This is a genomic window from Pedobacter gandavensis, from assembly GCF_032677645.1.
Lineage (GTDB): Bacteria > Bacteroidota > Bacteroidia > Sphingobacteriales > Sphingobacteriaceae > Pedobacter > Pedobacter gandavensis_A.
Map to the genome: position 1 here is coordinate 1 of NZ_JAVTSB010000004.1, position 394689 is coordinate 394689.

General features: G+C 40.6%; 331 protein-coding genes, 1 tRNA gene and 1 pseudogene. 138 read left to right on the top strand and 195 right to left on the bottom strand.

What is annotated here, in order from left to right; translation table 11 throughout:
- Window positions 1-77: 77 nt before the first annotated feature.
- Window positions 78-299 carry a hypothetical protein gene (locus R2Q66_RS07770; protein ID WP_316747545.1) on the bottom strand — a complete coding sequence of 74 codons (222 nt, stop codon included), beginning with the start codon at window positions 297-299 and terminating at the stop codon, window positions 78-80.
- Between the two features lie 603 nt (window positions 300-902).
- On the opposite strand from R2Q66_RS07770, the gene R2Q66_RS07775 reads away from it, so the two are divergent.
- On the top strand, window positions 903-2099 hold the full coding sequence (locus tag R2Q66_RS07775) for an ice-binding family protein (RefSeq protein WP_316747547.1): 1197 nt from the start codon (window positions 903-905) through the stop codon (window positions 2097-2099).
- Between the two features lie 303 nt (window positions 2100-2402).
- Here R2Q66_RS07775 and R2Q66_RS07780 read toward each other — a convergent pair whose 3' ends face one another.
- The 9 genes from R2Q66_RS07780 to R2Q66_RS07820 all read right to left on the bottom strand — a co-directional run bounded on the left by R2Q66_RS07780 (window position 2403) and on the right by R2Q66_RS07820 (window position 13177).
- On the bottom strand, window positions 2403-3083 hold the full coding sequence (locus R2Q66_RS07780) for a tetratricopeptide repeat protein (protein WP_316747549.1): 681 nt from the start codon (window positions 3081-3083) through the stop codon (window positions 2403-2405).
- A gap of 59 nt (window positions 3084-3142) precedes the next feature.
- A complete protein-coding gene (locus R2Q66_RS07785) occupies window positions 3143-3493 on the bottom strand; it encodes a hypothetical protein (protein ID WP_316747551.1) in 351 nt (116 codons plus the stop codon).
- 41 nt (window positions 3494-3534) lie between these two features.
- Window positions 3535-4317, bottom strand: a complete 783-nt coding sequence (locus R2Q66_RS07790; RefSeq protein ID WP_316747553.1) for a hypothetical protein — start codon at window positions 4315-4317, stop codon at window positions 3535-3537.
- A gap of 266 nt (window positions 4318-4583) precedes the next feature.
- The gene (locus R2Q66_RS07795; RefSeq protein WP_316747556.1) at window positions 4584-5909 is read right to left on the bottom strand and encodes a 5-methylcytosine restriction system specificity protein McrC; all 1326 of its coding nucleotides are present in this window, start codon (window positions 5907-5909) and stop codon (window positions 4584-4586) included.
- On the bottom strand, window positions 5909-8983 hold the full coding sequence (locus tag R2Q66_RS07800; RefSeq protein ID WP_316747558.1) for an AAA family ATPase: 3075 nt from the start codon (window positions 8981-8983) through the stop codon (window positions 5909-5911). The genes R2Q66_RS07795 and R2Q66_RS07800 overlap by 1 nt, the downstream gene beginning before the upstream one ends.
- A gap of 33 nt (window positions 8984-9016) precedes the next feature.
- On the bottom strand, window positions 9017-9637 hold the full coding sequence (locus tag R2Q66_RS07805) for a hypothetical protein (RefSeq protein ID WP_316747560.1): 621 nt from the start codon (window positions 9635-9637) through the stop codon (window positions 9017-9019).
- Between the two features lie 161 nt (window positions 9638-9798).
- Window positions 9799-11748 (bottom strand): protein kinase domain-containing protein, encoded by a 1950-nt coding sequence (locus R2Q66_RS07810; RefSeq protein WP_316747562.1) that lies wholly within the window; start codon window positions 11746-11748, stop codon window positions 9799-9801.
- A complete protein-coding gene (locus R2Q66_RS07815) occupies window positions 11745-12509 on the bottom strand; it encodes a PP2C family serine/threonine-protein phosphatase (RefSeq protein WP_316747564.1) in 765 nt (254 codons plus the stop codon). The genes R2Q66_RS07810 and R2Q66_RS07815 overlap by 4 nt, the downstream gene beginning before the upstream one ends.
- A complete protein-coding gene (locus tag R2Q66_RS07820) occupies window positions 12506-13177 on the bottom strand; it encodes a vWA domain-containing protein (protein WP_316747567.1) in 672 nt (223 codons plus the stop codon). Before R2Q66_RS07820 ends, R2Q66_RS07815 begins: the two co-directional genes overlap by 4 nt.
- Window positions 13178-14050: 873 nt before the next feature.
- Between R2Q66_RS07820 and R2Q66_RS07825 the strand changes: the two genes are divergently transcribed.
- Both R2Q66_RS07825 and R2Q66_RS07830 read left to right on the top strand, forming a co-directional pair.
- Window positions 14051-15082, top strand: coding sequence for an HNH endonuclease domain-containing protein (locus tag R2Q66_RS07825; protein WP_316747569.1), 1032 nt, complete (start codon window positions 14051-14053; stop codon window positions 15080-15082).
- Complete coding sequence (locus R2Q66_RS07830; protein ID WP_316747570.1) at window positions 15082-15447, top strand: HIT family protein; 366 nt, start codon at window positions 15082-15084, stop codon at window positions 15445-15447. Before R2Q66_RS07825 ends, R2Q66_RS07830 begins: the two co-directional genes overlap by 1 nt.
- 144 nt (window positions 15448-15591) lie before the next feature.
- Here R2Q66_RS07830 and R2Q66_RS07835 read toward each other — a convergent pair whose 3' ends face one another.
- Window positions 15592-18174: a UvrD-helicase domain-containing protein gene (locus R2Q66_RS07835; RefSeq protein ID WP_316747572.1), complete on the bottom strand. Its 2583-nt coding sequence runs from the start codon at window positions 18172-18174 to the stop codon at window positions 15592-15594.
- Window positions 18175-18509: 335 nt separating this feature from the next.
- Here R2Q66_RS07835 and R2Q66_RS07840 point away from each other — a divergent pair, with 335 nt between their 5' ends.
- Window positions 18510-19127: a hypothetical protein gene (locus R2Q66_RS07840; RefSeq protein WP_316747574.1), complete on the top strand. Its 618-nt coding sequence runs from the start codon at window positions 18510-18512 to the stop codon at window positions 19125-19127.
- A 17-nt stretch (window positions 19128-19144) separates the two neighbouring features.
- Window positions 19145-19666 carry a hypothetical protein gene (locus R2Q66_RS07845; RefSeq protein ID WP_316747576.1) on the top strand — a complete coding sequence of 174 codons (522 nt, stop codon included), beginning with the start codon at window positions 19145-19147 and terminating at the stop codon, window positions 19664-19666.
- 115 nt (window positions 19667-19781) lie between these two features.
- Here the strand turns inward: R2Q66_RS07845 and R2Q66_RS07850 are convergent, their stop codons facing one another.
- The 3 genes from R2Q66_RS07850 to R2Q66_RS07860 form a co-directional block, all read right to left on the bottom strand.
- On the bottom strand, window positions 19782-21629 hold the full coding sequence (locus R2Q66_RS07850) for a DUF2075 domain-containing protein (RefSeq protein WP_316747578.1): 1848 nt from the start codon (window positions 21627-21629) through the stop codon (window positions 19782-19784).
- Window positions 21630-21647: 18 nt separating this feature from the next.
- Window positions 21648-21977 carry a nucleotide pyrophosphohydrolase gene (locus R2Q66_RS07855; RefSeq protein ID WP_316747580.1) on the bottom strand — a complete coding sequence of 110 codons (330 nt, stop codon included), beginning with the start codon at window positions 21975-21977 and terminating at the stop codon, window positions 21648-21650.
- A gap of 214 nt (window positions 21978-22191) precedes the next feature.
- Entirely contained in the window at window positions 22192-22428 is a 237-nt protein-coding gene (locus R2Q66_RS07860; protein ID WP_316747581.1) for a hypothetical protein, read from the bottom strand.
- Between the two features lie 558 nt (window positions 22429-22986).
- Between R2Q66_RS07860 and R2Q66_RS07865 the strand changes: the two genes are divergently transcribed.
- The 3 genes from R2Q66_RS07865 to R2Q66_RS07875 all read left to right on the top strand — a co-directional run bounded on the left by R2Q66_RS07865 (window position 22987) and on the right by R2Q66_RS07875 (window position 29137).
- On the top strand, window positions 22987-26181 hold the full coding sequence (locus tag R2Q66_RS07865; RefSeq protein WP_316747583.1) for a SusC/RagA family TonB-linked outer membrane protein: 3195 nt from the start codon (window positions 22987-22989) through the stop codon (window positions 26179-26181).
- Window positions 26182-26284: 103 nt separating this feature from the next.
- A complete protein-coding gene (locus tag R2Q66_RS07870) occupies window positions 26285-27586 on the top strand; it encodes a RagB/SusD family nutrient uptake outer membrane protein (protein WP_316747586.1) in 1302 nt (433 codons plus the stop codon).
- 33 nt (window positions 27587-27619) lie between these two features.
- Entirely contained in the window at window positions 27620-29137 is a 1518-nt protein-coding gene (locus R2Q66_RS07875) for a TlpA disulfide reductase family protein (protein WP_316747588.1), read from the top strand.
- 55 nt (window positions 29138-29192) lie between these two features.
- Here the strand turns inward: R2Q66_RS07875 and R2Q66_RS07880 are convergent, their stop codons facing one another.
- The 3 genes from R2Q66_RS07880 to R2Q66_RS07890 all read right to left on the bottom strand — a co-directional run bounded on the left by R2Q66_RS07880 (window position 29193) and on the right by R2Q66_RS07890 (window position 30739).
- Complete coding sequence (locus R2Q66_RS07880) at window positions 29193-29552, bottom strand: hypothetical protein (RefSeq protein ID WP_316747590.1); 360 nt, start codon at window positions 29550-29552, stop codon at window positions 29193-29195.
- 68 nt (window positions 29553-29620) lie between these two features.
- Entirely contained in the window at window positions 29621-30058 is a 438-nt protein-coding gene (locus R2Q66_RS07885) for a MauE/DoxX family redox-associated membrane protein (RefSeq protein ID WP_316747592.1), read from the bottom strand.
- Window positions 30059-30154: 96 nt separating this feature from the next.
- Window positions 30155-30739 (bottom strand): hypothetical protein, encoded by a 585-nt coding sequence (locus R2Q66_RS07890; protein WP_316747594.1) that lies wholly within the window; start codon window positions 30737-30739, stop codon window positions 30155-30157.
- 224 nt (window positions 30740-30963) lie between these two features.
- Here R2Q66_RS07890 and R2Q66_RS07895 point away from each other — a divergent pair, with 224 nt between their 5' ends.
- The 3 genes from R2Q66_RS07895 (at window position 30964) to R2Q66_RS07905 (ending at window position 33706) form a co-directional block, all read left to right on the top strand.
- Window positions 30964-31698 carry a LytTR family DNA-binding domain-containing protein gene (locus R2Q66_RS07895; RefSeq protein ID WP_316747596.1) on the top strand — a complete coding sequence of 245 codons (735 nt, stop codon included), beginning with the start codon at window positions 30964-30966 and terminating at the stop codon, window positions 31696-31698.
- A 196-nt stretch (window positions 31699-31894) separates the two neighbouring features.
- Window positions 31895-32791 carry a hypothetical protein gene (locus R2Q66_RS07900; RefSeq protein ID WP_316747598.1) on the top strand — a complete coding sequence of 299 codons (897 nt, stop codon included), beginning with the start codon at window positions 31895-31897 and terminating at the stop codon, window positions 32789-32791.
- Window positions 32792-32893: 102 nt separating this feature from the next.
- Window positions 32894-33706 (top strand): hypothetical protein, encoded by an 813-nt coding sequence (locus R2Q66_RS07905; protein WP_316747600.1) that lies wholly within the window; start codon window positions 32894-32896, stop codon window positions 33704-33706.
- Window positions 33707-33736: 30 nt separating this feature from the next.
- On the opposite strand, the gene R2Q66_RS07910 is transcribed toward R2Q66_RS07905, so the two are convergent.
- Window positions 33737-34471, bottom strand: coding sequence for a DUF5675 family protein (locus tag R2Q66_RS07910; RefSeq protein WP_316747601.1), 735 nt, complete (start codon window positions 34469-34471; stop codon window positions 33737-33739).
- A gap of 487 nt (window positions 34472-34958) precedes the next feature.
- Between R2Q66_RS07910 and R2Q66_RS07915 the strand changes: the two genes are divergently transcribed.
- The 5 genes from R2Q66_RS07915 (at window position 34959) to R2Q66_RS07935 (ending at window position 38772) form a co-directional block, all read left to right on the top strand.
- Window positions 34959-35789, top strand: coding sequence for a DUF6266 family protein (locus R2Q66_RS07915; RefSeq protein ID WP_316747603.1), 831 nt, complete (start codon window positions 34959-34961; stop codon window positions 35787-35789).
- Between the two features lie 390 nt (window positions 35790-36179).
- A complete protein-coding gene (locus R2Q66_RS07920; protein WP_316747605.1) occupies window positions 36180-36764 on the top strand; it encodes a DUF6088 family protein in 585 nt (194 codons plus the stop codon).
- A gap of 125 nt (window positions 36765-36889) precedes the next feature.
- Window positions 36890-37543, top strand: coding sequence for a FadR/GntR family transcriptional regulator (locus tag R2Q66_RS07925; RefSeq protein ID WP_316747607.1), 654 nt, complete (start codon window positions 36890-36892; stop codon window positions 37541-37543).
- A 1-nt stretch (window position 37544) separates the two neighbouring features.
- The gene (locus R2Q66_RS07930; protein ID WP_316747609.1) at window positions 37545-38378 is read left to right on the top strand and encodes a sulfite exporter TauE/SafE family protein; all 834 of its coding nucleotides are present in this window, start codon (window positions 37545-37547) and stop codon (window positions 38376-38378) included.
- Between the two features lie 4 nt (window positions 38379-38382).
- A complete protein-coding gene (locus R2Q66_RS07935; RefSeq protein ID WP_316747611.1) occupies window positions 38383-38772 on the top strand; it encodes a DUF1634 domain-containing protein in 390 nt (129 codons plus the stop codon).
- Between the two features lie 63 nt (window positions 38773-38835).
- Here the strand turns inward: R2Q66_RS07935 and R2Q66_RS07940 are convergent, their stop codons facing one another.
- Window positions 38836-39387, bottom strand: a complete 552-nt coding sequence (locus tag R2Q66_RS07940; RefSeq protein WP_410479396.1) for a TerD family protein — start codon at window positions 39385-39387, stop codon at window positions 38836-38838.
- 450 nt (window positions 39388-39837) lie between these two features.
- On the opposite strand from R2Q66_RS07940, the gene R2Q66_RS07945 reads away from it, so the two are divergent.
- A complete protein-coding gene (locus tag R2Q66_RS07945; RefSeq protein WP_265844182.1) occupies window positions 39838-40506 on the top strand; it encodes a GIY-YIG nuclease family protein in 669 nt (222 codons plus the stop codon).
- Window positions 40507-40594: 88 nt separating this feature from the next.
- Here the strand turns inward: R2Q66_RS07945 and R2Q66_RS07950 are convergent, their stop codons facing one another.
- A complete protein-coding gene (locus tag R2Q66_RS07950; RefSeq protein WP_316747617.1) occupies window positions 40595-41476 on the bottom strand; it encodes a hypothetical protein in 882 nt (293 codons plus the stop codon).
- A gap of 109 nt (window positions 41477-41585) precedes the next feature.
- Here R2Q66_RS07950 and R2Q66_RS07955 point away from each other — a divergent pair, with 109 nt between their 5' ends.
- Window positions 41586-42485: a cation diffusion facilitator family transporter gene (locus R2Q66_RS07955; RefSeq protein ID WP_316747619.1), complete on the top strand. Its 900-nt coding sequence runs from the start codon at window positions 41586-41588 to the stop codon at window positions 42483-42485.
- A 43-nt stretch (window positions 42486-42528) separates the two neighbouring features.
- Here the strand turns inward: R2Q66_RS07955 and R2Q66_RS07960 are convergent, their stop codons facing one another.
- Complete coding sequence (locus R2Q66_RS07960) at window positions 42529-43446, bottom strand: bestrophin family protein (protein ID WP_316747622.1); 918 nt, start codon at window positions 43444-43446, stop codon at window positions 42529-42531.
- 121 nt (window positions 43447-43567) lie between these two features.
- On the opposite strand from R2Q66_RS07960, the gene R2Q66_RS07965 reads away from it, so the two are divergent.
- The gene (locus R2Q66_RS07965) at window positions 43568-44365 is read left to right on the top strand and encodes a DUF72 domain-containing protein (RefSeq protein WP_316747623.1); all 798 of its coding nucleotides are present in this window, start codon (window positions 43568-43570) and stop codon (window positions 44363-44365) included.
- An 18-nt stretch (window positions 44366-44383) separates the two neighbouring features.
- Here the strand turns inward: R2Q66_RS07965 and R2Q66_RS07970 are convergent, their stop codons facing one another.
- The 4 genes from R2Q66_RS07970 to R2Q66_RS07985 all read right to left on the bottom strand — a co-directional run bounded on the left by R2Q66_RS07970 (window position 44384) and on the right by R2Q66_RS07985 (window position 46751).
- Window positions 44384-45046, bottom strand: coding sequence for an ATP-binding cassette domain-containing protein (locus tag R2Q66_RS07970; protein ID WP_316747626.1), 663 nt, complete (start codon window positions 45044-45046; stop codon window positions 44384-44386).
- 6 nt (window positions 45047-45052) lie between these two features.
- Window positions 45053-45391: a hypothetical protein gene (locus tag R2Q66_RS07975; RefSeq protein ID WP_316747628.1), complete on the bottom strand. Its 339-nt coding sequence runs from the start codon at window positions 45389-45391 to the stop codon at window positions 45053-45055.
- Window positions 45392-45672: 281 nt separating this feature from the next.
- Window positions 45673-46170 (bottom strand): hypothetical protein, encoded by a 498-nt coding sequence (locus R2Q66_RS07980; RefSeq protein WP_316747630.1) that lies wholly within the window; start codon window positions 46168-46170, stop codon window positions 45673-45675.
- Between the two features lie 200 nt (window positions 46171-46370).
- Window positions 46371-46751, bottom strand: a complete 381-nt coding sequence (locus tag R2Q66_RS07985; protein WP_316747632.1) for a DUF1508 domain-containing protein — start codon at window positions 46749-46751, stop codon at window positions 46371-46373.
- A gap of 263 nt (window positions 46752-47014) precedes the next feature.
- Here R2Q66_RS07985 and R2Q66_RS07990 point away from each other — a divergent pair, with 263 nt between their 5' ends.
- Entirely contained in the window at window positions 47015-47680 is a 666-nt protein-coding gene (locus tag R2Q66_RS07990; protein WP_316747635.1) for a Crp/Fnr family transcriptional regulator, read from the top strand.
- On the opposite strand, the gene R2Q66_RS07995 is transcribed toward R2Q66_RS07990, so the two are convergent.
- Together R2Q66_RS07995 and dnaA are read right to left on the bottom strand one after the other, a co-directional pair.
- Window positions 47667-48359 (bottom strand): uracil-DNA glycosylase family protein, encoded by a 693-nt coding sequence (locus R2Q66_RS07995; protein WP_316747637.1) that lies wholly within the window; start codon window positions 48357-48359, stop codon window positions 47667-47669. The two genes, R2Q66_RS07990 and R2Q66_RS07995, sit on opposite strands and share 14 nt — an antisense overlap.
- A 90-nt stretch (window positions 48360-48449) precedes the next feature.
- A complete protein-coding gene (dnaA, locus tag R2Q66_RS08000) occupies window positions 48450-49883 on the bottom strand; it encodes a chromosomal replication initiator protein DnaA (protein WP_316747639.1) in 1434 nt (477 codons plus the stop codon).
- Between the two features lie 290 nt (window positions 49884-50173).
- Between dnaA and R2Q66_RS08005 the strand changes: the two genes are divergently transcribed.
- A complete protein-coding gene (locus tag R2Q66_RS08005) occupies window positions 50174-50899 on the top strand; it encodes an AcvB/VirJ family lysyl-phosphatidylglycerol hydrolase (protein ID WP_316747641.1) in 726 nt (241 codons plus the stop codon).
- 83 nt (window positions 50900-50982) lie between these two features.
- Window positions 50983-52899 carry an ATP-dependent RecD-like DNA helicase gene (locus R2Q66_RS08010; RefSeq protein WP_316747643.1) on the top strand — a complete coding sequence of 639 codons (1917 nt, stop codon included), beginning with the start codon at window positions 50983-50985 and terminating at the stop codon, window positions 52897-52899.
- A 22-nt stretch (window positions 52900-52921) separates the two neighbouring features.
- On the opposite strand, the gene R2Q66_RS08015 is transcribed toward R2Q66_RS08010, so the two are convergent.
- The 5 genes from R2Q66_RS08015 to R2Q66_RS08035 all read right to left on the bottom strand — a co-directional run bounded on the left by R2Q66_RS08015 (window position 52922) and on the right by R2Q66_RS08035 (window position 56294).
- Entirely contained in the window at window positions 52922-54166 is a 1245-nt protein-coding gene (locus R2Q66_RS08015; protein ID WP_316747645.1) for an MFS transporter, read from the bottom strand.
- Window positions 54167-54230: 64 nt separating this feature from the next.
- A complete protein-coding gene (locus R2Q66_RS08020) occupies window positions 54231-54455 on the bottom strand; it encodes a hypothetical protein (protein WP_316747647.1) in 225 nt (74 codons plus the stop codon).
- A 33-nt stretch (window positions 54456-54488) separates the two neighbouring features.
- Window positions 54489-55079: a TetR/AcrR family transcriptional regulator gene (locus R2Q66_RS08025; RefSeq protein ID WP_316747649.1), complete on the bottom strand. Its 591-nt coding sequence runs from the start codon at window positions 55077-55079 to the stop codon at window positions 54489-54491.
- A gap of 223 nt (window positions 55080-55302) precedes the next feature.
- Window positions 55303-55494: a hypothetical protein gene (locus R2Q66_RS08030; protein WP_316747651.1), complete on the bottom strand. Its 192-nt coding sequence runs from the start codon at window positions 55492-55494 to the stop codon at window positions 55303-55305.
- Between the two features lie 329 nt (window positions 55495-55823).
- Complete coding sequence (locus R2Q66_RS08035) at window positions 55824-56294, bottom strand: tetratricopeptide repeat protein (RefSeq protein ID WP_316747653.1); 471 nt, start codon at window positions 56292-56294, stop codon at window positions 55824-55826.
- 202 nt (window positions 56295-56496) lie between these two features.
- Between R2Q66_RS08035 and R2Q66_RS08040 the strand changes: the two genes are divergently transcribed.
- The gene (locus R2Q66_RS08040) at window positions 56497-59586 is read left to right on the top strand and encodes an AsmA family protein (protein ID WP_316747655.1); all 3090 of its coding nucleotides are present in this window, start codon (window positions 56497-56499) and stop codon (window positions 59584-59586) included.
- Between the two features lie 106 nt (window positions 59587-59692).
- Here R2Q66_RS08040 and R2Q66_RS08045 read toward each other — a convergent pair whose 3' ends face one another.
- The 4 genes from R2Q66_RS08045 to epsC form a co-directional block, all read right to left on the bottom strand.
- On the bottom strand, window positions 59693-61906 hold the full coding sequence (locus R2Q66_RS08045) for a GH92 family glycosyl hydrolase (protein ID WP_316747657.1): 2214 nt from the start codon (window positions 61904-61906) through the stop codon (window positions 59693-59695).
- 146 nt (window positions 61907-62052) lie between these two features.
- Window positions 62053-62913 carry an endonuclease/exonuclease/phosphatase family protein gene (locus R2Q66_RS08050; RefSeq protein ID WP_316747659.1) on the bottom strand — a complete coding sequence of 287 codons (861 nt, stop codon included), beginning with the start codon at window positions 62911-62913 and terminating at the stop codon, window positions 62053-62055.
- An 87-nt stretch (window positions 62914-63000) separates the two neighbouring features.
- Window positions 63001-63873: a cysteine synthase CysM gene (cysM, locus tag R2Q66_RS08055; RefSeq protein WP_316747661.1), complete on the bottom strand. Its 873-nt coding sequence runs from the start codon at window positions 63871-63873 to the stop codon at window positions 63001-63003.
- A 5-nt stretch (window positions 63874-63878) separates the two neighbouring features.
- Window positions 63879-64691, bottom strand: coding sequence for a serine O-acetyltransferase EpsC (gene epsC, locus R2Q66_RS08060; RefSeq protein WP_316747663.1), 813 nt, complete (start codon window positions 64689-64691; stop codon window positions 63879-63881).
- Between the two features lie 173 nt (window positions 64692-64864).
- On the opposite strand from epsC, the gene R2Q66_RS08065 reads away from it, so the two are divergent.
- Window positions 64865-65248, top strand: coding sequence for a hypothetical protein (locus tag R2Q66_RS08065; protein WP_316747665.1), 384 nt, complete (start codon window positions 64865-64867; stop codon window positions 65246-65248).
- 1 nt (window position 65249) lies between these two features.
- Window positions 65250-66851, top strand: a complete 1602-nt coding sequence (locus tag R2Q66_RS08070; protein ID WP_316747667.1) for a murein L,D-transpeptidase — start codon at window positions 65250-65252, stop codon at window positions 66849-66851.
- Between the two features lie 119 nt (window positions 66852-66970).
- Here the strand turns inward: R2Q66_RS08070 and R2Q66_RS08075 are convergent, their stop codons facing one another.
- Together R2Q66_RS08075 and R2Q66_RS08080 are read right to left on the bottom strand one after the other, a co-directional pair.
- Window positions 66971-67162, bottom strand: a complete 192-nt coding sequence (locus R2Q66_RS08075) for a cold-shock protein (protein ID WP_062549601.1) — start codon at window positions 67160-67162, stop codon at window positions 66971-66973.
- A gap of 79 nt (window positions 67163-67241) precedes the next feature.
- Window positions 67242-69743 carry a BamA/TamA family outer membrane protein gene (locus R2Q66_RS08080; RefSeq protein ID WP_316747673.1) on the bottom strand — a complete coding sequence of 834 codons (2502 nt, stop codon included), beginning with the start codon at window positions 69741-69743 and terminating at the stop codon, window positions 67242-67244.
- Window positions 69744-70038: 295 nt separating this feature from the next.
- Between R2Q66_RS08080 and R2Q66_RS08085 the strand changes: the two genes are divergently transcribed.
- Both R2Q66_RS08085 and R2Q66_RS08090 read left to right on the top strand, forming a co-directional pair.
- Complete coding sequence (locus tag R2Q66_RS08085; protein ID WP_316747675.1) at window positions 70039-70719, top strand: YdcF family protein; 681 nt, start codon at window positions 70039-70041, stop codon at window positions 70717-70719.
- Window positions 70720-70865: 146 nt separating this feature from the next.
- Window positions 70866-71366 (top strand): DinB family protein, encoded by a 501-nt coding sequence (locus R2Q66_RS08090; RefSeq protein ID WP_316747677.1) that lies wholly within the window; start codon window positions 70866-70868, stop codon window positions 71364-71366.
- A gap of 127 nt (window positions 71367-71493) precedes the next feature.
- Here the strand turns inward: R2Q66_RS08090 and R2Q66_RS08095 are convergent, their stop codons facing one another.
- The 15 genes from R2Q66_RS08095 to R2Q66_RS08165 all read right to left on the bottom strand — a co-directional run bounded on the left by R2Q66_RS08095 (window position 71494) and on the right by R2Q66_RS08165 (window position 87891).
- Complete coding sequence (locus R2Q66_RS08095; RefSeq protein WP_316747679.1) at window positions 71494-71784, bottom strand: hypothetical protein; 291 nt, start codon at window positions 71782-71784, stop codon at window positions 71494-71496.
- Window positions 71785-72219: 435 nt separating this feature from the next.
- Window positions 72220-72912: an AcvB/VirJ family lysyl-phosphatidylglycerol hydrolase gene (locus R2Q66_RS08100; RefSeq protein WP_316747681.1), complete on the bottom strand. Its 693-nt coding sequence runs from the start codon at window positions 72910-72912 to the stop codon at window positions 72220-72222.
- 4 nt (window positions 72913-72916) lie between these two features.
- The gene (mprF, locus tag R2Q66_RS08105; RefSeq protein WP_316747682.1) at window positions 72917-75505 is read right to left on the bottom strand and encodes a bifunctional lysylphosphatidylglycerol flippase/synthetase MprF; all 2589 of its coding nucleotides are present in this window, start codon (window positions 75503-75505) and stop codon (window positions 72917-72919) included.
- A 117-nt stretch (window positions 75506-75622) separates the two neighbouring features.
- Window positions 75623-76177 carry a DUF3347 domain-containing protein gene (locus tag R2Q66_RS08110; RefSeq protein ID WP_316747684.1) on the bottom strand — a complete coding sequence of 185 codons (555 nt, stop codon included), beginning with the start codon at window positions 76175-76177 and terminating at the stop codon, window positions 75623-75625.
- A gap of 21 nt (window positions 76178-76198) precedes the next feature.
- Window positions 76199-77425, bottom strand: coding sequence for an efflux RND transporter periplasmic adaptor subunit (locus R2Q66_RS08115; RefSeq protein WP_316747686.1), 1227 nt, complete (start codon window positions 77423-77425; stop codon window positions 76199-76201).
- 3 nt (window positions 77426-77428) lie between these two features.
- A complete protein-coding gene (locus R2Q66_RS08120) occupies window positions 77429-78670 on the bottom strand; it encodes an efflux RND transporter periplasmic adaptor subunit (RefSeq protein ID WP_316747688.1) in 1242 nt (413 codons plus the stop codon).
- Window positions 78648-79979 (bottom strand): TolC family protein, encoded by a 1332-nt coding sequence (locus tag R2Q66_RS08125; protein ID WP_316747689.1) that lies wholly within the window; start codon window positions 79977-79979, stop codon window positions 78648-78650. Before R2Q66_RS08125 ends, R2Q66_RS08120 begins: the two co-directional genes overlap by 23 nt.
- Window positions 79945-81882, bottom strand: a complete 1938-nt coding sequence (locus R2Q66_RS08130; protein WP_316747692.1) for an efflux RND transporter permease subunit — start codon at window positions 81880-81882, stop codon at window positions 79945-79947. Before R2Q66_RS08130 ends, R2Q66_RS08125 begins: the two co-directional genes overlap by 35 nt.
- On the bottom strand, window positions 81879-83177 hold the full coding sequence (locus R2Q66_RS08135; RefSeq protein ID WP_316747694.1) for an efflux RND transporter permease subunit: 1299 nt from the start codon (window positions 83175-83177) through the stop codon (window positions 81879-81881). Before R2Q66_RS08135 ends, R2Q66_RS08130 begins: the two co-directional genes overlap by 4 nt.
- A 117-nt stretch (window positions 83178-83294) precedes the next feature.
- Complete coding sequence (locus R2Q66_RS08140; protein WP_316747697.1) at window positions 83295-83660, bottom strand: heavy-metal-associated domain-containing protein; 366 nt, start codon at window positions 83658-83660, stop codon at window positions 83295-83297.
- A 99-nt stretch (window positions 83661-83759) separates the two neighbouring features.
- On the bottom strand, window positions 83760-84161 hold the full coding sequence (locus R2Q66_RS08145; RefSeq protein ID WP_316747699.1) for an HYC_CC_PP family protein: 402 nt from the start codon (window positions 84159-84161) through the stop codon (window positions 83760-83762).
- Window positions 84162-84272: 111 nt separating this feature from the next.
- Window positions 84273-84842 (bottom strand): AraC family transcriptional regulator, encoded by a 570-nt coding sequence (locus R2Q66_RS08150; RefSeq protein ID WP_316747701.1) that lies wholly within the window; start codon window positions 84840-84842, stop codon window positions 84273-84275.
- Window positions 84843-84931: 89 nt separating this feature from the next.
- The gene (locus R2Q66_RS08155; protein ID WP_316747703.1) at window positions 84932-85336 is read right to left on the bottom strand and encodes a hypothetical protein; all 405 of its coding nucleotides are present in this window, start codon (window positions 85334-85336) and stop codon (window positions 84932-84934) included.
- Window positions 85337-85412: 76 nt separating this feature from the next.
- Window positions 85413-85625, bottom strand: a complete 213-nt coding sequence (locus R2Q66_RS08160; protein WP_316747705.1) for a heavy metal-associated domain-containing protein — start codon at window positions 85623-85625, stop codon at window positions 85413-85415.
- Between the two features lie 37 nt (window positions 85626-85662).
- Entirely contained in the window at window positions 85663-87891 is a 2229-nt protein-coding gene (locus tag R2Q66_RS08165; protein WP_316747707.1) for a heavy metal translocating P-type ATPase, read from the bottom strand.
- 570 nt (window positions 87892-88461) lie between these two features.
- Between R2Q66_RS08165 and R2Q66_RS08170 the strand changes: the two genes are divergently transcribed.
- A complete protein-coding gene (locus R2Q66_RS08170) occupies window positions 88462-88710 on the top strand; it encodes a hypothetical protein (RefSeq protein ID WP_316747708.1) in 249 nt (82 codons plus the stop codon).
- A 12-nt stretch (window positions 88711-88722) separates the two neighbouring features.
- Here R2Q66_RS08170 and R2Q66_RS08175 read toward each other — a convergent pair whose 3' ends face one another.
- From R2Q66_RS08175 to R2Q66_RS08210, 8 genes are all read right to left on the bottom strand, one after another.
- A complete protein-coding gene (locus R2Q66_RS08175) occupies window positions 88723-89766 on the bottom strand; it encodes an aspartyl protease family protein (protein WP_316747709.1) in 1044 nt (347 codons plus the stop codon).
- Window positions 89766-91031, bottom strand: a complete 1266-nt coding sequence (locus R2Q66_RS08180) for a thioredoxin family protein (RefSeq protein ID WP_316747710.1) — start codon at window positions 91029-91031, stop codon at window positions 89766-89768. Before R2Q66_RS08180 ends, R2Q66_RS08175 begins: the two co-directional genes overlap by 1 nt.
- Window positions 91032-91139: 108 nt before the next feature.
- Entirely contained in the window at window positions 91140-92633 is a 1494-nt protein-coding gene (locus R2Q66_RS08185) for a PKD-like family lipoprotein (protein WP_316747712.1), read from the bottom strand.
- Window positions 92634-92651: 18 nt separating this feature from the next.
- A complete protein-coding gene (locus R2Q66_RS08190; protein WP_316747713.1) occupies window positions 92652-93443 on the bottom strand; it encodes a DUF4843 domain-containing protein in 792 nt (263 codons plus the stop codon).
- 2 nt (window positions 93444-93445) lie between these two features.
- Window positions 93446-94858, bottom strand: a complete 1413-nt coding sequence (locus tag R2Q66_RS08195) for a RagB/SusD family nutrient uptake outer membrane protein (protein WP_316747715.1) — start codon at window positions 94856-94858, stop codon at window positions 93446-93448.
- Between the two features lie 33 nt (window positions 94859-94891).
- Window positions 94892-98308, bottom strand: a complete 3417-nt coding sequence (locus R2Q66_RS08200; protein WP_316747717.1) for a SusC/RagA family TonB-linked outer membrane protein — start codon at window positions 98306-98308, stop codon at window positions 94892-94894.
- A 42-nt stretch (window positions 98309-98350) separates the two neighbouring features.
- The gene (locus R2Q66_RS08205; protein WP_316747719.1) at window positions 98351-99436 is read right to left on the bottom strand and encodes a FecR family protein; all 1086 of its coding nucleotides are present in this window, start codon (window positions 99434-99436) and stop codon (window positions 98351-98353) included.
- Window positions 99437-99582: 146 nt separating this feature from the next.
- Window positions 99583-100164 carry a sigma-70 family RNA polymerase sigma factor gene (locus R2Q66_RS08210; protein WP_316747720.1) on the bottom strand — a complete coding sequence of 194 codons (582 nt, stop codon included), beginning with the start codon at window positions 100162-100164 and terminating at the stop codon, window positions 99583-99585.
- A 219-nt stretch (window positions 100165-100383) separates the two neighbouring features.
- Here R2Q66_RS08210 and R2Q66_RS08215 point away from each other — a divergent pair, with 219 nt between their 5' ends.
- From R2Q66_RS08215 to R2Q66_RS08225, 3 genes are read left to right on the top strand one after another with little or no spacing between them, the layout of a single operon-like run.
- Window positions 100384-100974: a porin family protein gene (locus R2Q66_RS08215; protein ID WP_316747722.1), complete on the top strand. Its 591-nt coding sequence runs from the start codon at window positions 100384-100386 to the stop codon at window positions 100972-100974.
- Window positions 100975-101001: 27 nt separating this feature from the next.
- On the top strand, window positions 101002-102075 hold the full coding sequence (locus R2Q66_RS08220; protein WP_316747724.1) for a sensor histidine kinase: 1074 nt from the start codon (window positions 101002-101004) through the stop codon (window positions 102073-102075).
- Window positions 102062-102805 (top strand): LytTR family DNA-binding domain-containing protein, encoded by a 744-nt coding sequence (locus R2Q66_RS08225; RefSeq protein WP_316747726.1) that lies wholly within the window; start codon window positions 102062-102064, stop codon window positions 102803-102805. Before R2Q66_RS08220 ends, R2Q66_RS08225 begins: the two co-directional genes overlap by 14 nt.
- Here R2Q66_RS08225 and R2Q66_RS08230 read toward each other — a convergent pair.
- On the bottom strand, window positions 102802-103731 hold the full coding sequence (locus tag R2Q66_RS08230; protein WP_316747728.1) for a DUF6268 family outer membrane beta-barrel protein: 930 nt from the start codon (window positions 103729-103731) through the stop codon (window positions 102802-102804). The two genes, R2Q66_RS08225 and R2Q66_RS08230, sit on opposite strands and share 4 nt — an antisense overlap.
- Before the next feature lie 216 nt (window positions 103732-103947).
- Here R2Q66_RS08230 and R2Q66_RS08235 point away from each other — a divergent pair, with 216 nt between their 5' ends.
- From R2Q66_RS08235 to R2Q66_RS08250, 4 genes are all read left to right on the top strand, one after another.
- Complete coding sequence (locus R2Q66_RS08235) at window positions 103948-104748, top strand: PAS domain S-box protein (protein ID WP_316747729.1); 801 nt, start codon at window positions 103948-103950, stop codon at window positions 104746-104748.
- 45 nt (window positions 104749-104793) lie between these two features.
- Window positions 104794-105276: an N-acetyltransferase family protein gene (locus R2Q66_RS08240; protein WP_316747731.1), complete on the top strand. Its 483-nt coding sequence runs from the start codon at window positions 104794-104796 to the stop codon at window positions 105274-105276.
- 292 nt (window positions 105277-105568) lie between these two features.
- Window positions 105569-105781, top strand: a complete 213-nt coding sequence (locus R2Q66_RS08245; protein WP_316747733.1) for a hypothetical protein — start codon at window positions 105569-105571, stop codon at window positions 105779-105781.
- Window positions 105782-105892: 111 nt separating this feature from the next.
- On the top strand, window positions 105893-106585 hold the full coding sequence (locus tag R2Q66_RS08250) for a Crp/Fnr family transcriptional regulator (protein WP_316747735.1): 693 nt from the start codon (window positions 105893-105895) through the stop codon (window positions 106583-106585).
- Window positions 106586-106604: 19 nt separating this feature from the next.
- On the opposite strand, the gene R2Q66_RS08255 is transcribed toward R2Q66_RS08250, so the two are convergent.
- The 10 genes from R2Q66_RS08255 to R2Q66_RS08300 all read right to left on the bottom strand — a co-directional run bounded on the left by R2Q66_RS08255 (window position 106605) and on the right by R2Q66_RS08300 (window position 139701).
- Window positions 106605-106826 (bottom strand): helix-turn-helix transcriptional regulator, encoded by a 222-nt coding sequence (locus tag R2Q66_RS08255; protein ID WP_316747737.1) that lies wholly within the window; start codon window positions 106824-106826, stop codon window positions 106605-106607.
- A 159-nt stretch (window positions 106827-106985) separates the two neighbouring features.
- Window positions 106986-122936: a hypothetical protein gene (locus R2Q66_RS08260; RefSeq protein ID WP_316747739.1), complete on the bottom strand. Its 15951-nt coding sequence runs from the start codon at window positions 122934-122936 to the stop codon at window positions 106986-106988.
- 35 nt (window positions 122937-122971) lie between these two features.
- A complete protein-coding gene (locus R2Q66_RS08265; protein WP_316747741.1) occupies window positions 122972-123880 on the bottom strand; it encodes a PorP/SprF family type IX secretion system membrane protein in 909 nt (302 codons plus the stop codon).
- Between the two features lie 8 nt (window positions 123881-123888).
- Window positions 123889-124650: a gliding motility-associated C-terminal domain-containing protein gene (locus R2Q66_RS08270; protein WP_316747743.1), complete on the bottom strand. Its 762-nt coding sequence runs from the start codon at window positions 124648-124650 to the stop codon at window positions 123889-123891.
- A 32-nt stretch (window positions 124651-124682) separates the two neighbouring features.
- The gene (locus R2Q66_RS08275) at window positions 124683-126119 is read right to left on the bottom strand and encodes a redoxin domain-containing protein (RefSeq protein ID WP_316747745.1); all 1437 of its coding nucleotides are present in this window, start codon (window positions 126117-126119) and stop codon (window positions 124683-124685) included.
- An 18-nt stretch (window positions 126120-126137) separates the two neighbouring features.
- On the bottom strand, window positions 126138-129527 hold the full coding sequence (locus R2Q66_RS08280) for a tail fiber domain-containing protein (RefSeq protein WP_316747748.1): 3390 nt from the start codon (window positions 129525-129527) through the stop codon (window positions 126138-126140).
- A 71-nt stretch (window positions 129528-129598) separates the two neighbouring features.
- Entirely contained in the window at window positions 129599-134302 is a 4704-nt protein-coding gene (locus R2Q66_RS08285; protein WP_316747749.1) for a hypothetical protein, read from the bottom strand.
- A 686-nt stretch (window positions 134303-134988) separates the two neighbouring features.
- Window positions 134989-137232 carry an alpha-galactosidase gene (locus R2Q66_RS08290; RefSeq protein ID WP_316747751.1) on the bottom strand — a complete coding sequence of 748 codons (2244 nt, stop codon included), beginning with the start codon at window positions 137230-137232 and terminating at the stop codon, window positions 134989-134991.
- Between the two features lie 164 nt (window positions 137233-137396).
- Window positions 137397-138956 (bottom strand): alpha-L-fucosidase, encoded by a 1560-nt coding sequence (locus R2Q66_RS08295; RefSeq protein WP_316747753.1) that lies wholly within the window; start codon window positions 138954-138956, stop codon window positions 137397-137399.
- 127 nt (window positions 138957-139083) lie between these two features.
- Window positions 139084-139701, bottom strand: coding sequence for a sterol desaturase family protein (locus tag R2Q66_RS08300; protein ID WP_316747755.1), 618 nt, complete (start codon window positions 139699-139701; stop codon window positions 139084-139086).
- Window positions 139702-139925: 224 nt separating this feature from the next.
- Here R2Q66_RS08300 and R2Q66_RS08305 point away from each other — a divergent pair, with 224 nt between their 5' ends.
- The 12 genes from R2Q66_RS08305 to R2Q66_RS08360 all read left to right on the top strand — a co-directional run bounded on the left by R2Q66_RS08305 (window position 139926) and on the right by R2Q66_RS08360 (window position 152231).
- Window positions 139926-140861: a ring-cleaving dioxygenase gene (locus R2Q66_RS08305; protein ID WP_316747757.1), complete on the top strand. Its 936-nt coding sequence runs from the start codon at window positions 139926-139928 to the stop codon at window positions 140859-140861.
- Window position 140862: 1 nt separating this feature from the next.
- Window positions 140863-141483, top strand: coding sequence for an alpha/beta hydrolase (locus R2Q66_RS08310; protein WP_316747759.1), 621 nt, complete (start codon window positions 140863-140865; stop codon window positions 141481-141483).
- Window positions 141484-141496: 13 nt separating this feature from the next.
- Complete coding sequence (locus R2Q66_RS08315) at window positions 141497-142213, top strand: pirin family protein (protein WP_316747761.1); 717 nt, start codon at window positions 141497-141499, stop codon at window positions 142211-142213.
- 4 nt (window positions 142214-142217) lie between these two features.
- Window positions 142218-142523: a hypothetical protein gene (locus R2Q66_RS08320; protein ID WP_316747763.1), complete on the top strand. Its 306-nt coding sequence runs from the start codon at window positions 142218-142220 to the stop codon at window positions 142521-142523.
- A gap of 105 nt (window positions 142524-142628) precedes the next feature.
- Window positions 142629-143390, top strand: coding sequence for an ROK family protein (locus R2Q66_RS08325; protein ID WP_316747765.1), 762 nt, complete (start codon window positions 142629-142631; stop codon window positions 143388-143390).
- Window positions 143390-144802, top strand: a complete 1413-nt coding sequence (gndA, locus tag R2Q66_RS08330) for an NADP-dependent phosphogluconate dehydrogenase (protein ID WP_316747768.1) — start codon at window positions 143390-143392, stop codon at window positions 144800-144802. Before R2Q66_RS08325 ends, gndA begins: the two co-directional genes overlap by 1 nt.
- A gap of 33 nt (window positions 144803-144835) precedes the next feature.
- Window positions 144836-146347 (top strand): glucose-6-phosphate dehydrogenase, encoded by a 1512-nt coding sequence (gene zwf / locus R2Q66_RS08335; protein ID WP_316747771.1) that lies wholly within the window; start codon window positions 144836-144838, stop codon window positions 146345-146347.
- A gap of 90 nt (window positions 146348-146437) precedes the next feature.
- A complete protein-coding gene (gene pgl, locus R2Q66_RS08340) occupies window positions 146438-147163 on the top strand; it encodes a 6-phosphogluconolactonase (RefSeq protein ID WP_316747773.1) in 726 nt (241 codons plus the stop codon).
- A gap of 690 nt (window positions 147164-147853) precedes the next feature.
- Complete coding sequence (locus R2Q66_RS08345) at window positions 147854-149449, top strand: Ig-like domain-containing protein (RefSeq protein WP_316747775.1); 1596 nt, start codon at window positions 147854-147856, stop codon at window positions 149447-149449.
- 28 nt (window positions 149450-149477) lie between these two features.
- The gene (locus R2Q66_RS08350) at window positions 149478-150260 is read left to right on the top strand and encodes a hypothetical protein (protein ID WP_316747777.1); all 783 of its coding nucleotides are present in this window, start codon (window positions 149478-149480) and stop codon (window positions 150258-150260) included.
- An 18-nt stretch (window positions 150261-150278) separates the two neighbouring features.
- A complete protein-coding gene (locus R2Q66_RS08355) occupies window positions 150279-151220 on the top strand; it encodes a gliding motility-associated C-terminal domain-containing protein (protein WP_316747779.1) in 942 nt (313 codons plus the stop codon).
- Between the two features lie 18 nt (window positions 151221-151238).
- Window positions 151239-152231, top strand: a complete 993-nt coding sequence (locus R2Q66_RS08360) for a type IX secretion system membrane protein PorP/SprF (RefSeq protein WP_316747781.1) — start codon at window positions 151239-151241, stop codon at window positions 152229-152231.
- 138 nt (window positions 152232-152369) lie between these two features.
- Here R2Q66_RS08360 and R2Q66_RS08365 read toward each other — a convergent pair whose 3' ends face one another.
- Window positions 152370-153794 carry a RagB/SusD family nutrient uptake outer membrane protein gene (locus R2Q66_RS08365; RefSeq protein WP_316747783.1) on the bottom strand — a complete coding sequence of 475 codons (1425 nt, stop codon included), beginning with the start codon at window positions 153792-153794 and terminating at the stop codon, window positions 152370-152372.
- A 24-nt stretch (window positions 153795-153818) separates the two neighbouring features.
- Entirely contained in the window at window positions 153819-156875 is a 3057-nt protein-coding gene (locus tag R2Q66_RS08370; protein WP_316747785.1) for a TonB-dependent receptor, read from the bottom strand.
- Between the two features lie 421 nt (window positions 156876-157296).
- Between R2Q66_RS08370 and R2Q66_RS08375 the strand changes: the two genes are divergently transcribed.
- From R2Q66_RS08375 to R2Q66_RS08405, 7 genes are all read left to right on the top strand, one after another.
- Window positions 157297-158427 carry an NAD(P)/FAD-dependent oxidoreductase gene (locus tag R2Q66_RS08375; protein ID WP_316747786.1) on the top strand — a complete coding sequence of 377 codons (1131 nt, stop codon included), beginning with the start codon at window positions 157297-157299 and terminating at the stop codon, window positions 158425-158427.
- Window positions 158428-158451: 24 nt separating this feature from the next.
- Complete coding sequence (locus R2Q66_RS08380) at window positions 158452-159222, top strand: methyltransferase domain-containing protein (RefSeq protein ID WP_316747789.1); 771 nt, start codon at window positions 158452-158454, stop codon at window positions 159220-159222.
- Window positions 159219-160271 carry a type III polyketide synthase gene (locus R2Q66_RS08385; RefSeq protein WP_316747791.1) on the top strand — a complete coding sequence of 351 codons (1053 nt, stop codon included), beginning with the start codon at window positions 159219-159221 and terminating at the stop codon, window positions 160269-160271. Before R2Q66_RS08380 ends, R2Q66_RS08385 begins: the two co-directional genes overlap by 4 nt.
- Window positions 160272-160323: 52 nt before the next feature.
- Window positions 160324-160770 (top strand): 3-hydroxyacyl-ACP dehydratase FabZ family protein, encoded by a 447-nt coding sequence (locus R2Q66_RS08390; protein ID WP_316747793.1) that lies wholly within the window; start codon window positions 160324-160326, stop codon window positions 160768-160770.
- Entirely contained in the window at window positions 160763-162040 is a 1278-nt protein-coding gene (locus tag R2Q66_RS08395; RefSeq protein ID WP_316747795.1) for a beta-ketoacyl-[acyl-carrier-protein] synthase family protein, read from the top strand. The genes R2Q66_RS08390 and R2Q66_RS08395 overlap by 8 nt, the downstream gene beginning before the upstream one ends.
- A 66-nt stretch (window positions 162041-162106) precedes the next feature.
- Window positions 162107-162361, top strand: coding sequence for an acyl carrier protein (locus tag R2Q66_RS08400; protein WP_316747797.1), 255 nt, complete (start codon window positions 162107-162109; stop codon window positions 162359-162361).
- Window positions 162358-162825, top strand: coding sequence for a 4'-phosphopantetheinyl transferase superfamily protein (locus R2Q66_RS08405; RefSeq protein ID WP_316747799.1), 468 nt, complete (start codon window positions 162358-162360; stop codon window positions 162823-162825). Before R2Q66_RS08400 ends, R2Q66_RS08405 begins: the two co-directional genes overlap by 4 nt.
- Before the next feature lie 12 nt (window positions 162826-162837).
- Here the strand turns inward: R2Q66_RS08405 and R2Q66_RS08410 are convergent, their stop codons facing one another.
- From R2Q66_RS08410 to R2Q66_RS08420, 3 genes are all read right to left on the bottom strand, one after another.
- Complete coding sequence (locus R2Q66_RS08410; RefSeq protein ID WP_316747801.1) at window positions 162838-163731, bottom strand: exopolyphosphatase; 894 nt, start codon at window positions 163729-163731, stop codon at window positions 162838-162840.
- 5 nt (window positions 163732-163736) lie between these two features.
- Window positions 163737-165794: a polyphosphate kinase 1 gene (ppk1, locus tag R2Q66_RS08415; protein WP_316747803.1), complete on the bottom strand. Its 2058-nt coding sequence runs from the start codon at window positions 165792-165794 to the stop codon at window positions 163737-163739.
- A 132-nt stretch (window positions 165795-165926) separates the two neighbouring features.
- On the bottom strand, window positions 165927-166814 hold the full coding sequence (locus R2Q66_RS08420; RefSeq protein ID WP_316747805.1) for a hypothetical protein: 888 nt from the start codon (window positions 166812-166814) through the stop codon (window positions 165927-165929).
- A 151-nt stretch (window positions 166815-166965) separates the two neighbouring features.
- Between R2Q66_RS08420 and R2Q66_RS08425 the strand changes: the two genes are divergently transcribed.
- Both R2Q66_RS08425 and R2Q66_RS08430 read left to right on the top strand, forming a co-directional pair.
- Window positions 166966-167457, top strand: coding sequence for a YajQ family cyclic di-GMP-binding protein (locus tag R2Q66_RS08425; protein ID WP_316747807.1), 492 nt, complete (start codon window positions 166966-166968; stop codon window positions 167455-167457).
- A gap of 117 nt (window positions 167458-167574) precedes the next feature.
- Window positions 167575-168018 carry a GNAT family N-acetyltransferase gene (locus R2Q66_RS08430; protein WP_316747809.1) on the top strand — a complete coding sequence of 148 codons (444 nt, stop codon included), beginning with the start codon at window positions 167575-167577 and terminating at the stop codon, window positions 168016-168018.
- A 92-nt stretch (window positions 168019-168110) separates the two neighbouring features.
- On the opposite strand, the gene R2Q66_RS08435 is transcribed toward R2Q66_RS08430, so the two are convergent.
- A complete protein-coding gene (locus tag R2Q66_RS08435; protein ID WP_316747811.1) occupies window positions 168111-169424 on the bottom strand; it encodes a nicotinamide mononucleotide adenylyltransferase in 1314 nt (437 codons plus the stop codon).
- Window positions 169425-169519: 95 nt separating this feature from the next.
- On the opposite strand from R2Q66_RS08435, the gene R2Q66_RS08440 reads away from it, so the two are divergent.
- Complete coding sequence (locus tag R2Q66_RS08440) at window positions 169520-171235, top strand: ABC transporter ATP-binding protein (protein ID WP_316747813.1); 1716 nt, start codon at window positions 169520-169522, stop codon at window positions 171233-171235.
- Between the two features lie 30 nt (window positions 171236-171265).
- On the opposite strand, the gene R2Q66_RS08445 is transcribed toward R2Q66_RS08440, so the two are convergent.
- Complete coding sequence (locus R2Q66_RS08445) at window positions 171266-172159, bottom strand: mechanosensitive ion channel family protein (RefSeq protein WP_316747815.1); 894 nt, start codon at window positions 172157-172159, stop codon at window positions 171266-171268.
- A gap of 174 nt (window positions 172160-172333) precedes the next feature.
- Between R2Q66_RS08445 and rnr the strand changes: the two genes are divergently transcribed.
- Window positions 172334-174463, top strand: a complete 2130-nt coding sequence (rnr, locus tag R2Q66_RS08450) for a ribonuclease R (RefSeq protein ID WP_316747817.1) — start codon at window positions 172334-172336, stop codon at window positions 174461-174463.
- Between the two features lie 38 nt (window positions 174464-174501).
- Window positions 174502-175470, top strand: coding sequence for a polyprenyl synthetase family protein (locus R2Q66_RS08455; RefSeq protein ID WP_316747820.1), 969 nt, complete (start codon window positions 174502-174504; stop codon window positions 175468-175470).
- Window positions 175471-175520: 50 nt separating this feature from the next.
- On the opposite strand, the gene R2Q66_RS08460 is transcribed toward R2Q66_RS08455, so the two are convergent.
- Window positions 175521-176483 carry a response regulator gene (locus R2Q66_RS08460; RefSeq protein WP_316747822.1) on the bottom strand — a complete coding sequence of 321 codons (963 nt, stop codon included), beginning with the start codon at window positions 176481-176483 and terminating at the stop codon, window positions 175521-175523.
- A 197-nt stretch (window positions 176484-176680) separates the two neighbouring features.
- On the opposite strand from R2Q66_RS08460, the gene R2Q66_RS08465 reads away from it, so the two are divergent.
- Window positions 176681-177037, top strand: coding sequence for a helix-turn-helix transcriptional regulator (locus R2Q66_RS08465; protein WP_316747824.1), 357 nt, complete (start codon window positions 176681-176683; stop codon window positions 177035-177037).
- Between the two features lie 58 nt (window positions 177038-177095).
- Here the strand turns inward: R2Q66_RS08465 and rpmA are convergent, their stop codons facing one another.
- The 4 genes from rpmA to R2Q66_RS08485 form a co-directional block, all read right to left on the bottom strand.
- Entirely contained in the window at window positions 177096-177479 is a 384-nt protein-coding gene (gene rpmA / locus R2Q66_RS08470; protein ID WP_316747827.1) for a 50S ribosomal protein L27, read from the bottom strand.
- 57 nt (window positions 177480-177536) lie between these two features.
- Window positions 177537-177848, bottom strand: a complete 312-nt coding sequence (rplU, locus tag R2Q66_RS08475; protein ID WP_316747829.1) for a 50S ribosomal protein L21 — start codon at window positions 177846-177848, stop codon at window positions 177537-177539.
- Window positions 177849-177932: 84 nt separating this feature from the next.
- The gene (locus tag R2Q66_RS08480; RefSeq protein ID WP_316747831.1) at window positions 177933-178445 is read right to left on the bottom strand and encodes a hypothetical protein; all 513 of its coding nucleotides are present in this window, start codon (window positions 178443-178445) and stop codon (window positions 177933-177935) included.
- 35 nt (window positions 178446-178480) lie between these two features.
- On the bottom strand, window positions 178481-179866 hold the full coding sequence (locus tag R2Q66_RS08485; RefSeq protein WP_316747834.1) for a dicarboxylate/amino acid:cation symporter: 1386 nt from the start codon (window positions 179864-179866) through the stop codon (window positions 178481-178483).
- 147 nt (window positions 179867-180013) lie between these two features.
- Between R2Q66_RS08485 and R2Q66_RS08490 the strand changes: the two genes are divergently transcribed.
- Both R2Q66_RS08490 and R2Q66_RS08495 read left to right on the top strand, forming a co-directional pair.
- The gene (locus R2Q66_RS08490) at window positions 180014-180511 is read left to right on the top strand and encodes an RNA polymerase sigma factor (RefSeq protein WP_062549678.1); all 498 of its coding nucleotides are present in this window, start codon (window positions 180014-180016) and stop codon (window positions 180509-180511) included.
- Complete coding sequence (locus R2Q66_RS08495) at window positions 180498-181091, top strand: hypothetical protein (protein ID WP_316747839.1); 594 nt, start codon at window positions 180498-180500, stop codon at window positions 181089-181091. Before R2Q66_RS08490 ends, R2Q66_RS08495 begins: the two co-directional genes overlap by 14 nt.
- Before the next feature lie 437 nt (window positions 181092-181528).
- On the opposite strand, the gene R2Q66_RS08500 is transcribed toward R2Q66_RS08495, so the two are convergent.
- From R2Q66_RS08500 to R2Q66_RS08510, 3 genes are all read right to left on the bottom strand, one after another.
- A complete protein-coding gene (locus R2Q66_RS08500) occupies window positions 181529-181984 on the bottom strand; it encodes a hypothetical protein (RefSeq protein ID WP_316747840.1) in 456 nt (151 codons plus the stop codon).
- 84 nt (window positions 181985-182068) lie between these two features.
- Window positions 182069-182953 (bottom strand): AraC family transcriptional regulator, encoded by an 885-nt coding sequence (locus R2Q66_RS08505; RefSeq protein ID WP_316747842.1) that lies wholly within the window; start codon window positions 182951-182953, stop codon window positions 182069-182071.
- Window positions 182940-183305: a hypothetical protein gene (locus tag R2Q66_RS08510; RefSeq protein WP_316747845.1), complete on the bottom strand. Its 366-nt coding sequence runs from the start codon at window positions 183303-183305 to the stop codon at window positions 182940-182942. Before R2Q66_RS08510 ends, R2Q66_RS08505 begins: the two co-directional genes overlap by 14 nt.
- 184 nt (window positions 183306-183489) lie before the next feature.
- Between R2Q66_RS08510 and R2Q66_RS08515 the strand changes: the two genes are divergently transcribed.
- A complete protein-coding gene (locus R2Q66_RS08515; protein WP_316747848.1) occupies window positions 183490-186408 on the top strand; it encodes a two-component regulator propeller domain-containing protein in 2919 nt (972 codons plus the stop codon).
- Complete coding sequence (locus R2Q66_RS08520; RefSeq protein WP_316747849.1) at window positions 186401-187033, top strand: response regulator transcription factor; 633 nt, start codon at window positions 186401-186403, stop codon at window positions 187031-187033. Before R2Q66_RS08515 ends, R2Q66_RS08520 begins: the two co-directional genes overlap by 8 nt.
- 95 nt (window positions 187034-187128) lie before the next feature.
- Here the strand turns inward: R2Q66_RS08520 and R2Q66_RS08525 are convergent, their stop codons facing one another.
- The 5 genes from R2Q66_RS08525 to R2Q66_RS08545 all read right to left on the bottom strand — a co-directional run bounded on the left by R2Q66_RS08525 (window position 187129) and on the right by R2Q66_RS08545 (window position 193098).
- Complete coding sequence (locus tag R2Q66_RS08525) at window positions 187129-187749, bottom strand: hypothetical protein (RefSeq protein ID WP_316747852.1); 621 nt, start codon at window positions 187747-187749, stop codon at window positions 187129-187131.
- 37 nt (window positions 187750-187786) lie between these two features.
- Complete coding sequence (locus tag R2Q66_RS08530; protein WP_316747854.1) at window positions 187787-189688, bottom strand: family 20 glycosylhydrolase; 1902 nt, start codon at window positions 189686-189688, stop codon at window positions 187787-187789.
- A 163-nt stretch (window positions 189689-189851) separates the two neighbouring features.
- Entirely contained in the window at window positions 189852-190814 is a 963-nt protein-coding gene (gene trxB / locus R2Q66_RS08535; RefSeq protein WP_316747856.1) for a thioredoxin-disulfide reductase, read from the bottom strand.
- Window positions 190815-190938: 124 nt separating this feature from the next.
- Entirely contained in the window at window positions 190939-192567 is a 1629-nt protein-coding gene (locus tag R2Q66_RS08540; protein ID WP_316747858.1) for an acyl-CoA carboxylase subunit beta, read from the bottom strand.
- 315 nt (window positions 192568-192882) lie between these two features.
- Window positions 192883-193098, bottom strand: coding sequence for a hypothetical protein (locus R2Q66_RS08545; RefSeq protein WP_316747860.1), 216 nt, complete (start codon window positions 193096-193098; stop codon window positions 192883-192885).
- 221 nt (window positions 193099-193319) lie between these two features.
- Between R2Q66_RS08545 and R2Q66_RS08550 the strand changes: the two genes are divergently transcribed.
- Window positions 193320-194630 (top strand): TIGR00341 family protein, encoded by a 1311-nt coding sequence (locus tag R2Q66_RS08550; RefSeq protein ID WP_316747862.1) that lies wholly within the window; start codon window positions 193320-193322, stop codon window positions 194628-194630.
- 33 nt (window positions 194631-194663) lie between these two features.
- Here R2Q66_RS08550 and R2Q66_RS08555 read toward each other — a convergent pair whose 3' ends face one another.
- Window positions 194664-195359, bottom strand: a complete 696-nt coding sequence (locus R2Q66_RS08555) for a diphthine--ammonia ligase (protein ID WP_316747864.1) — start codon at window positions 195357-195359, stop codon at window positions 194664-194666.
- An 81-nt stretch (window positions 195360-195440) separates the two neighbouring features.
- On the opposite strand from R2Q66_RS08555, the gene R2Q66_RS08560 reads away from it, so the two are divergent.
- Window positions 195441-196148, top strand: coding sequence for a hypothetical protein (locus tag R2Q66_RS08560; protein WP_316747866.1), 708 nt, complete (start codon window positions 195441-195443; stop codon window positions 196146-196148).
- A 70-nt stretch (window positions 196149-196218) separates the two neighbouring features.
- Here R2Q66_RS08560 and guaB read toward each other — a convergent pair whose 3' ends face one another.
- The 24 genes from guaB to R2Q66_RS08680 all read right to left on the bottom strand — a co-directional run bounded on the left by guaB (window position 196219) and on the right by R2Q66_RS08680 (window position 229559).
- A complete protein-coding gene (gene guaB / locus R2Q66_RS08565) occupies window positions 196219-197694 on the bottom strand; it encodes an IMP dehydrogenase (RefSeq protein WP_316747868.1) in 1476 nt (491 codons plus the stop codon).
- Between the two features lie 135 nt (window positions 197695-197829).
- The gene (locus R2Q66_RS08570) at window positions 197830-199083 is read right to left on the bottom strand and encodes a FecR family protein (RefSeq protein WP_316747870.1); all 1254 of its coding nucleotides are present in this window, start codon (window positions 199081-199083) and stop codon (window positions 197830-197832) included.
- Window positions 199084-199242: 159 nt separating this feature from the next.
- Window positions 199243-199827 (bottom strand): RNA polymerase sigma factor, encoded by a 585-nt coding sequence (locus tag R2Q66_RS08575; RefSeq protein ID WP_316747872.1) that lies wholly within the window; start codon window positions 199825-199827, stop codon window positions 199243-199245.
- Between the two features lie 313 nt (window positions 199828-200140).
- Window positions 200141-202084 (bottom strand): OmpA family protein, encoded by a 1944-nt coding sequence (locus tag R2Q66_RS08580; RefSeq protein WP_316747874.1) that lies wholly within the window; start codon window positions 202082-202084, stop codon window positions 200141-200143.
- A 65-nt stretch (window positions 202085-202149) separates the two neighbouring features.
- Window positions 202150-203121 carry a type IX secretion system membrane protein PorP/SprF gene (locus tag R2Q66_RS08585; RefSeq protein ID WP_316747876.1) on the bottom strand — a complete coding sequence of 324 codons (972 nt, stop codon included), beginning with the start codon at window positions 203119-203121 and terminating at the stop codon, window positions 202150-202152.
- A 22-nt stretch (window positions 203122-203143) separates the two neighbouring features.
- Window positions 203144-204445 (bottom strand): gliding motility-associated C-terminal domain-containing protein, encoded by a 1302-nt coding sequence (locus tag R2Q66_RS08590; protein WP_316747878.1) that lies wholly within the window; start codon window positions 204443-204445, stop codon window positions 203144-203146.
- 43 nt (window positions 204446-204488) lie between these two features.
- On the bottom strand, window positions 204489-205310 hold the full coding sequence (locus R2Q66_RS08595) for a hypothetical protein (RefSeq protein ID WP_316747880.1): 822 nt from the start codon (window positions 205308-205310) through the stop codon (window positions 204489-204491).
- On the bottom strand, window positions 205307-206092 hold the full coding sequence (locus tag R2Q66_RS08600; RefSeq protein WP_316747881.1) for a hypothetical protein: 786 nt from the start codon (window positions 206090-206092) through the stop codon (window positions 205307-205309). Before R2Q66_RS08600 ends, R2Q66_RS08595 begins: the two co-directional genes overlap by 4 nt.
- Before the next feature lie 3 nt (window positions 206093-206095).
- Window positions 206096-206953: a hypothetical protein gene (locus tag R2Q66_RS08605; RefSeq protein WP_316747883.1), complete on the bottom strand. Its 858-nt coding sequence runs from the start codon at window positions 206951-206953 to the stop codon at window positions 206096-206098.
- Between the two features lie 2 nt (window positions 206954-206955).
- Window positions 206956-210675, bottom strand: coding sequence for a hypothetical protein (locus tag R2Q66_RS08610; protein WP_316747885.1), 3720 nt, complete (start codon window positions 210673-210675; stop codon window positions 206956-206958).
- 119 nt (window positions 210676-210794) lie between these two features.
- A complete protein-coding gene (locus R2Q66_RS08615) occupies window positions 210795-212399 on the bottom strand; it encodes a response regulator (RefSeq protein ID WP_316747887.1) in 1605 nt (534 codons plus the stop codon).
- Between the two features lie 224 nt (window positions 212400-212623).
- A complete protein-coding gene (locus R2Q66_RS08620) occupies window positions 212624-213658 on the bottom strand; it encodes a thioredoxin family protein (protein ID WP_316747889.1) in 1035 nt (344 codons plus the stop codon).
- A gap of 26 nt (window positions 213659-213684) precedes the next feature.
- On the bottom strand, window positions 213685-215406 hold the full coding sequence (locus R2Q66_RS08625; RefSeq protein ID WP_316747891.1) for a S8 family serine peptidase: 1722 nt from the start codon (window positions 215404-215406) through the stop codon (window positions 213685-213687).
- Window positions 215407-215575: 169 nt separating this feature from the next.
- Window positions 215576-216718 carry an aspartyl protease family protein gene (locus R2Q66_RS08630; protein WP_316747892.1) on the bottom strand — a complete coding sequence of 381 codons (1143 nt, stop codon included), beginning with the start codon at window positions 216716-216718 and terminating at the stop codon, window positions 215576-215578.
- A 4-nt stretch (window positions 216719-216722) separates the two neighbouring features.
- Window positions 216723-217715 (bottom strand): TlpA disulfide reductase family protein, encoded by a 993-nt coding sequence (locus R2Q66_RS08635; protein ID WP_316747894.1) that lies wholly within the window; start codon window positions 217713-217715, stop codon window positions 216723-216725.
- Window positions 217715-218692, bottom strand: a complete 978-nt coding sequence (locus R2Q66_RS08640; protein ID WP_316747896.1) for a hypothetical protein — start codon at window positions 218690-218692, stop codon at window positions 217715-217717. The genes R2Q66_RS08635 and R2Q66_RS08640 overlap by 1 nt, the downstream gene beginning before the upstream one ends.
- Window positions 218693-218714: 22 nt before the next feature.
- Window positions 218715-220277: a RagB/SusD family nutrient uptake outer membrane protein gene (locus tag R2Q66_RS08645; protein WP_316747898.1), complete on the bottom strand. Its 1563-nt coding sequence runs from the start codon at window positions 220275-220277 to the stop codon at window positions 218715-218717.
- Between the two features lie 10 nt (window positions 220278-220287).
- A complete protein-coding gene (locus R2Q66_RS08650; RefSeq protein WP_316747900.1) occupies window positions 220288-223848 on the bottom strand; it encodes a SusC/RagA family TonB-linked outer membrane protein in 3561 nt (1186 codons plus the stop codon).
- A 347-nt stretch (window positions 223849-224195) separates the two neighbouring features.
- Window positions 224196-225383 (bottom strand): FecR family protein, encoded by a 1188-nt coding sequence (locus tag R2Q66_RS08655; RefSeq protein ID WP_316747902.1) that lies wholly within the window; start codon window positions 225381-225383, stop codon window positions 224196-224198.
- Window positions 225384-225469: 86 nt separating this feature from the next.
- A complete protein-coding gene (locus R2Q66_RS08660) occupies window positions 225470-226039 on the bottom strand; it encodes an RNA polymerase sigma-70 factor (RefSeq protein ID WP_316747904.1) in 570 nt (189 codons plus the stop codon).
- Window positions 226040-226204: 165 nt separating this feature from the next.
- A complete protein-coding gene (locus R2Q66_RS08665; RefSeq protein ID WP_316747906.1) occupies window positions 226205-226846 on the bottom strand; it encodes a TetR/AcrR family transcriptional regulator in 642 nt (213 codons plus the stop codon).
- Between the two features lie 10 nt (window positions 226847-226856).
- Window positions 226857-228116: an aminotransferase class I/II-fold pyridoxal phosphate-dependent enzyme gene (locus tag R2Q66_RS08670; RefSeq protein WP_316747908.1), complete on the bottom strand. Its 1260-nt coding sequence runs from the start codon at window positions 228114-228116 to the stop codon at window positions 226857-226859.
- Between the two features lie 108 nt (window positions 228117-228224).
- Entirely contained in the window at window positions 228225-228722 is a 498-nt protein-coding gene (locus R2Q66_RS08675; RefSeq protein WP_316747910.1) for a GNAT family N-acetyltransferase, read from the bottom strand.
- A 6-nt stretch (window positions 228723-228728) separates the two neighbouring features.
- Window positions 228729-229559: an alpha/beta hydrolase gene (locus tag R2Q66_RS08680; protein ID WP_316747912.1), complete on the bottom strand. Its 831-nt coding sequence runs from the start codon at window positions 229557-229559 to the stop codon at window positions 228729-228731.
- Between the two features lie 103 nt (window positions 229560-229662).
- On the opposite strand from R2Q66_RS08680, the gene R2Q66_RS08685 reads away from it, so the two are divergent.
- Window positions 229663-230613 (top strand): 2-dehydropantoate 2-reductase, encoded by a 951-nt coding sequence (locus R2Q66_RS08685; protein ID WP_316747914.1) that lies wholly within the window; start codon window positions 229663-229665, stop codon window positions 230611-230613.
- On the opposite strand, the gene R2Q66_RS08690 is transcribed toward R2Q66_RS08685, so the two are convergent.
- Genes R2Q66_RS08690 through R2Q66_RS08700 form a run of 3 tightly spaced genes read right to left on the bottom strand, consistent with a single transcriptional unit; the run spans window position 230610 to window position 234601 of the window.
- A complete protein-coding gene (locus R2Q66_RS08690; protein WP_316747917.1) occupies window positions 230610-232205 on the bottom strand; it encodes an MFS transporter in 1596 nt (531 codons plus the stop codon). The genes R2Q66_RS08685 and R2Q66_RS08690 overlap by 4 nt on opposite strands.
- A complete protein-coding gene (locus R2Q66_RS08695; RefSeq protein ID WP_316747919.1) occupies window positions 232198-233259 on the bottom strand; it encodes an HlyD family secretion protein in 1062 nt (353 codons plus the stop codon). The genes R2Q66_RS08690 and R2Q66_RS08695 overlap by 8 nt, the downstream gene beginning before the upstream one ends.
- Window position 233260: 1 nt before the next feature.
- Window positions 233261-234601, bottom strand: a complete 1341-nt coding sequence (locus R2Q66_RS08700; RefSeq protein ID WP_316747922.1) for a TolC family protein — start codon at window positions 234599-234601, stop codon at window positions 233261-233263.
- A gap of 85 nt (window positions 234602-234686) precedes the next feature.
- Here R2Q66_RS08700 and R2Q66_RS08705 point away from each other — a divergent pair, with 85 nt between their 5' ends.
- Window positions 234687-235502, top strand: a complete 816-nt coding sequence (locus tag R2Q66_RS08705; RefSeq protein ID WP_316747924.1) for an AraC family transcriptional regulator — start codon at window positions 234687-234689, stop codon at window positions 235500-235502.
- Window positions 235503-235526: 24 nt separating this feature from the next.
- Here the strand turns inward: R2Q66_RS08705 and R2Q66_RS08710 are convergent, their stop codons facing one another.
- From R2Q66_RS08710 to R2Q66_RS08720, 3 genes are all read right to left on the bottom strand, one after another.
- The gene (locus R2Q66_RS08710; protein WP_316747926.1) at window positions 235527-236003 is read right to left on the bottom strand and encodes a GNAT family N-acetyltransferase; all 477 of its coding nucleotides are present in this window, start codon (window positions 236001-236003) and stop codon (window positions 235527-235529) included.
- Between the two features lie 171 nt (window positions 236004-236174).
- Window positions 236175-237449, bottom strand: coding sequence for a pitrilysin family protein (locus tag R2Q66_RS08715; RefSeq protein ID WP_316747928.1), 1275 nt, complete (start codon window positions 237447-237449; stop codon window positions 236175-236177).
- A complete protein-coding gene (locus tag R2Q66_RS08720) occupies window positions 237442-238686 on the bottom strand; it encodes a pitrilysin family protein (RefSeq protein ID WP_316747930.1) in 1245 nt (414 codons plus the stop codon). Before R2Q66_RS08720 ends, R2Q66_RS08715 begins: the two co-directional genes overlap by 8 nt.
- Window positions 238687-238783: 97 nt before the next feature.
- Between R2Q66_RS08720 and mqnC the strand changes: the two genes are divergently transcribed.
- A complete protein-coding gene (mqnC, locus tag R2Q66_RS08725) occupies window positions 238784-239908 on the top strand; it encodes a cyclic dehypoxanthinyl futalosine synthase (protein WP_316747932.1) in 1125 nt (374 codons plus the stop codon).
- A gap of 84 nt (window positions 239909-239992) precedes the next feature.
- Here the strand turns inward: mqnC and R2Q66_RS08730 are convergent, their stop codons facing one another.
- Both R2Q66_RS08730 and R2Q66_RS08735 read right to left on the bottom strand, forming a co-directional pair.
- Window positions 239993-240838 (bottom strand): ferritin-like domain-containing protein, encoded by an 846-nt coding sequence (locus R2Q66_RS08730; RefSeq protein ID WP_316747934.1) that lies wholly within the window; start codon window positions 240836-240838, stop codon window positions 239993-239995.
- Between the two features lie 16 nt (window positions 240839-240854).
- The gene (locus tag R2Q66_RS08735) at window positions 240855-241571 is read right to left on the bottom strand and encodes a ferritin-like domain-containing protein (RefSeq protein WP_316747936.1); all 717 of its coding nucleotides are present in this window, start codon (window positions 241569-241571) and stop codon (window positions 240855-240857) included.
- A 229-nt stretch (window positions 241572-241800) separates the two neighbouring features.
- Between R2Q66_RS08735 and R2Q66_RS08740 the strand changes: the two genes are divergently transcribed.
- Together R2Q66_RS08740 and R2Q66_RS08745 are read left to right on the top strand one after the other, a co-directional pair.
- The gene (locus R2Q66_RS08740; RefSeq protein ID WP_316747938.1) at window positions 241801-242583 is read left to right on the top strand and encodes a LytTR family DNA-binding domain-containing protein; all 783 of its coding nucleotides are present in this window, start codon (window positions 241801-241803) and stop codon (window positions 242581-242583) included.
- Entirely contained in the window at window positions 242570-245512 is a 2943-nt protein-coding gene (locus R2Q66_RS08745) for a two-component regulator propeller domain-containing protein (protein WP_316748179.1), read from the top strand. The genes R2Q66_RS08740 and R2Q66_RS08745 overlap by 14 nt, the downstream gene beginning before the upstream one ends.
- 306 nt (window positions 245513-245818) lie before the next feature.
- On the opposite strand, the gene R2Q66_RS08750 is transcribed toward R2Q66_RS08745, so the two are convergent.
- Complete coding sequence (locus R2Q66_RS08750) at window positions 245819-246481, bottom strand: acetyltransferase (RefSeq protein ID WP_316747941.1); 663 nt, start codon at window positions 246479-246481, stop codon at window positions 245819-245821.
- 616 nt (window positions 246482-247097) lie between these two features.
- On the opposite strand from R2Q66_RS08750, the gene R2Q66_RS08755 reads away from it, so the two are divergent.
- Together R2Q66_RS08755 and R2Q66_RS08760 are read left to right on the top strand one after the other, a co-directional pair.
- Complete coding sequence (locus R2Q66_RS08755; protein WP_316747943.1) at window positions 247098-247283, top strand: hypothetical protein; 186 nt, start codon at window positions 247098-247100, stop codon at window positions 247281-247283.
- A gap of 72 nt (window positions 247284-247355) precedes the next feature.
- The gene (locus R2Q66_RS08760) at window positions 247356-248474 is read left to right on the top strand and encodes a GNAT family N-acetyltransferase (RefSeq protein WP_316747945.1); all 1119 of its coding nucleotides are present in this window, start codon (window positions 247356-247358) and stop codon (window positions 248472-248474) included.
- Between the two features lie 10 nt (window positions 248475-248484).
- Here the strand turns inward: R2Q66_RS08760 and R2Q66_RS08765 are convergent, their stop codons facing one another.
- The 8 genes from R2Q66_RS08765 to mce all read right to left on the bottom strand — a co-directional run bounded on the left by R2Q66_RS08765 (window position 248485) and on the right by mce (window position 254210).
- Window positions 248485-248814 (bottom strand): helix-turn-helix transcriptional regulator, encoded by a 330-nt coding sequence (locus R2Q66_RS08765; RefSeq protein ID WP_316747947.1) that lies wholly within the window; start codon window positions 248812-248814, stop codon window positions 248485-248487.
- 40 nt (window positions 248815-248854) lie between these two features.
- On the bottom strand, window positions 248855-250210 hold the full coding sequence (locus tag R2Q66_RS08770) for a UDP-N-acetylmuramate--L-alanine ligase (protein ID WP_316747949.1): 1356 nt from the start codon (window positions 250208-250210) through the stop codon (window positions 248855-248857).
- A 52-nt stretch (window positions 250211-250262) separates the two neighbouring features.
- Window positions 250263-251102 carry a 50S ribosomal protein L11 methyltransferase gene (gene prmA, locus R2Q66_RS08775; protein ID WP_316747951.1) on the bottom strand — a complete coding sequence of 280 codons (840 nt, stop codon included), beginning with the start codon at window positions 251100-251102 and terminating at the stop codon, window positions 250263-250265.
- Window positions 251102-251863: a triose-phosphate isomerase gene (tpiA, locus tag R2Q66_RS08780; RefSeq protein WP_316748181.1), complete on the bottom strand. Its 762-nt coding sequence runs from the start codon at window positions 251861-251863 to the stop codon at window positions 251102-251104. Before tpiA ends, prmA begins: the two co-directional genes overlap by 1 nt.
- 70 nt (window positions 251864-251933) lie before the next feature.
- On the bottom strand, window positions 251934-253103 hold the full coding sequence (locus R2Q66_RS08785; RefSeq protein ID WP_316747952.1) for a putative sugar nucleotidyl transferase: 1170 nt from the start codon (window positions 253101-253103) through the stop codon (window positions 251934-251936).
- A 71-nt stretch (window positions 253104-253174) separates the two neighbouring features.
- Window positions 253175-253423: a type B 50S ribosomal protein L31 gene (locus tag R2Q66_RS08790; protein WP_265842116.1), complete on the bottom strand. Its 249-nt coding sequence runs from the start codon at window positions 253421-253423 to the stop codon at window positions 253175-253177.
- A 95-nt stretch (window positions 253424-253518) separates the two neighbouring features.
- The gene (locus R2Q66_RS08795; RefSeq protein WP_316747955.1) at window positions 253519-253806 is read right to left on the bottom strand and encodes a hypothetical protein; all 288 of its coding nucleotides are present in this window, start codon (window positions 253804-253806) and stop codon (window positions 253519-253521) included.
- Complete coding sequence (gene mce, locus R2Q66_RS08800) at window positions 253806-254210, bottom strand: methylmalonyl-CoA epimerase (protein WP_316747957.1); 405 nt, start codon at window positions 254208-254210, stop codon at window positions 253806-253808. The genes R2Q66_RS08795 and mce overlap by 1 nt, the downstream gene beginning before the upstream one ends.
- A 124-nt stretch (window positions 254211-254334) precedes the next feature.
- Here mce and R2Q66_RS08805 point away from each other — a divergent pair, with 124 nt between their 5' ends.
- The 6 genes from R2Q66_RS08805 to R2Q66_RS08830 all read left to right on the top strand — a co-directional run bounded on the left by R2Q66_RS08805 (window position 254335) and on the right by R2Q66_RS08830 (window position 260621).
- Window positions 254335-255546 carry an IscS subfamily cysteine desulfurase gene (locus R2Q66_RS08805; RefSeq protein ID WP_316747959.1) on the top strand — a complete coding sequence of 404 codons (1212 nt, stop codon included), beginning with the start codon at window positions 254335-254337 and terminating at the stop codon, window positions 255544-255546.
- A 66-nt stretch (window positions 255547-255612) separates the two neighbouring features.
- On the top strand, window positions 255613-256026 hold the full coding sequence (iscU, locus tag R2Q66_RS08810) for a Fe-S cluster assembly scaffold IscU (RefSeq protein WP_062549730.1): 414 nt from the start codon (window positions 255613-255615) through the stop codon (window positions 256024-256026).
- Between the two features lie 52 nt (window positions 256027-256078).
- Window positions 256079-256405 (top strand): HesB/IscA family protein, encoded by a 327-nt coding sequence (locus R2Q66_RS08815; protein WP_062549731.1) that lies wholly within the window; start codon window positions 256079-256081, stop codon window positions 256403-256405.
- A 116-nt stretch (window positions 256406-256521) separates the two neighbouring features.
- The gene (locus R2Q66_RS08820; protein ID WP_316747961.1) at window positions 256522-258429 is read left to right on the top strand and encodes a long-chain fatty acid--CoA ligase; all 1908 of its coding nucleotides are present in this window, start codon (window positions 256522-256524) and stop codon (window positions 258427-258429) included.
- 171 nt (window positions 258430-258600) lie between these two features.
- Entirely contained in the window at window positions 258601-260322 is a 1722-nt protein-coding gene (gene lysS / locus R2Q66_RS08825) for a lysine--tRNA ligase (protein WP_316747963.1), read from the top strand.
- Between the two features lie 86 nt (window positions 260323-260408).
- Window positions 260409-260621, top strand: a complete 213-nt coding sequence (locus R2Q66_RS08830; RefSeq protein WP_316747965.1) for a hypothetical protein — start codon at window positions 260409-260411, stop codon at window positions 260619-260621.
- A 45-nt stretch (window positions 260622-260666) separates the two neighbouring features.
- Here R2Q66_RS08830 and R2Q66_RS08835 read toward each other — a convergent pair whose 3' ends face one another.
- Window positions 260667-261206: a DUF2892 domain-containing protein gene (locus R2Q66_RS08835; RefSeq protein ID WP_316747967.1), complete on the bottom strand. Its 540-nt coding sequence runs from the start codon at window positions 261204-261206 to the stop codon at window positions 260667-260669.
- A gap of 125 nt (window positions 261207-261331) precedes the next feature.
- On the opposite strand from R2Q66_RS08835, the gene R2Q66_RS08840 reads away from it, so the two are divergent.
- Window positions 261332-261844 carry a thioredoxin family protein gene (locus R2Q66_RS08840; RefSeq protein WP_316747968.1) on the top strand — a complete coding sequence of 171 codons (513 nt, stop codon included), beginning with the start codon at window positions 261332-261334 and terminating at the stop codon, window positions 261842-261844.
- Between the two features lie 21 nt (window positions 261845-261865).
- Window positions 261866-262543 carry a uracil-DNA glycosylase gene (ung, locus tag R2Q66_RS08845; protein WP_316748183.1) on the top strand — a complete coding sequence of 226 codons (678 nt, stop codon included), beginning with the start codon at window positions 261866-261868 and terminating at the stop codon, window positions 262541-262543.
- A gap of 101 nt (window positions 262544-262644) precedes the next feature.
- Here the strand turns inward: ung and R2Q66_RS08850 are convergent, their stop codons facing one another.
- Window positions 262645-263115 (bottom strand): Lrp/AsnC family transcriptional regulator, encoded by a 471-nt coding sequence (locus R2Q66_RS08850; protein ID WP_048906633.1) that lies wholly within the window; start codon window positions 263113-263115, stop codon window positions 262645-262647.
- Window positions 263116-263253: 138 nt separating this feature from the next.
- On the opposite strand from R2Q66_RS08850, the gene R2Q66_RS08855 reads away from it, so the two are divergent.
- The 3 genes from R2Q66_RS08855 (at window position 263254) to smpB (ending at window position 266316) form a co-directional block, all read left to right on the top strand.
- Entirely contained in the window at window positions 263254-263907 is a 654-nt protein-coding gene (locus R2Q66_RS08855; protein ID WP_316747974.1) for a metal-dependent transcriptional regulator, read from the top strand.
- A gap of 1 nt (window position 263908) precedes the next feature.
- Window positions 263909-265771, top strand: a complete 1863-nt coding sequence (locus R2Q66_RS08860; RefSeq protein ID WP_316747976.1) for an Nramp family divalent metal transporter — start codon at window positions 263909-263911, stop codon at window positions 265769-265771.
- A 95-nt stretch (window positions 265772-265866) separates the two neighbouring features.
- Window positions 265867-266316 carry an SsrA-binding protein SmpB gene (gene smpB / locus R2Q66_RS08865; protein ID WP_182961031.1) on the top strand — a complete coding sequence of 150 codons (450 nt, stop codon included), beginning with the start codon at window positions 265867-265869 and terminating at the stop codon, window positions 266314-266316.
- An 18-nt stretch (window positions 266317-266334) separates the two neighbouring features.
- Here smpB and R2Q66_RS08870 read toward each other — a convergent pair whose 3' ends face one another.
- From R2Q66_RS08870 to R2Q66_RS08880, 3 genes are all read right to left on the bottom strand, one after another.
- Window positions 266335-266991 carry a protein-L-isoaspartate(D-aspartate) O-methyltransferase gene (locus R2Q66_RS08870; RefSeq protein WP_316747985.1) on the bottom strand — a complete coding sequence of 219 codons (657 nt, stop codon included), beginning with the start codon at window positions 266989-266991 and terminating at the stop codon, window positions 266335-266337.
- 85 nt (window positions 266992-267076) lie between these two features.
- Window positions 267077-269554 carry a primosomal protein N' gene (gene priA / locus R2Q66_RS08875; protein ID WP_316747987.1) on the bottom strand — a complete coding sequence of 826 codons (2478 nt, stop codon included), beginning with the start codon at window positions 269552-269554 and terminating at the stop codon, window positions 267077-267079.
- Window positions 269555-269556: 2 nt separating this feature from the next.
- On the bottom strand, window positions 269557-269946 hold the full coding sequence (locus R2Q66_RS08880) for a DUF423 domain-containing protein (RefSeq protein ID WP_316747989.1): 390 nt from the start codon (window positions 269944-269946) through the stop codon (window positions 269557-269559).
- A 92-nt stretch (window positions 269947-270038) separates the two neighbouring features.
- On the opposite strand from R2Q66_RS08880, the gene R2Q66_RS08885 reads away from it, so the two are divergent.
- Both R2Q66_RS08885 and R2Q66_RS08890 read left to right on the top strand, forming a co-directional pair.
- Complete coding sequence (locus R2Q66_RS08885; RefSeq protein WP_316747991.1) at window positions 270039-271601, top strand: hypothetical protein; 1563 nt, start codon at window positions 270039-270041, stop codon at window positions 271599-271601.
- 55 nt (window positions 271602-271656) lie between these two features.
- Window positions 271657-273066, top strand: coding sequence for a DUF5723 family protein (locus tag R2Q66_RS08890; RefSeq protein ID WP_316747993.1), 1410 nt, complete (start codon window positions 271657-271659; stop codon window positions 273064-273066).
- A gap of 23 nt (window positions 273067-273089) precedes the next feature.
- On the opposite strand, the gene tsaB is transcribed toward R2Q66_RS08890, so the two are convergent.
- The 7 genes from tsaB to R2Q66_RS08925 all read right to left on the bottom strand — a co-directional run bounded on the left by tsaB (window position 273090) and on the right by R2Q66_RS08925 (window position 277329).
- Window positions 273090-273773 carry a tRNA (adenosine(37)-N6)-threonylcarbamoyltransferase complex dimerization subunit type 1 TsaB gene (tsaB, locus tag R2Q66_RS08895; protein ID WP_316747996.1) on the bottom strand — a complete coding sequence of 228 codons (684 nt, stop codon included), beginning with the start codon at window positions 273771-273773 and terminating at the stop codon, window positions 273090-273092.
- A 23-nt stretch (window positions 273774-273796) separates the two neighbouring features.
- Window positions 273797-274030 carry a membrane protein insertion efficiency factor YidD gene (gene yidD / locus R2Q66_RS08900; protein WP_182961045.1) on the bottom strand — a complete coding sequence of 78 codons (234 nt, stop codon included), beginning with the start codon at window positions 274028-274030 and terminating at the stop codon, window positions 273797-273799.
- Window positions 274014-274409 (bottom strand): ribonuclease P protein component, encoded by a 396-nt coding sequence (locus R2Q66_RS08905; protein ID WP_316747998.1) that lies wholly within the window; start codon window positions 274407-274409, stop codon window positions 274014-274016. The genes yidD and R2Q66_RS08905 overlap by 17 nt, the downstream gene beginning before the upstream one ends.
- 63 nt (window positions 274410-274472) lie before the next feature.
- Complete coding sequence (gene rpmH / locus R2Q66_RS08910) at window positions 274473-274631, bottom strand: 50S ribosomal protein L34 (RefSeq protein ID WP_073232865.1); 159 nt, start codon at window positions 274629-274631, stop codon at window positions 274473-274475.
- 109 nt (window positions 274632-274740) lie between these two features.
- Window positions 274741-275478: a LytR/AlgR family response regulator transcription factor gene (locus R2Q66_RS08915; protein WP_316748004.1), complete on the bottom strand. Its 738-nt coding sequence runs from the start codon at window positions 275476-275478 to the stop codon at window positions 274741-274743.
- Window positions 275478-276518, bottom strand: coding sequence for a sensor histidine kinase (locus R2Q66_RS08920; protein ID WP_316748006.1), 1041 nt, complete (start codon window positions 276516-276518; stop codon window positions 275478-275480). Before R2Q66_RS08920 ends, R2Q66_RS08915 begins: the two co-directional genes overlap by 1 nt.
- A 37-nt stretch (window positions 276519-276555) precedes the next feature.
- The gene (locus R2Q66_RS08925) at window positions 276556-277329 is read right to left on the bottom strand and encodes a LiaF transmembrane domain-containing protein (protein WP_316748008.1); all 774 of its coding nucleotides are present in this window, start codon (window positions 277327-277329) and stop codon (window positions 276556-276558) included.
- A gap of 180 nt (window positions 277330-277509) precedes the next feature.
- On the opposite strand from R2Q66_RS08925, the gene R2Q66_RS08930 reads away from it, so the two are divergent.
- On the top strand, window positions 277510-278379 hold the full coding sequence (locus R2Q66_RS08930; RefSeq protein ID WP_316748010.1) for a ChaN family lipoprotein: 870 nt from the start codon (window positions 277510-277512) through the stop codon (window positions 278377-278379).
- A 104-nt stretch (window positions 278380-278483) separates the two neighbouring features.
- Here R2Q66_RS08930 and mscL read toward each other — a convergent pair whose 3' ends face one another.
- Window positions 278484-278927 carry a large conductance mechanosensitive channel protein MscL gene (gene mscL, locus R2Q66_RS08935; protein WP_316748012.1) on the bottom strand — a complete coding sequence of 148 codons (444 nt, stop codon included), beginning with the start codon at window positions 278925-278927 and terminating at the stop codon, window positions 278484-278486.
- Between the two features lie 317 nt (window positions 278928-279244).
- Between mscL and rpoN the strand changes: the two genes are divergently transcribed.
- Window positions 279245-280714, top strand: a complete 1470-nt coding sequence (gene rpoN / locus R2Q66_RS08940; RefSeq protein WP_316748014.1) for an RNA polymerase factor sigma-54 — start codon at window positions 279245-279247, stop codon at window positions 280712-280714.
- A 14-nt stretch (window positions 280715-280728) separates the two neighbouring features.
- On the opposite strand, the gene R2Q66_RS08945 is transcribed toward rpoN, so the two are convergent.
- Together R2Q66_RS08945 and R2Q66_RS08950 are read right to left on the bottom strand one after the other, a co-directional pair.
- Window positions 280729-281196: a response regulator gene (locus R2Q66_RS08945; RefSeq protein ID WP_316748016.1), complete on the bottom strand. Its 468-nt coding sequence runs from the start codon at window positions 281194-281196 to the stop codon at window positions 280729-280731.
- Between the two features lie 228 nt (window positions 281197-281424).
- Window positions 281425-281892 carry a response regulator gene (locus tag R2Q66_RS08950; protein WP_062549753.1) on the bottom strand — a complete coding sequence of 156 codons (468 nt, stop codon included), beginning with the start codon at window positions 281890-281892 and terminating at the stop codon, window positions 281425-281427.
- A 265-nt stretch (window positions 281893-282157) separates the two neighbouring features.
- Between R2Q66_RS08950 and R2Q66_RS08955 the strand changes: the two genes are divergently transcribed.
- Genes R2Q66_RS08955 through R2Q66_RS08975 form a run of 5 tightly spaced genes read left to right on the top strand, consistent with a single transcriptional unit; the run spans window position 282158 to window position 288831 of the window.
- Window positions 282158-284494 (top strand): Rv1355c family protein, encoded by a 2337-nt coding sequence (locus R2Q66_RS08955; protein WP_316748019.1) that lies wholly within the window; start codon window positions 282158-282160, stop codon window positions 284492-284494.
- On the top strand, window positions 284495-285184 hold the full coding sequence (locus R2Q66_RS08960) for a hypothetical protein (protein ID WP_316748021.1): 690 nt from the start codon (window positions 284495-284497) through the stop codon (window positions 285182-285184).
- Window positions 285184-287346, top strand: a complete 2163-nt coding sequence (locus R2Q66_RS08965; RefSeq protein ID WP_316748024.1) for a 7TM diverse intracellular signaling domain-containing protein — start codon at window positions 285184-285186, stop codon at window positions 287344-287346. Before R2Q66_RS08960 ends, R2Q66_RS08965 begins: the two co-directional genes overlap by 1 nt.
- An 11-nt stretch (window positions 287347-287357) precedes the next feature.
- Window positions 287358-288437 (top strand): hybrid sensor histidine kinase/response regulator, encoded by a 1080-nt coding sequence (locus R2Q66_RS08970; protein ID WP_316748026.1) that lies wholly within the window; start codon window positions 287358-287360, stop codon window positions 288435-288437.
- Window positions 288438-288450: 13 nt separating this feature from the next.
- Window positions 288451-288831, top strand: coding sequence for a response regulator (locus R2Q66_RS08975; RefSeq protein WP_316748028.1), 381 nt, complete (start codon window positions 288451-288453; stop codon window positions 288829-288831).
- Between the two features lie 53 nt (window positions 288832-288884).
- Here the strand turns inward: R2Q66_RS08975 and fabV are convergent, their stop codons facing one another.
- Window positions 288885-290075: an enoyl-ACP reductase FabV gene (fabV, locus tag R2Q66_RS08980; RefSeq protein WP_316748030.1), complete on the bottom strand. Its 1191-nt coding sequence runs from the start codon at window positions 290073-290075 to the stop codon at window positions 288885-288887.
- Window positions 290076-290716: 641 nt separating this feature from the next.
- Window positions 290717-291976, bottom strand: coding sequence for a hypothetical protein (locus R2Q66_RS08985; protein WP_316748032.1), 1260 nt, complete (start codon window positions 291974-291976; stop codon window positions 290717-290719).
- A 288-nt stretch (window positions 291977-292264) separates the two neighbouring features.
- Between R2Q66_RS08985 and R2Q66_RS08990 the strand changes: the two genes are divergently transcribed.
- A complete protein-coding gene (locus R2Q66_RS08990) occupies window positions 292265-293518 on the top strand; it encodes a hypothetical protein (RefSeq protein ID WP_316748034.1) in 1254 nt (417 codons plus the stop codon).
- An 80-nt stretch (window positions 293519-293598) separates the two neighbouring features.
- Here R2Q66_RS08990 and R2Q66_RS08995 read toward each other — a convergent pair whose 3' ends face one another.
- Together R2Q66_RS08995 and R2Q66_RS09000 are read right to left on the bottom strand one after the other, a co-directional pair.
- Window positions 293599-294444 carry a DUF4249 domain-containing protein gene (locus tag R2Q66_RS08995; RefSeq protein WP_316748036.1) on the bottom strand — a complete coding sequence of 282 codons (846 nt, stop codon included), beginning with the start codon at window positions 294442-294444 and terminating at the stop codon, window positions 293599-293601.
- Window positions 294441-296783: a TonB-dependent receptor gene (locus R2Q66_RS09000; protein ID WP_316748038.1), complete on the bottom strand. Its 2343-nt coding sequence runs from the start codon at window positions 296781-296783 to the stop codon at window positions 294441-294443. The genes R2Q66_RS08995 and R2Q66_RS09000 overlap by 4 nt, the downstream gene beginning before the upstream one ends.
- Before the next feature lie 158 nt (window positions 296784-296941).
- Here R2Q66_RS09000 and R2Q66_RS09005 point away from each other — a divergent pair, with 158 nt between their 5' ends.
- Complete coding sequence (locus tag R2Q66_RS09005; protein WP_316748040.1) at window positions 296942-298840, top strand: TonB-dependent receptor plug domain-containing protein; 1899 nt, start codon at window positions 296942-296944, stop codon at window positions 298838-298840.
- On the opposite strand, the gene R2Q66_RS09010 is transcribed toward R2Q66_RS09005, so the two are convergent.
- On the bottom strand, window positions 298824-300173 hold the full coding sequence (locus tag R2Q66_RS09010; protein ID WP_316748042.1) for a MutS-related protein: 1350 nt from the start codon (window positions 300171-300173) through the stop codon (window positions 298824-298826). The genes R2Q66_RS09005 and R2Q66_RS09010 overlap by 17 nt on opposite strands.
- A 249-nt stretch (window positions 300174-300422) precedes the next feature.
- Between R2Q66_RS09010 and R2Q66_RS09015 the strand changes: the two genes are divergently transcribed.
- Window positions 300423-301421, top strand: a complete 999-nt coding sequence (locus tag R2Q66_RS09015; protein ID WP_316748044.1) for a hypothetical protein — start codon at window positions 300423-300425, stop codon at window positions 301419-301421.
- Window positions 301422-301623: 202 nt separating this feature from the next.
- On the opposite strand, the gene R2Q66_RS09020 is transcribed toward R2Q66_RS09015, so the two are convergent.
- On the bottom strand, window positions 301624-302205 hold the full coding sequence (locus tag R2Q66_RS09020; protein ID WP_316748046.1) for a tRNA-(ms[2]io[6]A)-hydroxylase: 582 nt from the start codon (window positions 302203-302205) through the stop codon (window positions 301624-301626).
- An 89-nt stretch (window positions 302206-302294) separates the two neighbouring features.
- Between R2Q66_RS09020 and R2Q66_RS09025 the strand changes: the two genes are divergently transcribed.
- Window positions 302295-303539 carry a glycosyltransferase gene (locus R2Q66_RS09025; protein WP_316748048.1) on the top strand — a complete coding sequence of 415 codons (1245 nt, stop codon included), beginning with the start codon at window positions 302295-302297 and terminating at the stop codon, window positions 303537-303539.
- A 58-nt stretch (window positions 303540-303597) separates the two neighbouring features.
- Here the strand turns inward: R2Q66_RS09025 and R2Q66_RS09030 are convergent, their stop codons facing one another.
- The 7 genes from R2Q66_RS09030 to R2Q66_RS09060 form a co-directional block, all read right to left on the bottom strand.
- Window positions 303598-305493, bottom strand: a complete 1896-nt coding sequence (locus R2Q66_RS09030) for an ATP-binding protein (protein WP_316748050.1) — start codon at window positions 305491-305493, stop codon at window positions 303598-303600.
- 113 nt (window positions 305494-305606) lie between these two features.
- On the bottom strand, window positions 305607-306611 hold the full coding sequence (locus tag R2Q66_RS09035; protein WP_316748052.1) for an alpha/beta hydrolase: 1005 nt from the start codon (window positions 306609-306611) through the stop codon (window positions 305607-305609).
- A 68-nt stretch (window positions 306612-306679) separates the two neighbouring features.
- A complete protein-coding gene (locus tag R2Q66_RS09040) occupies window positions 306680-308125 on the bottom strand; it encodes an amino acid permease (RefSeq protein ID WP_316748054.1) in 1446 nt (481 codons plus the stop codon).
- 154 nt (window positions 308126-308279) lie between these two features.
- Window positions 308280-308666: an META domain-containing protein gene (locus tag R2Q66_RS09045; protein WP_316748056.1), complete on the bottom strand. Its 387-nt coding sequence runs from the start codon at window positions 308664-308666 to the stop codon at window positions 308280-308282.
- A 252-nt stretch (window positions 308667-308918) separates the two neighbouring features.
- Window positions 308919-310046: a TlpA disulfide reductase family protein gene (locus R2Q66_RS09050; RefSeq protein ID WP_316748059.1), complete on the bottom strand. Its 1128-nt coding sequence runs from the start codon at window positions 310044-310046 to the stop codon at window positions 308919-308921.
- Window positions 310047-310190: 144 nt separating this feature from the next.
- Window positions 310191-311111, bottom strand: a complete 921-nt coding sequence (locus R2Q66_RS09055; protein WP_316748061.1) for a substrate-binding domain-containing protein — start codon at window positions 311109-311111, stop codon at window positions 310191-310193.
- Between the two features lie 68 nt (window positions 311112-311179).
- Window positions 311180-312280 (bottom strand): c-type cytochrome, encoded by a 1101-nt coding sequence (locus R2Q66_RS09060; protein ID WP_316748063.1) that lies wholly within the window; start codon window positions 312278-312280, stop codon window positions 311180-311182.
- A gap of 159 nt (window positions 312281-312439) precedes the next feature.
- On the opposite strand from R2Q66_RS09060, the gene R2Q66_RS09065 reads away from it, so the two are divergent.
- The 7 genes from R2Q66_RS09065 to R2Q66_RS09095 all read left to right on the top strand — a co-directional run bounded on the left by R2Q66_RS09065 (window position 312440) and on the right by R2Q66_RS09095 (window position 317839).
- Complete coding sequence (locus R2Q66_RS09065; protein ID WP_316748065.1) at window positions 312440-312784, top strand: hypothetical protein; 345 nt, start codon at window positions 312440-312442, stop codon at window positions 312782-312784.
- A 5-nt stretch (window positions 312785-312789) separates the two neighbouring features.
- Entirely contained in the window at window positions 312790-313266 is a 477-nt protein-coding gene (locus R2Q66_RS09070; RefSeq protein WP_316748067.1) for a hypothetical protein, read from the top strand.
- A 190-nt stretch (window positions 313267-313456) separates the two neighbouring features.
- Window positions 313457-314644: a sensor histidine kinase gene (locus tag R2Q66_RS09075; RefSeq protein WP_316748069.1), complete on the top strand. Its 1188-nt coding sequence runs from the start codon at window positions 313457-313459 to the stop codon at window positions 314642-314644.
- Between the two features lie 11 nt (window positions 314645-314655).
- Window positions 314656-315096, top strand: a complete 441-nt coding sequence (locus R2Q66_RS09080; RefSeq protein WP_316748070.1) for a response regulator — start codon at window positions 314656-314658, stop codon at window positions 315094-315096.
- Window positions 315097-315112: 16 nt separating this feature from the next.
- Entirely contained in the window at window positions 315113-316642 is a 1530-nt protein-coding gene (locus R2Q66_RS09085) for an ATP-binding protein (RefSeq protein WP_316748073.1), read from the top strand.
- 188 nt (window positions 316643-316830) lie between these two features.
- Window positions 316831-317574 (top strand): ParA family protein, encoded by a 744-nt coding sequence (locus tag R2Q66_RS09090; protein WP_316748075.1) that lies wholly within the window; start codon window positions 316831-316833, stop codon window positions 317572-317574.
- Window positions 317575-317578: 4 nt separating this feature from the next.
- Window positions 317579-317839: a hypothetical protein gene (locus R2Q66_RS09095; RefSeq protein WP_265842061.1), complete on the top strand. Its 261-nt coding sequence runs from the start codon at window positions 317579-317581 to the stop codon at window positions 317837-317839.
- Window positions 317840-317898: 59 nt separating this feature from the next.
- Here R2Q66_RS09095 and R2Q66_RS09100 read toward each other — a convergent pair whose 3' ends face one another.
- Window positions 317899-320328 carry an outer membrane beta-barrel protein gene (locus tag R2Q66_RS09100; RefSeq protein ID WP_316748078.1) on the bottom strand — a complete coding sequence of 810 codons (2430 nt, stop codon included), beginning with the start codon at window positions 320326-320328 and terminating at the stop codon, window positions 317899-317901.
- A gap of 234 nt (window positions 320329-320562) precedes the next feature.
- Between R2Q66_RS09100 and R2Q66_RS09105 the strand changes: the two genes are divergently transcribed.
- From R2Q66_RS09105 to R2Q66_RS09125, 5 genes are all read left to right on the top strand, one after another.
- Entirely contained in the window at window positions 320563-321648 is a 1086-nt protein-coding gene (locus R2Q66_RS09105; protein WP_316748080.1) for a sensor histidine kinase, read from the top strand.
- Window positions 321649-321683: 35 nt separating this feature from the next.
- Window positions 321684-322391 carry a response regulator transcription factor gene (locus R2Q66_RS09110; protein WP_316748082.1) on the top strand — a complete coding sequence of 236 codons (708 nt, stop codon included), beginning with the start codon at window positions 321684-321686 and terminating at the stop codon, window positions 322389-322391.
- 83 nt (window positions 322392-322474) lie between these two features.
- Window positions 322475-323185 (top strand): hypothetical protein, encoded by a 711-nt coding sequence (locus R2Q66_RS09115; RefSeq protein ID WP_316748083.1) that lies wholly within the window; start codon window positions 322475-322477, stop codon window positions 323183-323185.
- Window positions 323186-323268: 83 nt separating this feature from the next.
- Entirely contained in the window at window positions 323269-323835 is a 567-nt protein-coding gene (locus tag R2Q66_RS09120; RefSeq protein WP_316748084.1) for a GrpB family protein, read from the top strand.
- A gap of 60 nt (window positions 323836-323895) precedes the next feature.
- Entirely contained in the window at window positions 323896-324303 is a 408-nt protein-coding gene (locus R2Q66_RS09125; RefSeq protein WP_316748085.1) for a Dabb family protein, read from the top strand.
- A gap of 90 nt (window positions 324304-324393) precedes the next feature.
- On the opposite strand, the gene R2Q66_RS09130 is transcribed toward R2Q66_RS09125, so the two are convergent.
- A complete protein-coding gene (locus R2Q66_RS09130; RefSeq protein ID WP_316748086.1) occupies window positions 324394-325266 on the bottom strand; it encodes a hypothetical protein in 873 nt (290 codons plus the stop codon).
- A gap of 936 nt (window positions 325267-326202) precedes the next feature.
- Here R2Q66_RS09130 and R2Q66_RS09135 point away from each other — a divergent pair.
- Genes R2Q66_RS09135 through R2Q66_RS09145 form a run of 3 tightly spaced genes read left to right on the top strand, consistent with a single transcriptional unit; the run spans window position 326203 to window position 328749 of the window.
- Window positions 326203-327801, top strand: a complete 1599-nt coding sequence (locus R2Q66_RS09135) for an ATP-binding protein (protein ID WP_316748087.1) — start codon at window positions 326203-326205, stop codon at window positions 327799-327801.
- A 10-nt stretch (window positions 327802-327811) separates the two neighbouring features.
- Complete coding sequence (locus R2Q66_RS09140) at window positions 327812-328477, top strand: response regulator (protein WP_316748088.1); 666 nt, start codon at window positions 327812-327814, stop codon at window positions 328475-328477.
- Window positions 328478-328491: 14 nt separating this feature from the next.
- The gene (locus tag R2Q66_RS09145) at window positions 328492-328749 is read left to right on the top strand and encodes a hypothetical protein (RefSeq protein ID WP_316748090.1); all 258 of its coding nucleotides are present in this window, start codon (window positions 328492-328494) and stop codon (window positions 328747-328749) included.
- Here R2Q66_RS09145 and R2Q66_RS09150 read toward each other — a convergent pair.
- Both R2Q66_RS09150 and R2Q66_RS09155 read right to left on the bottom strand, forming a co-directional pair.
- Complete coding sequence (locus R2Q66_RS09150) at window positions 328746-329489, bottom strand: hypothetical protein (protein WP_316748092.1); 744 nt, start codon at window positions 329487-329489, stop codon at window positions 328746-328748. The genes R2Q66_RS09145 and R2Q66_RS09150 overlap by 4 nt on opposite strands.
- Before the next feature lie 81 nt (window positions 329490-329570).
- The gene (locus R2Q66_RS09155; protein WP_316748094.1) at window positions 329571-330287 is read right to left on the bottom strand and encodes an SDR family NAD(P)-dependent oxidoreductase; all 717 of its coding nucleotides are present in this window, start codon (window positions 330285-330287) and stop codon (window positions 329571-329573) included.
- 165 nt (window positions 330288-330452) lie between these two features.
- On the opposite strand from R2Q66_RS09155, the gene R2Q66_RS09160 reads away from it, so the two are divergent.
- The gene (locus R2Q66_RS09160; protein ID WP_316748097.1) at window positions 330453-331106 is read left to right on the top strand and encodes a Pr6Pr family membrane protein; all 654 of its coding nucleotides are present in this window, start codon (window positions 330453-330455) and stop codon (window positions 331104-331106) included.
- 85 nt (window positions 331107-331191) lie between these two features.
- Here the strand turns inward: R2Q66_RS09160 and R2Q66_RS09165 are convergent, their stop codons facing one another.
- Window positions 331192-332367 (bottom strand): glycoside hydrolase family protein, encoded by a 1176-nt coding sequence (locus R2Q66_RS09165; protein ID WP_316748099.1) that lies wholly within the window; start codon window positions 332365-332367, stop codon window positions 331192-331194.
- Window positions 332364-333860 (bottom strand): sulfatase, encoded by a 1497-nt coding sequence (locus R2Q66_RS09170; protein ID WP_316748101.1) that lies wholly within the window; start codon window positions 333858-333860, stop codon window positions 332364-332366. Before R2Q66_RS09170 ends, R2Q66_RS09165 begins: the two co-directional genes overlap by 4 nt.
- Before the next feature lie 343 nt (window positions 333861-334203).
- On the opposite strand from R2Q66_RS09170, the gene R2Q66_RS09175 reads away from it, so the two are divergent.
- The 13 genes from R2Q66_RS09175 to R2Q66_RS09235 all read left to right on the top strand — a co-directional run bounded on the left by R2Q66_RS09175 (window position 334204) and on the right by R2Q66_RS09235 (window position 350408).
- Complete coding sequence (locus tag R2Q66_RS09175; protein WP_316748103.1) at window positions 334204-334803, top strand: RNA polymerase sigma factor; 600 nt, start codon at window positions 334204-334206, stop codon at window positions 334801-334803.
- 107 nt (window positions 334804-334910) lie between these two features.
- Window positions 334911-336134, top strand: coding sequence for a FecR family protein (locus R2Q66_RS09180; RefSeq protein ID WP_316748104.1), 1224 nt, complete (start codon window positions 334911-334913; stop codon window positions 336132-336134).
- Window positions 336135-336355: 221 nt separating this feature from the next.
- On the top strand, window positions 336356-339847 hold the full coding sequence (locus tag R2Q66_RS09185; protein ID WP_316748105.1) for a SusC/RagA family TonB-linked outer membrane protein: 3492 nt from the start codon (window positions 336356-336358) through the stop codon (window positions 339845-339847).
- A gap of 35 nt (window positions 339848-339882) precedes the next feature.
- Entirely contained in the window at window positions 339883-341823 is a 1941-nt protein-coding gene (locus R2Q66_RS09190; protein WP_316748107.1) for a RagB/SusD family nutrient uptake outer membrane protein, read from the top strand.
- 27 nt (window positions 341824-341850) lie between these two features.
- Window positions 341851-342297 (top strand): DUF5018-related domain-containing protein, encoded by a 447-nt coding sequence (locus R2Q66_RS09195; protein WP_316748109.1) that lies wholly within the window; start codon window positions 341851-341853, stop codon window positions 342295-342297.
- A 105-nt stretch (window positions 342298-342402) separates the two neighbouring features.
- Entirely contained in the window at window positions 342403-343395 is a 993-nt protein-coding gene (locus R2Q66_RS09200; RefSeq protein WP_316748111.1) for a metallophosphoesterase family protein, read from the top strand.
- 182 nt (window positions 343396-343577) lie between these two features.
- Window positions 343578-346070 (top strand): TonB-dependent receptor, encoded by a 2493-nt coding sequence (locus R2Q66_RS09205; protein WP_316748113.1) that lies wholly within the window; start codon window positions 343578-343580, stop codon window positions 346068-346070.
- Between the two features lie 61 nt (window positions 346071-346131).
- The gene (locus tag R2Q66_RS09210) at window positions 346132-346827 is read left to right on the top strand and encodes a hypothetical protein (RefSeq protein WP_316748115.1); all 696 of its coding nucleotides are present in this window, start codon (window positions 346132-346134) and stop codon (window positions 346825-346827) included.
- A gap of 257 nt (window positions 346828-347084) precedes the next feature.
- Window positions 347085-347576: a hypothetical protein gene (locus tag R2Q66_RS09215; RefSeq protein ID WP_316748117.1), complete on the top strand. Its 492-nt coding sequence runs from the start codon at window positions 347085-347087 to the stop codon at window positions 347574-347576.
- Window positions 347577-347755: 179 nt separating this feature from the next.
- On the top strand, window positions 347756-348169 hold the full coding sequence (locus R2Q66_RS09220; protein ID WP_316748119.1) for a hypothetical protein: 414 nt from the start codon (window positions 347756-347758) through the stop codon (window positions 348167-348169).
- Window positions 348170-348175: 6 nt separating this feature from the next.
- A complete protein-coding gene (locus R2Q66_RS09225; RefSeq protein ID WP_316748121.1) occupies window positions 348176-348439 on the top strand; it encodes a hypothetical protein in 264 nt (87 codons plus the stop codon).
- 11 nt (window positions 348440-348450) lie between these two features.
- Complete coding sequence (locus tag R2Q66_RS09230; protein ID WP_316748123.1) at window positions 348451-349206, top strand: AraC family transcriptional regulator; 756 nt, start codon at window positions 348451-348453, stop codon at window positions 349204-349206.
- Between the two features lie 29 nt (window positions 349207-349235).
- Entirely contained in the window at window positions 349236-350408 is a 1173-nt protein-coding gene (locus tag R2Q66_RS09235; RefSeq protein WP_316748126.1) for an NAD(P)/FAD-dependent oxidoreductase, read from the top strand.
- Window positions 350409-350463: 55 nt separating this feature from the next.
- Here R2Q66_RS09235 and R2Q66_RS09240 read toward each other — a convergent pair whose 3' ends face one another.
- A complete protein-coding gene (locus tag R2Q66_RS09240; protein ID WP_316748127.1) occupies window positions 350464-352098 on the bottom strand; it encodes an ABC-F family ATP-binding cassette domain-containing protein in 1635 nt (544 codons plus the stop codon).
- A 276-nt stretch (window positions 352099-352374) separates the two neighbouring features.
- On the opposite strand from R2Q66_RS09240, the gene R2Q66_RS09245 reads away from it, so the two are divergent.
- The 8 genes from R2Q66_RS09245 to R2Q66_RS09280 all read left to right on the top strand — a co-directional run bounded on the left by R2Q66_RS09245 (window position 352375) and on the right by R2Q66_RS09280 (window position 358678).
- A complete protein-coding gene (locus tag R2Q66_RS09245; protein ID WP_316748128.1) occupies window positions 352375-353379 on the top strand; it encodes a sensor histidine kinase in 1005 nt (334 codons plus the stop codon).
- A 5-nt stretch (window positions 353380-353384) separates the two neighbouring features.
- Window positions 353385-354137, top strand: a complete 753-nt coding sequence (locus R2Q66_RS09250; RefSeq protein ID WP_316748129.1) for a LytTR family DNA-binding domain-containing protein — start codon at window positions 353385-353387, stop codon at window positions 354135-354137.
- Window positions 354138-354319: 182 nt separating this feature from the next.
- Entirely contained in the window at window positions 354320-354775 is a 456-nt protein-coding gene (locus tag R2Q66_RS09255; protein ID WP_316748130.1) for a cupin domain-containing protein, read from the top strand.
- Window positions 354776-354792: 17 nt separating this feature from the next.
- On the top strand, window positions 354793-355839 hold the full coding sequence (locus tag R2Q66_RS09260) for an alpha/beta hydrolase (RefSeq protein ID WP_316748131.1): 1047 nt from the start codon (window positions 354793-354795) through the stop codon (window positions 355837-355839).
- A 17-nt stretch (window positions 355840-355856) separates the two neighbouring features.
- Window positions 355857-356936 carry an alpha/beta fold hydrolase gene (locus tag R2Q66_RS09265; protein WP_316748185.1) on the top strand — a complete coding sequence of 360 codons (1080 nt, stop codon included), beginning with the start codon at window positions 355857-355859 and terminating at the stop codon, window positions 356934-356936.
- A 55-nt stretch (window positions 356937-356991) separates the two neighbouring features.
- Window positions 356992-357438, top strand: a complete 447-nt coding sequence (locus R2Q66_RS09270; protein WP_316748132.1) for a nuclear transport factor 2 family protein — start codon at window positions 356992-356994, stop codon at window positions 357436-357438.
- Between the two features lie 10 nt (window positions 357439-357448).
- Window positions 357449-358165, top strand: coding sequence for a carboxymuconolactone decarboxylase family protein (locus R2Q66_RS09275; RefSeq protein ID WP_316748133.1), 717 nt, complete (start codon window positions 357449-357451; stop codon window positions 358163-358165).
- A gap of 15 nt (window positions 358166-358180) precedes the next feature.
- Window positions 358181-358678: a cupin domain-containing protein gene (locus R2Q66_RS09280; protein WP_316748134.1), complete on the top strand. Its 498-nt coding sequence runs from the start codon at window positions 358181-358183 to the stop codon at window positions 358676-358678.
- On the opposite strand, the gene R2Q66_RS09285 is transcribed toward R2Q66_RS09280, so the two are convergent.
- The 17 genes from R2Q66_RS09285 to R2Q66_RS09365 form a co-directional block, all read right to left on the bottom strand.
- Window positions 358675-359691, bottom strand: a complete 1017-nt coding sequence (locus tag R2Q66_RS09285; protein WP_316748135.1) for a hypothetical protein — start codon at window positions 359689-359691, stop codon at window positions 358675-358677. The two genes, R2Q66_RS09280 and R2Q66_RS09285, sit on opposite strands and share 4 nt — an antisense overlap.
- 128 nt (window positions 359692-359819) lie before the next feature.
- Window positions 359820-360053 (bottom strand): hypothetical protein, encoded by a 234-nt coding sequence (locus tag R2Q66_RS09290; RefSeq protein ID WP_316748136.1) that lies wholly within the window; start codon window positions 360051-360053, stop codon window positions 359820-359822.
- Window positions 360054-360154: 101 nt separating this feature from the next.
- Window positions 360155-363979, bottom strand: coding sequence for a glycosyltransferase family 2 protein (locus tag R2Q66_RS09295; protein ID WP_316748137.1), 3825 nt, complete (start codon window positions 363977-363979; stop codon window positions 360155-360157).
- Window positions 363976-365247 carry a glycoside hydrolase family 2 TIM barrel-domain containing protein gene (locus tag R2Q66_RS09300; RefSeq protein WP_316748138.1) on the bottom strand — a complete coding sequence of 424 codons (1272 nt, stop codon included), beginning with the start codon at window positions 365245-365247 and terminating at the stop codon, window positions 363976-363978. Before R2Q66_RS09300 ends, R2Q66_RS09295 begins: the two co-directional genes overlap by 4 nt.
- A gap of 159 nt (window positions 365248-365406) precedes the next feature.
- Window positions 365407-366180, bottom strand: a complete 774-nt coding sequence (locus tag R2Q66_RS09305; protein WP_316748139.1) for a GDSL-type esterase/lipase family protein — start codon at window positions 366178-366180, stop codon at window positions 365407-365409.
- Between the two features lie 63 nt (window positions 366181-366243).
- Complete coding sequence (locus R2Q66_RS09310; RefSeq protein ID WP_316748140.1) at window positions 366244-367920, bottom strand: serine protease; 1677 nt, start codon at window positions 367918-367920, stop codon at window positions 366244-366246.
- Between the two features lie 5 nt (window positions 367921-367925).
- Complete coding sequence (locus tag R2Q66_RS09315) at window positions 367926-369188, bottom strand: TlpA disulfide reductase family protein (RefSeq protein ID WP_316748141.1); 1263 nt, start codon at window positions 369186-369188, stop codon at window positions 367926-367928.
- A gap of 2 nt (window positions 369189-369190) precedes the next feature.
- Window positions 369191-370555, bottom strand: coding sequence for a thioredoxin family protein (locus tag R2Q66_RS09320; protein WP_316748142.1), 1365 nt, complete (start codon window positions 370553-370555; stop codon window positions 369191-369193).
- A 6-nt stretch (window positions 370556-370561) separates the two neighbouring features.
- The gene (locus R2Q66_RS09325) at window positions 370562-371914 is read right to left on the bottom strand and encodes a TlpA disulfide reductase family protein (protein WP_316748143.1); all 1353 of its coding nucleotides are present in this window, start codon (window positions 371912-371914) and stop codon (window positions 370562-370564) included.
- 2 nt (window positions 371915-371916) lie between these two features.
- Window positions 371917-373275, bottom strand: a complete 1359-nt coding sequence (locus R2Q66_RS09330) for a TlpA disulfide reductase family protein (RefSeq protein ID WP_316748144.1) — start codon at window positions 373273-373275, stop codon at window positions 371917-371919.
- 22 nt (window positions 373276-373297) lie between these two features.
- Window positions 373298-374650: a TlpA disulfide reductase family protein gene (locus R2Q66_RS09335; RefSeq protein WP_316748145.1), complete on the bottom strand. Its 1353-nt coding sequence runs from the start codon at window positions 374648-374650 to the stop codon at window positions 373298-373300.
- Window positions 374651-374662: 12 nt separating this feature from the next.
- The gene (locus tag R2Q66_RS09340; RefSeq protein WP_316748146.1) at window positions 374663-376207 is read right to left on the bottom strand and encodes a PKD-like family lipoprotein; all 1545 of its coding nucleotides are present in this window, start codon (window positions 376205-376207) and stop codon (window positions 374663-374665) included.
- Window positions 376208-376235: 28 nt separating this feature from the next.
- Window positions 376236-376991 (bottom strand): DUF4843 domain-containing protein, encoded by a 756-nt coding sequence (locus R2Q66_RS09345; RefSeq protein ID WP_316748148.1) that lies wholly within the window; start codon window positions 376989-376991, stop codon window positions 376236-376238.
- A 2-nt stretch (window positions 376992-376993) separates the two neighbouring features.
- Window positions 376994-378397: a RagB/SusD family nutrient uptake outer membrane protein gene (locus tag R2Q66_RS09350; protein ID WP_316748150.1), complete on the bottom strand. Its 1404-nt coding sequence runs from the start codon at window positions 378395-378397 to the stop codon at window positions 376994-376996.
- Window positions 378398-378408: 11 nt separating this feature from the next.
- The gene (locus R2Q66_RS09355) at window positions 378409-381723 is read right to left on the bottom strand and encodes a SusC/RagA family TonB-linked outer membrane protein (protein ID WP_316748152.1); all 3315 of its coding nucleotides are present in this window, start codon (window positions 381721-381723) and stop codon (window positions 378409-378411) included.
- A 398-nt stretch (window positions 381724-382121) separates the two neighbouring features.
- Entirely contained in the window at window positions 382122-383297 is a 1176-nt protein-coding gene (locus R2Q66_RS09360) for a FecR family protein (protein ID WP_316748155.1), read from the bottom strand.
- A gap of 53 nt (window positions 383298-383350) precedes the next feature.
- Window positions 383351-383935 (bottom strand): RNA polymerase sigma-70 factor, encoded by a 585-nt coding sequence (locus R2Q66_RS09365; protein ID WP_316748157.1) that lies wholly within the window; start codon window positions 383933-383935, stop codon window positions 383351-383353.
- Window positions 383936-384410: 475 nt separating this feature from the next.
- Here R2Q66_RS09365 and R2Q66_RS09370 point away from each other — a divergent pair, with 475 nt between their 5' ends.
- From R2Q66_RS09370 to R2Q66_RS09380, 3 genes are all read left to right on the top strand, one after another.
- Complete coding sequence (locus R2Q66_RS09370) at window positions 384411-385244, top strand: DUF6266 family protein (protein WP_316748159.1); 834 nt, start codon at window positions 384411-384413, stop codon at window positions 385242-385244.
- A 302-nt stretch (window positions 385245-385546) separates the two neighbouring features.
- Window positions 385547-385849: a hypothetical protein gene (locus R2Q66_RS09375; protein ID WP_316748161.1), complete on the top strand. Its 303-nt coding sequence runs from the start codon at window positions 385547-385549 to the stop codon at window positions 385847-385849.
- 5 nt (window positions 385850-385854) lie between these two features.
- A complete protein-coding gene (locus R2Q66_RS09380) occupies window positions 385855-386679 on the top strand; it encodes a hypothetical protein (RefSeq protein ID WP_316748163.1) in 825 nt (274 codons plus the stop codon).
- 483 nt (window positions 386680-387162) lie between these two features.
- Here the strand turns inward: R2Q66_RS09380 and R2Q66_RS09385 are convergent, their stop codons facing one another.
- Window positions 387163-387582 (bottom strand): SGNH/GDSL hydrolase family protein, encoded by a 420-nt coding sequence (locus R2Q66_RS09385; protein WP_316748165.1) that lies wholly within the window; start codon window positions 387580-387582, stop codon window positions 387163-387165.
- Between the two features lie 18 nt (window positions 387583-387600).
- Window positions 387601-387804 (bottom strand): hypothetical protein, encoded by a 204-nt coding sequence (locus R2Q66_RS09390; protein WP_316748167.1) that lies wholly within the window; start codon window positions 387802-387804, stop codon window positions 387601-387603.
- 110 nt (window positions 387805-387914) lie between these two features.
- Between R2Q66_RS09390 and R2Q66_RS09395 the strand changes: the two genes are divergently transcribed.
- Entirely contained in the window at window positions 387915-388274 is a 360-nt protein-coding gene (locus R2Q66_RS09395; RefSeq protein WP_316748168.1) for a DUF4180 domain-containing protein, read from the top strand.
- A 175-nt stretch (window positions 388275-388449) separates the two neighbouring features.
- Here the strand turns inward: R2Q66_RS09395 and R2Q66_RS09400 are convergent, their stop codons facing one another.
- The 7 genes and pseudogenes from R2Q66_RS09400 to R2Q66_RS09430 form a co-directional block, all read right to left on the bottom strand.
- Complete coding sequence (locus R2Q66_RS09400) at window positions 388450-389415, bottom strand: hypothetical protein (protein ID WP_316748171.1); 966 nt, start codon at window positions 389413-389415, stop codon at window positions 388450-388452.
- A 384-nt stretch (window positions 389416-389799) separates the two neighbouring features.
- Window positions 389800-389861, bottom strand: a tRNA-Ser gene (locus R2Q66_RS09405).
- A gap of 245 nt (window positions 389862-390106) precedes the next feature.
- Window positions 390107-390466, bottom strand: a complete 360-nt coding sequence (locus R2Q66_RS09410) for a YkvA family protein (RefSeq protein ID WP_316748173.1) — start codon at window positions 390464-390466, stop codon at window positions 390107-390109.
- Window positions 390467-390797: 331 nt separating this feature from the next.
- Window positions 390798-391175 (bottom strand): hypothetical protein, encoded by a 378-nt coding sequence (locus R2Q66_RS09415; RefSeq protein ID WP_316748174.1) that lies wholly within the window; start codon window positions 391173-391175, stop codon window positions 390798-390800.
- 42 nt (window positions 391176-391217) lie between these two features.
- The gene (locus R2Q66_RS09420; protein ID WP_316748175.1) at window positions 391218-391706 is read right to left on the bottom strand and encodes a DUF305 domain-containing protein; all 489 of its coding nucleotides are present in this window, start codon (window positions 391704-391706) and stop codon (window positions 391218-391220) included.
- 30 nt (window positions 391707-391736) lie between these two features.
- A complete protein-coding gene (locus R2Q66_RS09425) occupies window positions 391737-394292 on the bottom strand; it encodes a heavy metal translocating P-type ATPase (RefSeq protein WP_316748177.1) in 2556 nt (851 codons plus the stop codon).
- A gap of 18 nt (window positions 394293-394310) precedes the next feature.
- Window positions 394311-394689 (bottom strand): annotated as a pseudogene (locus R2Q66_RS09430) (copper oxidase); the annotation flags it as partial.

The window sequence follows — 394689 nt, forward strand, 5'->3', positions numbered from 1 at the left end:
AGAAATATACTTTTGTAAAACTGTGCACTCTTGTTGCCAAAAACTGTGTACTCTTATTTGCCATTTTCTGTGCACTGCTATTTACCGATTACAAAAACACTGTCATCAGGGTCGAATACAGCTTGAAACAATGTCATCGAACGCTTAAAAACTTCTTCAAAATAGTGATCACTACCAACATCCCCCTCTTGTAGGTCAAATCGTAATCCAATATCCCAATTAAAAAACAAAGCAGTACGAATACTAAGCCCTTTAAAATTGTCATTTAGGAATTCCTTGTAGTCGCGTTTAAGAGTCATCGGTCTTTGATGGTTTATTGGATAATAAGATCAGAGTTTCCTTTTTAAGCAGCTCTCTTGAATCAAGATTGCAGTCATATTTAATTTCTTCTTTCAGTCTTTCGAACTCCTCAACGAGGTCCTTGTCCTTAGTGATAAATTTGAAGGTGTAATCTACCAAAAAAACAGCTGCCAATTAAATACTACCACTATGTTAAGTACAATCTAAGCTACCTTACGCTTAAATGTCCTATAAACAGTTCATCAAATTATTTTACAATTGACTTATTCTAATTTATAAATAATTGATAATTTATATGAATAACCAAGTTAATCTCCCTAAAAGAACACCAATTGGAAAAGCACGCTAGCTGCGTAACGTTATTTCTTATTGTCAGCGGATTTAGTGAAAATACCCGGGATTAGTTGTTTCAGAAAAATTACAGGCACTGCCTTTGCAATTGCGGCGGTACTTGAAGACTAATCATCTCCTCCTATTTTTTCAAATTACCAAACCGTTGGAAGATTATCCAAGTTTATCGAACACTTATGAAAACCAATTTTACTCAAATCCAGGAGAGCAATTCCCTGCCCAAACTCCCAGGCAACTCAAAAATGTTTCAAATGTTATTTTTGGGCGCTTTAATGCTTTTCACTTTTATTAGTGCCTGTAAAAAAGATGATTCAACAATGCCTACAGTGAGCCTAACAGCCAGCCCTGCTAATGGTGGTGTGCTTACAGGAGCAGGTGCATTTGAACTGAACTCATCCGTTGCGATTACCGCAGTACCTAATACAGGATATACCTTTTCCAGCTGGACAGAGCATGGCGAGGTAGTTTCTACTAGTTCGGATTACCAATTTACCATTACACAGAACAGGAATTTAGTTGCAAACTTTACGGCGGTCCCACTGGGTAACTTTGCGGTCAACTTATCATCCAGTACCGCTGCAGGTGGTACAACCACTGGTTCCGGCGCTTATCTCATTGGTGCTTCTGTTACAGTAGTTGCGGCTGCCAATGAAGGGTATTCTTTTGTAAACTGGACAGAAAATGGTAACGCAGTATCTGCAAGCTCAACTTACCAGTTCACAATTACTGCAAACAGGAACCTGGTTGCGAATTACAAGGCTACAATCCCGATTGGAACAAGTGTTATAAACCTGGGGACTGCCGGCGATTTTGCAATATTGACAAAATCAGGTATATCTACCACTGGTACTACATCAGTTACGGGTAATATAGGTGTAAGCCCGGCGTCGGCAACGGCAATTACAGGCTTTGGGTTAATTATGGATACCAATGGTCAATCATCTCATACGCCAATTGTAACCGGTAAGGTATATGCATCTGATTATGCCGTTCCAACTCCTGCTAACATGACAACAGCGGTCAGTAATATGGAAACCGCATTTACAACCGCTAATGGTTTAGTTAACCCAGCGCCTATCGTAAACTTATATGCCGGAGATGTTAGTGGCAGGATATTAACTCCAGGGCTTTACAAATGGACCACCGGTGTATTGATATCAAATGCAGGTGTAACTTTAACAGGCGGGCCTAATGATACCTGGGTTTTCCAGATTTCCAAGGACCTTACTGTTAATAATAGTGCTAAGATCACTTTGTTAGGCGGGGCCCAGGCCAAGAATATATTCTGGGTGGTTAGTGGACAAGCTACACTTGGAACTAATACTGATTTTAGTGGGATCATTCTGAGCAAAACACTTATCTCTTTAAATACAGGAGCAAAAGTTACGGGCAGGTTACTGGCACAAACTGCCGTTACTTTAAACGCCAGCACAGTTATCCAACCTTAGTCCTTTTACAACAGAATGGTTATCATTGATATAATTTCATAAAATTAAGTTCTAAAATATTTAAAGCAAGCCGCTATTAATTTAGCAGGCTTGCTTTAATTGTTTTTTCAATACACAGAAAAGAATTGCCCGATCGGGAGTGTAGTGGCTCCATCATCGTTCAGTAACGCAGACTTTCTGGCTTCATACCCAGAAAAGAAGAGCCAAAACGATTACAATTCTTTCTCTAGACCGGACATATTTGTTCATTATATGCATAATTGGCTGGCAGGGGATTCTCATGATTGATCAACTCAATCTTGTCTACAACTTTCTATTGTACTTATCTTCAACCCTGATCCCCCTATCTCTAACCTTTTGGAACATACTATCCGACTTTTTAAAATTCTCTTGTTCAAAGTAAATCTTACCTAAAAAATAATAAGCATCATACACAGAACGGCTATTTACTTGTTCATACAATTTCATAGCCATTGTTCCATATTTACTTGCCTGCTTTAGATCTCTGTCCGCGTAATAAACCGTCATTAAATTATAATAACCTTCAGGATCCACAGGGTATTCTTTCAGGTATTTTTTCGCATTCAAGATAGATTCCTCGTAGTCTCCTTTATGCATATAACATAAAATTATACTTCTCTTAGCACTGCTATCCCTCTCATTAAGAAGAATAGCATGTTTAAACTGTTGTATCGCATCATCGTAGGAAGACAGCCGCATATACCCAAATCCAATATTTTGTTTGATGAGACTATTTGTAGAATCGATTAAATCAGCCTGCTTAAAATAAGATATCCCTTCTTTAACCAATCCCATTCGATAAGAAATATTCCCCTCCCTACATAAAACATTTGCAGCTGGTATTTGCGACATTTTTCGCGCTTGCTTCTGCTTAGGCACCACCAGGTTTGCGGTATCCAAAACCTGACAGAAGGAGGTATAGTTTAAAAGAAGAAGAAGAAACGTTAAAAATGCTTTATTCATTTTAATTATATTGGTATAAATGAGCTCATTATGTATTTTATTTAGGCTCTCATTCTAGTTTAATTTACTATAGTATAATTACGGGTGCCAATTGGCTGCATTACACCAGCAACCGAGAAAAGCCTACCAACTACATGAACATGGCAACCATGATTGTTTACCATACGAGGATATAATTGATAGATTACAGATTTATTGTAAATGCCTTTGTTTGCAATGGTAGCTTTTAAAATAGCCTCCAACATTTCTAAGGAAATAGAAATGTTAGTTGCTGCACCTATTTGAACTCTAAATTCAGAATGTTCTTTTGTAGGGGTAGCGATAATAATCCTGTTTGGGTTATTTGGATCGATATAATCACCAACATTTATATTTTCGAGAATTAATTGTCTCCCAATTATCCAATTCATAGCGTTAATTTAGATAAGTTATATTTTTTGGTATTCAAGATCTAAATTATAAACTCCGACAAGTCCCCAATAGTTCTTTCCATCAATTTCCCATCTTCCCATTTAACATAAAAACGCACAGCATCCACCTTTGTAGAATTATTAACCAAATTAAGAGTACAGGCTGGTATCTTAGCTACTTTTGTTTTCAACGTTTGTTGGTCATAAAAAACAAAATAAAAATCGTCTTCAAATTTCTTTTTATTTACATCAAAATTCCATAATCCGTTGGCATCTGAAATACGAGAATAAGACATATTCTTATTATGGATTTGAGGATGTTTCGACTGGACTTTAATTAGCACTTGAGTTTTATATCTTTGATTAGAATTAATATTCTTCTCAACCTCTTTAACTTCTTGCTTTTCTAGTTTAACTAATTCTTCTTCTCCATATTCATCTTCTAATACGATGGGGTATCCTTGGGTAATTTGATGTTCGTTATCATACCTTGTATGACATGATTTACACATCACTTTGATAACTTCATCTAAATTTTGGTGTGCCTTACGAAAAGCTGTTTCAAACTCCCGTAAATCCACTTTATATTCATCATCCTTGACATTAAACTGTTCAAGTATCGTTGCAATTATAACAGGACGTTCTTGCCCTTTAATATGTGCAGCTTCTAATCTTGTTCTCTTTTTACATCTGGTCCCCGCTGCTAAAATACCTTGACAAGAAGTTCCTTTTTTAAGAGAACGTGATAAATTACACACGATATTGCGCGTTAAAGGTCCTACATAACGTAAAAACCCCTCAGCATTTCCTTGATAAATTGACATATTTTATATTTTTATTTTATTCATTTAAAACCAATCTCTCACTACCCCTTCACACACCCCTGGTCATCCCATACTTAAATTGACACGTCATTTGCTTAACATCATCAATCCATTCAAATTGTGGCATTCTTTTACTGCACCACAGTAACTGCTTTGATAAATTATAAGGTTACCTTTTATATTTAATTTTAGATCCGAGGTCTAACTACTCGGAAAAACTTAACCTTCCTCCAATAAAGAATTCCCCATTAATCTACCCAAAACACTTACTCAGCCAATCTCTCGCGTACAGTTAAAAGCGTTTTATCTAAGCTGAATTTCTTCTTAGAAATCAAATTGTGATCTTGTAAAACATCCAAAAAAATTAGCCCACTACCTCTACCCAGTTCCTCTAAAAACACCGGAGCCTTTGTGCGGTGCGCCTGATTATGATACGCTCCTTGAATTAGACCACCAGACTCACTTCCGGGATACAACAAGTAGGATAAATCACCTTTAAAATACAACTTGTAGCTTAACAATTGGCGTAAATCATGGTCATCTGGCTTCAAATTAACCGGACATTTCCATTTGGTATCAATCACCATTACACGCTTTGTTGTCTGGCACTCTATAATGATATCAGGGATTAACTTTTTTGAGCCTTTCTCCCCTGTCCAATATTTAATTTGCTTCTGGTTCGACACTTTCCAGTTGAATTCTTTTTGCAAAGACTTTAAACGTTGAAAAATAAATTCCTCCCATAGCGCATTCATATTGAACATTAAGGCAAATACGTTCTGGCTCCCCCCTCTTAAATCTGGATGATAATTTAAAAGAATCATCCTTGCAATGAGAATAGCCTCCTGATAAGGTTTAGTTTTCCGATTAATGACCAATTTGTTAAAAACCGCCTCCGTTATCTTTACTTCAGCTCCTACTGGCCAAACACTAAGTAGGGTATTAATCCTCTCGGTCAGCCTTGAAAAACCAGACAAACCTTTCACCACTACTAAGGCTTGTTTTAATACCTGATGCAACAAATGACTGCTAGAGTAGAGGCTATGGCTAACGTAGAACCTTTGGGCATGAATTGAATTCCGTTGTACATGTTGATTGAATAGTAATCTCCCCTTAAGGGCATTACAATTCTCCTGAACATTCACATATTTTTTGATTAAGCCACGATGTAACAGTTCCTCTAGTTCAGCCACGTATTTCTCAAAATACAATTCTAATACATGATTAGATTTGAGCTTTAAATGTGCATAATCAGCTGATTCAGGTAACAAAAACCGGCACTCTTTTAGCATTTCCAAAAGCACATCATGCCACTTTAACCTCTGCTTTACTTTATCCTGAGATTTAACCTGGCGATCGATCTTGGGTAAAACCTCGATCGTTAAATCATCAATCTGGATAACCCCGACATGTTCTTTAAAACGAAGCCCATTATCCATCAACTCATAATACAGACCATCCATTTTTGTATGGTATTTACGCAATGAAGGGCCATAATCTTTCAAGAAAAGCTCTTTACCAGTAATTGCATCAAAGTAAACTTGATTAAATTTTACCTTTTCATACTCAAAAAACCGCAGAACCTTCCGCATTAGATTTTCATCTTAGCTAAAGCCTGTTCAAAACAAACCACATCTGCAAGCGCATCAGTACAAACCCTGTACACCTGTACCTCTAAATAATCATGATCATCCTCTACAGCAAATTCCACTTCTGAATCAAAAGATTCAATAAATCCAGTTCCTAAAATCAATTGTAGCTTTTGATAATCCCCGAAAAAATATTCTTGTAATAAAGGAATAATCTTATCCTTAAAAACCAGCATCAAATCCTCCATTGCTTCCAAACCAATAAAATAAGCATGCCCAATTTGATGATCCCTATCTTTTAGAATCATAATTCTTTGGTTCAACTTACTCAGTAAGTTAGAAAGGTTTACCTTTGGGTTAGCTTCTATTTGCAATTTAAGCAACACTGACTGTATATCTTGTTCATTAAAATGATCCCCTAGAGCATCGGAAAATTCTCTTTCTAATTTGGAGCCCACCTCTATTTGGTTTAACCCACAAAAATCATAGAATTTCAGCCCTTTTTCAGCATAGTGCATTTTCCAATCTTCCCATGAAACATCAGCATATTTTTGATAAAACCTTAAAAGGCAAGCATAAGGATTTAGTAGTTCAGGCTTAGGCAACATCTCCTGAAAGCTGAATCGCCGCCTTAAGGCAGTGTCAAGTGACTCAACACTCCGATCTGCGGTATTCATCGTCCCAATGATAAAAACATTTGCCGGTACGCCAAACTTCTCTTTACTATAAGGTAATAAGACACTCAGTTCTTCTGGTTGTCCAATACGTTTTGTATCCTCAATTAAAGTGATCAATTCACCAAAAACCTGAGAAACATTACCCCTATTAATTTCATCAATGATAAGAACATATGGTTTATCCCTTGTATCATCCTGCTGAAAAAAAGCACGAAAATCATCTTTCTTTACATCTAAATCATAAAATTCATAGATCGTTTGCTGACTGATATTTTTCTTAAAAAACCGGGTAGGTGATTGATTCAAATTAGTCGCCAACCATTCTACTTTCCTAAATTGGTAATAACCTGTGGGGGTGTGGTCATTCCACTCATATTCACCAGAAATCCTACCTATGGCGTCAATAATTCGATTTCCTTTAGATGCCACTACAATATCTCCAACCTTCATTTGCTGGAAGGTATACATCGCCTGAATGTTAAATCGACTGTTCTGTACCAATTCAGGAAATCTTTTATTAAACTCCTCTCTGTACAACACCCAGTCAGAAATGCCTGCCAGATCAGTGAAATTCTTGTCTTCTCCCCAGCCCAATGCCAGATAATTATTTGCAATGCACCAATCGTGTATTTCTGGGTACTGAAGGCCTCCTAATGACATTTTGAAATACCTGGAATTTGAGAATATGTCTTTATTCTGCTTTCTTAAATCTACTTTACTTTCGGCCTGCTTACAAAGTTGTTTAAAGATCCCATCCTCAATGAGGTAACTTAAAGAAGTACTTCCGGAATTAGCTAATTGTGGTTTAATCCCTTCAATAAAGTCCTCATAAGCTAAACTCTGATGGAACGTAGTAAACACAATATGCCCATCTTCCATATACTGATCAAACATCGATCTTGCTGCTTTTCTAGAAATTGCAGATGGATTTTCACCCAAAATCTCCAAAGCTTTATTAATTGTATGATATGTCTTCCCAGTTCCTGGAGGTCCATACAAAATTGTATTTAACGGTTGAGGTTCTACTACAACCACATTAGAGATCGCTTTAGCTGGCATATTCTGAATAATCTCACGGACTTGATCCCCAATAGCAAGATCAAATTCATTTAAGGTTTTAATTAAGTTGGGTACTGTATCTTCTCCTAAAAACTTCACCGGTGTTTTAAACTGAATGCTTTTTGATTTAAACCAAGGAATCCATTTCATCGACTGTGGCAAATGTTTGCCTATAATCTGATGAAAAACCTCTTGATTAGCCTTCTCTATATCCTCAAAATGAAGATAGATGAAAAGTTCATCTCTTTTATTTGAATTACACCGAATTTCATAATGTGCAGTTTCATTGCTTATGACACCCTGTGGATCTCCTACCCATATGCAGTCAAAAGATAAATCATTGTGAATAGTATCCACCATAATGGAAAACTGACATTGATTAGGATCATCTATAATTGCAGTATTTAACTCTGCTATTAAACCACTAAAAGTTCTGGCATTCTTATCTAAGACACAGTACATTATATCTTGAGCTAATACAAAATGATTTTCATCTTTGAAAGCCTTTTCCGTAAGAGATTCGTTTACCAAATCCAACAATTCTTCATCTGGTTTAATGTATTCCTCAATAAACTCCGCTATTAAATCCAAATAGTGAAGGTATTTTTGACCTGCCTCTTTAGGTTTTTGGCCAATTAACTTACAATACTTCTGATAAAATGAGTCCTTATAAAACGCATATTTTAAAGGATCATAAAAAGTAAGTAGGGTTGCAATGGTCCGCTCATCATGATAATGGTTATGTTTTTCATTTGGATCTACTTGCCTAAACAAAGCCAAGGTCTCAGCCGTAAAATCCTTCATTCTATCTACCAAAGGTCTAATGGGATCAAATAATCTTTTAAAGCAGCTGCTATACTCTTGAGGTTTATGCTTTGCAATTTGATTCATAGCTCCTATTGCTGGAGGATAAATCAAATTCTCATAATTGATGTTTTTTAGTTCCTCATAAAAGTCCGGAGCATTCACGTCTGGCCTGGCTCCAAATTTATGGAGTAGTTCCCATTTGTATAATTCAGCGTCCAATCCTTTATTGCGAATCAAACCCTTATATTGATTGATCAAATAAGTTAAAGGGGCATTCGCCTGATCCTTTTCCTTAATTTGAAATCCTAAATTTATTAAGTATTTATTGGTATCATCACCTCCTGATTTATCCCATTGATACACACCGGTAGCCAGCTGATGGGCAAGCCTCATTAAATCTTTGGGAGGATAGCTTTTACCATTGACGACTGCATCATACCTTGTAGACGGTCTGACAGCTAACTGCTCTGTATCTATGGTCTCAGCCGCATTTAATACATGCTGCTGAGTTATTTTATGTGGTTCGAAAGACATTAATTGGTTTGGTTAATTGTTTATGGTAACTAACTATTGATTTCTTTTACAATCTTCCATTGCATTTTTTCCATCTTCTGCTTCATTCATGGCTTTTTTAGCAAATCGCTCAATTTCGCCAGGATCAGTTTCATTATATCCTTTTTTAGCGTAAACATAGCCATCACCAGCCGAAGATTTTGCATCATCACAATTAACATCATCAGCATCACTCCCTGCATATTCGAAATAAGACATTGCTTTTTTCAGGTAATCATTTGCTGTTTCAACATCAGTGGAATTTACATATGCTTTTCGAGCATAGATATAAGCCTCTTCGAAGTTATTTGTTGAGTAATCCTTAGTGGTTCCATCGCTAGTGTAGCTGTTCGGAAAAGATGTTTGTTCAGTTTTTTTTGTTTCCACCCCATCAGTTGTCACCGTAGTAGTTGTAATTGAACCATCACTATTAACTTTCTCCTCTTGTGTGGTAACAGGCTTATGTCTAGAAGGCAATATGGCAATTGTATTTACTTCTGGCTCTGGAATAGCAGGCATCTCCACTGTCCTTGAATCGGTTGATACCGTTTCTTGATTTGAATCGTTAATTTTACTTGTGCAGGACAGTAAAATTGTAGAGAGAATTAAGAGGGTCGTTAATTTAGATTGGAGCATTGTAAGTTATTAATTATATAAGATTACAAGGTAAACTTAGTTGTCCATTCAGTATTACGGAAAACCGTAAATGTTCGTTTGTATGATTTAATGGAAGTAGCAACTCCACCTCCCTGATGAGAAAAATCGACTTGGAAAAAGTAATCATAAGCAATAAATCCTTAGCCGTAACCTTTTAATATCTTAAAAGCATTTAAATCTAATTCTGCCTGATACAGTTTTATCGAGAGTTCTTTGAATTGATGGCCTAACCGATCTGTTGACGATAAAATACTAGCCCTGTATATTTCAAGGTTTCTATGCTCAGTTTTTATTTGAATCTCTAGTTTTTTCTGTTTATTGATAATAACATCAGAAGCTGCTGCAAATTCAATATTTAGCACTGAGGCATCTGGTACATATACGAATCCTGCACTAATTTGCCTTTGCCAATCCAATAGGATTTGTATGTTTTTTGGGCCAATTCCTACAATTTTGGTATTACGAAGTTTAGAAATATCTGCAGCTGTTCGAATACCATTATTATAAATCAACAACTTTTTGGATGCTGCAAAAGTAGCTATAGAATGAGATCTAACATCAAATTGTTGGAGATAAAATGTCATTTTTTTTAGATAATGATCCTCCTCAATTTTCTTTTTACTAAGATTAAATTCAACAGGAAGCGCTTTAAATGAATCTATTAATTTAGAAAATGTGCTCGAAGACTGATTGTATTTATTTAAATCTGATGGATTATTATGTTGTTTAATTAAATCTTGAAAAGATAGCTTTAGGGAGTTGAAATTATTTTGCCTTTGAATTAGTTCCAAATGAATTTTGCCTGTAGTTTTTGAAATGGAACTAAATAAATAAATTGCTGCAACACCCCCTAACAATATACCCCAATTAATACTTAAACATAGGATGATTGTTATGATAACAATTACCGAGATGACTATCCTGTTTAAATATTTTAATTTATAAAATCTGCGGTTTATGGGCTTTGCAACCATACCAGGAGTCACATACGTTTCCATTAATTTCTTTAGTTCAATCCTTTCGATTTTGAAACCATTAACGAATTGCTCTATATTATTAAGTTCTGGTATCGCCCTAAGATAAGAGTCATCCAAAAAATATATAATATTTGATTTATCACGGAATTGACACCAAGGACAATGACCAATTACATCTAAGTAATAATGTATTTTTGTTTTAGCGCATTGAACAATTCCTTTGCCTAATATTGTTAGCTCATTCACCCACATAGCCGCCGTTGGCCTTTCAACTATCCCTTCAAAAGTTGCATGAAATAACGTAATCATTCCGGAGGTCATTGTACTAAGGTCCAGACTGTTTTTTGCAGGCAATAATTTTTTATTTCTTCGCTTTAAAGAATAGGCAAATTCATGAGTCTTGATTGCCGTCTCTTCATCGATTTCTTGATTAGTTGGATTTATGCCCGTAAATGGTGCACGGCCTAAGAAAAGTAATTGAAATATCAGCGTTCCTAGAGAAAAACCATCTGTATTAGTAGTTCTTATCACACTATTAAAAGATCCTTGAACAAGTAATTCCGGAGGGGTATATCGAGGGATTCCTACCTCACAAAAATAATATTTATTTTCTTTTTTAATTTGAAATGAATCACAATCAATCAGAGAAACCATCCCTCCTGAATTCACAAGAATATTGGCTTCGTTGACATCGCCAACAATTATTCCAAGCTGATGAATTTTATGAAAAGCTATAGCTAAATTTCTTGCAACATGTATAAGAAAGTTATATCCTTTATCAGGAAAGAGTTTTTTTCTATCCATAGGACTAAAGAGATTATGCAATGGAACATATGCCTCTAATTTACGCATCACAAAGCCACAAATATGGCCTAATTTATCCTTTGCAACATCTACCGGCCATGCTGCAAATTTCGTTAATTCATCATTGACAAGAGTTGACATAAAAATGAGTTTGTCAGACTTTTCAACATCAAGAACTTCTCGGTATATTTTTATAACAAGTGAGGTATTTTCCTTAATTTCAAAGACATCCCCCTCACCACCCTGACCAATTCTGCGACCAGCAGTATAGGGATTCTGTTTTAAACCAAGGTAAATCTCACCTATCATTTTTTTCTTGTAGCCAATAGTAATGTTTTGTCATCATCGGTCCTTCTATTTATAATATCTCCTGACAAATATTCAATTAGTTTATTATTTAAAATCGAAATATGTTCAGCTTCTTTCGCTTTCCTTAACCATGGGAATAAGTTATTAAAAAATGGCTGATGCACGGATTCAGTTTCGTTATTTAAAGTTAGCATTTGTAGCCCATCTGTAAATATTCCAATCTCACTTATGCGTTCTTCTATAATCTTTGTTTTTAAATTAGAGAGGTTTGGGTCGTCGATTAAAAACGTTGTGGAATTCTGATACTCTCCATTCTGTGGCCACCAAATGGGAGTAAAAAAGTCACTTTCATCGCTTCTTACAATAGCCCCATCTCCAATTTGAATAAAACCTGCTCGATTGGGCAATAGGATAAAGCCAAGTAGTGTGCATGAGAATTCGTTTTTAGGTTCCCGCTCTTCTAGCGCAAGGGAGTTAAGATGGTCATAAATTTTTTCCGCCAATTGCAGTAAATTCTGATCGTTAAGCTCAATTTCATTTGTCATGATATCCTGAGCAAATTCCACACCTTTATTAACAGCTGCTGCAGATGCTTTTGCTGCATATTTAGCACTTCCAGCACCATCGCTTACAAAACATATCAATCCTTCTTCACCTTCACTAATCGGAAATACGGTATAATGTAAGGAATCCTCACAGGTTTTACCTGACTGTATGTGTGAAGTACCAATTACACTTTGCCCTATTATTTTCCAGATCATAGGTCAGCCCATCCAGTTGGTGGTATTAATTTTGTCTGTTCACCGGGATTTTTACTGGATACCATTTTCATAGATGAAGATAACCACAAAAAGAACTCCCTGAACATCATTCCTTTCAATTTAATGGGAGCTCTAACTGACAATTTACTAAGGTTACCCATATCAGCTTTGTCAACTCCAATAGCGAAAAAGGCAAACTGATTGGCGTTTTCACCTTCTTGTATTAGTCTAGCTGCGTTTGTACAATCATCAGTTGGTGCACCATCAGTTATCAGGATGATCCAAGGTTTATAATAACCCACACCATTCTCTTTGTATAATTGTTTTCTTTTATTTATCAGTTCTATTCCCATAGTAATAGCCGATCCTATAGGAGTTGCTCCGTTAGCATTTAAGGTCCTTGGAAAAAATTGATCTACGGTCTGAAAATCTGATTCAAGCGCTACTGGGCCAAAAGTAATCATAGCAACTTCTACTCGTTTTGATGCTAACGAATCTATTACCAGTTCGTTTTTAAGGGTTTGAATCCCTTTATTCAATTCCTGTATCGGTGTTCCCTGCATCGAGCCGGAAGTATCCAACAATAACATACATGGACATCTTGACTCGGGATTATTTGCGAAGTCATCAGAACCGAAGGGAATTTGTTCAAAGGAAATATATTCCATAAAATGTATTTGTAATTTAAATGTTTAAATATAGATGAAAAAATTTATACTTGAATTATTATCAGGAGCTACCTTTAAATTATTATAAATATGATTAAGCGCTAGATTTAAAACAACTCTGATTTTTAGTTCATTAGTTTTTTTCAATTGACTTACTCCTTCATTAGGATTCTGAAATATGATTTACATATACTATTGATAAGCCAAATTGGTTTGTTGGCAATCCTAAATTCATGAACAATCTAAATAATGTATTGCCTTAAACTAGTAAATTAATTTCCCCTAAGGCCTATGAATCATTTCGATTATCTCGGCTTTTATTTTTGTGAATATAGGAGTTAAATTATTTATAACAATTACGGTTTCCAGTAAATTATTCGGATTTTTTTAGCATTTAGTGGAGGACTTGTTTGGGTAAGCTTTCAAAACAACACTCTTCCTAACAAACTGACCATTTTTACAATTCTAAATAAAGCCAATTATGTAACTACCTTCAAATTCTGCTTAACACTCGTATAGAATGAGAAGAAACTACTTTTGGAAGGTTCTCCACCACTTTGCAGGAGCTCCTGCAATCTGTCAAACGGAAATAAAGACACCAATCAAATTTTTAAAGTACAATCAGATTGGTTGACAGATTTATTAAGGAGCAGTGGGAAGAATTTTCCAGCTTTCACATTAGGCCGGAGTGCCTTTCTTTTACCTGATTTACTTGTCATAAGTATTATGGCACTTAACAACACCAATAACTATTGATCGGTATTTTGGCTTGTTCATCCTGAAAATAGAAATTATTGCTGTTAACAATTAAAAATTCTGTCAGTTTAATCAAAACTATGTAACTAATCTCGAATATTTGTACATTGATCCGTCATGAGTACAAAGTTTCAAATTAATGATCCCTCCCTGGAATCTCAATGGAGATCATTAATACTATTCGGAAAGAATTCTGCTACTTATAAATTCGCCTTCGCAAAGTCATTAATAAACCTAATTGGCAACCAAACTACAACTATTAGTTTAAGTGATTTAGCGGTTCCTTTTGCAGACCATATTATAGAGCACCTAAAATCAAATGATAAACAAGGTAGCTCACAGAGCAGTAAATTTTTAAATAGTTGTCGTGCTTTTATAAATAATGAATTGAATCAAGATCAGCTTTACAGGGATACCGAAAAATATGGTTTTGTAAACGTAATTGATGCATTTCAAAATGTTAATGGTGGCGCCATACCTAACCCATTTTATGAAAAGAACTTTGCCGTAGGCAAAAAGGAAATTATAATTAGTGATAACCTGCTGAAGCTATTAGACACCTTTCAGTTTAAGAATCTGGATCAAGAGGTTGAAGCAAGATGGAAACTAGTCGAAACTGCATGGAGCTTAAACGTGAGTCAGAACATACTTGAGGTAAAATATGATGATGTTGAGTCTTTGTTGTTTGTGCAAAACAATTTCATGAGAAGAGTGAACATTACTTCTGTACGAGACGCACTTAATGGCTATCAAAAAGGTAAGTGTTTCTACTCCTTTCAGGACATTTCTATTTATAAATATGATGAATTAAACATGTGCGCCATAGACCATTTTTTACCGCACCTCCATAAGCAATACCACCACAATGAAGGTGCAAATATAAATGGTGTTTGGAACCTGGTGCTATCAGATAAACAAATAAATAATAATAAGCGCGCTAGGATACCTGAAAAGAGATTTCTGGAGAGGCTTTTTAACCGAAATGAATTTTATATTGAAAGTAAGCATCCTTTGTCCGAAACCATCATCAACCAAACAGGATATACACGAGCGCAAAGAATAGCATTTTTAGAAAAACAGTATAACTTAGCATCAGATTTGGCTATTCAAAAATGGCAACCTAAAATTGAACTAGCAGGAAGTTTTTAATGAAAGATTTTTTAGATATACCAAAACACAAAATCATGTACAGTAACGATCACTTCTTTATAATTGAAGATGCCTTCCCTGTTTCTCCAGGCCATCTTTTGATTATTTCGAATGTTATTAGAGCCGATTTTTTCAGTTTGACAGTTGAGGAAAAACATAGCCTTGTTGATACAATTGAAAGTGCTAAATCTCTGGTATTAAAAAGGTATAAGCCTGACGGCTTCAATATCGGAATGAATTGTGGTAAAGATGCAGGACAAACAGTTTTTCATTTTCACTGCCATTTGATACCAAGGTACAAGGGAGACATGGAAAATCCGCGTGGTGGAGTTAGGTATTGTATTCCGGAAAAAGGAAGTTATTGAGGCTATCTAAATCAAACAAGTACATCCTATCACGCCAAAATTCTAGATATTTATCCATTTTTTTGTAATTACTGAGTATCAGCTATTACAAAAAAATGTTCATAAATTGGTAGTAATTAAGGGGCTGTAAAATAAACTGTGTTGTTAAAGAATTACTCTTATATTCTTCGGATTGGTCTTAATATATTCCATTACGATCTTTCCAAGCTCAGATTCCCTATTATCAATTCCAATATACACCTTGTCCATTGCTCTGGTCAGTGCCATCAAAGCCCAGGTCCCCGCAAACATCATCTTACGATCATCGTTGCTAATTTCCAATCCCTGCATCGCAGTTTTTCTTTCCTCTTCGATAAGATACTTTTCAGCATCCGGATGGTCTAATTTGCTTGAAAAGAACCTATCCAGGCTAAAACAAGCAACTGTCCATGCCTCCAACCCCCTGCAGGACTCATAATAAATCAATCTGCACTCATAGGGAGCAGGCAAACCTAACTCATTCTTATCATCAACTGCTCCATCCCAAAGCATAATATCTTCCTTTAGTGTTTCGGAATGTTTCCAAAGTTTTTTTGCCTTAAAAAACGAATCTTCAATATTCCCATATTCATTGATTGTTGCAGATATCATACGTCCTGCTCCTCCAATTTCATCGGTCTTGGCATTCGCATCAATTAGCATCAGTAATCCCTCATATGGCGTGCAACTATTAAGATTAGCATCTTTGAGCAACTTATCCATCTCAATTTTAACTAGCAGTTCAGTTGGATTAGGTCTAAAATCAAAGATAATCTCCCCTTGATCTTCAGACTCGAGTGACTGAAGTCCGAGTGAAACATGACAACGCTGAGCAAGATAGTTGCAGAAATCAAGGATAGACTTCTTCACCCTATAAGATTTGCGCCCTTTCTTGTACCAGGTTACCTCATCCAGTGCTAAATCACCCTCTTCTTCCGCTGCCGTATTTATTAAGAAATCCTCTGGACTGAATATACTGAACTGATTTTCATATTCAGGTACAGTCTTCTTCTTGCTTCTTTTGCGATTTGGGCTACCGATAAGCTTCCTTTTATTGAAGAAATTCCAGTTACACAGTTCAACATGCCTAATTAACTGTTCATACCCCCCACTACTCACCACAACATTGTTTACAAAAAAAATAGAAAGCAGCAGCTCACGCTCAAAGGGATGACAATCCTGAGCCTCGTCAACAAAAAGGATCCTTCTACGTTTTCGCCGAGAAACCCTTTGATTTACACTAGACAAAAATGCTTCCTGGTTGATCCTTAGACCATCCTCATCCTGATGCTTTTCAGAAAGATTCATCAAACGCGCTAACAGTTCAAACTTATCTCCGATGTTATATTTTTTAAAATATTCATCAGGATTTCGGATAGCAAATAACGTGTTTTCCAGCACCTTATAATAGTCTGCTAAGAATATTTTATCTCCTTCTATTTTGGAAAGCAATTCTTTTTTATAACTCGCAAAATCTCTTAGCGTATCATCGATACCAGAGACATCATATGCACCTTTTTTATTGATATAATTAGCAACATCGATTCCAACCTCAATTACTCCCCGATCAAGCCTACTATTCTGGAAAGCTGTCTTAAGTGGGGTTATAATTTTATAATCTATTGGCCGCTTATCTTCTTTGGCCAGGAAATCCTTAATAAATTGCCCCACAATTCCTACACGATCGTCAAGCAATTTTCCGACTTCTAATATTCTGGGTTCCGACATTAAATGCAGAAGTCCAATAGACCTGGAGAGCTTATGCATATAGCGATGTAAATTCGTCACAGAATGTTCGCCCGGGATATGACCCTTATCATGTTCCTGTTGAGAAATGTATGATTTTAGCGTTCTAGCAATGTCATAAACCAGTAGTTTATTGAAAGTAAGAAATAAGGTGTTTTGACCATGGTCGATACATCTCATCATTAATAACAAGATTTCACTGGTCTTTCCAGTTCCAGCTTTACCCTCTATGATCACCATACGCTTACCGAGCTCCTCGAAAATATCATGTGAGGCTGAAATCTCTTTAGAAATCCTATCAATCTTTTTTTGGGTGATAAAGCCCGTTTTACTATCTCTTGATGCCTGATCTATGATCCGCTTTACATCCTGAGTGATTAAATTAAAACTACCGATATTCCGCCAGGGCGAATAAGAAATTAGGATATCCTGACCACATTCCCTCAAATAATATAGAAAAGCCTCAAAACTAAAAGTCTCAGCCATCAAATGCCCCCTTGTAGCACCTAAAGCCTTATTTACCACAAAGACCAATGGATGCACAAAGACCTTCTCCTTGATGAAGCCACATTTACTACCCAGATAGTCCCTCATTCCATATCCAAGAGCAGTAAGTTCCTCCGAATAATCCAACACCTCATCACCAACCTTAAGGAAACCTTCCTCGACTACAATCTCAGCAACCACCCAATTTGGAACCACCTTCACAGGCACGATCAAATTATGCATATAAACCCTACGGCTACCTTGGATAACATGATGGTAATTTCTGTTTATATCTTCAACCGCAATCACCAGTAAAAAATCAACTCCCATCTCGGTAGAAACATCTACCGGAAAGTTATTGAAGACAAAAACATCTGCATTGGCACAATTTGGCATCCCTTTTCGCATTCCCTCCTCAAAAGCAACGTAATCAATATAGGAATTCCTGCCATTGAAGGTATTGAAGTTCTTAGCCATGAAGCAATGAATTACAAGTTAAACCATACATTGCAGACTCATTAGTATTATTCCCAGAATCCATTAACATTAAACATTCTTCCATTCTGATGAGCATTTTTAAATTTCCTTAAATCATATCAATGTATGGATTAAAAAATTAACAAAAAAAAGGGAAACCGTAAAATTAAGTTAAAAAATTATTATCAGGAAACTGATTTGAAGCACAGATTTTAAGGATTCAAATGTAATAACACGCCTTGGATTTCTCCGTGTTTATTTTTAACTCCGGTTCATCAAAATAAATTACACCTACCTATCTTGCAAAATCACTCATAAATAAATAACTTGCTCTTATGCATTTTAACCTCTCCACAGAAATTATCAAACGAAGCGTATCCAAATATTGGGATATTGCCAAACTGGAATGGAACTTTGAATACCTCTACGTATCCGACGAATTCCAGACCTGCCTTTGCGGGCACTATCCTATCAAGAACGTTTGTGTCATCAGGAACCATAGAAACAATACAGAAACTGAAGTAGGAAACTGTTGCGTTAACAAGTTCCTCGGAATTGACCGTGGAAACAAGATTTTAGATTCCATCAAAAGACTAAAAATTGACCTTAGCAAAAGTATGAGTGCTGAGGTATTGGAATATTTGAAGGAGAAGCATGTAATTTCGGAGTGGGACTATGACTTCTACATTGATACCTTGAGAAAGAGAATCATGAGCTACAAACAGCTTGAACATCGAGAGCGCATTAACCAAAAACTCATCGACTTCAGCAGCGGCGAAGTGGGATCTGCCCTTGGCAAAATCCACACTGTACTAAAATGGGCGGATGACAACAAGGACTTTGACATCACATTTATTCATTCACTAAAAAAGAACTGTGAACGCGCTGGCAAACTTAGCGAAGGGCAGAATAGAGCACTCGACAATATCATCACCAAATTCAAAATTAACTGATCAAAAAAGAAGCACAAGTGGGAAATAAAAACACCAAGAGAGAAAAGCGCAAAATCGCATTTCAGGCAAGTGCCTTATTGATAGGGATATTCTTCATTCTCCCAATCCTCATCTTCGCCATATTCTCCGCAGGATACCTCATCGCGAGTAGTAAGAATGGCGAATACCTTAAAGTAACTAATATCGGATTTGCCCTTTTCGCCGGAATCGCTACACTCATGTTCAATTGGGCGCGGAGCTTAAACGCCCAAAACTTCAACTTTGAAATTAACAGGATCAACGAGATTGGCGAGCACGCGATCATTGGCGGTATAGGTTATTTAATCGCATCATTATTTCAATTCATTCAAACCATTCCTCATAACACAGGTATTTTAGTTCTACTACCTAATTTCTACTTTTCCATTACCCCAATAATTATTATTGTTACTTTCATGGCTACTTCCTTCTCAGCACTTTATATTATCTGCGAGATAACAACCATCTATTTTGAGGTGCTACATGTTAGAAAGAAAATCGAAGGACAAGCGCAAGTATAATATAAAGCTTCACATGTGAATTTTGAGCCCGCATAGTTAAGAGACTAAACTACTTAAAAATCCAATCAACCTATAGCTTGAAAAAAACTAATTTATCATTAACACATAATAACAATTAAGAACTAAAATACGCTCTTAATTCAGGATCGCTAAAATAAACATAACACCCCTTCATACCTCTGGTCATTAACGTCCGGTACGTATTCTTAATAATGCCCCGAACGAGCTCCTTAGTCTCTTCTGGCTTTTCCAGCATACGCTTTTTATAACCAAATATAGATCTATCAGACTTTGCACGAGCGGAAGGCTGGGTCAACACCTTCCCATCCTTCATTATCAAATCAGGACCAATAATAACCCCTATATAATCAACTTCCAACCCCTGACAAGTATGAATACAACCAATCTCTTTAACTGATTCCGGGCTAATAATCCAAAGGCTTCCATCGGTACTGAGATTCCATTGCATAGCAAAATTAAATTCAGGAATAACTACATCATTGGCCATAGAGTTCTTCTTACTAGTCCAATCCCAACAATAGCCCGCTACCATTCTTGATTTATTATTTACACTGTTCTTTTCGACAATTGCCATCCTCAATTCCTCAGGCGAATCAAAAACTTTGAAATCATAATTAATTCCTTCCAAGGTGGTATTAGCTGTCTCCTTAATCTGCAGCATATGATCTAGCCATGCCAGATAACCATCAGAACCACCGCAGCGAAACTGTGAACTAAGTTCCATTTCAGTAATATTTGCTCCAGCAAGGTTTGCCCATTTATGTATTTCCTCCCGGGAACCAATATCATTGATATGAACCCGCTGATCTTCATCCAGAAAAAACACAGAACATTGGGCTGCATTAATAAGCTCTTTTATCTGATTCACCCCAAGGTTATTATACAAACCAGATTTTTCATTTAAACGATGTGCTTCATCAATTACCAAAACATCAAAAACACCATCCTGAGCATCTAGATACGCACCTGAACCACCAAAGAGATTTGAAATCACACCTCTTTTCATTGATCCAGTTAACTTACTTTCGTATACAGCTCTTGGGGCAGCATTTTTAGAAACATACTTAGCCAGGAGACCCCTATTTGTAAGCTCCACGAGTAGGTTAATAGCAACTACAGACTTCCCTGTTCCCGGACCGCCTTTCACAATAAAGACTTCTTTCTGATTTTTATTTGCTCCTGCAGCCAGCTGCAGAGCTGTTTCGTAAACAATTTTCTGTTCATCGATCATTACAAATTCTTCCTGCCCTTTGAGCATAGCTACCATGCTATCGGCAAGCATTTTAGAAGGTCTAATTCTCCCCTGTTCAATCCGATACATGATCTTTCGATCATCGCCATATTTAACAAACTGCTTTATAAAATTCCGCAGCTTTACAGCTTCTCCTTTTAAAAACACCGGAGCCTTCTCAATATATTCCTGGTAGTGGGAATTAGAAATCACTTCATCGTCTACATAATTATGCAGGTATGCGCAAGGCCTGAGCTGAATATTATCCTGACTTACAGTTTCATTAAAATTCTCTAGCAAAGCAGCGTAAGACCAGGCCTGATAGGAAGGATGAGTAAGCTCTCTAACACGGCCCCCTACAAAAGAATGGATTACTGCATCCTTATTTGAGATAGTAGCCTCAGACCATTGCTTAAGTTCCACAAGAACTGCGTAATCTTTATCTTCATCTCCTCTACCGGTTAGAATAAAATCTATACGTTTAGCGCTTTGAGGAATTTGAAATTCTATGGTTACACCACAATCATCAGGAATGGAGGAGTCATTAAGTACCCGATCCATATACTGCATAGAGTTTTTCCAGGAAAGAATTTCCTGCTTAGTTGTACTATGATTTAAATGCTTCTGAAAAAAGCTATGGATTTTTGTTTCTATCTGGTCGTTAAGCACGTCATCACTAAAAGCTGCTTTACTGGCTTGGTATACAATCATAAGAGCGTGGAAACGGAATTAGAGTTCGTTATATTTTGTAGCAGTGCCTTTAGATTTTTCTACGGGATATTTTTGAGCGTTTTTTTCAATCTTATCAAGCACAATTTGTTTTACGTCAAAGCCATACTTTTCAGCCATAAGAAAGGCATAGGCCAATACATCAGCAAGTTCTTCTTTTACTTTTTCGACTTTTGCTTCTTCAGCTCCTCTCCATAGAAAAGCTTCTAATAATTCCCCTGCCTCAATATTCAAGGCAATGGCTAAATCCTTCTCATTATGGAATTGAGCCCAATCCCGCTCATTTCGGAATTCGATCAGTTTTGCGGTAATTTCTTCTATATCCTGCATATATTAAAATATTAATCAATATTGCTAACAAATAGCCAATATTGCTATACCAAGCAAATATGAAGATTAATTTAATAAGAAATTAAGAATAAAAAGAAGATCGCGACTAAGCCATCCTTAAAATATTAAGGCAAACAGTATAGATTTACTGCTTCAATTCTGAAATATGGCTTTGAAATTCTTTACAGGTTGAAATTGCTTCGAAAATACCGTATTAAAAATCCAGGAGCATCATTGGTTTAATTTCCAATCCTTTCGCTAAAGCGAAGATAGTTGTCAGTACTAAATCTACCTGTCCTTTTGATATTCTTTGAACATTACTGTACTCAAGATCAGATCTTATAGCTAATTGTCTCAATGATGGCCTACAATTATGTACGCGACCATATTCTTCCAGTAAATTTAACAGGTGTATTCCAAATTTTGTTTTCACCTCATCTTTGCTTTCCATGGCGGAATTTCCAATTAATAGAACAATTTAATGATGTATGATCATACATCATTAAGATATTATTATTATATTTGTTATCAGACGTTTATGCTTTTTTAGTGTAAAAATCTAGGAGTCTCGTACAAAAACCGCCAGTTTATACCACGAGAGGACAAGTGATTTAGCCCAAACCTGAAGGTATATTTTTTTATCTTTGTGGTATCTTATATATTTAAGGTTGGGCTTCACTGTAGTCTTTTGTGGTAAAATTTTTCCCTCGGGTAGGGTTAAATATAGGTTCCTGGCGGTACCTTGTACAAAAGCGGTGAAGTCCAACCTTATTTTTATTCTGGAAGCTATACTGCTTTTTTAAGACTCATTTAAAGATCAACTAATTTAAATGAGATATGAAAACCCTATTCCCCTATCTAAAAATTAAAATATTGATTAGAATGGCCCCGCCATAAATCAGTATTATTCAGCAATCAAAACCATTTACCGATTAAATCCTGAGTAACCTTTAAAGGTTTTCTCAGTTGGTATTCCCTAAAAATCTAATCAACCATCTAAATCATTAACATGAAAAAAACGATACTATTAATCGTAGTGGCCACGCTTTGCCTTTTTTTTAATGCAAAGTCCCAGAAAACTACACTATCCATCAAAGGCAAAATCCTTGACGAAAAAGGAATGCCAATCCCTGGTACCACAATAACCGTAAAAGGGCAAAGAAACCATGCATTAGCGGACCACACCGGACAGTTTACTTTAAACGGAGTTCCCATTCAATCCATGCTGATCATCACCTGCATCGGATATCAACCCAGAGAAATAACCAATCTTAAAAACTCCGATTTTGGGAACCTCATTTTACTGGCAGACCACAACCAGCTGAAAGAAGTAGAAGTGGTCAGTACCGGCTTCCAAAACATCCCTAAAGAAAGAGCAACCGGATCCTTCACCCAGATAGACAATTCCCTTTTAAACAGGAGTCAAAGTACAGATATCCTGAGTAGATTAAATGGAGTAACCAGCGGATTGATCTTTAATACGAACGGAAATAAACAATCCAGACAAAGCAATATTGAAATCAGAGGAAGAGCCACACTCTTTTCCAATCCTGATCCATTAATTATAGTCGACAATTTTCCATACGATGGCGATCTAAGCAATATTAACCCAAATGATGTTGAAAGCATCACCATTTTAAAAGACGCTGCTGCAGCCTCTGCCTGGGGATCACGTTCAGGAAATGGCGTTATTGTCATCACCACAAAAAAAGGAGCTTTAAATGCTGCCCCAACCATCAGCATAAATGCTAACCTTACCGTCGGACAAAAACCAGACTTGTATGATCTACTGCAATTAAGCTCATCCGAATACATAGACATCGAACAATTCCTGTTCAGGAAAGGAGCCTATAATGGCACCATCAACAACGGCTATGCAGCCTTATCACCAGCAGTAGAGATCTTTCTGGCATCAAGGAACAAAACCATTTCAAAAGCAGACTCTATAGCACAGATTGACGCGTTAAAAGGTTATGATGCCAGAGAACAACTATTGAAATACTACTACAGGCCTAGCCTAAATCAGCAGTATCAGGCCAGTGTAAACGGAGGTAGCGCCACACAGAAGTATTTTGTCTCCGCCGGATACGACAAAAACTTAAGCAACACACAACAAAACAGCTATAACCGGGTCACTTTGAATGCCAGTAACACCTATTACTTTTTAAAAAACAGGCTGGAATTGTTTTCGAACATCATATACACGGGTAGTGTCAGTAAATCGGCTCCTGGGTTTACCATGTCTTACCCCTATGATCGCTTAGCCGACACTGATGGCAATCCATTAATCAAAGCACGAACGCTAAGGCCCTCCTATGCAAGCACTGCAGGCAATGGCAAACTACTGAACTGGCTCTACAGACCACTGGATGAATTAAACAATGGTTACAGTACAACAACAAGTAATCTCACAGACTACCGGATCAACCTTTCTTTAAGTTATACCATTTTAAAAGGATTTAAAGCTGCAGCATTATACAGCTATGAAAAAGGTATCAGCGAAACAAACACGCTGAATGAACTGGAATCCTATTATACCCGTGACCTCATCAACACTTACACGCAGATAAACCCGACTACCCAAGCGCTGATTTACCCTATCCCCCCCTATGGAGGAATATTAAATACCAGCTTAAACAACCTTAAGTCACACAATGGACGTTTTCAGATGAACTATGATCAGCAATGGAACAAGCATAGTGTAAATGCAATTGCAGGTGTAGAGATTAAGGACTTCAACAACTTTAACAGCAGAGGAACACTGTATGGCTATTTCCCTGAAACAGCCAGCAATCAGAATTCAGCTGTAAACTATACCGCTGATAACCCTATCTTCTACAATCCTTCAAGCAGCGGCCGAATCTCTCCAAATTCAGATCAGCTCGGCACAACCAATCGATTTTTCTCTTATTACTTCAATGGAGCCTACACCTATGCAGGCAAGTATATCGTCTCCATCAGTGCGCGAAAGGATGAATCCAACCTATTTGGCGTAGCAACCAACTTAAAAGGAGTCCCATTGTGGAGCGCAGGCCTGGCCTGGATAATAAATAGGGAAGAATTTTATGACATCACCTGGCTGCCACAGTTAAAACTAAGAGCCACTTATGGGTATACCGGAAACGTAAACAACTCTATTTCTGCCTACTTAACTGCAAGAGGTGGGAATCTAATCAACAAGTATGATGTTTATTCGACGGAAATTGTAAATCCCCCAAATCCAGGACTCAGATGGGAAAGAATAAAAAACCTAAATCTGGGGATAGATTTTAGCACTAAAGCAGCCAGAATAAATGGAAGCATTGATTTTTGGACAAAGAAAGGGATTGACCTCATTGGCAGCAGTCCTATTGCTCCACAAACAGGAATCAGCCTGTTTACAGGAAATTCAGCAAATACCTTTACAAAAGGGGTTGATATCCAGGTAAATTCCAATAACCTCAACGGAAGCGTAAAATGGTATACCACTTTGCTATACAACTACAGTCAAAGCGAGGTAACTGATTACAAAGTGAACAATGGAAGTAATTCGGATTTAGTGACTGCTGGTTACAATAACCCATTAATTGGCTATCCTTATTATTCCATTTTCAGCTACAAATATGCTGGCTTAGATTCCAAAGGTAATCCGCAAGGGTATTTGAATGGAGAGAAAAGCACAAATTATACTGCGATTAGAAACTCCTTAAACAGGGACGAGCTGAAATATAGTGGCTCTGCTATTCCAACCTCATTTGGAAGTTTACGGAACACGTTTATTTACAAAGGTTTTGATTTCTCCTTTAACATCATTTATAAGTTTGGTTACTATTTCCGCAGAAACTCTTTAGAAAACAGCATTTATAGCATTGGTGGTAATAACTATCAGGTGGCCGACTATCAAAGCAGGTGGCAAAATCCAGGTGATGAGCTATTTACTCAAGTCCCCGCCCTGGTATACCCAAATGTTCCAGCCCGATATGCTATTTATACTTACTCAGAAGCCTTAATTGAAAAAGGTGACCATCTGCGCTTACAGGATATCAGACTAGGATGCAACCTTAATAAAAGGCCTGGCTTACCATTCAACAACCTTAACCTTTTTTTACTGATAAACAATATCGGGATTTTATGGAAGGCGAATAAACAAGGTCTTGATCCTGATTATCCTCGTGGAATCTCAGCGGCAAAAACAATCTCTATGGGATTGAAAGCAAATTTCTAATTCAACTAAAATTAAAACCATCATGAAAAATTATACAAAATGGATCTGTTTATCCGCGTTACTTTTCCTTTTAAATAGTTGCAGTAAATCAGAATTTCTGGAAATGAAGCCCACAACATCGATCATCACACCCAGCACACTATCAGATTTTCAATATTTACTTGATAATACGGGTATTCAAAGCACTTGTGCCCTGGCGCAGTTAGCAGATGACGATTACTTACTTGCCAACGACGAGAGCCTTGCTAATGAATCAATTACAGAACAAAATTCGTATGTATGGGCTAAGGATATTTATGGAGGAGTATCAGGAATCCTGGATTGGAATACGCCTTTCAAAAACATATTCTATTCAAATGCTGTATTAGACGGTTTAGCAAAATCCGACAGCGCTGTTACTGAAAGGGGGCAATATCTGAAAGGATGGGCTTTATTCAGGCGAGCCTTTTTCATGTACGATCTGACCCGAAATTTCTGTAAATCATACGATGCCAACACTGCTTCTGCTGACCTTGGGATCCCTATTCGCCTGAAATCAGGTATTGATAAAATTGAGAAACGCGCCAGCTTACAGAAAACTTTCGACCAGATTATTAGCGACCTGACCATTGCAGAAAACCTACTTCCTGCTACAAGACCTTCCGCCAATTTAAACAGACCCTCTAAAATAGCTGTATATGCAATGCTAGCTCGTATTTATCTGGAGATGCGAAACTATGCTCAGGCTGAAATTTATGCAGATAAATCCTTAAATCTATACGACAAACTGATTGATTACAATACCCTAAGTTTAACAGCGACCAGACCGTTTACCATTACAAATGATGAACTCATTTACAACACGAATACAGTAGCAGGATATGAGTTAACTGCCACTTATTCCCTTTCTCCATCCAGAGTGGTCAATTCCCTTATTCAGTCTTACCAAACTAATGACCTGCGTAAGCCCATATATTTCAGACTTAGTCCTGCAGATGGTTATTATACTAGAAAGTATGGATATGCCGGTTCAGGAAGTTACCCATTTACCGGGCTTGCCACCGATGAAGTCTACCTCATAAAAGCAGAATGTCTGGCCAGAAGTGGAAAAACAACGCTGGCAATGGACAAGCTTAATCAATTATTAATTACCCGCTATTCGAATAAGTTTGTGTACAGTCCTTTAACTGCAAACTCAGCTGCAGAGGCTATGACAATCATATTATTGGAGAGAAGAAAGGAACTTGTATTTAGAGGACAACGATGGCATGATTTAAAGCGGTTCAATAAAGAAGGAGCCCAAATCACCATTAGCCGCAAGTTTATGGGAACCCTTTACATCCTTCCTCCCAATGATCCCCGATGGATATTCCCTATTCCGGACGATGAGGTTATTCTTAGTGGAATAGAACAAAATCAACGATAATATAAAAACCAACTATATTTTACAACCAAAATTATGAGACATTCAGCATCTTTTAGAACAGCGCTAATCATGTTAGCGACTTATCTATTCCTTATATTTCCAGCTCTCCTGAAAGCCCAGAGTAAAACCACCCCTAAACGTTTCGTGACAATTGATCTGGTCGTTCAGGATTCCACCATGCTGAAAGATTTTTACATTCAGTTTGAAATGTGTAAAAATGATGTAAATACGAACTACACCTTGGAGAAGGACTTTTATACGTTTAAAATCATCAACAAAAAAACACGCATTATCGTCCCGATTTCTACCAAAATAAATTACGGAAAAATTAAACGTTACCATGACAACGGAATCACTAAAGAAAAACTTATGGAAAATGGTGCTCCTATTTATATTTTTGAACAGGGTGATCATATAAAGCTATATATAACAAAAAAAACATTAGCCTTTGAAGGAAAAAAAGCAGAAAAATACAATTGTATTCAAAGCATAAATTCAAGCCCAAGATTTGATAGAAGCCAGTACATCAGCTTTGAAATACAAAAAAAATACGAAGAAATGTTTGGAGAATGGAAAAAGCAGCAGGATTCAGCCTTCAATGCAAAGAAAGACATACTTAAACGCTATAAACCAAAGTTAAGCCCTGAAATTTACAACCTTATTTTGGCAGATTGCCAGGGTTACTATTACGCTAGACTGCTTGGGCAACTTAATAACAATTTCAATACAGATGAAAAAAGAAAAAAAACGAGCTTCAAAACCTATAATAAATGGTTTGAAAGCATGGATCTGCTTGATTTAGATGAAAAAGCATTGGTGAAATCCTATAGATTTTGTGATTTTCTATTTCATAAAGAGTCATTTGAAGCCTCATTTATTGCCAGGCATAACTCTGGTCAAAAAAAAATACCCTATACCTTTCAACAAATCTACAATTCTATTCAAAAAAATCATGCCGGAATTATAAGAGATAAAGTAACACTTTTAGCTTTCTATTATGCTGTAGTTCATAAAAACGGAAAATCCTATTTAGATACTGCACACAAATCAATGGGTAATAATATTTTTAAAACTTCCATAGCTAACCTTATAAATAATTATTCAGGCTCCATTTATGAATATGAACTATTTGATCAATACGGGAAACTTAGGAAGTTAAGCGAATTTAAAGGTAAATTAATTGTATTAGATTTCTGGTTTACAGGATGTTTGGGCTGCATCAGCCTGGCTAAAGAATTAAAACCAATTGTGAAATCATACAAGGGGAATAAAGACGTAGAATTTATTTCTATCAGCATTGATCCAAAAAAAGAAATGTGGTTAAAGAGTGTAAACGACGAAACCTATAGCCATAAAGATCAAGTCAATCTATACACAAATGGGCAGAGCAGTCAGCATCCAATTATCAAAAACTACAGTTTATCAGGATACCCTACATTATTTTTAATCTCTAAGAAGGGACAGATCATAACAACTGCAATGCCCAGGCCTATACAAGGAAGACCTGAGACTGTAGATAATTTCAAAAATATGATAGACAAAAACCTATAAAACCAAAAATACAGCCGGGATACCTGATCCCGCTGTATTCTTTACTTTCGTTGTTTTAGTCTTCATCAGGGTAAAGACTTTCATCCACTGACGTAGATCCAGGTTCAATCCATTCATTTGCTAAATAAAGTTCAATTTGCTCATCCGTATAGCTTGGTAAATCCGGGATACTGTCTTTTCCTAATGGATTAACACTGTAATAACAATGCATTTCAGAAACGCCACGACAATTCTGACCATCAGGGGTACCAACAGGAAACTGTCTAAATTCGTCTTCTTCCGGCTGGATGATAAAATTCGCCGTAATAGCCCCTACCCTTTTCGCTTCCCCAACAGTCTTGTCGGGCGTACTTGTAAATGCACTCATGCCTAAAGCAGTTGCTGCAACTGCCAGGCTGTAAAATAAACTTTTCATAATTTGAATTTTATAGTATTGATTTAGTTGCCATATTTCTTTATACAGGGTACGGCATTTTACCTGTATCACGCGCGTAATTTCTTTTGTTCTTTATATAAGATCAGACCGGTAATGGCTAGTCCAACAAAGCTCAGATTAAACCAAATATGCTGTTGCCAGCTTAGCAAGGAAACCACTCCTCCGCAGCTGCAGGGTAGATCCTCAGCTGACATGGATAAGATCATATAGCCTAGATATACAGTAAACATCACCATTAAACCTAGTGCAGCATACAAACCCATCCTTTTTGTAAATGGAATGATGAGCAAAACACCGATTACCAGCTCAATTATTGGAATGGTCCAGGCCATCAAATGACTAAAACTTCCGATTAAAGGAACTTTACTCAGTACTTTTTCAAAAGCACTTAAAGTCATCAGCTTACTCGCTGCTGTGTAGAAAAACAACGCTATAAACAGATAGGTAATCCAATCTAAAATCTTGATGTTCATTTGAGTTTTCATGATACTTAATCAGTTTTACAACACTAAGTTCAGAAACATGAAGAAGAAGAAAGTCCACAAATGTGGCCCTATGAGTCACAAAAGCAGAAAACATATTTATCGCAGACCATAACGTCCCAAGCCCTTATCACGAATACCAAGGAAACTGGTAATGTGTTTATGATTCAATGTCAGTAAGGCTCTGGGATATTTCCCAATAAACTTATCATATCGTTGCTGGTTCGTTAAACCTGCAAGGTCTAGTGCATGGAGTTTTAAAGCAAAAAAATAGTGATCCCGAATTAGTTCTGCTAATTTATTAACCTCTTCATAGTTAGCCCGAAGCGTAACAAAATCCTGATAAGACATATAAATCAATATACCTTCTTGAAGCACTTCGGCACTATTACCAGCGGATTGCTGACTAAAAAATCCCGGAGAGACATACACGAAATCCCCTCTAAACCAAATCCAACTTGTTTCCTTCCTACCCGTATCCGGATGAATAGTCACCTCCATACAAACTCCCTTGACGATAAAAAACACCAGATCATGGATAATCCCTTTAGGTAACAAGACCTCTCCTTTGAGCGCCGCTATTTCATGGACTAAAGGCCGCAACTGATGAACCAACCCAGGTCTGACCGCAGCAAATTTTTGCAAAAAATCAAGAAGCAGATTAAATGAGGCATCAGAAATCATATCATTAATTTTTAATTCCCTACAATTTCAGAGAAAACCTGTTACTATTTTTCTTTATTACATTAAAGGTCAGTTCACTTACACCAAATTCACTTTCACTTACACAAAGCCCACAGCCAGCTCATACAATAAGTTTAAAATGATTCCTAGATCGACATAAACCTTATTAATCGTTGTCATTATAATGAAATAATTTTCTTACATTACTAATTCAAGGAAGCGCTATGAAAAACCAGATTAACTGTGTGATTATTGACGACGATCAATTTGCCATAGACATCCTAAGGGATCATATTTTGGAAGTTCCCGCTCTTAGTTTGTATAAAAGCTATACCAACCCAATTACAGCACTTTCAGAGCTGTTAGAAACGCGCAATATAGACCTGCTTTTTCTGGATATTAACATGCCTGAACTATCCGGACTTCAGGTTGCGGAATCACTTAAGCATAAAATTAAAAATATTGTCTTTACTACTGCCCATTCAAAATATGCTATAAAAGCATTTGATGTACAGGCAAGACATTACCTATTAAAACCGATTGATCTTAACAATTTCATTGAAGTAGTGAGCAGTATCATCATCAGCTCTAAAACCAGCAAGTTAACCAACATAGATGATGAGTCTTATTTCATCCATACCGGAGAGCGCGGGAAACTTACACGGGTACAGAAAAAAGAAATAGTCTATATACAGGCTGCAATAAATTATGTAGACCTTTTTCTGCAAAACAAGCGGTATACCATTTACATGACCATGAAAGAAATGGAGCTCGTTTTTGAAAGCGATCCAAGGTATTTCCGTGTTCATAAATCCTATATCATTAATCGTGACTTTGTAGATTCTATTACTGGCAACATTATAAAACTTGGCGACTATCAAGCTTTAATGAGTAGTCCGTATAAAAACGAGTTCATGAAATACCTGTCAGAAAGAACTTTGCTATCAAAAAGGTTGTAATCAATTAACGCCCGTTGCCAGGTGATATTCAAACACAATAAAACGGTCCAGCTAAAAAGATTTGTATCCCCACAGGAGCCAAGCCATTGTTTGTCTAGCCTCGTTAAATTCAAAATAACTAATAATTTCTGTTCTCCGATAATAACCCGTATATTCAATTGACTTACAGCAAATTAACACATCAAAAACACTCCCCATGTCTACTCGAAATGAAATACTTAAGAAACAGTCAGAGTTGATAGAAGTCCTAAAAAGAGATGTGACGAGTTATTCTTCTATTCCTGGTGTGCATCATATTGATGTAGGCCTAAAATATATAGATGGAATCAAAACGAACGAGATCAGCATACGTTTTCATACTTACAAAAAGAATTCAAAGAGTTTTTTAAAGTCATTGACTGTTCCTAAAATGATTAGTGGTGTCCGAACTGATGTAATTGTTTCCAACCCGATACTGAATTCCAGAAAGGGTAAAGTTGCACTCCAAATCCTGGGAGGAGTTGAAATTGCAAATGCCCATATGATGGAATTCGGCACTTTAGGTTGTGTGTTACTACATCAGTCAGGGAAACATGTTGGTTTAACAAACCACCATGTTATAGTTGGATCAATGGGCGGTAAGGGAGAAGAAATCATTCAACCCTACTCCCCGACTTCATCTAAAAGCCAAGTCATCGGGGAAATTTTAGAGTTTAATAAGGACCTTGATTGTGCAATTTTCACTTTAAATAGCCAACGAAAAGCTAATATTTATAGTATAGAGGGTTTTAATCAACTTTTCACAGAGTCTAGTCAACCAGTAATCCACGACCGTGTAAAAAAATCTGGCATTACAACTGAAATCACCTATGGCGAAATTGAAGGCATCAGTTTAAATGGCAGGTTAACCATCAGCTGTATACCCCAAAGACCGAATCCCGGTACAAAAATTTCTGATCAAGGAGACTCCGGCTCACTTTGGGTAATCGACTCTGAAACAAAAGGGGTTGCTATGGGCCTACATTATGCGGGTGAAAGCAATTTTAGCAAAGCTTATGCTTATGACATTAATCTTATTTTTAAAGCTCTAAATATCAACACAAAAACTCCTTAAACCATGAAATTAACGTTCTATTGTTTACTGCTATGTCTATGGTATTCTAACACAAATGCTCAATTGTATAATTACAATTCAAAGGGTAAAAATCGGGTACCATTGGCTTATGAGAAAATTGTTTTATCCACAAGCGAATTGGAAAATACTCAAGCATTCCCAGCATTTTTGCTTAGCGCAATCCCTGCAGCAATTGGCGTGGGTACCAGTTTTGCTAAAACAGCATTAGATAAGAAGGCACTAAGTTACGCTTCAAGTTATTCTGGTACATTAACAAGTAAGGAGCTTTGCTTTTTTGATGGTGCTTTCAATCCATTTTCGCTTAATATCACCAGAAATACATTTGAAAAAAAAGACAGTCTACCCAAGGAATCTGCTATTATAGTTCTGGAAACGGTTGCAGATGGAGCATTATACCGGTTTAAGCTGAAGCAACTTGTTTTGAATGCTTCAAAGGCAAGAGTAAGAAAAGAAAGTGAAAAAACTGGAAAAACTATAGACCTTAACATTGAAATCCAGGTAAGCGTTGTTTATAGAGACAGTTGGAAACTCGATTCTATCAGCCCTAAAGAAAAGATTCCTCGTTATTCCTTAAAATCAACTATTTTGGGCACTTCAGCTATTACTGTTACTGGTATTGAACCTGGAAGTCCATATATTTTGGAATCAGATAATGACAATGCATTATATTCAGACTGGTTTCAAAAGATTCCTCAACCTAGTCTTAACTCTGAGCTAACTACTATTCTTGAGAACAAACATGAGAAGAACGAATGTTGGACTACAATAAAGGTTACGGTTAAAGAAGCGAACCCTTATGGTGTGAAGGCTACTACAATTGCCGAATTCTTTAGTGGCAGCCAGGAAAGCTTAACAGATTTACTAAAATCTTTTGTTCCTCCACAAAAAGAGTAAAAAACGGTCCTATTAATTGGCAGTTTATGATTAGTTCTCGCGTCTGTAATATACTTCTGCACTATCCCATGGCCCGTCCTTTTTTGAGGCATATTCCCAGATACCGCCATGAATCGGAAACCGATAATAAGTATTAGGCCCTCGGTATTTTATATAAATAAATTTCAGGTCTCGTTTGTATTCATTATTTACCAGGCGTTCAGGCCCGTACAACCATATATCATCCTTTGCATACTCCCATTCAACATTGTATTCATTTATGAATTTTGTCCTTGCAACAGTGTATTTAATTTCAACTTTGATATCCACGTCTGGGGAAGATATTGGCTCCCCTGTGGTTCCATAGAATTCAGAACGGAGCCTGTTAAATGCAATTTCACTCCCAGCTATTCTGTTTTCCTTATTGTACACTTCATCACCTACCAGCACGCACCCTTGAATCTGCGAAGGGTAATTACCTATATGGAGTTGTACGCCACTTCTATTAGGCACATTATTTAACTGGACTCTCCATTGATCCTTCTTGTCATACCTGATTCGTGCAGTGTAAGTCCCTGCGGGAATAGAACTGATGTAGCTGGCATTATTCTGCCAGGGCAATTCCAACGTATGGCAAACAAAATTTCCATTAATAAAAAGCTCACCAGTAGTGGAGCCGATGTTTTCAGATGTACGTATAATAGTAAGGGTAAAATCCTTTGCCGATACATTCAAACCACAAAGGCAAAAAAAGCCTAAGAAGAAAGTGAGCAATATCTGTTTCATAATTTATTGGGTTATCCCAAAATACGGATTTTAAATGACCGCGTCAACCCGAATTACCACTTTCCTATTCATTACGTTTGAGCTCTTATTAACTGTTAATAGGGAGTATTATCTTATACCTAAGCCTGATCTTACCGTGTACCCTCCATCATCCCAAACTTATCGGATTGAAAAAAGTAAAACCTATCCAAAACTGACCACCATTGTTATCCTTCGAAAGCATTATTAAGACCATAAATTGAGATTTCAGTTATATTACGCTTCCCCCTCCTACCCATATGAGCCCCACATGCGGATACATTTCCCAGGTCTTCACTTGATCCTCCATAGGTGGTTGATAGGACCTTATTAGGTCAAATAGACCTAACAAAGTCTATTATAAGTCCTTGTAATCATTAATTTAATTAAGCCTCAATACGAACATATCCCGAAAGGATTCCGTACATTACCCTTACAAACTATTGTAAATCAATCAACAACGCAACTCATGGGCAGCTTAAACAATGGACTATTTGGAGGATTTAATGGCCGGGTGGGCAACCTGGTAGGTTATATGTTAAACGGGAAGTCAGTAATTAGAACCGTTGGACACAGCACCAAATCGCTCACAACCGCTAGAAAAGCCAATTGTGAGCAGATGACGGTTGTAAATGACTTTCTAAGGCCAAATATGAATTTTATCAGATCTGGGTTTAGGCTAATCACGGCCGGAACGGATAAGAACTTTTACAATGAAGCCGTTTCTTACAATAAGAAGAACGCTATTCAAGGGGTATATCCAAACCTCAGCATAGATTACAATAAGGCCTTGGTTAGCATGGGAAGCCTGTTAAAAGCAGATACAACCACGATTTCTAAACATGCAGATGGCATAGAATTTAAATGGGAAGTGCCGGCAGATCTACCCTGGAGAAACAGAAACGACCGTGCCATGCTATTGATCCATTTTCCTGACGCAAGGGTATCTACTTATGTCCTTAGCGGATCGAGAAGACATGTGGGGACTGAGGTGGTCGCTATCGACGGAAACCTCTCAGAAAGCCGCATGGAGACCTATATTTCTTTTATCGATGAAGACGCAACAGAGATTTCAGACAGTGTTCATGCCGGTTCTTTAAATCATAACGACACAGAAATCGAGAAAAAAGAGAAAGTGGAGCAAACTGCGAAAGCTCCGATAACTGTAATTCCGAAAGCGCAACCGAAAGCAAACCCTAAAAAAACCGCACAACAGCATAATTCCTTCCGTTGGACCAGTTCTCAATTCAATACTTCCTCACCTGTTTACAATTACACCTTTTACGCTCCTCCATCCTGACCAAACACGGCTCTACAACCCAATATTTAAGCGTAAAACCCAACCGCTTGTTCCTTTTAATGCCTCAAAACATTAGAATACAACCAAGTTATGCCTTCTTGAATCTGTCTCCGAAAATAAGTTGCCCCCTATAAGATCCATCCAGTACTATACTGGGTATGGATACCCTGATCTATATCAGGGCATAGCGCAAAAGCAAATCCGCTATCCTTTAAAGAGCGACACTGACTACCTTCCGTTCGTCAAAATACAACAGACCTATTAAACACACACCCCTGTAAAACAGCACAATATCACACGCAAAAAACCAACAACAATTGCATGAGATAGGACCGTAATCCATGCAACACTACACTTTAATCTTTATATTTGTGTTGGAGAATTCATATAATGCCTAAAGCAGAAACTTTAAAAAACCATCTTAAACCCGGCACAATTTTCCGCCGTTCAGATTTAAAACAATGGTCAAAATCAGTGGATCGTGAACTTGCAGAGCTTTTCAAGGAAGGTACATTACAGAAAGTTGCCCCAGGCATTTATCATTATCCCAAAACGAATGCTTTCGGGAAAGAACCACCAGAAGAAGAAAAGTTAATCAGGAAGTTTTTAAAAAGCGACAAATTTCTGATTACCACATACAATCACTTTAACGGACTAGGTCTGGGAACAACTCAACTGTATAATCAAAAGATTGTTTACAATCATGCCAGAAGTGGCGAATATAAACTAGGTAATCTCAATTTTTTATTTAAAAAGAAAAACTCTTTTCCGGACCATCCTACAAAAGAATTCATCTTTATTGATCTGGTAAATAATTTGAAAGACCTCGCAGAAGATCAATCAGTAATTCTAGAGAGAGTTTTCAAAAAGGTAACTGATATGAATACAGCCGTTTTCAAGGAAGCGTTGATTCAGTACGGCAGCCCCAAGACAAGAAAACTACTTGCAGCAGCCACAAAAACCCTAAAAGACTGACACCTAATCAGAAGAAAACAGAAACATCCCAAACTGCTATTTCCGTCTATATTCTGTCACATTCCACATTAAAACATCTGATGTTTACCCGCCTGATATACATTTGAAACATCAGATGTTTAAACATGAAGAAAACGATAAAACTGTCCGACAAGGTCATCATTGAGATCAAGAAAGACATCGCCTCCGGCAAATTGAAAAAGGGCGAAAAGATCCCTGCGGAGCCAGAATTGATGGAACACTACAGTGTTGGCCGGTCTACTATCCGCGAAGCGATAAAAACACTATCCATCTCCGGCATCCTAAAAGTGCAACAAGGATCAGGCACTTTTGTAGTATCCAAAATCAAAGACGAATCCCTTTCCCAGCGTTTAAAAAGAGCAGATTTTGAAGAGATCAACACGGTCCGTTCTTTATTAGAAAAGGAAATCGTGCGGCTCGCCAGTCAGCACCGTACCGAAACAGATCTGACAACCATCGAAAACTTCCTCCATCAAAGGAAAAAAGCAATTGAAGAACAACAGCAGAAAAAATGTGCAGAAGCAGATATTGCCTTCCACATCAGCATTGCTAAAGCTTCCGGAAATCGGGTGCTGTCCGACCTCTATGAGAACTTCAGCTCTGTCATGCGCAATTTCTTCGAACTCAGAGACGCGGCAGACATCAAACACTTCAGCAACAGTCAGCATTTGCATGAGGCTCTATTTGAAGCGATCAAAAGACAAGATCCAACCCGGGCCGAACAACTCACCACCGACATCTTAGACAACAACTATTAATATGAATATTTTAATCTTTACCCTCATCCTATTATTGGGGGCTTACCTGGCCGGACTTGCCGGCTCCTTAACTGGCCTTGGAGGTGGCGTAGTCATCATTCCGCTCCTTACTTTAGGCTTCCACGTAGACATCCGCTATGCCATTGGCGCGGCATTAGTTGCCTCCATTGCCACTTCATCCGGCTCTGCGAGTGCCTATGTAAAAGAAGGAATTACCAATGTCCGCCTGGGGATGTTTCTGGAAATTGCCACTACTGCCGGAGCTGTTTTAGGGGCCATCCTCGCGATTTACACCCCTGTTAACCTCGTAGCAATCCTCTTTGGCGTCATGTTGATGTTCTCTGCAGCGATGACTTTAAGAAAAAAACATGAGACTGCTTTGCAGGAAGGCAGTAACCTTTCTTACGCCTTGAAATTAAACAGCAGCTACCCTACCAAAGATGGCCAGGTGGAATATAAATTAAAGAATGTGGCCGGAGGATTCTCCATCATGACCATCGCAGGTGTACTTTCCGGATTATTGGGCATCGGTTCCGGCGCTTTAAAAGTGCTGGCCATGGATAGTGCCATGCGCGTTCCTTTTAGAGTGAGCACCACCACCAGTAATTTTATGGTTGGTGTTACGGCAGCTGCGAGTGCAGTAGTGTACCTGCAAAGGGGCTACATTGATCCGGGGATCGCTTTTCCGGTGATTATCGGTGTGCTTGCCGGTGCTTTTACAGGCTCTAAACTACTCATGCGCATCAATGTGAAATCGCTGAAAGTGATATTTTCTTTCGCAATTACGCTTATAGCACTGAACATGATTTACAACGGTATCCACCATAAATTCTAATCAAATGGAAAAGAATAAAAAAGTGACCGACTATGATATGCAGCAGCTGATCGGTCAGGTTTTAAGAATTGGCGTACTCAGTTCGGGGATTGTCGCCATTATAGGTGGGATCTGGTATTTGTTTCAAAGTGGATCAGGAATTCCTGATTATACCGTATTTAATGGAGAACCTGCCGGATATACCAGTCTACCGGGAATCATTAAAGGTTTAAAAGCTGGAAGTGCGAAGGAAATTATACAATTGGGTGTCGTGATTTTGATTGCCACGCCAATCCTGCGCATCGTTTTCTCCTTATTCTCTTTTATACTGGAAAAAGACAAGCTTTATGTGGTGATTTCTTCGATTGTATTGCTGATTATACTGTTCAGTATGTTCGCCGGACTCAAAGTATAAAAGGTACAGGAGATAAAAATCTGGTTGTCTGCTGACAATTGATACAGACAACCAGATCTTTTATTATTCGTATTTATTCAGGTAATCCTGCAATCCGCCATTCATACCGGCGCCTACTGCTTCAAACTTCCATTCTCCGTTTCTACGGTAAATTCTACCGAACTCAACCGCGGTTTCAATAGAGAAATCTTCTTCAAGTTCATACTTCATCAGCTCCTCCCCGTTTTGATCCACAATGCGGACAAAAGAGTTTCTCACCTGACCAAAGTTCTGTTTACGGTTGGCCGCTTCATGAATGGTCACTACGATACACAGTTCCGAAACCCTCGGATCTACCTTAGAAAGGTCTACTTTGATGCTTTCATCATCGCCATCGCCTTCCCCGGTTAAGTTATCACCGGTATGCTCAATGGCGCCATCCGGAGATTTCAGGTTATTATAAAACACAAAATAGTCGTCTTCAACCAGGCGTTTGTTCTCGCCAAGCATAAACACCGAAGCGTCTAAATCAAATTCATGTCCGGTTGCACTGTTCGTATCCCATCCCAATCCTACTGTAAATTTAGGAGCGTTGATGTTTTCGCGCTGTCCTTTTCTTAGGTTAATAGCCATAATCTTTCTGGTTATTTTTACAAAATATTCTAATCGTATATCGCAATTTACGGTTTTATGGAGGATTCAGCAGCTTAGTCTTAGAAAAAATACAAAGGAAAACGCTTCCTAAATCCTTCATTTGGTTAGGCTTCTCTAACAATATCAAAATACTTTCACAGAAGAGGTCAAATTTTTAAAACATTGGCACAAAAAATCCAAATGTGGAACGGATATTGCTAATCTTAGTCAGGATCCCCGTTATATAAGCAGGTCAGAATTGACGATTCCCCCTTGTCTGTCAATTTTTCTCTAGGAATACTTTACGTTATGATTAATAGCGTTAACCTCTAATTATTTGAGGTATTATGGAAAGATAATCAGAATATTAATTAAATATTAATTGGACAAATTTATACTGATTGCGCTAAATCAGTTTAAAGCCAATAAATATGACTAATTTTGGAAATGACAATGAAGCACCTAATAACAAAGGAACAGGAAACTTTTTTAAAAAAGCACAAGATCTCATCCGAACTATTGTTCGATGCCGAAGGAGAAGAGATATCAGAAAATTTGCAGAAAAGTATGACTGAAGCTGACAAGGTGATTGCTTGCAACACCGCGCCATGCACGGAGAATGACACCCATACGTTAAGAACAATTGGAGGTTTTTGTCCACAATGCGATACGACTAAAATTGCTGCTGCTTTAAGGGAACTTAAACCAGGTTACATTTACTTCTCAGGGTCCAAAAGAGGAGGATTAATTAAAATCGGTTCAACAAACGAAGGAAAGAGTAAGACACTTACCTTAAATTTAGCTACTGCAAAAGATGGCGGTTATGATGACTGGGAATTACTTTTCAGCGCAAAAACTCCAACCTTAGGAAGAGTAGAACGTTTAGTAACGGATAAACTTGCAGAATACAAAGCAGCTTACCAAAGTGAAAAAAGTGGTAAACTACAAAACGGTGGTGAACTATACAGATGTTCATTCCTGAAAGCTAAAGAAGCTTACCTTGCAGTTGTCGAAGAAAACCAATTCGAATTTACTCAGGTTAACGAAAAGAAACACATCACTTCTGAATACCAATTCAAGAACTTGAAAATGACAGCTAGAAAAGCAGTTATCGAAGCATAACTCTTTATCATTGATATAAGACCTTCGGGTCGCTCAAAAGACCAGTAACTTTATGATACTGGTCTTTTCTTTTGATATCAATCCCCCCTTAGGGCTTCTTTACAATTAAATCATCCAATACAGGAATATTAGTTTTCAATTGATCCAGGCTACTCCTGTATTTTGACAAATCCTGTTCTTCTTTCGGACTAAGGCGGTCTTCATTTTTCAATTCATACTTTACGCCCTTTAAAACCAGCATACTGGTATAACAATCCATCGCCAGGTTATAGGCTGCAAAATCTGTTGATGGAAATTTCATCCCCTGCCAGTCGATCACATGAGAGTTTTCTTTTACCGTTGCAAAAGAGAAGGCACTAGATAGAATCTTAGTTTCTTTTGGTGCGAAAACAACTCCATCTTCCGCTCCTTTGATCCCGCTCCAGCCATCATTAAGGTCTTGGGTTGAGCCATAACCGATCACCGTTTCATAGGTAGTCAACACCTGATCACTTTCATTGGTGAAGGCGCAGAAAATGACGAAAGCCCCGTTTAGGGAATCTACGCGTAATGGTTTGGCTTTTAACACACTCAACTTTGCCTTTAAAGCGTCTGATTTTTGCTTTTTAGCTTCCAGCACAGACATTTCCTTTTCCAGCTTGTCGATTTTTCGCTGGTGATCTGCTTTGACATAGTCATTGGCCAGTGCATAGGTTTCGGCTAAATCCTTACCATTCAAGCGCCTCCGTACAAGCTCGTCAAAGCTTTGTTTCCTTAATTGGCTTTGATGATCCCTGTCGTAGATTGCAGACATAGCCAGCACTCTTAAAGCGATCTCCAGCTTCTCTTTTCCGGCAGCATCAAGACCAGCCGCTATCTTTTGCTTTGATTCTTCAAACTTCTCTTTTGATCCGCCTTTGAAACTATCCTGACTAAAACCCAGGACCGGGGAAACCATCAAAATCAACAACAAGTATCTATTCCATTTCATAACCATCACAATTTTTGTACAGCAGGCATCCTATAGAAAGTGCCTGACTAAAACGCGTTAAAGGTAAACTATTAAAAAGTTTTTTTGTTATTCAGAGAGAACAGCCGCTATGATTAAAGACAATAAATCTATATACAGTGCTTTGGCCGCTAATGTGCTCATCGCCATTACCAAATTTATTGCCGGCGGTTTTACCAACAGCTCTTCCATGATTTCGGAAGGGATTCACTCTATGGTAGATTCCATCAACCAGATTTTACTGTTATACGGGCTTAAAAAAAGCAGAAAATCGCCAGATCTTTTGAGACCTTTTGGATACGGTAAAGAACTGTATTTCTGGTCTTTTATTGTGGCGATTTTAATATTCGGACTGGGTGGAGGAATCTCCATTTACCAGGGGATACAACATATCATTGAACCGGAACCGGTAACCAATCCCCTAATCAATTATGCCGTCTTGATCTTATGTATGCTATTTGAGGGCTGGTCTCTACGCATTGCCATCAAAGAATTTGACCAGCAAAGAAATGGACAGACCTGGTGGAAGGCCATTGTGAAAAGTAAAGACCCATCCAGCTTCCTCGTGCTTTTTGAAGATGGCGCCGCAGTAATGGGCTTATTTATTGTTTTCATTTTCATGTTAATCGGCCACAACTTCGGACTGGATTGGATGGATGGACTGGCCTCCGTATTGGTTGGCTTATTATTGGTTTTTGTTTCCGCTATTTTAGCCAGAGAGAGCCGAAGTTTGCTCATGGGCGAAGGTATTGCCCCTGAAACCAAAGAAAAAATCAAAGCACTGGTAGAAAAAGATGAGTCGGTGATCAGGATTTCTAATATCATTTCCACTTATCAATCTCCGGAAGAAGTTTTATTGGTGATCATTGTGGTATTTCAACCAGATATCGATACGGAAGACATTACAGATGCCATTAGCCGAATTAAGGAAGCGGTTAGAAAGGAGTTTAAGTTTATCAAATTTATAATCATTCAGCCTGCAGAAGGCTAATTTCAACTTAGTCATTGCGGCTGATACTGGATCCTGATCTGGCTTAGTCCAGAATACCTTCCGAATTTTGAGTCGCTACAGGGACTGGCTTCCCTCCCATTTCCAACAGCGTAGTTTCAATCATCGTGGTCATCGCATTTAAAGCCAGATCGTTCGGCTCAGTTCCAAAAGGCTCTTCTATTTCATCAGCAATTGCTTCCAGCGCTACAAAGGTGTAGGCGATAAAGCTCACAATAAAAGGCGTTAACCAACTCAGACTGTCCACAAAACCAAAGGGCAGTAAAAAACAATAAATATAAACGGTACGGTGTAATAGAATGCGGTAAGTATAAGGAATTGGGGTAGAAGCGATTCTTTCACAAGCACCAACAATGTCTGATAACTTATCCAGATTCTGATCAAATGAGGCCTGAATGATTGTATCAATTTTCCCGGCTGCTTTGGCTTTTTGTACCCATAATCCCATTTCTTTCATCAGCAGGATAGGCTTGTAAATTGCCGCTGCTAATTGCTTACTTAATTCCGGATGAAGCCTTTTCTGGAGGTCTTCGGTAGCGTCTGTACCGCGTAACTGGTGTTTTAAGGCATAAGTGAAGGCAATCAGGTAATGAATAAAGGTATCCACTTCCTTACTTTCCGGAGGATAACCAGTCAGAGTAAGGGCTTGTCTGGCAAGGGATCTGGTGTCGTTTAATAGTGCCCCCCAAACCTTTCTCGCTTCCCAGAAACGATCATAACTGGCATTGTTTCGAAAACCTAAAAACAAGGCTAAGGCAATTCCGAACAAGGTAAATGGTGCCGGACTTAAAGGAATCTTGAAATCGAAAAGTTTCCCCTTTAGATAGACAACACAAACAGAAAATATAAACAGGAGCAATAATCTGGGAAGTAACTGTGGTAAAACAGATCCCTTCCAGATAAAAAGCATTTTAAACCAGTGTTCATTCTTCCTTATGATCATAAGGTCAAAAGTCTGGTTTTATTTGTAATTCACCGCATGTGTTGGGAAGGAAAACACGCTGCCCGGAAGGAAAATATAATCAAGCAATGAAACCAAGCTCTTTCTGGCTTGTTATAGGGGTATGGAAAACGTTCTCTACTCTGGCACCAGCGGTTTAATACTCCCTGTCCCTAATAAGCAATATTATCCTCCTGAGTTCCGGGACAAAAGCAGGTTAACTTATTATAGTTCCTTATTTAACAGCATTGAGATTAACAGCTCTTTTTATAAGGTTCCTATGCCTGCTACCGTAAAAAAATGGTCCGAAAGTGTGGCTGATGATTTCAAATTCACCTTTAAACTGTGGCAGGGAATCACACATCAAAAAGAGTTTTCATTTGATCGGGAGCTGCTGAGAAAATTTATACATACGATAGATCAGGTAGGCGATAAAAAAGGAAGTTTGCTGGTACAGCTTCCTCCGGGTACAGGGGTTAAGCATGTCCCTCAATTGCTGCGCCTGATGCATACCATCCGTGAAGAGAATCCTTCCTGTAGCTGGGACCTGGCCTTAGAATTCCGTAACCCGTCCTGGTATGTGGAAACAACCTATAATTTAATGCAGGCATTTGATGCCGGGCTCGTTTTACATGATAAACCGGGTGCTGCAACTCCGATGATCCATCATCGGACGGATTTCATTTACCTCCGTTTCCATGGGCCTAAGGGAGATTACAAAGGAGGGTACGACGATAATTTCCTGACAGAATATGCGGGTTATATCCACGAATGGAAAAGAGAAGGAAAAAGGGTATATGTCTATTTTAACAATACCGCTGGCGATGCGATTCGCAACCTGCAAACACTAAATAATGAACTGGATAGGCTGTTTATGTATGATATACATAATTTGAAATTGAAGGTTCATATCAAATACTAGCATCATTTCATTTGAAAATTAATGGCTTAAACGGGCATAGCCTAACCGTTCCAGGTCTTCAATTTGGTTGACTAAATACACCTGCTCCTCTGCTAAAACATATAAATCATTAGCAAGATCCAGCACCTCATGGTACATGTGATCTGTAATCAGAAAACCTTTATTGCCTTGTTCTTGTCTAATCAATTCTTTTACCGCAGTAATCATTAATGGACTCAAATGAGAAAAAGGCTCATCCAGCATGACAAACTCAGATTTAGATTTAATCAGAACATAAGTCTCTACCAAACGCCTTTGTCCGCCAGAAAGCTGCCTGATCTTACTGTTATATTTCTGCTGGAATTCCGGAAAACACTTTTCAAAAGCTGCAAAATCCAGACTAAAATCTGAAAACACTCTGGTTAAAGATAAATGAGCAGGAATGAAATTATATTGAGGAAGGTAAGAAAGCAGCTCATGGTGTTGGTAAGCTTTAGGCACAGATTTCCCATCGAAACGAACCGATTTATTACCTGGAACAAGATTACCGAATATGAGGTTCATCAGGCTCGACTTTCCAGTACCATTCCTGCCTAACAGGCCGGTAATTTTACCGGTTTCACATTTCAGGTACACGTTTGTCAGGATCTCTCTTTCCCCAAATTGTAAGTGTACACTATCTACTTCTAATCGATGCGTCATACAGATTTACATAAAAAGGTTAAAAAAATCAACACTTAAACCCTGGAACTTTCCGGAGATTAGAAAAAGAAAGGAAAACATAAGAAAGTCCAGGATCATCGTCCCCGACCATAAAAAGGTCCTGGAAATACCCAGATTCTGATAATATAAAAACTCTTTAGCTTTGTATTTGCTGATGTAGTACGCTACGATTCCGAGGGTTGCAATTTTGAACCAGATCAGAATGGTCAATGACGGCAGTCCGAGGTAAGCAAACAAGGCTGCACAGGCGATAGAAATCACGAATGTGGCAGGAAAAAACCCAGCGTAAAAAGTCATTAAGAGACGAGGAGACTTGTAATTCATTCCGCTTTTTGAAAAGGATGAACCCCAAATTACAATTATTTAACGAGAAGCTTTAACCCTTTTCAGGAAATCGCCTAAATCCTGAACGAATCGCTTTGGTTGTTCATAATGAATGTTATGCCCTGTATTTTCATAGATTTTATGGTCAATAAATTTTGGGTGCTGTGCTAACTTCATTTGAAACAATTCCATCACGCCCGGGCATATTCCCCATTGTGCTTCGCAATAAAGCATAAAAAAAAGCCCCTCCCGGAGCTTGAATAGTTATTGTACCTAATAAATCAATTTGGGATATTAAATTTCTGTTGATCGTCATGAAACTGTTCGTATCGGGTAGCCGCACCAATTTTCATGATTTCTGCTTTAATTCCTCCCAATTGATCGCCAACTTCAGTAAAGCTGCTGGAAGTTTCATTTGTTAACACATTAAGCTTGCCTTCAATCTTATTTAACCTGTCATCGATTTTACTGAAATTCTCATCCGCTTTCATCGCCACCCCTTCCAGCATTGCACGGGTGCTTAAACTGTAATTTATAAGGCGTAACATGCTATCCTCTATCTTAGTGATCCTATCTTCCATCATTGACATCCTATCCTCTATCAGAGTCATCCTATCTTCTATCATCGTCATCCTATCCTCTATCATTGTCATCCTATCCTCTATCAGAGACATCCTATCCTCTAGCATAGACATCCGCTTATCAATTTTAGGCATCCATTCTAAAATAGACGTCATATTTACCTCTAACCGACCCAGTCTTTCGTTAATTAGCTTCATATTTTCTTTATTAGTTAGACTAACATCTATATTAACATTTATAAAACCTGAGGTTTTGGGATTTATTTATTTACCCATAGCATTGACAGGCGCTAATCTCCTGAAAAGCGGAGGTCGAAATCATGGTCAAAAAAAAAGCAACCCTCCTGCTCTCCGCCGAAGTGTTGCTTAATAGGGAATTTTACGCGCTTTAGAACCGACTATTCAGCCACTAAATCTAATGCTGCGCCTTTGGTTGCACCTTGTGCTACTGCACTCAAATCTTCCAGTTCTGCATCATGGGTATAGCTGCGTACTGCTGCAATACTACGCTCCATATCCAACCAATAGGTATAATAACCACTGCGGCCAAGCACCTGATTATCTGCGTCCTTTAATATAAAAAAAGAACCCTGGTCGTCCGTTTGTCTACTGAAACGCTGTGCAAACTGTGAATTGGATCTTACCAATTCGATTTGCTTTTCGCAGGAAATCTTTGCAACAGTTTTATCTGTACTGCGCAAGACGATATCGCCTGATTTTAGCTTTAGGTTAAAATGGAACTTGTTGTCAAGGTCTTTTATAATCTGAAATTTCGCCATCACTCATGTTAAGTTTACGACTACAAATTTAAGCTCATGAATCAGAAAAAACACACATCCTTGTCAATCGAAAAACTGATAAATATCAACTTCCCTGAAAGAGATTACCTCAACATGACCTTTAATATAGCCCGATTGCAGAAAAAATAGAAGTAACTTTGTCGTATCAAAAAGGATTCAACTTCAAAGATTAGAGAACGAGCATTATGAGCCTAGCCGGTATTTTCCCGATTGATCAATGGAATTTCAAGTCCCAATCTATCATGAAGAGCATTCCTGAAGAAGATCAGGACCGCCTTTATGCCAATATGACGATAGAAAGTTATAACAAAGGGGATGTGATTTTCAAAGAAGGCGCAGTTCCTTCGGGGATATTTTTCATCCAGAAAGGGATTGTCAAGAAGTATAAAGTAGATCGGGATGGCAGGGAACAAATCATGTATGTAGCAGGTACAGGTGAACTGATCGGCTATCATGCGATCCTCTCTGAGGAGCGTTATCCGGACTCTGCATCTGCCATTGAAGACTGCATCATTGCCTTTATTCCTAAAGAAGATTTCCTGGAAGTACTGCACAGTTCGCCGATTTTAACGCAGCGTTTGCTGAAGAATATGAGTCATGAGTATGCGGTCCTAACCAATAACATCTCTGTTTTTACGCAGAGAACGGCAAGGGAAAGAGTAGCCATCACCTTGATTGTATTGAGAGAAAAGTACAAAAATGAGGACTCAAATGAGGAAACGATCAACATTTCCCGAAGCGATTTATCAAATATGGCAGGTATCGCCAAAGAGAACTTAGTGAGAATCCTGAAAGAGTTCAAAAACCTGGGTGTGCTGTTTTCTGAAGGCCGTAAAATCACGATTACCAATATCAAAATGCTGGCAGAGATCTCTAGTTACAGCACTAAAACCCTTAAAATTCGCTAAAAGCACGCAGGTATTTTTCAATATACGCCGACTTCTCTTTTGATTTATACTGCATGATGTACCTTGGATGCTCCAGGGCAACTATCTTTTTGAAGAACTGGTGTGCCTCATTTAGTTTTCTAAAGAAAGTCTCATTCTTACCGGTTCCGAAGCAAAAGCAGACATCCGTTTCAAAGCCCATTTCAATTTGTTTCCGGATATTCTCTACAATAAAAGAGTAAACGGACTTCAACAAAGCCGGACTATCATAATAATTGTAATTGGTTTCCTTCCCGTTCTCCCCCATTTTGGTAAAACCGAGGGGACAAATCGAATGGATATAAAACTGCTGGTAGAACTTTTCTTCACCGCCAAATGCGGCAATCATTTCATAGATATAGGCCGAAGAAGGCTCATGAGTAAGCGGTCCGGCATAGTCGATATGGCAATTTGCCTGTAGTCGCTTGGGATCGGTGAAAGAAATCCCGGTTTGTCCGGAACCAAAATGGCCTGGATTGATGCCGAAGATCAGGTGTCTCGGCTTCGTATCGTTATAATATTTCTGGTAAAACTCCGTAGAGGCGGCTAGTGCAAGCGGGCTCTCTTTAAAGGGATTCATAATGCGGATTCCTTCCGGCAAGGAACCTTTATACTCGATGTGCTGATTAAAAGCGATGATTCTTTCTGCAAAAGTGCTCATCCTTAAAGGTAAAATAATCTGCGAACAAAAAAGCCGGGAATGAAAATCTGTGGCGATTTCTATTCCCGGCTTTTAATATATTTCAAATGACTAGCTCATTTTCAGTTTCTTCTCAATGTCGTTTACATAAGCTCTGAAAGTCTTATCCGTTTGAATCAAATCTTCTACCGTTTGACAAGCATAAATCACTGTAGAGTGATCTCTGCCACCAAAGAAGGCGCCGATAGTTTTCAAAGAAGATTTCGTCATCCCTTTTGATAAATACATAGAGATCTGACGGGCCTGCACGATTTCCCTTTTACGGGTAGGTGCTTTTAATAAATGTACCGGAACCTCAAAGTAGTCACAAACCAGTTTCTGGATATAATCCATAGAAACCTCTTTCGTGGTGTTTTTGATAAAGTTCTTCAACATTGACTTAGCCAGCTGCAAATCAATTTCTTTCTTGTTCATCGTAGATTGTGCCAATAGTGAAACCATTGCACCTTCCAGTTCACGAACGTTGTTGTCGATATTATTGGCTACATATTCTACTACTTCATCAGGAAGATCGATTCCGTCAGCATACATTTTCTTTCTTAAGATCGCGATTCTGGTTTCTAATTCAGGGATCTGAAGATCTGCTGAAAGGCCCCATTTGAAACGACTCAATAAGCGTTCCTCTAAACCTGTAAGGTCTTTTGGAGACTTATCAGAAGTGATAATGATTTGCTTACCTGATTGGTGTAAATGGTTGAAGATGTGGAAGAAGATATCCTGAGTTTTCTCTTTTCCGGCAAAGTTGTGAATATCATCCATGATGATCACGTCCATTGCCTGATAGAAATTCACGAAATCATTGATGGTATTGTTTTTCAATGATTCTACAAACTGCTGACAGAACTTTTCACATGATAAGTAGATCACTAACTTATCAGGAAGGTTTTGTCTGATTTCATTTCCAATCGCCTGAGCCAGGTGGGTTTTTCCCAAACCTGAAGCACCATAGATCATTAAAGGGTTGAATGAAGTTGCACCAGGTTTTGCCGCTACCGCATGTCCTGCCGAACGGGCAAGGCGGTTACAGTCGCCCTCTACAAAAGTATCAAACGTATAGTTTGAGTTCAGTTGTGGATCAACGTTCATCTTTTTCAATCCCGGAATCACAAATGGATTCTTAATGTCTCTGTTCACATTTACAGGAACCGGCATAGATTGTTTCCTGTTAGTTGAAGACATGCTTCCGTTTGAAGGCATATTAGTCGTATAAGGTAGTGCTCCATTTGTAGATTTATCTACCACTATATTATACTCTAAACGTCCTTCTGCGCCAAGTTGTTGTTTAACCGTTTTACGTAATAATGCCACGTAATGCTCTTCTAGCCACTCGTAGAAGAACAAACTAGGTACTTGTACAGTTAAAACGCTGCCATCCAGCTTAAGGGCTGATATCGGTTCGAACCAGGTCTTGAAGCTCTGGGCCGGGATATTATCCTTTATGATTTGGAGACAGTTATTCCATACTTGGGTACAAGTGTTTTGCATAGGTTCTCTTTAATTTTACGATTTTAAAAATCAAAACAGCGAATGGATCCGTTGTTTTGGGAGTGCGAAGATCATAAATTTTACTAACATTGAGGTGGAAAATTTCACCTTTTTCCTAACTCGCTCATTAGTAAATTCATACGGAGGTGATAACTTATTCCGACTGTGGATAACTACAAGATATCCACAAATAAAGATTTCCACATTTGAGCGTTTGGAGGAATTTTGCTCTAAATTACATTATTAAAATGAGATACCCTGAGCTAAATCAGAAAGAATAAAAGGAACAAATGGATCATTTGAAAACTGTAGTTCTGGTGACTGCGCTACTCCTGCTTTCAGGTTGTGGATTGTTTTTACGCAACCGGAAAACCCAACATGCAGGGATAGAAAAGTACGATTACGACCTCCCTGTGATACTTTATACCAGTACGGTACCGGAGTCTAAGCGCCTGGTCTTCCTGTTTTCAGGAGATGGAGGCTGGCTGGACTTTGAAGATGAACTAGCCGCTCAGTTTGCACAGAAGGGCTTTAATACCGTCGGTTTCAACACCAGAAACTACTTTTGGGAACAGCGTACACCGGAAGAGCTGGCCAAACATTTGTTACTCCTGTTGAGAACCTACCAGATGAAGTACCATGCGACTGAAATTTACCTCTGTGGCTATTCCTTTGGCGCTGATGTGATCCCCTTCGCCTATAACCGCCTTCCCTTCCGCGCCAAAAGAAGAATTGCCGGCATCCAGCTCTGCTCCCCTTTTGCAACGAGCGATTTTAAAGTCCGCAAAGTAGACCTCCTCAATCTTGGCGGAGACGACAAACCTTACAAGGTGATTCCGGAGCTGCAAAAGATTTCCATCCCTATCCTGTGTTATTACGGAGCAGATGAAAATCCGAAAGCCCTAAAAGACATGAAGCTGAAAAACTTCAAACTGATCCTCGTCCCAGGTACACATAGCTATGAATCCGTTGCCAGTCAAATGATTGTGTCCGGACTCTTGCAGATGACACCTTGATATCAAGATATAATGATCTCTAAAACATGGAATGATTGCCTTTAATGGGCATGATTTACGAAATTTAGGCTAAATTTGTCCCCATGAGTACTGTGGATTCCGCCAATGAAATTTTTGACAATGTCATCTCCTTTATCGAATATACCAATCAAAGCATCTTCCTGACCGGGAAAGCCGGAACCGGGAAAACGACTTTATTAAGAAAAATAAAAGAGACGACTGCGAAAAAGACGGTGATCGTTGCACCTACCGGTGTTGCGGCCATGAATGCCAAAGGTGTAACCATCAATTCCCTGTTTCAACTGCCTCCGGGCTCTTTCTTTCCGGGTGATGTAAACCTGGCCAGCTTAAGAGCTGGTGTAGTGTCTATCAAAAGTCTCCTTACAGAACTCAACTATTCAAAAGAAAGAAAAACATTATTGATGGAGCTGGAGCTGATGATCATTGATGAGGTGTCTATGGTGCGCTGTGACGTGATCGATGCAGTGGATGCGATACTCAGGATGGTCAGGAAAAATGATGCGCCCTTCGGTGGCGTACAGCTCTTATTGATCGGAGATCTTTTTCAATTGCCACCGGTCACTAAAAGAGAAGACTGGGAGTTGCTGAGTAAGATCTACCCTTCTCCTTATTTCTTTGAAGCCACAGTGGTGAAGCAAAATCCTTTATTACAGGTGGAGCTGAAACAGGTATTCCGACAAACGGAACCGGAATTTGTGGACATTCTGAATGACATCAGGAACAATCAGATCGGCGATGAAAGACTCGCGGTTTTAAACCAGCGCTTTGATCCTGCCTTTAAACAGGCCGAAGGTTCTAACCACATTATCATTACTTCTCATAATGCAGAAGCCAATACCATCAACAATGAGAAAGCAGATGAGCTGGAAGGCGAAGATTTTGTTTTCGAAGGTCAGGTAGAAGGTACTTTTAGTGCACAGGTATTACCGGTGGAGCAATCTTTACGCCTCAAAATAGGCGCACAAGTGATGTTCATTAAAAACGATACGGGCGAGGACCGGAAGTTTTATAATGGTAAAATTGGAAAAGTAAAATCAATCAAAGGAGAAGAAATCTATATCTCTTTTCCGGATGAGGAAGAAGATTTACTATTAGAAAGATCATCATGGCAATCATTTGAATACAAAGCGAATGAAAACAATGCCATTGTACAGCAACAGGTAGGTGAGTTTTTTCAATTCCCGATCAAATTGGCCTGGGCCGTAACTATTCATAAAAGTCAGGGCTTAACTTTCGACAGTGCCATTATCGATGCCGGAAACTCTTTTGTGTCTGGTCAGGTTTACGTGGCATTAAGTAGAGTGAGGACTTTAAACGGTCTGATTCTCCGTTCTAAGATCAATAAAGAAAGTCTGCGTTCCAATATCGAGGTCTTAAATTACATGAAGATTGGCAATGTGGATTCCTTATCGGATTTCCTTGCTGCTGCTCAGGAAAGATATATCATTCATTTGTTCAGCAGTGCTTTTTCTTTTAATGAACTGACGGAATCATTTGACAAGTTAAGTGCAGACCATGAGATCATGAAATCAACTGATCCGGAATTCCGTTCGATGATCGGTAACCTGAGCCGCTCTATTGAAGCGCTTCAGGAGGTTTCCATTCGTTTTCAATCTCAGCTGAGACAACTGCAAAAAGAACATGGTTTGAAAGACCCTATGGCCATTCATACCAGAATGGATGCGGCCTATAATTACTTTGCCAAGGAACTGACTTTACAGGTGATCAATCTTTTGAATAAACATATCCGTACGAAACCGAAAAACAAATCAGATCAGAAACTGGTGGCTTTGTTTACACAACATCGTTTGGTAGCAGATCATAAGATTTTCAAAATACGGGCAGCGACCGAGATTGCCGCGAAAGCTGAAAACTGGGAAAATCAACATGAGCTGATGAAGAAGATTCAGGATCTTTTGAAAAAGAAAATGAACACGCCTGGTGCGACACAAAATGCCACCACCATGCAATTGTTCTAAGGCTTTTCTTTTAAGATTTGTCTTAGGCCTGTCCTTTCTTTTTCACCATGATGTTTACACGGTACACGAAGAAAGCACAAATTAAGATCAGTACCGAAACGATGATTCCTAAGGTATCGTAATGTTGCAGCGGACTACTTTTCGTTTCCTGTGTCACAATTAATCCGGCACAAAGAGCAGCGATACCGCCTGCAACTTGTTGCATTGAGGCATTTACGCTCATGAACGCTCCCCTATCCTGCTGATCCGGAATACTCATCGTTAAGGTCGTTGCCGGAATCATTCTGCTCATGATGCCCATAAAAAGAACCATGTTTAAGACCACAACCTGCCATAATGGAATTGGTGTCAGATTGGTATAAATCAGGATCATGACTATGGCAAGTAAGGAGCCTGCACAAAATATCATAAACTTATCCAGCTTATCACTCAATTTCCCGATCAGGGGCATAATGATGATGGAACCGATTCCGGTAAACATAAACACCATCGGCAGTTCTTCCTGACTGATATTGATGTTATTGATCAGGTAAGCACTTCCAAAGGGCATCAGCATGAAACCACCGACACTTAAAGAGGCTGTGGCGAGAAATCCGGTTTGATAAGAAGGATTAGATACGGCATGCCAGAGGTGTAAAAAGGGGTTTTTATCGGATTGAATGGCCAGGTGTTTGTCGATTGGTTTCACTTTAAAGACAACCGTAAGGGCGATAGCAACTGCCAGGATTACAATCATGTAGAAGGCGGCATGCCAGCCCCAGATATTGGCCAGATAAAGGCCGATAGGAATTCCTAAAATCTGACTGGCGGCAAAGGCCATTTGCACAAATCCCATCACTCTTCCGCGCTGGTGGACGGCAAAAAGATCGGTTACGATAGTCATGGAAATCGCGCCGATAACGCCGCCAAAGAGGCCGGTTACAATTCTGGCACCCAACAGCATTTCGTAGGTGGTAGACATGGCGCAGCATAAAGTTCCTACGATAAATCCGGTGTAAAAAAACAACAACAGCTTCTTACGGTCGAATTTGTCGGCAAAACCGGCTGCCAGAATTCCTGAAGCACCGGCGCTAAAAGCGTAAGAAGAAACCACAAGGCCGAAACCTTTCGGGGTAATTGTCAAAGATTTCATCAGAAAATCGCCCAATGGGGCAAGTACCATGAAATCCAGCACGATGGTAAATTGTAATAAAGCCAGTAAGACAATGACAAGTTTTTGATAACCAGAAAACGGTGGGGCAATCTGGCTGGGTATCGTTTGATCCATTATAATTTGGAGGTTTTAATTATTGAAGCTGGGGGTCTATCGGATATGCTGAGGCCCCCTGAATTTAAGTTAGTTCTTCGCATTGGTAACCATGCTGGCTTACCAGGGCAATCACATCGTTTAATTGCAACTCATTTGAAACTATTCTGAGTACACAATCCACGTCTTCCTGATCTACGGTCCAGTGGTTAATTTCATGCTTTTGCATCAGTTGCGTCATAAATTGTTTGTCACTTTCCGTGCGGATATTTGTTTTAAATAGCAACACGCTTAATCCATTAATTTCCATGTTGGTGAGTTGTTTTTTTAATAGGTTGGTAGGTTATTTTTTAAATGCTTTCAATACTAAATCAAAACTGCTCCAGAGGATTTCATCGGTCAGGATGAAGGGCCTGCCGCCAATGCTGCGTCCCTCATTATGAAAACGAACCAGCGCATACAGCGGGCCAAAAGCGACCGACCAATAGGTTTCCATAGGCATCTCATCGATTTCTCCTTTTGCTACCGCCTTGTCCATAAAGACACCAAGGGTTTGTTTAAAGGTTTCTGTCATGGATTCGAAAATCTTTTCCTGATAGGTGGAGGTTCTCAACTGTTCAATCATTTTGCAGGACAAAGGGTTTTCCAACATACTCTTTGCGCGATGTTTCCATTGATGTCTCAATCCATCGGCAAAAGAAAAGTCCGGATCAAAGCCTTCCAGCATCATTGCGCTCAGTTTTTTGGTTTCTTCGAGACCGATCTGGAGGATCAGGTCGTCCTTATCTTTATAGTAAATGTATAAAGTGGCCACAGAAATACTGCATGATTTCGCTAGTTTAGCCATGGTAAAGCCTTCAAAACCGACTTCCACCAATAGTTCCACCGCTTTCGCTTTAACCAACTCTATTTTATTTACGTCTCTGATTCTCATGGATTGCTGATCTTGTTCTTCCCCTTTCAGACCTTATTCATTGTTTGTCCTTAGCTTTTCTGACCTTATTCTTAGGTTTTTCTGATTGGGCTGCAAATGTAAATGAATATTCATTTAGTTATGATAAAAGATTAAAAAAAATGATTGGCTATAAAAAAACCCGGCGCTTTACAGGCCAGGTTAGTTCATTTGATACTTTAAGCTGTATCTTTTTAGCTATTTCTTATCCCTCAATGGCTTCTGCAAGACTAGAGCCATCCTTGGTTAGTACTTCAAAATGATTGTCTTTTGACAACTTTAATAACTGATGGATGAAGGCCGTAGCATTAGGATAAACGGTCTTATCAAACTTTAAAATAGTTTCAATCTTATTTACTGCATTTACATACTCGTCAATTACTTCTTTTTGATTCATAACGTTTTTGTTTTTAAGGTGAGATTTGACTAAGGAGACACAAAATCCAAGCCAGGGCGATTTGTTTTTGTATCATATTCCTGTTACGCTTTCGGGAAACTCTTTAGTTGATTATCCAGGGCGTTTTTAGGGGTATAAAACTTAGCATGAGAATATTACGCTGATCAGCTCTTCTTTAAACTGTCTGCTAAAGCACTCATCAAAAGAAAGGAATCATAAGAAGGGAACTGCGGGCAGTATATACCAAAAATGATTCAAACCTCCCTACGTATAAACCGTATACTCCGGGAAATTTGAATCATTTGAAAATACTATTGCAATACTTAAGATTAAGCTTGTGCAGTTAAATCTGCATTGGCTTTTAAGAATTCAAAATACTTGTCTTCTTCACCATAAAAGATACCATCTGGTTCTAATAAGTAAGCTTTCAAAAGATAAGCTTTAGCTTTTTCTTTATCGCCTTGCTCCAGGTAACATTCTCCTAAACGCAACATGATGAAAGGATTAGTATCTACATCTTCTTTGGTATTGCTTTTTGCAGTTTCGAAGAAGCTCAGTGCGGTTTTGAAATCATCCTGAAGAAAGTAAGCATCTCCAATAGAAGCATTTAACCAAACACTTTGTATATATTGATTCTGAGGCTCAGGAATTAAAGCTAAAGCTTCTTCCCAGGCTGCGATGGCACTATCAAAATCATCCTCATCAATATATTCATTTCCACTTTCTGAAAGCTTTAGGATTTCATCCGCTACCTCGGTAGAAAGCTCAGGGGCTGCACCCGTTACTTTTTCTTCACTCATAATCTTATCTTTAAATTTTCAGGCATCACAGAATGCCCGTTACAATTACAATATTCGGCTTTTTTTGGGGGAATCCCATTCTCCAGCAGATTTTCTCTATTAATTTCGGCTGGATATCCCTAAATACACCCGATTTACCGATATGTTTTTAAGCTATAAAGAATTACCTTTGGCCGCTTAATACATTAACATACAAACAAGTTTGAAAAAAGTTCTTAAAATTGCGGGAATAACGCTTTCCGCTATCGTATTGCTCTTATTTATTACCCCCTATCTGATGCCTAAAACCATTTCCCGTACGGTGGAAAAATGGGTGAACGGAAATATCAAAGGAGAAGTCAGGTTTGAAGACAGTAGTCTTTCGTTTTTCAGACATTTTCCTTCCTTAACATTAAGTCTGCATAATTTTACGCTAAAAGGCTCTGCTCCATTCGAGAAGGACACTTTATTGTACACCAAAGAGCTTGCTTTCCGGGTAGATCTGAGTACGGTTTTCTCTAATGAGATTAAAATTGATCAGGTTTTTATCAATGAGGCCAATATCAATGTGAAAGTAGATGAAAAAGGAAATGCCAATTACAATGTGTATGAAAGCAAACCAGATACGACACAACAAGCAACAGAAAGCAGTAATACTGCGATTAAAATCGAAGGGATCTTCATTAAAAAGAGTAACCTGAGTTATAACGATCAATCTGTACCGATGTTGATCAGCGCGAAAGGGCTAAATTATTCCGGACAAGGCGATTTTAGCAAAGCGATCTTTGATTTGAAAAGTCAGGCCAATATTGACAGTCTGGATGTGGTTTATGCCGGTTCTCCTTACTTATTGGGTAAAAAGATCAATGCTAAATTGCTGACGAAAATCAATACCAATTCCCTGGATTTGATGTTTGATGAAAATGATTTACAAATCAACTCTTTACCTATTCATTTTGTAGGCCGTTTCTCCTTCATTAAAGATGGTTACGACATCAACTTTAAAACCAAGGCTAAAGAAACTGACCTTCATAATATCTTTTCGGCTTTGCCTGCTGCAATTGCCAACCGCGTAGAAAAAACAAATATCAAGGGTTACGCAGAAATCGAGGCTTCTTTAATCGGTAAATATCTGGCCAAAAGTAACACCATGCCTACCGCGACTTTCAACATGAAAATTCGCGACGGACAGATTTCCAACCCTAAGGCACCTGAGTCTATCAGTAAATTATACCTGAATTTACAAACCCGTTTACCCAGCTTAAATATGGATAGTCTGACCGTTAATATGGACAGCTTATATTTCAATATGGGTAAAGATTATGTGAGTTCTGTTGTGAAATTAAATGGTTTGGTGACGCCAGAAATCTATATCAAGACGCATGCTTCTATAGATCTGGAGAAATGGGGCAAGATTTTTAGCCTGGATCTGATCAGAGGTCATTACGATTTCGACTTACATGCTGATGGTAAATACAGTAAAAAAGTGGTTAGAAGCGGCATTAGAAAAGTGGATACCGTGATTGCTACCATCCCTAAATTCCAGCTGACTTCTAAAGTGAGCAATGGTTATTTCAAATTTGCTTCCTTACCTGCCGCGATTGACAAAATCAATTTCAGTATCAATGGAAGTAATCCGGATGGGAATTACAAAAACACCAAACTAGACATCAGCGAGATCAATATACAGGCACTGAGTAGTTATATCAGAGGATCGGCAAAACTGCAAACCGCAGAAAACATGCCGGTTGATGTGCAACTCAAATCTATGGTCAACTTTGCAGAAATCAAGAATTTCTATCCTTTAAAGGATTTGGAATTGGATGGTCAGCTGAAGGTAGACCTGCAAAGTAAAGGCGGTTACAATAAGCTTAAAAAGCTATTCCCCGTAACTACAGCATCGATTCAACTGGCAAATGGCAGAATTAAAACGGCACATTTCGACCAGCCTTTAGAGCAAATCGTGATTGATGCGGATCTGGTAAACAAAGACGGTAAATTAAAAGGTACGCAGTTAAATATCAAACCTATCTCTTTCCAGATGGCCGGACAGCCTTTTATGCTGAAAGCTGAGGTGAAGAATTTCGAGAATGTGGCCTATAACATCAGTTCAAAAGGAACGATTGACATTGGGAAAATGTACCAGTTATTTGCCATCAAAGGATATCAGGTGAAAGGCTCGATTTTCACGAATGTTTCTTTTAAAGGATTACAAAGCGATGCGATGAATGGTCGTTATCATAAATTGAATAACCGTGGTCGCGTGGTGGTGAAATCACTGAACCTGGAATCGGATATGTTCCCGAAAACATTCCTGATTAAAAACGGGGTATTCTCTTTTGCGCAGGATAAGATGAAGTTTGAAAACTTTCAGGCCAGTTATGGTCAGTCTAACATCAGCTTGAAAGGTCATCTGGGCAATGTAATCAATTACGCCCTGTCTGATCAGGCAAAACTAACCGGAAACTTTACGATGCAAACCAAGGCCTTGTATGCGGATGAGTTTATGGCCTATAATGGCGTTCCTGTAGAAGCAAGCGGCAAACCGATGGCTAGTAATGGCGTGATCATCATTCCGGACAACCTGAATGTGGAAGTTAACGCAAATGCGGGCACTGTTTATTACAATGACCTGAAAATTAAAGATGCAAAAGGCACCCTGGCACTAAACAACGGGGTTATGTCTTTAAAGCAGGCTAGTTTTAACATGATTGATGCGCCGGTTGTCATGGATGCGACGTATAAGAGTTTAAGTCCTAAATCAGCAATTTTCGACTATCATTTGACAGCCAAAGAATTCGACATTGCGAAAGCTTATAAAGAGATCAAATTGTTCCGTGAACTGGCTACTTCTGCCGGAAAAATGAAAGGGGTAATCGGTTTAGATTATCAGCTTTCCGGTAAACTGAACAAAGATATGTTCCCTGTTTTCCCTTCGCTAAAAGGTGGCGGTGTGCTTTCTCTAAAGAAAATCAGCATGAGCGGATTTAAGTTGATGAATGCGGTAGGAAAAGCCACAAGACGCGATAGTTTAAATAATCCGGATCTTTCGGAGGTTAACATTAAAACCACGATCAATAACAACATCATTACGATTGAAAGGTTCAAAATGCGTGTTGCAGGATTCAGACCTCGTTTTGAAGGTCAGGTGAGCTTTGATGGCAGGTTAAACTTAAGCGGCAGATTAGGTCTCCCTCCTTTCGGATTGATCGGCATTCCATTGAGCATTACCGGAACTCAGGATAAACCAAAGGTTGCACTCAAAAGAAACAAAGACGCGAAACTGGAAGAAACTGAAGACGAGGGAGAATAACAATCCCTGGTTAACCAGAATGATTTTGACCTTATAAAAAAGCCTCCGAAAAGTATTTAAACTTTTCGGAGGCTTTTCTTTTTCAATAACGGATGAGCAGAACCTTTTATAAAGATTTTGGTCGGTCTGCGGGATTTACACCCCAGGTTTTAGAAGGTTTGCTGCCCATAAACAAGGTCAGCGTTGCACCTGCAACTAAATCCTTGTGCAACAGGTAAGATTTCTTGTAAGGCTTACCATTCAACATTGCTTTCTGAATGTATTTATTATGCTTGCTGTTATTGATAGTTTTCAATTGAAACTTCTTGTTCCCTGGTAACTCAATTACCGCCTCATTTACAATAGGGGAACCGAAAACATAAACTCCATTGGCAGGATTAACCGGGTAAAAGCCCATGGCAGAAAACACATACCAGGCAGACATCTGACCTAAATCCTCATTCCCACATAGTCCGTCCGGCTTATTGGTATATAAAGAGTCCGTGATCTTACGTACCAGATCTGCGGTTTTCCATGGTTGTCCGGCAAAAGCATATAAATAAGGAATGTGGTGATTAGGCTCATTTCCCTGCGCATACTGGCCAATTAAGCCCGTAATATCCGGTGAACCGCCTTCTCCCATTTCAGAACTCATGCTAAATAAGGTATCTAGTTTTTTGGTAAAAGGACGTTCACCACCAAATAAAGCGATCAATCCTTCAGGATCCTGAGGAACTAACCAGGTATATTGCCAGGCGTTTCCTTCGGTATAGTCATCTTCACGGTGTTTCGAAGAAACCGGGTTGAAAGGCGTACGCCATTGGCCGTTTTCCAGTTTACCACGCATGAAATTAGTTTGGGTATCAAAATATTTGCTGTACAATTTCGCACGCGCAGAGAAGTATTTATAATCGGCCTCTTTGCCCATTTTCTTCGCCATTTGGGCGATGCTCCAATCGTCGATGGCATATTCCAGACCTTTGGCAACAGACTCAATGACGCGTTCAGAAGGAATGTATTCCAGCTTTGCTGCATAATCAATACCTTCTACTTTTTGCATCGCAGAATGCTTGATTGCTTCGTAAGCCAGATCCACATCAAAGCCTTTAAATCCTTTCAGGTAAGCATCCACAATAATCGGGACCGCATGGTATCCAATCATCGTATTTGTTTCATTTCCCATCAAATGCCATACTGGTAATTTACCTTGCTGCTGATAAATCGCTAAGAAAGAGTTGACCACATCCGACACTTTATCCTGGTGTAGGATCGTAAATAAAGGGTGGTAAGCACGGTAAGTATCCCAAAGAGAAAAGGTGGTATAGTTGGTAAATCCAGGGTTATGGTATACCTTTTTATCGGTTCCTCTGTAATCGCCATTCACATCATCAAATATAGACGGCGCGATCATGGTATGGTATAAAGCGGTATAAAAGGTCTTTTTAGTCTCTTCATCGGCAGTGATCTTTACTTTCGACAGTTCCTTTTCCCATTTATGATCCGCGGCTTTGTGTACCTGATTGAAATCCCAGCCCGGAATTTCGGCAGCGATATTGGCTAACGCATTTTCGTAACTCACCGGAGAAAGTCCGACTTTAAGCTTTAAGACTGCCTGATTAATCGCGTCGAAATGCAAAACAGCTTTTACTCCTTTACCTTTCAATTCTTTATCATTTTTCATCATGCTACTGCTGTCAGATAGTGCTAAAGAAGTCAGTGGCTGAGACAGTTTTACGGCAAAATACAGGCGTTGGTCATTGGCCCATCCTTTAGAAAGACGGTACCCTACCAGCGTAGTTGCATCTAACTGTTTCACATAAGTTTCTACCGGAGTATCCCATCCTAAACCTGCTTTGAGGTCTAACATGACATGGGGTTGAGTCTGCTCTTTTTCGAAAGTGTATTGGTGAAAACCTACCCTTTCAGAACTGGTCAATTCTGCTTTAATCTTGTATTTATCCAGCATCACGCTGTAATATCCTGCTTTCGAAACCTCATGGTCATGAGAAAAAGTAGACACATAATTCTGTTGTGCAGGACCTGTGGCCGGCATCACCAGAATATCATTCAGGTCGCCGATTCCGGTACCACTCAAATGAGTATGTGAGAAACCAATAATGGTATTACTGGCATAATTGTAACCGCTACACCAGTCCCAACCACCAAAAACATTAGTTGGGCCCAGCTGAACTGCACCGAAAGGGACGTTAGCGCCAACAAACACGTGGCCATGAGCCGCAGAGCCAATGTGTGGATCTACGTATCTGGTAAGTCCGTTTTGAGCAAAAACCTGCCCTACAGTAAGCAGCATGCCCAGAAACAAAAGGTATTTACGCTTCATTATTTCTTAGTATATAGTAAGTGAATATAGTCCCGAATATACAAATATTTGTCGTCCGGAAAACTTATCTACGCCTACATCGACAAAAAAAACCGAGCTATAACCTAAAGCTATATCTATTTAGCAATAAAAATAAGCCCTGGAGCTTAGTCGGCAGGAACTGCCAGTAAAATACTCAAAGGATAATGATCAGACAGCTGATCGGTCACCGCATCTTTCACCATAATTGGTTTCGTTGCGCTTTTCTGCAAATCGGAAGAAACAAAGATATAATCGATTCTTTCTTTTGAGGAATCCGGAACCGGGCCGAAAACCAGGCTGGGATAACTAAAATTGAAACCTTTGACTTTCATAGACCAGGTATCTACAAAACCTTTCTGAATCAGGTAAGCAGGCACTTCATAATCGAGTTGGCCATTGCTGGTATTACTCAGTTTACTCGTACTATCGCTGCTCAACATCGGCGTTAAACGGCCATGTCGGTTATAACTCATGCTGTCTGTTGCCGCAAGGCTATTCATATCACCCAGAATCAGGGTCTTTTTGGAGATAGACCAGCGTTCCAGGCTATCGGTTATAGTAGCCACCTCTTCCCTCCTTTTCTCATGGCGAAAAGGCGATAAATGAACCACTACGAAATTGAAGTCTTTAATTTTTGCAGCCATAAAACCATGGTGCATCCCTTCAATTACTCTTTTGACATCAGTGATTGGATACTTCGAAGAAATACCGACGGCATAACCTTTTTCTTTAGCCAGAGCAGTATAAGGATGGCCAATTGCTGCTCCTAATCCCTGTAATTCTGCTGTAGTAATATTTACCAGTTCCTGATAAGCAATGACATCGGCTTGCTGAACTTTTGCCCATTCCACGAACCGCGCTTTACGGTCGGCCTCAGACTCGAAATAATTGTAAACGTTATAAGAAATGATTTTGAGTGCTGTTTGGGCTTGTAACAACTGTGCAGTACTGAACAGCAAAAAAAGAAAAAGGATAATTCGCTTCATATCGCCTAAAATAGGAGAATATTTAGAGAATGATCCATTTCCTTTTGAAAATTATGCGGTTTCTTATGAAAAAAGAAGGGAAATTAACTAGCCAAAAAGCGGAGAACTTAAATACCGGTCACCCCTGTCGCAGGCAATAAACACGATTAGTCCGGAGCTCAGTTCTTCTGCGAGTCTTAGCGAACAAGCCAGGGCACCGCCGCTACTCATTCCTGCAAAAATCCCTTCCACTTTAGCCAGTTTCCTGGTCATTTCTGTGGCTTCATCCTGAGAAACATCCATCACGCGATCTACTCTGGAAGCGTCAAATATCGCAGGCAGGTATGCTGCCGGCCATCTCCGGATTCCAGGGATAGAAGACTCTTCAGTTGGCTGACAACCTACAATTTGTATCTCCGGATTCTGCTCTTTTAAGAACATAGAATTTCCCATGATACTCCCCGTAGTCCCCATAGAGCTCACAAAATGTGTAATCTGCTGGTTGGTATCTCTCCAGATTTCCGGACCGGTAGTTTTATAATGCGCCAGATAATTGTCTGGATTGGCAAACTGGTTCAACAGGAAATAACCCTCCTGCGTGCCTTTTTCTTCGGCATAATCCCTGCAGGTTTCTATCGATTCCAGCAAGGTCACTTTTGCCCCATAAGCCTCCATAGTCAGGGTGCGCTCTCTGGTAGAATTCAAAGGCATCACCAATTCAATCTCTATCTCATAAATACTGGCGATCATGGCCAATGCGATTCCTGTATTTCCGCTGGTCGCTTCGATCAGCTTCGTTCCTTTTTTGATGTCTCCGCGTTCTATTGCAGAGCGAATCATGTTCAAAGCGGCCCTGTCTTTTACGCTTCCGCCAGGATTATTACCCTCTAATTTTGCGAAAATCTTCACATTCGGGTTGGTATGTAATTTCTGAATCTCTACTAAAGGCGTATTTCCTACAAATTCTATGATATTTGCCATGATGTTTAGTCTTTTTGTTTGGTATCGATAACTTTAATGGACGATTGGTGATAAACGGTGGAGTTTGAAGGCACCGTTTTGGTAAGCCAGACGTTTCCGCCAATGATGGAATTTTCACCGATTACGGTTTCTCCACCCAGGATGGTTGCCCCCGAATAAATGATCACATGATCTTCAATTGTAGGGTGACGTTTGATATTGGCCATGTATTTTTCTACGCTTAATGCGCCCAGGGTAACCCCCTGATACAACTTCACATGGTTGCCGATAATCGTGGTTTCTCCGATTACGATACCCGTTCCATGGTCAATGTATAAGTATTCTCCGATTTTAGCACCAGGGTGGATGTCAATTCCCGTTTGCGAATGCGCGTATTCTGTCAGGATTCTTGGGATTAAAGGCACTTCAGCAATCAATAAAGCATGCGCAATGCGATACATGGAAATCGCCATAAAACCAGGGTAGCTGCGAATAATCTCAAACTCGCTTTTCGCCGCGGGGTCACCGGTTAAAATAGCTGAAATATCAGTATTCATCTTTCGGTACAACTCCGGCAATCCTTTAAAAAAGCTTTTAGAAATCAGCTCATTATTACAGTGAACGCAGGCTTTTGTCGAATTTAACAGGCTGGTCAACTCTAATTCCAGGGAAGCAAACTGGTGCTGAATTTCCTGCAATGTATATTTCGGAAAGGTAGAACGTTCCGGGTACACCATATTCATCAGATTATTGGCCCATTTGGCAATGATCTCATTAGAAGGCACAGCTTCTACATGGTTCTGTTTATTGAAAATATGAAGATAAAATTCTTCGCTCATCTTAGATTTTATTACTGTTTTGTTTGAATTCGTAAAGGAATGAAAATTATTACAAATAAAAAGAGGAGATAACTGATTTTAAGGCAGAACCTGTCCTTATGACTTAAGGGTTAACAAATTTTAAAGCTATATTCGCGTAGAAACTATTTACATTAAAGCTATTTCCCAGAAATATGTCCGAAGCATTTGAAATACTATATTTCTTCAATACCCCTTTCAATTCTTTAGTCGAGATTAAACGACGCAATTTTGATTCAGAAAGTGATCCTTCCAAGGTGTTTTTCTGGATTCTCTACGAAAAAAAGACCCATAGAATTTATCCATTGCAATTTATTTCCATGATTGACGAACCTTTAGTACAGGAACGTGTTTTTAAACAAGGAACTTTTTCCTTTAATGAAGAAGAAGGGACCTTATTAAACAGCAGTGATAAAGCAAAAATGGTCCTTACACGGATGCCAAACTCCACCATGACCCGATTATTGAAAATCAGGATTGAAGAGTTTTTGCTCACACTCGATAAACAAACAGAGAAACAATTAGAAAAACTACTGTAATATGCGAAAATGGCTCTTGATATTCTTCCTGCTTCCCGTTGTATTTATAGCTTGTAACCGGAACAAAATAGTTAAGATAGAAAGAGACATTAGTATTACACCGAAAAACTCCGTTACCAGGCTGGCAGTAGACAGCCTGCAAATGGAGCATTATATTGAAGCACAAAAACTAACGGATAGCGCTGCCCAGTATCTCAGGAACTTTTACAATAGCCGGAACTTTCAGTTCGCCTGGCTGGGGGAAAAAGGATTGACAGAACAGGCACGCGTCTTTTATCAGTTGAATAAAGATTACGTGGACAATTTCCGCGACAGTTCTCTGCTAAACCGGGACCTCGACAAAAAGATGGAGCTGTTGATGAAGGAAGATACGACCTTCAAAAAGGCGGATAGCAGTCTGGCCCATCTGGAATTGCAGTTGACCAGTCATTTCTTCAACTATGTGGCCACTGCCTATGAGGGAAAAGTAAATCCGGAGGTCATTCAATGGCATATTCCGAGGAAAAAGCTAAGTGCCGTGGTCTTACTGGATTCCCTGATGGCCAACAAGAACCCTACCTCAGAAGACTGGGAGCCTGTAAATCAACAATACAAGCAGCTTAAAAAAGAACTTCAACGTTATTATACGCTCCAGCAAGCCGGGAACTGGAAAACAATTCCAATCGGGGCGAAGAAAAAATATCAATTGGGTGACACCGGAGTTACGGTGAGCCTGGTAAAACAACGTTTACAAGCGTTGGGAGATACCTCGATCAAGGACAGCCTACCTGAATTTGATGCAAAGCTTAAAACAGCGGTCAAGTCTAACCAACAACAATATGGACTTCGGAGCAGCGGAGTAATTGATGCATCATTACTAAAAGAATTAAACGTTCCCATCCAGACCCGCATTGAGCAATTGCTGATTAATCTGGAACGGATGCGCTGGATGCCTACTATGCCTGATGGAAAAATGATTCTGGTTAACATTCCGGAATACCAGCTCCATGTTTTTGAAGATCACAAACAGGTATTAAATATGGGTATTGTGGTGGGGAAAGCCGCCAATAAGACCGTTATTTTCAGCAACAAGCTTAGAAACATTGTGTTTAGCCCTTACTGGAACATCCCTGCAAGCATTGTACGCGCAGAAATCCTTCCGGCGATGAAGCGGAACAGCAATTACTTAAGGAGTAAAAATATGGAGCAAACGGGAACCAGCAATGGACTTCCAATGGTTCGTCAGAAACCCGGAGATAACAATTCGCTGGGTCGAGTAAAGTTCCTTTTCCCAAACAGTTACGACATCTATTTCCATGATACTCCTGCAAAATCATTGTTTGCGGAAGAGAAACGCGCGTTTAGTCATGGTTGCATCCGACTGGCACAACCGGTTAAATTAGCGGATTATCTATTGGCGGATCAACCGCAGTGGACACCGGAAAAGATTGCTAAAGCGATGAAAAGCACTAAAGAGATCTGGGTTGCCTTGAAGAAACCGGTTCCTGTCTTTATTACTTATTTCACTGCCTGGGTAGATCAGGATGGTCGTTTAAATTTCAGGGACGACATCTATGGTCATGATCAGAAAATGGCGGAACAGCTATTCCTTGCGGCAAAGTAAGGGATCAAATCACCCGAAAGCACTAACTACTCCGTATTCCGCAACCTGGTTCAGAAAAAACAGGGCACAAAAAAAAACTGCCCTTGAGGGGCAGTTTTCACAATTTATATTGAGGAAATTTAGATCACCTTAACATTTACTGCATTAAGACCTTTACGACCTTCTTCAACATCATAAGAAACTTTATCGTTCTCACGGATGTCGGCTAATAAGCCAGTTGAATGAACAAAGATTTCACTTTCGCCCGAGTTTGGAACGATGAATCCGAAACCTTTAGTTTCATTAAAAAATTTTACTACTCCTTCTTGCATTGTGTTTTTTATTATAATTAATAGGACAAATGTAAGTATAAATAATTGCAATTCAGTCATTTCATCAAATATAATTTCATTAATACCTAAATTTCATGGTGATATAAGGGTAATACCCCTCTTTTGAGTAGGCCATTTGGGCCTGAATTACCGCTAAAACCGCTGGCGCATAGTACAATCCGCCGCCATAGCTATAATGCCATAACTCAGAGCGATCATCCTTCGTCCAGACCCTTCCAGTGTCAAAAAAGGCCGTTATTCCAAATTGTCCGGGTAAAATATAGCCGCCAACATTGGCAATTTTGGTCCGGAGTTCCAGATTATTGTATAAACTATGTTGTCCGCCGAAGCGAAAAGAGCGGAAGCCTAATAAATTTCCTTGTCCACCGATATAATTTGACTGATAAAAAGCCTGATTTCCGAAAGTTAGTCCGCCACCGGTCCTATTTGCCAGCACAAAACGCTTAGAATTTCCCAGTCTTTGGTAAAAAGTATAGCTGGCCAGGAGCTGAACGGAAGATTCTGCCGCCCGGTTTAAGCCTCCATAAAATCTCAGCTTCGTATCTATATAACTTCCGGAGGAAGGCAAGACCTCATTATTCCGGGTATTGCGGGTAAAACCAACTTTCAGACCGGCGTACCATTTATCCTGACTAACCGTGGCGCTATCTGGCGAATGCAGCAGATCGCTGTTATTAATGAAGCGGTCGTTATTGTCATCCCGGTTGAAACGGTAATACTGTAAGCTGGGGCCAAGGCTCCAGGTGTTCTTGTTGCTGCGCCACCTTAAAGCAGGATCAAAATCATACAAACTAAACCTTGCCCTATAGTATAGTATATAGTCGCCTACTTTATCATAAGGTGTTTCATTCCCTAATCCAAAGAAGTTCTGCGAATTCTCCGGTGCAAAAGCAGTCGCCTGCAACACAATATCTGCCTTTCCTAAAGCCTGAAACCATTCGCTGGAATAGTTGAAGCTAAAAGCATTGGTCTTAAAAGAATGCAGGAAAGAAAAGGAATGAATATTTCCGAAAGGCAATTTCCGAAAGCCCGGGCTCATTATTTTATAGGATAAGCCCGCAGAAAGGCCATCGTCGGCATTAAAACCAGCATTGAGCAAAGTCATGGTTCGCGAATACAAATCTGTGGGCACGTAATGTGTATTATTGGTATCGTTGTCCAGATGTTTAATTAATCTGGAATCAGATCCGGAATAAGTAATCCCCTTTTCCATACCATAAAATGGAACCCGACGTTTGGCATCCAGCACATGATACTGTTTCTCACCCTCCCCGTTCACCATACGAAGGCGGATATTGGAGTTTTTATTGTTGAGCACAACACGATCGTCCCCATCCCTAACGTACAATCTAATCTCCTTAGTTACCGAGGGATCATAATCCCGCTTAAAAATCTGTTCTCCAGCCTGGCCATTCTTATCGAGTTTTTTTAAACTGACCCTTAGTCCGGCAGCACCCTGATCACTGATCTCTACCAATTCATTTTTATTGCTCCCCTGAACATCCACAATCCGGTTCATAAAGCGGTAATAACCCTTCATGATTTCCGGCAGGGCCGATCTTCTCAATTTCAACTGGGCCATTAGCTGATCATGACGTAAAGAATAGCTGGGTTCCGGCAAGCGCTTTAGTGCATGTTCAAACACCTCATCTGTCATAGAGGCGGCAAATTCCTGAACGATGCGGTTCCATTCCTCTTCCCCCATGGTGCCGAGAATCCGGCCATACATGCTTCGTCCTTCCCAAAAAAACCAATTGATATTTTGAACATTACGTTCATAGCCCTGAATCATGGGCAGCAGCCAGGAAACCTGTGCAAAGCGTGGAATTAAGCCTTCTGAAAGATAATAAACCATGTCGCGATCTCTTGGAACCACCACATAGCGGGTTCCCTCAGCGCTCTTTTCCGGAATCCAGCGCCATTGGTCCTCATGCCGGTCCCAATCTCCCAGCAAGTAATCCAGCGCTTTTGCTTTGAGCAGTAAAGGGGCATCCACGAAATTGTTATGGTTATCATTTAGTTTTCGCAGCATTTTCTCCGTATTGTCCGTATCCCCCTCAGGTTCTCTTTCTTCCAGCAGACAAAGACTATTTTCGAAAACCGGTGCAAACTCTCCGAGTACTTCATCCGGAAGCACCCAGCCAATCATCGGATTACTGTGTGGAATCAAGGCGGCATTGGCAAAAACCGGCACTACCAACGCAGAAAAAGGATGCTGTGCAGACATGTTGTCTTTCACAATATCCTTTGCAAAAGTGGCCTGTAATTCTAAAGGCAGCAATACTTCCGGGTATTTCTCTACGGAGCGCAATACCCATTCCTTTCCTTGCTTATCTACCATCCTTAAAGAATGGGTTTGATTTCCCCCACCTCTTTTAACCGGTGTAAGTCCCCCTTTAATCTGAGATAAACGGATCACCGGCACTTTGGTAGGGGCGGCATATTCTTTCCGGTAATTGTCACCAAAGAGAAAGCGGTGAAATTTTCCTACTTCATCATATTTAGGATAAATGCTGACGGTAATCGAGTCCTGCGCATGGCTACAAAAACCTGTAATCATCAACGCTGAAAAAAGTAAACGTTTGACCATATACTAATTATATAATATTATACCTTTTTGAAATGTCTTGAAATCCAAATCGCTATCATCCATTTCATCATTTTATTTCCTCCTTTTGTTAATGTAATTCAGACAAATAAAGATATCTCTTAAAATACCAGCCGGCTCTTGACCTGTGATAAGAAATAAATAATAATGAACAAAAAAAACGCAGTGCTGTTCATTGAATCTACCGATATTGAATCTCAAGAGAAAACCAAAATACCGATTGAATTGTTTTGGGAAGCATAGGCACATGGAACAAAAACTACCACAAACAGACCTTCTACCCTACCCTTCCTGCCCAACTATGGACGAGGGTCTCGTCAACGTACTCACAGACCTCTGTTTTCAGGAAGAAGAACGAGTACCTTCGGACCTGCTTTTTGTTTTCGGATCGAATGTAAAACACCAGGAAATTGCCACACTCATCTCAAAACTGATCGCGCAAAACGGGTTTAACCAGGTGATTATTACCGGTGGAATTGCAAATTTCGGAAACTCCTATCATCAAAACAGACCGGAATCTGAAGCCATTTATGCACATCTCCCGGAAAAACATAAACAGCGGAACATTATCCTGGAGACCAGCTCTAAAGATCTGTTCGAAAACATTGAGGAAGCAGAAAAACTAATTGATTTTGAAAAGGTAAAGACCATCACCTTCATCTGCCATGCTTATGCCAGTAAAAGAGCTTCCTTGTCTTTAAAAACATTTTTCCCGAACACCCGGATTTATTGCATTCCCTTTCCACTTCCCTCAGACCATAAAGACTTCCCGATCAATAGCGAGCATTGGTCTAAAACCAAGTATGGGCAAAGCCTGATCCTTGGCGAATACCTCAGAATCATCACCTATGGCAACAGAGGTGATTTCCCCCTAACCTCCGTACAAGCACATTTAGATCAGGTAGAACGATTACTCCTGAATAAATAGCGTAAATCCAGCACCAATTAGCTGCATTGCGCTTCCTGCCTGTTGCAATTCCTTGAAAATATTTTCAAAATTATGAGAAGAATTACATTCTTATTTGAGCAATTCAGGAAATCTTCGCACCTTCGTAAGACAAAAACCTGAGAATTATGTACCGTAGTATTGAAGATTTCCTGACAGAACGTAAAGAAGAAGAGTCAAATACCGTCAAACTATTTTCCAACCTCACCGAGGAAACAAAATCGGTAAAAATTCATGAAAACGTACGTTCCCTGGAGCGCCTTGCCTGGCACATCACCCAGACCCTTACGGAGATGGGTAAAAATGCGGGACTGTTTGAAACTGATCTTTTACACGAGCTTCCGATCCCTGCTACACTGCCGGAACTGATCGAAACTTATGTTGATTATAACACATTATTGATGCGTACCGTAAGGTTAAAATGGACAGATTCAAACCTGGACGACCTGGTGAATATGTACGGTGATCAATGGAAAAAAGGTAAAGTTCTTTCTATTTTAATCGCACACGAAAGCCACCACAGAAGTCAGATGACGGTGATCATGAGAATGCTTGGTTTAACTGTCCCTGGAATTTATGGTCCTTCTAAAGAAGAATGGGAAAGCATGGGCATGCCAGCATTAGATTAATCCATATAAAAACATATACATAAAACAGCTTTTATCCTAACCGGTAAAGGCTGTTTCCGATTATAAGGTAAAAACCCTGGAAGGTTTTTTTAAACTCCCCCCTTCCAGGTGTACTAAAGATCAAGGCTTAATAATCTGCCAGTTGGGGTAATGGGACATGATGCTCTTCAAACAGCTCTTTACAGCTTTTTGCACGTACGTCATAATTTGCTAGTCCACCAGTTTCCAATCCAAACAATCTTTCTAAAATACGGACTGTTTCGCAAGGGATATCTTTATCATCCCCAACCTGAAGTTTCCTGTAATTGTGAAAAGTATTGATAGAAGCGTTTATGATTTTTGGCATCAATTTCTTGATCAATTTGTGCTGATTGTAGGTCAGCTTCTCCATGCATTCATTAATCTTATACTTGTCCATAATAGCCGTTTAAAGTACACAGATCATTTCTAAGTAAACTTGTGGTCTTGCTCACCTGAACAACCACCACATTAACAAAACATTCTTTTTTACTCATCTTCATAGATTTTTTTTAAGTATTTTAATAAGTAACTTATTACGAGTCAATAAGCACAATACTGTCTTCTTATCCCATCATCAGTTGGGCTAAAAATTTCAAAAAACCAGAAGTCAATCATTCAGGATGACCAACCGGGCGGTTGGTGGTCTGATTAAATCAACAATATTAATGTTGAAATAAAGAGATCTCTTACTCAAAACTAAGTAGTTACCTTAAAAAAAACAAGAGCTAACGCAAAAAAAACTACATTTATCCTAAAATCTACGTTTACGGCATAGAAACGCAGAAAATAATTTATAAAAAATTATAAACAACTGATTAACAGCAGCAATAAATCAATCAGGGATCTGTTTTATAAATACCTTACCCAGGTGCTCATAATCTTTATCAAAATGATGATCCCCTGGAATAGTAACAACTTTCATCCCCTCTGCTGCAAATTTACTTTTGATTTTATCCCCTTCCGCTGCCCCAAAGATGGAAACCGGAATCAGAGGCATCATACTTTTCATGGCTGCAATCACCTGATATTGGTCTTTATTTTTCCCAAAGTTTAACCAGTAGATCAGCTGAACCTCAAAATCAGCCCTCACATCCGGAGAAAGTGCTATGACCGCCTTAAGGTTGGCTTTTAAATCAGCCGGCAACCTCACCGCGATAAAAGGAATCACCGAAGCGCCAAAAGAATAACCAGCCATAACCAGACTATTCTTGCCCGTAACCACAAGATAACGGCTTAATGCCTTATTGAGCTCTTTACTGGCCTCATCCGGGCTTTTAGCTTTCCAGAAGTATTTCCGGGCATCTAATCCGAGTACAGAAAAGCCTTTGGAAGCCAATTCCAGCGATAAAGACTGATCGAACCGGGTCCAGCCACCATCACCGGAAATCATAAAAATGAGGGGTAAATTGTTCTGCTGAGGGGCAGCAATCAGCGTCAATGGCAAAACAGGCTGTACGCTGTTAGCCCCCGGAGCAGCGCTACCACTGAGGAATAACAAGACCAGAAAAACCATCGCTACTCTCATCTGCTCAGGGTTTAATCACTTTGGCCAATACTGCGGGTACCTGCAGTAAATCGTAATCATGGTCGTAAATTAAATACCGGTTTTGCCATTCCGGCGCAAACTTTTCCTTGGCGGCACGAAGGCCTTTATAATGAGAAAATGACCTGATCTTCTCATAGGCAAATTTCATGGAACGTTCCGGGAAATTATGGGGATCCACCAAACCAGACATCGGTGCAAAGCCCAGATTTACTTTCGTACATCCTGCTGCTTTCAGGTGTTCAAAAAGCGCCACCATAATGAAATCTATGATGCCATTAGGGGCATCACTGGTTTTTCGGATCAGATCATAAGTACCTTCTCCAGGCGCATAATCAGGGATAATATTGATAAAAGCGACAATCTTTTCTTCTGCATTTTCTACGGTAATGATCGTATGGTCTTTTAACTCTTCCCAACTGAACATCCCTTGCGAAAACACCAGTTCTTCACGGTCCATATCTTCCAGCCAGCTATCAGAAACTGATTTTATCTTCTGCAATAAGCCATCTTTAACCGGCGGCGTATAAATCCTGGTCTGGTAACCCTGATCGGCAACTTTTTTCAGGGCATTACGAATGGATTTTTTACTCCCTCCTTCCAAAGAAAAGTTAGTCAGGTCCAATATCCCTTCCTGACCTAAAAATAAACGTTTTTTTCCCTGGGATAAGAAATCCTCCAGGCATTCTTCGGGCACCCGGTAATACAGACTTTTCATCCCGTTTTCAAAGCAATAGGTATCGAAATCTCTGATCAGCGCCTTCCTGTTTTCAGGGGAGCAAACCGGACATTCCAATACCACGGCAAAGTTGCCGGCAATCCGGTAAGCCACAAAACCTTCAATTGATTCAGAAAAACAAATCAGCTTGTCCTGGTAAGTTTTAAAATAATCAATCCCTGAATTGCCGTACTTTTCCAGCAGTTGATTGGCCCTTTCAAATGCTGCATCTCCGGTTTCATCCTTAGAAATATAGGGCCTGATGAGCGTATAAAACAGGAAACCTAGAGATAAAAAGCCACTGATATTGATGGAATATAAGAAGCCTTTGGCAAAATGATCCATAGGTTGCAGGTCGTCGTTACCAATCAGGATGAAATTCTCCAGGGTATACCGGATCGACTGCCACCAGCTAAAATCAATATTAAAATGCTTTTTATCGAGAAAATAAAAGCCGATACTCCCATAAATCAGGACGCCCAAAATACTGAGCAAGGTGGTCTGAATGCCGAAAGATCGGAGTCTCGCATTATTTTTCACATAATACTCTTTCCTGGAAGCCATTAAAATCAGCATTACCAGTACAGAGAAACCGGCTTCCTCATAATCAATCGCCTTTGTTAAATTCCCGACCAGAGAAAGTAAACACAGGGCCATCGCAAAATACCAGGCCATTCGCAGGCCTTTCAGCATAAAAGCTGCAGTAACCAGTAAAAATAAACCGGCAACCAATACAAAATAGTTGGAAGCCGTAATGGCCTCCATGGGGATAAAATCCTTTACAAAGCGGAGTCTGGAATGGATGGCAGGAGTCAGTACGGATACAATATTGATCACCCCCAGCAAAAGTAAAAACAAGGCAGGAACTACGCGCATCAGTAGTTTATTGATCCGGAAAAGGAAACTCATGGCCCCGATGAGCATCGGAATCCAGAACTCCATGAACCGGTAAAGAAAAGTAATAGATACGGCCTGGGGGGCGGAATAGCCTAAACGGATCAGGATAAAGGTCATGGAAGCTTCTACCGCGCCTAAACCCCTTAAAAATGGGGAAATGATCAGGAAAACAACGGCAACAATATAGCTGATCACCGCAGCACTCCAGGATGCCGGAAGGTCTAAAGCCAACATGGCGATATAAATGTGGACGATCCCGACCAGTTCAATCAAACTGCTGTATAGAAAAGTGGCAATGAAATGCCTGCGTTCAATCTGGTTGTTCCTGAACTCGGCAGCATACACCTCGATCACCGGAATATATTTAATGATCAAGCGGTACAGGCTCCCTCTTTTAATCACCGAGCGATATAAAAAGTAAATCCCGGCCATTAATAGTATTGCGGCAATTAAGCCAAACCACTCGCCGGAACCAATGCTTCCTTCCAGAATGGCATAAATAAATACGGGAATGGCAATCACCAGCACCGATAAAATCCCTACAAAACCATAGATCGAAGAGGCGAAATTAATCTGCGATTTACTGACCCCTTTCTGCTCAATCGGACTGCTGAAAAAAGCAAGAGAAGAAACTCCTCCGGCAGGTAAAAAAACACTGATAAAATTACGTTTCAGAAAAAGTAACGTACCATCTGCGATAGAAATCCTACTGGAAACTGCGGCGAAGGAAGATCGGTACATCATCCCATGGATAAAAACATACACGATACTCAGGGCGATTCCTATAGTAACCCAGACCCATCTGGCAGTAGTTAATAAATGTTCTACCTGTTTGATTTCGCCACGTTGCTGCTTTAAAAACCAGATAGCCAGCCCGATAAAAAACAGGCTAAACATATAACTGGAAATAATTTTACCGTTCTCCCGTAAAAAGGGCACAAAGAATTTGAGTCGCTTCATTATTTTTGTAGATAAGCCGTATCGGTCTTAACTAAAGATACGGCTTATCTGAAAGAAGATCATGAAGAAATCTTCATACAAGATGCTTTAAAAAGCAAGCACTTATTCAATTGATCTTTATTTGATCGTTTCTTTAATTTCTCCGCAAGTGAGCATCGATTCTCCGTAATAAGGATTCTTAATATCTTTCTGGTTACTCAACCAGGAAGCACCTTTGTCATTCATCGCCATCGGGCAATATTCCACATAGATCTCGCCAGCAGTAACACCAGAAGCTTTTGCTCTTTGGATGAAATCATCACTCAATGCTGCAAAAGCCGTTCTTTGCACTTCAATATCTGTAGCATCGCTGATTTTAGTCGCCAGTGCCAATACTGCTGCAGGGTTTGATAATGCTTTTGCACCCAGCTCAATCGCCTGAGCGGCAACTTTTGCTTCTGCAACATCACCATTGGTTAAGGCAGTTGTCAAATGAATATAATGAGGATATACCGCATTCAATTTATCGTCTTTTAAGCTCACCTGACCAGTCTCTGCAACTGCTGCTGTTTTTTCTTCTTTAGCATGATCATGACCTTCATGAGATTCTTCTGCAGGTTTCTGCGAATTTCCACAGGCCGCAAATAAGGTGACTGTAGCAAATGTGATGGCTAAACTTGTGATTGTTTTCATGTTATTTTAATTTAATTGTTCTTATTTTAATTTCAAACCCTCTATCGGGTTTTTTCCTTTTTTCAAAATATATTCACTGTACAACAGATAAGCACCGGTCACGACAACCTGCTCAGCAGCAACTAATCCAGCGGTAATCTCTACCTGATTGTCGTTCTCCTGACCAGTAGTTACCCGTCTTGGTTCAAAGCTGTCCTTGCCTTTTTTAATCCAGACATGCATTCCTTTACCATCTCTGATAACGGCATCTACAGGGAGCGTCAAAACGCTGCTTTTCTGATTCCCGGAAGGGAGAAAAACATTGGCCTGAGCGCCGGGTTGCCATTGCTGATTCGGGTTAGGAATACTTCCTCTGATTTGGGTTAACTGTGTCCCCGTCAGCAAAGAAGGCGTGATAAAGCTGATGGTCATTTCCTGGGGCTGATCTTCCCAACCAGGGATCACCACTTTCACTTTTTGTCCTTCTTTAACATGGCCTGCTTCATTCGGATATACATCGGCTTCTACCCATAATTCTCCGTAACCTTCGAGCATCATAATCGGGCCACCTTCAGCTACATACTGACCTGGCGTAACGGAAATTTCCGCCACCACGCCACCTTCAGATGCAAAGAAAGTAACATACGGGTTCTTTTTCTGACTGGCCAGCAAAGCTTTCACCTGTCCTTCCGTTTGTCCATATAACAATAGTTTCTGCTTTGCAGATGCAACCAGTTGCTGTTCAATTTTATCTCCCGGGAATTGCTTTTGCTGCGCTACCGCCATCAGATATTCCTGTTGCAAAGCCGAAAGCTGCTCGGAATACAACTGGTATAAAGGCTGTCCTTTTTTGACGTTAACACCGGTTTCCCGCACATACAACTGCTCAATTCTACCCGCAATACGGCTCGAAATATAGCTACTTTGCTGTGGATCAACGGTTAACCTGCCATTCAATTGTTTACTTCCGGAAATGGTATTTGCACCAATCATGACTGTAGTAATGTTGGCTAAAATCTGCCTTTTCTCATCTACTTTCAATGCCTTTTCATCGCTGTTCTTCTCAAAAGGCACTAAATCCATTCCACAAATCGGGCAGGTACCCATTTCTTCTTTGACCACCTGAGGGTGCATCGGACAAGTATAAGTCTGCTTTTTTACCGGAGCACCCGTTTTATCTTCTTTCAGCTCGCTTTGACAAGCGGCTAAAAATACCGTAGGAACCAGGGCAATCATGCCCATCTGTTTTAAAAATAATTTGCGTTCCATATGTTAAAGCTCCTTGTTTTCTGTCATTTTAATAAAACTCTCGCTGTCTACCAGGTAGGCAGCGTTTTTACTGATGTTCCAGCTGCTGATGTCTTCTTTAATCTGAATTTTTCCAGCAATGCTAATTCCTGCATCAACCACCTTGGGAACAAATACATTTCCTTCTTTTTTAAAGACCAGCTTCTTATTTCCTACAGAAATGACGGCCTCTTCAGGCAACCACCAGGAAGCCGGCAATTGCAAAGGAATTCTTGCTGTTACCAACTGACCAACCTTAATCTTTGGGTTGTTCAGGTAAGCTCTGGCAATGGTGAAGTTCTCCCCGTTCTTGAAAGTTGGCTGTATCAGTCCAATTCTGGCCACCTGGCTTTCTGATTTATCCGAAGTCTTGTAAAAAACAAACTTGCTGCCTACGGTTAAATGGGCCGCTAATGCGGCTTTCAAAGAAAACTCAGCCACCAGTTGATCCGAACTGTATACGGTAAACAGCGAAGCACCTGCACTTACATACTGTCCTTCTCTGAGTAACACCGGAGAATTTACCGGAGCCGCAGGACTGGTTGGCGTAGCCGCCGAAGCTGCATCACCACTCATACTGCCCATACCATCGCCACCCGCAGGGGCAGCTGAAGCTGAAACCGGACCAGCTACCGCAGCGGCAACAGATTTCTCCAGTATAAATCCGGAAACATTACTATATACCGGAATGCGGTAATCCGGGGTCCCACGCTTCAATAAAGCGCTGATTCCGGAAGGGGTCATGCCCAATAAAAGCAAACGCTGTTTCCCTTTTTCTAACATGACCGGATCATTCCCGGTACGGTAAATAAATATTAATTCCTGTTGTGCCGCAGCGAGATCAGGAGAATAAATCTCCATAATCAACTGCCCTTTCTTAACCGGCTGGTAATTATATTTAATCCATAACTTCTCTATTCTTCCGCCGATTTTACTCGAAATATTGTGCTGGTTCCTCGTATCATAATTGATGATTCCCTGTACTTCTTCGGTAAAGATCTTTGAGCCGTAATCTGCTTTGATCACCGGAAGCGGAGATACCACCTGCTCATTGGAAGGTTTCAATAAATGGGCAAGATTACTATCCACATTAACCGTTGCCGGATCATGATGGGCATCAAACTTCTTTGGCGCTTTACAGGCGCTCAACCACAACATACTGATCGCCGCCAGTCCCATTATGACACGCTTATTTGTGCCGGGCTTAACGATATAATTCTTTCTCATAATCTACGATCATTAAATAAAGTTTCAGTTTTTCATCCAATACATTGGCCTGCATCATGGTTAAAGCCTCCCAGGTGCCAATCACTTCCGGCAATTCCATCTTGTTTTCCCTGTAATTCAGCATACTCACATCCATGGTCTTTTTCAAAGTAGGAACGATTGTTTTTTCCATCGCTTCTATGCGTTTTTGCATTGATTGAATTTCGAACTGCATCCCGTACAACATACCCTGTGTTTCCTGAAGCATGGCGGCTTTTTCTTTTTCCATCGCCAACACTTCATAACCCATTCCTTTGGCTTCCGATTTATACATTTTAGACGACCATGGGGCAATTGGAATACTCACCATTCCCATCACACTAAAGGCTTTAGGCATCATTTTCGTTAAGGGCGACATATGGTCGAAACGTAGTTTAAAATCTGGTTTAGCCTGTTTCTGCATGGCCTCAATGTTTAATTTCATCGATTGGATGCTGAAATCCATTTTCTCAATATCCTTCCTCACCATCGCCAGGCTCCCTGTGTCAATTGCCGAAGCAGGCACATAAGTTGGCTGATAAGTCGAATCTATTGCGAAATCCATGTTACCGGGGTTGTTCATTAAAGAGTTTAACCAGGCTTTAGATTTAGCCATATCGCCTTCCATCATGCGGATCATATTTCTATTTTCCTCAATCTTTGCAGTAGCACGATATACGCTGCTTAATTTCGACTGATTGAAAGGATAACGGATCTCTTCCACCTTTTTCATGGTTTGCATGATCTTTTCATTCTCTTTCAATACGGCAATTCTTTGCATCGAAACCAGCCAGCCGAAGTACAAGCGCTTGGCCTGTGCCTTATATTCATTCAGCGTTACCCCTCTGGTCGCATTCTCGACCTTTCCTTTCGACTCAATGAACTTTTTATTGGCTTTCAATTTCGCCGGATTAGGAATATCCTGTTCCAGCTGCACCATAACAGCCCCTTTATCCCCCTCATCCATGATCATCTGACCAGGATATGGCGTCATAAATGTACCTACACCAATCATTGGCGCCATCCAGGCCGTAGCCGCATTGGCCGTATGTTTAAAGCTTTCTGCCCTTAATCCATAAGATTGTAGCAGTAAGTTATTTTTGTCAATTTTAATCAGGATACTATCCAGCGAAAGCACTGGTTTCTCCGGGGAAGCCGCTAATTTCTCTTGCGAAATCAGGGGTTTAACCACCGGTTTCTCCTGGGCAACTACTACCGCAGCAAAAGCCAACAGGCATACCAATGCTGCTATTCTTTTAATGTTGTACATCGTGAACCTCCAGTTTTCCATATTTTCTCAATTCATATTCTTTTGACATCAAAAAGATCAGTGGTGTCACCAGTAAAATGTGTGTAGAAGAGGTAAGTACCCCCCCAATCATCGGCAGTACAATCGGCAGCATCACATCTACCCCAACTCCCGAAGCCCATAATACCGGTACGAGGCCAAAGAGCGACACAGAAACCGTCATCAGTTTCGGTCTTAATCTTCTGGCAGCACCATAAATCACATGTTCTCTTAAATCTTCTTTAGTGATGGTCTCACTCGAATTTCCTTTCAGTTTGATCAGCTGTGCCATGGCATCATTTAAGTAAATCACCATCACAATTCCCGTTTCCACAGCAATTCCGAACAAGGCAATAAAGCCTACAGCCACCCCTACCGAAAGGTTTACATCCCAGAAATAGATCATATAAGCCCCCCCGATTAACGCAAAAGGAACGGTAATCAAACTCAGGAAAGCCTCCCTGACTGATTTAAAAGCAAAATATAAAGAGAAGAAAATGATCAGTAATACCACTGGTGCAATCCACATCAGCGTCTGTTTACCACGGATCAGATTTTCATATTGTCCGCTCCATTCCAGGAAATATCCTTCAGGAAGCATCCCTTTCTCTTTATTCAATTTCTCCATCGCTTCCTGAACGGTACTTCCCAAATCTCTATCCCGCACGTTAAACATCACTGCGCCACGAAGGATGGCGTTATCGGAACTAATCATCGGCGGACCATCTTCAAACTTAATGTCCGCAACCGCTGATAAAGGCACCTCGCCAAAACCTTTCGACTGAACCGGGATCCGCTTGATCTGCTCCACACTATTTCTATATTCCTGAGCTAAACGTACACTAATCGAAAAGCGCTGACGCCCTTCAATGGTTGTTCCGATGGTTGCCCCACCCAATGCCGTTTCTACAATCTGGTTTACATCATCTACATTTAAGCCATAACGCGCCAGTTCTTCCCTTTTCACATCAATTGAAAGGTATTTACCGCCTGTAATCGGCTCTACAAAAAGGTCAGATACGCCATCTGTACCTTCCAAAGCAGCTTTAACCCGCTCAGAAACGGAAGCAATGGTATCCAGATTTTGTCCGAAAACCTTAATCCCTACATCGGTACGAATTCCTGTAGCCAACATATTGATCCTGTTGATGATGGGTTGAGTCCAGCCATTCACTACCCCCGGAATCTGCAGTTTTGCATCCAGCTCGGTAATGATGTCTTTCTTCGTGATCCCTTCCCGCCATTGACTTTTCGGTTTCAGCGTAATGATGGTTTCAATCATACTGATCGGGGAATTATCGGTCGCCGTATTGGCTCTACCTGCTTTTCCCAATACCTTATCTACCTCTGGTATCGACTTGATAATCTTGTCCTGCACCTGCAAAATTCTTTTCGCTTCTGCATTGGAAACATCCGGTAAAGTAACCGGCATAAACAGAATACTCTGCTCATCCAATGGCGGAATAAACTCAGTTCCCAGGTTTTTCATCAAAGGAATCGTGATCAATAAAGCAATCACATTGATGGCTATCGTTGTTTTCCTCCATTTCAATACCGTTCTGATCACCGGTTCATAAACCCGCTCCAATACCCGGTTTACCGGGTTGGCACTGTCTGGTCTGAACTTCCCTTTCATAAAGAAAGAGATCAGTACCGGTGCCAAAGTGATCACCAGCAAAGCATCAACGATCATAATGAAAGTCTTGGTAAATGCGAGTGGATGGAACAGTTTACCCTCCTGGCCTGTCAGCATAAATACCGGCAGGAATGAGGTGATAATGATGATGGTTGCAAAGAAAACACCCCTTGAAACCTGTTTACTGGACTTAGTAATGATCGCCAGGCGCTCTTCTTCCGTAATCCAATCCGGAGATTTACGGAATCTATTTTTTAACCACTTGATCATGATTCTGTTGTTTTTTGTTGTTCTTTCTCCCAGATCAGATAGCGCTCTGAAAGGTGTTTATAAGCATTTTCACTCATGATAATACCATTGTCGACAATCACACCGATGGCCAGGGCAATCCCGGTTAGCGACATAATATTGGAAGAAATATCAAAGGCATTCAGTAGAATAAAACTGGCAGCAATGGTAATCGGAATCTGAATGATGATACTCACTGCACTACGCCAGTGGAAAAGGAAAATGATCACAATAATGGAAACCACAATCATCTCTTCAATCAGGGTATGCGTGATCGAGTCTACAGACTCTTTAATCAGCTCCCCACGGTCGTATACAATGTCGAATTTGACACCTTTAGGCAAACCTTTGGAAACTTCTTTCATTTTGGCTTTTACCTTATCAATCACTTCCGCAGCGTTTTCGCCATAGCGCATCACGACAATTCCTCCGGCACGTTCGCCTTCCCCATCCTGGTCAAAAATCCCCAAACGGGTTTCTCCGGTCATCTGTACCGTGGCCAGATCGGAAACCCGGATCGGCGTACCGTTTTGGTTTTTCACCGGGATATCTGCGATTTCCTTAATGGATTTCAGGTATCCTGAGGTCTTTATGATGTAGCCCATATCACTCATTTCAAACTTCCTGCCTCCGGACTCGTTATTATTGGCACGCACCGCCGCAATCACCTCCGGGGCAGTTAGTTTATAATAAAGTAATTTATTGGGATCTATAGAAATCTGATATTGTTTCTGAAAGCCGCCAAAGGAAGCAATCTCACTCACGCCCGGCACGGTCTGCAAAGCAAACTTCACATACCAGTCCTGAATGGCGCGCTGCTCGCCTAAATCCATACCCGGAGCATCCAGGGTGTACCACAATACATGACCTACTCCCGTTCCATCTGGCCCCAGCTGTGGCGCTACGCCTTCCGGCAAAGTTTTTGAAATGGTACTGATGCGTTCGAGCACCCGCTCTCTTGCCCAGTACACGTCCACATCATCCTCAAAGATGACATAGATAAAGCTCATTCCGAACATGGAGGATCCACGAACGTATTTAATCTTAGGGATTCCCTGCAAATTGGTGACCAGCGGATAGGTGACCTGATCTTCGATCAGTTGCGGTGAGCGGCCCATCCACTCTGTGAAAACGATCACCTGGTTTTCGGACAGATCCGGTATGGCATCTATCGGGTTTTTCTTGACGGCATAAATACCCCAGACGAATAGCCCTAAAGACAGCATCAGCACAATCCAACGGTTGCGCATGGACCATTCTATAATTTTATGTACCATTTTTTGTTATAAATTATTATGATGTTGAACCAATGAAAAATGACATCAGCCAGGAAGGACACCTGTAAAAGCCTTCGCCCCCTCAGAATAGCTTTTACAGATTTTCCCGGTTAATAATTAGTGTTTCTTAGGTGCTTTTGGCAATTTGTCGCCAGCTTCACGATCATACTGGCAACAGCCATGTAATGCATCGTAAACTTCATTTTTTGCTTTGTATTTAGGCGTATCATAACCCACAGCCGCTACTTTTTTCTGTACTTCATCGTTGGTGATTTTAGTACTGTCGTAGCTTACTTTCAGCATTTTTGTTTCTGTATCCCATGATGCAGCACTCACGCCAGGAACCTTTAAAGAGGTTTCAATCGTTTTCTTGCACATAGAACAGTTGCCCAATACTTTGATACTTTCAGTTTTTGATTGTGCGAATACTGCACCACCAAGGAAGGTCAATCCGACCACCATAGCAAATCTCAATGATTTCATGATAATTATATAAGTGTAAAAAAAATGGTTTAATAGAAATGGGATACGGCAAAGCCATAACCAGGACACGAAAGTGTCAGGAAAGAAATAGGAAGGGTATTATATTCTGTAGGTACAGTTTTTTAGGAAGACGGCCACTTTTAGTCCGTCGGGAGGTGCATTGCTTAAGGCCTCTCTGGTAATTTTTACAGGGATTTCTACCGCATAATCCAGGAATAATGCGACCGGAAGAATGGCCTGAAATGGCGGATTAAACTGGTATACCGTCTGACTGGCCGAATGGCTCTGGTCTACTTTGGTATCCTGTTTTTGATCTTTACAGCAGGATTTGTCTTTAGACGTACCCTTAGGCATGCCACAAAGCTCACAAAGGTCGCCCCGTTGCTCCTGCTCCATACCCCAGCTCACCAACTCTCCCATGCAATAATGGAAGTGCAGCGTAGATCCACTGGAAATTCCCAGGTAGAACATGGCTATGATGGTCAGGAGTATTCTCTTCATTGAAATCAAAGTTCTAAAAATTAACCGGTTTAATTTTATATAATTCTGGAATTATTTTATGAAATTAAACCGGTTGAGGCCTTAAAAGGCCTCAACGTAGGTTAAATATACTTAATTATTTATTTTATCGATCGCATTTCTTAAGGATTTCCCTTCTGCTTTATACTTACTTGGCGCCAGGCCGGTGATCGCTTTAAACTGAGAAGAAAGGTGTGCATTGCTGCTATAGCCCATTTTCATGGAAATCTCATTCAGGTTAAGCTCCCCGTATTCAATCAGCTCTTTCACCTTTTCAATTTTCTGATGGATGATGAACTTTTCTATCGTTAATCCTTCAGAATCAGAGAACAAACGGCTTAAAAAGGTATAATCACGGTTTACGCGCATGGCGATAATGCTGATCAGGCTCTGGTTTAAATTGGCAAGATCCGAATAATGGACGACCTCAATGATCACCGTTTTGATACGCTCTACCAATTGATCCTTCTCCTTATCGATCAATTCGAAGCCCAGGATTCTCAGGGAAGAGGCGATATTTTGTAATTGACGGTCTTCCGGTTCAGGATGGATTTGTACTGTTCCTAAAGTAATCTCCGCAACAAGGAAATTCAAATTTTCCATTTGATGGCGAACGGCGGTAATGCAACGTTCACAAACCATATTTTTTATGTGTAATAACATGAGTATTCAAGCTAAATGACTGGTAAACCCCTGCGGATTTCTTCTGCAGGGTAATAAAAGACAATTGAGGATCATCATCCTCCGCTTGATCAAATGATAAGTACCCTGTTGGAAAGGTAAATGGGTGTTTTTTTAAAGGCGGGCGTACTGGTATGAGCTGTCCATGCCCCAATATTTTCTACGCTTTCAGTTCTTAGGAGATAGGAAAAAATACTTTGACTGGTAGCAGACAATACATATCTGGCCTTTAATCCGGCAGTTGCCGAGGTTTTAACGTTCTCTTTAACTGCATATTCGCCATGGTGTTCACAACAAGCGCAATCTGCTTCGGAAAGCATAGTCCCCGCTGTGCCGGCTATTTTTGTCTCTACATGAACCTCCTGATCTTCCGGCAGAAAACCAGATCCCATGGAGCAATGAAGCAGGCACACGAACAACCCTGTGGTTAACATCAGGTAGAATGTGGCAAAACTTAAAGCTCCGAGTTTCTTCATATAAATATTTGCAGGCCTGAACCATTTGACTGGTCAGGCCTGCAAATATACAATTTAAGGCATGAAAGTAAAGCGACTAAACGGTCTCCGCTTGAAATCCGGCCTTTTTTACCGTTTCTTTAATCAATTCTGCATCTAATGCGCTGTCGCTTTCAATGGTTAGAATCTTATCCGGAGTAGTGGTATCTACTTCCCATTTAAAGACTTCGGCCAATCCGTCCAGGTGTGGTGTTACTGTAGTAATGCAACCGCCACATTTGATATTCGTTTTAAATTTTAAAGTTTCCATTTGATGTTTTATTTAATATTGATTGATATACGATTTGTTAACTTAATTTGGAGAGTTTTAACCTTAAACTGTTACTCACTACAGAGACAGAACTTAAAGCCATTGCCGCTCCGGCAATCATAGGATTCAATAAGAAACCATTGAAGGGATATAACAGTCCGGCAGCGATTGGAATCCCAATCAGGTTGTAAATGAATGCCCAGAACAGGTTCTGACGAATCGTCCGCACCGTCTGCTTAGACAATTTTAAAGCTTTAGGCACCTGTTGCAAATCAGAAGAAACCAAGGTGATACTGGCCACATCGATGGCAATATCCGAACCTTTCCCCATGGCAATAGACACATCCGCCTGGGCCAATGCCTGACTATCGTTAATCCCATCACCAACCATGGCTACTACTTTTCCCTGCGACTGTAATTCTTTTACAAAATCAGCTTTATCAGATGGCAATACATCGGCCTTATAGTGGTCGATACCTGCTTGTAAAGCTACGGAGGCCGCAGTATGCTGGTTATCACCAGTCAGCATGTAGACCTCGATACCTTGTGCTTTTAAAGACGCAACCGCTTTTGCAGAGCCAGGTTTCACTTGATCGGCAATCGCTACAATCGCCAATACCTGTGTCGAATTTGCCAGATAAATCACCGTTTGTGCCTTTTCCTGTAAACTCATCACTTTGCTGGCTAATGAATTTGTGACCGGAATGTTTTGATCTTTTAAAACCTTGTGGCTTCCAGCCCAGTATTTAACGCCATCAACTACACCTTCCACTCCTTTTCCGGTCAGACTTTCAAAATGATTCAGCTCCACTGTGCCGACACCATCTTGTTTTAAGTGACGCACAATCGCTTCTGCCAATGGATGCTCCGAAGCATATTCCAATGCCATCAATACTTTTGCCAGTTCTTCTTTTGATTTAGGAATGTCTGTAGACCATTCCAGGGTAGTTACCTCAGGTTTCCCCTCTGTAATGGTTCCTGTTTTATCCAGAATCACTGCGTTTACTTTATACCCCAGTTCTAAGGCTTCCGCATTTTTAATGAGGACACCCGTTTCTGCACCTTTACCGATTCCTACCATAATGGCAGTTGGCGTGGCCAGACCTAAAGCACATGGACAAGCGATAACCAACACCGTTACCATAGCCAGAAGACCATGTGTGAAGGCATGCTCGCCCCCAAATAACAACCATACGCCTAGGGTTAGCAAGGCAATCATCATCACCACGGGTACAAAAATACCTGCAATTTTATCCACCAGCTTTTGTACCGGTGCTTTTGAGCCTTGCGCCTCCTGTACCAATTTGATGATCTGGGAAAGCATCGTTGCGCCCCCAACTTTTTCCGCTTTAAAACGGAAGGTTCCTTTTTGATTGATGGTTCCGGCAAAGACCTGGTCGCCTTCTGCTTTGGCTACGGCTACCGGTTCTCCGGTGATCATGCTTTCATCTACATAAGAATTACCATGATAGACCACTCCGTCTACCGGGATTTTCTCCCCCGAACGCACCATCAGCTGATCGCCAATACGTACGTCTGCAATTGGAATCTCTTTTTCTCCCTGCTCCGTAACCAGCATCACCGTTTTCGGCTGCAAGCCCATTAATTTTTTAATGGCTGAGGAGGTATTTGCTTTTGCTTTTTCTTCCAGTAATTTTCCCAGCATAATGAAGACAATCACTACCGCTGCCGCTTCAAAATAAACGTGTGGTTCTAAACCTCTGGAATACCAGAATTCCGGATAAAAAGTATTGAAAACACTAAAAAAGAACGCGATTCCAGTACTTAGCGCTACTAAAGTATCCATATTTGCGCGACCATGTTGGGCTTGCTTCCAGGCATTCACGAAGAAATTCTTGCCAAATATGAAAAGTATAGGTGCCGTTAAGGCCATCATGTAGTAATTGCCATTGGGCATATGCATGAAAAACATACCGATAATCACCACTGGTAAAGCCAGAATCGAAGAGGCAATCATCCGTTTTTTTAACTGCTGATAATTATTTTGTTGTACCGCTTCCTGTTTTTCTTTAGCACCTTCTTCTTCCAGAATCATATCGTATCCAACGGATTGCAATGCTTTCTGCATATCCGCAGGCTGGATTTTATCCTTATCGTAGGTTACTTTTACCGATAATGTGGCATAGTTTACCTCCGCATGAGCTACTCCTTCCTGCGCGCCAACCATAGATTCGACACTGCTTGCACAGGAGGCACAAGTCATCCCTAAAACGGGAAAAGTAAGGGTTTCTATATTTTCTTTCATGAGGGTTCTTCTTTATTTCTGAATACAAAAGTACCTCAATATGGCAGGAAGAGTTTTATAAGATTTCGGGAAAGATTTATATAATATCCAGTAAGGCCTGATAAAGCCTTAAAACAAGGCCTGGGAATTGGCTATGTTGTTACTCCTTTGACTGGCAATATTTTCCATAGCTAACAGGTAGGTATATCAGCGTTTGCAGGCAATTTAGCCCTGTAAGGCCCTAGAAGGTCCCAGCAAAAACACCAGGATAACTCACAAAAATAAAACTTCATTCCGATCCCCTTGCGCCTGACATATGTTGCGTTGGTTTAAACAACATAGTCAGGTGTTTTTATCAAGGGGCGTTCCATCCCTGGAACTATCAGGCAACAACTCTCTTCTCTAAGTTCCAACTATTCTCCTTAACAAAGAGGGCCATATGACCCAAAATGAAAACAGGTATTAAAAAAGATTGAATCGCATTCCGCTGATTCTTACATTCCCATGAATTTCCTGCAAAACATTTTAAAGCCTAAAGCGTTCTTACTTAAGCTTTACTATAATAAACATTGAAGTAAAACAGCGAGTACCATGGCAAAGATTAACATGTGTTTTGAACATCAGGTTGCAGTTAAAGTATTCTTTCTGAATACAGACAAAATCATTAAAAAGCCCATCATCAAATACCTGCGCAGTGATCCCGAAGGAATTCTGGAGATTTCCCTGGAAGGAATAACCAAAGGGAAATGGAAAGTTACTTTGGAGTGGAATTTCGAAGATAAAGAGTATTCCCTGGTTAAAGATATTGAAATTCCCTATCTGGAATCCCTGTCAACCTAACCAGGAATTACCTTATTTCAATATTGCAGCCATATCATAGAATTTCATCGTGTTTTCGAGGTAATTGATCTGAACGTAAAAGTATTTGAGAAACTGGAATCCAAGAATTCCAGATACCCCCATCTTTTGATCAAAATCTGGCATTGCATGTAATCCCATACCTATTCCCTGCATATTTAATCCACCTACCCACATACTTTGGAGCTGTCCACGGCGCACAACTGCCCCTTTCCCGGAACCTTCTACCATTTGTACTTCCTGTGTTTGTTTCCAGATATTGCCAACCAGCGGCTCCAGCTGAAGGTCCATCACATTGTCTGTAGCGCCAGTATCCATAATAAACCGGTAAGGCTTTTCCGCGATCTTTACTTCCAACACCGGAAAATTGTTGACTAAAGTAAAGGGTATATTGATCAGAGCAGGAACACCTTTCAGCACCGGATCTGCGAGTGATTCTTTAGTTAACACCAACTCGCGACTCGCAAAATTAAGACTCAATTGATACGATTTGAAAAAAGCACTGCCGATCAGGCCCAGCACTTTTTCGGGAGTACCGGTATTTAACTGACTCAGCTTTACTGCTGGCAGGTATTGCTTTTCCAGTTTCAGGTTCTGCCAGGTTAAATTGTTTATCGAAACCTTTTCCATAGCCACTTCTGAGGTCATCCCTTTCAACCGCTCTGCTGTTTTTTCCGTTTTAAAGTAATCGGAATTTAGCAGGATAAAGCCGTTACTACCGGTATCCACCAATAATAAACCTGTAATCCCGTTTATTGCTACAGTGACGAACATCAATCCGCCTATAAATTTAAAAGGAGATCTGATTTCCGAAGGCAAAACTGTGCTTTTATAAGCACTTATGTCTGACTTGAGGCCCGGAACTCCTACAGGAACGCTTCCAACTGCGCTATTAGAAAAATGGACACCAATATTGACAGGAAGCTTGTGAAAAGAATTGATATAGTCATGAATGGCAAAAGATTGGGCATTAACGCCGCAAAGCAAGAGCGAAAAAACCAGTCCCCGCTTCCATAAAGATGTAGTTAACAGACGCATTAGTTACTCATAATTTTAGGTGTAGGACTGTCAGTCAACGTTCTCTTAACAAACTCTGCGGAACTGATATTCGGGTAATTGGGCTTAGTCTTACGGATTTCAGCCAGGGCAATACCGGCATGATGTAAGGCCTTTTCGGGTTGCCCCTCGTAAGCATACAATTTACATAGCGTTTGCTGTAACACATATTCGCTGCTCTTGCCATGTACCAATAATAACGCTAAGGCTTGTTGATTATCGGCTTTATTCTTTCCGTTACCGGCGATCATTAAAGCCAGTTGTGCAGCCTGATCTGGATTCAGTTCTTTCTCATAATTAACCAATAGTGCCTTTGCTCCCACATAGGCCTTATTTGGATCAATCAGTTTCCAAATTCTCAGGGCATGAAAAGCGGCAAGAAATGTTGCCGTATCTGCTGCATAAAACTGTCCAAAGTATTTTTGTAAACCTGGCTCATCCACCTGATAAACTGGCTTTTGATCAGGTCCTGCAACAACTTTCAAAGCCCTCGACATCACCTCTGCATGAATTACCTTATTCAAAAAAAGATTTGCCTTTTCTGCACCTATAGCCGCAACCAGTTTTTCTTGATTTTTCTGAAGCACGCTAAAATACTTGCTATCGCTACCCCTGGTCATGAACATCCTCATTTGCACACTTTCTAAAGAAAACTGATCCTTTTGCAATAAAAGAAATTCATCGGCTACTGCCTCTAACTGCGAATCGCCAGCCCTTGATAGCTTGTTTATGAAGGTTTTTAAAAACTCCGCTTCTCTATAACCCTCCAGATACTTTCTTTTATAGGAAAGCAGTTGCTTACCCGGATCAAGGGCCTCCTTACCGATTTCAATAAAATCAGCAGGTTTCAATCCACCACCACCCGCCTTGTGAATCAGGTTTCCTTTGGCATCGAAGAATAAATAACAAGGATAAGAATTGATTTTATAGGTGCTCTCAAACATTTTCGCATCCGCATATCGTCCTTTAGTAACCGCATCATCTTTAGGCGTTTGGTCCATTTGCAGCTTAAAGCTGATAAAGTTTGTATTGAAAAAATCGCCAACCTCCTTTTGCGGAAATACCTCCCGATCCATTTGCTTACATGGCCCACACCAGGTGGTATAAGCATCTACAAATATGGCTTTCTTTTCATTTTTCGCTTTGATCAATGTTTCTTTCCATCCCGGAAGATTTTCAAAGTTGATACCCTGGCCATAGGCCGTTCCTGAGATCATACTGATGATCACAAATAATATTTTTTTCATAAGTAATATTTTATGCCGGTTGCAGTTCAAACCGGCCCATGTTTTTTAAGGGAAACCCTGATCAGCAACCCGAAGAAGGGGAATTCCCGGGCTGCTTCAAAGGCATCATTATTTCCAGGCCGCACCTGAATTCACCACATTAAATTTATATTCAACATCCCTGATTTTACCGAAGGATTCATATTTAGAGAAAAAAGTTCCCGAGGCAAAAGAGCCGGTAGGTTCAACTTTGAAAAAGTAAACTGATCCGGTATTCCCGGTTTTACCGTTTACAACCGCCAGCAATTGCGTCCCATTGGTCATCAACTGATCAATAGACACATCCGTTTTGTCAAAAATATAAACCAGGCGGGCAATATCATTCGTAAAATCATAAGCATAGATTTTGTTTTCAGCCGCGTAGTAAGTCAGCGGATTGTTCGAAGCATTTACATAAGCAGTAGCGGTAGAAAAACCTGTTGCGGTCACTTCTTTCACGCTTTCACAATAAGTAACCAGCGACTTAAAGAACCCGAATTTATACACAAAAGTCTTCCCCGTTTGGTTGTCCTTACAATAAGCAATCGGTTTTAAGGTGCTAAAATTGGTGGCTCCGGGACTGGTTGAAGGCTGCATGGTATGGTCAAAAAGTAAACATGATTTATCACCAATATCTTCAACATTAAATTTGTCTTCCACATTTCTGGTGATGGACATCATTTTTCCAGCTGCTTTATTAAACTTCAGGAAGCGATGGTTCAGGTCGTCATAAACAAAAGCATAAGCACCCATCAACAAGGATTTGGTGGCTTTATAATTACCAGAAGCCCGGTAGCTAAACACAAGCGGGGTGCCACTGCCCGTGGTATTGTGTAAGCTTCCGTTATTGATCAGGTAATTGTTCTGTCCGAAAAAGTCCTGGTAAATTACGTTTGGCGCATAAGCGTCTGGTGCATCAAAAAACCAGGCCTTTGGTTCCTGTAAAAAGCCAAAAGATGGCAGTAAGGTATAACCGCCGTTTTTCCGGAACACATACAAAAGCCCGGAAGCATTGGCCAGAGATTGTACCATGGTCAGACTTGTTGCATCTTTCAAATGGAAGGTATTGTTGGCAGAAAAAGCACCTTTAAAAACCTCTGGTTTGGTATTGTCCAGAATCACATCAATATCCTGAGCACCATCAGATTTATCATTTAAAACCAGAAAACCCTGTGAAGCTTTAGCACGTACATTCAAGCCAAAGATTCTGCTTCTCAGCAAGGTAGTAGCCGGGTCTTTCACTTCCAGGTGGACGGTATAAGCGCCAATCGGCACTCTGATCTGATATTTCAAATCCTTTTCTTTAGAAATCACTTTAATGCTGGTATCCCCTGTTTTTGCCTTAATAGGAATCAGGTTCCAGGTGTATTCCAGTTTGGTACTATCGCCTGTAAAACTTACTTCAGGCTTAATTTTCAAGCTATCCAGCTGTACCAGCGAGAAGTTTTCAGGACTATAAGCCGGACCGGCAAGCGTAATTGCATCTACCGGATTAAGGTCATAATTCCCCTTGTCTTTATAACAGGAGGAAAAACCGATTCCTGCCAGGGAAATGAAGAGTATAAGGTTAAAAAATCGTTTCATTTTTATCTGTTAAAGAGGTTATGGAATGAGGATAGTTAAGCCGTTTTCATCCTTTAAAGGATACACAAAAGGATCGTCGGCAGCAGGTTTTAAGGCTCCGGAATTCAGGTCATCCAGCAGGGAGCGTAGTTTCAATTGAAAATAGGCGAATTTAGCTCCGGAAAAGATGTACCTGGAAGGATCTTCCAGGGCTGTGGTTGCTGCATAATTGATTTCCGGATAACCCAAATGATACAGAATGAAACGGTGTTTCATTTTGGAATAAACGCCAAAGAAACGCGCCATTCTCAGCTCCCAATCTCCGGGCTTCACCATAAAATTAAAGATGGCCACTTTACTTTTCAGCTGTGAGCCGAGTCCGGGTTCAAAAACATCGTTCGCTACGATTTTAAAAGCAATGGTTTTTCGGATGGTTTCCAGGTCCTTTGTTTTCCTCAGAATCAATGGAAAAACACCTTTATAACTATCCGCTTTAATAATTCCCTTGCCAAAATCAAAATCCTGACCTATAGTGGCAGAGGATTGCTGCGGAATAAATTCTACCTTAAACTCCCGGTCAGTGCCCGCCGTTCTTCCGGTTATCTCTACCGGAAGAAACAGGGTATCCGCCAGGAGCGCACCTTTATCCGCAAATGAAAAATCGACACTATCAATATACCTCGCCGCAGTTCCTAACCCAACTTTGGAAAACTGGACACGGTCTTTTCCATCATAAACTTTTACTTCCTCCTTAGTGCAGGAAGCGAATGCCAGACCTACCCCAAGGGCAATCCAGCCAGTATTTTTCAATAAACTATGGTTATTTCTCATGACTATCTTCCTCCGTAAATTTTCTCGTCTTCCGGCAAAGGGAATACGTATGTTTTCGACTGCATTTCCGCCACCGGACTGTCTTCAATATGTGCTGCATTTAAGCGTTTATAATAAAAGAAAGTCTGCCCTTCGCTAAAAAACTCTTTACGGTATTCCTTTCTGATTTCGTTTTGCAAATCCGGTGTACCTCCTAAGGAAAGTAGTCCGCGGCTAATCAATACTGCATTCAGGTAAGACAGGGCCGTTTGCTGATCCGGAGCTGTTTCTGCCGCGATATAATACATTTCTGAAATCCGCATCATCGGGATATAACTTCTGAACAGCTTTAACGTGCCACTGGAACCGGCAAGGTCTTCGTAAAGGTATTTATGGGGAATAAGGTAGCCCTTTACGCCAAGCATCATTGGTGCTTTAAAACGAATATCTGTTGCCTGACTGCCAAAAATATTATTGTTAAGTTTCGCCTCCAGGGTGTAGTAATAAGGTGCAGTAGTGGTTAGGCTTGTTCCCGGCAGCAGGTTTGATTCCGCCAGTTTCTCAAATTTATCACTGTACAAAGCAAACAGGTGTTCCGGATGGAAAGTACGGTCGGCACTCACATCTGAACCTGGCAATAGCAATCTGATTTTCTTCGCATCAATCACCTCTTTTGCCTTACTAAAAGCCAGTGTTTTATTACCCATGTACAGGTAAATCCTTGCTTTAAGTCCTTTTACAGCATATAAATTCATCCGGATCTGGCGGTCGGCAGCACCTTTAGCACCGATCACATCGCTTGCCATGAGTTCTTCTGCCTGATCCAGATCGGCCAGTGCCAGATTAATTACCTCCGCAACTGTAGAAAAAGGGGTGTTTTCCTTGCCATATTTAAGCACATAAGGCATGTATTTCTCTGTCCCTGCGTTTTGAAAAGAAGGGCCAAATAAACGAAGCAAATCGAAATGAACATAAGCCCTTAATGCCAGCGCTTCTCCTTTGATCAGTTCATAGTTCTTAGCAGAAAAAACACCTCTTTTCGCATCAATATTTTCCAAAATAGCATTAACCTGGGCGATGGTATTGTATTGCTGCAACCAGACTTTATCAATCATCCCGCGGAACTGGGTAACCTCGTAGTTGAAATTTTCTACGGGTTTCAAATAGCGGATGGCCAGATCCGAGGAACTGCCCACCGAGTAATCGGAAGCCATTACGCTCATCATGCCGTAAGTCAGCTCCCTGCCATACACCGTTTCTTTGGTCATCGTCACATAAGCGCCAACCATCGCTTCATTAAATCCCTGCTGGGTAGCAAACAGTTCTTCCTGTTTCATTTCTGTTTTTGGCTGTACATCCAGCCACTTTTTACAAGAGCTAAATGTCAATACAGCTAACAATACGATCGGCAAAAAGCCGTATTTCAATTGCTTCATTTTGTTAAAATATCTTTTGAGTAACCAGACCATTTATAAAGTAATATTTGCGCCGAATGAGATCCGCTGTGCAAAAGGATATTGCGTACCACGCTCTATTCTGATGGTAGAAAAACGGGCAATATCATTCATACTGAGGTTCAAACGGAAGTTTTGAATCTTCAGGCGCTTCATAAAGGCCGCGTTGTTAAAAGTATAGCCCAGGGTGATGGCAGAAATGGTGACATAATTATTTTTCTGCACAAATCTCGAAGTTGCTCCTACCCTGTTGCCACCATTGATACTGGAATAACCGCTGTATTGGGCCTGATCACCCGGACGGGTCCACATGCCTTCATACACTCTTTCATCCACGTTATTGGCCGCGATATCAATGTCTTCTACCTTAGAAACCAGGGTTGAATTGTAGAGGTAACCGCCAAAAGAATAACCTCCCGCAACGACGGCATCCCAACCTTTATAGGCAAAATTGGCCCCTAAACCGCCGGAAGCTTTTGGACGTTCATCCGCGATAACCACCATTTCTGAGGCTTTCCATTCCGTCCCGACACTGCCATCTCTATATTGGTAAATTTCATTTCCTGTAGCAGGATCAATTCCTAAGGATGGCAAGGCGTAAATCGCGGTTCTCGAGGCGCCTTCTACGAAAATATTTGGAGGTAGTGTAGACAATTTCTGATCATCACCATCATAACGATACTGCAAATCATCCAGAATGAGCTTATTCCGTTGCTTCATCGCATCAGAGATTTTCGAGATCTTATTTTCATTGGCTCCAATATTTCCCCAGATACTCAGCAGCGGTTTATTTGGCCCTCCTTTTAACAGCCTTAAGTTGACACGGATGTCGAAACCGTTATTTTGTAACGAACCAATATTGTCGGTAAAACTGGCAAAACCAGTAGATGGCGCCAGGGTAACGCTTTGTAAAAGATTGGAAGTACTTTTCCAGTAATACTCTGCGTTGACATTTAAAAGCGAGCCAAAAAGACCGAAATCCATCGCTACTTTCTTCTGGCGGGTGGTTTGCCATTTCAGATTTGCATTACCCAAACCCTGGATAATGGCTCCAAAATCCTGGTCGTAGATATTATCTGTGTTATATTTATACTTGGTCATGGCCTGATAAGGCGCAAAATTCTGACTTGCAGTTTCCGCTATTGCACTGGTTAAGCGCAAAGAGCTGAATACATTCAGGTTTTTGATGAAATTTTCGCGGTGTAAGTTCCAGCCTAAACCTGCCGACCAAACCGGTGCATACTTTTCATTTGATCCAAATTGGGAGGAGCCATCCAGTTTAAAGGATAGGTCTACAAAATAACGACTGTCGTAGGCATAGTTAAAAGTAGCCAGGAAACCTGCGAGGCGACTGGTATTGTCTAAGCCATCAGGTCTGGAATTCTCTTTATACTGTTTCGCAAAAGCCAGATCATCCATTTTAGGGTTCGGAAAACCTTGCGCGGAAACCCGCATAATACTCGAATTAGATTCCTTTACATTAAAACCCGATAAGAGGTAAAAACTATGTTTCTCCTTAATCAGCTTGCTGAAAGTAGCAAATAAAGACCCTTCATAACCAAAAGATTTACTATTGGAAATATTCAGATCACCTCGTAAGGCATAGCCCGGCATATCCGGAGTCTGGCTTAGAAAAGCACTATGTGCTGCCGACCGGAAATCTTTGGTATCCGAAAGTCGTTTGTTGATCCCTAAAGTACCTCTTAAACGGAAATCATCACTGATTTTCCATTCGGAAGACAGGTTATTCACGATCTCCGTATACTGGCTGATGCTTTGGGTATTCAGGCTCGCATCGTACAAAGGATTAACAATGTAATTGCTTCTGTTGCCATTCACAAACGTTTCATACAAAAACGGAGAAGCGGCACCTTCATCTGCGGGAATAGGAAAATAAGGTTTCGCATTTACAAATTCCTGGAAGTTACCATAAGGAGAAGCCGTTCCCTTGGTATTGACCACCTGTAGGTCGTTCCTAAACAGGAAATTCCCCGTATTGTAGTTAAAAAGCATATTTCCCTGGTAATTATCACGGGAAGAACCTTTCATGACACCCGGATTGAAGGCGGCAGAAAAACCTACACTATACCTGAAAGCCTGATCTCCACCATCCAGGGTAACAGAATGGCGTTGCTCTACAGCGGTTCTTAAAGGTTGGGAAAGCCAGTAGGAATTCGTCCCCGCTTTAACCAATGCCAGACGGTCGTTATAAAGTTCCTGATTTAAAATCTGCGTGGAAGGGTTACTGGAACTATATAATCCCACCCGCTGTTCAAAATCAAGTAGGCGGGCAGCGTCCAGCATCCTGTAATCTCTAAGATCCGGAACCACCATATTGGTGCTCAAAGCATAGGTTGCCCTTAGCTTTCCTGCTGCCGGAGATTTGGTGACAATAACCACTACCCCATTGGCAGATCGTGTCCCATAAATCGCCGCAGCCGAACCGTCTTTTAACAGGGTTAAAGATTCAATCCGGTTCATATCCAGATCCACAATCCGCTCTAAAGAGGTTTCAAAACCATCCAGAATAAACAGCGGAAGATTTGGATTGCCATAAAAAGTAGAACGCAAATCGCCTGAAGCATAATTCTCCGTCAGGCTGTTTCCACCACGGATTTCAATATTAGGCAAGGCATTTGGGTCTGAACCGGCAATATTATTGTCGATAATCCGGAAGGAAGGGTCTAATAAGCCCAATCCCTGCAGGATATTGCCAGAGCTGAGTTTCATCAGTTCCTTCCCGGTAAAGGTGGTCGAACTTCCGGTATAAGTTTCCTTTTTACGGTCTGAAATACCGGTAACTACCACCTGATTTAGCTCAGAAACTTCTTCTTTAAGTACCGTAATGAGGTTGGTGTTTTTTCCTACCGGTACTTCTGTACGCACATAACCGATATAGGAAAGGATCAGGATTTCCTTTTCCGCAGCGCGGATGTTATATTTCCCATTGGTATCGGAAATGGTAGACCTGGAAGGATCTCCTTTAACGCGGACCGATACCCCCGGCAAAGGTTTTTTCGACTGGTCTATGACCGTCCCGTTGATCAATTGAACGCTCACAGCTCCGGTAGCCTGTTCGATTTCCGCAATTTTAGCTTTAACAGCAATCATCGCCCCATCCTGCTTAAATTTCAGGAAGACTTTCAATTCCAATTCGGTTAGTACATCCTGAATAGAACGGGATTTTTTTGCAAAGCTGATCTTTTCCTTAGGGTTCAGCTTCACGGTACTGTAATAGAATTTTACCTGATAAAGCTGTTCGATCTGCCGGAAAGCCTGTTCGATAGTTTGGTTCTTAAAAGCCAGGTTTTTCTTTTCCTGTGCCGCTGCCGGTGGCTGAAAAATAAAAAAGAATACAGCAGTAAAAAGCATACTGATCCTGCAGCAGGGCTTAAGCCCATGCCGCAGCATAGCGACTAGATTTTCTTTCATAATTTGGGAAGTGGTGGTTGTAGGTTTGTTGGTTGATTTATTTTAGTTGAAGCGGAGAATGACCTTCTCCTTTTCTATTTTGAAACTGCAATCGGTTGCGAAACAGAACATATTGAGGACGCGTTCTAAAGATTCATTTTCAAAAGTTCCGGAGAAGTTAGCTGCGGATTTTTCTGCGCCCCGGATTTCAATCGGCACCCCGTACCAATCTTCTAAAGCAGTAAGGACTGCCGCAAAGCTGGTATTTTTAAATTTCAGCTGGCCTTTGACCCAGGATTCGCGTTGCTGAACATCGAAAGTTTCCTTTTCCATCAGGTCTACGGATCTGTTCAACATCACCATTTCTCCGGGAAGGATAATCTCCGCTTCATTGTCCATATCGGAAGTATAGGCTTTCTGGACTTTTAACTTTCCACTAAGTAACTCCACCTGTTGCCCGGATTCATGCGGATAAGCACGCATATAAAAACCGGTGCCCAATACGGTAGCCTTCATATCCGATGTTTCCATGATAAAAGGAAGTTCAGCATTCGGGCTGATGTCAAAATAAGCTGCCCCTGACAACAGGACCCTGCGGTTTTCTTTGTTGTAACCATGGGGTACTTTCAGGATACTATTTGCATTCAGGATCACCTTAGAATGATCGGCCAGTGTGATGCTCATCCTTTGTCCGAATGGCGCTTTATAAATCTGATATACTTGTTGTTCTTTTTTAATGGCGAGATCCGCTTGTTGTACTTGCTGGTAATGATTGAAAAAAGCGAAACCCGTTACCAGTAATACTGCGGCGGCGGTAGCGTACCATACGCGAACAAATGAACGGCGCTTCGGCAAAAGAACCGAATTACTTTGTTCTTCCCCGGTTTCCTCCATCGCATTATGAGCTTGCATTGTACCATGGCCTTGTTGGGCTGCAAGTTTCTTAAATTCTGAAAGGGCAATTTTTTCCTCACGGCTTTTCAGCATCTGATTTAAGGCAACCAGCATCTTGCGCGCTTCTGCTACTGTGGCTTTATTCTCAGGAGATCCGGCGGCATAATCGGTCCAGGTTTGCACATCCTGCTCATTGCTCTGGTAACAATAATTGAGAAAGGTAGGGTCTAAAATGAGTTGTTCTATCGTGTACATTCGTATTGCGCTTTCTTACCAGACGGGATAAGCTGTTTTTTTTACCACCCTAATTTTAATGTTTTTCAAAAAAAACATTAAACACCTAAAAATCAAGCGCAAAACAAAGCTCTAAAAATGCTGTTACGCTACGAAAAACCAGGATATCAGACAAAAATCAGGGTCATAAATATATTCAGGTCTTTAGGACTCAGGTTCTCTTTCGCCATTTCTTCCCTCATCCGCTTAATCCCCTCGAAAAGGTTATTATAAACACTGCGGATGGTTAATGAGCTACGTTCGGCAATTTCTTCATTGCTTAATCCTTCATAATATTTTAAAAAGATCACCGTCTGGCACCTACGTGGTAGCCCCTCATAAATTCTGGAAAGCTTTTCTTTCAGCTCCTCCAGTGCCTGACTATTGAGCATCAGTTCTTCGACAGAGGGTTCGGACCAGGCATCAGAGAAATCGTCCAGCGATTCCATCTTATATTTCTGTTCGATCCGATAGGTATCAATCAGTTTTCTACGAAAAGACGTGAGGATATAGGACTTTACATTACTGATTTTGCTGAAATCCGTTCCCTTTTCCAGAAAGCCAAGAAAGGTCTGGTTGATGTTGTCTTTAACGGCACATAAATCCATTCCGTTTTTTAAACCTACAAACACCAGATAGTTATAGTGTTGCTGATACAACACATAAATATCGTCTGATAAAATTACTTCTGGTTGGGTTTCATTGCTCACAGCCATGGTTCAGCACTTCTTAAAATTTAGATGCAATCTACTATTCTATTCCTTTACCCTAAAATAAATTTAGAATGGGCTATTTCTTACCGCTGGTCAAAGCTCCTTTACCCTTCATCAAATTATTTTCTTTCTCTTTTTATTTATGCTCCTTTTTGCAGCAGAAAGGAAGGCTGTTATTTTGATAGCCCTCCTCCTTAAAACTTAATTATCAATCCAATGAAAAAACATTTCTTATTGCCTGCAGTTGCTTTTATGCTATTGGCTGGCACTGCAAAATCTCAAGATTCCAGTCCGATTCATGTAGGCTTAAAAGCTGGTGCCAATTACAACAAACTTTCCATTTCTGCTCCCGGTATTTCCGGTAAATTTGCTCCTGGATTTTCCGCAGGTGCCTTTACCAGAGTAGATCTTGGCCGCGCTTATGTACAGGGAGAATTGCTGTACAGTAATAAATCAGGTAAGCTGGACGGGAACGGTGCAAAGGATCAAAAAGCGAAATGGTCAGGCATTGATGTTCCTTTAGTAGTGGGTTATAAAATTCTAAATACAGCACAAATGAACCTGAGGGTATTTGGGGGAGCGGTTTACAGCTATACCTTAAATGACAAAACCTCGGTTCTTAAGCAACTCAATCCGGCATTTCAGGGATTCAAAAAATCGAATGTAGGTTATCAGGCAGGTGCAGGAATTGATTTAGGAAAGCTTACTTTTGACCTGCGTTATGAAAGGGCTTTAACGGACATCGATAAAACTTTTAAATCCCGTCCTCAGTCCTTTCAGGCAAGCGTAGGATTCCTGATTTTTTAGTCCTTCCCCTTATTTATCATCCTCGTAATGAAAAAATTCCACTTATATAAACCCTTACTTTTTATCTCCGGATTCTGGATCCTGCTGGGCTTAACCTTATGGTCTCAATTGAAAAGAGATTATCCAACACTCCAGACTTTTGGCACGGCAGTACTGATGATTTTATGTTGTGCCATCATTGCGCATACCTTAAGTAATGTGTTCCTGCCTTACGCTTTAAAAAAGGGAAAAATGCAGTTATTTGTGTTGCAAGCTATCCTGGCAACCACAATTTTAACCGCTGCAATTGCAGGAATCTTCTATGGTACGTATTGGTTAGGCGTCCATGGAACTCCTTATGACAATGCTGGAGAACTGGAGCAAAACCGGGATTATTTAGTGGTATTTATCAGGACGATACCTTCTGCTTTGCTCATTATTGGCTCCAGCTGCGGTTTTCAGTTTTACCAGGAGCACTATAAAATGGCACAGAAACATACCTTGTTGCAACAGGCCCATCTGGAAGCACAGCTGAGAATTTTACAGGATCAAATCAATCCTCACCTGATGTTTAATGTGCTGAATCACCTGCATATTCTCATGAAGAAAGATGTGGAACTCGCTTCAACTTTACTGGTCAAGTTTTCAGATATCTTAAGGTATCAATTGTACGAGTGTAACCGGGAAACCATTGCACTGGAAAAAGAAGTGACTTATCTGAAGAATCTGGTCTCTGTAGAAAAAATCCGCTGGGGCGATGAACTTCAGGTAGATTGTATATGGAATATTACGAATGGAAAGCGGGACATTGTCCCGCTTTTACTCGTTCCATTTGTTGAGAACGCCTTTAAACACGTTTCCCGCCTACCCTCCCAAAAGGGATTTGTCCGTTTGTGCCTCGATCAGGAAAATGAGCTACTGACTTTTACCATAGAAAATTCTAATTCTCCGAAGCCGGTAAGAAATACCGACAGCAGTGGTCTTGGCCTGGAAAATGTACGGAAGCGTTTAGAAATTCTTTATCCGGGGCAGCATGACTTACAAATCACGCGTAGCGACACCCATTTTAAAGTTGTTTTAGTTATTCATTTAGATCAAAAAGTAAATTATGTCGGTTACTAAACACCACGTTGAGTTGCCATTACAATGCCTGGTGGTAGATGATGAGCCTATTGCCCGAACGGGAATTATAGATTTCATTGATCAGGTGGATTTTCTCCAGGTGGCAGGTTCTTGTGGAACCGCTATGGAGGCCTCGGACTTCATCCATAAGAATCAGGTAGACCTATTGTTTCTGGACATTAATATGCCCTATTTATCAGGGTTGGAATTGCTGGAAACCATGGAAAAACCACCATTAACCATTATCACAACCGCTTATTCTGAACATGCTTTAGAAGGCTACCGCCTGCAAATTGTAGATTACCTGCTCAAGCCGATTACCTTTCAGCGCTTTCATCAGGCAGCTACCAAAGCCAGACAAATGCATCAGCTACAGGCTTTACAAAAACAGCCACAAGCCATGGATCCTTACTTATTTGTACGCCAGAAAGATAGTTTTAAAAAGATCCGCTGGGCAGATATCTTATATGTAGAGGGAATGCAGAATTATGCCAAACTAAAATTTGAAGACCAGGAGCTGATCATTCATCAAACTTTAGTCTCTTTAGAAGAGATATTGCCGGGGGATCACTTTTTCAGGATCCATAAATCTTACCTGGTCAATATCTCTAAAATTGATGTAGTGTCGGGAGGAAGAATCTTCATCGGCGAACATGAGCTGCCAATTTCCCGACACCGTAGGGAGGACTTGTTAAAAGAGGTCGTTTACAATAAACTCATCAGCCGTTAACGCTTTCCGAAATTCCATTTGAGGCCTACGGCTCCATAAGCTGTGGTCTCAAAATGTGGCGGATTAACTTCCTCCATTTGCTTGAAAAAATCTTTCAGTTTCCTGCTGGTAAATTCCATAGAACGGTACAATGAGGCACCGGCAGTAAGTTGCAAACTCAGGGACTTGTTAAGCTTAAACTCGGGTTGGAATCCAGAGATTACTTGCAGGTAGGACAATAATGCTTTGTCTTTTCTGCCCACATCCGCGGTCATCGCGCTCACTTCTGCTACTACTTTCAGTTTGATACTTTCGTTGGCTTTATAGGCCAGTTCTACTTTCTCCGGGAAATTCACCATGACCTGGAATTTACCATTGGTTTTCCAGTTCAAGACAATGGCCGGCAATACCATCGGGATTCCAAAAGTATTGGACACCACCGGCCCAACACCCAGCGCCAGATTTGGATTAAACTGCTTGATGAAAATCACCCCGCCCATCACCAGAATATCCTGCTTTGAAATGCCTTTCATATCCGTATATACCCCCGCAGAAGCCATAAATAACATATTCCAGCTTTTACCCAATGGACGCAGGTGCATCAGTCCGACGCTGGCATTGAGCAACTCATCCGGATATATTGCGACCTCATAATTCTGATTTTTAATCTTCGCATAAGAACCGCCAAGCGTTACCGCCCATACTTTTGCTCTTCCGATTGAATCTACTTTCATGGATAAGGGAATGCTGATTGCGCCTTCCAGCCTTCTCATATCACTTTTCTGTTCGGTTTTCTTCCCGGATTCCCCCACCTTAGTTTCCGGTATATATCTGGACAAAGGAATGTATTCTGCTTTCAGTCTGAAGCCCGATAATTCCTGTGCTTTACTTTCTAAGCTAAACAATACTATAAGTAGCAACAGGCCGCTATTAAAAAATTTCATCATGTTTTTCTGTATCAAGGATTAATATATTTTTCGGCGAAGAACGTCAGGATTCTATTGCTGTGGAAATATTATTGACCAGTGGTAATTCCGTGTTGACAAGCGGTTCAACTTTCTATTGTAAATAAGATTATTATAAATTTAACCCGAGTTTCATTTTTTTAATACATTTGCAGCTGAGTGGGTTATCCCAATTTATTCTAAAGCAACATCAGCAAATTGGAGACAAGAAACTATAGAATTCCTATCATTTATATCGTCTTTGGTGTTTTATGGATCACTTCTAGTGATTACCTGCTGGTTTCCTGGGCTTCCGGATTCAGTCCCCGGGTAAAAGAGTATACTGCTTCCGTAAAAGGATTACTTTACGTTTTCAGCACCGGCTTTCTTTTGTACTACCTGATCAGGAAGGAACGGGCCAGGATTGCGGAGGCTGATAATAAAAGAATTGCGGAGATTGTAGATAAGATGAACAACCTGATCATCATGTCTGACCCCGGGGGGAACATTACCTGGGTAAACCGGGCCTTCGTCAACATTACCGGATATACCTTAGCCGAAGCTTTAGGAAAAACACATGCAGATCTATTGTATGGGCCGGAAACCGACCTTGAAATCGTAGACAAGCTGACTAAAGCTCTTGACAATCAGGAGTTTTTTAGCGGGGAGCTGGTCAATTATGCGAAGGGTGGAAAAGCGTACTGGTCGCAATTTAATGTCTCTCCGATATATAATCCAAAAGGCGACCTGGAAGGATACCTTTCTGTAGAGAACAACATAGACGACAGCAAACACAGGGAGGATCTGATTGTACAGCAACACCGGAAACTGAAGGCTGTTTCCTGGTTTAATTCGCATGAAATCCGAAAGCCAGTGGCCTCTATTCTGGCCTTATCAGAATTGCTTATGGAAGAAAAGAATGCCATTGAGCAACAGGAACTGATCAAATACCTTAGACAAAGCGCTATCAACCTGGATCTTATCATTCATCAGATCAATGAGGCGGCGGCTGTAAAATAAATTATGTACCTTTGATCCCAGCATCAAACCAACAATTTCCTTAAAATGATCCGGCAGTTTAAACCATCAGATCTTAACCCGATGAGGGAGATCTACAATCACTATGTGGAAAATACACTACTTACTTTTGACGAAGTAGCCTTGAATGCGCAAGAATTTGCGGATAAATTAGCTCCTGTACTTTCCAGTTTCCCATGCCTTGTGTATGAGAAAGAGGGACAAGTTCTGGGCTTCACCTATGCTACGGCATGGAAAGAAAACCCTGCCTATCGTTTTACCGTTAGCAGTGCTATTTACCTGGATCCGGAAGCCATTGATAAAGGAACAGGTACGGCTCTTTACCGGAAACTGACGGAGGAACTGCGGGAGATGAATATTCATTCTATCGTTGCGGGTATTCTGATGCCAAATGAAAAAAGCACCAGAATGCATGAACGACTAGGCTTTAGTAAGGTTGCTCACCTGAGTCAGATCGGCTTTAAATTCAATAAATGGATCGATGTCAGTTACTGGCAAATGACTTTATAAAAAATATCTTATCGTAAAATTGTGACAATTGTCGCATTAAATTGTGACAATTGTCCTAATAATTAATGCATTTCCTATTTAACTTGTTTGAAGTAAAAGGGAGATGCCCGGTACCCAAAAGAATCAGGCAAAGGGAATCGCTGAAAACCTTGCAAAGAGTAGGTGTAACTATAAATTTATAACGCTCCAGTACTATTAAAAGCAAACATGAAACAATTGGGATTTTAGCACAGTGGGTTCCACCCGCTGTGCTGATAAAAACCCTGGAGCCGATAAATAAAATCCTTTATTTATGTCATGGTACGCCTTCATTGGGACAGATTGTCTAAACCCTACACATTACCGCATTAAAAGAAAAACGCCACTTTGTAATGGCAGCAAGAAACTGTGCGCCGTATTTTCTTCCGGAAGCACTTATCCGGAAATTGACTATGAACTGGTTTGCCATATTGTATTGGCCCTGAGCAGCAAGACCAGCAATGAAAAAGTCATCTTAAGAAACTAATCCCAATCAGCTGTACTTTTTATTACTTTATTAAAATAAAGTAACGAATTAGGTTATCCTTTTATTTAAAAGTATATTTAGGTTAGGTATAATTATTAAAAACAAATCTTCATGGATAAAAATGCGCTCTATTTCTATGAAATGATGTATGGTAAAGTATCATTTCCCAAGATTGATTTAACAACTATTGATTCTTTTTTAAAGCAGATGGTGATCCCTCCTTCCAGACAGGAACTGAGAAAAAAGATTGGCTCGCTATGTCCGGTCAGTGACCAAACCTTTCATTTATTCAATTACGGCTTTCAGCCACTCTCTTTACCACAGGATCAGTTATTATGTAGTCCGGAACAAATCCCCAACAAAATACTTTTTGTCCAGCACGGACTTTTACGCGGTTATTATAAAAGAGAAAAGCAACAGGTAACCACCTGGTTTGCCGGGCCAAATGAATTTATCATCCCTAATAACTTCTTTGCCGGGGATCCTTGTCAGGAATACATAGAATGTATAGAAAACAGCAGTTTCCTGGCCCTGGATTATGAGACTTGTTTAAAAATATACCTGGCCTCTAATGAGGTTGCCAGGCTGTTCCTGAAATTGATGGAAGAAAAGCAACAGCAAACAAATATGAGGGAAAAAATGTTGAGGATTCCGAACGCGGAAAGAAGGTTCCAACGCTTAACCAAAGAGATGCCGGGTCTGCTACAAAATGTAAAAGACGACATTCTGTCTTCTTATCTTAATGTGACGAGAAGGCATCTGGAAAGGATTAAGGTGCAATGTTTCAAAAGGATCAGGAAGTAATCCGGCAAAATAAACAGTATTAATTTCCCTCCGGATTGTTAGCTGGTGTTTGCGGCAAAATCTCCTGAATAGAGATCCCCAGGATCTCAGCGATTTGATACAATCTCACTACCGTCAGGCTCGTATACCCTCTTTCCAGTTTGGAGTAGGAGTTTTGAGAAATGTGTAGCTTTTCAGCCATATATTCCTGTGTATAGCCTTTGATAACTCTCTGTATCCTTACTGCGTTTCCAAGTTGCATATTTCTTTGATCTTGATTAAATCTATAAAGAATTAACGCAATCACAGCTATAATACACGCATATCAGGTACTTAAGCCTAAAAACAGGTAATTCTCACCACAGAAAAGGTATTTACCGCAATCAAAAAAAGTAAATCACGCAAGGGTCTTTTTCCTGCATTATGGTGTTACCGTATCCCGGATACAACGTACGGAGTATCCAAAAGACTTAAAAGCATCTGAACTATTAGCAGCCAGAACCTCTGAACCATTCGAACTCAGTTGAAGACTGATTCCCATCCTGTTATCGTATCTTACACTGCTCCAGTAACGGCCGATAATTCCTCTGGTCGTACCAAGGGTTCCGTAGTTACTTTCTAAGATTCCCGCATTGTGTATTTTCAGCACCGAATTAAAGGCATCCTCATCTTTTTTCCAGTTTTGTGGAGCTCCATCAACTGCAATCCATTCGGTGGACGTGGGTAGTCGCCAACCCCCACCTAACATCTGCACACAAGGGTCGCTGGTTGGTTGCCAGTTTAAATCTTCATTAAACATAGGCGCCCATGGCGTAGAAGGCAGGCGGGTACTTGTTTTTACTTCGTAACCTTGTACCCGGTTAAACTGCCAGTACCATCCCGCGGCCTCCGGATTCGTGTCATTAAAGGCTTTAGCGGGTTCAGCAGCTCCTAAATTCTGTGCCAGCCAACAACGCGGAGCCCCGCTGATATGGGTACTGATGGTTTGATAAGTGATCGTCTGGTCTACCGCGGATCCGTTAATTCCGGCCTTATGAACCACCGTAACCGGATTACATATTTTAAAGCTGCTCACTGCCGGACTGTAAACCAAACCAACGCTGGTTTCTACATAGGCCCTCACATGATAAGTAGGACCTTCTACCAATCCATTCATCAATACTGAAAACTCACCGAAGCCAGTCCCGGAATCTATAATCTTCTGATCGTTGACCGTAGGGATCGCATTTGTGTTACTCCAAACCAGACCACGCGCAAGGATCGGTCTACCTCCTGAGGTCGCAACCGCAGCAACCGCTGTAGCCGTACTGGCAGTCATATTTGCCGTAGGCACCATCGCATTACTGACCGTAGGCAGTGTTGCAATGATCTCATCACGGAGACAGCGGACAGGGATCGCTATAGCCTTATACAGATCCCCGATACCCATTGCGCCATTAAAGCTCAACCCTTTTCCATTAGCAGGATAATTGCTGACCGTTGAGGAGGTCCAGTACTGGAATCCGGTGCCCCGGGCAGACAGGTCTCCGGGAGCTGTGGAAGACAGGCTTCCCGCATGATGGAGTTTCAGTACCGAGTCATAGATTGCAGCGGTGCTAGTCCAGCTTTGTGGCTTACTCACCACGCTATTCATCTCCGTGAAGGTAGGTAGTCTCCAACCTGCCCCCATCAACTGCACACAAGGATCTTGCCCGGGATTCCAATCCCATGATTCAGAAATGGCAGTGGTCCAGGGTGTCCAGGAATTGGATGGTGTACGTGTGGTACCGTCATGTTTATAACCCTGGATACGGTTAAACTGCCAGTACCATCCGGCAGCTGCTTCAGCAGCATCATTTACGGATGTTGCCTGGCGATCTGCCCCCAGATTTTGCGTAATCCAGCAACGGGCATCAGTACCACTAAAATTAGTACTTACCGTACCATAAGTCAGGGTTTTATCTACCGGCGCGCCATTTAATCCGGCCACATGAACCACCGTAACGGGATTACAAATCTTAAAACTGGCAACCACCGGACTGTATCCGGTACCGATTGCATTAGTCGCATAAGCACGTACGTAATAAGTTGGCCCATCTGAAAGTCCGGTTAAAGTCTCTGTAAAATCACCTGTTAAACTTCCATCCGGCAAGACACTTGCGGCAGGTAAAACCTGATCGCTCAGGGTCGGTATTTTATTGGTTGTACTCCAGACCAGTCCACGTCCGGTAAGGACAGCGCCACTATTGGCAACTACAGTTGCTGACCCTGTCGCTGAACTTTCTTTCATTCCGGAAACCGGCACCAGTACATTACTTACCACTGGCACCGAAGTAGTTACCGCATCGCGGATACAACGTACGGAGTATCCAAAAGATTTATAAGCATCTGCACTATTACCAGCCAATACCTCTGCACCTGAAGCACTCAGTTGAAGACTGATCGCCATCCTGTTATCGTATTGCGAAGCGCTCCAATAACGTCCTACAATTCCTCTGGTGCCACCAAGGGTTCCGCCATTACTTTCCAATATCCCTGCATTGTGTAATTTCAATACAGAATTATAAGCATCCTGATCTTTTGTCCAGAGTTGCGGAGCTGCATCAACTGCAGTCCATTCTGTGGACGTAGGTATTCTCCATCCTCCACCTAACAACTGAACACATGGGTCGTTGGCGGGTAGCCAGGCTGAATTTTCGTTAAACATTGGCAACCATGGCGTATAAATAGTTGCTGCTGGTTTACGTGTTGTTGTTTTTACTTCATAACCCTGTACCAGGTTAAACTGCCAGTACCATCCCGCAGCCTCCGGATTCAGGTCATTAAAGGCTTTAGCTTGTTCGGAAGCACCTAAATTCTGTGTGATCCAGCAACGTGGAGCGCCACTGATATTGGTACTTACCGTTTGATAAGTGATCGTTTGATCTACTGCGGCTCCATTAAATCCGGCTTTATGGATGACCGTCAAAGGAGCACATATTTTAAAGCTGGTTACTGCCGGACTGTACACCAGGCCTAAGCTGGTTTCTACGTAGGCTCTCACATAATAAGTAGGTCCTTCTGTTAATCCATTCATCAGTCCGATAAATTCACCAATGCCTGTTCCGGAATCTAGGATTTTCTGGTCGCTGAGGGTAGGAACAAGCGTTGTACTGCTCCAAACCAGGCCACGTGCGATGATTGGTTTACCTCCTGAAGTTGCAACTGTAGCGATGGCCTTAGCCGAATTGGCGGTCATGGTTGCAGTAGGTACCATCACATTACCGACTATAGGCAGCGTTGCGATAATGTCATCACGTAAACAACGGACAGGTATCGCTATAGCCTTATACAGATCCCCAACGCCCATTGCACCATTAAAGCTCAACCCTTTTCCATTGCCCGGATAATTGCTGACCGTTGAAGAGGTCCAGTACTGGAATCCGGTGCCCCGGGCAGACAGGTCTCCTGGAGCTGTGGAAGTCAGACTTCCCGCATTATGGAGTTTCAATACCGAGTTATAAATTGCAGCGGTGCTGGTCCAGCTTTGTGGCTTGCTCACTACGCTATTCATTTCCGTGAAGGTAGGTAGTCTCCAACCTGCCCCCATCAACTGTATACAAGGATCCTGGGTAGTCAACCAATCCCATGATTCAGAAATCGCAGTTGTCCATGGTGTCCAGGCATTAGCTGGCGTACGGGTGGTTCCATCGTGTTTGTAACCCTGAATACGGTTAAACTGCCAGTACCATCCGGCTGCTCCTTCAGCAGCATCATTAACTGAGGTTGCCTGGCGATCTGCACCCAGATTCTGTGTAATCCAGCAACGGGCATCAGTACCACTAAAATTAGTACTAACCGTACCATAAGTAATGGTTTTATCTACCGGCGCGCCATTTAATCCGGCCACATGAGTCAGGGTAACGGGATTACAAATCTTAAAGCTGGTCACGGTCTGACTGTATCCGGTGCCGATTGCGTTCGTTGCATAGGCACGTACATAATAAGTTGGTCCTTCAGAAAGTCCGGTTAAAGTCTGTGTAAAATCACCCTTCATCGCTGCTGCAGGTAAGACCTGATCAGTCAGGGTTGGTATTTTATTGGTTGTACTCCAGACCAATCCGCTTCCGGTCAGGGCAGCACCACCATCGGCAACTACTGTGGCTGATCCTTCAGCTGAACTTTCTTTCATACCTGAAAGTGGTACCAATACATTACCTACCATTGGAATGGCGGCAGAGACTGCATCGCGGATACAACGTAAAGTATAACCATTGGCTTTATAAGACTCTGTAGAACCACCGGGAGCGATGTAACTATTTGTCGCAGAAATCTGCAAACTAAGGCCAAAACTATTCTGAGAAGGGCTGGAGTTCCGGAATTGCGTACTACTCCAGTAACGTCCCATACTTCCTCTGGTTACCCCTATCGATCCGGTGTTCATCTCTAACATCCCTGCATTGTGCAATTTCAATACGGAATTATAAGCATCCTGATCTTTTTTCCAGTTTTGTGGAGCTGCATTTGCGGCGGTCCACTCGGTAACCGTCGGCAATCGCCATCCTCCGGCTAATAACAGCACACAAGGATCATTGGCCGGTTGCCAATCCAGATCTTCCGTAATCATACCCAACCATGGGGTATAGACTGTTGGTGCCGGCATACGTGTCGTTGTTTTTACTTCGTAACCCTGCACACGGTTAAACTGCCAGTACCATCCCGCGGCCTCCGGGTTCGTGTCATTGAAGGCAGTAGCCTGTTCGGAAGCACCTAAATTCTGTGCGATCCAGCAACGCGAGGCGCCACTAATATTGGTACTTACCGTTTGATAAGTGATGATTTGATCTACTGCTGCGCCATTAAATCCAGCCTTATGAATGACCGTCAAAGGAGCGCATATTTTAAAGCTGGTTACTGCCGGACTGTAAGCCAAACCTACGCTGGTTTCTACATAAGCTCTCACATAATAAGTAGGTCCTTCTGTTAATCCATTGATCAGTCCGTTAAACTCACCAATGCTTGTTCCGGCGTCTATGATTTTCTGATCACTGATGGTCGGAATAGGATTAATACTGCTCCAAACCAGACCACGTGCAGTGATTGGATTACCTCCTGAAGTCCCAACCGTAGCGATGGCCTTAGCCGAATTGGCGGTCATGGTTGCCGTAGGCACGATCACATTACTGACCGTAGGTAATGTTGCTATGATTTCATCACGGAGACAGCGGACTGGCATCGCTGCCGCCTTTTCCTGATCAGCAACAGCAAATGTGCCATTAAAATACAATGCTTTTCCATAGCTATTAGAGCCGGCAACCGTTGCGGAGGTCCAGTATTTAAGTGCTACACTGCCGGTAGTCATATTTCCGGGCGCTGCCGAAGTCAGGTACCCGGCATTGTGGATCTTCAATACAGAGTTGTAAAGGTCTGTAGGCGTAGTCCAGGTCTGTGGCGCAGCGATCACATTAGTCATTTCTGTTACAGTAGGTAATCTCCAACCCGAGCCCAGCAACTGCATACAAGGATCCTGCGCAGCAAGCCAGCCATAAGGTTCATTAATATTGGCTGTCCATGGGGTCCAGGCATTGGATGGCGTACGGGTAGTGCCATCATGTTGGTAACCCTGGATACGGTTAAACTGCCAGTACCATCCGGCTGCTTGTTCGGAAGCATCATTCACTGATGTTGCCTGGCGGTCGGCACCCAGATTCTGTGTGATCCAGCAACGGGCATCACCATTAAAGTTAGTACTTACGGTGCCATAAGTCAGGGTCTTATCAACCGGTGCTCCATTCAATCCTGCCGCATGCACCACAGTAAAAGGATTACAAATTTTGAAGCTGGTCACTGTCGGACTAAATGCGGTACCCATTGCATTGCTTGCATAAGCACGCACATAATAGGTTGGTCCATCTGAAAGTCCGGTTAAGGTTTGCGTAAAATCACCTTTCGTTGTTCCTCCAGGCAATACCTGGTCATTCAGATCTGGTATTTTATTGGTTGTACTCCAGACCAGTCCACTTCCGCTCAGTTCCGCACCACCATCGGCAACTACCGTTGCTGTTCCTGCTGCTGAACTTTCTTTCATGCCTGAAAGCGGTACACTTACATTACTCACCTGTGGTAACGAAACGGTTACCCCATCACGGATACAACGTAAAGAATAACCATTGGCTTTATAGGCTTCGGTAGCAGCACCAGAAATTACGCCCGAAGCTGTGGCAGAAATCTGTAGACTATTGCCAAAACTATTCTGAGAAGGACTAGAGTTCCGGTATTGCGTATTACTCCAAAAACGTCCCAGAGTTCCTCTGCTTGTACCAAGGGTTCCGGTGTTCATCTCTAACATCCCTGCATTGTGCAATTTCAATACGGAATTATAAGCATCCTGATCTTTTTTCCAGTTTTGTGGCGCCCCGTTTGCGGCAGTCCACTCGGTAGAAGTAGGCAATCGCCATCCTCCTCCTAATAACAGGATACAAGGATCGTTAGCAGGTAGCCAGTCACGGTCTTCGGTAATCATACCCAACCATGGTGTGGAAGGAGTTGGCGCCGGCATACGGGTTGCTACATTCACTTCATAACCCTGTATCCGGTTAAACGGCCAGTACCATCCGGCAGCTTCCGGTTTTTTGTCGTTAAAGGCTGTAGCTTGCTCAGAAGCCCCTAAATTCTGTGCCAGCCAGCAACGCGGATCACCGCTGATGCTGGTACTTACGGTTTGATAAGTAACTATTTTATCTACTGCAGCGCCATTAAATCCAGCCTTATGTATGACGGTAAAAGGCAAACAAACCTTAAAAGTAGTTGAAGAAACACTATATCCTGTTCCAGCAGCATTGGTGGCAAAAGCACGCACGTAAATCGTTGGTCCTTCCGGCAAATTGGTCAATGTGCCCACAAATGTTTGCAGGTCAGAACCCATCACTACCTGATCGGTAATTTCGGGGGTGTTTTTTGTATTGCTCCATACAAAACCTCTGGCCGTTATCGGAAGTGCGCCGTCAGAAGTCAGCGTAGCGGATGCTTCCGCTACATTGTCTTTCAGGCCTGCGGCAGGGATGGTGACCAGGCTCAATTTGGGTTTAGACAATACAACGGTATCTCTGATACAACGTACTGAAAAAGCCATGGTCTTATCCCTATTGAACACCTGGGTAGCACTATAGACTAGTAAAGCGCCTCCTTCATTCTGTCTCGAAGTTGTACTACTCCAGAAATAACCGGATTCCCCCTGATATTGATTCGTTGATCCGTTAGTTAAACCTGATCCCATCAGTTTCAATGGAGAATTATAAGCATCAGCGATGGTGTTCCAGTTTTGAGGCGCCCCATCGGCAGTAGTCCATTCCGCAGCGGTTGGTAAACGCCAGCCTCCACCCAATAACAGGTCACATGGATCATTTTCTGGTAACCAGTTGTAATATTCGTTGTAGCTGGTATTATTCCAGGGAGCAACATCATTGCCAGGCGTCCTGACTGCGCCATCCTGCTTATATCCTTGTTTACGGTTAAACTGCCAGAACCAACCTGTAGAAGGCTCTGTAAAATCGGTCATACTAGCTGCCTGATGATCTGCACCCAGGTTCTGGGTCGTCCAGCAGCGCAGTGCACCGGAGATATCAGTACTTACCGTACCATAAGTAACGGTTTTGGTTACCGGAGCTCCATTTAATCCGGCAGTATGGGTGACTGTAAATGGGTTGCAAATTTTAAAGCTGGTCACCTCCGCGCTGTATCCGGTACCAATTGCATTGCTGGCAAAGGCACGTACAAAAACGGTTGATCCTTCAGCAAGACCGGTCAATGTGCCGGTAAAAGTTTCCAGATTTGACCCTGAAACCTTTTGGTCTGTCATTTCAGGTTTCTGATTGCTGCTACTCCATACAAAGCCGCGGGAAGTGATTGCATTACCCCCATCGGAAGTCAACACTGCCGACACTTCTGCTGATGACGTTTTTATCCCCGATGCAGGAACGATCACTTTACTTACTTTTGGTTTTTGCAAGGCAACCGTATCTCTTAAACAACGTAATGAAAAAGCATAACCTTTTTCCTGGTCCATCACAGAAGCTGGCAGATTACTGCTGATCATCGCTTTAGCATTCGAATTGTTTTGCGTAGTACTACTCCAGAAATAACCAAATACATTTTGATTTCCTACCGATCCTCCCGCAGTATAACCCGTTGCATTAAGTTTCAATGGTGAATTATAGGTATCGGTGATGGTATTCCAGTTTTGAGGTGGCCCATCTGCTTTGGTCCATTCTGCTCCTGTAGGGATACGCCATCCACCGCCTAGTAACAGTTCGCAAGGATCGTTCTCTGGTTGCCAATCGATATTTTGATTTGGGGTATAAGCGGTCCATGGCGCAACCGCCTGTGAAGGAGTTCTGGTTGCTCCGTCTATTTTATACCCCTGACTACGGTTAAATTGCCAGAACCAACCTGTTGAAGGTTCTGAGTAATCAGAGATACTGGTTGGCTGACGATCGGCCCCAAGATTCTGGGTGATCCAGCAACGTGCTGCACCAGAAATATCAGAACTTACCGTACCATAAGTAACCGTTTTAGATACCGGAGCACCACTCAGTCCTGCCACATGAACCACGGTAAGCGGGAGACAGATTTTAAAGCTCGTTACTTCCTCACTATAGCTAATTCCAGCTTCACTGATCGCATACGCACGAACATAATAAGTAGGTTTTTCCGTCAGCTGCTCTAAAGTGCCGCCAAAATCAGGGCTCAGCATAGATCCTGCTATGATTTTTTGATCCGCTATAGTCGGAACCTCCGATTTACTACTCCAGACTAAACCTTGTTCCGTAATTTTCGCACCTCCGCTACTCAATAGTTTAGCGGATAAATCGGCAGTAGTAGCAGTGGTTTTATCAATTTTAACTTTACTTACCGTTGGGGGAACCAAACCTGTAGTTAAGCTATCCAATGGACCATACCCGGTACCTATACTATTTGTAGCATATGATCTGAAATAATACAATTGCCCCGGAGCTAAGCCGCTAAGCTTACTCACAAACACCCCTAATCCCAGTCCATCACTTGTTTTGGTGGTCAGGGCGATGGTTGGGTTGGTTACATTACTCCACACGACACCGCGGGCCGTCACCTTCAGTCCGCCTTCATTCAGGACTTCTCCTCCGGTACTTGCCGAGGCACTGGTAATTTCTGTTGCCGGACTCGTCTTCAGTGTTGGTACATTTAAAGTGGTTAAACTATCCGTATGACCATAACCGGTTCCTTCTGCATTGGTCGCATAGGCACAGATGTAATATTTTGTTCCTTTGTTTAAGCCTGTTAACGGTGCAGTGAAAGCATTCAGTCCTGTACCATTTAGTGTTTTTGTTGTAAGCGCAATGCTGAGGTCTTTTTCGGTACTCCAGATTACCCCTCTTGCCGTTACCGACAAGTTGCCTTCGCTGGTCACTGTGCCACCAGTAGTAGCAGTGGTTTCCGTTATCGCGGAAGGTATCGTGGTGGTCACAACCGGGAAAGTTGGGGTGTTCAACACGGTTGGCGCCGCACTCCATCCTGTACCGACACTATTGCTGGCATAAGCCCAGATAAAGTATTTGGTTCCCTTAGCTAATCCGGTCAATGTACCTGCAAAAACACCGTTTACACCCACAGATATCAGGCTGTCCGGGTTTAAAGGAAGTGCTGGTATTTTCGATACTTTGCTGTAATAGAAACCACGATCAGTGATTTCATCACCGCCGTTACTGGTTAAAGTAGCACTCAGATCAAGACTGGTTCCTGTCACATTAGATAGGCTTGCCATGCCTACTATTGGCGGAACAGCTAGGGTAACGAAACTGAGTTCTTCCCCGTAAGCAGTGCCTTTAATATTCGTCGCAAAAGCACGGACATAGTATTTAGTACCTGAAGTTAAACCGCTAAAAGGAATAGAAAAATCTCCGGTACCTCCGGTTGCATGGTTCAATCTTGTGGTTAAAGCAATGGTTGGATTCGGGCTGGTACTCCAGCAGATTCCGCGTTGCGTAACAAGCATTCCACCATCGTCTATGACATTTCCACCACTGGTTGCCGAGCTGCTGCCAATCACTGTCGGACTGTTCGTCTGCAAGGTTGGCAACATCACCGGTAAGGTGGTAAAAGAAATCTGGCTGCCATAAGTGGTCCCTACCGCATTGATGGCATAAGCACGCACATAGTAAGTAGTCTGATCACTTAATCCGGTCAGGAAGGCTTCAAACTTCCCGATTCCGGTAGTCGTTTTATCGACGGTTTTATAATCTTTCGCCAGGGTTGGCATTCCCGTAGTGTTCCAGGTTACACCTCTCTCCAAAATTGGCGACCTGCCATCATCGGTAATATCTCCACCACTGGTTGCAGTCGTAGCAATGATATTGGTCACAGCGGTAGTCACCGTTAAAGTAGGAAGCGCATTGGTGAGGAAGGTTCTTTCTACCCCATAAGCGGTTCCGATTTTATTCTGTGCATAGGCACGTACATAGTATAAAGTATTCGGGATTAAGCCGGTCATTGAGGCGGTATAAGTATCCTGCCCCGGACCGTTTGAAGTTCTGCTATCCGCGATGGTTGGGTTGCTTCTAATGCTCCATACCAATCCTTTCTGGGTGATATCTGCACCACCGTCGCTGGTAATTACCCCGCCACTATTGGCAGAAAAACCACCCGTTTCAGTTACTTCGCTGGTGCTCAGAATCGGAGCTGTCGGGAATAAAGTAACCGTAACCTGGTTGCCATAAGCAGTACCCACACTGTTCCTTGCATAAGCGCGAACAAAGTAAGCAGTGCTCAGTTTTAAGTTGATCACTTCAGATGTAAACACACCCATTCCAGCGCCGTTAACTGTTTTGTTGACCAGTTCTGCATCCGGGTTAAAGTTGCGGTCTGAACTCCATACCACCCCTCTTTGCGTTACCGGAGAGCCGCCATCTTTCAGGACGTTTCCACCTGAAGTCGCTGTCGATTTAGAAGTAGGCGTCAGGTAACCGGTGGTTAAGGTTGGTAAAATGGCAGGCGTTGTAAAAGTAACCTCATTTCCATAAGCCGTTCCCTGACTGTTTACCGCATAAGCGCGGACATAATATAAGGTAATCGGTTCTAAACCGCTGATGTTACTGATAAATGAATTTCCGGAACCGGTATCATTTCTGGTTTCATTTGGAGAACCAAGTACCGGGTTCGTACTCGTACTCCAGACTACGCCCTGATTGCTGATTGGAGCTGCACCGTCAGAAATAATAGTACCACCACCGATAGCGGTGATTCCGGCAGAAGAAACCGTTACCGGAGCAGTCGTCAAAGTAGGGACGATCAGCGTGGTAAAACTCAGTTCATTTCCATAAGCCGTTCCCACACTATTGTTCACATAAGCCCGGATATAATACGTAGTTCCTGCTTTTAGCCCGTTTAGGGTACTATAGAAAGTTCCTTTTCCGGCTCCCGTCTGAATTGTTTTCTGATTGATTACCGTATCTGGTCTGAAACCAGATTGCGTACTCCAAACCATCCCTCTGGTTAATGCCTCTGCCCCACCGTCATCGGATATATAGCCACCGGTATTGGCGCCGGAGCCTGTAATTCCGCTGGCCTCTCTGGTACTTAAAGTAGCCAGTACCGGTGGATCTGTCTTAAAGTTTAACTTGTTTCCGTAAGTTGTTCCGGCCACATTTGAAGCATAGGCCTGTACGTAATAAGTAGCATTTGCTTTCAGGTTTTTGAGGTTACTTTCGAATGTACCGTCTCCATTACCATTGCTGGTTCTGTTCACCGTGATCGTATCCGCATTGAAGAATTCTACCGGGCTCCAGACTACTCCGCGATTATACACCCTGGAACCGCCTTCGTTGGTAATATCACCACCACTGATGGCGGTAGTACTACCTGTTGCTTTAGAGAAAGCGGTAGTCAGCACCGGCAATTGAGGCGTCAGGAAGTTGACCATATTGCCATAGGTAGTGCCCACACTGTTGATCACATACGCACGGACATAATATACTGTATGTTGTTTTAAGCCGGTTAAAGCAGTACTGAAACTGCCGGTAATGTACCCGGTTTCTGCCGTTTTATCTAAGGTAACGGTATCCGGATTGAAGTGTTCATCTGTACTCCAAACCACCCCTCTTGTGGTCACTAAGGCACCTCCATTGGTTAACACCGTACCACCGGCAGTAGCCGTAGTGGTCGAAGTTGCCGTTGCTGGATTGGTGGTTAAAGTCGCCAGAATTGCAGGTAAAGTGCTAAATGTTTTTTCAGCACCATAGGCAAGGCCAACACTGTTGATCGCATAAGCTCTGACATAGTAAATGGTGCTGCCCAGCAGGTTGGTTATTGGCGAAACAAAGCTGCCCATACTGGTAATATTACCTACCTGGTTATCGTTTATCGTTGGCATCGACTGGGTACTCCAAACTACACCACTACCCGTTACCACGGTTCCGCCATTGCTGGTAATGGTACCTCCGGCAGATGCCGACATGCTGGTAATCGTATTTGTAGCGATTTCATCCGTAGTCAATTCCGGGAAGCCAAAAGTTCTGAATTCTTCTTCATTGGCCGCGTAAGCGATGCCGACACTATTGGTCGCAAATGCCCGCACATAGTAAACGGTGCCAGGCAATAAGCCGGTCATGGTCATCGAGTAATTATTCGCGCCAAATACATTTAGTCTGTTGGTCGCGGCACCTTCCGGATCAAATCCTTTTTGCGTACTCCATACCAAACCACGGTCGCTAACCACCGCGCCACCATTGCTGTAAATTGTTCCGCCACTGATCGCAGTGATTCCTTTCGGACCGCTGGTTACGGTGGTTGTGCTGATGGTAGCCAATACCGGCGGAGCAGTTATAAATTGTTGCACATCGCCATAGGCAATACCTGCGCTGTTGATCGCATAAGCACGGATATAATACGTAGTACTACCAATCAATTCGGTTAATCCCTGAACAAAAGTTCCAATCCCGGAACCTCCTGAGGTATGCGCATCGTCTACCGTTGGCAAGCCTGCGGTGCTCCAGCAAACCCCGCTTTGTATTACCGGTGTACCGCCATCGGCAGTAATGATACCACCACTATTTGCCGTATTGGCCTTAATTAAAGTAGCCGGTAAAGTAGTCAGTGTAGCAATCGTTGCAGTGGTAAAACTGAGTTCATTTCCATAAGCTACCCCTACTTCATTGACCGCATAAGCACGGACAAAGTATTTAGTTAATGGGCTTAAACCGCTCATTGCAGTATTGAAAAGTCCTTTCCCCTGGCCACTTGCCTGAGATCCCTCAGTAATTTCCGGATCACCTGTCGTGTTCCAGCAAATCCCTCTTGAGCTGACCGGACTTCCACCATCATTAATAATTTCCGCAGTGGCGAAGGCCGTTACTCCGCCAATATTTTCTATTTTAAGTGTGTTGATTGCCGGTAATATGGCCGGAGCCGTCATAAAGCTTTCTTCATTTCCGTAAACCGTAGCGATCCCATTTCCGGCATAAGCACGAACATAATATCGGGTGCTACCCGTTAATCCGGTTAAGTAACTTGCAAACTGCGCGCTTGTTTCTCCGTTGCTCACTACCGTACCCCAGGTCGTTGGGTTTGGCGCGGTTCCGTAAGCGATACCGCGATAAACAACGCCTGAACTTCCAGGGTTTAAAATATGACCTCCTGTAGTTGCGGTAAAGCTCGTAATCTGTGTTACCGGTAAAGTGCTCAAGCTAATATACAATGGCGTAATGAAGCTCATTTCCCTGGTATAAACCGTACCTGCACTATTGGTCGCATATCCTTTGGCATAATAAACAGTACCTGGTATCAATCCTTCCAGCTGTACTTCAAAGCCACCAATATCAGTACCGTTTGCGGTTGTGGATTCCGTTTGCAGATAAGTCAGTTTGTCGTTACTGTAGGCAATCCCTCTGGATAAAATTTTACCACCACCATTGTTTTGAATCCAAACCTGACCATGGGCCTGCGTATCTTTAATATCAGTAATCGTTAGCGTTTGGTAAATCAGGGTTGGCAATTGAGGCGCTGGCGTCACAAAAGTGATTAAATCGCCATAGGCCTTTCCAAACCTATTTTCTGCATATGCACGGACATAGTAAGTGGTGTTTCCAAGTAGGTTACCCAGGAAACTCTGATAAGTTCCGGATCCAGTTCCGTCTTTGGTCATTCCTGCTTCCAGGTCATCGCCAGGATCGCCGGTTTTGCTCCAATACACGCCTTTTGCAGTAATATCGGCATCGCCATTGCTGGTAATTATTCCACCACCTGTTGCTGTCATATTGGTAATGGCAATCACTGGTTGTGTGCTGACTTCAGGAATACCCGGAATCAGGCTAAAAGTTTTATCTGCACCGTAAGCGGTACCCACCACATTGGTAGCATAAGCCCTGACATGGTAAACCGTATTCGATTCTAAACCGCCCATCACACTGTTAAACACACCCAAACCAGCACCATTGCTGCTGGATGTACTATTAATTAGTGAAGGGTTTTCTTCCGTACTCCAGACAACCCCGCGGACAAGTACAGGAGCTTCTCCGTCATTCAGTACTTCACCCCCACCTTTAGCGGTATTGTTATAGAAAGAACCGGCGGCAAGGGTACTTACTGTTGGATAATCAGGCGTGCGGAAAACCTCTTCGTTACCATAAGCCACACCCACTTCATTTACCGCATAAGCACGGACATAATAAGTTGTTGCCGGTATTAAATCTTTCATCAAACCACCGAAACTTCCATTGCCATCACCAGCAAAAGGAGCCTGTGTTTTTGTCGGCAGGTCTATCGTTGGCAAGGTGCTGGTGTTCCATACAATCCCGCGTGCGGTTACCTGAACCCCGCCATTGTGACTGATCTGACCACCGCCATTAGCGGATACACCAGTCAGGCCAGAAGGCTTAGTCGTGGTAATGAGGGCCAGTGAATTGGTCACAAAACTCGTTTCCGAAGTATAAGCTGTTCCGGCACTATTGGTCGCATATCCTTTGGCAAAATAAGTGGTTCCAGGAAACAAATTAGTTAGATTGGCGATGTAAAGCCCAATATCTGATGGGTTGATGGTTGATGAAGTTCCATGCGTCCAGGTGATATGATCGGTACTCCAGGCGAATCCTCTATCGGACACAATTGCCCCACCGTTATTTAAAATATTGACTTCGCCAATGGCGGATTTATCGGTAATATCGGTCACCGTTACCGTAGCTGAACTCAATGCCGGCGGTACTGGTGGCGGCGTAGTAAAGCTCAGTAAATTACCATAGGCAATGCCCATTACATTGACCGCATAGGCCCTCACATAATAGGTTGTATTTCCTAATAAGCCTACCATAGAACTTGGGAAAATCCCTACTCCCGACCCATCGTTAGTTAAGATGGCATCCTTATCATCCAGTGGATCACCTTTGATACTCCAACGGATACCACGGGCAGAAACCGGGCTACCTCCATCGTCACTGATATCGCCACCACTAAGGGCATCGATACTGGTAATCGTATTTATTGGTAAAGTAATGAGGATTGGCAAGTCGTAAAGGGTCGTAAAAACTTTATCTTCCCCGTAAACGGTACCCATGCTATTGGTGGCATAAGCGCGCACATGATAGGTTGTATTTTGAAGCAGGTTACTCAATTGATCTGTAAAAATACCCAATCCACTACCGGTTACGGTGCTTACTGTTTTGGTGCTTAAAGAAATGTCCGGGTTTGGATTGGTACTCCAGCAAAAACCTCTGGTCGTGATGTCTATGCCGCCATTACTAATCACTTCTCCCTGCCCAAGTACGGTGGTTCCTTTGATATCAGCTACCGCGAGGGTTAATACTTCTGCGATACATTTTAAGTCCTGCCAATTTGTTCCGTCGTAATACCGCAATGCGCTGCTTGTTGAATTCAGGTAAAAAGCACCTGCAGTTACGCTGCTTTTTAAAGGATCAGCTGCCAGTACCGGAAGCTTAAAAGTTTGGGCTTCTGCTCCTGCGGCGAAACCGCTGTTGGGGCTGAAAACACTTTTGCTCAGGTCCTGGATCTTAACCCAGGCCAGGCCATTATAGATCATGGCAGATTTCTGGATGAAAGAAAAATAAATGGTTCCCGGGGTGCTGCTGTTTGCCGGGTCTTTAGTTAATACCGGCAAATAGGAAATCCCTGCTTTGACCATAAAGTAGTCTTCGGGGCTTACCGTTCCCATGGTATTGGTACACAAACTTTCCCAGCTGCTGCCGTTATAGATTAATGGTTTTACCTGAATGCTACTGAAAATCAGCATTCCCGTTTTGGCTTCGGTGATGCTGGCTTGATCTAAAACAGGTAAATGAGGGATCCCGTCTAAAACGCGAAAATAGGATTGTGCAAAGGCTGCGTTCCCAAGAAAAATTAAAAATAGAAATACGGAGTATAGTTTTTTTTTCAATGGGAGCGCTATGTTTTGCTAAATTGAAGGCTGGTTTATTTTCCTTCGTTGAATAGTTTTATTTTAATGTTGATTTCAAAATCGCCACCGGTACGTTGACGTTCGCCGGCCAGCTGAGAGGTATAATAACCTTGAATCACATACCTGTCGTAAGCTACTCCTACACCAAACGTAGAACTCTTGTCGCTATGGTACATCCCCAGAAAGGAAAGAATATTATTTTCCAGCTTCACATTTGTACCCAGGTCCCAGATGTTATCGATGTCTTTTGCTCCTCTGAAACTGATCTTTGGTTCTACGGAAATCACGTCCAGACTGGTGCCGATTTTATAAGAAGCGGCCACAAAATAAGTGGAACCATCTACGGTATTCTGATCGTCTTTTTGCATGAATTTTTTCAGATTCGGTAAGGCTCCCTGCAGGGTAAACCTTTCATTGGTGAAGGCAATTCCAAAATCACCATCAATAAAGGCTTTTCGCTGATTGAAGTTCTGTGCAGAAATATCATCCGGTTCTGCGATGATGTTATTGTTATCCAGCTTTTCCTTCATCACACCCAGGGAAACCCCGAAATGCAGACTCCTGTTATCGCCATTTAAAGACAAATGGTACGCATAAGTTCCCATCACACGGGTACGGCCGATTAATCCGGCTTTGTCATTGTAAACAGAAAGACCCAATCCTACTTTTTCATAGCGATAATCGCCACTGAAAGCCATGGTTACCGGTGATCCGGGAATGGATCTCCATTGATTGCGGTAACTCATATTCACATTTAATCCTTGCGTCATCCCTGCAAATGCCGGGTTGCTGATGTATTGATTTTCATAATATTGAGCACCCAAAGGTCTGATCTGAGCAAGGGCATCCTGCCCTCCTGCTCCGAAAACACCAAGTATTAAACCACTGCTTACTAAAATCCTCCGCACTACTAATTTCATCATGATCAATTTTATTTGTCTCTTACTATAGAAATAAACCCTGTTTTTTTATGTTTCCCCGAATCTATGGTCAGGATATAATAATAGGTATCCTCTTGAAGCGGGATCCCGTTAAACATCCCGTCCCAGGAATTATCGTAGCCAAACATGTTGAATACAATCCTTCCTTCGCGGTCGAAAATCCTCAACTCATTGTTTGGATAGAGCTGGATATTTTTAACGATCCAGGTGTCGTTTTTACCGTCACCGTTTGGAGTAATCATGTTGTTTCCTTCCAGATCAGCATAAGGTTTGGCTTCCGAAGCCGCCATACTTACCGCAGTTAAATCCGACAACTGAATTGCTTTGGCAAACAGCTGACCGATATATCGCTCCTCTGTATTGACCACACTTTCCTTGACCTGGATAAAATCTTTGGCATTGTTGCTGGTCAGTGGCGAATAGGTTAACACCAGGTTTTTGCCTTCATTGCCATTCAATTCTACATCTTCATACCCGAGTGCAATTTCTCCTTCAAAGCTTACCGCCCTGCTGAATCTATACATCCGTTGTATGCTGTTGAATTTTGGGAAAATCACCACGTTAGGCTGTTTACTAAGGGTCAGGTTATTCAGATACCAGTCGTTGGTAGGAACGAGTGTTAATCCTTCCGTGCTGAACACGGTCCCATTCTGAATAAAAAGACCTTCCGAATTCACCTTTAACTGCGCCTTCAATTCTGCGGTTAGAAACAGCAAAGATCCGATAGCAAGTGATGAGATTATTTTCTTCATTATTTTGTATTTTATCCCTTTTAAAGGGTTTATTATTTCATTTCAGCTTCGAGCTGTGCTAAATTTTCCGGCAAGCCTACAATCTTGTTTGTTTTGGCATCTACCAATACCATAGTTGGCGTGGAGAGCACAAAATAAGCCGCAGCTTCCGGGCTTCTGATGCCCTGTTCTGCTCTTTTATGTTTGAAAGCAGTCAGCTTAAGCTTTGCCTTTTCCCAGGCTGGAATTTCTGTTTCTGTTTCATCCAGACTGATGGCAAAAACATCCATCATTTCTGTTTTTTCAGCACCCTGATACCAGGGGTGTAATTGCTCCATCAGCTCTTTGCAGTGCTGGCAATCGGCCGACCAGAACAGCACCAGTTTATATTTGGCCTCTGTTTTAAAATCATGGAAAGGAACGGTTTTACCAGAGCCTAATTTCCAGCTGAAGTCTGGTGCGATAGAACCAATTGTCAGGGTCTCTATCCCTTTCAGGCGTTGCTCAATGGCTTGTCTTTTACTAGTCAGACAGCTTGGATCATTTAGGTAAGGTTCCAGCATTTTAATGCCGGGCTTCATGTTGAAACTTTCAAATCCGTTGTAGAAATAATCTACCATCCAACCGTAAATCTGAGGGTTTCCCAGTTTGGCTTTTTCAATGGCTCTCTTTCCGGCAAGTGTAAACAGTGAATCGCGGAGTGCCACCGTCGTAGACATCGCCCCGTAAATGTTCACGTATTTGTTCATCCATTCTTTGATCTCATTCGTTTTGAGGATGGCTGGATTCTTGAAATTCATCCCATCAAAATAGTGCTCAATAGCACTGTTCAGGCGGTCCTTTTCTGTGCCGTTCCATACGATTGGCGGAATGTGCTGAAACACGAAAGTGTTGCTTACAAAGCTGGTTTTATATTGTTCGGTTTGTGCGGCAATCCATTTGTTGTATTGCTCACGTCTACCGTCATATTCTGTAGTCCCAAGGAGGAAAAACTTAGAAGTCGGCTGGTCATAGTTCATCAGGAAGTTCTGCAATAAACCCAGCTGTTCTCTTTTTTTGAAGTTCTCCATGCTGAAACGGGTCATCAAGGTGTTTTCCTTTTCGTCCTTCTGGAAATAAGTGCTATCCGGATTGGTCAGTGCCTTTGGTTTCGCCCACAATTCCAGATTTTGATCATTAATAAAAATGTGCTTTTCCGCTGGATAAGGGTTGCTGCTTTCCAGTTCCTGAAAATCAAAACGCAATACAAATTCTGCGGGTAACAATGCTTTTGGAATGGTCAGTGTTGCCGTTTGTCCTTTGTCAATTGAAGGATGCTCGACAACAGTTTTAATCGACGGACCCGTTAAGGAAAGCAGGCTGATCTTACTTTTGGCTACGCCGGATATATGTATTTTTAAACTGACATCCTGGGCCATTGCGGCAAGAGACACCAGACCCGATAAGGCGGTAGTCAGGATGACAGTTTTAAATGGAATGATGGTATTCATTATAGCTTAAATTCTTTATTACTTTAATCTTTTAAGGATCTGATCGATTTGCTCCTGTTGTTTATTCATTCGCGTTTTCAATTCCTCAATTTCTACTTGTTGTTCTTTTAAGGCCTGAATCAGGATCCCGGTAAGTTGGGTGTAGTCTACTTTCAGAAATCCATCTTTACCCTGAGTTACCATTTCCGGATATACTTTTTGAAGTTCCTGAGCGATGACCCCGATTTTCGGACCTGTTGCATATTTAGTCTGGTCTTTGTATACGAACCTTACTCCTCTGATCTGGTCGATCTTTTGAAGTGTTGAGCTCAGGGTTTCGATATGGTCTTTTAACCTGCGGTCTGATGGGGTGTAAAAGTTTTGGCGTATCGTCATACTCTGTGCGAAAATTGCACTTCCGTCCGTTTCAAAAGATATCCCTTTGTTTGCCCCGCCATCTGCACTGATTGCATTTACACCCAGGGCGATGTTTTTAACGGCAATGTGGTCACCCAGGTTGTCTTTTCCCGCAGCTGTCGCAGCAGTTATTCTTAAGTCCAGTGTTTTTTTGTTCACCGCATCCAGATCTGTAATCGGGTCTGCAAGGTTGCTGATTTTAAAGCCACCCATTTCTACATCTTTTGCTGCCGCTGCAAATCCACTCAATGGAACTGCGCTTTTAAGCGTTGAAGTGGCGATACCTTTTGCGTTTCCGACGTATAGATTTCCGTCATCCAGTTTATTGTCCATCGGAATCCATTCGGTTCCATTGTACACATATAAATGCTGATCTGTGGTGTTGTAATAAGTATCTCCGGCAACCGCTGTTGTTGGTGCGGTTGGCACTTCTGGTGTTTTAACAATTTTAGAATCTACATAAGCTTTTGTCGCCGCATCTTGTGCTAATCCCGGCTCCGAAAGGCCGGTGATTTTAAAACCACCCATTGCTACATCCTTGATTGCTGCTGCAAATCCACTTAATGGAACTGCGCTTTTAAGGGTTGAAGTGGCGATACCTTTTGCATTTCCTACATATAGATTTCCGTCATCCAGTTTATTATCCATCGGAATCCATTCTGTTCCATTGTACACATATAAATGTTGATCTGTGGTGTTGTAATAAGTATCTCCGGCAACCGCTGTGGTTGGTGCTGTTGGCTCCTGTGGTGTTTTCGAGGTTTTAGAATCTACATAAGCTTTAGTCGCTGCCTCCTGCTCAGTTTCTGGATCGGCAAGGTTAATCAGTTTGAAATTGGTTGTACCATCACCAAAAGAAACATTCTTTATCGGAGCAGCAAAATCACTTAATGGAATGGCTGATTTTCTCACGGCTTCTGCTTTTTTCTCTCCGTTTCCTACCAGAATATGATCAGTGGGTAAATCCATAGTTGCAGGATTAGCTACTTTTTTATCTACATAGGCTTTCGTTGCTGCATCTTGTGGTTGTTTTGGATCAGCCATAAAATTGATCTGAAATTGCGTAGTAGCATCTCCCATTGCAACATGCTCTATTGCCGGAGCAAAGCCACTCAAAGGAATTTGTATTTTAGGTACAGCTGTTGCCTTCCCTTTATCACTTCCAACAAACATATTGTTTTCCGGAAGTGTCATAACCGTTTCCGGCACTTTAAAAAGCCCATCTACATACTTCTTTGTTGCACCGTCTGTTTCTACTTTAGGATCGGCAAGGTTAGTCAGTAAAACACCACCAAAAGACACGTCAGTTACCGGATTCGCAAATCCACTTAATGGAATTGTATTTTTTAGTACATCGGCCGCTTTTCCATTGGCATCACCTACAAAAAGATTGCCGGCAGTCAGGGATAAACTGGAAGGTCCAATCACCTTATCATCCACATATTTTTTAGTTGCTGCATCCAAATCCTGGTCTGGTGCTTTCAAATTGGTAATTTTCCAACCTGCCATTGAGAAATCCGTTGTAGGAGCACCAAATCCGGTGATCGAAATCGCACTTTTAAGTATTGGAGTGGCAAAGTTTAGATCGCCACCAATTAAGAAACTCCCTTTGGTAAGCGCAATTTTATTAAGATTGATTGGTTTAGTATCTACATAATTTTTGGTAACCGCATCCTGTGGATCTGAAGGATCAGCCATATTGACGATTTTATATTTCGCCCCCTGTCCAGGTAGGCCCATGTGTACCTCGGCCATGGCATTAGAAAATCCGGAAAGCGGGATCATAGCTTTGGGTACTGCTGTAGCGATGTTAGAAACATTACCTACAAAAAAGTTATTATTATCCAGTGTCAATGCCGTTGGGTTTTTAAACAAATCATCCACATAACCTTTTGTTGCTGCATCTGTTGCTACGGATGGCCCTTTAAGGTTTTTGATTGCATAAGAGCTCGATCCATTACCCATGCGAACATCCGCACTTGGTGCACCAAAACCACTTAGTGGAATATTGGTTTTATCTAGTTTTTCATCGGTAATAGCTAATTTACTAATGGTCAGTTTACCTGCGCTGGTAATGGCGGCATCACCTGATAAAGGAACAGAAACAGCCTCGTTTGAAGCATTACCAACAAAGATATGGCCCTCACCGAGTACATTGTCCAGGGAAACCCAGGCAGTATTGTTGTACACGTAAAGTTTCTTGTCGCCATCATTGTAAAATAAATCCCCTTCTTTAACATTTTGGGTCAAAGGATCCGGGTTAGTTTTACCGGTTGGTGTAGAACCATTAGTGGATATTTTAAACCAAAGTGTTCCGTTGTAGATATAGGTATTGTTGTCGTCTTTATTGAAGAACATTTCTCCTGCTTTTGCAGGGCTTGGGAATTCGGATTTAGTTCCGCTGGCAATGACACCACCACCTAAAGTTACCCAGCCTTTTTCTGTAAAAGCGTAAAGTTTTTTGTCAGTTACATTGTAGAACATGTCACCGTATTTCGGTTGTTTGGGAAGATCAGCTTCTGTACCGGAACCAAAGGCCCGTATATCTTTATCAATGGCAAGTATAGCTGAATTTTGTATGGAAACTCTCAAGCCCTCATTCCTATTTGTTGGATCATAAGTAGCTAAAGGATATCCTCCGTTTGGACTTGGTCTAAACAATGTTCCCATTTCAAATCCGGTGGGATAAGTGACTCCTTCGAACATAGCTCCACCTTTATAAGTAACATCTGCAAGAATCTCATCTCCATTTACCTTGATAATCTGATCTATCCGAAAGATCAAACCCACTTGATCCGCAATCATATCCCCTTTTCGAATATCTGAGGCACTATACATATTTATTGGATCAGTAAATACACCTCCAATTGTATATTCCGAACCGGGCGTAGTTGGTCTCTCCCCAACTACATTTAAAAAAAAGGAGCCATTAAGAGGAGCCTGAGCATTACTGTTTAAAAAAACAAACACCAACACAACAACCGCCAAAATATGCTTTTTAAAACGTTTCATCTTTTACAACATTAAAACTACTAACCTATATCTAACCTTTTTTAACCGCTGATTCAGCATCAACAACAATTTTAAAATATCATGGTTAATGTGTAAGCATTAATATCAATAGTCCATTGACTTACTATTGTATTATTTGCTGGTGGAAGAACCATCATATTAATTTTTGAGCCCGTAGCATTAGGAGCTCCCCCCTTATAACTAGTCGCATTAGTTCTGTTATAAAACTGAATTGACGGAGGCCACCAATCACTAATACTAGTGTTTAATTGTGCATTAGCATGATAAACCACTTCAACATATAAGGTTCCTGGTGGGATATCTGACTGTCCTATTCCGACAAGTATATTATCACCATTTAATCTTAATGAACTGAGTGTAACACCATCAGGAACAGTTAAGGTGATTTTATTCTTTACTGATCCCGGTGTAACACCTTCTGACCGTTGAACTGTAATCCCCGGACCAGAAGCCTTAACTTTTAAGAAAGCAGTACCATAACTACCTAGAGATCCCGTTGGATCGGCTGGACTATACATTATAGTCCCTCCACCGGTTCCACCGCCACCAGTTGGAGCAGGTACCCATGTTGCGGCTGTTCCATCTGCATTAATTGTTAATATTTTATTTTTATCGGCAGTAGTATATGCCGGAAGTGCAGCACCAGGAAGCCATGTTGCATCTGTACCAGCTGCATTAACCGTTAATACTTTGCCTTTATCAGCAAGAGCAATCAGAGGAAAAGCATCGAGTTTTTTCTTATCCGCAGCAGTCATCAAAGAAGCTGCACTTATTGATCCGACCGGGATCTTCACACCTGTACCTGTTGTATTGCTAATTGTTCCGAAAGAAGCATCAGCAGCATAACTAAGGTCTGTTTTTGTAGAGATTACCCCGGTTCCATCCACTGAAATTCCAGCTCCTGCTTTAACCCCACCCAGAACCGATGATGATGCCGGAGGAAGTGTATAGGCAGTACCGCCGCCTGTACCATCTGCAATCAGGGTTATTCTACCCTGAGCATCTACGGTAAGGTTTGGAGCAGTATAGGCTTTGGCGGTAATTCCCGTTGCGGTTAAACCAATCGTTGGATTTCCCGACAATCCGTCTCCACTTGTGACTGTTATCCCTGCACCAGCAACAATACGGGTTGTAGTTGCAGCACCTGCCGCTGTTTTCACCACAATCCCATTAGAACCTAAACCTGCCAAAGCCGTAAGGTTTTGGTCTTTATCTTGTTTTAAGGGGTCAGAGGTTACTGGAAAACTAATGTCTTTGGTACCATCGAAAAGAACACCATTGATATTCCTTCCCGGACTCAGTTTCGTAGCCGAGGTAGCTGTTGTTGCTGTTGTTGCATTTCCAGTTAAATTTCCGGAGAAATTCCCTGAGGCATCTCTTTTCACTAAGGTCCCTCCAACAGCACCAGTTTGGGCTGCCGCTACCGTAGTAACCGTTGTCGCGATATTTGCTGCTGTTGCCCCGCCTACGGAAACCACAGTTGGCAAATCGGCTGTACCGCCTAAATCACCAGCCAATTTAATTAACCCTTGTTTAGCTGTTGTTGCTGCAGGAGCTCCTGAGCTCACCACACCATCCACATAATCTTTAACTGCTTTTACGCTTGGGTATTTACTATCAGATCCACCATCAGTACTGAAATTATTACTTTTATTGGTTAAATCTTCTTTTAATGTTAAACCTGCTAAGGCATTACGCGCCGCTAAACTCAATGGTTTAAGTTCATCACTGGTATTGTCTACATTAGGCAATGACACATCCGCTTTGGTCACCGTTACGGCACCAATTCTTCCATTTACAGATAGTACCGACGCAGTAGAAGGTGTTAAAATTTCTGTCCAGTTGGCAAGTACTGAAGATGGTGCTACTCTCAATACGTAACTTTTGCTCTGGTCTGTTCTGATCACCGTACTACCTATAGTACTAGTCCCTAATGCCAACATCTTTACCTCACTATCCACCACATCCACTGAACTGAAAGATAATGCAGGAATCTGACTGGTAGGAATTTTACCTGTTCCATCTAAGGTTGCCACACCATTATTCGCAGCTTTTTCTGACTTGTTAATCTTGCTATCCAAAGCTGCCTGAACCACTGCAGTAGTTGGTTTATTAGCATCACTGGTATTGTCTACATTTCCCAATCCCAAAGCATTTTTTGCTTCTGCTATAGTACTTCCACCTGTACCGCCATTAGCGATACCAACCACACCTGTTACATTAGATGCTTTTCCCGTAATATCACCAGTTACTTTCGTACCGCTTACCGAAACAATTTTAGGATCAGTAACGTTAGCGTCTTTAATTTTCGCGGTAACAATCGCATTATTTGCAATCAACGGACTAGTAGCAGTACCAGTTAAATCACCTGCTAATTGAATTTTACCAAGCACAGTAGTTGAAGCATCAGGAACTCCACCTGCACCAATTACGGCCTGACTAACTTTATCATCTACATATTTCTTAGTAGCCTGTACTGTAGGATACTTAAACTCCTCCAACTGATCGGCTAATATGTCTATACTTTTATTTGATTTATCTTCTTTTAAGCCCAGTGCTGTTGCCGTTGCAGTACTTACCGGTTTATCAGCATCACTGGTATTTGTTACTTTATCTAAGTCAAGATTTTTCTTAGCGCCATCCGGTGTACCTGCTCCGGTACCCCCATTTGCCACACCCACAATTCCGGTCACATTACCTGCATTTCCAGGGATGTTACCCGTTACTTTAGAACCGCTCACATTGGCAATTTTATCGTCCAATACTGCCCCATCTTTAATTTTCGAAGAAGTAATGGCATCATCAGCTACGCGTGGTAAATCTGCTGTACCGGTTAAATCACCGGCAAGTTTTACTTTACCTTTAACCAAGGTTGTCGCATCCGGATTATCCGCAGAAATCACCCCCCCATTCAGAGAAAGTCCAGGGCCCATAGTGATCACTTCCGGACTACCAATTCCCGCAGATGTTCTACCTAATAAGGAATTGCCGGCCATATCTGCCATCTTAGCCAGACTAACCGCTTTATCTGCTATACCTAATTCAGTGGCATTACCATCACCTTTTAAAGTAGCATCATGTTTCACCGCAGTTAAACCACCACCGGCTGAGGTGCTGATTTTTGCCTGTAACTCTTCCAGGGCCGACTGCACATTTTTAGCAGCTAAACCTCCGTTTGGTGTTACAGGTACATTGATTGCAGTCTGATCACCCGAGTTAATATTTGTAGTATTGTTGATGACGTCTAACTGTGCATCAGTCACATATTTCTTATCCGCAGATTCTTTAATATCGGCAGTAGTAGCATCTTCTCCTTTAGTAACCAAACCTTTTGCATCATAAGTGATTTTGGTTTTGGTACCAGCAGTAATCGGCGCATTGCCAATTAAAGCGCCATCCAAACCCAGATTTTTAACCGCTTCAGCAACTGTTTTACCACCTGTTCCGCCATTGGCGATATCAACTACCCCCGTTACATTGGTTGCAGTACCATTCAGATTACCAGTAATTACGCCGTTAATGATTGGATTTTTTAAAGTCGGACCGTCGTTAAGTACCACTGTCCCACCTGTTCCTGTGGTTGTTGCTGCCTCAATTGCACCATTTGCCCCTTTTAAAACAGGAGCGGCAATAGAAGTTCCTAACGTAATAGCTGGTGTGGTCGTCGGATTTGCTACAGAACCACTTAAACCGTTTGCAGAAATGACAGAGACTGATTTCACAGTACCTGTTCCACCGCCACCGCCGTTACCACCGCCAGTACCAACTAAACCACTTAAATCAACCTTACTTTGTCTCGGTCCCGAGATAGAAAGAACAGTTCCTTCCAGACTTAAACTTTGATTTAAATCTGATAAACTCACGGTATTACCGTTTTTAATAGACAGGTTAGAATTATTATCGAAGCTTAATACGGGCTGATTAACCCCCGAAATTTTATCATCTACATATTTTTTTGTTGCAGCATCCTGATTATTAGTTGGATCTGACAAGTTCGTCAGTTTAAATCCGCCCATAGAAATGTTCTTTGCCGCAGCACCGAATCCACTTAAAGGGATGTTCTTTTTATCTAAATCGATGTTTGTAACAGCACCATCAGCAATTTTTTTAGAGGTTACCGCATTATCGGCCAGGTCAAGTTTAAGGTCGGTTAATGCCGCTCCTGCTCCATTGGCGATGTCAATTGTACCCGAAGAGGTGACTGTTTTTCCCGTACCTGGTAAAGAATTCCCCGATTCACCTTTCTCACCCTTCTCACCTTTTTCCCCAGCATCTCCTTTATCACCTTTGTCTCCTTTTGGGCCGACTAATAAAATTCCATTATTAGGCCAGTTCCCCGCTGTTTTTGGTCCATAAAGGCTGTTATTTCCTAAATGCAAATAAAAATCACCATTGGTTCCAATACTCGCAGGAGGCACTGTAGCCCCACTTAAAATGGTATTTCCGCTGGTTCCGCTGCCACCAGCTCCTAATTCTGAGCTATTTACAAGACGTTGCCATTGGCCGTTGTTGAAAAAATAGAAACCAGGAAGATTATTTGTTTGATAGATCAACAATCCGTTGGCAGGGTTATTGATACCTTCACGTTGAATAAGGGATAGTCTTGGAATAAGTAAACCTTTGGAAGTGGAAAGTACTTCCAGCTGTGCACTGGCATCCGGGGCGTTAGTGCCTATTCCTACCTGAGCTTTTGCAGTACCAAATGCAAATAGCAACCCAATAAGCATGGCGTATTGCTTAACTGTTTTATTCATGAGATTTTAATGTAGATCGTGATAATATAGATATTAACCCGGTTTAGGCCCTCTTACAGGCCATGGGTTTTATTCGTTTCTGGTTAATTGTAATTCTTTAAGGATAGCCGGAAATAATACAGCCAATTTCTGGCAGCATATCCCCTGGACTATAGTCATTTTTATAGCGCTGTGGTTCTCTTTTCTTTTCTGGAAACATATCGAATACAACAATATTGAATAAAAAGGCGTTTGCTTTTTTGTATATATTGGAAGGTCAACATCATACAAAAAAACTCAGTTTGAGAGCAAAGCTAATATAGATAAATGGAATATTATTGTAACGATAGTAAAATAATTGATGTTCATTGCAATTTTTTAACCTAATACACTGTATATCAGCGTATTTTAATTTTACCTATTTATGGGTATTGCAAAATTAAATGAACTAAAAAGAACAAAAGTCTAAATTTTGAAGGTAAAGACTTGACTTTAGCTTATAAATCGTCTTGCCAAACGCAAGACGATTTGTCAACAGAAAATTGACGAAGGAAGGTGTGTAAATTTTAATTTATCTTTTTTAACCGAAACACTTTAATATCGGGAGTAAAGGCAGCAGCTTTCCATTTTTTCAATTCTTCAATTGCTTTATGTGGCCATAAATATTCTGTATGGAAAGCTGCTGATAACCCTAAAGCATAAAAGATTTATTCATTAATCGTAATCCAGGTATAACTTTCTGGTTTCATGACAACTGGTAGTGCAATATTATATTCCCTATCTAACTTATATTTTTTGGAAGCTCCATTTTGAACGCGTAACGTGGCTGAATCTTTCAAACCAGTATAATACATCGGGATTTTTACCGTTCTGCTAATTTCTTCTTTCAGCGGATTGTACAACATGATCATCCCTTTGGTTTTCAGTTTTGGATTCACATGCATTAATCCATCCCAATCTCTGCCATCGGCTCTTCTCAAATGAATAATATCGGAGTTCAAAATTTCACGGTTACCTTTATACCAATCGATTACTTTGACCACCGTTTGTTTAGTTTCTTCGGTATCATACAACCTCGGACCACGATAACAGGCCTGAATTCCGGCACCATAATACTGCATCATCAGTTGTTCGTAATCTTTCAGGTGATCTTTTAATGGTTCTAACACGGCTTCTGGCCCCCCACCCTGGTATTTTGTTAAGGGTACAAATCCCCAGACCATGGAAGGAATTTCATCCCAGGTCCCATCAAAAATATTCTGACGGTTCAGGATCATTTGCTGCTCGCGCGATAGCGAGAAATTAACCTCTCTATAACCGATTCCAATTTTATTAACGCCATCCATGAAATACCAATCGGGTGCATTTACATAGATTCCATTTTCATTACACCAATGGTACAGGCTTTTTTGCAATTCCATTTGTTTCCATTGCGAATCTTCCAGGCCTTTATGTCCAGGATGTGTAGTTGAAGCGCAAACATCACCCGGATAAGGGCCATCATTTTCGAAAATATCGAAGCCGGTTTGACTCATAAAAGTCTTTAAACTTTTCAGGTATCCCAGTCCCCAGTTACTGCCAAAACAAGGCGCATTATTAAAAAATGCACCTCCTGGTTTGCCGGTTTTAGGGTCGATTACATCATCAGCATCGCTGATTTTTCGGGAGCTAAACAAAGAATAACTTCCTATAAAAAGTCCTTTACTATGGGCATAATCCGTCAGTGTTTTCCATTTATTGATATTGGTAGCGCTGGTATCTTCCATATTGCAATGGCTGCCGAAACTCAGAATAAGGGCTTCATAACCTGTAGCTGCACATTGATCAATTGCAGTACGCACTTCCTGATCATTTTTACTGACCAGGTGCATAAAAATCGGGTTTGCAGTAGTCCATGGCATGGTGGTACGGTACATTTTACGGATGGCAAGCCCCCTTCTTTCCCTGTCGTAACTATCCATCAACAATTCGTTGGTGCGGATAGACTGGAAAGTTTCTCCGTCTTTTAGCTGGACACCGATATTTCTGGTCGGGTGAACCTCCAATAAACAAGGAGTCTCGTACTCATAATTAACCTGTGAGGTATAAGATTTATCAACTTTCCAATGGGTGGTCTGATCGCTCATCGGGTAACGCATGGCATTGTTAAACGCGAAATTACTTTCCAGGTAAATGCCCTGTGGAACCTTCATTGCACGACCTGTTTTTTGGTCTGCGGAAGCGGAAGCGACTACGGCACTTTCCTCTTCTACTACGGCCAGCACTTCATTTACCACCTGATCCAGCTGCACAATTTTACCAGAAGTATTTTTAACCGTCAGCCATTTACTGATTAAAGGCAAACCATCATAAATGGCGTAATTTACTTGTACCTGAATGTTTTTTAAGGCTGGTAAATTAGATTGATAAGTAAAGGAAAGCACTTTCCCAACCGCCTGTTGTTTATTGCCGGCCCACATTTTTGTTTTCCAGTTCAGGAAAGGCTTAAGTTCCGTAATCTGATGAGTAACGTAATGGAAACTACTGTCGCCAGGTTTCAAATCATCAACCCAGGAAGGCAGCAGGTAAGCATTTTCTTTTTGGCCATATAAACCACCTACATTATAGTTACGGCCATCAATTACCAGGCGTGCTTCCGGTTTTACGGCCCTGAGCAACTGCTGACCGGTGATCAGGTTGAGGAAATCTACGCAAGCCACATCAGGGCTGATTCTGAAAGTTCTTTTCAAAAGTCCGTTGTCGAGCACCAGTTCCTTTTTCTCCGGAACGGCATATATTTTTGCCGGGTAAGCGGAGTTATTCAGCAACCAATCCTGTTTAGCAAGGCTGTTCACTGAACTCGATAAGACTTTAGCGTTCTGGCCAGCAGTCTGCGCTTTTACAGCCAGGGTATTAAAAAGGATCAACGAACACGCTGAAACTTTTATGGCAGAAAAAATCCATCTCTTCATTTGGTTTATATTTGGTTTATTTTGTGTGTTACCTAATTTATGGAATACCGACTCCTGACGGGAGGCTGCCGGAGCTCCAGGCCCTTCAAAGGAAGGGCAAGTGCAGGCCATGGCCCGGGAAAGGCCCCGCCAACTCAACCCTCAATATCATTTCCAGCTTACAATTACTTAGCAATTGATGCCGGGCGCAGATACAATCCAACCTCAGCAATTGCCGGTTCTAATCTGGAAGAAAGAATACGCAATCTGACTTCCTCAGCCCTAACCGCAGGGAAACGCAACAAGCGTTTGTAGCCTATAGTTGTGCCATCAATGATTTTTTTCCAGGTATCCCCTTCTTTATATTCTAATACAAAAGATTCTACTCTTTGTCCCCTGGCCAGATTTTCCTGCAACAGCAACACATCAAATTTCTGAGGTTTATCCATTTTAAACTCCAGCACATATGGCGCTGCTTTACTTGCCATTTTCCAGTAAGAACTATCTTTACCATCAAATAAAACCGCCGTTTTCTTAGGCTTGCTTCCGCTTAATTTTGCAGTTTTCAATACATTATTAGCAAAAGTCTCATCGAGTTGTTTTTTGAAACCTTTTAATGCATTTACATCACTTTCGTTAATTAAACCTTCAATATCTGGTGGGATATTTAACAGCAACACGCCATTACGGCCAACAGAGCTGTAATAGATATCCATTAATTTTTCAGGAGTTTTCACTTTGTTATTTTCTGCCGGATGATGAAACCATCCCGGACGAATCGATACATCAATTTCCGCAGGATACCAAACCAGGCTTTTCGCTTTGGCAATGGCCTTTCTGCTGCCAAGGTCATTGGCCATCATATCTCTTGGTGCAAAATCTTCTGCTTTCTGGGAATTTGCAGCAATGGCTTCAGGAATCATTTGATCTGCCGGAACCACACTCCATTCCGTTTCCCTGCCATAACCGGTTTCTGTTCCAACCCAGCGTACATCTGGTCCGGAAACAGCAATTGTTGCTTTAGGTTGTAATTTACGGATCAGGTTATACCACCTGTTGTATTCGTAAACCTGTTTTTTTCCGGTTGGCCCTTCGCCATTGGCGCCATCAAACCAGACTTCATCAATCTGACCATACTGCGTTAGTAATTCGGTGAGTTGGTTGATGAAATAATCGTTGTATTCCATACTTCCGAAATATGGAGAATTGCGATCCCATGGGGATAAGTAAATTCCGAAACCGATGCCAAACTCTTTACAGGCGGCAGCCATTTCTTTTACGATATCACCCTTTCCATCTTTCCATGGGCTATTTTTAACAGAATGTTCGGTGTATTTACTTGGCCATAAACAGAAGCCATCATGGTGTTTCGCAGTTAAGATCACCTGCTTAAAACCGGCATCTTTACATACTTTTACCCATTGACGGGCATCCAGTTTTTCAGGATTGAAAATCTTAGGATCTTCTGTTCCATCTCCCCACTCTTTATTGGTAAACGTATTGATCCCAAAATGAATAAAAGCGGTAAGTTCCAGCTGTTGCCAGCGAAGTTGCCTTGGAGAAGGCGTTACATTCGCCGCTTTTCTAATGATATCAGCTTCCGTATCAGTCGGACTAATCTTGACATAATTCTTATCGGTAAAAATTTGTGCAGTTCCTTTTTGTGCTGTACCTACAAGGATTCCACAGGCCACCAGACCGATCAGACTGCACATTGCCTTGCCCGTTAAAACTTTTGTTTTCATTATATGCGTTTATAAATTGGTTGAGCCCTCACAAAAAGATGCTGGCCAATTCAAAGAACGCAGGAATTTGAAATATAAAGTTTGTGTTAATTGCCAAAACGTTAAGCTTTTTTGGCATTACCAGGCATTAGCTCCGTTTGGATAGCTCAGAACCAAATACTTTATCCCAGATATCAGAAGTTACACCATAACCCTTAGTCGAATCGTCGTAATGATGCAACATATGGTGTTGTTTTAACTTTTTCCAGAAAGGGTTACTGAATTTTGCATGATGTAACATATAATGTGTCATGTCATAAAACAGGTAGCCCATGATAAAGCCGGCAAAGAAACCATCCAACATGTTTTCAGGAAATATTGCGCGGAATAAAAAGTAAAAAGCAGCAGCCAAAGGGATACTGGCGGATGGTGGCATCACCAATCTTTGCGCATCATTCGGATAATCATGATGTACGCCATGGAAGATAAAGTGAATCCTTCTCCCCCATTCGGATTTCGGGTAAAAATGAAAGACAAAACGATGCAAAACATACTCTGTTAAAGTCCAGATGAACAATCCCAATAAAATATGACCAATTGCAGTAAGGGCATCATTAAGCACTACGGCCTGCCAGCAGAAATATAAAATAACCGGAACGTACACGATGAGTGGCACGAAATAAGGGATTTTCGATAAACCTTCTAAAAGCGGACTCTTAAACATCCGTATTGACTCTGGAGAATTGGATATAAAATTCTTTTTCATCGTATCGTACTGTCTTTTTATTGCAAGCGACAAACTTAGGGAGGAATCCTGAAAATGTGTTTCCTTATGCTGAGTTATGAAACTTTCATGACATTAAATAACCATTGATGTGCTGCTTATGTTTTTCCTTTTCTAAAAGTAATAAAAAAAAGTATTTCTTACGATATGGTAAGAGTCAGGGAAATCCCATCCCGTAAATTTGTATTGTAATTAATAATTGAGCTATGAAAAATGAAATTTTAGGGATTCACCACATTACTGCAATCGCAGGCAATGCAAAGAAAAATTATGATTTTTACACCAGGATAATGGGATTAAGGTTGGTTAAAAAGACCGTTAATTTTGATGATCCACATACCTATCACTTTTATTATGGTGATGAACATGGCAATCCAGGCAGTATTTTGACCTTCTTCCCATGGGAAGGAATCGGTACTGGCCGCAGAGGCACCAAACAGGTAACGGAGATTGGTTATAGCGTTCCTGCCGGCAGTCTGGATTTCTGGCAAAAGAGATTCGAAGAAAACAATGTGATCTATAATAAACCTTCCACAAAATTCGGAGAAAGATACCTGACCTTTTTAGATCCAGACGGCTTGAAATTCGAATTAACAGAAGCACAAACGCCGGATAGCAGGCCGCAATGGGAAACCGCAGCAGTAACTAAAGCACATGCCACACATGGTTTTCACCACATCACCATTACCACCAATAAAATGGAGGGTACCGCAGCAATTCTGACCGGGGTTTTGGGTTACCGTTTGTTGACGACCGAAGTGAATCGTTCGCGTTTTATCACCGATGCAGTGGCACATGCCGCAATTGTTGATTTGGTAGAAGCACCAGGTGAAGCTATCGGTCATGTAGCCGGAGGTTCTGTTCACCATGTGGCATTCCGGGTAAAAGACGAAGCAACTTTGATGTATTTCAGGGATAAAATTGTGAATCTGGGCCTGAATATCACCGAGAAAATCGACCGTAATTATTTCTATTCGCTGTATTTCCGCGAACCGGGAGGGGTGCTTTTTGAATTGGCAACAGACAATCCTGGTTTCACCATAGATGAACCTTTGGAAGAATTAGGAAGTCATTTGAAATTGCCTGCGCAATATGAAAGTAACCGCAGCATCATTGAAGGTATTTTACCAAAACTAGACTAAAATGTATATCCATCAAAAAAATATCATCACTGCCGGATTGCCTGTGGGTTCGGCAGATAAAGCGATCATCTTTTTACATGGCCGCGGGGCATCTGCTGCTGACATTATTTCCTTAAATGACCATTTACAGGTGCCAGACGCAGCCTTATTTGCGCCTCAAGCAACCAATAACAGCTGGTATCCTTACAGCTTTATGGCTCCGGTTAAAGAAAACGAGCCGGCACTATCGAGTGCTTTATCGATGATCAAAAATTTAACGGAAGATATTGAAGCACAAGGGATTCCTCAAAACAAAATCTTCTTTGTGGGGTTTTCACAAGGAGCTTGTCTGACATTAGAATTTATCAGCAGAAATCCGACAAAGTATGCCGGCGCAGTTGCCTTTACAGGTGGATTACCTGGCGATCAGCTGGACCATTACCAGGGAGATTTTAAGCAGATGCCAGTGTTGATCAGCACCGGAGATCCGGATGCACATGTACCTGTATCCAGAGTAAATGAAAGTAAAAAGATACTGGAAGAAATGAACGCTCAGGTAAGCGTTAGCATTTATCCAGGCAGAGCACACACGATTAGTAAAGCAGAGATTGAACTGGCCAGAACATTGGTTTTTCAACTTTAATAGCAATAACATTATGGCAAAGACGGTATTACATAAAGCCGATACCCGCAGCGTTGCGGATCATGGTTGGTTAAAGAGCTTTCAAACCTTCAGTTTTGGAGGGAATTACAATCCGGAACGCATCCAGTTTGGAGCGTTAAGGGTATTAAACGACGATCATATTGATGGTGGGACTGGATTTGGGGAACATCCACACGACAATATGGAGATCATTTCCATTGTTTTAGAAGGTGGATTAAAACACGAAGATAGCATGCACAATGTGGCGGTTATCGAACCCGGAGAAGTTCAGGTGATGAGTGCCGGAACAGGAATCTATCATCAGGAATATAATAACGAGGAAAATACTCCGGCAAAATTCTTACAGATCTGGCTTTTTCCAAATCAGCGGAATGTGACGCCAAGGTATCAACAGGAACGTTATGACGATACTATGGTTCCAAATCAGTTTAACCAGATTTTATCACCCGATAAAGACGATGCAGGGGTATGGATTTATCAGGATGCCTGGTTTCATATCGGGAAATTTGAAGCGGGTTTAAAAATTGATCATCCTTTGAAAAATGCAGACCATGGTATTTATGTTTTTGTAATCAAAGGTTCCATCACGGTGAACGGTCAGGATTTAGGGGAACGTGATGGTTTTGGCTTATGGGAAATCGATTCCCTGGAAATAAATACCTTAACGGATGCGGAAGTCTTATTGATGGAAGTCCCGATGAACTACTAAATCCATGAAAAAGAAAGATATATTGGTGATCTGTTGTCACCCGGGCATACTGGCTACCCTTACCCGTTTGATCGAGAAAAGCGGCGAATTTATAGTTACCGGCACCAGCACTGCGGAGGAAACATTAAACCGCTTTAGCGCGGGAAGTTTTGACCTGGTTTTAATGGGTGCCGGACTCGCTCCGGAAGCGGAAAAGGAACTGGAACAGGATTTGAATAGAATTAACCCGGAAACCCCTGTGGTTTACCACTTTGGAGGCGGTAGCGGCTTACTTTTCACAGAGATCAAACAGGCGCTGTCCGGGGAGTAATGTTTTTTTATTGTTTTATATTGAGGTTTAGCATCTTTAAATGGTCGATTTTTTGTTATTTTGAGTGTTCTTAGTACACCGGGGTTATTTTTACAGCAACTACACATGCCTTCAGCAGAGAAAAACAGTCACATTTTATCCATCGATATCGGTGGAACCAGCATTAAGGCATGTATTTTAGATGTTAAAGGGGAACTCCTTTCGGAATACACTAAAGTTCCTACTCCAAAAAACGCTACTCCTGAAGTAGTGATCAAATGTATCAAAGAATTGGCTTCAACACTAGATCAGTCTTTTGTTAAAATTTCTATTGGTTTTCCTGGTTATGTAAAATGTGGTGTGGTTATGACTGCGCCTAATCTGGCTAAGGGCAAATGGGCTAAAATAGACCTTGCGCAACAGATCAGTGATACCTTTGGTAAACCTACGCGTATGGTAAATGATGCCGATCAACAGGCTTTAGGTATCGTATCCGGAAAAGGTTTTGAGATCGTATTTACAGTGGGCACCGGTTTCGGTACTGCCTTGTTATATGATGGCGACCTCCTTCCTCACCTGGAACTGGCACATCTTCCTATCAGCAAAAACAAGGATTACGACGATTATATCGGCGATAAGGCTTTTAATAAAGTTGGCAAGAAGGATTGGAATGAGCGTTTGCAACGCATTATTGAAATTTATAAAACCGTATTTAATTACGACACCCTATATATCGGTGGTGGCAATTCAAAAGAGATTACTTTTACTTTAGACCCGAACATCAAACTGGTTTCCAATAAAGACGGAATCAAGGGTGGTGCGAAATTATGGGACCTGGAGGAGAAATTTCATGTATTTACTACTCACCCTAAAATCAACAACAAATAATGAACAAGTACACTTTAGGAATGATTGGCCTGGGCACGATGGGCCGCAATTTATTGCTTAACATGGCCGACAATGGCTATTCTGTAACAGGTTATGACAAGAGTCCTGACATGTTAAAGAAGCTGGAAGAGGACGGAAAAGCACATCAATTGAAAGGTTTTGCCGTACTGGAAGACTTTATTCAAAGTCTGGAATTGCCAAGAAGAATCGTTCTTTTGGTACCAGCAGGTGCAATTGTAGACAGTGTAATTGCAGAACTTGTTCCATTATTGGATAAAGGTGACCTGATTATTGACAGTGGAAATTCTCATTTCACAGATACCAGCAGAAGAGCTGAAGAACTTTCAGCACTAGGTTTACACTTCTTCGGTATGGGTATTTCTGGTGGCGAAGAAGGTGCAAGATTTGGTCCGAGTATGATGCCTGGTGGTGATAAAGAAGCTTACAATGCGGTGAAACCAATTCTTGAAGCAGTTTCTGCGAAAGTAAACGGTGATCCTTGTGTAGCTTATATCGGTCCCGGTGCTTCCGGTCACTTCGTGAAAATGGTGCATAACGGTATCGAATACAGTGTAATGCAAATCCTTGCTGAGACTTATGACTTGTTGAAAAACAGCCTTGGTTATAACAATGAGCAGATTTATGCTACTTTCGACAAATGGAATAACGGCAGATTGAAGTCGTTTTTACTGGAAGTAACGAAAGACATTTTCAAAGTTAAAGATCCTAAAACCGGTGGATTCCTGATTGATGTAATCAAAGATCAGGCGAAATCTAAAGGTACAGGTAAATGGACTTCTCAGGTTTCTATGGACTTACAATTGCCGATTCCGACAATTAATGAGTCGGTAAGTGCCAGAGATCTTTCTAAATTCAAAACTTTACGTGTTGCTTTAGGTGCGGCATTGCCTCATCCTTCACAAAAAGTAGAAAACACTGAAGAGTTTGAAGCTCAATTAGAGCAAGCGCTTTATTTTGCCATGATCACTTCTTATGCTCAGGGTTTACATTTATTAGCACAAGCTTCTATAGAATTTAAATACGAACTGAACCTACAAGAGATTTCTCAGATCTGGCGCGGTGGATGTATCATCAGAGCGGTATTGCTGGAAGATATTTATCAGGCCTATAAAAAACAACCTGAGCTTCCTCATTTATACTCGGATGCAAGTATCCAGGAACAGTTAAAAGATATTTTACCGGGAACCAGGAATGTGGTGATTACGGCAATCCAACATGGCATCGCGGTGCCTTGTTTTGCCTCTGCCCTTACCTATTATGACTCGTTAAGAACAGCAAATTCGCCGTTGAATTTAACACAGGCACAAAGAGATTTCTTTGGTGCACATACTTTTGAACGTACAGACGAAGAAGGTATTTTCCATGCGAACTGGAACGAGAATAACTTATAAATAACCCAGTGAACTAATACAACAATTTCACAAATGAAAACAAGCATCAACGTCAATCCAACCATAATCGTCATTTTTGGTGGTACCGGTGATTTAAATTTGCGCAAACTTGCGCCTGCACTTTACAATCTATATTCTGATGGTTTCATGCCAGCAAAATTTGAGATTATTGGTACAGCCCGAAAGAAGCTTACGGATGCTGACTTCAGAAAAACACTGATGGGCGGTGTAAACAGCTTTTCGAGATCCGGTAAGGTGAATGAAGAGAAGTGGACAAAATTTGCAGAACATATTTCTTATAGTCCTGTAGATGTGGAAGCTCCGGAAACTTTCGGTGTTTTAAAAGCCAATATCGAGAAGTTTCAAAAGGAATTTGGCCCTACAACACAGGTGCTTTATTACCTGGCAGTAGCCCCTAACCTTTTCCCTCTCATCGCAAAATGTCTTTCTGACTTTGAGCTGGCTGGTGATGAAGACAATTGCAGAATCGTAATTGAGAAACCTTTTGGAAGAGATTTAGAAACTGCAAGAGAACTGAATGCCATTCTTACCGGCATCTTTACAGAGAAACAAATCTATCGTATTGATCATTATTTAGGTAAAGAAACGGTACAAAATATCATGGCTTTCCGCTTCGCGAACTCATTTTTAGAGCCGCTATGGAACCGTACTTATATTGATCACGTACAGATTTCTGTAACGGAACAATTGGGTGTTGGCGAAAGAGGTGGTTACTATGAAAGTGCCGGTGCATTAAGAGATATGATTCAAAATCACCTTTTACAATTGCTTTGTCTGATCGGGATGGAGACGCCAATTAACTTTGACGCTGACGAGATCAGGAATAAAAAAGTGGATGTATTGAAGGCTATGCGTCCTTTTAGTCCGGAAGACATCAGATTTAGTACCGTTCGCGGACAGTATACTAAAGGCTGGGTAGAAGGAAAAGAAGTACCTGGTTACAGACATGAAACCGGTGTTGATGCAGATTCTAATACCGAAACTTTTGCCGCAATTAAGTTCTTCGTAGACAACTGGAGATGGCAGGGTATTCCTTTCTATGTGCGTACAGGAAAGCGTTTATTCCAGACTTCTTCGCTAATCACGATTCAGTTTAAGGATGTGCCTCATCAGGTATTCCCTTCGGCTGTGACGGAACACTGGCAGCAAAACAGGCTGATCATTAGTATCCAGCCGGAAATGAGTATCCGCTTACAGGTACAGGCGAAAAGACCAGGTTTAGACATGGTTTTAAACCCTGTAGACATGGTATTCGACTATAAAGGCACTTATACTTCACAAGCACCAGAGGCTTATGAGACCTTGCTATTAGACGTAATGACCGGTGATCAGACGCAGTTTATGCGTGCAGATCAGGTAGAAAGCGCCTGGGAATTGTTAATGCCTATCGTAAATGCATGGGAGACCAAAAAATCATTGAGCTTCCCGAATTATGCGGCAGACTCATGGGGTCCGGAAGATGCAGAAGCTTTGATCGCCAGAGATGGCTTCCACTGGTTCACTTTACCTTTGAAAGACGAATAAAAACATAAAATAAACATTGTTCAAGAGGCTAATTCTGATACGGTCTATACCGGTTCGGAATTAGCCTTTTAGCGAATAAAACCATTACGAATGAACTTATTGATTTATAAAACCCAGGAAGAATTACAACAGGATTTAGTCGATTATATTGTTGCCATCGCCAATAAAGCGATTGAAGAGCAAGGCTGTTTCAATTTTGTACTAACCGGGGGTAATTCTCCAAAAGAATTGTACCACTCGCTGGCTACAACCTATAAAGATAAAATCGACTGGACTAAAGTATATTTCTTCTTCGGTGATGAACGAAATGTAATGCCTGATCATGAAAGCTATAATGGCTTAATGGCGAAAAAAGCAATGCTTGACCTGTTAGAGATTCCTGCAAACCAGATTTTCTATGTGGATACTACCCTTGCTCCTGAAAAGGCAGCAATTGAGTATACGAAAGCAATTAACAAGCATTTCGATGGTGCAGACCTTTGTTTCGACCTGATTTTATTAGGCATGGGCGATGATGCACATACCGCTTCCCTGTTCCCGGGTACTTCTATCCTGAACAGTAAAGAGGTGGAAGTGGATTCTGTATTCGTAGAGAAACTTTCTACGTACCGCATCAGCTTTACCGCTCCGCTGATCAATAAAGCAAAAAATATCGCGTTTTTAGTTTTTGGTGAGAATAAAGCCGAAGCCGTGAAACACGTGATTGAAGATCAAAAGAAAAACCCTAAGTTATACCCTACACAGTTGATTAATCCTGTGGATGGTAGTGTAACCTGGTTCTTAGACGATGCTGCCGCAGCATTGTTAGATCACTAGGTTTATATTTAAGTATATGGTGTAAGACCGGCAGTCATTTGAGATGACTGCCGGTTTTTTTGTTTTACTTAACCGCAGCTTCCTATTTATTTCCTTTGATGGTGTTGTCTTTTGAGGACATCCTTCCCCAAAACTAGTCAGTAGACTTTAGTTTTAAGTAATTATACGCGTTCCAGAATTAAAAGCACTGAATGAAGCACTTGTTCGTTTTGACAACCACTTGAATATTCATCAATCATTTATTCTTTCATGAAATATTTTTCAATTAAACTAACTACAAAAGAGAATATTGCAAAGTTTTTACCTCATTTAGGAGTATAACACGAAAACAGAGTATTATTAATGAACAAACTGAACGGCCTTTAAACCCGTAATCTCTATTAAGTTTGAGGAGTAGTAAATAAAAAGTTGTTTTACATACCCAAAGGGAATAAAATAACTAAAACCTCTCTTAAAATGTCGCTGTTCAGTCTAAAAAACATAAGTGGAAATTGTTTTTTGTTACTGTTAACTTTAATGTTAATAGTGATCTGGGGAGGAGATGTTAAAGGGCAAAGGACTTATGCAACGCTAAGTAGTCAAAGTCCAAATTCTGCAAGCCTACCTAGCAGTAGTGTTACTAATATTAATAATTGCAAAGGCGCTAGTACGACGACACCTCCACCATCAACAGCAGTCCCCTTAACCACAATGAACGCTAAGGGATCAACAGGCCTACTGGGGCTATTGGGTAGTCCTGGTATAGCCTACGTAAATCTTATATTTCCAAGTGGGGTGCCTTTAAATACCATTGTGTATGCAAAAATTTCAAACCTATCACTTCCTTCCTCATTAAGCACGATCTCAGGAGAAGCCTATACTAATACGACTACCGTTGCAGCTGGGTCTAGCTCTGCCATTGTTTATGGGGGAGATGGCTCCATATATGTAGCAGTATCTGCAACAGTTGCTTTTAATCAGGTACGCATTATTCTTAGCGCAACAGGAAGCGGCCTTTTAAATTCCGCTGAGACAGCCGCCGCGAGTGTAAATTATGCTTTTTTTAACACCAGCACAGCAGCAACTGCAGCAGCAGATTGTGGAATACCCATTGGCACCTCAAAATCAGGTAATGGTGAGGTAACTGACTTGGCAAAGGCTATAGATGGTTCATTGATTACACATTCTATTATCACACCGGCATTATTACTTAGTAGTGTAGAACAGAACTTCTACTTTTCTTCGCTATCAGATGCCAATGATGAGTTTAAAGTAACTCTATCTATTCCACCAATGATTTTGAGTCTTGGTGTTGCTAACACAATTACAGTATTTGCCTATAACGGAAGTTCTACAACCCCAGTATGGTCTAAAACTCTTGGAGCACTTGTTAGTCTTGACCTCTTGAATCTACTAGGTAATGGAGTGGCTGTTACGACTTCCATTAAACCCGGTGCGCCATACGATCGAATCTCCATTAATTGCGCTGCTGTAGCAAATGTCTTGTCTGCTTTATATGTTCATGAGGTTCAAAGAACTCCGGCACCCCCGGTATTTACTGTTCCAAATCCAACCATTTGTCCAAATACCTCAACCACACTGGCCGTTACCTCATCTAGTTCAACCACGGCAAAATGGTATGATGCTGCCACAGATGGAAATTTATTGTTTACCGGAAATAGTTTTACAACGCCTGTATTGAGTATTCCTACTACCTATTATGTTTCGATATTAAAAAATGGTTGTACAGGCGAATCAATTAGAGTCCCTGTCCTGGTCTCTTTATATCCTCCACCTGCTGCCCTGCCCGCGATCACAGGCACTTTATCTGTATGTGTTGGTAGTACAACGTCTTTATCAAATGCTATACAAGTAGGAACATGGAGCAGTACAACTCCAACAATTGCTTCAGTGAACGCTTCCGGCCTTGTTACCGGAATCCTTGCTGGAACGGCGACCATTAAATACAGCGTTTCTAATGGAAATGGTTGTATTTCTGAAACCAGCATTAACGTAGTCGTTAATACGCAACCATCGATCCCTGCGATCAGTCAGCATCATTTATGTGTTGGTCAGTCTATAGACCTGATTACTTTAAACCCTGCGGATGCAAACGGAACAACAGGCGGTAGTTACGTCTGGTCTGCAACACCTGCCGGAGCGGCTTTAAGCTCCACGACAGTTACTCCGCCATCAGGCAATATCACCTATTATGTCAGGTATACCAAAGACGGGTGTTTCAGCGATAGCAGTGTTTTACTCAGCTTACACCCCAAACCAATCACTCCACATGTCACTTTAAATTAACCCTTATAAAACTCTTAAACTTAAAATTATGAAAACTAACTTCAAAACCTTAAGACTAGTTGCAGTCGCATTCTCCTTATTCGCATTGCCTTTCAATGCGCTAGCAGATACGTTTGAATTGTATTTGTGTGGTGCCGGATCAGCCAATCTAACTCCCGATCTAGTGGCAATTGCCACGCTTAAAGCAGGTGATAAATTAATCTGGCAGGAAGTTAATCCAGATGACTCACCAGTAGGGGGAGCATCTTCAATTGACGTACTCACCAATGGTGTTGCTCCTCTTTTTCCAGTTACCGGCCTGTCTGTTGGTGCTCATTATTATAAGGTCCACATTATCTCTTCCAGCGCAAACAGTTGCTCCGGAGATGCTTCACCAAAGTTTAACGTGTATTCATTACCAGCTCCAGGTGTTTCAATTGCTGCACCAACACAAGCTTTCTGTATTGGTGGTTCAAATCCTGCTTTAACAAGTTCTATCATTACTGCAACAGCAACTGCACTTGATCCAAAACTTACCGATGTAACTTATGAATTTACCTGGACTGGAACAAAAGGTGGAACTGCCTTGTCTCCTGTGACTTCAGTAGGTACGATCGCTCCGATAACCACAGTAAATGAGAACACATTTACTTTAGATAATACCGCAGGAGTTGGTAATTATATTTTCAAAGCTAGTGTGAAGTATTTGATTCTACCAAATAAAGGCACACTTAAAGGTGATACTGGTACAGGCTGTACAGCTGAATCTGCGGCTACACCAACGATTACAGTAACGCCTAAACCAGCTACACCAACAATTATCATTGGTTAATAATCAGAATAGAAATTAATGTTTAACAGAAAAACAGGTTTTGTGTCAGGTATGCTGTTGCTTAGTGCAACGGCATGCTTTGCGCAATCTAATGGCCCGGCAACAGCAGTTATTCCTGCCGGATCTTCCTTAAAGTTAAGGGCCGCTTCTGTTAATGCAGTCAGTTATCAATGGTTAAAAGATGGCGTCATTATACCTGATGCTGTCAATATTGAATTTGCCGCGTTCCTTCCGGGAACGTATACCGTGATTTCTTACAACACCAACGGATGTGCTTCGGATATTTCAGATCCTTTACTACTTACCGGCGGAAATGTAGTGGTATTGAGTGCCGATGTGATGATCACTAAGAGCTCAGAAAAGAAATCAATTACCGTTAATGATGCCTTTGAATACCAGTTACAAGTGAAAAACAACGGAACCGGAGTCGCTAACAATGTCAAGGTTCAGGATATCCTCCCGGAGAATATGGTCTTAGAGCAACTCCTTAATCCAAGTCTAGGTCTGGCAGATTATTCCTCGGGCAGCAGAACCGTACTTTGGCAAATCAAGAAGCTGGAGAACGGAGAATCAGCAACCCTGAGAATAAAAGTAAAGCCTTCAGGACCAGGTATTCTGGAAAATACGGCAACGGTTACCGCTACTGAAACCGACCCGAATCTGGCAAACAACACTTCTACAGATCGTAAATCGGTCTCTGATTTATTTATTCCCAATGTATTTACGCCTAACAACGATGGAAAAAATGATGCTTTTGTCATTACCGGACTCGAAAGATATCCTGAAAATGAACTGAGTATTTTCAATCGATGGGGATCAGCAGTGCTGGAGAAAAAGCCATACAAGAACGATTGGGATGGCTCCCAACTTTCAGAAGGCACTTATTTTTACCTGTTAAAAGTTAAAATGGCCAATAACAACTGGGAAGTCTACAAAGGGTTTGTAACTATAATCCGTTGATAATAAAACACACCAAACATGAAGTTTTATTTTTCCTTACTATTAACATGCTGTATCACCACAGGCTTAAAAGCACAGCAGGATAGTCAATTTACGCAATACATTTTCAATGGACTTCATATTAACCCTGCTTACGCGGGTACAAAAGGGGACCTTTATGTTCAATCTTTTTACCGTGCGCAATGGCAAGGCATAAAAGGTGCGCCCAGAACCTTCTCTATCGCTGCAGATGATGCTTTTAAAGAAGGTAAAGTAGGCCTTGGAATGATCATTGCAAATGATCAGATTGGTGCACAAAGCAACCTGAGTGCTTTTGCAAACTATGCCTACCACTTAAACCTGAACGACAATGAGTCCTCTACCCTATCCTTTGGATTAGCTGCAGGAATGATGCAATTGGGCATTGATGGAAGCCTGCTCCAGGCGATTAACCCCGAGGATGTGAGTATCCCTTATACCTCACAAACACAGGTTTTCCCCGATGCCAGATTAGGTGTCTATTTTTCAAATGACAATTACTATGCAGGATTTTCTGCAACAAACATACTGGCAAAATATATGTCGAACAGCAGGGATGGCGAAATTTTAATTCCCATACCTCAGCCACATTTCTACCTTACCGCAGGGGCTTTGTTTACCTTAAATGAAGATGTTAGATTTAAACCTTCTTTTCTGCTCAAAGACGATGTCAGAGGACCCCTTTCTCTGGATCTAAATGCTTTTTTCCTGCTAAAAGAAAGGGTTTGGCTGGGTGGTTTCTATAGATCTTCATTTAACATTCACAACCAAAACCTTCAAAAAGACCTGCCGCTTAACAATTCAATTGGCTTGATGACGGAGATCTTTGCCACTCCGGACATCAGAATTGGTTATTCTTACGACTACTCGATCAACAAGCTGCAAAGCTATAATTCTGGCAGCCATGAGATTTCTGTCGGCTTTTACATCAATAAAAAAGAGTACAGAAAGGATTACAGAAGAAACAGGGAAACCAGGTGTTATGATTTCTAATTGATCAACAAGGTTTTCGATTGATCAGGGGTTCTCAAATGAAAAATCCGGCGACTTTGTTAAAAGCGCCGGATTTTTTTATGGTAATCAAATAACTTAATGCCAGAAGGCTTTCAGATACCTGATCTTTTTGTAGGGTTAAAAACCAGTATTCTGTGACAGGTTTTCATTTAATGTTCTTTCTGTTTCAGGGACAGGCATCAACAGGTATTTATCATCCAGCGTAATGTTGTGGATTTTCAGCTGTTGCTGTTTCATTCTGCCCAATCTTAACAAATCGTATCTTCTTTGTCCTTCGGCTGCAAATTCCCAGCCTCTTTCCTCCACTAATGCGCTGATAAAATTATCTTTTCCAGGGGTAGTGACCTCAGTTAAGGGTAATAATCCGGCTCTGTTTCTAACCGCGTTGATGCCGTTAAACTTATTCGGATCGCCACTATTCAGCTGATTCATAGCTTCCGACTGCATCAGTAACACATCTGCATAACGCAGAATCACCCAATTGTTTCTCGCACTATTTCCTTGTCTGGAAAGATCCGTGAATTTTAAGTAGTAGAAATTAGCAGTTCCCGGAACCGCGCCAATCGTTGCCGCTTTCCTCAAATCAGTGTTCGAATAAGATAAAGCGAAGGCGTTTTCTACGTAAAAAGCCTCGTTTCCGTCGTTAGGAAATACAGATTTAGGCAGGTGCATCCTTGGCGTAATCGTTCCTGTACTAGGTGCCAGACCAAATTGAACCGCAAAAATCTCTTCTTTATTTGTCGCTTTCTTATCCGGATTAAACACATCAGCAAAAGGCAGCAAAGTGTATACCCCCGGACTAACCGCAATCACCTTATTACAAGCCGTTAGCGCATCCTGGTAATCTGTGGCTTCTGCCGCAGTGGTAGCTGCTCTGGTCAGGTATACTTTTGCCAGTAAAGCACTTGCTGCACCGCTGGAAGCGCGCCCTTTGCTGGCCGCAGGGATCTTATCTTCTTTCATACAGTTGGCTTCCGCGAACTTTAAATCTGCAACAATCTGTGCATATACTTCTTTTAAAGGTGTTCTGGAAGGTTTCAAATTGTCCGTAGCTTCGGTTGCTTTTAGGATTAAAGGCACGTCACCGTAGCTCCTCACCAGGTCGAAATACGCCAATGCTCGTAAAAACTTAGCGTTTCCAGCAATGTTATCCCTGGTTACCGGGGCAATCGGGCCGTTTTCTACGTTTTGAATCACATCATTTGCACGGTTAATCAACACATAGGAGTTGTTCCACCAGTTAGCCACCTCCCCGTTCGTTGAAGTATAAGTCTGACTGTACAATTCTGGTCTGTTCGTTTGAGGCAAGCCCACTTTCATTTGATCACCGGTCAGGTCATTCAATACCCATACCGTACGACCATAATATTGCTGTGCCTGCATCACACTGATTACCCCGTTTAAAGCCGCGTAGGCATCGCCTTCCGTTTTATAAAAGTTATCCTGAGAAATAAAATCATAGGCGTCCTCCTGGAGGAATTTCTTACAGGACGACATATTCAGCAGCACCATAACGGCGATTAATATATTTATCTTTTTCATTATCTTTTCTTAATAGGTGATCAATTAAAAGCCTAATCTGATTCCGGCAGTATAAGTTCTGGTGGTCGGATAAGCGTTATAATCTGTGTTTAAACTTAAACCGTTGCTCAATCCGAAAGAATTTACCTCAGGATCGTAACCGCTATATTTGGTTAAAGTCAGCAGGTTGGTACCTGTCATGAAAATCCCGGCAGACTTAATGGTTTTACCCAGTCTTTTGCCAATGGCTAAGTTGTAGGCAACAGACACTGTTTTCAACCTTAAAAAGCTACCGTTTTCTACCACATCGCTGGTTACACCAGTCCTTCTGCGCAGCGTACTATTGGCTTTCGGAATGGTATTGCTGGTGTTTGGACCTGTCCAGCGTTTTACTACGGAAGCCAGTTTGTTGGTGGTAAAATCACCGGATTCCATCTCATACCTGTTCAGGTTTAACACTTCATCTCCCTGCACACCTTGTATAAAAATGTTCAGGTTTAACCTGCCATAACTGAAGTTATTGGTAATTCCATAGATAAAATCTGGTTGTGCATGACCGATAATTTCGCGGTCTTTCGCATCGATTACTTTATCACCGGTCAGGTCTGCATACCTCGGATCGCCAGGTAATACACCTTTAATACCACTAGCATCGATTTCCGCCTGAGTTTGCCAGATGCCTAAAAAGCGATATCCGAAGAAAGAACCGATAGACTCCCCTACTCTTAATACACTGGTTCCGCTATTTCCGGAAGGGAAAAGTGCAGAACTTGCATCTCCTACAAAACGTTCTTTTTCTCCGGCAAGGTCGGTCACTTTATTTCTGTTAAAGGAGAACACAAGGCTGGTATTCCACTGGAATTTTTCTCCTTTGATATTATCCGTATTGATCGCCAATTCAAAACCTTTATTGGAAACGCCACCGGCATTGAGCAACATACTACCATAACCAGATGTTCTTGGAATAGATACATTTAGTAAAAGATCTTTAGTTTTCTTACTGTAATAATCGGCAGTTACAGACACCCTGTTATTGAATAAAGCAAGATCTAAACCCAGATCAAATGAAGCGGTAGATTCCCAGGCCAGATTCGGGTTAGGAATGTTACTAGCCGATACACCAACGACGCGGTTACCGCCTAATGTTGCCCCATTTATTCCGTAACGGGCAATTGACTGATAGGGATCGATCTCCTGATTACCAGAAATACCATAACTGGCCCTCAGTTTCAGGTCGCTCACAAAAGGCAATGTTTTCATAAAATCTTCTTCTATGACACGCCATGCAATCGCACCGGAAGGGAAATACCCCCATTTATTATTGGCTCCAAATTTCGAAGAACCGTCTGCACGCATGGTAAAAGTAACCAGGTATTTATCCATCAGCCGGTAATTTACACGGCCAAAAAAGGAAGCCAGGTTGTTTTTCACCTTTCCCGAGCCTGGTACCAATACATTTGCGCCGATGCCGATATTATCTGCGCCCAGTACATTGGTAAAGAAATTATTACTCGCTGCAAAGAAATCACTGTTGTAAAATTCCTGCATACTGAATCCACCAATCACATTTATCGCATTGTTTTTATTAATCTGCTTGTCGTAAGTCAGCGTATTTTCATTTACCCAGCTCACATTATCTGCATATTCTTTTCTCGCTGTCCCAAGGGTATTACTGCCCACAAAAAGATCAGATGGCACATAGAAATCTCTGGATTGCAAGTTAAAATCTGTACCGAATGTTGATTTCCATTTTAAACCTTTAATGATTTCATATTCTCCATAGAAATTCATTAAGCCACGCAGATTTTTGTATTGGTTAGTCGTTTTATTGGCATAAGCAACCGGATTTCCTAAAGCAAAAACGTAGCCTGTAGGGCCGTTTTGAACAGTATAATCCCCGTTGGTATAGACCGGAACTGCCGGGTTAATCCTTAGCGCTTCCAATAAAACACCTCCATTAGAGCCTCCACTGGTATTCACCAAGGCACGTTTATCTAGGCCGGCGGTAAGTTGTGAAGTAAACCCAAAAGTTAGTTTCTCCCCTACTTTTTTGTCCAGGTTAAAGCGGACAGACGCTCTTTTATAACCGGAATTGATGATAATTCCTTCCTGATCAAAATAGTTCATGCTCAGGTTGTATTTCGTATCCGTTGTACCTCCGATAAAATTAAGCTGGTAATTGCTGATTGGAGCGGTTCTGAAAATCTCATCCTGCCAGTCTGTACCTTTCCCTAAAGCGGCAATTTGCGCATCAGTATAAGGTAAAGCTTTTGCAGAAGAAGGAGTTTCCTGGTTTGTCAGCCTTTGTACGTCATTCAGGTAATTTCCATATTGCGTAGCATCCATCATTTTGTAAGGGTTTCTTACTTTTTGAAAACCATGATAGGCTTCGAAATTAATGGAAGACTGACCCGCAGCACCTTTTTTAGTGGTGACGATAACCACACCGTTTGCCCCTCTACTTCCGTAAATTGCGATAGAAGATGCGTCTTTCAGGATGTCAATGGACTGAATATCGTTTGGATTGATCGAGTTTAGATTCCCGGCTCCAGGAAATCCATCGATTACAAATAAAGGTTCATTGCTAGAATTGATGGAGTTGGTACCACGGATTCTCAAACTTACCGCCCCACCAGGTTGAGCTTGTGTTTGTGTAACCTGTACGCCACTTGCGCGACCTTGTATCATTTGATCAACACGTGTGATCGGTACATTTTCCAAACTCTTTGCCGTGATAGAAGAAACGGCACCGGTCAGGTCTTTTTTCTTTTGAGTACCGTAGCCAATCACAACAATTTCATTTAAATCGTTATTTTCTTCTGCAAGGCTGATGTTTATTGGGCCTTTGGCAACGGTATAATCTTGTGTGCTAAAACCGATACTGGTAAAAACAAGGACGTCGCCGGTTTTAGCAGCTATAGAGAATTTACCCTCGGCATTGGTCAAAGTGCCAGCACCAGAGCTTTTAACTTTTACGGAAACTCCGGGAATTGGGTTGTTGGATTTATCTTTAACCGTCCCTGTGACCGGTCCGGTTTGGGCAAATGCAATCATGCAGCAGAATTGCAGGAAAGCAATAAGAAGAGTGATTCTTTTCATCATATTATATTTGGTTTTGGTTATTGGTTATTCGTGGTTGTTGGTTGTTAGTAGTTGTTCCTGGTTGTTTTCAGTCCCCGCTTATTCGTAGTTGTTTGTTATTTCCTCTTCGGTTTTAATGATAACTATCCTTCTCACCACCTATTTTCATACGGAGACGAGCAGATTTTATAGCTTTAAAAAGAAGAGATTTACGTTGTTTTTTGTTGGTGCTCAAATATTACAGCAGGAGATCTGAATGAAAAACTTTTCCATACAGGCTGATACTTTTCGGAAAAGTATCAGTTCATGAATTTAATATTTGGTGTTCCAATGTAGGAATCCATAGGGGTACGAAGGGGTGAAATTCTTAAATCATTGGGATGAAAATCATAAAACAAGTTAAAAACCAAATCTTTAATACCCTTGTTATTAGCAATAAGGGATGAGAACTATGGAATCTAAAGTGGAGATACTGATTATAGGTGCCGGGCTCTCCGGATTAACTGCTGCGCTTCATTTTTTAAAATCAGGCTTCCCGGTTACCCTGATCGAAAAGGGCAGTTACCCGCATCACAAGGTTTGCGGCGAGTATTTATCTAATGAAGTATTGCCTTATCTGGAATGGCTGGATTTAGATTTGAGTTCCTTATCTCCTGTACCCATTCATCAATTTCAGTTTTCCAGCCCGGACGGACAAATCCTGGAAACCGAACTGCCTTTAGGAGGTATTGGCATCAGCAGGTATTCATTAGATCATTTTCTTTTTCAACAAGCCCTGGCCAGAGGTTGTCAAATGATTCATGATACGGTAACAGATCTTAGTTTTAAAGATGAGGTGTTTACCGTCAATCTCGCCAGTCAACAATTGATCAAAGCTAAAGTGGTGATCGGGGCATACGGCAAACGCGATGGACTGGATCAAAAACTATCCCGTAATTTCATACAGAAGAAATCTCCATGGCTGGCTATAAAAGCACATTATGAAGGTTCATTTCCTGATGGTCTGGTAGCAGTTCACAATTTCGAAGGTGGTTATTGTGGCGTTTCAAAAGTAGAAAACAACCGGGTTAATGTGTGTTACCTGGTAGATTATGATTCTTTCAAAAAGTATAAAAGCATACCCGAACACCGCTTGCAGGTGCTTTATAAAAACCCACATCTCAGGAAAATACTGGACGGTTTAAAACCCTTGTTTGATCAACCAATCGCCATTGGCCAGATCTCTTTTGAAAAGAAATCAATCGTAGAAAATCATATCCTCATGATTGGAGATACCGCAGGCCTGATTCACCCATTTTGTGGAAACGGGATGGCCATGGCAATCCATAGCGCCAAACTCTGCGCAACTTGTGTGATGGACTACCTTAAAAAAGAAACTTCTACCAGGTCTTCCATGGAATGGCGATACCGGAGGTTATGGAATCAACATTTTCTGAGTCGTGTCAGTGCCGGGAAGGTAATGGCAGGAATTCTTAGAAAAAAACAACTGACCAGCAAATTCATGCGTATATTAATAAAATATCCTTTTTTATTGTCAATGATGATTAAGCAAACCCATGGTAAACCGATTTGATTACCCGAAAAATCAACCAATTAAATGATCGATACCCGTTACAGAAGCGAATTGCCGGAAATCATGGATAACTTTTCCATGGAAGGGGAAATACTTAAAGATGCGCTCGATAAAATAGCGGGCATTAACAAGCTGTTAGGAGGTAATAAAGTAACTCTTGCTGGCGTAAAAGAATTGCTGAACTATGCAAAGCTACATGATTCCGTAAAACCACCGTCTTCTGACCAACCATTGCCATCCAAAACCAGAAAAGAAATCCGGGAGATCAGTATCCTTGATGTTGGCTGTGGAAACGGGGATATGTTACGCGTTCTGGCAGCATATGCAGCCAAAAATCATTTGAAATTCAAACTCACTGGAATAGATGCCAACGCCTTTACAATAAAACATGCCAGTCGTTTATCCTCCGCTTATCAAAACATCAGCTATGAATGTCTTGATATTTTCCAGGAATCTGCGCTAAATGATCGGTACGATATCATTTTATGCACCCTTACTTTACACCATTTTAAAGACCCGGAAATTATCCACCTACTGACGATATTCCGCGAAAAAGCAAGATTAGGCATTGTCATTAATGATTTACAACGCAGTGCTATCCCCTATTATCTGTTTATCGCCTTATGTTTCGTATTCCGGCTCAACAGAATGTCAAAAGAAGATGGCCTCATTTCTATTTTAAGGGGATTTAAAAGAGAAGACCTGGAGCAGTACTCCAATCAATTGAAACTAGTTAACACATCCATCCGATGGAAATGGGCTTTCCGCTATCAATGGATCATTCCAACAATATGAGCGTAAAAATTATAGCAGTTGCGAAATCAGTTCCTGAATTTTCCAGAACCACAGCGGAAATCATCCCCTTCTTAGACACCTGGTTGTCCGGACAGGATGATCGTTTCCGAAGAAAAGTAAAGAAAGTATTTGAGAATGCGATGGTTGATCAAAGGTATTCCATCATGTCTCCGGAAGCGGTTTTCGGAAATGCATCTTTTGAGGAACGGAATGATATATATATCCGTGAAGGGATCAAACTCGGCACCAACTGCCTGCGGGATGCTTTAGAGAAAGCAAACTGGCAAGCTAAAGACCTGGATTATATCATCACCGTAAGCTGTACCGGCATCATGATCCCCTCTTTAGATGCTTACCTAATCAATGCTTTAAACCTCCGCCAGGATATTGTGCGCCTTCCCGTCACCGAAATGGGCTGTGCGGCAGGGATTTCCGGCATCATTTACGCCAAGAACTTCTTAAAAGCAAACCCGGGGAAACGCGCCGCAGTAGTCGCAGTAGAATCACCAACATCTACCCTTCAACTGAACGATTTTTCGATGGCCAATATGGTGAGTGCCGCTATTTTTGGCGATGGTGCCGCCTGTGTTTTACTCTCTGCTGATGAACATGAAAACGGCCCTGAGATCATTGGAGAAGAAATGTATCATTTCTACAATTCCGAACAGTTAATGGGTTTTCATTTGAGTAATACCGGTTTAAAAATGGTCTTAGATGTGGATGTTCCTGAAAACATCGCGGCTCATTTTCCGGAAATTATCCATCCTTTTCTAAAGAAACATAACATAGAACTAAAAGATATTGATCATTTGATCTTTCATCCGGGTGGCAAAAAGATCATCCAGGTGGTTGAAGAACTTTTCGGGGATTCCGGAAAAAACATACTGGATACCAAAGAAATACTGCGGCAATATGGAAACATGTCTAGCGCAACGGTGTTGTATGTACTGGAACGCTTTATGGATAAAAAGCCTTTAAAAGGTGACCTTGGGCTAATGCTCAGTTTCGGACCGGGTTTTTCTGCACAGAGAATATTATTAAAGTGGTAACTTTACCAGATGATTGACATAAAAATCATTTATATAAAAAACTGAGACAAACATGAACAAAGAAGAAATCCTAACCCACTTACCTTATAGCAAACCGTTTTTATTTGTTGACGAACTATTGTCGATCGACGAGAATGGCTCTGTCGGAACCTATACCTACGATAAAGACCTTGATTTTTACAAAGGCCATTTCAAAGACAATCCGGTAACTCCTGGTGTGATCTTAACAGAAACTATGGCTCAAATCGGTCTGGTTTGTCTTGGTATTTACTTAACGGCAACCGCAACATCCGGCTTACCGGGACACGTCATGTTAACCTCTACCGCTATCGATTTCATGAAGCCTGTTTTCCCTGGAGAAAAAGTAACGGTAACGACTGAAAAAGTATATTTCCGTTTCAAAAAACTTCATTGTAATGTTCAAATGACTAATGCAGCCGGAGAAACCGTTTGTAAAGGAACCATTTCAGGAATGGTAACCAATAAAATGAATGCCTAACAGGGTAGTCATAACGGGTATGGGTGTGGTGGCACCAAATGGAGTCGGTCTGACTCCTTTTCTGGAGGCTATCCGCGCCGGCCGTTCCGGTATCACCCATCATCCGTTATTAGAAAAACTTCAGTTTTCCTGTCAGATTGCAGGGACTCCGGTCCTGTCTGAAGAATTAATCGCCAACTACTTTTCGGAACTGGAACTGAGGAACTTCAACAGTTCCGGCATCCTTTATGGCGTTATCGCAGCGATGGATGCCTGGAAAGATGCCGGATTAACTATTGAACAGTCCGCAGAACCCGACTGGGACAGCGGAACCATCTTTGGCAGCGGCACTTCCGGAGTGGATAAATTCAGGGAAGCCATCTACAAAATAGACGACTTACAAACCCGCCGTTTAGGCAGTAATGTAGTCTCACAAACCATGGCCAGCGGCATCAGTGCCTATATTGGCGGCAAGCTCGGACTGGGCAACCAGGTGAGCAGCAATTCGTCCGCCTGTACAACGGGCACAGAAAGCGTTTTAATGGCCTATGAGCGCATTAAATCCGGTCAGGCAGTAAGAATGCTTGCGGGAAGCACCAGCGACAGTGGGCCCTATATCTGGGCCGGATTTGACGCCATGAAAGTCTGCACTTTTAAACACAATGACAGTCCGGAGCTTGGCTCCAGGCCAATGAGCGTCAGTTCAAGCGGCTTTGTACCCGGAAGCGGCGCCGGTGCATTTGTGCTCGAATCACTAGAAAGCGCCTTAGCCCGGGGCGCCAGAATCTACGCGGAAGTCCTTGGTGGCCACGTAAATTCCGGTGGACAACGTGGCACAGGCACCATGACGGCTCCAAATGCCATGGCCGTTCAACGTTGTATCCGCATGGCGATTCAAAATGCAGGTATCACCGCCAGCGAAATAGACCTGATCAACGGACACCTCACCGCCACCTCAAAAGACAGCTTAGAAATCCAGAATTGGTGCGAAGCTTTAGAAAGGAGCGGCGAAAACTTCCCCTATATCAATTCCTTAAAATCCATGATTGGCCATGCCCTCAGTGCCGCCGGCAGTATCGAATGTGTGGCTGCACTCTTACAAATGGAGCATGATTTTATCGCGCCAAACCTCAATTGTGAAGACCTGAATCCAGAGATCACGGCCCTCATTTCTCCAGCCTGCATCCCCCAAAAATCAATTCCTCATCCCATCCGTATACTTGCCAAAGCCAGTTTTGGTTTCGGAGATGTCAATGCTTGTATCATTTTTAAAAAACATATTAGCAAATGATCTGTTTGTTACAGATATCACCTATAATCCAGGAATATGATAGCCGTACCAATTCATAATAAAAACATGGACAGATCCTCAATACTCTCCAAATTAAAGGTCATTGTTGCCAATTACAGTCACGACAAAGACGCTTTAGACTACCTCAATGAAAGCACTGACTTTATTAAAGACCTAAAAATCAATTCCGCCAATCTGGTAGATGTGGTCCTGGATGTTGAAGAAGAATTTGATATCGAAATAGACAACCTATCTATGGAAAAAATGCTGAATGTAAGTGCCGCGATAGAAATCATTACCGACAAATTGAAAGCAAAATGATAGGAAATGATATCGTTGATTTGCGACAGGCAGCACTGGAAAGTAACTGGCGCAGAAAAGGATATCTGAACAAGCTATTTACAACAAATGAGCAACAATGGATTCTCAAATCGGAAAACCCTGATCAAATGATCTGGTTGTTATGGAGCATGAAAGAATCTGCTTATAAAATCTATTCCAGAAGGAAAAATTTGCGGGAATTCGCTCCTTTAAAACTCATTTGTAAAACACTGGAAATCAAAGGAGAAATGGCCAGCGGAAGCGTAGCCTGTGAAAATCACACCTTTTTCAATCAAACCCTGCTCAGTACTCATTTCATCCATACCATTGCGAGCGAACAATACCCAATCCAGTCGGTTAGGGTAAAAATCAGCAGTTATGAGGTTACAGATACCAGCTATCGGAACACGGAGCCGGCCACAGTGAGTCACCATGGCCGATACCTTGCGATGGCTTATCTATAACCAAATGATCACCTATTTTGCTGAGTCCGTTAGGTTTTCTTCAATCAAAAGATTGATAATACCATCTACCAGTCCAACTTTTGGTACATAAATCTGCTTAATTCCCGTCCATTTCAACAGCGTGATATAAATCTCGCAAGCCGGAATAATCACATCTGCACGGTCTGGATTTAATCCAAAAACCTGGATTCTTTCTTTTAAAGAATGACTGTTCAGATTGTTATAAAGCGTTTTTAACTTGATAAATGACATTGGCATCCCTTCCTTTTCATCAGACATGCGGAACAGTTTATTGATGTTTCCGCCAGTACCAATAGCGGCCAGGTTTTTATGCCCTTTGGTATTTTCTTTTACCCACAATTTCATCTCTTCCCAGGTCTCTTCTCTATCCTGATTGTCCAGAATTCTAATCGTTCCAATATCAAATGATTTTGAAGCTACCGGAATCCGGTTTACAAAGACAGAAAGTTCTGTACTTCCCCCACCAACATCGATATATAAATAGCTTTTTTTATTGTCAAGCGTCTCTTCAATATGATTGGCATAAATGATATTTGCTTCTCTTTGACCATGGATTATCTCCAGGTTCAGGTCACAAACTTCTTTCACCTGTTTGATGATTTCGCCACCATTTTCCGCTTCACGCATCGCTGAAGTGGCACAAGCCAGGTATTTAGTGACCTGATAAACGTCCATCAGGTTTTTAAAGGCCAGCATGGTTTTCAGCAAATCTTCCGTTTTTCTTTTAGAAATCCGGTGATCCAGAAAAGCATCATCTCCCAAACGCAGGGGAACCCTGATTAATGTATTTTTCTTAAAGCCAAACCCTTCATCTGTTTTCGTGATGTCGGCAATTAACAACCTTACGGCATTGGACCCTATATCTATAGCAGCATATCTAAGCATTGGCTTTATTGATGTTTATTTTTTAAATAATTATAGGTTTGAACCTGCGCTCTAACCTTCGTATTGATTCTGTTTTTATGGTATTTGTTGTTGTTCAATTTGGTGATATCACGCGCTTTTACATTGTCCTGAAGCTGGAACTCAATAATATCACGGATTTCTTGTTTCACCTCTTTGTCTAGCACCGGAAAGCCAACTTCTACCCGATGCTCGAAATTCCTGGTCATCAGATCTGCGGAAGAAAGATACATTTCTTCCTTGCCATTGTTCCCGAAAATGAAAACTCTGGCATGTTCCAGAAACTTATCAATGATACTGATTACGGTAATGTTTTCACTAAAACCGGCAACACCCGGTACCAGGGTACAAATTCCCCGCACAATCATCTTGATTTTCACCCCTGCATTGCTGGCCTCATACAATTTCTCTACGATTCCCTCATCGGCCAGACTGTTTACTTTAAGGATCATGTAAGCAGGCTTTCCTGTTTTGGCAATCCTGATTTCACGATCAATCATTAGATAGAATTTAGTGCGTGTTTCCAGTGGCGAAACGATCAGGTGTTTAAATCCACTGACCACCATTTTCCTATTGAGACCGGCAAATAGTTTCACCAGATCCTGTGTAATCTCTTTTTTAGCGGTAAAAATACTATGGTCACAATAGATGCCTGCGGTCTTTTCATTGAAATTACCGGTAGCCAGATTGGCATAATATACCGCCTTTCCTTTCTCTATTCTTTTGACAAGGCATATTTTCGAATGCACTTTATAATCTGTCAGACCATAATTTACATTTACCCCTTCTTCTTTTAATCGGGTACTCCAGAAGATATTCGCTTTTTCATCAAACCTGGCTTTTAATTCGACCAGGCAATTTACCTTTTTACCGTTTTTAGCGGCATTGATTAAGGCATTAACCACTTTGGAGTTCTCCGCAAGGCGATACAGGGTGATGTTAATCTCTGTTACTTTCGGATCAATCGCCGCCTCTCTCAGGAACAAAATGATATAATCATAAGATTGATAAGGGAGATTTACGAGGTAGTCTTTTTCAGCAAGTTTATTGAAAATACTTTCTGTACGGTGTAAACCGGCTACTTTCAAAGGAACATTTGGCGGATATTCGAGTTCTTTTCCACCCACATTCGGGAAAGCAATGAAATCACCAAAACGGTGGTATCGGTTTCCGGGGATCAGACTCTCCGCTTCAATTTTCATCTTGTTCAACAATACCGTTAACATCTCGAAAGGCATTTCAGTATCGTATAAAAGTCGCATGGGCTTACCTCTTTTTCGCTTATCCAGACTACTCTTTAATTCTTCAATAAACTTATCACTAACTTTTTTATCGATATCTAATTCTGCATCTCTGGTCAACTGTATAGAAAATGCGTCAATTACATCATAATTAAACACATAAAAGATATCATCCAGACAATATTTAATAATATCCTCCGCCAAAATGATAAACTTTAATCCATTAGTTTCCGGTAAGACCAGGAATCGGGGAAGATTAGGAGGTAATTCTATGAGTGCATACCTTGCGCTGATTTTAGAAGAGGCTTTAGAAAGGCGTACAAAGAAATAAAGATATCTGTCTTTTAATTCCGGAAATGGTTTATCCAGATCAATCATGATGGGCACCAGGTTAGAGAGGATTTTATCTCTAAAATGATTCCGCACAAACTCCCCTCTGGCCACATTCAGCTGTGTTTCATTGAGGATAAAAATCCTGTTTTGTGCCAGTTCATTAATCAGTGTAGCCTGAAACAGCAGCTCGAATTTCCGCTCCTGCTTCACCACAATATTCTTTATTTCATTTAAGATCTTTTTAGGATTGAATCCCAATAAGGCCTTCGCTTTTTCATTTAGATTGGCCAAACGGCTCATGGTGGCAACCCTTACCCGATAAAATTCTTCCAGGTTGGAGGAGAAGATAGAAAGGAATTTGATCCTTTCTATCAAGGGTACAGTTTCATCTGCCGCTTCCTGCAGGACCCGTTCGTTAAAATATAACCAACTGATCTCTCTATTTAGGAATGGTGCCTTTTTTCTTGTCATGTATAAATAAAAAAATCCCTGTAAGAAACAGGGATGCTCAAAACTGCAAATTCTATTGTTAATTCAGTGTTAATTATCACCTCCTCCAAGAATTAAAACTTAACGTCCCGCTATTTTGCTATTCAGGGTATTTTAAACTGACGTTGAATCCGTTACTGCTGTTTTCTCTACAGCTGGTTCTTCGCTGGTATTGGTATTTTCCGGATCTGCTGCTTGCGCTGCTGTTGCAGGAGCCGCTGCTTTTTTAGCCGGTCTGCCTACACTCGCTTTAGCACCCGGAGCTTTTGCTGCTGTCGGTTTTGCTGCAGTAGTTTTTGGTTTTACCGGACTAGCTTTAGCGGTAGCAGCCTTCGCAGCTGTTGCTTTAACTGCTGTTGCTTTAGCGGCAACAGGCTTGCTTGCAGCTGATTTAGCAGCAGTAGCCGATTTTGCTGCTGATGCAGTCGCTTTAGCTTTAGCCGCTGTTTTCGCTGTATTATTTTTGGCTGCTGTTTTAGCCGCTTCGTCCAATATATCAGTGACTTCTTTCTTCAATACCGCAACTTTTTCAACGGCTATTTTAGCTGCTGATTTCGCTTTTTCCGATGCATTTTTCAAAGGTTTAGCCAATGCTTTTGCCGCTTTTTCTTCCGTTGCAATAGCCGCAACTTTTACGCTTTGAACTACTGGTTTAGCTTTTGCTACAGCTTTCTTAACTACTTTTTTTGCTTTTTTAACTTCTTTTTCGACATCTTTCTTCAAAGCTTTGGCTTTTTTCTCCGCTTTTTTAGTCAATGGCTTATTTGCTTTCGCCGCTTCTTCTATTTTTGAATTTACAGCTTCTCTCACTTCAAAGAATTTCGTAGATAGTCTTCTTGCAACTACTTTACTTGCTTTTGCAATGTCATCACCGATTTTTTCTGCATCATGTCCCAAATGTTTTACCACTTCGAAAAACTTCGCACTTAGACTTTTCTCCAATTGTTTTTTTGCTGCACTTTTAGCAACTTTCTTTTCTACTCTTGATTTTTTGCCTTTCATATTCGTTTATTTATAAGTTTTTAGGTTGATCAGATAAATAGGACACTGCTCAGTTCATATTCCTTGTTTAATGTTTATATTTGTGATGAGCACCCATTATGGGTTAAATTTCACTTAAATCTAATATTTTTTTTATTCTAAAGCTATAATCATGCCCACTTTCGATATTGTAAGTAAAGTTGACGCGCAAACATTTGACAACGCGATGAACAATGCCAAAAAAGAAATCCTGAATCGTTATGATTTCAATACCTCAAAGAGTACGATTGATCATGACAAGAAAACCAATCAAATCACGATTGTAACGGAAGATGATATGCGTTTAAAAGCCATTGAGGATGCTATTATCTCGAGAATGATGAAACAAGGCCTTGATTCTAAGAGTTTAGACTTTGGAAAAGAGCAATATGCTTCCGGAAATATGATCAGAAAAGAGATTTCCATCAAGGAAGGTATTGACAAAGAAGTCGCTAAAAAAATTGTTGCAAAAATAAAGGCCAGTGGATTAAAAGTTCAGGCATCTATGATGGATGACCAGGTTCGAGTACAGAGTAAGAACATTGATGACCTGCAAGCAGTCATTTCACTTTGTAGAGGCGAAGATTTCGGTCAGCCATTACAGTTCATTAACATGCGTAACTAATCTGGTTACCCGCAGTTTCCAGCTGTTACTATTCATTTGATCACATCATTTTAAAGGTGTGATCAAATGATTACGCTCTTCATTCTTTTCAAACCCGTAAATTAAAAACACGAGCCAATGGAAATTATTGATAGTGGATTTGTGTATTCTGATGATCCTCAGAAAATTGATCCGATTGCCATCCATCATTATTTAAGTACTCAATCTTATTGGGCGCAGAATATCCCCCTGGAAACCGTAAAAAAGTCGATCGTTAATTCGCTGTGTTTCGGTATTTATTTCGAAGGAAAACAGGTTGGCTTTGCACGATGGATTACAGACAGGGCTACATTTGCTTACTTGGCGGATGTATATGTAGAAGAAATTTACCGCGGACAAGGCCTGGCGAAAAAGCTGATGTCTTTAATGCTTTTCCATCCGGATTTACAAGGATTGAGAAGGTATATGCTGGCTACTATGGACGCACACGGATTGTACACGCAATTCGGATTCAAGCAGATTGATCATCCGGACCGCTTAATGAGTATCGTGATTAAAGATGCTTATCTAAATAACGACTAAGCCGGAAAGGTCTTCCGGAAATCATAAAAAACAGAAAACCCGGTCGAAGAATAAATTCAAAGACCGGGCTTTTTATATCATTAGACTATTTATTAAACTGTTTTCACATCACCTTCACTGTAATCCTTAATATCGGCGATATAGCCGTTTAGAATCAGGAAGTCGAACAATGGCTTTGCATCCGGTGTTACCGGCATATTTGCACTGGTGATCACCGTATTCGTCTTTTTATCCAGGAAAGGATAAGCAAACAAGCGCACGTTTTTGCTAAACATATCACTCACATAACTCAGCAACTGACTGGAATAGTTCTCCCCGAAATTACTGGAGTTAAACACAAATTTAAGGTTATTAATATTCGTAGAAATTCCAACACTTTTTGGTTTGCAACGGTCCAGGTATTTCGCCAGTTTATTGTGTCTGGCAAAGTTAGAAACCATCACAAGGTTCCCCGTTTTACACATATCTTCCGCACGTTTTGCAACGGCTTCCAGGTCAAAACTTTCCGGCTCATCGTCTCCGGCACTCAATACATTCGATAAAAGCACCTCGATCAATACGCTTAGATTCTCTTTGCTGACGCTTTCTGAGCGTACAAACTGATCTACCGCCTTATTCAACATGCTAAAGTTAGGATTTGATTTCTGCGCATATTTGGTGCGAAGAATCATAATGTCCTTTTTATACAGCAAGTCTTTCGGCAGACAAGGGTTCCCTAAGGAATCAAAAATCGCTGCATCAGAAAAGTCTTTGACAATCAGATACAGGTTCAAAAGAATATTATTGATATTTCCAAAAGCAGGGCCACTCACAGAAATCAGGTCGATCTCAACAGAACCTACAGTCAGGTTATCCGCTAAAGATTCGATCATCGTTTTCGGATCATTCTTATAGTAGAAAGCCGCGTAAACCAGATTCACACCGATAATCCCCAATACATTTTGTTGTAATGCGGCATCAGTATCCAACAACCTCACATGGAAAAAGATCTCGTTTGGCTCACCACCTGGTTCCGATTGAAAACGAATTCCAATCCAGCCATGGGGATCATTTGATTTGTTGTAATTTAAAGTCGTCACGGTATCCGCGAAAGCAAAGAAAGTACGGTCGTCATACTTCTCTCCGTTCAGTCTTTCATTTAACAAGCCAAACTCATGGCTCAACATCTTCAACAGTCTGGATTGACTAACATACCTTCCCGATTCTTCCACCCCATAAATCGCATCACTGAAAGTCATGTCATAAGCCGACATGGTTTTAGCAACCGTTCCTGAAGCAGCACCCGCAGTAAAAAAGTTACGGGCCACTTCTTGCCCCGCCCCTATTTCTGCGAAGGTTCCGTAAATCTTAGGGTTTAAGTTAATCTTCAAGGCTTTACGCTTGGTATCCAGAATTTCTCTTTCCATACTGCAAAAATAACACAATAAGACGGAATTCAGGCCATAAAATTGCCGATCTTGACTCAAAATTTTAAAGATCAAAACACTATCTTGCTTGTCAGATGCTAAACGTTACCAACCTCAACATACAATTCCTGAATAAAGGAGACAAATCCTGGCTTACTGCGGTGACTGACATCAGTTTCCGTGTAGATAAGGGAAAAGTTCTGGGCATTGTCGGGGAATCCGGATCAGGGAAATCTGTCACCTCTTTTTCCATCATGAGGCTACATGATCCGCTGAATACGAAAGTTAGCGGCGACATAGAATTTGACAAGATCGACCTCTTAAACCTTTCTCCGGAGGAAATCCGCAGGTATAGGGGCAACAAAATTGCCATGATTTTTCAGGAACCGATGACTTCCTTAAACCCCGTATTCACGTGTGGCTATCAGGTACAGGAGGCCATTATGCTCCATCAGCATAGCGATAAAGCAAGCGCTAAAGCCAAAACCATTGCCCTATTTGAGGAAGTGCAATTGCCCCGCCCAGAGCAAATATTTGAAAGTTATCCGCATCAATTGTCCGGCGGACAAAAACAGCGCGTCATGATTGCCATGGCCCTAAGTTGTAATCCAGAGCTTCTAATTGCAGATGAACCCACTACCGCTTTAGATGTGACCGTTCAAAAGACCATTCTTGAGCTGTTAATGCGGATAAAAAAAGAACGCGATATGGCGATGATCTTTATCTCCCATGATTTAGGCGTAATCGCGGAGATTGCCGACCAGATCGCGGTCATGTACAAAGGGAAAATTGTAGAGCAGGGTTCCACAAAACAGGTTTTTGAATCACCAAGGCACCCTTATACCAAAGGTCTGCTGGCTTGCCGGCCAAACCCTGCATACTTATTGAAAAAGCTTCCTGTAGTTGCCGATTTCCTGGCGGGTGATCCCGATCTGGCCGTCGCGCATTTGCTACAAAGCAACAGTTACCAGCCTCAAGAAATCAGCGCCAGAAGAGCGCATTTATATACACAACAGCCCATCCTACAGGTGAAAAATCTCTGCACCTGGTTTCCAATTAAAAAAGGTCTCTTTGGAAAAACTACTGATTTTGTGAAAGCAGTGGATCAGGTGAATTTTGAAGTGTTCCCCGGAGAAACCCTGGGCCTTGTTGGAGAATCTGGTTGTGGCAAAACTACCTTGGGCAGGAGTATTTTAAGGCTGATCGATCCAACCTCAGGAAACCTTGTTTTTGAAGGAAAAGAAATCACCACACTCGCTAAATCCGAACTCCGGAAAATGAGAAGAGATATACAGATTATCTTTCAGGATCCCTACTCTTCTTTAAACCCAAAACTGACCGTTGGCAACGCCTTAATGGAGCCTCTGCAGGTACACGGACTGTTTGAAAATGACACTAAAAGAAAAGCCCATGTATTGGAATTACTGGAACGGGTAGACTTAAATCCGGCAACTTTTAACAAGTATCCACATGAGTTTTCCGGTGGACAAAGACAGCGGATTGTGATTGCAAGAGCATTGGCCTTACAGCCGAAATTCATCATTTGTGATGAGTCTGTCTCGGCATTAGATGTTTCTGTACAGGCACAGGTGCTTAATTTATTAAGGCAATTGCAACAGGATTTCGGACTAACTTACATCTTTATTTCCCATGATCTTTCTGTGGTGAAACACATTTCTGACCGGATCATTGTGATGAATAAAGGAAAAATAGAAGAACTAGGCTTTCCGGAGGAGATTTACTTCCATCCTAAGGCCGAGTACACTAAAAGACTGATTGCAGCGATACCTGGTAAGGTCAACAAAGATTAGCCAAATACAGCAAAATAGCTTAATCCTGGTTTAATGAATTTCAGGTTCTACAGAACCACTGGCCAACTGGATTAGCGCCGTATTCAGCAACCTCCTAACCGCGCGTTCCTTCACCTTATCATAATGTTTCAAAAGCACCATCACTTTGAAAATGGCCACATCCTTATTGATGGCAATCGTTTTTATCGACAAGCCGCCTTCTACCACATTATCTACATCATTTTCAATGGCTTTGTTCAGGTATTCTTCCAGAAAATCAGGCGTGTAACTATACCTCAGCGACAAGTCAAATTCTATACTTAATTTCTTCGTGTTTTGCTTAGACTGGTTCACGATGACCGAGCCAAAAGCCACTGAATTTGGAATGATCACCATATCACTATCTTCATTTTGAAGGATCATATTGGTGAGTGTAATGTCCAGAATTTTCCCTTCATGCTCCCCTAGCTTAATATAGTCACCTAATGATAAGCGGTCTGAAAACATGATGATCAATCCATTAATCATACTGGTGATGTAATCTTTGAAAGTTACCGCCAGTGCAGCTGCCACAATCGACACACTAAACACCAGGTCTAAAGGATTTACGCTAAACAAGGCCGTCAATGCCAAGGCAAAAAACACCGTATTAAAGATAGAAACCACCCTGTTGATCCCCAGAATAAAGTTATCCTTAATCGTCTTTTTCAGTCGGTGTTTCTTGATATACCAGTAAATTACAACCAACCGAAGGATGGAAACGAGCAAACTCGGACCTAAAAACAGAATACAACCCCTGGTTAATTTCCCTAAAAAAGGATACTCGGTATAGACCTGAGGCGCTTTGATCGCAAAATAAATCAGGACTGTGCAAATCAATGCCTTGATCAGAATCATGATCAGTTCTTTACCTGTTTCCCGTTCTTTATCTTCTACTGTTATCAAAACCTATCTTCTTTAATAAAACCTTATTTATTCAAAGATACAAAAATCGGCCATCCATTATTAGAGAATTAACCTCATTTACACCGTTCTATTGCCCGATTAAAGACATTTAACTGCGCATTTGGCAGCTTTTCCACTTCAAATTGTTACCTTCGAATGATTCATATCTATACTATGGCAAAAAATAAATCATCTCAGTTAGAACTCGTTTTAATACAATTAATTAGCGATGTTCTGGAGAAAAGCAATAAAGAGGCCCTGAATTACAAACAGGTCTCTGCAAAATTAAACATTACAGATTCCGATGCTAAGGAAACTATCCTCGATATATTGAAACAACAGGCTAAGAAAGGCATTTTTGCCGAACCTGAACGTGGCAAGTTCAGACTAAAAGACCTGAAAACCTTTATCATTGGAAAAGTCGACATGACTGCCGATGGTAATGCATTCATCGTCCCTGACGATGAGTTTGAAAAAGATGTATTCGTATCTGCACGTAAACTTCACAATGCCCTTCATGGCGATAAAGTGAAAGTGTACATCTACGCCAAGAAAAGCGGTCGTAAGAACGAAGGCGAAGTAGTTGAGATTGTTCAACGTTTAAAAACTGACTTCATCGGTGTGATTAAGATCTCCGACCGTTTCGCTTTTGTAAACGTGGACGACAGGAAAATGCTACATGATATTTTCGTACCCTTAACCGACCTTAACGGTGCTAAAAACGGCCAAAAGGTACAAGTAAGTATTACAGATTGGCCGGAAGGTGCTAAAAACCCGATTGGTAAAATCAGTAATATCCTTGGAGAACAAGGTGAGAACAATACGGAAATGAATGCGATTCTTGCGCAGTATGGTTTCCCGCTGAGCTTCCCACCGGAAGTAGAAAAAGAGGCAAATGCCATTCCTGAGGAGGTATCAGCAGAAGAAATTGAAGGTCGCAGAGATTTTAGAGATACGGTAACGTTCACAATTGACCCTGCGGATGCCAAAGATTTCGATGATGCCATTTCCTTTAAGAAACTGGACAATGGTAACTACGAGATCGGTGTTCACATTGCCGATGTATCGCATTATGTAAGGCCTAATTCGGCTCTGGATAAAGAAGCATATGGCAGAGCAACTTCGGTTTACCTGGTAGACCGCGTGATCCCGATGCTTCCGGAGCGTTTAAGTAACGGTGTTTGTTCTTTACGCCCAAATGAAGATAAACTGTGTTTTGCAGCTGTTTTCGAACTGGATGAGAAAGCAAATATCATTACCCAATGGTTTGGCCGCACGGCAATTCACTCCAACAGACGTTTCAGCTATGAAGAAGCGCAGGAAGTGATTGAAACCAGGGAAGGTGACTATTCAGAAGAGATTCTTAAACTGAACGAACTTGCTTATATCCTGAGAGAGAAGAAATTTAAAGAAGGAGCGATCAGTTTTGAAAGCACTGAGGTTAAATTCAAGCTTGATGAGGCCGGTAAGCCAATTGGTGTCTACGTAAAAGAACGTAAAGATGCCCATAAACTGATTGAAGATTACATGTTACTTGCCAATAGAAAAGTAGCAGAGTTTATCGCTAAAAAAGGAAAAGGCAAGCAGAAATACACCTTCATTTACCGCTCCCATGATTCACCAAATCTGGAAACCTTAAATACGTTTGCCCTTTTTGCAGCGCGTTTCGGTTACAAGATCAATACGAAATCAGATAAAGAGATTGCAAAATCACTGAATTACCTGATGGCAGATGTGGAAGGTAAAAAAGAACAGAATGTATTGACACAATTAGCGATCCGTTCGATGGCAAAAGCGGTCTATACGACTAAGAAAACCAGTCATTACGGTCTGGCATTTGATCATTATACCCACTTCACTTCTCCGATCAGACGTTACCCTGACGTAATGGTACACCGCCTGCTTGCGGCTTATCTGAACGAAGAGAAATCTGCTAATGAGGAAGAGTATGAAATTGCTGCTTCTCATTCTTCAGCGATGGAAAAACGTGCTGCTGATGCAGAACGCGCTTCGATCAAGTACAAACAAGCAGAATACCTGGAGGATAACATCGGAAACACCTATACAGGTCTTATTTCCGGCGTAACCGAATGGGGCATGTACATTGAGATCATTGCCAATAAGTGCGAGGGCATGATTCGCCTGAGAGACTTAACAGACGATTTCTACGTACTTGACGAGAAAAACTACTGTATCGTAGGCCAGCGTAAAAAGAAAACTTATCAGCTGGGCGATGAAGTACAGGTAAAAGTGAAAAAAGTAGACCTCTCGAAAAGACAAATAGATTTTTCTTTAATCCAATAATATAAAACAGATACTTCGGTAAATTCTCTGCAAAAAACATGTATACTCCTACCCAATTACAAGAAATTATAGACAAAGCTATTTATAAGATCGAATACCCGGCAACACCTGCAAGACTTTATGAACCCATTCGTTACATCATGGGTCTTGGTGGTAAAAGAATCAGACCAGCACTAGTATTAATGGCTGCTGATTTGTTCGGCGCCGACATTGAAAAAGCGATCCCTGCTGCATTAGCGATAGAGACCTTTCATAATTTCACTTTAATACATGACGATATCATGGACAATGCGCCATTGCGCAGAGGCCAGCAAAGCGTACATGAAAAGTGGGGTGTTAACAATGCCATTCTTAGTGGCGATGTGATGATGGTAGAATCCAACAAACACCTTTCGATGTTAGACAGTAATGTGCTTAAAGATGCATTAGACACCTTTAATACGACCGCTCAGGGCGTATGTGAAGGTCAGCAGTTAGACATGGAGTTTGAAGAACGTGAGTTTGTTGGCATCTCTGAGTACATCAACATGATTCGTTTAAAAACTGCGGTATTACTAGGCGGGGCGATGAAATTAGGTGCTCAGGTGGCGGGCGCAAGTCCGGAGGAAGCTGCACAACTGTACGAGTTTGGAGAAAACATCGGGATTGCTTTCCAGTTACAGGATGATATCCTTGATGTTTACGGAGATCCGGAGAAGTTCGGAAAACAGGTTGGTGGTGACATTATCGCCAATAAAAAGACCTTACTCCTGCTGAAATTAAAGGAGCTGGCAGAACCCTCGGATCTGCAGGAAATGGAACAACAAAGTAGCAATACAGATTTCCAGGATAAGATTTCCAACATGACGATTTTGTACAACAAGTACGACATCAGAGGGTTGGCGAGTCTGGAAATGAGAAACTATTCTGACAAAGCCTTCGAAGCATTGAGTGCTTTAGCAGTCCCTGAGGAAAGAAAACAAGAATTACTACTACTATCTAATCAGTTGATGAATAGAGAGCACTAAGACGCTTAAAATCAGTTTAAAATACAAAAAGCAGCTATAAGGGGAACGCATTAATCTTCTAATAGCTGCTTTACTTTTTCCGCGGTGAGTGGTTTTACAAAAAAATCCTTGACACACATAAAAGATTTGGCTCTCAGTTTTTCTCTGGGGTCTATCGAAGAAGAGACAATAATGACATCTATAAAGATTTGATGTTCTTCCATCATGTGGAGGAATTTCCAGCCATCAATCTCGGGCATGTGCAAATCCAGCAGAATCAAATCCGGTTGATGCTCTTTAATGTATCCTAAAGCAATCTGCGGATCATTGAACAACGCTATTTTTTTCTCGGTATAGTGTTTCCGGATCAGCATCTGGTGCAACCTGTTGGTGATCACATCATCATCTACCAGCACAATATGATTGGTATCAGTTTTTTCCGACAATGCGGTAAAAAGGTCCTCATTTTCGGGCTTGTGCATCATGGAATTGAGCATTTTAATGATCCCATCAAGTTTTAAGGCCTGTAGATTAATGTCGTTGAGCAGCTGATTGATCTTCGCGACTTCAAAGCTCTCCAGTTGCTGGTAATTGGCGAGTGTAGATAAGCTCAGGATATTGGTAATCGGTGCCCTCAGCTCATGTGAAGTGAGGTGGGAATATTCACCGAGCATTTTTAAAGAGCCGGAATGATCGCTTTCATTAATCAGGGTACACAACACCTGATCGGCCTGCCCTGCTTTAAACAATGGCGTAAATATAATCTGAAGGAGTATGTCGCCGGTATTTTCAATCCCAAATCGTTGTACAATGCTAAAACTATGACCGCCGAAACACCTGATGAGTAAACTTTGAAAGTTCTTTCTGTATTTCTGTGCAATGATTTCCACAGCTAAATCCCCAATTGAGGGAGATTTAATCAAAAAGCTATCCAGTTCATTTTGCGCTTCCACCTTAAAAGACACCAACCGGTGATTTTTATCAATCGTAAAAAACGAGCAGTCTGCGACTTCGCAAATCCTTCTAATTGGCATATTTTATTCTTTTAAAGCCCATAATGAGTACCATCGACCTACTATTGGTCTCTACTCATTAGCCTTATAATTAACATAATTGAATCCGGCAGATGATTAACCTGTACCAGAACCTATTTATGGAGTCATAATTGCCTTCTTTATCAAACAATTAACTCATTTGTAATCAACGCAAATCAACGAAATATATATTAGTTATGCAAGAAATTCTATCAAAGAAGGATATTGGGGAAAGGATTAAGGATTTGAGGGCTAAAAACGGTCATTCCCAGTTACTGATTGCGGAAGTGCTCCAATTATCCAGAAGTAATTATTCCCAGATTGAGCTTGGAAATCAGTATCCTTCCTTTCATACGCTTCATAAACTCGCCAGATATTATGGCAAGACCTATCATTGGTTGATTCATGGTATTGAAGAGGAACAGAAGGGGGAAAGCATCAGTAATGCCAATCAGCTCATTGAGGAGCTGGAGCGCAGTTTAAAACAGTTCAGTGCTACCGTTGATAAGTTGGCGGAAGAACTGGATATGTTAAAGGAGAAAGCTTTAAAATAAGCAGTAACACAAAAAGGGCCATCACAATATGCGATGGCCCTTTTCAAATATGTTGTAATTATTCTGCTTTTGCAGCAGCTTTCTTAGCAGGTGCTTTTTTAACTGGAGCAGCTTCTTCCGTTGCAGGAGTGGCTACTTTTTCAGCTTTAGCAACTGGTGCTTCTACTTCTTCTTCAGTAATTACTACTGGAAAAGGAAGGATAGAAACGTAAGATTTGTTGTCTTGTTTCTTTTTGAAAATTACAGTACCGTCAACTAAAGCGAATAAAGTATGGTCTTTTCCGATACCTACTCCTTTATCAGGATGGTGTTTTGTACCACGTTGGCGTACGATGATGTTTCCAGAGATTGCTACTTGTCCACCAAAGATTTTGATACCAAGGCGTTTACTATGCGATTCACGTCCGTTTCTCGAACTACCGGCTCCTTTTTTGTGTGCCATGTTTTATATTTTATGAACTACCTGATGATCTGGTAACTCGTTTTGTTTAACAAATAATTATAAACTGATACCAGAAATCTGGATTTTAGTGAAGTACTGGCGGTGACCATTTTTCTTCTTGTAACCTTTTCTACGTTTCTTTTTGAAAACGATAACTTTATCACCTTTTAAATGAGACACGATCTTAGCTGAAACTGAAGCACCTTTCAACGTAGGGAAACCTACAAGAATTTTACCATCTTCTTCAACCAACAATACATTGTCAAATTCAATACTAGCGCCTTCATCTCCTTGCAAACGGTGTACAAAAAGGTGCTGGTCTTTTGCAACTTTGAATTGCTGTCCTGCTATATTTACTATTGCGTACATTGTTAAATAATTATTGTTTTAAACTGTTTATTTTTTTTATCGAGGTGCAAATATAGAATTAATTATTTTAAATCCGCAACAGATTTACTTTTTCTTTCCATACCTTTCTTCGGCATCATTGATACTCTGTGATACAAGGGTTTTCATTTGCCCTGCAAGTCCTTTTAACTTAGGGATCTCATTGTAATCCTCCAGGTAGATCACTTTCTTGGATTTATTCTTGTAATGAAACGTGATCTCATAACGTAATGCTTTGTTTGTAGCCAGGTCTGTGCCCTGGTTGGCAATTACGTCCGGAAAATTCCAGAAGCCAATCTCCGCAGCTTTACTGTGTAAATAAAGCATATCATTATGACGCAGCTTTACATTGGTTTTGATCACTGAGTCTCTCCCATCCACATACTGATAATCCCCTGTTGCAGAATTATACGTATTCTCCAGATTATTCCCTTCGCCCCATTTGAATTCAATAGATTGAAATTCTGTAGATTTAAAAGGCGCATTGCGAAACATTGGCGTGTAATAAATGACACAATAAGCCAAAAAGGGAACGACAATGGTGAATAATAGGAAGATTTTCTTCGCGTTTGTACTCATGTTATATGTATTGTAATTATTGGTGTGTTTAAAAATTAGTCGAGGGGCTCTGTGAGCTCACCTTCCCATTTACTGACTACTGCGGTTGCGATACTGTTACCAACCACGTTGGTTGCAGATCTACCCATGTCTAACAATGGATCAATACCAATCAATAAGGCCAGTCCTGCTTCAGGAATGTTAAAGGTGGCAATAGTTCCTGCGATCACCACTAAAGATGCCCTCGGAACGCCCGCAATCCCTTTACTGGTCAACATCAGGATCAATAACATTGTAATCTGTTGCTCAAAAGACAAATGGATACCGTAAGACTGTGCAATAAACAGGGAAGCAAAAGTCATATAGAGCATTGATCCATCGAGGTTAAAGGAATAACCGAGTGGCAATACAAAACTCACAATTTTATCTTTACAACCGAAACGCTCCAGTTGAAGCATGGTTTTAGGATAAGCAGCTTCACTACTTGCCGTACTAAAGGCCAGCAATACCGGCTCTTTCATTCTGTTCATCAGATTAAATACACGGCCTTTAAGGATGCTCCAGCCAATCATAATCAGCACTACCCAAAGCAGTAACATACTACCGTAAAACTCACCGATAAATATGGCATAGGTAGACAATACGCTTAAACCTTGTTTGGCTACAATCGCAGCCATGGCCCCGAATACCGCAAAAGGTGCGAAATTCATCACATATCCGGTTACTTTAAGGATCACATGTGCTACCGCATCAAAAAACTTAATGATGATCTGGCCCTTTTCGCCAATGGCAGCTGTTGCTACGCCAAAGAACAGGGAGAATACTACAATTTGCAGGATTTCATTGGTTGCCATCGCCTCCGTCATACTTTTAGGGACGATATGGGAGATGAAATCTTTCATCGACAGGGCTACTTTATGAATCCCTGTATCCGCATTTGCAGGCGGCAAAGGTAAATTCATTGCTAATCCCGGTTCAAAGATATTCACCATGATCATGCCGAGAATCAGCGACAATAATGACGCACTCATGAACCACAACATGGTTTTTCCACCAATACGACCTACCGCTTTGATGTCGCCCACTTTAGCTACACCGACTACCAGGGTACTAAAAACAAGGGGGGCAACGATCATTTTGATCAGTCTCAAAAAGATATCGCTTAGTAAAGTCAGGGGTTCTAAAGCCTTCTCTCTCACTTTTTCCGCTTCCGCTCTTGCCTTTGTAGCCACTACTTTCTGAGCATTCAGTTCTGCATACTGCGCAACAGTGGTGTCTTTAACGCTGAGTAATTTTACTTCAACATTTTTGAGCTGAGTCTCTGTTTTCGCAATATTTTCATTGTAGTCTTTAAATGAATGGACATTCAAATAATATCCTAATCCAACACCCAATACCAGGGCAAGAAAAATGAAAAATGTTAACTTATTATTTTTTGACATACTAACTTTTAAAGTATTTATACAGTTTGTAAAACTACAACAATTACTTTATTCTCTAAATATAATTAGTAAAGCAACTAACTTTATACAATCAACCTGTAACAAAAAGCTATAATTTAGTCTAACAGCATAATAAAAAGCCGCATATTGAAAGAGAAAGACCTGTTATTTAAACAAATCTTCGACACCAATTCCAAGAAAATATTCCACCTTTGTTACGGTTATACGGGCGATCAAGACGCTGCAAATGACCTGCTTCAGGAGACTTTTCTAAAGGTTTGGCAGAACCTGGACAAGTTCCGGAATAAGTCGCTGATCTCCACCTGGATTTACAGAATTGCTGTAAACACCTGCCTGACCTATTTAAGGTCCGAAAAGCGCCAGGCCAAAGACGAACTCACTGAAAACATTATAGAAACCCGACCGGAAGAGCTCTCCGAAAAGAACGAACAGGTCGCTTTACTCTATAAATCGATCTCTCAACTCGAAGAAAATGACCGTTTGATCATTACCATGGTGCTGGATGAATTGCCATACCATGAGATCGCGGACATCTCAGGAATCAGCGAAGGGAACCTGAGGGTAAAAATCCACCGCATAAAATTAAAACTTACCGAATTATACAATCAGCATGCAAGAATTTGATCACATACAATCGCTTTGGCAATCCCATACGGTAGCCGTTAAGCTGTCTTCCGATGAAATGCTGGCACAGGCTAAAAAGGAAGTGAATGCGATGCGCAACAGGTCGGTATTAAATATCGCAGGTCTGGGCCTGTCTTTTCTGGCCCTGGCAAGTCTTTTGTTTTTTCATTTTCAGTCCTGGGCTACCTATGCCGGTATTGCCGTATTGCTGATCGCGATCGGAGCTTCTATATTTGTCATCTACAAAGGTCAGCGTTTGATTTCACAAAATGATTTCACGACCCATCCCAATGAATTTCTGGAGCGCCTCAAAGCCTATCAAATCAGCAGATTCAATCTTCACCATAAAATGTACTGGATCTATACCGCTGCATTAATCATCGGTACATCGCTTTACTTCGTCGAGGTGCTCTCTTATATGGACCTTTGGGCTCAGGTGCTCATCGTCATTTTCACGCCTTTATGGATGATCCTCTGCTCTACCTTCATCAGAAAAGCAGTGGTTAAAAAAGACATGGAAAGAATCGCTTTACTCATTGAAAAGTTTGAGCGACTGGGAAGCCAGTTTAAAGAACAGTAAACACCAATTATATAAAATAAAAAGGGAGCTATGCGAATAGCTCCCTTTTTATTTGCGCAATCCGTTCGGGATGCTGCCGTAATGTGGTCGTATTGTGTCCGGATTTCATAGGTTATTGATTGATCCTTAATAGGTGGTTGATAGGTCCTTGATAGGTCCTGGAGTCCTATTAAAGATGGTTAAAGGACCTAACAATACTGGTGTGAATATGGAAGGAGTACGAAGGCATCCCGAGCGCAGTAGGAACACAGGCTCTTGCCTGCCGGAACAGTTGGAATCCGCAAATCAGGGCACAAAAAAAAGCCATCTTCAAAACTGGAGATGACTTTTCCTTTTTATTAACTAACCCAAATTTAATTCATCCGAACTTATACCTGGATTTCCTATTGACAAATGTAAGTGGTCTTTAAAAGACCTGATAAGCGAAAATCACCAAGTTAAATATTTTCATTAAATCGACTCACCTGAGTGATTTCCCAAAGTCCTTCTGCGCCCTGCTCAATCGTGATGTAATTCCTTTGCACAAATAAGGGGAACCTCAGGTCTACCCGCACCAGGGTTAGCGTCTTGCTACTGGAAATGATCTCATAATCAGACTCGCAGTTCAAATCTGATTTACCTAGTTTTTTATAAAATGAAACCAGTTCTCTTTTAGAATGCTTCCCTATTTTTTCCCCGAGACAGACACATACTTTGGCATTTTCGTTCAACACCAGATTTAACAACTTCGCATCGGTATGCGTACTTGCTTCAATAAAAGCATTGACTACAGTAAGGGGTTTACTATTTACTGTTGTTTTGAGCAGGCGGTCGTCGTTGTTTAGGGGGCGACTATAGCCAAACATGCCACTGACACACAGCATCAGCAAGCAGGCAAACAAGTTCTTTTTCATGAGCTTCTTTTTTATATAAAAATCGCTCAAACAACTGACTACCAATGTACTAAAAACACTTTTTAATCAGAAAAGCAAGAAAAACTAGCGGTATTGACCGGGGGTAACCTGGAAAGAATTTCTAAACAGGCGGATGAAAGAACTCGGACATTCGAAGCCGACAATGTCTACAATTTCGTTGACCGGATAATCCGTATTGCGTAAAAAATATTTGGCCTGACGCAACCTGATACTGGTCAGAAATTGATGTGGCGATTGGTGATAGGCTTGTTTAAAGGTCCTTAGAAAGTGGTTTACCGAAAGGCAGGCAATTCTGGCGATCTCCTCTAAACAAATGTTTTTATTGTAATTACTGATGATGTAATCCCGGGCAATGCTCAGTCTCCTCAGTATTTCTGATTTGGTGGTATGACTTAAGAATTTAAGCGAAGCTTCTCTGTGGGTCACTTCTGCATCATATAAAGCATAGTAATTGTGCAGGGCATGTTCCAGATAAGTGTTGAGCAATAAATTATCCTGACATCCCTGATCAAGGTGTTTTTTCAAGTTCAGCAGGTTAAACTTCATATCGCCTTCCAATGGATAAATGGCTTCTACAAACACCGGTGCTTTTCTTTCAGTCGAAATTGGTTCGTCTAATAACAACTCCGCTTTAGCGTTTCTGACATACTCAAAATCCAGGACAAAATCCGGGTCAAAAAGCACAGACATGGAATCCACTTTCAGCATAGAATCAATTTTCCGATGGTAGGAAGTATCCTGGTTTAAAAAGATGAAATTTCCGGAATAAAGGTTGAGTTCCCTATTGGCAATAGTATAAGCGGCTGCACCGTTAAAGATCATTTGGATCTCGTATTTCCCGGTTGTAGCCTGATGTGCCGACTCATAAGCCGACTCCATTATCACTTCATTCTTATCGACCAATGTGCTCTGAAACGTCATTTCCTTTTTTACATTAAGCATCTTCATAATCTCTTTCTTCCAGCAACAAGGTGAGGTTCCCCCAGGGGTCATAAAACTCACATGTTAAGCCCCTTTTTTCATAGGACGGTACGGATACCATCTGGAAACCCTGCCTTTTGAGATTGCAAAAATCTCTCAGACAATCTTGTGTATAAATTACAATCACCTCAGGGTCTTTCTGTTCATGCTTAACCAACATTAACCGATGGCCATTAAACATTCTCAATACCGGACACATTTTCCCGCCAACCAACAAGTCTTCTTCTATTTCCAGCCCTAATTCCTCTATGAAAAAAATAGCAGGTAATCGGGTGTCTTTTACAAACAGTACCTGGTAATTTAACTTATCAGCCATCATAGCGATCAGCGGGTTAGTTTTATAATAATTTATTTACCAAAATTACACTTCACAAATCAGCATCTATTCCCCCCTTAAGGGGTATATTTAGGGTATTATTAAAAATCACCCTTTAGGGGGTATTTTTAAAGTCTGTCAGGATAAATATATTTACAATGGTTTAAACCATGAATTCCCGCCAAAAGTGTATTACAAAACGATTTTTTCCCTTGTCCTGTCGCTGTTTTTATTCAGCCTATCCGCTTTTGCCCAGCGTTATAACTTCCGCCAGTATGATATTGAAGATGGCTTAACGCAATCTCAGGTCACTGCAATTACGCAGGACAGTAAACGCCGTTTATGGATCAGTACTTTAGGTGGACTCAGCTCCTTTAACGGGAAACAGTTTAATAGTTATACCAAAACGAATGGCCTCAATAACAATTTCGTCCTGGCACTTAGTCTGGGGAAAAATGATCAGTTATGGCTGGGTACGGCCAGGGGTGTTTCCAAATTTAACGGCTTTCAGTTCGATAATTACGCGAAAACCAAGGAATGGGTAAGCAAACTGGTTACCAGTGCCACCGGAACGGTGTATGGCCTCTCCTCTTCCCGGCTTTTCAAAACCGATGAAAAACAAATCACTTTTCTAACCGTCAGTAATGATTCAGCTGAAAACGTGACTGCTTTAAAGGTGGATGCGAAAGGGAAAGTTGCCGTAGCCATTCTCAGGAAAGGCATCTTTTATCTCGATAAAGGGCATTGGAATGCGCACCCACAGAATGAAACCTTAAAAAAAATGATCATAACGGACTTCTTTACAGACGCCCGTCAGGAGGACAAACTCTGGCTACTGGCATCCGAAGGCTTGTATGCTTTAGATAAAAATAACCTCCGCCAATATGTGTCCGGAAAATTCACGGCCATAGAGCAGGATGCCAAAAACAATATCTGGATCGGTTACAGCAGTGGTGCCTATTACCTGACCAGCAGCAGCCTGATTCACTTTAACGGCAAGAATGGTTTCACCAATAACATGGTCAATGCCATCTTTAAAGATATAGAAAATAACATCTGGCTGGCTACCGATGGAACCGGCCTTTTTAGATACGTAGACCGCGATTATGTCATCTTCGACGAATCTCAGGGCCTCAACAGTAAAACAGTAATGAGTCTGGCCAATGGTCCGGGTCAGGAAGAAATATGGATCGGTACTTATGGCGGTTTATTTCAATACCAGGCAGGAAAAATTCAGGAAATCCAGATCCCTTCTAAACTGGAAGACACAAAAAACATCAATTTCCTTTATAACGACCGTCAGAAAAACATCTGGATCGGGACCGTTTACGGCGGATTGTGGTGTTACAATGGTAAAAACATTGTTTCTATGGCTGAGGACAACCATTCGATTGCCTATAATACCATTTTAGAAGATTCGAAAGGTAGGATTTGGGTATCCACCAATGCGGGGTGTTTTCTGCTGAATAAGAAAACGAAGCAACTGGAATGGGTAAGTAAGCAGTTTGGTAGTTCTCTATTGGAAACCAGCGCAGGAGAAATCCTTGTAGGCACCCAGGACGGCGTTTATATCCTCAATACACCAAATCAAACCCGGCCTTTAAACCTCCCGCAGCTTAGTGGTTCTTCGATCCTTTGCATGGCAAAATCAGGCCCGAATACGTTACTTTTTGGCACTTCCGATAATGGAATTCTGATCTGGGACCGGAAAACCGGCAAGATGAAAACGCTCAGTACGGCACAAGGTTTGGCCTCCGATCATATCTATAGCTTACTCCCGGATCAGCAGGGCCTGATCTGGGTAGGCACCGGAAAAGGAATCAACAAGATCAATACGAAAGATTTCAAAGTGATACAGAACAGCAATGAGCCCGGTTTATTGGTAGAATGCAACCAGAACGCCATACTACAGCATCACGATGATATTTGGGTGGGCACCACAAAAGGGGCTATTGTTTACAACCGGAATCACCAGTTGCCGCCAACTGTAGCGCCTTATGTATACATCAATTCCGTTACCGCTTTTGCACAAAATGAAGGGAGGCAAAATAAACAACGTAGTATTTTTAAGGCGAATGAGCTGGGAAACATCGTCACCCTTCCCTTCCATCAGAACAACCTGAACATCAGTTATACGGGGGTATTTTTAGCCAACCCTGATGGTTTGGTTTATCAGTACCGCTTATTAGGTCTGGATAATAAATACAGTGAGCCTACCGGGAATACCTCTATAAACTTTTCTTCTATCCCTCCGGGGAAGTATACTTTTCAGGTCAAGGCCATTACAAAAGCAGGAGTTCCTTCGGTGGATACCGCCTCCTTTTCTTTTGAAATCACCCCGCCGTATTACCAGACAGGAGTATTCCGGTTGCTGATCTTTGTGCTGATTGTATTGTTAATTCTGTTGGCGGTGTACATCATTCTGAACTTAAATGAGCGTAAGCGGAAATTAAGGTTAAAGATCAAACTGGAAGAGCAATTTAAGGTCAGGAAGCAGACGGCTGAAGATTTTCATGATGATCTCGGTAACAAACTGACCCGAATCTCCGTCTTATCAGAAGTATTGAGCAGTATGATTGATCCGGATGACACGGAAAAGAGAGGTATTATCTCGAAAATCAACGACAATGTAAATGAATTATATAGGGGTACTAAAGACATATTGTGGTCGTTAAATCCAAAAAATGATAAGTTAACTGAGCTATTGGGACATATCCGGGAATTCGGAGAAGAAATGTTCAACAATACCAGTGTCGATTTCCAATCTCATATTGATCTGGGTGGATACGATGGAAAACTATCATTAGATGTGAGCAGAAATCTGCTGATGATCTTTAAGGAGGCGATTCACAATGCGCTGAAACACGCAAAACCGGGGATGGTTGTGTTTTCAGCAATAGTAGATGGGGAAACCTTGAAAATCACTGTAAAGGATGATGGTCAAGGGCTTGATCCCATAGGATCCATGGATGGTCATGGAATAAACAATATGAACGTGAGAGCAAAAAGAATCAATGCAAAACTAAATATCAATTCAAACGCTACCGGCACGGAAATAAAACTAGCAGTTAGTCTTTCCACTTTAATGCGTCTAAAAAATGTATAGTCAGCCAGAATCAAGAATTGTAATCATCGAAGATGATCAAACGATCAGAGAAGGTTATGCTTATTTAATCAACCATACCTCTCCTTATCAGGTAGTGGCAACTTACCCTTCTTTTGATGCGGCAAAACATAAAATCGCCAAAGATCAGCCTGATGTGATTATTCTAGATATTCAACTTCCGGGTACCAATGGCATCGATGCGCTTCCGTTATTGAAGAAGTTATTGCCACAGGTATATATCATTATGCTGACGGTTTATGAAACAGAAAAGACTATTTTGGATGCACTCGCAAACGGTGCTTCCGGATATTTCACCAAAAACACGCCTACGGTTAAATTGATTGAAGCGATTAAAGATGTGCTGAATGGTGGTGGCCCGATGAGTCCTGATGTGGCCAAGACGGTTATTCTGTCGCTTCAAAAGAACCCGGATAGTCCGCTAACCAAAAGAGAAACACAGATTCTGGAGCTGATCACCATTGGTAAAGACCGGGGACAAATTGCCAAGGAACTTTTCATTGAGGTGGAAACCGTAAAAACACATACCAAAAACATCTATACGAAACTGAACGTAAATTCAAAAGCAGAGGCCATACAGGTGGCAAAAGATAAACGCCTGGTTTAAGCTTTTTAACGTAAAACGGCCGTATCCTGTTGAAGGGATACGGCCGTTTTAGCTTTTATAGATAAGCAGATGAACTGGCATCATCCAAAAGACTGTTATTCTTTTAGCTCAATGGTTGAAAAGCTATTTCCATTTAAGCGATATTGCAACATTTTCACTTTAGGCGTTTTATTGGTCGTATCCTTATCATCCAGCACAGGAACTGAGCGGAACAGATCTCCGTTTTTAATGATGAATTTTTCGCCACCGGCATAGTTCTTCTTGATAGAATTACTCAACGGCGGGAAGTTTATTTTTCTAAACTCTCCACCTGCATACTCATATACATTGAGGTCCAGCACATTTTTCTTGCTTAAAAGCTCTATATAGATCTCCGGGTTACCGTCATTATCGAGGTCCATATTCCAGGCATCGGTAATCACTCCCTTACGTTCATTTGAAAAAGATTTATAGTTATTTCTCAGCGTATCTGACAACAGGATCAGGTATCCGCCAACACTATCTACTCCTTTTCCCCAACTTACCACTTCAAAGTTAACGCCGGGACGTATAGCAATGTCCTTGTAAAAAGGAAACTGCCCTTTTTTAGCTGTTGAAGCTTCAGTTGTAGTAGATGCTGTTGTGATCTTTCCCGGAGTATTCTCTCCGCAAGCAGCCAATAAAAGCAGCCCTGCAAATAGCAGGGGTAGCTTTAGGAAATATTTACCTGGTTTCATTTTTATATTTGTTATGCAATGTGTTTCGTTTTGCAACCTATTTCACTTTTACATCCGCAGCACCATTGTTTAGAACGGTTTCTGTAACTACACTTTGTTTTCCGGATGGCGTGATTACGATGGTTTTCAAGATGCGTTTCTCTCCTTTAGGAACGATCACTGCCATGCCCTTAGTATATAAGTCGGCCGCAGTTGAAGGACGTGTCAGGTCTAAAGTATAATAGATTTTAGCACCTGGCATTGGCTCCTTGATGTCGATGTTGATCGTTTCTCCGTTCATCACCTTGTCCGTTAAACCTAGTGGTGTAGGTACCCAGTAGTTCGTTCCTGTTTTATCTAGTCTTGCCAAATGTAGTGGAAGACGTTCTTCAGAGAAGTTTTTCAGGTCCTTACGTTCTGGTTGTGACCAGGCGATTTCCGCTAAAGAGAAAATTCTAGGCATGATCATGTATTCTACTTTCGCAGGTGTCTGAATGTATTCTGTCCATAAGTTTGCCTGTACACCAATTACATATTTCTGTTGAGCAGGAGTCAATACTGATGGCATCGGATCATAGTTATAAACCGCAGTATAGTTAGATAAACCACCGATATTTGTAGGCTCGTCTTTAGAATTTGATTGTTTATGATCGAAATATAAACCACCACCGTTAGGGGTCATGATCACATCATGGCTTTGTTGCGCTGCAGCAATACCACCTTCAGTACCTCTCCAAGACATTACTGTTGCGTTTGGAGCCAATCCACCTTCTAAGATTTCATCCCATCCAATGATCTTACGACCTTTAGAATTGACATGTTTCTCAATTCTCTGGATGAAATAACTTTGCAATCCGTGCTCATCTTTTAAGTTCAGGTCTTTAATCATTTTCTGACAGAAGGCACTTTCTTTCCAGTATTCTTTAGGACATTCATCACCACCAACGTGGATATATTTAGATGGGAATAAAGCGATTACTTCATCTAATACGTTTTCAAGGAATTTGAAAGTATAGTCGTTAGGTACAAATACGTCATCAAATACACCAAATGTTTGTTGTACTTGTTTTCCTTTTCTGCTACCAGACCATGGTGTCTTTGGATCTACAAAAGTATCTCTTTCAGGGAAACAGCTCAACTCAGGATAAGCCGCAATTGCTGCTGATGCATGACCAGGAAGTTCGATTTCAGGAACTACGTTGATAAACCTTGCCGTAGCATAAGCAATCACGTCTTTCACTTCGTCTTGTGTGTAAAAACCTTTATATTCTTTATTGTCGGTAGCTACACCAGGGTGGTGACCGATAATCGTACCATTTCTTTTACCACCAACTTCTGTTAATCTAGGGTATTTTTTGATCTCAATTCTCCAACCCTGATCATCTGTTAAATGCCAGTGGAAATTGTTCATTTTATAGTCAGACATTACGTCGATGTATTTCTTAACCAGGGATACCGGGTACATGTGACGGGATACGTCAAGGTGCATTCCTCTGTATTTGAAACGTGGATAATCGTTGATTTCAGCGTTAGCGATCAAAATCTGATCATTTGCTTTTTCAGGCATTAACTGCATCATGGATTTCAATCCATAAAACAAGCCGGCATCTGAACCAACGATAGTGATATTTTTACCGGTAATATTGATTTTGTAACCTTCGGCAGGTAATTTATCTGCACCTACAGAAGTCAGGATGATAGCTCTTCCATTTGCTGCCGCAGCTTTTGCTGGTCTTAACGCAAATCCGGCTTTAGTAACCACAAAGGCGTTGAACAAGTCGGCCATTCTCGAGTTTTTTGGTTCATTAGAGATTAAAACGACCGTTTTATCAAGCTTAAAGTTACCATTAGCCTTCTTTACAGATACCGGGGCGGGAATAATGCCCATATTCTTATCCTGCTGTGCAGAAGCTTCTATTGCAATAAATGCCAACAGAATAATTGTAAATAATTTCTTCATTTGTTTTTTTGTGTGTTTTTTAGTTCGGTTAAACCGGAGGGATTTAGTTGATTTCCTTCCGATTGGTATTTAAATTGAACGCACAAGATAAAAAAAACCTTTGATACTTAAAAAGGCGGAATCCTTACGAATTCCGCCTTTTTTTTATCTTTTTATGATGATTTTAAGCCATTTCTTTTACTTCATCTTCTTTAGCAGCCAGGTAACGTTCTGCATCTAAAGCAGCCATACATCCTGAACCTGCGGCAGTTACTGCCTGACGGTAGTAATGATCCTGTACATCACCAGCTGCAAAAACGCCTTCTACATTTGTTTTTGTGGTTCCTGGAATGGTTTTAAGATATCCTGTTTCGTCCATATCTAACCAACCTTTAAAGATGTCTGTATTAGGTTTGTGACCAATAGCCACGAAGAAACCGTCTACAGCAATCTCAGATTCTACTTTAGTTTGATTGTTTAATACTTTTACAGCAGTTACATTTTTACCGTTACCCAGAATTTCCAGGGTTTCAGTATGGTAAATGATTTCAATATTAGGTGTATTTAATACTCTGCTCACCATAGCTTTTGAAGCTCTGAATTCGTCTCTTCTAACGAGCATATACACTTTTTTACAAAGTTTAGCTAAGTAAGTTGCTTCTTCGGCAGCCGTATCACCAGCACCAACGATGGCAACATCTAATCCTTTGAAGAAGAAACCGTCACATACTGCACAGGCAGAAACGCCAAAGCCATTATATTTTTGCTCAGAAGGTAAGCCTAACCATTTTGCGGTTGCACCTGTTGAGATAATTACCGTATCTGCAGTGATGGTTTTGATATCATCTACTACTACTTTATGAGGCATTGAAGAAAAATCCACTGAACTTACGTAACCGAAACGGATGTCTGTTCCGAAGCGTTCTGCTTGCTTACGGAAATCTTCCATCATTTCAGGCCCCATTACTCCACCAGGGTAACCTGGAAAATTATCCACATCAGTGGTTTGTGTCAATTGTCCACCTGGTTCCATACCTGTGTACATTACTGGTTTCAGTTCTGCACGGGCAGCATAAATTGCCGCAGTATATCCTGCAGGGCCTGAACCTATAATTAAACATTTAACGTGTTCTATTTCTTGTGACATATTATTTTTTCTGTTATACAACAAAATTACACTTTTCTACAACGCATAACAAGTATCATCCTACCGGAAAGGCGCATTATGAGCTACCGATTATAAAATAACACCTGAATATCAAGCAGAAAAACTAGGTTTGAATGATCCCTACATTAAAAGCTTTTTTAATTGGCGATTGATTTGCGGCTTCTATCCCCATAGAAATCACCTTGCGCGTCTCTAAAGGATCGATTACGCCATCCACCCAAAGCCTGGAGGCTGCATAATATGGGGTAGTCTGACTGTTATACCGATCTGTAATTTCTTTGAGCAGTTCTGCTTCTTTTTCCGGGGTAATGGTTTCCCCTTTCGCTTTTAAGGAAGCTTCCTGAATTTGCAACAATACTTTTGCTGCCTGCGAGCCACCCATAACGGCTATTTTAGCACTTGGCCAGGCGTAAATCAAGCGGGGATCGTAAGATTTACCACACATGGCATAGTTTCCGGCACCATAAGAGTTACCCAATACAATCGTGAATTTAGGCACCACCGAATTGGCAACTGCCATCACCATTTTGGCTCCGTCTTTAATGATTCCGCCTTGTTCAGACCTGCTGCCGACCATAAATCCGGTTACATCCTGTAAGAATACCAATGGGATTTTCTTCTGGTTACAGTTCATGATGAAGCGGGCCGCTTTATCCGCAGAATCCGAATAGATTACACCACCGAACTGCATTTCTCCTTTTTTAGACTTCACCACTTTACGTTGGTTGGCCACGATACCTACTGCCCAGCCATCCACTCTGCCTAATCCGCAAATGATGCTCTGACCATAGAGTTGTTTGTACTCTTCAAAAGCAGAGCCATCCACGAGGCGGTGGATTATTTCCAGCATATCATATGGTTTCTCCCTGCTTTCCGGCAGAATCCCATAAATATCCTGTGGGTCTAGCTTTGGCATTTCCGGCTTTATGCGGTCAAATCCTGCATTTTCGGGAGCGCCCAACATGCTGATGATATTGCGGATACTATCCAGACAAGCCTGGTCGTTTGGGTGTTTATAATCGGTTACGCCCGAAATTTCACAATGGGTGGTCGCACCTCCCAAAGTTTCATTGTCAATTTCTTCTCCGATGGCTGATTTGACCAGGTAAGAACCGGCAAGAAACACCGAGCCTGTTCCGTCAACAATCATAGCTTCATCGCTCATGATCGGCAGATAAGCACCACCGGCAACACAGGAACCCATGATGGCAGAAATCTGTACGATCCCGTCAGCAGACATGTGTGCATTGTTCCTGAACATCCGACCGAAATGCTCTTTATCAGGAAATATTTCATCCTGCATGGGCAGGTATACCCCGGCACTATCAACCAGATAAATCACTGGCAAACGGTTTTCCATGGCAATTTCCTGCGCTCTTAAATTCTTTTTGGCGGTCATCGGGAACCATGCACCAGCTTTCACTGTGGCATCATTGGCGATGATCATGCACTGTCGGCCGGAAACGTACCCGATTCCGGTAACTACACCCGCGGAAGGACAGCCCCCCTGCTCGGCATACATACCATCCGCAGCAAATGCGCCAAGTTCCAGAAACTCGCTTTCTTTATCGATTAAATAAGCGATACGCTCCCGCGCCAAAAGCTTTCCTTTATCTTTTTGTTTTGCTGCATTCTTTGCCCCCCCACCCTCATATATCTTTTTAAGCCTCGTCTTCAACTCGTAAACAGACTGCTTATTTAAATCTTCATTTTTGTTGAATTCTATATTCATTTGGGCAAGATAAATCTATTTTCGATTGAAACAAAAGTCCGTTTCGGGCTTTGGTATAAAGCATTCATTTGTTCCATCTACAGGTATAAATTCCTGCCAATTATTTTCCTATTTCTTCCATTAAATCCCTCAGATCGGAATAACAGCTGAGTATCCGGAGTCGTTCCTCCCGATCCGTTTTAATAGACACCTGATAGGCCCACCCTCTATACAGCTGATATAAAACATCCAGGACTTCCTGAGCAGAATGGTCTTTCAAAAAAGACTGCATCAATATCAGCTGCCTCTCTGATGGTCTCTGATCCAGCTGCATGGTCAATCCCCTCCTTTATCCATGAAAAAGATCTGATGTTTGTTGAACTTCACTTTAAGCTGAACATCTTTATCTGAATATCTGGAGAAATGGCCATGCCTGACCTGCCGGCAGCATTCTTTTCCAGGGCATTTCTTCCAGAGCGAGGAAATGTGCATCGGCATTGCCGAGAAAAAACAGCACAACAAAGCCATCATAAAGAAGCATATTCTTTTCATAATTGAGATAGATTAAGATAATTTGGATATTAAAAGACGGAAAGGAGGAAGAACAACCACCTGATCGAAGCTCTATATTTTAACCTATTGGGTGGTTAGAAAATCCGATTTATTTTTATCTCGTTGTCGCATTTTCTGTAGATATTCTATAAAACAAAACACTTAAGAATAAATCATAGTTTTTAGGATCAATAATTGTGATGGGTTTGAAAATCACGGCCATGAACGATCTTTATAGTATAGTCAGCAAATTTTTCAATTACCGGTTTAACCTACAGGAAGATAGTGCCCCGCAAGAAGAAACGATCAATTCGATCAAGAAGAATGTAGCTTTTAAAGGCGCCAACTTATGGACTTTGATTTTTGCGATTTTTGTGGCTTGTATCGGATTAAATGTAAATTCTACTGCGGTAATTATCGGGGCTATGCTGATCTCCCCATTAATGGGTCCTATTGTCGGAATTGGTCTTGGGATAGGCACCAACGACTTTGACCTGGTTAAAAAGGGCCTCCGAAACTTAACGTTGGCCACCATCATCAGCATCATTGCTTCTACACTATATTTCACATTTACACCGCTTCATGAGGCTTCCTCTGAATTACTGGCCAGGACCTCCCCTTCCATCTGGGATGTTTTCATTGCCTGTTTAGGGGGATTAGCAGGTATTGTGGCCGCTACAAGAAAGGAAAAGAGCAATGTGATTCCGGGTGTAGCCATTGCTACAGCTTTAATGCCTCCTTTATGTACAGCTGGCTTTGGGATTGCCACCGGAAACTTATACTATTTTATGGGTGCGATTTACTTGTATTTTATTAATAGTGTCTTCATTTGTGTGTCTACCTTTCTGATCGTTCGCTACCTGAAGTTCAAAAAGAAAACCTTTGAAAACAAAGAGGATGAGCAGAAAGTAAGTCGTTATATCTGGATTGTTGTCCTGATTACGATTGCACCAAGCATCTACCTGACCTACCAGATTGTTGGCAAAAGTATTTTTGAGAACAATGCGAACAAGTTTATCAGTCAGCAACTGAATTATACGAATACCCAGGTGATCTCCAAAAACCTGAAATATAGCAGAAAAGGCAGTGAAATAGATTTGTTGTTGCTGGGACAGGAGTTATCGCCGCAACAACTGGATTCCTTAAACCAGAAGCTTCCGAATTACCAGCTAAAAGGGACAAAATTGCTCATCAGGCAGGGTTTGAATGCTAAAAACGAAGTGGACCTTTCTCAGATTAAAGCCAGTATTCTGGAGGATGTGTTTAAAACCAGTGCAGAAGCAACTGTCAATGACCCCTTGCAACTGTTGCTACCAGATTTGAAACCGGAACTTCGTGTACTATACCCGGATTTAAAGGATTACAGTATCAACAATACCGTGTTTAACCGTTTAGACACGAACAAATCTGATACGCTGACACTGGTAGTGGCCGCTTTTTACAAGCCCCTTCCAATAGTTGATCAGGAACGGTTAAGGTTGTGGTTGAAAAGCAGGGTAAAAGCAGATTCTTTAAGGCTGATTGTGTTGTAAGAATATCACTAAGGCCTTAAAGACATGCATTCTTTAAGGTAATAAATCAATATACCAATACCCTGAGGCCTCCCCTTCTTCCCCATTCGGTTTTGGGAATTCCTTATACACCTTCTCACCAAGGCTAAACTGTATCGGGCTGCTAAAAATCGGGCCATCAAACACGAAAGTGTGGAACTCGCCATTCTCGCCGCAGGGATCAATTCCAGAGGGCAAATCGGCGATGAAATGCTCATCAATTACTCTCCCACAGAAATCTTCCAGACCTTGCTGTGCGCAGACTACAACCGTGCGGTAGCCTAAGGATATAAACTCGTTAATCAATTCCTTTGTATCGCGTTTCCACAAAGGGAATACGCCTTTAAACCCCAATTCGGCAAGCTTATTTTCACGGTACCTGCGGAGATCCTCCAGAAAAATATCTCCGAAAATAGAATACTCCATTCCTTTTGACCGTAACCCTTCCATATGGCGCAGCATACTTTCTTCATAGGCCTCCATGGTTGGAGATTCCGACAAGCGAACCTGGTATAAGGGAATACCGATACTTTCTGCCTGTGCGATCAATAAAGCTTCCCTCACCCCGTGCATACTTACCCTGTTAAAAGCATCGTTTACGGTGGTCAGCAAACAGCGTACTTCATAACTCTCATCTGCTAGAATATGGTGTAAGGCGAGGCAGCTATCTTTCCCGCCACTCCAGTTAAACAGGCTAATCTTTTTATCCATGACCTTGCAATATTACAAGAAATTCTGGTGCCCGTCTCCATGAACACACTTTTTCCGGGGTATCAACGTTATGCTAAACGTATGAAGCTGAAAATTATTTTATTCCTTTTGGGCTGTCAGACTGCCGTTTACGCGCAGAATTTCAAGTTCCCAAAACTACCGAATCAGGGGAAGTCTTTATCGGAAATAGTTCCGGATGGCTGGAAAGCCCTGGATTCCGTATACGGTGATCTGAATCAGGATCGGGTAAAAGACTTTGCTGTTATCTTAGAATACCCTCAGGAAATCCGCGAAAACAGGGCTTATGGCGACATGAACACCGAACTTATCAAAGAAATTCAAAAGCCAAGGATACTGGCCATTTACTTCAAAACCAAAAATGGTTATCAGCTTGCTGCACAAAATAACGACTTCATCTTAAGGTCTAAAGAAGGTGGTGCACTGGGGGATCCATTACGACCAATGGAAATTGAAAAAAACCAACTTTCTTTATCCTTCGAGGGAGGTGGATCCTGGCGCTGGAAATTGAAATACACCTTCGGGTATCAACAGAAAGCATGGAGGTTAGAAAAAGCGGCCAACAACTTTTCTAATGATAGTTCAGGAGAACTGACTGATAAACAATATGATTTTCTGGAACAGAAGCGAACGGTCACCATCGGAAAAGGTCATCAAAGCCGTGTAGTCATTAAACCGGTTACACAGGATTTCCCCATTCGCACTTTACGCACCTTTCAAAGCTTTAAGAAACCATGGACCTGGGAAATCGGCCCTGACGAGTTCTTATAAAACAGAAAAACTTAAAACGCAAAAAGGGGTATCCAGAATCTGGACACCCCTTTTACTATGCTTCATAAAACTAGCTTCTGCTTGAGTAGTTTGGTGATTCTTTAGTGATAGAAATATCATGTGGGTGACTTTCTCTCATACCTGCAGCAGTGATACGTACAAATTTAGCTTTCTGTAAGTCATCGATAGTTGCTGCTCCACAGTAGTGCATTCCAGCTCTTAATCCACCAACATACTGATAGATTACTTCTGCTAAAGTGCCTTTGTAAGGAACGCGACCAACAATTCCTTCCGGAACTAATTTAGTAACTACATCTTCTTCATCCTGGAAATAACGGTCTTTAGATCCTTGTTGCATTGCCTCTACTGAGCCCATACCACGGTAAGATTTAAATTTACGTCCTTCATAGATGATTGTTTCACCTGGAGATTCTTCCACTCCTGCGAACAATGAACCAGCCATAATACAGCTTGCTCCTGCTGCGATCGCTTTCACGATATCACCAGTTTGTTTGATACCACCATCAGCGATAACAGGAATCCCGGTACCGATTAATGCCTGTGCACATTCGAAAACTGCGTACAATTGAGGTACACCAACACCAGCGATAATTCTGGTGGTACAGATAGAACCCGGACCGATACCAACTTTAACGGCATCAGCACCAGCTTCAGCCAATGCTCTTGCGGCGTCCGCAGTAGCGATATTTCCAGCGATCACCTGTAAGTCAGGGAAACGTGCTTTAATGGCCTTCACCATGTCGATAACACCTTTAGAGTGACCATGAGCAGTATCAACGGTTACCACATCTACACCTGCAGCAACTAATGCAGCTACACGGTCGATATTATCAGCGGCTACACCTACAGCTGCACCAACGCGTAATCTTCCGCGTTCGTCTTTACAAGCTTTAGGGTAGTTTTTATATTTTTGAATGTCTTTGAAAGTGATTAAACCAGCAAGGTGCCCTTCAGCATTAATTACAGGTAACTTTTCAATTTTATAATCTTGCAGAATTTCTTCAGCTTGCAAAAGCGTTGTACCTTCAGGAGCAGTGATCAGATTTTCACTGGTCATTACTTCCGATACTTTACGTTGCATGTCTTTCTGGAAACGAAGATCTCTGTTGGTGATGATACCTACCAGTTTATTGTCGGCATCAATCACAGGAATTCCACCTATTTTGAAGTCCTTCATGATCTGGAATGCTTCTGCTACTTTCGCATCTGCATTTAAAGTAACCGGATCCTGGATCATTCCACTTTCTGAACGTTTTACTTTTCTGACTTCTTCTGCCTGACGTTCAATGCTCATGTTTTTATGTAGCATACCGATACCACCTGCCTGTGCGATGGCGATTGCCAAACCAGCTTCAGTTACGGTATCCATTGCTGCAGAAACTACAGGCACATTTAAACGTATTTTTTTAGTTAAAAAACTTCCGGTATCCACGTCACGTGGCAAAACTTCAGAATATGCAGGAACTAACAATACGTCATCGTACGTTAAACCTTCAGATATAAATTTATTGGGATCTAGTTGCATAGCAAATAATTTAGGAGTTACTATTTGCCGGGCAAACATACGATTATTATTGCAAATACGCAACAGGTCTGCAAAAATGGCGGGTTTTATGCAAAAGATTACACTGAGATTAAGATTCCTTAACAGGACCGGGATTTATTGTACAATCAGCTTACGCCCTTCCAGTTTAAACTTTGCCAGTCCGGTAAGCTCCAGCTTCTTCAACACCTTGTTCAGGTCAGAGAATCTGGATATAGAACCGCCAAAGGTGACTTTTCTTTTTTCCGGATCGGCGAATTCCACTTCTATATTATACCATCTGGCCAACTCCCTCATGATCGTTTCAAGGTCATCATCAACAAAGACAAAGGTTCCGTTTTTCCAGGCCAGCGTGGCTTCCAGATCTGCTTTTTCCAACGCTATTCCTTTTACAGACTTCCCTAAGACCGTCTGATATCCTGGCTTTAACACCTTTGAGTATGCCGTTCCGGGGATGGAGACCTTTAGACTTCCCTCCATTAATGTGGTTCTGATTACCGCTTCATCCGGATAGCAATTGATATTAAAATGAGTACCCAGGACTTCTGTTTCCTCGCCATTCATATTTACGATGAATGGTTTTTGCTGTTTGGCAATCTCAAAATAAGCTTCACCGCTTAACTTTACACGACGCTGATTCAATCCATTAAAAGTAACCGGATATTCCAGGGAAGACGCTGCATTAAGCCATACATTGGTCCCATCCGGCAAAGTCACCTGATACATCCCTCCTTTTTGCGTTTCAATTTTATTCAAAGCCGACGCAGTATTGCCTAATGAGGCAGTGTATGCCAGCGCTCCGTCTTTTGTTTTATTTACCTTCACATCACCTTCGACTGCCAGCTCTCCGTTTTTTGCATCAGAAAGCTGTATTTCTTTTCCGTTTGCCAGGGTCAGTACCGCCTGATTATTACCTGGCAAGACCTGATCAACAGTGACATTAGTCGCCGTCAAATCCGAAGGACTATCCTTCTCATAGAAATAATAGCCTAATCCGGCGATGACAAACAAAAATAGAGAGGCGGCAATGCCTATTAAAAAACGGTTTGTATTTCGAAGTTTTCGTACATGCTGATCAGCGGTCAGGTTTTGATCTTGTGGTAGATCCTGAGGTTCTTTCCATTCTTGCTGCTTCGAAATTTTGTCTTGAAACTTAGCAAAGGCCTCTCCTGCGTTGTATTTATTTAAATTATCAATTTCTTTCCCCAGCCCCTTGCCTTCCGTTATTTCCGCATATAATCCGGCGTTTTCTTCGGATAAATCAGCCCAATTCTTTAATGCTTGCTCTTCTCCGGGCTTCAGCCGACTGGTTTTCTTCCGAACTATTAATTCAGCTATATTTAAACTTTCAAAAAGTCGATCATTCTTCATTATAACCTGTTTAACGTTCTTTAATTTAAAGCGTAAATTCTATTTATTAATCTTTGCCGCTGTACCTCAAAAATAATGTTTATTCTCCTATTAGTTTAACCTCATGATCAATGAACAAGTAATTTTCTTATTCCACTGAAAGCACTATCTGAATCAATTTCAACCGGTAAAATAAGGCAGCAAAATAAGGAGGGAAAATGTAGTCCCCGGCAACCTTTTCTTTAAAATCCCCAAACCTCTTAACTTTTGATTTTTCACGGTCTGAATAGATAAACCTAGATGATCAGCAGCTTCCTGATTACTTAAACCTTCAAGGTAAGTCAGCTTAATAATTCTGCCCGCCTGCGGCGGTAAATCGCTAATGGCGAGGTGGAGTTCCCTAAGCACTTCTGCCTGTGTCACAGCTAAAAGAAAAGTATTGTCTTCAGCTCCCATTTCCTCCTGATAAAATAGGTGTCGATTCTCAGCCCGACCGGTCATTTTAATTAAATTGAGGCAGCCGTTTTTTACGGCTCTATATAGAAATGCTTTTAGATGAAGTTCGGAGCAAAATTCATATTTCCCTTCCCAAAGCTTTAGGAATACATCACCAACAATATCTTCTGCATAATTATCTCCGATAATCTTCTCCGCGAAACCGCATAAACCTGCATAATACCGGTTAAACAGATTGGAATAATCCGCCACATCAGCAAGGCATATTACCTGCGGTTCAAGATTTTTAAGATTTTCTTCAAGCGTCATACTAAAATTATTTACAGCCTGAAGAACTGAGGGTTAAGGACAATAAATCCATGAAAGCGCTATTTAATACTCCTATATCGAATATCATGCCACACTATGCTGCGAACAGCTGATATTAAAACTATAAGATATAACCAAAAGCTCAGAAAACCTCCGCTTCCTAAATAAAACACATCATCCTCATATCTAAATGGATACAAAAACCTAAAACTCTATTTTAAAACTAAAATGTCATGAGTGGGGACGGTCCCACCTCTCACAGTATCCATCCCCGAAACATGACCAATAAAATAAACAAATCAGTATAAATACTTTATTGTTTCACAATTTTAAATTCTGTTCTTCTGTTGAGCTGATGCTCTTCCACAGCACACTTCACGCCATTTGCACAACGGTTAAGCAGCTGACTTTCCCCATATCCTTTAGCGGTAATCCTGTTTTTATCAATACCCTTTGAAACGATATAGCGAACTGCGGATTCTGCGCGTCGTTGAGACAGGGCCATATTGTAGCTATCATTACCTCTGCTATCCGTATGAGAAGATAATTCGATCCAGATCGTTGGATTATCTTTCAGGATTTTAACCAGTTTATCCAGCTCAATAGCGGCATCCGGCCGGATATTAGATTTGTCAAAATCATAGTAGATATTGTCAAGGCGGATCGGTTTGTTGATTTCAATTGGGATCAGGTAAAAATCTTTAACCAGAGAAACCTGTGTCACAAAACTCGTGTCTGCGCTTCTGAACCCGGTCTTTTCTGCCTTTACATCATAAAGGATATCCTTATCAATTTTGAAGGCATAATAACCGGTTTCATCTGTAATCACTTTTAACGCATTCCCGTTTTGCATTTTTAAAGTGACCGATGCAGAAGCAAGTGGTAAACCTGTCTTTTTATTAAAGACTTTACCTTCCAGTTTCAGGGCCAATATGATCTGTTGGGTAATCCGGTAAATATCATCGCTTCCTAAACCATCAACGCGATTGGAAGACAAATATCCGTCAGTTGCCGTGTACATATTGAAGGCAAAATCGTCTTGCGGAGAATTTATCGGATAGCCCTGATTGATCGGTTTAGAAAAGCTATTATCTAGATATATAGATTTAAAGATATCAAGACCTCCCATACCGGTAAGACCGTCCGTACTAAAATAAAAACCGCCTGATTCATCAATTGAAGGGCTTCTTTCATTGCCTTCGGTATTTAAGGACGTCAGATTTATGGCCTCCTGCCATTCTCCGGATGCATTTTTAGTGATGTGATAGAGATCTGTCCCTCCTTTGCCACCTGGCATATTGGAAACAAAATACAGGCTACGACCATCCTTGCTGATCAAGGGATCTCCTACCGAATAAGCATTCACGTTGTTATATTTAAAGGGAATTGGTTTCCCCCATTTCCCATCCGCAGCTTTTTCGCTGCTGTATATTTCTACGTTTACTGTGGCTATGCGCCCTTTGCTAAACTTCAGGTCTTTACTGATCCGTGTTAATGTAAAGTACATCTCCTTACCCTCGCTGCTAAAGCTCGCGGCCCCAATATGATAATCAGTACCTGCATCCAGAGGGAAAAGCATTAAAATGTCTTTATTGTCTAATTTTTGAGCTTCATATAAACGCAGATACTGGTTACCTGTCCAGCCATAAGTTTGCTTATCGGGCGTTTTACCTGCATCAAATTTAAGGAATGGCCTGCCGGATTTCTTAGTGCTCTCAGGAAGGGATAATCCCCTGTCGGAAGTAAAAGTGACCCCGTCTTTTGATTGCACTGCCCCCCAATCGGATTGCGGACTATTCAATTCCTGTGCATTTTGCAACAGGACAGGCCTTGGTTGCTGCATCCATTTTATGGCCGAATCACAGGAATTTAACCACAGATTTTGCTGTGCTAAAGAAAGTTCTTTTTGTTGTTCGATATAATTTTTAAACTGTGTTTTCGCTTCCCCATACTTGCTGTTACTGACCAATGCTTTGGCATAGTTTAATGTATTTACTGCAGGACTGCCGGGCATGTTCAGCGCTATCGCATACCAGCTTTCAGCCTGGGGATAGTTACGTGTTAAAGTATAACTTTCGGCTAAACGTTGGGCCGCATACAGCGTATTTTTCTTGGCATAAGCTTGCTCATACAGATCGATGGCTTTGATGTAATTAAACAAATCATATTGCGCATCAGCCTCCTTCAATACATACTGCGCTTTCACAGGTATAAACAGGCTAAGCGCAAACAGGCATAATAACAGTGTTCTTTTCATTTTCTATTGGAATGACAAACGGTACAATCCGTGTATATTTTAAATTTCAATACTAGCCTGCTAAATTAGAAATAGCGGGGTGTCAGCATTCTGGTATTCTTCTTATTGATAAAATAGCCGACTGATATTTCATGAGTTCCGCCACTATAACCTTTCAATGCGCCGACAGAGAAATCATATCCATAGCCGATTCGCAGGTTTTTAACGGGGAATATTTCCATGGCGGCAATCACCGAATTCCGGTTACTTAAATCCTTTTGCAGGTACGATTTATCATATAATTTCACACCTGTACGATAGGAACCACCCAGCCAGATGATGTCATTTAGCAGGACAAAAGCATTCACATCTAAACTGGTAGGGCCTGCACGATCATCTTTTAAGAGGAAGGAAGGTTTAAGCTGAATCCCTTCAGACAAAGGAATCAACACTCCGGCAGTTAAGTAATAATGTGGTTTCGGTTGTGCTATAAATCCATCATTTTCGACTTTAATCGCCTGTGCGATGAGGTTATCGGCAGATATCCCCACATAAAATTTATTATCCGAATAAAAAACACCTGTTCTGGCATCCGGAATAATTTTGCTTTGCATTCCTGCCGGCTGATACATTTCAGGATCATTAGGATTTAATTTAGAACCATCAATTCCTAACTGAACCAGACCAACACCAATCCCGAGAGAGAGTCTGGCTGATCCATCTTCATTTAACCTTAACCGATAGGCATAATTTCCATAAGCGGTCAGGTTGTTTTGCGCGCCTAAACGATCACTGGCCACTTGTAAGGCAAGCCCTACATTCCCATCATTGGCAATGGCATCTACGGCCAGGGACATACTCTTTGGTCCGCCGGTAATCCCGGTCCATTGCGTCCGGTAAAAACTATGCAGGTTTAACTGTTCCTTGTATCCTGCATAAGCAGGATTGATATAAATGCCATTGAACATATACTGACTAAACTGCGCATCCTGCTGTGCTTTGATTTTTTGCACAGTCAGCATCAGTAATGCGGCAATACCTATTTTTATATATTTCATTTTCTAATCCTTTCGTTAAACGCTATTGATCGAATGCCCTGATCAGCGTGATGTAACCTTTAAATACCCGCCATTCTGAACCCGCTGCATCTTTTACACGCAATACATAATAGTAAGTCCCTTCATTTAAGCCTGTTCCATTCCAGGTATTTCTATAATTTGTTTGTTTAAATACTTCATTTCCCCAGCGATTTACAATCACGATATCGTTGCTTACAAATTGTTCTATCCCACGGATTTCGAAAGTATCATTGGTACCATCGCCATTAGGCGTAAATAAATTCGGAATTAAAAGCTCTGGTCCTGAACCTGCATATTTCGTAAACCATCCTCCGTTTACCGTCATATCGGAAAGAACATTCAGGCCTATACTCGTATGAATTCCGGTAGCGGGATTACTGGTTTTCAGGAAATCCCATTTACTACCATTTACATATTGGGAAATTGAAGCATTGGCATCTTTAAATTGTTGACCGTTCGTATTTTGATTGTGCTGCAAAGTCATATCCGCTTTTAAAGGTTTATTGCTATAGATCTGCCAGCTTCTATCCATTCCCAATTCGGATTTAATCCCTTTGGTAAAGGCAGATGAGGCACCATAATTCTGCACGCTAACCGACACGATACCTGCGTTTAATGGCGCCAGCGTTGCTGGAGTATAATCGTTTTCGGCAATCCCTACCGGAAACACAAAAGAGGAAGGGCTACCGTATTCTTTGATCATGTGTCCGTCAATGCTGTTGCTGGTCACCACCATCCGGTTTGCGCTATAATTGGTAATTTTTCCGCTTGTATTAAAGGCGAGATTGTAGCCATTTAAGATAATGTCTGCCTGATTTACGGCCAGATCAATCTCTTTTCCAATATTCAATTCCGCAGCCAGGGCCCCTTGTGGATTATTGGTCTGATAACCTGGATCGTCTACATCGGCTAAGATGATATTATCGTTGTTACGGTGTTCGATGAGGAGGTTAATAAAGTCTCCATTATTACCATCTATTTTTGTTGCCGCAGCTTTCATCTCCGGATAAAAAGGATTGCTACCAGGGTTGTAGACAACGATCTTTCCCCTCCCTTTGAAAGTCGCGCCTGGTGCAATCCATATATTTTTACTGTAAATCTCTAAAGTCCCGTCGATGGTCCAATCGGCAGTGGGACCGAAAAAGCTGCCCTCAGAAAAGCGCATTTCGGTGGTTCCTTCCGCAATCATTACGGTCGAATTATCGACAGTCATGCTCCCTGTTCCTGTTTGCGCGTACGATTGTATCGCAAATAGAGTGAGTAAGCTAGCCGGTAAAACTATATTTCGCAGGTATATTTTCATTGTATATTATTTAGCCCGTCGGGTCATTGCCTGGCGTGAGTTGTTATTCAAAAAATTTGTAGAAAGTAACGATCAATCCGGCTTGATTGTCTCTTGTTAAGCTGGAATCTGAGGCCCCATTATTGTGGTTCAACATCACTTTAACAGCCTGAGCTGATATCAATTTTATGATGTAGGAAAACTTATACCCCTGTACACTTTTCACACCTCCATACTGTGATATCGTTGAGGACACTTTTAGATCCGAAATTAGCCCATTTCCTGCATCTACTATTGCCGCATTAACCACGAACAGCTGATTATTTCCAGCGGCTTCAAAATTCGTGTTACTTGTACCATTGGGAGACATGCAATCAAAAGTGATGTCGACCCGATAAGTACCCGCTGGCAAATTAATAGTTGGGCCACTGGTATAATTTACTCCTACAATCGTATTTACGACGGTCGTATATGCAGCTGGAAAAGCCACGATATTTGCAAGGGTTTCGTTAGCCGGAATCAAAGTCACAGAATTGGCTCCATTGCTAGGTGAATAAGCTGCAAGTTTCACATTTAGGATCTGATCTGTTTCTCCGTTTACAATGAGTCTTTCCCACCTTAGCCCTGTCCAGTAGTAATAACCTTTAGGATTAACACCTCCTGCCAGATTGTAAATTAAAGATCCTTCTGCAGGTGCATTTACCGGGTTTACCCCATCGGTTAAAAGTCCTAATGTATACTGTGGCAATAATAATCCCCTATCCGTAGCCGTAATATCTAAGGCTGCAGATGTCTGCGGGTTCCGGGTATTGACACCTGTTTGTCCCCAGCTAAGCGCGGAAAACAACAAGAAGACCAGGTATAAATGTTTTTTATAGTTGATCATAACATAGAGCGCTGAATGTGAATAAATGAATTTAGGATGTCGAAATCCCCTTGATAAGTCCCTCCGGTTACCCGGGCCAGATTAAAACTCATTGTGGCTATTGCAGTAATTTGAAAACTGAAAGAGAAATTTGCGACATGCTGTTTGCTATTAGTTGTACTGCTGGTGTTAGACGTTTGATTATCTGGCATCACTTGTCCGTAAGAAGTTGTCCCGTTAGTCAGTTTAGCTACATAGTAATGGATATTTGTTCTAACTGTAGCGCCAAGTCCATTTGCAGGAAGCTCTAATGGTGCCTGAATATTTAAAGACACCTGTATGGTATAATTCCCTGGAGGCAGGGTAAAGTTTCCTGCAGCAGTAGAAAAACCGGGGATATTACTAAACAACTGAGTTCCTCCGGTAATGGGAACAAAAGTACCTGCAACCGGTAAGTTAAAGGCTGATACCTTTGTAGTGTTTTGAATGACAGCATTCGTCACCGAATTTTCTTTAGCAGCTAATAAGCTCCAGCTCCCCTTATTCCAGATATAAAATCCCTTTGGATGAACTGTACTCGTATTGTAAACAATCAGCCCTTCTACGGGATTGGCAATTGGTGTAGTTATACTAAACAAGTCCGTTAAAAGTACACGGGATGGCAAAAAAGCTTTCCGGGTGCTATTCGATAGATCTAAAACTGCGGAACTAGCTACCGTCTGCTTACCTATACCTGCAGCACCTTGTGCATATACATAGCCATTACAGACTAACAAAAAGAAACCTATAATATATTGCTTCATGACTTAATTCAATTTGGTTAACTTAATGATGGTACCCGTGGCAATTATATTTACCAGATCGTAGAAGGTGGACCCATCTCTTCTACCTAAATATAGATCGAGTTCAAATCCATTCGCTCCGGTTAAAGCAAAAGTATGCAGGAACCGTATGCGGTGATCGGTATCAATTTTAGAGATAACAGCACCTTCCACCCTACCTCCAAAGAAATCGGTACCATAAACATTTGTATTTGGATTAAAAGGAGAAATCCAGAGGTCACTCAAATACCCCATGTTATAATACCCGTTTTGTATCACGGTACCTCTACCTGGATCTGGTAGAGGTGCATTTAATAAATAGGAAGCTTCCAAAGTATAAACGCCTGGTCCTACTGCAATTACCCAATACCCTGAAGCACTCATCCTTATGCTTAGACCAGGCATATAACCTGTGTTTAAAATCGTGTAAGCATTGGTACCCTGTGCAATAGCATCTTCCTCATTCTGAATCTTATTATCCAAAACTGCCAGATTCCTGGTCAAGCCAATAGTGGCAACTTTAGGTGTTTCCTTAAAATAAAGGTGTCTGATCCAGGCACCATTACCACTGTTCGCTGCAACATCCCAGTAATGTAAGGTTTGACTGTTTGTGTTAGTGGCTCCACTATTATAAGCCCATAAGCCATCAGCCATAAGCGTCGCAGTGACCGGTGCTTTGTTATTTAAATTGCCGATATCCAGTCTTGGAAACAATACTCCCTTACTCGTACTATTTACCTCCAGAATAGAGGAGCCAACCGGTGTTTTTGTATTTACTCCGGTTTGCGCCTTTAAAACAAAAACATAGAAGATCAAAACAAGATGTATAGTTATCTTTTTCATGATTATTTGTGATCCTTTAATATTAATTGTTCTAATTTCTCCAATCGCGCTTTCATTGATTTGGCATCTTGTTTCAATGCTTCCACTTCTTTATTCTTCAGCTCGATTTTCTTTTCCTGCTCAATCACATGTAAGAATAGTTCTTCTAGTTTTTCTAAAGATTGGATGGTCAATTCTGTGATATCGAAAGTATAACCGTTCTTAGTTTTATTAGTCCCATTAATTGAGGTTACTCCTGGTAGGTGTTTGTTTGCTTTGATAAAAGCTTCGACCTCTGTTAATGATTTGAATTTGTAATTCGCATCAATTTTTGAAATGCCATCGTAGTATTTCTCAAATACATAATCCGCATAAACACTATTGGTAGTCCAGAATTTACTTGTTGTAACTACATCACCTGTGATATGGAGTTTTGGGTTGATCGTTGTACCGCCAACAACAAAGGTTGGGATGGTCCCTCCGCTCGCAAGCCCAATGGCAACACTTCCATTTTGGTAAATATTTTGAATATTAGTACTGGCTTGAATTGTACCTCCCTGAACTTGCCATGGTTCGATTTTTAAACCGGTTAAGTCGACCGCTGTTGAAGGAACCCCATTAACTGTAGTAATTAAACTAGTACCAGTAAGATTGTTTGCCACAGTGTTTACTATCGCAGCCGGTTTTGCAACACCATTAACTGTAGAAGTTAGCGTGTTTGTCCCATTGTTGACTAAATCATGTACCGTGTTGGCAGTGACTACATAGTTGCTGGCAACAGTTCCAGCACCTGTAACTGTGATGTAAGTACTTCCTGCAGTGACACCACCAATACCATCGGCTCCTTTAGCACCAGCAATCCCCTGAGCACCTACATTACCTTGAATACCTTGTGGTCCCAAAGGTCCGATTGGACCGATACCGCCAGTAGCACCTGCTGCTCCAGTATCCCCGGTCAAACCAATTGGACCGGTTGCACCCGCAGAACCTGTAGCACCTTGTAAACCTTGTGGTCCTAGAGGCCCGATTGGACCAATAGCGCCAGTTGCACCTGCTGCTCCAGTATTACCAGTCAAGCCGGTTGGACCAGTTGCACCAGTAGAACCTGTTGCACCTTGTAAACCTTGTGGTCCCAAAGGTCCGATTGGACCTATTGGACCGATAGCGCCAGTTGCACCTGCTGCTCCAGTATTACCGGTCAAACCAATTGGTCCAGTTGCACCCGCAGAACCTGTAGCACCTTGTAAACCTTGTGGTCCCAAAGGTCCGATTGGACCAATAGCACCAGTAGCACCTGCTGCTCCAGTATCCCCGGTCAAACCAATTGGACCAGTTGCACCCGTAGAACCTGTTGCACCTTGTAATCCTTGTGGTCCCAAAGGTCCGATTGGACCGATAGCGCCAGTTGCACCTGCTGCTCCAGTATCCCCGGTCAAACCAATTGGACCAGCTGCACCAGTAGAACCGGTTGCACCCTGTAATCCTTGTGGTCCCAAAGGTCCGATTGGACCAATAGCGCCAGTTGCACCTGCTGCTCCAGTATTACCGGTCAAACCAATTGGACCAGTTGCACCAGTAGAACCGGTTGCACCTTGTAATCCTTGTGGTCCCAAAGGTCCGATTGGACCGATAGCGCCAGTTGCACCTGCTGCTCCAGTATCCCCGGTCAAACCAATTGGACCAGTTGCACCCGTAGAACCTGTAGCACCTTGTAAACCTTGTGGTCCCAGAGGCCCGATTGGACCGATAGCGCCAGTTGCACCTGCTGCTCCAGTATCCCCGGTCAAACCAATTGGTCCAGTTGCACCCGCAGAACCTGTAGCACCTTGTAAACCTTGTGGTCCCAAAGGTCCGATTGGACCAGCTGGGCCAGAAACACCTCCTGTACCATCATCACCTTTAGGCCCTTTGATATTACCAGTTACCGTCCAGTTATCTCCCTGTTTTACATACACATCACCAGTGCTGTTATCTACATAAGTATCGCCATCTTTCCCTGGAGTTGCAGGACCAGCAGGCCCGTTTCCGCCAGTAATTGATTTACCATCAATTCCGTCTTTACCATCGTCACCTTTAGGCCCTTTGATATTACCCGTTACAGTCCAGTTATCTCCTTGTTTCACATACACATCACCTGTGCTGTTATCTACATACGTATCGCCGTCTTTCCCTGGAGTTGCAGGACCAGCAGGGCCATTTCCGCCAGTAATTGATTTACCATCAATTCCGTCTTTACCATCGTCACCTTTAGGCCCTTTGATATTACCAGTTACAGTCCAGTTATCTCCTTGTTTCACATACACATCACCTGTGCTGTTATCTACATAAGTATCGCCATCTTTCCCTGGAGTTGCTGGACCAGCAGGACCATTTCCGCCAGTAATAGATTTACCATCAATTCCGTCTTTACCATCGTCACCTTTAGGCCCTTTGATATTACCAGTTACCGTCCAGTTATCTCCTTGTTTTACATACACATCACCAGTGCTGTTATCTACATAGGTATCACCATCTTTACCTGGAGTTGCAGGACCAGCAGGACCGTTTCCGCCAGTAATCGACAACCCATCTTTACCGTTATCTCCTTTCGGGCCTTTGATATTACCAGTTATCGTCCAGTTATCTCCTTGTTTCACATACACATCACCTGTGCTGTTATCTACATAGGTATCGCCATCTTTACCTGGAGTTGCAGGACCAGCAGGGCCATTTCCGCCAGTAATAGATTTACCATCAATTCCGTCTTTACCATCGTCACCTTTAGGCCCTTTGATATTACCCGTTACTGTCCAGTTATCACCTTGTTTCACATACACATCACCAGTGCTGTTATCTACATAGGTATCGCCATCTTTACCTGGAGTTGCAGGACCAGCAGGGCCATTTCCGCCAGTAATAGATTTACCATCAATTCCGTCTTTACCATCGTCACCTTTAGGCCCTTTGATATTACCCGTTACAGTCCAGTTATCTCCTTGTTTTACATACACATCACCTGTGCTATTATCCACATAGGAATCACCATCCTTCCCCGGAGTCGCCGGACCAGCAGGACCATTTCCGCCGGTAATTGATTTACCATCAATTCCATTTGTACCATTATCCCCTTTCGGACCTTTGATATTACCCGTTACTGTCCAGTTATCTCCTTCTTTCACATACACATTACCTGTGCTGTTGTCTACATAAGTATCACCCTCTTTTCCAGGTGTTGTTGCACCAGGGGCACCAGTTTCACCGATAATTGACAACCCATCTTTACCATTAGCTCCTTTCGGACCGCTAATATTTGTCCAGGTATTTGTGGTTGGATTATAGATCCAGGTACCATCCTGATTAGTTACAATCGTTACTCCTGGTCCGGTACCTCCCGGTTGTCCGGGAATACCCGGAATTCCTGTTTCTCCAGGATGATTTTCAATTTTAATTACTCCGGGATCTCCTTTTACAAAAACCCATTTCGTCCCATCATTATAGTAAATCCCAGGAAGTACATCACCTGCCGTGGCGGTATTATAAACCATCATACCTGCAACGTGCGCAGTTAATGGGAATGAATTTGTGGTTGCTTTCAAGGGAACCCTTGTATGAAGTATGCCCTTATTTGAGCTTTCAAGTTCAAGAATAGCATCCTTATTCGGCAAATTGCCTCCTGTAGTCGTACCATCTTTAACTTTTTGCTGACCAGATGCCGCGATTGCAAACAACATGACCGAAAAACTTAATAGTAAATGTTTTTTCATTGGTAAAATAATAAGATAGATTTTTATGATATTAACCCCAATACAACACGGTAATCAATTAGTACTAAGCCGACTCCATTTATTTTCAGGAATACGGAAAGAAGAGAAAAACAGAAGAATTATACCCTTACATAATTTCCTACAGAAAGAAATCGATTGATCTTTCGATACAAAACGTCAACATCGAAAGGTTTACTGACCACATCATTTGCTCCGGCAGACAAAGCGGCATTTTTATCGGCATCAAGTACAGATGAAGAAAATGAAATAATAGGAATATTTTCTTTCCCCGGCACATCACCGGCTCTGATTAAACGGGTTGCTTCCAAGCCATTCATTACCGGCATGAAAGTATCCATCAGAATCAATTGATAATCTCCGGATCTCAGCTCATCGAGGACTTCAGCTCCATTTCCGACAATTTTATAATCAATATCCCATTGTTTGAATATCCTTTTAATCACAAATGCATTGATGATATTATCTTCGGCAATGAGGATTCTTGCATTTTTCAGGCAGCCCAGTTCTTCAAAGTCAACGAAGGTCTTTTTTACCCTCGGTTTTGCGATTTTATACCAGTTAGTATAGGAAAAACAACTGCCTACATGGGCCGTACTTTTGGCTTCTAACTCCCCCCCTTTGAGCTTCACCAATTCTTTAACCAGAGAAAGACCCAAGCCTATTCCCTCACAATCGACAGTTGTTTGTGCATCACCCTGCTCGAAAGTATCAAAGATCTTTTCAAGGTTTTCTTTTGAAATCCCAATCCCCGTATCACATACAGAAAACTTAATCTGGACATTATTTCCTTTCTGAGCACAAAGGATAACCTTTAAAATTACCGCCCCGAAAAGTGTAAACTTAATCGCATTAGCCACCAGGTTAATCAGAATCTGATTCAGCCTCAATGAATCTGCCATGACAAAATCCGGCAATTCTTCATCAAATTCCAGTAAGAGCTCCAAACCCTTTTCCTTAGCTTCAATTTTCAATAGATTGAGTATGGAATTACAATTTTGCAACAGCGCTGTTTGAGATTTAACGATCTTAAACTTACCCGCCTCAATCTTGGAAAGATCAAGAATATCGTTCACAACACCCAATAAAGAACTGGAAGAAAGTGCCAGCAACCGAATCATTTCTCTTTGATCTTCGGTTAAATTCGTGTCATGGAGCAGCTTCGTCAGTCCAATGATCCCATTAATTGGCGTGCGAAGTTCATGACTCATATTGGCCAGAAAATTCTCCTTTAAACTTTTACTTCTTTCGGCCTCTTCTTTTGCCCTGACCAGCTCTTTCTGGAATGCCTGCAACTCTTTATTCTTTTTCCGGATGTTCTGCTGATGGCGTACAATCTGAATAAAGGAATCTACTTTAGCAGCGGTGACCAGTGGATTAAGGGGCTTGTAGAGATAATCCACAGCCCCTAGATTTAAACCCCTCACTAAATGCTTTGTGTCTTTAAACATTGCGGTCACGAAAATGACCAGTATATCTTTCGTTTGTAGATTACTCTTCAACAGATTAACAAATTCAAAACCATCTATCTCCGGCATCTTTACATCAACCATTGCAATGGCAATGTCCAACTCCAGCGCCATGCGAAGTCCTTCATGAGGAGAAGTGGTACTGAATATATTTACGTCATCCCGTTTTACCAGGCTTTCTAATGCGATGAGGTTCCCCTGTCTGTCATCCACTAAAAGAATGTTAATCTTCTCCATACAGCTATTTGGTTTTCAAGCTTGGTTACAAAACTCTATTTATTCAAATCGTGTAACAGACCAAATACAACACAGAACTACATAAGTACCAAATTGATACAAAATATATCTTCAAATTACCGGAAGAAAAACCAAGCCCATAAAAAAGGGTTGGAGCAATAACTCCAACCCTTTTTTATCATAAATTCAGAAATCATTAAACACTGAAATCCTACATTTCGCCCTTATTTATTCAATATTGCCTTCAACCGCTCTTCCACCTTCTCCTTACTATCTGCGCCGACATCTCTGAAAACCGTTCCAGTGACAGGTGCAAAAAACACCAGCGGAATAGCAATTGCATTGAAATTATCTCTTAACTCACCTTCTTTATCTACGTTCACCTTATAAAAGATAATCTTGTCTTTATACTTTGCGGCCAGCTCTTCCATAATTGGCATCATCCGCAGACAAGGGCCACACCAGGAAGCCCAGAAATCGACCACTACCGGTTTATCACCAATTGTTTTCCATTCCTTACCAGACCTGTAATCGTAAATGTTGCTCAAAAAATAGTTTCGGTCTACCTCATTTACCTTTCCGGGAACAATCACAACTTCTTCCTTTTTAAAGGCTACCGCTTGACTATCCTCAGCCGAAAAGGCCTGCAAATAGTATTTACCCCTTTCTAAATCTACAGACAGTAATCCCTTTTTCAGAAAAGAATTGGCAGGCATAGGAAAGATCTCAACAGGCACATTTGTAGTTTTTCCATTCTTGATCATATCCAGAATTATACTGTTATCTTTTAGCTGTAAGGCCCCACGATTCTCAATTTTCATGTAAAGCGGACGATAAGGTCCGGAAACAATGATGGTACTATTTTTAGTATTGATGCTGAGTACACAATTTGTAAAAGCATTGAAGCCAATCACACCCTCCACGCCCATTTTACTAAACAAATCGCTCCCGGTCACCACCTTTAGCGGAACAGATTTATGGTATAGGTTCTTCCCTATAAAAAATCCCTGGGCGCTCGCTTTCCCATTTGCATCAACTTGCAGGTTCCTTGACTTAGCGGCAGCCTCCGTCAATAAAATTCCGCCTTTAGCATCTAGAAGAAACTGCCCTTCTCTCCCCCCCACATTGGCCTGTATTATCAAATAACCATCTTTATCCTGATAAGGCAATACCTCTTCAAATTTATTCTGACCAAAAACCCTCACTGTCGAAAGAAGCAGAAGCAGGCAGAAAGCCGCGCGTACATTTTTAATATCCATGATTTATTACTCTAATTTTAATAGGTTTATTTACTTAAAACAGCCGCAGCCTTTACCGCCTGGTAAGCATTCACAATCCCTCCGGAGATACTTAAATCCTTTAACAGATATAAATCCGTTACCGAACCACGCCCCTTTTTTATAGTTTTCTCTACTTCTACACCTGCCCTGGTGGTTACATTGTTCAGCATCAAGGTTCTCAGCTGAGTGCCTGTGAGGTTTGGATAATAAGACTTGATCAATCCTGCCACGCCTGCCGCAACTGATGCTGCCACTAAAGAGCCTGTGCTAATGCGATAAGTGCTACCTAAATAAGTAGTTGAAATATTCACACCAGGTGCATACAGATCCAACTCTGTTTTACTATAATTGGTTGCTTTAACCGGATTCCCCTTTTCATCGGAAGCGGCAACTGATATGAAATTACCCAGGTCTTTAGCAAAACTTACATGACGATTTGGATAATACATCTTTTCAGCTAGATCTTCAGACATATCCCAAACCGGAGCAATCACCAATACTCCTTTTTTCTCCGCATAAACCAAGGCATCGCTCATCCATTTAGCTTCTACTTCCGGACAAATAGCATTAGGCATTCCCAATACAATGACGTCCGCTTTATGGTCCGCAGCATAGCGAATCGCTAGCGCAATGTCCTTGTAAAATGGCTCACCATCTTTAGGGTATACTTTTAAAGGCATTAACTGGGCGTCTACAATGCCATTTATCCCCAGATCGTTATTTCTTTGGGCTACAATTACCCCCGCAGCAGTAGTCCCATAAAATGCACTATTGCTAAAAACATCAGGATTACCATAGTTCTTTTGATTGATATTGTTTTGGTCATCACCAACAACACTTCGGTTATCGGTTACCTTACGTAATTCAGTTTCATATTTCTCCCTATACTGCGGGTATTTCGTCATAAAGAACTCCTTATACTTCGCAAAAGACATCAATGGCGCTTTTACTCCTGCTACAGGCATTCTAAAAGTCATTCCAAGCGTCAGAAATTGAGCAGCGTAATACTTCACTGAATCTACATTTGCCGGGTAATTACGTGCTATTTTCGCAAAATCAGCTCCATCCACCTTTGTTAAATCAGGGTGTTTTGCTTCCATTGCGGTATTGAAATCATGAAATAGATAATATTTCATTAATGTGTATACATCGGCTTGCATATAGGCGGCACCAATACTTGAAGCTGTTAAAATTTGTTTTCTGAAATATTGAAATTCAGCTACATTGGCTGGCTTTGGAACCACCACCGGCTGATCCTTTACCTCATCAAAACGCACATATTCTTTACCGGTAAACCAGATACCCAAATACTTACCTTTAAGCCTCATAAACTCCCTGTCGGCAACTTTATTGGTTTTATTCAATACATCACCATTTGCATTTCCTAAGAAATTCCAGCCATTCACATCATCTACCAATCCATTTTTATCGTTGTCAATGCCGTCCGTCTTATCGGCAGGATTGGTCCAGAGTTGATGTTTCAAATCTTCATGTTGTACATCCAGGCCATAGCCTACCATCGCGATAATGGGTTTCTTTTTAGGCTGTTTGCCCTTTAAAAAATCATAAGCTTTATTGATTTCCGCGCCATAAACTCCGTCCTTATCAAAAGCGGAGAATTGCCAGTCCAGCATTTTTTGTTTAGGGCTTTGTTTTACCAGTTGCGCATTTACATGAAATGCGGCAACACATAGGATTGCACTAAATACAACAGTTATTTTCTTCATTTTGGTTCGTTTTAATAGTTAATTGAGGTCTTTTTGTTCTGATAAGAGAACAGAAACCGGGATCTCTCCCGGCCCTGTACAGTTGAGCGCTGCGTATTTCTTAAGCATAGCAACTCCCTGCAAAATGCTATTTGCTGTTTTTTTATCCGCTATTGCGATTAGTTTGAGCTTAGGTTTTCCTGATGGTAACCTTTTTTATGCCTTCGGCAGTTTTTACAGTAAGTTCCAGAACTGTGTTATTTTTCAGCTCCGGTATTCCTTTGGTCATGCTTTCACAAAGACTTAAATCCGCTACTGCTTTCCCATTGATATGAGTTACCTGATCCCCAAGTTTTATGTCCGTTTTTATATCATCCCATATTGCGGCGACTATTAGTTTTTGGTCCCTTACAAACAGATCAATGTCCCAGTTTTTATCATTATCCGTAATAGACTCTGTTTGGTAGGGCTCGAAATAGAACAGCTTATTGATATAATCAATGGTTACTTTACCATAGTCCAGCAAATGAAGTCCGAGTAAAGAAACCGGGGAATTGGCTGATCCTGTTTTATAGTTCAGAAACTTCTGGGTACCGATTTTAAATTCCGGCATATTAATCTTGTATCTGTTTCCCGGCGGACCGAATCCATTGACACCAATTGAACCGATGGCTTTGCCAGTTTTAACGATAGAAACTTCATTTCCTCCAAGCAATTTCCTAAAATCATCAGATTTCAATAACAATGCAGAGGAAGCACCCGAATCAAACAACACCTCAATATCCGTGTAACTACCAGTGTTCATGGAAAAAACCGGCATCCCTCTACTAGTTGGCGTAAATTCATAAACCTGTTTTCTGCCATTTAAAGACAGCTTACCTTCATTTGTAATGTGGATGGTCTTACTTTTATCATCAATTTCAATGCTGCAATTTTTAAACATATCACTACCCATTAGTCCAACAGCACCATCAAAACAAGCGAAAACCTCATTGTCAATCACCATGGCATCGACCTTGCTAAACACGGCTTTGCCATCCGGCGTTGCAATGGTAGGAATCTGAACCAACTCCAAATTTACTTTACTATTGTTAACGTCAGTGATCACCCTGCTGGTAATCGCTTTTAAGCCCAATGATGTTTTCAAGGCGGAGCTGATGGAAGTCTGCCCACCAGTATCAAAAATAAAGGGAACGGCATTGCCATCAACCATAAAACTCACCACCATTTTACCCCCGGTTACATGATATGGTAAACTGGCGTTAAAAACCTGTGCCAGACCAATGCTAATGTTAAACACCATACTGCAAAGCAGAACTATATATCCTTTCATTGAATTATTTGCTTTTAGTTAATTTTTCCAGAGCCATTTTTAAGGCTGCTGCACTTTGAATATCTCTTTCCAGAATAACACCATTTTCATCTAGAATCACACAATAAGGGATCATTTTAAAACCATATTTCCCATTGAGATCCGATTTATAGAAACCACGCTTGTCCCATAACTTCATCCATGGGATTTGCATATCAGCCAGTCCTTGCTGGTATTTGGCTGGATCATCATCCAGAGAAATACTGACAAACTGTACCTCAGCTTTAAAATCATCGTAAAAGGTTTTGAACTCCGTCATTGCTTTTCTACAGGGACCACACCAAGAGGCCCAGAAATCCAATACCGTTATTTTTCCGCGTAAATCTTTTAAAGAAGTCAGCTTGCCGCGATCATCGGGTAAGGAGAAATCGGGTGCAGGAACTCCTTTACGGTGTAGCTTTAAACTGTCTACCCGATTAAGCAGCCATTGCTGCGCTGCTGATATAGCTGGACCTGAGCCTACCTTTTCCAGAATTGCGGCATTAAAATCATATTTATCATTATTGAAAAGACACGCCAGGGCACAGAGTTCTCCTGCATTTAACCCTGTAAAACTATCCGGGTTAACTTTCCGCTGTTCTTCTCTTTTTTCCGGAAGAAAAACGGCCAAAGCCAAATGGCGGTCAATACCCTGAAAATCCAGCGCCGTATTTTTAGGATCAGCTACATCATAATACCCCTTAATCGTCACAGTTTCGTTAGTTAGATAGACCTTTTCTATCGTTTTACCGATTATAATCTGATATAAATCCGGGCTAAACGCAGGAATATCTATTTGAAATACTCCGGATTTCTCATCAATTGTGGCAGTACCCAATAATGCTCCCGATAAAGTTTTCAAAAAAATCTCCACTGTTTTCTCCGTTCTGATATCGCCCTTAATGACCATAGAGGTCGTAGCAGCACTCGCTTTCGTCAAACATAAAACCAGGGCGATGCTGAAAAGTAAATTCCTCATTAATTAGCCCTCCAGTTACCTATCGCCTGCAAATCAATATTGTATTGTGTTTTATAAAAGTTGATCATCAGATTATACTTCTTCTTAATCAATCCATTAGGATCTTTCAGCCCATTGAGCATTCCCTTATACGTGGCATCCGTAATCGGTGTCGTATTATTTGTTAAATCGGTGTAAGGGGTAGAAGTGATGGCGCGCAAATAGGCATACCAGTCTGTATTAGGTGTTGGAATGGTTGTCCCCACTCCGATAAAACCTCTTTTATAACGCTCCACTACCGGAGTACCTGCAGTTGGTACTGCTGGTGTTGCCGGTAAAACCGTCGTATAATCAGAGCTGGTTAGAAAATCTGCAGATTTTCCCATCTTCCCTGTAATGTTTCCCATTTTTAAGAAACTATAATTCACATCATTCTTAAAGATGGTTACACTGTCTATCGGAGTTTTAATCGTTAAAACGGCCTTCCTTCCCCAATTTACGGCAAAGCTTTGATATCCACCCATTGCGATTCCAGTAATGGTGCCCGTTTCATTAGTTCCCATTAAAAAGGCGTTTACTTCAGGTTTTGTGGTACCTACTCTAAGTGAGCTGCATAAAAACATTTTAATGGGCAGGTATTTTCTGAGGGTCGAATCCTGGTAGTTGATGAAAAAGATCTGGTCCAACAGGTCCAGTTGCTGTGGGATATAGGTTTCATCTGCTGGTACAGTTCTGTAATTCTGAGTATTGGTTCCGATATTCCAGTAAACATCCTGGTCGGTAAACTTATACAATAAAAAGGTGCCAAATCTATCATAATAGGACTGAATGCGTTGATCAAAAGGATGATCACCTTGTGGCAATTTCCAGGTTTTTTCAGGAGTTTCAGTTGGTATGATGACTTCCCTTTCTTTTTTACAAGCCATCAAAAAAGAGCATCCGATGAAAAGTAAAGCTATGGCGTATATACGCCTGTCAGGAGAAAATATAGGTTTCATATGAGTTATAGCTAAATAAAAATTATTGATTTTGAACCAGTAATGGGTTGCGTTTCATCACAACCACAGGGATTTGCAAAGTATATCTGCTATCCCCTTTTTCCAGTGTAAAAATTTCTCCGGATCCTGGAATCTCTTCATAGTGATGAGAGATGGCGGGCATCCCATACCTTCTCAGGTCAAACCAACGGTGGCCTTCGAAAGCCAGTTCCCTTCTACGCTCATCTTTATAAAAATCAAGTAAGGCCGCACCATCCGTAATATTTACAGGAATATATGGCTGTCTGGTATCATATCTGGAAGCTCTCAACTTGTTGAGGTCATTCAATGCAGCAGGAAATCCAGCACCCCCAGCGGTTAGAGCTTTACGGATATTGGCTTCTGCACGGTTTAAATAAAGTTCGGCAATCCTGAGCCCGCCACCGCCTTTAGATCCGCAATAGACTTTAAAATTAGGAATTGGTAATCCGGGAGGGTTTGGTATAAAACTCAGAAAAATGCCTTCGTAATATAATCTTGCCCTCAAATCAGCCAGGTAGAACTCATTATCTTTTACCGGGCGAGTTTCATACAAATTCATCAATTCAGCAGATGGCGAATAAGGAGGATCTAGAACAACACTTACTGCCGGGCTTAAAGAAGACACAAAAACTTCCTTATCTGCAGCAAGGTTAGGCTCATAAGCCCAGATGATCTCATTACTTTTTGCCGGGTCATAAATCCTATTTAAGTTAGTATTAGTGAAAGTATTATTCCAGGCATAAATACCTCCAGCCGCAGTAAAAGAACTCAACTGTGCTAAATTTGATTTTATAGCCAATGCTTTATCCGCATACTCAATGGTTTTATCCCATTGTTCTTCATATAAATAAACTCTGGACAACATGGCATAAGCGGCCTGTTCGCTCATTTTATAAATACCATTGTTTTTAGGATTGTTCCTCATGAGCAATGCCGCCTCCAGGAAGTCTTTTTCCATTTGAGCATAAACTTCAGCAACGGTATTGCGGGCATAAAACTGATCTGACACAGACATATCTAGTTTCAGGGGCACACCAGGATTGGTTTCCGGATTGGAAGCAGGGTCATTATAAGGTCTGGCATACATATTTACCAGAATAAAATAATAATAGGCCCGCATCGCTAAAGCCTGACCGCGCAAATTTTGTTTCTCCGTTTCCGGTCCCGACACTTTGCTAATATATTCCAAAATCACATTGCATCCTGCGATCTGCTTATAGAGGATTTGCCAGGAATTAATAGAGCTAACGCTAGTAATGCCCCCTGTTAAAATCAAATCCTCAGACATCGTTTTATTCCAGCCAAATGCACTTTTTATCTTTTTAACGATAGGGATATAGCGCTCCTGGCCCTGTCCACCTTGACAGGAGATGTCGTCGGTTATGTAATTGATTACGAAACTCAAATTGGTTTGATAAGGATAGCCATCCCCGGACATCAGCGAAGTTAAATCGGATAAATTTCCAGGTTTCACTTCATCCTGACTGCTTTCCGCCAGAAATTTTTTACAGCTGCTATTTGTGAACAGCACAAGCACAGTAAGTATATATAATAGACGTTTCATGTTTAATAATTTAGAAAGTGACTGATAAAGAGAAAACGTGAGTACGCGGTAAAGGCTGCCCTCCGGAAGCAACTTCCGGATCTATTCCTTTATAATCTTTACTCACCAAGGTAAATGGGTTACTTAATGAATAACCAAATGTGGTGTTCTTACTTAAAAAACGCTTGCTGATATGATCAGGCAAAGAATAATTCACATTGATGTTATTCACACGGAGATAAGAGGCATTGACTACCCTACTTGCAGTATAATTGTAAAAGGTATAGGGAAAATAAGGGGTTGATTCTCCGGGAATAACCAGACTCCCCCCTGCCCCGGCATAGTAAGATGGTATACCAGGCAGCATGCCGGCAATCAATTCATCTCCAGGTTTTCGCCAGCGGTTCACAAGTTCAGCACTTAGGTTACTGAACTCATTAGGCGTATTGTTGGCAATATCAGGTGAATAAAGATTTGGTAATATTTTCTTTCCACCTAAGGACACATACAAATTAGTGGAGACTGTAAATCGCTTATACCTGACACTGGTGCTAAAACCACCGGTAAAATCTGCATTGAGCTTTCCACCATAAATCATATAAGCAGTAGCATCCTGTCTGCTGTCTGCATTCACCGGTATGTTAAAGGTTGGTCTTCCTGCTTCATTAAGTCCGGTATAATCAAAAATCCAGAAAGAAGAAACCGGATAGCCTGCTACATTGTAGGTTCCAGACACGGCATTATACCAACTGCCATTTGGCAACAACTTGCTCGTTACTTTATTGTGGTTGTAACCCGTATTTATGGAGATATTCCAGGTCAGATTTTTGTTCCTAACGGGTACAAAATTAATGGCTACATCCAATCCTGAGTTCTCCAAATCACCACTATTTACCGGCATTTGTAATACCCCATACTCATAAGGCACATCTTTCAGAACAATCAGGTCTTTACTTTTCTTATTGTAGTAATCCACACTGGCAGAAATCCGGTTGGAGAAAAAGCTCAGGTCAAAACCCAGATTGACCGTCTGCGTTTTTTCCATGCGCAAATCAGTGTAAGGTAAAGCGCTGATTTTAAGAATCGGCTCGCCTGTCATTGAATTGATCCCATCATTTGCTGAAGGCATCCTTGCCACTAAATCAGGACCGTAATTTTCTGCCACATTCCCCTGGTAACCGTAGGTAGCACGAATGCTAAAATCATTAAACCATTCCGTACGTTCAAACCAGCTTTCTCTGGCCACGTTCCATTTGGCACCAATTGCCCAAACCGGACTAAAGCGCGAACGAGTATCCTGACCAAAACGGTTGGATGCATCACCTCTAATACTTAGGTTAAATACATATTTAGAATCGTAACTATAGGCTCCTGTCAGGTAATAGGCTACATAATTCGCTTTTCTATCTGTAATTGTATTTAAAGTTTCTGCAGTATAAATTGGATTCGCTACTATAGTTCCAAAAGTCGAATTGATGTTGGTAGCGGGAGGATTCATAAATACTTTCCCACGATCAGGTAAATATCCATAGGCCTTATTGCTGGACCCGGCATATTGGTTACTCCTCATTTCAAATCCAACCATACCAGAAACAAAATGTTTTTTAGCAATTGTTTTCTGGTAACTCAAACCATTTCTAAAGGTATAATTCAGATTTCTGCTCTCTAACTGTTCCAACACACCTCCATTTGGCAAATTTGAAGCTTTATACTCAGGTGTGGTTGGCCCAAAATCACCATATTCATAACCTCTTTTATAGGTCATTAAATTCGTAAATTGATCGGCATAAGCTTCACCATGGGTATTGGTATAGCCTAATCCTAAAGTAGATTCAAAACGGAATCCTAAAGGCAATTGATATTTGATATTTATTGCTGAATTTAAATTGGTTTTGTAATTATAATTGCCGGTATGCGCCTGCTCGTTTAAATAATTATACTTAAAAACACCATTTCCCTTCATATAATAGGCCAAAGAACCATCCTGATTGAAAGCCGGTATAGCCCTGTTTGTTTTCGTGGCATACGCATAAGGCGTAGCATCCAGGTCGTAAAAACCATTAGTAGTCGCGTAAGCACCAGATAAACGTACCCCAACGGTCAGTTTACTGTTCACTATACTGGTAAAATTCACACTTCCATTGTAACTATCCTGACTATTTCCTTTGGCCTGTCCAACTTTATTATTGTAACCAAAGGAACCATAATAGGAGTTTGTAGGACCACCACCACCAATACTGATATTGTGGTTCTGACTTAAAGGCGTTTGAAACAAAAGATCCAACCAATCTGTATTGTTTAATTCCAGTTGTTTAACGCCAGCATTAAACGCTTCATAAGGTAGTTTATTCGTCAAATACTGATTTAACAAACCTTGATAACCTATATTATCCCAGCTATTTTTGTTGGATAGCAAACCTCTTTCATAAATTTCTCTGGAAACGTCGATTCTTTGCTGCGAGTTCATCAGGTTTAGTTGATCATAACTCAGTTTATTTTCAAATGAAAAACTGTTATTGTAACTGATTTGCGGCGTGCTGCCTGGTTTCCCTCTTTTAGTATTGATCAGGATCACTCCATTGGCTGCTTTTACACCATAAATAGCAGTAGATGCCGCATCTTTTAATACGGTTACATCCTCAATATCATAAGGGTTTAACCAGGAAATGGCAGAGCCGATAAACTGCTTTAATCCGTCAGAAGTGGTAGCCCCGGTGTTCCAGTTATTTAATTCCGTAGCTTTAAAGGGTAAGGGATCTTCCTGAATAATTCCATCGACTACCCAAACCGGTTCCTGATTACCCAATAAGGTAGATGTTCCCCGGACTCTAACCGTTTGTTTGGTCCCAACCATACCCGAATTATTGACCACCTGCATGCCGGCAAGTTTCCCCTGCAATAGTTGTTCAATCGTGTTGGTTCCATTAATGACCAGATCCTCTGCTTTAACTCTGGCTAAAGAACCAGTCATCATGGCTTTTTTAATATCCTGATACCCATTGGAAATCACGACCTCATCTAATTTTCCGGCAGATTCCAGGAGTTGAATACTACCCATGTTTTTTTCTACCGGCACTTCCTTCGTTTCGTAACCCAGAAAAGAAACCAGCAACACATCGTTGTCATCCACATTTGCCAGTTTAAAATCACCATAAGCATCGGTGAAAGTGATACGTTTTCCCTTTTTGCTCTTTACTGTAGCTTTAATCAGGGGTTTCCCATTCTCATCAATCACTTTACCTGTAACTTCAATCTGATTGAAGCGATCGATAATCCGGTCTAATAAAGACTTGTCTTTTTCTTTGATCACAATCACCTTATCTTCGATAACATACTCAAACGACTGATTTTCAAATGTTTTATTCAGCACCTCTTTCAGGTCTGTGTTATTAAAACTGGCATTAAATGTTTTAGCCGTTTTAATCGATTTTGAAGGCCATAACACGTCATAACCTGCTTGTTTTTTGATTACTTTAAAGAGCTGTTGTAAGGAGGCGTCCTTTTGCACAAAAGTTATTTTTTGCGCAAAACCAGCAGCACTCACCTGCATCATGGTTACAATAAGTAAAACAGAGGTAAAGTTCATCCCCATAATTAGCTGTCTTTTAAAAGATTTATTAAGCCGGAGGACACCCCCTACTGTCATAAATATTCTGGTTAATAACCGGCTTATAGGCCAGTAAAAATTCTTAGTATAAATTTTATACATTTGGATACTGTTTAGTTTCTTGAATTTTGTTACACGCAATATTTTTTGATTAATCAGGATTCAAGGGCTCCGGTCACAACCCGGAGTCCTTTTTTATTGCTGGAAATTTTATTTGCAAACTGATTGATCCTGTTAAAGCAGCTGCTGCTTTACACAGAAAGATTAGGGATTTTTTTGATAGACTGTCATGGTTTGGTTGGTTTGGTTTAGGTCGGTTATTTTTCTAGTATTTATTTAAGCACAATTATTTTATTAGCTTCCAGCTTAAACTTTGCAAGTCCGGTTAATTCCAGTTTGCTCAGTACTTTGGACAACTTGCTGAAACGCGATATCGATCCGCCAATCGCAATGTCTTTCAAGGCTTCATCTTCATCTTCATATTCCACTTTAACATTGTACCAGCGGGAAATCTGTTTCATGATCAGCTCTAAGCGTTCATCCTGAAATACAAACTTTCCATTTTTCCAGGCGAGCGCAAATTCAGGATCAACGGTCTTTACTTTGAAGTCTTTGCCATTAAAAACAGCTTCCTGATCTGGTTTTAAAATGGTAAGCTTCGCTATGCTACTTTTATCAGCATTTGGGGCAATGGCAGAAACACCAATTATGCCTTCCACCAGTGTTGTTTTGATGTTGCCATCATCTTTATAACTGTTGATGTTAAAATGGGTACCCAGGACTTTTACCTCCTGCGTACCCGATTTCACAATAAAGGGATGTTGTTTGTCTTTAAAAACTTCGAAATAGCCTTCGCCACTCAGGCTGACCTTGCGCGCTCCGCGCTCATCCGGGGCAGTCGCAAAGGTCAAACTTGAAGCGGCATTAAGTACAACTAAGGTCCCATCTGGCAAACGCAGCTGATAGGTTTCTCCATTCGAAGTAGTAAGTGTATGATAAACCGGTGTACTGATTTTGCCGGTAGCTGATGATGGCTGAAGTTCATATAGCAACTGGCCATCCGTTGTTTTAGAAATTTTGATCCCTGCTTCTTTTGCGAGCTCGCCATTCAACTGATCGGACAGTTTAATTTTTCTGCCATTGGTCAGTGTTAATATAGCGCTGTTTTTACCGGGACCAAGGTCGTTGGCCAGAAATCTGTTTTTATAATTATCCTGCTCCTGCTTATAAATCCAAAGTCCTGCGAAGCAAACCATAAGGATAGAAGCTGCCACCGCAATTCGAGGCCAGATAGAACGGGAAGGTTGGAGAACGATTGGTTTAAAACCTTGTATGTCCTCACGAATGAAGGACCTCATCTCAAAACCGATCTGTTCGCGCTCTTCCTCAGGCAGAGCCTCCCAGTCCGGATGTTCAGTGATGACCTGATCCAGGTGATAGATATAAGCTGCCATTTCTGCTCTCGTTGCGGTTCCTTCGGAGACTTTGGTGGCGATGCTGATGATTTCTTCTTTTTGCATTACATTTTAGGCTAATTAAATGTAAAGCACTTGAAGGGGGGGCTAGCCCTTGCCTAAATTTGAATAAAAATACAAAATATTGATTATCAGTACAATAAAAACAAAACAAAGCTACCATTACGTAGTTTTTCTCTGAGTTTTTTTAGGGCCGTGGTGATATGGCCCTCTACTGTTTTCTCGGAAATATTCAATTGATCAGCGATCTCTTTATTGGAAAGCTGTTGAAAGCGGCTCATGGAAAAGATTTCCCGGCAACGTTCAGGGAGTTCGGCAGTAACCTGATGAACAAAAGATTCCAATTCTTTGGCCTCCAGCAACAAGGATTCATCCATAGCGGCAATAGTCTGATCAAAACTAACCTTATAAAACGCTTCCCTCGCCTTATTTGCGCGAATATAATTGGCGGTTTTAAACCGTACTGCAGTTAACAAATAACCTTTGGAGGAAGTTAAAACCCATTGTTCACGGTGTTCCCAAAACCAGATGAAGATGTCCTGAACAATATCCTTACTGCTATCATGATCTCTCAGGATATTATAGGCCATCCCATAAAGGGTGCTCCATTGCCGCGTATACAGTTCATCGAAAGCAGCGTAATTCCCTTCCTTTATCATTCCGAGAAGCTGCGTTTCGCCAACGACCTTAAAGTTCGACATGTATACCGTTAATCCTGATTGATAAGCAATTTAAGAAAATTGCAAAGCAATACTAAGGATTTTATCTTAAAACTAACACTATTAAAAAATAGCAGTTCATTATAAACATCTTCATCAGAACGTCATACGACTTGCCCGAAAGGCAAATATTTAGTCAACAAAAGATTAAACAGCAAATGCCCAATCCACTATTTGTTCTATACTTTCCATTATTTCCTGCTCACCATCCTTAGAATTTACATCTATCCCACAAATAGTGGATTCATTCTTTTTAGCGTGCAATATCATATAATAGATACCACTAACCAATATGGCGGTAATGGCTTTGATACTCTTTTTGCTTCCGGCAAATAGCGGTTCGGCTTTTTCTATGAGTAAGCTTCCTACTTCCTCCCTCAATTGACAAACACTATTGAGTATGTTATTCTTTTCAGTGACTTCCCATAAAATGATGGAACGCATTTCTTCATGGGTATTAAAATACTCGTAATGCCCTTTGAGCAGATTTACAACCAATTCTTTCAGGGATTCACGATCTGTTTTTCCTTCCGTTTCGATTTTCACTTCTCCAGCCTTTGCGATCCAGTAATCATTTTTCAGCACATAAGCTTCTACCAATTGATCCAAGCCCCCAAAATAACGATAAATCAAAACCTTACTTACTTCCGCTTCCTTGGCCACAACATTAAGGCCTAGTCCTTTGTAGCCCTTTTTCTTGATAATTGAACCAACTGCATCAACAAGTCTTTGCATCGTTTCATTCTTATTTTTCACATGGCCGGAGACATTTTTATAGTTGAGTGTCATTTCAATAAGTTTATGGTTTAGAAATAGAAAGTTTCTGATCAACACTTTCAAATGCATTGAGTACAAGATCCAAATGCGCTTTAGTATGTGTTGCCATGATATTTAATCTTACCCTGGCGTTCTTTTTTGATACCGCAGGGTACATAATCGGGTTGGCGTATACGCCCGCATCTAATAATAATTTCCCTGCTTCCAGGGTTTTCCCGATGTCACCTATTTTGACAGGGATAATTGCGGAAGCTGTGGTACCTATATCAAAACCCATCCCCAGCAATCCGTTTTTCAGATAGTTAACATTTTCCCAAAGTTGATCTTTCCAGATGGGTTCCTCGTCCAGGATATCCATGGCTTTCAAGATGCCTAAAGTAGTTGGCGTTGCAGTAGTCGAGAAAAGATGCTGTTTCGATTGATATTTTAAGAAATTAATTAGTTCGGTGTCTGCAACCACATATCCTCCGATATGGGCAAAAGCCTTGCTAAAGGTTCCCGTAATAATATCCACCTTATCAAAAAGATCGTATTCTTCTATGGCTCCCCTACCGGTTTTACCAACTACCCCGGTTCCATGAGCATCATCAACAACAAGATATGCGCCATAGAGATGCGTTAATTCAGCAATTTTATCCAACAAAGCAAGATCACCATCCTGTGAATATACCCCATCAATAATCACCATTTTTGTCCGGTAATTATGTTGGGCATATTTTAGTGCCTGTTCCAAAGAATCCATATTGTTATGCAAAAAAGTTTTCACATTGGTCAACTGGCATCCTTCATATACACTGGCATGAACCGCCATATCCACAATTGCCATATCTTCCTTTTTTAAGAGACATTGTAAAGTAGCACTGTTTGCAGTATAGCCGGTTGTGTATAAAATTGCACTTTTTCTTTTGAAAAACTTAGCAATACGATCTTCCAAATCCTGATGGTAACTAAAATGCCCACCTATTGCCGGAGAAGCACCTGCCCCGCTACCAAATTTGTCTATGGCATCTTTCAACGCTGTCTTTATCCCTGGATGCTGCGTAAGCCCCAGGTAGTCGTTAGATACAAAACAAGCACAGCGCTGAGGAGTACTTTTCCCGGGAAGTAGCAAGTCCATTTCCGGACCGCAGCCCGTAACGGATTCTATCCGATAATTTAAATGTCCTTTATTTTTTAGATGATCCAGAAAAAGCTGAAACTCTTTAGCTCTTGCAATAGCATCCAGCGCTGGAATATTCTCAAAATCCTTGAAACTTGCTTTTTCAAAATCAATACCCTTCATAAAAGATTAAATCCTAATCACAAAACTACAATCAATTTTCGTTAAAAATGATCCTGAAACTTTTATTTATAGAAATAAATTAAAGGAAATTACAAAAATATAGATGATTTAATCCAGCGTTAAGCGATATAGCCTGAGCAACTCCCCCTCAATGATAAATTCTTTTTCATATACCATCCCTAACTTCTCCAAAAGACGGATGGAACGCACATTGTCTGTCAAACTACTGGCCAATATGTGGGAGTGTGCCTTAAGAATTTCCGGGGCTTTTAGCAAGGCCGATGCCGCTTCATAAGCATAACCTTTTCCGGTATATTCCGGCAGAATGGCAAAGCCGATATCATGGTGTGGTAAATACTCTCTTTTGATCAGGCTCAACACACCAACCTGTGTTTTAGCCGTATTGAGCTTTAACACGAAGTAGATTACCTCCGGATTGTCGATGATTTTTTGAGTATACATCAGGGCATCCTCTAAATCATGGACATTCCGATCGCCAATAAATTGCTTCCAGCCTGGTGTATTCACCAATTCCAGCATAAATGGCGCATCAGTTAAAGTCAACTGATCCAGAAATAGATTGGTCGTAAAGATAGTCGTCTTCATATAGAATTATTTTTTCGGGTTAAACAACTCAAAGCCTTTGTACAACGCGTTATGTAATACATTCGAATGGTTTCCGTCCGGGAAAAACGCAAAATGAACTTCCAGATTGGTAGTTATTAAGATTTCTGTTAGCTTTTTAGCATCACCTTCCATGACCGCGCCTTCTTTACCTACTGCCACATAAACTTTGATTTTTTGTGCAGGTAATGATTTCAATAGCTCCGGTGCTTTAGCAAGTAAGGATTCGTCGTCCCACCATAAACTCGGACTCACAATCAGGTATTGGTTGAATAGTGAAGGTTCTTTTAGCAGGATTTCTGTTGCCAGCAAAGCGCCTAAACTCTGACCAGACAGGGTGTTCATCCAGTTAGTTTTATAGTTTTTTGCGATATAAGGTTGAAGCTCTTTTCCGAGGAAACTGATAAACTTTGCAGATTGCCCGGTAGTAGGATAATCTTTTTTGTCTTTTACGTTGGTTGTCGGGAAGGTGTAATCTCTTTTTCGATCTACATTTCCGATGCCGACAACAATTGCCGCAGGCATGGTTTCTGTCAGGGTTAAAAACTGAACCAGTCCGGCAACATGGATAAAATCTTCATTCGCAGAACCATCCAGCAGGTAAATTACCGGGTAAGTTTTTGCGGAATCCGGATGATAACCTTCCGGCAGATAAATATTCAGTGTTCTGCTTTCTCCTAAGATATTTGATTTAATGATTTCTGTCCTGCCAATAGAAAAGAGCTTACTTTCCATTTTTTGAGGGATTTGAACTTGTTGCGCGCTGGCCTGTGTTAAGGTCAACAGCCCTGGTAGCAATAAGAAGAATAAATATTTCATAGTTAGGTGGATAATTTTTCAAAAGTATAAATCATTTGACATAAATAAACGGTTAGGGAGTATTAATCTGTTTAATTTGCGCAGATAATTTTCTATCCTATACATGAAAACAACTATAAAAAAATTAACAGTAATCGGGCTCGGAGGTGTTGGTGGTTACTTCGGATTTAAACTTGCGCAACGCTATTCAAATCCCGAGGAACTCCAGATCTCTTTTGTGGCCAGAGGAGAGACTTTTGAAATCGTAAAGAAAGATGGACTCCGACTGCTGTCTCCGGAGCATGAAAGCCCGATCGCCCATCCTGCAGCAATTTATGAGGAGTTTACCAATGTCCCCGGTCCTGATATGTTCCTCATCTGTGTGAAGGAATACGATTTGGAAAAGGTTTGTCTGGCTTTAAAAGACAAGATTAAAGCGGATACCGTGATTTTACCATTGATGAATGGCGTAGATATCTATGAAAGAATCCGCAAGGTGATTACAACTGGCATTGTGCTTCCTGCCTGTGTGTATGTGGCTTCTCATATTAAAGAAAAAGGGACGGTAGAACACAAAGGAAATCCAGGCAAAATAGTAGTCGGAAATGACCCCAAAAACCCGGATTATAATGCGCAGGAATTGGTGGATCTTATGAAATCAGCGGGTATCGACATCCAATATAAGGAGGATGCTTTTCCAGACATCTGGACAAAATTCTTCTTCATCGCAAGTTTTGGGTTGGTTTCTGCCCGGTATAATCAATCCATCGGACAAATCAATGAGCTGCCTGAACTACGTGAAAGGGCAACCTTGATTATGGAAGAAATCAAGGCCATTGCGACAAAGAAAAACATCAATATTCCGGCAGAGATCATTGCCAATACTTTTCAAAAAGCCGCAACTTTCCCTTATTCTACTCCGACCTCTTTACAGCTCGATATTCAAGCTAAAAAAGAAAACACGGAATTGGAATTGTTTGCCGGAGCGATTATGGATTATGGAAAATCCCTGGGCCTTCCGGTTTTGGAAAGCACCAGGATTTATGAAGAAATAAAAGCGGGATTTATAAGTTAAAACCCTGCTGCTGCCGGCCGTTTGCCCTTCAAGTTGATCATTGTTTTACTGATGACCGGTTGAAGGGCAATCAGTATGATACTAAACAAACAAAGTGCAGCGATCATTTCGTAATAGTTGACGCAAAACTGTAGAAATGCCTGTTTCTGTACCGATTTATTTAACAATCCGACAGCTACTTTTGCGGCTTCATCTTTTAACATTCCATGACTGGTTAACGCGTTTTGATAACCGGCTAACCGCTCTGAAAGGCCAAAATCCAGTACTGATAAACCAGATCTCATGGCGTTATTATGGCTCCCTTTAAAGTACAGCTGGAAATAATTAATCAACGCCAGACTCAGACTAAAGGCTGAAAAACGAACGAATATCCCTACCGAAGCCGCTGATTGCCCCAATGGAGCAGGAACAGCGGATACGATAAACATCACAATTGGCGACATCACCATTCCTGCACCTAAACCTTGCAGGAAAAGCGGAAGGATAAAAGTTTCGGCATCAGCCTCTGTGGCAAACAGGAAGCACATTACGGTAAAAAATACCATTAACAAGGCGAATCCGGTGATCCACAAAACCCGCAGCATCTTTTGTCCGATTAAAAAGCGAATGGCAATACAGGATCCGGCAATGATCCCCAGAATATTGAAAATCATCAGCTCATTTGCATGTAAAGAATCCATTCCTAAGACCGTGATAAAGTAGGTACTGGTTAAACTAAAAGCACCACGGATGAGGTATAAGATCAGCAGAAAGCCAATTCCTATGCTAAAATTACGGTACTTAAATACGGACAGATCTACCGTTGGCCGCTTCGAGGCTTTTTGTCGCAGTATAGAAAGCACAAAAAGCACGATGACCGAGAAGATGCTGTAAAGGATGGTCTTGTCTTCCAGCCAGTCTTTTTGCTGGCCATAAATCAATACATAGGCAATGAGGATGAGCATCACCGCAAAGAGTAAAAAACTTGCCCAATCTAATTGATATAAAGGCTTTTTACGCATCAGGTGAACCCTGTTTAAAATAAAAAATAACAAGGCAGCACTCGGCATAAAACAAAATATGATTGCTTTATACAAGACATTGTATTCAAAATTCTCTACAATCGGGGCGGCAAACAAGGCTGTAACCGGAGATACACAAAGAATCATCCCATAAAAAATGGTGTACCCTACTTCTCTGGAATGTTCAGATTTTAATCTTCCGAACAAGAGTGTCAGACAGATACTGGTAATCCCGCAATTGACAATTCCCTGCAAAAATCTAAAGGTAAAGACCAGCCAGATTTCGCGGGTATGGTAACAATAATAAGCGATCAGGATTTCGAGGACAATACAGATCAGCAGGTAGTCTTTGGTGATGATCCGCTCAAAGAAACGGCGTTCTACCCCTGCAAAACTAGCTACTGCAGCATAAAATAGCAATAGCGAAAACTGTACATCAGCAGGCTCCATTCCATAATACCCTGCCGCAGCAGTTCCATCAGCGGTGGATAGAGCGAACAGCAACACCGAGGCCAGCAGCAATAACAAAATGCTGGTCCTGATGAGCCATTCCGGTGCCCATGATTTAAAAATGGGTTGCGATTTACTCATGGTCTTTTTTGATGTGAACCGTTGCACTCATCCCTGCGTTTAAATTACTTAATGCTGCTGTAGCACCATCCAAACGGATTCTTACTGGAATACGTTGCGCAATTTTCACGAAGTTACCGGTTGCATTATCTGGAGGCAGTAACGAAAATCTGGAGCCTGTGGCCGCAGAAAGCGATTCTATCTTTCCTGAAAAGGATTGTCCCGGAAAGGCGTCTACTTCAATATTTACAGGTTCTCCGACATACATTTTTCCGATCTGTGTTTCTTTAAAATTGGCAATCACCCATTTCCCAGCATCTTTATCAACGATATAAGCGATGGTTTGTCCGCTTTGTATCAATTGACCCGGTTGGATGGTTCTTCTCCCCATCTTGCCATTATAAGGCGCCAGGATTACGGTATAAGAGGTATTCAAATGATTTCTTTTTAACACGGCATCTCTGCGCTGGATTTCAGAAACCAGCACTTCCGACTGTGCTTTAATGTCGTTGGTTTTAGAAATTGCCGCTGCATAGTCTTCCTGAGCAGCTTCATATTCGGCTTGTGCCACTTCCAGCATGCTTTGCACACTTTCTAATTGCTGACGAGTAGCCGATTCTGCTTCAAATAATTTTTTATAGCGGTCGTAATCCGCCTGTTGTTTCCACAATTTTGCTTTGGCAGCACCAATTTTTGCTTTACTGGCACCTGCTACTGTACCTGCTGTCTGGATGTTGCTTTGCAATACAGAAACCTGTGCCTTTGCATTGGATAATGAAGCTGCCGCTTCATCTTGCTGTACGGTATAATCGCTGTCGTCTATAACGACCAGGGTATCCCCTTTTTTCACTTCCTGGTTTTCAATGTAACGGACGGTTTTGATATAGCCGTTTACCCTTGCGGTAACCGGATTAATGTATTCCTCTACCTGGGCGTCATTGGTTTCTTCGAAACGTAAATAGGTAAATACTGTACGGCCTCCCCAAATTAACAAGACTACCATAACAATGGCAGCGATAACCGTGGTGACTACTGAAATTCTTTTATCTGTTTTATTTTGTGTTTGCGTGCTCATTTTATAAGTTTCCTACAGCTTTTTCTAATTGATAGTATTGTATTTTGGCATTTACTTTTGCAGTCGTCAGTTCAAAACGCGATTGTAAAAGTTGGGTTTCGGCATCCAGCAGATCGGTTAATAAAGACAACTGGTTGAAATAAGTATTCTGTACGATACGATAACTTTCTGCGGCTTGCTTAATATTTTCATTCGCCACTTCGATACGCTTCAAGGATTCCGTATAACGGATATAGTTTTCCTGTACTTCCTGGCGGATATTATCTTTCACAGACTCATCTTCTACCTCCTGCTGATGCAGTTTAATTTCCGCTACTTTTACCTTATGTTTATTGGTATAAAGCGCAGAAACAGGGATTTTCAGTTTAATACCAGCCATACCATTGCGATATGGAGCGAGCGCATAAGGGTAAAACTGGATCTGAGGATAGGCCATCATATATTCTCCGAATAAACCTACTGAAGGCAGAATATTAGATTTTACCTGTTTCAATTTCAGTTCCCCGAGTTTTTGTTCCTGCTCAGAAATCTGGAGTTTAAAGGAATTCGATTGTCCGGCAGCCAGATAGTTAGCCAGCCCTTTGATTAAAACCGGATCAGTTTCTGATTCAGAAATAAGTGGTTTTAAAGGCGTATCATCGGCTCTGCCAATCAGCAAATTGAGCTTTTGTTCAGCAATATGAATACTGTTTTCAATTTCTGTCAGCATCATTTTTTGTTTCGACAAGCGCAATTCTGCACGCAACACATCACTTTTAAGGACGGTTCCGTTTTTGTACAAGACATTGATCTCCTGAAGTTGCTTTTCACGGTCTTTAATATCTTGCAGCAGCAGTGTTTTATAGGATTGATTGCGGTACACATCGTAGAAATAAACCGCAGCTAAGAAATGGATTTCCTGTTTGCTCAGGTTCTTCTTAGCGATGGCCAGTTCGTTTTCTGTTTTTGAGGCCGCAATTTCACGATTGGTTTTTCCACCATTATAAATGTTCAGGTAAGCATCGCCGGATATTTTATAATACTTCGGCTCTACCGGGAATTGTGTTGGCGTATGAAACAAACCATTTTCATAAATCGGCATTTTAAAGATGTGTGCCAGTACTCCGTTTGCCTGGATTTCGGGCAATCTTTCTGATCTGGCCACTTTGATGCCTGCTTCGGAAGCCATGACTTCCAGATTGTTCATTTGTATTTTCCTGCTGTTACTGTCTGTAAGTTGCCAAACCTGGCTCATGGAAAGTGGGATTTCCGGGTCTACCGGTCCTTGTGCATGGGTAAAAAGAGAGGATAAAAGAAGGGTCATACCACCCATGAATGTTCTTTTATACGTGCTAAAATTCATATAGTTTATTTAATGCTACAAATTTCGGCTAAGATTTCTTTCTTTATTTTATCTAAAGTGACATATATTTGTTCAAACCAGCCATATGGATCAGCACAGTAAAGAAAGCCTGTTATCGGCAATAGACGAACATCCTGAAAGCACTTATGTGTGGCACAGTAAGTTTGAAGACCGTTTTCGCCACCATCAACATCTAAAAGGGCAACTGACTTATGTGGAAGGCGGGGTGATTTTTCTATATGCAAATGATAAGTCTTACTTTCTGCCTGGCCGACATTACTTATGGATTCCTGCCGGAGTGGCGCACCATTTAGAGCATCGTTATCGCTCAGCGATAGTCCGCAACATTTATTTCGCGACGAATGCGGAAAAACAAGCACCTTTTTATGATCAGATTGGCATTTACCCTGTCAACAATTTGTTGCTGGAAATGCTCAAATATTCAGAAGGCTGGAATGGGAATATTGCTCCGGGAACACCCGAATATGGTTTTTTAGACACTTTAAAAAACATCCTGCCGGATATTAGTAAACATCCATTGCCAATTGTGGTTCCTACCACAGACAATGAACGTTTAAGACCGGCATTACAATACATTCACCAGCACTTATCGGAAGAGCTTACTTTAGCTTCCATTGCCACAGCCACCGGATTTTCTGAACGCACTTTATCCAGGGTATTTCTGGCCTCCTTAGACATTTCTTTTTTTCAATACCTGAAGCTGGTAAGGATCACTAAAGCAATGGAAAAGTTGTTGGAAAGCGATCTGACGATAAGTGAGATCGCTTATGAAGTTGGTTACGATAGTATTTCTTCCTTTAGCAACACCTTTTTCAAGATGACAGGAAGTAGACCTTCTTCGTTTAAAGCATTAAAAACAGCAAGCCTGAGCTCAACATAATTAACTTGAGCTCTGATTGATGAATTATTCCGTAGTTTCTTCCGGATCCGGTTCCGTGTGTAATCTTTTTTGTTTAGGTCCTTGTGGCCAGATATAACAGGTAGACTGTTTTTTCCAACCCAGACTTTTATAAAAATCACCTTTGCCGGGAGCGGCGGTTAGGTTTACGAAATGGTAATTATCGCCCAGTTTTTCATTTAAGGTAGTTACCAGGTATTTACCCAGTCCATTACCCTGAAAATCAGGATCAACAATGATATCTGCAAGGATTGCATAATACCTGCCATCATCAATGGTTCTTCCAAAAGCAATCAGCTGATCTCCCTTATAAATGAATAAAGTCCAGCTGCTTTTTCTGAAAGCTGCTTCTATGTCTGCTTCTACCCTTGTTCTCCAATCTACCTTATCAAATAACTCACATACGTAAGTCCAGTCGATAGTCGACAAATCAGGATTTATTTTGTAAGTCAGGTCGTTCACATCTATTTTAATCGGAGACATATTTAGCTTAAAGATTTTAATTGGGCACAAATATCAACAAATAATTTGTCTGTATTTAATGGTTTATAAAATTTAGGAAAAATGAAATCAACATTTAAATAATGTGGCGAATTGATGACGGAAAAGGGCATAAAAAATCCTGACCGATGGGGATCAGCCAGGATAATTCTATTATTTTTTGCCTACGATGACTTTGGTGAAGTCGGCAGTATTTAAATATTGATTGGCCAGCTGTTTTAAATCCTCTGGCGTGATGTTTTTCACGGTTTCGATATAGTTATCATAATACGTGTAATCAAGGCCGGAGAAATAGGCATTTTTGAACTTATCAGCATGAGAAAAAGCATTTTCTAAGCTGCCCAGCATGGAACCTAACATATAGTTACGTACCAGGTTTAATTCTTCTTCTGATACCAGGTCTGATTTCAATAAATCAATCTCTTTTTCGATCTCTATTAAGGTGTTGTTACATACATCTACCCCTACTTCTGTAGCGATGAAGAAATAACCAGCATCTTTTAAAGAAACGATTGCCGAGCCGATACCATAGGTATAACCTTTATCCTCTCGGATATTAGCCATTAAACGGGAACCAAAATAACCACCCAGCAAACAGTTCATCACCTGGAAGCCAGGGAAATCTTTGTGTTTTCTGGTAATCGCCAATGCGCCCATACGGATAGCCGATTGAATCGCCTCTGGTTTCTCAATCAGGATCTCTCCAGCTTGTCCTTTGGTAAAGTCGAATTTGTTGACAACAGAATGCTCCTTATTGTTCCAGGTTTTTCCTAAAACATTGTTCAAAAGATCAAATTCTGGTTGCTCGAACTTTCCGGCAACGATGATGGTACAATTTTCAGGTTTATAAGCTGCTTTGAAATAACTCAGCAAATCTGCCTGTTGGATGGCTTCATAATCGGAAGCACCGATATTAGATCCATAGCTGGAATCTCCGAATACGGCATTTGCGAAATGTTTTCTGGCTAAGAAATCATTCTTTTGCAAGCTGACCTGTAAGGATTGTTTTTGATTCTGCACATAGATATCCAGTTCTTGCTGAGGAAAAATACTCTCATTCAAGATGGATTGTAAGATCGGCAATACCTCAGCCAGGTGTTTGTTTAACGTGTAAACTTTTACGCTCGACTGATCTGCACCATATTCTGTTTGCAGGAAAGCGCCGTAATAATCTACCTTCTCCGCAATATCTTTGGCCGTTAATTTCGCTGTTCCGTTATTGATCAGGTGACTTACCGTTACAGATTGTAATGGTTTGGTTTGATCCCAGTTTACATTTTCAAAGATAAACTCAATACGTACCAATTCCTGTTTACCTGCATTGATGGTAAATACGGGAATTCCATTATCCAGCTGTTGCTTTAATGGTTCAATAAAATTTATTTCATCTACCTGTTTTGATTCAGGCGCTAGGGTACGATTAAGCATCTTGGGTAGTTAAATAGTATAAAATAGAAGACTGTTCTTTAACGAAGGTGCGTTGTGCCACCTCCAAAATACGCGATGAAGTTACTTCATGGTACCTGTCGATTTCTGTGTTCAGCATTTCTGCATCCCCTAACAGCTCGTAATAAGCAAGGTTCATGGCTTTATCTAAAAGGCTCATTTCTGCAAAAACGATGATAGATTCCGACTTGTTTTTCACTTTCGTCAGCTCATCAACCGTCACTTCTTCACTGGCAATGGCATTCAGTTCCTTCCAGATAGCAGCCTCAGCAGCTTCCATGGTGACGCCTTCTACCAGTTTACCTTCTACGATGAATAGGCCTTTATCGATACTTCCGGTTAGGTAAGCATGGATATCGCTGAACAATTGTTGTTCTTTAAGCAGGCTGTTGTATAATCTGGATGATTGTCCCTGAGAAAGGATATCAGACAACAGATCATAAACCTGGTAGTCTTTATCGGCACGATCCGGCATTTGGAAAGCCATGTAAATCGCGTTCAAAGGTACTTCTGCAATCACGGTTTCTTCGCGTGCAATAGTTTGCGTTGGTTCTACAGGGAGGTTTCTTACCGTCTGTTCTCCGGTAGGGATTGCTCCAAACCATTTCTCAGCCAATGCTTTTACTTCTTCTGTTTTGACATTTCCACCAACTACCATAATGGCATTTTGAGGGTGGTAATGTTTTTTGAAAAATGCTTTCACATCTTCCATTTTAGCATCTTCGATTTGCTTTAAGTCTTGTCCGATAGTTGCCCAGCGGTAAGGATGTTCTTTATAAGCAAGTGGCCTCAGCTTCAACCATACGTCACCGTAAGGTTGGTTTAAATATCTTTGTTTGAACTCTTCACACACTACATTACGCTGTGTTTCCAGACTTTTCTCTGAGAAAGCAAGGCTCAGCATCCGGTCGCTCTCTAACCAGAAAGCGGTTTCCAGATTGGTAGCCGGTAAGGTGATGTAATAATTGGTGATGTCATTGCTGGTAAAAGCATTGTTTTCGCCACCAACCCTTTGTAAGGGTTCGTCATAGCTAGGAATATTTACAGAACCCCCAAACATCAGGTGTTCAAATAAATGGGCAAAGCCGGTTTTATCTTGTTCTTCGTCTCTTGCACCAACGTCATATAAGATGTTTAACACCGCCATAGGCGTTGTATCATCCTCGTGTACCAGGACACGTAATCCATTGGCCAATGTAAAACGGTTAAAATCTACCATATATATTAAAATAATGTTCAAAGATAGGAATAAAGCAAAAGGGAAATGTGATAATAATGTGAAATAAAAAGAAAGGAACTTATGGTATATTTGCGGTATGAATACAGCCGATTTATTGCATAGGGCGCTAAAATTCGACTTTCTTACACAAGAAGAAGGCGTTTTTCTGTATCACCATGCGTCAACTGCCGAACTGGCCTATGTGGCCAATGAACTGAGGAAAAAACAAGTACCAAGCGGGAAAGTTACCTGGCAGATAGACCGTAATGTAAATACGACCAATGTATGTATTGCCAATTGTAAGTTCTGTAACTTCTTTAGAAGACCAGGACACGAAGATAGCTATATCACTGACATTGAAACTTATAAAGTTAAAATTGAAGAAACTTTCAGATTAGGCGGAGATCAGTTGTTGTTACAGGGTGGCCACCATCCGGACCTCGGACTGAAATTCTATGCTGATCTGTTTAGAAAACTAAAAGAATTATATCCTGATTTAAAATTACATGCTTTAGGTCCGCCGGAAATTGCCCATGTGGCCAAACTGGAGGGAATTTCTCATACAGAAGTATTGAGTGCTTTACAGGAAGCCGGTATGGATTCTCTGCCTGGTGCAGGTGCTGAAATCCTGAATGACCGTGTAAGAAGGTTAATTTCTAAAGGTAAATGTGGCGGTAAAGAATGGTTAGACGTGATGCGTGCAGCACATCAGCTGAATATCACTACTTCTGCAACCATGATGTTTGGTCATGTAGAAACCATTGAAGAACGTTTCGAACATTTAGTTTGGATCAGAGAAGTGCAGAGCGAAAAACCGGCAGATGCCAAAGGTTTCCTTGCCTTTATTCCATGGCCTTTCCAGGATGATGGTACTTTATTGAAAAGATTAAGAGGGATCAGCAATAATGTTTCCGGAGATGAGTATATCAGAATGCTTGCTTTGAGTAGAATTATGCTGCCTAACATTAAAAATATTCAGGCTTCCTGGCTTACGGTTGGTAAAAATGTAGCAGAGCTATGTTTACATGCAGGTGCCAATGATTTTGGATCGATTATGATTGAGGAGAATGTAGTTTCTGCCGCTGGCGCGCCACACCGTTTCACCGCGAAAGGAATTCAGGATGCCATCAGAGAAGCAGGTTTCGAGCCTCAGCTTCGCGGTCAGCAATACAATTACCGTGACCTTCCGGAGCATCTGGAAGAACAGGTAATTAATTACTAAAGACATTTTGTTTTAAATCAAAATAGGGGAAGAGACATTCGTCGTCTTCCCCATCTTAAACCTAAACAAATCCCCTTGTTTTTATTAAGAAACTCCGAATCCTTTTACAATAGCCAATACTTGTTCTGTTGTTAATGGCTCATCAAATGATTCTGTAGCGGCATTCGCATTTACTGCGCTTCCGTTAATTCCGGTAATGGTAATACCTGCCTGAATCACAGTTTCTTCTCCGGCATATACTGCTGCTGCATTAGCAACACCAGAATCATTTCCACCAGTAATCCATGGTTTAATATTAAAGCCATTTTGTGCACGCATGTAACGGATTTTGGCCGCATGACGCGCTTCCACAGAGTGAATATTTAATGCTGCTTCCAACACGCCACCCTGTCCTACTAACGCTGGCGCCTGTCCTTTGTAAGCACGAACTCCAGTATCTTCTAAACATTGGGCAACGGCAAGGAAAACTCCATAATTACCTGTTGCAAATGGATTTGGAAATGCACCACTGGCAGTCCAGTCGTAGCTGGCTTTGGCTGCAACAGCATCTGTACCAATTACGCCTTTCAGAAAGTTAACATGAGCTGTTTCGTGCGCAGAGATGATACCGATCGCTGCTTTGTCTAAGGCTACCTGTGTAGAGCCTGAGAAATCTGCACCACCAGTTGTTTTCAAGGCCTGCACATAAAATGCGGCTTCAAAATGCTCTAAGGTTAAGGCGAACTGCAATACTGCTTTTACATTTGCAGGTAAGGTACTTTGTCCATATGCCTTGTTAAACATGGACCCTAATGCCAATGGTACTGCAGCCAGACTTAATTTCTTTCCTACATTGAAGAACTGCTTCATTGCAGCTCTACGCGGGCTAAAGCGTTCATACACTTCTCCATCTACTTTTTCAATTTCTTCTAATATATCGACGATATTCATGACTTCCAGGTTTAGACTATAAATTAATGACGTTGATTTTTGTTTTCACAAACCCACCAGCAATAGCCAGTACCGCTTTTGGATCACGGGATTTGTCGAGTGCATTGGTCGCATCTACTACCTCTACGTTAGAGAAGGAGTTTGGTGAGATCAGCTCTCTGATGTAAGCCGCATGACGCGCTTCCACAGAAACAATTTTACCTGCTAAGGTTAAGTAAACGGTGCTTTTTAGTAATTTTCCAGCACCATTATAAGCAGAAACGCCTAAATCTTCGAATGCTTTTGCTGTTCCCAGAACACTGGTCCTGTCGGCAAAGTTGATTTTTGAGAAGTCAACCTCCAGTGCGCCAATGGCAGCGGCACCTAATGCGTTTTTGAAAAATTCACGGTGGGCAATTTCATGAAATTGTATGTCTTTAAAATAGGCAAGTTCAGGAGCACTGATATTCGCATATGGAGTGGCGGCCACCTGAATATAAAATGCTGCTTCTAATTGTTCCAGGGCATAAGCATAGTTTAGCACCCCGAAATCGTCTTTAAAATCAAGAGTAACTCCCCCACCGAAAAAGTTATCGTCGGGCATCGATTTATCTTTTTTACATCCTGCGGCGATCAAAGCGATGCCTGCTGCGCCTGCACCTGCATATTGCAGAAATGAACGGCGTTGCAATGGAGCGGTAAGAATACTGCCTTCCTCTTGCAGCACTTCTTTTTCATCGTGTAAGTTTTTCATAGTTATAGCTTTGAGTTAAAAATCAAGATTTTGCTTTCGCAAATCGTAATTCAAGTTTTTAGTTCAAAAGTTTATGAAACTTACCTGCGCAGGTTTTAGTTTTCTAAAATTTTATAGGTTTTGTAATGTCACTTACGGGAGAAATGACTGCTTGGATTTCATACTCAGCAAAAAAGATTCTTACATCCTTCATTTTTTTAATAAATTGACCCTTATAAACCCGATAGCAGTGCTGAACACGATTATTGTTGATGATGAAGAATTTGCCCGCTCCTCCCTTTATTTCCTGGTTCAGGAGAATTGTGAGGGCATTCATATCGCCGGGATTGCAAAATCAGTAGCTGAAGCAAGGCAGCTCCTGAACAATCACCAGATCGATTTGATATTTCTTGATATAGCCATGCCTGGCGAAAACGGATTTGAATTGATCCCCCTGGCGCAGCAACACAACGCTCATGTTATTTTTACAACGGCTTATGATCAGTATGCCCTGAGGGCAATTAAAGCTAATGCACTGGATTATCTTTTGAAACCCATTGATATTGATGAGCTAAAACTGTCCGTAGAAAAAGCAAGGAAATATATCGCGCTGAATAAAAAAGAAAACAACAGGAATGACAGTTTACAAAACCTGGCAACCAACCTTTCTGACCGCTCAGAAATCAGGAAAATCAGTCTTCCGAATGGACAGGGCTATTCATTAATCGATATCAATGACATTGTTCATATTGAAGCAGACAGCAATTACTCTATTTTTCACCTTGCGAATAAGGACAAAATCACGGTTTCCAAAGTTTTAAAAGAGTATGAAGAAATTCTTCCTGAGCAGCAGTTTGTACGTATCCATAAATCAAGTATTGTTAACCTGAACTATTTAAAGGAATACAATTCGAAAAATGGTGTGGAAGTTCTTTTGAAAAACGGAGAAAAGATCGCTGTTTCCAGAAGACGCGCAAGTGATTTTGCGGAAAAAGTTAAATCCTATATCAGAATTGAAAGTGATAAATCTTAATATCAAAGGGATCATTCCTTTTATTTTTTGCCTGATCAGCAGTCTGAGCGCCTTTTCTCAAAGCGCGTATCTGCAACACATTGACACAAAAAGTGGCTTACCCAGCAACAATTGCTTTTATACGATGCAGGATAGCAAAGGCTATATCTGGATCGCTACGGATGCGGGCGTAAGTCGGTTCGACGGGAAAATTGTAGAGACTTTTTCCGTTAATGATGGTTTACCGGACAATCAAATTCTACAGTTAAAGGAAGATAAAAGCGGTAAAATATGGTTTTTGGCTTTAAATGGCCAGCTCAGTTACTTTTTAAACGGCAAAATCTATAATGAGACCAATAACCAGCTGTTAAAACTGTTGAAAGTTAATGCGGTTATTGTTTCCTTTTTCCAGGATAGTCAGGGAAGAATCTGGCTGGGAACGAATAAGAATATGCTGGTGATGTACAATGGCAAATCGATCACAAAATATATTTCTGCCGACCATGACCGCCAGTTCATCAATGCTTTTATCCATGAGGATGAAAAAGGAAAGATCTGGGCGATCAGTAATACTTCTATCCGTGCAATGGAAGGCAATACGTTCAAGGTAGTTCCACATCAGCGTTTGCCCTTATCGTATAAAACAGCGCTCAATTTACCCGATAAAACACTGGCTTACCTAGATCAAAAGGGGCTCAACATCCGAAAAGGAAATCAGGAAACTTTGAAGATCAGGATCAGTCCGGAAATACTTTCAAATGACCCCGGATATCTTTATACCGATCAAAAAACTGGTCTCTGGATAAGTAATGCCTCAGGAATCTACCAGGTGGAAGCTGATGGAAAAACCAAACGTTACCTGGAAAATATCTCCGCCAGTCAGGCCATTAAGGATGCCAAAGGCAATATGTGGTTTACCACGACCAATGGTATTTATATGCTGCCCCAGGAAAATGAACGTCTGTATGTGGTTAATAAGGCCAATGGACTAAGCAGCGATGTGGTGAAAAGTATCACGAAAGACGATCGCAACAGACTCTGGCTAGGCCTTGATGAAGCAAAAATCAATACTTTAGACCTTACAAATGGTCAGATACACCAGATTGCGTTGCCTGATCAAAAAAAATATAACATCATCAAACAGCTTGCTTTTGATTCTCTGAATCATGCGATTTATTTTGCTTCGGATTATGGACTGGGCAGAATCAACGATATCTATCAGGACAACCGGCAAATTGACTTCCTGAAAGAAACTAATAATTCCATGTTTGTCATCAAGAGCTTTAGCATTGCTTCCGGAAGGAACCTTGCATTGGCACTATCCTCTGGAGTAGTTATTATTCCTGACCGGGAACGCAGGTTTGAATTTACCTCTTTGTCTTTTAAACAAGGGGAAGATTTCTTTAATAACCGTTCATACCGGGTATTTTATGACCAGGCACAGAATCTCTGGTTCTCCAATGTGAATGGATTATCGCAATTTTCTAATGGAATATTGTCGAACTTTTATGCTAAACAACCGCTTTTAACGAAACGGATCAATGATATTCAGGAGCTTTCGGACCATACGCTGGTTTTGGCAACGGATGGCAATGGCTTGATCTTTATGAGGAATGGCCGTATTTTAAAGGTGATCACTCAGGAAGATGGTCTGGCAGATAACATTTGTAAAAGGCTGTTTGTGAAGAATAATGAGACCTGGGTAGTTACGAACAATGGCATCAACAAGATTAATTTTAAAAATGACAAGGCTACTGTAGAGTCCTTTGGTTTTACCAACTCTTTGCTGACAGATGATGTGAACTGCTTGTTTATAGGCGAAAAGAACGCTTATTTTGCAACCAATAGTGGCTTGGTTTATTTTGACGTTAACCATTCCATCCATAAAAATGAAGCGCCTAAAGTATACGTTACTTCGGTGGTCAACAACAAGAATAAGCTGGGTATGAACCACCCTGATCATATACTGGAACCTGCTGACAACAGCATTACATTCTTTTACAGTGCTATTGATTTCCAGAATAAAAACATTTTATACCGTTACCGACTGAAACCCGACGCCCCCTGGACAGAGACCAGAAGTCGCAGGATTGAATTCTCTACGCTGGAACCCGGCGCTTATGTTTTTGAACTGAGTGCAAAATCTAACAACAGCGACTGGAGTACCCCGGTTACCGTGAGTTTTGTGCTTAAAGCCTATTTCTGGCAGACTACCTGGTTCCTGGTATTGGTGTTCTTAGTGGCAGGTCTTGCTTTTTATAAGCTGGCCGTAGTGGTGACCCGACGTCAGAAAAATAAAGAACAGGAACAGTTACTGTTGAAGAATAAGATCCTCATGCTGGAACAGCGTGCTTTACAAGCCATGATGAACCCTCACTTCGTATTTAATGTGATGAATTCCATTCAGCATTACATCAATACGAAGGATACCAATTCTGCCAATAAGGTGCTCACAGGCTTTGCCAAGCTGATCCGGAAAAACCTGGAGATTTGTACGCGGAGTTTCATTACCCTGGAAGAGGAGTTGGATTACCTGGAGTTATACCTGAGCCTGGAGAAGAAAAGGTTTGGCGATAAGCTGATTTATCAGATCAGGGTGAGTCCAGCGATTGATAAGGAAGAAACCATGATCCCTTCGATGATCCTCCAGCCTTTTATTGAAAATGCGATATGGCATGGTATTATGCCCAAAGAAGAGGGTGGTAAAATAGATATTCTGATTGACCTCAAGGGACCAGACCACCTGATCATTAAAATCATTGATGATGGCATAGGTATTGAAAACTCTTTGAGGGATAAAAAGGGAGAACACCAGAGCAAAGGAATGGACTTAACTAAAGAACGTATCCATTTATTGAATCAGGTGGAAGCAAATCCTATACAGATTAGTGTACAGCAAACAGGTTTGTCTGGGACTTTTGTATCTATTTCTATCCCATTATACACCTAAATTACCGTTTACTCAATTTTAAGTACCACTTACTAAGTATAAATTATTGATAATTAAATTAGCCCTAAACTTGTTATAGATATTAAAAACAAACATAGTTTGTAAAAAGCGTTCTTATAGAATTGATCAAAGATATTTTACCTAACCTAAAACTATATCTCAATTCAGGTTTCATTTGTGTGTTAAAAAATGGTAAAGCCTCAAACTTTACCATTTTTTTTTGCCTTGTTTTTTAGGCGCAATCCCTTCGCCGGGAATAAGCCCACCGTTAATTATCCATAGAAATATTTATTATCCAACCTTTGATTAAGCTGTCTTCTGAAATAGAGTAAACTTTTTAGAATCCGCAATGCGCTGCGGAGTAGATGGATTTGAGATCAGCTTATTGTCTTCGGTATCTTTAGTAATAAAAACTCCTGCGCCAACAATATTGTTCTCCCCGATACACACATCTTCTTTTACAGAGGAGTTGATCCCCAAAAAAGAATTGCTTCCAACAGTCACATTTCCGGCAAGTATATTTCCAGACAACAACACATGATCTTTAATCGTGCAATGGTGACCAATACGTGCCCCAATTAAGATGCAGTTATTACCGATCGATACAAAGGGATGGATCCCACAGCCTTGATCTATGAATACGTTATGACCTACATTTAAATCCGGCCAGACACTGGCCTTTGAGGAGATGTAGTTTGCAAAAGTATATCCGGCTTCCCTTATTTTATGAAAAACAGACGCACGGGCACTATTTCTCCCTATCGCGATATGCATGCAATAATCCTCAGGAGGATATTGCAGCAAGAGCTGATCAAAATTAACTATGGGTAAGTCCATTAGCGTCGTTTGCATGTCGGATATATAAGCATCATCAACGCAAAAAGCGACCACCTCATAAGGACTATCGTTATTAAAAGAATAGCAAATAAGCTCTGCCATTTTTCCAGTTCCATAAATAACTACTTTCATAGGATTATGTTTTTCGTTAGGATTTGTGAAATAAAGATAGGCTAATCCACACACAAAATGTGCATAGCGCACACTATTGAGAAACACCTACTTCACAGATTTACAGATCATTACAAACCAACTCAACCCTTAAAATACGCTAAAAAAGCAGTGCCAATGTCGTATCTGCTTATACTTAATTAATTTGAGCGCTACCTAAGATTCTAATCATGAGCCAAAGATTGTAAACCTGGTTCTCATTTTTTAAGCAAGGTTTTACAATTTTATAAAGGCTGATACGGTTGTTTTCAGTGAATCTCCCGGCCAGCTCCTAACACCTGTAAACACCATTATTCATTGTTTTTTATTTAAACAGTTCGCTAAAGTATTATACTTACCGTCATTTATCAAATAATGAGAAATTACCCGGCATTTATATCCTGATTTCAATATAAATTATACTGAAAAGTAACGCGTTTATAGCGCCTTTTTTTTTCAAAAATACTCTTCGGGTAAAAGTTTTTTACACTAATTTTGATGCACCAAAAAATCAAATAAACACTGCTCTTTATATTTGTAAAGATTTTTTGTAATTTTAACGTATCAATACAAACCTTACTGAATTTATTTTTTTGTAATGAAAACACCAAAAAAACCTACCAGCAAAAGTCCATTAGTTGACCCTGAAACAGACATCGATGAATCAAGTGAAGAAACCGGCAACAAGAAGTCTCATGAAGATGATGAAGACGACTTTGACCTGCCTTTAGACGACCTGGATGGCTTCGAAAATTTCAGTGATGACGATGACGACGATTATTAAAAAACAAAACATACTATTTTTTTAAGCATCCCCCAATAGGGATGCTTTTTATTTTAATTCAGCCCAGCTTACATGCAGATTATACCCGTATCCGATTCAAAGACAAAAAAAGAATTTTTAAATGTGGCCCGCTTTCTTTATAAAGACGACCCGAACTGGATTTGTCCGCTTGATCATGATATCGAACAAATATTTGATGCTAAAAAGAATACCTTCTTTAACCATGGAAAATGTACCCGCTGGATCCTCAAAGATGCTGCAGGTGTGACGATTGGAAGGGTCGCTGCCTTTATCAATGATAAAAAAGCTTATCAATACGACCAGCCTACCGGCGGTATGGGGTTTTTCGAATGTATTGAGGATCAGGCAGCCGCTTATATCTTATTTGATACTGCTAAAATCTGGTTGCAGGAACAGGGTATGGAAGCTATGGATGGACCGATCAATTTTGGGGAAAACGATTCTTTCTGGGGCTTACTCGTAGAGGGCTTTACGCCGCCTTCTTACGGCATGAATTATAACCATACATATTATCATGATTTTTTCAAAAACTATGGATTTGAGACGAGTTATGAGCAAATCACTAATCACCTGAATGTTAGAAAACCCTTCCCTGAGCGTTTTACTAAAATTGCCAACTGGGTAGCCAGTAAGCCAGGTTATACTTTTGAGCATTTCTCTAAGAAGAATTCAGAAAAATACGTCCAGGACCTGATGGAAATATACAATGATGGCTGGCAGGATTTTGAAAAGTTTGTGCCCATTAAAAAAGAGACTTTACTGGAAAGTTTCAAAAAGATGGAAACCATTATGGATGAAAAGCTGATCTGGTTTGCCTATATTAATGGAGAACCCGCATCTTTTGTGGTTATTATCCCTGATGCTAATCAATTGATCAAAAGCTTTAACGGAAAACTGGGTTTAATAGAAAAGTTAATGTTCCTCTACAAACGCTGGGTTGGCGTAAATAGAATGCGTGCGATTGTAATGGGTACAAAGCAGGTGTTTCAGAAACATGGATTGGAATCGGCACTCTTTATTAAACTTAAAGAATATGTATTGCCTCTAAATCAATACGATGAGCTGGAATTGAGCTGGGTAGGCGACTTTAATGATAAGATGCTCTCTTTACATGAAGCAACAGGTGCCACTTTTGGCAAACGACACCTGACGCTACGTAAAATATTTTAAGGGCCTGGGCTTATCTTTCGCGAATCTCTTCATAAAGATCAATTACCTTCTTCTGAAGCTTGATGATCTCTTCTTCTCTCAAAGAAAGTTTTTCTTTGAGCGTATTAATTTCTTCAAAATTAAGGGATTGAGGATTTTCGCCTTCTTTAGAGATGATGTCCATAGTCGATACCTGAAATAGGTTAGCAATTTGCTCTAATCTGGAGATATTAATATCTGTAATACCTGTTTCAATTTTTGAAAAGGCAGGAATTGAAATATTTAGACGTTTAGCCACTTCCCCTTGGCTCCAGCCATTCTTCTGGCGTAATTGTCTAATGTTTTTTCCAATGATATTCATGTGATAAATTTAGGTGTATTATTCTAGTTTGTACTTTATGTTAATTGGTAGTCAACTCACGTGCCAATTTCACCAAATCCAAACCACCAAAATTCCCGGAGCTCATTAATAATAAATTTGTGCGATTAAAATTGATACTCAATAAGTAATCATTTAATTCGTCCGAATTATTAAAAAACTGTAATTCATTACATTTAAACGCATTTTGCACATCTAATTTGCTAAACGGCTTAATCTTTTTATGTGTAAAAGTAGCTTCATCAATGTATACAATTGAAAGGTCGGCTTGTTTCATTGTATCTGCATATTGTGCTAAAAATTCTTTGTTCAAACTGCTAAATGTATGTAACTCTATACACGCAACCAATTTCCTTTCCGTAAACTGAGTTTTCACAGCCTCTATTGTTGCCTTCAGTTTAGATGGGGAGTGTGCAAAGTCCTTATACACGTTGGTATGGTCTTTTTTGAGCAACACTTCCAGTCTTTTTGCGGCTCCTGTAAAGGAAGAAATCGCGGTATTAAACTGTTTATTTGTTAAACCTAAAGCTTCACAAACCAGGCGGGCAGCATTGAGGTTCATTAGGTTATGATTTCCAAAGACATTTAAAACCGTACGATCAGGTAAAAGATAAGTTACACCTTCTTTTACCTCATGCGGAGGAATGCCGTATCCTGTTTTCTGTACATTAGCCGTAGATCTGTCCACCAATTGATTTAAGTCGTCATCAGCTGTACAATAAATCAATTTTCCTTCCGGTTGAATGGTGTCTATAAAAAGTTCAAACTGACGGGTATAATCTTCGAAAGTCGGGAAAACATTGATATGGTCCCAGGCAATTCCGCTAATTACCGCAATATTCGCTTTATATAAATGAAATTTTGGTCGCCTATCTATCGGGGATGCCAGATATTCATCACCCTCAATAATGATCACCGGGGCTTCTTCCGTAATTTTCACCATAGTATCAAATCCGGCCAATTGAGCACCTACCAGGTAATCAAAATCACGGTTGTAATAATTCAATACATGAAGGATCATGGAGGTAATGGTGGTTTTTCCGTGACTGCCACCAATCACTACCCGAAGTTTATCTTTGGTTTGCTCATAGATATATTCCGGGTAAGAATAGATTTTAAGGCCCAGTTCCTGTGCTTTTAATAGCTCAGGGTTGTCCAGCAGCGCATGCATCCCTAAAATTACGGCGTCCAGATCCGGTGTAATCCGACTCGCATCCCAACCCATTTGCTCCGGCAAAATGTCATGTCGGGCCAGGCGGCTTGCAGAGGGTTCAAAAATAAGATCATCAGAACCAGTTACCTGATAGCCTTTTTTATGTAAGGCAATGGCCAGGTTGTGCATGGCACTACCGCCAATAGCTATAAAATGTATGCGCATATGTCAATGATAAAATAAGGTACGAAAAATACCGCCGAAGCGGTATTGGTCTTTAGTCTTTTTTAAACTGGGCAGCAACCCATTCTCCTATTTTCTTATGATCTACATACCTGATCTGCAAAGCTTCACAGGCTGTTTTAATCATATCCAGATCAGGAGTTTCATAGAATCCGCTGAAGAAGATCGTTCCTCCCGGGGCCAGAACTTTGGCGTAGGTAGGAATTTGATCCAGCAGGATGTTTCTATTGATATTTGCCAGAATGATGTCAAAAGTTTGTTGAGGAATGGTTTCTTTACCACCGCAGGCGGCAGTTAAGTTGGTAATGCCATTCAGTTCCGAGTTTTCTAAGGTACTCAGGTAACACACATCATCATTGTCTATCGCAACCAGTGATGCCGCGCCTTTTTTAGCCGCTAAGATGGCAAGAATACCTGTTCCGCAGCCCATATCAAGGATAGTTTTTCCCTGAACGTCTGTAGAAAGGATGTATTGCATCATCATGGTGGTAGTTTGATGGTGGCCGGTACCAAAAGCCATCTTAGGATCAATCACAATCTCATATTGATATTGTGGTTGCGACTGATGGAATGTCGCCCTTACATAGCACTGCTCGTCGATAATAAGAGGTTCGAAATTCTTCTCCCACTCCTCATTCCAGTTTTCCGCAGCAATCTCTGTAACGGCGTATGTAATTTCCAGTTCCTCTTTATACCTTTCCAGCACTTCGGTTAGATTTTCTAACGCGTAGCTGTCCAGGTCAATAAATGCGTCAAAGCCATTTTCGGTATCTTCAAATGTATTAAAGCCAATCTCCGCCAAATCACTGATCAGCAAATCCTGCTGATATTCCTCTATCGCTGTAAAGCTGAATGTTACCTTGATGTATTGCATTATGAATTGAAAGTTTTAACGATGTCAGTAAAGTCTCTTGATTTCAAAGAAGCACCACCAATTAGTCCACCGTCAATATCCGGTTGAGCGAATAATTCTGCCGCATTTTTTGGGTTACAGCTACCACCGTAAAGGATACTTGTACCTTCTGCGATATCAACACCATATTTAGTAGTAATTTCTGCGCGGATGAAAGCATGAACTTCCTGTGCTTGTTCAGAAGAAGCAGTTAAGCCTGTTCCAATTGCCCAAACGGGTTCGTAAGCGATTACGATTTTAGAGAAATCAGCAGCATCTAAACCAAAAACACCATTTACCAACTGTGATTTTAACACGTCAAAATAACTTCCGTTATTTCTTTCATCTAAAGTTTCACCGATACAGAAAAGTGGAGTAAGGTTGTTTTGTAGCGCAATTACTGTTTTTTGAGCCAATAACTCATCTGATTCTGCGAAATACTGACGTCTTTCAGAGTGTCCGATGATCACATATTCGCAACCTACAGATTTGATCATCTTTGCAGAAATCTCTCCTGTATAAGCGCCGCTTTCATTTTGGTGACAGTTTTGAGCACCAACTTTAACGGTTTCACCACCTAATTGTGCCAAACTGTTTAAATGAATGAATGGAGAGCAGATGATGGCGATTTGGTCACCTTTCTTCTCATCTCTTACCATATTTACGATTTCTGAGAATAAAGATATCCCTTCGGCATAGTCTAAATTCATTTTCCAATTTCCGGCAACGATTTTTTTTCTGATCATATTTTTATTGTTTTAGCGCCATGAAGCTAAGATAAAGGCTTCAATTCTACTGTTTTTTTAATGATTATTAACTTCTGTATGACTTAGTCAATTCAAACACAGCGGTTAATATATTTCTTTCTACCTCATCAAAAGGTAGGTTTCTACGCTTAAAAACCTGTTCTGCGGTTTCAAACATTTTGTAGAGGCGATAAGTTTCAAAGCCCTGAGCACCACCCCATGAAAAATCGGGGAGGAATGTTTTAGGGAATCCAGCGCCAAAAACATTGGCCCCTACCCCAACTACAGATCCGGTATTGAACATGGTATTGATTCCGCATTTTGCATGATCAGCCATGATCATCCCACAAAACAGCATCCCGGTTTCCCGAAGACCTTCCATCGTATAGTCCCAGATTTTCACATCCGCATAGTTATTTTTAAGGTTAGAGTTATTACTGTCTGCCCCGATATTACACCATTGTCCCATCACGGAATTACCAAGATAACCTTCATGACCTTTAGAGGAATAGCCCCAGATCACCGCATTATTGATTTCACCACCAACCCTGCTAAAAGGGCCTATTGTAGTCTGTCCGTAGATTTTAGCCCCCATCTTGACTTGCGAATCATGACAAAGTGCAAAGGATCCACGGATGTGTGCACCTTCCCAGATCTGGCTGTTTTTACCAATATAAACCGGTCCGGTTAAGCTGTTCAGCGTGGCACATTCGGCCCCGCCGCCTTCTTCAACAAAGACCTGCTCTCCAAGTATAACGTTGGTACTGCTCAATATTGTGGAAGAACGACCTTTTGTCAATAAACTAAAGTCTTTTCTCAGCTCTCCATCGTTGTTTTTAAAAATATCTTCCGGGTGGAGGATTCTGATCAGCGCTGCTTCATAAGCCACCGGCTTTAATTCAGCTGCATACTCAGGAATCACACCTGCGCCTGAGGCACGGTAAGCAATCAATAAGTCCTGTTGTTTCAAAGCTTCCCCATCACGTAAACGGTCTATCGCTTCCAGCAGGCCTTCGTCCGGACATACCGATCCATTGATGGATAAGTTCGCAGTTGGCTGTGCAGGGAATTTAACAGAAAGATAAGGGATGGTATGGAAACCGGCTGTAGCATTTAAATGCCGCTCCCATTTTTGAGCTATGGTAAGAATACCAACACGGAGGTCGGCAACCGGTCTTGTGAAAGATAGCGGACGTAAGGATGCCCAGGCATTATCATCAAATAAATTGATTGTCATAAGCAACAAAAATAAAAAAAGTCCCGAAGCAATAGCACCGGGACTTTAAAATAATTACTTTTTTGGTAGAATTACTTCTTAGCGTAACGAGTTTTAAATTTGTCGATACGACCAGCTGTATCTACTAATTTCATTTTACCAGTATAGAAAGGGTGTGAAGTATGAGAAATCTCTAATTTGTATAGAGGATATTCGTTACCATCTTCCCATGTAACAGACTCTTTAGTATCTACACAAGATTTGGTTAAGAAAGAGTACTCATTTGACATATCTTTAAATACTACAAATCTATAGTTTGATGGATGCAGATCTTTTTTCATGATGCTTTTATATTATTATTTCCTTATTTCTCGCTTATTTTTAAGGTTGCAAATATCCTAAAATTATTTTTCATTAGCAAGGAAGTCTTGAAAAATTATCTACTATACTTTTTTCTAGTCTCAATTTTCTCTTTTTGCCGCTCCAAATAGGCTTCAGCAATGACTTCAGCTGAAGGGAGTTCCGAATTATTGATCAAAAGGCTTTTCAATTTCTCTTCATCTACGTCGGCACGGTACAAAATGTTCATCATTTTGGAGATGTCATTGTCGAGCAAATACGCAAAAGCCTGCACCAATCGTTCTTTAATCTCTGCTTCTGACCAGATTTCTTCAACTTCAAAATCTTTACTCACTATAGTATTTAATGCTTTCAAATCTTCCATTAGACTTTGATCTCCTGACACAATTCTACCAATACACCATTCGTCCCTTTTGGATGAACAAAACAAACCAGTTTATGGTCGGCACCTAACTTAGGTTGCTCATTCAGCAAGACAAAACCTTCGCTTTTTAAACGCTCCATCTCCGCCAGAATATCTTCTACCTCAAAAGCGATGTGGTGAATACCTTCTCCTTTTTTCTCCAGGAACTTTGCAATCGGGCTGTCTTCTCTGCTGGCAGACAACAATTCAATTTTATTAACTCCGGTTTGAAAAAACGCGGTATGTACCCCTTCAGAAACTACCTCTTCCTTTTTATAGCAGGCGGTGTTCAATAATTTCTCATAAAGACCACAGGATAAATCCAGGTCTTTTACAGCGATACCGATGTGTTCAATTTTCCTCATATCTGGTTAAACGGTTAGAAAAATGTAAAAATGCGGGTTTTACCTATACCGTCATAGCTATTATTTATAATTGTTGGCATTCTTTTTTCGTACATTTGTCTATTATTAAGAATAATTACATACGATGGAACTTCCTATTTACTTAGATAACAATGCAACTACTCCCCTTGACCCAAGGGTATTAGAAGCGATGCTACCATATTTCACCAACAAATTTGGTAATGCTGCCAGCCGTAACCATGCTTTTGGATGGGTGGCAGAAGAAGGTGTTGACTACGCTCGTGAACAAGTGGCGAAACTAATTGGCTGTATTGATAAAGAAATTATCTTTACCTCAGGTGCTACAGAAGCAGACAATTTAGGTATCAAAGGAGTTTATGAAATGTATCAGGACAAGGGTAATCATATCATTACCGCAACTACTGAGCACAAAGCAGTATTAGATGCTTGTAAACATTTGGAGAAATTAGGTGCTAAAGTAACTTACCTGCAAGTGAAAGAAGATGGTTTAATCGATCTTCAGGAGCTTGAAGCTGCTATGACTGAACAAACTATCTTAGTTACGATCATGTATGGTAACAATGAGATCGGTGTAATTCAGCCAATCAAAGAAATTTCTGCTATTGCACATAAACATGGTGCATTGTTCATGACGGATGCAACACAAGCTGTAGGAAAGATTCCTGTAGATGTAAATGCTGATGGTATTGACTTAATGGCATTTTCAGCGCATAAAATGTACGGCCCTAAAGGTGTTGGTGCATTATATGTACGCCGTAAAAACCCAAGGGTTAAAGTAACCGCACAGATCGATGGTGGTGGTCATGAGCGCGGTATGCGTTCAGGAACATTAAATGTACCTGGTATCGTTGGTTTGGGTAAAGCATGTGAACTTTGCCGTTTGGAAATGGATGAAGAAGCAAAACGTTTATCTGCACTAAGAGATAAATTAGAAGGCGCTTTATCTCAAATGGAAGAAAGTTACATCAATGGTAACACAGAACACCGTTTGCCACATGTTGCCAATATCTCCTTTAAATATGTAGAGGGTGAAGGCTTAATGATGTCGATGAAAGACCTTGCTGTATCTTCAGGATCTGCTTGTACTTCCGCTTCATTAGAACCTTCTTATGTATTGAAAAGCTTAGGTCTTTCTGATGATTTAGCACACTCTTCTATCCGTTTCGGATTGGGTCGTTTCACGACTGAAGAAGAGATTGATTTCGCTATTGAGCACACTAAAGCAGCAGTTAATCACTTAAGAGAACTTTCACCACTATGGGAAATGTTTAAAGAAGGAATTGACTTAAGCAAAATTGAATGGGCAGAGCACTAAGCTCCCGTCCTTAACAAACAATATTTAAATACAATCCCCGGAAACGGAGATTTGGAGGAAAACAAAATGGCATACTCAGAAAAAGTAATGGAACATTATACCAACCCTAGAAATGTTGGTACTTTAAATAAAGATAGCAAGAATGTAGGTACAGGATTAGTTGGCGCACCTGAGTGCGGTGACGTAATGCGTCTACAAATTGAAGTAGATGATAACAATGTGATCACAGATGCGAAATTCAAAACTTTCGGTTGTGGATCAGCAATTGCTTCTTCTTCTTTAGCTACTGAATGGTTAAAAGGAAAAACTGTAGATGAGGCTTTGACCATCGACAATATGGACATCGTGGAAGAATTGGCTTTACCGCCGGTTAAAATTCACTGTTCAGTATTGGCTGAAGATGCGATCAAATCTGCAATCAACGATTACCGCGTTAAAAACGGTATGGAGCCAATTGCAATGCCTAAATCTCATCACTAATTTCAATCTTAGTTTAGCTGTTTTACAAGGCTAAACTTTAATTTTTAAAACGATGATTACGATAACCGATAAAGCAAAAAGCAAAATTGATCACCTGATGCAAGATGCGCAGATGGATGATACTTATTTTTTGCGCGTCTCTGTTAAAGGCGGAGGTTGCTCTGGTTTATCATACAATTTAGATTTTGATAACGAAGAGAAAACCGGAGACCAGTTTTTCGAAGATAGAGGTATCAGGATTGCATTAGATATGAAATCCTTTCTTTATCTTGCCGGTACTGAGCTTGACTTTTCAGATGGTTTAAACGGAAAAGGATTCAATTTCCATAACCCTAACGCAAGTCGTTCTTGTGGTTGTGGCGAGAGTTTCTCTGTTTAACTAATACACCTTATTGATTTAAAAGGGCACATCAGTGCCCTTTTTTCATGTAACTGATTTTTTCTTTCCAAAGAAAAGTTTATCATTGTTCCTCCAATCAAACAAAATATTATAACATGGTATCATTTAATGAGTTTTCTACCGTTCCCAGTCTCTTGAGAAACGTAGTAGAAAACATCCATAAACCAACAGAGACTTTTCTCATTCATAAGAAGAATGCCGACTGGGAAGAAATCTCTTTTGAAACCACACTGCAACGTGCAGATTCGGTAGCTTCATTTTTCCTCGATAAGGGAATTGTAAAAGGTGACCGTATGGGATTAATGATCGAGAACTCTCCTGATTATGTTTACTATGACCAGGGAATCCAACAGATTGGCGCCATTAACGTTTCTATCTACCCTACGCTCTCCGAACAGGAAGTCACTTATATCATCAATGATTCGGGAATCAGAGCAATTCTGATCGGTAATCCTTTTCTATTTAAAAAAATAACCAAAATTGCGGAGAACTGCAGAAATCTGGAATACATCATTCCCGTTTTCGCAGATTATCAAAAGATAGCTTTACCGGAAGGCATGAAAGCGGAAGTCATTCCTTTTTCTACTTTACTGGAAACTATGGTAAGCGAAAAAAGACGCGCAGAAATTACACGCATTCGCGAAGCTTTGCGTCCTTCAGATATTTCCTCCCTGATTTATACGTCTGGTACTACGGGTACGCCGAAAGGTGTCGTCTTATCGCACAACAACTTTGTACAAAACGTTAAAGTCTGTTTGCAACAAATCCCGATCATCGACGAAACAGAAACATTTTTATCTTTCCTGCCTTTATCTCACGTATTTGAACGTACCGCAACTTATCATGTTTGCTGTGCCCAGGGTTGTAAAATTGCTTATGCGCAAAGTCTCGAACTGCTGGCAAAAAACATGGCAGAGATCAAACCAACAGTGATGAGCTGTGTGCCGCGTTTACTGGAAAGAATCCATGATAAAGCTATCAAAAGCGGTACAGCGGGTGGTGGATTAAAATCAAAAATTTTCCTTTGGGCCTTAGATATCGGTCAGGAATACCGCAACGTTAAAGAAGCGGGTAAACAACCAGGTTTGATCTTATCCGCCAAAAAAGCGCTTGCAGAGAAGCTGGTATTCAGTAAAATTAAAGAAAAAACTGGTGGTCGTTTAAAATTCATGTTATCCGGTGGTGCAGCATTGCCTAAAAATGTGGGTGAATTTTTCGGGAATCTAGGTATCAAAGTACTGGAAGGTTTTGGCCTGACAGAAACTTCTCCGGTAATGGCGGTGACAGAATATGACCGACAAGTATATGGTACGGTTGGTCGTGTGATCCCGGGTATTGAAATCGGAATTCAAAACGTAGAAACCAAAGAAATCATCAATATTCAAACCCATGAAACCTTTCAGGAGGATTTTGAATGTGAAGAAGGCGAAATTATTGTCCGCGGGCATTGCGTAATGCAAGGCTATTTTAATAAACCTGCTGAAACAGCAGAAGCAATAGATAAAAACAACTGGTTCCATACCGGTGATATTGGCCGCTTCTATAAAGGAAACCTCCAAATCACAGATCGTTTAAAAAATATGATTGTCAATGCTTATGGTAAAAACGTATACCCTACTCCGGTAGAAAATATTTACCTGAAAAGCCCAAAAATTGATCAGTTGTTCCTGATTGGTGATAAAAGAGAATATTTAACTGCCATCATTATCCCAAACAAAGAAACTTTACAGGAAGAATTTAAGTTATCGGAAGCGTTTTTCCAACAGCCACAACTATTTATTGAAGATAAAGAGATTGTAGACTGGATGGCTAAAGACATCAAAAAACTTTCTAATGAACTGGCCAAGTTTGAGCGCATCAAAAATTTCAAGATCAAAAGAAACCCTTTTACGATTGAAGACGGAGAGCTTACGCCAACCATGAAGGCGAAAAGAAAAGTTATCGAAAACAAGTATGCCGCCAACATCGACGAGATGTATGCAGAAGAAGTAGAGGTTGATTAAGCCCCTATTTCTCATTTATTCTTTGCTATAAATAGCATATATATAATATTTATAGCACAGAAACATATAAAAACATCACAAAACACTATTTTTGTGAGATCACAGGAATCTGTGATTATAATCAGCAATAAAATAAACCTTTTCCGGCATAACGCCGGACAGATCACAAATATGAGTACAGGACTATCAGAACAAGAGTTGTTGCGTAGAAATTCGCTAAACCAACTTCGTGAATTAGGGATCGATCCCTACCCTGCTGAAGCATTTGAAATCAATGCCCATGCAGCAGATATTTTAGCTAACTACGAAAGAGATAAGACTGCATATAAGAACATCAGCATTGCAGGCCGTATCATGACCCGCAGAATTATGGGGAGTGCTGCCTTCGTAGAATTGCAGGATTCGACAGGAAGAATACAAGTTTACTTAAAAAGAGACGAGCTATGCCCTGACGAGGACAAAGCCTTATACAACACCGTATTTAAGAAGTTATTGGATCTGGGAGACTTTATAGGCGTAAAAGGCTATGTATTCACTACCCAGACCGGAGAAATTTCTGTTCACGTTACGGAATTCAAATTGTTATCAAAATCCCTAAAGCCTTTACCAGTGGTAAAACGCGATGAGGAAGGAAATATTTACGATGGTTTTACTGATCCGGAATTGCGCTATAGACAGCGTTATGTGGATCTTACGGTAAACCCTGGATACAAACAGATTTTCATCAACCGTTCAAAAGTCATCAATACGATGAGAAATTACTTTGATGAACAAGGTTGGATGGAAGTAGAAACTCCGATTCTTCAGCCTATCCATGGTGGTGCAGCGGCACGTCCGTTTGCAACACACCACAATACATTGGATATGCCATTATACCTACGTATCGCCAACGAACTTTACCTGAAAAGGCTAATCGTAGCTGGTTTTGACGGTGTTTATGAGTTCGGTAAAATGTTCAGAAATGAAGGTATGGACCGTACACACAATCCGGAATATACCGCGATGGAAATCTATGTAGCTTACAAAGACTACATCTGGATGATGGGCATGCTAGAAGAATGTCTGGAAAAAATCACGGTAACGATTCATGGAAAATCAGAAATTGAAGTTGGTAAACATAAAATCAATTTCGCAGGTCCTTATGAAAAACTTACCATGTACGAATCTATCCAGAAATATACTGATATCGATGTATCAGCGATGACGGAAGATGAGATCAGAGAAGTTTGCAAAAGCCTGAATATTGAAGTAGATAGCTCTATGGGTAGAGGAAAACTGATTGATGAGTTGTTTAGCGAGAAAGTTGAAGCCAACCTGATCCAACCTACTTACATCACGGATTATCCGTTAGAAATGACTCCTCTGGCTAAAAAGCACAGAAGTAAAGAAGGCTTGGTAGAAAGATTTGAACTGTTTGTAAACGGTAAAGAAATTGGTAACGCTTACTCGGAGCTGAATGATCCTATCGATCAGAAAGAGCGTTTAATTGAGCAATTGAAACTATCTGAAAGAGGTGATGATGAAGCGATGGCCATGGATGAAGATTTCCTTCGTGCATTGGAATATGGTATGCCTCCAACCTCTGGTTTAGGTATCGGTATTGACAGGTTAGTGATGTTAATGACCAACCAGTCTACTATTCAGGAAGTTTTATTCTTCCCTCAGATGAGACCGGAGAAAAAAGCAAAAGTAACTACTGATGAAGATTTCATTAATGCAGGTATCCCGGCAGAATGGGTTCCGGTAATCAGAAAGATGAACATCAATACCATTGAAGAATTAAAAGCAGCCAACCCGAATAAGGTTTTTAACGACTTAGGAGGAATGCGCAAGAAACTGAAGCTGGAATTAACGATGCCTTCAAAAGAGGACGTAGAAGCCTGGTTTGCTTAACAAACTGATAACATAAACTTAAAGGCCTGCTACATTAAATGTAACAGGCCTTTTTTAATTTAGAGCATATTTAAAACACAGAAAATATGTATAGCTCAAGTTTAGAAATCACAGAAAACGAATACTGCATTAAGCTCAACAAAGAAGAGTTCGACCTGACTTTAATCCGTCAGCTGATTAAAAGAATCCAGTCGGAGCAATTGTTCTTCAGCAAAAAGAAAGAAGAACAAGAAGGCGATATCATCAGCAGATCAAATGAACGCAATTATGAAAACTTTGACAGATTGAGTGAAAAATAAAAAGCCACATTCTCATGTGGCTTTTTATTCAATTCTTAAATATTCCTATTTGTATCTTACTTGTTGTTGTCTGTCCATCATTCCCATTTGATCTTTCATCTGTTTGATCTGGTCAGCAAGTAATTTATTCTTATCGGCTTTCTTCGCTTCCGTTAGGTACATCTGCGCTTCTCTTTTATTTCTCTTTCCCATTGCAATTCCCGCAAGGCTTAACTTAGCCAATGCGATGTTGTGGTCCATGGTCATTCCCAATGCAAGTGCTTTCTTGAAGTATTTCTCAGAAGCCATTGGTGTTTTTCTGGATTCAATTAAACCGATCAACAAGTTGTAATAACCATGTTGTGCTCTAATCAATTGTTTCTCATAATCAGTAATTCTTCTTAAGAAAACTTCCGATTTAGGCATGTTGTCTTTTCTTAAATACCATTGAGCAAGTAACATATTCTCATTGAAGAAGTAAGTTACCCCGATTAAAAGACTGATGAAAAACGCTAAAATTCCCCATCCCCATAAACCGAAAACCATCAGGGCGATGGCCCCTCCTAACACTGCGAAACCTATAATAAGGCGAACTATATTTGGCATATTCCTTTTAAATTATTTTTTGCAAATATCGTGTTTATATCACAAAAAGCAGATTTAATTTATAAATTCAACAAAAGAAAAGGATAATTATCCCTATCAACCTAAGAAACCAAGCCAAATCTGTGATGAAAAAGTTAATTACCTTTACGCTATTATTATTTGCCATGACAGCCAGTTCACAAGAAATCAACAAGAAAACCAAAGACGATACCGGGAAGGTCACCGGATTGATCAACATCTGCAGCAGGGCTGGTTTACAAGCCTTATCAGATACACAGCATAAGTATGACATAGAATATCCGGCCTATCAACCAGATCAGCCTACATTGGCCGCCCTCCAGCCTTTAATGAAGGATAAGAAAATCACAATTGTGATGGGAACCTGGTGTGGTGACAGTCAGTTACAGGTCCCTCATTTTTACAAAATGCTGGATGCCTTAAACTTTAAAGAATCAGATATCACCTTGATTTGTGTAGACCACAGTAAAAAAGCCGAAAACGGGCTGATAGACGGAATGAATATTTCCCATGTCCCTACTTTCATCGTAACTGAAAACGGAAAGGAGCTGGGCCGCATTACAGAAACACCAATAGTAACGCTTGAAAAAGATATGTTAAGTATCTTCGCGAAAAAATAAAATATGTTTGTTGATATAGATATGCCGCTGAATTTAGATAAAAGCTGGCTAACCCATTTGGAGCCGGAGTTTGACGAAGCCTACATGAAAGCTTTAAAAACATTTTTACTGGAAGAAAAGCAACAGGGACACGAAATCTATCCCAAAAGCACAGATGTATTTAATGCCTTAGACCATACGCCATTCGATAAAGTGAAGGTGGTGATTTTAGGACAGGATCCCTATCATGGCCCGGGGCAGGCACATGGCTTATCCTTTTCCGTGCAAAAGGGAGTAACCGTTCCCCCATCATTAAAGAACATCTATAAAGAACTCAGCACAGATATTGAAGGTTTTAAGACACCTGATCATGGAAACCTGACCCAATGGGCAGACCAGGGAGTACTTTTACTGAACGCCACCTTAACTGTGAGGGCAAGAACACCAGGTTCTCACCAGAAAAAAGGCTGGGAAATGTTTACCGACAAGATCATCACGGAATTATCCGAAAAAAGAACCGGATTAGTTTTCATACTCTGGGGCGCCTATGCTCAAAAGAAAATCGTTTTGATAGATACGAGTAAGCACACCGTGATTATTGCGCCACACCCCTCTCCTTTCTCTGCATACACTGGTTTTTTTGGCAGTCAGCCCTTTTCAAAAACCAATGCCCAATTGATAAAACAAGGAGAACGTCCAATCGACTGGCAAATCAGCTAAAAAACAAAAGGGGCAATTCAACCTACATTGAATAACCCCTTTTGATCCAAAAACAGGATCCCCCCTGTTTTTCCTAATTGAATTAGGTGGAAGAAACAATTTTAGTACTCCAAAGGAACAATAGGTTCTTTCTTTGTCGTAGACATAATCATCATCGTTTGAAAAGTTTTCACCACGGAGATCTTACTGATCTTATCCATGATCAAACGTTCATAAGCTTTGATATCGTTCACGTAAACCTTTAACAAAAAATCTGCCTGTCCGGTTACATGGTGACATTCTGTAATTTCTTTGATTTGGTTCACCTCATCAAGGAAAATCTGAATGGTATTGTTCTTATGAAAATCTAATTGAACCTGGATAAAGGTTTTGATTCCTAACCCTAGTTTTTCTTCATCCACTAAGGCATGATAACTTTTTATGAAACCCGACATTTCCAGTTTACGTACCCTTTCTAAGGTTGGTGCCGGAGAAAGTCCGATTTCCTGGGATAAAAGAAGATTGGTAATCCTACCGTTCTCTTGTAGTAGTTTCAGTATTTTAAAGTCTGTTTTATCTAGTTCTGCTGCCATCTGTGTTTAAAATATAGTCAAAGGTAGGCTATCAACACCAAAAACACCAAATTTTATTCTAAAAATCGTACAAATAATTGCAGTTTATTTCTCTTTAATTTTTTAGATTTGTCTAAACATTTAGTTAGACAAATAAAAATGCAATCATTCACTGAAGAGAACTACCTGAAAATCATCTACCATTTATCGGAGAACAATGAGGGGGCTGTACAAACCAATGCGATTGCTGAAAAAATGCAAACCAAAGCTGCTTCCGTAACTGATATGCTCAGGAAGCTTTCGGAGAAGGAACTGATCGATTACAAAAAGTACCAGGGTGCACGTTTGACCGCTCGTGGCAGACAAACAGCGATCAATGTAATCAGAAAGCACCGGCTTTGGGAAGTATTTCTGGTGGAAAAACTAAATTTTAAATGGGATGAAGTTCATGACATTGCAGAAGAACTGGAACACATCAATTCTCCGGAACTAGTAGAACGTCTGGATGAATTTCTGGCTTTCCCAAAAAATGATCCGCATGGGGATCCGATTCCTGACAAAAACGGGAATTTTGATTTCGTACCATTTATAAAACTCAGTAAGCTTAAAAAAGACAACCAGGGATTGATTATGGGCGTGAGTGAACATTCCTCCGCTTTTTTGAAACACCTGGAAAAACTAGGACTTACTTTAGGAAAATCATTAACCCTGAGTACCATAAATGATTTTGATGGCTCAGTAGAAATTATAGTAGAAAATAAAAAGATCAGTGTAACCCGGGAAATAGCCAAGCACATACTCATCAGGATTTAACATGAAGCATTCCGAATCTCTAAGCGAAGTAAATCAAAGTGTAGACACCAGCAAGCGTAAAGGCTGGCGTCGTATTTTATCATTCATTGGCCCTGCTTATTTGGTGAGTGTCGGTTATATGGATCCGGGAAACTGGGCCACAGATATTGCCGGGGGTAGTAAATTCGGATACCAGCTGATCTGGATTCTGTTAATGTCTAACCTGATAGCCTTGTTGCTACAGTCTTTAAGTGCCCGGTTAGGTATCGTCAGGGGCCTGGATTTAGCCCAGGCATCCAGGAATGCCTATCCCAAATGGATTAACATTCCTTTATTCGGTCTTGCTCAAACGGCCATTATCGCCTGCGATCTGGCGGAAATCATTGGTATGGCCATTGGTTTACAACTTTTATTCGGATTGCCCTTAATATGGGGAATCAGTGTAACCATATTTGATACCGTACTATTATTATTTCTGCTCAATAAAGGCATGCGTAAAATGGAAGCTTTTATCGTTTCCATGGTATTTATTGTCGGCCTTTCCTTCCTCGTGGAAATGTTTATCGTAGAACCGAACTTAAAAGAAATCGTAAAAGGATTTGAACCTTCCATGCTATCAGGAGACGCTTTATACATAGCGATCGGTATCATTGGGGCAACGGTAATGCCACATAATCTATACCTTCATTCCTCTTTGGTGCAGACCAGAAAGTTTGAGCGGGATGAGAAAGGCATCAAAGAAGCCATTAAATTCAACTTCATTGATACTGCGGTCGCCTTAAACCTGGCGTTTTTTGTCAACGCAGCCATACTGATTCTTGCAGCAGCGGCCTTTTATAAAAACGGCTTACATGAGGTTGCGGAGATTCAGGACGCACATAGGCTCTTGCAAAACATCTTCGGAGATGTGGCCCCGGCCCTATTTGCCATCGCTTTAATTGCTGCCGGACAAAGTTCAACGGTTACCGGTACCCTTGCCGGACAAATCGTAATGGAGGGCCATTTAAAGCTAAGAATCCAACCTTGGTTACGCCGTTTAATCACTCGTTTACTCGCGATTATCCCGGCTTTCTTTACCATTTTAATTCTTGGAGATGATGCGCTGGGCGGTTTACTGATCCTGAGTCAGGTGGTCCTGAGTTTACAACTCGGTTTTGCAGTCATCCCACTGATTCACTTCACTTCTGATAAAAAAACGATGAAAGGCTTTGCCATCAAACCATGGGTGAAAGCCCTGGCATGGATCAGTTCTATTGTCATTGTAGCATTAAATGTGAAACTGGTTATGGAAGAAATTGGCACCTGGACCAGCAATAGCCACAGTTGGTATTTATATGTATTGGTGATTCCTGCAGCCATTTTGATTGGCTTATTGTTATTATATGTTTTCATTTATCCGCTATTGAGCAAAGCCAAAGAAGGGCAACACAATGCGCCACATGGCGAAGCTCTGGATATAGAAGAAGTTCAAAAAATCAAATATGCACATATCGGCATTACCGTTGACTTTTCTAAAAATGATAGAAATACCATTCGTCATGCCCTCACTCAAGGTGGAAAACAGGCACACTACTACCTGATTCATGTAGTAGAAACTGCTGTTGCACGATACCATGGCGAAGCGGCCTTAGATGCAGAAACCTTAAGCGATGCGGAAAACCTGGAGAAATACCGTGCAAATCTAAAAGAGCTGGGGTATAAATCTACCGCGCACATAGGCTATGGAGGTACCGTAGCGGCAATTGTGGAAATCAGTAAACAAAACAATCTGGAGTTATTAGTGATGGGTGCGCATGGCCACCAAGGCTTAAAAGACCTGATTTTGGGAACCACAGTCAACTCAGTAAGACATAAAGTAACTATTCCGGTATTAATTGTCCGATAAAATTCAGAAATCCCTATTTCTTTCGGATATTAGCGGTATTCTTATAAAATCCGGCATAGAATATATCTATGCCGGATTTGTAAAAATTAAGACCAATGAAGAACGACATCCAGATTAAAAATAAAAGAGCTTACTTCGATTACCATATTGTAGAGGAATTCAATGCCGGATTAGCCCTGTTGGGTACCGAAATTAAAGCCATCAGACAAGGTAAAGCAAATATGTCCGATGCCTTCTGCATGTTCATAGGAGATGTTCTTTACGTTAGAAACTTACATATTTCCGAATATAGCCACAGCTCTTTCCACCATCATGACATTAAGCGCGACAGGGTATTGCTACTTCATAAGAAAGAACTTAAAAAGCTAAAGTTCAGAAGTGAGGAAAAAGGCTATACCATCGTTCCTTTGAGGATTTACACGAACGACAGAGGTTATGCAAAGATCCAGATTGCTTTGGCTCAGGGTAAGAAAGAATTCGACAAAAGAGATAGCATCAAAGACAGAGAATCCAAAAGAGAAATGGATCGTGCAATGAAAGAATAAGGAACCTGGTTTATTAATTTACCAGGCCTGATCTCCCACTAAGGGCACAAAACGGAAGGTATCCAGCTCAATCCTATCGTAATCTGTTTCGCTTGCGCGGATTACGGTCACCATTTTCTGGCTATGCTCATCGCCTACAGGAATGACAAGAATACCACCGATTTTCAGTTGTTTCAATAGAATTTCAGGGACAAATGGTGCACCGGCAGTCACAATAATCTTATCATAAGGAGCATGTTCAGCGATGCCTTTAGAGCCATCGCCAAAGAAGAAATGCGCATTATACCCCATTCCAGGCAAAACACGAATGGTATGGCGGTAAATGCTTTCCTGGCGTTCAATGGTATATACATTGGCGCCCAACTCCATTAATACACAAGTCTGATAACCAGAACCTGTACCGATTTCCAATACCTGATCCCCTTTTTTGATATGAAGCAATTCGCTTTGATAAGCTACCGTATAAGGTTGTGAAATGGTTTGACCATCGCCAATTGGAAAGGCGATATCTTTATAAGCCTGAGCCCAGAAAGTTTCATCGAAGAAAAAATGACGTGGTACTTTCCCAATGGCTTCCAGCACCTTTTTATCAGTGATACCTCTACCCTCAAGATGAGTAACCAATCTTTTTCTCGCTCCCCGCTCCCTGTAATTATCTACAAACTTATATGCCATTACTCAAAAATAGGTTTTTGAAAACTAATGCACCCACTTAATCGGCTGCTAAACGCTAATCCGCACAGTATCAATCTCAATAAAACTAGTAAGGATCTACATCCACCTGAACAATTGCGCCACGGTACTCTTTTTCTGCCTGAAATTGCAAAATAACGTCTTTAAGTATCGATTTCACTTTGGTGATGGCCGTATTTTTATCGGTTTTAATGATGATTTGTTTAATATAATAATTCCTGATTCTGCCCACCATCGGTTGCTCCGGACCTAATACCCGACTTCCCAAATGGCCTTTCAACACATTCGCGAATTTTTGTGCGGCAACATTCAGCAGATTCATGTCTTTATGCTTGATATTGACAAAAATAACCCTGGTAAATGGCGGATACTGAAATTCTCTTCTCTCGCGAATTTCATCCGTATACATTTCCTGATATTTATTGTCAATTACCTGCGTAATGATCCTGTGTTTGTCATCGTAAGCCTGGATGATCACCTTTCCTTGTTTATCCCTTCTTCCTGCTCTACCGGCCACCTGTGCCAGCAGCTGATAGCTTCTTTCGAATGCTCTGAAATCCGGATAGTTCAATAAAGTATCAGCGTTGATGACGCCAATCAGGGTCACATTGTCAAAATCCAGACCTTTAGCTACCATTTGAGTACCAATCAGGATGTCTGTTTTCTTCTCCTGGAAATCGGAAATGATCTGTTGCAGTCCATTTTTCGTCCGCGTACTGTCTACATCTAACCTCGCGATTTTCGCTTCAGGGAAGATCAGCGACAGCTCCTCTTCTACCCTTTCCGTTCCAAAACCTTTTTGCTCAATATGTACAGAACCACAAGCCGGACAAACATTGATACTATTTTGATGGTATCCGCAATAATGGCAATGCAATTTACCACTGGTCTTATGGTAGGTTAAACTTACATCGCAACTCACACATTTTGGGGCATAGCCACAAGTTGCACAAATCAGGATCGTAGCATAACCACGTCTGTTTTGAAACAGGATCACCTGCTCTTTTAATTTCAACGTTTCTTCAATCTCTTCCACTAGTTTGGTAGAGAAATAGGAAATCATCTTTTTCTTTTTAGTCTCTTCTGATATACTGATCACCTCCTGAACAGGTAGCGCTACCCCACCAAATCTTTCAGACATGGTGACGAGTCCATACTTCTGATGCAGGGCATTAAAGTAACTTTCAATAGATGGTGTTGCCGAACCCAGAACCACCTTTGCTTTATGCAACCAAGCCAGATACACTGCCGCATCCCTCGCCTGATAACGTGGAGCTGGCTCCTGCTGCTTGTAAGAAGATTCATGCTCTTCATCAATTACAATCAGCTTTAAGTTCTGGAAAGGCAGGAAAACCGCAGACCTGGCACCTAAAACGATCCTATATTTACCGTTCAGTACCTTATTCCAGATTTCTACCCTTTCATTGTTGTTAAATTTAGAGTGATAAACCCCAATGGCATCCCCAAAATAACGTTGGATCCGCTCTACAATCTGGGTAGTCAAAGCAATTTCCGGTAAAAGGAACAAGACCTGTCCACCGTTTTCAATTGCTTTTTCAATCAATCTGATATAGACTTGTGTTTTACCTGAGGCGGTGACCCCATGTAATAACACCACATCTTTCTTTTCAAATTCAGTTTCAATTTGTGTCAAAGCCAGTTGCTGGTTTTCACTCAGCTCAAAATTCAGCACAAAATCCTCGTCCTGGTCTTTGAGCCTGCTCACCGGCTTCTTCTCGATCACAAAAACCTCTTTATCCATCAACGTTTTCAGCGCCGCTGGCCCACAATCACTCTCTTCCAGCAGTTGTGCCTTCGGAATTACTCCTTGTTGCCTGGACATCTTTAAAAAGGTCATCAGGGCATTCATTTGCTTCGGCGCCCTTTCCAGCACCGCAAACAATTGTTTCAAATTCTCCTCTTCCTGATAAAAAGAATGCAGCGTAACGAATGATTTCAGCAAGGGTTTATACTTTTCAATCACCTCTTCGGCGATATAAACCATTTCCTTGTCCAGTAACGTATTGATGATGGGGTACACGGTTTTCTGTCCTAATAAAGTAGAAACCTGATCTATCGTAAGACGACCATGTACTTTTAAGGCATTGATCAGTGTTTCCTGTTTCAGGTTGAGCACTTCTCCATCCTGAGGAAATTCCTCTTTCAGGACGATGATGGTTTCACTGGCTAGCTTCAAACCGGCAGGCAAGGCGGCAGACATCACTTCACCCTCATTACAAAGGTAATAGCTCGTCATCCAATCCCAGAATTCCAATTGCGAACTGGTAATAACCGGATGCTCATCAACCACATCAATGATGTATTTCGCCTGATAAATTTCCGGAGCCTGCTGACTGATACTTTTAATCAGTGCCGTATAAATCTTACTTTTCCCGAACTGAACCACCACGCGCTTTCCTATTGCCACCTGATCATTCAGTTCAAAAGGCACCCTGTAAATGTAATTTTTCGCCAGAGAAAGTGGCAGGATCACCTCGATAAAAAGCGTTTCCCTTTCTTCGAATTCCAGTTGACCAGAACTCATGCTTACTTATTATTTGAAGCGGCGAAAAACAAACTTCCCCATCCAAGAATGAACAATAATCCACCAATCGGTGTAATTGGTCCTAAAACAGCACCAAACCCAATATGGGTAATCTCTCTGGTGGCTAATAAGTATAATGATCCTGAGAACAGGATAATTCCTGATGTAAAGAAAATGTAAGCTAGTTTAAGTAGCTTAGGTTGATTCATACTCAGCTGCGAAAGAAACAACAAAGCGAAAGTATGATAAAACTGGTATTCCACTCCTTTACTCCATATTTCCAATGCTTCGGGGCTGACCTGGCTTTTTAAACCATGGGCACCGAAGGCACCTAATATGACTGCTGTTAATCCAAATAGAGAGGCGGTTAAAATAATAGGTCTGTTGCTCATAAAATCGGCTTTTTTAATCTTCCAAAATTAAGAAACCTGGCTGCATTTTCTTAGTAATCCCAACTTAATAAATTAAATTTGTAAGGACAGCAATGAAAAAGATCCTACTTAGCATCATCACCCTCCTAACAGCCATCGTGACCATGGCCTATTTATATTTTTCCAAACTAAATACGGCTCATGCAGAGTCCGACCTGAGCCTCTATGCCGCAGTCAGTGAATCCGGTTTTATCTTCTCCTTTGAACAGGATAAAAGCGTACTGGATCTTTTAAAAGGACAGGATAATTTTGAGGAAATCATGGGCGCGGAGAAATTCAAAGCCTTACAATCCTTAAAAGAACAAGTCCTTGCCAGTCCCACATTAAACGGAATTACCCAAAAACAAACGGTTTACCTGGGCATTCTTCCGGGAAAGGGCAAAGCAATGGATTTCATCATCAGTACGCAGAGCGATAAAGACATCAGTAAAATACAACTATTTCATGCCTTAAAAACTGCCGCCATACAAGTAGACAGCACCGCAGGACAGCTCAAATTAACCTTAGCCGACAGCAGTATTTTTTACCTGGGTATCAAAAACCACTTAATCCTCTTGTCCAATCGTCCGGAACCTGTCCAAACCATATTGTCAAAACCGCTGGATAAAAACGATGACAAATTTGCAGATTATATCAAATCAGGCAGTAAATTATCAAAAAACAGTCTTGCGCAACTGTATGTTAATTTCAACCGCATCCCTGCATTACTTAAACCCATAATCACCGGAAGTTTAAGCGGCGAACTTGCGATCCTGAATCAACAGGATGCTTTTGCTCATTTAACCTATAATTTCAGCAATGAAAAGGTGCTCTTCACCGGAACCACCAATTTCAATAACCCCAACAGCTATTATCAGTTGTTTTCGGAAGAAAGTCCACAGAAAATGAGTATCCAGAATATTTTACCGGAGGGTACGGCTAATTATACCAGCTATGCCCTGGATAAATATGAACCCTGGAGTAAAAAGCTGGAGCAATGGTTTACCCATCAAAAAAAAGATCAGAAAAAATTGAAACTAGTGGAAGCCATCAACCAGAAATACCATTTAAACCTGGAATTGCTGTTTCCGAAATACTTTCAGAATCAAATGATGACTTTTCAATTGAGTACCGGCGAAAAACTAGGTGCCATTAACCTAAGCAATGGGGATAAACTAGATCAGTTGCTGATTGATTTGAGCGAAGATTACTCCGAAGACCTGAAATTATTCAAAGAACCAGACTTGTTATACACTTACTTCGGACTGCCTTTTCAAGCATTTAAAAAGCCTTATTATACCATCCTCGATAATTATCTGGTTTTCGCCAATACTCCTGCTACCTTACAATCCTTTTTAGGTGACTACAGAGAGAATAAATTGTTGATCAACACTACTGGATTCATCAATATGAGCAACCAGCTACCAAATAGTTCCAACCTTAATTTCTACATAGACCATCAGAATTCCCGTAATATATTCGCTAAAAATGTAAACGCCCCCTTTTTCAGCCAATTCAATAAGGAGAAAGCATTGAAAAACTATGCCTCCCTTGTTTATCAATTATCCGGAGATCACGGGAAATTTCAAACAAATCTGCTGATAAACAAGTTTATTAATTCAGAAAAAGAATTTTAATATCTTCACCATAAATGATTAATAATCATCAAGTTTGTTAAGCAAATAACAAAATATGTTGAAAAAAGCGCTCCCTATTCTCCTGTTGATCTTATGCGCCCAGCAGCTAATGGCACAACAATATGGTCTTTTCAATACCAAAACACTATTTGATGGTTTTGAAAACCCCGCTCAAAAGGTCTTTACCCTGGATTCTTCCAGGCAATATGCCTCTAATTTTTTATTGCCCTATCTGGGAATAAACGCCGCCAGTAAGGGTAATTCCGATTTTGTTCGTAAATTATTTAACGAGCAGATTTACAACACAGCAAATGTCCCACTAGGACAGAAAAGCCTCAATACCGTGTATCAGCATACCAATGCCTACCTGTTGACGCTTAAAATATTTAACTCCTACAAATACCAGAAAGAGTTGGGCTTCTCCTGGCAGCTCAGAACGGATGGTCTCCTCAAATACACCAATGAAAGCCTGGTGCTTGTAGATAACTATCCCCGACTGGAAAATGAGATGCCTAAAAGCGGTGCCTTTAATGACAAGGGATATGCGCAGACTTACCATCAATTCAGTGTCACTTACAGAGAAAATTACACGAAGAGATTGTCTTTTGGTGCAAAACTAAGTCTCTTGAGTGGAACCAGTTACAACCAATTAAAAATCACAGACTCCGATCTGGATATCAACCAAACTAACGGTCTTTTAAGTGCCCGGTTTGTCGGAAATTACCGCAGTACCTTTAAAGACGTCAATGAACTAAGCACCAATACCTTTATGCCAACCTTCAGAAATCCGGGTGCATCAATCAGTTTTGGTACTTCCTATCAAAGTAAAAGCGGTTATTTTCTGATGGCCAACCTTAAAGACCTTGGATTCATCCGCTGGAATAGCGACTCTTATACTAAAAATGTCAATGAAATTATTGAAATAGAAGGAACTGCCGACAGCAAACAACAATTTCAAAACCGCCTGAGTGATGCACTACTTAAAGATCCGGAAAGACGTGGTTTTTACTCGGCTACCAATGCAAAGATAGATGTGATGCTCTCCAAAAGCTTCGGACTATGGACTCCATCCTTCATTGTGTCTAAAGATCTGTTCTTTACAGGTGGGGATGCCGTGATGGTTAATAAATTCAGGTATAATAGCTTTTCTGTATCGGCTAGTCCTACTTACAATTTCCATCAGCTATTTTACCTCGGACTTCAAACCATGTATCAGACCCCTAATTTCGAAGTATTTCTGGGTTCGGATGATGTATTAAAAACCACCAGTCAGGTACAGGGAATCCTAAATAAAGATGCCACTATTGGTACCGGATATAACGGTGCATCCGTATATTTTGGTATTGGAATAAAGTTCGGAAATCATGTGGAGCACCCGCAAAACAGCAGTACAATGCCGGGTATCGGAGAAGAATCTCCAGGTTTATTCAAGCGTATGTTTAGTATCTTCTCTAAAAAGAAATAACTGTAAGAAAGAGGTTTTAGTACTTACTTCTTTTTTGGCGTTGTAAACACAAAGTCTTTTAAGTAAAATGGCTCGAAATAAGCCACATCTACAAACTTACCTTGTGTGTAAGCAGCCATAGCCAGCGCACTCATATTGCCTGCGGAATTAAAATTGGCAGTAGAAAAATGCGCATTTTCATGTTGTAATGTCTCTGCGCATTTTGCGGCACCATCACCAATAAAGGTAACTTTTTGCGCCGTTAACAAGCTTTCAAAGCTTTGTTCATCAATAATTTTCGCTTCTACAGGGGATACGTAATCCAGTTGCGCATCAAAAACGGCGGTGAACACTTCCATTCTTCGGGCATCAATCATCGGGCAAACCAATCCTTCATGAAGCGGTTCGGCTTTCAAAAAACCTCCGGCCATCATTTGCAAAGTATCAATTGCGATTAAGGGCTTATCTAATGCAAAGCAAAGACCTTTAGCGGTTGACACTCCAATTCTCAATCCGGTATAAGAGCCCGGTCCTTTACTTACGGCAATCGCATCCAGTTCAGAGAACTTTAGTCCGGCGCTATTCATTACAGATTGAATGAATAAAGTAAGGCTTCCCGCATGAATATTACTGGCCATTTCTTCTTTCAGGGCAATGGTTTTCCCATCCTGAGAGATTGCGGCAGAACAAACTTGTGTAGCGGTTTCGATTTGAAGTATGGTGATCATCGGATAAATGTAAATATTCAGGATTAAGGAACAGGATCATGGCCATGTGCGCCCCAGGGGTGACAACGTCCAATCCGCTTCAAAGTTAACCATCCTCCTTTAAAAGGGCCGTGCTTTTTTATCGCTTCTATTCCATACTGGGAACAGGTAGGCGTAAAACGGCAATTAGCACCCAATAACGGCGATATAAACCATTGATATAGCTTAATTAGTCCTAAAAAGAACCAACCGATCACCAATTTAACTGCCCTGATCATTTTTGATGTTGCCGATTAACCTTTTCAAAGCACCCTCCATTTTCTTCTCCAAAAACGAGAACTCATAGATTTTCTTACCTACGTATTGGATAGAAAAAATCAGGAGCTGTTCTGATCCTTCCAAAGCCGGATACAGCACGGTTTGTTTTTGCAAACGATACACCTCACGAATCCTCCGCTTGATCAGGTTCCTGTCGACCGCTCTTTTGAAGCGTTTCTTAGGTGCGTTGATCACTACCTGAGCAGGGAAACTATGCGGCACATCTACAAAGCGATAAGAAATGCGGAATGGGTATAATAAAAAAGAAGAACCGTCTTTAAATAGTAGATCTAAAAGTTTTCTACTACATAACCGTTCTTCTTTATTAAATGTGTTCATGTTTTTGATCGCAAGTTTGCAGATATTTTGATCCGCTAACACTTAACGAGCTGCAATCAAAAATTATGCTTTGTGACGACGTTCGTCAGAAACTGATAGCTTACTTCTTCCTTTTGCACGACGAGAAGCTAATACTCTTCTACCGTTTGCTGTAGCCATTCTTTCGCGGAAGCCGTGTTTGTTTCTTCTCTTTCTTTGCGAAGGTTGGAATGTTCTTTTCATAACTGTATTATATCTTAGACTATTTTTTTAAATAAGAGGTGCAAATATAGGTTGATTTTATTTTAATTGCAAATAGAATTCAAGGTAGTTTGCATTTTTCCTTAAAATCTTACAAACCAAGCGCTGCTTTAAGTTTAATATAGCCCGTTTTACTTACCGGAAGCCATATGTCAGATTTCAAAAGAACAATATAACTGTCCTTTTCTTTCAATTCTATCTTTGTCACCTGGGCCAAATTTATGATATATGATCGATGAATACGAATAAATTGTGAAGATTCTAACGTTTGTTCAAAAAAGCTCATCGTCTTGTTCTTATGAAAAGCGCCTTCAGTAGTGCTTAACTTCACATAATCGTCGTCTGCTTCGAGGTAATGAATATCTGCTACAGCGATGATTTTTATGATCCCATTCTTCTTTACAACCACTCTATTCTGCTGAACGGGGTTCAGCGAGGCCGCATCTAACAGCTCGCGACTGTACTGTTCCGTCTGATTTAAGCGTGCCGGCAACTTTTGTATCGCCAGGTCAAACCTACTTTTTTCAATCGGCTTCAATAAATAGTCTACGGCATTTACTTCAAAAGCTTTTATGGCAAATTCATCAAAGGCAGTGGTAAAGATTACCGCAGGGTGCTGTTCTACCAACTCCAGCATCTCAAAACCATTGATCTTAGGCATTTGGATGTCCAGGAAAATAAAGTCCGGCTGGTGCTGTGTAATGGCTTTAATTCCTTCGAAGCCGTCGCTACACTCCGCAACTACCTCAATATCGGGAAAGCTGCTCAGATAATGTTTTACGATATCCCTGGCCAGGGATTCATCATCAATTAAAATGGTTCTCATCATTATTTCTGAGGTATTTTTAGCGTTGTTATATATATATTATCTTCTGTAGCCCTGGTTTGGAGCAATTGTTCATCACCAAACAACAGGTATAACCTTCGTTTGATGGCCGATAATCCGAATCCCGTCCCACCTGTCGCCCTCATTTCCGGATCAAATGGATTTTGTACCGTAATCACCAGCCTGTTATTTTCTACTTTCACAAAAATGGAAATCGTAATCGCGGCAGCGGTATTGTACAAGCCAAATTTAATCGCATTCTCCACAATAGGCTGTAGAAGAGTACCTGGCAGGCATAAATCTAAGGTTTCTTCTGCAACTTTCAGCTCAATATTTAAACGGTGACTAAAGCGTACTTTTTCAATATCGAGGTAGAGTTGAATATACTCCATTTCCTCTTCTACCTTCACCCAGATCTCATCATCTCTTTTTAGGTTTCCTCTTAAAAAAGAAGCCAGTTTCAGGATCATATTCCCTGCTTCTGTGGGATTCATGATCGTCAATGCGTAAACAGAATTGAGACTATTGAAAAGAAAATGAGGTTGTAACTGGTGGCGCAATTTATTCAACTCTGCTTCTTTGCTGAGATTCTGGGCGATAAGCAAGCGCTCCTGACTGGCGGATTGTTCTTCCAGGCGGTACCATAAAATATTGGCTACCGCACACCAGGCGAGGAAAATAAAGACAATAATAAACCTTAAAATCAGCGATAACTGTAAAAAGCTCCGGTACGTCAGCTCCTCAGCAAACAGATAAGAAAGGGCTACATTACTGACAAAAGTAATCACTCCGGCCAGCATCAGTGTGATCACCAATACAAACAGAATGGTTTCATTTTTTGGTTGATAATAACCAAGCATATTGCTTAAAATCATGCAAGCCAAAGCCAATAGCCCGTTGGTAACGAGGCTATCGGCAGCAGATATATACCAGTTAAAATTTAAAGTAAAATAGTAAAGCAAGACAAATACTGAGCTCCAGGCTAAAAAAATTGCCAGTGCATATCGTTTAATGTTCTTATTAGCGAGTGGTCTGTTGGTCAAAACAATTGGTTTAGGCTGCTGAAAATTGTGTTTTTAATTAAAAGTTGCGAATCTCTACCCCTCCAAACATGGCCAGACCGGTAATTTTCACAATCTTAGTTCCCCCATCTGAAAGCATCACCGGGCCCCTTTTATCTTCTACCCCACCAAAAATCGCGGTCACTTCCGACTTTACAATCCAGCTGGAAGGAATAATAATTTTAACACCTCCAAAAACAGCGATAACCTCCAGCACAATTGCACCTTCAAAATCTGCCTGAGTCAGGTTAACATTACAGCCTCCAAAAACAGCGACCATTTCTCCCCCTTTAAAATTCTTAGAATACACATGCTGATCTGCACCGCCAAACACGCATACCGCAGCGACCACATCATTTTCATCCACCCACTCCCCTGCTTTCGGCTCTTCAACCGGCTCCTGACCAGCATCGCCCTCATTAAAAGGAAATTCCATAGCCTTTTTCTTTTTCCATTTCTCCCCGCTGATGCGGCTTGATTTCGGTTTAAAGATCAAATATAATCCCATTACAATCAGGGCGACTGCAAAATAATATTTTGACACATTCCCATCTACGATATCTCCTAAAGTGAAATATCCACCCACCAGCACCATGATCAGCCAACCCTTGCCTTCAAAATTTCTTTTAAAGCCAACCAGCAATCCGATAATGATCAAAAGCGTATGCCAGCTCAATACCCAATGCGGCAAATCAATACCCATATTTCTTAACAGAAATACCAGTCCAATCCCCAAAAGAACCAAGCCAGCCCATGTACTATTGTTTTTTTTACCCTCGTTCCACTTTTCCATGGTTATCAATTTATTCGTTTATTTATGTGTTTTCTACTCAAATGTAACAGATCAACCCTCATTTACAAACGGCAATTACACAGAATGGGCAGTATAGTCGGTAAAACCCCATTTTTTATCGGTAAAAATTATTCGTTAATTTGGAATAATTCTAATTAACAAAAGAACACGTCCTGATTTATGAAAAAACTAATAATTGCATTGTTTTGCGCTCTACCCTTATTTTCAATCGCACAGACACCAACAGCAGCTTATAAAGTATATGATGTAAAAAATCAAAAAGTCATCCAGCTCAACGAATTACTCCATGATATGAAAGAAGTAGACGTATTATTTTTCGGAGAAGAGCACAACGATTCGATTGGTCACCTCCTGGAATTTGAAATCTATAAAAACCTCAGCAGCAGCTATCCAAAAACCGTTTTAAGTTTAGAAATGTTCCATACCGACATTCAGCCCGTGATGGAGGAATACCTGGCGGGATTGATTTCGGAGAAAAACTTTATTAAAGAAGCCAGAGTCTGGAAAAACTATGAAGACTATAAACCGATGATTGAATACGCAAAAGCAAATCATTTACCGGTTATCGCGGCCAATGCGGCCACACGCTACAGCAATGCTGTGAGTAAATCAGGATTATCCATACTGGAACAGTTTCCGGAAAGCTCCCGTTCTTTTCTTCCTCCCCTGCCTGTGGACACCGCAACAGGAAAATACTATCATAAGTTTATAGACATGCTTGGCGGTCATGGCATGGGTAGCATGAAAATCTACCAGACGCAAAACCTTTGGGATGCCACCATGTCCTGGTCCATTGCCAAGTACCTGAAAAGCCATAAAGGCGCTAAAGTTTTTCAATTGAACGGCCGTTTTCATAGTGATGAGCAGCTGGGAACCTTAGCTAAATTAAAAACCCTGATGCCTAAACTAAAAACAGCGAACATCTCCTGTTTTTCAGGCGAAGACTTTAACACGCCAGACTGGTCCAAATACAACCAACTTGGTGATTATATCATCCTGACAGACCCAACCGTTAAAAGAACCTTTTAAACGCCTGTAAACCCGCATAAAAAAACCACCTGATCGGGATAGATTGCTTCATAGGCAATGAATCAAATCCCAATCAGGTGGTTATAATAATTTATAGAAAAGGCTTACTTGTTTTTCAGTAAATCGCGAATCTCGGTAAGTAGTACTTCTTCTTGTGTTGGTGCAGGAGCTGGAGCAGGAGCTGCTTCCTCTTTTCTTTTCATTTTATTGATTGCTTTTACCATTAGGAAAATGATGAAAGCCAGAATAAGGAAATTGATCACCTCTGTTGCAAAGTTTCCCCAGGCAAACACAGGACCCATTTTCCTTGCATCTTCCAGAGAGGCGGTCGGATTAGTGGCTACAAATTCTCTTACCTTCGCACTTAGCGGGATATAGAAATTGGCAAATCCCTTATCGCCGATCAGTAAACTAATCGGGGGCATAATCAGGTCATTGACCATGGAAGTCACAATCTTTCCGAAAGCACCCCCAATAATTACACCGACAGCCAGGTCAATCACATTGCCTTTGACTGCAAATTCTTTAAATTCTTTTACAAAACTCATAAGTAGTATTAGTTTTAGATGTTAAACGTCCTAATAAAAGTAGTTAATTATTTTCAAAAACTGCATCTATTGTATCTATTCCCTACTCCATTTACAGCTTATCAGAATAATCACCAGGTACTGAGGGCAAAAGAAAGCTCTTTTTAGGGCTCATTATAGAGATCGAAAAGAGAATAATGGAAAATGTTTTAAGAAAACCTGATTTCTAATTCCCTTTATTACTACTAAACACACAATAATACTTTGTCTTGATAGTTTATATGTAAACCAATTTCGTATTTTTGGAACGGGTACTTAAATACCGCTTTGATAAAAACATGCTTAAACAACATCTACAACAAAAACTTCTTCAAAAGCTCTCCCCTCAGCAAATCCAATTTATTAAATTGCTGCAAGTACCTACCGTTGCATTAGATACCAGAATTAAAGAAGAATTAGAGGAAAATCCAGCACTTGAAGATCCCAGCTTAATGATAGCTGAGGAGCCGAAAAGCGAATATGATGACCTAAATGATACTCCTGAAGATTTTGATCCGGCAGCGAAGGAAGAAAACACGGATGAGTTTAATGTAGATGATTATTTACAGGACGACAATGTAAACGATTATAGCACCTCCTATAACAATGAGGATGACGAAGAGAAGAAAGAGACTCCGATTGCAATTGAGAGTACTTTTTTTGAAAGTTTACAGGAACAGTTAGACCTGGTTCCCTTATCCGATCAGGATTTTATCATTGGAAAGCAAATCATCGGCAGTTTAGATGACGATGGTTATCTGCGCAGACCTATTACTTCGATGATCGACGACCTTGCATTTTCACAAAATGCGATGGTAGAAGAAGAAGATGTTTTAGAAATGCTGAAAGTGATCCAAAGCTTTGACCCTCCGGGAATTGCTGCCAGAGACTTACAGGAATGTCTGACTTTACAGTTAAAACGCAAAGACCTTTCCAATCCGATCATTCAGAAAGCCATTATCATCGTAGAAAACTACCTGGATGAGTTTACCAGAAAGCACTACGATAAGCTCGAAAAAGCTTTAGGGCTGAACAGTGAGGACCTGAAAGAGATTATTGCAGAAATTCTACGCTTAAACCCTAAGCCGGGAGACTCCAATCAAGTGACTACCAAACAACTGCAGGTTATTCCAGATTTTCATGTAAGCAATAATGACGGCACTTTAATTCTGACGCTAAATTCAAAAAATGCGCCTGAACTACGTGTGAGCCGCTCTTACATCGATATGTTTGATCATTATGACAAAGCAGCACAAAAAGATAAAAAATTAAAAGAGGCGGTTCAATTTGTAAAACAGAAGCTGGATTCTGCAAAATGGTTTATTGATGCCATTAAGCAAAGACAGCAGACTTTGTTAAAAACAATGAACGCCATCATGCAATACCAATATGAGTACCTGTTAACCGGCGATGAACGCAAAATGCGTCCGATGATCTTAAAAGACATTGCCGATAAGATTGACATGGACATTTCTACTGTTTCGAGGGTAGCTAACTCAAAATACGTGCAAACAGAATTCGGAACTTTTCTATTGAAATCTTTCTTCTCTGAGGCGATCCAAACGGAAAGCGGCGAAGAAGTATCGAATAAGGAAGTGAAGAAAATCCTTGAAGACTGTATTGGAAACGAGGATAAGCGCAAACCATTAGCTGATGAGAAGCTAACGGAAATCCTGAAAGAACAAGGATACAATATTGCCAGAAGAACGGTTGCGAAATACAGGGAACAAATGAATATCCCGGTGGCACGTTTAAGAAAAGAGTTGTAAAATATAAATGGGGACTATAAATCAGTCCCCATTCTCAATAAGTTTTCCAGTTTCTCATTCGCCACAATTAAGCTGGCAGTCAGATCTCTGTTGTCTTTTCTCAAAGTATAAAGCTCAAAAGCCTTCTCGATATTAATGCGCAGATCATCTTCCATCCATGGCTTTTGAATGTATCGGTAAACCTGTCCTTTATTAATCGCATCAATTACAGCGCTAATATCAGCATAACCTGTTAACAGGATTCTAATCGGATCCGGAAAATCAGGGATAATAGATTCGAGGAATTCAATTCCGGTAGTCACCGGCATCCGTTGATCCGTTACAATCACATGAATATCTTCAGATTCCAAAACCTTTCTACCCTCTACTGCCGAATTTGCAATAAAAATATTGAATTTACGTCGGAAGCTTGCTTTAAAAGCGTTGAGATTGTGGACTTCATCATCAACATAGAGAACGTTTACTGAAGTGTCAGAATTCATAGAATTTTTGCCTTTTTTTTGTTAAATATATTTCAATTATTATGAACAAAAAAACTATTTAAGGATTAAAATTATTTGCGGTTTTATTCTTAAATAATTACACAAATAGGCATTAAAATATCCATAGAGGGCTATCCATTAAACAAATCATCAAATAAATTCTGTGTTTCTTTTTCGGGACAATATCAATCTCCAACCGATATTGACCCGAAATTACGGCCCAGATCTTTAAGATAAGAGGCTTTGACGGAACAAAAATTCCAGCTGTTGATTCACGATCAATAATTTTTCCGTAAGCTCTCTGTTTTCTTTTCTTAACGAATAGATTTCGAAAGCTTTTTCGATATTGATCCGGAGATCTTCAGCCATCCAGGGCTTCTGAATGTACTTATAAACCTGTCCTTTATTGATGGCGTCAATCACGGCGTTAATATCTGCATATCCGGTAAGCAGGATTCTGATCGGTTCAGGGAAATCAGGAATAATAGACTCCAGGAATTCAATTCCCGTCATCACAGGCATCCGTTGATCGGTAATGATCACATGGATCAATTGCTTTTCCAATACCTTTCTTCCCTCCTCTGCTGACTCCGCAGTAAAGACATTAAACATTCTTCTAAACCCTGCTTTAAAAGAGTTTAGATTGTGAGCTTCATCGTCTATGTACAGGACATTTATGGATGCGTTAGAATTCATCTTATGAATTTAATATAATTTTTTTAAATATATTGCTTTTATAAGCTTCAATGAAGTAATTTGGTTGAAAATTTATAATATTAAAAAATTTCAGTCCTGTTTTATGTAATAATAATACAGGGAAGGATGCTCATTATTAGCAGGTAACGCGCTAATTAAAATTAACCTCTTCATAATAATAAAAATTATACTTTCATTATAACGGTGAAAAGTATAATTTTAATAGAATTTTTGTAATGATTAAAGAGTATACCTCATAGAACAAATGCAATTAGATAAAGAATTACGTCAACTTAAAAAAGAGTTAGCTACACAAACAAAAAAGTATAGTGAAATCTATACCCCAACATTCTTTAGAATTCTAAATCCGGAAGATCAATCTTCGCTGTTGAATTTGCTAAAAGAAAAACCACATATCCAGGTATTTGACAGCATTACAAATCAACTTACCGATCTGGTCAAAGGATTAAACCCAACATTAGTCCTGAATAAGGAACAAATCGATGAACTTATAGTAAAACGTTTGAATGGGCAGGAAGCCGATACTTATGGCGTATGGGTCTATTATCCATGGTTAGAAAAACTAGTACATATCCTCGACAAGGACGAGTTTATCCTTGTTCGTACCAACAGAAATAAACATAAAATTACCCAGCAGGAACAAGACCTCCTGATGGAGAAAAAGATTGGCGTAATCGGCCTGTCTGTGGGCCAGTCTGTGTCCCTTACCCTCGCGATAGAGCGTGGCTGTGGCGAGCTTAGAATTGCAGATTTCGACCATTTAGACCTCACTAACCTCAACCGTATCCGAAGTGGCGTACAGAATGTAGATTTAAGAAAAACCGTTATTGTTGCCAGAGAAATTGCAGAAATCGACCCCTTCTTAAAAGTGACCTGTTTTCATGAGGGCATTACAGAAGAGAATATTGAAAGTTTCTTAACTGAAAACGGAAACCTCGATCTCCTGATCGATGAATGTGACGGGATTGACATCAAGATCCTTTGCAGGGTAAAAGCAAAAGCACATCAGATTCCGGTATTGATGGAGGCCAGCGACAGAGGCACCATCGACATTGAACGATTTGACCTGGAGCCAAACCGTCCTATTTTACATGGATTTATTGAGCACCTCGACATTTCGAAAGTAAAACACCTTAAAACCAACGAAGAAAAAATACCTTATATATTACCGATTGCAGGCGTAGAAACATTATCCACCAGGATGAAAGCCTCTATGATTGAGATTCAGCAAACCATTACCTCATGGCCTCAACTGGCCAGCGCTGTTACTTATGGCGGAGGGATCACAGCCGACCTTTCCAGAAGAATCCTCTTACAGGAACTTTCGGTATCGGGCAGATTCTTTGTCGACATTGAAGAGATCATTGCAGATCCGGTTAAAACAAACGATACCGCAGCAACTCCTCAACCTGAAAAAGGAATCTCCTTTCCGGAGATGGAAACCCTAACCGCGGAATTGAAACTTACAAAGCCAGAAAATGCCATCCCACTAGACGGTGAGCAACTCGAAGAGCTAATCCTAACCGCACAAAGAGGAAGTTCTGCGGGTAACAATCAACCCTGGAAATGGCTGTATAAAGACGGTGCATTATTCCTTTTCCACGATAAAGAACGTTCCTTCTCTTTTGCAAACCACAAGAATATTGTGGCCTATGTGGGCTTCGGACTTACCCTGGAAAGTATTCGCCTGAAAGCAGATTCCCTGAATCTGGAGCTTCATGAGCAACTTTTTCCAGATCCTCAGATTCCTGAACTGATTGCTGTTTTACAATTCAGCAACGCAACAACAGCACACCAAAAAGACGGTCTGGCGGACTTTACCGGAATCAGAAATACCAATAGAAACCAACCTAAAGTAATTAAGCCCATCCCTGCGGAAACCTTAGCCGAAATTAAAGCCGAAACGGAGCAGATTGATGGCGCTAAAGTCTATTTTATTGATGATAAAACGGACATTCAGGCATTGGCAAATATTATGGGAGAAGCGGATAAACTTCGCCTCTACACCCCTACCGGCCATCATGAGCTTTTCAATCTGGAACTGAGGTTTACTAAAGAAGAATCGGAAAGAACCGGCGATGGACTAGACCTGGAATCTTTCGGCTTAACGGCTGGAGAAGCCATTGGAATGCGTATTGCCAAAGACCCAAAGGTGCTTGAGTTGTTAAAAACCTGGAAAATGGGAACAGGCCTGGAGCGTCTTTCTAAAAAATCCGGACTGGCTTCCTCGGCGATTGCCCTGGTCACCATGCCAACTTATACTGCGAACGACTTCATCAAAGGAGGGAAAGCCGTAGAACGAATGTGGTTAACCGCTAACCGTGCCGGAATCTCCCTTCATCCAATGACCGCCAGCATATTACACTTTAACATCTTAAAATATGGGGAGGGACTAAATCAGGATCTTTATCTTAAAGACAAGTTTTCTGAATTAAATGAGATTTTCTACAATTGCTTTTCGGAAGTCGATCAGCAGGAAGTGAGCGTTTTTCTATGTAGATTATTCTACGCTGAAACAGAAGCAACACCTTCAAAACGTTTGCCAATAGATAAAATATTCATATCTAATTTAACCCGATAAATGGTAAAGTTCACCGCATTCAAAGCAACAGAAAACGAGGCTTTATGTCATAAGTTCATAGATGGTCACAGAAAAGTGTTAGAGATCTATGGCATCACCATGATCACATCGGCAAAACATGCCTGGATGCAGCATGAAAACACTTACGTTATCCTGGTAGAATCTACCGAAGATGGACGGGCATTGGGTGGCGCACGCATTCAGATTGCCGATGAGGATTTGCCGCTTCCGATTGAAGACGCGATTGGAAAACTGGATCCTAAGATATTTGATCAGCTCCGTGAAAGAAAGTTATTGAAAACCGGCGAGCTCTGCGGGCTTTGGAATTCCAGAGAAATTGCAGGATTCGGAATTGGCAGTATCTTCTTAATCCGTGCCTCTGTAGCCCTGGCCTATACCCTTGGGCTCCACAGTTTATTTGCCCTTTGTGCTCCGGCAACCGTTAGAGGAGGAAAAAGAACTGGCTTTGATGTAAATATAGCCGTTGGCAACAACGGACAATTTTACTATCCAAAACTTGATTTAATTGCCACTGCCGTGATTATTGACAACGTTAGAACCTTAGAAAAAGCAGAGCCGACTATCAGGGAGCTTGTTTTCGACCTTATTGAAAACCCCGTACAAGTCCGCTCAGAAACCGGTCCCAAAGGTGATGTAGACATCATGTACGATTTAAAATATGACAAATAATGCATCAGCTCCATAGCTTAAAAAAGATTGCGCTGTTTTTTTGTTTGACACTGCTTTTCCTGATGAAGGGCATTTCTACAGAAGCACAGGTCATTCAGCTGAACAGTACAGCCAACACCCAGCTCAATATCAGCGATAAGGTGGCTACTTATGAAGACCCTTCTGCAGCGCTTTCCCTGCCGGAAGTGATTCAAAAAGGCACATTCAAACCCAATACCAACAAGATTGCCAATTTCGGGCTCACAAAATCCAATATCTGGATCAGGATCAAAATTGCAGATCCGAAAATGGCCAGTGATTATTACCTGCAGCTGAAAAGTCCGAACCTGGATAAAGTGGTCTTTTATTTTCCGATACAAGGCCAGTACAAAGCCATTAAATCAGGCAATGAAGTTTCTATTCACCGTAGAGATATCGTGCATCAGGATCCTATTTTCAGACTCAGGACCACCTCAGATACCACTACCTATTACCTGAAAGTTTCCGCTTCCAGTCCCATCACCTTACCCCTTTTTATAGGCTCTTATTCTTCAATTATGCAGGGACTTTCCATGGAAAGCAACGTTTTCAGCCTGTACATGGGACTAATCATCACCATGTTTTTATACAATATCTTCATATATTCTACGGTTAGAGACAAGAGTTACCTGTTTTATGTAGTCTATATTTTTAGTGTTGGTTTTGCTCAACTGTGTTTACAAGGCTATGCTTTCTCCTTACTTTGGGGAGACAACCTATACTTAAACAACCAGGGGCTGGTCTTTTCCATTGTTTTCGTAGGAATCACTTCAATTCTCTTTACTAAAGAGTTCCTCCATGTTAAGAATTTCTACCGGAATACAAATCGCTACCTGAATCTCCTGATTGCCCTTTATCTGCTCTGTTTCGTGATCAGTATTCTCGGTTATCCGGTAGCGGCACAGATGGCCTTACAATTGCTCACCATTGTAGCTTCGATTACTGTAATTATTACGGGTATCTTAATTTACAGAAAGAAATACCGTCCGGCGTTATATTTCACTATTTCATGGTCTTGCTTTCTATTCGGTGTAATCATATTTATCCTGAAGGATGTTGGTATTCTTTCTTATACTTTTTTAACAAATAATGCCATCTTAATTGGCTCCGGATTAGAAGCCGTATTACTGTCTTTTGCATTGGCTGATAAGATCAATGTTTTCAAGAAAGAGAAAGAGGAATCACAATCAGAAGCTTTGAGAATCCTGACTGAAAATGAAAAACTGGTACGTGAACAAAACGTCCTGTTAGAAATCAAAGTTAAGGAAAGAACAGAGGCCTTAGAAAACATCAATACCAGCTTAAACGACGCGCTATCTAACCTTAAAGAGACCCAATCTCAACTGGTAGATGCAGAGAAAATGGCTTCCTTAGGTCAGTTAACCGCGGGTATTGCCCATGAGATCAACAATCCGATCAACTTTGTAACTTCTAATATTAAGCCACTTCAGATGGACATCGACGATCTGAATCAGCTGATTGATCTATACGAGAAAATTGATCCTGCACAGGACCTCAATCCACAACTCAGTAATATTGAAAACTTCAAAAGATCAATTGATCTTGATTTCGTCAGAGAAGAAATCAAATCTCTGCTTTCCGGTATTGGAGAAGGAGCAAAAAGAACAGCTGAAATCATCAGAAGTCTGAAGAATTTCAGTAGACTGGATGAGAATGACACCAAGCCAGTCGACTTAAATGAAGGCCTGGATTCTACCCTGGTTTTACTGAGAAGCACTTTCCCCGGCAATCTTCAGATTGTCAAGAATTATGGCACCTTACCAAAAGTAGAGTGTATGCCTGGTAAAATTAATCAGGTTTTCATGAACCTCATCAGCAATGCGATTCAGGCGATCAAAGGAAAGGAATCTCCTGCTCCGGAAGAGCAACTGAGCATTACTACCTGGCAGGAAGATGAAGCCGTGAAAATCAGCATTAAAGATTCGGGATCAGGCATGTCTGAGGAAGTAAAACAGAAGATATTTGAACCTTTTTTCACCACTAAAGACGTTGGCGAAGGTACTGGTTTAGGTTTATCGATCGTGTTTAGGATCATTGAAAACCACCGCGGCCACATAGATGTTGTTACAAAAGTAAATCAAGGTACAGAATTTATTATTACCTTACCCGTAATCTCACGATAATAAACTTTATTATGAATGCCACAACTATACGTGTTCTGTATATTGATGATGAAGAAAATAACTTGCACGCTTTTAAAGCAAGTTTTAGACGGCAGTATGAAATTTACACCGCCCTGTCTGCTGACGAAGGATTAAAAATCCTTGAAAACGTTGCAGTACAAGTAATTATTGCGGATCAGAAGATGCCGAATATTACGGGTGTAGAGTTTTTCAAGAGCATCAAAAGTACCTTTCCAGACCCTACCAGAATTTTACTAACGGGTTATACCGATATTGAAGCCCTGGCTGATGCAATCAATCATGGTGATATTTACCGGTATATTACCAAACCATGGAATGATCTGGAGCTACACAACTCTATCAAAAATGCCTATGATGCCTATAAATCAAAGATAGACCTTAGAAATAAAGTAGCTGAACTGGAAAAAACGAATGACGAGTTAAATCGCTTTATTTACAGTATATCCCATGAATTAAGGGCACCACTGGTTTCTACAATGGGGATTGTGAACCTGGTAAAAATGGAAGGGCTTTTTAACTCCAGCGGAGAATACTGGGGACTGATAGAAACCTGTTCGAACAGACTGGATTATTACATCCAGAAAACACTGCAATATTATAAAAACAACAAGACCATTTCGGAGCATACAGAAATAGATTTCAGGAAGCTGGTTGCCGACCTGATTGAGCTTTATGCTTACACAGACAAGGACACCAAATTTCAGGTCAGTATTATTCAGGATGAGCAGTTTTATGGAGATGCCTTCCGGATTGAAGTAATCTTAGGAAACCTGATTTCGAATGCGATCAAATACCAAAAAGAAACAGAACCGAATAAAATTGTAAACATTTCAGTAGAAGTTCAGCCTACTCAGGTGCACATTGCGATCAATGACAACGGGATGGGTATCCTGAATGAGCATTTAGAAAAGATATTTTTACAGTTCTTTAAAAGCAAAATTAATCATGGAAGTGGCCTTGGCCTTTTCATTGTAAAAGAAGCATTAAATAAAATCAACGGAAAGATTACTGTGAGTTCGAATGCTATAGAAGGTACCACCTTTAAAATCACGATCCCAAATGTTAAATAAACCCAGAACAGTTATGTTAATTGATGACAATGAGGTTGACTTAAAAATCAATTCCAAGATCATCACCATTACTAATTTATTTGATGAAATCATTCTTTGTCAGTCAGGTGAAGAGGCGCTGAATTACCTCAGCAGGAACAAGAACAACGAGGAAAAGATTCCGGACTTCATTTTACTGGACATTCAGATGCCGGAAATGGATGGCTTTGAATTTCTGGAAATCTATAAAGGATTACCCCTATCTATCACAGACAAATGTGTGGTGGCGATTTTATCTTCGACGCTTGATTTTGGAGATATCAAGAAGGCAGAAGCGAATCCACATGTGGTACGCTTATTCCGGAAACCCTTGTTTCCAAAAGAACTGGAAGAAGAATTAAAAAAACATATTTAAAAAAGAAAAGCGCCTCCATCCGGAAGCGCTTTCTTTTTATATTGAAGAATGGTTTACACCAATCCTGAAATTTCTACCATTTCATTTACGTCAGCTTCGTAATCAACACCAGCTACGTCAAAACCAAACAGGTTTAAGAAATCCTTTTTGTAACCAGCAAGATCGCCGATTTCAGGAAGAGATTCAGTAGTTGCTTCAGTCCATAGTGCCGCAATTTGCGCCTGAACGTCATCACGCATCTCTAAATCGTCTACACGGATTCTTCCTTTATCATCAGTTAATACTTCAGCACCTGTATATAAACGGTCTTTGAATAAACGTTGAATCTGCTCGATACATCCTTCATGAATGCCTTCAGCTTTCATAATTTTGTACAATAAAGAGATGTACAAAGGAATAACCGGAATTGCAGAGCTCGCCTGAGTTACTAAGGCTTTGTTTACCGACACATAAGCTTTTCCGTTGATGTCTTTTAGTTTATCAGCAATTTCGAATGCTGTAGCCTCTAAATGGTCTTTAGCGCGACCGATTGTACCTTTACGGTAAACCGCTTCTGTTAATGAAGGGCCGATATAAGAATAAGCAACTGTAGTTGCACCAGGTGCAAGTAAGTTAGCCGCTTTCAATTCATCGATCCACATTGCCCAGTCTTCACCACCCATTACCGCAACTGTATTTTCAATATCATCACCAGCAGCTGGCTGAATAGAGATATCAGAAACGATACCAGTATGGAAATCTACTGTTTTGTTAGTATATACTTCACCGATTGGTTTCAACACAGAACTGTGTACTACACCAGTTACCGGATGAACTCTTTTTGGAGAAGCTAAACTGTAAATAACCAGGTCAATTTGTCCCAGGTCAGCTTTGATCAGTTCCAAAGTTTTTTCTTTGATCTCTTTTGAGAAGGCATCACCGTTGATACTTTTAGCATATAAACCAGCTTCATGAGCTATTTTTTCAAATGCTGCAGTATTGTACCAGCCTGCAGAAGCAGTTTTACCTGGTGCTGGTGGTTTCTCAAAGTAAACACCAATAGTAGATGCATTAGATCCAAAAGCACTAGTAATTCTTGACGATAAACCAAAACCGGTTGATGCGCCAATTACCAGGACTTTTTTAGGTCCGTCAATAGGGCCTTTAGATTTCACGTAATTGATCTGGTTTAACACGTTTTGTGCGCAACCATCTGGATGAGCAGTCAGGCAGATAAACCCACGAATTTTAGGTGCAATAATCATATTTATTCTCTTTATACTTTTTTTCTGTAAACTTTCCGCGAAGCGGTTCTTGTTGAATTATTCAGCAAACATAATTAAAACAAAATAAGTATGCCAGTTCCGGGGAAAATTGGTTAGAAAAACAAAGGTAAAGCAGAGATTAAACTGGGCGGAATCTAAGTCAAAGGATAGTTTAACAAATCATTTTGGGCCATTTGACCCTATTAGTGATGATCAAGTATAACTACATTAGTATTAGAAAATGTCTTATCTAAAAAAAGACATTTTCAATAAGGGAAAAGCTGAACACCCTTCACAAGGTAGGCAATCATTAAAATTTAAGCTTTTTAAATTATAAAAGCAACCAAGATTATGGCTTTCGCATGGTTTCGTTACAATGATTTCGGTGATCCCGCCCTACCAATAAGCTACATCCTTATTCCTGGTTCTGAAGACCCTGATTATTCTCCGAATTGTCCTGGAGTACTTCAACTTTGTGCTATACGCGCATATAACCTTAATGGTCAACCCGATATAGACGACAATGTATTAATGGACATGGTTCGTGCATTAAATGGTCTTATTGATATCCCAGGGAGTGTACTTTTAAAATCACTTTAATGCAAAAAGCAACAGCCATTTTTTTTGTGAGCTGTTACTTTTTACTTTTCAGTCAACACAAACACATCAATTAACCTCGGCTCTTTTTTAAGAATAAATCCTTCCTCTAGAAGTTGTGCTTTTAGATCATTTAGATCAATCCATTTCAGAATATCCGTTTTACCCTTATAATTAGTTTCGTCCACGACAGGGGGATTGATTTGCGCAAATTCTAGTGAAAGTCTTATAGAAAATAACTCTCTTCCTTTCTTCGGTATTTTTCTTCCCTCATATTTAGGAAGATCAGTAGCCGTATCAATATTAGAGATGACCAAACAGTTTTTCATTCGTTTCTCCCATCTACCAAGTAAACCCAATAAACTATCCAAATCCGAAACAACAGCTCTTGCAATCTTCACTTTATCAGTTCCAATAGGATCTAGGCGCTCGTAGCAAATACTATGTTTACTGTTCCAAACATCCTTAACTTCTTTACTATTGTAAGTATATTTAGTAGGGTCTTTTACTTCCAAAATAATCCTTTGTGGACCAGGAACAAAATCATGGGGTTTAATTATAGCCCATTGAGATAGGTACAAGCCCAATACATCTCTATTTACAAAAAAGGTTCTCAGAGTTCCGTTTTCATTATTGACTATTGCGATCGTCTTGATCAGTACTCCTGGTAAATAACCCCGAACAGCTCCCTTTTGCCCTATCTTATAAGCCCCTTCATGAATCTTAAATATAGGTTTATTCAGATCATAACCCATATCATCATCTTTCATAAACCAATCTGGTTGTTTACCATCCAGGATCAATTGTATATTTGCTTTACTTAAGAGTGCAGTACCAGTTATCGCCTTAACTTCTCCCTTATAAATCCATACCAGGTGCGATATTGTTCGATGTTTAAACCGTTCTCTTAAAACCTTATCTCCAACAGCATAAGGCAAATCCACTTTATTTTGGCCTAAAAACTTACTTCCTATCAAAAACGTATTGATCACTTCTGCTGACTGGTACGTTACCGGCAACATTTTCACCTGAGTACCAAACACCTTTTGCAGGGTATCAACTTTAGCTAAGGCATTAATACAACTGCCACAAAAGGTATCCCAGAAATCAAGAATCAGCAGCTTATCCTTATATTCAGCTATGGAGCTGCTAGTTTTTTCATCATTAATAATCTGAGTGATTGGCAAATCAGGAACAGTATCCCCAATTTTCAAATTTCTGATCGTGTTTCCTTCCTCTTGTCCAATAGCATTATGAACTAACAAAAAAAGGATTAATGTGCAAATTTTTAAAGTTTTCATCATATATATGGTTTAACAGAAATGATTCTTAATGAAGTTCTGCTTGCGATACGGTCATAGCAGGTAAATTAAAAGCGCAAACAAGTTGAAGCTCTATATTATTATCGGAAAAACCAAAATCGAGGCATCAAGAACTGAAATAACCTAAAACAAACAACAAATACCGCTCTCTAAACGCAAACAACTGCGTAAAACCTAATACCCTCAGTTGTAAATTGCGTTTATACACAGTTTATGTAAAAAGAAAGAAATATAATTTTATCTTCGTGTAATTTAAATTAACACTTGATAATGAAAAGAAACCTATTATTTGCCGCCTTATTATTTGGCGCACTTATATCCTGCAAGAAGAAAAGCTTTACAGAAGAACCAATTGCACCTACCCTTCCTCCAATTGAACTGGGCTATTCAAAACTGACTACCGAACAACATAAACAAGCATTAGAGCAAAACGGGCTTGATTTCATCAAAAAAATCAACACTTTACCAGATGAGAAATTTATCTCACTAATTGAGCGCCTGGGTGATTTAGACCTGGAAGCCTTAAGCAATACTATTATTGGCCGTGAATTAGAAGCGATTGCTTTCGCTGGTAGAAACAAAGATGCAGCAAGACTATTTTCTGCAGTAACGACTAATAGCGTAGCTAAAACAACCGATTTAAGCGATTATTACGGCATTTATAACTGGGATAGTAAAACAGAAGCATGGATTAAAACACCTTCAACCAGTAAATTTGAAGTGCATTACCCAAGTACAGCTGCAAGCAAAACTAATGACGCCTTGCTAACCGCAAGTTACACGGCTTCTAAAGCAGCACTCTATGTTGATGGCGAAGCTTATGAATTACCAGCTGCTACAAATGTTTCCTTATCTGTTAGCGGAAAAGAAGAATTGAAATTGGCTGGTCTTTATGAGTATAAAATAAATGGCAGCACAGACGCTACACCAACAAAAGCAGAGGTAAGACTAAATCTAGGAAGTTTCCAATTAATTGTAACTGCTGGCAATGACACTAAAACATTAACCAGTAGAGTAGTTTTAGCAAAAGACAGCAAAGAACTATTAAACCTGGTTAGTATCGGAAATCTTAATGGTAGTTATCCTAACATTGAAGATTTAGAGACTGTAGCAGAAGTGATTAAAGATGCGAATATGACTTTCGATGTGATGAATATCCGACTTACCGGTCAGGCAAACATCAAAGTGATTCAAGATGACTATGACGCAAATGATATGCTTACTGAAAAAGAATCGAGAGAGAAACAAGTAGCAACCATGAACAAAAACTCTTCTTTATTTGCGGTGTACAAAGATAAAAACGAAGTTTTCGCAAAGAACGAATTTGTTATGGTAGAAGATAGCTTCCCTAGTTATGACTACGATCCTGCAACAGGCGACAAGATTGATGTTATACGTACAAGATACTACTTAGAACCACGTCTGGTATTTAACGACGAATCAAAAGTGAGCTTAAAAACTTTCTTTGGTAAAGGATTCAGCAAGTTCATTGATGAATTTGAAATCTTTACCAACAAATTCTAAAAACAAATTTGATTTTAAAGCTCAGAACCAACACCACAAGGCCGGTTTTCTAAAGAGAACCGGCCTTGTTATTTTAAAGTTTATTTGGCGATAAGACGATAGATTTTTGAGGAATATCCGCACCATATCCCTACTCCGGGACCATTAATATTCGTTTCCAATGCTTTAGCGCTGCCTGCTAATGGGTTAGAACCATTCATCAATTCATCCTGTAAACTCTTCCAAAAATAATAACCACTGGCAGGAACCGCCGATAATTTCACCATTACCGTATCTCCTGCCTCATAATAAGGATCGTGCTTAGTAGTTAGATTATTTACAGCCCCCCTATTTACCTGCATCTCTAACTTTTTGCCATTGAAAAACAAATCGTCATGATTGCCCAGCAAAGTTGGCGTAAAAACAGTTTCTTTTTCTAGTTTCGAGTAAAGCCTGTAATAATTCACTTCATTTGGGGCATCCATAATCTGCACATTCAACTGCCTTTTGTTTTTCGGTTTTTCGGTAAACCAGAGGCTATCGATACTTACCGGATTTGGGATTTCCGTTTCCGCGGTCAGCGTATTCCCTGCATATTCTACTTTCAAACTGTATTTACCCCCAACTTTACCTCTTAAACTTGTGCCTCTGTACAAAAAATAAGGGAAGTATCGTTTATCTGTGGTTGCAGTGAGCACCTCCCTTTCATTACCACTGCTAACCGTTACTTTCGCGTAACGAATAATCACCTCTGCCAGTTGTGCAGAATCTACAGCCGTAAAAAAAGGAAGGTTATGGGTCAGGATTACATAAGGAAAATCACCCTCTTCAATCCAGCCTTCTACCACAAACTTTGGCTTATAAAGCCCTGGATTTATCTCCTTTTTACAAGCATAAAACAAGGAAAGCAATCCGATCAATAACAGCGTATTCCGAAAACTCATCATTTGAAAACTATTTTATAATTTATGGAAGGAAGAATCGGCAGCAAAGCGATTGACCTCTCTTGTATAGACACTTTACCCGTGGTTAAGCTACCTCTGGCGATATAATAATTGAATATGGGATTTTTACGGCTGTACACATTATATACCGATAAAGACAGGAAGCTTTGGTATTTCCCTTTGGCCGGAAATTGATGGGTAGCCGATAAATCCATACGGTGATAAGTAGGCATCCTTGCCGCATTATAGGCTCCATATTCATTGATTACATTGCCTGCAATCAAATACCTGCTGATCGGTTTCGTATAGGCATTACCTGTTGCCAGCGTAAACAGGGCCGATAAAGACCAGTTGGCTTGCAGCTTATAATTGGCTACCGCAGTCAGGTCATGCGTCCTGTCGTATTTAAATGGAAAGGTGTACCCCTCGTTAAGTCCTTCAAAAGTCCGGTCGGATTTAGAAATCGTGTAACTAATATGCCCGGTAAACCTCCCTTTCGTCTTTTTAAAATATAACTCCGAACCATAGCTACTCCCTTTTCCAAGAAAAACATGGTCTTCAATCTTCACGCTATTTGATAAATTCATCAATCCGCCAGAGAACTCCACTATATTTTTCATATCCCTGAAGTACAAATCTACATATCCTTCATAACCTGCATCTGCCCATTCCTTAAAAATCCCGAGGCTATATTGGTTGCCTTTTTCGGGTGGAATCTGCGAAACGGAAGGAATCCAGAAGTCGCTGGGGAAGTTAGAAGCCGAAATTGGGATCAGGTGTATCGTTTGTACATTCCTCGAATACGCGAATTTTAAGGCAGTGCTGTTATTCAAATGATACTTTACCGTTAGCCCCGGCTCCATAAAAAACGTATCACTTACTGTTTTTCCACTAGCAACCGTAGTAACCAGGCCATCAGAAGCAGTTGTACTATAAGGCCCTTTATGGCGGTAATAAGTCATCCTTAAACCTGCATAAACACTTAAACGCTCTGAAAATTTAAAATCATCACTCAGGAAAACAGCGGTTTCATCTGCCATATAAGTATTTGGCTTTCCGTAATCAAACTCCATGAATTTGTTTTTAGAGGAAGGCGTATTCGGCACAAACTTATGCTGAATCATACTTAAGCCTGCTTTCAGCTGATGGGCTCCAAAATAGGCCTTTAAAGTGGAGCTATAATTAAAGTCGGTAATTGCCGAATGAACGCCTACCTCCAGCCCCTCCTGTTTCATCCCAAAACTAAAACGGTAACCGCTATAACTAGCCACCGTCTCCAGATTCAATTGATTAGAAATCATCCTGTTCCACTTTAAAGAAGCAGCACTATTTTGCCATTTCATTCCGTTAGCGATATCAAACCGGATCATTTTAAGGCCAAAATCATCACCGCCAACATAAAACGCAGCAAATAACTTATCTTTTTTTGTTAAGGCCAGGGCCGTGGAAAAATTCAGGTCGTAGAAATCGTAATTCAACTTATTTCCAGACTCCTCATCTGCGCTGAATTTATTGACAATCGGCCAAACCGAATAATTCATAAAGGTTTTCCGCATCGTAGTGGCCACAGACCATTTACTGGTAATCGGGATTTTAAGGTTTATTTTAGCGGCCAGCACACTCAATTCTCCATCTACCAACAAAGAATCGGCAATCTGCTGGTCGCTTTGTATATCGACTACTGAGGATAAACGACCACCGTATTCGGCAGGGATACCCGATTTATAAAACTTAACTTCTCCTACGGCATCGCTGTTAAACACGGAGAAAAAGCCCAGTAAATGAGAAGGATTATAGATCACAGCATGATTAAAAAGCACTAGATTTTGTCCGGAACCACCGCCACGAACAAACAAACCGGCATTTCCTTCACCCCCATTTCCCGACCCCGGAAGCGTCTGAATGGTCTTGATTACATCAGATACGCCCAGAAAACCGGGTGCATTTTTTAAATCTGCCTGCTTCAACAAAGAGAAATTATTCAGGTTACTTTGCATAACCGAACCTTTGGTACTACTAATAGTTACCTCCTTAAGTTGGGCCGCATCAGATGTTAAATAGAAAATTTCCTGTTGATTTTGCCGGATCGAGAGGGAAATACTCCTCTCCTGAAAGCCCGGATAACTGATAAGAACCTGACATATCCCTTTGTCTAAAGCGATCTTAAAATACCCGTTTTTATCACTATAAAATTCTTTTTCAATAGCTGGAAAACGCAACAACGCTCCGGAAACCGGCTGTTTACTCCCCGCTTCTTTTACAAAACCCGATAAGAATACTTTTTGAGCATCGGCAGAAAAATTAAACAGCAGGAAGAGCAGAACGAGAAGCGATTTGAGCATAAATAATAAAAATGGGCTAACGCGGTATTACCTGTAAATAACGGCATTATAAAACATAATTAACCTCATTAAAGGAAAATAAATCAAGAAACAGTAAAAATTATATAGTGGTTCAAAGTAGGAAAACAACATATCTTTGGCCTTCAAAATAAACCACAATGCTTTTTAAAAATTCCGCTTATTTTATGGGTCTGATGGCTTGCAGCCTGACTATAAATGCGCAAACCACCACAACCTCCAGATCACAAGCTGATACCACCAGAAAATTAAATGAAGTGATGGTACAGGAAAACCGCCTTCAGCTTCCATTTTCGAAACAAAATAGAAACATCTGGATCATTGACAGGGAAAAGATTCAAAGCTTACCAGCAAGGTCAATTTCCGAACTACTCAGCTACGTATCTGGCGTAGATGTTAGACAACGTGGCCCTGGTGGTAGTCAGGCCGACATCAGTATAGACGGTGGTACTTTTGATGAAACCTTAGTGCTCCTCAACGGCGTTAAAGTTTCTGATCCACAAACCGGTCATAATATGATGAATTTACCCATTTCCATGGATGATATCGACCATATTGAAGTCCTGCGTGGCTCTGCATCCAGAGTTTACGGCATTAATGCGCTTACCGGAGCAATCAATATTGTGACCCGTAAAGTGCAAAAAACCGGCATCTCGGCCAATGTATTTGCAGGAAGCAGCTTCAAACAGCAAGAAGGAGATGGTGGTATTTACCTGAATTCCGGTCAATACGCCAGCGGTACACTCGCTTTAAAAACTTCCAGTCATATGCTTTCCATCGGACAGGAAACCGGCAATGGTTACCGCTACAATACCGCTTTCAACAACCAGAAACTGTATTATCAGGGAAAAATACAGGTCGGAAAATCGGATCAGCTAGACATCATGACCGGTTATATCTACAATAAATTCGGTGCAAATGGTTTTTACGCAGCTCCCGGTGACAAGAACTCCGAAGAAACTGTAAAAACAGCCCTCGCTTCCCTGGCCTATACCACAAAAATCACTGAAAACTGGACGATGATTCCAAGGATCAGTTACCGCAATAATGTGGATGATTACCTATATAATAAGCAAAAAGAGGGTTCTAAGCCTAACCACCATGCCACCAATGTCTTAAATGCAGAACTAAATAACACCATTCAAACTTCGATAGGAACATTTGGCCTTGGATTGGAAGCCAGAACGGAATACATCAAAAGCAGTAGTCTTGGAAAAAGAAACCGCAGCAACAGCGGCTTTTTCGGAGAATATAAATTTGAACCTTTCAAAAAATTATCGGTTAATGTTGGTGCTTACACCAATTACAACACGGATTATGGCTGGCAGGCATTTCCAGGCCTCGACATTGGCTACGACATTTACAGCAACTGGCGTATCTATGGAAATTTAGGAACCGGACAACGCCTACCCACCTATACAGACCTGTATTATACCGGACAAGCCAATATTGGCAATGACCAGTTAGTTCCCGAAAAATCTAAATATGCAGAGGCTGGTATCAAATTTAATAATGCTCATTTCTCTGGAAATGCCAGCTATTTTACACGAAGAATCGACCAGTTTATTGATTGGGTAAAAACGAATATAGACGATCCTTATCAACCACAAAATTACAGTCGAGTGAGTACAAACGGGCTAACTTTAAGTGGAGATTACCGTTGGGCAAATCCTTCGGCCACCGGGATTATCAACGCTTTCCGATTGGGGGCCTCATATACCTACCTGGATCCGGAGATTAAAACCACCATTCCAAATGTGAACTATTCAAGATATGCCTTGAGAAGTCTGAAAAATCAATTGAGCGGAACCTTAAATACCACTTTCTGTAAGGTGATGAATTTAACACTTGCTGCCCGTTATCAGGACCGCATCACCTACAAAGATTACACCGTTGTAGATGCAAAGATAGCCTATAAACAAGCGCATTATAGTATTTATGCCGATGCTGCCAATATATTTAATACTCAATTCATTGAGGCGGAGGCCATTCCAATGCCAGGTACCTGGTATACTTTAGGCTTTAAACTGAATTACTAAGCTTTTGCTGAGGAACGGCGCGGATGATGTCCACAATTCCTTCTTTATGGATAAAGTACATTCCCAGACGTTCCTCAGATACCCCTTCTTTAAGCCGGTAAGTAAATACCGGCTTTTCCTTTTCAAAGAAAGTATCCAGATATTTGAAAGAGATATGCCCGATTTTCTTTAGTGGATTGGCAAGCTCAACAAGGTGAGTAGAAATGAAAAACACAGAATTACGAATGGCTGCGAGTTCAGAAATGATCAATAAGGAAGCGTCATAGGCGTCTTTCACATTTGTTCCTCTAAAAAGTTCATCAAAAATGATGAACATGCGGTCGTTTTCCAGGAGCGAGCTTGCTGCTTCCTTAACCCGTTTTACTTCTGCATAATAATGGCTGAGGCCTTCTTCGATCTGATCAGGTAAGTTAATAGTGGTCAGCAGTCCGTTAAAAATACTGGTCTTCATGGAGGTTGCAGGAACCGGAAATCCCAGATGCGATAAATAAACGGCAAGTCCCAGTGATTTCAACAGGGAAGATTTACCCGCCATATTAGAACCGGTGAGTAAGACCATGTTTTCCTGTTGACTCAAAAAAATGTCATTTCTAACCGGATGATCGATCAATGGATGTGCGAAACCCAGCAATTCTACCTCCATATCCTCGTTTTCCGAGTATTCAGGAAAGCAAAACTCCTTTTTCCCAGCCAATACGGCAATCGTTTCAAAAGCATCAAGCTCATAAACCAAGGCAACCAGGCGAAGCAACGCTTCCTTGTCTTTTCCACGAAAACGGTGATCCAGCTTGCTCACCTGATAGAATTTCAATTTTTTACGGGAGGAACTCATCGCAGTCTTCAGACTCTCCAAAAGGAGGATGTTTTTCATTTCTTCCAGCTTCATACTCAGATACTCCGGAACATTTTCCAGATCCTGTTCTGCTATAAAACGGGAATGATATTTCAAAAGACTGATCAGGTATTCCAGCCCTTTAGTCACGATATAATAGTCGTTGGATGTTTTCTTACCAAGGAAATCGACCAGCGAATCCAGCATATTATTTCTGGAAAGCACTTTTTTGAATTTTAGGTAATAGCTGATCAGGTCTAGCTGTTCACTTTTGATCTCTAAATGCAGTTGATGGTCCTGAAAATATTGGATGGCAGATTTACGCCCATTCAGCAAGCGAATATCACAGGAAGGGTTTTCCATCATTTGCTGAATTTTTTCCTTTCCTCCTAATGTCCTCGTAGATTTGAATAAACTAAAAATGGTATCTGCTCCTCTCGCATCCGAAAATATGTTCAGGTCTTTATAGGTTTGCCGGTCCATCTTAAAATTCATCATCATGATATCAAAGTCGTTTTAGTCATTTATGCTTTAACCTTTTCCTGATTTAGGCTCAAAATCTATTTCAATATAGCAACAATGTTTAGTTTCGTTCCATTTACATGATCATTTAATTAAATAATTGAGAGAAGTTCACAAAAATAAATTGATATCCTATCTTCGTTATCAGATTTCAGGAATAGCCTAATTATTCCCTGTAAAATCAAGCTCCTAAAATCAGCGCGAACAAAAAGAACCACAAAAATTAATATGGAAGAAAAGTCTACCCGAGCCAAAATATCATGGCCACTAAAGGCAATTATTGCTGCTGTTTTTATCCTTGGCATAGGTTATTGGATATTCGAAACTGGCCGGTTTGATGTGGCAGCAGGAAATCTGTCTACGATCACTACAAAAAACACCTCCGATAAAAATAATCCCGGAAACACGGCGCAACGTGCAGAGGACCACCGTAATTTTGATTATACACCCGACAAACCGGTAAACGGCGAATATAAAGGTGTAGTGGAAGTTGGCGCTTCTGGATTCAATGCTTTCATTGTCAATATGGACAAAGAAAAACGTTGGGAAATCATTTCTAAAGACTTCGGAAAATCCTTCGTTTATGAAGGTATGGCCAGCACCATGGACATTAGAATGGGCTTAAAAGATTATATAGGTGGCATGTTTGATAAGGGAGTAAAATCTAAAAACATTCACTTTGTGATCAGTTCCGGCGCACAAAAAGAACCTAAAACCGCCATGATCTCTTCCGAATTGAAGAAAATGGGCTATATCGTGAATCTGGTGACACCAGAAGAAGAAGGAAAGTTAGCGCTGAAATGTGCCTTACCTGATGTTTATGCCGACAACTCATTTGTAGTTGATATTGGCTCTGGAAATACTAAAATCTGTTGGATAGACAAAACGATAGAATTTGAAGAAGCGCCGGGTTCAAAATACTATGAAAAGGATATGCTAGACCCGGTGGTGTATCAAACCGTTAAAAATGCGGCTGTAAAAATCCCTGATACCCGTCGCAAAGTATGTTTCATCATTGGCGGTGTACCTTTCGAACTAGCCAATCAAGGTCGCAAAGGCCAGGAAAGATATACCGTATTAAAAGATCCTTCAAAATATAAAACAGATAAAATCAAGATCAGAAGCGGCGTAAATATCTACCAGGCGATTAAGGATGCCACCAATTGCGATACTTTTGTATTTGATTGGGATTCCAATTTCACTATAGGCTTCCTGCTATCCATTTAATACTCCTGCGTTTTAACTAAAAATCACGCCATCTGGCGCAAGTACAGACGCGGGGATGAAACTCTGGAATTTGGGCTTCGATGAGGGCTTTTGCTCAGTTCTTCTAGGGCCTTGCAGGGCTAAATTGCCTGCAAACGCTGATCCAACACCGTGTCAGGTTCCGGTATTGTTACCCATAAACTAAATGACAATACCGGAACTATTAACCATGTATGGCTTCCTTACTGCCGTAACTCTGGATCAGTTCCCCTTCAAAATCTAACCATTCCTTCCAACGTGCATCCACATCTACATCAATCGTGTATTTACGGGCAAAATTCAAAAAGGTGGTATAATGACCTGCTTCCGATACCATGAGTTCATGGTAAAACTTCGCCAGTTCGGCATCTTTGATGTTTTGCGACAATACGCGGAAGCGTTCGCAACTCCTGGCTTCGATCATTGCAGCAAATAACAGACGGTCGATAAAAGCATTATTTCTACTCCCATCGCGGCGGCTAAATTTCATTAACCGACCTACATAATCATCTTTACGCTCCCTACCCAAGGTATATCCGCGTTTATTGATGATTTCAATCACCATTTGAAAATGTTGCATTTCCTCAATTGCAATGGCGGTCAGCTCTTCCACTAAATCCATATGCTCCGAGTTATTGGTGATCAGGGTAATTGCATTTGTTGCGGCTTTTTGTTCGCACCAGGCATGATCCGTTAATATCTCTTCTAAATTTGATTCTGCAATATTCGCCCAACGGGGGTCTGTTAATAGTTTTAATCCAAGCATGAGGGTATAAATAAAATTCTCCGCCTCAAAATTAGGAATAATCACAGGCTTTGCATTAAAAACATCTATTTTGCGACAATTTTAAAGAAATGACTGAAAAGAAAATATTGATCATTGGTTTAGTGTGGCCAGAGCCTTGCTCTTCCGCAGCGGGTACAAGAATGCTTCAACTGATTGATTTCTTTATGGCCCAGGGCGATCAGGTGACTTTTGCTTGTGCGGCTTCAAAAACGGAATACAGCTTTGACCTGAACCAAAAGGGAGTTACAGAACAGGTAATCGAGTTAAACAGCGATGATTTCAATGTCTTTTTACAGGAGCTTGCTCCGGATACGGTGCTTTTCGACAGGTTTGTAATGGAAGAGCAATACGGTTGGCGGGTGCAACAGGAATGCCCCGATGCACTGAGAATTCTGGATACGGAAGACCTGCATTGTTTACGCCATGCCCGACAACAAGCCCTTAAAACCGGAAAAGATTTTCAAACCACTGACCTGTTTACTGATATGGCGAAAAGAGAAATCGCAGCCATCCTTAGATGCGACTTGTCTTTGATCATTTCTGAAGTGGAAATGAAAATCTTAACAGAAACTTTTCATCTGGATCCTTCTTTAATCTATTACCTCCCATTTTTAGAAGAAATCCCCCAAGAAACCGACCTTAAAAACTGGAAATCCTATGAAGAAAGAGCCGGTTTTGTCTTTATTGGCAATTACCTACATGAGCCCAACTGGCATACCCTGCAAACTTTAAAAACCAGTATCTGGCCCGGATTAAGAAAAAAACTGCCTGGTGTACAGCTTCATATTTACGGGGCCTACTCCAACCAGAAAGTAATGCAACTTCACAATGAAAAGGAAAGATTTCTGGTGCATGGCCGTGTAGCGGATGCTAAGGAAGCAATATCACAGCATAAAGTCCTGCTTGCACCCATCCAGTTTGGTGCAGGTTTAAAAGGGAAATTCATTGATGCCATGTTAACCGGCACACCCAATGTCACATCCAGCATTGGTGCAGAAGCTATGAGCGGCGGAATAGCATGGAATGGCGCAATCGCTGATGATCCTGAGCTTTTCATAACCGCGGCTACCGAATTATATCAAATGAAAGATAAATGGCTGCAAGCGCAGCAAAATGGTCTTCATATCCTCCAGGCCAGATACAACAGAAATACCTTTTTAGTCGCTTTTGAAACAACCTTGAAAAACTTAAGACAGGAACTAAAAGCCCATCGCCAGCGTAATTTCTTTGGTCAGATTCTACAGTACCACAATGCCAACAGCACCAAATACATGTCCTTATGGATCAGTGAAAAAAAACGGCATCGCCCTTAGTCAGGAGCTCGGACAGGAAGATTTACAGCCGGCTCAGCCCTCCTTTTAAACGCCTGTTTTAACCGATAGGTAGTTCAAAAATCATGGTTGTTCCCTGGCCAAACTCACTTTCTGCCCAGATTTCACCCTGATGACTCTTCACAATTTCTGCACATAAATACAAACCTATGCCGAAGCCAGTGATGTGTTTCGTATCGACACTTTCAAATCGCTGAAACCTGGCAAACAGGTAAGGGAGATCCGTTTCTCTGATCCCCATTCCCCGATCTGTTACCGAAACCTGTGCTTTCGCATCTTTTTTACGACAATCCAGTCTGATATCTTTGTGATGAAGAGAATATTTAGCTGCGTTACTCAGCAAATTAGTCAACACCTGACCGATTTTATTCCGGTCGCCGGTTAGCCATAATTCCTCGCCCGGGTTAAAAGTAATGAAATGTGGGTCTATAATGGCTTTCACCTCTTCCATCACCTCAAGGATTAAGGTATTGAACTCAAAGATCGATTTTTCGACCACAATTCCACCGGCTTCCAATCTGGAAATATTCAGGAAACTATTGATCATACTCACCATTTTATTCACCTGCGTATCTGCCTTTTCTAAGGTTTCGACGGTAATGCTATCTTCATCCTTCCTCCCAATCCTTTTCATCAGCTGAACATAGGCTTTAAGCGAAGTCAGCGGTGTTTTCAGCTCATGACTCACCATGGCAATGAAATCATTTTTCAGCTGTTCTTCTCTTTTTTGCCGCGTATTATCCAGTACCGTACCAATAAACCGGCCCGGCATTCCCTGGTCATTAAAAAACAACTTACCTTTTGCCCGCACCCAGCGCATTTGCTGGCTATTGAGGCTCACCGTACGGAATTCCACATCATAATCTCCATTTTTCAATGGCCTTTTAAATGCGTTTCTCATCAGTTTGATAAGTCTGTTTCTATCGTCTTCATGCAAGGCACTCATAAATTCTCTGGCCTGATCATACACATCACCCTCACCAATTCCAAAGATTTCCTTGCAACGCAGGTCGCATTTCAGCACCCCATTTTCTACATCCATATCAAATACGCCCAGGTCGGCAGCTTCTATAGCCAATCGGCTTCTTTGCTGCTCCTGCAACAATTCGGCCCTGCCTTTTACCTGCTCCGTGACCTCGGCAGCCATAATAATAACCCCACAAATCCGCTCAGAACTATCTCTTAGCGGATGATAAACCATATTAAAATAGGCTTCAGTTAAGACACCATCCCTGGCCAATAGCATTTTAATGTCTTCATTATAATGAGAACGACCGCTACAATAAGTCTGACTAATCAAACTGAGTACTTCCAGTTTAATGGATTTAGGCAGTACTTCCGACATCTTTTTACCGATAATATCAACGGATTTACCCCATATTTCCAACATCATCGCGTTGGCCAGTTCTACTTTCAACTCCCTGCCTTTAAGCATAGCAATCGCAACCGGTGCATGGGCAAAAAACTCTCTGAGGTGTTTATTTGTCCAGTCTTCTACCTCCAGTTCAATCCTTTCTTTCCGCACCAACTCATAGGTAGAAGTTACATCAACGGTAGTATGTACGATATACGCCACATTCCCCTGATCATCCAGTACCGGAAAGTTAGTAGCCATCCAATATTTCACTTCATACTGATTTGTTCCACGAATGGGAATATCATATTTCAGCATGTTCAGTAAATGTTGTTGTTTGGTTTCCAGTACGGTTAGCAGGCTGTTGTAAAACACCTCGGTATTTCTGGAAGCAGGGTCGTTTGGATTTTCCGGGAATGCGGTCAGAATGGGTCGCCCTACCAGATCTTTGATCGTAGTAGCCGTTACTTTCAAATAAGCGTCGTTAGCTTCTATGATTGTAAAATATGGCGGATCCGGCTTCAATAATAATATTGGAGGTCCCGCTTTATAAAAAGCATCGAAGTTAATATTTGGTTTCAATGGAGGTTGAGGTAAGAATAGATGTAAATGTTCTCAAAAGTATTAAAACCTATGGGTTTAAGAAAGAAAGGCTTGTTTCACATTAGAATGTGCAACCAGAAAATGGGCTGTTATTAGTGTTCAGTAACCTTTTTCAGGAATTTCAGCGAACGGTTGAGGGCCATTTCCCCGGCCTCAGTATCCAGGTTAAACTGATATTCATGGGGCAATGGAGGTTGATATCCGGCATTAAAAAAGAGCGAATCTACCGGAACACCCTGACTGGTCAACTTCCTGGCCATAGCTAAAGATTGCGGAGCCAGGGGATCTGCATTCCCTACTGTTATAAAGGTTGGCGGGTATGCTTTGCTGATATAATTAATCACCGAAGCGGTTTTAAAAGCCTCCGTATCCAGGTCTTTTTTACCACTATAGGCCCATAATATGGCTTTTAAGAAGCCACTGAAATTTCCGCTAAGGTCTACTAAACTGGTATCATAAGGACCGCAATACAGGATCAATCCCGATAATTTTTCTTTGCCGATTACTGGCTGAATCCCCATTAAACCAGCATAATCAGCGTTATAAATGATATTTGCGGATTGAGCAGCAATGTGCGCGCCACCAGAATCGCCAGCAAGAATAAACCGGTTGGTATCGATATGAAAGCGGTTGGCATTTGCCATCAGGTATTGTAACGATCTTTGCGTTTGCTTTAAGGGCAAGGGATAAATCCCTCCGGGAGCTAAGGTATAATCGATAGCCGCCACTGTATAGCCCTTAGCTGCCAGTATCTTACAGTAATTAGCCATTTGGTCTTTGCTTCCGGCTACCCAGCCACCCCCATGAATCCATACAATTACCGGTAGTGTAAGGGCTGTTCCTACTACAGAAGAAGGGTAATAGACATCGAGTTTAGCCGTTTTATCCTGAGGAATGTACTGCTGGTCAAGTAGGGCTGAAACGTCCTTAGACACCCGCTTTTCAAGATTTTGATTTACTTTGATGCCTTCTTTATTGAAAACGTACCTGATCAGCATGGCATAAGGCCATGGGCTGACTTTGAAGGCAATAAAAGTAGCCAGCATTAAAAACACCAGCGTACTGCCGATTACAATAAGCGGTTTTTTAAACTTCATCAGCGCAGGTTATATTCTCCCAAGCCCTGAACAACAGGGAGGACACCTAAATGTACTGAAATAATCTGCTATTGACCTTTGGCTAAGTTCTTTTTTCTTCTGTTTACCAATAAGTAACAGATGTACAACAGCAAGATCCAGGCAGGAATCAGCTCCACAGAAAGTTTCATTCCGGTGATCCACATGATCACTAAAATACCCAGTAAAAAGACCAGACAGATATAATTAGATAAGGGATAGATAAAAGAAGGAAACTTAGTTTTCACCTGTTCAGCATCTTTGGCTTTTCGGAATTTCAAATGCGTGATACTGATCATCAACCAATTGATAATCAAAGAAGATACCACCAGCGACATCAGTATTTCTAAGGCTTTTTCGGGAATCAGTTTATTGATGATGATACAGACCGCAGCGAAAAGACTGGAGACCAGAATCGCTTTAATCGGCACATGGCTTCTGTTAAGTTTCGATAAGAATTTAGGTGCATTTCCTTGTTCGGCAAGGCCGAAAAGCATGCGGCTATTGCTATACACACAACTATTGTAGACAGAAAGCGCAGCAGTTAACACGATTACATTCAGTACATTGGCAATGATACTGGTGAAATATATCGTTTTCCCAAAAGCATTGATTTCAAAACCTTTCAAGCTTTGAAATACCATTACAAAGGGGCTACTATCGGTAGTAATATTTTTCCATGGCGATAAAGAGAACAAAATGACCAATGCACCGACATAGAAAATCAAAATCCGGTAGATCACCTGGTTGGTTGCTTTAGGAATGGTTTTCTCTGGATTTTCCGCTTCCGCAGCCGTAATCCCGATCAGTTCCAGTCCACCAAAAGAGAACATGATTAACGCAATTGCGGCAAATAAGCCCTGAAAGCCTCCTTTTCCATCCGCACTGAACCATCCTTTGGCAAAGAAACCGCCATCATTCCATAAGTTTTGGACACTAGCTTGCTCACCTCCTGTCCCACTAACCAATAAATAGGCACCGAAAACGATCATCGCAATAATGGCCACTACCTTGATGATGGAAAACCAAAACTCTACTTCTCCGTAAACTTTCACAGAAGTAAGGTTTAAAGCATTGATCACAATGAAAAAGAAAAGACTGGAAGTCCACAACGGGATTTCCGGCCACCAGAAATGCACATAAATCCCAATGGCTGTCAGTTCCGACATACTCACCAGAATGTACAATGCCCAGTAATTCCAACCGGAGGCAAAGCCTGCGAAAGAACCCCAATACTTAAAAGCAAAGTGGCTGAAACTTCCGGAAACAGGTTCTTCTACCACCATTTCGCCAAGTTGGCGCATGATAAAGAAGGCGATAATCCCTGCCAGGGCATAACCTAAAATTACGGAAGGGCCTGCTAAAACCGCAGCAGAACCGATACCTAGAAATAAACCGGTTCCTATTGCACCGCCAAGGGCGATGAGTTGGATATGTCTGTTTTGTAACCCCCTTTGAAGCTTTTGCTCCTCAGGTTTTTCTTCTACTTGCTTCAATCTTTGTGGTATTGCGCTAATGATAAATGAATATAAGTTGCACAAAAGTGTGAACTTATATTCATTTGAACGATTAAAAGCCTAAAAAATTTACCGTTAAGCGGTAAAAAGCTTTTAATCAGCTAGTATTGCCGGAATGGCAATACCGGAATTTTTATTTTTTTGTAAACTTCATTGCTGGTACATCACCCATCATTAAGGTTAGTGTGTTACCTTCTACCGTATAAGCATCTACTTTTTTAAGCATTTCAAGGAATCTCATTTCACCTTCGCCTTCGCAATGTTTCATCGTCATTGGAGAAGCTGATAAATCAACCTTAAATGCGCTACCTTTTACGTCTAATTTAGCACCAAAACCATTACAGCTGGTATTTCCGTTTAGTTCATTAGCCGCTGCATTGATGTTAATGCTCGGTTTTGTTTCAGGGTATAAACCATTGAAGGCGATTCTTACACCTGTAATGTAATTTAACTCCCAGTTGCCGCTTAATTTAGCTGCTGCAGCACTTTCAGATGTGTTTTGTTGACCTTTGTTCATCATTTTACAAGATGTTAAAGCAGATAATGAGATCAAGATAGCGAAGATTGCCTTTTTCATAATTTTTGTTTTTTTAAGTAAAGAACCTAATTTCCATTAAGTACCAACGCTTTATATTGCCGGGTTAAGGATTTCCAGATCGGCCAATAAAACGTGTTTATACTTTACTTACAAAAATAAGCAAAGATCCGGCCATTTAAGGGTTCAAATCGCAGATTTTGTAGTGCGCTGCCCCTTCATGTTAAAAAAAGGCGGTTACTTACTCAGGTTATTTTGCAGGTAATCATCTAATTCCGCAGCCTTCAAGTCCTGTCCAACAATTTCTCCTTTTTGGTTCAGCAGGTAGCTTTTCGGGAAAGCCATAATGGATAATTTTGTACTCTCCACACCGTCTTTATCCCAGAAATGTGGCCAGGAGATTTCATACTTCTTAATCGCCGCTAACCATTTGGCCTTATCTTTTTCTTTATCCACAGAAATGCCTATGATTTCAAATCCTTTATCCTGGTATTTTTTACGTACCTCAATTAAACCCGGAAAAGTTCCGATACAAGGGATACAGCCACTGTACCAGAAATCAATCAAAGTATATTGGTTTTTTGAAATATGTGCAACACCAAGATTTATCCCTTTATTATTCTTCACATTCATAATTGGGAACTGCTTACCAGTTCCTAAGACTTTTGCTGATTGTATTTTTTCGGCTAGAACTTTCCCCGCATAAGTACTTCTTAGGTGATCAGAAAATTTAGGGTAGATCGATTCAAAAATATCCTGGTAACCAAAGCCCATCAAATGTATTAAAGTCCAGAATGAGATATAGGAACCTGGATTTTGTGTCATATAGGCTAATAAAAGCTGATCACTTTTATGATATTGATCACGCAACTCTTTTTCCATCTCTAATTTAATCGCGGCTGGTAAACCGTTCTTATGAATGGCATATAGTTTATCATATTTCTCGTCAAATAAAGCAGACTCCTGGATGAACCCTTTACGGAAGTTATCAATGTTCGCCTGCTCTTTCATGACCTGATTATCGATTTCAGGCATTGACCTGTTGGAGTCTATATTAACATTCATCCGCTGATTGCCGGGTTCCAAAACAAATCTTGCTGATTGATACCTACCATAAAGAAGTAAAAAGGATTCTGGATTAGGTAAATCTCCTTTAATCCGAAACTCGCCATGGATCACTTTGGCTGTTTGCTCCCTTTTTTGACCGGGATAATAATCAGAATGGCTGCTAAACATTAAAGTTACGGTACCTGTATCCACATTAATTTTCCCATTCAATTCAAATGGAATCATTTTAGGCTGTTGAGCCGAAGTATTTAAACAGAACGATAGTAAAAAACAAGCAGTCCATAATAATTTACGCATATGATAAACATACTGTATTATTTTTATCAGGAGTTAAATTTTAACATAAAATAACAACAAAAAAAGCAAAACCCGAATAATCTATAATCGGGTTTTGCCGTAAAAAATATTTATTCAGAAAAGTTAAACTATTTATTCAGAAAACTAAGGCAAATCAAAGCCAAACTTTTTATAAATGGAACTGGCTTCTGCGCTTACCAGAAAATCCATGAAATCTTTTGCAGCTTTCGGATGTGGTGCATTTTTCAACTGACCAGCTAAATATTGGGAGCGAATATTTTCAGTTTCCGGAACTTCAATCATTTCTACCGGGTGGCCTAACATCTTTTGATAATAAGCTTCCGTATACCATACCGGAGCAGCATCACTTTGGTTATATAAAATACGCATCGGCGATTGTCTGTGGTGAATCTGGGTCAGGTAAGTGCTTTTATCTTTCACTTTAGTTTTCATCACCGTCTCTTTTAATTGCTCCCCTCCTGCTTTCACATAAGCTTCTTCAATTCTTTTTCCAATCCCTTCAAAGTCAGGATTAGGCATGGCTACTCTTAAATCCTTGCGACCAAGGTCTTTTAAGCCCTTCACTTTTTTAGGATTGTCTTTCTGCACCATAATCGCCAGTCGGTTTTTAGCATAGACCTGCGTTTTGCTAAACCATTCCGGAGTTTGCTCTATTCTGCTTTTTCCTGCGGTATACACATCTGGTTTCAAGGTGATCCTCATGTTGCCAATTACAATGCTACCTTCTGCAATTTGTTTAGCCAAAATACCCGGAGGCAGGGTTTCTGCAAATACCCGCTGATATTGGGGATGTTTTTTCTTAAATGCTGCGATGAGTTCATCAATCACCATAAACTGATTACCGGCGAAAAACACCACCAGCTGAGGATCATTAATATCTCCAAAAAGATCAGGAACATTGTCAATTCCGGGCACAGTAAACTGCACTTTGCTTTCAGGTGGGGTATTCCAGGGTGGATCAAAACGATGTTCCTGCGCATAGACTGCGGAACTTAAAGGAATCAGGGCAATTGCCGCACAAAATAGTTGTCTTACGATTTTCATATGATTATAGATAATGAAGGTGATGTTGGTACGAATTCAATCATTCGGGGGTTCCTGGTTGCGGGTACTTATTTTGGTTCAGTTTTTAATTCGCTCCCGCTTTCCAGTTCTTTCAGCGCCAGTACAATGGGCTGAAATGGGCCATATTTATGCTGTTGTTCTGAAAATGAATCCAGGTAAGGACCATACGGCGCATCAATTGGTTTTTTGGTCCGGTCCGGATAATCCATTTTTTGTTCTTTATGTGGTCTTGGCTGGGAGTTTACAAATGCGGCTACATCCCAGGACTCTTCATCCGTCAGTTGCGCATCCGGATAGCTTACGCCAAAGGGCATATTATTTTTCACAAAACCTGCGAAATTGTTTAAGCGATACATGCCTGCACCATCATTATAGCTGTGCGCTCCCCATAGTGGCGGATAAACATAGGCCAGCTGATCTTCAGTTTTAATACCCTGACCATGTTCTCCATGGCAAGACTGACATTTATTCTGGTACACCAGCAATCCTTTTTGCGGATCCGCAGCTCTGTCCATATATTTCAATTTCTCCGTCCCTGAACCAAAAGCTTTCTTTCCTTTCTCCTGTTCTGAGCCTACCCATTTCATATAAGCCAGCATCGCCTTAACTTCTTTTCCATTGATATCAGGAACTTTTCCATTTAAGCTACGCTGAAAGCAATCGGCAATACGCTCTGTGGCTTCCGCCATCTTACCGGACCGCGCGCTGGTTTTAGGGTAACTCGCGAAAAATATAGAATAGTTGTTTCCAAAAGTTTTCGTTCCGGCCTCTAAATGACAATTCTGACAGTTCATGCCATTACTGATTCGGGCCACAGTACCATTGGGTCCAAAATATTTGCCGGTATTCTTTACGAGTTCACGCCCGTAACGAATCATATGACCATATTCATCCTCAGGAATCGTACTTTCTTCCGGTGATTTCCAGGCATCTGTAGGAATAGGATTTTCTTTGGCAACAGACTTCGCATCGGCTCCTTCCGCAACAGACTGATTGTCTGTTTTTAACGAACCAGGGCTATCCTTCCAGTAAAAGACACTCATCCCGATCAAAGTGGCTAAAATAAACAACATGGAAACTAATACGATGGATTTCGCGGTATAGATAAGGGTTTCCCGGGTTTGGTCTGATTCAGGTTCTTCGCTCACAATATTTGGTTTGGTGCTCAAAAATGACATTAATTATGAAGATCACAAACATAATTTAAGTTATAAGTCATAACCAAAAGTAATACCCAAGCTACTCCTTCCAAATCAAAATATGGATTAAGGTTTAATTATCTTAATTTTGCGGCCAAAGAACGGATTATGGAATCAAGCGAATTAAGAATAGGGAATTACACATTAGACCATGGTTCCCCGGAACAAATACCTTATGGATCTGATATTGATTCGGCAGGATTAATGGAGCCTATTAAAATAACGGCAGAATGGCTTAATAAATTTGGTTTCGAGAAATTCGATTTTGAATATGAAGAAGGTATTGAAATCACCTATGTGCTGGAAAAGAAAAACGGGCATCAGTTTGTATTAAGTGATGATTTTCAACCTATGGATGGAGAAATTGCCATGTTAGACTATAAATTATTATACGTACACCAGTTACAAAATTTGTATTTCTGTTTAACCGCAGAAGAATTGGTTGTAATCTAAAACCCATGAAATCATTCCCATATATATTTAGGACCGTCCTTTTTGCGGTAATCACCAGCTGTTTTCTGTCTTGTACTTCTGTAACGCCGTATCAACAATGGCTGGAGCATGCTAAAACCGACATCAGGTTATTGCCTAAATATAGTGGCCTGGCGAAATCGCAGCAATATATTGATATAGACCAGCGGTTTATCAAAGAAGTTACCCAACAATTTGGCACTAAAGAACGTGCCTCCTATGTTCATTCTCGTTGGGGAATGGAATACGCGCAAAAGGGAGACCTGAAAACGGCTATGTACCGTTTAAATCAAGCCTGGTTACTTGACCCTGGAAATCCGGAAAGCTATCATGGTTTCGGTTATGTAATGGCCGTACTGGGAGCCTTTAAAGAGGCTAAATCTCAATATGAGGAAGGTCTTAAACTTGCCCCGACAAACAGGCAGATGAAAATCGAACTCGTCGATATCCAGAAAAGGCTTTAAGCTACAGCGAAATCCCGCGCCCCTAACCACAATTTCCTGCACGATTGTTTGTACGATTTATCTTCGCGTATAAGCAGGTCCCGTTTTATTATGGTAGCTTTAGAAAATATCACAGAAAAGCTATTTCTTTCCTTACCCACCCTTTTCTTATTCTCATTTTATTTTCAACCAATACCCTTTTACCAAGGACATGAAAAAAGACAATTCCGATGAATTGATTATTGCCAATAGAGAGATCTCTCTTCAAAATGAAGAAAAAGAAAATACTGCGGCAGAGCTGATCATTGCCATAAAAGAGCTTGCTTTTCAAAATGAAGAAAAGGAACACCGTGCAGCAGAGTTGGCGATAGCCAATAAGGAACTTGCTTTTCAAAACGAAGAGAAAGAAAACCGTGCAGCAGAATTAGCCATTGCGAACAAGGAACTTGCTTTTCAAAATGAAGAGAAAGAAAACCGTGCAGCAGAGCTGATTATTGCCAATAAAGAACTTGCTTTTCAAAATAAAGAGAAGGAAAAGAGAGCTGAAGAGCTGATCATTGCCAATAAAGAGCTTGCTTTTCAAAATGAAGAGAAGGAAAAGAGAGCGGAAGAGTTAAGCATTGCCAATAGAGAGCTTAAAAATGCCGAAGACGACATTCGTAAACTGAATGATGAATTGGAGCAAAAAGTAATTGAACGTACCGCACAACTCGAGTCAGTTAACAAAGAATTAGAGTCTTTCTCTTATTCTGTTTCCCACGATTTACGTGCTCCAATCCGGGCCATCAATGGCTACACCAAAATTATTGTAGAGGATTACGGCGATTTGTTAGATGCTGACGGGATAAAAATCCTGCAATCCATCATCAACAATTCAAAGAAAATGGGCGAATTGATTGATGACCTACTGGCCTTTTCCAAGCTGGGAAGAAAGCAGGTCACCGTTTCAGAAATCAATATGAATGACCTGGTTGACGCCGTAAAATCTGAATTGGTTTTTGATGAGAATGAACATCTCCCGGAATTTATCATAGGAGAACTTCCAAGGGCTCAGGGAGACAAATCATTGATCAAGCAGGTCTGGATCAACCTGATTTCCAACGGTATAAAATACTCACGTTACAAAGAAAAAACAAGGATTGAGATCGGCGCATACCGTGAAGATCAACACATTGTATATTACGTTAAGGACGGCGGTGCCGGATTTGACATGGCCTATTACGACAAACTTTTCGGAGTTTTTCAACGACTACACTCACAGGAAGAATTTGAAGGCACCGGAATCGGCCTGGCTATTGTCCACCGGATTGTCCAGCGCCATCAGGGGAGAGTATGGGCAGAATCAACATTAGACGAGGGGTCTTGCTTCTATTTTAGCCTACTCAGCGTAAACCATTAACATTAAGAAAAATGAGCTACCATAACATTGAGATTTTATTTGTAGAAGATAGTGCCGATGATGCTGCACTCACCATCCGTGCGCTAAAAAAGGGTGGCGTAACCAATAAGCTGCTTCATGTAATCAACGGTGCTGTAGCACTGGATTTCCTATATTGCAGAGGGGACTTTGCTTCCAGAAGTGATAAGGAATACCCAAAACTGATCTTGTTAGATTTAAAAATGCCGAAGATTTCAGGCGTCCAGGTATTGGAAAAGATTAAGTCTGATCCGAACCTTAAATCTATTCCAGTGGTCATGTTAACTTCATCCAATGAAGGTCCGGATATAGAAAAATGCTTCATGCTGGGTGCAAACAGTTATATTGTAAAACCTGTAGATAGTGATAATTTTTTCAAAGCAGTAAAAGAGATCGGTTTATACTGGATGGCATTGAGTCAATCCGCACATTAAACATTTGCAATCCATAATGGCAACAAATCTTAGAATACTCATTGTTGAGGACAATGAAAGTGATGCTGATCTTCTTAAAAGGGAATTAAAGAAATCTGAATTGAGTTTTACAGCAGAAGTTGTACAAACCGCAAAAGATTTTAAAACAGCCCTGAATGATTTCATTCCGGATCTGATCTTATCAGATTATTCTCTTCCGTCTTTTGATGCGGAGAGTGCTTTCCTGATCAAACAAGAGTTTAACCCTGATATCCCTTTTATCATTGTATCCGGTATCATCGGAGAAGAAAATGCCGTTAAGCTGATTAAGGCTGGCGTTACGGATTATGTGTCTAAAAACAAACTCTTTACCTTATCAACGAAAATAGACAGGGCCTTAAATGATACCCTGATCCGTCAGGAGAAAAAGCTGGCCGATGAAAAGTTAAAGACCATCAACGAGGAACTTTCAGTCCTGAATCAGGAACTGGAAAACCGTGTAATTAACCGTACCAGAGCATTGGCCGAAAGTGAAAGTCGATTCCGTAGTATGATGGAAACCATCCCACAGCTAGCCTGGACCAATACAATTAGCGGTGAGATCGATTTTCACAACCAGCGATGGTATGAATATACGGGATTAGATATTGCAAAAACCAGCCTGTTCGGACCTAAAACGGTGATCCATCTGGAAGACCATGAGGAAGGTATCGCTCAGTTTCAGTCTATCCTGAACAACAAGGAAGGTGGTGAATTTCAGGTACGCATCAAAAGGGTGGATGAGCTTTACCGCTGGCACCTGATTCGTTTGATGCCCGTTAAAAATCAACAGGGCAACCTGGAGCTTTGGGTAGGCACGGCAACGGATATCCAGGAACTCCGCCTGCTGCAACAGCAGAAAGATGATTTTATCATCATCGCCAGTCATGAATTGAAAACCCCGATCACCAGCTTAAAAGCATCTTTACAACTTTTAGACCGGATAAAAGACAATCCTCCTGCTACCGGAATGTTGGCTAAATTGGTCATCCAAGCCAATAAAAGCTTAGGAAAGGTGAACGCCCTGATTGAAGATTTATTGAATTCCAGCAGAGCAAACCAGGGACAACTGCACATCAGTCCGGAGAATTTTGTCTTGTCTGGTATCATTAAAGATTGTTACCCTGAGCTAGCCGCCGATGGTAAATATTCCATTGAAACGGAAGGCGACCTGGAGATCGCCGTTTATGCGGATGCCATCCGGATAGAACAGATTGTAGTCAACTTCCTCAACAATGCGATAAAATATGCTGCCCAATCTAAGGAGATTCGTATCCGGATTGAACAGGCAGATGGCATGGCAAAAGTCTCGGTTATTGACCGCGGCCCCGGCATCCCTCCGGAGAAATTACGTTACATTTTCGACCGCTATTATCGTGCAGATAATTCCGGAAGCCAGTACACCGGCTTAGGTCTTGGCCTTTATATTTGTGCGGAAATCATCAAACAACACCAGGGACAAATCGGCGTAGAAAGCGTATTAGAAGAAGGCAGTAGTTTCTGGTTTACCTTACCATTAGCCAATTAAACGGACAGATTAGATATCTAGATATATTTACACCTCTACTAAACCTGCCCGTCCTGAAAATATTATCTACCTCAAAATCAACACACAAAGCCTAAAAACACCAATCCTGAGATTAAAAACAGCTTAAAGATATCTCCACATCAATATATCTTAGTATCATTGCGTACTCGTATAAAGGATATATTGACATGAAGATTATAGCTGTTATAAATCATAAAGGTGGTACAGGAAAAACAACTTCTACCTTAAATATTGGCGCCGGTTTAGCTCGTGCGAACAAGAAAACATTACTAATTGATATTGACCCACAATCTAACTTAACAGAAGGCTTAGGATTCAGAGATGTTAAGGTGTCGATTTATGACAGTATCAAAAATGACTCTCCCCTTCCCATTGAAAACATTTCTGAGTATTTAGACATTGTCCCTTCTTCGCTGGACTTATTAGGTGCGGAGATTGAGCTGGTTTCCAGACTAGGCAGAGAAACTATTTTGAAAAGACTGTTGAAAGCAGTGGAAGGAAAATATGATTACATCCTGATTGATTGTGCCCCTGCTTTAGGTATGCTTACCGTAAATGCATTGGTTGCCGCAGACACGGTATTGATCCCATTGGAAGCAGAATATTTTGCCTACAGAGGTATCGACCGCCTGGTTTCTATCATTTCCGATGTGCGTACACATTACAATGAAAACCTAACCATTGGCGGCGTGTTTATCACCAAAATCAACCCGAGAAGGGTGATTACCGAGCAGATCACAGAAAGTATCAAAAAATATTTCAATGACAAGTTATTTGACACTTCCATCAGGGTAAACGTGGCCTTGATCGAAGCGCAATTAAAAGGTGTTGATGTATTTGAATATGCGCCATTATCAAATGGTGCCGTAGATTACGAAAACCTTACACAAGAAATTTTAGTTAAATTATAAGATTATGGCAAAGAAAAATCTGGGTGGTATAGAGGATAACAATAAAAACTTAGGCGGTGTATCCGCATTGTTCAATTCTCCTTCAAAAGAAACTACGGCCACAAAAGGAGAAAAATCCGCTCCGCTATCGGAAGATGAAACGGTTACTTACCCATTGAGACTTAAGAAGAGTGCTTTAAAAGCGCTTAAAATTCTTGGTGCACAACAAGGCGTAACCGTTAAAGATCTGATCATGAAAGTGATTGAAAAAGAATACGATTTATAAGTACTAAAATAGCTCATTATGTCAAGATATCTTAACATAATGAGCTATTTTAGTACTATTTACATAGACAACCGGTTTAACTCGCTGCTATTTCCATTAGATTTAACCGCAGCTTTCTTCGTTTTCATCTGTTTATCAAAGCTATAACGAAAAGTTAACCTGATTCTACGGGTATCATTTTTGGTTAGCCCTTCCGAGATTAAAGGCGCAACAGTAGTGGAGGCAATCACGTAATTGTTGTAGAAAATATCGGAAGCATCCAGTTTAATAGAACCACGATCTTTAAATACAGATTTGCTGATCCCCAGACTCACATTCGACAAAGCACTCACATTATAGATGCTGTAAATCGATGCCGATCTGTAATAAGCAGCCATTTCAGCAGCAAGTCCCTTCCCCAATTTGAAACTGTTCATGCTACTCAGCGTGAAATTCGTTTTACTTCTTTTTTGTATGCCATCCGGATCAAATGTAGCTGGCAACTTAACCGTTTGATGGTATACCGCTGCGCGGTTATTCATGCTCCACCAATTCGTAACCTTTACAGGAAAGGTAAATGTGGCGCTTAATAACTGACGGGCAAGGAAGTTCCCTTTCGTTTCTATAAACCTCAATTCTTTTTGCTCATAAATAATGAAATCCGAAATCGCATCTGTACTGCGGGTATAAGCTAAATTCAGACTGTATCTTTTGTACAACTGGTTCCAGGAGAAAGTATGGGTATACTCTGGTCTTAAAAAGGCATTTCCGCGTATGGCAGTATAATTGTCTACAAACAATTCGTAAGGGATCAGGCTTTCATAAGCTGGTCTGTTGATGTTTTTCGCATACGACAGGGAACTGGTATAATCCTTATTGAATTTGTAATCTAAACGAACATTAGGAAACAAATTAAAATAACTGGAATCTATCCCATTGATTACGTTGTAAGTACTGTTTTCTGCACGTAATCCCAATTGGAAAGAAAAATCACCCAGCTGCTGGTTAAAGTTAACGTAACCTGCTAATATGCTTTCCCGGTATCCCAGTTTTTTTAAGACATCGCCTTTAGGAGTCCAAACCCCATTTTCAAAAACCTCGGCGTTTTGCTGACTATTATTATCGGTAAAAGTATATTTTAAACCACTTTCCAATTTGGAGGCCTTACTAAAGTTACCGGTGTAATCTGCCGTTCCCGTATAAATATGATAGGTTGCAGGTACGTAATTCCTAAACACATAACTTGATTCTTTACCGTTTGGATCGGTTAAATCCTGATGAAACACTTGTTGTTGTTTACTGCTAAACAGCGCATAATTGGCGGTTAACATCAAATTTGAGCCCAGTGTATCCAGTGTTCTTTTATAAAACAAGTTGTAATTGGACAGATCGATCTGAACAAAGGCATCATTAAGCGTTTTACTTTGACTGATCGCGTTACGCTCATTGATTGTTGCATTGATATTTCCAAGACTGCTAAGGTTTGCAGAAATCAGACTAACATCAGCCCCCAGCACTTCATTTTTACTTAACTGATAGTTTAAATTACTACTTAAGTTCTTATCTATCGCTTTTCCGCCAGACAGGTCAACCGTTTGGTTGAAGTCGCCAATTTTCTCCATGCCCTGGAATAATTCGCGCTTCGTATAACCGCGCTCAATTTGTCCACGCCTGTTATATCCTCCGGAAACACTCCAGTCCAGCTTTGCATTACTCCATCTTAAATCTGTATTAATCCCTCCCGAACTACGGTAGCCCTGAGCAACATTCCCTGATACGCTGGCCATCCAACCTGCTTCGGCACTCTTTTTCGTATGGATTTCGATCACTCCCCCCGAAGCATTTGCATCATATTTAGCGGAAGGATTATAGATAAACTCAATATAATCAATCTGCGTTCCCGGAATCGAGGCCAGTACGGTTTCCAGATTGGCACCCGGCAATTTTTTCCCGTTCAGCAGGATCAAGACATTGGATTTCCCGTTCATTGAGAGCTTGTTATTGATCAGCTCTACAGAAGGTGCAAGCGCTAAAATCCCGTAGAGGTTATTTCCGGCTGCCAGTACACTACCGGCAACATTCATCACCGTTCTATCTGTTTTTTGCTGGATCAATGGCTTGGTTCCTTTGATGGTCACACCTGCCAGCTGCTGTTGATCGTCCTTTAACACGATCATGATTTCTTTTTTATCTTCCGGCTGGATCTCCTGTAGGAAAGTCTGATAACCAATACTGGAAATACTCAGTACGAATTTTCCGGAGGGTACATTAGCAATAGCAAATCGCCCGTTTATATCTGTTAATACTGTTCTTTTAGCCGTACTATCGGCAATTTGAGATTTTAAGATTACGGTCGCAAATGGCACCGTGGTTTTACTTTGGTCGCTCACCTTACCCGAAACGCAGTGTTGAGCCATGCTGCTCAATGCAAACAGACTTAAAACTCCAATAATGGTTAACTGATAAAATCTAAAGAATAAAGCTGGCTGGCAGATTGAGAAGGTTTTCATAATTTAAGTTGCTTTCGTTTTTAATGATACCCAAAACAACAACATATCCGCCACGCAATTAAATAAGATTGACCAAGACGATAAAATGAGTATTAAACCTCCAAAATCGACTAACAAAGGCTAAAATTCTGTACTAATTTACTTTTGTCAGTCAAAACCATGAGTTTATGCGAAAAATCATAGCTTTCGTCATTAAATTCTTATTATTACAGGCCAGACCTGCACATTCGATTCATGGAAGATCTTAAAATCAACAACCCCGCTAAAAAACCGATTTCTGCACGCCTGTATCTACATGGAATTTTTATCAGTTTTATCATGTGTTCCTGGCCAATTTATTTCCTGGTTTATTCCAGAAAAATGAATTTCGAATGGGCAGAGGCCTATAGTGCGCTAACCTTCTTCTTTTACTCATTTTTGGCGCTCTGCATTTATTTCATGGTATTTGTGGTTCTGCGCAACCGCCCTGCTCTAAAAAAGAGCAGCAGAATCCTGATCAAAGTTGGAGGTACTTTAGCCCTGGCATTCCTTTATATCTGCATTCGCTGGGCAATAGAACAGCATCTGGCCTATTGGGCACTGGGCATCAGAACTTACCCCCGTGAAATTACTTTTAGCTATTTCTTTTACGACAACCTTTTTAATGCTTTTTTACTGGTCTTCTGTGGCCTTTTTGTGAAATTCATGGACGATTGGTACATCACAGACCGAATCAGAACTGACCTGGAGAAACAAAACCTACGGCTGGAGCTGGATTTTCTGAAATCTCAGGTAAACCCTCATTTTTTGTTCAATACACTCAATAATATTCAATCTTATATCGTCCAGGATGAAAAGATGAAATCGATTGAACTCATCGGAAGGTTGTCGGAATTTATGCGTTTTGCACTCTATGAATGTACCGAGGAGTACATTGATTTAGATAAAGAGATCAATATGCTGACTGATTATGTAGAATTGGAACGCGTGCGCTGCGATGACCGGGTTATGATTATTTTTGAAACTTCAGGGAATTTTGGCCATCATAAAGTCCCCCCGCTCCTGTTGATGCCTTTTGTAGAAAACGCATTTAAGCACGGCGCCGATGATCAACTCAGCAATTCCTGGATAAAAATCAACATTAGTGTACAGGAGGATTTGTTAAAGCTACAGGTGGATAATAACTTCTCCGCTTCCTCCATTCCGGCAGAGAAAACGGGAGGAATTGGCCTTCAAAATGTAAGAAAAAGACTGAACCATTATTTCCCTGACAAACATGATTTACAGATTTCCAACAAAGGAAATACCTTCCATGTGAATCTAAACCTACAATTAAATTAAGCTTCCAATTTTCCATTAACCCGAATCAAAAAGATATGAAACTGATCAACTGTATTATTGTTGATGATGAGCCACAGGCTCGTAAAATGATGGAAGCCTTTGTCTCACAAATCAGGGGATGGACGATTTTGAGGGTATGCAGCAATGCGATTGAAGCATTTGAAGCTTTACAGACCTTTAACGTAGACGTTATATTTCTTGACATCAAAATGCCCATCATAACAGGTATAGATTTCCTGAAATCACTAAAAAATCCACCTTTAGTGATCTTTACCACAGCGTATAACAAGTATGCGATGGATGGTTATGAGCTCAATGTGGTCGATTATCTGCTGAAACCGATCTCCATGCACCGACTATTGCAAGCCGCAGAAAAAGTGGCCGAAAGGATGGAAAGTAAGCAGGTGCAAAGTCCGGTAGAACAACGCCCAGAACTGAGTTATATGTTTGTGAAGCACGAGAATAAACTGATAAAAATTAACTTCTCAGACATCCGCTATATTGAGGGAATGCAGAATTTCGTCCATATCCACCTCCCTGAAAAGTCTTACCTGATTACACAAACGATGAAATCTTTAGAGGACTTACTCCCTGCTTCCTCATTTACAAGGGTACAGAAGTCATATATTGTCTCTATGGAGGCCATTACAGCTGTTTTCGGAAATACCATAGAAATTGGAACCATTCAAATTCCGATTGGCAGCAATTATAAAGCTGAATTTATGTCCCGTATTGATAAATAAACCAGGGATTGTATTTTCTTGCTTACAAAGCTATTTTTGGGTTCTAATTTGTGTTGCCCTGGTACACACAAATGTAAACCTTTATGAAAAAATTAATCTTAACCGCGCTGGTAGGCTATGCCCTGGCCGTTCCTGCCCTGGCGCAGGACAGTAAAAACTTCTTGTACCTCTTTTCTGATTCCATCATTTATGCTCAAAAGGTTCAGTTGCGCCCGGATTTCTCCGGTTACTGGCAGTTTAGAGCAGATTCCCGGCGTGTTCCTATAAGTCAGGTCAAGTTCTTTAACAATGAGGATGGCTTCTTTGCCAATACTCGGAGGTTCTCACTTGCCGGAGAAAGTCAATTTTCGGAAAGAATTGTTGCTGGAAAAATCAACCTTTTCCAGGAAAGACCTTATGATCCGGAGGCCTTCCACAGGCCTTACCATTATGGTATGGAAAGAGACCGTTTACAGATCGCCGCCCTATCCATGTATTATAATAAAGGTTTTGGGGACCTCAAAAGAGTACGCTACCGAAACTTAATGAAGGATATGGCTGATCACCCACAGAGCATGCAATTCCTGAAAGATTACCGGAAAAGCTCACAACTTAGTAAAATCATATCCGTTACCGCTGGTGCAGCGATCATTGCAGGTGTCGCTACCTTACTAACTGGCGGTTATTCAGAGTCCAGTTTCACCAATAGCTCCATTTTAATGGGCGGTGGTATAGTCCTTGCTACAGGTGGATATCTAATCCATTTATCCGGAAAGAAAAACATTGAAAAAGCAATAACCAATTACAACAAATAAACGATTACCATAGCCCGGCTATGCTGGTTTCGGACTAGCCGGGCTTTATCCAATTCACCATTCCAATAATATAAACCTCCGCTATGATCCAGGTAGTCGATTACCAGCCAAACTGGTCTCTAGAATTTGAAGCGCTGAAAACGGTGTTCAATAATGCTTTGGGGGATATCAACTGTCCTATTGAACATGTTGGCAGTACTGCCGTACCTGGTTTAGCAGCCAAACCAATTTTGGATATTGATATTATTGTCAGCGATGAGGCGCAGCTCCATCAAGTAATTCCCCTGATTACCGCATTGGGCTACGAATTCGCTGGCGAAATGGGTATTAAAGACCGATATGCCTTTAATGCGGTTTCTAACCTTAATCCTGACAACCGAAAAGGAATGATATGGCCTGCTCATCATTTGTATTGCTGTATTGCAGGAAGTCCTGCTCTCAATAATCACCTATTATTTCGCGATGCATTAAGGAGTTCTCCGGAATTGGTCATGGAATACGGTCAGTTGAAAAAGGAGCTTGCTGCTTCAACCAACGACATAGATACTTATGTCAATTCAAAAAGTTCCTTTATTACTGCTGTTCTGGACAAGGCTGGTCTTTCCTCAGAGCTGATAAAGGAAATTACCCTGCAAAACAAGAAAAAATAACGGAATTTTAACTTAAGACATTGCGCATGAGCTTATCTATTTTTTCTTAGATTTAAGGATATGAATAAGTCTAACAGAAGAAAATTTATCGGAACCGCAACTGTGCTAACCGTTGGAACAGTTGCCAGCGCTATGCCCATAACAAGTATGAACAAAAGCTATCCTGTAGTACATCATGTGTTTTTCTGGCTGAAAAACCCGGATTCTAAAGCCGATCGTGACCAGTTGGTTGCAGGTGTAAAAACACTTTCGAAAATACCAACAGTAAAAGAAATACATGTCGGCATTGTTGCCAGCACCGAAAAACGGGATGTGGTAGACCATAGCTGGGGCGTATCAGAACTGATGTTCTTTAATGATCTTGCCGGACAGGAAGCTTATCAGACACACCCAATACACCTCGAATTCATTAAAAACCATAGTCATTTGTGGGATAAGGTGGTGGTTTATGATATAGCCCAAGCTTAAAACATCATAAATCCTTACCAATATTAGAACAGCAGTATTTTAATACTACTGCTGTTCATTAGTTATTGCGATTGTCCCTTGCCTATATCTTTATAGGTCTTTATTTAAGACATATTTCTGCAAAATGCCTTTTGACATTGGCAACACTCTTTTATTACGATCTAGCGGATACTCTCCGGGAGCTGTAAAAAACTCAATTACACCACGGTTAGAAATGTACCAAACCTTACCCAGGGAACTTACCGTCAACGTATCCGGCAGGGTGATTTTCTTAAAATTAGCGATTCGATCTTCATTTATAGGAATGATCTCTACATCTTCCTTTTTTTCAGTACAGGAAATAGCTTCGTAATGATCTTCTGCCCAATACATACATTGTTTAAATGGAGGGGTAACGGTAATCATATAAACGCCAATCCCAATAACCAACAATATCATAGCGGCAATTAAGTTTTCCCTGGTCTTGAACCTCGCCCATCTATTCGGTTTCGGAACTGGTGTATCTTTTGGAGGTTCCGGAAGTGGTGTATCATCTGGGGGTTGTGGAACTGGTATCTTTTGTGGAAGTTCCGGACTTGGATTACCAGGTCCACCATTCAGCACGACAACATTATTTTCCCAAAGCGCATGAGGTCTGGGATTAAAATCTATCAACCAGGCCAGAAGGTCAATATTGATCAACCTTGGGTCCTGTACTGTTCCTTTCATCAAATTCCGCAGTGGTTTGAACCTATCAGGCTCGGTCTTGATAATCAGCTTAGAGAAATCTTTTTCTTCCGTTTCCGGACCAAAAAAAGCTCTTAAAATCCGTGCATCCTTCTGCGAGTATCTTTCCCCATAAACTTTAAGGCATTCCCTTTTCAATTCTGCAGGACTTGCTTGCACTAAATGACTGGAAAGCAACCCTGCCGCGCGCTTCGAATTGTACGCTTCAATTACTTCGTTTTTATACTTTTCAAACATTTCTAATGATTAATAATTGCAACTAACCGGAATTTTCGGAATCTCTAAAGCATTACCGGAATCCCATCGGAATCATCGGAATTACCGGAATCACCTGATAATTAATCAATTGAAGGCCCATACATTTGCTTCAGAAATCAGGTAATGCTTCGATTAGCTATCGGGGTAAATGTACAAAACTGATTTCACAATGAGAGGAAAACGCGGGGCTTGCTATCCGGTTTGGGAAGCAGTTAGCAACTCCCGCGAATGATTCTCAACACTTCCCAAAAATTTCAGAAGCGCTTCTGAAATGCAAAAGTAGCAGTCCCTGCGAGCAGAATCGCAGGGGACTACACCCGTGTTTCATTCTTTAATTTTTAAGATCATGTTTGAATTATTACTTGCTATCTTTTTAGGCTTTGCAAGCCCTTCATATACTACAAACGACATCAGCTATTCATCGGAAACAACAATTCCGACTCCTGATCCAGACCATGAGGCTGGTGGAGATGGTAGCCATATTCCACCGGGGAGACCATAGCAAAAAAGGAATCAGTTTTACAAGGGCATTGAAAATTGTCTTTAAAAACACAAGTTGTAAGGGGGGATAGAAAACGTTTGTTTTCTATCCCCCCTTTTTTAATCGCTTTAAGAGTATTTGAATATAATACTTCAGAAGCAAAAAACACCTATACAAACCATACTTCCATAAACTCGTATAATAATACCTCAGCGGGTACAGCTTTTTCATCAACAAAAAAGCGATTAAGGAAAAACAATCGTTTACCTGATCGTTTTAAATATCACTCATTAAAAATGATGCTTTTTCAAGGTCCACATTTTTAATGCCTTACTTTTTTTATATTTGAGCATAAAAAATAACTCTTGAAAAAAACGCTACTCCTTCTATTGGTTACTTTTGTTATTTTTTCCTGCAAAAAAAAACAAAAGTTTATGAACCCCCTTCCACATTTTGATTTTGATAAGGCGGAATCATTTATGTATAAGAACAACGATTCGGCATTCTATTATTTCAGTAAGCTAATCGCAAACTCTAAAGATAGTTTACAAATAGCCATATCCTGCAACTACCTTTACGTCATACAATTTGATGCCGGTGATTATTTTGGAAGTCAGGAAAGCTTACTTACTTCCCTTCGGTTTTTAGACCAAAATAATCCTAAACATTTTAATTGTCTATCCGCAAATTACAACGGATTGGGACGAAGCAGTACTTATTTAAAAAATCATGACGATGCCATTAAATATTATGATGCAGCCATCAAATTTTCTACAAAGAATGATCTCAAACTCCTGATCTCAAATAATGAGGCGCTGGTCTACCGCAGTAAAAAAGACTATACGAAGGCTATTAAAATTTATAAAGAAATTCTCTATAAAAATCCAAATAACAAAATAGAATATGCGCGTAAATTAACAAATTTCGCTTTCACCAAATGGCTGCAAAACCCTGACTACAATGCAGAACCAGAACTACTGGAAGCCTTGCATATTCGTGAAAAAGAAAACAACGATTGGGGTAAAAACTCCAGTTATACGCACCTATCGGATTATTATGCTAGTAAACAACCCGCTATTGCCTTGGCTTATGCACAGAAAATGTATCAGGTGGCCACTAAGATAAAAAGTCCCAATGATCGCTTAGATGCACTCCACAAACTAATTAAATTAAGTCCACAGACCGAAATCCGAAATTATTTCAATACTTATCATGCGCTTTCCGACAGTTTACAAAGCGCTCGTAATGCGGCTAAAAATCAATTTGCACTGATCCGCTACGAAAGCGACAAAAACAAAACAGACAACCTGAACCTTCAAAAAGAGAATGCAGAAAAAAGACATCAGATTACCATCAGAGAGTTTATGCTCTTTGGAGCCCTGTTATTTTTATTTTCCGCTTCCTTCATTGCTTATCTATGGTATAAAAGGAGAAAGCTAAAACTGGAAACGGCAGCTCAAAGTGCCATTCAGGATAGTCAATTGAAAACTTCCAAAAAAGTACATGATGTGGTGGCCAATGGATTGTACCGGATGATGAGGGAAATTGAAAACGGTGAAGACATTAACAAAGACAACATCCTGGATAAAATAGACAATCTGTACGAAAAATCACGTGATATCTCCTATGACAAGCCAGAACTTGCCGACCATAATTTCCATGAAAAAATCTCAGCGCTGCTGAAATCTTTTGCTACAGAAAACACCAGGATTCTGATTGTAGGAAACACGGCTGCATTATGGGAGAAAGTGAACCCGACTGTCAAGTATGAAGTAGAGCATATGCTCCAGGAATTGATGGTCAATATGAGAAAACATAGTGGCGCTGATAAAGTACTGGTTAAGTTCGAACATAAGGAAGATCGGATCAACATCAATTATACCGATAATGGAATCGGCATGTCAGAAGCAACTATTTTCAAAAATGGATTAAGGAATACGGGAAACCGTATCGCTTGTATTCATGGAGAAATTACCTTTGATACGCAGATAGAAAAGGGACTAAAAATTCAACTCTCTTTCCCCATTTATTAACTTAATAACGATGTTCAAAAGAGTATTAATTGCCGAAGACCAGGAAAGCGCCAATATTTCCGTTCAAAAGACACTAGCAGATCTAGGTATCACCAATACTGAATATACATTTTATTGCGATGATGCCCTGATGCTCTTAAGAAAAGGCCTTCAAAGTGATCAGCCTTATGATTTACTGATAACCGATCTTTCTTTTGAAGAAGATCACCGTCTACAAAAGATTTCAGACGGGATAGAACTGGCGCGCGCGGTTAAACAAATGCAACCAGACCTGAAGATATTGGTATTCTCCGCAGAAAATAAAGCCGCCATTGTGGATGAGCTTTTTAAGGAAATAGGCATTAACGGCTATGTCCGTAAAGCCCGTCATGACGCTAAAGACCTCAAATTGGCATTAGACGCTATCTACAAGAATAAAATCTACCTTTCTGCTGATCTTAAACAGACGGTAAAAGAGAAAAATGCCTACGAGTTCACTGATTTCGATATCACCATCATTTCCCAGCTTCTGAAAGGAACTCTTCAAAAAGATATCCCCTATTACCTTCAGGAAAACAACATCAAACCTTCCGGGTTGAGCAGTGTAGAAAAGCGACTTAACCTCATGAAAGAAGCCTTAGAATTCACTAAAAACGAGCAGTTAGTTGCTTATTGTAAAGACTTTGGCATCATTTAATCGATAACCTCTCCATGAAAACAATCGTTCTGTTTCTTTTTATTTTCGTCGCCATTGCCTGTAAAGCATCAACCGTGGTTTATGTCTGCAATAATGGCACTACGAATAAATACCATCTCAAACCCAACTGTCGCGGCTTAAGCAGATGCCATTTTAAAGTTGTAAAAATGACTTTAGAGAAAGCAAAAGCAAGTCAAAAGACACTTTGTCGCCATGAACTCCCAAAACAACAAAAGCAGCAGGCTCCTTCAAAGAAAAAACACAAAACTTAGTCCTCATCCTCAAAATTGACATTTTTATCATGATGTCCGGAGATTACAATCGTACTATTTCCAAGTAACTGAGGATTGAGTCTCCCTTTTTTGGTCGCAATAAACTTGATCTCTAAACCAGCAATCGTTGATATGGAATCGACATAAGCTGATTTCGGTACGATGTATTGACCGGCAGGCCCTATTTTCTTAGTCACAATGGATTCATAATCGTAGTTACGTTCTCTTTTAGTCGAGGTATTCAAAAGCACACTTTTCATAATTGACAACTCATTTACGTCCTTTAAATCATTCCAGGAAATCACAAAATCCTTGTTGGGATCTCCCCTTTTCGCGCATAAAATACTCTTTTCAGAACTTTCAGCAATGGGTTGCAGGTTCCCTAAATTATAGGTTCTCCCATCCGCTAAAGTGATCGTAAATTTATACAGCGGACTAACCGGAATATCATTTGCGATATAAGTCGTGGTGGTGGTGTAGTACAGCTCTTTTCTGACATTAAATTCCAGGGCCAGCTGATTCACTTTTAACTTTATTCCTTCATTGACGATCGTGTACCCTTTCTCATCAAACAATCTGACTACCACTCCATTCTTTTTTTGATCGTCCAGATCCTGACGCATCTCAATCCTAACGCCTATCGGTGATAAGCTCGTTACTTTCTGTTCAGACAAGGGAGATTGACAAGCGTTAAGCAGTAATAATATAACCAGCGAAAGAAGTTGGAGCGTAGATTTCATGGACAAAGTTTATAGATAGATGACCCTCTAAAAATAGCCTTATATATTGAAAAAATCAGGATAACTTGCTCATTATCCAACCTAATCCTTCATAAAATCTATTTTCAATTTATTACTGGAAGCAAATTGCCTCGACATCTCGTCAGGAAATACATCAAATATATCCGAGGCTACTTCATCGCAGATATTATGCACCAATTCTCCAGGCGAAATCTTTTCCACCAACACATCTGAAACCATCGAAGTATCTACATAACCCGCATACACCCCAAAAACCTTGATTTCATCTTTTAATTCCTGCCTGATCGCTTGTGTAAATAAATGCAATGCCACTTTAGAAGCACAATAAGTACTGATGTTTTTAATCAGTACCAGGCTACCAATTGAAAGTATATTGATGATTGCCGGATTCGGATTTGCTTTGAGTACCTCCAGAAATTGATTGCATAAATCTACAGGCCCGATATAGTTCACATTCATCTCAAACTGTGCTTTAGCCGCCGCATTATCCTGTAAGAAACTTGCTTTTAGCTCCACCCCGGCATTATTAATCAGGATAGTGGTATCGGTACATTCCTGACTACATTTTGCCACTTCCAAGCTATTGGTGACATCCAGTTTTACAGGGAAGATCATATCAGGGCTAGTCAGACTTAAATCTTCCAGGGCCTTAATGTTAATACCCGCAACATAGATTTTCTTTACCTCTCTTTTTAAAAGTTCTGCAACAAATGCCTGCCCGATGCCGCCATCAGCCCCGGTAATAAAAACAACACTATTTTTAAATATATGATCCATGGTTCAATAAAATTATAATCTCAACTTCTAATCATTGTTATGCGTTTCAATGTTAAATATAATTTTTCAATATCTCCAGGCCCAACAACACAAAACAAAGGCAAACTACTACCCGGAGTTTTCCCGAATTTAGCTATATTCAATAGCCAGATAAGCGCATGTAGTATGAATCAAAAACACGAAAGGGCTAATAAATTATTGCTGATGACCGGTATTTTTACGGGATGGTTTGCACTAATCACACAACTATACCTCATCATCGTAAACAATCAAATCACGATTATAGAGGCGGTCACACGATATTTCAGTTACTTCACCATCCTGACTAACATCATGGTGGCCTTGTGTTTTACGCTGTTGTGGTTAAATTTCGACAAGAAAGAGCAACGGTTTTATTCCAACCCAAAAAACCTGGCGGCGGTAGCCCTCTATATCTCTGTAGTAGGCATAATTTACAACCTGATCTTACGTTTCACCTGGCAACCAAAAGGAATACAACTTCTTGTAGACGAACTCCTCCATGCCTTTTTACCTGCTTTATTTTTGATTTACTGGCTAATCTTTGCACCAAAAAGTAATTTGAAAAGTAAAAATGCGCTGGAATGGCTAATCTATCCGTTTGCCTATTTGGTTTTTATCCTCGCAAGGGGCGCGATTTCCGGATTTTACCCTTATCCATTTATGGATGTAAATACTTTTGGCTACGACAAGGTGTTACTAAATAGTTTCTACCTCTTAATGGTTTTCCTGGTCTTATCGCTGCTCCTGATATGGGTTGGGAAATTAATTACAAACCGTCATAAAAAAACCAGGTTTTAATTATAACCTCCCATTTGCTTGAATAGAATAACAAAGGGTTGAGCACGCACAAAGTCAAGCCGTCGAAATCCGATAATTATTTAACCTACCTAAGAACCGAAAAACCAACAATAAAACTGTTATGCTCCCGATCAACATGATTTACATCTCCCTCACCTGGTGGTAATATATTACCGGCAGCAAATACCGCTAAAGGTTTACCTCTTTGGTCAGTATAAACAAAAGGACGCTCTAAGTTTTTCAACTTCGTTTTTGTTCCATCTTTAAAATTAAGCTCCTTAAGAGATACTAATGAGTTTTTTGCCGGCAACCAGTCCTTACCATTCTTAGATTCAATTAAATATAAACAGCCAAATTCAGGGGCGTATTTCAAACTGGTAGCATAGTATTTTGCAATAGCAAAAAAACGCTTTAGTTTCTGATCATACCACATAGAGGGGTCTTCACTGGATAAATCCTTGTCGTTGGTTACATTAGAGATGGTTTTAAAACCTCCGTCCGGTTGCACTGATCTTGCCATCCAGAAAGTCATTTGTCCACCCGGTATTCTGGATTTATACATCATATAGTATTTCCCATCAGGCCCCTTGGTAACCGAAGGATTATTCGCAATCTCAAAAGTTTGCTGATGATCAACTGTCATAATTGGCTCAGCAGGTCTGGTATAATTCCCTGCTAAAAGATCTTTAATCGTTTTGGCCTTGACGACACCAATTGATTGTGCGGCATTGTATTTCATCCATTGCAGGCTTTCTTTGCTGGGATTTGGGTTGTTTTTAAACGCAAAATTGGGATCAAAAGAACTACTGATATAGTACAGATAATAATAGCCATCGAATTTCCTGATATGTGCATTGTGCTTCGTAAACTTATCCCATTGTCCAGGACTGCCCGCATGAGGTAAAACCGTTTTAACAAACTTATATGGTCCCAGCAATTTATCTGAGACTGCACAGGCGATTTCCGAGTACTTCATCCAACCCTGAAAACCATTGAAAATATAATTTAAAGGATCATCATCCAATTTACGCTTGCCATGTGGCCAACGGGAATAAAACATATAAAATTTGCCGTCATCACCGGCAATCACTGAAGGACACCAATTGTAATAATCATCACTTTGAAAGATATTTTCTGAGGTTACCGTACCTAATTTAATGCTAAGATCTGACGCTTTCTGAGCAAAAACCAGTTGACCTGAAAGCAACAAAACAAAGAAGAATACTTTTTTACCCAACTTGAATAGATGCTGTTTTATCATTTCGTTTTAAGGGCTACGGGGGTTTCCAGATCGTTTTTCCTAACCGCTTTCAGCTTATTTGCAAGACGTGTCTGCATCATCTGTACCGTTTTTTGCTGCCTGGGATCTTTGGCCAGATTATTAAACTGCTTCGGGTCATTGACCATATCATAAAGCTCCATACCTTTAGAAGCATCCTCCTTATACTGAATATAAGCCCATTCTTTTGTTCTCAAAAGAAAAGCTTCTCCATCCAAAGAAACACTAAAAGCTTCATCTCTGACCGAATGCGAAGGCCTGGAAAAGGTTTTCACCAGACTTTTCCCCTGGATATGTTTAGAATGCTTTAGTCCAGCTAAGTCCGCCAATGTCGGATAAAGGTCGATCAGCTCCGTAAAACCATCAACAACTGCGGGCTTTTTTCCAGGCACTTTGATGATCATCGGTACCCTTACCGATTCTTCATGGAGACTAACTTTCATCCAGAATTTATGTTCTCCCAGGTGAAAACCATGATCGGAAATAAAAACAACAATCGTATTGTCTTCCAGGCCTTCTTCCTTTAAGGTTTTCAAAACTTTTCCAACCTGATCATCCATAAAAGATACAGCAGCATAATAGGCTGCAATTGCCTTCTGTTCCTGCACCGTATTCATTTTGGCATTCTTGCTGGTTACATAGTTTATACCTGCCGGGGGAATATCATTCCAATCATTTTCTATCACATCAGGCACCTTTATCTGCTGATAATCATAAGCATCAAAATATCTTTTCGGTGCTACAAAAGGAACATGTGGACGAACAAATCCAAGGGCCAGAAAGAAGGGTTCATTTTTATGTAGGCGGAGAAGTTCAGTGGCCTTTTCAGCTGTTTTTCCATCTGCATGGACCAGATCATCACCTTCGGCCTTTACAATCGTCATCTTATTTCCACCCATCCTTTCGATCTTTCCATCCGGATTATTCTGTACCAGCTCTGCCGCACCGGGTGTTTGCCATTCCGCAGCCTGACTGTTAAATTTTTCCGTCCAGGAAGCACTGTCGTCCGTACCATCTGTACCTTCCTCAATATCAATTGGAATACCCATGTGGTATATTTTACTAACCCTGGCGGTATAGTAGCCGTTGTTTTTAAACAATTCAGGGAGTGATGCCCTTTCTTTTCCGACCTGCTCCCTACCACTTACATACCCGTAGGTCTTAGTTGCCGTTGGGTAATAGCCGAACATCATAGAGGCTCTGGATGGGCCACAAACCGGGTATTGGCAATAACTTTTAGTATAACGTGTTCCCTCTTCAGCTAATTTATCGATGTTAGGGGTTTTACAAACCTTGTTTTCATAAGCCGATACCGCTGTAGCCGTTAAGTCATCAGAGACGATAAAAAGTACATTGGGTTTCTTCTTTGACTGTGCCTGTAAAGTAGCAGGGATCAGTATCCAGGCAACTATTAAGCCCAACATTTTTGGATAAACAGGAAGCAAACGACAACAAATTCTTAAGGTATATTTCATAACAACTCAGTAAAAAAGAATTACAAATAATGCGGATAAAACTTCTATAGCAATAAAACAAAGCTATAACCTTCCTCCTTTTATACAATGCATTATTCGATGAATATGATGTACTATTATATTTTACCCCCTTAAATTCTAATTACATCGAAACACTGTAGCCCAGGCAGATCATCCATATAAAATACTTATTACCAAAATATTAAGATTTCATACAGCTCTTAATACGCAGTATTAAATCTTTAAACAATCCTTCTTTTTATTTTCCCATTAGCTGTGTTTTTACTGAAAAAATACACAGCTTTGTTTAACGTGACTAAACTTTTATTAAACAGGGGTTAACATGAAAAGCAGGGATACAATTGATGATTTGTCGCTATTGACAAGTGTAGCCAGAGGTGACGAACAATCATTCCGTTTATTGTTTGATAAACACCGGCCAAATATTTATACGACTGCCTGGAGAATTACCGGAGATGAATGGACGGCGGAAGAAATTCTTCAGGATACTTTTTTAAAAGTCTGGATCAATCGCGAAATACTTCCTGAATTAGAAAACTTTGCGGGATGGTTGTATACCATTGCAAGGAATCTGACTTACAACTCCATTAAACAGCGTCAGAATGAGAAAAAGAAACTACTCCTTGCAGCCAAAGAATCTATTGAATACCGACATACAGATTACCTGACCCAGGATAAAGAGTTTGCCTATATTCTAAAACAAGCGATTGAGCGTCTTCCGCCAAAACAGAAGTTAACTTATCAATTGATCAAAGAACAGGAAATGAAGCGTGAAGAGGCTGCCCGAACCTTAAATGTGTCTCCTGAAACCGTGAAATGGAACCTGGATCAGGCGATGCGGAGTATCCGTGCCTTTTGTATGACCCAGCTGAAAGATGCACCCTTAATCATCGCACTATATTTTTTCTCAAAATATTTATAAGCCTTACCCCCCAAAGTCTTTTTGTGGTTGTCTATCCTTTTTTAAACCAGGTATAATGGCGCAATACCATCAATCGCCCTGCCTGTATTTATTTAGGATAATTTTATATGAACATAAAAACCAGACTTGAATATTTATTTGAGCTTTCTATGAATCAGAAAGCTACTGCCGGAGAAATCGAAGAAATGCAGCATTTAATGGCATTGCCGGAACAGGAAGATCTGGTTAAAACGTTGCTATTTAAAGCTTATCAAAGCCCTAAAACAGAAGTAGATCTGGACCCTGAAAAAACGGATGCGATTTTTCAGGCAATTTGCCTGGTTGCGCCAACTTCCGAAAACCCCGGAAACCCGGTAAAGCCCATAAAAACCGGGAAATCCGGAGAATCAATAAAACTTTTCCCCCGCAAATCATTCATACCCCGGGCTGCTATAGCCGCTGCTGTTTTACTGTTATTAACAGCAGGAATTTTATTCTTTAACCAAAGAGCAGATTCAATCCTGCCAGGCGAAATAACGCAGCAGCACAATATTGTATCCGGAAGTAACAAGGCCTTATTGATCCTTGCTGATGGGTCTAAGGTTGTCCTCGACGATAAGCATACCGGTAAAGTGGCCAGTCAGGGCGCCGTGTTGATCACAAAAACGGCTGATGGCCAACTGAGCTATAGCCGCGCAAAATCTGCTGTACCTGCCGATGGTTACAATATCATAGAGACCCCAAAGGGTGGACAATACCAGGTCAGGCTTCCCGATGGAACTGAAGTCTGGCTTAACGCGGCCTCCAGGTTAAAATACCCGGTCGCATTTAAGGACGGAGAACGCAGGGTTGAGCTGAATGGCGAGGCTTACTTTGAGGTGGCCAAAAACAGGAAGCTTCCGTTCAGGGTGGTCAGCAATGACCAGACAGTGGAGGTGCTGGGCACACATTTTAACATCAACAGTTATCCCGAAGAAGGGATACAGCGCAGTACGCTGCTGGAAGGAAGTATCAAAGTATCGGTTTTAAAAAACACGGTTATCCTTAATCCAGGCCAGCAATCGGAGGTCGCCAAAAATGAAAACATTTCCGTTTCTGAAGCCAATACGGAAGCGGCTATCGCCTGGAAGAATGGTTATTTCAGATTCGACCGCGAGGGTATCGAAAGTATCATGAGCAAAGTATCCCGTTGGTATGATGTACAGGTGGAGTTTAAAGGCGGAATTTCTGAGGAAAAGTTCAATGGAACCATCTCCAGAGCTAAAAATATAAATCAGGTATTAGAAATGCTCGAAACTACCAATGCTGTTCACTTTAAGATTGAAGGAAGGAGGATTTTGGTGATGAAGTAAAGCTACATTTCAAAATTCAGAAAAGCCAGGAACCGACGCTAATCGAAATCCTGGCAAAGTATGGAACATCAGAATAATTTAAAAATTAATCTTTAACCGCGTAATGCCGGGCATCTCGACAATGAATAGGCATCCGCTAGAACCAAACTAAACAAATGTACAAAATTTGGAAACCAAACTTATGCACTCTCCCCAGAGGCCTAAATAAACTGCTATTGGTTATGAAACTGACCGTATTACTATTGACCACAGTGATCTTACAGTTAAGCGCAAGCACTTTTGCACAAAAAATCACCCTATCTGAAAAGAATGCACCACTAACCAGGGTCTTCGAAAAAATCAGAACTCAGACCGGATATGATTTTTTAGTCACAGAATCGATGCTGAAAAATGCGAAGCCTGTCAATATCCAGGTGAATGATGAAGAATTCCTTAAGGTATTAACGAAGGTGTTTGAAAATCAAAACCTGACTTTCGCCATCAAGAGCAATTCTATTATTGTGAAAGAAAAGCCATGGTCGCTATCCTTCCCGAAATCTATTATTGAAATGACGATAGATGTTTCCGGGAAAATCGTAGATGAAACCGGCAAGGCCATCCCGGGAGCTACCGTAAGAATAAAAGGAGAGAAACAAGGGGCGATGAGCGATGCTGATGGCAGATTTAAACTGAAAAACGTTAAAGAAAACTCCATCCTGATTGCCTCTTATGTTGGCTATGTATCCAGGGAAATTAAGGTGAATTCGGGACAGGACTTAACCATTACGCTGACCCCATCCCCTGCCGAGCTGAATGAAATCGTGGTAACGGCCTATGGAAAAGTTAAAAAAAGCAGCCTAACGGATGCTGTATCCACCATTAGTGGCGACAAGTTAGAAAACAGACCTATCCGTACCGTAACAGATGGGTTAATCGGACTGGCGCCGGGACTGAACATCAGAATGTCGAGCGGTGCGCCTGAGGCAAACCCTTCGATCAATATCCGCGGTTTTACTTCCATCAACAGCAATGGCTCCCCGCTGATCTTAGTTGACGGGATAGAAAGGCCGATTCAGGATGTTAATCCCAATGATGTGGAAAGTATTTCCTTATTAAAAGATGGTGCAGCTTCCGCTATTTACGGATCCAGAGCGCCATATGGGGTATTGTTAATCACCACAAAAAGTGGCAAAGAGGGCAAAGCAGCCATCACTTATTCTGCGAACACAAAAATCGGTACGATGGTGCTTGCGCCAACCCAGCCAAACTCCCCTGACTGGGCTCGCTACATCAACATTGCTCAAAAGAACGGGCAGCCGAATGGAACCGGAACTGATGGTGTGGACGCCCTCACCATTTCCAGAATGGAAGCCTGGCTAGCCAAAGACTGGACTAATGCCGCTTTTGATGACCTAAGAACCCAATTCGGAGATAAAGCGCAGCAATATATTGAAAACGGACAATTCCCAACTACCAATGCCGGCTTTAAAAACTGGACCAGGGAGCAGTCTTTTGCAACGACAAAACTATATGATGCTTATTTTAAAAAGAATGACATCAGTCAGCAACACAACCTGAATTTTAGTGGCGGTTCGGATAACATCCGTTATTTCTCCAGCTTTGGATATAACAATACCAAAGGTCTGCTAAAGGGTGATTTCAATTATAACAAACGCTATAATTTTCAAACCAAGCTCACGTACAAAGCTGCCGACTGGTTAGATTTCAGAACTGATGTTAATTTCGTGAGACAAGAGAACCAGGGACCAAATTACCTGTCTGGCGGTGCTTCGATAGCCAATTATGAAACCATCTTCGCCAGCATGATGCAGTATTTTGCGACTCCGCTACGCGTACCTTCCGGAAATGCCTATTCCTGGATTCTGGGTGCTGCCGGGATCATGGGAGAAGGTGGACTGATCCGCAATACGAGAAATGAAATCGTAATGAGTGGCGGAACAACCATCAGACCCTTTAAATATTTTGAAATCAATGCCGACTATTCCAGAAGACAAAGTTATACCGAGTATTCGAGGGTAGATAAAATTGCTTATACAGAGCTGCCCGATGGCACAAAAATTCCGAACAACCGTACCGCCAATGTGAGTTCGATTTCGAAAACAAATGGCATTCAGGAGTATCAGATGTCGAAATTAAGCGCACAATATGCCCGTACCTTTGCCGACAAGCATCATTTATTAGCCCAGTTTGGGATGCAGGCCGAGGAAAATGATTACCGCTCCTTAACCGGTAGCCGTACCGATTTATTTGCACAGGATGTGATCCTTGCCTTGAATGGTGCAGCGAATAATCAGCAGGCCAATGACAGTATGTACGAATGGAGCACGCTGGGATTCTATGGGGTGATCACCTATGATTTCATGGAGAAATATATGATCAAATTTGCAGGAAGAAAAGATGCAAGTTCGAGATTTTCACCAGAGTCGAGATGGAGTTTCTTCCCTTCCGTATCCGTTGGCTGGAATGCGGCTAAAGAGAATTTCTGGCCATTGAAAGATCTGATTTCAGAATTCAAGCCCCGTGCTTCCTGGTCTAGCTCAGGAGATCTAACTTCTGTAGGTAGTACTAATTACTATACTTATTTACCTACGCTGGCTTTTGGAGTGAACAAAAGCACGCTACTAAATGGCGGTTATTCTAATGTAGCTAGTCCGCCGGGATTGGTGAGTTCTACCCTGACCTGGGCGAAACCTACGGTTATCGATGTGGGTATAGATGTTTCTGCTTTTAAAAGACGACTAAACCTGAGTTACGATTGGTACCAGCGTACCGTAAAAGATCAGATCGGGCCACCTAATCCATTGCCACAGGTATTGGGAACAGGTGCACCAAGTTTAAACAATTCTGTTTCTGAAACACGCGGATGGGAACTTTCTATCGGTTGGAATGATCAGTTCCAGGTGGCACAAAAGCCACTTAGTTATTCCCTCAAATTCAACATCAGTGATTACATCGGTTATGTAACAGAATATGCGGAAAACAAATCCGGTGCGGTGAGTGGCGCCTGGACCAGGGGCGAGCAATTCGGTCAGAATTATGTATATGATGTGACAAGGATCGCACAAAATACGGCTGATCTGAATAAGGGAACCTTATCCGGAACGTACAATTATCCGGGCTATATCATATATAACGACTTAAACGGCGATGGTAACATCAACGGCGGAAATGGTGGATTCTGGTATAGTCGTGGAGACCAGATTAAAGATGGATTTGACTACCCCCGTAAGAGTTACTCGATCCTGCCAACAGTGGCCTGGAACAATTTCTTCTTCTCCGCAGTACTGGAGGGTGTGATGCATTGGCGTGTTTACAACAGCTCGGAATGGGTTTGGGGTACTCGTGCAGGTGCTGATCTTGCTTATTTCTATACGCCTGCATTTGAGGAAAGTACCAAATTAGGTTATTGGAATCCGGGTAATACCGATGCTTTTTTCCCTGCTTTCAATACCGGAAGAGGAACGGCAACGAACAAGTACATGTTAAATCTGGCGAACCTGAGGATCAGAAATATCACATTTGGTTATGATATTCCTAAATCCTGGCTTGATAAAGCTAAAATCAAAAGAGCCAGCATCTATTTCAGCGGAGAAAACTTAGGCTTCATCTACAATAAATCTTTCATAAAATATGATCCGGAATTATTGAAAAGTGGTATAAATAATTACCCTCCCCTACGCTACTATTCGCTTGGATTAAACATCACCCTATAAATTAACCAATCAATTTATACCAAAATATAAACGAGATGAAAACTTACTTCAGTAAACCAGGCAAGATGATATTCACCCTATTTCTGGTGATGAATCTTGTGGCTTGCAAAAAAGGTTTTTTGGATAAGAGTCCATTAGACTCCGTAAATTCAACCAATTTCTTTAAAACCGCATCCGATCTACAGATTTTTGTGAACGGATTCTATGGCCGTTTGGCGCCACAGTATAATACACAGAGTGGTACCGGTACTACCGGCGGTGGAAACAGTAACCTGGCCATGGATTCCAATACGGACATGATGATTGTCCAGACTTCTATAACCGGTAGTTTGTATCAATGGAATTCCAATTCTGTTGCGGCGGAAGCAGACGACAACTGGTCCGGAACCTATGCCAATATCAGATCGGACAACTATTTTCTTTATTATGCGAACCTGAATTCGGAAAAAACAGAGGCCGCAAGTCATTACATTGGAGAAGGGTATTTTTTCAGGGCCTGGGATTATTTCAGACTGCTGAGAAATTTCGGAGGCGCCGTGATCATCACGGATTTGCTGAACGACAACGATACCGAAAAACTATTTGCACCCAGATCTACAAGATATGAGGTTGCCAAACAAATCATGGCAGATCTTGATCTGGCCATTTCAAAGTTGCATTGGAAAGGTGAAGGTCAGGGTACAATTTCCGGCCGCGTAACTAAAGATGCGGCACTGGCTTTAAAAGCAAGAATCGCCTTGTATGAAGGGTCATGGGAGTATTACCACAGCAGAAAGGCTAGTCCGTATGCAATGCCTGGAAAAAATGGCAATGAATTTCTGGAAATGGTAGAAACTACGGTTTCACAGCTCATCAACAGACATGGTGCAAAGATTTTTACCGCAGCAGGTGATAAATTGAATGCCTATAATCAGCTGTTTGCGCAAAAGAATGCAGCAAATATCGATGGGGTGTTTCTTTACAAAGTCTATGATGCGGCGCTGCTTACGTTGAGTCACAATTTCTTTTTCAAAATCCTGGATTCGGGTCCTTCGATTACCGATCACTTAACCGATACCTATTTAAATAAGGATGGTACGGCACAGGTAGCTGCTCCGGCTAATACGTTGAATCAGCTAAGTACCAATCTTGATCCCCGTTTCAGACAAACGGTATGGACACCGGACAGAGGTCCACTGAATCAGTTGCCGGGCCGCGGTGGCGATGGTGATCCTTTCAGATACCCTATTATTGCCAGTCAGGCACCCTATACGAGTATCGGTTTTACTTCTACCGGATACCGGAATTACAAAGGGGCTGTTCTGGCTCAGGAAGCTACAAAAGGCGAAACTGATGATATCCTGATGCGCTATGAAGAAAGTCTGCTTTCGCTGGCAGAGGCTAAAGCAATTTTAGGAACGATTAATCAGGCCGATATCGATAAGACGGTCAATGTGATTAGAAATCGTGTGGGCATGGCTCCCTTATCCCTGAATGCCCTACCGGCAACTACATATCGGGAAGATCTTGGATTTGATCTGAGTTCTCCGGCAATTGTCAACGAAATCAGAAGAGAAAGAACGGTAGAGTTTGCGTTAGAAGGTTTCCGTTTGAATGATTTAAAAAGATGGGCGGTCTATGAGAAAGTAATCAATGGCTACCAGCCTAAAGGTGCCTTATTACAAGAGTCTCTGGACTATTTCAACCGTACTCCTGCTCAGCTAGAGCTGGATAAAGGTTCCAATGCAGCCTTATATAGCCAGATCAGAAAAGATGGATATATGCTTAAAGAATTCAACCTGATTAATGGCGAAAATGTGGCTAGCTTCCCAAATGGAAGAATCAACCCATGGTTTAAACAGGCGGATTTCAGAGTCGGTGGAAGAGGATTATACATCAACCCGGTCAGAGATTATTTAAGTGCAATTCCTTTACAACAAATCAAACTTTATCAGACAAATAATGCCGTTCTCAGTCAGAATCCCGGCTGGAATTAATTCATTTTATCCCTAAAAAATAAAACCATGAAACATAAAAATATATGGTATGCGCTGCCGCTGATTGCCCTCCTGGCTTTCACAGGCTGTATGAAACCAAGGGCAGAACTCGATGATACTCTATGGGGTGATCAGGCGGTTCTTACTTCTGCGGTATTGTTTAAATACGAAGAGGTGAAAAATAAACTGGGTTATGAGGAAGTGGTCACCGGTTATCAAAATGTAGGTATCACCACCAATACGAACGTCCTGGATAAGGAGAAAGCCACGATAAAAATAGAAACTGTTAAGGGAACAGACCTGACAAAAATCGGGATCCGGTTTTCGCATTATGCGAAAAAGATAGAGCCGATGAATGGTGCCCCTGTAGCAGGTATGATTTCGGATTTCTCTAAAGGTCCCTATGTATACCGGTTATATTCCGCAGATGGAACGGTTCGCGACTGGACAATTACGGTAACTGTAGCGCCTTAATTCTATATTAGCCGGAGGGATGGTATCTTCCCTCCGGCTTTTTTATCCACCTGACTCTTCCCTGCTGAAAAACCAATCATCCATCAGGTATTAAAATTTTAAATTATGAAGACACTGAACAGAAGAAAATTTATAGGTGGCCTGCTTGCCACAGGGATTGTTTTGCAGATTCCACCTGGAGCCATGGCTATGTTTCCATCAAAAGCAAAGTCTGTCAAGGCTGGACTGATCACCGATTTACACCAGGATGTGATACACAATGGTTCCGAAAGGTTACAGGATTTTTTAAGGTACATGAAAAAAACTGAGCCTGATTTCATCATGCAACTTGGCGATTTTGCTTACCCTAATGATAAAAATAAAGCCCTGATTGACCAGTTTAATGATGCACATCCCATTGCGCTCCATGTAATCGGCAATCACGATACCGACTCCGGACATACCAAAGCACAATGTCTCAGCTACTGGAAAATGCCTGCAAGGTATTATACCAAAGAGGTAAATGGCGTGTGTTTTATCATTTTAGATGGCAATGATAAAGGTTCGCCAACACATAAAGGCGGCTACCCTGCGTACATCAACGATGAGCAAAAAGCCTGGTTACAACAGCAGTTAAAGGAGATTAACAAACCGATTGTGATTGTGAGTCACCAGCCCCTTGCCGGGGTCCTTGCGGTAGATAATGCGGCAGAAATACAAGATATATTGAGCGCCTCTGCGGATAAAATATTACTGGCAATAAATGGCCATACGCATATAGATTGCCAGCTTTTCGTGAAAAACATCAATTATGTACACCTCAATTCTGCCTCTTATTTTTGGATGGGTGGCGAATACAAACACAACAGTTATTCGGAAGAAATTCACAAATCTCATCCATGGATCTCTAGTACTTGTCCTTATCAGGATGCCTTGTTTACTACCCTGACCATTAACCCTGCCAACGGCACGATACTGATCGAGGGGCGAAAAAGCAACTGGGCAGGTCAATCTCCGGAAGCTTTAAATTATAAGGATAAGACCGGTTTAACTGTGGGCAAGGAAATTGTACCGTTTATTAGTAAAAGAAAGATCAGGAGTACTTCTTTTGTAGGGTAATCCGGAAAAGGAAAGATACATTCCGTTGTTTGGATTAAATACAGCGGAATGTTGCTTTCGCACACTATAAAGGAGAAAATTATCTAATGTACTTCGCTTCAGCCTGAAGGCTGAAGCAACAAACAGCGCTTCTTATTTGTATTAGGTCTAAATAAGCCGTACCTTTGCGCAAAATTTGAAGCATGAGACAGACCTTCCTGATTATTTTATTTACCACGCTTAACCTCTTCGCATTCTCACAACAGAAGTCATTGATCCAGGGACAAGTCCTGAATCTAAAAGGTGAAGCACTGGAAGGTGTTACTGTTGCCCTGGTTGAACAAAAAAATACCACCATGACTGATGCGAAGGGAAATTTCCAACTTCACACAGACTTAAAAGGGCGACTGACTTTAAAGGCTTTATTGATCGGATATGACCTGATCAGCCGAAAAATAGAGGTTCCTGATCCTAATCAGACCAGCATTAAGCTGATGCTTACGCCAAGCGATGAAACATTACAAACCGTCGAAATCACCGGCAGAAAAGAGAAAAACTATACCAATAAGGTCTCTTTTGGAGGTACTAAAACTGCCGCGGAGATTAAGGATGTGCCACAATCCATACAATATGTAACCAAGGAACTGATGCAGGATCAGGGCGCGGTACGGATGACGGATGTCGTGAAAAATGTGAGTGGTGTAAACCAATATACCTTTTACGATGATGTTTCTATCCGTGGATTTAGAAACCAGGGTGGTGTAGGAAGCAGTAATTCCAATCAATTGTTCAACGGATTGAGAACTTTTAACGGTTTCTGGCGACAAAATCTGTTAAACTACCTGGAGCGTGTAGAGGTGATCAAAGGCCCTGCTTCTGCCCTTTTCGGCAATGCCAATCCGGGCGGAACGATCAATAAAGTCACTAAAAAACCTTTAGACACCAATTTCAGAGCTATCAATTTACAGGCTGGAAGCTACAATACCTGGCGGGGAACGGCTGATATTACCGGCCCTGTCAATAAGAAAAAAACATTACTCTACCGTATAAACCTCGGTTACGAAAATGCAGACTCTTTCCGTGATCTTTTGTTTGACAAAAATATTGTTGTAGCTCCATCGCTTTCTTACATTCCTTCGGATAGAACGCGGATTAACTTTGACCTGGTTTATAACAAATCAGACAGCAGATTAGACCGTGGACAGTCGATTTTTGGCTCTACAGACCTTTATTCTACGCCAATATCACTTAATGTTGCCGACAAGAATGACTTCCTGAAAGAGAAAACTTACCTTTTCACTACCTCCATCAGTCATAAGTTAACAGATCATATTACTTTCAATACCTCTTTTCTAAGAACTGGGTACCGTCAGGATTTATTCGAACACCGCAGCACGGCCTTTGCAGTAGATGCTAAAGGAAAACAGATTGAGGAACTTGCTTTCAGAAGGGCTAGTCAACGTCACAATGAGCAGTATAGTAATAGTTTTACTGCTTACCTGTCTTCAGATTTCAAAACCGGTCCGCTGCAACATAATCTGGTAACCGGTTATGATTACAATGACAGTACGATCCCCGTTGGTTCTTACCAGAACGATGCCGCTGGATACCGTTTAAAAGATGGAAAAATAGCGACCAAATATGTGGTAAAAGACTCGGCAAAATATGAAATGTACGAGTACAAAGGGAAAATGATTCCTAAACCAAACGTTCCTTCTTTCGACCTGAGCAAGAATACGCATTCGATGCTCGACGTAAGTGGTTACGTTTATGCGCCTAATAATACGGACGTGGTTGTCCCTTCTTATTCTCAACAGCATAGTATATATGTACAAGACCAGATCTCTATCGATAGGTTTAAAGTTTTGCTTGGTCTACGCTATGATACTTACCTCACCGATATCGGTTATAAAACAAATGCGGTAAACCGCGTTACACAAACCGCATTATTGCCACGTGTTGGATTAACCTATGAGGTAAGCCGCGATATTAACGCTTATGCTACTTATACAACGGGTTATAACCCACAGACTGCAAGTAGTCAGAATTCCTTATCCGGTGGCCCATTTGATCCGCTGAAAAGTAATTTACTGGAAGCCGGTTTAAAAACAGACTGGTTCAATGGCAGGTTAAGTGCTACGGCTTCGGTATACAGAATTGAACAGCGAAATTCACTTTACAATGCATTGGATGCCGATAATCCGGACCTGATGATTCAGATCGGGAAAGATATTTCTAAAGGTGTAGAGATGGATATTGTAGGTTACATCTCCCCTAACCTGAATATTGTAGCTACTTACGCTTACATTAATGCCGTGTTGAAAGGTGCACAAGGTGGTGCAGATAGTTTATATAACAATCAGCAAAAGCCGAATACGCCGAAACACATGGGTAGCTTATGGGCGAAATACCAGTTCTCCATTCCAGGTCTTAAAGGCCTTGGTTTAGGTGCAGGTGCCTACTATGTGGGTAAACGTACTTTTGGTTTCCAGGGTCAGCAAAACATACTGCCTTCCAAAGGTCCGGCGTATATGTTGTTGAACGCCGCAGTTTATTACAAGATTAACAAAGTACAGTTGCAAATGAATATGAACAACTTAACCAATAAGACCCATTGGGTGGGTGGTTATGATAGTTCCCGCTTATATCCCGGAGCGCCAAGAAACTGGTTAACCTCCCTTACTTATACTTTTTAAGGATAATTGTTCCTCTAGATCGTAATGCCTTTTGATAATAATTCCCTTTGATAATAAAAATATGATGATGATAAAAAAAACGATTGCCCTCCTGATATTCAGCCTTGTTTTCCTTGGCGTTAATGCACAGACTAAGAAAAACCGCGGAAATATTCTTTACGTGTTAAGGATGGAATACCGCGACAGACCGATTGATGAGAAAGTAAAAGCACACCTGGATTCTATGGGGTATCAGGTTACTTTTGTGGACCAGTCGGCAGCCTTGCCTAAAGCCAATGCTTATGACCTGATCATCATCTCTTCTACGGTAGGTTCACAGGATTTTGAAGGAAAATATAGAGACGTGACTACCCCGATCCTTTCCTGGGAAAATGACATCCTCGATGATATGCGCTTTACCGGCAGAAACAAAGATGTAGATTTTGGTGAGGTGACCGGAGAACATTACATCTGGTTGGTGAATGCCCCGCATCCGCTTGCCGCCGGACTTCCTGCAGGCATCAATTCTGTGTACAGAAAAGATCAGCCAATGGGCTGGGGAAAACCAGGTTTAGGTGCTTCAATTATTGCGACTATCCCTGGTCAGCCAGATAAAGCAATCATTTTTGGTTATGAGAAAGGTGCTACAATGGATTATGATTTTATCGCACCTGCGAGAAGAGTCGCTTTCTTTTTAGACAATACTACCTTTCCTTTGCTAAAAGAAAATGGATTGAAGTTGTTTGATGCCGCAGTAAACTGGGCAATTGCGAAATAACCGCTGTTCTTTAAAAAAATCACCAGGCCTTAGATCTCTGATCGTAGAGTTCCTGGTGATTTTTGCGTTGATTTGTTCCCATTATTCTTTATAAAACACCGGAACAGATATCCAGGGTTTAGTGTTTTCAGCATATATTGCATTAGCAATTAAACAAAGTATAATTCTGAAATAATATTCAGATATATTTTTATCCTAAATTCTGTAACATGATTTACCATTTGAATCCCTTTAGGTTTGTTGGCGTTAACACAATCATGATCGCCTGCGTTGTTACCATGCTATTACTTAATGGTTGCAATAATGCCAGTCAAAGTGCTGCTAATGCTGCAAGGAGTGTACAGATCGAAAAAGAGGCTTCTGACGGGAAAACGAGGAAACCAGGACTGACAAAAAACGCTGACTCCTTAGTTTATCAAAACACAAGCTTTAGCTCCTATTCCGAAAAAACCAAAAGAGGTGCAGGCATTGTCTCTTTTAATATGGATGTTAATGATCGGTTGGACATCTGGAATATGGATGACACCAAATTCGGGGATATTGTTCTGAATGAGGACTTGACTTTTTTCACAGTTAACCTGCCAAAAAAAATTACCGCCAGGAAAGTAGTGCCTGAATATGATTTTGCTGCCTTTGATTTTGATGCAGAGAAAGTAGATACGGACCCCCAATACCTGATTATTTATGTCAATAAGGAAAAGCGGAAAGTAAAAAAAACTGAGCTCAAATTTACTTTCAATCCCTGGTAATTTATTTTGGTCTTATAGTGCTCTAATACGTCCAACTCAATTCGTGAAGCAATGCGTGACATTCTATTTTAACTTCTTAAAAGTAAATAAACAGAAAGCTAAACCTCATTACATTTATTTAAATTTCTCTATAAATTCATACTTATATTAATAATTAATTATATTAGCTAAATATTATTATGAATAAAACGATTAGCACACTCTTTTGGATATTATTTGTATGTGGTATTGGGCTTATTCAGTTAGCGATAATTTACATCTGTTCTTTTGTAAATGGAGACAGTGTATTTGACATTAACAGATTTTATTCAGATGGTTTTTTCTTGTTCTTTTCTATATCATTAATAGCAGGAATATTTTATGAATTCCAATACGAAAGTCAATGCCTGGTTAACAAATACTTAAAAAACACACTGCTATTAACTTGTGTAACAATTGAAATGTTTGCTATGTTGGTTTATGCTATTGCATATGTATCGAAAATATCTTCAACGTCAGAAATTGGTAATTATATTATTTTACAAAACTTTTTAACAGGATCATCAATCATCTTAGCATCGGTGATGAAAGGAATTATTTATTATAACAGATAGCAAATTATGGTTAATATCATTTTAATTTTAACAGCAATTACGTTAGTAATATTTTTAATTGCAGCATTTATGGCTTTTGCTGAAATTAAGCAGAGGAAGGCTGAGATAGCGCGATTAAGTCACCTTAAAGATTTAACTGAATCTAAATTAGTTCATTTTGTCAAAATCTCAATTGATACCTCCAGGGGAATTCAACCGACGTACTTAAAAGGTAATCCTATATCCAGGTTTATTATGCCTGATATCGATTTAAATAAAGCCAGGGGGTAGATTAAGAAGCAATGGACAATGACCTAAAGTACAAAATCATCAAACCCAACAAAGCTCTTTCTGCTTTTGTAGATAGTTTTTGGTTTTTGCACAATCAATCGGACAGTGATAAAGAAACCATAGGATTACCTGATGGACGCATTGACCTGTCACTTTTCAAATCAGCAAAAGACCCTTTTCGGATGGTGCTGCTCGGTCTGAATGCGCAGGCCCTTCCGGCTACCATACCAGCCAACACGCTGATGTTTGTGGTTAGTTTTAAATTGCCTGCTGTAGAGTATATTTTTGGGGAGCGCATTTCGGATATCATAGATTACGGAAAGATCTGTTCTTCCGGTTTTTGGGGATTTTCGGAAATTGATTTACTGGATTTCGATGCTTTTGTAGAAAAAGCGACAAAGAAAATCGAATCGCTTTTACCGCTGGAAATTGATCCGCGAAAAGCAGCATTATTCGAACTGATTTACGCTTCCAAAGGCTCTATCCCCGTAAAAGAACTTTCCGAAAAAGCCGCCTGGAGTAGCCGACAAATCAACCGTTATTTTAATGATCAATTCGGCATTTCCTTAAAAGCATATTGCAATATCCTCCGTTTTCGTGCTTCGCTGGAACACATTGCAAAAGGAAAGCTTTCACCGGAGGAAAACTTCTTTGACCAAACACATTTCATCAAAGAAATAAAAAAGTTTACCGGCGTAGTACCCAAAGAACTTTTAAAAAATAAGAACGACCGATTTATACTATTATCCTCCCTCACAGTCCTCTAATTTTGTTAGCGAAGTTTAAAATAAGAATTATGCTGACAGTAAATAAACAAGTCGCCATTGTTGGTGGCGGAATGGGCGGACTAACTTTGGCCCGTCTTTTACAAATGAAAAACGTTGATGTAAAAGTATATGAGCGGGATCTGAACCGTGATGTTCGTGTTCAAGGCTCTACACTTGATCTGCACGAAGGCAGCGGCCTGGAAGCGATGAAACGCGCTGGTTTAATTGAGGAGTTTTATGCACACCATCGCCCCGCAGCAAGCAAAATGCGCATTGTAGACCAATCTCTTGGGATACATTTTGATGATCATGATTATGCGGATGAAAATACGGTTACGGAAAATCGTCCGGAGATTGATCGTGCCCCTCTGCGGGACATTTTAGTTGAGTCGCTAAAGCCTGATACCCTGGTTTGGGACAGCCAATTTCTGGCTATGGAAAAACAAAATAGCGGCTGGCTCCTGCATTTTAACAATGGAACCAGTGCTTATGCTGACATCGTGATCGCTGCCGACGGTGCCAATTCTAAAATTCGTCCTTATATCAGTGATCTAAAACCGATCTATTCTGGTGTTACTCTGATTGAGGGCAACATCTATGATGCGGAAAAGAACGCAGCCCAACTTTTTGAATTTACAAAAGGAGGAAAGGTAATGGCCTTTGGAGATGAACAGTTTATAGGATACGGCACAAAAGGCGATGGCTCCCTCATGTTTGTGGCAAGTTTCAAGGCCCCTGAGGATTGGCTGACCAACAACAGTATTGATTTCAAAAATAAAGAACAGGTTCACAAATTGTTCAAAACTGAATTTACAGGTTGGAGCGATGGATGGCAGGAATTTTTCGCGAACGAGGAGGTGCATTATATCCTACGGCCACAATATTATTTCCCGCTCAACCAAAGTTGGGAAACACAGGAAAACCTGACCATGATTGGCGATGCCGCACATCGCATGCCCCCATTTGCAGGTGAAGGTGCTAATGTAGCCATGCAGGATGCCTTTGAATTGGCCGCCTGTTTAACAGGAAATCAATTCCCCGACTTAAAAACGGCCATCTCACATTTTGAAAAACAAATGATTGCCAGAGGAGCAGATGCTACGCAGGACACCCTGGTAAATGGCGAAATCATGCACTCCAAAACGGCATTAACACAAATGCTCCGGTTTTTTAGCCAGATGGAAGGCGAACAGGTTGTATAATTATCAAAAAAAGCAGCCTTATCATAAACTTACTGATGAGGCTGCTTTTCGTTTTTTAGTTTTTTTCTATTTCTTTTAAGCTATCCATTTTTTTGGTAGCCAGGAATCCTTTGATATCCTCAAAGTGCTCGCGTACGCGCTTATTACCAAATTCGAATACTTTTTCTGCCAGTCCATCCAGGAAATCCCGATCATGGGATACCAGAATAATAGTCCCATCAAAATCTTTAAGGGCGTCTTTGATAATGTCTTTAGTCTTCATGTCCAAATGGTTGGTTGGCTCATCCAGTATCAATAGATTTACGGGCTCCAACAGCAACTTGATCATGGCTAAACGGGTTTTCTCTCCACCGGAAAGTACCTTAACTTTTTTCGTAGTATCATCGCCACTGAACATAAAGGCGCCTAAAAGGTCTTTAATTTTTATAGAACCATCGCTTAGTGGAATCTGGTTAATGGTTTCGAATACCGTTAAATTTTCATCAAGCAAAGCAGCTTGATTTTGGGCAAAGTATCCAATCTTTGCATTGTGACCTACTTTTAATTCACCTTCAAAATCGATCTCGCCCATGATGGCTTTGATCATGGTCGACTTACCTTCCCCGTTTTTACCAACAAAAGCTATTTTTTCTCCCTGTTTGATCACCATTGATGCTTTTTGGAACACCACATGATCGCCATAGGTTTTAGTGAGCTCTTCTACGATTACCGGATATTGACCCGAACGCGGCGATGGTGGGAATTTCAGGCGCAATGCTGAAGTATCCACTTCATCGATCTCAATAACTTCGAGCTTTTCGAGCATCTTCACACGAGACTGCACCGATAAGGTTTTCGAATAAACTCCTCTAAAACGATCTATAAACTCCTGGTTATCTGCGATAAAACGCTGTTGTTCCTCATAAGCTTTCACCTGGTGGACACGGCGGTCTGCACGCAACTGTAGATAATGGCTATATTTTGCTTTGTAATCGTATATTCTGCCCATCGTTACCTCAATGGTACGATTGGTAATGTTATCTACAAAGGCACGGTCATGGGAAATCACCATTACTGCCTTAGCAGAGTTGATCAGGAAATCTTCCAGCCATTGGATACTCTCGATATCCATGTGGTTGGTCGGCTCATCCAATAAGATCAAATCAGGTTTCTTTAACAGAATTTTAGCCAGCTCGATACGCATTCTCCATCCGCCCGAAAACTCAGAAGTTTGACGGGTAAAGTCTTTACGCTCAAAACCCAAACCTTTTAACACCTTTTCTACCTCTGCATCATAATTGACCTCTTCAATTGAATAAAACTTCTCACTCAGCTCTGAAACACGTTCAATGAGCTTCATGTAGTCGTCAGTTTCGTAATCTGTACGAATCGTCAGTTGCTCATTCAGCTCATCCAGTTCTATTTTCATCTGGTTGACCTCTTCAAAAGCTTTCATCGTTTCTTCAAAAACGGTCACCTTATCCTGAGTAAGGAAATGCTGTGGTAAATACGCTATTACCGCGTCCTTAGGACCGGTTACGTTACCAGAGGTAGGTTTAGCCGCATTGGCAATAATCTTTAGGATGGTCGACTTACCGGCGCCATTCTTGCCCATCAGGGCTATTTTATCGTTCTCGTTTATCGAAAAGGTTACGTCGCTGAAAAGCGTAGTTCCGCCAAATGAAACGGAGATGTTATTTACATTAATCACAGTATGGAATATTGAGTTATTTGCAAAGGTAAGAGAAAGACATTGGATTCAATAAACAAGCTCTGTAATCCTAACTCAATTCGTCTTAATCCAATGATTTTCGCTTTGGTTCCCTCTTTAAAAAAGCATGAACTTTTTCTTGATATTTGTACTATAAATAATTAAAATACTATTTAGCCTCAGGATACTCTTAATTAAGGATTACAGAACGCTTAATTATACGTACTTATGGGCTGCATGAAACAGATCTGATTGACCTAATAAATAAAGAACAAATTGCTGAAAAAATATAATTCCTACCAGTTACTTTTAATCAGCCTGATCGCTGCTGTTTTTGTGATTTATCCAGAGATCACCTGGATTCCCTACGATTTAGAAAAGCTAGGTGGATCAGCGAAAACAAACTATATTTCTTTCCTTTTACTGCGTTTTACTTTCCTGACAGGTCTGATCTTTTTATTAATCAGCATCAATTTACAGCGGATAAAAACCGTTGACTTTAAAAAACGTTTCGGATATAATACCATGATTTCTGTGATAGCCTTTGTGATCTACGGAGGAATCTCTTTTTTGATGTATAAAAAAGTCAGACATTACGGGAGTTTAGTTCTCTTTCAGTTTCTTATCATTTCTATTTTAAGCACACTTATGGGGCATATTGTAACCTTGTACAAGGAGCAGCGGAAAAGAGAACAGGAGATCGAAGAATTAAAAGTAAAGAACCTGCAAAGCCGTTATGATGCGCTGACAAACCAGATTAACCCACATTTCTTTTTTAATTCTCTTAACGGCCTGACTTCCTTAATCCGGAAAAAGAACAATGAAGCAACACTGACTTATGTTAACAAGCTTTCTGATGTATTTCGCTACATTCTTCAAAGCGATAAAAAAGGGCTGGTTACCTTAGGAGAAGAGCTGACTTTTGTTGATGCTTTCCGCTATATGATGGAAATCCGTTTTGCCAACAAACTAGAATACCACCTGAACATTGACCCCAATTCCTTATCACAAAAGGTTCCTGTACTTTCTATTCTTCCCCTGCTAGACAATGTAGTGGTTCACAATATGATCGACAGTGACCATAAAATGATCATCGATATTTATATTAATGAAAACAATGAGCTTGTGGTTTCTAATCCTATTTACCCAAAAATAACTCCAGCGCTAACCAATGGTACAGGGCTTAACAATCTGGAAAGCCGCTTTCTGTTGTTAATGGACCAACAAATCAGAGTGGAGAACAATGGCAGAATATTTAATGTTTATTTACCATTAGGATAACCCATATGAAGATACTGATCGTTGAAGATGAAACAGCCGCTTACGAAAGCCTGGTGGAGGTTTTGAAGGAGATTGATCCTACTATAGAAGTGGTTGGAAATACCGAAAGTGTGAGTCAGACCATTAAATGGCTGAATGGGCATACCCTACCCGATCTCATCTTAATGGACATCCATTTATCTGACGGTTCTTCCTTCCTGATTTTTGAACATATTGAAATTGAAGTCCCGATTATCTTTACAACGGCTTATGACGAATATGCAATCGAAGCATTTAAAGTAAACAGTATTGATTACTTACTTAAGCCCATAAAAACGGCCGACTTAGCACGGGCACTTGTCAAATTCAGCAAGTTAACCCGTACTGATATAGCCGGGTATGTATCCAACGTCAACCAGCTGGCACCAGCACCACGTTATCAAAACAAACTCCTGATTCCCCATAGGGATCAACTACTGCCGATTGATCTTCAAGAGGTTTCCTATTTCTACACCACAGATAAAAATACGGCTATTGGCCTGGCGGACGGAAAAATCATCCCTTACTCCAAAACCTTAGAGCATATTCTTTCTCATTTAAACCCCGCCAATTTCTATCGCGCCAATAAACAATTCATCATTGCCCGAAATGCAGTCAAAAACATCACGGTATGGTTCGACAGCCGCTTGCTCGTCACCCTTAACTGCACTGTTCCTGAACCAATTTACATCCCTAAAAACAAAGCCGCTGAGTTTAAAGAATGGCTGGTAAAAGCGTAATCAAATGATTTTTGAACGGTGCCTTTCGTCTTAAAGCGCTTGATTTTCGTGTTAGTTCCCTCCTTCAAAAATGCCTGAAATAATATCCTGATGTTTACCCTATAAAACATTAGAATATTACATTTTATGCAGGCTATAAATTACACCCGTATAAATGTTGATTTCACTTAAAAATCATCATTATGAAAAGAGTACTCTATTTTTCGATTTTATTATTTGCTGTACTTTCAAATCGGGCAGCAGCACAAGAAGGTCCTATTTTCCCAAAAGGGGAGAAATCTCCGAATGTACATCATGTAGGAAATGTCTGGCTTAGGGAATTGAATTCGCCTGATAGCGTCTTTACTTACGGTACATCAGTAGCCATATTTGATGCCGGAGCAAGATTGGATTGGCACAGTCATCCCGGAGGACAAATTTTAATCATTACCGAAGGGATTGGTTATTATCAGGAAAAAGGAAAGCCTAAACAAATCGTAAGAAGAGGTGAAGTTGTGAAATGCCTGCCCGGGGTTGAACACTGGCATGGGGCAACACCAGAAAGTGGTGTTACCTACATCGCTACCTCCCCTTCACAAAATGGAAAAACGATCTGGTTGCATCCGGTAAGCAAAGAAGAATACAACAGTAAAAAATAGCCCTTAAATACATCCTGATGAAAAAGATAGCATTCCTACTAACTTCAATATTTATGACAGCAAGTATCCTGTCTTCAGCTCAAACTGAATCAAAAAATCCCTTTGGCCTGGTCTATGGGGACGCCATTACCGAAAATGTATCCGGAAAAGTGAACATTCATCCGGTGACTTATAAACTGAATGGGCTTGATATTGCAGCAAATGTGTATACCCCTGCGGATTATGACCCCGCAAGGAAATATCCGACCGTAGTACTGGCTCATCCTAATGGTGGCGTTAAAGAGCAGACAACCGGTTTATATGCAGAACGTTTGGCAGCGGATGGTTATATCACGATTACTGCCGATGCGGCTTATCAAGGTGCCAGTGGTGGACAACCCCGTCAGGTCGATAAACCTGCAAATCGTATCGAAGATATTCATGGTATGGCCGACTTTATTTCCCAATATGCAGGGGTTGATGCAAACCGTATGGGTGTTTTGGGCATCTGTGGTGGTGGCGGTTATACTTTAAAGGCCGCCCAGGGGGATAAACGTTTTAAAGCTGTGGCAACCTTGAGTATGTTTAATTCAGGTGAGGTAAGACGTAATGGTTTTCAAAACTCCCAGATAGCGACCATCCAGGAACGCTTACAGCAAGCGACAGCTGCCCGTGCGCAGGAAGCCGCGGGTGCTGAAGTGATTTATACCGGTCTGGCTCAACCAACAGATGAAGAGATTTCGAAGATCCCAACCGATCTATATCGCGAAGGATACCAGTATTATTATAGAAGTCATGCACACCCCAATTCGACTTTTAAATATACCATGAGCAGTCTGCTCGACTTAATGACTTTTGATGCAGCTACCAATATGGATTTAATCAATCAGCCTTTGTTAATGATGGCTGGAAGCAAAGCCGACACAAAATATATGACAGATGAAGCATTTAAAAAAGCAACGAATGCAAAAAACAAGGAGCTATTTCTTTTAGATGGAGCCAGTCATATTGAAACCTATTGGAAACCTGAATATGTGAATAAAGCGGTAAATAAATTGGTTGATTTCTTTGGTAAAAATCTATGATAAGGAACAATAAAATAATGGTTCTTTTGGCCGTTTTCTCAATCGCACTTGTTGCGGGCTGTCAGACCACAAGAAAAAGCGGATATCTTGCTGTTCAGGAACAAGGCAGTTTTGCGATTGGCGGAACGGTTATCACCGCAGCAGGTAAATTTGATCCCATAGCACACGGTGCTTTCAATCCGGGCAAGCAAAGTTCCGAAGGTCAGACCCTACATGGCGATCATGCATTTGTGATTTATCAAAAACCGGTAAATGCACGCAAGCTTCCGCTGGTTTTCTGGCATGGCTATGGGCAGTCTATGAGAACATGGCAAACCACCCCTGATGGCAGGGAAGGTTTTCAAAATATTTTCCTCAGACGTAGGTTCAGTGTTTATAATATTGACCAACCCAGACGCGGTAACGCAGGGCGAAGTACAAAACCCATGAATATTACTGCTGCTCCGGATGATCAACTCTGGTTTGGGATTTTCAGATTAGGTATAGGAAGGGAATTTTTTCAAGGCGTACAATTTTCTAAAGCCCCTAAAATACTGGATCAGTTTTTCCGTCAGATCGTTCCTGATACCGGCCCGATTGATTTTGAAGTAAACACCAATGCGGTTTCTGAACTATTCGATAAGATTGCTGAAGGTGTCCTCGTTACACATTCTCATAGTGGAGGCATGGGCTGGTTAACCGCGCTTAAGAACCCAAAAATAAAAGCCATTGTCTCCTATGAGCCGGGTAGCAACTTTATATTTCCAGAAGGGGAAGTACCTGAGACCATCCCTTATGTTGGCGGAGCACTGAAGGCCAGCGGTGTAGCCCTATCGGATTTTAAGCGACTGACCCAGATTCCAATCGTTATCTATTACGGTGATTTCATCCCTGAGCAACCGGTACAAACCCCGGGACAGGAACAATGGCGTGCGGCCCTTATCATGGCAAAAAAATGGAGAGATGTGGTTAACAAACATGGCGGGGATGTGACCCTGGTCCACCTGCCGGAAATTGGCATTAAAGGTAATACCCATTTCCCCATGTCTGATTTGAACAATTTGGAGATTGCCAACCTGATGTCCAAATGGTTAAAGGAAAAGGGTCTGGATCAGTAAATCCGGCAGGTATTGAAATCAAATTCATTCAGTTATAAAATTTAGAAGCAAAAACATGAAATCATTAACGATCGGATTATTCTTAATCATTATGGGCAGCCAATTCTCCTTTGCACAAAATTCTACTGTAGCGCAGGAAATCATTAAACTTTCCAAAGATAAATGGACCTGGATGGCAGACAAGAACATCGAAGTTCTGGACAAGCTTTTCCATGAAAAATCCGTGTTTGTTCACATGGGTGGATCCTGGGGAAAGGAACAGGAAATCAATGTGATCAAAAGCGGAGGTATTTGGTACAAAAAAGCAGATATCCATGACGTATCACTGAAAGTAATTGATCAGACAGCTATTCTTTTGAATAGAATTGATTTGCTGGCCGTTGTTGGTGGAAAAGAAGTAACGAACCCTTTTATGGTGACAGAAGTTTACATCAAACAACAGGGATTATGGAAATTAGGCTCCTTATCCTTTACGAAGTTAGTTAGCCCTAAAAAAGACTAAAGCGATTTTCATGAAAAAAAACAAAATACTCCTCGTATTATTCATCGGATTAAATATTATTTTTTCTGTATTGAAAGCTCAGGATCTGGTGCAAAGCCCCAAAGCACAAAGTCTTATTGCAATTGCCGCATTAACTGGAAAAGGCGATCTGCCAAAACTAAAAACGGAACTGAACAATGGTCTTGAAGCAGGTCTGACCGTTAACCAGATCAAGGAAGCGTTGGTCCATGTTTATGCCTATGCAGGGTTTCCACGTAGTATTCGTGGATTACAAACTTTTATGACGGTATTGGAAGAGCGCAAAGCCGGAGGCATCAATGACGTAACTGGTGCAGCAGCATCACCGGTTAATGATAAACGCAGCAAATACGAACGCGGCAAAGCCATATTGGAAGAATTAACCGGCGCAAAAGAGCAAGAGCAAAAAACCGGTTATGCCGCATTTGAACCAAAAATCGAAATCTTTCTAAAAGAACATTTATTCGCGGATGTTTTCGAAAGCAATGTGCTGTCTTACGCTGAAAGGGAACTGGTCACGATATCAGTACTCTCCAGTATTGGTGGCCTGGAACCTATGTTACGTTCACATATGATCATTTGCCTGAATCTTGGTTTAACAACCGGACAGCTACAGGATTTTATAGGCCTGATCAGCAAAACCATTGGTAGAAAAGAAGCAAAAGCTGCTCAGGCAGTATTGGACGAAATCCTGATAAACAGAAAATAAGAAAACCGGAGAAAAATGAATTTAAAAAAGAACATCCTGATGATTTCAGCCATCACTATTGGTCTATCGTCCTGTAATCATTGTCCGGAGAGCCAATCCGCTACAACGGACAAGAAAAAGAACGCAATGATATTTCCCAAAGGAGAAAAGGTGACGAATGATAATTTTACAGGAATGGTTTGGCTCCATTATCTGGCAAAAAGTGATACCAGCTACAACGTAAATATCGGTTCCGTAACTTTTGAACCTGGCGCAAGAACCAACTGGCACTACCATAAAGGAGGTCAAATACTCCTGGTATCGGATGGAAAAGGTCTATATCAGGAGAAAGGAAAGCCTATTGAAATTATTAAAAAGGGTGATGTCGTTAAATGTCCCCCAAACCTGGAACATTGGCACGGAGCAACACCCGATGAAGAAATGACACACATTGCTATTGGCACCAATACAAATTTAGGTGGTGCCATTTGGTTGAAGCCTGTTACAGACGAGGAATACCACAGTAAGCCTTAACGAAAGATCCTTCTCAATATTAGCCCTACAACAGCAGCAATAATCACAATCTCCCTTGTGCCTAAAATAGACTTATTCTTAACATTTTGAGGCCTGGAAGCGCTTAGTTCCCCGGAATCCGGTGCTGGTAGGAATGGATCCAATTTAGCTAGCTGTGGCAATTGATTCTCCTCATCCAAATTGTCAAGAATATGGCGGGTTTGCCATGGATATAATAAGGCACCCAGACTTTCGATATCAAATTCCAGTTCCTCAACCGAATTAAATTGTCGGGTAATGAATGCACGGGGTGGATCTATATTAAGTTTAAGGTAGGCTTCCAGCTTGTGGTGTCCATCAAGAATGAAGTCCGCCGCGTATTCAGTTTCACAATCTCCTTCCGGTGTATAAACGGCCGACATCATGATTATAAATGGTCGCGCTCCCTCCTGAATCTTTTCTACAAAATAGGCTACTTTCCGGGGATCTATCTCCGACTGGGCGCGCGTAGCAATACTGGCATCATTGTAATAGCCAAAAATTGAAGTAGTGGTGTAGCCGATCAGCCCTTCCGTAAAACGCGTAAGTCCGGTATCACGACGATCTCTTTGATAATCCTTCTTGATCTTCTCAATTTTACTCAGGTCAACCGAATCAGACCAGGCCGTATGCCATTTTATTTCATGGGTACTTGTTTCTCCTCCGGAATAGACAACAGCTTCTCTTTTAGTTTTACCGTTACTGAAATGGAGTTGATATTCTCCATTTTGAAGAAGGCCGAATAATGGCTTTAATTCCTGATGAAGCGTTTCCTCCCTACCAGTAAAATCTTCAAAAAGATCAAGATCAATCGTACGCTGCAACATTTCCTGTTCCGCAGCTAAAGGAGGTATTAAAGCCAGATACTGGCCATTTCCACCACCTGCACAGTCGTCCCATACCATTGATACGGGCCTTTTTAACCTGTAATATGAACCGAGACTATTGTATCCTATGGAAATGACATTAAGGCCGTCATTAATTTTAAAATTCATTGGCATTTATTAAGATGGGGATTCCACAGGCAATATACAGGATTTTGAATAAAGCTCAGACTTGTGTTCCTTGTTAACCGATGATCTTTCAAACCAATTTGTCTTCTAATGAAAATAGAACCCTCATCCTATTTCCAATTTAATTCATCATCATCTTCATCGTCATCGTCATCATTTTCATCAAAATCCTCCTCCTCACCGTTACCTTCGGTATTTTCAGATAACTCATCCTGATCGTCATCTTCAAAAAAATCATCATCTTCCTCATCTTCAGGCTCAGGACCTTTTTTAGGCGTATTTTCTTCATCGATCAGCTCTTCTTCCCAATGCAGGCCGCTTATTTTTTGATTTTCAGATTCCATGGTCTTTAGTATTTAATCAAATAAAAATAGTGACAAGCGTTAAACAGCAGGCTCACCAACCAGATAACACACAGAAAAACAGCTTGTTTCAAGTAAAATATTTATTTTTCAGGACCTGTATGATTTTCCCTGGATAGTGGTGTATTTAGTTTAGACTCAATCACGTCTAATACGATCTTATCACCAATCACATACAAAAACAGCCTGTAATTCTCCGGATTTTCAGGAATGGTTACTTTCACATTTACTCCATTACCGATTCCTGTCATGGATATGGGTTTATTAAATCTATCCACTTTGGCCAGCTTCCATTCAAATGTTAAGTTTTCTGAAGCGGTAGCCAATACCCATTGGTTATTCTTTTTAATAATTACATGGTAATTAAGTTGTTGTCCGGGGAAAGTTCCGAGTGCTGGTTTAAGGATTTTAACAGCAGGCTTCTCAACGGGTAAAGGGCCTTTATTCCAGGCATAAAAAAGCTGAGTAAAAGCTAGTTTCTTTCTGCCCTGTTCATCTTTTATTCCATCAAGTGTTGCACGATTTGTTTTTCGCTCATCCTGCCAATTGGCGATGAACGTACCGACTTTAGGGTCATTAAGGGAATTATAAGAGGAAACCGGAATCCCACTATAAAAATAGGGAACATGCACCTGCTTAATTAACTCTGGATCTACAACTTTAGGGCCAACGACAAGACCATATAGATCAATTTCCGGGATCACCCTGCGATACCGGTCAATTGTTGAATTCATGTTTTCCGAGACTTCAATATCCACACTAACAGGCCTTGTAGGATCTATTTTTTTGATATTAATGACTAATTTTTTAAGCCAGGCCAGGTAAGCATCCTGTTGATATATTAACTCTGGTTTGTAATAGTAGATATCGAGTTTCTGTAGCACTGCATTTCCAATATTCCAGGATTTGATACTTTCTTCATCTTTCAATTCATGAATAGATTCCAGTATTTTATCGCTCAACAAATTGAGTCCTTTAGCATCCGTTCCAAAATTAAGTTCATCATTAACCCAATATCCATAATGGATGTTCATGTTTGTTTTTTTAGCGAGCTTCAATATGTTATCATCGTAAATATCCGGACCATATCGCTTAATCGCATTGATCCCAATCCGCTTCATCTCTTCAAAATCAGCAATCATATCACGCATGGTGACTGTTTGATAGTTTTTCGTCCAATCCTGACCCCGGTTATAATTTACTCCTTTTATGGATGCAAATAGACGGGCATATTTTGTAACTGAAGAATCACCGACCGTTGCAGTACCGGCAGCCGTTAGCAAAGGTGGAGTCTTCATCACCACCGTCTGATCTAGACTTTTATGCCAGGCATTTAACAATAACTTCATTTGCCCTGGTTGTTGTATGCTCCAGTTCAACACTCCTTCTGAACCAGCTGTTGGTACATTTTTATCATAGCCAGAATCAAAGAAAAGAAAGCCTTTAATTTCCGGAAACTTACTTTTTGATTTGAAAGCTAATTTAAACCATTCCTCTTGCCGACCGGCAGAAACTAAAGAGCCCATTTCCGCCAACATCACCGGTAATCCGGAGCGAAAAATCGGGTTTTGGTGAAAAGTCTTGTATAAATCCTCCATGGATTGCCATCCGGAAGAGGAATACAATGGACCATAATTCAGATTGGTGACACCTATCCAGTCTACATATTGCATCCCTGGAAAATAAGCATCAATAGTTTCTGATTTCCATGGATTCCAAACCCAGATCACATTGTAAACCGCATTTTTGGAAAAATACTGGTGTATATATTTCCAGGCCGCTCTATATTCATCCGGTGTATTGTTTCCAACCCGAGACCATGGATAAGCCGGGTTGTCCATTTCATGAGCAAACCGCAGATAAACCGGCCTGTTTAATGCTTTTAACTGATCTGAGAACTTTTTAAGATAAGCATCATAAGCTCCATCCAGTACCTTATTAAAAACTTTCAGGTCTTTTTTATCCTCGCCATTGATCTTATTTTGAGCAAATAAATTCTGCCATGGCTCCCAGGTGACCATAGGTATTGAACCATTGTTATAGATCGAATCTATGGTTTCTTGAGGGAGATAACAATGTGCCTGATCTCCCCATGGGATATAAATTGAAACCAGATCAAAATGAGAATTAAATGCCTTTTGACGTGCATTAACCTTTTTTATGGAGGATATTCCATCCGCATTCCCCGGTGCAAATATTCCAGTAAGAAAATAATTCATTTTATGATTTAAGACCGGCAAACCCGTATTTGATTCCGCATCTGAATTTGCAAAATAAAGCACTAAAAAACAAAGTGCAACCGTGATCATCAAGGCACTACTCCGTACTCCTGCATAAATACGTCTTCTTAAAAACCAGAATTTGATTTTTAATTGTTTAAGCCCATCCATAAAACCATTCACCGTAGCATGCTCCGCCTTATAAGCTCTAAATTGTTGTTGTCTGCTGGCTGCAATGTTAAAACACATGATCAGACTATTTAAACCAGCAAAACCAGCCATAATAATATTATAAGGATTCCAGTCGTAATACAAACCATAAACAATTGCAGCCAGAGATAGGGCGAGTACGATTAAATTAGGAACATTTAATGGCCAGTTATTCGCTTCATTACCGTCCTTAGGTGTTGGAACATAAGGTACTTTTTTTCCAATAATGGTATAAACCAAACCTAAAATAAAGATCCACCAGGTACCAATAATCAATAGTCCGCCAACTACATGAAAACCACGTTCTTCATCTTCCATGACCCACTTTTGCACAAAATGCCGGATCAAAAGTGTCATCGTCAGGAAGGGCAATATGCTGAATCCAAAAGAGGTAATACTCATCTTCATCGGGCTCACATCGAAAAATAGCGCAATAATAGGGATCAGGAAGTTGATTAAATAAATTACCCCTGCGAAATAATGCAAAGGAATGACCGCATAATGTAACTTTTGCTGCCAGGTAAAGCCTTTAAAAAGTTTCGGATAGGCAGTGACTAATAAATCAAAGACCCCTCTGGACCATTTGAGCTGTTGCTTATAATAAGCAGATAAAGTGGAAGGCACCAATCCTCTGGCCAATACCTGTGGCACATAAACCGACTTCCACCCTTTCGAATGAAGTTGCATTGCCGTGTGCATATCTTCCGCCAGGCCTGCCGCATGTCCACCGATAGATTCGAGCGCAGTACGTCTGAAAGAACAGTTGGCGCCAATCGCAAGAACGGTTCCGTACTTGTTCATTGTCATCATCATTGGTCCATAGAACTGGTACGTTTGCTGCGCGGCACCTTTAGCGATTAGATTTTCATCGTTATTACTGTATGCCTGTACAATTTGAACAAACCCAATTTCAGGATCATTAAAATGGTTGACAATAGGATCCAGAAAGTTAGGCATAGGGACGTGATCCGGATCTAAAACCACACAAATTTCTCCGGAAGAACAGCTTAAAGCATTGTTGATATTCCCGGCTTTTGCATTGATCTTTTTTGTTCGGGTGACATGATGAATACCTAATTCATCACAGAAGTTCTTTAAATAGGGGTCGTTTGCCTCATCGCATAAATAGGTTTCGTGAGGATAAGTGATGGCCTTAATTGCGATCAGCGTTTCTTCAATCATCTCATAGGGTTCTCCTGCACAGAATGTTGTGAAGATATCAACCGTATAAATCTTAGTGGTTTCAGGTGTTTTAGGAATCGTAATAAAAAAATAATGAATCCATTCATGAATTGTTTTAAGACTCATAAAAATGAAGGTACTGAGCAACAATCCATATAATAGTGGGTCGCCGACAGTAGCCGGATCCAGCATGTTACGGAGAAAATAAACAATACTAATTACTCCGATAAAAATCATCAGTCTAAGCGTGAACCGCTCTTTCTTTGTTGGGGGCGATGGTATTTTAGCTACTTTCATTTATCGGTTACCACATAAAAAGGTGTATTGCAGGTAGAGAAGTTCCCATGATCATCATAAATTGTCGCAAAAACCCGGTAAGGACCTTCTACATCAGGAGCTACAAAATTATTCTCCAAAAAGTGATCTGTTTTGATTTGTTGACTTAAAGGCTGGAGCTTTTTGTCGCTATGAAGGTTGTTTTTTTTATACCAATCTTCCCGATACAACTCCCATTTCACATACTTAATTTTATCCTGATTTAACAGTAATACCCTGGCTGAAAAGGTTTGTCCGGCAGACAATAGAATATTATCTCCTGCTCCCTTCTCATTTAAAAGCATATAATTTACCTGAGGAAATGAAGTTTCCAGATGTTTCCCTGTCCACAAATATTTCATGGCATCAACCACCTGGGATTTCCCGTTATGCTCATCGAACATACTAAACCAGGACTGCGTTCCCTCCTGTTTATTGCCCCAGAAGAATGCAAAAGCGCCTAAAAACCCAGGATTCTCTACTGGCATATATTTTAAAAAACGATCCTGATATTGTTCGGCTTTCTTAGTACTGGTATCCTCAATGTAAGCGCCCCATGCGGTTTGCGGTGTTCCCTCCCAGGGGCCATCAATCCCCCATTCTGTAACCATAAACGGGCCATTCCAAAACCAGGAGATACTTTTCAGGTCCTCCCTCAGATAGGTTATTCTACCGAAAACATTAAAGGAAATGAGGTCAAGATTACAGCGTGCAATCAGGTTAAAAATGTATTTCTTGTTAAAATTTAAGACGGTTGTGGTGATGGGATGATCGGGATCATCCTGGTGAATCATATCCGTAAGCTGATTAAAAGCGTCATAGAAATTATGGTATGATGGCTTAAATGGAAAATCGAGTTCATTACCAATACACCACATCAGAATTGAAGGATGGTGCTTATACTTGTTTACAATAGCTTTAAATGCCTGGTGCTGGGCCTCCACCTTTGCGGGGTCTGCATAGAAAGTGGTATAATCACTATTAAAAATTGGCAAGCCAACGATAACGGTTAACTGATGAGCTTCCGCACTATCCAGAATCACAGCTAACCTGGTGGTATCCCAAACTCTAATCGTATTCCCACCCATTTCCTTTAGCGTCTGGAAATGACTATCACCAGCAGCTCCTTTGATCGCATAAGGTTTGCCATCTTTATACAGTTTATAACTGCCGTTGATTTCTTTAATCTGTACTTTTTTTGAAGTGGTATCTTTTGGCTGATTACAGCTTACAAAAAATAGAACTATCAATAAACTGAGAACGCTTAACTTAAAAAACGGATACTTGCTATCCAAAATTGACATACCTAAAAATTAATTAGGTGAATATAATATATTCAGGCTATAAAAAGGCAAAGCTTCGTAAGCCAGGCATGATTTATTCACGTTGATTCAGAACCTATCTATAAATCAATTAATTGCACTTACAATTCCCTTTACCCAAAATCCAGCTAAAGCTTTAGAACCCTCGGCATTGGGATGCAAATAAAAAACACCATGCTTGCCTTGTTCAGCTTTAAACAGTTTTTCATGGTTCTTTTGAAAAAAACTAAAAACATCTTTATTACCTTGATAAACCTTATTTGGATGGCTACGTTTATACTCTTCGGATAAGGTTTCTATTTGTGAAAAGTAACTACTTAAGCGATCGAGTCCTTCCTGCATATACCCTGCATTATTGTGTGTATTTGGACTGTACCAAAGCGGATATTGTATAACAAATCTGGCATGGGGGTATTTCTCCATCAAAGTATTGATCAAAACCTTCAAATTATCTTTGTACTGAGCGGCCTGCACAGGGGCTCCATTTGGCCCGAACATGGCGCTATCATTCGTACCTAACATGATCGAGAACAATAATACTGCTGTTTTATCCTGAGCAAAGGTATCGGCTACCTGCAATACTTTTGGGAAATCAATGTTGTTCTTTGGCAAGAAATCTACAGTGGTATGTCCGCTAAAGCCACTATTACTAATATTCACTGCGCTAATATCTTTACGATGTCTCAATAGCTTTGCTACATAGATTGGCGTGGCTTCATTTTTTGGATCTGCTAAAGCACCCCCCTCAGTAATGCTGTCACCTATAAAAACAATATTGATTTTTTGCTCTTTTTTTCCTGAGAAGGAAGTCAAAACAAACAGCAAGAGCAAGCAGGCATAATTAAAGCTGGGTTTCATCATATTTAAAGGCTCATAATTTTAACTCATGAAAAACCGAATATAAGATTATTTTGCAATCAGGTCTTAAAAAGACGTTATCCCTTTTACAAAAAGCAGTACCCTTGGTGCAGGAATGGTTAAACTGCTGGTGCGACTTAATCTGGCGATGTTAATTCCGTAAAAGTTACCTTTCAGATCAAACAACGGCCCGCCACACTCAGATGGTTTTAGTTTAGCATCATGTATCAACACTTCTTTAAAGTTGTCTCTACGCTTACTTTTACCGTCTACAAACAGATCTTTACTCCTATCCTCTTCCACATACCGGGGCTTAAGGGCAATCGTTTGGGTATTAACACTTCCTTTTCTTGTGATATACTGCAAGGTAACCGTCTGATTTGTATTGAATTTCGACAACTCATCCGGCAAATCATTGGTCGTTAAGAGCGGACGATCGTTAATTTTCGTCAGCACGTCTTTTACAGCAATATCATCCGATTTTCCTTTTTCTATTGATATAGAATACAGTCCGGTAACGACAATCTTATAATCATCTTGATTGTAACTTGTCCCAACACCTAAATACCTGGCAGGTGATTTAGGCATCCCCAGCTGTGTATTTCCCAACACGCTAAATTCTCCTGGCGCTTTTGGTTTCGGACTGATCAAAAAATTACCCAACTGATCAACGGTATAACCAGGGAACACTTTATTCAGGTTGATCCCGCCAGCAATTTCCTGCGGAATCTGAAGCAATACTAAATCACTTTCCTCATCACGACTGATCACTTTAGCATGGATCAAACTTCCATCCAACATTTCCACTTTAGCACCAGGCCCTACCATCGAGCTTTTGCTAATGAAAAAACTCTTCCCCTCTAACTCCGATGGAGAAATCAATCCATTGAGATCTACTAAGGCCGATAAAATACTTACCTGATTGGAATCAACTACCGTAAATACATTTTTCTGAAAGCGATTATCCTGCTCCTTAAAATTAGAAATGAGTTCAGGCATTTGCGGAACAGCAGTTAGCTTTTCCTCATTTTTATTCAGCTTCACTTTATCTTCCGGGATAAACGAAGTATGTACAGCCGGTGTTTTTAAAGCGGTCCAGTATTTTCTGAACTCATCCACAGGAACTTCCATATTGGAGGTTACAGATACACTTACCCGACTGTGAATCCCAATCACTCTACCTTTCAAATCAAACAATGGCCCTCCGGAATCACCTGGTTCCATCAAACAAGTACTCCGCATAAATCCGGTTTCGTGCTTCAACTGGGCCACATAACCAAATCTTAGGGTTGGCTTATTTGCGTAAAAACTACCCGGATAAGATAGACTCACACAAGGTACGTTAGGTTCCAGCAAAGTAGACCATCCCATTTTCGCAAATGGCCATTTCCCCTTATCGGTGATCACGATCATGGCGGCATCAATGGAATGAATCACGCCTAAGCCTTTAGCCCTAAACGAACGTCCATCGGGAAAAGTAACCTGATAAGCGCGGTTCGGACTAACTGCATGGGCAGCCGTCAGAATATGTCCATCGCCATCCACCACAACCCCGCTAAAGAATCCTCCTACAGCTTGCTGATTGGCATCCAGATTCACAATCCGAACCGATGCGGCATAAGCTTTTTTAAGGTTTAGTTTAACTTCCTGCTCTAATTTTTCGCCATTAAAACCATCCTTTTGGGCAAAAGCCGGCTTAATACCTTGCAAGCAAAGTAATAGTATGATCAATAAGTTCTTCATTTGTTTTATTTAGCTAATTCTGCGAGTAACATCTTTTTTAATCCCGGATTATTTGGAAGCGGTGCTTCGGTAGTGACCACATTACCATTACGATCAAAAATCAGATACCGAGGCATCACCTTGATTTTATAATCCTTGGCCAATACATTATTACCACCACCGGCAAACAACTGAATCCCGCCCATTTGTTTTTCTTTAATGATCTTCAGCCAGGTATTTTTGGCTCTTGGGCCGTCCTGTGCCACTCCAATAAAAACAAGGTCTTTATGATCTTCCAGTTCTTTCTCTAATTGATTTAAAGCAGGAATTAGCTCCTTACAAGGCCCGCAAAAAGTAGCCCATACGTCCACTAAAACCACTTTACCTTTAAAATCACTCAGGGAAACCATTTTACCATCGGGATCAGGAAAGCTAAAATTGGCACCTTTCCTTCCGGGAGTAGCATTGTACAGCTTTTCGCCCAATCCCTCCACTTTAGCTTTTAAACTTGAATCTTTAAAATATTTTCCATACTGCTTATTCATCTCCTCAAACTGAGGATAGGTTTTTAGCGTATTTTTCGTCTTTTCAAAAATGTAAGTCCCTTTCTGACGATCAGTAGAAAGGAAATCAAGCCCATTTTCTGCTTTATTTAGATTTGCGGCACCATCAGCATACTTACAGATCAATGCCTTTCCATTAGGATACAAAAACACCTCATCGGTTTTATACCTGTTTTTTACAAGTAAAGTTTTAACCAAGGGACTTTCTTTCTCCAGCGCATAATTTTTAAGCGCGTAAAAGTCCATTTCAAAACCAACAAACTGTTTCATCAAAGTATTAAACCTGGCATTTTTCGTACTAAACTCCTTTTTAAAGGCCATTTTTTCCGCAGGGCTGAGTTTATTCCAGGAAGACAACACCTGGTTTTCCTCATTAGGTTTGCCCACAAATTCCATTTTACCTTTAGACAACATCAGTTCCAATTGATCCCCTTTTTTCAGGTACAAAGGAAACTGTCCCGCCAATGCAGTAAATCCACCGATCATATAAAACCCTTCATAAGCAGGCTCAAAAGAAAAGACAAAAGCACCACCGTTCTTTGTCGAATTAGATTTAATCAATTTAGTTTCTCCGTCTACGATCTGGAACAGGTAAACCACTCTATTCAGGATAGGGTTTGATACCGATCCGCTAATTTCTGCAGTTTGCGCAAAGCCGAAAAAACTCCAGCACAACAAAGCAACAAGACCCAATAGTTTTCTACTCACATTATACTTATAAACCATATTTAATGCTTTTTAATAGCCTTCCGCTTGTACGAAAAGACCGGAATATTAGTTTCATTATTCTTCATCTTCTCCAGTGTAACTGTAGCATCAGCCAAGTACTCATCACCAGAACTGCTCATTTCAGCTATTAATTTAGATTGCTGTTTAATCGCAACCTTCTTATCGCCAAAATTATAAGTCGCTACATTGATCTTATTCTTAACTACTGAGGAAGGATTTAAGGCCAATGACTTTTTATATAAATCAGCGGCTAATTTTTTATCCTGAGCATCAGTAGAAAGTTTAGACAATTTAATCGCATAATTTGCACACCAATCGGAAGCCCCGGCAGAATCAACCGACATTACTGGCACCGGAGCATTCTTATTTAATACAATTGATTCCTTACCAAGTGAAGAAGTCCTATCCTCAGGCAAAATAAAGCGAATGATATATTCACGATTGGCTTGTAAAAGCTGCGCTTGATCCGCTTTTAAAATGTACATCCACATCTTATATTCCAGCACCTTCTTATCTTTTCTTTCCTCCAGTTCAACCGTATTCATATTGGTAAATAACTGTTCTAACTCCAACTCCTTTTCAGCAGTCAAAGACTTCGTATTTAAAATAATATCAATCTTACCCTTAGTTTCATCACGCAGACTTCTATACAAAGTTGCCGCCGCGATTCCATCGTTTTCACACAACACCGCATCGATCATTTTATAATGATCAATCATATAATTATACAGCGTTAAATCCGAACCATTAGGGTAATTTAAGCCCAGGAAATAAAGCCGGTCAGCGCTTGGATTCTTCAAGACAAACTTGTCCAGATACTGTCCTAAGACTTCTCTTGTTGGTTTTTTTTCCGCTTTAAGGCGTTTAATATAAGATCGCGCAAATGCTTCGTCATAATCGCCCTTTTTAAATTTAGCCTCCAAATCTGAAAGATTCAATTCTGGTTTACCAGAAAATTTAGTCAAAATCCGATCCGCGACCTCATTAAAATCAGCAGCAGCCATCGAACTCTTAGACCTATCAAACAAAGACTCATCCGCAGGATTGATGAACAAATAAGTAGGATAGGATTTCACCTCGTATTTTTTTGCGAGTGCAATCCCCTCCCCTTTTTCTGCATCAATTTTCACGTTTACAAAGCCCTGATTGAATTTCGCGCCTACTTCCGGTCTTGTAAATACCTGTGCTGCCATCACTTTACATGGCCCACACCAGCTCGTATAAACATCTACAAAAATAAGTTTATTCGAAGCTTTCGCTTTTTTTACCGCCTCAGCCCAACTGCCATGTTCAAATTCAATACCTTGAGAAAAAACACTCAGGGAACAGCATAAGAGGAAAATACCAATTAAATTCTTTTTCATCTTTTTCTAATTAACTTTCGATAATTCCTTTTCAACCATTTCGGTTAATTTTGGATCAGAAGGACGCGGTGCATCCACAGCAACCACATTTCCTTTTTTATCTATCACCATAAACCTTGGAATAGCAGAGATTCCATAATCCTTCGTGATTTTCGTCCAGCCTCCAGCAAACATTTGTAGGCCATGCAAGTCCAGGGCCTTCAGCATGTCCAACCATTTTTGCTTGTCTTTTTCATAATCTACTGTAACCGACATAAACACGACATCCTGACCTTTAAACTTCTCCTCCATCTTTTTCAGGAATGGAATCTGCTGTTTACAAGGCGCACACCAGGTAGCCCAAACATCAATAACCACTACTTTTCCTTTAAAATCAGACAAGGAAACCATTTTCCCATGTTGATCAGGATAAGTGAAATTTATAGCAGGTTTAGGTCCGACAACCTGATTATATAGTTTCCTACCTAATTCTTCCATCACCAATTTCTGGTCATCAGTTTGAAAATACTTCCCGTATTTGCTCATAAATTCCTCATAAGCGGCGTAGTTTTTAATGCCAGCCAAAGCCCTGCTGTCGTTTAAGATGTAAGCCCCCTTGATCTTATCGTTATTAAAAGCAACTATTTTTTCATCAAAAGCTCCACGACCCGGGACAATAAAGTTCGCATACAAATCCATAAAACGTTTGCCATGGATCATTCCCAAAACCGCATCTGAATCGAATTTCTTCGGATCAGAAAACGTTTGGTAATAAGGAGCATACTGTTCCTTCTTAAGAAATTCACCTCTTGGAAGTGCCAGATAATTCAAAGCATAAAAATCCATTTCATATCCAACAATCGCCTTCATCGTCTTATTGAAGCGTTCATTTTTAGTTTGGATGGTCTTTTTAAATACTTCCGCTTTCTTAGCCATACTGGTTAAGACAGGGAAAAACTCATGATGCTTTTGCATCGAATAAAAGGAGTTAAATTTGATCGAATCCGACATTTTAACCCATTTATATAAAATCGCATTCTCTGGCGTTTGTTTCCCGATAAAATCGAAGGTTCTGGTATTGATGGCTACCTCTGCCTTATCCCCTTTTTTCAGGTAAACAGGGTATTTCCCACGGATAAATTCTCCCCAGCCAATGGCATACATCCCTTCCCTGGCAGGATTGAACATAAAACCAAAAGAACCATCTGCGGCCAAACGGGTTTTGGTAATCTCTTCCGCTTCTCCGTTTTTTATGGCATAAAGGATGATGTCCTTATCCTCAAATCCATCCGATTTTACGGTTCCCCAAATTTGAGTCATTTGCGCCGAAGCGCAAAGACTAAAGAGAAGCGCAGTAAAAACAAGTATGATATTTTTCATGATTATTTAGCTACAGGTTTTGCCAGTTCTGCTTCCAGTATGGCTTTTAATTTAGGTTCAGAAGGACGTGGCGAGTTCGGATTAACTAATATTCCATTCTTATCAATCACAATAAAACGAGGAATGGTATTAATTTTATAGAACTCAGTTACTTTATTTGCAAATCCACCAGCATACAATTGTACCCCACCAAGTTTCATATCAGCTACCATATTCAACCATTTATCTTTATCCTTTAGCTCATCAGTAGAAATACTCACAAACACAACGTCTTTCCCATGAAACTCTTCTTCTAATTTCTTCAGATAAGGGATTTCCTTTTTACAAGGATTACACCAGGTCGCCCAGATATCCAGGACCACTACTTTACCTTTAAAATCAGTTAAAGAAACATTTTTACCATGCTGATCAGGGAAAGTAAAATCAACAGCTTTACCACCAGCAGTAGTGATATACAACTTAGCACCTAACTCATCCGTTCTTTTCTTCAAACTTTCTGAAGCGAAATACTGGCCGAAATTTTTGATCAAACCTTCATACTGAGGGTAAGACTGGGTCTTAGGAATCATCTTAAAGAGTGTGTAAACCCCTTTTTGTCTATCCGTAGAAAAAAGTTTCAATCTTTCGTCGATATTTGTCGTCCTTCCACTAGCATAATCCGCATAACTGTTTAATAAAGCTTCACCAAACATGCTGGATAAAACATCATCGTTTTTGAACTTATTGTCGACTATGATCGAGCTATAATAAGCTGGATAAAGATCTTTAGTAGGGTGTACTTTGCGAGGCGTACGAATAAAGTGCATCGCATAATAATCCATATCAAAATAAGTTACCGCAGTCATCAACCTATTGAAGTTCTCATTCTTAGTCTTAATCGACTTTCTGAAATCATTGGTAAGTGCTGAAACTCTTGTCAATTCAGGGAAAAAATCCTCATAGGTACTCAAAGGCATCTCCATAAAATAGATGGCTTTAACCTTTAATTCCTGAGTCAAAGTGTTCCAGGAAGAAAGCACGGTGTTCTCAGGACTCTGTTTTCCAACAAACTGCATCCTTCTTTTATCAATCGCAATTTCCGTCTTATCGCCTTTTTTCAGATATAATGGAAACAAAGCACCTTGTTCGATTTTGTTATGACCAACCGCGTAAAAACCTTCATTTAACGGGCTAAATAAAAAGCCAAATGCACCATCTGGCCCCAATTCCGTATTGGCAATTAACACCGGTTTTCCATCTTCTACTCTAAAAAGTGAAATATCCTTTTGAGTACTGTTTTTCATTTGTCCGCGGATCTCCGACAGCTGGGCAAAAGAAACCTGAGCCAGGAACAAAGCCGCTAGCGTGAATATAAATCTCATCTTATCTATTTTTAATTATAAATTATTTGGACAATAGTTCTTCTAAATACACCTTTAAAACCGGATTAGAAGGGCGCAACGTACATTTGGCATTCAACATTTTACCCTCTCTATCCAGCACTAAAAATCTAGGAATCCCAGTTTTACCGATTTGGTTGAAGAATGGGGCTTCTCCAAGACCACCTGCCATCCATAGCTGTTCTCCTTTTAATCCCCTTTTTTGCATAAATTTCTGCCAGTAATCTTCCAGTTTATCCCCATTTAAAGAGATGAAAACTATATCTTTCCCAGCCATTTCATGTTCAATTTTCTTCAGGAAAGGCATTTCAGCCACACAAGGGTGACACCAGGTACTCCAGATGTCGATAAAAATGTATTTACCTTTATAATCACTGATTTTCACTTTGAAACCATCCGGTTTTTTGAAGGTATGGGCACTAAAATCAGTTCCGGGTAAAGCATTGTTGTACCTTGTAACTTTCCCCGCACTTCCAACAATCCCATTTACTTTCGCAATATTGGCAGCATCTTTCAGCAAAGGCAGAGCTTCCTTTGCCAAGCCTGTAATTTTAAAGACATCCTCTTCTATCAAAGCATAATTCAGTAACTGAACCACATAAGCTTCTCTAAGTTTTTGATTCGGAATGCTGCCTGCAAAATCTGCAATCCAGGTATTCGAATTACGCACTTTCAGCTGACCGGTTTCCATTTTAGCGAACATGATCTCATTGATCGTTTTAAACCAGTTGTAATAACTGACCACTTCCGGCACTAAAGACAAATCAAAATGATCAAACCCGGCTTTCTCAATCTCATCTACTTCACCACTCACCTTCGACTCTATGTATGTTGCAAATACCTTATCCAGGTATTCCCCCTGGGTATAGCCCAATAAAACAGCCTTGTTCATTTTCACCGATTCAATCTTAGCAGCATTAATCGCATTTACACGATTCGTATAAACTTCCTTTGCCGTTAACTGAGGGTTCATATAATCATACTTACGATTGATTTCGAAAAGAAACTGATTCAGTTCACTTCCTTTTCCAGTAAATACGGCTTGCTGATCTTTAACCACAATACTGATGTCATCACCTGGGTTTAGATAAACCGTAAAGCCTTTAACCACTGGATCTGTGGTGGTCAAAAGACAAAATGTAGGTGCTTTAAAAGTCGTTTCCATATTGAAAATCCCCTTTTTTAAAGGGGAACGGCCCTTTTGGGTCATACCGAAACCTTCTACAAAAAGTGAGACACCACCTTCTTGTACGGACAGCTCTCCTTTAATCCCGGTTTTAATCCCCTCTTCGGCAAAAGCTCCGGAGGATAGGGTTAAGCCACAAAATGCGACTACAACTGCTAATATTTTCTTCATAAAATTGTGTGTTTATCTTTCTCTGTAATGCATACTTACCACTTTACCAAAACCGGTATACGTTTTTTGCAACTGGACTCCCTGAGCAGCAAGCATCACCTCATACTGCTCTACTTTGCCATTCTGACCTTCTGGCAAGCCTGGATCATAGCTACAAACCAATAATTTATTGCTATCCTTATATTTAGTCGGATTGTGATAAGCCTGAAACTTAATCAAGCTAATTTTCGAAGGTGCTACATCTAATACCAGCTTACCTTCAGCAGGCACTGAACTTCTATTGTATTGATAAAGTTTACTCCCTACTGCATAATACAGGTAGCCAAAATCAGGACTCATGGCATAACTCTCTGCCTTTTCAATTTCCGGAGATACAATTTGATCATAATAGGTTTGCTTAAAGCTAATCGGGTTAAAGCAGGCTAGGAATCGGGTTTCTGAAGTCGGATCTTTTAAAACGGATATCACCTCACCTGCAGAAAAAGGCACCCAGGTCATGTACAGCATATCCAAACCGGTATGGTTATAGCTAAACTTAAACTCAGGACCATCACGTTCCAGAATGGAGCTTAAGTTCGGACTGAACTGGTTACTATGAGTAACAAAACGACGATTTTCGGTATCATAAAAAAATGCACGCATCGTTGTAATAGTCTCAGAAACGCCAATAAACGGAGCAACTTTATACGTCTTCTTGGTCGCATTATTATAATTCATCGGCGCAGCATACTTCAGATTAATCACTCTATCATAACCCATTACATCCCCGGAATTAGTCACCATATAAGCTTTCTCTGACATAGTCGACATCTTTATAGCATCCACATGAAAATCTAATGGGAGTTCAAAATCCAGGATTTCCTTTTTCACATTATAGTTGAGATTCCATTGAAAAGTATCAGGGTGCACCCTATCCGTACTTTTATCCGTTCCTATATAAATGCCATAATTTAAGTTGATCCCATAACCTTTCAATGCACCCGTATTGTAACAATAGACCAGTTTAGGTTTTCCGGTTAATTTTAGTCCAGTATTCAACCTATCTAACAGGTTATTCACTACCAAGAACTGCCCATCAGGTTGTTGAGAAAGCATGTCTAATTGAGCCTGACCATTCACTTCTGTGAGGAACAGCCAACCCTCATTAAACTCGTTTCTAACTTCGAGCTTAAAAGCCTTACGAAATTGAACCCCGGTTTGTTTATCAGTCACCCGATAAAAACCCGAATAAGTTCCAACCGCCAAATTAACCACGATATTCAAGTCTTTTGAGGTCGATAACACCTTCATCCCACTACCAGGATTTGGCGCTGGTAAGATATATGACCATTCATAGAGATAACGGGAAGTATCTCCAGACTCATCCTTACTAAAAGAAAGCACCGGTTTTACGGTAAATTCCTTCGCTACAAAAGCCGTTAATTTTCCATTGAGTTCCGCTGGGAATTTGATCTCATTGATTTCTGTATACGTGTAATTGCCAAGATCCTTTTTACAAGAATAATTTAACACCGTAAAAAACAGCAATAAAAAGAGGTAGATTCTATGATTTAGCATAATATTTTTCTTAATTAAAAACAGTTGATTATTGTGATGATGGACCCATGGTCATCAATGAGCCATCTTCTTCCAGAACAGGGTTTCCTTCTAATTTCAGCTTGTCCAAATGACGTTGAACAAATCTTGGTAAAGCAACAGACTCATCATTAGAAATATCGGTATCCAAATACTGAGCAGTGATATTTAAGTAATCACAGACATAAAACAATTTCTTCCTCGTAAACGTTCCCCACCTGCTATCTGTCCAATACTTCGGTTTTTTGATGAGGTCATCAAACAACACCTTGGTAGAAATCGTACTGATTATTTTCCCGGAAATCGACCGGCTATTGAAATCCGTCCTAAAAGAAGCAGTAGGCAACAGATCCAGCTTTACAAAAAAGCTCTTGCTCATCATCTCTGCGGTACGAATTAGTTTTAGCTTAATCGTATCTGCCAGTTTATGCTTTCTAATCACAAGTTTCTCTGGCAAAGCTTCAAAATGAATCCCGGCAATAGCGGTCGACAATGGGTTTACCTCCACCTTATATTCCCTATCCACATCTTCAGAAGCGCCAGTTATCGACACTACGAGATACTTGATGGAGTCTGGTGATTTGCTATAAGAAAAAGAAACGTAGCTAGAATCAGTAGCAATACTGGCAGCTGCCTTCCCGGACTCAGAAAAGTAAATATCTGCCATCTTGTTATCAAAAGTCATCAGTCCCTTTTTACAGGAAGCAAAAGATAAGGCGATCAGCAATACCGGAAGAATCCGGGTAATTTTATATATATTTTTCATGGTTAGTTACGATTAGAAATTTCTGCCTGAGGAATTAGAACCACATATTTAACAGGATCCATAGCGATCGTACCAGTAGCTGCACTCCCATTAGGAATCGAAGTCGCATTCGTCCTTTTGTAATAAAAGAACAATTGCCCCTCCCCAAAGAACTCTTTTTGGTACTCTTTTAAGATTTCGCCTTTCAACTGTACATCCGTAGTGGTAACCGGCAGAACTCCGATATTTCTATTCAGGCGCACTTTATTTAAATAACCTATAGCTGTTTCCTTGTTTGGCTCACACTCCGCAGCGATATAGTACATTTCACTTATTTTCAACAATGGAATTGTATTTCTCCAGGGCTTGGATTTATCATCGACATCCGTGTACTTGAAAAAAGTTTTAAAGGATTTAACCTCCGTATTTCTCCATAGCTGAGTATAACCATATCTATAGTCAAGCGTATTGCTTTCATATAGCGCGAGTAAACGAACGTCTATTGGTGCTAAAATATCTTTAGCCAATACATCGGCACCAAATATTTTTTGCTGCGTTGGATACAGATCCGAATTATAGATTCCCAGAATCATTTCTGTGGAGAAAATGCGATCTGAATTTGTTTTGTCGCCGGTAAGATTAGCACTCAGCACCCAGGGATACCTCTCTTGGTTGTCGATGAGCACTTTCGATGCAGCGAGGGCAGACGTTTTATCACCTCTGTATAAATACACTCTGGCTTGCAATGCTTTGATCGAATAATAATTGAACCTATATTTCTTATCAAAACTCTTGTCCTGATCGATGGTGATCAATCGTTCCGCTTGCTTCAAATCTGCCACAATATTTCCCATGACTACATTTGCTGGTAGAAAAGCGGTGACTATCGCCTCACTTTGCGAACAATAAGGAATACTGTTAAGTACCGAATCTTTTGAATTATACATCGGTCCAAATAAACGAAGCATGTCAAAATGCAACATCGCACGGATGGCTAAAGCTTCTCCCTGATAAACAGAATCTGTTTTTGCATCCAGTATCCCCGGAGATTTTTTCAACCTGGCCCGGAATAGATTACTATTAAAGATAATGCTATAAGCATTGGTCCAAATGGCTTCCATCTCCTTGTCTACGGTAGCATCAGTATAGCTCATCGTGCTGAACTTAATCCGGCTATGCGTTGCAGGAATATTATAACGTTGCGCAAGAATTTCAGTGGTGCTCATCGTCATTTTTTCGCCATACAAGGCAGCGGTAGATGCCCTTAAGTATAAACCATTGATCCCTGCATCCACATTTTTCTTGCTACTAAAAGCCTGATCTTCTGTTAAGCGATCTTCAGGTTGAACATCCAGAAATTTCTTACAAGATGAAAATGCCAATACCGCAGCAAGGACTACAATTAAATATTTAGATTGATTTCTCATGGTAATTTGATTTAAAATGAAGCTCTAAGACTGAACGAAACTGATCTTGCAAATGGGTAATCGATCCCTCGCTCCCTTTGCACCGTTGAAAAGCGGAACACATCATTGGTATAACCGGATATATTCAAAGACCTCATACCTACCGCTTTCATCCATTCTCCCTTCGAAAAGGTATAGCCCACACTGATCGATTCACAAGAGAGCACCGTTTCTTCTTGTATAAAACGGGAGGTTACCTCAGTACCCGTACTTAAAGAGATGCTCTTAAACTGGGAGAGATCTCCCGGCTTTTTCCAGCGGTCATATAAGGCCCTTTTATCCTGGTTATTCGCAATCCCCTGGAAGGTGATGTTTTCCACTTTTTGCAGTAAAGCCTGGTTGAATACATCTCCCTTGATTTTATAGCGCATCATCACCGATAATGAAAGTCCTTTATAATTAAAACCGTTGGTAAATACACCTTCCACTTTTGGCTTCGAGCTACCCACCACCGTTTTCTTTACCGCACTAACATCTAGTGTATGTTCTCCGGTTGCGGTAACAAACATTTCCCGCCCTGTAGCCGGATCAATCCCTAAGGAACGATATGCCCAAAGATCATAAGGACTATAACCATCTCTGTAACGTTCTAAGGTTAAGATCGCTTTCGAAGTATTAAAGTCACCCGAAGTTTCTTTCTTTTCCAGCGCAGTATTCAGGTTTTCCAATGCATTGCCAAAACCTCCATATTTACTATTTAAAGTGGCTCCGGTTAAGGTTACCCTCCAGTTCATGCGTTTTCTAGGATTGTCGATCACTGCATAACTCAGTCTTAACTCATAACCTTTAGTGTTTAAAAAACCAATGTTAATCTGATAATCATCCACACCTGAAGAAGGAGGAAAATCAATTGCAACCACCATATCTTTCGTCTTTTTAGTAAAGGACGTTAGGTAGCCAGTTAAGCGATCATTAAAGAAACCAAACTCTAATCCGCTACTGACCTGGCTTGTCTTTTGCGCGACCAAATCAGGATTACCAAAATCCTCTAACTTGATCCCTTGTCCAAATTGATTGTAGTTTTTCAAGTAACCATATAAAGAAGAGGAAAGAATTGTCCCCATATTTTGATTACCCGTTACCCCCATATTACTATATACCTTTAATCTGTTCAGCACCTTGAAGTTTTGCAGGAACTTTTCATTGTGGATGTTCCAGCCCAATCCTGCCGACCAATAAGGCGAGAAAGGATTAACTGCTCCAAAAGAAGTAGAACCATCAATACGATAAGAAGCATCCAACAGGTAACGAGAATCATAAGCGTAATTCACAGATCCAACTCCATTCAGACTGCGATGCTCTGATTTATTGGCGGTAGGGCCTCCAGTTTCGGCATAGCCGTAAGCAAACCTTAAGCTAGGCTCTGCACCTGCCGGGAAACCTTGTGCAACAAGAGTTTCCATCGTGTTATTGTTAATGGCCACTTGTCCCCTAAGGTTTGCCGTAAGCACATGCTTTTCTGCAAATACATTTCCGTAGGTCAATAAACCATTTGCACTCATGGATTGGCGCTCAATGATCCGCTTTGAATAAATTCCACGTAGGGAAAATACCTTATTGGCATAATTGGTATGATCTGGCGAAGTGAAAATATCCTGGGTTGTAACCGCTTTCGAAACCTGAACACCAGCATTGAATTTTAATTTGGAAACGATATCATAGATCAGGTTAAAGTTATTCTGAATCTCCATTCCAGTGCTTCGATCTCTAAATGGTAAAGAAGCATTGTACAAAGGATTGGGAACATTTAATGCAGTCGTATTCGTTTTGCCATCATTTGCAAAGGTTCGGGACTGATCCAAATATCTACTGGTTGTATTTTTTTCATAATATGGATTCGCATTTACGAAATCAGCGAATCTACCATAAGGAGATTCATTACTCGTATTACCTCTGAAAAAAATAGAGTTGCTGATGTTCACTTTAGACTTTCTATAAATCAAATTCACATTACCTCCCCAGGTATCGCGATTAGAACCTTTCATTACCCCGGGTTCCATTTTATAGTTGAATCCAACCATATATCGAAAAATAGGGTCTCCACCATTTGCATTAATAGAGATGTTTTGACTCATGGCATTTCGTACTGGCTCATTTAACCAATACGTATCCACCCCACGGGCAATATTTCGGAGATGACCATTGTAAATGGAATCTAACTCCAACTGTTGTAAAGGATCATCCATGATATATTTCCCTGCTAATCTTTCAAATTCCAACTTTTCAGCAGCATTCATCATGTTGTACACACTCAAATCAGGAGCATTGAATCTCATATCGTTCGTAAAATTGAACTGCATCTTTCCTGGTTTAGGCTTTACCGTTTCAATAACGACTACCCCATTGGATGCTTTAGAACCATAAAGTGCAGTTGAAGCCGCATCTTTTAGAATGGTTACCGAGCCTACCGTATTCATATCTAAATCGACGATAATTTGTAAGGAGGTTTCAAATCCATCTAAAATAAACAAGGGTTGATTCGGTTGCGTACCAAATCTGTCTGTCAGAGAAAGTGCATTTACAGAGGTTTTACCACGAATTTCAATATCAGGCAATACATTGGGATTTGAACCCTGAATTTGATTATCCAACACCAAAAATGAAGGATCTAAAGCCTTTAAACTCGCGATAATGTTGTTATTTCCTACCGTTTTTAACTGTTCACCAGAAAATGTAGCAGTTGCTCCGGTAAAGCTGTCTTTTTTACGATCAATACCAGTACCCGTGATGACTACATCTTCCAGCTTACTCACGGTTGCTTTAAGCTGAACGTTGATGATATCCTTTGTCAAAACCGGCATCACGCGAGGTTCAAACCCGATGTAAGTGAATGTCAGTACATCTTTATTGTCGGCTATTTTAATGGCATACTTACCATCTTTATCTGTCTTGGTTACCTCATTGCTTTTCTGACTCTTCACCGATACACCAGCCAAAGTATTGTTACTTTCATCGGTTACCTTACCAGTCACTAAACGAGCTTGTTTCGCTGGATTCATGGCTTTCAGCACAATGACCTTCTTATCAATCTCGTATATAAATGGTTGGTTTACAAAAATCTTATTCAAGGCCTCTACCACCGAAACATTATTAAAATCTACATCAATGTTTTCGGCATTTTCGATCATTCGATCGCTGTAAATAAAATCATAACCTGCCTGTTTTCGGATTTCCATAAAAATGCTCGCCAGGCTGGCATTTTTCTTTTTCAAGGTGATACGCTGGGCATAAGTATTTGCGCTAACCTGCAAAATACCAGCTGTTAATAGCACTATAATCAATTTCATTACCAGAAAAATTTTAGCTATACCTGCCGATGGCCGGCATAGGCTATTAAAGTAAAAATTCATACATTTGATTTAGTTTGATACGTGTATGCCATTGCTCAGGAAGTAAACCTGGCATCACGCTTTGTTCATTAATTGTTTAGGCAAATTCCCGATCATACCGGGGAATAATGAATAGCATTAAATGATATAGTCAGGAGTGTTTCAGCACTCCTGGCTTATTTAAAGCTCATCATTCATTGAAATTTTCAGTAAGTTTTTCTCATACGCATACTTTTTGCACCAACATTGGCCGGCAAAACATTACGCTTGTGGTGTGGTTCAGTTTGGTTTAGGGTAAATAATTCGGTTAGTTAGGTTATTTAGGTTTTATTGATTCATTATATGGAGTTGGTTCATTAATTTTTTCTCACTTTGATGGTGGATCCCATGATTTCAAATTTCACCTCTCCTGTGGATTCCAGGTTTTTCAGTATTTCTGTGATGGCTTTAGACCGCGAAATCTGCGCACTAAAAGTCAGGGCAGTATTCACATCATCATCGTAAATCACTTTCACATTATACCAGCGGCCAATCTTGTTCATAATCTCCTTCAGGCTTTCATGCTGAAATATAAAATCACCTTCTTTCCAGTCGAGCACTTGCTCCACATCCTTTTTGATGACTGCTATCCCTTGCTTATTTAATATGGCTTGCTCTCCCGGTTTGATGATGACTTCGGCAGGTTTCATTCCTTTAGCGGTATAGGTAGAAAGCACTTTTACACTACCTTCCAATAAGGTCGTTTTGATGGCACCTTCATCTTTGTAGCTATTGATATTGAAATGAGTACCCAATACCTGAACTTCCTGACCTTCAGTAATGACTTTAAATGGATGGGCTTTGTCTTTTTCAACTTCGAAGTAGGCTTCCCCGGTCAGTTCCACTTTTCGCTCCGATAAGGAGATGAAAGACATCGGAAACCTCAAAGAAGAAAGCGCGTTTAGCCATACCTTAGTCCCATCAGGTAAAATCACCTGGTATTGTCCACCTCCTGGCGTTGCAATAGTATTATAGGTTGTGGATTGATTTTCAGCAACCTCCGTCCCATGTACTTTATATTGCAACTGTCCATCAGCAGATTTTGTAATCTGAATACCTGCCTGCTCAACAATAGCTCCGTTTGTTGCATCCGTTAAGTTGATTTTACGACCATCGGCCAAAGTCAAAGTTGCCGTATTAGAACCGGGAACAATTGCAGCGGCTACCTTTTGATCTTGTGGATTTACGTTGTTTAGGAAAAAGTAAGCCGAGATGCCAACAATTATTAAAATCGCTGCCGCGGATAAATACCGACCCATGGAGAAAATCTTGTTTTTTCTTTTGTAGTCATGCAGCTGATCAAAAAGACCTTCATACATTTCATTACGGACCGCAGCTTTCTCCCCCATCAGGTCTGCATCCCAGGAAGTATGTCTATTCAACAGCAATTCATAAGCTTCATCAAAAGCTTTAATTTCTGCTTCAGTAGCGGTTCCTTCCTGGCATTTTTCTGCCAAAGCTCTAAATTCAAGATCTGTTATTGGGGGCTTCATATAGGTACGTCTGATTAAAAGATGCTAACCCCTAAGCAGAAATAAAAAAAAGATTATTTTAGGAAGATGGAGCAGATGCAGGCAAAGAAAAGGACTTCTCCCATCACGATCCGAAGTTGTTTTAAGGCAATTGACATTTGGGCTTCGACAGTTTTTACGCTGATGCCCATTCTATTGGCAATTTCTTTGTTGCTCAGGTGCTCCATTCTACTCAGTAAAAATACCTCCTGACAACGTTTGGGAAGTAAAGCCACCCCTTCCTCCAGCAATTTTTCGATATCCTGCTCATTCAGGCGATCCTTCATCAAATTGAAGCCAGCCAGCTTTTCCAATTCTTCGGGCTCAATAAATACCTTCCGGCTACTTGCTGATTTAATATGGCTGAGTACTTTATACCGAACGGCAGTAAACAAATAAGATTTTAAGGAATCGATTTTCACCTTTGCCCTTCTGATCCATAATTGCAACAGCACATCCTGCACAATATCCTTGCAAGGATCAGCATCTCTTAAGATACTAAATGCAGCAAGGTACAGTTGTTCCCAATATTGATCGTAAATAAGCTTAAGGCCACTTTCATCGTCTGTCTCCAATAACAAAAGCAACTCTTCATCAGTTAATACTGTTTGAGTAAACATATTATTCATTCATAAAGACGCCATAAGATTATAAAAAAAATTGACACAGTAATAACATTCTTACAAAAAAGAGCAATAAAGTCTCCATGAGAACAGAAAATCTATTGAAATTAATGACTTATCCAATGTGTTAAAAAATCCAACAGATTCTTCGGTCCTGCTCCGAATACATGATCCAGCTCATCTCTGCTTAGACCTTGTCTGATATGGCTATAGCTTAACATTAGTATGCGGTCAGTCTTCCTTCTTATTGCCACTATAATTTTTAGGGTTTCTTTCCGATTTTGATTGGAGGTTGATAGGGCCTAAGCCAGCCTGTAGCCCTGTCAACCGCCTTAAGAACAGCTTATAAATTCTTTTTAATACTTTAAAAATTCTTTCATCATTAGCTGGATACCCCGAAGTTAATCAGTACCTTCATACGATCCACACCGGACGATACCGAACTACAGCTCAAACCCTTAACCTCTCTAACATGGCAATTGCATCAAACGGCCCACACGGCCACCTTAACGGAAAAGTAGGCAATCTTGTTTTTTATATGCTGAACGGACAGCCTGTAGTACGCTTAATCGGCAGAAAAGGTAAGCCAAGTAAACTTCAACTGGCCAATTATCAGGAGATGGCCGTCACCACCAAACTATTGAGCAACATGGGCGGCTTTATTAAACTTGGTTACGGTTTGCAAGCGAGAGGAACGGTACATAATGCCCATAATCTAGCCACTTCCTACCATAAAAAACAGGCTTTAACCGGCGAATATCCCAATATTAGGATCGATTATAACAAGGTTAAGCTGAGTCAGGGCGTCATGCCTGAAACTGCTGATCTAAAGATCAGCAAGGTATCCGGTGGACTGGAAATCACCTGGAACCCTAAAAATGATGCAGAATTAAAGGATAACGACAGCGTGATGGTCATGATTTGTTGTCCGGAAACCGGAAAAGACCAGGAATACCTGAATATAGCCAGAAGATCAGAGGGGAAATGTTTTATCCCAATGTATGAACAGGTATTGAATCAACAGTTGGAACCGTATATTTCCTTTATTTCTGCGGATGGGGAAAGGGTATCAGATAGTGTTTATCTGGGTAATTTGAACGGTACAGTTAAAAATGAAGTAGAAAAACAACAAGAAGAGAAATACGTCCAGGTAAAAACAAGGTTTGATCAGGTGGAAAGTAGTTATTCATCACAAGTGATAGCCAATTACGGTGAAAGGCCAAAAAACAAGGCCTTTAAATACCTGGAAAAAGAATATGAGACACTAAAAAAACAACTGGAACACTTACCAGGCAAGCCGGGTTAACTGTTGACTATATAAATCATCTAAAATATTCAGCTATATGGTCGTCGAGTCCAAATAGAGATATTGTACCTAAAATCACTTAGGAATCAGAACATCATAAAGTAATCAAACTTACTATAGGAGGTTAATAACTGGATGACAACAATTAATAGCCCCATCTGATGTTAAAATTCATTTGAATTAATCTATAAGATCTATAAAAGAAATTCAAAGTAAACAAATGAAATAAAAAAACATCATGTAACCACTTACAGAAGTAAATTAGGTTATCATTACCTAATTAATTAAACCAATTAAAAAAAATGAAAATAAAAACACATTTAACCTATGCGCTTCTATTTTGCGCGTTAGGTACGACAGTAATTAGCTGTTCGAAAGACAAAGAAGAATCAGCTCCTGTAGAAATCGATTCAAAGATTAATCCAGACAAATTAAAGAGGATTGAAAAGTTCATGATGACCATGTTTGGTATTTCCTCAGAGTCAGTGAAATACAATGAGGCTAAAGAGATATTCTACATACACGAAACTACCATGAGTAGAACTGAAATGGAGACAATATATGACAATGCAAATGAATACAAACTTAAATACGAGAAAAACTAAGTATTATGAAAAAAATATTATTAATCGCATTTATGTTTTTCCTGTCAATAAGTTCAAATGCACACGTTACCTTAGCTAGCTGGAGTATTGAAGGTTACTCACAAACCAACTCCCTAAGGGGTGTTAATATTGTAACTGCACCTGGAGTAGCCAGGGAGTTCCGGATTATGTTCAATCTAATGAAAGATCAAGCAGTAATATTCAATTCATTTAAATATGAAATTGAACATACCAGCCTTAATGGTACAAGAACTAGAATTCCAGGAGCATCATACCTTTCTTATGACTGGAAAAATAGTTACTCCTTTAATTCCCTATTTTCTTTCACGCTTCCTGCTGATAAAACGGAAGGAGAAATCAGGTTGGTACTAATCAGCTATGAGGGCAGCCAAAAAATGGACGCTCCTACCGGTGGTTCTTATAGTTTAAATTATAAACAACCTCCGGTTACTCCAGTTAACCGTGAAGGATATTTCTACCGTGTAACTGAAACTGGCATGGTCTATATTAATATGGATGGGAAAGCACGTCATATTCAAGATGCTAATACCCTTCATGGAGTTTTTAAAAATGACACAGATTCATATATAAGTAATATTACACAAAGCACATTCGATGGATTCTATCCAGCTAATAAAATTGGTACTCCAATTGGTCCAAACACCAGACTTGTAAAAGAACTAAACTCAGGCTGGATTTTTTACCAGGAAGATGGTGTATTGAGACATATTACATCACCAGCGGCTGCCGATAAGTACAAATTCGACCTTAACAAAGCCCAGAAAATGCGAGGTACTGACGGCTATACCTATGGAGGAAGTTTCCAATAAGTTAAAAATCAGACATAGCACCTCAGTCTTTCGGCTGGGGTGTTATAATCACCTGATCGTCCTTTCTTAATCCGGTAGCCCTTTTTCTTCTTATTATAAAAATCAAAGAAATTATTAGTCAGCGGCTAAAAATTATATAATTGTTTTTAGAATTCCCTTTACCCAAAATTCAGCTAATGCTTTAGAGCCCTCAGCATTGGGATGCAAATAAAAAAACCCATGCTTGCCTTGTTCAGCTTTAAACAGTTTTTCATGGTTCTTTTGAAAAAAAAACATCTTTATTACCCTGATAAACCTTATTTGGATGGCTAAGTTTATACGCTGTCGATAAGTTTTCTATTTGTGAAAAGTAACTACCTAAGCGATCGAGTCCTTCCTGCATATACCCTGCATTATTGTGTGTATTTGGACTGAACCAAAGCGGATATTGTATAACAAATCTGACATGGGGGTATTTCTCCATCAAAGTATTGATCAGAACCTTCAAATTATCTTTGTACTGAGCGGCCTGCACAGGGGCTCTCCATTTGGCCCGAACATGGCGCTATCATTCGTACCTAACATGATCGAGAACAATAATACTGCTGTTTTATCCTGAGCAAAGGTATCGGCTACCTGCAATACTTTTGGGAAATCAATGTTGTTCTTTGGCAAGAAATCTACAGTGGTATGTCCGCTAAAGCCACTATTACTAATATTCACTGCGCTAATATCTTTACGATGTCTCAATAGCTTTGCTACATAGATTGGCGTGGCTTCATTTTTTGGATCTGCTAAAGCACCACCCTCAGTAATGCTGTCACCTATAAAAACAATATTGATTTTTTGCTCTTTTTTTCCTGAGAAGGAAGTCAAAATAAACAGCAAGAGCAAGCAGGCATAATTAAAGCTGGGTTTCATCATTTTTAAAGGCTAATAATTTTAACTCATGAAAAACCGAATATAATAAGATTTTAAGGAATCGATTTTCACCTTTACCCTTCTGATCCATAATCGCAACAGCACATCCTGCACAATATCCTTGCAAGGATCAGCATCTCTTAAGATACTAAATGCAGCGAGGTACAGTTGTTCCCAATATTGATCGTAAATAAGCTTAAGGCCACTTTCATCGTCTGTCTCCAATAGTATTGAATGTAGTGTAGAGAAACATCAGGAAAACAGAAGGACGGAATTTAAGATTGGACCTAATTACCATAACTACACAAATCAAAATTATTATTAGTTTAGCTCCTATGAAAATAGAAATTCACCAGAATGAAGCAGTAAAAATTGCGGAAGTAATTTCTGATTCCATTATAGTGACTACTGCCGAAGAAGGTCTGCAACTGATGGTCGATTTGTATTATCAGGACTTTGACAAAATCATCATCCATGAACCAAGTATTACCCCTGATTTTTTTGATCTGAAAACAGGAATCGCAGGAGAAATCCTGCAAAAGTTTTCCAATTACAGGGTGCAATTAGTCATAGTTGGTGATTTCATTAAATATCCGGGAGCGCCTATAAAGGATTTCATTTACGAAAGCAACAAAGCCCGGCAGGTCAATTTTCTGGGCTCTGTTGAAGAAGCGCTTGAGCGGTTATATAAGTAACCGCCTTTTCGAGTTAATACTTATATCTAACTATTGCGTGGATAAACCTGATTTGGATGGCTAACATTACGAAAAAGCCATTTTCAATAAGAAGAACGGTTTTTTAAGCAGTAGGCCCAATCTGGTATTTCCCGAACCATTTCTTAGTTGATTTCGGTCTAACCATCGATCTTCTTTATTCTTCAATTACCCTAAAACCAGGCCTTTTACCCAGAGTGTATTTAAAATTCAAGTTTATCACTCCTTGTTTTTTACTGACCTTTAGTTTCTCCAGCAGATTTAGTGAGCTATCATTTAAATTTAAAATATTGCCATCATTAATCCTGACCTCCGTCATCAAGTAGAGATGATCGTCTTCAGATACGTTGGCTTGAATATTCTGATCAATGAAGTTCCAATTTCTCAATGACGAATTCCCGATAATGGAATACATCGATGCTTTATTAAAATTGATTAATTCAGCAATTCTTTCCGGTTCTCCAGAACCTCTGCTTAGCTTGCAAAGTGATACTTTAATTTCTTCAGGTAAAAAGACAACTTCTTTAGGCAATTGGCTTGCAAGATTAAGCATAATCGCCACCTGAGGTTCTGCAATCAGAGCCCGATACATCGTCTCACTTATCACAATATCAATCCTGGATGAAGGTACATCCCATAACGAAGCATCACATTGATGTATGGTTTTAACATAAGCACTCAAATCAAATAAATCGATAACCTTTTCTAATACCCTAATACTTTCAGGGTTAATCTCCAGAAATGTAAATTGTACGTCTTCAGGCTTGAACATCATCATAATCGGTAATGCAAGTGCTGCGAATGGGCCGGTTCCAGCATACAGAACATGGATTTGTTTTCTATTTTGGCCTATCGCTCCTAATACAGCTGAATAAAGAGCCCTTGAAAAGCGTTGGGTTCTAAAAATCTCCCTGATACATTGTGCGGCCCAAAAAGTGCCTATTGCATTGCCATTAGGAGTTTGAATATGTTCTCTTCCAACCGAAGTATGAAGATCGAATTCCTCAAATAAAAGATCAGCATACCCCATTACTGCAGGGGCAAGTTTATCATGAAAGTTTTCGGGATTGAGGATATCTAGGCTATATTGGAACAGTCGCTCTTTTAATTCTGTTTTTTTCAACTTGATCAATAGTTATCTGGTTAATTATTTCAATTTATAGAAATTCAATATTTCATTACACTAATATAGAAATTATAAGGGATTACTGTAAAAATGCTCCACATTCTGACCAGAAACCGTTTGTTTGCAAATATTATAGTTCAACTGTAATCCACCCTATTTGAAACGATTTGTTAGCGAAAATTAACAGATAGAGCAAACAACACTTGTCGTTTTGAGTATATAGAGACCTGGTATACCCCGTAAAGGGCTATATTTTTCACTTAGATACCTGTCCTCTCAATAATTCGGAAGAAATTTAATAAACAAAATATTGCAGCTTAACTAAATGTCTATTTTACGAAAAAAGCCGTTCTTCTTATCGAAAAACGGCTTTTTAAGCAGTGGGCCGTCAGGGACTCGAACCCTGGACCAAAAGATTATGAGTCTTCTACTCTGACCGCCCCATATAGGACAAAAATCATTGTTTCTAACTTACAGAAGCAATATAATCACTTTTTTCAAAACTTCAAAATTCTGCTCCGTAACGTATTTGTAACGGTTTACATAATCTATTGACAGGTAACGTTCATTTTGCAATACCGATTGTCTCACTCAATTCAACCTTTTCAGTTTCGCAACCAACAATGGTAAACCCTTAATTAGTGTGTTTTTTATTAAAGTAAAAATAAGTGGAAGCAACCACTGCCACCTATACAGTAATAATTATTGCTGCAAAGAGCCAATTCGCCTTTTTAAGTTGCATTGGTTCATGCTCTGCTCGTCTTAAACTTTCATTCCAAACGCCCTTCGGTATTAACTTTACAGATAATATGATCAGTAACGGCACAATGATCAGATCATCCAATAGACCGATAGCGGGAATGAAATCAGGGATCAAATCTATTGGACTTAATAAATAACCGATAGTCAACCAGATCAATGCTTTTGCTGTCCATGGTGTACCCTGGTCACTATAAGCATAATAAAGGGCAAGCGTATCCTGCCTCATGCGTTTTACTTTTTCCTTCATCCTATTGAGGAAGGAGGTCTTCTTATTTTCCTTATTCATTCATCTGCCTTAAGTAAGAACTATTTTGATAAATTATCAGATCAATACGAAAAGCCGGTTCATAAACCGGCTTTTATATTACTTACACCCCTTGCATCCTCCAGATGCTTTACATTGCTTTGCACAATAATCCTTGCAAGCTATTTTTGAACAGCTTATGGAACACTTTGTACAATAACTCATTTTAGAATTACAACATGGTGTATTTGCAAAAGAAATTGCAGAAATATTGAATATCATCATCGTAGTGATGAAAAGAAACTTATTCATGATTTTTAAATTTAACATGTTTAATAATAAATTGACTTTTATGCTCGCAATTGAATTATTATTAAACTTGCGGTGGATGCCAAAAAGTAACAGAGTAATCCGACAGTTTTTTAGCTAAATGTTTGTTAAACATATTTTTTTCTAACGATGGAATGAATACCTTAACAGTAAGCGTGGCAATTGCTGTTAGGCCCCTTAAATTATTACATACACTGCCTGTACACAAGTCCCGGCTACAATTCTGCTTTTGGTGAGGGCAAGGCATATCTTTTCCCATGCGCAAACAGCAATCTTCTTTGATTACTGTTTGCGATGCTTGGTTATATTCTGCGAAAGCAGAAACAAAGACCATAGATATTACCATAAAGGTAGCCAACGCTTTCATCATTATAACTAACGCATTTTTATTAAAAAAAGTTTGTGAAATCCAAGTAAGCATGAATACAATCAATTAATATAAAAAAAGTTAGACTATTCGATCCTATTCAAGAGATTTTAACTTTGCCCTCATAACCCTAATCTCTTCCTGCTGACTGGAAATAATTTCCTGTTGTAATTTCTTAATTTCTGGGTCTTGAGATTTCGATTGTTCACTCATCAGTATAGCCGCTGCGTGGTGCGGGATCATTCCCTTTAAAAATTGTTTATCAGAAACGGCAGTTTGAGATTGAATTAATAAGAAAAACGCAATCGATCCAACTGAGCATATCGAAATCAAACTTACATTCAGCTTTTTATTACCGTACATTTTGCCCATTAAAATAAGTTCAATTATTATCATAGGCATCGTCATTAATCCGGCCATATAAAATTGGTTAATATTCGGATATACATTTGCCAGGCTATTTGCCATAGAGTACATTAGAATGTACATTGCTACGAAAGAAAGTATTGCCATAATGAGCAGCTTTTTGTAGTGGTCACCATGATTGTGTGACATTCCCATTTGCTTATGATCTTTATGTTCCATAATTCATCGATTTAAATGTTCAATTAAAAATTAGTCAATCTTCGCACTTCTAAGGCGCAATGAGTTCAAAATAACAGATACTGAACTGAAACTCATCGCTAGTGCTGCAATCATTGGCGATAATAAAATTCCAAAAAAAGGGTATAAAAGTCCCGCAGCTACGGGTAATCCCAATACGTTATAGCCAAGGGCAAAGAAAAGGTTACCTTTAATATTGCCCATAACTTTATGGCTCAACAACCTCGCTTTTGCAATTCCATTTAGGTCGCCCTTTACTAGCGTGATTGCTGCACTTTCAATGGCGACATCTGTTCCTGTACCCATAGCAACACCAATATCTGCCTGTGACAAGGCAGGGGCATCATTTATACCATCACCTGCCATAGCAACCTTTTTACCTTCAGCCTGCAGTTTTTTGATTTCATTCAGCTTGTCCTCTGGAAGCATTCCCGCTTTAAAGCCATCTAAATTCAAGGTTGCGCTAACTGCTCTTGCTGTATCTTCATTATCGCCAGTGAACATAATTACTTTTAAACCTTCTTCCTGAAGCTTTTTGATAGCGGTTGCACTCGAGGGCTTGATTTTATCAGAAATAACCACAAACCCAACGGCTTTATTTCCAACAGCTAAATAAGAAACCGTTTTTCCTTGCTTTTGAGCAGCCTTAACTTGTTCTTCTAGTTCTGGGTCAATTTTGGCTTTAACGTGTTCCATTAATTTTTGGTTACCTAAAGCAAGTTTTTCCGCCTTTAATGTTCCTGTTACACCTTTACCTGTTACAGCTTCAAAATCTGAGATCGGTTGAACTCCTACTTTGTTTTCTTCACCATAACGTAATGTCGCCTGTGCTAAAGGATGTTCACTGCTGCTATTTAAAGCTACTATTCTTTCAAGAACTTTCTTTTCATCAAAATCCGGATTTGCACTAACGACCTTTTCAACCGATGGTTTTCCTTCCGTAACCGTTCCAGTTTTATCAATGATGACCACGTCAATAGCATTCATCTTCTCCAGGGATTCTGCATTTTTGATAAGCACACCAGACTGTGCGCCTTTACCTACGCCTACCATTACAGACATTGGTGTAGCAAGACCAAGCGCACATGGGCAAGCGATGATCAATACGGCAATCGCATTTACAAAAGCATAGACATAAGCAGGTTCAGGTCCATATATTGCCCAAACTATGAATGTTGCAATTGCGATCAATACCACTACAGGCACAAAATATCCCGAAATCTTATCGGCCATTTTTTGAATAGGCGCTTTTGAACGACTCGCAGAATTAACCATTTCGATGATCTGAGAAAGGAGTGTTTCTGAACCTACCTTTTCGGCAAGCATGACAAAAGTTTTATTGCCATTAATGGTTCCAGAACTAACTTTATCACCAGGTTTCTTTTCAACCGGAATAGGTTCACCCGAGATCATAGACTCATCAATCGTCACCTCTCCAACTTTAATACTACCATCAACAGGTATCTTCTCACCTGGCTTTACCCGCAACATATCACCTTTTTGAATGTCATCTATGGAAACTGTCGTTTCTTTATCTCCAACAATTTTTGTTGCCGTATTTGGGGCCAACTTTAACAATTCTTTAATCGCACTATTTGTTTTCCCGTGTGCCCTGGCCTCCAAAAGCTGACCAAGTAATACCAAAGTTAGGATAACGGTTGCCGCTTCAAAGTAAACATAGACCGTACCATGGTGGGTTTTAAACTGGTCTGGAAAAACATCAGGAAAAAGCAGAGCGACAAGACTAAACAGCCAAGCCACCCCCGCACCAATACCGATCAAGGTAAACATATTCAGTTTCCATGTGACTATGGATTGCCATGCACGCTGAAAGAACATCCATGTAGCATAAAACACCACTGGAATAGAAAAAGCAAACTGAACCCAATTCCAATATTTCAGCTCCATTAACTTGAAAATCGGATTGCCTGGTATCATTTCCGACATTGCAATCAAAAAGATGGGTACAGTAAAAATGGTTGCAATCTTAAACTTGCGCAAAAGCGTTTCATACGTTTTGTCTTCCGCTTCCAAATTAACCCCTAACGGCACCAAATCCATCCCGCATATTGGACATGAACCTGGCTGATCCCTAATAATTTCGGGGTGCATAGGACATGTAAATTGGGTAGTATGCTTTAGGACAGGCTGCTTCAGTAAGTCCATTCCACAAACCGGGCAATGACCTGGTTTATCATAAGTTTTATCTCCTTCACAGTGCATGGGACAGTAATATACTCCTGCAGTTTCGCCCTTACTATCCTTAACCGGAGCGATGTCATGATCGTGATGAGCTGAACCATGGTGTTGATGACTGGAGTGATTTTGTGTATGTTTATCTTCAGTAATCTTTTGAAAGCCGGACATTTCAATCCTATAATTTCCAACAGCAGAAAGCGCTTCCTGCAATTTTTCTGTCGGAATATGTTTATCCATCATAATTGTTGCTTCAGCTGGCTCCAAGGTAACTCTCGAAGAGATCCCCTCGATGATGCCATTAAGGGCATCTTCCACTTTACTACGACAACCCTGACAGGTCATTCCAGTTATTTTATAGGTATGCTTCATGATTTAATGCTTAGTGAGTTAATAGTTTAATGTTAATCCGCCACCGTAGCCCATGTCACTATCATAGTGAGTAGACAGACCAAAATATTTGGTGACTATATATCTGAATCCGGCCATATATTCTTTATCGGTATTGACCATAAATTGAAAGCGCAGTCTTTTAGAAATAGGCACATCCTCTCTTGTTAATTGAAATCTGACATTTCCTTTATGATCGACAGAAGCATCAGCGACAATTAGCATTGGCAAAGTGTACTGTACCCCCAAATGAAATACCTGTCTGAAATTTTTCGTATTGCCTTGTCCGAAAAGATTATCCCCAGGTGCTGTAGACTGTCCAAAAATATTCTTCTCCATCGGATCAATTGTTCGTTTTCGGAAATCCCAACCAACGTAT

What these genes read in the sequence shown, in the direction of transcription:
- R2Q66_RS07770 (WP_316747545.1), bottom strand. Translation starts at nt 299, where the DNA reads ATGACTCTTAAACGCGACTACAAGGAATTCCTAAATGACAATTTTAAA.
- R2Q66_RS07775 (WP_316747547.1), top strand. Translation starts at nt 903, where the DNA reads ATGTTATTTTTGGGCGCTTTAATGCTTTTCACTTTTATTAGTGCCTGT.
- R2Q66_RS07780 (WP_316747549.1), bottom strand. Translation starts at nt 3,083, where the DNA reads ATGAATAAAGCATTTTTAACGTTTCTTCTTCTTCTTTTAAACTATACC.
- R2Q66_RS07785 (WP_316747551.1), bottom strand. Translation starts at nt 3,493, where the DNA reads ATGAATTGGATAATTGGGAGACAATTAATTCTCGAAAATATAAATGTT.
- R2Q66_RS07790 (WP_316747553.1), bottom strand. Translation starts at nt 4,317, where the DNA reads ATGTCAATTTATCAAGGAAATGCTGAGGGGTTTTTACGTTATGTAGGA.
- R2Q66_RS07795 (WP_316747556.1), bottom strand. Translation starts at nt 5,909, where the DNA reads ATGCGGAAGGTTCTGCGGTTTTTTGAGTATGAAAAGGTAAAATTTAAT.
- R2Q66_RS07800 (WP_316747558.1), bottom strand. Translation starts at nt 8,983, where the DNA reads ATGTCTTTCGAACCACATAAAATAACTCAGCAGCATGTATTAAATGCG.
- R2Q66_RS07805 (WP_316747560.1), bottom strand. Translation starts at nt 9,637, where the DNA reads ATGCTCCAATCTAAATTAACGACCCTCTTAATTCTCTCTACAATTTTA.
- R2Q66_RS07810 (WP_316747562.1), bottom strand. Translation starts at nt 11,748, where the DNA reads ATGATAGGTGAGATTTACCTTGGTTTAAAACAGAATCCCTATACTGCT.
- R2Q66_RS07815 (WP_316747564.1), bottom strand. Translation starts at nt 12,509, where the DNA reads ATGATCTGGAAAATAATAGGGCAAAGTGTAATTGGTACTTCACACATA.
- R2Q66_RS07820 (WP_316747567.1), bottom strand. Translation starts at nt 13,177, where the DNA reads ATGGAATATATTTCCTTTGAACAAATTCCCTTCGGTTCTGATGACTTC.
- R2Q66_RS07825 (WP_316747569.1), top strand. Translation starts at nt 14,051, where the DNA reads ATGAGTACAAAGTTTCAAATTAATGATCCCTCCCTGGAATCTCAATGG.
- R2Q66_RS07830 (WP_316747570.1), top strand. Translation starts at nt 15,082, where the DNA reads ATGAAAGATTTTTTAGATATACCAAAACACAAAATCATGTACAGTAAC.
- R2Q66_RS07835 (WP_316747572.1), bottom strand. Translation starts at nt 18,174, where the DNA reads ATGGCTAAGAACTTCAATACCTTCAATGGCAGGAATTCCTATATTGAT.
- R2Q66_RS07840 (WP_316747574.1), top strand. Translation starts at nt 18,510, where the DNA reads ATGCATTTTAACCTCTCCACAGAAATTATCAAACGAAGCGTATCCAAA.
- R2Q66_RS07850 (WP_316747578.1), bottom strand. Translation starts at nt 21,629, where the DNA reads ATGATTGTATACCAAGCCAGTAAAGCAGCTTTTAGTGATGACGTGCTT.
- R2Q66_RS07855 (WP_316747580.1), bottom strand. Translation starts at nt 21,977, where the DNA reads ATGCAGGATATAGAAGAAATTACCGCAAAACTGATCGAATTCCGAAAT.
- R2Q66_RS07860 (WP_316747581.1), bottom strand. Translation starts at nt 22,428, where the DNA reads ATGGAAAGCAAAGATGAGGTGAAAACAAAATTTGGAATACACCTGTTA.
- R2Q66_RS07865 (WP_316747583.1), top strand. Translation starts at nt 22,987, where the DNA reads ATGAAAAAAACGATACTATTAATCGTAGTGGCCACGCTTTGCCTTTTT.
- R2Q66_RS07870 (WP_316747586.1), top strand. Translation starts at nt 26,285, where the DNA reads ATGAAGCCCACAACATCGATCATCACACCCAGCACACTATCAGATTTT.
- R2Q66_RS07875 (WP_316747588.1), top strand. Translation starts at nt 27,620, where the DNA reads ATGAGACATTCAGCATCTTTTAGAACAGCGCTAATCATGTTAGCGACT.
- R2Q66_RS07880 (WP_316747590.1), bottom strand. Translation starts at nt 29,552, where the DNA reads ATGAAAAGTTTATTTTACAGCCTGGCAGTTGCAGCAACTGCTTTAGGC.
- R2Q66_RS07885 (WP_316747592.1), bottom strand. Translation starts at nt 30,058, where the DNA reads ATGAAAACTCAAATGAACATCAAGATTTTAGATTGGATTACCTATCTG.
- R2Q66_RS07890 (WP_316747594.1), bottom strand. Translation starts at nt 30,739, where the DNA reads ATGATTTCTGATGCCTCATTTAATCTGCTTCTTGATTTTTTGCAAAAA.
- R2Q66_RS07895 (WP_316747596.1), top strand. Translation starts at nt 30,964, where the DNA reads ATGAAAAACCAGATTAACTGTGTGATTATTGACGACGATCAATTTGCC.
- R2Q66_RS07900 (WP_316747598.1), top strand. Translation starts at nt 31,895, where the DNA reads ATGTCTACTCGAAATGAAATACTTAAGAAACAGTCAGAGTTGATAGAA.
- R2Q66_RS07910 (WP_316747601.1), bottom strand. Translation starts at nt 34,471, where the DNA reads ATGAAACAGATATTGCTCACTTTCTTCTTAGGCTTTTTTTGCCTTTGT.
- R2Q66_RS07915 (WP_316747603.1), top strand. Translation starts at nt 34,959, where the DNA reads ATGGGCAGCTTAAACAATGGACTATTTGGAGGATTTAATGGCCGGGTG.
- R2Q66_RS07920 (WP_316747605.1), top strand. Translation starts at nt 36,180, where the DNA reads ATGCCTAAAGCAGAAACTTTAAAAAACCATCTTAAACCCGGCACAATT.
- R2Q66_RS07925 (WP_316747607.1), top strand. Translation starts at nt 36,890, where the DNA reads ATGAAGAAAACGATAAAACTGTCCGACAAGGTCATCATTGAGATCAAG.
- R2Q66_RS07930 (WP_316747609.1), top strand. Translation starts at nt 37,545, where the DNA reads ATGAATATTTTAATCTTTACCCTCATCCTATTATTGGGGGCTTACCTG.
- R2Q66_RS07935 (WP_316747611.1), top strand. Translation starts at nt 38,383, where the DNA reads ATGGAAAAGAATAAAAAAGTGACCGACTATGATATGCAGCAGCTGATC.
- R2Q66_RS07945 (WP_265844182.1), top strand. Translation starts at nt 39,838, where the DNA reads ATGAAGCACCTAATAACAAAGGAACAGGAAACTTTTTTAAAAAAGCAC.
- R2Q66_RS07950 (WP_316747617.1), bottom strand. Translation starts at nt 41,476, where the DNA reads ATGAAATGGAATAGATACTTGTTGTTGATTTTGATGGTTTCCCCGGTC.
- R2Q66_RS07955 (WP_316747619.1), top strand. Translation starts at nt 41,586, where the DNA reads ATGATTAAAGACAATAAATCTATATACAGTGCTTTGGCCGCTAATGTG.
- R2Q66_RS07960 (WP_316747622.1), bottom strand. Translation starts at nt 43,446, where the DNA reads ATGATCATAAGGAAGAATGAACACTGGTTTAAAATGCTTTTTATCTGG.
- R2Q66_RS07965 (WP_316747623.1), top strand. Translation starts at nt 43,568, where the DNA reads ATGGAAAACGTTCTCTACTCTGGCACCAGCGGTTTAATACTCCCTGTC.
- R2Q66_RS07970 (WP_316747626.1), bottom strand. Translation starts at nt 45,046, where the DNA reads ATGACGCATCGATTAGAAGTAGATAGTGTACACTTACAATTTGGGGAA.
- R2Q66_RS07975 (WP_316747628.1), bottom strand. Translation starts at nt 45,391, where the DNA reads ATGAATTACAAGTCTCCTCGTCTCTTAATGACTTTTTACGCTGGGTTT.
- R2Q66_RS07980 (WP_316747630.1), bottom strand. Translation starts at nt 46,170, where the DNA reads ATGAAGCTAATTAACGAAAGACTGGGTCGGTTAGAGGTAAATATGACG.
- R2Q66_RS07985 (WP_316747632.1), bottom strand. Translation starts at nt 46,751, where the DNA reads ATGGCGAAATTTCAGATTATAAAAGACCTTGACAACAAGTTCCATTTT.
- R2Q66_RS07990 (WP_316747635.1), top strand. Translation starts at nt 47,015, where the DNA reads ATGAAGAGCATTCCTGAAGAAGATCAGGACCGCCTTTATGCCAATATG.
- R2Q66_RS07995 (WP_316747637.1), bottom strand. Translation starts at nt 48,359, where the DNA reads ATGAGCACTTTTGCAGAAAGAATCATCGCTTTTAATCAGCACATCGAG.
- dnaA (WP_316747639.1), bottom strand. Translation starts at nt 49,883, where the DNA reads ATGCAAAACACTTGTACCCAAGTATGGAATAACTGTCTCCAAATCATA.
- R2Q66_RS08005 (WP_316747641.1), top strand. Translation starts at nt 50,174, where the DNA reads ATGGATCATTTGAAAACTGTAGTTCTGGTGACTGCGCTACTCCTGCTT.
- R2Q66_RS08010 (WP_316747643.1), top strand. Translation starts at nt 50,983, where the DNA reads ATGAGTACTGTGGATTCCGCCAATGAAATTTTTGACAATGTCATCTCC.
- R2Q66_RS08015 (WP_316747645.1), bottom strand. Translation starts at nt 54,166, where the DNA reads ATGGATCAAACGATACCCAGCCAGATTGCCCCACCGTTTTCTGGTTAT.
- R2Q66_RS08020 (WP_316747647.1), bottom strand. Translation starts at nt 54,455, where the DNA reads ATGGAAATTAATGGATTAAGCGTGTTGCTATTTAAAACAAATATCCGC.
- R2Q66_RS08025 (WP_316747649.1), bottom strand. Translation starts at nt 55,079, where the DNA reads ATGAGAATCAGAGACGTAAATAAAATAGAGTTGGTTAAAGCGAAAGCG.
- R2Q66_RS08030 (WP_316747651.1), bottom strand. Translation starts at nt 55,494, where the DNA reads ATGAATCAAAAAGAAGTAATTGACGAGTATGTAAATGCAGTAAATAAG.
- R2Q66_RS08035 (WP_316747653.1), bottom strand. Translation starts at nt 56,294, where the DNA reads ATGAGTGAAGAAAAAGTAACGGGTGCAGCCCCTGAGCTTTCTACCGAG.
- R2Q66_RS08045 (WP_316747657.1), bottom strand. Translation starts at nt 61,906, where the DNA reads ATGAAGCGTAAATACCTTTTGTTTCTGGGCATGCTGCTTACTGTAGGG.
- R2Q66_RS08050 (WP_316747659.1), bottom strand. Translation starts at nt 62,913, where the DNA reads ATGAAGCGAATTATCCTTTTTCTTTTTTTGCTGTTCAGTACTGCACAG.
- cysM (WP_316747661.1), bottom strand. Translation starts at nt 63,873, where the DNA reads ATGGCAAATATCATAGAATTTGTAGGAAATACGCCTTTAGTAGAGATT.
- epsC (WP_316747663.1), bottom strand. Translation starts at nt 64,691, where the DNA reads ATGAGCGAAGAATTTTATCTTCATATTTTCAATAAACAGAACCATGTA.
- R2Q66_RS08065 (WP_316747665.1), top strand. Translation starts at nt 64,865, where the DNA reads ATGTCCGAAGCATTTGAAATACTATATTTCTTCAATACCCCTTTCAAT.
- R2Q66_RS08070 (WP_316747667.1), top strand. Translation starts at nt 65,250, where the DNA reads ATGCGAAAATGGCTCTTGATATTCTTCCTGCTTCCCGTTGTATTTATA.
- R2Q66_RS08075 (WP_062549601.1), bottom strand. Translation starts at nt 67,162, where the DNA reads ATGCAAGAAGGAGTAGTAAAATTTTTTAATGAAACTAAAGGTTTCGGA.
- R2Q66_RS08080 (WP_316747673.1), bottom strand. Translation starts at nt 69,743, where the DNA reads ATGATTACAGGTTTTTGTAGCCATGCGCAGGACTCGATTACCGTCAGC.
- R2Q66_RS08085 (WP_316747675.1), top strand. Translation starts at nt 70,039, where the DNA reads ATGGAACAAAAACTACCACAAACAGACCTTCTACCCTACCCTTCCTGC.
- R2Q66_RS08090 (WP_316747677.1), top strand. Translation starts at nt 70,866, where the DNA reads ATGTACCGTAGTATTGAAGATTTCCTGACAGAACGTAAAGAAGAAGAG.
- R2Q66_RS08095 (WP_316747679.1), bottom strand. Translation starts at nt 71,784, where the DNA reads ATGGACAAGTATAAGATTAATGAATGCATGGAGAAGCTGACCTACAAT.
- R2Q66_RS08100 (WP_316747681.1), bottom strand. Translation starts at nt 72,912, where the DNA reads ATGAGAGTAGCGATGGTTTTTCTGGTCTTGTTATTCCTCAGTGGTAGC.
- mprF (WP_316747682.1), bottom strand. Translation starts at nt 75,505, where the DNA reads ATGAAGCGACTCAAATTCTTTGTGCCCTTTTTACGGGAGAACGGTAAA.
- R2Q66_RS08110 (WP_316747684.1), bottom strand. Translation starts at nt 76,177, where the DNA reads ATGAAAACAATCACAAGTTTAGCCATCACATTTGCTACAGTCACCTTA.
- R2Q66_RS08115 (WP_316747686.1), bottom strand. Translation starts at nt 77,425, where the DNA reads ATGGAACGCAAATTATTTTTAAAACAGATGGGCATGATTGCCCTGGTT.
- R2Q66_RS08120 (WP_316747688.1), bottom strand. Translation starts at nt 78,670, where the DNA reads ATGAGAAAGAATTATATCGTTAAGCCCGGCACAAATAAGCGTGTCATA.
- R2Q66_RS08125 (WP_316747689.1), bottom strand. Translation starts at nt 79,979, where the DNA reads ATGGAAAACTGGAGGTTCACGATGTACAACATTAAAAGAATAGCAGCA.
- R2Q66_RS08130 (WP_316747692.1), bottom strand. Translation starts at nt 81,882, where the DNA reads ATGATCAAGTGGTTAAAAAATAGATTCCGTAAATCTCCGGATTGGATT.
- R2Q66_RS08135 (WP_316747694.1), bottom strand. Translation starts at nt 83,177, where the DNA reads ATGGTACATAAAATTATAGAATGGTCCATGCGCAACCGTTGGATTGTG.
- R2Q66_RS08140 (WP_316747697.1), bottom strand. Translation starts at nt 83,660, where the DNA reads ATGAAATCATTGAGATTTGCTATGGTGGTCGGATTGACCTTCCTTGGT.
- R2Q66_RS08145 (WP_316747699.1), bottom strand. Translation starts at nt 84,161, where the DNA reads ATGAAGAGAATACTCCTGACCATCATAGCCATGTTCTACCTGGGAATT.
- R2Q66_RS08150 (WP_316747701.1), bottom strand. Translation starts at nt 84,842, where the DNA reads ATGTTATTACACATAAAAAATATGGTTTGTGAACGTTGCATTACCGCC.
- R2Q66_RS08155 (WP_316747703.1), bottom strand. Translation starts at nt 85,336, where the DNA reads ATGAAGAAACTCGGAGCTTTAAGTTTTGCCACATTCTACCTGATGTTA.
- R2Q66_RS08160 (WP_316747705.1), bottom strand. Translation starts at nt 85,625, where the DNA reads ATGGAAACTTTAAAATTTAAAACGAATATCAAATGTGGCGGTTGCATT.
- R2Q66_RS08165 (WP_316747707.1), bottom strand. Translation starts at nt 87,891, where the DNA reads ATGAAAGAAAATATAGAAACCCTTACTTTTCCCGTTTTAGGGATGACT.
- R2Q66_RS08170 (WP_316747708.1), top strand. Translation starts at nt 88,462, where the DNA reads ATGGCAAAGATTAACATGTGTTTTGAACATCAGGTTGCAGTTAAAGTA.
- R2Q66_RS08175 (WP_316747709.1), bottom strand. Translation starts at nt 89,766, where the DNA reads ATGCGTCTGTTAACTACATCTTTATGGAAGCGGGGACTGGTTTTTTCG.
- R2Q66_RS08180 (WP_316747710.1), bottom strand. Translation starts at nt 91,031, where the DNA reads ATGAAAAAAATATTATTTGTGATCATCAGTATGATCTCAGGAACGGCC.
- R2Q66_RS08185 (WP_316747712.1), bottom strand. Translation starts at nt 92,633, where the DNA reads ATGAAACGATTTTTTAACCTTATACTCTTCATTTCCCTGGCAGGAATC.
- R2Q66_RS08190 (WP_316747713.1), bottom strand. Translation starts at nt 93,443, where the DNA reads ATGAGAAATAACCATAGTTTATTGAAAAATACTGGCTGGATTGCCCTT.
- R2Q66_RS08195 (WP_316747715.1), bottom strand. Translation starts at nt 94,858, where the DNA reads ATGAAGCAATTGAAATACGGCTTTTTGCCGATCGTATTGTTAGCTGTA.
- R2Q66_RS08200 (WP_316747717.1), bottom strand. Translation starts at nt 98,308, where the DNA reads ATGAAAGAAAATCTAGTCGCTATGCTGCGGCATGGGCTTAAGCCCTGC.
- R2Q66_RS08205 (WP_316747719.1), bottom strand. Translation starts at nt 99,436, where the DNA reads ATGTACACGATAGAACAACTCATTTTAGACCCTACCTTTCTCAATTAT.
- R2Q66_RS08215 (WP_316747722.1), top strand. Translation starts at nt 100,384, where the DNA reads ATGAAAAAACATTTCTTATTGCCTGCAGTTGCTTTTATGCTATTGGCT.
- R2Q66_RS08220 (WP_316747724.1), top strand. Translation starts at nt 101,002, where the DNA reads ATGAAAAAATTCCACTTATATAAACCCTTACTTTTTATCTCCGGATTC.
- R2Q66_RS08225 (WP_316747726.1), top strand. Translation starts at nt 102,062, where the DNA reads ATGTCGGTTACTAAACACCACGTTGAGTTGCCATTACAATGCCTGGTG.
- R2Q66_RS08230 (WP_316747728.1), bottom strand. Translation starts at nt 103,731, where the DNA reads ATGATGAAATTTTTTAATAGCGGCCTGTTGCTACTTATAGTATTGTTT.
- R2Q66_RS08240 (WP_316747731.1), top strand. Translation starts at nt 104,794, where the DNA reads ATGATCCGGCAGTTTAAACCATCAGATCTTAACCCGATGAGGGAGATC.
- R2Q66_RS08245 (WP_316747733.1), top strand. Translation starts at nt 105,569, where the DNA reads ATGTCATGGTACGCCTTCATTGGGACAGATTGTCTAAACCCTACACAT.
- R2Q66_RS08250 (WP_316747735.1), top strand. Translation starts at nt 105,893, where the DNA reads ATGGATAAAAATGCGCTCTATTTCTATGAAATGATGTATGGTAAAGTA.
- R2Q66_RS08255 (WP_316747737.1), bottom strand. Translation starts at nt 106,826, where the DNA reads ATGCAACTTGGAAACGCAGTAAGGATACAGAGAGTTATCAAAGGCTAT.
- R2Q66_RS08265 (WP_316747741.1), bottom strand. Translation starts at nt 123,880, where the DNA reads ATGATGAAATTAGTAGTGCGGAGGATTTTAGTAAGCAGTGGTTTAATA.
- R2Q66_RS08270 (WP_316747743.1), bottom strand. Translation starts at nt 124,650, where the DNA reads ATGAAGAAAATAATCTCATCACTTGCTATCGGATCTTTGCTGTTTCTA.
- R2Q66_RS08275 (WP_316747745.1), bottom strand. Translation starts at nt 126,119, where the DNA reads ATGAATACCATCATTCCATTTAAAACTGTCATCCTGACTACCGCCTTA.
- R2Q66_RS08280 (WP_316747748.1), bottom strand. Translation starts at nt 129,527, where the DNA reads ATGAAACGTTTTAAAAAGCATATTTTGGCGGTTGTTGTGTTGGTGTTT.
- R2Q66_RS08285 (WP_316747749.1), bottom strand. Translation starts at nt 134,302, where the DNA reads ATGAATAAAACAGTTAAGCAATACGCCATGCTTATTGGGTTGCTATTT.
- R2Q66_RS08290 (WP_316747751.1), bottom strand. Translation starts at nt 137,232, where the DNA reads ATGAAGAGATGGATTTTTTCTGCCATAAAAGTTTCAGCGTGTTCGTTG.
- R2Q66_RS08295 (WP_316747753.1), bottom strand. Translation starts at nt 138,956, where the DNA reads ATGAAAACAAAAGTTTTAACGGGCAAGGCAATGTGCAGTCTGATCGGT.
- R2Q66_RS08300 (WP_316747755.1), bottom strand. Translation starts at nt 139,701, where the DNA reads ATGAAAAAGAATTTTATATCCAATTCTCCAGAGTCAATACGGATGTTT.
- R2Q66_RS08305 (WP_316747757.1), top strand. Translation starts at nt 139,926, where the DNA reads ATGAAAAATGAAATTTTAGGGATTCACCACATTACTGCAATCGCAGGC.
- R2Q66_RS08310 (WP_316747759.1), top strand. Translation starts at nt 140,863, where the DNA reads ATGTATATCCATCAAAAAAATATCATCACTGCCGGATTGCCTGTGGGT.
- R2Q66_RS08315 (WP_316747761.1), top strand. Translation starts at nt 141,497, where the DNA reads ATGGCAAAGACGGTATTACATAAAGCCGATACCCGCAGCGTTGCGGAT.
- R2Q66_RS08320 (WP_316747763.1), top strand. Translation starts at nt 142,218, where the DNA reads ATGAAAAAGAAAGATATATTGGTGATCTGTTGTCACCCGGGCATACTG.
- R2Q66_RS08325 (WP_316747765.1), top strand. Translation starts at nt 142,629, where the DNA reads ATGCCTTCAGCAGAGAAAAACAGTCACATTTTATCCATCGATATCGGT.
- gndA (WP_316747768.1), top strand. Translation starts at nt 143,390, where the DNA reads ATGAACAAGTACACTTTAGGAATGATTGGCCTGGGCACGATGGGCCGC.
- zwf (WP_316747771.1), top strand. Translation starts at nt 144,836, where the DNA reads ATGAAAACAAGCATCAACGTCAATCCAACCATAATCGTCATTTTTGGT.
- pgl (WP_316747773.1), top strand. Translation starts at nt 146,438, where the DNA reads ATGAACTTATTGATTTATAAAACCCAGGAAGAATTACAACAGGATTTA.
- R2Q66_RS08345 (WP_316747775.1), top strand. Translation starts at nt 147,854, where the DNA reads ATGAACGCTAAGGGATCAACAGGCCTACTGGGGCTATTGGGTAGTCCT.
- R2Q66_RS08350 (WP_316747777.1), top strand. Translation starts at nt 149,478, where the DNA reads ATGAAAACTAACTTCAAAACCTTAAGACTAGTTGCAGTCGCATTCTCC.
- R2Q66_RS08355 (WP_316747779.1), top strand. Translation starts at nt 150,279, where the DNA reads ATGTTTAACAGAAAAACAGGTTTTGTGTCAGGTATGCTGTTGCTTAGT.
- R2Q66_RS08360 (WP_316747781.1), top strand. Translation starts at nt 151,239, where the DNA reads ATGAAGTTTTATTTTTCCTTACTATTAACATGCTGTATCACCACAGGC.
- R2Q66_RS08365 (WP_316747783.1), bottom strand. Translation starts at nt 153,794, where the DNA reads ATGAAAAAGATAAATATATTAATCGCCGTTATGGTGCTGCTGAATATG.
- R2Q66_RS08370 (WP_316747785.1), bottom strand. Translation starts at nt 156,875, where the DNA reads ATGATGAAAAGAATCACTCTTCTTATTGCTTTCCTGCAATTCTGCTGC.
- R2Q66_RS08375 (WP_316747786.1), top strand. Translation starts at nt 157,297, where the DNA reads ATGAGAACTATGGAATCTAAAGTGGAGATACTGATTATAGGTGCCGGG.
- R2Q66_RS08380 (WP_316747789.1), top strand. Translation starts at nt 158,452, where the DNA reads ATGATCGATACCCGTTACAGAAGCGAATTGCCGGAAATCATGGATAAC.
- R2Q66_RS08385 (WP_316747791.1), top strand. Translation starts at nt 159,219, where the DNA reads ATGAGCGTAAAAATTATAGCAGTTGCGAAATCAGTTCCTGAATTTTCC.
- R2Q66_RS08390 (WP_316747793.1), top strand. Translation starts at nt 160,324, where the DNA reads ATGAACAAAGAAGAAATCCTAACCCACTTACCTTATAGCAAACCGTTT.
- R2Q66_RS08395 (WP_316747795.1), top strand. Translation starts at nt 160,763, where the DNA reads ATGCCTAACAGGGTAGTCATAACGGGTATGGGTGTGGTGGCACCAAAT.
- R2Q66_RS08400 (WP_316747797.1), top strand. Translation starts at nt 162,107, where the DNA reads ATGGACAGATCCTCAATACTCTCCAAATTAAAGGTCATTGTTGCCAAT.
- R2Q66_RS08405 (WP_316747799.1), top strand. Translation starts at nt 162,358, where the DNA reads ATGATAGGAAATGATATCGTTGATTTGCGACAGGCAGCACTGGAAAGT.
- R2Q66_RS08410 (WP_316747801.1), bottom strand. Translation starts at nt 163,731, where the DNA reads ATGCTTAGATATGCTGCTATAGATATAGGGTCCAATGCCGTAAGGTTG.
- ppk1 (WP_316747803.1), bottom strand. Translation starts at nt 165,794, where the DNA reads ATGACAAGAAAAAAGGCACCATTCCTAAATAGAGAGATCAGTTGGTTA.
- R2Q66_RS08420 (WP_316747805.1), bottom strand. Translation starts at nt 166,814, where the DNA reads ATGAAAGGCAAAAAATCAAGAGTAGAAAAGAAAGTTGCTAAAAGTGCA.
- R2Q66_RS08425 (WP_316747807.1), top strand. Translation starts at nt 166,966, where the DNA reads ATGCCCACTTTCGATATTGTAAGTAAAGTTGACGCGCAAACATTTGAC.
- R2Q66_RS08430 (WP_316747809.1), top strand. Translation starts at nt 167,575, where the DNA reads ATGGAAATTATTGATAGTGGATTTGTGTATTCTGATGATCCTCAGAAA.
- R2Q66_RS08435 (WP_316747811.1), bottom strand. Translation starts at nt 169,424, where the DNA reads ATGGAAAGAGAAATTCTGGATACCAAGCGTAAAGCCTTGAAGATTAAC.
- R2Q66_RS08440 (WP_316747813.1), top strand. Translation starts at nt 169,520, where the DNA reads ATGCTAAACGTTACCAACCTCAACATACAATTCCTGAATAAAGGAGAC.
- rnr (WP_316747817.1), top strand. Translation starts at nt 172,334, where the DNA reads ATGGCAAAAAATAAATCATCTCAGTTAGAACTCGTTTTAATACAATTA.
- R2Q66_RS08455 (WP_316747820.1), top strand. Translation starts at nt 174,502, where the DNA reads ATGTATACTCCTACCCAATTACAAGAAATTATAGACAAAGCTATTTAT.
- R2Q66_RS08460 (WP_316747822.1), bottom strand. Translation starts at nt 176,483, where the DNA reads ATGCCAATTAGAAGGATTTGCGAAGTCGCAGACTGCTCGTTTTTTACG.
- R2Q66_RS08465 (WP_316747824.1), top strand. Translation starts at nt 176,681, where the DNA reads ATGCAAGAAATTCTATCAAAGAAGGATATTGGGGAAAGGATTAAGGAT.
- rpmA (WP_316747827.1), bottom strand. Translation starts at nt 177,479, where the DNA reads ATGGCACACAAAAAAGGAGCCGGTAGTTCGAGAAACGGACGTGAATCG.
- rplU (WP_316747829.1), bottom strand. Translation starts at nt 177,848, where the DNA reads ATGTACGCAATAGTAAATATAGCAGGACAGCAATTCAAAGTTGCAAAA.
- R2Q66_RS08480 (WP_316747831.1), bottom strand. Translation starts at nt 178,445, where the DNA reads ATGAGTACAAACGCGAAGAAAATCTTCCTATTATTCACCATTGTCGTT.
- R2Q66_RS08485 (WP_316747834.1), bottom strand. Translation starts at nt 179,866, where the DNA reads ATGTCAAAAAATAATAAGTTAACATTTTTCATTTTTCTTGCCCTGGTA.
- R2Q66_RS08495 (WP_316747839.1), top strand. Translation starts at nt 180,498, where the DNA reads ATGCAAGAATTTGATCACATACAATCGCTTTGGCAATCCCATACGGTA.
- R2Q66_RS08500 (WP_316747840.1), bottom strand. Translation starts at nt 181,984, where the DNA reads ATGAAAAAGAACTTGTTTGCCTGCTTGCTGATGCTGTGTGTCAGTGGC.
- R2Q66_RS08505 (WP_316747842.1), bottom strand. Translation starts at nt 182,953, where the DNA reads ATGAAGATGCTTAATGTAAAAAAGGAAATGACGTTTCAGAGCACATTG.
- R2Q66_RS08510 (WP_316747845.1), bottom strand. Translation starts at nt 183,305, where the DNA reads ATGATGGCTGATAAGTTAAATTACCAGGTACTGTTTGTAAAAGACACC.
- R2Q66_RS08520 (WP_316747849.1), top strand. Translation starts at nt 186,401, where the DNA reads ATGTATAGTCAGCCAGAATCAAGAATTGTAATCATCGAAGATGATCAA.
- R2Q66_RS08525 (WP_316747852.1), bottom strand. Translation starts at nt 187,749, where the DNA reads ATGAAACCAGGTAAATATTTCCTAAAGCTACCCCTGCTATTTGCAGGG.
- R2Q66_RS08530 (WP_316747854.1), bottom strand. Translation starts at nt 189,688, where the DNA reads ATGAAGAAATTATTTACAATTATTCTGTTGGCATTTATTGCAATAGAA.
- trxB (WP_316747856.1), bottom strand. Translation starts at nt 190,814, where the DNA reads ATGTCACAAGAAATAGAACACGTTAAATGTTTAATTATAGGTTCAGGC.
- R2Q66_RS08540 (WP_316747858.1), bottom strand. Translation starts at nt 192,567, where the DNA reads ATGAATATAGAATTCAACAAAAATGAAGATTTAAATAAGCAGTCTGTT.
- R2Q66_RS08545 (WP_316747860.1), bottom strand. Translation starts at nt 193,098, where the DNA reads ATGAAAAGAATATGCTTCTTTATGATGGCTTTGTTGTGCTGTTTTTTC.
- R2Q66_RS08550 (WP_316747862.1), top strand. Translation starts at nt 193,320, where the DNA reads ATGAACGATCTTTATAGTATAGTCAGCAAATTTTTCAATTACCGGTTT.
- R2Q66_RS08555 (WP_316747864.1), bottom strand. Translation starts at nt 195,359, where the DNA reads ATGGATAAAAAGATTAGCCTGTTTAACTGGAGTGGCGGGAAAGATAGC.
- R2Q66_RS08560 (WP_316747866.1), top strand. Translation starts at nt 195,441, where the DNA reads ATGAAGCTGAAAATTATTTTATTCCTTTTGGGCTGTCAGACTGCCGTT.
- guaB (WP_316747868.1), bottom strand. Translation starts at nt 197,694, where the DNA reads ATGCAACTAGATCCCAATAAATTTATATCTGAAGGTTTAACGTACGAT.
- R2Q66_RS08570 (WP_316747870.1), bottom strand. Translation starts at nt 199,083, where the DNA reads ATGAAGAATGATCGACTTTTTGAAAGTTTAAATATAGCTGAATTAATA.
- R2Q66_RS08575 (WP_316747872.1), bottom strand. Translation starts at nt 199,827, where the DNA reads ATGACGCTTGAAGAAAATCTTAAAAATCTTGAACCGCAGGTAATATGC.
- R2Q66_RS08580 (WP_316747874.1), bottom strand. Translation starts at nt 202,084, where the DNA reads ATGAAAAGAACACTGTTATTATGCCTGTTTGCGCTTAGCCTGTTTATA.
- R2Q66_RS08585 (WP_316747876.1), bottom strand. Translation starts at nt 203,121, where the DNA reads ATGAAATATATAAAAATAGGTATTGCCGCATTACTGATGCTGACTGTG.
- R2Q66_RS08590 (WP_316747878.1), bottom strand. Translation starts at nt 204,445, where the DNA reads ATGAAAATATACCTGCGAAATATAGTTTTACCGGCTAGCTTACTCACT.
- R2Q66_RS08595 (WP_316747880.1), bottom strand. Translation starts at nt 205,310, where the DNA reads ATGATCAACTATAAAAAACATTTATACCTGGTCTTCTTGTTGTTTTCC.
- R2Q66_RS08600 (WP_316747881.1), bottom strand. Translation starts at nt 206,092, where the DNA reads ATGAAGCAATATATTATAGGTTTCTTTTTGTTAGTCTGTAATGGCTAT.
- R2Q66_RS08605 (WP_316747883.1), bottom strand. Translation starts at nt 206,953, where the DNA reads ATGAAAAAGATAACTATACATCTTGTTTTGATCTTCTATGTTTTTGTT.
- R2Q66_RS08610 (WP_316747885.1), bottom strand. Translation starts at nt 210,675, where the DNA reads ATGAAAAAACATTTACTATTAAGTTTTTCGGTCATGTTGTTTGCAATC.
- R2Q66_RS08615 (WP_316747887.1), bottom strand. Translation starts at nt 212,399, where the DNA reads ATGGAGAAGATTAACATTCTTTTAGTGGATGACAGACAGGGGAACCTC.
- R2Q66_RS08620 (WP_316747889.1), bottom strand. Translation starts at nt 213,658, where the DNA reads ATGGATATTAAAAATGTACGCGCGGCTTTCTGCCTGCTTCTGCTTCTT.
- R2Q66_RS08625 (WP_316747891.1), bottom strand. Translation starts at nt 215,406, where the DNA reads ATGAAGAAAATAACTGTTGTATTTAGTGCAATCCTATGTGTTGCCGCA.
- R2Q66_RS08630 (WP_316747892.1), bottom strand. Translation starts at nt 216,718, where the DNA reads ATGAAAGGATATATAGTTCTGCTTTGCAGTATGGTGTTTAACATTAGC.
- R2Q66_RS08635 (WP_316747894.1), bottom strand. Translation starts at nt 217,715, where the DNA reads ATGAGGAATTTACTTTTCAGCATCGCCCTGGTTTTATGTTTGACGAAA.
- R2Q66_RS08640 (WP_316747896.1), bottom strand. Translation starts at nt 218,692, where the DNA reads ATGAAACCTATATTTTCTCCTGACAGGCGTATATACGCCATAGCTTTA.
- R2Q66_RS08645 (WP_316747898.1), bottom strand. Translation starts at nt 220,277, where the DNA reads ATGAAACGTCTATTATATATACTTACTGTGCTTGTGCTGTTCACAAAT.
- R2Q66_RS08650 (WP_316747900.1), bottom strand. Translation starts at nt 223,848, where the DNA reads ATGGGGATGAACTTTACCTCTGTTTTACTTATTGTAACCATGATGCAG.
- R2Q66_RS08655 (WP_316747902.1), bottom strand. Translation starts at nt 225,383, where the DNA reads ATGCAAAAAGAAGAAATCATCAGCATCGCCACCAAAGTCTCCGAAGGA.
- R2Q66_RS08660 (WP_316747904.1), bottom strand. Translation starts at nt 226,039, where the DNA reads ATGTCGAACTTTAAGGTCGTTGGCGAAACGCAGCTTCTCGGAATGATA.
- R2Q66_RS08665 (WP_316747906.1), bottom strand. Translation starts at nt 226,846, where the DNA reads ATGACACTCAACTATAAAAATGTCTCCGGCCATGTGAAAAATAAGAAT.
- R2Q66_RS08670 (WP_316747908.1), bottom strand. Translation starts at nt 228,116, where the DNA reads ATGAAGGGTATTGATTTTGAAAAAGCAAGTTTCAAGGATTTTGAGAAT.
- R2Q66_RS08675 (WP_316747910.1), bottom strand. Translation starts at nt 228,722, where the DNA reads ATGAAGACGACTATCTTTACGACCAATCTATTTCTGGATCAGTTGACT.
- R2Q66_RS08680 (WP_316747912.1), bottom strand. Translation starts at nt 229,559, where the DNA reads ATGAAATATTTATTCTTCTTATTGCTACCAGGGCTGTTGACCTTAACA.
- R2Q66_RS08685 (WP_316747914.1), top strand. Translation starts at nt 229,663, where the DNA reads ATGAAAACAACTATAAAAAAATTAACAGTAATCGGGCTCGGAGGTGTT.
- R2Q66_RS08690 (WP_316747917.1), bottom strand. Translation starts at nt 232,205, where the DNA reads ATGAGTAAATCGCAACCCATTTTTAAATCATGGGCACCGGAATGGCTC.
- R2Q66_RS08695 (WP_316747919.1), bottom strand. Translation starts at nt 233,259, where the DNA reads ATGAGCACGCAAACACAAAATAAAACAGATAAAAGAATTTCAGTAGTC.
- R2Q66_RS08700 (WP_316747922.1), bottom strand. Translation starts at nt 234,601, where the DNA reads ATGAATTTTAGCACGTATAAAAGAACATTCATGGGTGGTATGACCCTT.
- R2Q66_RS08705 (WP_316747924.1), top strand. Translation starts at nt 234,687, where the DNA reads ATGGATCAGCACAGTAAAGAAAGCCTGTTATCGGCAATAGACGAACAT.
- R2Q66_RS08710 (WP_316747926.1), bottom strand. Translation starts at nt 236,003, where the DNA reads ATGTCTCCGATTAAAATAGATGTGAACGACCTGACTTACAAAATAAAT.
- R2Q66_RS08715 (WP_316747928.1), bottom strand. Translation starts at nt 237,449, where the DNA reads ATGCTTAATCGTACCCTAGCGCCTGAATCAAAACAGGTAGATGAAATA.
- R2Q66_RS08720 (WP_316747930.1), bottom strand. Translation starts at nt 238,686, where the DNA reads ATGGTAGATTTTAACCGTTTTACATTGGCCAATGGATTACGTGTCCTG.
- mqnC (WP_316747932.1), top strand. Translation starts at nt 238,784, where the DNA reads ATGAATACAGCCGATTTATTGCATAGGGCGCTAAAATTCGACTTTCTT.
- R2Q66_RS08730 (WP_316747934.1), bottom strand. Translation starts at nt 240,838, where the DNA reads ATGAATATCGTCGATATATTAGAAGAAATTGAAAAAGTAGATGGAGAA.
- R2Q66_RS08735 (WP_316747936.1), bottom strand. Translation starts at nt 241,571, where the DNA reads ATGAAAAACTTACACGATGAAAAAGAAGTGCTGCAAGAGGAAGGCAGT.
- R2Q66_RS08750 (WP_316747941.1), bottom strand. Translation starts at nt 246,481, where the DNA reads ATGAAAGTAGTTATTTATGGAACTGGAAAAATGGCAGAGCTTATTTGC.
- R2Q66_RS08755 (WP_316747943.1), top strand. Translation starts at nt 247,098, where the DNA reads ATGAAAACACCAAAAAAACCTACCAGCAAAAGTCCATTAGTTGACCCT.
- R2Q66_RS08760 (WP_316747945.1), top strand. Translation starts at nt 247,356, where the DNA reads ATGCAGATTATACCCGTATCCGATTCAAAGACAAAAAAAGAATTTTTA.
- R2Q66_RS08765 (WP_316747947.1), bottom strand. Translation starts at nt 248,814, where the DNA reads ATGAATATCATTGGAAAAAACATTAGACAATTACGCCAGAAGAATGGC.
- R2Q66_RS08770 (WP_316747949.1), bottom strand. Translation starts at nt 250,210, where the DNA reads ATGCGCATACATTTTATAGCTATTGGCGGTAGTGCCATGCACAACCTG.
- prmA (WP_316747951.1), bottom strand. Translation starts at nt 251,102, where the DNA reads ATGCAATACATCAAGGTAACATTCAGCTTTACAGCGATAGAGGAATAT.
- R2Q66_RS08785 (WP_316747952.1), bottom strand. Translation starts at nt 253,103, where the DNA reads ATGACAATCAATTTATTTGATGATAATGCCTGGGCATCCTTACGTCCG.
- R2Q66_RS08790 (WP_265842116.1), bottom strand. Translation starts at nt 253,423, where the DNA reads ATGAAAAAAGATCTGCATCCATCAAACTATAGATTTGTAGTATTTAAA.
- R2Q66_RS08795 (WP_316747955.1), bottom strand. Translation starts at nt 253,806, where the DNA reads ATGGAAGATTTGAAAGCATTAAATACTATAGTGAGTAAAGATTTTGAA.
- mce (WP_316747957.1), bottom strand. Translation starts at nt 254,210, where the DNA reads ATGAGGAAAATTGAACACATCGGTATCGCTGTAAAAGACCTGGATTTA.
- R2Q66_RS08805 (WP_316747959.1), top strand. Translation starts at nt 254,335, where the DNA reads ATGGAACTTCCTATTTACTTAGATAACAATGCAACTACTCCCCTTGAC.
- iscU (WP_062549730.1), top strand. Translation starts at nt 255,613, where the DNA reads ATGGCATACTCAGAAAAAGTAATGGAACATTATACCAACCCTAGAAAT.
- R2Q66_RS08815 (WP_062549731.1), top strand. Translation starts at nt 256,079, where the DNA reads ATGATTACGATAACCGATAAAGCAAAAAGCAAAATTGATCACCTGATG.
- R2Q66_RS08820 (WP_316747961.1), top strand. Translation starts at nt 256,522, where the DNA reads ATGGTATCATTTAATGAGTTTTCTACCGTTCCCAGTCTCTTGAGAAAC.
- lysS (WP_316747963.1), top strand. Translation starts at nt 258,601, where the DNA reads ATGAGTACAGGACTATCAGAACAAGAGTTGTTGCGTAGAAATTCGCTA.
- R2Q66_RS08830 (WP_316747965.1), top strand. Translation starts at nt 260,409, where the DNA reads ATGTATAGCTCAAGTTTAGAAATCACAGAAAACGAATACTGCATTAAG.
- R2Q66_RS08835 (WP_316747967.1), bottom strand. Translation starts at nt 261,206, where the DNA reads ATGCCAAATATAGTTCGCCTTATTATAGGTTTCGCAGTGTTAGGAGGG.
- R2Q66_RS08840 (WP_316747968.1), top strand. Translation starts at nt 261,332, where the DNA reads ATGAAAAAGTTAATTACCTTTACGCTATTATTATTTGCCATGACAGCC.
- ung (WP_316748183.1), top strand. Translation starts at nt 261,866, where the DNA reads ATGCCGCTGAATTTAGATAAAAGCTGGCTAACCCATTTGGAGCCGGAG.
- R2Q66_RS08850 (WP_048906633.1), bottom strand. Translation starts at nt 263,115, where the DNA reads ATGGCAGCAGAACTAGATAAAACAGACTTTAAAATACTGAAACTACTA.
- R2Q66_RS08855 (WP_316747974.1), top strand. Translation starts at nt 263,254, where the DNA reads ATGCAATCATTCACTGAAGAGAACTACCTGAAAATCATCTACCATTTA.
- R2Q66_RS08860 (WP_316747976.1), top strand. Translation starts at nt 263,909, where the DNA reads ATGAAGCATTCCGAATCTCTAAGCGAAGTAAATCAAAGTGTAGACACC.
- smpB (WP_182961031.1), top strand. Translation starts at nt 265,867, where the DNA reads ATGAAGAACGACATCCAGATTAAAAATAAAAGAGCTTACTTCGATTAC.
- R2Q66_RS08870 (WP_316747985.1), bottom strand. Translation starts at nt 266,991, where the DNA reads ATGGCATATAAGTTTGTAGATAATTACAGGGAGCGGGGAGCGAGAAAA.
- priA (WP_316747987.1), bottom strand. Translation starts at nt 269,554, where the DNA reads ATGAGTTCTGGTCAACTGGAATTCGAAGAAAGGGAAACGCTTTTTATC.
- R2Q66_RS08880 (WP_316747989.1), bottom strand. Translation starts at nt 269,946, where the DNA reads ATGAGCAACAGACCTATTATTTTAACCGCCTCTCTATTTGGATTAACA.
- R2Q66_RS08885 (WP_316747991.1), top strand. Translation starts at nt 270,039, where the DNA reads ATGAAAAAGATCCTACTTAGCATCATCACCCTCCTAACAGCCATCGTG.
- R2Q66_RS08890 (WP_316747993.1), top strand. Translation starts at nt 271,657, where the DNA reads ATGTTGAAAAAAGCGCTCCCTATTCTCCTGTTGATCTTATGCGCCCAG.
- tsaB (WP_316747996.1), bottom strand. Translation starts at nt 273,773, where the DNA reads ATGATCACCATACTTCAAATCGAAACCGCTACACAAGTTTGTTCTGCC.
- yidD (WP_182961045.1), bottom strand. Translation starts at nt 274,030, where the DNA reads ATGATCAGGGCAGTTAAATTGGTGATCGGTTGGTTCTTTTTAGGACTA.
- R2Q66_RS08905 (WP_316747998.1), bottom strand. Translation starts at nt 274,409, where the DNA reads ATGAACACATTTAATAAAGAAGAACGGTTATGTAGTAGAAAACTTTTA.
- rpmH (WP_073232865.1), bottom strand. Translation starts at nt 274,631, where the DNA reads ATGAAAAGAACATTCCAACCTTCGCAAAGAAAGAGAAGAAACAAACAC.
- R2Q66_RS08915 (WP_316748004.1), bottom strand. Translation starts at nt 275,478, where the DNA reads ATGATGAGAACCATTTTAATTGATGATGAATCCCTGGCCAGGGATATC.
- R2Q66_RS08925 (WP_316748008.1), bottom strand. Translation starts at nt 277,329, where the DNA reads ATGGAAAAGTGGAACGAGGGTAAAAAAAACAATAGTACATGGGCTGGC.
- R2Q66_RS08930 (WP_316748010.1), top strand. Translation starts at nt 277,510, where the DNA reads ATGAAAAAACTAATAATTGCATTGTTTTGCGCTCTACCCTTATTTTCA.
- mscL (WP_316748012.1), bottom strand. Translation starts at nt 278,927, where the DNA reads ATGAGTTTTGTAAAAGAATTTAAAGAATTTGCAGTCAAAGGCAATGTG.
- rpoN (WP_316748014.1), top strand. Translation starts at nt 279,245, where the DNA reads ATGCTTAAACAACATCTACAACAAAAACTTCTTCAAAAGCTCTCCCCT.
- R2Q66_RS08945 (WP_316748016.1), bottom strand. Translation starts at nt 281,196, where the DNA reads ATGAATTCTGACACTTCAGTAAACGTTCTCTATGTTGATGATGAAGTC.
- R2Q66_RS08950 (WP_062549753.1), bottom strand. Translation starts at nt 281,892, where the DNA reads ATGAATTCTAACGCATCCATAAATGTCCTGTACATAGACGATGAAGCT.
- R2Q66_RS08955 (WP_316748019.1), top strand. Translation starts at nt 282,158, where the DNA reads ATGCAATTAGATAAAGAATTACGTCAACTTAAAAAAGAGTTAGCTACA.
- R2Q66_RS08960 (WP_316748021.1), top strand. Translation starts at nt 284,495, where the DNA reads ATGGTAAAGTTCACCGCATTCAAAGCAACAGAAAACGAGGCTTTATGT.
- R2Q66_RS08965 (WP_316748024.1), top strand. Translation starts at nt 285,184, where the DNA reads ATGCATCAGCTCCATAGCTTAAAAAAGATTGCGCTGTTTTTTTGTTTG.
- R2Q66_RS08970 (WP_316748026.1), top strand. Translation starts at nt 287,358, where the DNA reads ATGAATGCCACAACTATACGTGTTCTGTATATTGATGATGAAGAAAAT.
- R2Q66_RS08975 (WP_316748028.1), top strand. Translation starts at nt 288,451, where the DNA reads ATGTTAATTGATGACAATGAGGTTGACTTAAAAATCAATTCCAAGATC.
- fabV (WP_316748030.1), bottom strand. Translation starts at nt 290,075, where the DNA reads ATGATTATTGCACCTAAAATTCGTGGGTTTATCTGCCTGACTGCTCAT.
- R2Q66_RS08985 (WP_316748032.1), bottom strand. Translation starts at nt 291,976, where the DNA reads ATGATGAAAACTTTAAAAATTTGCACATTAATCCTTTTTTTGTTAGTT.
- R2Q66_RS08990 (WP_316748034.1), top strand. Translation starts at nt 292,265, where the DNA reads ATGAAAAGAAACCTATTATTTGCCGCCTTATTATTTGGCGCACTTATA.
- R2Q66_RS08995 (WP_316748036.1), bottom strand. Translation starts at nt 294,444, where the DNA reads ATGATGAGTTTTCGGAATACGCTGTTATTGATCGGATTGCTTTCCTTG.
- R2Q66_RS09000 (WP_316748038.1), bottom strand. Translation starts at nt 296,783, where the DNA reads ATGCTCAAATCGCTTCTCGTTCTGCTCTTCCTGCTGTTTAATTTTTCT.
- R2Q66_RS09005 (WP_316748040.1), top strand. Translation starts at nt 296,942, where the DNA reads ATGCTTTTTAAAAATTCCGCTTATTTTATGGGTCTGATGGCTTGCAGC.
- R2Q66_RS09010 (WP_316748042.1), bottom strand. Translation starts at nt 300,173, where the DNA reads ATGATGATGAATTTTAAGATGGACCGGCAAACCTATAAAGACCTGAAC.
- R2Q66_RS09015 (WP_316748044.1), top strand. Translation starts at nt 300,423, where the DNA reads ATGGAAGAAAAGTCTACCCGAGCCAAAATATCATGGCCACTAAAGGCA.
- R2Q66_RS09020 (WP_316748046.1), bottom strand. Translation starts at nt 302,205, where the DNA reads ATGCTTGGATTAAAACTATTAACAGACCCCCGTTGGGCGAATATTGCA.
- R2Q66_RS09025 (WP_316748048.1), top strand. Translation starts at nt 302,295, where the DNA reads ATGACTGAAAAGAAAATATTGATCATTGGTTTAGTGTGGCCAGAGCCT.
- R2Q66_RS09035 (WP_316748052.1), bottom strand. Translation starts at nt 306,611, where the DNA reads ATGAAGTTTAAAAAACCGCTTATTGTAATCGGCAGTACGCTGGTGTTT.
- R2Q66_RS09045 (WP_316748056.1), bottom strand. Translation starts at nt 308,666, where the DNA reads ATGATGAACAAAGGTCAACAAAACACATCTGAAAGTGCTGCAGCAGCT.
- R2Q66_RS09050 (WP_316748059.1), bottom strand. Translation starts at nt 310,046, where the DNA reads ATGCGTAAATTATTATGGACTGCTTGTTTTTTACTATCGTTCTGTTTA.
- R2Q66_RS09055 (WP_316748061.1), bottom strand. Translation starts at nt 311,111, where the DNA reads ATGAAAATCGTAAGACAACTATTTTGTGCGGCAATTGCCCTGATTCCT.
- R2Q66_RS09065 (WP_316748065.1), top strand. Translation starts at nt 312,440, where the DNA reads ATGGAATCAAGCGAATTAAGAATAGGGAATTACACATTAGACCATGGT.
- R2Q66_RS09070 (WP_316748067.1), top strand. Translation starts at nt 312,790, where the DNA reads ATGAAATCATTCCCATATATATTTAGGACCGTCCTTTTTGCGGTAATC.
- R2Q66_RS09075 (WP_316748069.1), top strand. Translation starts at nt 313,457, where the DNA reads ATGAAAAAAGACAATTCCGATGAATTGATTATTGCCAATAGAGAGATC.
- R2Q66_RS09080 (WP_316748070.1), top strand. Translation starts at nt 314,656, where the DNA reads ATGAGCTACCATAACATTGAGATTTTATTTGTAGAAGATAGTGCCGAT.
- R2Q66_RS09085 (WP_316748073.1), top strand. Translation starts at nt 315,113, where the DNA reads ATGGCAACAAATCTTAGAATACTCATTGTTGAGGACAATGAAAGTGAT.
- R2Q66_RS09090 (WP_316748075.1), top strand. Translation starts at nt 316,831, where the DNA reads ATGAAGATTATAGCTGTTATAAATCATAAAGGTGGTACAGGAAAAACA.
- R2Q66_RS09095 (WP_265842061.1), top strand. Translation starts at nt 317,579, where the DNA reads ATGGCAAAGAAAAATCTGGGTGGTATAGAGGATAACAATAAAAACTTA.
- R2Q66_RS09100 (WP_316748078.1), bottom strand. Translation starts at nt 320,328, where the DNA reads ATGAAAACCTTCTCAATCTGCCAGCCAGCTTTATTCTTTAGATTTTAT.
- R2Q66_RS09105 (WP_316748080.1), top strand. Translation starts at nt 320,563, where the DNA reads ATGGAAGATCTTAAAATCAACAACCCCGCTAAAAAACCGATTTCTGCA.
- R2Q66_RS09110 (WP_316748082.1), top strand. Translation starts at nt 321,684, where the DNA reads ATGAAACTGATCAACTGTATTATTGTTGATGATGAGCCACAGGCTCGT.
- R2Q66_RS09115 (WP_316748083.1), top strand. Translation starts at nt 322,475, where the DNA reads ATGAAAAAATTAATCTTAACCGCGCTGGTAGGCTATGCCCTGGCCGTT.
- R2Q66_RS09120 (WP_316748084.1), top strand. Translation starts at nt 323,269, where the DNA reads ATGATCCAGGTAGTCGATTACCAGCCAAACTGGTCTCTAGAATTTGAA.
- R2Q66_RS09125 (WP_316748085.1), top strand. Translation starts at nt 323,896, where the DNA reads ATGAATAAGTCTAACAGAAGAAAATTTATCGGAACCGCAACTGTGCTA.
- R2Q66_RS09130 (WP_316748086.1), bottom strand. Translation starts at nt 325,266, where the DNA reads ATGTTTGAAAAGTATAAAAACGAAGTAATTGAAGCGTACAATTCGAAG.
- R2Q66_RS09135 (WP_316748087.1), top strand. Translation starts at nt 326,203, where the DNA reads ATGAACCCCCTTCCACATTTTGATTTTGATAAGGCGGAATCATTTATG.
- R2Q66_RS09140 (WP_316748088.1), top strand. Translation starts at nt 327,812, where the DNA reads ATGTTCAAAAGAGTATTAATTGCCGAAGACCAGGAAAGCGCCAATATT.
- R2Q66_RS09145 (WP_316748090.1), top strand. Translation starts at nt 328,492, where the DNA reads ATGAAAACAATCGTTCTGTTTCTTTTTATTTTCGTCGCCATTGCCTGT.
- R2Q66_RS09150 (WP_316748092.1), bottom strand. Translation starts at nt 329,489, where the DNA reads ATGAAATCTACGCTCCAACTTCTTTCGCTGGTTATATTATTACTGCTT.
- R2Q66_RS09155 (WP_316748094.1), bottom strand. Translation starts at nt 330,287, where the DNA reads ATGGATCATATATTTAAAAATAGTGTTGTTTTTATTACCGGGGCTGAT.
- R2Q66_RS09160 (WP_316748097.1), top strand. Translation starts at nt 330,453, where the DNA reads ATGAATCAAAAACACGAAAGGGCTAATAAATTATTGCTGATGACCGGT.
- R2Q66_RS09165 (WP_316748099.1), bottom strand. Translation starts at nt 332,367, where the DNA reads ATGATAAAACAGCATCTATTCAAGTTGGGTAAAAAAGTATTCTTCTTT.
- R2Q66_RS09170 (WP_316748101.1), bottom strand. Translation starts at nt 333,860, where the DNA reads ATGAAATATACCTTAAGAATTTGTTGTCGTTTGCTTCCTGTTTATCCA.
- R2Q66_RS09175 (WP_316748103.1), top strand. Translation starts at nt 334,204, where the DNA reads ATGAAAAGCAGGGATACAATTGATGATTTGTCGCTATTGACAAGTGTA.
- R2Q66_RS09180 (WP_316748104.1), top strand. Translation starts at nt 334,911, where the DNA reads ATGAACATAAAAACCAGACTTGAATATTTATTTGAGCTTTCTATGAAT.
- R2Q66_RS09185 (WP_316748105.1), top strand. Translation starts at nt 336,356, where the DNA reads ATGAAACTGACCGTATTACTATTGACCACAGTGATCTTACAGTTAAGC.
- R2Q66_RS09190 (WP_316748107.1), top strand. Translation starts at nt 339,883, where the DNA reads ATGAAAACTTACTTCAGTAAACCAGGCAAGATGATATTCACCCTATTT.
- R2Q66_RS09195 (WP_316748109.1), top strand. Translation starts at nt 341,851, where the DNA reads ATGAAACATAAAAATATATGGTATGCGCTGCCGCTGATTGCCCTCCTG.
- R2Q66_RS09200 (WP_316748111.1), top strand. Translation starts at nt 342,403, where the DNA reads ATGAAGACACTGAACAGAAGAAAATTTATAGGTGGCCTGCTTGCCACA.
- R2Q66_RS09205 (WP_316748113.1), top strand. Translation starts at nt 343,578, where the DNA reads ATGAGACAGACCTTCCTGATTATTTTATTTACCACGCTTAACCTCTTC.
- R2Q66_RS09210 (WP_316748115.1), top strand. Translation starts at nt 346,132, where the DNA reads ATGATGATGATAAAAAAAACGATTGCCCTCCTGATATTCAGCCTTGTT.
- R2Q66_RS09215 (WP_316748117.1), top strand. Translation starts at nt 347,085, where the DNA reads ATGATCGCCTGCGTTGTTACCATGCTATTACTTAATGGTTGCAATAAT.
- R2Q66_RS09220 (WP_316748119.1), top strand. Translation starts at nt 347,756, where the DNA reads ATGAATAAAACGATTAGCACACTCTTTTGGATATTATTTGTATGTGGT.
- R2Q66_RS09225 (WP_316748121.1), top strand. Translation starts at nt 348,176, where the DNA reads ATGGTTAATATCATTTTAATTTTAACAGCAATTACGTTAGTAATATTT.
- R2Q66_RS09230 (WP_316748123.1), top strand. Translation starts at nt 348,451, where the DNA reads ATGGACAATGACCTAAAGTACAAAATCATCAAACCCAACAAAGCTCTT.
- R2Q66_RS09235 (WP_316748126.1), top strand. Translation starts at nt 349,236, where the DNA reads ATGCTGACAGTAAATAAACAAGTCGCCATTGTTGGTGGCGGAATGGGC.
- R2Q66_RS09250 (WP_316748129.1), top strand. Translation starts at nt 353,385, where the DNA reads ATGAAGATACTGATCGTTGAAGATGAAACAGCCGCTTACGAAAGCCTG.
- R2Q66_RS09255 (WP_316748130.1), top strand. Translation starts at nt 354,320, where the DNA reads ATGAAAAGAGTACTCTATTTTTCGATTTTATTATTTGCTGTACTTTCA.
- R2Q66_RS09260 (WP_316748131.1), top strand. Translation starts at nt 354,793, where the DNA reads ATGAAAAAGATAGCATTCCTACTAACTTCAATATTTATGACAGCAAGT.
- R2Q66_RS09265 (WP_316748185.1), top strand. Translation starts at nt 355,857, where the DNA reads ATGGTTCTTTTGGCCGTTTTCTCAATCGCACTTGTTGCGGGCTGTCAG.
- R2Q66_RS09270 (WP_316748132.1), top strand. Translation starts at nt 356,992, where the DNA reads ATGAAATCATTAACGATCGGATTATTCTTAATCATTATGGGCAGCCAA.
- R2Q66_RS09275 (WP_316748133.1), top strand. Translation starts at nt 357,449, where the DNA reads ATGAAAAAAAACAAAATACTCCTCGTATTATTCATCGGATTAAATATT.
- R2Q66_RS09280 (WP_316748134.1), top strand. Translation starts at nt 358,181, where the DNA reads ATGAATTTAAAAAAGAACATCCTGATGATTTCAGCCATCACTATTGGT.
- R2Q66_RS09285 (WP_316748135.1), bottom strand. Translation starts at nt 359,691, where the DNA reads ATGAATTTTAAAATTAATGACGGCCTTAATGTCATTTCCATAGGATAC.
- R2Q66_RS09290 (WP_316748136.1), bottom strand. Translation starts at nt 360,053, where the DNA reads ATGGAATCTGAAAATCAAAAAATAAGCGGCCTGCATTGGGAAGAAGAG.
- R2Q66_RS09295 (WP_316748137.1), bottom strand. Translation starts at nt 363,979, where the DNA reads ATGAAAGTAGCTAAAATACCATCGCCCCCAACAAAGAAAGAGCGGTTC.
- R2Q66_RS09305 (WP_316748139.1), bottom strand. Translation starts at nt 366,180, where the DNA reads ATGATGAAACCCAGCTTTAATTATGCCTGCTTGCTCTTGCTGTTTGTT.
- R2Q66_RS09310 (WP_316748140.1), bottom strand. Translation starts at nt 367,920, where the DNA reads ATGAAGAACTTATTGATCATACTATTACTTTGCTTGCAAGGTATTAAG.
- R2Q66_RS09315 (WP_316748141.1), bottom strand. Translation starts at nt 369,188, where the DNA reads ATGGTTTATAAGTATAATGTGAGTAGAAAACTATTGGGTCTTGTTGCT.
- R2Q66_RS09320 (WP_316748142.1), bottom strand. Translation starts at nt 370,555, where the DNA reads ATGAAAAAGAATTTAATTGGTATTTTCCTCTTATGCTGTTCCCTGAGT.
- R2Q66_RS09325 (WP_316748143.1), bottom strand. Translation starts at nt 371,914, where the DNA reads ATGAAAAATATCATACTTGTTTTTACTGCGCTTCTCTTTAGTCTTTGC.
- R2Q66_RS09330 (WP_316748144.1), bottom strand. Translation starts at nt 373,275, where the DNA reads ATGAGATTTATATTCACGCTAGCGGCTTTGTTCCTGGCTCAGGTTTCT.
- R2Q66_RS09335 (WP_316748145.1), bottom strand. Translation starts at nt 374,650, where the DNA reads ATGAAGAAAATATTAGCAGTTGTAGTCGCATTTTGTGGCTTAACCCTA.
- R2Q66_RS09340 (WP_316748146.1), bottom strand. Translation starts at nt 376,207, where the DNA reads ATGCTAAATCATAGAATCTACCTCTTTTTATTGCTGTTTTTTACGGTG.
- R2Q66_RS09345 (WP_316748148.1), bottom strand. Translation starts at nt 376,991, where the DNA reads ATGAAAAATATATATAAAATTACCCGGATTCTTCCGGTATTGCTGATC.
- R2Q66_RS09350 (WP_316748150.1), bottom strand. Translation starts at nt 378,397, where the DNA reads ATGAGAAATCAATCTAAATATTTAATTGTAGTCCTTGCTGCGGTATTG.
- R2Q66_RS09355 (WP_316748152.1), bottom strand. Translation starts at nt 381,723, where the DNA reads ATGAAATTGATTATAGTGCTATTAACAGCTGGTATTTTGCAGGTTAGC.
- R2Q66_RS09360 (WP_316748155.1), bottom strand. Translation starts at nt 383,297, where the DNA reads ATGAAGCCCCCAATAACAGATCTTGAATTTAGAGCTTTGGCAGAAAAA.
- R2Q66_RS09365 (WP_316748157.1), bottom strand. Translation starts at nt 383,935, where the DNA reads ATGTTTACTCAAACAGTATTAACTGATGAAGAGTTGCTTTTGTTATTG.
- R2Q66_RS09370 (WP_316748159.1), top strand. Translation starts at nt 384,411, where the DNA reads ATGGCAATTGCATCAAACGGCCCACACGGCCACCTTAACGGAAAAGTA.
- R2Q66_RS09375 (WP_316748161.1), top strand. Translation starts at nt 385,547, where the DNA reads ATGAAAATAAAAACACATTTAACCTATGCGCTTCTATTTTGCGCGTTA.
- R2Q66_RS09380 (WP_316748163.1), top strand. Translation starts at nt 385,855, where the DNA reads ATGAAAAAAATATTATTAATCGCATTTATGTTTTTCCTGTCAATAAGT.
- R2Q66_RS09385 (WP_316748165.1), bottom strand. Translation starts at nt 387,582, where the DNA reads ATGATGAAACCCAGCTTTAATTATGCCTGCTTGCTCTTGCTGTTTATT.
- R2Q66_RS09395 (WP_316748168.1), top strand. Translation starts at nt 387,915, where the DNA reads ATGAAAATAGAAATTCACCAGAATGAAGCAGTAAAAATTGCGGAAGTA.
- R2Q66_RS09410 (WP_316748173.1), bottom strand. Translation starts at nt 390,466, where the DNA reads ATGAATAAGGAAAATAAGAAGACCTCCTTCCTCAATAGGATGAAGGAA.
- R2Q66_RS09415 (WP_316748174.1), bottom strand. Translation starts at nt 391,175, where the DNA reads ATGCTTACTTGGATTTCACAAACTTTTTTTAATAAAAATGCGTTAGTT.
- R2Q66_RS09420 (WP_316748175.1), bottom strand. Translation starts at nt 391,706, where the DNA reads ATGGAACATAAAGATCATAAGCAAATGGGAATGTCACACAATCATGGT.
- R2Q66_RS09425 (WP_316748177.1), bottom strand. Translation starts at nt 394,292, where the DNA reads ATGAAGCATACCTATAAAATAACTGGAATGACCTGTCAGGGTTGTCGT.